The sequence below is a fragment of the Nostoc sp. DSM 114159 genome (assembly GCF_053470285.1).
Genome location: NZ_JBPFEH010000001.1, coordinates 6,738,529 through 7,199,901, shown reverse-complemented (window position 1 = coordinate 7,199,901; position 461,373 = coordinate 6,738,529). Strand labels below are relative to the sequence as shown.

General features: G+C 41.6%; 407 protein-coding genes, 3 tRNA genes and 11 pseudogenes (2 of these 421 cut by a window edge). 224 read left to right on the top strand and 197 right to left on the bottom strand.

The window, feature by feature from the left end:
• Positions 1 to 853, bottom strand: the 5' end (the start) of a protein-coding gene (cobN, locus tag ACR5KR_RS30590) for a cobaltochelatase subunit CobN (protein WP_448269132.1). 3,374 nt of this gene lie to the left of the window's left edge; only the first 853 of its 4,227 coding nucleotides appear in the window; it begins with the start codon at positions 851 to 853; its stop codon lies off the left edge, out of view.
• 94 nt (positions 854 to 947) lie between these two features.
• Between cobN and ACR5KR_RS30585 the strand changes: the two genes are divergently transcribed.
• A complete protein-coding gene (locus ACR5KR_RS30585) occupies positions 948 to 3,152 on the top strand; it encodes a GAF domain-containing sensor histidine kinase (RefSeq protein ID WP_448269131.1) in 2,205 nt (734 codons plus the stop codon).
• A gap of 122 nt (positions 3,153 to 3,274) precedes the next feature.
• Here ACR5KR_RS30585 and ACR5KR_RS30580 read toward each other — a convergent pair whose 3' ends face one another.
• Positions 3,275 to 4,105 carry an ATP-grasp domain-containing protein gene (locus tag ACR5KR_RS30580; protein ID WP_448269130.1) on the bottom strand — a complete coding sequence of 277 codons (831 nt, stop codon included), beginning with the start codon at positions 4,103 to 4,105 and terminating at the stop codon, positions 3,275 to 3,277.
• Between the two features lie 152 nt (positions 4,106 to 4,257).
• Positions 4,258 to 5,178: a hypothetical protein gene (locus ACR5KR_RS30575; RefSeq protein ID WP_445628929.1), complete on the bottom strand. Its 921-nt coding sequence runs from the start codon at positions 5,176 to 5,178 to the stop codon at positions 4,258 to 4,260.
• 136 nt (positions 5,179 to 5,314) lie between these two features.
• On the opposite strand from ACR5KR_RS30575, the gene ACR5KR_RS30570 reads away from it, so the two are divergent.
• Entirely contained in the window at positions 5,315 to 6,232 is a 918-nt protein-coding gene (locus tag ACR5KR_RS30570; protein ID WP_445628928.1) for a metallophosphoesterase family protein, read from the top strand.
• Between the two features lie 4 nt (positions 6,233 to 6,236).
• Positions 6,237 to 6,770 (top strand): GAF domain-containing protein, encoded by a 534-nt coding sequence (locus ACR5KR_RS30565; RefSeq protein WP_445628927.1) that lies wholly within the window; start codon positions 6,237 to 6,239, stop codon positions 6,768 to 6,770.
• Between the two features lie 95 nt (positions 6,771 to 6,865).
• Here the strand turns inward: ACR5KR_RS30565 and ACR5KR_RS30560 are convergent, their stop codons facing one another.
• Both ACR5KR_RS30560 and ACR5KR_RS30555 read right to left on the bottom strand, forming a co-directional pair.
• Positions 6,866 to 7,120 (bottom strand): ACP phosphodiesterase, encoded by a 255-nt coding sequence (locus ACR5KR_RS30560; protein WP_445632244.1) that lies wholly within the window; start codon positions 7,118 to 7,120, stop codon positions 6,866 to 6,868.
• Between the two features lie 179 nt (positions 7,121 to 7,299).
• Positions 7,300 to 8,328, bottom strand: coding sequence for a DMT family transporter (locus ACR5KR_RS30555; RefSeq protein WP_448269129.1), 1,029 nt, complete (start codon positions 8,326 to 8,328; stop codon positions 7,300 to 7,302).
• Between the two features lie 251 nt (positions 8,329 to 8,579).
• Between ACR5KR_RS30555 and ACR5KR_RS30550 the strand changes: the two genes are divergently transcribed.
• From ACR5KR_RS30550 to ACR5KR_RS30530, 5 genes are all read left to right on the top strand, one after another.
• Positions 8,580 to 8,960 carry a hypothetical protein gene (locus ACR5KR_RS30550; protein WP_448269128.1) on the top strand — a complete coding sequence of 127 codons (381 nt, stop codon included), beginning with the start codon at positions 8,580 to 8,582 and terminating at the stop codon, positions 8,958 to 8,960.
• Positions 8,961 to 9,266: 306 nt separating this feature from the next.
• Complete coding sequence (locus ACR5KR_RS30545; protein WP_448269127.1) at positions 9,267 to 10,001, top strand: DUF4079 domain-containing protein; 735 nt, start codon at positions 9,267 to 9,269, stop codon at positions 9,999 to 10,001.
• 39 nt (positions 10,002 to 10,040) lie between these two features.
• A complete protein-coding gene (locus ACR5KR_RS30540) occupies positions 10,041 to 11,459 on the top strand; it encodes a sensor histidine kinase (protein WP_448269126.1) in 1,419 nt (472 codons plus the stop codon).
• A 64-nt stretch (positions 11,460 to 11,523) separates the two neighbouring features.
• Entirely contained in the window at positions 11,524 to 12,198 is a 675-nt protein-coding gene (locus ACR5KR_RS30535; RefSeq protein ID WP_196527737.1) for a response regulator transcription factor, read from the top strand.
• 47 nt (positions 12,199 to 12,245) lie between these two features.
• Entirely contained in the window at positions 12,246 to 12,539 is a 294-nt protein-coding gene (locus ACR5KR_RS30530) for an antibiotic biosynthesis monooxygenase family protein (RefSeq protein ID WP_448269125.1), read from the top strand.
• A gap of 396 nt (positions 12,540 to 12,935) precedes the next feature.
• Here the strand turns inward: ACR5KR_RS30530 and pcrA are convergent, their stop codons facing one another.
• Positions 12,936 to 15,263 (bottom strand): DNA helicase PcrA, encoded by a 2,328-nt coding sequence (gene pcrA, locus ACR5KR_RS30525; protein WP_448269124.1) that lies wholly within the window; start codon positions 15,261 to 15,263, stop codon positions 12,936 to 12,938.
• Between the two features lie 15 nt (positions 15,264 to 15,278).
• On the opposite strand from pcrA, the gene ACR5KR_RS30520 reads away from it, so the two are divergent.
• From ACR5KR_RS30520 to ACR5KR_RS30505, 4 genes are all read left to right on the top strand, one after another.
• Entirely contained in the window at positions 15,279 to 15,527 is a 249-nt protein-coding gene (locus ACR5KR_RS30520) for a hypothetical protein (RefSeq protein ID WP_445628919.1), read from the top strand.
• Positions 15,528 to 15,875: 348 nt separating this feature from the next.
• On the top strand, positions 15,876 to 16,844 hold the full coding sequence (locus ACR5KR_RS30515) for a sodium-dependent bicarbonate transport family permease (protein WP_445628918.1): 969 nt from the start codon (positions 15,876 to 15,878) through the stop codon (positions 16,842 to 16,844).
• A 4-nt stretch (positions 16,845 to 16,848) separates the two neighbouring features.
• The gene (locus ACR5KR_RS30510; protein ID WP_322695628.1) at positions 16,849 to 17,160 is read left to right on the top strand and encodes a P-II family nitrogen regulator; all 312 of its coding nucleotides are present in this window, start codon (positions 16,849 to 16,851) and stop codon (positions 17,158 to 17,160) included.
• Between the two features lie 147 nt (positions 17,161 to 17,307).
• A complete protein-coding gene (locus ACR5KR_RS30505; RefSeq protein WP_445628917.1) occupies positions 17,308 to 18,021 on the top strand; it encodes a carbonic anhydrase in 714 nt (237 codons plus the stop codon).
• Between the two features lie 235 nt (positions 18,022 to 18,256).
• Here the strand turns inward: ACR5KR_RS30505 and ACR5KR_RS30500 are convergent, their stop codons facing one another.
• Positions 18,257 to 19,981, bottom strand: a complete 1,725-nt coding sequence (locus tag ACR5KR_RS30500; protein WP_448269123.1) for an ATP-binding protein — start codon at positions 19,979 to 19,981, stop codon at positions 18,257 to 18,259.
• Positions 19,982 to 21,023: 1,042 nt separating this feature from the next.
• Here ACR5KR_RS30500 and ACR5KR_RS30495 point away from each other — a divergent pair.
• Positions 21,024 to 21,461, top strand: coding sequence for a CAAD domain-containing protein (locus ACR5KR_RS30495; RefSeq protein ID WP_445628915.1), 438 nt, complete (start codon positions 21,024 to 21,026; stop codon positions 21,459 to 21,461).
• A 486-nt stretch (positions 21,462 to 21,947) separates the two neighbouring features.
• On the opposite strand, the gene ACR5KR_RS30490 is transcribed toward ACR5KR_RS30495, so the two are convergent.
• Both ACR5KR_RS30490 and ACR5KR_RS30485 read right to left on the bottom strand, forming a co-directional pair.
• Positions 21,948 to 23,120, bottom strand: coding sequence for an S-layer homology domain-containing protein (locus ACR5KR_RS30490; RefSeq protein ID WP_448269122.1), 1,173 nt, complete (start codon positions 23,118 to 23,120; stop codon positions 21,948 to 21,950).
• Between the two features lie 187 nt (positions 23,121 to 23,307).
• Positions 23,308 to 24,078, bottom strand: a complete 771-nt coding sequence (locus tag ACR5KR_RS30485) for a Uma2 family endonuclease (protein WP_448269121.1) — start codon at positions 24,076 to 24,078, stop codon at positions 23,308 to 23,310.
• An 18-nt stretch (positions 24,079 to 24,096) separates the two neighbouring features.
• On the opposite strand from ACR5KR_RS30485, the gene ACR5KR_RS30480 reads away from it, so the two are divergent.
• Both ACR5KR_RS30480 and ACR5KR_RS30475 read left to right on the top strand, forming a co-directional pair.
• The gene (locus ACR5KR_RS30480; protein WP_448269120.1) at positions 24,097 to 24,369 is read left to right on the top strand and encodes a hypothetical protein; all 273 of its coding nucleotides are present in this window, start codon (positions 24,097 to 24,099) and stop codon (positions 24,367 to 24,369) included.
• An 81-nt stretch (positions 24,370 to 24,450) separates the two neighbouring features.
• The gene (locus ACR5KR_RS30475; protein WP_448269119.1) at positions 24,451 to 25,809 is read left to right on the top strand and encodes a sensor histidine kinase; all 1,359 of its coding nucleotides are present in this window, start codon (positions 24,451 to 24,453) and stop codon (positions 25,807 to 25,809) included.
• A 744-nt stretch (positions 25,810 to 26,553) separates the two neighbouring features.
• Here the strand turns inward: ACR5KR_RS30475 and ACR5KR_RS30470 are convergent.
• Complete coding sequence (locus tag ACR5KR_RS30470) at positions 26,554 to 28,053, bottom strand: glycosyl hydrolase family 57 (RefSeq protein WP_448269118.1); 1,500 nt, start codon at positions 28,051 to 28,053, stop codon at positions 26,554 to 26,556.
• Positions 28,054 to 28,483: 430 nt separating this feature from the next.
• On the opposite strand from ACR5KR_RS30470, the gene ACR5KR_RS30465 reads away from it, so the two are divergent.
• Positions 28,484 to 29,722 (top strand): ScyD/ScyE family protein, encoded by a 1,239-nt coding sequence (locus tag ACR5KR_RS30465; protein WP_448269117.1) that lies wholly within the window; start codon positions 28,484 to 28,486, stop codon positions 29,720 to 29,722.
• 31 nt (positions 29,723 to 29,753) lie between these two features.
• Here ACR5KR_RS30465 and ACR5KR_RS30460 read toward each other — a convergent pair whose 3' ends face one another.
• Positions 29,754 to 30,575 carry an SDR family NAD(P)-dependent oxidoreductase gene (locus ACR5KR_RS30460; protein ID WP_448269116.1) on the bottom strand — a complete coding sequence of 274 codons (822 nt, stop codon included), beginning with the start codon at positions 30,573 to 30,575 and terminating at the stop codon, positions 29,754 to 29,756.
• Between the two features lie 681 nt (positions 30,576 to 31,256).
• Between ACR5KR_RS30460 and ACR5KR_RS30455 the strand changes: the two are divergent.
• Positions 31,257 to 32,292: pseudogene (locus ACR5KR_RS30455) on the top strand (IS630 family transposase); the annotation flags it as partial.
• A gap of 338 nt (positions 32,293 to 32,630) precedes the next feature.
• Positions 32,631 to 33,002: a hypothetical protein gene (locus ACR5KR_RS30450; protein ID WP_448269115.1), complete on the top strand. Its 372-nt coding sequence runs from the start codon at positions 32,631 to 32,633 to the stop codon at positions 33,000 to 33,002.
• Between the two features lie 128 nt (positions 33,003 to 33,130).
• Here ACR5KR_RS30450 and ACR5KR_RS30445 read toward each other — a convergent pair whose 3' ends face one another.
• On the bottom strand, positions 33,131 to 35,275 hold the full coding sequence (locus ACR5KR_RS30445; protein ID WP_448269114.1) for a peptidase domain-containing ABC transporter: 2,145 nt from the start codon (positions 35,273 to 35,275) through the stop codon (positions 33,131 to 33,133).
• A 579-nt stretch (positions 35,276 to 35,854) separates the two neighbouring features.
• Positions 35,855 to 36,037, bottom strand: a complete 183-nt coding sequence (locus tag ACR5KR_RS30440) for a hypothetical protein (RefSeq protein WP_322695640.1) — start codon at positions 36,035 to 36,037, stop codon at positions 35,855 to 35,857.
• Positions 36,038 to 37,209: 1,172 nt separating this feature from the next.
• Here ACR5KR_RS30440 and ACR5KR_RS30435 point away from each other — a divergent pair.
• Positions 37,210 to 38,541, top strand: a complete 1,332-nt coding sequence (locus ACR5KR_RS30435) for an HlyD family efflux transporter periplasmic adaptor subunit (RefSeq protein ID WP_448269113.1) — start codon at positions 37,210 to 37,212, stop codon at positions 38,539 to 38,541.
• Positions 38,542 to 38,682: 141 nt separating this feature from the next.
• Here the strand turns inward: ACR5KR_RS30435 and ACR5KR_RS30430 are convergent, their stop codons facing one another.
• A complete protein-coding gene (locus tag ACR5KR_RS30430) occupies positions 38,683 to 40,398 on the bottom strand; it encodes an alpha/beta hydrolase (RefSeq protein ID WP_448269112.1) in 1,716 nt (571 codons plus the stop codon).
• 243 nt (positions 40,399 to 40,641) lie between these two features.
• On the opposite strand from ACR5KR_RS30430, the gene ACR5KR_RS30425 reads away from it, so the two are divergent.
• Positions 40,642 to 40,836, top strand: a complete 195-nt coding sequence (locus tag ACR5KR_RS30425) for a hypothetical protein (RefSeq protein WP_448269111.1) — start codon at positions 40,642 to 40,644, stop codon at positions 40,834 to 40,836.
• Between the two features lie 20 nt (positions 40,837 to 40,856).
• Here ACR5KR_RS30425 and ACR5KR_RS30420 read toward each other — a convergent pair whose 3' ends face one another.
• From ACR5KR_RS30420 to ACR5KR_RS30405, 4 genes are all read right to left on the bottom strand, one after another.
• Positions 40,857 to 41,771: an ion channel gene (locus ACR5KR_RS30420; RefSeq protein WP_448269110.1), complete on the bottom strand. Its 915-nt coding sequence runs from the start codon at positions 41,769 to 41,771 to the stop codon at positions 40,857 to 40,859.
• 181 nt (positions 41,772 to 41,952) lie between these two features.
• Positions 41,953 to 42,843: a YsnF/AvaK domain-containing protein gene (locus tag ACR5KR_RS30415; RefSeq protein ID WP_448269109.1), complete on the bottom strand. Its 891-nt coding sequence runs from the start codon at positions 42,841 to 42,843 to the stop codon at positions 41,953 to 41,955.
• Between the two features lie 357 nt (positions 42,844 to 43,200).
• Positions 43,201 to 44,109, bottom strand: coding sequence for a DUF2382 domain-containing protein (locus tag ACR5KR_RS30410; RefSeq protein WP_448269108.1), 909 nt, complete (start codon positions 44,107 to 44,109; stop codon positions 43,201 to 43,203).
• A 472-nt stretch (positions 44,110 to 44,581) separates the two neighbouring features.
• Positions 44,582 to 45,394: a DUF2382 domain-containing protein gene (locus ACR5KR_RS30405; RefSeq protein WP_445628897.1), complete on the bottom strand. Its 813-nt coding sequence runs from the start codon at positions 45,392 to 45,394 to the stop codon at positions 44,582 to 44,584.
• 236 nt (positions 45,395 to 45,630) lie between these two features.
• On the opposite strand from ACR5KR_RS30405, the gene ACR5KR_RS30400 reads away from it, so the two are divergent.
• The gene (locus ACR5KR_RS30400; protein WP_448269107.1) at positions 45,631 to 46,362 is read left to right on the top strand and encodes a DUF1995 family protein; all 732 of its coding nucleotides are present in this window, start codon (positions 45,631 to 45,633) and stop codon (positions 46,360 to 46,362) included.
• 184 nt (positions 46,363 to 46,546) lie between these two features.
• Here ACR5KR_RS30400 and ACR5KR_RS30395 read toward each other — a convergent pair whose 3' ends face one another.
• The 3 genes from ACR5KR_RS30395 to ACR5KR_RS30385 form a co-directional block, all read right to left on the bottom strand.
• Positions 46,547 to 46,882, bottom strand: coding sequence for an element excision factor XisI family protein (locus tag ACR5KR_RS30395; protein ID WP_448269106.1), 336 nt, complete (start codon positions 46,880 to 46,882; stop codon positions 46,547 to 46,549).
• Positions 46,870 to 47,289 carry a XisH family protein gene (locus ACR5KR_RS30390; protein ID WP_448269105.1) on the bottom strand — a complete coding sequence of 140 codons (420 nt, stop codon included), beginning with the start codon at positions 47,287 to 47,289 and terminating at the stop codon, positions 46,870 to 46,872. The genes ACR5KR_RS30395 and ACR5KR_RS30390 overlap by 13 nt, the downstream gene beginning before the upstream one ends.
• A gap of 106 nt (positions 47,290 to 47,395) precedes the next feature.
• Positions 47,396 to 50,416 (bottom strand): zinc-dependent metalloprotease, encoded by a 3,021-nt coding sequence (locus ACR5KR_RS30385; protein ID WP_448269104.1) that lies wholly within the window; start codon positions 50,414 to 50,416, stop codon positions 47,396 to 47,398.
• Positions 50,417 to 50,789: 373 nt separating this feature from the next.
• Between ACR5KR_RS30385 and ACR5KR_RS30380 the strand changes: the two genes are divergently transcribed.
• Entirely contained in the window at positions 50,790 to 51,059 is a 270-nt protein-coding gene (locus tag ACR5KR_RS30380) for a hypothetical protein (protein WP_448270446.1), read from the top strand.
• A complete protein-coding gene (locus ACR5KR_RS30375) occupies positions 50,962 to 52,731 on the top strand; it encodes a pentapeptide repeat-containing protein (RefSeq protein ID WP_448269103.1) in 1,770 nt (589 codons plus the stop codon). Before ACR5KR_RS30380 ends, ACR5KR_RS30375 begins: the two co-directional genes overlap by 98 nt.
• A 577-nt stretch (positions 52,732 to 53,308) precedes the next feature.
• Here the strand turns inward: ACR5KR_RS30375 and ACR5KR_RS30370 are convergent.
• The 12 genes and pseudogenes from ACR5KR_RS30370 to ACR5KR_RS30315 all read right to left on the bottom strand — a co-directional run bounded on the left by ACR5KR_RS30370 (position 53,309) and on the right by ACR5KR_RS30315 (position 63,353).
• Positions 53,309 to 54,229 carry an NAD(+) kinase gene (locus ACR5KR_RS30370; protein WP_448269102.1) on the bottom strand — a complete coding sequence of 307 codons (921 nt, stop codon included), beginning with the start codon at positions 54,227 to 54,229 and terminating at the stop codon, positions 53,309 to 53,311.
• A 6-nt stretch (positions 54,230 to 54,235) separates the two neighbouring features.
• Positions 54,236 to 54,541, bottom strand: a complete 306-nt coding sequence (nuoK, locus tag ACR5KR_RS30365) for an NADH-quinone oxidoreductase subunit NuoK (protein ID WP_006199065.1) — start codon at positions 54,539 to 54,541, stop codon at positions 54,236 to 54,238.
• A gap of 60 nt (positions 54,542 to 54,601) precedes the next feature.
• Positions 54,602 to 55,216, bottom strand: a complete 615-nt coding sequence (locus tag ACR5KR_RS30360; RefSeq protein ID WP_445628890.1) for an NADH-quinone oxidoreductase subunit J — start codon at positions 55,214 to 55,216, stop codon at positions 54,602 to 54,604.
• Between the two features lie 147 nt (positions 55,217 to 55,363).
• The gene (ndhI, locus tag ACR5KR_RS30355; protein WP_190890175.1) at positions 55,364 to 55,948 is read right to left on the bottom strand and encodes an NAD(P)H-quinone oxidoreductase subunit I; all 585 of its coding nucleotides are present in this window, start codon (positions 55,946 to 55,948) and stop codon (positions 55,364 to 55,366) included.
• Between the two features lie 98 nt (positions 55,949 to 56,046).
• Positions 56,047 to 57,165: an NADH-quinone oxidoreductase subunit NuoH gene (gene nuoH, locus ACR5KR_RS30350; RefSeq protein WP_445628889.1), complete on the bottom strand. Its 1,119-nt coding sequence runs from the start codon at positions 57,163 to 57,165 to the stop codon at positions 56,047 to 56,049.
• A 570-nt stretch (positions 57,166 to 57,735) separates the two neighbouring features.
• Complete coding sequence (locus ACR5KR_RS30345; RefSeq protein WP_448269101.1) at positions 57,736 to 58,872, bottom strand: citrate synthase; 1,137 nt, start codon at positions 58,870 to 58,872, stop codon at positions 57,736 to 57,738.
• Between the two features lie 105 nt (positions 58,873 to 58,977).
• The gene (gene sixA, locus ACR5KR_RS30340) at positions 58,978 to 59,472 is read right to left on the bottom strand and encodes a phosphohistidine phosphatase SixA (protein WP_448269100.1); all 495 of its coding nucleotides are present in this window, start codon (positions 59,470 to 59,472) and stop codon (positions 58,978 to 58,980) included.
• A gap of 51 nt (positions 59,473 to 59,523) precedes the next feature.
• Positions 59,524 to 59,784, bottom strand: a pseudogene (locus ACR5KR_RS30335) (ParE family toxin-like protein).
• Positions 59,781 to 59,981 (bottom strand): hypothetical protein, encoded by a 201-nt coding sequence (locus tag ACR5KR_RS30330; protein ID WP_448269099.1) that lies wholly within the window; start codon positions 59,979 to 59,981, stop codon positions 59,781 to 59,783. Before ACR5KR_RS30330 ends, ACR5KR_RS30335 begins: the two are co-directional and overlap by 4 nt.
• Positions 59,982 to 60,261: 280 nt before the next feature.
• Entirely contained in the window at positions 60,262 to 60,732 is a 471-nt protein-coding gene (locus ACR5KR_RS30325; RefSeq protein ID WP_448269098.1) for a DUF29 domain-containing protein, read from the bottom strand.
• A 175-nt stretch (positions 60,733 to 60,907) separates the two neighbouring features.
• Positions 60,908 to 62,191 carry a DHH family phosphoesterase gene (locus ACR5KR_RS30320; protein ID WP_445628883.1) on the bottom strand — a complete coding sequence of 428 codons (1,284 nt, stop codon included), beginning with the start codon at positions 62,189 to 62,191 and terminating at the stop codon, positions 60,908 to 60,910.
• A 664-nt stretch (positions 62,192 to 62,855) separates the two neighbouring features.
• Positions 62,856 to 63,353: an HNH endonuclease gene (locus ACR5KR_RS30315; RefSeq protein ID WP_094349059.1), complete on the bottom strand. Its 498-nt coding sequence runs from the start codon at positions 63,351 to 63,353 to the stop codon at positions 62,856 to 62,858.
• Positions 63,354 to 63,763: 410 nt separating this feature from the next.
• Between ACR5KR_RS30315 and alr the strand changes: the two genes are divergently transcribed.
• The 8 genes from alr (at position 63,764) to ACR5KR_RS30275 (ending at position 74,938) form a co-directional block, all read left to right on the top strand.
• Positions 63,764 to 64,951, top strand: a complete 1,188-nt coding sequence (gene alr, locus ACR5KR_RS30310) for an alanine racemase (protein ID WP_445628882.1) — start codon at positions 63,764 to 63,766, stop codon at positions 64,949 to 64,951.
• Between the two features lie 184 nt (positions 64,952 to 65,135).
• Positions 65,136 to 65,217, top strand: a tRNA-Leu gene (locus ACR5KR_RS30305).
• An 884-nt stretch (positions 65,218 to 66,101) separates the two neighbouring features.
• On the top strand, positions 66,102 to 67,169 hold the full coding sequence (locus ACR5KR_RS30300) for a response regulator (protein WP_445628881.1): 1,068 nt from the start codon (positions 66,102 to 66,104) through the stop codon (positions 67,167 to 67,169).
• Positions 67,170 to 67,231: 62 nt separating this feature from the next.
• Positions 67,232 to 67,609 carry a response regulator gene (locus ACR5KR_RS30295; RefSeq protein WP_322713717.1) on the top strand — a complete coding sequence of 126 codons (378 nt, stop codon included), beginning with the start codon at positions 67,232 to 67,234 and terminating at the stop codon, positions 67,607 to 67,609.
• 4 nt (positions 67,610 to 67,613) lie between these two features.
• The gene (locus tag ACR5KR_RS30290; protein ID WP_445628880.1) at positions 67,614 to 68,111 is read left to right on the top strand and encodes a chemotaxis protein CheW; all 498 of its coding nucleotides are present in this window, start codon (positions 67,614 to 67,616) and stop codon (positions 68,109 to 68,111) included.
• A 214-nt stretch (positions 68,112 to 68,325) separates the two neighbouring features.
• On the top strand, positions 68,326 to 71,133 hold the full coding sequence (locus tag ACR5KR_RS30285) for a methyl-accepting chemotaxis protein (protein WP_448269097.1): 2,808 nt from the start codon (positions 68,326 to 68,328) through the stop codon (positions 71,131 to 71,133).
• Positions 71,134 to 71,329: 196 nt separating this feature from the next.
• Positions 71,330 to 74,356, top strand: coding sequence for a response regulator (locus tag ACR5KR_RS30280; protein WP_448269096.1), 3,027 nt, complete (start codon positions 71,330 to 71,332; stop codon positions 74,354 to 74,356).
• A 240-nt stretch (positions 74,357 to 74,596) separates the two neighbouring features.
• Positions 74,597 to 74,938 carry a hypothetical protein gene (locus ACR5KR_RS30275; protein WP_448269095.1) on the top strand — a complete coding sequence of 114 codons (342 nt, stop codon included), beginning with the start codon at positions 74,597 to 74,599 and terminating at the stop codon, positions 74,936 to 74,938.
• A gap of 132 nt (positions 74,939 to 75,070) precedes the next feature.
• Here ACR5KR_RS30275 and ACR5KR_RS30270 read toward each other — a convergent pair whose 3' ends face one another.
• Complete coding sequence (locus ACR5KR_RS30270; protein ID WP_322694196.1) at positions 75,071 to 75,355, bottom strand: DUF427 domain-containing protein; 285 nt, start codon at positions 75,353 to 75,355, stop codon at positions 75,071 to 75,073.
• 1,043 nt (positions 75,356 to 76,398) lie between these two features.
• Here ACR5KR_RS30270 and ACR5KR_RS30265 point away from each other — a divergent pair.
• The 8 genes from ACR5KR_RS30265 (at position 76,399) to ACR5KR_RS30230 (ending at position 81,954) form a co-directional block, all read left to right on the top strand.
• A complete protein-coding gene (locus ACR5KR_RS30265) occupies positions 76,399 to 76,800 on the top strand; it encodes a hypothetical protein (RefSeq protein WP_448269094.1) in 402 nt (133 codons plus the stop codon).
• A 307-nt stretch (positions 76,801 to 77,107) separates the two neighbouring features.
• Positions 77,108 to 77,233 (top strand): hypothetical protein, encoded by a 126-nt coding sequence (locus ACR5KR_RS30260; protein ID WP_448270444.1) that lies wholly within the window; start codon positions 77,108 to 77,110, stop codon positions 77,231 to 77,233.
• Between the two features lie 151 nt (positions 77,234 to 77,384).
• Positions 77,385 to 77,600, top strand: coding sequence for an antitoxin family protein (locus ACR5KR_RS30255; protein ID WP_104906390.1), 216 nt, complete (start codon positions 77,385 to 77,387; stop codon positions 77,598 to 77,600).
• 7 nt (positions 77,601 to 77,607) lie between these two features.
• A complete protein-coding gene (locus ACR5KR_RS30250) occupies positions 77,608 to 78,033 on the top strand; it encodes a type II toxin-antitoxin system VapC family toxin (protein ID WP_448269093.1) in 426 nt (141 codons plus the stop codon).
• A gap of 295 nt (positions 78,034 to 78,328) precedes the next feature.
• Positions 78,329 to 79,897, top strand: a complete 1,569-nt coding sequence (locus ACR5KR_RS30245) for a metallophosphoesterase (RefSeq protein ID WP_448269092.1) — start codon at positions 78,329 to 78,331, stop codon at positions 79,895 to 79,897.
• A gap of 285 nt (positions 79,898 to 80,182) precedes the next feature.
• Positions 80,183 to 80,941, top strand: coding sequence for a YebC/PmpR family DNA-binding transcriptional regulator (locus ACR5KR_RS30240; protein ID WP_445628869.1), 759 nt, complete (start codon positions 80,183 to 80,185; stop codon positions 80,939 to 80,941).
• 200 nt (positions 80,942 to 81,141) lie between these two features.
• Positions 81,142 to 81,333 carry a hypothetical protein gene (locus ACR5KR_RS30235; RefSeq protein WP_445628868.1) on the top strand — a complete coding sequence of 64 codons (192 nt, stop codon included), beginning with the start codon at positions 81,142 to 81,144 and terminating at the stop codon, positions 81,331 to 81,333.
• Between the two features lie 219 nt (positions 81,334 to 81,552).
• Positions 81,553 to 81,954 carry a nuclear transport factor 2 family protein gene (locus ACR5KR_RS30230; RefSeq protein WP_445628867.1) on the top strand — a complete coding sequence of 134 codons (402 nt, stop codon included), beginning with the start codon at positions 81,553 to 81,555 and terminating at the stop codon, positions 81,952 to 81,954.
• A gap of 84 nt (positions 81,955 to 82,038) precedes the next feature.
• On the opposite strand, the gene ACR5KR_RS30225 is transcribed toward ACR5KR_RS30230, so the two are convergent.
• A complete protein-coding gene (locus tag ACR5KR_RS30225; protein WP_322672219.1) occupies positions 82,039 to 82,350 on the bottom strand; it encodes an RNA recognition motif domain-containing protein in 312 nt (103 codons plus the stop codon).
• A gap of 626 nt (positions 82,351 to 82,976) precedes the next feature.
• Between ACR5KR_RS30225 and ACR5KR_RS30220 the strand changes: the two genes are divergently transcribed.
• The 3 genes from ACR5KR_RS30220 (at position 82,977) to ACR5KR_RS30210 (ending at position 88,600) form a co-directional block, all read left to right on the top strand.
• Positions 82,977 to 84,422, top strand: a complete 1,446-nt coding sequence (locus ACR5KR_RS30220) for an efflux RND transporter periplasmic adaptor subunit (RefSeq protein ID WP_448269091.1) — start codon at positions 82,977 to 82,979, stop codon at positions 84,420 to 84,422.
• 75 nt (positions 84,423 to 84,497) lie between these two features.
• The gene (locus tag ACR5KR_RS30215; RefSeq protein WP_448269090.1) at positions 84,498 to 87,812 is read left to right on the top strand and encodes an efflux RND transporter permease subunit; all 3,315 of its coding nucleotides are present in this window, start codon (positions 84,498 to 84,500) and stop codon (positions 87,810 to 87,812) included.
• Between the two features lie 311 nt (positions 87,813 to 88,123).
• Positions 88,124 to 88,600: an N-acetyltransferase family protein gene (locus ACR5KR_RS30210; RefSeq protein WP_448269089.1), complete on the top strand. Its 477-nt coding sequence runs from the start codon at positions 88,124 to 88,126 to the stop codon at positions 88,598 to 88,600.
• A gap of 42 nt (positions 88,601 to 88,642) precedes the next feature.
• Here the strand turns inward: ACR5KR_RS30210 and ndhN are convergent, their stop codons facing one another.
• Both ndhN and ACR5KR_RS30200 read right to left on the bottom strand, forming a co-directional pair.
• Positions 88,643 to 89,119, bottom strand: coding sequence for an NAD(P)H-quinone oxidoreductase subunit N (gene ndhN / locus ACR5KR_RS30205; RefSeq protein ID WP_445628862.1), 477 nt, complete (start codon positions 89,117 to 89,119; stop codon positions 88,643 to 88,645).
• Between the two features lie 702 nt (positions 89,120 to 89,821).
• Complete coding sequence (locus ACR5KR_RS30200; protein WP_445628861.1) at positions 89,822 to 90,013, bottom strand: hypothetical protein; 192 nt, start codon at positions 90,011 to 90,013, stop codon at positions 89,822 to 89,824.
• 244 nt (positions 90,014 to 90,257) lie between these two features.
• Here ACR5KR_RS30200 and rplC point away from each other — a divergent pair, with 244 nt between their 5' ends.
• The 32 genes from rplC to prfA all read left to right on the top strand — a co-directional run bounded on the left by rplC (position 90,258) and on the right by prfA (position 108,688).
• A complete protein-coding gene (gene rplC / locus ACR5KR_RS30195; protein WP_445632242.1) occupies positions 90,258 to 90,890 on the top strand; it encodes a 50S ribosomal protein L3 in 633 nt (210 codons plus the stop codon).
• A 96-nt stretch (positions 90,891 to 90,986) separates the two neighbouring features.
• Positions 90,987 to 91,625 (top strand): 50S ribosomal protein L4, encoded by a 639-nt coding sequence (gene rplD / locus ACR5KR_RS30190; protein ID WP_445628860.1) that lies wholly within the window; start codon positions 90,987 to 90,989, stop codon positions 91,623 to 91,625.
• Entirely contained in the window at positions 91,618 to 91,932 is a 315-nt protein-coding gene (locus tag ACR5KR_RS30185; protein WP_069070779.1) for a 50S ribosomal protein L23, read from the top strand. The genes rplD and ACR5KR_RS30185 overlap by 8 nt, the downstream gene beginning before the upstream one ends.
• Before the next feature lie 154 nt (positions 91,933 to 92,086).
• Entirely contained in the window at positions 92,087 to 92,950 is an 864-nt protein-coding gene (rplB, locus tag ACR5KR_RS30180; RefSeq protein WP_335003857.1) for a 50S ribosomal protein L2, read from the top strand.
• 142 nt (positions 92,951 to 93,092) lie between these two features.
• On the top strand, positions 93,093 to 93,371 hold the full coding sequence (gene rpsS, locus ACR5KR_RS30175; protein ID WP_012410721.1) for a 30S ribosomal protein S19: 279 nt from the start codon (positions 93,093 to 93,095) through the stop codon (positions 93,369 to 93,371).
• 80 nt (positions 93,372 to 93,451) lie between these two features.
• Positions 93,452 to 93,808 (top strand): 50S ribosomal protein L22, encoded by a 357-nt coding sequence (rplV, locus tag ACR5KR_RS30170; RefSeq protein WP_069070777.1) that lies wholly within the window; start codon positions 93,452 to 93,454, stop codon positions 93,806 to 93,808.
• A gap of 52 nt (positions 93,809 to 93,860) precedes the next feature.
• Positions 93,861 to 94,643 carry a 30S ribosomal protein S3 gene (gene rpsC / locus ACR5KR_RS30165; RefSeq protein ID WP_445628859.1) on the top strand — a complete coding sequence of 261 codons (783 nt, stop codon included), beginning with the start codon at positions 93,861 to 93,863 and terminating at the stop codon, positions 94,641 to 94,643.
• A 73-nt stretch (positions 94,644 to 94,716) separates the two neighbouring features.
• Positions 94,717 to 95,142 (top strand): 50S ribosomal protein L16, encoded by a 426-nt coding sequence (gene rplP, locus ACR5KR_RS30160; protein WP_012410718.1) that lies wholly within the window; start codon positions 94,717 to 94,719, stop codon positions 95,140 to 95,142.
• Positions 95,143 to 95,145: 3 nt separating this feature from the next.
• Positions 95,146 to 95,373 carry a 50S ribosomal protein L29 gene (rpmC, locus tag ACR5KR_RS30155; RefSeq protein ID WP_445628858.1) on the top strand — a complete coding sequence of 76 codons (228 nt, stop codon included), beginning with the start codon at positions 95,146 to 95,148 and terminating at the stop codon, positions 95,371 to 95,373.
• Positions 95,374 to 95,379: 6 nt separating this feature from the next.
• A complete protein-coding gene (rpsQ, locus tag ACR5KR_RS30150) occupies positions 95,380 to 95,628 on the top strand; it encodes a 30S ribosomal protein S17 (RefSeq protein WP_094349093.1) in 249 nt (82 codons plus the stop codon).
• A gap of 46 nt (positions 95,629 to 95,674) precedes the next feature.
• Positions 95,675 to 96,043, top strand: a complete 369-nt coding sequence (gene rplN, locus ACR5KR_RS30145) for a 50S ribosomal protein L14 (RefSeq protein ID WP_099101129.1) — start codon at positions 95,675 to 95,677, stop codon at positions 96,041 to 96,043.
• Positions 96,043 to 96,396, top strand: coding sequence for a 50S ribosomal protein L24 (gene rplX, locus ACR5KR_RS30140; RefSeq protein ID WP_448269088.1), 354 nt, complete (start codon positions 96,043 to 96,045; stop codon positions 96,394 to 96,396). Before rplN ends, rplX begins: the two co-directional genes overlap by 1 nt.
• Before the next feature lie 126 nt (positions 96,397 to 96,522).
• The gene (gene rplE / locus ACR5KR_RS30135) at positions 96,523 to 97,071 is read left to right on the top strand and encodes a 50S ribosomal protein L5 (protein WP_445628857.1); all 549 of its coding nucleotides are present in this window, start codon (positions 96,523 to 96,525) and stop codon (positions 97,069 to 97,071) included.
• Positions 97,072 to 97,091: 20 nt separating this feature from the next.
• Complete coding sequence (gene rpsH / locus ACR5KR_RS30130; RefSeq protein ID WP_094349096.1) at positions 97,092 to 97,493, top strand: 30S ribosomal protein S8; 402 nt, start codon at positions 97,092 to 97,094, stop codon at positions 97,491 to 97,493.
• A gap of 86 nt (positions 97,494 to 97,579) precedes the next feature.
• Positions 97,580 to 98,128, top strand: a complete 549-nt coding sequence (gene rplF / locus ACR5KR_RS30125; RefSeq protein ID WP_322738048.1) for a 50S ribosomal protein L6 — start codon at positions 97,580 to 97,582, stop codon at positions 98,126 to 98,128.
• Positions 98,129 to 98,130: 2 nt separating this feature from the next.
• Positions 98,131 to 98,493, top strand: a complete 363-nt coding sequence (gene rplR / locus ACR5KR_RS30120; protein WP_445628856.1) for a 50S ribosomal protein L18 — start codon at positions 98,131 to 98,133, stop codon at positions 98,491 to 98,493.
• Positions 98,494 to 98,610: 117 nt separating this feature from the next.
• On the top strand, positions 98,611 to 99,138 hold the full coding sequence (rpsE, locus tag ACR5KR_RS30115) for a 30S ribosomal protein S5 (RefSeq protein WP_322679498.1): 528 nt from the start codon (positions 98,611 to 98,613) through the stop codon (positions 99,136 to 99,138).
• Positions 99,139 to 99,238: 100 nt separating this feature from the next.
• Entirely contained in the window at positions 99,239 to 99,682 is a 444-nt protein-coding gene (gene rplO, locus ACR5KR_RS30110) for a 50S ribosomal protein L15 (protein ID WP_322731372.1), read from the top strand.
• Between the two features lie 74 nt (positions 99,683 to 99,756).
• Positions 99,757 to 101,067 carry a preprotein translocase subunit SecY gene (secY, locus tag ACR5KR_RS30105; RefSeq protein ID WP_104906409.1) on the top strand — a complete coding sequence of 437 codons (1,311 nt, stop codon included), beginning with the start codon at positions 99,757 to 99,759 and terminating at the stop codon, positions 101,065 to 101,067.
• 2 nt (positions 101,068 to 101,069) lie between these two features.
• Positions 101,070 to 101,624 (top strand): adenylate kinase, encoded by a 555-nt coding sequence (locus ACR5KR_RS30100; protein ID WP_448269087.1) that lies wholly within the window; start codon positions 101,070 to 101,072, stop codon positions 101,622 to 101,624.
• A gap of 275 nt (positions 101,625 to 101,899) precedes the next feature.
• Entirely contained in the window at positions 101,900 to 102,124 is a 225-nt protein-coding gene (infA, locus tag ACR5KR_RS30095; protein ID WP_006276978.1) for a translation initiation factor IF-1, read from the top strand.
• 118 nt (positions 102,125 to 102,242) lie between these two features.
• Positions 102,243 to 102,356, top strand: coding sequence for a 50S ribosomal protein L36 (rpmJ, locus tag ACR5KR_RS30090; protein WP_015129703.1), 114 nt, complete (start codon positions 102,243 to 102,245; stop codon positions 102,354 to 102,356).
• A gap of 115 nt (positions 102,357 to 102,471) precedes the next feature.
• On the top strand, positions 102,472 to 102,852 hold the full coding sequence (rpsM, locus tag ACR5KR_RS30085; RefSeq protein ID WP_104906411.1) for a 30S ribosomal protein S13: 381 nt from the start codon (positions 102,472 to 102,474) through the stop codon (positions 102,850 to 102,852).
• Positions 102,853 to 102,906: 54 nt separating this feature from the next.
• Positions 102,907 to 103,302 (top strand): 30S ribosomal protein S11, encoded by a 396-nt coding sequence (gene rpsK, locus ACR5KR_RS30080; RefSeq protein ID WP_069070761.1) that lies wholly within the window; start codon positions 102,907 to 102,909, stop codon positions 103,300 to 103,302.
• 278 nt (positions 103,303 to 103,580) lie between these two features.
• Complete coding sequence (locus tag ACR5KR_RS30075; RefSeq protein ID WP_292725304.1) at positions 103,581 to 103,715, top strand: hypothetical protein; 135 nt, start codon at positions 103,581 to 103,583, stop codon at positions 103,713 to 103,715.
• Positions 103,696 to 104,643: a DNA-directed RNA polymerase subunit alpha gene (locus tag ACR5KR_RS30070; RefSeq protein ID WP_322694212.1), complete on the top strand. Its 948-nt coding sequence runs from the start codon at positions 103,696 to 103,698 to the stop codon at positions 104,641 to 104,643. The genes ACR5KR_RS30075 and ACR5KR_RS30070 overlap by 20 nt, the downstream gene beginning before the upstream one ends.
• A gap of 32 nt (positions 104,644 to 104,675) precedes the next feature.
• Positions 104,676 to 105,026 (top strand): 50S ribosomal protein L17, encoded by a 351-nt coding sequence (rplQ, locus tag ACR5KR_RS30065; RefSeq protein ID WP_445628854.1) that lies wholly within the window; start codon positions 104,676 to 104,678, stop codon positions 105,024 to 105,026.
• A gap of 147 nt (positions 105,027 to 105,173) precedes the next feature.
• A complete protein-coding gene (gene truA, locus ACR5KR_RS30060; protein ID WP_114081991.1) occupies positions 105,174 to 106,022 on the top strand; it encodes a tRNA pseudouridine(38-40) synthase TruA in 849 nt (282 codons plus the stop codon).
• Positions 106,023 to 106,200: 178 nt separating this feature from the next.
• Positions 106,201 to 106,656: a 50S ribosomal protein L13 gene (gene rplM, locus ACR5KR_RS30055; RefSeq protein WP_322672303.1), complete on the top strand. Its 456-nt coding sequence runs from the start codon at positions 106,201 to 106,203 to the stop codon at positions 106,654 to 106,656.
• Positions 106,656 to 107,072, top strand: coding sequence for a 30S ribosomal protein S9 (gene rpsI, locus ACR5KR_RS30050; RefSeq protein WP_190935522.1), 417 nt, complete (start codon positions 106,656 to 106,658; stop codon positions 107,070 to 107,072). The genes rplM and rpsI overlap by 1 nt, the downstream gene beginning before the upstream one ends.
• 147 nt (positions 107,073 to 107,219) lie before the next feature.
• The gene (gene rpmE / locus ACR5KR_RS30045; RefSeq protein WP_109011936.1) at positions 107,220 to 107,462 is read left to right on the top strand and encodes a 50S ribosomal protein L31; all 243 of its coding nucleotides are present in this window, start codon (positions 107,220 to 107,222) and stop codon (positions 107,460 to 107,462) included.
• A 128-nt stretch (positions 107,463 to 107,590) separates the two neighbouring features.
• Positions 107,591 to 108,688 carry a peptide chain release factor 1 gene (gene prfA, locus ACR5KR_RS30040; protein ID WP_448269086.1) on the top strand — a complete coding sequence of 366 codons (1,098 nt, stop codon included), beginning with the start codon at positions 107,591 to 107,593 and terminating at the stop codon, positions 108,686 to 108,688.
• 9 nt (positions 108,689 to 108,697) lie between these two features.
• Here the strand turns inward: prfA and ACR5KR_RS30035 are convergent, their stop codons facing one another.
• Positions 108,698 to 109,144: a hypothetical protein gene (locus tag ACR5KR_RS30035; protein WP_448269085.1), complete on the bottom strand. Its 447-nt coding sequence runs from the start codon at positions 109,142 to 109,144 to the stop codon at positions 108,698 to 108,700.
• A gap of 240 nt (positions 109,145 to 109,384) precedes the next feature.
• Between ACR5KR_RS30035 and ACR5KR_RS30030 the strand changes: the two genes are divergently transcribed.
• The 4 genes and pseudogenes from ACR5KR_RS30030 to ACR5KR_RS30015 form a co-directional block, all read left to right on the top strand.
• The gene (locus ACR5KR_RS30030; protein ID WP_094328443.1) at positions 109,385 to 109,747 is read left to right on the top strand and encodes a helix-turn-helix domain-containing protein; all 363 of its coding nucleotides are present in this window, start codon (positions 109,385 to 109,387) and stop codon (positions 109,745 to 109,747) included.
• Complete coding sequence (locus ACR5KR_RS30025) at positions 109,744 to 109,908, top strand: DUF29 family protein (RefSeq protein WP_448269084.1); 165 nt, start codon at positions 109,744 to 109,746, stop codon at positions 109,906 to 109,908. Before ACR5KR_RS30030 ends, ACR5KR_RS30025 begins: the two co-directional genes overlap by 4 nt.
• 242 nt (positions 109,909 to 110,150) lie before the next feature.
• Positions 110,151 to 110,363: pseudogene (locus ACR5KR_RS30020) on the top strand (transposase); the annotation flags it as partial.
• Between the two features lie 140 nt (positions 110,364 to 110,503).
• Positions 110,504 to 111,106: pseudogene (locus ACR5KR_RS30015) on the top strand (IS5 family transposase); the annotation flags it as partial.
• 342 nt (positions 111,107 to 111,448) lie between these two features.
• Here ACR5KR_RS30015 and ACR5KR_RS30010 read toward each other — a convergent pair.
• Positions 111,449 to 112,267 (bottom strand): DUF6745 domain-containing protein, encoded by an 819-nt coding sequence (locus ACR5KR_RS30010; protein ID WP_448269083.1) that lies wholly within the window; start codon positions 112,265 to 112,267, stop codon positions 111,449 to 111,451.
• Positions 112,268 to 112,565: 298 nt separating this feature from the next.
• On the opposite strand from ACR5KR_RS30010, the gene ACR5KR_RS30005 reads away from it, so the two are divergent.
• The 6 genes from ACR5KR_RS30005 (at position 112,566) to ACR5KR_RS29980 (ending at position 118,751) form a co-directional block, all read left to right on the top strand.
• Positions 112,566 to 113,048 (top strand): hypothetical protein, encoded by a 483-nt coding sequence (locus ACR5KR_RS30005; protein WP_448269082.1) that lies wholly within the window; start codon positions 112,566 to 112,568, stop codon positions 113,046 to 113,048.
• A gap of 49 nt (positions 113,049 to 113,097) precedes the next feature.
• Positions 113,098 to 113,904, top strand: coding sequence for an Rpn family recombination-promoting nuclease/putative transposase (locus tag ACR5KR_RS30000; protein ID WP_448269081.1), 807 nt, complete (start codon positions 113,098 to 113,100; stop codon positions 113,902 to 113,904).
• A 155-nt stretch (positions 113,905 to 114,059) separates the two neighbouring features.
• On the top strand, positions 114,060 to 115,754 hold the full coding sequence (locus tag ACR5KR_RS29995; RefSeq protein WP_448269080.1) for an ABC-F family ATP-binding cassette domain-containing protein: 1,695 nt from the start codon (positions 114,060 to 114,062) through the stop codon (positions 115,752 to 115,754).
• Between the two features lie 221 nt (positions 115,755 to 115,975).
• Positions 115,976 to 117,574, top strand: a complete 1,599-nt coding sequence (gene gpmI / locus ACR5KR_RS29990) for a 2,3-bisphosphoglycerate-independent phosphoglycerate mutase (RefSeq protein ID WP_448269079.1) — start codon at positions 115,976 to 115,978, stop codon at positions 117,572 to 117,574.
• Positions 117,575 to 117,697: 123 nt separating this feature from the next.
• Entirely contained in the window at positions 117,698 to 117,931 is a 234-nt protein-coding gene (gene secG, locus ACR5KR_RS29985) for a preprotein translocase subunit SecG (protein WP_335187358.1), read from the top strand.
• 10 nt (positions 117,932 to 117,941) lie between these two features.
• Positions 117,942 to 118,751 (top strand): peptidase, encoded by an 810-nt coding sequence (locus tag ACR5KR_RS29980; RefSeq protein ID WP_448269078.1) that lies wholly within the window; start codon positions 117,942 to 117,944, stop codon positions 118,749 to 118,751.
• A 388-nt stretch (positions 118,752 to 119,139) separates the two neighbouring features.
• On the opposite strand, the pseudogene ACR5KR_RS29975 reads toward ACR5KR_RS29980, so the two are convergent.
• The 7 genes and pseudogenes from ACR5KR_RS29975 to ACR5KR_RS29945 all read right to left on the bottom strand — a co-directional run bounded on the left by ACR5KR_RS29975 (position 119,140) and on the right by ACR5KR_RS29945 (position 126,507).
• A pseudogene (locus tag ACR5KR_RS29975) lies at positions 119,140 to 119,583 on the bottom strand (DUF29 domain-containing protein).
• 165 nt (positions 119,584 to 119,748) lie between these two features.
• Positions 119,749 to 120,144 carry a hypothetical protein gene (locus tag ACR5KR_RS29970; protein WP_445628845.1) on the bottom strand — a complete coding sequence of 132 codons (396 nt, stop codon included), beginning with the start codon at positions 120,142 to 120,144 and terminating at the stop codon, positions 119,749 to 119,751.
• A gap of 125 nt (positions 120,145 to 120,269) precedes the next feature.
• Positions 120,270 to 121,418 (bottom strand): glycosyltransferase family 4 protein, encoded by a 1,149-nt coding sequence (locus ACR5KR_RS29965; RefSeq protein ID WP_448269077.1) that lies wholly within the window; start codon positions 121,416 to 121,418, stop codon positions 120,270 to 120,272.
• A 356-nt stretch (positions 121,419 to 121,774) separates the two neighbouring features.
• Positions 121,775 to 123,421, bottom strand: a complete 1,647-nt coding sequence (locus ACR5KR_RS29960) for an MFS transporter (protein WP_448270388.1) — start codon at positions 123,419 to 123,421, stop codon at positions 121,775 to 121,777.
• Complete coding sequence (gene recO / locus ACR5KR_RS29955) at positions 123,408 to 124,358, bottom strand: DNA repair protein RecO (protein ID WP_448269076.1); 951 nt, start codon at positions 124,356 to 124,358, stop codon at positions 123,408 to 123,410. Before recO ends, ACR5KR_RS29960 begins: the two co-directional genes overlap by 14 nt.
• 119 nt (positions 124,359 to 124,477) lie before the next feature.
• Positions 124,478 to 125,158 carry a deoxyribose-phosphate aldolase gene (gene deoC, locus ACR5KR_RS29950; protein WP_448269075.1) on the bottom strand — a complete coding sequence of 227 codons (681 nt, stop codon included), beginning with the start codon at positions 125,156 to 125,158 and terminating at the stop codon, positions 124,478 to 124,480.
• A 170-nt stretch (positions 125,159 to 125,328) separates the two neighbouring features.
• Complete coding sequence (locus tag ACR5KR_RS29945; protein WP_448269074.1) at positions 125,329 to 126,507, bottom strand: DNA cytosine methyltransferase; 1,179 nt, start codon at positions 126,505 to 126,507, stop codon at positions 125,329 to 125,331.
• A gap of 358 nt (positions 126,508 to 126,865) precedes the next feature.
• Between ACR5KR_RS29945 and ACR5KR_RS29940 the strand changes: the two genes are divergently transcribed.
• Positions 126,866 to 128,140 (top strand): glycosyltransferase family 4 protein, encoded by a 1,275-nt coding sequence (locus tag ACR5KR_RS29940; protein WP_448269073.1) that lies wholly within the window; start codon positions 126,866 to 126,868, stop codon positions 128,138 to 128,140.
• A gap of 556 nt (positions 128,141 to 128,696) precedes the next feature.
• On the opposite strand, the gene ACR5KR_RS29935 is transcribed toward ACR5KR_RS29940, so the two are convergent.
• Positions 128,697 to 128,903 (bottom strand): hypothetical protein, encoded by a 207-nt coding sequence (locus ACR5KR_RS29935; protein WP_448269072.1) that lies wholly within the window; start codon positions 128,901 to 128,903, stop codon positions 128,697 to 128,699.
• A gap of 94 nt (positions 128,904 to 128,997) precedes the next feature.
• Between ACR5KR_RS29935 and rsfS the strand changes: the two genes are divergently transcribed.
• From rsfS to ACR5KR_RS29910, 5 genes are all read left to right on the top strand, one after another.
• The gene (gene rsfS, locus ACR5KR_RS29930; RefSeq protein WP_322712967.1) at positions 128,998 to 129,456 is read left to right on the top strand and encodes a ribosome silencing factor; all 459 of its coding nucleotides are present in this window, start codon (positions 128,998 to 129,000) and stop codon (positions 129,454 to 129,456) included.
• Positions 129,453 to 129,953 carry a CGLD27 family protein gene (locus tag ACR5KR_RS29925; protein ID WP_445628837.1) on the top strand — a complete coding sequence of 167 codons (501 nt, stop codon included), beginning with the start codon at positions 129,453 to 129,455 and terminating at the stop codon, positions 129,951 to 129,953. Before rsfS ends, ACR5KR_RS29925 begins: the two co-directional genes overlap by 4 nt.
• Before the next feature lie 116 nt (positions 129,954 to 130,069).
• Positions 130,070 to 131,023, top strand: coding sequence for an asparaginase (locus ACR5KR_RS29920; protein WP_445628836.1), 954 nt, complete (start codon positions 130,070 to 130,072; stop codon positions 131,021 to 131,023).
• Between the two features lie 47 nt (positions 131,024 to 131,070).
• A tRNA-Met gene (locus ACR5KR_RS29915) sits at positions 131,071 to 131,147 on the top strand.
• A gap of 103 nt (positions 131,148 to 131,250) precedes the next feature.
• On the top strand, positions 131,251 to 132,705 hold the full coding sequence (locus tag ACR5KR_RS29910) for a YcjF family protein (RefSeq protein ID WP_448269071.1): 1,455 nt from the start codon (positions 131,251 to 131,253) through the stop codon (positions 132,703 to 132,705).
• 282 nt (positions 132,706 to 132,987) lie between these two features.
• On the opposite strand, the gene ACR5KR_RS29905 is transcribed toward ACR5KR_RS29910, so the two are convergent.
• Complete coding sequence (locus tag ACR5KR_RS29905) at positions 132,988 to 134,037, bottom strand: sugar transferase (RefSeq protein WP_445628832.1); 1,050 nt, start codon at positions 134,035 to 134,037, stop codon at positions 132,988 to 132,990.
• A gap of 198 nt (positions 134,038 to 134,235) precedes the next feature.
• Here ACR5KR_RS29905 and ACR5KR_RS29900 point away from each other — a divergent pair, with 198 nt between their 5' ends.
• Complete coding sequence (locus tag ACR5KR_RS29900; protein WP_445628831.1) at positions 134,236 to 135,033, top strand: 7-carboxy-7-deazaguanine synthase QueE; 798 nt, start codon at positions 134,236 to 134,238, stop codon at positions 135,031 to 135,033.
• Between the two features lie 143 nt (positions 135,034 to 135,176).
• Here the strand turns inward: ACR5KR_RS29900 and ACR5KR_RS29895 are convergent, their stop codons facing one another.
• Together ACR5KR_RS29895 and ACR5KR_RS29890 are read right to left on the bottom strand one after the other, a co-directional pair.
• Complete coding sequence (locus tag ACR5KR_RS29895; RefSeq protein WP_292729213.1) at positions 135,177 to 135,821, bottom strand: DUF3318 domain-containing protein; 645 nt, start codon at positions 135,819 to 135,821, stop codon at positions 135,177 to 135,179.
• A gap of 78 nt (positions 135,822 to 135,899) precedes the next feature.
• Entirely contained in the window at positions 135,900 to 136,457 is a 558-nt protein-coding gene (locus ACR5KR_RS29890; RefSeq protein ID WP_292774879.1) for a hypothetical protein, read from the bottom strand.
• 385 nt (positions 136,458 to 136,842) lie between these two features.
• Here ACR5KR_RS29890 and ACR5KR_RS29885 point away from each other — a divergent pair, with 385 nt between their 5' ends.
• A complete protein-coding gene (locus ACR5KR_RS29885; RefSeq protein WP_448269070.1) occupies positions 136,843 to 137,724 on the top strand; it encodes a LysR family transcriptional regulator in 882 nt (293 codons plus the stop codon).
• A gap of 118 nt (positions 137,725 to 137,842) precedes the next feature.
• On the opposite strand, the gene ACR5KR_RS29880 is transcribed toward ACR5KR_RS29885, so the two are convergent.
• Positions 137,843 to 139,177: a deoxyguanosinetriphosphate triphosphohydrolase gene (locus ACR5KR_RS29880; RefSeq protein WP_448269069.1), complete on the bottom strand. Its 1,335-nt coding sequence runs from the start codon at positions 139,175 to 139,177 to the stop codon at positions 137,843 to 137,845.
• A gap of 311 nt (positions 139,178 to 139,488) precedes the next feature.
• Between ACR5KR_RS29880 and ACR5KR_RS29875 the strand changes: the two genes are divergently transcribed.
• Positions 139,489 to 139,701 carry a type II toxin-antitoxin system HicA family toxin gene (locus ACR5KR_RS29875; RefSeq protein ID WP_448269068.1) on the top strand — a complete coding sequence of 71 codons (213 nt, stop codon included), beginning with the start codon at positions 139,489 to 139,491 and terminating at the stop codon, positions 139,699 to 139,701.
• Positions 139,701 to 139,931, top strand: a complete 231-nt coding sequence (locus tag ACR5KR_RS29870) for a type II toxin-antitoxin system HicB family antitoxin (protein ID WP_335086728.1) — start codon at positions 139,701 to 139,703, stop codon at positions 139,929 to 139,931. The genes ACR5KR_RS29875 and ACR5KR_RS29870 overlap by 1 nt, the downstream gene beginning before the upstream one ends.
• 40 nt (positions 139,932 to 139,971) lie before the next feature.
• On the opposite strand, the gene ACR5KR_RS29865 is transcribed toward ACR5KR_RS29870, so the two are convergent.
• From ACR5KR_RS29865 to ACR5KR_RS29855, 3 genes are all read right to left on the bottom strand, one after another.
• Complete coding sequence (locus ACR5KR_RS29865) at positions 139,972 to 140,589, bottom strand: Uma2 family endonuclease (RefSeq protein ID WP_448269067.1); 618 nt, start codon at positions 140,587 to 140,589, stop codon at positions 139,972 to 139,974.
• Between the two features lie 184 nt (positions 140,590 to 140,773).
• Complete coding sequence (locus tag ACR5KR_RS29860) at positions 140,774 to 142,582, bottom strand: ABC transporter ATP-binding protein (protein WP_448270386.1); 1,809 nt, start codon at positions 142,580 to 142,582, stop codon at positions 140,774 to 140,776.
• Between the two features lie 342 nt (positions 142,583 to 142,924).
• Positions 142,925 to 143,083 carry a hypothetical protein gene (locus ACR5KR_RS29855; RefSeq protein ID WP_445628827.1) on the bottom strand — a complete coding sequence of 53 codons (159 nt, stop codon included), beginning with the start codon at positions 143,081 to 143,083 and terminating at the stop codon, positions 142,925 to 142,927.
• 89 nt (positions 143,084 to 143,172) lie between these two features.
• On the opposite strand from ACR5KR_RS29855, the gene ACR5KR_RS29850 reads away from it, so the two are divergent.
• Together ACR5KR_RS29850 and ACR5KR_RS29845 are read left to right on the top strand one after the other, a co-directional pair.
• Positions 143,173 to 143,391: a hypothetical protein gene (locus tag ACR5KR_RS29850; RefSeq protein WP_094342777.1), complete on the top strand. Its 219-nt coding sequence runs from the start codon at positions 143,173 to 143,175 to the stop codon at positions 143,389 to 143,391.
• Positions 143,384 to 143,806 carry an aspartyl protease family protein gene (locus ACR5KR_RS29845; protein ID WP_448269066.1) on the top strand — a complete coding sequence of 141 codons (423 nt, stop codon included), beginning with the start codon at positions 143,384 to 143,386 and terminating at the stop codon, positions 143,804 to 143,806. The genes ACR5KR_RS29850 and ACR5KR_RS29845 overlap by 8 nt, the downstream gene beginning before the upstream one ends.
• A gap of 195 nt (positions 143,807 to 144,001) precedes the next feature.
• Here the strand turns inward: ACR5KR_RS29845 and ACR5KR_RS29840 are convergent, their stop codons facing one another.
• Positions 144,002 to 145,132, bottom strand: coding sequence for an aldo/keto reductase (locus ACR5KR_RS29840; RefSeq protein ID WP_445628825.1), 1,131 nt, complete (start codon positions 145,130 to 145,132; stop codon positions 144,002 to 144,004).
• A gap of 162 nt (positions 145,133 to 145,294) precedes the next feature.
• On the bottom strand, positions 145,295 to 145,792 hold the full coding sequence (locus tag ACR5KR_RS29835; protein WP_190730096.1) for a bifunctional nuclease family protein: 498 nt from the start codon (positions 145,790 to 145,792) through the stop codon (positions 145,295 to 145,297).
• A gap of 353 nt (positions 145,793 to 146,145) precedes the next feature.
• Here ACR5KR_RS29835 and ACR5KR_RS29830 point away from each other — a divergent pair, with 353 nt between their 5' ends.
• Positions 146,146 to 146,826 carry a riboflavin synthase gene (locus ACR5KR_RS29830; RefSeq protein ID WP_448269065.1) on the top strand — a complete coding sequence of 227 codons (681 nt, stop codon included), beginning with the start codon at positions 146,146 to 146,148 and terminating at the stop codon, positions 146,824 to 146,826.
• Positions 146,827 to 146,895: 69 nt separating this feature from the next.
• On the opposite strand, the gene ACR5KR_RS29825 is transcribed toward ACR5KR_RS29830, so the two are convergent.
• Positions 146,896 to 148,503 (bottom strand): M23 family metallopeptidase, encoded by a 1,608-nt coding sequence (locus tag ACR5KR_RS29825; RefSeq protein WP_448269064.1) that lies wholly within the window; start codon positions 148,501 to 148,503, stop codon positions 146,896 to 146,898.
• 89 nt (positions 148,504 to 148,592) lie between these two features.
• Positions 148,593 to 149,414, bottom strand: coding sequence for a biotin--[acetyl-CoA-carboxylase] ligase (locus ACR5KR_RS29820; RefSeq protein WP_448269063.1), 822 nt, complete (start codon positions 149,412 to 149,414; stop codon positions 148,593 to 148,595).
• A gap of 77 nt (positions 149,415 to 149,491) precedes the next feature.
• Here ACR5KR_RS29820 and pgeF point away from each other — a divergent pair, with 77 nt between their 5' ends.
• Complete coding sequence (gene pgeF, locus ACR5KR_RS29815; protein WP_448269062.1) at positions 149,492 to 150,277, top strand: peptidoglycan editing factor PgeF; 786 nt, start codon at positions 149,492 to 149,494, stop codon at positions 150,275 to 150,277.
• 261 nt (positions 150,278 to 150,538) lie between these two features.
• Here pgeF and ACR5KR_RS29810 read toward each other — a convergent pair whose 3' ends face one another.
• The 3 genes from ACR5KR_RS29810 to ACR5KR_RS29800 all read right to left on the bottom strand — a co-directional run bounded on the left by ACR5KR_RS29810 (position 150,539) and on the right by ACR5KR_RS29800 (position 153,954).
• Positions 150,539 to 152,017 carry a glycosyltransferase family 87 protein gene (locus tag ACR5KR_RS29810; protein ID WP_448270384.1) on the bottom strand — a complete coding sequence of 493 codons (1,479 nt, stop codon included), beginning with the start codon at positions 152,015 to 152,017 and terminating at the stop codon, positions 150,539 to 150,541.
• A gap of 537 nt (positions 152,018 to 152,554) precedes the next feature.
• Entirely contained in the window at positions 152,555 to 153,598 is a 1,044-nt protein-coding gene (gene csaB / locus ACR5KR_RS29805) for a polysaccharide pyruvyl transferase CsaB (protein ID WP_448270382.1), read from the bottom strand.
• A gap of 215 nt (positions 153,599 to 153,813) precedes the next feature.
• Positions 153,814 to 153,954 carry a hypothetical protein gene (locus ACR5KR_RS29800; RefSeq protein ID WP_448269061.1) on the bottom strand — a complete coding sequence of 47 codons (141 nt, stop codon included), beginning with the start codon at positions 153,952 to 153,954 and terminating at the stop codon, positions 153,814 to 153,816.
• 103 nt (positions 153,955 to 154,057) lie between these two features.
• Here ACR5KR_RS29800 and ACR5KR_RS29795 point away from each other — a divergent pair, with 103 nt between their 5' ends.
• From ACR5KR_RS29795 to ACR5KR_RS29770, 6 genes are all read left to right on the top strand, one after another.
• Positions 154,058 to 154,768, top strand: a complete 711-nt coding sequence (locus tag ACR5KR_RS29795) for a TVP38/TMEM64 family protein (RefSeq protein WP_448269060.1) — start codon at positions 154,058 to 154,060, stop codon at positions 154,766 to 154,768.
• Positions 154,769 to 154,876: 108 nt separating this feature from the next.
• Positions 154,877 to 155,875 (top strand): glycosyltransferase family 2 protein, encoded by a 999-nt coding sequence (locus ACR5KR_RS29790; protein WP_445628814.1) that lies wholly within the window; start codon positions 154,877 to 154,879, stop codon positions 155,873 to 155,875.
• A 246-nt stretch (positions 155,876 to 156,121) separates the two neighbouring features.
• On the top strand, positions 156,122 to 156,457 hold the full coding sequence (locus tag ACR5KR_RS29785) for a DUF2499 domain-containing protein (protein WP_445628813.1): 336 nt from the start codon (positions 156,122 to 156,124) through the stop codon (positions 156,455 to 156,457).
• Positions 156,454 to 156,753: a DUF3593 domain-containing protein gene (locus ACR5KR_RS29780; RefSeq protein WP_099099640.1), complete on the top strand. Its 300-nt coding sequence runs from the start codon at positions 156,454 to 156,456 to the stop codon at positions 156,751 to 156,753. Before ACR5KR_RS29785 ends, ACR5KR_RS29780 begins: the two co-directional genes overlap by 4 nt.
• A gap of 48 nt (positions 156,754 to 156,801) precedes the next feature.
• Complete coding sequence (gene hisA / locus ACR5KR_RS29775; RefSeq protein ID WP_448269059.1) at positions 156,802 to 157,575, top strand: 1-(5-phosphoribosyl)-5-[(5-phosphoribosylamino)methylideneamino]imidazole-4-carboxamide isomerase; 774 nt, start codon at positions 156,802 to 156,804, stop codon at positions 157,573 to 157,575.
• 495 nt (positions 157,576 to 158,070) lie between these two features.
• Positions 158,071 to 158,475, top strand: a complete 405-nt coding sequence (locus tag ACR5KR_RS29770; protein WP_322672272.1) for a hypothetical protein — start codon at positions 158,071 to 158,073, stop codon at positions 158,473 to 158,475.
• A 195-nt stretch (positions 158,476 to 158,670) separates the two neighbouring features.
• Here the strand turns inward: ACR5KR_RS29770 and ACR5KR_RS29765 are convergent, their stop codons facing one another.
• From ACR5KR_RS29765 to ACR5KR_RS29755, 3 genes are all read right to left on the bottom strand, one after another.
• Entirely contained in the window at positions 158,671 to 158,862 is a 192-nt protein-coding gene (locus tag ACR5KR_RS29765; RefSeq protein ID WP_445628811.1) for a hypothetical protein, read from the bottom strand.
• Between the two features lie 320 nt (positions 158,863 to 159,182).
• The gene (locus ACR5KR_RS29760; RefSeq protein ID WP_445628810.1) at positions 159,183 to 160,727 is read right to left on the bottom strand and encodes a hypothetical protein; all 1,545 of its coding nucleotides are present in this window, start codon (positions 160,725 to 160,727) and stop codon (positions 159,183 to 159,185) included.
• Positions 160,728 to 160,850: 123 nt separating this feature from the next.
• Entirely contained in the window at positions 160,851 to 161,453 is a 603-nt protein-coding gene (locus ACR5KR_RS29755; RefSeq protein ID WP_322637631.1) for a DUF3318 domain-containing protein, read from the bottom strand.
• Positions 161,454 to 161,809: 356 nt separating this feature from the next.
• Here ACR5KR_RS29755 and ACR5KR_RS29750 point away from each other — a divergent pair, with 356 nt between their 5' ends.
• Together ACR5KR_RS29750 and ACR5KR_RS29745 are read left to right on the top strand one after the other, a co-directional pair.
• Positions 161,810 to 162,070, top strand: coding sequence for a hypothetical protein (locus ACR5KR_RS29750; protein WP_445628809.1), 261 nt, complete (start codon positions 161,810 to 161,812; stop codon positions 162,068 to 162,070).
• 298 nt (positions 162,071 to 162,368) lie between these two features.
• A pseudogene (locus tag ACR5KR_RS29745) lies at positions 162,369 to 163,700 on the top strand (IS4 family transposase).
• A 183-nt stretch (positions 163,701 to 163,883) separates the two neighbouring features.
• On the opposite strand, the gene ACR5KR_RS29740 reads toward ACR5KR_RS29745, so the two are convergent.
• Positions 163,884 to 164,516 (bottom strand): cytochrome b N-terminal domain-containing protein, encoded by a 633-nt coding sequence (locus tag ACR5KR_RS29740; protein ID WP_445628808.1) that lies wholly within the window; start codon positions 164,514 to 164,516, stop codon positions 163,884 to 163,886.
• Between the two features lie 100 nt (positions 164,517 to 164,616).
• The gene (locus ACR5KR_RS29735) at positions 164,617 to 165,312 is read right to left on the bottom strand and encodes an esterase/lipase family protein (RefSeq protein ID WP_448269058.1); all 696 of its coding nucleotides are present in this window, start codon (positions 165,310 to 165,312) and stop codon (positions 164,617 to 164,619) included.
• Between the two features lie 614 nt (positions 165,313 to 165,926).
• On the opposite strand from ACR5KR_RS29735, the gene ACR5KR_RS29730 reads away from it, so the two are divergent.
• Positions 165,927 to 167,429 carry a hypothetical protein gene (locus ACR5KR_RS29730; protein WP_448269057.1) on the top strand — a complete coding sequence of 501 codons (1,503 nt, stop codon included), beginning with the start codon at positions 165,927 to 165,929 and terminating at the stop codon, positions 167,427 to 167,429.
• A gap of 628 nt (positions 167,430 to 168,057) precedes the next feature.
• On the opposite strand, the gene petJ is transcribed toward ACR5KR_RS29730, so the two are convergent.
• The 6 genes from petJ to ACR5KR_RS29700 form a co-directional block, all read right to left on the bottom strand.
• Complete coding sequence (gene petJ, locus ACR5KR_RS29725) at positions 168,058 to 168,402, bottom strand: cytochrome c6 PetJ (protein ID WP_289795865.1); 345 nt, start codon at positions 168,400 to 168,402, stop codon at positions 168,058 to 168,060.
• Positions 168,403 to 168,646: 244 nt separating this feature from the next.
• Positions 168,647 to 169,066 carry a plastocyanin gene (gene petE, locus ACR5KR_RS29720; RefSeq protein WP_448269056.1) on the bottom strand — a complete coding sequence of 140 codons (420 nt, stop codon included), beginning with the start codon at positions 169,064 to 169,066 and terminating at the stop codon, positions 168,647 to 168,649.
• A 242-nt stretch (positions 169,067 to 169,308) separates the two neighbouring features.
• Positions 169,309 to 169,800, bottom strand: a complete 492-nt coding sequence (gene psbV / locus ACR5KR_RS29715) for a photosystem II cytochrome c-550 (protein WP_448269055.1) — start codon at positions 169,798 to 169,800, stop codon at positions 169,309 to 169,311.
• Positions 169,801 to 169,934: 134 nt separating this feature from the next.
• Entirely contained in the window at positions 169,935 to 170,150 is a 216-nt protein-coding gene (locus ACR5KR_RS29710) for a hypothetical protein (RefSeq protein ID WP_322695732.1), read from the bottom strand.
• 161 nt (positions 170,151 to 170,311) lie between these two features.
• Positions 170,312 to 171,148: a carbohydrate ABC transporter permease gene (locus ACR5KR_RS29705; protein WP_448269054.1), complete on the bottom strand. Its 837-nt coding sequence runs from the start codon at positions 171,146 to 171,148 to the stop codon at positions 170,312 to 170,314.
• A complete protein-coding gene (locus ACR5KR_RS29700; protein ID WP_448269053.1) occupies positions 171,145 to 172,053 on the bottom strand; it encodes a carbohydrate ABC transporter permease in 909 nt (302 codons plus the stop codon). Before ACR5KR_RS29700 ends, ACR5KR_RS29705 begins: the two co-directional genes overlap by 4 nt.
• A gap of 224 nt (positions 172,054 to 172,277) precedes the next feature.
• Here ACR5KR_RS29700 and ACR5KR_RS29695 point away from each other — a divergent pair, with 224 nt between their 5' ends.
• The 4 genes from ACR5KR_RS29695 to ACR5KR_RS29680 all read left to right on the top strand — a co-directional run bounded on the left by ACR5KR_RS29695 (position 172,278) and on the right by ACR5KR_RS29680 (position 175,714).
• The gene (locus ACR5KR_RS29695; protein ID WP_448269052.1) at positions 172,278 to 174,728 is read left to right on the top strand and encodes an ATP-binding protein; all 2,451 of its coding nucleotides are present in this window, start codon (positions 172,278 to 172,280) and stop codon (positions 174,726 to 174,728) included.
• Positions 174,729 to 174,825: 97 nt separating this feature from the next.
• Positions 174,826 to 175,017 carry a hypothetical protein gene (locus ACR5KR_RS29690; protein WP_448269051.1) on the top strand — a complete coding sequence of 64 codons (192 nt, stop codon included), beginning with the start codon at positions 174,826 to 174,828 and terminating at the stop codon, positions 175,015 to 175,017.
• Between the two features lie 56 nt (positions 175,018 to 175,073).
• Positions 175,074 to 175,319, top strand: coding sequence for a type II toxin-antitoxin system Phd/YefM family antitoxin (locus tag ACR5KR_RS29685; RefSeq protein WP_445628800.1), 246 nt, complete (start codon positions 175,074 to 175,076; stop codon positions 175,317 to 175,319).
• Positions 175,304 to 175,714: a type II toxin-antitoxin system VapC family toxin gene (locus ACR5KR_RS29680; protein ID WP_448269050.1), complete on the top strand. Its 411-nt coding sequence runs from the start codon at positions 175,304 to 175,306 to the stop codon at positions 175,712 to 175,714. The genes ACR5KR_RS29685 and ACR5KR_RS29680 overlap by 16 nt, the downstream gene beginning before the upstream one ends.
• 10 nt (positions 175,715 to 175,724) lie before the next feature.
• Here the strand turns inward: ACR5KR_RS29680 and ACR5KR_RS29675 are convergent, their stop codons facing one another.
• Positions 175,725 to 176,990, bottom strand: coding sequence for an ABC transporter substrate-binding protein (locus tag ACR5KR_RS29675; protein ID WP_448269049.1), 1,266 nt, complete (start codon positions 176,988 to 176,990; stop codon positions 175,725 to 175,727).
• Between the two features lie 178 nt (positions 176,991 to 177,168).
• Between ACR5KR_RS29675 and ACR5KR_RS29670 the strand changes: the two genes are divergently transcribed.
• Entirely contained in the window at positions 177,169 to 178,596 is a 1,428-nt protein-coding gene (locus ACR5KR_RS29670; protein WP_448269048.1) for an MFS transporter, read from the top strand.
• 80 nt (positions 178,597 to 178,676) lie between these two features.
• On the opposite strand, the gene accD is transcribed toward ACR5KR_RS29670, so the two are convergent.
• The 13 genes from accD to ACR5KR_RS29605 all read right to left on the bottom strand — a co-directional run bounded on the left by accD (position 178,677) and on the right by ACR5KR_RS29605 (position 196,531).
• Entirely contained in the window at positions 178,677 to 179,627 is a 951-nt protein-coding gene (accD, locus tag ACR5KR_RS29665) for an acetyl-CoA carboxylase, carboxyltransferase subunit beta (protein WP_445628797.1), read from the bottom strand.
• Between the two features lie 763 nt (positions 179,628 to 180,390).
• Positions 180,391 to 181,218, bottom strand: a complete 828-nt coding sequence (locus ACR5KR_RS29660) for a prepilin peptidase (protein ID WP_445628796.1) — start codon at positions 181,216 to 181,218, stop codon at positions 180,391 to 180,393.
• A gap of 364 nt (positions 181,219 to 181,582) precedes the next feature.
• Positions 181,583 to 181,843, bottom strand: a complete 261-nt coding sequence (locus tag ACR5KR_RS29655) for a hypothetical protein (protein ID WP_094347451.1) — start codon at positions 181,841 to 181,843, stop codon at positions 181,583 to 181,585.
• A 90-nt stretch (positions 181,844 to 181,933) separates the two neighbouring features.
• Positions 181,934 to 183,022, bottom strand: coding sequence for a 3-isopropylmalate dehydrogenase (gene leuB / locus ACR5KR_RS29650; RefSeq protein ID WP_445628795.1), 1,089 nt, complete (start codon positions 183,020 to 183,022; stop codon positions 181,934 to 181,936).
• Between the two features lie 197 nt (positions 183,023 to 183,219).
• Complete coding sequence (locus ACR5KR_RS29645) at positions 183,220 to 185,970, bottom strand: cation-translocating P-type ATPase (RefSeq protein ID WP_448269047.1); 2,751 nt, start codon at positions 185,968 to 185,970, stop codon at positions 183,220 to 183,222.
• Between the two features lie 94 nt (positions 185,971 to 186,064).
• Positions 186,065 to 186,607 (bottom strand): hypothetical protein, encoded by a 543-nt coding sequence (locus ACR5KR_RS29640; RefSeq protein ID WP_448269046.1) that lies wholly within the window; start codon positions 186,605 to 186,607, stop codon positions 186,065 to 186,067.
• Positions 186,608 to 187,520: 913 nt separating this feature from the next.
• Positions 187,521 to 188,792: a CheR family methyltransferase gene (locus ACR5KR_RS29635; protein WP_448269045.1), complete on the bottom strand. Its 1,272-nt coding sequence runs from the start codon at positions 188,790 to 188,792 to the stop codon at positions 187,521 to 187,523.
• A gap of 321 nt (positions 188,793 to 189,113) precedes the next feature.
• Entirely contained in the window at positions 189,114 to 193,250 is a 4,137-nt protein-coding gene (locus ACR5KR_RS29630; protein WP_448269043.1) for an ATP-binding protein, read from the bottom strand.
• A gap of 55 nt (positions 193,251 to 193,305) precedes the next feature.
• On the bottom strand, positions 193,306 to 193,653 hold the full coding sequence (locus tag ACR5KR_RS29625; RefSeq protein WP_445628789.1) for a XisI protein: 348 nt from the start codon (positions 193,651 to 193,653) through the stop codon (positions 193,306 to 193,308).
• Positions 193,641 to 194,057, bottom strand: coding sequence for a XisH family protein (locus ACR5KR_RS29620; RefSeq protein ID WP_445628788.1), 417 nt, complete (start codon positions 194,055 to 194,057; stop codon positions 193,641 to 193,643). The genes ACR5KR_RS29625 and ACR5KR_RS29620 overlap by 13 nt, the downstream gene beginning before the upstream one ends.
• Before the next feature lie 8 nt (positions 194,058 to 194,065).
• A complete protein-coding gene (locus tag ACR5KR_RS29615; protein ID WP_448269040.1) occupies positions 194,066 to 194,449 on the bottom strand; it encodes a sensor histidine kinase in 384 nt (127 codons plus the stop codon).
• Between the two features lie 405 nt (positions 194,450 to 194,854).
• Positions 194,855 to 195,892 carry a response regulator gene (locus ACR5KR_RS29610; protein ID WP_448269038.1) on the bottom strand — a complete coding sequence of 346 codons (1,038 nt, stop codon included), beginning with the start codon at positions 195,890 to 195,892 and terminating at the stop codon, positions 194,855 to 194,857.
• A gap of 213 nt (positions 195,893 to 196,105) precedes the next feature.
• Positions 196,106 to 196,531 (bottom strand): hypothetical protein, encoded by a 426-nt coding sequence (locus ACR5KR_RS29605; protein WP_448269037.1) that lies wholly within the window; start codon positions 196,529 to 196,531, stop codon positions 196,106 to 196,108.
• Between the two features lie 102 nt (positions 196,532 to 196,633).
• On the opposite strand from ACR5KR_RS29605, the gene rppA reads away from it, so the two are divergent.
• The 6 genes from rppA (at position 196,634) to purT (ending at position 203,756) form a co-directional block, all read left to right on the top strand.
• Positions 196,634 to 197,314 carry a two-component system response regulator RppA gene (gene rppA / locus ACR5KR_RS29600; RefSeq protein WP_448269035.1) on the top strand — a complete coding sequence of 227 codons (681 nt, stop codon included), beginning with the start codon at positions 196,634 to 196,636 and terminating at the stop codon, positions 197,312 to 197,314.
• 175 nt (positions 197,315 to 197,489) lie between these two features.
• The gene (locus ACR5KR_RS29595; protein ID WP_448269033.1) at positions 197,490 to 198,770 is read left to right on the top strand and encodes a sensor histidine kinase; all 1,281 of its coding nucleotides are present in this window, start codon (positions 197,490 to 197,492) and stop codon (positions 198,768 to 198,770) included.
• 363 nt (positions 198,771 to 199,133) lie between these two features.
• Positions 199,134 to 200,084 carry an ABC transporter ATP-binding protein gene (locus ACR5KR_RS29590; protein WP_448269031.1) on the top strand — a complete coding sequence of 317 codons (951 nt, stop codon included), beginning with the start codon at positions 199,134 to 199,136 and terminating at the stop codon, positions 200,082 to 200,084.
• 47 nt (positions 200,085 to 200,131) lie between these two features.
• Positions 200,132 to 201,895, top strand: coding sequence for an ABC transporter permease subunit (locus ACR5KR_RS29585; protein WP_448269030.1), 1,764 nt, complete (start codon positions 200,132 to 200,134; stop codon positions 201,893 to 201,895).
• A 149-nt stretch (positions 201,896 to 202,044) separates the two neighbouring features.
• Entirely contained in the window at positions 202,045 to 202,527 is a 483-nt protein-coding gene (locus ACR5KR_RS29580) for a pentapeptide repeat-containing protein (protein WP_448269028.1), read from the top strand.
• Between the two features lie 65 nt (positions 202,528 to 202,592).
• Positions 202,593 to 203,756 (top strand): formate-dependent phosphoribosylglycinamide formyltransferase, encoded by a 1,164-nt coding sequence (purT, locus tag ACR5KR_RS29575; RefSeq protein ID WP_448269026.1) that lies wholly within the window; start codon positions 202,593 to 202,595, stop codon positions 203,754 to 203,756.
• 244 nt (positions 203,757 to 204,000) lie between these two features.
• Here the strand turns inward: purT and ACR5KR_RS29570 are convergent, their stop codons facing one another.
• Entirely contained in the window at positions 204,001 to 205,383 is a 1,383-nt protein-coding gene (locus ACR5KR_RS29570; protein ID WP_448269025.1) for a serine hydrolase, read from the bottom strand.
• Positions 205,384 to 206,082: 699 nt separating this feature from the next.
• Between ACR5KR_RS29570 and ACR5KR_RS29565 the strand changes: the two genes are divergently transcribed.
• On the top strand, positions 206,083 to 206,715 hold the full coding sequence (locus ACR5KR_RS29565) for a DUF1003 domain-containing protein (RefSeq protein WP_448269023.1): 633 nt from the start codon (positions 206,083 to 206,085) through the stop codon (positions 206,713 to 206,715).
• Positions 206,716 to 207,018: 303 nt separating this feature from the next.
• Here the strand turns inward: ACR5KR_RS29565 and crtH are convergent, their stop codons facing one another.
• Positions 207,019 to 208,509: a carotenoid isomerase gene (crtH, locus tag ACR5KR_RS29560; protein ID WP_448269020.1), complete on the bottom strand. Its 1,491-nt coding sequence runs from the start codon at positions 208,507 to 208,509 to the stop codon at positions 207,019 to 207,021.
• A 387-nt stretch (positions 208,510 to 208,896) separates the two neighbouring features.
• Here crtH and upp point away from each other — a divergent pair, with 387 nt between their 5' ends.
• The 3 genes from upp to ACR5KR_RS29545 all read left to right on the top strand — a co-directional run bounded on the left by upp (position 208,897) and on the right by ACR5KR_RS29545 (position 210,374).
• Positions 208,897 to 209,547, top strand: a complete 651-nt coding sequence (gene upp, locus ACR5KR_RS29555) for a uracil phosphoribosyltransferase (RefSeq protein ID WP_445628777.1) — start codon at positions 208,897 to 208,899, stop codon at positions 209,545 to 209,547.
• Between the two features lie 74 nt (positions 209,548 to 209,621).
• A complete protein-coding gene (locus ACR5KR_RS29550; RefSeq protein ID WP_445628776.1) occupies positions 209,622 to 209,975 on the top strand; it encodes a hypothetical protein in 354 nt (117 codons plus the stop codon).
• A 129-nt stretch (positions 209,976 to 210,104) separates the two neighbouring features.
• Positions 210,105 to 210,374 carry a YggT family protein gene (locus ACR5KR_RS29545; RefSeq protein WP_322671822.1) on the top strand — a complete coding sequence of 90 codons (270 nt, stop codon included), beginning with the start codon at positions 210,105 to 210,107 and terminating at the stop codon, positions 210,372 to 210,374.
• 145 nt (positions 210,375 to 210,519) lie between these two features.
• Here ACR5KR_RS29545 and ACR5KR_RS29540 read toward each other — a convergent pair whose 3' ends face one another.
• Positions 210,520 to 210,951 carry a biotin carboxylase gene (locus ACR5KR_RS29540; protein WP_322702877.1) on the bottom strand — a complete coding sequence of 144 codons (432 nt, stop codon included), beginning with the start codon at positions 210,949 to 210,951 and terminating at the stop codon, positions 210,520 to 210,522.
• Between the two features lie 130 nt (positions 210,952 to 211,081).
• Positions 211,082 to 211,630 (bottom strand): Uma2 family endonuclease, encoded by a 549-nt coding sequence (locus ACR5KR_RS29535; protein WP_445628775.1) that lies wholly within the window; start codon positions 211,628 to 211,630, stop codon positions 211,082 to 211,084.
• Between the two features lie 216 nt (positions 211,631 to 211,846).
• On the opposite strand from ACR5KR_RS29535, the gene ACR5KR_RS29530 reads away from it, so the two are divergent.
• Positions 211,847 to 212,461 carry a hypothetical protein gene (locus tag ACR5KR_RS29530; RefSeq protein WP_448269019.1) on the top strand — a complete coding sequence of 205 codons (615 nt, stop codon included), beginning with the start codon at positions 211,847 to 211,849 and terminating at the stop codon, positions 212,459 to 212,461.
• Between the two features lie 41 nt (positions 212,462 to 212,502).
• Here ACR5KR_RS29530 and ACR5KR_RS29525 read toward each other — a convergent pair whose 3' ends face one another.
• Positions 212,503 to 213,702 (bottom strand): alpha/beta hydrolase, encoded by a 1,200-nt coding sequence (locus ACR5KR_RS29525; protein WP_448269017.1) that lies wholly within the window; start codon positions 213,700 to 213,702, stop codon positions 212,503 to 212,505.
• A gap of 113 nt (positions 213,703 to 213,815) precedes the next feature.
• Entirely contained in the window at positions 213,816 to 214,064 is a 249-nt protein-coding gene (locus ACR5KR_RS29520) for a transposase (RefSeq protein WP_448269016.1), read from the bottom strand.
• Between the two features lie 99 nt (positions 214,065 to 214,163).
• Between ACR5KR_RS29520 and ACR5KR_RS29515 the strand changes: the two genes are divergently transcribed.
• Entirely contained in the window at positions 214,164 to 214,574 is a 411-nt protein-coding gene (locus ACR5KR_RS29515) for a fasciclin domain-containing protein (RefSeq protein WP_448269014.1), read from the top strand.
• 325 nt (positions 214,575 to 214,899) lie between these two features.
• Here the strand turns inward: ACR5KR_RS29515 and ACR5KR_RS29510 are convergent, their stop codons facing one another.
• The 3 genes from ACR5KR_RS29510 to ACR5KR_RS29500 all read right to left on the bottom strand — a co-directional run bounded on the left by ACR5KR_RS29510 (position 214,900) and on the right by ACR5KR_RS29500 (position 219,151).
• Complete coding sequence (locus tag ACR5KR_RS29510) at positions 214,900 to 215,547, bottom strand: Uma2 family endonuclease (RefSeq protein ID WP_448270380.1); 648 nt, start codon at positions 215,545 to 215,547, stop codon at positions 214,900 to 214,902.
• Between the two features lie 319 nt (positions 215,548 to 215,866).
• Positions 215,867 to 217,384: a M16 family metallopeptidase gene (locus tag ACR5KR_RS29505; protein ID WP_448269013.1), complete on the bottom strand. Its 1,518-nt coding sequence runs from the start codon at positions 217,382 to 217,384 to the stop codon at positions 215,867 to 215,869.
• 36 nt (positions 217,385 to 217,420) lie between these two features.
• On the bottom strand, positions 217,421 to 219,151 hold the full coding sequence (locus ACR5KR_RS29500) for a M16 family metallopeptidase (RefSeq protein ID WP_448269011.1): 1,731 nt from the start codon (positions 219,149 to 219,151) through the stop codon (positions 217,421 to 217,423).
• A gap of 150 nt (positions 219,152 to 219,301) precedes the next feature.
• Between ACR5KR_RS29500 and ACR5KR_RS29495 the strand changes: the two genes are divergently transcribed.
• Positions 219,302 to 219,916 carry a TetR/AcrR family transcriptional regulator gene (locus tag ACR5KR_RS29495; protein WP_322681570.1) on the top strand — a complete coding sequence of 205 codons (615 nt, stop codon included), beginning with the start codon at positions 219,302 to 219,304 and terminating at the stop codon, positions 219,914 to 219,916.
• Positions 219,917 to 219,996: 80 nt separating this feature from the next.
• Here ACR5KR_RS29495 and ACR5KR_RS29490 read toward each other — a convergent pair whose 3' ends face one another.
• The 3 genes from ACR5KR_RS29490 to ACR5KR_RS29480 form a co-directional block, all read right to left on the bottom strand.
• Positions 219,997 to 220,434 (bottom strand): DUF4332 domain-containing protein, encoded by a 438-nt coding sequence (locus ACR5KR_RS29490; RefSeq protein WP_448269010.1) that lies wholly within the window; start codon positions 220,432 to 220,434, stop codon positions 219,997 to 219,999.
• Positions 220,435 to 220,442: 8 nt separating this feature from the next.
• Positions 220,443 to 220,682, bottom strand: coding sequence for a hypothetical protein (locus ACR5KR_RS29485; RefSeq protein WP_448269009.1), 240 nt, complete (start codon positions 220,680 to 220,682; stop codon positions 220,443 to 220,445).
• A gap of 335 nt (positions 220,683 to 221,017) precedes the next feature.
• Positions 221,018 to 221,761, bottom strand: a complete 744-nt coding sequence (locus ACR5KR_RS29480) for a class I SAM-dependent methyltransferase (RefSeq protein ID WP_448269008.1) — start codon at positions 221,759 to 221,761, stop codon at positions 221,018 to 221,020.
• A 196-nt stretch (positions 221,762 to 221,957) separates the two neighbouring features.
• Here ACR5KR_RS29480 and ACR5KR_RS29475 point away from each other — a divergent pair, with 196 nt between their 5' ends.
• Positions 221,958 to 222,422, top strand: a complete 465-nt coding sequence (locus tag ACR5KR_RS29475; protein WP_448269006.1) for a DUF29 domain-containing protein — start codon at positions 221,958 to 221,960, stop codon at positions 222,420 to 222,422.
• A gap of 8 nt (positions 222,423 to 222,430) precedes the next feature.
• Here the strand turns inward: ACR5KR_RS29475 and ACR5KR_RS29470 are convergent, their stop codons facing one another.
• Positions 222,431 to 223,231 carry a PhzF family phenazine biosynthesis protein gene (locus tag ACR5KR_RS29470; protein ID WP_448270378.1) on the bottom strand — a complete coding sequence of 267 codons (801 nt, stop codon included), beginning with the start codon at positions 223,229 to 223,231 and terminating at the stop codon, positions 222,431 to 222,433.
• A gap of 270 nt (positions 223,232 to 223,501) precedes the next feature.
• On the opposite strand from ACR5KR_RS29470, the gene ACR5KR_RS29465 reads away from it, so the two are divergent.
• Together ACR5KR_RS29465 and ACR5KR_RS29460 are read left to right on the top strand one after the other, a co-directional pair.
• On the top strand, positions 223,502 to 223,771 hold the full coding sequence (locus ACR5KR_RS29465; protein ID WP_448269005.1) for a hypothetical protein: 270 nt from the start codon (positions 223,502 to 223,504) through the stop codon (positions 223,769 to 223,771).
• Between the two features lie 45 nt (positions 223,772 to 223,816).
• Positions 223,817 to 225,199, top strand: a complete 1,383-nt coding sequence (locus ACR5KR_RS29460) for an aminopeptidase P family protein (RefSeq protein WP_445628763.1) — start codon at positions 223,817 to 223,819, stop codon at positions 225,197 to 225,199.
• Between the two features lie 66 nt (positions 225,200 to 225,265).
• Here the strand turns inward: ACR5KR_RS29460 and ACR5KR_RS29455 are convergent, their stop codons facing one another.
• From ACR5KR_RS29455 to ACR5KR_RS29440, 4 genes are all read right to left on the bottom strand, one after another.
• Positions 225,266 to 225,664: a hypothetical protein gene (locus ACR5KR_RS29455; RefSeq protein WP_448269004.1), complete on the bottom strand. Its 399-nt coding sequence runs from the start codon at positions 225,662 to 225,664 to the stop codon at positions 225,266 to 225,268.
• Positions 225,665 to 225,682: 18 nt separating this feature from the next.
• A complete protein-coding gene (locus ACR5KR_RS29450) occupies positions 225,683 to 226,147 on the bottom strand; it encodes a CYTH domain-containing protein (RefSeq protein WP_448269003.1) in 465 nt (154 codons plus the stop codon).
• Between the two features lie 322 nt (positions 226,148 to 226,469).
• Positions 226,470 to 227,198, bottom strand: a complete 729-nt coding sequence (locus ACR5KR_RS29445) for a DUF6875 domain-containing protein (protein WP_448269002.1) — start codon at positions 227,196 to 227,198, stop codon at positions 226,470 to 226,472.
• A gap of 1,436 nt (positions 227,199 to 228,634) precedes the next feature.
• Complete coding sequence (locus ACR5KR_RS29440; RefSeq protein ID WP_448269000.1) at positions 228,635 to 230,281, bottom strand: alpha/beta hydrolase; 1,647 nt, start codon at positions 230,279 to 230,281, stop codon at positions 228,635 to 228,637.
• A 696-nt stretch (positions 230,282 to 230,977) separates the two neighbouring features.
• Between ACR5KR_RS29440 and ACR5KR_RS29435 the strand changes: the two genes are divergently transcribed.
• Positions 230,978 to 231,430, top strand: coding sequence for a hypothetical protein (locus tag ACR5KR_RS29435; protein WP_445628758.1), 453 nt, complete (start codon positions 230,978 to 230,980; stop codon positions 231,428 to 231,430).
• Positions 231,431 to 231,438: 8 nt separating this feature from the next.
• Here the strand turns inward: ACR5KR_RS29435 and ACR5KR_RS29430 are convergent, their stop codons facing one another.
• The 5 genes from ACR5KR_RS29430 to ACR5KR_RS29410 form a co-directional block, all read right to left on the bottom strand.
• Positions 231,439 to 232,491: a M28 family peptidase gene (locus tag ACR5KR_RS29430; RefSeq protein WP_448268998.1), complete on the bottom strand. Its 1,053-nt coding sequence runs from the start codon at positions 232,489 to 232,491 to the stop codon at positions 231,439 to 231,441.
• Positions 232,492 to 232,654: 163 nt separating this feature from the next.
• Positions 232,655 to 233,746 carry an ABC transporter ATP-binding protein gene (locus ACR5KR_RS29425; RefSeq protein WP_448268997.1) on the bottom strand — a complete coding sequence of 364 codons (1,092 nt, stop codon included), beginning with the start codon at positions 233,744 to 233,746 and terminating at the stop codon, positions 232,655 to 232,657.
• 178 nt (positions 233,747 to 233,924) lie between these two features.
• Complete coding sequence (locus tag ACR5KR_RS29420) at positions 233,925 to 234,809, bottom strand: carbohydrate ABC transporter permease (RefSeq protein ID WP_448268996.1); 885 nt, start codon at positions 234,807 to 234,809, stop codon at positions 233,925 to 233,927.
• 3 nt (positions 234,810 to 234,812) lie between these two features.
• Positions 234,813 to 235,724 (bottom strand): carbohydrate ABC transporter permease, encoded by a 912-nt coding sequence (locus ACR5KR_RS29415; RefSeq protein ID WP_448268995.1) that lies wholly within the window; start codon positions 235,722 to 235,724, stop codon positions 234,813 to 234,815.
• Positions 235,725 to 235,914: 190 nt separating this feature from the next.
• On the bottom strand, positions 235,915 to 237,327 hold the full coding sequence (locus tag ACR5KR_RS29410) for an ABC transporter substrate-binding protein (RefSeq protein WP_448268993.1): 1,413 nt from the start codon (positions 237,325 to 237,327) through the stop codon (positions 235,915 to 235,917).
• A 291-nt stretch (positions 237,328 to 237,618) separates the two neighbouring features.
• Between ACR5KR_RS29410 and ACR5KR_RS29405 the strand changes: the two genes are divergently transcribed.
• The 4 genes from ACR5KR_RS29405 (at position 237,619) to ACR5KR_RS29390 (ending at position 243,835) form a co-directional block, all read left to right on the top strand.
• Positions 237,619 to 238,050, top strand: a complete 432-nt coding sequence (locus ACR5KR_RS29405; protein ID WP_448268992.1) for a hypothetical protein — start codon at positions 237,619 to 237,621, stop codon at positions 238,048 to 238,050.
• An 81-nt stretch (positions 238,051 to 238,131) separates the two neighbouring features.
• The gene (locus ACR5KR_RS29400) at positions 238,132 to 241,062 is read left to right on the top strand and encodes a tetratricopeptide repeat protein (protein ID WP_448268991.1); all 2,931 of its coding nucleotides are present in this window, start codon (positions 238,132 to 238,134) and stop codon (positions 241,060 to 241,062) included.
• Positions 241,063 to 241,887: 825 nt separating this feature from the next.
• Positions 241,888 to 243,159 carry an urease accessory protein UreH domain-containing protein gene (locus ACR5KR_RS29395; protein WP_448268990.1) on the top strand — a complete coding sequence of 424 codons (1,272 nt, stop codon included), beginning with the start codon at positions 241,888 to 241,890 and terminating at the stop codon, positions 243,157 to 243,159.
• Positions 243,134 to 243,835, top strand: coding sequence for a hypothetical protein (locus ACR5KR_RS29390; protein ID WP_448268989.1), 702 nt, complete (start codon positions 243,134 to 243,136; stop codon positions 243,833 to 243,835). Before ACR5KR_RS29395 ends, ACR5KR_RS29390 begins: the two co-directional genes overlap by 26 nt.
• A 183-nt stretch (positions 243,836 to 244,018) precedes the next feature.
• Here ACR5KR_RS29390 and galE read toward each other — a convergent pair whose 3' ends face one another.
• Positions 244,019 to 245,017, bottom strand: coding sequence for a UDP-glucose 4-epimerase GalE (gene galE, locus ACR5KR_RS29385; RefSeq protein WP_448268988.1), 999 nt, complete (start codon positions 245,015 to 245,017; stop codon positions 244,019 to 244,021).
• 403 nt (positions 245,018 to 245,420) lie between these two features.
• On the opposite strand from galE, the gene ACR5KR_RS29380 reads away from it, so the two are divergent.
• The 18 genes from ACR5KR_RS29380 (at position 245,421) to ACR5KR_RS29295 (ending at position 263,147) form a co-directional block, all read left to right on the top strand.
• Positions 245,421 to 246,071 (top strand): hypothetical protein, encoded by a 651-nt coding sequence (locus tag ACR5KR_RS29380; protein ID WP_448268987.1) that lies wholly within the window; start codon positions 245,421 to 245,423, stop codon positions 246,069 to 246,071.
• A 245-nt stretch (positions 246,072 to 246,316) separates the two neighbouring features.
• Positions 246,317 to 248,068: an ABC transporter ATP-binding protein gene (locus ACR5KR_RS29375; protein ID WP_448268986.1), complete on the top strand. Its 1,752-nt coding sequence runs from the start codon at positions 246,317 to 246,319 to the stop codon at positions 248,066 to 248,068.
• 386 nt (positions 248,069 to 248,454) lie between these two features.
• Complete coding sequence (acsF, locus tag ACR5KR_RS29370) at positions 248,455 to 249,510, top strand: magnesium-protoporphyrin IX monomethyl ester (oxidative) cyclase (protein ID WP_445628744.1); 1,056 nt, start codon at positions 248,455 to 248,457, stop codon at positions 249,508 to 249,510.
• Between the two features lie 357 nt (positions 249,511 to 249,867).
• A complete protein-coding gene (locus ACR5KR_RS29365; RefSeq protein ID WP_448268985.1) occupies positions 249,868 to 251,256 on the top strand; it encodes an eCIS core domain-containing protein in 1,389 nt (462 codons plus the stop codon).
• Between the two features lie 365 nt (positions 251,257 to 251,621).
• Positions 251,622 to 252,569 carry a zinc-binding dehydrogenase gene (locus ACR5KR_RS29360; protein WP_448268984.1) on the top strand — a complete coding sequence of 316 codons (948 nt, stop codon included), beginning with the start codon at positions 251,622 to 251,624 and terminating at the stop codon, positions 252,567 to 252,569.
• Between the two features lie 15 nt (positions 252,570 to 252,584).
• The gene (locus ACR5KR_RS29355) at positions 252,585 to 252,932 is read left to right on the top strand and encodes a hypothetical protein (protein WP_445628741.1); all 348 of its coding nucleotides are present in this window, start codon (positions 252,585 to 252,587) and stop codon (positions 252,930 to 252,932) included.
• A gap of 29 nt (positions 252,933 to 252,961) precedes the next feature.
• Complete coding sequence (locus ACR5KR_RS29350) at positions 252,962 to 253,762, top strand: SDR family oxidoreductase (protein WP_445628740.1); 801 nt, start codon at positions 252,962 to 252,964, stop codon at positions 253,760 to 253,762.
• A gap of 96 nt (positions 253,763 to 253,858) precedes the next feature.
• Positions 253,859 to 254,773: a TauD/TfdA dioxygenase family protein gene (locus ACR5KR_RS29345; RefSeq protein ID WP_448268982.1), complete on the top strand. Its 915-nt coding sequence runs from the start codon at positions 253,859 to 253,861 to the stop codon at positions 254,771 to 254,773.
• Between the two features lie 354 nt (positions 254,774 to 255,127).
• Positions 255,128 to 255,721 carry a glutathione S-transferase family protein gene (locus tag ACR5KR_RS29340; RefSeq protein ID WP_445628738.1) on the top strand — a complete coding sequence of 198 codons (594 nt, stop codon included), beginning with the start codon at positions 255,128 to 255,130 and terminating at the stop codon, positions 255,719 to 255,721.
• Between the two features lie 68 nt (positions 255,722 to 255,789).
• Positions 255,790 to 257,169: an LLM class flavin-dependent oxidoreductase gene (locus ACR5KR_RS29335; protein WP_448268980.1), complete on the top strand. Its 1,380-nt coding sequence runs from the start codon at positions 255,790 to 255,792 to the stop codon at positions 257,167 to 257,169.
• Between the two features lie 147 nt (positions 257,170 to 257,316).
• The gene (locus ACR5KR_RS29330; RefSeq protein ID WP_448268979.1) at positions 257,317 to 258,279 is read left to right on the top strand and encodes a DMT family transporter; all 963 of its coding nucleotides are present in this window, start codon (positions 257,317 to 257,319) and stop codon (positions 258,277 to 258,279) included.
• Positions 258,280 to 258,294: 15 nt separating this feature from the next.
• Positions 258,295 to 258,951 (top strand): HAD family hydrolase, encoded by a 657-nt coding sequence (locus ACR5KR_RS29325; RefSeq protein WP_448268978.1) that lies wholly within the window; start codon positions 258,295 to 258,297, stop codon positions 258,949 to 258,951.
• 9 nt (positions 258,952 to 258,960) lie between these two features.
• A complete protein-coding gene (locus ACR5KR_RS29320) occupies positions 258,961 to 259,737 on the top strand; it encodes a sulfite exporter TauE/SafE family protein (RefSeq protein ID WP_448268977.1) in 777 nt (258 codons plus the stop codon).
• Positions 259,738 to 259,764: 27 nt separating this feature from the next.
• Positions 259,765 to 261,018, top strand: a complete 1,254-nt coding sequence (locus ACR5KR_RS29315) for an MFS transporter (protein ID WP_448268975.1) — start codon at positions 259,765 to 259,767, stop codon at positions 261,016 to 261,018.
• A gap of 69 nt (positions 261,019 to 261,087) precedes the next feature.
• Positions 261,088 to 261,474 (top strand): oxalurate catabolism protein HpxZ, encoded by a 387-nt coding sequence (gene hpxZ, locus ACR5KR_RS29310; RefSeq protein ID WP_445628732.1) that lies wholly within the window; start codon positions 261,088 to 261,090, stop codon positions 261,472 to 261,474.
• Complete coding sequence (locus ACR5KR_RS29305) at positions 261,452 to 261,664, top strand: hypothetical protein (RefSeq protein WP_448268974.1); 213 nt, start codon at positions 261,452 to 261,454, stop codon at positions 261,662 to 261,664. Before hpxZ ends, ACR5KR_RS29305 begins: the two co-directional genes overlap by 23 nt.
• Before the next feature lie 54 nt (positions 261,665 to 261,718).
• Positions 261,719 to 262,534 carry a class I SAM-dependent methyltransferase gene (locus ACR5KR_RS29300; protein WP_448268973.1) on the top strand — a complete coding sequence of 272 codons (816 nt, stop codon included), beginning with the start codon at positions 261,719 to 261,721 and terminating at the stop codon, positions 262,532 to 262,534.
• Between the two features lie 64 nt (positions 262,535 to 262,598).
• Complete coding sequence (locus tag ACR5KR_RS29295) at positions 262,599 to 263,147, top strand: GNAT family N-acetyltransferase (protein ID WP_448268972.1); 549 nt, start codon at positions 262,599 to 262,601, stop codon at positions 263,145 to 263,147.
• 598 nt (positions 263,148 to 263,745) lie between these two features.
• Here the strand turns inward: ACR5KR_RS29295 and ACR5KR_RS29290 are convergent.
• From ACR5KR_RS29290 to ACR5KR_RS29270, 5 genes are all read right to left on the bottom strand, one after another.
• A complete protein-coding gene (locus tag ACR5KR_RS29290) occupies positions 263,746 to 264,420 on the bottom strand; it encodes a hypothetical protein (protein WP_445628728.1) in 675 nt (224 codons plus the stop codon).
• A gap of 619 nt (positions 264,421 to 265,039) precedes the next feature.
• On the bottom strand, positions 265,040 to 265,501 hold the full coding sequence (locus ACR5KR_RS29285) for a hypothetical protein (RefSeq protein ID WP_448268971.1): 462 nt from the start codon (positions 265,499 to 265,501) through the stop codon (positions 265,040 to 265,042).
• Positions 265,502 to 265,527: 26 nt separating this feature from the next.
• Complete coding sequence (locus ACR5KR_RS29280) at positions 265,528 to 267,366, bottom strand: SUMF1/EgtB/PvdO family nonheme iron enzyme (RefSeq protein ID WP_448268969.1); 1,839 nt, start codon at positions 267,364 to 267,366, stop codon at positions 265,528 to 265,530.
• Positions 267,367 to 267,789: 423 nt separating this feature from the next.
• The gene (locus tag ACR5KR_RS29275) at positions 267,790 to 268,599 is read right to left on the bottom strand and encodes an ABC transporter permease (RefSeq protein WP_448268968.1); all 810 of its coding nucleotides are present in this window, start codon (positions 268,597 to 268,599) and stop codon (positions 267,790 to 267,792) included.
• A 522-nt stretch (positions 268,600 to 269,121) separates the two neighbouring features.
• Positions 269,122 to 271,143: a protein phosphatase 2C domain-containing protein gene (locus ACR5KR_RS29270; RefSeq protein ID WP_448268967.1), complete on the bottom strand. Its 2,022-nt coding sequence runs from the start codon at positions 271,141 to 271,143 to the stop codon at positions 269,122 to 269,124.
• 261 nt (positions 271,144 to 271,404) lie between these two features.
• Here ACR5KR_RS29270 and ACR5KR_RS29265 point away from each other — a divergent pair, with 261 nt between their 5' ends.
• Both ACR5KR_RS29265 and ACR5KR_RS29260 read left to right on the top strand, forming a co-directional pair.
• Positions 271,405 to 271,839 (top strand): NfeD family protein, encoded by a 435-nt coding sequence (locus ACR5KR_RS29265; RefSeq protein WP_322671881.1) that lies wholly within the window; start codon positions 271,405 to 271,407, stop codon positions 271,837 to 271,839.
• A 156-nt stretch (positions 271,840 to 271,995) separates the two neighbouring features.
• Positions 271,996 to 273,003, top strand: a complete 1,008-nt coding sequence (locus tag ACR5KR_RS29260) for an SPFH domain-containing protein (protein ID WP_445628722.1) — start codon at positions 271,996 to 271,998, stop codon at positions 273,001 to 273,003.
• 122 nt (positions 273,004 to 273,125) lie between these two features.
• Here the strand turns inward: ACR5KR_RS29260 and ACR5KR_RS29255 are convergent, their stop codons facing one another.
• Both ACR5KR_RS29255 and ACR5KR_RS29250 read right to left on the bottom strand, forming a co-directional pair.
• The gene (locus tag ACR5KR_RS29255) at positions 273,126 to 273,548 is read right to left on the bottom strand and encodes a type II toxin-antitoxin system VapC family toxin (protein WP_445628721.1); all 423 of its coding nucleotides are present in this window, start codon (positions 273,546 to 273,548) and stop codon (positions 273,126 to 273,128) included.
• Positions 273,545 to 273,781 (bottom strand): type II toxin-antitoxin system Phd/YefM family antitoxin, encoded by a 237-nt coding sequence (locus ACR5KR_RS29250; protein ID WP_445628720.1) that lies wholly within the window; start codon positions 273,779 to 273,781, stop codon positions 273,545 to 273,547. The genes ACR5KR_RS29255 and ACR5KR_RS29250 overlap by 4 nt, the downstream gene beginning before the upstream one ends.
• A 385-nt stretch (positions 273,782 to 274,166) precedes the next feature.
• Here ACR5KR_RS29250 and ACR5KR_RS29245 point away from each other — a divergent pair, with 385 nt between their 5' ends.
• A complete protein-coding gene (locus tag ACR5KR_RS29245; RefSeq protein ID WP_448268965.1) occupies positions 274,167 to 274,736 on the top strand; it encodes a Uma2 family endonuclease in 570 nt (189 codons plus the stop codon).
• Between the two features lie 89 nt (positions 274,737 to 274,825).
• Here ACR5KR_RS29245 and ACR5KR_RS29240 read toward each other — a convergent pair whose 3' ends face one another.
• The gene (locus ACR5KR_RS29240) at positions 274,826 to 275,230 is read right to left on the bottom strand and encodes a Fur family transcriptional regulator (RefSeq protein ID WP_445628718.1); all 405 of its coding nucleotides are present in this window, start codon (positions 275,228 to 275,230) and stop codon (positions 274,826 to 274,828) included.
• Between the two features lie 146 nt (positions 275,231 to 275,376).
• Here ACR5KR_RS29240 and purS point away from each other — a divergent pair, with 146 nt between their 5' ends.
• The 4 genes from purS (at position 275,377) to ACR5KR_RS29220 (ending at position 278,077) form a co-directional block, all read left to right on the top strand.
• Positions 275,377 to 275,655, top strand: coding sequence for a phosphoribosylformylglycinamidine synthase subunit PurS (gene purS, locus ACR5KR_RS29235; protein ID WP_292747447.1), 279 nt, complete (start codon positions 275,377 to 275,379; stop codon positions 275,653 to 275,655).
• 133 nt (positions 275,656 to 275,788) lie between these two features.
• The gene (gene purQ / locus ACR5KR_RS29230) at positions 275,789 to 276,460 is read left to right on the top strand and encodes a phosphoribosylformylglycinamidine synthase subunit PurQ (protein ID WP_445628717.1); all 672 of its coding nucleotides are present in this window, start codon (positions 275,789 to 275,791) and stop codon (positions 276,458 to 276,460) included.
• 412 nt (positions 276,461 to 276,872) lie between these two features.
• Positions 276,873 to 277,397 carry a DUF937 domain-containing protein gene (locus tag ACR5KR_RS29225; protein WP_448268964.1) on the top strand — a complete coding sequence of 175 codons (525 nt, stop codon included), beginning with the start codon at positions 276,873 to 276,875 and terminating at the stop codon, positions 277,395 to 277,397.
• 125 nt (positions 277,398 to 277,522) lie between these two features.
• The gene (locus ACR5KR_RS29220; RefSeq protein ID WP_448268963.1) at positions 277,523 to 278,077 is read left to right on the top strand and encodes a pyridoxamine 5'-phosphate oxidase family protein; all 555 of its coding nucleotides are present in this window, start codon (positions 277,523 to 277,525) and stop codon (positions 278,075 to 278,077) included.
• Positions 278,078 to 278,118: 41 nt separating this feature from the next.
• On the opposite strand, the gene cls is transcribed toward ACR5KR_RS29220, so the two are convergent.
• From cls to ACR5KR_RS29200, 4 genes are all read right to left on the bottom strand, one after another.
• Positions 278,119 to 279,561, bottom strand: a complete 1,443-nt coding sequence (gene cls, locus ACR5KR_RS29215) for a cardiolipin synthase (RefSeq protein ID WP_448268962.1) — start codon at positions 279,559 to 279,561, stop codon at positions 278,119 to 278,121.
• A 1-nt stretch (position 279,562) separates the two neighbouring features.
• Positions 279,563 to 280,408, bottom strand: a complete 846-nt coding sequence (locus tag ACR5KR_RS29210; RefSeq protein WP_448268961.1) for an endonuclease/exonuclease/phosphatase family protein — start codon at positions 280,406 to 280,408, stop codon at positions 279,563 to 279,565.
• Between the two features lie 430 nt (positions 280,409 to 280,838).
• Positions 280,839 to 281,495 carry a glutathione S-transferase family protein gene (locus tag ACR5KR_RS29205; RefSeq protein ID WP_448268960.1) on the bottom strand — a complete coding sequence of 219 codons (657 nt, stop codon included), beginning with the start codon at positions 281,493 to 281,495 and terminating at the stop codon, positions 280,839 to 280,841.
• A gap of 4 nt (positions 281,496 to 281,499) precedes the next feature.
• Positions 281,500 to 281,784: a hypothetical protein gene (locus ACR5KR_RS29200; RefSeq protein WP_445628711.1), complete on the bottom strand. Its 285-nt coding sequence runs from the start codon at positions 281,782 to 281,784 to the stop codon at positions 281,500 to 281,502.
• A 177-nt stretch (positions 281,785 to 281,961) separates the two neighbouring features.
• Here ACR5KR_RS29200 and ACR5KR_RS29195 point away from each other — a divergent pair, with 177 nt between their 5' ends.
• Positions 281,962 to 282,855 (top strand): LysR family transcriptional regulator, encoded by an 894-nt coding sequence (locus ACR5KR_RS29195; RefSeq protein ID WP_448268959.1) that lies wholly within the window; start codon positions 281,962 to 281,964, stop codon positions 282,853 to 282,855.
• A gap of 63 nt (positions 282,856 to 282,918) precedes the next feature.
• Here the strand turns inward: ACR5KR_RS29195 and ACR5KR_RS29190 are convergent, their stop codons facing one another.
• The 6 genes from ACR5KR_RS29190 to ACR5KR_RS29165 all read right to left on the bottom strand — a co-directional run bounded on the left by ACR5KR_RS29190 (position 282,919) and on the right by ACR5KR_RS29165 (position 290,403).
• A complete protein-coding gene (locus ACR5KR_RS29190; RefSeq protein ID WP_448268958.1) occupies positions 282,919 to 283,560 on the bottom strand; it encodes a transaldolase family protein in 642 nt (213 codons plus the stop codon).
• A gap of 124 nt (positions 283,561 to 283,684) precedes the next feature.
• A complete protein-coding gene (gene rbsK / locus ACR5KR_RS29185; protein WP_448268956.1) occupies positions 283,685 to 284,626 on the bottom strand; it encodes a ribokinase in 942 nt (313 codons plus the stop codon).
• Positions 284,627 to 284,705: 79 nt separating this feature from the next.
• A complete protein-coding gene (gene vapC, locus ACR5KR_RS29180; RefSeq protein ID WP_448268954.1) occupies positions 284,706 to 285,107 on the bottom strand; it encodes a type II toxin-antitoxin system tRNA(fMet)-specific endonuclease VapC in 402 nt (133 codons plus the stop codon).
• Entirely contained in the window at positions 285,108 to 285,335 is a 228-nt protein-coding gene (locus ACR5KR_RS29175; protein WP_448268953.1) for an antitoxin, read from the bottom strand.
• Positions 285,336 to 285,372: 37 nt separating this feature from the next.
• Positions 285,373 to 289,191 (bottom strand): nSTAND3 domain-containing NTPase, encoded by a 3,819-nt coding sequence (locus tag ACR5KR_RS29170; RefSeq protein ID WP_448268952.1) that lies wholly within the window; start codon positions 289,189 to 289,191, stop codon positions 285,373 to 285,375.
• Positions 289,192 to 289,233: 42 nt separating this feature from the next.
• Positions 289,234 to 290,403, bottom strand: a complete 1,170-nt coding sequence (locus tag ACR5KR_RS29165; RefSeq protein ID WP_448268950.1) for a cysteine desulfurase family protein — start codon at positions 290,401 to 290,403, stop codon at positions 289,234 to 289,236.
• A gap of 217 nt (positions 290,404 to 290,620) precedes the next feature.
• On the opposite strand from ACR5KR_RS29165, the pseudogene ACR5KR_RS29160 reads away from it, so the two are divergent.
• Positions 290,621 to 292,177 (top strand): annotated as a pseudogene (locus tag ACR5KR_RS29160) (phospholipase D-like domain-containing protein); the annotation flags it as partial.
• Positions 292,178 to 292,335: 158 nt separating this feature from the next.
• Here the strand turns inward: ACR5KR_RS29160 and ACR5KR_RS29155 are convergent.
• Both ACR5KR_RS29155 and ACR5KR_RS29150 read right to left on the bottom strand, forming a co-directional pair.
• Positions 292,336 to 293,421 (bottom strand): glycosyltransferase family 4 protein, encoded by a 1,086-nt coding sequence (locus ACR5KR_RS29155; RefSeq protein WP_448270377.1) that lies wholly within the window; start codon positions 293,419 to 293,421, stop codon positions 292,336 to 292,338.
• Between the two features lie 871 nt (positions 293,422 to 294,292).
• On the bottom strand, positions 294,293 to 294,670 hold the full coding sequence (locus tag ACR5KR_RS29150; RefSeq protein WP_292843718.1) for a hypothetical protein: 378 nt from the start codon (positions 294,668 to 294,670) through the stop codon (positions 294,293 to 294,295).
• Positions 294,671 to 294,798: 128 nt separating this feature from the next.
• Here ACR5KR_RS29150 and ACR5KR_RS29145 point away from each other — a divergent pair, with 128 nt between their 5' ends.
• Positions 294,799 to 294,987, top strand: coding sequence for a hypothetical protein (locus tag ACR5KR_RS29145; protein WP_292750468.1), 189 nt, complete (start codon positions 294,799 to 294,801; stop codon positions 294,985 to 294,987).
• Between the two features lie 69 nt (positions 294,988 to 295,056).
• Here ACR5KR_RS29145 and tmk read toward each other — a convergent pair whose 3' ends face one another.
• The 5 genes from tmk to ACR5KR_RS29120 form a co-directional block, all read right to left on the bottom strand.
• Positions 295,057 to 295,692 (bottom strand): dTMP kinase, encoded by a 636-nt coding sequence (gene tmk, locus ACR5KR_RS29140; RefSeq protein ID WP_448268949.1) that lies wholly within the window; start codon positions 295,690 to 295,692, stop codon positions 295,057 to 295,059.
• A 281-nt stretch (positions 295,693 to 295,973) separates the two neighbouring features.
• On the bottom strand, positions 295,974 to 297,296 hold the full coding sequence (locus tag ACR5KR_RS29135; RefSeq protein WP_448268948.1) for a lactate racemase domain-containing protein: 1,323 nt from the start codon (positions 297,294 to 297,296) through the stop codon (positions 295,974 to 295,976).
• Positions 297,265 to 298,101 carry an SDR family oxidoreductase gene (locus ACR5KR_RS29130; RefSeq protein WP_448268947.1) on the bottom strand — a complete coding sequence of 279 codons (837 nt, stop codon included), beginning with the start codon at positions 298,099 to 298,101 and terminating at the stop codon, positions 297,265 to 297,267. The genes ACR5KR_RS29135 and ACR5KR_RS29130 overlap by 32 nt, the downstream gene beginning before the upstream one ends.
• A 55-nt stretch (positions 298,102 to 298,156) precedes the next feature.
• Positions 298,157 to 299,584, bottom strand: coding sequence for a glucuronate isomerase (gene uxaC / locus ACR5KR_RS29125; protein ID WP_448268946.1), 1,428 nt, complete (start codon positions 299,582 to 299,584; stop codon positions 298,157 to 298,159).
• Between the two features lie 26 nt (positions 299,585 to 299,610).
• Positions 299,611 to 300,642: a LacI family DNA-binding transcriptional regulator gene (locus tag ACR5KR_RS29120; protein ID WP_448268945.1), complete on the bottom strand. Its 1,032-nt coding sequence runs from the start codon at positions 300,640 to 300,642 to the stop codon at positions 299,611 to 299,613.
• 212 nt (positions 300,643 to 300,854) lie between these two features.
• Here ACR5KR_RS29120 and ACR5KR_RS29115 point away from each other — a divergent pair, with 212 nt between their 5' ends.
• The 9 genes from ACR5KR_RS29115 to ACR5KR_RS29075 all read left to right on the top strand — a co-directional run bounded on the left by ACR5KR_RS29115 (position 300,855) and on the right by ACR5KR_RS29075 (position 312,990).
• Entirely contained in the window at positions 300,855 to 301,340 is a 486-nt protein-coding gene (locus ACR5KR_RS29115; RefSeq protein ID WP_448268944.1) for a gluconokinase, read from the top strand.
• Positions 301,341 to 301,477: 137 nt separating this feature from the next.
• Complete coding sequence (locus tag ACR5KR_RS29110; RefSeq protein WP_448268943.1) at positions 301,478 to 301,801, top strand: DUF1815 family protein; 324 nt, start codon at positions 301,478 to 301,480, stop codon at positions 301,799 to 301,801.
• Between the two features lie 596 nt (positions 301,802 to 302,397).
• On the top strand, positions 302,398 to 303,294 hold the full coding sequence (locus ACR5KR_RS29105) for an inositol oxygenase family protein (protein ID WP_448268942.1): 897 nt from the start codon (positions 302,398 to 302,400) through the stop codon (positions 303,292 to 303,294).
• 784 nt (positions 303,295 to 304,078) lie between these two features.
• On the top strand, positions 304,079 to 305,080 hold the full coding sequence (locus tag ACR5KR_RS29100) for an ABC transporter substrate-binding protein (RefSeq protein ID WP_445628694.1): 1,002 nt from the start codon (positions 304,079 to 304,081) through the stop codon (positions 305,078 to 305,080).
• Between the two features lie 157 nt (positions 305,081 to 305,237).
• Entirely contained in the window at positions 305,238 to 306,290 is a 1,053-nt protein-coding gene (locus tag ACR5KR_RS29095; protein WP_448268941.1) for an ABC transporter substrate-binding protein, read from the top strand.
• Positions 306,291 to 306,562: 272 nt separating this feature from the next.
• Positions 306,563 to 308,119 carry a sugar ABC transporter ATP-binding protein gene (locus ACR5KR_RS29090; RefSeq protein WP_448268940.1) on the top strand — a complete coding sequence of 519 codons (1,557 nt, stop codon included), beginning with the start codon at positions 306,563 to 306,565 and terminating at the stop codon, positions 308,117 to 308,119.
• Complete coding sequence (locus ACR5KR_RS29085) at positions 308,116 to 309,114, top strand: ABC transporter permease subunit (RefSeq protein WP_448268938.1); 999 nt, start codon at positions 308,116 to 308,118, stop codon at positions 309,112 to 309,114. Before ACR5KR_RS29090 ends, ACR5KR_RS29085 begins: the two co-directional genes overlap by 4 nt.
• A 186-nt stretch (positions 309,115 to 309,300) precedes the next feature.
• Positions 309,301 to 310,701, top strand: a complete 1,401-nt coding sequence (locus tag ACR5KR_RS29080; RefSeq protein WP_448268937.1) for a sugar porter family MFS transporter — start codon at positions 309,301 to 309,303, stop codon at positions 310,699 to 310,701.
• Between the two features lie 675 nt (positions 310,702 to 311,376).
• The gene (locus tag ACR5KR_RS29075; protein ID WP_448268935.1) at positions 311,377 to 312,990 is read left to right on the top strand and encodes an iron uptake porin; all 1,614 of its coding nucleotides are present in this window, start codon (positions 311,377 to 311,379) and stop codon (positions 312,988 to 312,990) included.
• A gap of 465 nt (positions 312,991 to 313,455) precedes the next feature.
• On the opposite strand, the gene ACR5KR_RS29070 is transcribed toward ACR5KR_RS29075, so the two are convergent.
• Positions 313,456 to 313,701 (bottom strand): hypothetical protein, encoded by a 246-nt coding sequence (locus ACR5KR_RS29070; RefSeq protein WP_448268934.1) that lies wholly within the window; start codon positions 313,699 to 313,701, stop codon positions 313,456 to 313,458.
• A gap of 179 nt (positions 313,702 to 313,880) precedes the next feature.
• On the opposite strand from ACR5KR_RS29070, the gene ACR5KR_RS29065 reads away from it, so the two are divergent.
• Together ACR5KR_RS29065 and ACR5KR_RS29060 are read left to right on the top strand one after the other, a co-directional pair.
• Positions 313,881 to 314,252: a hypothetical protein gene (locus ACR5KR_RS29065; RefSeq protein WP_448268933.1), complete on the top strand. Its 372-nt coding sequence runs from the start codon at positions 313,881 to 313,883 to the stop codon at positions 314,250 to 314,252.
• A gap of 447 nt (positions 314,253 to 314,699) precedes the next feature.
• Entirely contained in the window at positions 314,700 to 315,353 is a 654-nt protein-coding gene (locus ACR5KR_RS29060; protein WP_448268932.1) for a DUF4241 domain-containing protein, read from the top strand.
• 176 nt (positions 315,354 to 315,529) lie between these two features.
• Here the strand turns inward: ACR5KR_RS29060 and ACR5KR_RS29055 are convergent, their stop codons facing one another.
• From ACR5KR_RS29055 to urtA, 5 genes are all read right to left on the bottom strand, one after another.
• Positions 315,530 to 315,736, bottom strand: a complete 207-nt coding sequence (locus ACR5KR_RS29055; RefSeq protein ID WP_448268930.1) for a type II toxin-antitoxin system HicB family antitoxin — start codon at positions 315,734 to 315,736, stop codon at positions 315,530 to 315,532.
• 59 nt (positions 315,737 to 315,795) lie between these two features.
• A complete protein-coding gene (urtD, locus tag ACR5KR_RS29050; RefSeq protein WP_448268929.1) occupies positions 315,796 to 316,542 on the bottom strand; it encodes an urea ABC transporter ATP-binding protein UrtD in 747 nt (248 codons plus the stop codon).
• Positions 316,517 to 317,638: an urea ABC transporter permease subunit UrtC gene (urtC, locus tag ACR5KR_RS29045; RefSeq protein ID WP_448268928.1), complete on the bottom strand. Its 1,122-nt coding sequence runs from the start codon at positions 317,636 to 317,638 to the stop codon at positions 316,517 to 316,519. Before urtC ends, urtD begins: the two co-directional genes overlap by 26 nt.
• A gap of 27 nt (positions 317,639 to 317,665) precedes the next feature.
• Positions 317,666 to 318,826, bottom strand: a complete 1,161-nt coding sequence (locus tag ACR5KR_RS29040) for an ABC transporter permease subunit (protein WP_448268927.1) — start codon at positions 318,824 to 318,826, stop codon at positions 317,666 to 317,668.
• 211 nt (positions 318,827 to 319,037) lie between these two features.
• Entirely contained in the window at positions 319,038 to 320,354 is a 1,317-nt protein-coding gene (gene urtA / locus ACR5KR_RS29035; protein ID WP_448268926.1) for an urea ABC transporter substrate-binding protein, read from the bottom strand.
• Positions 320,355 to 321,216: 862 nt separating this feature from the next.
• Between urtA and ACR5KR_RS29030 the strand changes: the two are divergent.
• The 6 genes and pseudogenes from ACR5KR_RS29030 to ACR5KR_RS29005 form a co-directional block, all read left to right on the top strand.
• Positions 321,217 to 321,762: pseudogene (locus ACR5KR_RS29030) on the top strand (SRPBCC family protein); the annotation flags it as partial.
• Positions 321,763 to 321,767: 5 nt separating this feature from the next.
• Entirely contained in the window at positions 321,768 to 322,937 is a 1,170-nt protein-coding gene (locus tag ACR5KR_RS29025; protein WP_448268925.1) for a zinc-dependent alcohol dehydrogenase, read from the top strand.
• Between the two features lie 62 nt (positions 322,938 to 322,999).
• On the top strand, positions 323,000 to 324,178 hold the full coding sequence (locus tag ACR5KR_RS29020) for a zinc-dependent alcohol dehydrogenase (protein ID WP_448270375.1): 1,179 nt from the start codon (positions 323,000 to 323,002) through the stop codon (positions 324,176 to 324,178).
• Between the two features lie 54 nt (positions 324,179 to 324,232).
• Positions 324,233 to 324,796, top strand: coding sequence for a type 1 glutamine amidotransferase domain-containing protein (locus ACR5KR_RS29015; protein ID WP_448268924.1), 564 nt, complete (start codon positions 324,233 to 324,235; stop codon positions 324,794 to 324,796).
• Between the two features lie 164 nt (positions 324,797 to 324,960).
• Positions 324,961 to 326,031 carry a glycosyltransferase family 4 protein gene (locus ACR5KR_RS29010; protein WP_448270373.1) on the top strand — a complete coding sequence of 357 codons (1,071 nt, stop codon included), beginning with the start codon at positions 324,961 to 324,963 and terminating at the stop codon, positions 326,029 to 326,031.
• A 52-nt stretch (positions 326,032 to 326,083) separates the two neighbouring features.
• Positions 326,084 to 326,233, top strand: a pseudogene (locus ACR5KR_RS29005) (IS701 family transposase); the annotation flags it as partial.
• 129 nt (positions 326,234 to 326,362) lie between these two features.
• Here ACR5KR_RS29005 and ACR5KR_RS29000 read toward each other — a convergent pair.
• Together ACR5KR_RS29000 and ACR5KR_RS28995 are read right to left on the bottom strand one after the other, a co-directional pair.
• Positions 326,363 to 326,788, bottom strand: coding sequence for an ester cyclase (locus ACR5KR_RS29000; protein WP_448268922.1), 426 nt, complete (start codon positions 326,786 to 326,788; stop codon positions 326,363 to 326,365).
• Positions 326,789 to 327,068: 280 nt separating this feature from the next.
• Positions 327,069 to 328,208 carry an NAD(P)/FAD-dependent oxidoreductase gene (locus tag ACR5KR_RS28995; RefSeq protein ID WP_448268921.1) on the bottom strand — a complete coding sequence of 380 codons (1,140 nt, stop codon included), beginning with the start codon at positions 328,206 to 328,208 and terminating at the stop codon, positions 327,069 to 327,071.
• Positions 328,209 to 328,853: 645 nt separating this feature from the next.
• On the opposite strand from ACR5KR_RS28995, the gene ACR5KR_RS28990 reads away from it, so the two are divergent.
• Positions 328,854 to 329,132 (top strand): hypothetical protein, encoded by a 279-nt coding sequence (locus ACR5KR_RS28990; RefSeq protein WP_448268920.1) that lies wholly within the window; start codon positions 328,854 to 328,856, stop codon positions 329,130 to 329,132.
• A gap of 36 nt (positions 329,133 to 329,168) precedes the next feature.
• On the opposite strand, the gene ACR5KR_RS28985 is transcribed toward ACR5KR_RS28990, so the two are convergent.
• The 3 genes from ACR5KR_RS28985 to ACR5KR_RS28975 form a co-directional block, all read right to left on the bottom strand.
• Positions 329,169 to 329,561, bottom strand: coding sequence for a hypothetical protein (locus ACR5KR_RS28985; RefSeq protein WP_448268918.1), 393 nt, complete (start codon positions 329,559 to 329,561; stop codon positions 329,169 to 329,171).
• Positions 329,562 to 330,356: 795 nt separating this feature from the next.
• Positions 330,357 to 331,247 carry an isopenicillin N synthase family dioxygenase gene (locus ACR5KR_RS28980; RefSeq protein WP_448268917.1) on the bottom strand — a complete coding sequence of 297 codons (891 nt, stop codon included), beginning with the start codon at positions 331,245 to 331,247 and terminating at the stop codon, positions 330,357 to 330,359.
• Between the two features lie 187 nt (positions 331,248 to 331,434).
• Positions 331,435 to 333,495, bottom strand: a complete 2,061-nt coding sequence (locus ACR5KR_RS28975) for a bifunctional metallophosphatase/5'-nucleotidase (RefSeq protein WP_448268916.1) — start codon at positions 333,493 to 333,495, stop codon at positions 331,435 to 331,437.
• Between the two features lie 335 nt (positions 333,496 to 333,830).
• Here ACR5KR_RS28975 and ACR5KR_RS28970 point away from each other — a divergent pair, with 335 nt between their 5' ends.
• The 4 genes from ACR5KR_RS28970 to ACR5KR_RS28955 all read left to right on the top strand — a co-directional run bounded on the left by ACR5KR_RS28970 (position 333,831) and on the right by ACR5KR_RS28955 (position 346,585).
• Positions 333,831 to 337,766: a two-partner secretion domain-containing protein gene (locus tag ACR5KR_RS28970; protein ID WP_448268915.1), complete on the top strand. Its 3,936-nt coding sequence runs from the start codon at positions 333,831 to 333,833 to the stop codon at positions 337,764 to 337,766.
• 248 nt (positions 337,767 to 338,014) lie between these two features.
• Positions 338,015 to 341,875 (top strand): two-partner secretion domain-containing protein, encoded by a 3,861-nt coding sequence (locus ACR5KR_RS28965; protein ID WP_448268914.1) that lies wholly within the window; start codon positions 338,015 to 338,017, stop codon positions 341,873 to 341,875.
• Between the two features lie 552 nt (positions 341,876 to 342,427).
• A complete protein-coding gene (locus ACR5KR_RS28960; protein WP_448268913.1) occupies positions 342,428 to 343,534 on the top strand; it encodes a calcium-binding protein in 1,107 nt (368 codons plus the stop codon).
• A gap of 492 nt (positions 343,535 to 344,026) precedes the next feature.
• Positions 344,027 to 346,585 (top strand): CHAT domain-containing protein, encoded by a 2,559-nt coding sequence (locus ACR5KR_RS28955; RefSeq protein WP_448270371.1) that lies wholly within the window; start codon positions 344,027 to 344,029, stop codon positions 346,583 to 346,585.
• Positions 346,586 to 346,619: 34 nt separating this feature from the next.
• Here ACR5KR_RS28955 and ACR5KR_RS28950 read toward each other — a convergent pair whose 3' ends face one another.
• Positions 346,620 to 346,799 carry a hypothetical protein gene (locus ACR5KR_RS28950; protein ID WP_448268239.1) on the bottom strand — a complete coding sequence of 60 codons (180 nt, stop codon included), beginning with the start codon at positions 346,797 to 346,799 and terminating at the stop codon, positions 346,620 to 346,622.
• A 378-nt stretch (positions 346,800 to 347,177) separates the two neighbouring features.
• Between ACR5KR_RS28950 and urtE the strand changes: the two genes are divergently transcribed.
• On the top strand, positions 347,178 to 347,876 hold the full coding sequence (gene urtE, locus ACR5KR_RS28945; protein ID WP_448268911.1) for an urea ABC transporter ATP-binding subunit UrtE: 699 nt from the start codon (positions 347,178 to 347,180) through the stop codon (positions 347,874 to 347,876).
• On the opposite strand, the gene ACR5KR_RS28940 is transcribed toward urtE, so the two are convergent.
• Complete coding sequence (locus ACR5KR_RS28940) at positions 347,839 to 348,579, bottom strand: hypothetical protein (RefSeq protein ID WP_448268910.1); 741 nt, start codon at positions 348,577 to 348,579, stop codon at positions 347,839 to 347,841. The genes urtE and ACR5KR_RS28940 overlap by 38 nt on opposite strands.
• A gap of 8 nt (positions 348,580 to 348,587) precedes the next feature.
• Positions 348,588 to 349,901 (bottom strand): cytochrome P450, encoded by a 1,314-nt coding sequence (locus ACR5KR_RS28935; protein ID WP_448270369.1) that lies wholly within the window; start codon positions 349,899 to 349,901, stop codon positions 348,588 to 348,590.
• 448 nt (positions 349,902 to 350,349) lie between these two features.
• On the opposite strand from ACR5KR_RS28935, the gene ACR5KR_RS28930 reads away from it, so the two are divergent.
• Positions 350,350 to 350,955 (top strand): DedA family protein, encoded by a 606-nt coding sequence (locus ACR5KR_RS28930; RefSeq protein WP_322711889.1) that lies wholly within the window; start codon positions 350,350 to 350,352, stop codon positions 350,953 to 350,955.
• 86 nt (positions 350,956 to 351,041) lie between these two features.
• Positions 351,042 to 351,572, top strand: coding sequence for a hypothetical protein (locus ACR5KR_RS28925; protein ID WP_448268909.1), 531 nt, complete (start codon positions 351,042 to 351,044; stop codon positions 351,570 to 351,572).
• 802 nt (positions 351,573 to 352,374) lie between these two features.
• Here ACR5KR_RS28925 and ACR5KR_RS28920 read toward each other — a convergent pair.
• On the bottom strand, positions 352,375 to 356,109 hold the full coding sequence (locus ACR5KR_RS28920) for an EAL domain-containing protein (protein WP_448268908.1): 3,735 nt from the start codon (positions 356,107 to 356,109) through the stop codon (positions 352,375 to 352,377).
• 607 nt (positions 356,110 to 356,716) lie between these two features.
• Here ACR5KR_RS28920 and ACR5KR_RS28915 point away from each other — a divergent pair.
• Positions 356,717 to 356,938 carry a ferredoxin-thioredoxin reductase variable chain gene (locus tag ACR5KR_RS28915; protein WP_445632227.1) on the top strand — a complete coding sequence of 74 codons (222 nt, stop codon included), beginning with the start codon at positions 356,717 to 356,719 and terminating at the stop codon, positions 356,936 to 356,938.
• 5 nt (positions 356,939 to 356,943) lie between these two features.
• Here ACR5KR_RS28915 and ACR5KR_RS28910 read toward each other — a convergent pair whose 3' ends face one another.
• The 8 genes from ACR5KR_RS28910 to ACR5KR_RS28875 all read right to left on the bottom strand — a co-directional run bounded on the left by ACR5KR_RS28910 (position 356,944) and on the right by ACR5KR_RS28875 (position 364,337).
• Positions 356,944 to 357,165: a hypothetical protein gene (locus ACR5KR_RS28910; protein ID WP_322671578.1), complete on the bottom strand. Its 222-nt coding sequence runs from the start codon at positions 357,163 to 357,165 to the stop codon at positions 356,944 to 356,946.
• A 224-nt stretch (positions 357,166 to 357,389) separates the two neighbouring features.
• The gene (locus tag ACR5KR_RS28905) at positions 357,390 to 358,181 is read right to left on the bottom strand and encodes a YdcF family protein (protein WP_448268907.1); all 792 of its coding nucleotides are present in this window, start codon (positions 358,179 to 358,181) and stop codon (positions 357,390 to 357,392) included.
• Between the two features lie 166 nt (positions 358,182 to 358,347).
• On the bottom strand, positions 358,348 to 358,854 hold the full coding sequence (locus ACR5KR_RS28900) for a hypothetical protein (protein WP_448268906.1): 507 nt from the start codon (positions 358,852 to 358,854) through the stop codon (positions 358,348 to 358,350).
• 135 nt (positions 358,855 to 358,989) lie between these two features.
• A complete protein-coding gene (locus ACR5KR_RS28895) occupies positions 358,990 to 360,519 on the bottom strand; it encodes a bifunctional aminoglycoside phosphotransferase/ATP-binding protein (protein ID WP_448268905.1) in 1,530 nt (509 codons plus the stop codon).
• A 74-nt stretch (positions 360,520 to 360,593) separates the two neighbouring features.
• Positions 360,594 to 361,211: a 50S ribosomal protein L25/general stress protein Ctc gene (locus ACR5KR_RS28890; RefSeq protein WP_448268904.1), complete on the bottom strand. Its 618-nt coding sequence runs from the start codon at positions 361,209 to 361,211 to the stop codon at positions 360,594 to 360,596.
• Positions 361,212 to 361,309: 98 nt separating this feature from the next.
• On the bottom strand, positions 361,310 to 362,653 hold the full coding sequence (locus ACR5KR_RS28885; protein ID WP_448270367.1) for an adenylosuccinate synthase: 1,344 nt from the start codon (positions 362,651 to 362,653) through the stop codon (positions 361,310 to 361,312).
• Positions 362,654 to 363,096: 443 nt separating this feature from the next.
• A tRNA-OTHER gene (locus tag ACR5KR_RS28880) sits at positions 363,097 to 363,168 on the bottom strand.
• A gap of 5 nt (positions 363,169 to 363,173) precedes the next feature.
• Complete coding sequence (locus ACR5KR_RS28875; RefSeq protein WP_448268903.1) at positions 363,174 to 364,337, bottom strand: SDR family NAD(P)-dependent oxidoreductase; 1,164 nt, start codon at positions 364,335 to 364,337, stop codon at positions 363,174 to 363,176.
• 264 nt (positions 364,338 to 364,601) lie between these two features.
• On the opposite strand from ACR5KR_RS28875, the gene ACR5KR_RS28870 reads away from it, so the two are divergent.
• The 6 genes from ACR5KR_RS28870 to ACR5KR_RS28845 all read left to right on the top strand — a co-directional run bounded on the left by ACR5KR_RS28870 (position 364,602) and on the right by ACR5KR_RS28845 (position 372,119).
• Positions 364,602 to 366,803: a PAS domain S-box protein gene (locus ACR5KR_RS28870; RefSeq protein ID WP_448268901.1), complete on the top strand. Its 2,202-nt coding sequence runs from the start codon at positions 364,602 to 364,604 to the stop codon at positions 366,801 to 366,803.
• Between the two features lie 101 nt (positions 366,804 to 366,904).
• Complete coding sequence (locus ACR5KR_RS28865; protein ID WP_448268900.1) at positions 366,905 to 367,333, top strand: hypothetical protein; 429 nt, start codon at positions 366,905 to 366,907, stop codon at positions 367,331 to 367,333.
• Positions 367,334 to 367,480: 147 nt separating this feature from the next.
• A complete protein-coding gene (gene modD, locus ACR5KR_RS28860) occupies positions 367,481 to 368,332 on the top strand; it encodes a ModD protein (RefSeq protein ID WP_448268899.1) in 852 nt (283 codons plus the stop codon).
• Positions 368,333 to 369,124: 792 nt separating this feature from the next.
• The gene (locus ACR5KR_RS28855; protein ID WP_448268898.1) at positions 369,125 to 369,802 is read left to right on the top strand and encodes a hypothetical protein; all 678 of its coding nucleotides are present in this window, start codon (positions 369,125 to 369,127) and stop codon (positions 369,800 to 369,802) included.
• 364 nt (positions 369,803 to 370,166) lie between these two features.
• Positions 370,167 to 371,096: a molybdate ABC transporter substrate-binding protein gene (gene modA / locus ACR5KR_RS28850; RefSeq protein ID WP_448268897.1), complete on the top strand. Its 930-nt coding sequence runs from the start codon at positions 370,167 to 370,169 to the stop codon at positions 371,094 to 371,096.
• A gap of 39 nt (positions 371,097 to 371,135) precedes the next feature.
• Entirely contained in the window at positions 371,136 to 372,119 is a 984-nt protein-coding gene (locus tag ACR5KR_RS28845) for a substrate-binding domain-containing protein (RefSeq protein ID WP_448268895.1), read from the top strand.
• Between the two features lie 333 nt (positions 372,120 to 372,452).
• Here the strand turns inward: ACR5KR_RS28845 and ACR5KR_RS28840 are convergent, their stop codons facing one another.
• The 15 genes and pseudogenes from ACR5KR_RS28840 to ACR5KR_RS28770 all read right to left on the bottom strand — a co-directional run.
• A complete protein-coding gene (locus tag ACR5KR_RS28840; protein ID WP_445628650.1) occupies positions 372,453 to 373,484 on the bottom strand; it encodes a DUF2817 domain-containing protein in 1,032 nt (343 codons plus the stop codon).
• Complete coding sequence (locus tag ACR5KR_RS28835) at positions 373,485 to 374,585, bottom strand: amino acid kinase family protein (RefSeq protein ID WP_448268894.1); 1,101 nt, start codon at positions 374,583 to 374,585, stop codon at positions 373,485 to 373,487.
• Position 374,586: 1 nt separating this feature from the next.
• Complete coding sequence (locus ACR5KR_RS28830) at positions 374,587 to 375,624, bottom strand: aspartate-semialdehyde dehydrogenase (protein ID WP_448268893.1); 1,038 nt, start codon at positions 375,622 to 375,624, stop codon at positions 374,587 to 374,589.
• Positions 375,625 to 375,691: 67 nt separating this feature from the next.
• A complete protein-coding gene (locus ACR5KR_RS28825) occupies positions 375,692 to 376,591 on the bottom strand; it encodes a DMT family transporter (RefSeq protein WP_448268891.1) in 900 nt (299 codons plus the stop codon).
• Between the two features lie 29 nt (positions 376,592 to 376,620).
• Positions 376,621 to 377,415 (bottom strand): methyltransferase domain-containing protein, encoded by a 795-nt coding sequence (locus ACR5KR_RS28820; protein ID WP_448268890.1) that lies wholly within the window; start codon positions 377,413 to 377,415, stop codon positions 376,621 to 376,623.
• 70 nt (positions 377,416 to 377,485) lie between these two features.
• Entirely contained in the window at positions 377,486 to 377,974 is a 489-nt protein-coding gene (locus ACR5KR_RS28815) for a GNAT family N-acetyltransferase (RefSeq protein WP_448268889.1), read from the bottom strand.
• A 129-nt stretch (positions 377,975 to 378,103) separates the two neighbouring features.
• Positions 378,104 to 379,534, bottom strand: coding sequence for an NAD-dependent succinate-semialdehyde dehydrogenase (locus ACR5KR_RS28810; RefSeq protein ID WP_448268888.1), 1,431 nt, complete (start codon positions 379,532 to 379,534; stop codon positions 378,104 to 378,106).
• A 76-nt stretch (positions 379,535 to 379,610) separates the two neighbouring features.
• Entirely contained in the window at positions 379,611 to 380,663 is a 1,053-nt protein-coding gene (locus ACR5KR_RS28805) for a hypothetical protein (RefSeq protein WP_448268887.1), read from the bottom strand.
• Positions 380,664 to 382,010: 1,347 nt separating this feature from the next.
• Positions 382,011 to 382,466 (bottom strand): hypothetical protein, encoded by a 456-nt coding sequence (locus tag ACR5KR_RS28800; protein ID WP_448268886.1) that lies wholly within the window; start codon positions 382,464 to 382,466, stop codon positions 382,011 to 382,013.
• 42 nt (positions 382,467 to 382,508) lie between these two features.
• Positions 382,509 to 383,264 (bottom strand): SDR family NAD(P)-dependent oxidoreductase, encoded by a 756-nt coding sequence (locus ACR5KR_RS28795; protein WP_445628641.1) that lies wholly within the window; start codon positions 383,262 to 383,264, stop codon positions 382,509 to 382,511.
• Positions 383,265 to 383,601: 337 nt separating this feature from the next.
• Positions 383,602 to 384,660 carry a hypothetical protein gene (locus ACR5KR_RS28790; RefSeq protein WP_448268885.1) on the bottom strand — a complete coding sequence of 353 codons (1,059 nt, stop codon included), beginning with the start codon at positions 384,658 to 384,660 and terminating at the stop codon, positions 383,602 to 383,604.
• A gap of 25 nt (positions 384,661 to 384,685) precedes the next feature.
• Entirely contained in the window at positions 384,686 to 385,444 is a 759-nt protein-coding gene (locus tag ACR5KR_RS28785; protein ID WP_448268884.1) for a hypothetical protein, read from the bottom strand.
• 152 nt (positions 385,445 to 385,596) lie between these two features.
• Positions 385,597 to 386,364, bottom strand: coding sequence for a hypothetical protein (locus tag ACR5KR_RS28780; RefSeq protein ID WP_445628638.1), 768 nt, complete (start codon positions 386,362 to 386,364; stop codon positions 385,597 to 385,599).
• A 590-nt stretch (positions 386,365 to 386,954) separates the two neighbouring features.
• Complete coding sequence (locus tag ACR5KR_RS28775) at positions 386,955 to 387,728, bottom strand: HesA/MoeB/ThiF family protein (RefSeq protein WP_448268883.1); 774 nt, start codon at positions 387,726 to 387,728, stop codon at positions 386,955 to 386,957.
• A gap of 188 nt (positions 387,729 to 387,916) precedes the next feature.
• A pseudogene (locus tag ACR5KR_RS28770) lies at positions 387,917 to 389,197 on the bottom strand (iron uptake porin); the annotation flags it as partial.
• 271 nt (positions 389,198 to 389,468) lie between these two features.
• Between ACR5KR_RS28770 and modA (ACR5KR_RS28765) the strand changes: the two are divergent.
• The gene (modA, locus tag ACR5KR_RS28765) at positions 389,469 to 390,284 is read left to right on the top strand and encodes a molybdate ABC transporter substrate-binding protein (RefSeq protein WP_448268882.1); all 816 of its coding nucleotides are present in this window, start codon (positions 389,469 to 389,471) and stop codon (positions 390,282 to 390,284) included.
• An 82-nt stretch (positions 390,285 to 390,366) separates the two neighbouring features.
• On the opposite strand, the gene ACR5KR_RS28760 is transcribed toward modA (ACR5KR_RS28765), so the two are convergent.
• The gene (locus ACR5KR_RS28760) at positions 390,367 to 390,555 is read right to left on the bottom strand and encodes a hypothetical protein (protein WP_445628633.1); all 189 of its coding nucleotides are present in this window, start codon (positions 390,553 to 390,555) and stop codon (positions 390,367 to 390,369) included.
• 20 nt (positions 390,556 to 390,575) lie between these two features.
• Between ACR5KR_RS28760 and ACR5KR_RS28755 the strand changes: the two genes are divergently transcribed.
• Complete coding sequence (locus ACR5KR_RS28755) at positions 390,576 to 391,415, top strand: DUF928 domain-containing protein (protein WP_445628632.1); 840 nt, start codon at positions 390,576 to 390,578, stop codon at positions 391,413 to 391,415.
• A gap of 39 nt (positions 391,416 to 391,454) precedes the next feature.
• On the opposite strand, the gene ACR5KR_RS28750 is transcribed toward ACR5KR_RS28755, so the two are convergent.
• Positions 391,455 to 394,079, bottom strand: a complete 2,625-nt coding sequence (locus ACR5KR_RS28750; protein WP_448268881.1) for a CHAT domain-containing protein — start codon at positions 394,077 to 394,079, stop codon at positions 391,455 to 391,457.
• Complete coding sequence (locus ACR5KR_RS28745; protein WP_448268880.1) at positions 394,045 to 397,137, bottom strand: two-partner secretion domain-containing protein; 3,093 nt, start codon at positions 397,135 to 397,137, stop codon at positions 394,045 to 394,047. The genes ACR5KR_RS28750 and ACR5KR_RS28745 overlap by 35 nt, the downstream gene beginning before the upstream one ends.
• A gap of 569 nt (positions 397,138 to 397,706) precedes the next feature.
• Here ACR5KR_RS28745 and ACR5KR_RS28740 point away from each other — a divergent pair.
• Positions 397,707 to 398,324 carry a CVNH domain-containing protein gene (locus ACR5KR_RS28740; protein WP_448268879.1) on the top strand — a complete coding sequence of 206 codons (618 nt, stop codon included), beginning with the start codon at positions 397,707 to 397,709 and terminating at the stop codon, positions 398,322 to 398,324.
• A gap of 388 nt (positions 398,325 to 398,712) precedes the next feature.
• On the opposite strand, the gene ACR5KR_RS28735 is transcribed toward ACR5KR_RS28740, so the two are convergent.
• The 3 genes from ACR5KR_RS28735 to ACR5KR_RS28725 form a co-directional block, all read right to left on the bottom strand.
• Complete coding sequence (locus ACR5KR_RS28735; protein ID WP_448268878.1) at positions 398,713 to 401,103, bottom strand: CHASE2 domain-containing protein; 2,391 nt, start codon at positions 401,101 to 401,103, stop codon at positions 398,713 to 398,715.
• A 527-nt stretch (positions 401,104 to 401,630) separates the two neighbouring features.
• Positions 401,631 to 402,836: a DUF1822 family protein gene (locus tag ACR5KR_RS28730; RefSeq protein ID WP_448268877.1), complete on the bottom strand. Its 1,206-nt coding sequence runs from the start codon at positions 402,834 to 402,836 to the stop codon at positions 401,631 to 401,633.
• Positions 402,837 to 402,861: 25 nt separating this feature from the next.
• The gene (locus ACR5KR_RS28725) at positions 402,862 to 404,052 is read right to left on the bottom strand and encodes a sigma-70 family RNA polymerase sigma factor (RefSeq protein WP_448268875.1); all 1,191 of its coding nucleotides are present in this window, start codon (positions 404,050 to 404,052) and stop codon (positions 402,862 to 402,864) included.
• Between the two features lie 756 nt (positions 404,053 to 404,808).
• Here ACR5KR_RS28725 and ACR5KR_RS28720 point away from each other — a divergent pair.
• Positions 404,809 to 405,684 (top strand): phosphodiester glycosidase family protein, encoded by an 876-nt coding sequence (locus ACR5KR_RS28720; protein WP_448268874.1) that lies wholly within the window; start codon positions 404,809 to 404,811, stop codon positions 405,682 to 405,684.
• Positions 405,685 to 405,790: 106 nt separating this feature from the next.
• Positions 405,791 to 406,102: a threonine dehydratase gene (locus tag ACR5KR_RS28715; RefSeq protein WP_322693275.1), complete on the top strand. Its 312-nt coding sequence runs from the start codon at positions 405,791 to 405,793 to the stop codon at positions 406,100 to 406,102.
• Positions 406,103 to 406,424: 322 nt separating this feature from the next.
• Here the strand turns inward: ACR5KR_RS28715 and ACR5KR_RS28710 are convergent, their stop codons facing one another.
• On the bottom strand, positions 406,425 to 406,634 hold the full coding sequence (locus ACR5KR_RS28710; protein ID WP_094352741.1) for a hypothetical protein: 210 nt from the start codon (positions 406,632 to 406,634) through the stop codon (positions 406,425 to 406,427).
• 583 nt (positions 406,635 to 407,217) lie between these two features.
• On the opposite strand from ACR5KR_RS28710, the gene ACR5KR_RS28705 reads away from it, so the two are divergent.
• The 4 genes from ACR5KR_RS28705 (at position 407,218) to ACR5KR_RS28690 (ending at position 410,916) form a co-directional block, all read left to right on the top strand.
• Positions 407,218 to 408,267: an adenosine deaminase gene (locus ACR5KR_RS28705; protein ID WP_322693277.1), complete on the top strand. Its 1,050-nt coding sequence runs from the start codon at positions 407,218 to 407,220 to the stop codon at positions 408,265 to 408,267.
• Between the two features lie 48 nt (positions 408,268 to 408,315).
• Positions 408,316 to 408,636 carry a hypothetical protein gene (locus tag ACR5KR_RS28700; protein WP_448268871.1) on the top strand — a complete coding sequence of 107 codons (321 nt, stop codon included), beginning with the start codon at positions 408,316 to 408,318 and terminating at the stop codon, positions 408,634 to 408,636.
• A 10-nt stretch (positions 408,637 to 408,646) separates the two neighbouring features.
• On the top strand, positions 408,647 to 410,401 hold the full coding sequence (gene mutL / locus ACR5KR_RS28695) for a DNA mismatch repair endonuclease MutL (protein WP_448268869.1): 1,755 nt from the start codon (positions 408,647 to 408,649) through the stop codon (positions 410,399 to 410,401).
• Between the two features lie 80 nt (positions 410,402 to 410,481).
• Positions 410,482 to 410,916 (top strand): DUF2262 domain-containing protein, encoded by a 435-nt coding sequence (locus ACR5KR_RS28690; RefSeq protein ID WP_448268867.1) that lies wholly within the window; start codon positions 410,482 to 410,484, stop codon positions 410,914 to 410,916.
• A 244-nt stretch (positions 410,917 to 411,160) separates the two neighbouring features.
• Here ACR5KR_RS28690 and ACR5KR_RS28685 read toward each other — a convergent pair whose 3' ends face one another.
• The gene (locus ACR5KR_RS28685; RefSeq protein ID WP_448268866.1) at positions 411,161 to 411,523 is read right to left on the bottom strand and encodes a hypothetical protein; all 363 of its coding nucleotides are present in this window, start codon (positions 411,521 to 411,523) and stop codon (positions 411,161 to 411,163) included.
• Between the two features lie 683 nt (positions 411,524 to 412,206).
• Here ACR5KR_RS28685 and ACR5KR_RS28680 point away from each other — a divergent pair.
• Entirely contained in the window at positions 412,207 to 412,485 is a 279-nt protein-coding gene (locus ACR5KR_RS28680) for a hypothetical protein (RefSeq protein ID WP_448268865.1), read from the top strand.
• A gap of 597 nt (positions 412,486 to 413,082) precedes the next feature.
• On the opposite strand, the gene ACR5KR_RS28675 is transcribed toward ACR5KR_RS28680, so the two are convergent.
• Positions 413,083 to 417,162, bottom strand: coding sequence for a two-partner secretion domain-containing protein (locus tag ACR5KR_RS28675; RefSeq protein WP_448268864.1), 4,080 nt, complete (start codon positions 417,160 to 417,162; stop codon positions 413,083 to 413,085).
• 246 nt (positions 417,163 to 417,408) lie between these two features.
• Positions 417,409 to 420,597, bottom strand: coding sequence for a two-partner secretion domain-containing protein (locus ACR5KR_RS28670; RefSeq protein WP_448268862.1), 3,189 nt, complete (start codon positions 420,595 to 420,597; stop codon positions 417,409 to 417,411).
• A gap of 137 nt (positions 420,598 to 420,734) precedes the next feature.
• On the opposite strand from ACR5KR_RS28670, the gene ACR5KR_RS28665 reads away from it, so the two are divergent.
• Together ACR5KR_RS28665 and ACR5KR_RS28660 are read left to right on the top strand one after the other, a co-directional pair.
• On the top strand, positions 420,735 to 420,857 hold the full coding sequence (locus ACR5KR_RS28665; protein WP_448268861.1) for a hypothetical protein: 123 nt from the start codon (positions 420,735 to 420,737) through the stop codon (positions 420,855 to 420,857).
• 49 nt (positions 420,858 to 420,906) lie between these two features.
• Positions 420,907 to 421,080: a hypothetical protein gene (locus tag ACR5KR_RS28660; protein WP_448268860.1), complete on the top strand. Its 174-nt coding sequence runs from the start codon at positions 420,907 to 420,909 to the stop codon at positions 421,078 to 421,080.
• 42 nt (positions 421,081 to 421,122) lie between these two features.
• On the opposite strand, the gene ACR5KR_RS28655 is transcribed toward ACR5KR_RS28660, so the two are convergent.
• Entirely contained in the window at positions 421,123 to 421,926 is an 804-nt protein-coding gene (locus ACR5KR_RS28655) for an aldo/keto reductase (RefSeq protein WP_448268858.1), read from the bottom strand.
• A 533-nt stretch (positions 421,927 to 422,459) separates the two neighbouring features.
• Between ACR5KR_RS28655 and ACR5KR_RS28650 the strand changes: the two genes are divergently transcribed.
• The 5 genes from ACR5KR_RS28650 to ACR5KR_RS28630 all read left to right on the top strand — a co-directional run bounded on the left by ACR5KR_RS28650 (position 422,460) and on the right by ACR5KR_RS28630 (position 426,740).
• Complete coding sequence (locus tag ACR5KR_RS28650; RefSeq protein WP_448268857.1) at positions 422,460 to 422,732, top strand: hypothetical protein; 273 nt, start codon at positions 422,460 to 422,462, stop codon at positions 422,730 to 422,732.
• Between the two features lie 11 nt (positions 422,733 to 422,743).
• Positions 422,744 to 423,949, top strand: coding sequence for a glutamine synthetase family protein (locus ACR5KR_RS28645; RefSeq protein WP_448268855.1), 1,206 nt, complete (start codon positions 422,744 to 422,746; stop codon positions 423,947 to 423,949).
• A 267-nt stretch (positions 423,950 to 424,216) separates the two neighbouring features.
• Positions 424,217 to 424,516, top strand: coding sequence for a microviridin/marinostatin family tricyclic proteinase inhibitor (locus ACR5KR_RS28640; protein WP_448268854.1), 300 nt, complete (start codon positions 424,217 to 424,219; stop codon positions 424,514 to 424,516).
• Positions 424,517 to 424,695: 179 nt separating this feature from the next.
• Positions 424,696 to 425,685, top strand: coding sequence for an MvdC family ATP-grasp ribosomal peptide maturase (locus tag ACR5KR_RS28635; protein WP_448268853.1), 990 nt, complete (start codon positions 424,696 to 424,698; stop codon positions 425,683 to 425,685).
• A gap of 80 nt (positions 425,686 to 425,765) precedes the next feature.
• A complete protein-coding gene (locus ACR5KR_RS28630; RefSeq protein ID WP_448268852.1) occupies positions 425,766 to 426,740 on the top strand; it encodes an MvdD family ATP-grasp ribosomal peptide maturase in 975 nt (324 codons plus the stop codon).
• Here the strand turns inward: ACR5KR_RS28630 and ACR5KR_RS28625 are convergent, their stop codons facing one another.
• On the bottom strand, positions 426,741 to 427,976 hold the full coding sequence (locus tag ACR5KR_RS28625; RefSeq protein WP_448268851.1) for a DUF4336 domain-containing protein: 1,236 nt from the start codon (positions 427,974 to 427,976) through the stop codon (positions 426,741 to 426,743).
• 311 nt (positions 427,977 to 428,287) lie between these two features.
• Between ACR5KR_RS28625 and ACR5KR_RS28620 the strand changes: the two genes are divergently transcribed.
• The 3 genes from ACR5KR_RS28620 (at position 428,288) to ACR5KR_RS28610 (ending at position 431,942) form a co-directional block, all read left to right on the top strand.
• On the top strand, positions 428,288 to 428,503 hold the full coding sequence (locus ACR5KR_RS28620) for a hypothetical protein (protein WP_448268850.1): 216 nt from the start codon (positions 428,288 to 428,290) through the stop codon (positions 428,501 to 428,503).
• 2 nt (positions 428,504 to 428,505) lie between these two features.
• Entirely contained in the window at positions 428,506 to 428,859 is a 354-nt protein-coding gene (locus ACR5KR_RS28615; RefSeq protein ID WP_448270365.1) for a PIN domain-containing protein, read from the top strand.
• A 62-nt stretch (positions 428,860 to 428,921) separates the two neighbouring features.
• Positions 428,922 to 431,942: a UPF0182 family protein gene (locus tag ACR5KR_RS28610; protein WP_448268849.1), complete on the top strand. Its 3,021-nt coding sequence runs from the start codon at positions 428,922 to 428,924 to the stop codon at positions 431,940 to 431,942.
• Between the two features lie 597 nt (positions 431,943 to 432,539).
• On the opposite strand, the gene ACR5KR_RS28605 is transcribed toward ACR5KR_RS28610, so the two are convergent.
• Positions 432,540 to 432,722 (bottom strand): CsbD family protein, encoded by a 183-nt coding sequence (locus tag ACR5KR_RS28605; RefSeq protein ID WP_322693288.1) that lies wholly within the window; start codon positions 432,720 to 432,722, stop codon positions 432,540 to 432,542.
• 587 nt (positions 432,723 to 433,309) lie between these two features.
• Here ACR5KR_RS28605 and ACR5KR_RS28600 point away from each other — a divergent pair.
• Both ACR5KR_RS28600 and ACR5KR_RS28595 read left to right on the top strand, forming a co-directional pair.
• Positions 433,310 to 434,197: a TIGR02587 family membrane protein gene (locus ACR5KR_RS28600; protein WP_445628598.1), complete on the top strand. Its 888-nt coding sequence runs from the start codon at positions 433,310 to 433,312 to the stop codon at positions 434,195 to 434,197.
• Positions 434,194 to 434,589 (top strand): TIGR02588 family protein, encoded by a 396-nt coding sequence (locus ACR5KR_RS28595; protein ID WP_448268847.1) that lies wholly within the window; start codon positions 434,194 to 434,196, stop codon positions 434,587 to 434,589. Before ACR5KR_RS28600 ends, ACR5KR_RS28595 begins: the two co-directional genes overlap by 4 nt.
• A 176-nt stretch (positions 434,590 to 434,765) precedes the next feature.
• Here the strand turns inward: ACR5KR_RS28595 and ACR5KR_RS28590 are convergent, their stop codons facing one another.
• Both ACR5KR_RS28590 and ACR5KR_RS28585 read right to left on the bottom strand, forming a co-directional pair.
• Positions 434,766 to 437,555, bottom strand: a complete 2,790-nt coding sequence (locus ACR5KR_RS28590) for an ATP-binding protein (RefSeq protein WP_448268846.1) — start codon at positions 437,553 to 437,555, stop codon at positions 434,766 to 434,768.
• An 808-nt stretch (positions 437,556 to 438,363) separates the two neighbouring features.
• Positions 438,364 to 438,561: a hypothetical protein gene (locus ACR5KR_RS28585; RefSeq protein ID WP_448268844.1), complete on the bottom strand. Its 198-nt coding sequence runs from the start codon at positions 438,559 to 438,561 to the stop codon at positions 438,364 to 438,366.
• A gap of 333 nt (positions 438,562 to 438,894) precedes the next feature.
• Between ACR5KR_RS28585 and ACR5KR_RS28580 the strand changes: the two genes are divergently transcribed.
• The 4 genes from ACR5KR_RS28580 to ACR5KR_RS28565 all read left to right on the top strand — a co-directional run bounded on the left by ACR5KR_RS28580 (position 438,895) and on the right by ACR5KR_RS28565 (position 442,911).
• Entirely contained in the window at positions 438,895 to 438,981 is an 87-nt protein-coding gene (locus tag ACR5KR_RS28580) for a hypothetical protein (RefSeq protein WP_448270364.1), read from the top strand.
• Between the two features lie 282 nt (positions 438,982 to 439,263).
• Positions 439,264 to 440,061 carry a hypothetical protein gene (locus tag ACR5KR_RS28575; protein ID WP_448268843.1) on the top strand — a complete coding sequence of 266 codons (798 nt, stop codon included), beginning with the start codon at positions 439,264 to 439,266 and terminating at the stop codon, positions 440,059 to 440,061.
• 538 nt (positions 440,062 to 440,599) lie between these two features.
• On the top strand, positions 440,600 to 441,820 hold the full coding sequence (locus tag ACR5KR_RS28570; RefSeq protein ID WP_448268842.1) for an MFS transporter: 1,221 nt from the start codon (positions 440,600 to 440,602) through the stop codon (positions 441,818 to 441,820).
• Positions 441,821 to 441,912: 92 nt separating this feature from the next.
• Positions 441,913 to 442,911, top strand: a complete 999-nt coding sequence (locus ACR5KR_RS28565) for a hypothetical protein (RefSeq protein ID WP_445628593.1) — start codon at positions 441,913 to 441,915, stop codon at positions 442,909 to 442,911.
• Positions 442,912 to 443,112: 201 nt separating this feature from the next.
• Here the strand turns inward: ACR5KR_RS28565 and ACR5KR_RS28560 are convergent, their stop codons facing one another.
• Together ACR5KR_RS28560 and ACR5KR_RS28555 are read right to left on the bottom strand one after the other, a co-directional pair.
• Positions 443,113 to 443,937 (bottom strand): alpha/beta fold hydrolase, encoded by an 825-nt coding sequence (locus ACR5KR_RS28560; RefSeq protein ID WP_445628592.1) that lies wholly within the window; start codon positions 443,935 to 443,937, stop codon positions 443,113 to 443,115.
• Positions 443,938 to 443,993: 56 nt separating this feature from the next.
• Positions 443,994 to 445,439, bottom strand: coding sequence for a deoxyribodipyrimidine photo-lyase, 8-HDF type (locus tag ACR5KR_RS28555; protein ID WP_445628591.1), 1,446 nt, complete (start codon positions 445,437 to 445,439; stop codon positions 443,994 to 443,996).
• Between the two features lie 337 nt (positions 445,440 to 445,776).
• Between ACR5KR_RS28555 and ACR5KR_RS28550 the strand changes: the two genes are divergently transcribed.
• Positions 445,777 to 446,331 (top strand): cupin domain-containing protein, encoded by a 555-nt coding sequence (locus ACR5KR_RS28550; protein ID WP_445628590.1) that lies wholly within the window; start codon positions 445,777 to 445,779, stop codon positions 446,329 to 446,331.
• A 30-nt stretch (positions 446,332 to 446,361) separates the two neighbouring features.
• Here ACR5KR_RS28550 and ACR5KR_RS28545 read toward each other — a convergent pair whose 3' ends face one another.
• From ACR5KR_RS28545 to ACR5KR_RS28510, 8 genes are all read right to left on the bottom strand, one after another.
• The gene (locus ACR5KR_RS28545) at positions 446,362 to 447,411 is read right to left on the bottom strand and encodes a glycosyltransferase family 2 protein (RefSeq protein ID WP_448268841.1); all 1,050 of its coding nucleotides are present in this window, start codon (positions 447,409 to 447,411) and stop codon (positions 446,362 to 446,364) included.
• Positions 447,412 to 447,544: 133 nt separating this feature from the next.
• The gene (locus ACR5KR_RS28540; protein WP_448268839.1) at positions 447,545 to 448,567 is read right to left on the bottom strand and encodes a glycosyltransferase family 2 protein; all 1,023 of its coding nucleotides are present in this window, start codon (positions 448,565 to 448,567) and stop codon (positions 447,545 to 447,547) included.
• A 380-nt stretch (positions 448,568 to 448,947) separates the two neighbouring features.
• Positions 448,948 to 449,937, bottom strand: a complete 990-nt coding sequence (locus ACR5KR_RS28535; protein WP_448268838.1) for a glycosyltransferase family 2 protein — start codon at positions 449,935 to 449,937, stop codon at positions 448,948 to 448,950.
• Between the two features lie 69 nt (positions 449,938 to 450,006).
• Positions 450,007 to 450,975, bottom strand: a complete 969-nt coding sequence (locus ACR5KR_RS28530) for a glycosyltransferase family 2 protein (RefSeq protein WP_445628586.1) — start codon at positions 450,973 to 450,975, stop codon at positions 450,007 to 450,009.
• A gap of 156 nt (positions 450,976 to 451,131) precedes the next feature.
• Positions 451,132 to 452,196: a polysaccharide pyruvyl transferase family protein gene (locus ACR5KR_RS28525; protein WP_448268837.1), complete on the bottom strand. Its 1,065-nt coding sequence runs from the start codon at positions 452,194 to 452,196 to the stop codon at positions 451,132 to 451,134.
• Between the two features lie 80 nt (positions 452,197 to 452,276).
• Positions 452,277 to 453,548 carry a lipopolysaccharide biosynthesis protein gene (locus tag ACR5KR_RS28520; protein WP_448268836.1) on the bottom strand — a complete coding sequence of 424 codons (1,272 nt, stop codon included), beginning with the start codon at positions 453,546 to 453,548 and terminating at the stop codon, positions 452,277 to 452,279.
• Positions 453,549 to 453,594: 46 nt separating this feature from the next.
• Positions 453,595 to 454,887, bottom strand: coding sequence for an O-antigen ligase family protein (locus ACR5KR_RS28515; protein WP_448268835.1), 1,293 nt, complete (start codon positions 454,885 to 454,887; stop codon positions 453,595 to 453,597).
• The gene (locus ACR5KR_RS28510; RefSeq protein WP_448268834.1) at positions 454,884 to 456,332 is read right to left on the bottom strand and encodes a GumC family protein; all 1,449 of its coding nucleotides are present in this window, start codon (positions 456,330 to 456,332) and stop codon (positions 454,884 to 454,886) included. The genes ACR5KR_RS28515 and ACR5KR_RS28510 overlap by 4 nt, the downstream gene beginning before the upstream one ends.
• 548 nt (positions 456,333 to 456,880) lie before the next feature.
• Here ACR5KR_RS28510 and ACR5KR_RS28505 point away from each other — a divergent pair.
• From ACR5KR_RS28505 to ACR5KR_RS28490, 4 genes and pseudogenes are all read left to right on the top strand, one after another.
• Positions 456,881 to 459,019, top strand: a complete 2,139-nt coding sequence (locus ACR5KR_RS28505) for a hypothetical protein (protein WP_448268832.1) — start codon at positions 456,881 to 456,883, stop codon at positions 459,017 to 459,019.
• Positions 459,020 to 459,827: 808 nt separating this feature from the next.
• Positions 459,828 to 460,631 (top strand): annotated as a pseudogene (locus ACR5KR_RS28500) (histidine kinase dimerization/phospho-acceptor domain-containing protein); the annotation flags it as partial.
• Complete coding sequence (locus ACR5KR_RS28495; RefSeq protein WP_448270362.1) at positions 460,616 to 460,858, top strand: sensor histidine kinase; 243 nt, start codon at positions 460,616 to 460,618, stop codon at positions 460,856 to 460,858. The pseudogene ACR5KR_RS28500 and the gene ACR5KR_RS28495, both read left to right, overlap by 16 nt.
• Positions 460,848 to 461,373 carry the 5' portion of a response regulator gene (locus ACR5KR_RS28490; protein WP_448268831.1) on the top strand. Its footprint extends 155 nt past the window's final position, so the window shows 526 of its 681 coding nt (coding positions 1–526); the start codon lies at positions 460,848 to 460,850; the stop codon falls past the right edge of the window. The genes ACR5KR_RS28495 and ACR5KR_RS28490 overlap by 11 nt, the downstream gene beginning before the upstream one ends.

The following is a 461,373-nucleotide window of genomic DNA, read 5'->3' as shown; positions in this document are numbered from 1 at the left end:
CTGGTACTGGTTGTAAATTTTTCTGTGCCAATGCTTCGCATAAAGCATCAATTACTTTAGTATTCCCCGCTAAATAATGAGCGCGGTAGAAAAGGATGCCGATTTTGTGGATTGGGGATTGGGGATTGGGGACAAGGGGACAAGGGGACGAGGTGGATTCATCCGGTTCAAAGGTGGATGAACGAGTATCTGAGGTGGATTCATCCAGTTCAAAGGTGGATGAACGAGTATCTGAGGTGGATTCATCCAGTTCAAAGGTGGATGAATGAAGTTCTAACTCTCCTCTGCTCCCCTGCTCCCCTGCTCCCCATTCATACAATCCGACGCGCGGAATCGGCTGAGGTAGTGCAGGATTATATGCAGTTAATAAGCAACTATCGGAGATAAATTGCAGAGCATTAACGAAATTTTCCACGCCGCCTTCGCTAAAATACTGCCATACCTGGTTAACAATAGCCAAGAGCACGGTAGACTGGGAAATTAAATCGGGATCGAAAGCGTCATCCCCTGGCATTACAATGAGGGTTCTACCATTTCGTTGCACAATTTCTTGCACTACTTCTAAGCCATAACCCCAGTAAGAGCGTCCTCCTAACAGGCGCAAAATAATTACTTGGGCATGTTCTAAAACTTGCTCGCCATAAGTATCTATGCTTAATTGTTGCTGCAACTGCAACAGGTTGGCGACTCTTAATGCCGGAAAGCTTGGGGGTAACTTTGTCACCGCAGCTGCCAAGGTTTGAATGTCAGTATCAGCAGCCGTAATCAAGACAAAAGGCGCGGGAGTTTGTTCTAAAAAAATTATACCTTCTGACTGATTCCATCCACCCGATGTGCTACTTATACGATGCATAATCCTGTGTTACCGTTTTAAGTTATTGGTTAGTACATAATCAAAACAAACTTTTTTCCCTGGATTGTGCCCTCTCTTACCAAAATGACTGAAAATGCTTAGTTCTCCTGATTTGAGCTTTTCTCGAACCTTGCCTATTGTTGTATTTAATCAGCTTGGGGAGTTGTTAGAACAGATGGCTCAAACGGTGGGAAGTGCCGTTTTGATACTGACTGAAGCTGCGTTGGCGCGGATTTACATCCCTGTGGAGTGGCAAAGGCAAAGGTTTACATTAGTGGTTTCTGAGCAGTTTAGTGCGCTCTTGGTAGGAACATTTGAGGAGGGGCAAGGGAGCAGGGAGGCAGGGGAGCATACTTCGACTACGCCCTTCGACGCCGCTCAGGCTAAACTCAGTAACCAGGGGAGCAGGGGGGCAGGGGAGCAGGTGGTCACTGAGCGTAGCCGAAGTGGGGGCAGGGGAGCAGGGGAGCAAGAAATTCATTCAGAACTGGGCACTCAGCACGGGCTAAACGCCCTGCTACCGCTAACAGAAATCAATGCTCAGTTGACGTTTAATTTGGAGGCGATCGCTTCTTTTGTCTACGAGTTGAGAAACTTGTTTGAGTGCGATTCTTATACTCACCAAAATCTCGAACGTTATCAGCAAATCATTAAACCCAATGATGCCAAGCTCCAAAGTCAATTCACGCTGTTGTTATTAGAATATCTCCTCACTCAGCCAAACCAAGAAATAATAGCATCTCCCAGCCCAATTGGGCCAGCAGTTTATATCTGTCAGCCAGTGGAAGATGCTTTAAAAAAACAGATTTCCCAAGAGCGGTTGTTAAATCAGGTAACAACACAGATCCGCAAAAGCCTGGATTTGTCGGTCATTATGGCAACGGCAATTACACAGGTGCGTGAGTTTTTGGAATTAGACAGATTAGTAATTTATAAATTTGCAGCTTCTCAAGTAAATACTCAACCATACCAGTCTGATACTATTCCCTTCAATGAAACGGCACTGACAACAGACATGGAACCATCGGTTAGAGAACCTGCCGAAATCTATTTTTCTCTACACGAAAACCACAATCGACACTCGCCTTTTATATCAACAAATAATCAACCTCTACTAAGAGACTGCCAAAAGTATGGAGGTTATATTGTCTATGAAGCTCGTGCTACAGATGCTATTACATCGGTGTTGAATTACACGGAAAAAAATTGCTTTATCCGAACCTCTCAGTGTTGGGAGAAGTATCAGCAAGGTTTTACCTTAGCTGTGGATGATGTTGAAAAAACTTATGCTCTAGAAGAATGTTTGTTGAATTTTTTAAGGGAATGCCAAGTTAGGGCTAAGTTCGCTGCACCGATTATGTTTGAGGACAAACTATGGGGATTGCTGATTGCTCATCAGTGCGATCGCCCACACCAATGGAATGATAGCGAAAAAAGCTTGCTGGTTGCGATCGCAGAACAATTAGCGATCGCGATTCACCAAGCTGAGTTAATGCAAACTCTCACCCAAGAAAAACAAAATCTCGAACAACGAGTTATTGAGCGGACAATGGCCCTGCGTGATGCTTTACTCGCGGCCGAAGCTGCTAGCCGGATTAGAAGTGAGTTTCTCGCTACTATCAGTCATGAATTGCTCACGCCTTTAACTTATGTGATTGGGATGTCTTCGACGTTATTACGTTGGCCTTTGGGTGAATTGAGCCAACGACAACGGGGTTATCTGCAAACCATCCACGACAGTGGAGAACATTTATTAGAAATGATTAATGACATCCTCGATTTATCGCAAATCGAGGCTGGTAAGACAGCTTTAAATATTTCGGAATTTTCTTTAGTAAATGTTGCCGAAAATGCTGTAAAATCGCTGCAAAAAAAAGCAGCAAGCGAACAAATTAATCTCATACTTGATTTGCAAATCGATCCCAGGTGCGATCGCTTTATCGGCGATGCCAAACGAGTAGAACAAATCCTCTGGAATCTGTTAACTAACGCGATTAAATTCACCCCTGAAAGTGGCAGTGTTACTTTACGTCTTTGGGTGGAAGATAATACCGCTATTTTTCAAGTAGAAGATACCGGAATTGGCATTCCTGAAGAACAATTACCATTACTGTTTGAGAAATTTCAGCAACTCGATACACCCTATCGCCGCCGCTACGAAGGCACTGGGCTTGGATTAGCTTTAACTAAACAACTCGTAGAACTTCATCGAGGTCGAATTGAAGTAGAATCAACTGTAAGTATCGGCTCAATTTTTACTGTATGGATACCAACTCAGGCAGTAAGAGTAGTGAGTTAAGAGTTAAGCAAGAGACATGAAGAAGGGGAAGGGGGAAGGGTAAAAAGCGAGTGGAATTGTGAGCAACCTAATTCATACCTTTACCCTTTACCCTTTAACCTTTACCCCTCTTTTTTATTTCTTCAATTTGAGGCTAGGCTAACGAGCATTTTTTCAAAAATTTTCAACACCTGCTCCTCTCCATTGTCTCTAGTAAAAATGCCAAAATTGGGGTGAGAGTTAATTTCAATTAACCAATATTGATTGTTTCGATCTAATACAATATCAAAACCACCATAATTAAGGTCTAATTCTTCAAAAACTGGTAGAGCAAAATTAGCAATTTCTGATAGTATTTGTGGATCGTTGATGTACTTGGCTTTCGCACCATCCCAGTGTAAAGGACTGAGATTACCGACAAATTTCGCATCAGATATATCTTTTTCATAGAGCAAAACCAACTCTTTATTTAAGAAAACGGCTCTATATTCAGATTTGATCTGAATAAATTCTTGAGCAAGAGCGACGTAATCATACTTATTATTAATACTAAAAATTTCTTTTAAAGCAGTTTCAATTTCATTTATATTTTCACATAAAAAGACATTATGTCCGCTCGCACCAGAATTTCTTTTAATAATCACTGGCATTTCAAAGTTTTCTTTTACTTCCAATACGATATCTTGAATAGTTGGAAACTTTAAGTAAATCTTATATTTGGTGTCACAAAAAGGGGAAAGAAAACCCACCGTTCGAGGAAGTTTAACTTTTTTATTTAAAACATGATAAGTATATTCTTTGTCTTTGAGCAGGTGTGCTACTGCTTGATTAAGTAAGGGAGTGCTATAGTTACAAAAATAATGCTGTTTACTATTCAATTTGATTTTGACTAAATTTTCCGAAGGATGAAGAATTTCATAGCTGATATTTAAATTGTCACAAGCTTTCAGCAATAGCGAAATATTGTCTAACATAAATACTTAAAGTTAAACTCCAAATTACGAATTACCTTAGCGATGCAAGAGCGTCATTACGAATTACGTAGCTTGCTTTTCGCCTTTGGCGAGTATTACGAATTACGAACTTGTACTGAGCGTAGCCGAAGTATTACGAATTACGAATTATTTTAACTTGCTATTTGCCGTTTAAAAATTACTATCTCAGTCCCAACAACCGGGTTACGAGCTATTAGCGTATTTTGGGAATCGATAATTTCTAAATGAGTAAAATCAAGTTCTTGAGAGCGTTGTAATATCTCCGCAGCTAGTTTGTCTTGCTGAGATTCATTGAGAGTGTACCAATCATTACTAATTTTGACAGTCAAGTTACTGGTACGGAAGTTGGCTTGAATTGACTTTATCAGACCAGAGGCAACGCGATCGCTAATTTCAGCTACCTGATTTTCAATAGCTGCAATCAAAGCTTGTTCAGGTGTCAATTCTATGATGGGTGTTGGTGTTGGTGTTGGTGTTGGGATTGGCGTTGGCGTAGGAATTGGTTCTGGTTCTGGTTCTGATTCTGGTTCCGGTGTTGGTGTAATTTGTGCTTCTGGTGGCGTAATTTGTACTTCTGGCGGCGTAATTTCCTCTGTTGGCTGTGGTTCTGGTACGACTGATTCCGGTGGAGTAGTTATCGTTGGTGTTGGTATCGGAACCTCTTCAACTGGGGGAACAGTTGCTATTTCCGTAGGTTTCCCAGTAAAAATAGTCGTAGTTGTCCAAACGAGAATTACAGCAATTCCAGTTACAATTCCTGTCAAAGCTGTATCTGATAACTTTGTTGACAAATTTGATGGTAAAAACAAGCGGATTGTCCTTAATAGTCCACCCCACCACAACTGAAGCTGCTGAAAAAAACCTGGTTTTTCCTCACTACCAGGTGGGGGTGCTTTCTCCAGTTTTTCCACCGTTACTTCTAGAACCCCAATCGTTCCTTGGAGAAGTTGGATAATTTTAGCCTTCCAAAATGGCTGAACTCTCTGGTAAGGTTTTTGGGGAGGTTGAGTTATCTGCTCATCCGTCGGTTTTGACTGATTGTCTTGTGACATGGAACTTTCACCAAAAGCAGCGAATCAAAGACAAACAACGTACATTATTACTGGTGCTGCCTTCTTTTGCATTAATGTATCACTTCATTGCTCAAAGTTTTCCGCTAAACTGACTATTTATTAAATTTGGTGACTTATGAAACTGAAACGCCGTCAATTTTTATTTTTAAGTAGCTTCAGCGCCATTGGTACAGGATTTTTAGCCTGGATGTTTGCTCATCAAAATCATCCAAGTGCTGATATTAGCGATTCAACAACAGCTATAGCCGCCAACCCAGCCAAAAAAGACTTGTTATTACGTTTTGTGTCTGTAGCAGATACGGGAACTGGGGCTAAAGGACAGTATGCTGTGGCTAGAGCAATGAATGCGTATCATCAGAAAAATCCTTATGATTTAGTCATTTTAGCTGGAGACAACATTTACAATAACGGCGAAATTGAGAAAATTAATGCAGTTTTTGAGCGTCCTTATCAACCTTTACTGAAACAAGGTGTTAAATTTCAGGCTTGTTTAGGCAATCACGATATTCGTACTGATAATGGCGATCCACAAGTCAAGTATGCTGGCTTTAATATGAAGGGACGTTACTATACGTTTAAACGTAATCAAGTACAATTTTTTGCTTTAGATACTAACAGTAATGCTGATTGGAAAAACCAGCTAAGTTGGTTAGAAAAAGAATTAAGTCTTAGTAATGCTCCTTGGAAAGTCGTGTTTGGTCATCATCCGATTTATTCATCGGGTCAATATGGGAATAATCCAGATTTTATTAAAACTTTTACTCCTCTATTTCAAAAATACGGCGTTCAACTTTACATCAATGGTCACGAGCATAATTATGAACGCACTCGTGCTATTGATGGTACAACTTACTTAATTTGTGGTGCGGGTGCTGGCAATCGTCCTGTAGGGCGTTCTGAGTGGACAGGGTATTCTACCAGTGATTTAAGTTTTGCTTCTTATGAAGTATATAAAGATAGAATAGAAATAAGTGCGATCGCTACTAATAATCGCGTTTTTGATAAAGGGATTATTCAATTAAAATCAGCTTAATTATATGACTCAGCCAGAACTTCCTTCTGCACTCAAAAATATTTTAGAATCGTACCAAGCACCAGATGCTTTTTTTTCTGCACTGTTGCCAGCCGTAGGCGATTTTTTACAGTCCGACAGATGTTTTCTATACCTGCACAATCCCCAAAATGACCTTGGTAGAGTTGCCTTTTGTTGGGTTCGCACTCCAGATATACCTACTGTTTATAATGAAGAATGGGCAGCACAACCCCCAACTTTAGTAGATGATGATCCGATGTTTGCTGCTGCACTACGTGCTAAACCTTCAATCTTTGTCGAAGATGTAGAAACTGCTGATTCTCAGGTTTTAAATCGGGAATTTGAACAGAAGTATTTTGGACATCGCGCCCTTATTCATGCCCATATCCGCCAGGATGGACAACTCTGGGGAATTTTACAACCATGCATTTTTGGTCATCCCAGAATTTGGACTGAATATGAACGAGGCGTGATTAATAATCTTGTGGAAAAAATTACGCCTATTGCGGTTGATTATGTCAAGTCTGCTTTTAATTAGCTGACAATACAAATTATTTGTATAGCTCATTAAATCGCAGAAAAAATCTAAAAAGTTTGATTTAATTGTTGATAATTAGATAATAAATCTTCTATTCAAGATTTTATATAATTTTCTCTTTTCACTCTAGCTGATATTCTCTTTAGAGCATTTTCAACTGCGGCAACCTCCCTATATGATGTAAGCCAGTCTTGAGAAATCATACTAAGAAGAATAAACTTTAATGATTCAGGCAATAAATCTTGATTACTTTGTAATAGTTTATAAACATGTTGCGAAAAAAGGAATAATTCAGTGTTTGAATATTCATACCAATTTTTAACTAAAAAATGGCCATAAAATAAATCAATTTATGAAGTGTATAAAGATAGAATAGAAGTAAGTGCGATCGCTACTAATAATCGCGTTTTTGATAAAGGGATTATTCAATTAAAATCAGCTTAGTTATATGACTCAGCCAGAACTTACTTGTGCGATCGCCAATATTTTAAGGGAAATGAGGGAGAAATAACTTTTGACTTTGCACTTTTCAGATCCCTTTAAATCCCATACCTTGTTCTACTTGAGTTGCAACTTTACGAGAAATCTGAAAACGAATACCAACTTGGGCCAGGAATATTCCAGCTAAAATCAAGCTACCACCGATATATTGAGCAAAGGTCGGGACTTCACCCAATACCAAATAAGCTGCGAAAATTCCCACAATTGGAGTAAAAGAACCAGCTAAAGAAGCCGTTGACACGGTAGAAGCTCTCAAGCCTTTGAGCCAAAATGATTGACCTAAAACCACAATCACAGCAGCATAAACAAGCATCCATTGCCACAGGAAAGGTGAAAATACATCCATAAAGTGGTCGCTGCCATAGAGAATTAAAGCAGTAAAGAAAAATATTACAGTTCCTAGAGCAGTACGAAAGATACTAAAGATTCCCACTGGGATATCGGAAAGCCATTCTTTAACAATAATCGTTGAAACTACTGAAGCTACAGCTGCGATCGCCGCCAATAATTCCCCAATACCTAATTTTAAAACACCCATATCGATCGCAGTCATGTGTGAGGGTTGTAGAAGAATAGTTAGGCTAACACCGACAAATGCAGCGATCGCTCCTACAACTTCCCAACGATTTACCCGTTCCCTCAGTAACCAGACTGATAAAGCCATAGCCAGAGGTGGTTCCAAGCGTCCAATCAAAATAATATTGTTCACCCCTGTTAATGCTAATGCCTGAAAAATTAAGCCAGGGACAAGCGCTCCTGATAAAATAGCTACTGCTATCAGCGCCAACCAATCTTTCTTTGACAGTTGTTGCAAAGCTTTTTTGTTCCACTGTCGCCGATAAATAGGTAACATAACTATCAAGGCACATAAATTCCCTACGAATAAAACATTACATAAAGAAATCGGATTTCGACCATCCATGAAATGTTGAGCGCCAATTTGTGTCAACTTGCGGGTAACTGCACTCGAAGCTCCAAAAATCAAAATTGCTAGCCAGAGATAGGTTTGACCGGGAATTTTATAAATAAAAGAATGCCATCTTTTCGGTCTACTCATAATAATACTGCTGCAAAAAATACTCTTTACTATACTCTGCTAACTTGGGTAATTTAAGGTGAGATGAATCTGAGAAAACACTTAAAGCAGGCTGAGATTGAAAACATCACGCTTTCCTGAGAATCTGCTGAGTCTAAACTAAGTTTTTCTAAGGGATAAATTCAGACAATTACTAGATTGGTTTCACTTGAACTTCAGTAGCAGATGAGATGCTTTAGTTCATCGGGAAACTTCAACACAAGGAAAAACAAATGAAAATTGCTTCTTCTCTGCTTACAAGTGTTGCTCTTGTTGGTATGTTAACAGTTTGGGATGTTCCACTTAAAATTGTCAGCCCTTCACTGATGCAAGCATCAGCCGCAGAAAAGAAAGATGTTACAGGTTTGACTACTCAACAAAAGATTGATTTGGTCATCAAACATAAAGGTCAGTTTGGTGGTGGTGATGAACTACGTCGTTTCTTTTTTGGCGATCTTGAACCGCTAGGTGTTCAACCCGGTGGTGCAGGTATGGTGGTTAATCTTTACAATAAAGCCAATAATGTCACCTTTTCATACTGTTCTACCTTTGATGTAATAGTTGCGGTTAAAAAAGGTAAAGTAACAAAGTTTGAGGCTGATGAGGTCAAGTAATCCTTAGTTACAAGTAGGTAGGGCTATTTCCTTCTCATCTAGCCCGCCTTAGAATTTATTCTGAGGCTAATAGCACTCATTCGTCTAAAGACGACTAATAAAGGCTTTTAATCCACCAAGTGTGGGCTTGGGCTATGAGCCGCAAAACTTTAGTTCTGGGCGGTTTGTGTTTAGAACGAAATAGCCCTGATAAATAGGTAGACATAAATAATTTAAGAAGAATTCAGGGGCGTCTTTGGCTTTGCTCCTGACTCATGAATTCTGTTTGATAAAAACTAATTTGTAACTTTTGATGAGAGGTCAGATATGGAATTTAGAGATGCTATCTTGTTGTTACATCCAGCGATCGCTGTATTAGTAGTATTTCCCTTAATTGGCGTCATTATCAACCGCGCTTTACAAGTCCGTCAACGCCGATTGCAAACTTTAGCCATAGGTAAGAGTAAAATTCCCGCCACTGTAGGACAAGAGCATACCCAGTTGGGGCGCTGGCTAACGGGAGCAGTTGTAGGTATTGTTTTAATAGCGTTTGCCTACGATATTTTTGGTAATATTTTAGATAATCAACTGTGGATGAAAGCACCATTTAAGGTAGTCTTTCTCGGATTATTGTTTGTAGCTGCGATCGCTTCTCTGTATTTCCTCTATCAGGCAAAACAGAAAAACTGGCGTGCCATATTTGCAACTCTCACAGGAATGGCATTAGTGGTGCTTGGATGTCAAGATGGTATCTACCGCAAAACTGACCAATGGTATATCTCCCACTATTATTATGGGCTAACCTCTGCTCTGCTGATGATTATTTCACTCTCTATTTTGCCAGAAATTTATAAAGATAAGACCAATCGCTGGCGCAAGGTTCACATTACTATTAGTTCCCTTGCTCTATTACTATTTATCGGGCAGGGGATAACAGGAACACGAGCATTGTTAGAAGTTCCCCTCACTTGGCAAGAACGCTATATCAATATGCTTTATGAGCAAAAATGTGATGTTAAACCTTGTATAGTTCAGCCACAATCTCTACCTAAAAATCAATAATGAATAACAATATTATCAATACTCTAGACAAAACTAAAAGTGAAGCAACCCACAAAGGTTTGGATAAATCTTGATCCTTTTTCATTACAATTACGGCTAACTATTGGTCTTGCTACATTTTCAACTTTAATATTAGGTAGTTTTGCTGCATGGACTAGTTGGAAAATGCAGCAAATTTTGATTGATAGTCGTAAACATAATATAGAAGAAATCACTGAGCGGTTGCCGCGTGATGTGCAACTTTACAGTGAAATGATGCAACCAGAAACTGGATTGCAAAAAGCTATTAATAACTTAGCAAGTACTAACCTATTTTTATGGTTAAAAAGTCCTGATAATAAAATTTTGATAAAATCAGCTACTTTGGATTTGTTATCTAACTCTACGGTGACTGAGTTAATGTCTCTTAGTAATATACAGATTAAACCACAAATTTACAAAGTTAATCAAAGGTACTTTGTTATCAGTAGTGGTCTTTTGCAAGTGCAGGGTAAGTATCTGGGTAAGCTATTTGTAGTGCATGATATTACTCGCGAACAGACAATGTTTATGGCAATGCTGCAAAGTTTGAATATTAGCTGTATTTTGGCAATTATTGTAATAATAACTATAAGTGCATTTTATATTAAGCGCTCTCTGCAACCACTGCGCCAGCTAAGTCAAATGACTTCTGTCATTTCTATAGAAGATTTAGGACAAGCACAACTATATGTTGATAATGCACCCAGCGAAGTCAAAGAATTAGCTCAAACTTTAACCATGTTGTTATCGCGTCTTTCACAATCTTGGGAGCAAGAACGAGAATTTGTAAGTAATGTTTCTCATGAGTTACGCACACCATTAACGATTGTACATGGTTACTTACAAAGCGTTTTGCGACGGCAGAATAACTTAACCGAAATTCAACAAGAAGCTTTAGAAACTGCTGCCTCAGAAGCTGAGCGTACCATTCGCTTGCTACAAGATTTACTTGATTTAGCACGAGCAGATAGTGGTTATTTGAATTTTCAGATGAAATCTTATGTCTTGAATGACTTAGTTGAAGAAGTCGTAGTGATGGCGCAAAAATATAGCGATCGCTTAATTACAATCGAGTCAACAACTTATCCCATCGAAGTTAAAATAGACTACAGCCGTTTTAAACAAATATTGCTCAATTTGATTGATAACGCTATTAAGTATTCTGAAGCTAGCACGCCAATAATTTTAAAGTTAAATCAGTTTCATGACAAAGCGATTATTCAAGTTTGTGATAAAGGTTATGGTATTCCATTACAACACCAAACACGGATTTTCGAGCGATTTTACCGCGTAGGTGAATCCCGCTCTCATGCGACTGGCGGTTGTGGTTTGGGTTTATCCATTGTTAAAACACTTGTAGAGGGTATGGGGGGTAGTGTATCTGTGCAATCAAAATTAGGAGAAGGGAGTGTGTTTACCATCACTCTACTTACATAGCTAGTCAAAGTCAGGTTAAAGTAAACACTTTGATTGTCACTCTGTACACTTTAAAATCACAAATATGACAGCAAATATCCTCTTGGTTGAAGATGAAGTTAAACTAGCGCGATTTGTCGAACTAGAACTAAGTAGCGAAGGTTACAATATAAGCGTGGCACATGATGGCATTGCTGGTTTAACGTTAGCACGGGAGTTATCGCCAGATTTAGTCATTCTTGATTGGATGCTTCCAGGGCTGTCAGGCTTGGAAATCTGTCGTAGGTTGAGGGCAACTGGTATCTCAATACCAGTAATTTTACTGACAGCAAAAGATGAAGTTAACGATCGCGTGGCAGGTTTGGATGCAGGAGCTGATGATTATGTAGTCAAACCATTTAGTATAGAGGAACTGCTAGCTAGAATCCGCGCTCATCTACGCCGCACTCAAGAAACAGATCAAGATATTTTTCAGTTTGAAGACTTGAGTTTAAATCACCGGACTCGCCAAGTTTACCGGGGTAAGCGGGCAATTGAGTTAACCGCTAAAGAGTTCGACTTATTGGAATATATACTCTCACATCCCCGTCAGGTATTTACTAAAGACCAAATTCTACAAAAAGTTTGGGGTTACGACTTTATGGGTAATTCCAATATCATCGAAGTATACATCCGCTACTTGCGTTTAAAACTAGAGGAAAATAATGAAAAACGCTTGATTCATACGGTGCGTGGTGTGGGCTATGTACTTCGGGAATAGTAAATTGATATTATATAATATTATTTTAATTATAACCGAAAAACTTTATGATTCTTGAGGCAGTTATGCTTCATGTTAAACCTGGTTTGGAATCAGATTTTGAAGCTGCTTTCAAAAAAGCTTCTAAAGTTATTTCCTTAATGGACGGATATTTATCTCATGAATTGCATAAATGTATAGAAGTTCAAGGTAAATACTTATTACTTGTCAGGTGGGAAACTTTAGAATCTCATACTGTAGGATTTAGAAGTTCTGCTGAGTATCAAGAGTGGAAAAAACTTCTGCATCATTTTTATGAGCCATTTCCTACTGTTGAACATTTTGAAGAAATTGAAATATGAAAAACAATTAAGCTACAAAAACTCATCCTTTGATAAGTTTAGAAGAAGCTAGAGTTAATACAACTTAAGCTCAATTTATAAATGTTGGTGTTTTAGTTACAAATAACTCGTTATATATAAATAAAACTAAATTTGGATTGAAGAAAATTAATGATTAGTTATCAAAAGTCCAAAAATGATAAGTAAAATAGGAGCTTTAGTTAATAAAACTTCTTCCTAACTTATTAATGAACAAGTTTTAGTTAGTCCGGCACGTTCTGGAGCTACAAATGAACAAGTTTTAGTTAGTACAGCATGTTCTGGAGTTATAAATGCTTCTTCTGTAGTTGACACAGCTTGTTCTGTAGCAACACACCATCAAAGTATAGTCAGTCTATTTGGTCGTTTAGAAACCTCTTACTCTACTCGTTGCAACTGCGCTACTCTGGGGTCAATAATTTTTGGTGAAACAATACTAGCAAACTTAATCGCTACAGAAAGATTATTACCCCTTGGAAAAACATGAGTGATTTCACCAAGACCAAAGATTTTATGTAATACCCGATCGCCTACTTGCCAATTCTGCTTCGTGTCTTGCTTTCCATTAGAAATAGAGGCACTTTTGGTATAACTTTGACGACTTAGACGTTGAGTAGTTAATAATTCTTCTGGTAATTCGTCGAGAAATTGCGATCGCACCGCAGGTTCGCGCGAACCATACAAACGCCGTTCCCGCGCGTGTGACAAATATAACCTTTCTTGGGCGCGAGTAATCCCCACATAACACAGGCGGCGTTCTTCTTCCAAAGATGCCGGATCGGACAGCGAACGGTAGCCGGGAAATAGCCCTTGTTCTAATCCTACTAAAAACACTACGGGAAACTCCAAACCTTTGGAAGCGTGCAAAGTCATCAAAGAAACGGCTGTCTGCCCTTCTTTTAAGTTATCCAAATCCGAACTGAGGGCAGCACTACTTAAAAAATCTCGCAGGGAAATTTCTTCGTTTTCTTCTTGAAATTGCAGTGCGGCGTTGTAAAGTTCCTGAACGTTTTGTACCCGATCTGTGGCTTCATCTGTGCCTTGATTCATCAAGTCTTGAACATAACCAGAGTCTTCTAATATTCCTTGCAAAACCTCTGTCACCGGAAGCGTAGCGACTTGTCCTTGCCAACGGCTAATCATTGCGGCAAAGTTATTTACAGCTTTTGTTGCCCGTCCAGCTAGTGTATTAACTGATGTTTCATCGCTAAGTATTTCCCACAAAGTTGTCCCTAGTTGTTGAGAGGCGTTTACCAAAGCGTCAATAGTGGTTTTGCCAATTCCCCGCCGGGGAGTATTGATGACTCGTAATAAACTGACTGTATCAGCTGGGTTAGCGATCGCTCTTAAATAAGCAACTACATCTTTAATTTCTTTGCGATCGTAAAATCTCATTCCCCCTACAACTGTGTAAGGAATTTGAAATTTAACTAGCAATTCTTCAAAAGGACGAGATTGGGCATTTGTCCGATAAAGTATGGCAAAACTACCCCAATTTAATTCAGGATTTTTCTGTTCTAAAGTGCGAATTTGATGAATTACAAAGTCAGCTTCTTCTAGTTCATTATCCGCTTTATGAGAATAAATTTGCTCGCCCGGTCCCCGCGTCGGTTTGAGAATTTTATCAATTCGTTGGGTGTTATTTTCAATCAGTTCGTTAGCTGCTTGCAGAATATTTTCACAAGAGCGATAATTTTCCTCAAGTTTTACCATTGTGCGGGTATCATCATCTGCTAAACCATCACCAAAGTTATTTTGGAATTCCAGCAAAATGGTGAAATCTGCCATGCGAAAACTGTAAATAGATTGGTCTGCATCACCAACTACAAAAACTGAGCGATTTTCCCATTTCCATTCACTTTTTTTGGTTTCACCATTAGTTACCAATAAATGAATAAGTTGATATTGAGTTCGGTTAGTATCTTGATATTCATCTACGAGAATATGGCGAAACTTACGATGCCAATAACCTAATACTTGTTCATTTTGTTGAAATAATCTAGTAGGTACGAGAATTAGATCGTCAAAATCCAAAGCGTTATTTTCTGCTAATTTATTTTGATAGCGATTATAAACATCAGCAATCACCCGGCCGCGATAATTGGGTTGCTCGTTTTCAAATTCTTGGGGTGAAAAGCCTTGGTTTTTGGCGTTACTAATAGCGTAGCGGACAGAGCGAGCATCAAACTTCTTATCGTCTAAATTTAGTTCTTTGTTAACGATTTCTTTGATTAGACTTATTACATCTGATTCATCAAAGATAGAAAAATTGCGATTCCACTTGCGTCCTTTTTCGTCTACGTATTTTTCAATATCAAAGCGGAGAATGCGAGAAAAGAGACTGTGGAAAGTGCCACACCATAAGTCTTTAATCGTATCTTTGTAAACTTGCGATCGCAGTAGCGTTTGTTGGTATTCTGTCAACAAATCCAATCGCTGACCGTGTTGTTTCATCGCCAGTTGTTCGGCAAACAAGCGTTGAATCCGTTCTTTCATTTCCCGCGCGGCTTTATTCGTAAAAGTAACCGCCAGGATATTTTCTGGATCGACGCGGTGTTTCAGAATTAGATTTGCAATGCGATAAGTCAGCGCTCGTGTTTTACCGGAACCTGCGCCAGCAACAACTAGCAACGGGCCACAGTAATGTTCGACGGCTTGACGTTGGCTGGGGTTAAGGTGACTGAGAAAGTCGATGGTTGTTGTCATAGATGTGAAAAAGCGATGTCTCCGACGGTCACTGAGCGCAGCCGAAGTGCGGGCTACGCCTACGCCTGGGGTCACATCAATAGAAAGTCGCTATTGCCCAGATTACAACATCCTAACGAAACTTGGTCAACAAAGATTGTCAGGTATCATCTTTATCGGATTTATGCCAAAAATCCGCGAAACATCGACCACAACATTGTCGGGGCAATTCATAATTGCCATAACAATACGTTAATTTTTCTACGTAGAAAACTTAGCCACTAGTTATTCCGGTGCGTTGTGTCGTAAAATCAGCCACGGGGAATCAAACATCAAAACATCGTGAGCAAGCTCTAACTTGTTCTGTTGTCAACAGTAGGGGCAATTAAATTAATAAATTGCCCCAATACGTTTTTGTGGGGACATGACAATGTTTCCTAGACCGTGGTTTATTTGCTTGAAAAACACTGTAATACCTAACTGAAAGTATAGTCACCAATAAGACTATTCACTCTTTGAGTACCCAATTTACATTAGGTAACAATACCAGATACATCATCATTGAACCGTTAAATTTTTAAAGATGAAAAATTTCTTGAATTGTAGGTTTCACAAGTATAAAGAGGGGTGGATATGGATTTTAGCTTAGTTGTATCCAACATTTTGAATCCGCCAATTCTGTTTTTCTTTTTAGGCATGACTGCTATTTTTGTCAAGTCTGATTTGGAAATTCCCCCACCAGTACCCAAACTGCTTTCGTTGTATTTGCTGTTTGCTATTGGTTTTAAAGGAGGAGTAGAACTAATCAAAAGCGGACTGAATCAGGAAGTAATTTTAACACTCCTGGCAGCAATGTTGATGGCTTGTGTTGTTCCAATTTACACCTTTTTTATCCTGAAGTGGAAACTGGATACTTACGATGCTGCGGCGATCGCAGCAACCTATGGTTCTATCAGTGCCGTCACTTTCATCACTGCTGGCGCTTTTCTCACTGAGCTTGGTATTCAGTATGATGGTTATATGGTAGCAGCTCTGGCCCTGATGGAATCTCCGGCGATCATTGTAGGTCTGATCTTGGTAAGTATATTCACCGCCGATGAAAAGCGAGAATTTGCTTGGTCGGAAGTTTTGCAAGAAGCATTTCTTAATAGTTCAGTTTTTCTACTAGTCGGTAGCCTCTTAATCGGCGTCTTGACAGGAGAACGTGGTTGGCACGTATTAGAACCCTTTACTCAAGGATTGTTTTATGGCATTCTTACCTTCTTTTTACTAGATATGGGACTAGTAGCTGCCAGAAGAATTAAAGACTTGCAAAAAACCGGAGTTTTCCTGATTTTATTTGCCATACTAATTCCAATACTCAATGCAGGAATTGGATTAGCGATCGCCAAATTTATCGGTATGCCTCGCGGAGATTCGCTGTTGTTCGCTGTATTGTGTGCCAGTGCTTCTTACATCGCTGTCCCTGCGGCTATGCGGATGACTGTTCCCGAAGCAAATCCCAGCCTGTATGTTTCAACCGCTTTAGCAGTAACATTCCCGTTCAATATTATTGTGGGAATTCCGTTATATCTCTACGGAATTAACCTATTTTGGAGGTAATAATATGCACGTAGTTAAAAAGATAGAAATTATCGCTAACTCCTTTGAGCTTGCCAAAATTTTAGATAATTTAGACAAGTCGGGTGTACATAACCATGCCGTAATCCGAAATGTTGTTGGTAAAGGATTACGAGGAACGACAGAAGATTTAGACATGACCATGCTTGATAATGTTTACATCCTCGCGTTTTGTATGCCAGAACAACTCAAGCGTGTTGTCGAAAATATCAAACCAGTCCTTAATAAGTTCGGAGGTACTTGTTACGTTTCCGATGTAATGGAGATTCGCTCTGTCAGATGTGTTGCGTCGATGTAAGTAGGTTGGCGTAAATATTTGTAGTTGGGATAAAGCAGAAGGCAGTTCTTGCTGGAGGCAGGAGGAAAGAGGGTTGTAGGCTAGTTAATTTTTCTTCATATAATTTGATTTTTTCCCGCCGACTTACTTAAGAGAGTGATAAATTCAATGAAGCATTTCATAGAACGTCGTGACTTTTTGAAGTTAGGAATGACCGGGGCGTGTGGGATGATGCTATCTGCCAGCGATTTACTTTGGCGGGTAGAACAGGCTAAAGCTGCCGAAATTCCCTCAACTTCCCCTGAATCTCTCAGTCCCGATGCAGCATTGCAAAAGCTGATTGACGGAAATCAGCGCTTTGTCGCTCATCATCCCCAATACCCCGATCAATCTGAGCTGCGGCTGCACGAAGTTGCTCAAGCTCAACATCCATTTGCAACTATTCTTAGTTGTGCGGATTCACGAGTACCCGCAGAAATTGTTTTCGATCAAGGCATTGGAGACATTTTTGATGTTCGGATTGCCGGAAATATTGCCACACATGAAGCGATCGGCAGTATTGAATATGCAGTTGTCTTATTAGGTTCTCCACTGCTGATGGTGATGGGTCATGAGCGTTGTGGCGCAGTAACCGCAGCTGTCCAAAACGAATCGTTACTCGGTGATATTAGTACTTTTGTGAAGGCAATTAAGCCAGCAGTGGAAAAGGTCAAAGATCAGTCGGGCGATGCAGTTGAAAATGCTGTGGTGGCAAACGTGCAATATCAAATTGAACGATTGAAGCGCTCAAAGCTTTTAACTGAGCAGGTGGAGTCAGGCAAATTGAAAATTGTCGGAGGACGTTACGACTTGGATACAGGGAGGGTGAGTATCATTACTTAATTCAGGGGAAACGGGAGCAGGGAGCAGGGGAGCAGGGAGCAGGGAGCAGGGAGCAGGGAGCAAGGGAGCAGGGAGCAGGGAGCAAGGGAGCAGGGAGCAGGGAGCAGGGGGACAAGGGAGACAAGGGGGAATTATTGAACAAATCTCTCCCAAGTCTTCCCCCTCTTCCTTGTCTACCTTGTCTCTTTTCCATGCCCAATCCCCAATGTCCAATGCCCAATCCCCAATGCCCCATTCAATCCTGCACAGTCATTGGCAGACGAATAGTGAAAGTAGAACCAATTCCTGGCTGACTTTTGACAATAATTTCACCACCCATCATCTGACAAAAGTGGCGGCTAATTGCCAAACCCAGTCCTGTACCTCCATACTTTTTCGTCGTTGAAGTATCACCTTGGGTAAAAGGTTGAAATAACTGCTGCTGTTGACGGTTAGACATACCGATACCTGTGTCGGTAACGGTGAAAATAATGCTGCCCAAAGGAGCTTCCGGTCGAAATTCATCCTTTTCTATGTTGACTGTCAGCGTTACCTTGCCGTTTGTAGTAAATTTACTGGCGTTGCTGAGTAAGTTTAACAATACCTGCCGCATCCTAGTTTGATCGGCGTACATTGTGCCAAGTTGCTCATCAAAATTGACTTCTAAAATATTGGCATTTTTTTCTATAGCTGGTTTGACTGTGAGAACAACGTTATGAATCAGCGTGGCAATCTCGAATGTCTCAGGATACAGGGTCATTTTCCCCGCTTCAATTTTTGACAAGTCGAGGATTTCGTTAATCAAGTGCAGTAGATGCTTACCAGCAGCGTTAATTGTTTCTAAGTCGGTGATAAAGTCTGGCGATAAACCAAGATCGGTAGCGTCGTCTTCTAGTAGTTGGCTTAAGCCAATGACAGCATTTAACGGTGTGCGTAATTCGTGGCTGACATTGGCCAAAAATATGCTTTTTGCTTTGCTAGCAGCTTCGGCTAATTCTTTAGCTTGTTGTAGTTCTTTTGTTCGCTCAGATACGCGCTCAATCAGACGATTTAGAGATTTGGCAAGTAGCCCAATTTCATCTTCAGTGGTAACAGGCGCTCGCAAATCAAAATTATGTTTCCTTGCAACTTGTTCAGCTACTTGGGTTACAGTGATAACTGGTTCAGCGATCGCTCGACTAGTACGCCAAGCTACAATCGCTGCGATCGCTACCGAAACCAGCATACTCACGATCACGATCAATCGCTCAACTATTCTCGCCTGCTCAACGGCATTTTGTCTTTCTTGCTCTTGATCTTGGGCAGTTTGCAGGATGTTAGTCAAGCTTTGAGAAAGCTGGTCTAGGCGCATGGCTGTTTCACCACGCATTATTGTTAATAACTGCCATCGGGCCGAAGAAATTTTCTGAGGCTGCACTTTTGGGGAGTCAATTTTCTGTAAGACGACCTCGATTTGGTCAACGTAGGCTTTTAAATTAGTCTTATAATCCAGCAATAATGTCTGTAAAGTTGAACTTGTTGCTGCTAGTCTTTTAGGTTTACTATCGATAAATCCGCCAATTTTTGACTCTAGTTGCTTGGCTTTTTCAACATTTTCCAGAAAATCAGCTTTTTTGCTTTGCAGTTGTTGTGAATTTTCTAATACAGCAACTAGGTTATAACTATGTAATTGCGCCCCTACTACTGCATCTTTATAATTACTCAGTAGTTGTCCTTGTTCATAAGCTTGATTGAATTGTCTAACTTCCCTTCCTCGGTAGTAATTAGCAATCACTAACCCAGTCAGTGAGCCAAAAAAGCCAATTCCAATAGCTACAAAGTACCCATAACCAATTTTTTGATGGATACGCCAAGAACTAGCTTTGAGTTTCCCTCGTGAAGGAAATTCTATAGTTGGGAGTTCGTCTGTCGATGGCTCTTCGGCTGACACTTTTTTGCTTTCTGAACTGCTGTAGATAGGGGTTGGCTTTTGAGTCGGCATTTCTCAAACCTCCTTGCCTTCCCGCAAAAATAATCAAATTAGTTTAGATTGTCAAAATACCTTAATTAGTCATTAACATCTACATTATCTTCTTTTATCGCAAGAGCAAATCATTGCTTGCTAGATAATTAGTACCACCTTAAATTATATAAGTAACTTTTCCAACTATTTATCTAAGTATAATTACTAGTTTAAAATAACTGACTTTTTTTAGGATCGACGATATAATTTCCTCCACCAAAGACCCACCTGAGAGCGTCTTCTCCTTACTACTACACTACTTTCCACAATATGCAGTTGATAGCAAGCAATGAGTTCTTGCGATCGCTTAAGCCACTACTCTACCTTACTGCTTCCTTATAAAATTAATACAATCAGGAAAAAAACAAAAGGTTTTATACTTGTTGGGCATTGGGGATTGGGCATTGGGCATTGGGGATTGGGCATGGGGCGTTAGGAGTGCTGAGTAATGAGTAATGAGAATGAGTTAGGAGTTATTCTCCCTCTGCTCCTCTGCCCCCTGCCCCCACATTCTTGGCACACATACCATAAAACAGGTTAAAAGTCTAGTCTATATGAACGCGCAAAAATTTTTATTACGTATTAATATCAATACGAATGCGTGAATTGACGAACGCGGCTTAAGATAGCTTTAATATCGGATAAAATCGGCTTCTAGGCTTATATAAATGAGAAGTGGAGTGATTTTTGCATAATTTGTACTTAGATTTAGTACGATTATGAGCAAATGACACGGAATGGGATAATCACAACCTGAGGATTCCAGTTGATTCCAAAAATAGAACTCAGGAAGTTGATTATAATACATCCTGCTGCCTTCTGAGTTTTATCCTCCTACTGACTGTCTATCTTGTAGTTGATGCAGTAGATAGTATGGGCAACTATGGTTATAGGACACTAAAATCTTTTTGTGCCTTTCACCAAATTGTACTGATTCACAAGTACATTACCTAATCAACAATCTTTTGGTTGTAATTATCCAGATTAGAAAAACTCAACTGTCAAATTAATAGGAGTGAAAATGCCAGAACAAGAATTTACCGAAACCCCATCTAAAGAAACTACAGTGGCAGAGATCAACAGCCAAACGGGAACCATCACCAAACTCCAGCCTCCGGCACAGTCTCAAGACGAATGGCTAAAATACGGGGAGCAAATTTCTACCTTTTTAGCAACATTACCAGATTATCTGGGAAGCTTCTTTAATCAATATAAGCAACCCCTGGTAACAGTTGGTTTGATTGTAGGATCAATTGTTGCCGTTAAAGTACTCTTGGCAATATTAGATGCTTTGAATGATATCCCTTTGGTAGCACCTACTTTTGAGCTGATCGGTATTGGTTACTCTGCCTGGTTTGTTTACCGTTATTTACTCAAAGCCTCAACCAGGAAAGAGTTAACGAGTGAAATCACCACTCTTAAATCACAAGTTGTCGGCAAACAAATTCCAGAAGCTTAATATCTAATCATCAAGGAAGGCAGTTCTTGCTGGAGGAAAACTGCCCGATTGTTGAGCGACTTGCCCTCTTGGTAGTCATAAAGCCTGCGGCATAGCTACGCTTCGGGCGCAGCCTCTCCAAGAGTTGGGAGTCGAAACACTGTTTCCTGCCGTGACCAAATGGGTCTTGGGTTTAAGAACCCTCACAAAACAAGAAAATTTGGGGTTGCTTATTAAGGAGGGTTTGAATCCCCTTCTTAATAAAACCTCCAGCATAGCTGCCTACTTCAACGCTTCTCTATGAGACGCTACGCCCAGCCTTGCTCTTTGTAGAAGTACACTCTAATTCCAAATCCCCAAAGACTGGACGCCGGAAGTCGGTGTCCAGTCTTTTCTCAAAGTTCCTGACGAAATCTTTAACAATTTGTAATATTAAGACTACACCCATAATGCTAGTACCCGTAGAAGTCGCTTCCTGCGATCCTTGGTTTAATTACGAATTAGTAATTATTGTTGAGGCGAACCTCCGCTGGGTAATTTAACTTTTGGGTTTGGTTTTGGAGTCTGTGGAAGTTCTGGAGATATATTGGGCGATGCCTGCGGTGGGCTAGCCCTATGCACTATATTCGGAGATGTAATTGCCGCTAGTTTGCCCCGTTTGACTAAAGCTTGATGAATCATCGCCGCCACTTCCGCCCGACTAGCTACTTTGTTGGGATCGAGGACTTGGGGATTTGGGTAGTTAACTACCAGACCATTAGTTGTAGCGGCAGCAATTTTGCCGATAGCATAAGGTGGAATATCTTTAGCATCTTTATAGAAACTGATAATCTGATTTGGGGAAGTGGGTGCTTTCAAATTCAACCCACTAACAAGGGCAACTAAAACTTGCACTCGTGAAATATTTTGTTGGGGTTTAAAGGTTTTTTTCGGGTAGCCCTTGAGAAAACCCGCACTGATAGCTTGGTCAATTGCTGAAGTTGCCCAGAATTTTGTTGGTACATCTTGAAATGCGATCGCAGTCTTAGATGGTTCTTGGTCAAAAGCTTTTTCTAGTATGGCAGCAAATTCAGCGCGGTTTACAGGCTGATTTGGTCTAAAAGAATAATCAGGAAACCCTTTGAGAATCCCACGGGCAGAAAGAACGTCTATAAAACGCCTATCCCAAAAGTCATTAGGCACATCGTTAAATGCAATTGGCGGCGGAATGATTGATTTTGGTTTTGCCGGAGTTACTAAAGGCAACGCTGATGATTTGAGTGATGACTCAAGTTCTGTTGCAGGAGATATAGGTCTTTGTGGTTGTGGGGATTGAGTTGGGATTACCAGAATAGATGGTAACGTTGCGCGGTAAGGAGTTGCGCTGTTAGTTGGGAATGAAGGTGTCTTGGGTTCAACAACAGCTTCAGGTGAAGAATAGGGCAAAACGTTGTTGGGGACTGTATAAGGTTCTACCTTGCCAGTAGGAGAGGGCAATACTTGATTTGGTTGAACGCTAGGAGATAGAGTGGAGGAAGGCAACAGCAATCCGTTTAAGTTCCAGCTAGAATCTCTGCGGGACAATGACCAAAAAAGAATCGCTCCGATAGTGGTGAAGGCAACCAAAATGGCTATAAATTCATCAAAGCCAAGGGCCGTTTTTGGGGATGACTCCGGTTCGGAAGGAGGTCTATTTGTCATCGTGATTACCCTGCTAGCAGTAAAATTTGTGTCTAAACAAATTAAGCCACAGATGACTCTTTTACACCAGCCCTTTTTTAATTCGTAATTCGTAATACTCGCCAAAGGCGAGAAGCAAGCTACGTAATTCGTAATTCGTAATGAGGCTTCTGCGTCGCTAACGTAATTCGTAGTTTGTAGTACGGTATTAGATTTCTGGTTCAACGCCGAGCGATCGCAATTGGGCAGCTAGGCGATTGGCTCTTTGGGATTCTTGTTCGGCTCTTTGGGATTCTTGTTCTGCTCTTTGGGATTCTTGTTCGGCTCTTTCATCGCCACTCAACAACAAATTCCCTTGTAAATCCCACCAACGCAACCAGGGTAATTCCACATTCTGATATTTTCCCTGCCATAAGCCTAATTCAACACCCAAAGCAACTATAGGATAATGTCCTCGTTCATTTGCTGGTAAAATCTGATACTGTCCTTCAATTAGATGATAAACTTCTAGGCTGGCTTTACTCGCTTCATAAATGCCGTAGAAGGCAGGACGAATGACTTGCTCATAAATCCAAAATTTACCCTTCAAAGGAGTTTTATCTCGTTCTTCACTTCCGTCCCCAGAGACAAATTCTAAGACTATCAACGGGGCAATAAACTCTCGCCACATCACATAAGAACGTCGGGTTTGTCCATTGAGCAAAAATGGTACATTCGGGACATAAAACCAATCTGGTGCTTCCGCGCCTTTTTCAAGGGGATCGGTCAACCGCCAGTAAATCCCTAAGTCTTGCCCTATACAGTATTCACCTTCAGGATTTAATTGCTTGAGGAGGGGTGTAATAGAGTCAGTTAGTAGGAGGCTTTGGGGATGCTCTTGCCAATTTTTCACAAAAGTACCATTGGACTCAGGAAGTTGAGTATGATCCGGGAAAGGGAAAGGAGCTAAGGCATTGGGTGGATCGGTTACAGAGGTCATAACGCTACCTTTGCACTCTTGGTAAAGGTTATTTTTAGTTTAGCTTGCGTAGGCGTAGCCCGCACAACTCTTGGAGACGCTCTTGCTAGCTTGCTTCCACGAAGTGGTACGACAAGCGACTTCGGCTGCGCGGTAGTTGAGCGCAGTCGAAACTCAGTACAAGTCAGTGACCATCGTAGACATCGCTTTCTCAATATTCTCCACCCAGATTATAAATTGCACGCCAATTACTTTCAGTCGCCTGAGAAATATTTTCAGCTTGATAGACCCTTGGTTTTATTACATACCTAAACTAAAACCAGATTTTGAGGGTGGCAGAATGTAAAATATTAACTTATTCTTTACCTGTCTTTGAAAAAATCAGGGTGTCTAGTGCCAGAAGAATTCAGTTGCCAAATTTCACCGCCATTTTTGTCTGAGGGTAGCGATCGCGATCTTGGTTTAGATTCAACCCTCCAAGAACTACCAATGTATAATTTCTCGGTGGAAATTAGCCACACCGGGATGGAAGTGGCTAGTTTTTTGGACAAATACCCCCTACTACCAGGAGTAATTTTGGTAGAACAGGGACAGTTTATTGGGATGATTTCGCGGCGACGACTACTGGAATTTTTAATTCGTCCATTCGGACAAGAGTTATTTGTTCAGCAACCATTAGCTGTTCTCTACAGCTATGCGCGGACACCGATTTTGCTGGTTGCGGATACAACATCGATTTTAACTACGATGCAACTTAGCTTAAAGCGATCGCCAGAATTATTAGCAGAACCAATTGTAGTACAAACTGAATCTGGTGATTATAGATTGTTAGATGTTCAAGAATTGAATATTATTTCTTGGCAAATTCGGGGAATCGACAATCTGATTCGGTATGAACGCAGTCAAGCCCAAATGATTCAAAATGATAAGATGGCAAATTTGGGGCGTTTAGTTGACGGTGTAGCCCACGAAATTTTAGACCCAGTGGGTTTTATTTGGGGTAACATAACTTATGTTTCAAACTACAGTCAAGATTTACTCAAGCTGATAGCGGCTTACGAGCAAGAGTTACCATCAGTTTCTCAGGCAATTAATCAGACTAAAGAAGAAATTGAATTTGAGTTTTTAGAACAAGATTTGTCGCGATCGCTTGCTAGTATTCGCACGGGAGCGGAAAGATTAAAAAAACTCGTTACTAGCTTGCAAAACTTCTGTCATATTGATGAGCTTTATCCCAAACCAGTGGATTTACACGCCTCTATAGATAGTATCATTTTATTAATTAACAGCCGTCTTCAAGGAGAAATTGAAATCGTCAAATACTATGGTCAATTACCCCCAGTGTATTGTTTCATGGGACAGTTAAACCAGGTTTTGATGAATATTTTAAGCGAAGTTGTGGATACTTTACTTAATGAAGCAGTGCGACAGCAGTTACATTTAGAAGAGACAAAAACTGTTCAAAAACCCCGAATTGAGATTACCACAGAAGTTATATCACAAGAAGCAAGCAACCCAAATGCACCAGATTCTCGCTGGGTTTTAATTCGCATTGCTGACAATGGCTCTGGAATGTCTGAAGAATTACAACAGCAAATTATAGAGTCTTTTTCTGTGGAAACAAAGAATGGTAAAAATACTGGTTTAGCAGTAAGTTATCGAATTATCACCGTGAGACATGGTGGTAAATTGAATTTTCATTCACAAGCTGGTATAGGTACAAAATTTGAAATATTGTTACCTCTGTTGTAGCAATATGCTTTTAAAAAAATAAACTAAATGTGAACATTTTCCAATCAATAATTGTTAAAATACTGATTTTTAAATCAGCATTTATTTGTGTTGAAATTATTCTTTTATCAGGGTAAGGGGTAAGAAAAACCCTTTCCCTTTAACCTTTTCCCTTTCCCCCCTCTTGCAAAAATACTTTTGCAAGAGGTCTGGTTGTGTTCAAGGATAAAACCCAATATTTACTTTGGCATCGAAATTATAAGGAATATTTTCAGTAAGTTCACTTTAACTTCATCTTTTGACTAAATTCATTAAGGAAAATGCTTAAATGCTTTCTCTAAATGCTTGATTGCTTTCTCAAAATGCTTAAATGCTTTCTCATTTCGGTAAATTCAGCAAGCAAAAAGGCATATTGCTTTCTCAAAATGCTTAAATGCTTTCTCATTTCGGTAAATTCAGCAAGCAAAAAGGCGTATTGCTTTCTCATTTCGGTAATTCAGCAAGCAAAAAGGCATATTGCTTTCTCAAAATGCTTGATTACTTTCTTATTTCGGTATATCGCGTATTTATTTTGGTAGATTCAACAAGCATTAATTTGTCGGGTGCGTTAAAACAGGCGTAACGCACCAAGAAATGCAGTGCGTTACGGTTAAGGGACTTCCAAATAAAAAAATACTCAATTACTTATTGTGGGGTGGGCGCTCATGTTGCCCACCCCACAAGATTGGATAATTTATTTCTTGGAAGTCCCTAAACACCAATTAATTAAAATGTCTTTTGCAGTAAGCTTTCGCCACGTTGATAAATTTCCCGCGCGTAATCAGTCCAAGCACCTTGTCCCCAATAACGAAAACAACTTGTTTGCAGCAAAAGGTTATGTAGAAGAACGTTACGGTATTGAGATTGTCTAGCAATCGGTTCTGCTGAGTCAGTTTGCAGTAATGGATCGATCTTTTGATGAAATAAACTGCTTAATTGATACATGGGAGACAACACATTTTCATATCCTTTTACCCAACTGATATGATTTGTCCACGAGGCTCCATCTAGATGAAAATTAGAGTTTGTTTGCTTTAATTCTTGAATGGCATTCTCTACAGCTTCCGGTTGGATATTCTCTGGTGAAACTCGCTGCCAAATTTGATGTTGTCCCACTGGCTGACAAGTTGGATAATCTTCAGGTGTGCATCCTGCTGCTTCGATTAATTCTAAATATTCTGTACCACACACACCAACAACACCTGATTTTCCTCCCCCATTATTTACCATATCCCACCAAGCTTGTTTAAAAGCGCTCGGAAATTCATTCATCATCACGCCGCCATTTTCACCATCGCCAATTTGGCTAACTATTGGTGGCACAAATACATCCCCAATTTGTTGTTTGGATAATGTTTTTGCTTCATAATAAGGCTGCATCTGAGCAACTAATTTAGTATCGGAACCTTGGGTTTTAATTAAAGCTGTGATGCTAATTGTTTCGCTTTGAGAATTCCGGGCAATTAGACGATGTGGTAAATGTTTATGAGTGAGAGATTGACCAGTAAGAGTTTCTACAGAATGTTCTTGAACAAGTAGCCAGCGATATCCACATTCTTTCAGCGCTTTCACAAATTCAAAGAGAGCATCGGGGTGATTTGGTAGGTGCATTTCTGGGGGCGAAAATCCTTTGACTCGCGCTAATGCTTCCCAACCAAAAATTGCCGCAAAGTGATGTTGCCATGCAACGATCTGCAATTTAATATCTGCTATGGGTGTGGAAGGAATAACTGCATGGCTCCACATTGTACCCAGCCATTCTACATAAGGTTGGTAGGTGCGATCGCAAGTAATCCGTTTAAGGTTATCGAGAACATCACCGCGTCCCATTTGCCGCAGTCCCCACAGCAGATTACCAGAGTAATCCAACATCACACGCGGATTGCAACCTTGACTTACAAGTTCCGGGATGAAGTCTCCCATCCGGCTGTAACAATAGGCAAAAGGATTGGCATTGTGGTTATCCCCTTCATGGGGATGTTCAAACATATATTGCAGATTGCTGATGAGTGTACCACCATTTCCAGCAGGTATAGTTGGCTGGTGCATGTGCAAAGCGATCGCAAACACAGCATTTACGTCTTCTAAACGAATATTCGTGGTTGGTAAAAATACTGGTCGATCTTGGTTAACTACAGAGAGAACCTCTGTTTCCCAACCAGAAATATTCGGTAAGCCATCAATGATTTCGGGCAAAGGAGTCAGGGTTGTGGGGGAAGAAAGCATTTCTGATTGCTCCGAAACAAGGTATGTCTAATTATGCGATCGCCCAGCAATTTCTGAACTGCAACTTTATCTATTGATGCAAACTGCGATCGTCTTGTAGTCCCGCACTATAATTCAACAGTTCGATTCTCACACTTGTATAAAAAGCGTTAGAACATATCCAGTAATCCTATTTAATTTTGTTGCTATAAGCGTACATCTGTACGCCCCTATAGCCAATTCATGATGTTGCAAAGATTTTTGGAAATGGTATGATACAACTCAAAATTCAGGAATTCAGATTTCATCTGGCTTTCTGGGTTTGCATCTGTTTCCCTCTTTTAAATAAGCTATAAAATCCCCAGAAACTATAAACATTAAATATTATTATTTATCAAGTTAAAAATTTCCATTTTATGCTTTACGCAAATGTAATTTTAGGAGGAGTCTCATGAAACTAAAACAATTTGGAATTACATTTTTGAGTGTTTGTATTGCTGCTTTTTCGGGAATGAAAGCAGCAGAAGCGGCATCATTTTCAGTAATTGCCGACGATCTTAATAGTCCACGGGGTCTAACTTTTGGCCCTGACGGCAGCCTTTATGTCACAGAAGCAGGAACAGGCGGAAATGGAGCTTGTGTTCCTTCACCGAGTGCCGCAGGTCAATCTTTATGTTATGGCACAACTGGTGCAGTGACAAAGATTGGAAATGGTACACAAAAGCGTATACTTACAGGACTTCCTTCTTTGGCATTACCAGATGGTACTGATACTGCTGGGCCTCATGATATAAAATTTGATGCCAGTGGCAAACCTTATATTGCAGTTGGGTATGCTTCCGATCCCACATTTCGAGCCGGATTAGGTAACACTGACTTAGGAAAAATCATCACTGCTAATTTCAATACAAATTCCTGGACTAGTGTGGCTGATTTAGCTAATTATGAACTTGCAAATAATCCTGATGGAGGCGATCTAATTAGCAATCCCTTCTCTCTTCTTTTAGATGGAAATAAGATTGTTGCAGTTGATACTGGTGCTAATGAATTACTCAGCGTCGGGACTGATGGAAGTAATTTAAAAGCGATCGCCACAATTCCCCGCCAGACATTAACTAATCCAGTTTTTCCCACTGGCGCATCGTCATCGCCATTTGAAATCCAAGCAGTACCCACAAATATCGCTAAAGGCCCAGATGGCGCTTATTATATTAGTCAATTAACTGGTTTTCCTTTTCCCGAAGGTAAAGCAAAAATCTATCGAGTTGGTGCTGATAATAAACCAACAGTTTATGCCGATGGCTTTACCCAACTTACTGACTTAGATTTTGATAGTCAAGGTAATTTATATGCTTTGCAATATGCCAATCAATCACTCTGGAAAGGTAATCTAGATGGTTCTGTAATTAAAATAGCTCCTGATGGAACTCGCACAACTATTCTGAGTGGCAATGGATTAGAGTCTCCTACTGCTTTGACTATTGGTGCTGATGATGCTATTTACGTGACAAACCGAGGCGATAGCCCAGGACTTGGACAAGTTATCAAAATTGAGAATTCCAAGTCTGTTCCTGAATCTACTTCTACTTTCAGCTTATTAGCTTTTCTTGGCACTGCGAGCCTTACTTTTTTGCACAAGGGTAAAGCCAAACAACTGAAGATTTCAAAGAAGTTTATTCAGGAGTGTTGAGTCAGCGATCGCTCTCGGTGTCTCTCCTTCTCTACGAAACGCTACGCGAAGGGATAAGTTTTTCAATCAGCCGTTGTCTGCTTGGTGCTGGCGGTGTTGCTATTCGTAAAATTAGCTCTAACAACCAAGGGGCGAGGCGTTGACACAACACGGCTAAATGACTTTGCCATCCAACTAAAATTTCTGATGAATCATTCTGCATTCCGGTGACGAGTGCTTTAGCCACTTGCTGGGGAGTCATGGGGATCGCCCAGCGAAATAATTTTAAGTCGCGCACCATGTCTGTGTCTGTCAGGGAAGGCAGTAATGCAATGACGCGGATATTATATTCGGCTAATTCTTGGCGCAAGGCTTGGGTAAATCCTAAGATGGCAAACTTGGTTGCTGAGTATGTCGCCATCGTTGGTGCAGCTACTTTCCCCATCAGACTCGATACATTGACAATTGTCCCTTGTCTTTGGCTGGCCATGCGTCGAGCAATCAAACTAGTGAGGTTGTACATTCCTAACAAGTTCACAGAAATTTCTTCTTGAACTTGGGGCATTTTAGATTGCAGAAATGAACTTTGGTATGCGACTCCCGCACAATTAACCAGCAGGTGAATCTGTCCATAATTGCGCCACAGTTGGGCAACAGCGATATTCACTTCTATTGTCTGCGTTAAATCTAAAGCCACGATCGCAGCTTCCGTACCCATCGCCTCGATTTCGTTGGCTACCTCTAGTAACTTGCGGCGATCGCGTGCTACCAATATCATCCGCTTGATGCCTTGTTGCGCTAATTCGATGGCGATCGCTCGTCCAATTCCACGCGAAGCCCCTGTAATTAGGGCAACTTTACCTTGAATCTCCATTAGTTTTATTCTCCAAAATTTAAGTCTTACCAAACTCCTCGTTATTGCCGATACACACAAGCAAGAGCTACTTACTTGTCGGCACAAAGTAAGACAAATAATCAATCGCAATTGAAATCAAACTGAAACTAAGCCTTTAGCAACGAGACATTTCTTGGTTAATCTGCAATCCCTCATAGTTGTCTATATGAGGCAGAAATTTCTCGTTTTGAACCCGTCAAAGCCTAACACACTTGGCTGAATAGATATAGCTCATAGATTTTATTTCTCCTAGATCCGAGCGTTCATCAGCATCGCTGTCATACACACGTTAGCAATTAAATCAAGCTATTGCAATATTCTTTAATAAGAATTTCTTAATACTTCTTAACGACAAGTATATATATACAAAAGATTTTATTAAATAAGTTTTTATGAATCCCTCAGTACCAATATCTCATTTTCCTGACAAATAGCCTTGTTTTAGGAAATTGTGATATTTAATTCATGGTTTAGAAACAAAAAAGACATATAGCATTTTGATTAATGGTTGCAATGGTTAGAGTTTTTAACTCACAAAATTACATCAGTATATTTACTGTTTTATAGGAATCATATTTGATTTCTGAAAAAAACCAAGCGATAATACTGAGATGTGCATCTGTCTAATAAAGAACAATGATAAACCAGCATCTACAAGCCGCGATCGCAGAACTACAAGAATTTATAGATGATCGCCCAGATGCGCGTGAGGTAAGGAAAGCTTTGGCAGTTAAACTGGTTTATCAAGGTTACAAGTATGAAGAAATTCAAATAATTTTAGATGTGTCACTTGGTTCGATAACAAGCTGGAAACAAGCCTACGAGGAATATGGAATTTCGGGGCTGCACTTGAACCACAAGGGAAGAAAAGGCTACTTAACTGCTCAACAACGAGAAGAAATCTTAAGTTGGTTGCAAACAAAGGAGTGTTGGGAACTTGGCGAACTCGAATATAAATTGGCTTTTGAATACGATCTAACTTATGAATCAAAACGGAGCTATTACGATTTATTTGATGCGGCAGGAATTAGTTGGAAGAAAACTACTTCTTTGAATCCAAAAGCTGACGAGGATGCTGTTGCTGCAAAAAAAAAAGAGATTGAAACACTGTTGGCAAGGCATCGGGAGGAAATCGAGACAGGAAAGTTAAAAGTATTACTGCTTGATGAATGTCATTTAATGTGGGGAGATTTAAGCGGATATGTTTGGGGAAGAACTGACCAAGAGATAACAGTGAGAGTTGTTAATGTACGAGATAAACAGACATACTACGGGGCAGTTGACTATTTGAAGGGAGGCTTACTGCTCAAAGCATATAACGCAGGTAACTCAGAAAATACGATTGATTATCTACGTTATTTATTAGATCAGTCGCCCAACCAAAGATTACTTCTTTTTTGGGATGGTGCTTCTTACCATCGTTCACATCTGGTTCAAAACTTTTTAGGCGAGATAAACCTTGGTTTGTCTCAAGAACACTGGAAAATTCATTGTGAACGCTAAAGCCCCTAATTGCCCATCACAAAATCCAATTGAAGATATTTGGTTACAAGCTAAAACTTGGGTAAGGCGTTTCTGTGCTTTGATTCCTTCGTTCTCTCATCTCAAATGGATGTTTGAGTGGTTTCTCCGACACACTACCTTTGATTTTGCCACTCTTCAAATGTACGGAGCTTTTTCAGAAATCAAATACTAGTCCTATATTAAAAATAAAGGTTGATGACCTTTATTGATGGAAAATAATCAAAAATGGCTAGATTGTTGTCTAAAATTATCAGCCAAAACTTTAGAAGAAATAGTAATTTATTTAGGTTTAGCTTTGAGTTCATCAAAGTAATGCTTGAGACTTGCTTTGTCTATAACCAACTTCAATCATTCATTAATAATAAGATCCCCGATTTCTCTAATAAGTCGGGGATCTAACTGTAAGTCAACATGATTCCTAATTGATGATTCTGCCTAAAGTCGTACTCCGTAAATTTACGTAATTAGTAATTATTACCCCACGCTTAAATCGACTTACTCGCAGCAAGGATGGATATCAAGACTGCTCGGTTAAGAATATTTGTAAAACAGATACCTCGAAGTCGTTTTGAGGTACTCCAAAGTCGTTTTGAGGTACTTAAAAGTCGTTTTGAGGTACTCCAAAGTCGTTTCGAGGTACTTAAAAGTCGTTTTGAGGTACTTAAAAGTCGTTTTGAGGTACTTAAAAGTCGTTTCGAGGTACTTAAAAGTCGTTTTGAGGTACTTAAAAGTCGTTTTGAGGTACTTAAAAGTCGTTTTGAGGTACTCCAAAGTCGTTTCGAGGTACTCCAAAGTCGTTTTGAGGTACTTAAAAGTCGTTTCGAGGTACTTCAAACTTTATCGCGCCGCGATCGAGTACACAGGTGCGTAGGTGTAGCTTGACTTTTAAAACAGTCGCTACACATTTCTATTTTTTAGGCAAAATCTATGCAGTATTGACACCACTCTCTATTCCCCGTCTAAGTTGTGGTCTAAATACCTGAAAAATGCTAAAAAGCCCATCAGTTTAATTAAGGAGTTAAAAAGTCTAAATGGTTTCCTGGTTGGGCACGCAAATCTTCCACAGTTCCCTGGATTTGTAATTTGCCTTGATTTAATAGCACAATCCAATCAGCACGGACAATTACTCTCGGACGGTGGCTAATCAAAATCGTAGTTTTGCCTTGGCGATGCAACAATAGCTGATTCAAAACTTGAGCTTCACTAACTGGATCGAGTCCAGCTGTTGATTCATCTAAAATCAAAACTGGTGGATCGTTGATAATGGCTCTAGCTATAGCCAATCTTTGCCGTTGTCCACCAGAAATATTTGACCCAAATTCACCTAATACAGTTTGATATTTTTCAGGTAGTTTACTGATAAAATCGTCTGCCTCAGCAATTTGGCAAGCATCGACAATTTGCTCAAAAGTGACGTGAGGAGAACCTAACCGAAAATTATCAATAATAGAGCGACTCCAAAAATGAGCTTCTTGCGGAACAAGGACTACTTGTTGCCGCAAACAATCAAGGGCTAGGTCTTGTAGATTATAAATACCAATGCGAATGTTACCAGAATTAGGCAAGTATAAACCTGCAATCAGTTTAGCAAGAGAACTTTTACCGCAGCCAGATGTACCAATTAGAGCAATAACTTTACCGCCAGGAATAGTTAGGGAGAAATCTTGCAGTAACTCTAGTCTCCCAGGATAGTGAAAGTTGAGATTTGTGCAAATAATATCAGCCTTGTTAGGAATCTTCGTAAAAGGTTTTTTAGTATCGCCTTGATTTTCAGGTGTGGAATCGATAACTTCTGTTAAGCGCTGCGTAGCAGTTTTTGCACGAGTAAATTCATCTATAAAGTTGAGTACAGTACCAATGAATGCTAAAAAATTACCATTCATTCCGTTAAATGCCAGCAGTTGACCGATGCTGAGTTCCTTGTTAATAACTAGGATGCTGCCGAAACCAATCAAACTAATGCTGCCAATACTAGAAACTAAACTAGAGAAGATGCCGTTAATAATTCCAATCTGAACTGTGCGGAATGTTTGATTTGCTAAACGACCAAATCGGTTTTGAAATTCTTCCCAAAACTGGGGAGCGGCGGTAGTAGTTTTGAGTGTCAAAGCGCCTTTAAAGCTTTCAACGAGAACACCTTGGTTTTCTGCATCTAAAACTAAGACACTTCTGATTTTTTGTTGAAGTGTAGGCAGAAAAACAATCGTAGACAAACTCATTACAATCGCAATAATCACACCAACTAAGGTAAGTTTCCAGCTATAGAACAGCATGAAACTTAAAGAAACTGCTGCAATCAATAATTGGCTTGGCAGACTAATAATTGCTTGAGAAATTAATTGATTAATTTGTTGAATATCTTGCAATCTGCTGACAATCTCGCCACTGCGACGCGATTCATAGTAAGTCAAAGGCAACCGCAGAATTGTCCTAGCAAATTCTAAAATTAATCCTAACTCCAGCCGTTGGGCAAAATGGGCAATTAGGTTATACTGAACTAGTTTTAAACTACTTGACACAACATTCATCACCACAACGGCAATAATTACAGCAACAAGAAGCTGGGTGTCACCCCGAACTAGTACATCATCCGTCAGAATTTGAAGCAGAATGGGAGAAGCTAATGAAAGCAGACCAATAATTAAAGCGCAGAGAAAAGCCTCGAATAGTATGTTTCCATAAGGCAATACACGCCGTACAAAGCGCCCAAAGCCGTCAGTTTTATCATCAGGTTGAGCATAAAAGCGAACCGAATCTGGCTCCAGTAAAAGCATCACTTTATCTGACCAAGCTTCCATTAACTCTTTTCTAGAGACATAACGGATATTAACGGCTGGGTCGGCAACTATATATTTCTTACCTTTTTGACCATACAAAACAACCCAGTGGTAGCCTCTCCAGTGAATGATTGCTGGCAGTGGCGCTTGGCTCATCTTGTCTAATATTTCATTTGATGCTCTGACTGAGCGTGCATTAAAACCAAGCGCTTCGGCTCCCCGCCTCAGTCCTAACAATGTTGTTCCTAATTGCCCAGTGCCTACCGCTTCCCGGATGCGATTTATTGTAAAGTTACGTCGATAATGTTTGGCAATGGAAGCAAGACAAGCAGCTCCACAATCTTCTTCACTATGTTGTGCAACAACTTGGTATTTCATTTCCCACTCCAGTATTTATATCGTGACAAAACCAAAAAAATAGCAGGGTCTTATCCCTGCATGGTTAAAAATTTAACCTATAGTTTAGTCGCACTATAGTTTTAATACTTAGACAGAATATTGTATTTTGATGCTCAGAGGGCTGTAACCAGCAACTCATGTTAGTTATATTAAATTCACTTTGTTAAATAAAAGCTGATACAAACTGTATTAGTTTTTACTATCCTTACCTGTTTTTAAGTATCGATCAAAGGTTATGGATATTGTGAGCGAAAAGCCTATGTAAAGTGTTATTGATAATTAACACTAGCAATTATCAATAACACGTTGTTAACTTTTTTAAAGAAAAGTAGATGGGTTGGAATAAACGTATGTTAGGATGACTGCCATAGAGAAACAGCTAATGGCTACTAGGATTAAGTCGATTAGCAATTAAGCCACGCGCAAAATTAATTTAACCTGCGTCAACAGTGTAAATTACTTGAAACGTGAACTTTTATCCTGAGTAGAGACACGTTAATCGTGTCTTTACGCTTATTATTTCCCTTCTACTGAACTTCATACAAATTGCCTATTGCCCTAATTGTCGATATAAACGCTGTTGTAGTTGCTAGCAATTGCAGTTGCTTTAAAACCATATGCTTTAGCACTAGCATATTGATTTGTTATTACTACATTCTTATTGGGCACGTTAAAAAAGAAACCACCAGACAGATTGGCTTCTTCGTTGGTGGTTAATGCAGTAAACAATGTGCTTTCCATAGTTTTAGTTCTCACTTGGTTGTTGAGTTTTAGATAACATCACACTACATTTATCAATGCAAACAGCGCATTTATGAATGTTTTTGTGTTGTTAAGGAAATTATATGGGTGAAACTAGTGTAATCAAACAACTATTTCCTAAAGAAATATGTATTACAAGTTCTTAACAAACATACTACTTGGCTAATAATTATACTATTTTCACTGTTTTCTAAAAAAACTATGAATTTTATTCTCTTTAAATAGATAAATATTCTGGATTTAATTGTATGGCAAAAATATATATACGTATAAAGATTTTCTGAAAAATAATGTCTAATTTTAGACTAAAATAAACAGGAGAGTTAACGTATTAATACTATTATTGAGGCACAAAACCTTAAAGAAAGAGTATCAAATCAGTTAAATAGTATTTTGTTATACAAAATCGTCAAAAAGCAAATTTAGAAAACTTAAAAATTTTACTTAATTTTTTGTATCACGTATTATCACGCAAGTATTCTTTTTTTTGTACTTTGCTTATACAGAGTCTATTGAAAATAGCATAAAAGATTGTAATAACAATGCTTTTAAACTAGCTTAACTACTTATTAATCAGAAGATAAAAGAAAAATTTTTCTCTCTATTATAGAAATTTTTGCAAGTAAATAAAGAAAAGGTAAAATTTTAGAAGAAAATTATAAAGATTTGGTCTTTTTACTAAAAGCCACTAATTGTTATATAGACTTAGGCTATGGATCGGTTTTTAGCTATTGCTGATGGAGAAACCTCTAAGACAAGCGGCTCCTCTTCTCCCAAGGGAAGGGGATAAGAAGACTAAGCTTTCAGAGGATGTTTGAAAAGTTGCAAAGTATATTAGAAAACTCTTTACAAACCTCTCCCAAAAGGTCGAGAGGCTTTGAAATCCTCCCTTTTCTTCTAAAAAAGGGGGATAGAGACGTTAGATTTATGGTACTTAGATGTTAGCAATAATACTTTTCAAACAACCTCTCAGAGTGAGAAAAAAGGCTCCTAAGTTGAAAATGCTTGTTCAATAAATATCTATATATATAGATGTAATGTCGCTTTGCATTTTCATACTTGGTACTGTACGAAGTTCATAACTATCACCTTCTTAGACTAGCTAGCCACCTGCTAAATTCTTTGCACAACTAAAATATTTTTTAACATATATGCTTATTGACCCCCAACCGGACTTTCTCCGCCCAGTTGAAAGCGACGAATATCTTCCTCCAATTAGCAGTTGGACAAGGCTGGGAGGGATATTTTTAATTGGAAGTGTTGGCGCTGCCTTCGGACTTGCAAGTGTCATTCAATACAACATAGTCGTGAGAGCAGATGGTACTGTCCGTCCCACGGGAGAAATACGGTTAGTGCAAGCAGCAGCAGAAGGCACGGTTAGAAGCATTAGGGTCAAAGAAAATCAAGTTGTGAAAAGGGGAGATGAGATTGCACTGCTCTACGACACCCAATTACAAAGTAAAAAAAGCCAAATTGCCGGCAATATCCGGCAGAATCATTTACAAAGAACGCAAATCGATGCACAACTAAGAGCGCTACAGAATCAAATCACAGCTGAATCCAATTCTATGGGACAAGCGATTATCTCTGCGCAAGCCGATCTTAGTCGTAATCAACGGGATTATGGAGACAAGCGAATTACCAGTAAGGCAGAAGTGGATGAAGTAGAAGCCTCTGTAGAGTTAGCAAGGGAAGAACTGAAGCGATATCAGCAGTTAGCAAAGACTGGAGCGATCGCAACTCTACAGATTAAGGAAAAAGAACAAGCTTTCAAAGCTGCACTTGCCAGATTAGAAGGGATTAAAACTGGACTCAATCCCACTAGCGCAAATGTGGAGATCGCCCAAGAACGCATTGCCCAAGAACGGGCAAAGGGTGAGTCTATGCTTGCGGCATTGAACAAAGAAAGACAAGAACTGATTGGGCGTCAAGTAGAAATTCAAAATCAAATCAGCAGCGCTCAAGAAGAGCTAAAACAACTCTCAACAGAACTGCAAAAAACTGTAATTCAGGCTTCAGAGGCAGGTACTATCCTAAAACTAGAATTAAGGAATCCTGGGCAAGTTGTTCGTGCTGGGGATGCGATCGCTCAAATTGCTCCTAGTAAAGCACCTCTGGTCATCAAAGCCCGTGTTGCCGCTTCTGATATTAGCAAAGTACAGGTGTGTAAAGTCGTACAAGTAACGAAATGTTCGCAAGGGGAAGTACAAATGCGGTTTTCTGCCTATCCGTACCCAGATTACGGCATCCTCAAAGGAGCTGTTAGAGCTATAACCGCCGACGCTATTACATCTCAAGTTAACGGCAATCCAATTGCGCCTTACTATGAGGTGACAATTGAGGCAGAGAGACCTTATTTAAAAAAGGGCGATAAATCCTATCCCATTCAACCGGGGATGGAAGTTACAGCTGATATCATTTCCAAAAAAGAAACCGTAATGACATTTATTTTGAGAAAAGCAAGGTTGCTAACAGATTTGTAGGCTTTTTCTTGTATTCCACGCCATTAAGAATCACTCAGGATTTATGCATTAGACCTCTTGCACGGTTTTAGATCCCCCCTAACCCCCCTGAAAAAAGGGGGAACTAGAATCAAAGTCCCCCTTTTGAAGGGCAGGGCTGTTTCATTGCCTCAAAGGTTGATAAGGGGTGGAAGTAGGTTGAGGATTTGATGGTTTGCTGGACTGGGGAGTTGGCCCACTCCAAACTCGATCGAACTGAGCTACCGACAACGACTGTAAAATACTAAGATTAAGCGGCTCTTTGCTGATAAATGTGGCATAGGAAGGCTGCAAATAGGAACGGTATTCAGGGCGGTTAAGGAGATGGGTTTCTAAAAAAGCGACGCTAAGGGCGTTGAGATAGGAAAAAACAGCCGCACGATCGGGGCCCAGTAAAGCAGGTGGTACAGGTAAGACATTGTTTTGAGAAGTCGGTTCGGCGATCGCTGAAAAGTGGGTGGCATTTTCAATCAAAGCCAGGTACTTATTGGAGTCAGAAAGCCAGGTAAAGGGGCGAATTTGTTCAGATACGGGTGGTGCGAAAACATCTTGACTACCTGCTACCAGCATGACGGGAATTTTAATTTGACTGATTTGCCCCTGACCTAAAACTGAGCTGTCAATGGGATTAATCGCAATGATGGCCTTGATGCGATCGTCTTTGAGTTCGTAATTCTTTGGAGGTAAATCGTTTGCTTGACACTGCAAAAACAGTGATAAATTAAAGGATGAATTATCGGGATTACAATCTTGCCTCAGTTGGCTAAAGTTAATCTCGGCTCCTGCTAAAGTCAAAACAGTATAACCACCAAAGGATTGACCGATCGCCCCAACTTGCTGAAAATTGAGTTTTCCCTGGAGGGTGGGATCGGATTTATCTAGACGCTGGAGTTCATTGAGTAGATATTTGATATCCAAAGGTCGGTTGACAAATTCTGCTGCATCTGGCGGCCCTGCCAAACCCGCAAAATATTGTTGAAAGCGTTCGGCATTACTACCAGGGTGTTCCAGTACAGCCACAGCAAAACCATAGGATGCTAGATGTTCAGCTAGATAGACAAAGGTAGAGCGATCTGAAGCCAGTCCATGAGAAATTACAATCAAAGGGAAGGGAGGAGAGAATAATTCTCCAGCTTTTTGTGAACCTGCTGACGGCAGATAGATATCTACGGGTAGACGGCGCGAGCGAGAAATGTCATTTAACTCTAGGCTTTTTTTCTGCCAGGTGAATTTTCCTGGCGATCGCAAATCTGGTTTTTGGGAGAAATCAATTTTGGAAGTGGCTGCTTGAGCGATCGCTTCTTTTTGCAGAGAGGCAAAAACTTCATCCTTTTTTTTAATCAATTGCGACAAGTCATCGACTATCCTTAATCCCTCTGTGAAATTCACCCGGATAGTATCGCTAGGAAATTTCCGCAGTAAATTCACAACCGTTAACCCCTCTTGTCGATCGGCAGCAGACAAAATTAAAGAGGCACGTATGGCATAGAAGCCATTCTTTCGAGACTCAGTGAGCAGTAATTTTCCCAGTTGTTGCACCAACTGTTCTCCTATCGGTGAGTAGGTAACTTGAGATACTAGTGTAGGAGTGAGATTAAAGCGTTGCTGGAGTAAATCCCGCAGTTGGGCGAGTTGTTCAGGAGTCGCACGGCTAGCATAAAAGGACAAATCCTGATCGATTTTGCCCTCTTTAGCAAAGGTTTCCAGCGAGTCCACCGATAAATAAAATTCGCCGAAGGGAGGATAATAAAAGCTAATGCGTTCAGCCCCCAATCCGGGAGTAGCAGTCAAGAACGTAGATAGAAAACCTAAACCCAGATATCTCAAAAATTTTTTCATTAGAAAAACCCACTATCTAACCCTGGCAAACAACTTTGGGCAGGGAGGAAAGCGGGGCGGGATCTATAACCGCTTTCCTGTTGAATTGGTTTAGATATATCAAACAGGCTATAAGCACAATAAAGCAAGTACTTACGAGAAATTTGACGGAGCTTTGAACGATCAAAATACATGAGTAGCAAATTTTTCACTCAAACAGCATCAGTAGCGCGATAATAGATATAGAGATCAAAATTAAGTTATATGTCCTTTACTTCCTGCCCCTGTTGTGTTGTCGTCCTCAACCAACAACAAGAGCAAAATATCGCCCACCAAAAGCAGTGCCAGGATGTGCCAGTTAACCACAGTAAGAGTGCGGTTAAAAGTTGCACTGTAATTGAAAATGGTCGAGTGGTCGTTAAATCCTTACAACCACCACTCAATCAAACTTTCGAGTAACTTTCAGAAATTTCACCCCTTCACTCTAAAGGTAAAACATCGTGGAAGCGGTTGTAATCAATGTAGCGATTTCCATCGGGTGTGTGGTAAATGATATCGACAAATTGATTGTTCCACAAAATCTCATTCGCACTATAGCTATGACGGGCATGAACAACCTGGACAACCGTTTCATCAATGCCACTCAAAGAGACAATCAGCATAGTATTTGTCTGGGTTAACGATTCTGGTGTCATCCCATACAAAGGACTAAACTCATCAATGACATGCATCACTGACCAGCTTAACGTGAAGCTAGGTGTTTGGTTCCTCACCAGTTTAAGATCGTGGAACCGACGTATGAACTGTCCTTCTAGGGTTATTTCGTCGCGCATCAAGTAGACTCGCATCTGCGCTTCCAGAATCGTATTGCGACGCTTATTAGCGCTGCGAAATATCAGAGTCGGCATCGCATTATGAGGTGTAATGACAGCAACACGGCTAAAAAGTACACGGGCTGTAGGTCGAGAGAACCGAGCAAACGCTAGTCCTGTCATCACAGCAATTCCCACCAAACCGATCATTGCTTCAATCGTGACAATAATGTTGGCGTAAGTTGTTTTCGGATACATTGCCCCATAGCCAATAGATGCTAGGGTTTGGACGCTAAAGAAAAATAAATCTAAAAAAGAGCCAGGTTGGGCGTTGGCAATACAATCTCCTCCGATCGAGTAAGCTAGGGCAAATAGAGCATTAATCGTTATATAGAAAGTACAAATCAGCAGCAGAAAGCCAATCCAAGGAATCGTCAACAGCAGATGATAAGGATCGCGCCAGTAGGAATGCCATGCACCCATACCTATAATTTCAAATTTTCCATCTTGAACTTGAATCTTAATCGGTGGGATCGAACGCTGTCGTTTCTTGGGTGAAAGTCTCTTCAGTCGAAATTTCATTGCAAGTAGCCAAAAGAACGCCAACTACTTAGTATTGTAAATTAAGTTGCATTAGAGACATTCACTCTAGACAATTAGGCAGTAGAAATTTAGCTTTCTTTTCTTAAATCAGCAAAAAAATAGGGTGTGCAATGCCCACCCTACTATCTTTATCTGCTAGAAACTTGTTAAAAACTTGTTGTTATGGCTTTAGTGATTGACCTTTAGAACAGCGGTCAAACCACTCCTGGTATTTTTTCTGGTGCAACTCATCTTCAACAGCAATGGTAACACGCACCTGCTTGCAGCCGTGATTTCGCTCTAGTGCGATCGCATTCAATAATAAATTAGCAATTTTAGGTGAGCTAAACTCGCCGCTTACCGTTAAACCGCTGTCATGTGTAACTTCAAGTCTTTCTACTTCGGTCAAATCAAGCCCAGAAATTTCTCCTTGTCCTAAATCAATTTCTGCAAGTTGTTTGTGTTCTGGGCTAATTTGTTCCACAATCAGCTTTTCACGCCGGACAGGAACTTGTACCATCCGAGTTTCAATTACTTTGCGAACAATTACCTCACCAACTTTACGCTTACTGCTTTCAACAACTAGCCGTTCTTCTAGTAGACGAATAATCTGTTCTTCAGGAATCTGTTCTAAATTATTTAATGACTCAACTGAGCTATTTGTAGTTTGATTGTTAGCTACTTGCTCAGTTGAGTTAAAATCGCCTGGTGTTTCTGATTCTAAATATTCAGGCATATATTCAATTTCTGATTTGTTTAAGTCTATGAAAACAGATTGAGTCGGCTTGTCTATTTTTTTGATTCTCTGGCTCTGCAACTGAAATAAAGAAGGATGTTTATCAGCTAACTGCTGGCTAGATTCAGCAGTTTTTTGATTAGCCTGGTTCGATATTACGAGGTTTAGCCGACGATTAGCATCCACAATTAAATCATGAACTACTCCTACTAGCTGACCTTGATTATCAAATACAGCAAAATTGTTCACCTTCTTTCTTAAATCTACCAGCGAGGAGATAGTGCGAGAATTACCCTTTGCCTGTAATGTGTTTTTTGCCATAGTTTGGCTATTCATCTGGAAAGTTTACTAACTGCTTTCTACTTAGCTAAATTAAATGTATTAATCATCTGGATACCATTTAGAAGGTATTTGCACTCAATGGATTTATCCAACTCATATCCAGAGTAATATTTGCAATCAAAAATCCTTAGTGAGATCGATACTTTTCGCTTCAGCGAGAAAGGGGAAAGGGTAACGATTTTAATTTACCTTTACCCCTTTCCCCAGACCAAAAGAGAGATTGTTGGGTTTATCCGAAAAGTATTGTAAGTGGTATCAGCGTAAGGACAGGTAAAGCTAATTCAACTGCTTCACCTGTACTGTATAGAATTAATTATTAGTCATTAGCTAGTAACTAATGACTATGTATAGTTAGCGTTCTTCAATGGGAAGATTACCAGAATTCACATCTAACTCTTCACGACGCACAGTTTCTTGAGTTTCAACTGTGTCTTGATCGACCACTTTTCTAACTCTGACTTCTTCACGCAGAAATGCTTCTTTGCGAATATCAGGAGTTTCTTCATGGATTTCTATGCGAGCAACTTCGCCTTCACGGAAGTCTGCTTCGCGCCCAGAAACAGGCGTACCCGCATCTGCTGGAGTTACACGTTCAATCACGACTCGTTCTCTTTCTACTGGCACTGCAACCCGTGCGGTATCAGTTTCAACATGCTTGCCAATCGTTACTTCTCCAGTTTTTTGGCGTCGTTTGCTGGCAATCAACCGTTCTTCATACAATCTCAGAGTTTGATGATCTTGCTCGTTTAAACCGTATAAAGCAGGCTCATTTTCGTAAGTGTAGCTATCACGGGCGTAAGTGGGAGTTGTACCCAATGGTGCTACAGGCGTTCCTAAAGGATCTAATCCTGCTGAAGGGTCTAATGGTGTTGCAGCTTCTACAGCAAGGTTGTTGTAGTCTGTGGGTTGGCGATATACCCCACGCACCCGTTCTTCATAGTCGTAATCAAGGGTTTGACGTTCATCGAACTCAGGCAAATCTTCAGCTTGCTCTCTAGTCAAACCAATAGTGTAAACGCGATCGGTATTATAGTCGATACGAGCGCGGCCGATTGGTAGTAATACTTTTTTACCAAAAATCCAGAAGCCTAAGTCAACAACTAGATAGCGAAAATGACCTTCTTCATCAACTAAAATATCGCTAACAGTACCAACTTTTTCATCAGTTCCCTGTGTATAGACACCCTGCCCTTTAATGTCATGACCATCAAAACTTTCTTGATAGCTAGGCTCAAAATCTTCTAATTTGTAAAGAACCATTATTTTTAACCTCAAATATTTTTTGTCAATCTCTTAATAACTAAAGTAGACATTGATTTATTTTTGTACATCCTTCTGCCGAATGAATTATTTCCAGAGTTAAATAATCGAAAGTTATAGATAATTTTGGGCGATATGGCTAACTAGAGACATGAAATTAGGAGCATCTCACTTGACTGTTGTAAAGATATGTCTAGCTTTAGTACGCGGGATTCACCAGATATATTAAGATTTTTAATGCAAAGTTTTGTATTTTGTATCTTGTATCCTTGGATCTATAGATGGTTTCTCAAGATATAATTTTTTGAATGTTAAGATTACTTACTTTTTAGAAACTTGAAAATCTTGTTATTGAATAAAAAATACAGGCAGAGATCAAATTAACTTTGCCTGTATGATAATTTTTAGATAAATCTATCAAACAAATTTATCAACCAGCTAATTAAATAGCTTTATATGCAGTAACACCAAATTATTGCACATCTAAATTACCCGCAGTATCAACATCTAATTCTTCTCGACGAATAGTGTCTTGTGCTTCCACAATGTCCTGTTCTACTATTTTTTTCACCCGGACTTCTTCACGCACAAACGCTTCTTTCTGTATCTCAGGCGTTTCTTCGTACACTTCTATGCGTGCTACTTCTCCTTCTTGAAACTTAAGTTCATTGGGATTTACAACCTTTCCTGCTTCTGTTGGCGTAATTCGCTCAATCAAAACTCGTTCTTTTTGAACGGGTACTGTAACGCTTACAGTTTCTGTTTCAATATGCTTACCAACCGTGACTTCTCCGGTTTTGATGCGCTGTTTATTGGCAATTAATCGTTCTTCATAGAGTTTAAAAGTTTGATGAGATTGCTCATTCAATCCATATAAATTGGGATTTTCTTGGTAATTGTATGTATCGCGATCGGAAGTCACACCGCTAGTTGGAGAACGAAATACACTACGTACCTTTTCTTCGTAATCATTATTAACGATCGCATCTTCTGTATGATCGGGTAAACCTTCTATTTGCTGTCTGCTTAACCCATCAACATAGACGCGCCTTTCTAGATAACTGATCCGGCAAAGACCAGTTGGTAGTAAGATTTTCTTGTTAACAAAATCTAAGCTGACATCAATAATTAAATAGCGGAAATGACCATCATCATCAACTAAAACGTCAGCAACTGAGCCAACTCTGTCCCCACCTTCAGTATAAAGATCCAACGCTTTGAGATCGTCTCCGCCAAAAGTATCTCGATAATTTGGGTCAAAGCGTTCAAGTTTATGAAGAGGCATACGCTGTTCCTAAGTTGTTTATAAGGTTTATTTGTGAGTATAAAAAATATTGAGCTAAGTATCCTCCTGCTGGCGACTGAGTTTAATGGAGATATTTGAGGATTTATATTATTAGGGGAATACTCAAGTGAAACAGTCCTACGTTTTAAGGGGATTGGGCAATCTCATCTGTGTAAGTCCTAATTAAGAGCCAATACTGAAACAATGGGAATAGACACTACAGAACCATGCAAATTATGAGTGAACTTCCAAATAGTCTTGAAGATGCGATCGCCCAATCTCGTACAGCCGTTCAAGCTGCCCTTGCAGATGGCTGTACTCGCTTACAAGTTGAGTTCCTGTTCCCGGAACTGAAGTTTATGCCGATAGCAGAACAATTTCTACCGGCGTTTACAGATTATGATTCCCGTTTGAAGATTTTCTTTGCTGACGCTGGGGCTGCGGCCCTAGCCCGACGTGATTGGGTAGATGCGCCATTTCAAATTTTGGATATTGGTACGGGTAGGGCTGCTTCTTTGCAGACAAAAATTCAGCCAGAGGATGAAATTTTCTTATTCATCGCCCCCACATCGGTAGAAGTGCCGCAGTTGGAAAAGCTGTGTGAAGTAATAGGCGATCGCCCTTTAGTTTTGTTAAATCCTCGCTTAGAAGATTCTGGAACCGTGGGCATTGGTTATACAGCGAGAAAAATCCGCGATCGCTTTATCAGTACCATTGAATCCGCCTATTACGTGCGCCCCATAGACGATCGAAGTGCCCTATATCGCTGCTACCCAGGACAGTGGGAAGTTTGGCTGGAAACGGGCGGCGAATATCAAAGAATTGCCGAATTAACCACAAAACCATCAGGTGATGATTTGGATCTCATTGTTTTAAAAGGACAACCGCAAACAACAGATGCGACACCTGCGAGAAAGCCCAGCGTGTTTAAGAGTTTGCAACGATTTTTAAAAGCATTGAGTAGTTAAGATAATGCAGAGGTAGCAGGAAAAAAATTCTCATCTGCTGCCTCATTTTGAGTTTTTATACATCGCATTGGTTATCCTGAATGGAAAAAATTGAGCAATCCAGATGTGTATTGCGTACAGTCGATCGAGGGTGCAACACACGTAGAGTGCATGAGATTTTTACAAGTAGTTTAGCAACAATCTTTTAACTCACAGCATAATCTGTATACTGCCGGATGTAAGGCGGGTGAAACCCAACAACAATATCGTGTTTTGGTACTCCCATTGCTGTAAGTTGCTCACCTACATCCTCTTCTGTACCATTCCACTGAATCCATATTTTGCCGTTTTTGATATCAAAATGCATTACAGGGCCAAAAACCCTACGTCTATTTTGCCAACCAATATATATCAGTTGGTAATGGTCTTGTTCTACGTCAAAAATTGTTTGAGCTTCAATTTCATTATTACAGGAGGCGCGTTGAGCATATTCTATAAGTAATTGCCGAATACACTCTCGATATTTATCTAAATCTGCCATCGGATAATTTCCTCCGTTTCCACATCATAAACTATCAGATTGATTTGACTGCGCTGGATAATACTTTTAATAAATGGTTTATTTAAAAAATCGTTATAAGTGTTTAAGGGCACTGCTAAATATAAAACTCGCTCTGAATCTATTTCTTCTAATGCATATCGATAATTAATAAACTGTCCCACCGCAGTATGAAATTCAGAAATAGTTGAAGTACCAATGAAACTTTTAACTTCAACTGCTATTATTTGTCCCTCTCTTTCGGCTGCAATAATTCTCTCTGCTCCCAAATCGATGTACATATCGGTAATATTTTCTATGCGAATTAGTAAAGGGTCATGAGTAATTCGCCATCCGTCCTTTTGTAATGCCGATTTTACAACATTGTGAAATTTATCTCTAGCTGACATAAACTATTTTTTCTGTCCGTAGAGCATTCTAAATATATTTTGCCAAAATTAGGGGAAAAAAAGAAAAGTGAGGAATTTTACTATTAACTCCTCACTCCTAACTTTTTTAATTTGTTTGCAACGGTGCATTCAAGACTTTCTCAATGCGATCGCGCGTTTCTAATAAGTGCGCTTTGGTGTATTCATCCTCAGAATTAACGCCCTTTAGCTTCTCATCAAGCTGTTTTAGTTTATACCATGCCAAAGTACGAGCATCTTCTGGAACATTTTCTTTTCGCAAGACCATACTAGTCAAAATGTCCAAATACTGACGCTGCAAGCCTCGCCGCAAACTAGTAATTTTCATCGGTTTACCTTTTGGTTTGATGACTTCCGTCCAAATATCTGATTGTAAAGTGTCAAATAGTTCTGGTAGAGTCAGTGCTTTTCCTTCGGTAGTTTTGAGTTCAATATCCTTGAGACGAGAAAGGCGATCGCTTGAGAGTAAATCTCGCAACACAGAACCCTGCATCAGTAGCACCAAGTCATGAATGGGAAAATCCAAACGACCAACTTGTGGAGAACTACCCCAATGTCGCCAACGAGAAGGTGCTAATTTATTCAGTAATTCTGGTGAAAAACTCAGAGCATCTTCTGCGAATACATATTTTTGTAGCGTTTCTAAAGCTTGGCGTTGTTCTTCAACGGGTACTGGTACAAATGGTAAACGGTGTTGGGTAACTCCAGAGACTTTCTCGGCAGGTATCTCGCTGGGGTGAATGCGATAGAAAGATTGTCCTCCAATATATTTTGTAGTGTAATATATTTGCTGAAAATAGTTACCCAATACTGTACTAAAACGTTCGCTGACATCGCTGTAACTATCACCAGCCTTTGGGAAACGCTTATCCAGACGTTCCCACATCACCCGCGAATTATTCAACTGCCACTGAGAATAAAGCAGCACATTACTGCTGTTATCCCAAGCATCAGCTGTGGGGTCAAGGTCATATACATCTTCATCTGTGGAATAACTCAACTCTGGCTTATAAGATTGTGCAGCAATTTCCTCCAAAATTGGCTTTTCTGCTATAGGAGTTGATGTCTGAATTGTTGTATAGCCGTACTTAATTGCCCATTCATCATAAGGCCCCACCATACTCGGAAAATAATCTCCTTGTTTTGTACCTTGAGGGGCAATATTTGGAGGAATATAGTCCATGACAGAAGTTGTCAGGCCTTTATTTTTGGTAATTTCGGTATTATTCATCTCCTGTGGTGGTAACAGTGTACTACCACGGAAGTTATGACGTAAACCCAGAGTATGTCCAACTTCGTGAGCGATGATTAAACGCAAATATTGATTAATATATTCTTTCACCTTGTCTGGAGTCGCCATAGTATCAGGCAGCAGAGACATTGCCAGTGAACCAAAGGCAAACTGGTTAGCAGCTTCCATGCCGTAGCATAAATCGTACTGACCTGCCATTTTCGATAGACGATTCAACAACCCCTCTTGTCCTTGCATCTTCTGGGGGACACCATTGTTTTTCCCATCTAAACCATTGGCGCAAAGTAGGCGATTTTGCATCAAAGCTGATAAAGTCGTGCGATTTTCTGTTTGGCTGGGTTGGACGATTTTGCGATATTCACCCTTGAGTGCCCGGATAAAGCTAGCATCTACGAGAATATCTGCATCCAAAATTTCCCCTGTCAATGGGTTAACGCGAGATGGCCCCATTGCAAAGTAGCCATCAACTGTATTAATCCAGCGAATTGTGTTGTAACGAATATCTGCCGGGTCCCAGGTAGCATCATCTGGCATTTGGCGGACTTCAATTGCATCCTTGAATCCAGCTTTGAGAAAGGCTTTGTTCCACATGAGAATGCCTTCTTTCATGGCATCGCGGTATTCTAAGGGTACAGCGTTATCAATCCAGAAGACAATCGGTTTTTTGGGACGAGAAATGGCTGCTTTCGGGTCTTGTTTTTCTAAATGCCAGCGATTGATATAGCGGACAAAAGAATCGCCGCGATCGTCATCTTTGGATAAATCTTGATAGGCGGTGATGAAATAGCCAACGCGATCGTCAGCAAGGCGCGGTCGATAATCTAGATCGGGTAGTTGGGAAAGGCTGTAGTGAACGCGCAGGGTAAAGCCACGGTTGTCAGCTAGCGACCCAAAGTTTGCCGCTTCACTGTTGGGTTCAGCACTATCAGAGTAATTCAAAATTGATTCGACTTCTAAGTTTTGAGGAAAGGCTTTAGCAGTACCAAAATAGGACTGGCTTGTGCTTTTGGGAACTCCTAAACCTACAGATAATCCAGCTAAGTCTGTGAGTAACAAATCTTCTAAGTCAATGAGAATAGTTTTGCGTTCTGGATGAATGCTTTTAATGGGAATGGTGTAGAGAACAGAATCACTAAACGATCGCGTCAGCGATCGCACTTGGGGATCTCCCTCACGAGTGCGAAAATTCACATTGCGGATGACAAAGTGTAATTTATCATCTACCCGTTTGAAATAAAATAAAAAATCTTGCAGAGGCATACCACTGTAAATACCCCGTTCGCCAATACCCGATTCCAGGGTTGCCGTAGCTAGGTAATTTTTATTAAGTTGTTCTGGCTTAATTTCTAGATAAATCTTGTTCTTTTCTTTATTACGATAAAGGGTGAACAATCCCCCTGATTTTTGGGTGTTTTTAATTACTTCGTTAAATGGCTCTAAATCATCCTTTGCTGCTGGTTTCGCGGTAGTACTAGGCTTGGCATTTGCTTTCTCTGAGAGGTTTGCGACTTGTAAAAATGGTTGCTGACCTGCTTGTTTCAGGTTTTTTACTATCCAAATAAACGGTTGAGGCTGTGCGGGTTTATTTTGATTAACTACCCAAACTTGATTTGACGGTAGCCTCTGTTTCTGAGGAATATTAATATTATTTAATGATAAGTTTGAGATTTTCGTTGAAGAAGTTTCTGTCGATAACTGACTATTGGATTTATCTTCACTGCTGACTGCTACCACATTTTCTCCAACAATATGCTTGGCTGTATCAACATTGTTAACAAACGGTGACTTAGCGCTAGCTGTCGCTATCCCTAAAAACAAACTATGTAACAAAATCATATAAAAGGTTAATTTGTTCATCGCATTCATTACCTGATAACTATCTCTCGTTAATTTTTAACTTTTGCAAAGCCATATAGCCTGCCGTATGGCGCTTATCTTAGCTGCTTTATATTAGGCAATAAACTTTCATCTGAAATTTTAATTGCCATTTTTCAGCTTTGTTGTGCTGTTTTAGTGTAGGATTTTTTCTAACAATTGCATCTCCTACAAACAATAAGTATGATTTTTACATCACACTCAGAAATTTCTTGGATAAAAAGTATCACAAATTAGCTAAATCATAGAATTAGTTGAGCTGGTAAATAATTTTGAAGTTAACACTTTATTTACATTATGAGAAGAAGCTTAAGGCTACTACAGGTAAGCAAGAAGCCGCCATCCAAAAACGCCGTTGGCAAATTCATCAGAAGTAGCCTGCCCTAAATATCGTCAACTCATGATTTTTTTACTACAGTATTTATTTATACTATTGATTATTGGGAATGCAAAACCAACTGGCATAGAAAAGTTTTTAATTCAGGATTATCAAAAACAGTTATTTAAATGTAACAACGGAAACAAAAATGTCAACATATTTATCTCAAGTTTGGCAGCTGCTGAGAAATTATGTGAGGGGTACAAGGTTACAAGAGATGCCAAAGGCCACATCCCTAGAAACTGAAGCAGTTTTACCTCTAGGAAAAAATATTAAAGAACCAGACAAAAGCGTTAGATTAGCTCAAGATAATTTGCAAGAATATTTATACTCTGCAAGACTGCAAAAAAGCTTAGAAAAATGGACAGTACCAAAGAACGGTTTGACTTCTCAGATAGACGATCGCACATTGGGCACTTTATCTACTGGGTTTTGCTTTAAAGTATGCGATCGCCAGATGCATGAAGAGATTTATGATTTATTGGGCAATGCTGCCCTGAAACCTGAGATAGTCAAGCAACTAATGGAATTGGTTGTGACTGGTCAAAAAATTCGTCCAGAATTACTTTTTGGGCGGCTAGAAGATTTTTATCGTCGTTGGTGTCAGGGAGAATTTATCGATGGCACACCAGATGATAACCTGCCTCAGCAAACAAAGTTAAAGCTAGCGGCACAAAATATTGCGATCGGATTGAGACAGGTAGACATATATACAGGGCTGAACGTACTGATTTTATTACTAGAGTTACACCATTACGCCCAAGGGCAAAATGAACTCAAACAAAAAATCAACTTTTACCCATCTGCCCAACCGGACACAGACAATTTTTTCACATCCCAACTGCTGCGGATTATCAATTATAGCGATGCCCTAGAAATTGGCAACTTTAGCAGTATAGTTGGACAATTCCTCAAAGGCGGCAACTTTAGGGGTGCTTACCTCGGCGATGCCAACCTTACCGGGGCAGACTTTAGCGGTGCCGACCTAAGCCTTGCTTATCTTGGCGATGCCAACTTAACTGGCGTAAACTTCAGCGGTGCCAACCTTAGCGGTGCCAACCTCGGCGATGCCAACCTCAGCGGTGCCAACCTCACTGGTGCTAACCTTAGCTGTGCCGACCTCAGTAGTACCAACCTTAGCGGTGCTAACCTTAGCTGTGCCAACCTTAGCCGCGCCGACCTCAACCGCGCCGACCTTAGCAATACCAACCTTAGCCGCGCCGACCTTAACCGCGCCGACCTCAACCGCGCCGACCTTAGCAGCACTAACCTCAGCCATGCTGACCTAAGTAACGCCATTCTTTTCGGTGCAAATCTGAGTGAAGCCAACCTTAATAGCGTCAGCCTTAGCCATGCCGACCTTTGCCGCGCCGACCTCAGTGGTGCTGATTTGAGTCACGCCATCCTCAACGGTACTAACCTCAGTGACACAATTCTTTTCAGTACCAACCTCAGCAACGCTATCCTGGTTGCCGCAGACCTCAGCTATGCCAAACTTAATGGTGCCAAACTTAACAATGCTAGACTTAACGGTGCAATGTTCTTAGGTGCCGACCTCAGCGGTGTAGACCTGAGTCGGGTGATTCTCAACGAAGCTGACCTTAGCGGCGTGATTCTCAACGACGCTGACCTCAGTGGTGCTGACCTCACCGACGCCATCCTGTTTGGCACAGACTTCAGCTATGCCAACCTTAACAATGCTAACCTTAGTGGCAGTAACCTCAGTGGTGCTATCCTCAACGGCGCGGATCTCAGCCATAGCAACCTCAGTTATGCCATTCTGGGTGGTGCAGACCTCAGCGACGCCAATTTAGAAGAGATGATCTGGGGTAAAAAGCAGCAGTGGGAAGGTGTGCGGGGATTAGAGACAGCAGTTAATATCCCGGAAGCATTGAAGGAAGAACTAGGACTGAATTGAGATGAGGCGAAATTTTACACTAAACTTTAAAGAGCCAATATATTTATGTATAAGTTTTCCCTCTAACTAGAAAGCCCCTAGAGGAATCCAGGGGCTTGGGTAATTTTGGTTGCGATCGCCTACACTCGTTATGCGATACCTTGGTCAGAATTTGAATCAGAATACGCAGCTATATTTACAGAAGAAATAGGATTACCTACTCAATTCTTCTCAAGTTTCTTCACGACTTTTTCAGCAAACCCTAAGTAATTATTCAGTGATTATTACTTAAACTTCATCTATGTTGAAACCTAGAGTTTTTTAAAAAATATATTTTTGTAGGTTGGGTGGAGTGAAACGCAACCCAACATTACCACCAAATTTTATGTTGGGTTACGCTATCGCTGCACCCAACCTACAAAACTACTTGACTTTTTTTACATCACTCTAAATTGTCAGCCAATAAACAGTATCAGCAAATAAATTCACAATAATAGCAGAAAGCCCCCGGATGAATCTAGGGGCTTGGGTAATTTGGGTTGCGATCGCCTACACTCGTTATGCGATCGCAATCTACAGTAAATGCACTCTCAAATACTTAATTACGGTGATTATTGCTGTAGTGAACCCTTGTACCTGCCCACAGCAACTTCTCCCGTAGCGTCTGATAGTAGGAATTGTTCTCGCGCAAAATAATAAATTTAGCCCGACAATCTGCCATCCGCACATCAACGCGGTGTCCGGGCCAAATTGAAGTCCCTAAAACCCCATCTGTCCACAGCTTAGTACTCAAATCGTAATCCCCCAAAGGCCAAATGCTCACCACAGAACCAGGGGGTAAAACCAGGGGACGACTAGAAAGGCTCATTGCACAAATAGGAGTGATGGTAAGGGCTTCCATACCATCATGCATAATTGGCCCATTCGCAGAAACGGTATAACCTGTGGAACCTGTAGGAGTGGAAATAATCAACCCATCGCCGACGTATTGATCGACTACCTCACCGTCGATTTCCATTTCCAGAATTGAGGTGATCATTCGGTCGGCGGAGGCTGGTTTGACACAGAATTCATTCAAAGCCAGGTAACGTTCGCTCACTGGTTCTAAATTAGATCCATGACCCTCATATACCGCAGCTTGTAACATCATCCGTCGTTGGATAGCATAACGATCCTCAAACAGCCGATCCCAAACTTTCTCTGTATCCTGAAACTCTTCCACTGACTCAGTTAAAAACCCCAGATGGCCTCCTACATTCACTCCCAGAATTGGGATACCAGCTGGGGCTAAATGTCTGGCACCAGTTAAAACAGTACCATCGCCACCGAGTACCAAAGCGAGATCGATTGGTTGACCCGCCGAAGCCAAAAAGACTGGATAAGGGTTGTCTTTCGGCCCGCTAGGCCCCATCAACACTTGGCAATCGCGACTTTCTAGTTGTTTCGCACAGATTTCTGCCCATTGTTTACTCCGGGCATCCCGCGCTTTATAAGCAATGATTATCTGCTTGAGTTGCACGCACAATTACCACTTCAGGAGATTAAACTGCTCCATATCGACGGTATCGCGGTTGCGATAAATGGCCAGCACGATCGCTAAACCCACCGCCGCCTCGGCTGCGGCCACAGTAATCACAAATACTGTGAAAACCTGACCCTTAATTAATGTTGAGTCGAGGAAGTTGGAAAATGCCATTAAATTCAGATTAACAGCATTAAGCAGTAATTCAATTGACATCAGCACCCGTACAGCGTTGCGGCTAGTAATTAAACCGTAGATGCCAATGCAGAATAAAGCTGCTGCTAGTAATAAAAAGTACTGGAGTTGCATGAATCTGAGTATCCCTCCTGAAAAAATCTGGCTGTTTATCTGCGACTCAGGTTGCAAATATTACTCTTTTGTTTCGCTGGTTGTTGATACTAGTTCTCTGGGGCGTTCTTGCAAAGTCAAAACAGTTTGCCCCAGTTTGGATGGCGTCAACAGGTCTGGCAAATACTCGCGGCGTGCCAAAATAATTGCTCCTACCATTGCTATCAGCAGCAAAATGGAAGCTAGTTCAAAAGGCAGTAAAAAGTCAGTGAAGAAATGTTCTCCAATTAAAACTATAGAACTTTTGCCACCCGCCACAGGAGCAGCTGAGTAAGCCCAGGGAGTAGCCAGCACCATCGTACTTAAAAGACCAAACAATCCTACACTAACTACACCCGTAAGTGCTTTCCGCACCCAAGAGTTGGGAAATGCTACAAAATTCTGCCGCTTGTTCACCAACATAATGGCAAACAAAATCAGCACGTTAACCGCTCCAACGTAAATTAGTATTTGTGCAGCTGCAACAAAATCAGCATTTAGCAACAGGTAGATTCCCGCTATGCTGATAAACACACCCCCCAGCAAAAAGGCAGAATAAACGATATTGGAGAACAGCACCACACCAATGGCTGCCCCAATCATCATCACGCCTAGTATGCCAAGTGATACTAACTGTACTCCTTCTGCTAGATTCACTGTTTTTTGTCCTTAGTCAATTGTCATTGATCGTTGGTCATTGGTCATTGGTCATTGGTCATTGGTCATTTGTCAAATAACATAGACGCCCTTTGGCGGCTTCCCGTAGGGTAGGACAAAGGACAAATGACAATGGACAAATGACATTTATTTTTCTGTTTGTTCTACCAAGTCTTCTGGACGCGCACCTGCACGCGGCGCATCTGCGGGCAGCCCATGTGGTTCGAGGACGCCTTTGGGTAGGTAAACTAGTTCGCGCAGTGGTGTCACCATTGGATCGTCTGTTACTTTATACGGCAGACGACCTAGCGCTACACTGTCATAGTTCAATTCATGGCGATCGTAAGTGGAAAGCTCATATTCTTCTGTCATCGATAGACAGTTAGTGGGGCAAAATTCCACACAATTACCGCAAAAGATACAAACTCCAAAGTCAATGCTGTAGTGGTTGAGTTTTTTCTTTTTGCTAGCTTTATCGAATTCCCAATCTACTACAGGTAAGTTAATTGGACAAACGCGAACGCAAACTTCGCAAGCAATGCACTTATCAAATTCAAAGTGAATCCTACCGCGAAACCGTTCGCCAGGAATTAGTTTCTCGTAAGGGTACTGTACAGTAATTGGACGCCGCCGCATGTGGTCGAAGGTGACAGAAAGACCCTGACCAATGTAACGCGCAGCTTGTACTGTTTCTTTGGCGTAATCGCCAACTTGTTTTAGGAACTTTAGCATTGTGCTTCACTCTCTCTTTTTAAGCTATCAGCGTTATTTGTCCCTTGTCCTTCGTCCTTGGTCATTAGTCATTAGTACAAATGACTAATGACTAATGACTAACCACCAAAAGCGAAGGGAAAGGCTAGTTTCAGGGCGGCGGTTAATAAGAGATTAACCAAACCAACTGGCAACAAAAACTTCCATCCTAAATCTAACAGTTGGTCAATCCGTACCCGTGGCACTGTCCAGCGCAACAGGATGGCGACAAACACTAGTAAATAGGCTTTGAACACAGTCATGGTGATACCCAAAGCCGCAGTGACTATCTGGAACACGGGATTTAATTCACTGACTCCCAGCCAACCAGCGATCAGGTTGAGGGGAAGGGGAAAGTCCCAACCGCCCAGGTAGAGAATTGCTACTAGTAAGGAAGAAAGGATTAAGTTAACGTATGAACCCAGGTAGAACAGACCAAATTTCATACCTGAGTATTCAGTTTGATAGCCTGCGACGATTTCTTCTTCCGCTTCGGGTAAGTCAAAGGGTAATCGTTCGCATTCAGCGAGGGCGGCTATCCAAAAGATCAGAAAACCAATTGGTTGTCGCCAAATGTTCCAGCCCAGAATGCCGTAGCCAGATTGTTGATTGACAATATCAACGGTGTCGAGGCTATTAGACATCATAGCGATCGCTAACACCGCTAAGGCCAAAGGAATTTCATAACTAATAGATTGCGCTGCTGCCCGCAAGCCCCCTAAGAGGGAGTATTTGTTATTAGATGCATAGCCAGCCATCAGCAAGCCAATGGGTTGAATGCTTGACAAGGCAATCCACAAGAATACACCCATCCCCACATTGCTAATTACGATATTCTGTCCAAAGGGCACAATCAGGAACGACAGAAACACCGGAATTACAACAAGAATGGGGCCGAGGGTAAACAGCCAGGGGTCAGACTTTGCTGGTACTATATCTTCTTTAAATACCAGCTTCAGACCATCCGCTACAGGTACCAGCAACCCAAAAGGCCCTTGGTATTCTGGCCCAATTCGCTGCTGTGCTGAGGCAGAAATTTTCCGTTCTAGCCAAGTAGCAACTAATACTCCTACTGTTGCCCCAATCAGCATCAGTATCATTGGCAGCGGCATCCAAATCGCTTTGGCTGTTCCTGCTGGTATACCTAAATCCCGGAGGGATTCAATAAAAGTTCCTTGGAGGTCAATTCCTGAATTCATGTTTGGTGCTCTTTAAGACATAGAGTCATGGTGAGTTACAACTATTAGTTAAATTAATACCTGTAAATTCACCCATTTTTAATTTTTGCTGTGATGACGCCCGATTGAAGATTTGTTGCCAATTCCCATGCCTAGTATATCGTTGGATGGTTTGACCACCCTGAAGCGAGATGAGAATTCTACTTATGGTTGGCATTGAGATTGACTATTGTGAGGAGACGGGGATAGGGGCAGCTTTCTGGGGCAGGTTTTTTTGATTAGACAAATTTTTGGAATTTTAAAACCAAAACCATTGTCTGAGAACTTAAAACTACGTTCAATAATTGAGAACATTCTCAACTATTTATCGAAAGCCTAAAAGCCTGCCCTTGAAAGGATAGGGGCAGGGGAGCAGAGGAGCAGCACTTCTCTACGAGACGCTGCGCGAACGACTACGCTCAGTGACCGAGGAGCAGGGGAGCAGGTGGTCACTGAGCGTAGCCGAAGTGGGAAGCAGGAAGCAGAGGGAGAATAACTCCTAACTCCTAACTCATTACTCAGCACTCCTAACGCCCCATACCCCATGCCCAGTTACCGTTGCTCAATGGGAGTATAAGTAACTTCGTGCAGACCGTTGTAAACCTGGGTAGGACGGAAAATCCGGTTTTCTGCTAGTTGTTCTTTCCAATGGGCTAGCCAACCGGCAACGCGAGCGATCGCAAATATTGGCGTAAATAAGTCTGTAGGAATCCCCATCTTCCTATACACCAAACCAGAATAAAAGTCAATATTGGGATAAATTCCCTTGCTACCGAGTTTTTCCTCTACTACTCGTTCCATTTCTTGAGCAATGTCATAAAACTTGTCATGGCCAAACTTTTCAAACAATTGCTCTGCTAGTCCTTGTAAAATTATGGCTCGTGGGTCTTTCACCTTATAAACACGATGTCCAAAGCCCATAATCTTAGATTTAGTTTCCAGACAATGCTCTATGTAGGGACGGACATTTTCCACAGAGCCAATTTTTTCTAACATCTGAATTACTTCTTCATTGGCTCCACCATGCAGAGGCCCGCCCAAAGTTCCGACGGCACTAGCAACCACAGCATAAGGATCGGTCAAGGTGGAAGCTGTCACCCTGGCACTGAAGGTAGAAGCATTCATTGTATGCTCAACTTGAAGTATCAAGCAGATATCAAAAATCCGCGCCATCAGAGGATCGGGTTCTTTCTCATCGAGCATGTATAGAAAGTTGGCGGAGTAGTCTAAGTCATCACGGGGACGTACCGGATCGTTGCCTTTTCGCATCAGTTGGAAGGCCGCCACCATCGTCGGAATAGTTGCTATCAGGCGCACCACCGAATCTCGAATGTAGATAGGATTATGTAAATCGCGGAGCGAATAAAATAAGCCTAAAGCAGCAGCAGAGGCTTGTAAGGCATCCATTGGGTGGCCGCTTTCTGGAAAGCATTTCATCATGTCCCGAATGCGGTATTTTATCCGCCGATGGTAACGAACTTCATGCTCAAATGTTTCCAGTTCTTCTTTGCTTGGCAGTTTACCCCAGATCAAGAGATAAGCAGTTTCTAAGAATGTACTTTTTTCTGCTAATTCCTCAATCCTAATGCCACGATATTCTAGTATTCCCTTTTGCCCATCAACATAGCTGATACTTGATTGAGCGGCGGGAATGCCTTCTAGACCAGGCTTGTATTCGCACACCATCATGGCAACACCATTTGCTTTTTGAAATTGCTGAAGGTAACTTACCAGAAATTTATTGCTGCCATAACAGTAGACGTTCTAACAACAATCGAAAATGTTGAAAAACTGTTATAGCAGGTACTTGGGTGGTGTCAACCAAAACATCTGACTACGACCCAGAGGAGAACCTGTTTCTGGTAGTTTTATCCCAATCATACCTGCTTTTTTCAAGACTAAGCTTTCTTTGACTTCTCCCCACAGGAGAATTTCTGCCCAATTGGTCAAATCAGGTTCGTGTCCAACCAGCGCCAGTTGGGTATTTTGGGAATAATTTCTTGGCTCTAACCACTCTTTTAGCCAACCAGAAATTTGACCATCGTGAGCGAGGTGGCTAGATTCTTCTAACTGGGAGCTTAGTTTTTCTGCTATCAGGATTTCAGCCGTTTGGCGCGCCCGCACCAAGGGACTGGTGAGAATTAAATCAAAGTTTAAACCTAATTTAACAAGTTTCTGGGCAACTTTCTCAGTTTTTTGCCTTCCTTCTTTGGTTAGGCTGCGCTCCTCATCTTTGATGCCTAATCCCTTGTCTTCGGCGATGCCATGACGAATTAAGTATAGTTCCATATTTTGTATTATGAGCGATCGGTTAGGCTGCTCTTAGGCAATGTTAGAACGCTATTCACCACTTAGCAATCTGTCATACTCTGGATGCGATCCAATCAAAAACCATACAAAATTTTCATCTTCTTTTACAGCAAGCGCCCGATAATATATACCAATACGCACTGACCAAAACTGACCGACTTTTTTGAAATGTAATGATGGATATTTGGGATCTTCCTGAAGAAACTCATAACATCGATCGGCAAGTTCTTAGATATCAATTGGTAACTGGCGATAGTAATACCAAAAATCAGGGGTTGCTCGATGTTTCACAGATCGGTACAACGCCCTTCTCGGAGATGTTTGAGTGCTTTCTTTGCCAATATATCTAACCGACCAGCAGCGACATCTTCTTCAATCTGTTTATCCCAGGATGCTGCATCGAATTCCGCAAACCAGGCACGAAAAGCGGCGAGATCCTCTGGTGAAAGTTGACTAATAGCGAGTTCTACTTGCTTTAGGGTACTCATATATCTAGGTAAATCAAGGTTGTCATTCTCTAACTTAAATATACAAAGACTTCCGACCAAAATAGCTGAATTAATTTAGGCTAAATATTTTGGCACCATTCACACTGCTCAAATCTCTGTTTCAAAAATTGTTGGTTGGTACAGCACATTTCATCTTTTGGTATTCGTAATTCTTTACCATCGATTGTTTTGTATTCAGTTTTTTTGAGAAGAGGGGAAAGATGTACTTTCATTGTTTTTGGCTCGATGGCAATAAGTTGTAGTGTAAATAACCCTACGGTTATTCGTCAGCGTTAGGATAAAAGTCTAAGTCTAAAATCTCATCAACAGAAAAGGGACAAGCGATCGCAAAGTTTTCTTCTGATAAACCCGTTTCTACCATCGCCTCTCGCCGCGCTCTTTGATAAGTAGTATTTATCCACTCGGCATCATTTAAAAAACGCCGCAAGCTGGGACTTTCTTGCAGCAATTCATCTATATTCAATCGCTCACGGGTAATGGTAACTTGCCAACTGTGACTACGACGTTCTGGTTGATACTTCCACTTCAGCAAATGCGACAACACCAACCGCAACGCACTTTGCAACGCCCGTTGTTGACTCTTACCCAAGTCCACCACTTCCTCAATTAAGTGTTCTAAATCTAGCGCGTCCCAGTGGTGCAATCGCAAAAGTTCTGCTGTCTGCTCTATCCAAGCATAAAAATCTTGCTCATACAGAGTTTGTAAGATTTGGAGTTTTATAGACTTCATGGCGCTCCTTCTTCACAAATAAATAGGTAGGCGCAAGTTAACTTTGATTTAGTTCAGCATTCTTGATAAAACTCAAATTCCCGACTTTTATCAAAAATCGGGAAGGTATACTATCTGAATAAACGCTTTGACTGCTGCATTACTTAGGAGTTCTTTGCGTCTCCTTGATATGTCTCTACTCCGACTGAATCGGATTATCTCTAGGATTAACTAACCTCAAGAGTTTTTGCTTAATTTGAGCGTCGAATACTTCCCATTTCATTTTCGCATAAGCGGAATTTTCGTTGCTGCCAGATAAGAAGCCCATTGGGATTTCAAACCCACCTGCGCTTGTTCTTCCACCGCCGAAAAAGCGCCCTGCACTATCTTGTCCAAAGGCTTCTTTAATGAATTCATCGGGGTCAAGCGTGAGTTTACTGGTTCTCAGGGAGCCGATGACTATTTCCAGTTCTTCGTCTTCATCGTGAACAATGCCGTAAACTACGGCGGTATGGACGTTTTCTTCGGTAACGAGAAAATCAGCCGCTTGGGGGATGGCATCGCGGTCTTCGTAGCGTAAGTAGCCAACACCAGCAATGGAAAAGTTATTTTGGACGATACGGTTTTTCAGCGATCGCTCGATCACATCCATTACCCGCTTAGAACGGTTGGCCTGTAAAATGGCATTCAGCAGTTGGGCGTCATAAAATCGGCTTAAATACGCTGCTGCCATAAAGTCTTCTTCTTGCGCTTGCATGAGCCGATCTGTATCCGATCGCAAGCCATGCATCAAGGCAGTAGCACATTTGACGTGTTGATTTATGCTGCTATCTAATGCCAATAATCCTGTTTGGAGGTATTGAGTAAAAATTGTTGCCGTCGCTCTTACATAAGGACGGATATCCTCAAACTCTGATTGCAGATCGCCTTGGATGCTGTGATGATCGACGAGTACCACTAGAGGGATTCCAGCTTGCTGCACTGTTGACAGTAGTTGTGAAGTTGTTCCCTGGTTGTCAATTAATACAAAACCTTGATAAGATGACAAATCTTTTGTTTTCAAGGTTTGGGTTGTCCAGCGTTGGATAGGTAAATTAGTCAGCCTTACCAAGGCAATATTTTCTTGATGGCTCAATGCGCCAGCATAAATTATTTCACATTTGATATCATATTGCTGGGCAATTAACTGATAAGCCCAGGCACAGGAAAGGGCATCAGGGTCAGGAAAATCTTGCAGAATTACCAGTTGGCGATCGTGTCGGTGTGCCAAAAGGGTTCTTTGCAGTTCTTCTGACTTTTGTTGTGCTAGAGAGTTACCACGGTTACTGAGATATATAGCTCCATCACCTACCGATGGCGGTAATGACGGACTTTTAAATGCAACTTCCACTGGCGCTTTCTCGATTTCAGGTTCCTCTGGGTTTGGCTCTGTGGTCAACGACAAACTCTCAAACTGAGTAACGGGAGAATTAAAGTACATAGGGAACTTTTTTTAAAGTGTGAGGCTCCTTTAATTCAGAAATACTACGAGCAGCAATTCCCTGAATTTAGCCACATTAATTACGATCTTCGCAAAAATCTCAAGACATTGCACTATACATCTAAGTATATTTCTTGTCAGTAACAGTGCTCAACAATCAACTAACTTCCACTAAAGGGGATACAGCAAGGAAGTTGACGATATTGGGCTGTATCTGGCAGCACAAATATGTTTGAGGAGTTTTGTTCTCTTTCGTAAATTCAATCAGGGAGATTTTTATCTAACTTAGGGTATACTTTCTATCTTACACTTTAGAATTAGTCCTTGAGATTTGAAATATTCTTATGCTTAATATTCTCATTATTGTGACTATTGAGCAATTAACAATTATTTTTGATGAACAACGTCTGTTTTGTATCCCTTTTGAAAATTCTGAAAATTTCGAGTAAAATCCAATGGAAAAGGGCAGAATACATAGGGAAGTAAAGAGGAAAGGGGAAACTCTATATACATACAACAAACTTAAAAGCTTGATAGTTGATGCAATTACCTTTGTTGCAAGCCTATAGCCACCAATTTTTTAAAACTCCAAAACTAAAGTTATTGGCTATCTCCCAAAGAAAGAGGGTATTTCTCCTTTCTCCTTTGCTCCTGTGTTTTTTGCTCAAAGACCTATAACATACTTTTGCCACTCTGTATGCAGTCCACTCTTAAGATGTTTGCTGACCTCGAAATAGAGACTGCTATAAGGTTGGCGCGGGGGATGACGCAAAGGCATGTGAGCTTCGTGGGGAGTCCGACTGCCTTTTTTGACATTGCAACGGACACAAGCGGTAACAATATTCTCCCAAGTATCGCCTCCGCCGCGCGATCGCGGTATTACATGGTCTAGTGTCAATTCATCCCCTGTGTAACCACAGTATTGACAGGCATGACCATCACGGTGCAATATATTTCGGCGAGTTAGAGGGATTTCTTTATAAGGAACGCGTACATAATGACGCAACCGGATCACGGTCGGCAACGGGAAATCCGTGTACAGAAATTTACCGTTGTGTTCCACGCGTTCTGCTTTGCCCTTGATTAAAAGAACTACAGCACGACGCCAACTCGTTATATTGAGAGGTTCGTAAGAGGCGTTTAAGACTAAAACCTTCCCCATTATTTGCGCTGAGGGTATGAGTTTTACAATATATTAACACAAATACACCCTGCTAGGGAGATGATAAGAAATTATACTTTCGGGAGAATTTGAAAATTAAGTTATGAGTAAAGAGTTAAGAGTGAGGAGTGAGGAGTTGGAAAGTCAAATTTATTACTTAATTAAAATTATTACTTAGACTGACGCAATCGCGCAGCGTCTCGTTGAGAAGAACGGAGTGAAAGATTGAGCTGTAAGATTTACTTTTAACTCATAACTTATAACTCATAACTTTTACTTTAGCACAGTAACATCTTGTATCAATTCCAATCTGAAGGTTAAACTTCCTATTTAATCTGATCTCGCTTTTAAAAGCGTGTATAGATAGATAATTTGCAAGTTTAGCCGTGGCGGGATAGGAGTCAGTACAAATGTTAAGTCGCAAACAAATCCCTGGTATAGTTCCTAATCAGCAGTGCGATACCTACGCGTGGTTTTCGCAACGAGCTTGGGTAGAAATTGATTTAGAGGCGTTGTCGTCCAATGTCAAGCAACTGGTGCAGTTTTTATCGCCGCGTACCCAGTTAATGGCAGTAGTAAAAGCTGATGCCTATGGACATGGAGCGGTAACAGTCGCTCAAATTGCCATCCAATCGGGAGCTAGTTGCCTGGGAGTAGCTACAGTTCCAGAAGCTATTCAATTGCGAGAAGGCGGGATTCAAGCGCCCATTTTGATTTTAGGGGCAACTCATACACTCGAGCAGATTCATGCGATCGCCCAATGGAAACTTCAGCCCACACTCTGTAGCCCTAAACAAGCTTTAGTATTTTCTGATACCTTAGAATCGATGAATCATGGTTCTCCAGTGCCCGTACACATTAAATTAGATACGGGAATGTCTAGGTTGGGGACTGATTGGCGGCAAGCAGGCGAATTTGTGCAATTAGTGCAGCGATTACCACATCTATCTATTGCCAGTATTTATTCTCATTTAGCGACAGCAGACGATCCCGATACCACGGCAATGGAAGAACAGCATAAACGATTTGAGGATGCGATCGCTCAAATCAAAGCAATGGGAATAGAAGTACCTTGCCTGCACTTGGCAAACTCAGCTGCCGCACTTACAAATCCAGCATTACACTACGACATGGTGCGTGTAGGTTTAGCCGTTTACGGACTTTATCCAGCACCGCATTTACAAAATGCGATCGATCTCAAGCCTGTTTTGCAACTCAAAGCAAGAGTCACCCAAGTTAAAACAATTGCCGCAGGAACAGCTGTTAGCTATGGTCATAAATTTATTGCCCCGCGCGAACTTCGCCTCGCTGTTGTGGGAATTGGCTATGCTGACGGCGTTCCTCGCAGTCTTTCCAACAAAATGCAGGTGTTAATTCGCGGTCAGCGCGTGCCGCAAATTGGGACAATTACAATGGATCAGTTAATGCTGGATGTAAGTGCCATACCCAATATCCAAGAAGGAGAAGTAGTCACCTTATTAGGAGAACAGGGAAAAGAACAAATTTCAGCGGACGACTGGGCAAAACAATTAAACACTATTTCTTGGGAAATTCTCTGTGGATTCAAGCATCGTCTGCCTCGCGTTGCAGTTATGTAATTGGGCATGGGGCATGGAGAAGAGGCAGAGGGGTAGAAAGCAGAGAGCAGAGGGGAAAGATGTAATTTTTTATTCTTTCCATTGCCCCGATAAGAATTTCTTCTTAATCTACCCCTGCCTCCTCTGCTTCTTCCCCATTCCTTATTCCCAAAAATAATTTCTTATGGTATGATAGTAAACTGATGCGGATGTGGCGGAATTGGCAGACGCGCTAGATTTAGGTTCTAGTTCCGAAAGGAGTGAAGGTTCAAGTCCTTTCATCCGCACTTTTGATAAATTAAATTGCCTTATCTAGGCTGGTACTTACACTTGAGTTAAAAGTTCAAGAATAGTTACCAGCCTATTTAAATATCGCTTAAATAAAAAAATATGTTTCGCCAGCATAGCTTCAAATACAAGAGGGTATTTGAAAATTTGTTTGTGGTAAAATGCGCCTGTGAACAAGACAGGGAAAGACTTTTAACTTAATAACTCTATTCTCCAAATGATAGTAAATGTGTCAAAGTGCATAAGTCCTAATGGATTTAATAACCTACAATTTTCGTAGGTAGGATGTGTTAGGGACATAACGTACCATTCTGAGAACTTTCAATACCTATTCTCGGCGATAAAACACTCTGCAAAAAATAAGTTTTGCATTCTGTTTCATCTAATTTCTTAAATACAAATAACAAAAAATACATTTATTGCTTTCAATAAATAAGTGTTGTTACTGTGGTCAATTTGAAGTTACTCGATGCAAAGTGGCTTCATTCAGTCCTTACTTGTTTAAAAAATAAATTTTAACTAAGTGTAAATACAGAAGCTCAAAGAGAGCGCCATTAATAAAATCAGTATTATTCCTGTGGTCAGATTGGGGTTACTCAATGGAAAGTGGCTTCATCTAGTCTTGACATTTTTATGTCTTATTTCTCGAAAGATGTTGATAAATCTCAGTAACACTAAGTAGATTAATCACAATTTACGAATTTACTAAGATTTGCTCATCTGAAAATAACGCTACTATCGTTGAGTTTCACCACAAACCTAGATGTAAACTGATGTACTTTAAAATCCAAAAGTTTAATGCTTTTTACTTGATTTTGATTGTGGAATAACTTTACACGAATTTAGCTTACACGTATCGAATTTTAGCTGAAGTAAAAGCAAAATGAGCACAACTCCTATAGGTAGCTACAGGTTGTTCCAGAAACTACATCCGCTATCTCTGTTGGCACAATTAACAAGTCGGCGTGCTACGGGTTGCTTAAGCGTATTTACCGGGATAGTTTCTTGGTCAATCTATCTAGAGGACGGTAAACTTACTTATGCCTCCTATTCAGATAAACTATTTGAGCGCCTTGACAGTCACTTACGGCGCTTGAGTCAGCAAATTCCTGCTCTCAACAGCGCCACTCGCGTACAGATGCGGCTGATGTTTGAGACAAAGGATGAATATCAATCAATACCAAATGCAGATTACCAAGCTATTTGTTGGTTAGTAAATCAGGACTATATTACCTCTGTGCAAGCAGGAAACCTGATAGACGAATTAGCAAAAGAAGTAATGGAATCATTTCTGTGTTTAAAAGAAGGTAGCTATGAATTTAGTCCAGAAAGCTCTTTGGATGAACTACCAAAGTTCTGTCACCTGGATTTAAGGTTGCTTGTTGAACACTGTCAAAAACAGTTACGAAATCGGCAAAATATTCAGTCATCAATTCCGGCTGGTGGGAGTTCTCAAGTTTTTTCTACAACACAATCGTCTCAAGTTCAGCCACAGTTGCAAATAAAGATTGGGCAAAACTTGCCAATTCCAATCAATTTTGAGCTTCCGGAAACTAATAAAAATCCTCAGTCCAATGTTGGCAAAAAACTATATACAATTGCCTGCATTGATGATAGCCAAACTGTTTTGAATTCTATTAAACACTTTTTAGATGAAAACACATTTACAGTTGTAACAATCAACGATCCGGTAAAAGCTTTAATGCAAATTCTACGGAGTAAGCCCGATCTAATTTTGCTAGATGTTGAAATGCCAAGTTTGGATGGTTATGAGCTATGTTCTTTATTACGTAAACATTCAGCTTTTAAAAATACACCGATCGTTATGGTGACTGGTAGAACAGGATTTATCGACAGGGCAAAAGCTAAAATGGTCAGATCCTCAGGATATTTAACCAAGCCTTTTACACAATCAGAATTGCTAAAAATGGTTTTTAAGCATCTTGGTTGATTGAAATAAGGCAAATAAAAATAACAAAATATGTTTAATTTATTGTTTTAGGAGATTTGATAGTGAGCCTGACTTTGCTTGGCACAATTTTGATTGTAGAAGATTCTCCCAGCGAATTGGAATTAATGAGCCATTATCTCAAAGAGAGTGGTTACAACGTAATTAAAGCAAGTGGTGCAAAAGAGGGTTTAGAAAAAGCTGTGTTAGAAAAACCAGATGCGATTGTTACTGATGTAGTAATGCCAGAAATGAGTGGATTTGAATTGTGTCGTTCTCTGAGAAGAAATCCAATTACTGCAAAAGTGCCGATTGTGGTTTGTAGTTCCAAAAATCAAGAAATTGATCGTTTGTGGGCGATGAGACAAGGTGCAGATGCCTATATAACTAAACCTTACACCCGCGAACATCTCCTACGTACTATTAAATCAATGGTAATTTGAATCAATGACCAGTACAAACATTACTCTTTCTTCAAAACCAATCCCGAATAATTTAGCAGATAGTTATCTGAAGTTTCAGCTAAATCAACAAACTACTGCTGTTTTATCAATGAAGCATACACAAGAAGCAATTCTTGTCCCTGTTGAATCTATTACGTCAATACCGAATATGCCATCCTGCATATTAGGATTAATGAATTGGCGGAGTCGGATAATTTGGGTAGTTGATTTACCAAGAATGCTCAATTTAGAATCCCTAGATTATCGACTGCGACAATACAATGCGATCGTTATCCAAGTGGAATCATTAGTGTTGGGATTAGTTGTACAAGAAATAAAAGGTACAACCAAGTTCATAGTTGATGATATTCATTCTCCTATCGGACAAGTGACATCCAGTTTAGTTCCTTATTTATGTGGGTGCGTTGTGCAACAGGAAGAAATATTACTGGTATTAGATGCACAGGCGATTGTGCAATCTTCTATTCTCCGCAGTGATTAGATTTTACTACTAAAAAAGAATTCAAGAGTCAGAATTCAGGAGCGGAGCCGGAGACGTTTCCGTTAGCTCCGGTCAGAATAGTTGAATAAGGAGGAAATAATTTTACTATTCATACCAAACTATGATAAATTCTGACTTCTGACTCCTGAGTTCTGAATTCTTTCTAAAAAAGATTTTTAGTGTTCTTATTCACATACTTAGGAGAACTACTTTTATGTTTAATAAAACTAACACGAATCAAGGTAACAGCGCTCAAAATCGAGCATCGCTGATTTCATCTCAAAAAGCCATTGGAACTGTAGTAAAGCTACCAACTAAGCTGACTACTGAAAGTGCTAATAATTCTTCTTGGAATCAGGGGATTTCCTATTTTACCAGGCTGGGATTGGTTAAGAAAGCGACTATTTTGGCGATCGCAATCGGTACAATACCAGTTTTGGGCATCGGTGCGATCGCTTTTGGTTTGGCTAACAAATCTATTACTAAGCAAATTACCCAATCTCAACAAGCCGAAGCCACTGGCTTGAGTGATAAAGTTAACCGCTTTATGCTGGGACGCTACGGTGATATTCAGATAATATCAAACTTACTATTTTTGACAAATTCTCAAGCTAGTATTAGTACTCAAGAAAAGCAAGCAGTTTTAGATCGGGTTGTCGAAGCCTACAAAGCTTATGATAGTATTGCTGTTTTCGATCGCCAAGGTAACTTGATTGTCCAGTCTACAGGCGAACCCCTGGAAAATCAAAAAGACCGCACCTATTTTCAAGACGCTTTACAAAAAGATACTCCTGTCATCAGCCAACCGGAAGCAGCAAAAAATACAGGTGTCGTGAGTATTTATCTAGCTGCACCTGTGAAAGAGACAAGAACGGGCCAAACTATTGGCGTGGTACAAGCACGTATGCCCGTAAAATCTTTAGAGGAAGTTACCAAAAACTACGCAGCCAACGGACAACAATACTATTTGCTTGATGCTTCGGGAACAGTTTTCTTGAGTCCCCAAAAGGAATTATTGGGGAAAGAGGCCAAGGCAGAGTATTCTAATTTACCTAAACTGTTAGCAGCCAAAAAGGTAAATAGTTTTATAGAAGTTCCGAAAACTCAGAAAAAACAAGAACTAGTCAGCTATGTACCGGCTAGTACCTTAGATGGCTTACCTGATTTAAACTGGCAGGTACTTTTAGCTACAGATACCGCAACTGTATTTGAGCCGCAAAGACAATTGTTGTGGACTATAGCCATCGGTACAGCAGTGACAGCATTAATTGTGGGTGCGATCGCATCTCGGTTAGCTAAACTGACTACACTACCAATTCTCAATGCAACTGCGGCATTAGCAAAACTAGGTCAAGGTAAATTTAATACCCGTCTGGAAATTGAAAGAGAAGACGAATTAGGGGTATTGAGTGCAAATATCAACCTGATGGCCGAACAATTACAGGTCTTAAAAGAACAGCAGCAGGAACTAGACGTTGAAGGGACAAAATTACTAGCAGATATTACCTTACGGATTCGGAAAGTTCTTAAAACTGAAGATATTTATCACGCAGCAGTCAAAGAAGTTCAGCAAATCCTCAAAACAGACCGGGTAATCATTTATAGTTTGAATCCAGGTACTTTGACTGGCGTTGTCGTTGCGGAATCGGGAACTGATAATTGGCCCAAAATGCTGGGAGTGCAAATTGACGACCCTTATTTTAAGGAACATTATCTAGAAAGCGATCGCAATGAACAAGTGCAAGCAGTTGCCGATATTCATCAAGACCAAAGCCTGAAAAATGCCGACAGTTACATGCAACTGTTGGAAAAATTTGCTGTCAAAAGTCATTTAATTGTACCGATTCTTGCCCAAGAAAAACTTTTAGGCTTATTAATTGCTCATCATTGCGAAACTCCTCGTGTTTGGCAACAGCCGGAAATTGACTTGTTTCAACAGATAGCAACTCAAGTCGGCTATGCCTTAGAACAAGCCAAGTTATTAGAAGAGATCGAAAAAGTCAGAAATGTAACTATAAGTGGGTCAGACGAAACACTGCAACAACAACTTTTACAACTACTCAACGACGTAGAAGGTGCAGCCAGAGGCGATTTGACAGTGCGTGCAGACGTAACTGCTGGGGAAATTGGTACTGTTGCCGACTTCTTCAACTCCATTGTAGAAAGCCTCCGGGATATTGTTACCCAAGTTAAACAAGCTGCCATCCATGTAAATAGTGCCATTGGCTCTAACGAAGGAGCCATCCGCCACTTAGCAGAAGAAGCACTAACCCAAGCTGCCGAAATCAACCGCACCCTTGATGCTGTTGACCAAATGACCCAATCCATGAAAGCCGTAGCCGAAAGTGCCGAAAAAGCTGCCTTCATTGCTAACCATGCTGCTCACACCGCCACCAATAGCGGACACGCGATGGATTTGACAGTACAAAATATCCTCTCTTTGCGGGAAACTGTGGGTGAAACTGCTAAGAAAGTGAAACGTTTGGGAGAGTCTTCGCAACAAATTTCTCGCGTGGTTTCTTTGATTAACCAAATTGCGATTCAAACCAACTTGCTTGCCATTAACGCCGGCATCGAAGCAGCACGTGCAGGTGAAGAAGGTCAAGGTTTTGCCGTAGTGGCTGAAGAAGTCGGCGAACTAGCAGTTAGGAGTGCCGCCGCAACCCAAGAAATTGAACAAATTGTTGAAAATATCCAACGAGAAACCAGTGAAGTAGTGCAAGCAATGGAAATAGGCACTACCCAAGTGGTAGAAGGTACTCGCATTGTGGAGGAAGCTAAACAAAGTCTGAGTGAAATTTTGGATGTATCTTCTCAAATTGACTCCTTAGTGCAGTCGATTTCTACCGCGACTGCATCTCAGGTTGAAACATCCCAAAGTGTTAGCCAATTGATGAAAGATATCGCTGCTATATCACGACGTAGCAGCGATTCTTCTCGCCAAGTTTCTGAATCTCTGCAACAAACTGTGGATATTTCCCAGCAGTTGCAAGAGACTGTCGAGGCTTTCAAAGTTAATTAATGTTTGTCATTGGTCATTTGTCATTTGTCATTTGTCATTTGTCCTTTGTCTTTTTACCAATGACCAATGACTAATGACTTTTGTTATTTGTCCGTTGTCCTTTGTCCTTTTACTAAAACTAATAACTGATGACCAATGACTAATAACTAATGACCAATGACCAATGACCAATGACCAATGACTAAGGACAAAAACCATGCTACAAGACAAAGAATTAGAAATCCAGATGCAGTTTCTGGAAGAAGCAACGGATTACTTAAATACCTTAGAAGGGGTATTGCTGGAAATCGATACTAGTAACCGCATCGATTTGGATAAAATCAATGCTGCACTCCGGGCCACTCATTCTATTAAAGGTGGTGCGGGAATGATGGGATTTAAATCACTAAGTGATTTATCTCACCGTCTGGAAGATTCTTTTAAAGTTTTAAAAACCAAAAAAAATTCTTTAGAAATCGATACTCAGTTGCAAAGTTTATTGCTATCTGGAGTCGACTGGCTACGTCAAATTGTCGAATTGCTTGCAGAAGGGAATGTTGTCGAAGATCAGTGGTTAGCAACTTTTTGTTATCCCATCTTCGATGAGTTGCACGATCGCTTGGGCGACCCCACCCCAGAAGATGCCTCAACTATGCTATCCCCAGAGGACGGGCAAGACGTTATTCCTTTGCTATTTGCCACAGAAGTAGAAGAGTGTTTGCAACGTCTAGAATCTATATTGGCAGATAGCGAACAAGCCGGATTGCATGAAAATATTGCGATTCTGGCAGCTGAATTAGGCGGTTTGGGAGAAATGCTTCAGTTGCAAGCTTTTAGCAAGCTTTGTGAGTCGGTAACGCAGCATTTGGAAACTGTTAGTAGAGAACGCATTCCCGAAATTGCCCAGTTAGCATTGCAAGCATGGCGGCGATCGCAAGCTTTGGTGCTGACAAATCAGCTAGATAACTTACCTACAGCCATTGACTTGGTAAGTTCGCAATCCCTACCGCTATTACCAGCAGAAGTGACACCACAACTTCTCCCTACAGATGTAGCGTCAACAGCGGTTTGGCAAGCAGAGATAACTCCAGAAACTTGGGTGAAAGATGAAGAGTTGGCGCAGCCCACCGCAGGTGTCGCAGCCAATTTTACATTTGTAGATGCAGAATTTGCTGAGGATGTAAATGCTGTCAATGTCACCGAGCATAATACAATCTTTGCTAAAGAAGAGAATCCTCCAGATGGCAAATTGAGCGAAGGTAAAGGAGAAGCAGTTGCCGTTGCTAAAGAACGAGAAATTCATGAAAATAGCGTCCGAGTTCCTAGCAAACAGTTAGAGCAAATTAATGATTTATTTGGCGAACTGATTGTTCAGCGAAATGGCTTAAACTCACAACTAGAAAGATTACGCAAACTCGTTCGCAACCTCAACCAGCGAGTTCAAATTCTCGACCGCGAAAACCAGGAATTACGTATAGTCTCTGATAAGATTTCCACTCAAGCTACCATGTTTAATGGGACGCATCTACAAGCTGAAAATGCCCAGCAACTACAAAATCCAAACACCGAATTTGATGCCTTAGAAATGGATCGCTATAACGAATTAAACCTGCGATCGCAGGAAGTTATGGAAACCATTGTTCAAGTACAGGAAGTCACAACAGATGTGCAACTCAGTGTAGATGATACAGACCATATTGCTCGGAAACTAAACAAAACATCAAAACAGTTACAAACCAAGCTAAATCACATCCGAATGCGACCGCTGTCTGATTTAATCGAACGTTTTCCGAGAGCTATACGCGATTTAAATGTCGAGTATGGCAAAAATGTTCAGTTAAAAATCGAAGGTGGCAACACTTTAATTGAACGCAGCATTTTAGAAGCTTTAAACGAACCTTTAATGCACTTATTAAGAAACGCTTTCGATCATGGTATCGAAGACTCTGCCACGCGTCGCCTTTTAGGAAAACCAGAACAAGGATTAATTGAAATTACAGCTACTCATCGCAGTAATCGCACCATCATCACCATCCGTGATGATGGTTGGGGCATTTCTCTAGAGAAAATTCGCACCCGCGCCCTAACTATGGGATTGGATGCTTCTTTACTCGCTAATGCTAGTGATGAAGAACTATTATCACTAATTTTTGAACCAGGTTTTACTACCTCCGAGCAAGTCACAGCATTATCTGGCCGCGGTGTCGGTATGGATGTGGTTCGCAATAACCTCAAACTAATTCGAGGAGATGTGAAAGTTGATACCGAACCAGGAGTTGGTACTACCTTCACTTTATCAGTACCGTTTACACTTTCCGTTGCACGAGTTTTGCTGGTAGAAATCAACAAAATTCTATTAGCATTTCCCACAGATGTCATTTCAGAAATATCTTTACTTCAAGACGAGCGAGTTTTTGAAATGGCTGGTAGCGAAGTTTTAAATTGGCAAGGAACCATGCTGCCACTGATTCGCTTAAATCGTTATTTAGAGTTTAATTGCCTACGCTACGATAGCGCAGAGTTGGAAATTCCGGCAGCCATTAGTACTAATAGTGTGTTAGTAGTCAAAGGTAATAATCAGCCAGTCGCAATCCAAATAGATCGTTGCTGGGGCGAACAAGAAGTTGCGATTCGCCAAGTTGAAGGAAATATACCTTTACCTGAAGGCTTTAGCAACTGTACAATTCTCGGTGATGGTCGAGTAGTACCACTAGTTAATGTTAATGAGTTGCTGTATTGGATTGCTACAAATCAACGGACTCCGAGAGGCACTCAATTACCATCAGCAAGATTAAAAACACCATTCCTGATATTTGATGAAGAGAAAATATCAGCAGCATCTATTAAGCAGAAAGGTACAATTTTAATCGTAGATGATTCGATTAATGTACGCCGCTTTTTAGCTTTGACTCTTGAAAAAGGAGGGTATCAAGTAGAGCAAGCTAAAGATGGTCAAGATGCTTTAGAAAAACTCCATAGTGGATTAAAAGTGGAGGCAGTAATTTGCGATATTGAAATGCCTCGCCTTGATGGTTATGGCTTTTTAGGCAAGGTAAATTCAGACGTTGATACAAAAAATATTCCCGTTGCGATGTTGACTTCTCGTAGCAGCAATAAACATCGGAAACTAGCTATGCAATTAGGGGCGCGAGCTTACTTTTCTAAACCTTATAACGAGCAAGAGTTATTGCAAACCCTGGAGGAAATAATTCATTCGGTTGCAGAACAGGCAGTTTCTAATTAAAAATTGTTAATTCATAATTAGGTTTTAGATATTTTCTTAGGTGCGTTATGCCAAAGGCTAATGCACTATTTGTTTTAACTTTTGGTGCCTTGGCGACTATAAGCAAAAACATAGAAGCTGCCGTTATAAATAAAGTTGTTATCTTTACCAAGCTTGTCTCTTCGTTACCAATACAACTTATTTTGTTACGAATGCTTATCCGTTGGTAACGATAAGTTATGCGTTCGTTACTAACATAACTTGTTTCGTTACGAAGCTTATCCGTTGGTAACGACACAACTTGTTTCGTTACCAACGCTTGTCTATTTGTGCAAACACTTATGCGATGGGCTAGCGATCGCAGGTAATATCAACGCTTACAATTCTAGTAATCTAACGTTTACCAATAGCACCATCAGCGGCGACAATGTGAATTTAACAGGCAACATAACTATCAACTCTGGTACTTCGATATTGAAACCTGGTGCTATTATATTGAAACTAGTACCCCAACCAAGTGCGATCGCTGGTACTATATTTGCTGGTAGTCTAGCTTGGCTAGTGAAGAGAAAGCAAGTAGTATTTCGCAAGGCGAAGGTATAATTAGTTATTAAAATAAATTCGTAAATAAAATAGTTTAAATACTTAGCCCGCCTGTGCGGGCTAATGATTTTATGGGCAATTAGTCAAACGTAATATCAATTACCTGCAACTAAATACTTCCAGGAACCTTTATTAAGCCTCAACCTTTACACCCTTCCAGAAGGCCACATAACCTTCAATATTCTTAGCCTTCTCCTTAGCGCTGGGATAATACCAGGCAGCATCTTTGTTGACTTGCCCATCAACTTCGATACTGTAGTAACTGGCAACACCTTTCCAAGGACAAGTAGTGTGAGTGTTGCTTTCAGTAAAGTACTGTTTGTTAATGGTGTCAACAGGGAAATAATGGTTGCCCTCCACAACTACAGTATTATCACTCTCGGCTAAAGTAGCTCCATTCCAAATTGCTTTCGGCATAAATGACTTTGTAAATAAACTATACATATAACATTTTGACACTATCAGCTTATTTGTAGTGAATTTCTGGAACCGAGACGCTGCCAAAATAGTTCAGAAGTCATGAAGAGCCAATGAATTACAGGATTTCCCTCTAGATATTAATTGTAATCACTTTTATTTATCAATTTGAAAATTAAAAGCATTTGTTTCCATCCTCACGATTTCATAACATATTGGTATGGAAAGTTTATTAGTCAAAAGAAAGTTAAATTTCGGTTGATAGCCTCAAGCAAAAAATCTTTAAATATGTAAGCGATGCCTGCGGTAAGCGACGCTAACGCACCTTTTAGTAATGCTTGTCAGCTAAAGATTTTTTTAGCATATCTTTGCATTTTTGAAGTTTGACTAAACTACTCCGAATGTTCAATTTATCCGATTTTGGTGAATTGGACTAACTCGTTTGAGTAATTAAAAAATCAGCCGATTAAATGAACCGAACCTAAAATTTTGAGATTAATAAAACAGTTGACTCTATTACTAGAGAATACGGATTATAATTGCATTTTGTTCTAATTGAGAATAACTCTATGAAATTCACCAATTCACTAAAATTTGCACATATTATTGCTGGAATTAACTATATCCCTAAAATCACTTGCCTTCATCAAGCCAAGAATCACAATAATCTATCAATAAACACAGCCGTCAACTCTGAAACTTCCCCTAGTTATTCTAATAATGTCAATTATCTCAAACCTTTTGATACTGCTTTTATTGCCTATCACATAATGGGTTTTGGTAGTTTTGAATGAGCTAAATTACTTCTGTGATTTTGAGGTTTAGCTTAGATCATTTGATCGATTACAGTTTTGTTTACATACTTCATTCTTACCTTGTAGTAATTATTTTAAAAACTTATTTACTAAGCTTTTAAAGTCTTATCTTACTCAAGTGTGTGAGTAACAAATAAACAAATATGATGAGCTAATTATCAGAGTTTAAAATTGCTAAACAAGAAGAATCTATTACTTGAAAACACTAATTTCTCAGAGGATAAAATCATGAAATTCACAAATTTGCTCACTTCTGCACTTATCATTGCTTTTATGGCTTTTATGCCTGGAATTGCTGGCGCTCAAACAGTTAATACTAATAATGGTGTTGGACAAATAAATACAGATATTAACTCTAATACTTTAGGTAAAAATCCTACAAATACTAAATATCTGCAACCATTTAATCTTGCCTTTCTCGCTTATCAAGGTTATTTAAAAGAGCAGGGTATTCCTAGTTATGGCACTTTGTTATTCAAATACCAAACCGGATACTTGACTGGGAAAGATGTGGTTCAGGCTGCTATTAGGGCTAATAAGTTACCAGCGGAAGTTTTGAACGATCGAGGTTATGTCAACGCAGTTGAGTTACAGATGAAATCATTTGGCGATACTAATGATTCACTCTAGACAATTTAGGAGTGCTGGAATCAATCTCCGCATTTCCCTATAATTTTAGACACGATAAATCGCCGTCTCTACAACAATCAGTCTTTCGTCTTGACGGCGATCGATCGCGTCTGGGGTAATATTTTTGTGACTTTCTTAAATATTTTGTTTGCAGCTATTGGTCGATTTATTCCGCTTTTGAGTTGATTAGGTTTGAAATAAAATTGCACACAGCGTTAGAATAACTGAAAATATAAGGAAAATCAAATGTCTACGACGACCTGCGCCTACGCCACTAGGAACTTACCACTAACATTGCAGATATAGTTTGTTACCTACCGGTGCCAGTGGTAGCTCTACCAGCCTAAAATCAGAAGTAGCAGTTGGTTTAAAGCCAGAAATTATTGAGAAAGTAGCAAAATCTGACTCTTCTTGGTTGACAAATGGACAGTAGGGTGTAATTCAGTTGGTAGTTTAGGCAATTTTTGAAAAATCGAGATAATTTGTAAAAGAAGTATACGTATCTTCACTACTTATGGGGTCATCTACTCTACCCGTATCACTACAACCAGCTTAGGATAGACTAGAAGAACTTTCTAAGGAAAATGGTAGAAAAAATCACAGCTGTGTTTAATGGCAAAGTGTTCTATCCAGCTGAACCGATCGCACTGCCAATTAATACCCGCGTGCGAATCAGTATTGAAATTTTACCGCCAAGCGAACAGGAAACGGTATCATTTCTGCAAACGGCGCGATCGCTCAACCTCGAAGGGCCGCCTGATTGGTCTGCCAATATAGATAAATATTTGTACAGTAAATAAACTTTTCATGCATTCTGAAGTCTTTCTTGATACATCATTTGCCATTGCCTTATCTGCACCGAGCGATCGCTTGCATGACCGAGCCTTACATCTGGCTAAAATGTTACAAGCAGCAGAAACTCGTTTGGTGACAACACAGGCAGTAATGTTGGAAATTGGCAATGCTTTATCCCAACAACCTTATCGTCAGGCGGCAATCATATTATTAAATTCTCTAGTAGCAGACTCCAAAGTAGAAATTGTCCCCCTTTCCCAAGAACTCTACGAACGTGCTTTTCAGCTATATCGCGAACAGACAGAGAAAGAATGGGGATTTGTCGATTGCGTATCTTTTATTGTTATGCAATATAGCGGCATCATTGAAGCACTAACTGCCGATGAGCATTTTCAACAAGCAGGCTTTCGAGCCTTACTGCGAGAAAATTTACCTTAAAGATTGGGATTGGGGCATGGGGCATTGAAAAGAGGCAGAGGGGCAGGGGAGCAGAGGAGCAGGGAGATGAGGGAGTGAGAGAGTTAGGGAATAAGGGGACAAGGAGATAAACAAAACTCCTAACTCCTAACTCCTAACTCCTAACTCCTAACTCCTAACTCCTAACTCCTAACTCAGCACTCATTAAGGGCATTGGTTATTCACAAATAACAAATGACTAATGACTAATGACTAATGACAATTAAATATTTCGTTACAATCGGCGTGTGCGTTAGGCATTCAAGAGTTATCAGCCATGAAATTGATTTCCGATCCACCGATTCCTGTAAAAATTCAAAAGATGAAGGAACGGGTGCGGTGGATGCATCCAAGTTTTGTGCAACGGGGAATTGACCAAACCAGTCTAGTTATTGACGATCGCAAGCAGGATAATCCAGAATTTTCCTTTATGGTTATCGGTGATTCCGGCACTAAATCTCATTCTCGACACCATCCCCAACGAAAAGTTGCCGAACTGATGCTGACTCACCGCGATGATTGCAGCTTTGTGTTGCACACTGGCGATGTCATTTATGTGGTGGGTTCCCAAGAATATTATTCAACAAACTTTATTGAGCCTTACCGGGAATTTCTTGTCGATGGTGACAACCCGAAAAGCATTCCTTATGACCGCATGGTGTTTAATCTGCCGTTCTTGCCAGTCCTTGGTAATCACGATTACTACGATGTGCCGTTGATGTATCGTTTATTTACTGGCACAACATCGTCACTGCGTCGCCTGTTCCGCTACAAAGACATCGAGATTGGCTGGCATGGATCGTATCAAGGTAATGCTTATGCACGAGCATTTATGGACTACACCCAGGCGATGTCTCCACAAGAATTAGAACACCATTTAGATCGGCACTACACCGCAAAGACCGACACAGGGCGCTGTTTGCGTTATCAGCCTGGACAGTTTACCCGTTTACCCAATCGCTATTACACCTTTCGTTACGGCGGGATTGACTTTTTTGCACTGGATTCTAATACCTTTAATACACCATCACCTTTACCTGCGACTCAAGAGGGGGAAATTTACCGTCGGGAATTACAAAAACGTCGCCAGGAAATAGATCGAGAAGAATTGAAGATTTTGAAAATATGCGATCGCCTCAACCCAGATAAACCCACCGAAGCGGAACAACTCGATGAACTTAGCGCTAAATTAGACCAAATCAACGAAATCAAAATCGATATTGAAAAACAATTAGCATCTCATCAAATGCCTGCGATCGATTTTGAACAACTTGAATGGTTGCGAAGCAGACTAATCGAATCTTGGAATAACTCAGAGGTGCGCGGACGTGTAATTTTTTTCCACCATCCTCCCTACGTCACAGAAGCTACCAAGTGGAATCAAGCACAAACCTTGGCGGTTCGCCACCGTTTGCGCTGGGTGTTTGAACAAGTAGCAGAAACTCTTGGTACTCTAATTAAAGAACGTCCCATAGTCGATTTGATTTTAAACGGTCACGCTCACTGTTTAGAGCATCTTTGCACAACTGACACCGGATTTGCTGATTCTCACATTAACTGTATTATCTCTGGTGGGAGCGGTCATCGTCCCCGCTATCAACGGCGAGAAGGGACTGAATTGATGGAAATTTTTGCTGAAATTCCAGGTAAACCCACTCGGAAAGTTGCGGATTCAACGTTATTTGTCGGCCGTCATAACTACAATTTCCAGAACCGACTGCCTTATTCATGTGTGCGGATTGATGTTCTGGATGGTAGCCCGCCCAAGTTTATCATCAGACCGTTGATTACTGAACGGGTTGAACAAGAGTGGCATAACACAGAACTGGAACCTTTTGCGATCTAAACGAGATGCGAAGTAATTGAACTAAGTAGGTCGGCGTAAATAATTATTGTTGGGCTAAGGCAGGGAGCAGGGGGCAGGGAGCAGGGGGAGAAAGAGTTTAAGCCTTATTTACTTTTCTTGACACAGTTTGATTTTATTTCACCGACTTACTTACACATTTTTCATCCCACTTGAAAATCAAATCTCAGCGCTGCATCTTAGCAAACTTTTACCAAATGCACCTTTGCATTGAGATAAAAGCTAGGTATATCCTAATCTTGAATAGAGTTACGATCGTCGCAAATTATGGCAGGACATAGTAAATGGGCAAATATTAAGCGCCAGAAAGCGTTAGTAGATGCAAAAAAGGGAAAAACCTTCACTCAGTTATCCAGGGCGATTATCGTTGCGGCTAGAAGCGGCGTGCCAGATCCGGCGCTGAATTTTCAACTCCGAACAGCAGTTGACAAGGCTAAGGCTGCAAGTATTCCCAATGATAATATTGAACGAGCGATCGCTAAAGGTGCAGGCACTTTTGGCGGCGATAGCGCTACTTTTGAAGCGATTCGCTACGAAGGTTATGGCCCTGGTGGTGTAGCGATTTTAATCGAAGCCCTCACAGATAATCGCAATCGCACTGCTGCTGACTTGCGTGTAGCTTTTAGTAAAAATGGTGGCAATCTTGGTGAAACAGGTTGCGTTAGCTGGATGTTTGAACAAAAAGGCGTTTGTGTGGTGCAGGGTGTAGTTGACGAAGAACAGCTTTTAGAAGCATCCCTCGAAGGCGGTGCCCAGTCTTATGAGATGACTGAAGATGAGATGGTTGAGGTGTTTACTGATATTGGAAATTTAGAAATTCTTAGTCAGACACTCAAAAATCAAGGCTTTAAGGTAACTGATGCCGAATTGCGCTGGATTCCTAGTAATAGTGTAGAAGTTACCGATCCCGATCGGGCGCGATCGCTTTTCAAGTTAATTGATACTCTAGAAGGTTTGGATGACGTGCAAAATGTCACAGCTAACTTTGACATAGCAGAAGAATTGATGGCTATCAGCATTTCTTAATCAAAATTACAGTTATTTGGTTTATGTAACAAATATTACACTTATATAGAAGTGCTAGCAACTATTCTTAGCACAGTATTGCACTTAAGTCTTATATCTACGGATGTAAAAATAGACATGAAAGATTCATATCAATTACAAACTTATGACATACCTCTATTGGATAGTGAGATTGTTCATTACCTGATGAGGATTTTCAAGTGAATAAATTCGCTAAAGCTTTACTTTTGGCTCTGGTATTTGCTGCTCCTGTAACCGTATTTGCGGCTCAAGCTCAAGCTAAAGAAGTCCGTGTTGCTAGCGTAAAAAGTGCTAAAGTTCATCACAAGACACATCACAAGACACATCACAAGCGTCATGCTAAAAACCTAACTCATAAAACTCACGCATAAATAGTTACTATTAGTCGTAAAAGTTTCTAGTAGCTCTGTAATAAAGTTTAGTGTTGGTTTATCTGAAAAATAATTGTATTATTTAACCCCGCTGAAATCCCTACCAATCAGCGGGGTTTTTATTAACTTGCTCATGAGGACGCGCTCGTATAAAAATCAAAGTTCAAAGCGATCGCCTAATCATATCTACCACTATCCAATTTAGTCTTCAAAACATATATGAAAGCAGACTATTTAGAAGAATCGCTTTTTCGTGAGTTGGAGGAGCGTTTGCTTCAACCCGATGTCCGAAAATCAGCGAAAGATATCATGGATTTACTTGCTGATGAGTTCATTGAATTCGGAAGCTCAGGGCGTGTTTTTAATAAACAGCAAATTATCAAGAGCTTGCAGAATGAATCCATCCAACCTCTGACTCAAAGATTGATAACAGAATTCAAAACATTAGTTTTAGCAACAGGGGTTGTTTTAGTAACTTATCGTATAGTCAGACATATATCTGGCAAACAACCTGTTCATTCGTTGCGAAGTTCCATCTGGAAATTAAACAACGATCGATGGAAAATGATCTTTCATCAAGGCACTTTGGTTAGAGAATCATCAGTGCAGTATGATAAGTAATTGCTTGAAATTATTTAGAGTCCAAGTTTTGCATAAAAAAGGCTCAAGCATTCCTGCCTGAGCCTTTTCTAAATTCAATTAAGCTTAGTAGCGGTTGTTGCTACGGTTGTAGCCGCCGCCACCACGGTTCCCAAAGGAACCACCACTTCTGTCTTCCTTGGGCTTGGCTTTATTTACTTTGAGGTCGCGACCAAGCCATTCAGCACCATCAAGAGCTTCAATAGCTTTCGCTTCTTCATCTTCTGAACTCATTTCCACGAAAGCAAAGCCGCGTAAACGACCTGTTTCACGGTCAGTGGGTAATTGAACGCGCTTTACAGCACCATATTCTGCAAATACAGCACTCAGCGCATCTTGTGTAACATCATAGGAGAGGTTACCAACGTAAATTGACATCAAATGTCTCCAAAATCATAAGTTTGTAGAGATTTAGATTTCGGAGAGAAGTCTGTAATACCAAAAGGAAAAAGCCTGTCAATACTAAAAACAAACACTGTCGCCGAATTAATTCTCATTTCACTTGCCATGATGACATAGCAACCAACTTTCTGGGTAAAAGTTTGAAAAACTGTTATAAAAAGTTATATAAGTGGTTAATAGCTAGATGCTGGCTAGTCTAAAAACGAGTGAGACTAAGTAAACCGCACCCACGAACTTGCTACATTCAATCTAGTTATGTCAGCCTAAGTCTAGTTACTTAATACTGCCCAGATTAAAAGTAGGGGTGTGAAAGTCCCGTATCTTCAGTAAATACAAGTCTTCTACTAAGGGCAGATTGCAAGAAATTTAAAAATATTTATACTGAGTTAAGAATTGCATCGTCAGCTAAAAAGCGGGCGACTCAATTTAATCAGTTAAAGTGGTGAGAAATTTTTTTCAATAAAAAGTAATTTTTGATACAAAATTCTGCAAGAAGATAGCCAATTGACTCTCGCCGCTTTTCACTATTGATAATGTCTCAAAATTACTTGGTAATGCACGGCTGTTTAACCCAAAAAGCTCACCAAATACAAGAAAAATAAATGATTTTGGACAGACATAAGCCGCACAAGCAGGCGAAATCACCTTTGGCAGCCGCTAACCAGGTAATTAATACCCAGTTAAATTCAGTTATGAAGACTGATGTGGCTGTTGCAGATGTAAAAAATAGTTTTGACACAAAGGTGTCTTCCCCTTTTGCATCCAAATTATTGATTCCCTGTCTGCTGGGCATAGGACTGCTGAGTGCGAATTGTGGAGCGCTACCCAAGGAAGAAGCGGCTGACGCACAATCTCAGAGTCCTGGTAGCGGACAACGTGGTGGTGCAACGGCTGTAGATGCAGCGATCGCTCGAACTGATACGCTACAAACACAACCAGAATACACAGGTAATACAACACCCTTCCGAATTGTATCACTGCGATCGCAAGTAGAAGCTCGGTTGTTGGCTTTGAACCTTGATGTCGGCGATGCAGTCAAGCTTGGGCAAAACGTCGGGCGGTTAGATGATGCCATACTTTCGACCGAATTAAAGCAAGCAGAAGCAGAGCTAGCAGCCCTGAAATCAGAAGTAGCCAGGGCAACCAATCAGGTAAGCAACGCTCGTGCAGACGTTGAACGGGCGCGCCTAGAAGTAGTACAAGCTCAAGCAGACTCAGAGCGGCAGCAGAGGTTGTTCAAGGCTGGAGCGATCGCTGAACAAACTGCCCAGCAAGCACGTACCCAGGCAAAAACAGCCGCCCAGGCACTCCGGGCAGCCCAAGAACAAGTTCGCACAGAACAGCAAGCCGTCGCTGCCGCCCAAGGTAGAGTACTTGCTCAACAGGCATTGGTTGCCCAAACCAAAGAGCGCAGGTCTTATACTCGGCTGGTATCTCCCATCGCTGGCGTAGTCACAGAAAAGGTGACAGAACCAGGCAACCTGCTGCAAGCAGGTAACGAAGTCTTGAAAATTGGCGACTTTAACCGTGTCAAAGTTGTCGTCCAAGTTTCGGAATTAGAACTGGCACAAATTCAAGTTGGACAATCTGTACAAGTCCGTTTAGATGCCTTCCCCAAAGAAACATTAATTGGCAGAGTTACCCGCATTTCGCCTGCTGCCGATGCTACAGCTCGCTTAATACCTGTAGAAGTAGTTATTCCCAACACTCAAGGTAAGATTGGTAGCGGACTACTGGCGCGAGTCAACTTTCAAAACCAGACTCAACAGCGAGTAGTAGTACCGCAAACAGCGATTCAAAAACAAGCAGGGGCAGCAAAGGCAGCACAGAAAGAGCAAGAAAACTCGTCGGGCACGCTATTTGTGGTGAAAGACACAGATGGTAAGACGAAAGTAGCGACGCGTGCAGTTACTTTAGGAAAAAGGGCTGATGGCAGAGTGGAAATTTTATCCGGTTTGCAAGCAGGAGAGCGCTACGTTGTTCGTAGTGGTAAGCCGTTAAAAGAAGGTGACACTGTAAGTCTTTCAATTCTTTCAGAAAAGCAATAGTAGGGTGAGCAATAACCACCATACCCAAGAAAAAAGTACTCAGTAGTCAGCACTTAGCACTTATCACTTAGTATCATGCAACAGGCAAATAATAATAGTGGCAATAGCGGATTTAGCCTGAGTGCGATCGCTATCCGCCAACACATTAGCACACTCATGCTCACCGTGGCAGTAATTGTCATTGGGGTATTTTTTCTCACAACGATCCAAGTCGATCTCCTACCATCAATTACCTATCCCCGAATTGGGGTGCGGCTAGAAGCTCCTGGTATTTCACCAGAAGTAGCAGTAGATGAAATCACCAGACCCTTAGAAGAAGCTTTAAGGGCAACTGAGAATGTAGTGCAAGTTTTTTCCCGCACTCGTGAAGGACAAGTCAGCCTCGATTTATACTTCCAACCAGGGGGCGATATTGACCAAGCTTTAAACGATGCAACTGCTGCTTTTAACCGAAATCGAGGACAATTACCAGATACGATAGAGGAGCCGCGCTTATTCAAAGTCGATCCTTCTCAATTGCCGGTTTATGAATTGGCGCTGACATCTGCCTCGTTACAAGGGAAAGATTTACGCGTATTTGCTGATGAAGAGTTAACGCGTGAACTCAGTGTAGTACCAGGAGTCGCTTCTGTTGACGTATCCGGCGGTGCAGAAGAAGAAGTACGAGTGCTTGTTGACTTAAACCGATTGCAAGCTTTGGGTGTCGGGTTAAATGATGTCTTAGATGAATTAACAGCCCGTAACCAAGATACTTCTGGTGGTCGGATTCTGGGGCAAAATTCCGAGCCATTAACTCGGACTGTCGGACGTTTCCAAAATGCCAAGGAAATTGAAAACCTTTCCTTAGAAGTTTCTTCTCCTGCTAGGGCTAATACCAGTAATAGCAGTAATACCACTACCACTTCTACCACTACCCCTACACCCTCCCGCCGCGTTTATTTACGAGATTTTGCTGAGGTAATTGACGATACAGAAGAACAGCGAGTATTTGTTTATCTGAATCGTCAGCCTGCGGTGAAATTTTCAGTCCAAAAGCAGCCTGAAGCCAACACGATCGCAGTTGTAGATGCTGTTAAACGGCGAATTGAACAATTACGACAATCAGGTTTAATTCCAGCAGACATGACTTTGAGTCCCACCACAGATGAATCTGTCTTCATCCGCAATTCTTTAAATGATGTGATCTTTTCGGGGATTTCTGGGGCATTGCTAGCAGCAGCAGCAGTATTGTTATTTTTGGGATCGTTCAGGCAAACATTTATTATCAGTTTGACGATTCCGCTGTGTACTCTAGCAGCGATCGCTTTAATGAAAATCTTTGGTTTAACCTTGAATGTATTCAGTTTGGCAGGTCTGACATTAGGAGTCGGTCAAGCAATTGATACATCGGTTGTGATCTTGGAGAACATTTCCGAAAAAGCGGGGATGACTCCTAACCAGAGAGAGATGGAGGCAGAGGGACAGAGGGGCAGAGGGGCAGAGGAGAAGGGAAGAAATTCCAAATTCTTTATTGACAGTGCAACTACTGCTTCTCAAGAAGTAGAATCTGCTTTAGTTGCGGCTACGGGTGCCAACTTAGTTTCTGTAGTGCCATTCCTCTTAATTGGCGGCTTTATTGCACTGCTATTTAATGAACTGATTCTGACAATTAGCTTCGCAGTCGCAGCATCTCTTGTGGTTGCGATTACAGTAGTGCCGATGCTATCTTCTCGACTTTTGGGAATCCGCTGGTCTAGTCGGATTAGTGAATTTTGGCTGCTTAGACAGTTTAATCACCGATTTGAAGATGCGACGCGGGGATACAGTAACTTCTTAACCAAGGTCTTACGCTATCGCCTTTTCGTAGTAACTGCTGCTTTGGTAATTTTAGGCGGCAGTAGCTTCTTCATGTTTGGTCAAATTCCCCAAGAAATTTTACCGCGCATCAGTACCGGACAAGCTACCTTGAGAGCGCAGTTTCCTCCCGGTACACCTTTAGCAACTTCTGAAAAAGTTATGCAAATTGTCGATGACATTTTGCTCAAACAACCAGAAACCGAATCTGCTTTCACAACTGTGGGTGGTAATTTATTTGGCAGCAGTACTACAGAAAATCCTTTACGTGCTAGCAGTACCATCAATCTAAAACCAGGTACAGATGTTGAAGCCTTCGTCAAAAAAGTAACTCAGGAATTTAACAAACTCAACTTAGCAGGAATTCTGCTGCGCCTCAATCCTGGTCAGGTGCGGGGTTTAATCTTGAGTAATTCTCCAGTGCAAGGGTCAGAAGTTGACGTGATTCTGCAAGGTGAGAATGAAGAAAACTTAACGCAAGCCGGGGCCCAAGTGCTGCAAGCATTACAAGAAAGAGCAAAATTAGCGACATTCCGACCAGATGCCGACCCCCGACAACCGGAAATCCAAATTCGCCCCGACTGGGAACGGGTTTCAGCTTTAGGGTTGAGCGCCGGACAAATTGGTGCAACAGTTCAAACAGCAATTGAAGGTTCAGTTCCCACGCAAATTCAACGCGGTAATCGTTTAGTTGATGTGCGGGTGCAGCTAAATAAGGAAGCGATTCAGCGTCCTTCCCAGCTAGAACAATTACCACTATTTACAGAAAACAATCAACTAATCCGGCTTTCAGATGTGGCAAACATTCAAGAAGGTCAAGCGCCTGGTGAGGTGCAACGGATTAATCAGCGCCAAGCTTTTATTGTCGCCGGAAATCTTAGCGAGGGAGCTAGTCTTGGTGAAGCGATCGCAGAAGTCAACGAGGTACTTAAAGATGTAGACTTACCTGATGGTGTTTCCATTGTGCCTAGTTCTGCCCAAGAAACGAATCAGCAACTTCAGGATGCTTTAAAAACTTTGGGGGCGTTGGCAACGTTCTTAATCTTTGTAGTTATGGCGGTACAATACAATTCGCTAATTGACCCATTGGTAATTATGTTCACCGTACCACTAGCGTTAGCTGGGGGAATTTTTGGACTTTACATTACCCAAACTGCAATTGGCGCAACTGTAATTGTTGGTGTCGTCCTGCTGGTGGGAATTGTGGTGAATGCAGGGATTCTGATGGTGGAACTGGCGAATCAAATTCGGGAAGAAGTTGGTTGTAGTCGCCAAATTGCGATTATGAAAGCTGCTCCTCAACGCTTGCGCCCAATTATCATGACCACAGTCACCACTATCTTGGGACTGTTTCCTTTGGCATTGGGCATTGGTGAAGGTTCTGAATTTTTGCAGCCTTTAGGGATTGTAGTTTTCTTTGGGATGGCGATCGCAACAATGCTGACATTATTTATCATCCCCTGTTTTTATATTCTGCTGCACGATTTGCTTGGTGGAAATTGGGCAAAGCCAGTGTTAATCCGATTGCGTGGAGTGACGAAAAAACTTATTAGCTAATGAGCATTTAAGTTGCACATAGCGCAATACCGATTTTATTGGCGATCGCGATTGCTGTTTCTTTCTGGAGTGGTTATAAATAGACAGCCGTTTGCTATAGTCTCTAAAGCTTATAACCATTTCAGATATCCACTTAGACATCGCCCCTGTTCTAACCAAGCCAGCTTTTCCCAATGCTAAAAACAAAGTTTTCCAAAATTTATGATGCTCAGGGTCAACAAAACGATACTCTTGGCTGAGTAAGTGAATAAAAACTAATATCCCACTGCAAGGCATTCTTTCTTGTTTGTGCTTTTTGTGCTTGAAAGCTTATGCTGATCCGCTCCGCTACAATAACTGACGTACCCGCAGTTTTACCAATGGTTGCCAAAATTTGTGCTTTGCATGAGTCTTGGGATTCCGCCAAATATGGTTTTCTACCGCATCCAGAACAGCGTTATGAGCAATGGTTGACGCGTTTGGCAAATAGCGATGGACGCAGTATATTTCTCGTATCCGAAAATGAAGGGCAAATTGTCGGGTTTCTAGTGGCAACAGTTGAGCGAGAAATACCAATTTACCGATTACAGGAATTTGCTTTTATTCATGATATCTGGGTAGAGCCGGAATATCGCCAAAAAGGAATTGCGCGGCAGATGGTCATGCTAAGTATTGAACGCTTTCATCAGATGGGCGTCAAGCAAATTCGTCTAGATACAACAATTGCTAACGAGGCTTCACGGCGGTTGTTTGCATCTTGTGGTTTTCGATTCAGCATCATTGAAATGCTGATTGAATTGAGTCATTAGTCATTAGTTATGAGCAAATGACTAATGACTAATGACAAAGGACTAACTAGCTAACAGAGTTTTTTCTAGAGAAGTCCAACGGAAAGAGCGATCGCCACCCCTCTCAATGATTATTCTCACTCGTGGTTCTAGTTGAGGCAAATTCGTCAAATACTCAAGTTCTTGATTTGAAAGAATATGCCCTTCAATAATCCACAAGACCAGCCCCTTAGACTTTGGTGGTAGCTGTTCTAGATGAGAATTGAGAATTGGGGGTAAATAGTACACATGACCCACTGCGGCACCGCTACCAGTGCTTTTTTTTCCAAGATGAGGAGGTCTGACTCCATGAATTCTTGTGAGATACGCAGCTAAATCACCCAGTCCTTTAGCAGTAATGTGGAGGGTAGTATAGCCAGCTGCCCGTAGTCGGCGCTGATATCGACCTTCATAACCCCCTTCTAGAGGTACATACACTCCCAAAGCGCCAAACTTTTCCAGATCGCGGATTAAACCGTTGCCAGTGGTAATTAGTGCCATAGATTTTCGTATTATCCCACTTAGATATCTCTATTATTTACCCTGAACCGATAGATTAAAAGCATTTTTTTGGGGTATTGGGCATTGGGATTAGGGGAGAGGTGACAGGTGATAGGTGATAGGTGATAATCTGTACCCTGTATCCCAATACTTGTCGGATTTTGGGGAAAAGGGGAAGGTTAAAGGGGAAAGAAAAAACCTTTAACCTTTACCCTTTAACCTTTTCCCAAAACCCAATTCCGAGTTAAAAATGCATAAAGTGAGCAGTATTGCCCTGTACCCTATTCCCTGTAACCTGTACCCTATTCCCTGCTCCCTTGCTTCTTCCCCACTCCCTAAAAATAACTCTATAAATTACTGGACAAACATAAATAAATAATTTATATTATTAGATTGTGACCAAAAACGCAAATTAGGTCAACTTTTTACTGTCATTCTGAGGTAGTGCTAGCATCAAAAACTGATGACTGAATCCAAATTGGATAATCTAGCTCAGAGCGATCGTAGACTGGTAAACTAAGAAAGCTTTCAGGTCAACATTAGAGCTTATGAAAGAATAACTAAAGTTAATCCTAAGCTCCAACGTAGATTTACTCCTGTGCCTCCAAAAAAGCAGGCAAAAGCTTAAACAATAGTTTAAGGTGTTTAAGGAAGTAAAAACTGAGCAGCAATGTTGGTTTCATGGCATTACGTCAGTCTCAGTTAACGGATACTGGGCGGTAATAACCGCTTAAGTCCAACTGCAACACGGCAGTAGCCAATCTCTAAGAAGCCGCCATATAAGGCGTGTACAAATCGGGAAACCTGCCGACAGCGCTGCCTCCAGAAAGTGCCAAAGCAATTGCTTGGACGAAAGCATTGCTGCACACAGCTGAAAGCTGTAGCGCCTTGCATTGATTCCAGAAGTTACTCCTTCCAAACGGGAAGAGACTTGTGGCTGTTCTAGCGATCTAGTGAGTGAAGCTAAACAGATTCACCAAGCAGTACGGACACAGTTTGTTGTGTCCGAAAGCATTTGGAACGGTTTATTGAAACCATTCTAAATTTCCCAGGCTAAACCAGCCTAAACTGATGCGTACAAAGCGTGTCCTCTAGAGTCCAATTCCAAGGTCAGCAAGTAGAAGGAGAACCAGTTACTGTGTCTGTAGGTATTCTCGGCACCAAGCTGGGCATGACCCAAATATTTGACGAAGCAGGAGTGTCTATTCCTGTAACTGTCATTCAAGCAGGGCCATGCACCGTTACACAAGTTAAAACCAAAGAAACCGATGGTTACTTTGCCATTCAAGTTGGTTATGGCGAAGTCAAACCCAAGGCACTAAATAGACCACTACTGGGCCATTTGGCTAAATCATCTGCCCCAGCATTGCGTCACTTAAATGAATATCACACCGATAGCTCTAGTGATTATGCTTTAGGTCAACAGATTAAAGCAGATATTTTTAGCGCAGGTCAAATTGTCGATGTCGTCGGCACAAGCATTGGTCGTGGCTTTGCGGGAAACCAGAAGCGCAACAACTTTGCTCGTGGACCCATGTCACACGGTTCCAAAAATCACAGAGCACCTGGTTCAATAGGTGCTGGTACAACACCCGGTCGTGTCTATCCAGGTAAGCGGATGGCAGGTCGTTTAGGTGGAAAACGTATTACAATCCGCAAACTGACCATAGTGCGAGTCGATCCAGAACGCAACTTATTGCTAATTAAAGGAGCCATTCCTGGTAAAGCAGGCGCTCTAGTAAGTGTTGTACCGGCAAAAATAGTGGGATAGTCAAAAGTCATTAGTCAGTAGTCATTAGTCAGTAGTCATTGGCTAAGGACAAAAGACAAATGACTTTTGACAAATGACAAAGGACAAATAACAAAAATGGTTGAAAGCGTAGTTAAAAATTGGCAAGGAGAACAGGTCGGCGAGACGACCTTCGAGTTGCGCACTGCCAAAGAAGAAACAGCGTCTCATATTGTACACCGCGCCTTAGTACGGCAATTGACCAATGCTCGTCAAGGAAATGCCAGCACAAAAACTCGTTCAGAAGTCAGAGGTGGCGGTCGTAAACCTTGGCGGCAAAAAGGTACAGGTCGCGCTCGTGCAGGTTCTATTCGTTCGCCATTGTGGCGTGGTGGTGGTGTGATCTTTGGGCCAAAGCCCAGAGATTTCAACCTGAAGTTGAACCGCAAAGAGCGACGTTTAGCATTGCGGACAGCATTTGTCAGCCGGATTGACGACTTGATCGTAGTAGAAGAATTTAGCACCGAGCTATCTCGCCCGAAGACTAAAGAATTAGTAGCAGCACTTGCCCGTTGGGGAGTAGTACCAGAAAGCAAGGCACTGTTAATTTTGTCTGAAATTGCGGCTACAGATAACGTTTATTTATCAGGCCGCAACATTGAAAATTTAAAACTAATTGCAGCCGACCAGCTAAATGTTTTTGATTTACTGCACGCTGACAAAATAGTAGTTACGGCATCAGCCCTAGAAAAAATTCAGGAGGTCTACAGTGCCTAGCTTTGACCCCCGCGACCTTGCCGACTTAGTACGTCGCCCAATCGTCACCGAGAAAGCGACTATCTTGATGGAGCAAAACAAGTACACCTTTGAAGTAATTCCAAAGGCATCTAAGCCAGAAATCAAGGCTGCGATCGAAGATTTGTTTCAGGTCAAGGTTGTAAAAGTCAACACCACTCTACCACCGCGCAAAAAGCGGCGCGTTGGGAAATTTATTGGCTATAAACCCCAATATAAGCGAGCGATCGTCACCGTCGCACCTGGGGATGAAGACAAGATTAGACAAGTTCTATTCCCAGAAGTCTAGAAATTTTAGATTTTAGATTTTAGATTTTAGATTGAGGAGTTGACTGAATAAGTACCGAAAATGGTGGCAATTAGTTAAACACTCATTAAATTCAAAATCCAAAGTTCAAAATCCAAAATTAAGTAAATCCAAAATCCAAAATCCAAAATAGATTATGGGTACTCGTTCTTATCGCCCTTATACCCCCAGCACTCGCCAAGTTACAATCTCTGACTTTGCGGAAATTACCAGAACCGAGCCAGAAAAATCCTTAACAACCTCGAAGCATCGCGCCAAAGGTCGGAATAATCACGGACGGATTACTAGTCGTCGTCGGGGTGGCGGACACAAACAGCTTTATCGGATTATCGATTTTAAAAGGGATAAACATAATATTCCGGCAAAAGTCGCAGCAATTGAATACGATCCTAACCGTAACGCCAGAATTGCCCTTTTGTATTACCAAGACGGTGAAAAACGGTACATCCTTCACCCCAATGGATTGAAAGTTGGAACAATAATTATTTCTGGGCCGGAAGCTCCCTTTGAAGATGGAAATGCTTTACCGCTCTCGAAGATTCCCTTGGGTACTAGTGTTCACAACGTAGAACTGACCCCTGGTAAAGGTGGTCAAATTGTGCGTGCTGCTGGTGCTAGCGCTCAAGTTGTGGCAAAAGAAGGTAATTATGTAACTCTCAAGTTGCCTTCAGGAGAAGTCCGGTTGATTCGACGCGAATCCTACGCCACCATTGGACAAGTAGGCAACACCGATGCGAGAAACCTGAGTGCAGGTAAAGCCGGACGAAATCGCTGGAAAGGTCGCCGTCCTAAGGTTAGAGGTAGCGTCATGAACCCAGTGGATCACCCACATGGTGGTGGTGAAGGTAGAGCGCCTATCGGTAGATCGGGGCCTGTTACACCTTGGGGTAAACCCACATTGGGTGCGAAGACACGCAATCGCAAGAAACTTAGCAGCAAGTTGATTGTGCGTCGTCGTCGTAAGTCTTCTAAACGCGGTCGTGGTGGTCGTGAATCATAGAATTTTAGATTTTAGATTTTGGATTTTAGATTGAGGTCTACTCGTGAACATTGAAAATTTGTGAAACCTGATTAGATACCTAATTATCCAAAATCCGAAATTCTAAATCCTAATTCCTAAATCCTAAATCCAAAATTGAACTATGGGTCGTTCTCTAAAAAAAGGTCCTTTTGTTGCGGATCATCTCCTAAAAAAAATTGAAAAGCTCAACGACAACAACAGAAAAGAAGTTATTAAAACTTGGTCACGAGCTTCGACAATTTTGCCTCTAATGGTAGGCCATACCATAGCTGTTCACAACGGACGCCAACACGTTCCCGTTTTTGTAAATGAACAGATGGTAGGTCATAAGTTGGGTGAATTTGCCCCGACACGCACCTACAGGGGTCATGGAAAAAGCGACAAAAAAGCGGGTAGGTAGTCATTAGTTATTACTCATTAGTCATTAGCTAAAGACAAATGACAAATGACAAATGACAAATGACAAAATTGGAGAAAATTATGGCTACTAATACTACTGAAGTAAAAGCGATCGCTCGTTTTATCCGCATCTCGGCTTACAAAGTGCGTCGGGTACTCGATCAAATCCGCGGGCGATCTTACCGAGAAGCGTTAATCATCCTGGAATTCATGCCCTATCGCGCTACTGAACCCATATTGAAGGTTCTCAGAAGCGCTGCTGCCAATGCCGAACACAACGCTGGGTTAGATCGGACTCAACTTGTAATTACTCAGGCTTATGCCGATCAAGGCCCGCCATTGAAGCGCTTCCAACCAAGAGCGCAAGGTCGAGCTTACCAAATTCGCAAGCCGACGTGTCATATTACCGTAGCTGTTGCAGCTGCTCCAGAAAAATAAGCACGTTTACCCAATAAATTGCGTAAAGTAAGAAATTTTAGAGGAAGCATTTGTGGGACAAAAGATTCATCCAGTTGGTTTTCGCCTGGGTATTACACATGAACATCAATCCCGTTGGTTTGCTGTTCCCGATCGCTATCCAGAACTTCTCCAAGAAGACCACAAACTCCGTCAATACATAGAACAAAAGCTGGGTAGACAGGCTCAAAACAACGCCGGAATTTCCGAAGTGCGGATTGAGCGCAAAGCCGACCAAATCGACTTAGAAGTACGCACAGCTAGACCTGGGGTAGTAGTGGGTCGTGGTGGACAAGGTATCGAATCTTTGCGTACCGGACTCCAAGGATTGTTGGGTAGTAATCGTCAAATTCGGATCAACGTAGTTGAAGTTCAACGAGTTGATGCTGATGCCTACCTAATTGCCGAATACATTGCTCAACAATTGGAACGTCGGGTTTCCTTTCGGCGAGTAGTGCGGCAATCGATTCAACGTGCCCAACGCGCTGGTGTCCAAGGTATTAAAATCCAAGTTAGCGGTCGCCTCAACGGTGCGGAAATTGCCCGGACAGAGTGGACTCGTGAAGGTAGAGTACCTTTACATACCTTACGGGCTGACATTGACTACTCTTATTGCACGGCAAAAACTGTTTACGGCATTTTGGGTATCAAAGTATGGGTGTTTAAAGGAGAAATTATTCCAGGACAGGAAGAAACTCCGTTACCACCAGCAAATCGCGAACGCGAACGCGAACCCCGCGATCGCGAACGAGAACCTCGTCGCCGTCAACAACAACGTCGTCGCCAGCAATTTGAAGACCGCTCAAATGAAGGATAAATCGTCATTAGTCATTAGTCATTAGTAAATGACAGATGACAAATGACAAATGACAAATGACAAATGACAAACCATGTTAAGCCCTAGAAGAACTAAATTCCGCAAACAACAGCGCGGACGGATGGAGGGACTAGCCACCCGTGGTAGCACCCTCAACTTCGGTGATTTTGCACTCCAAGCGCAAGAACCTGCTTGGATTACCTCGCGTCAAATCGAGGCTTCCCGTCGGGCAATGACTCGTTATATTCGTCGGGGTGGACAAATCTGGATTCGGATTTTTCCTGATAAACCTGTAACCATGCGTCCTGCTGAAACCCGAATGGGTTCCGGTAAAGGTAATCCAGAGTTTTGGGTAGCTGTAGTCAAACCAGGACGAATTTTGTTTGAAATCGGTGGAGTTTCTGAAGAAATCGCTCGTGAAGCGATGCGTTTGGCTTCATTTAAACTGCCCATCAAAACTAAGTTTATTGTGCGCTCTCAACCACAGGAGCAGGAGTAGCTTATGCCTCTTCCCAAGATTTCAGAAGCTAGAGAATTAAGCGACGAGAAGCTTTCTGATGAAATTGTCGCGACCAAAAGACAACTATTTCAGTTGCGCTTGCAAAAAGCCACCAGACAATTAGAAAAGCCCCATCAGTTCCGACAATTGCGCCACCGTTTAGCCCAATTGCTGACGCTAGAAACAGAACGCAAACGGGCAGCAAATCAATCGGCTAAAGAAAAAAAGTAGGAGATTATGGCAGTTAAAGAACGAGTTGGCTTGGTAGTGAGCGATAAAATGCAAAAAACTGTGGTAGTCGCCATAGAAAACCGCGCTCCTCACCCCAAGTACGGCAAGATTGTGGTTAACACCCAACGATATAAAGTTCACGACGAAGAAAATCAGTGTAAAGTAGGCGATCGCGTTCGCATTCAGGAAACTAGACCCCTGAGTAAAACCAAGCGCTGGAAAATCACAGAAGTCCTGAACGTCAAGCCTACTTAAACCTCATCGTTGTTAAAAACTAACAACATTACAAGGGAGAATAATTGTGATTCAACCCCAGACTTACCTGAATGTCGCAGATAATAGCGGCGCCCGCAAACTGATGTGCATCCGCATCTTAGGCGGAGGCAACCGTCGTTATGGTTTTATTGGCGATAAAATTATTGCAGTTGTCAAAGATGCTACACCCAATATGGCTGTTAAAAAGTCTGATGTGGTGGAAGCAGTAATTGTTCGGACTCGAAAAGCTGTAAATCGCGATAGCGGCATGAGTATTCGCTTTGATGATAACGCTGCTGTAATCATCAACAAAGACGGTAATCCCAGAGGCACACGGGTTTTTGGCCCAGTTGCACGGGAACTGCGCGATAAAAACTTCACCAAAATTGTTTCTCTGGCTCCGGAGGTGCTTTAATGGCAACCAAACAGGGTACTCCCAAAGTATTCCACAAAATGCACGTCAAAACTGGTGACACCGTACAAGTGATTGCTGGTAAAGACAAAGGAAAAGTTGGTGAAATTATCCAAGCACTTCCCCAACTGAGTAAAGTTATCGTCAAAGATGTCAACATCAAGACCAAGCACGTCAAACCCCAGCAAGAAGGGGAATCGGGGCGAATTATTACCCAAGAATTCCCGATTCATAGCTCCAACGTAATGCTTTATTCCACCAAGCAAAACGTTGCCAGTCGTGTTGGTTACACCTTTACCTCAGAAGGCAAAAAGGTGAGAAAACTCAAGAAAACTGGCGAAATTTTAGATAAATAGTCATTAGTCATTGGTCATTTAGTCATTAGTTATTAGTAAAAAGACAAATAACAAAAGACAAAAGACAAATAACAAAGGACAATAAAAGTTCCCTGACCAAGCCCAGGGATATCAGGACAAAAAACTATGGCGACAACAAGACTCAAAACCTTATATCAAGAGACAATCGTCCCCAAACTGATTAATCAGTTTCAATATACCAACGTTCATCAAGTACCGAAATTAGTAAAGGTTACGATTAACCGAGGTTTGGGTGAAGCAGCTCAAAATGCGAAGTCGCTGGAAGCATCCATAAACGAAATTTCAACGATCGCTGGTCAAAAACCGGTGGTGACAAGGGCGAAAAAGGCGATCGCTGGCTTTAAGATTCGTCAAGGGATGCCTGTGGGGATCATGGTTACCCTCAGAGCAGAACGGATGTATGCCTTTTTCGACAGACTAGTTAGCCTGTCGCTACCCAGAATTAGAGATTTTCGGGGCGTTAGCCCTAAAAGCTTTGACGGACGCGGTAACTATACTTTGGGTGTGAGAGAACAGCTAATTTTTCCAGAAGTCGAATACGACAGCATCGATCAAGTGCGTGGTCTGGATATTTCCATCATCACCACAGCAACAAATGACGAAGAGGGACGCGCCTTACTTAAAGAATTAGGAATGCCCTTTCGCGATCAATAAGTTCATCTATAGAGGGAACGATGGCGGCTAACGACACAATTGCAGATATGCTGACGCGCATCCGCAATGCCAACCTGGCGCGGCATCAAACTACACAAGTGCCAGCGACAAAATTGACCCGGAGCATTGCCAAAGTGCTACGGGAGGAAGGCTTTATTGCTGAAATCGAAGAAGCAGAAGAAGGAGTAAAACGCAATCTGGTGATTTCTCTGAAATACAAGGGAAAAAACCGTCAGCCTTTGATCACCGCCTTAAAGCGGGTCAGTAAGCCTGGCTTGCGTGTTTATTCAAATCGAAAAGAATTACCAAGGGTACTAGGCGGCATTGGCATTGCCATTATTTCTACATCCAGTGGCATTATGACTGACCGCGAAGCGCGGCGTCAAAACTTGGGTGGCGAAGTACTTTGTTACGTTTGGTAGTCATTGGTCATTAGTCATTGGTCATTTGTCATTAGTGAAAGACAAAGGACAAAGGACAAAGGACAAATAACAAAGGACAAAAAGTCATGTCACGTATTGGTAAACGTCCAATTACTATTCCCGCCAAAGTTCAAGTGGCGATCGATGGTACGAATATTGTGGTGAAAGGCCCGAAAGGAGAGCTTTCTCGCACTCTCAGAGATAACGTCTCACTCTCTCAAGAGGGGGAAATATTACACGTAAATCGTCGGGATGAAACTCGGACATCGAAGCAATTGCACGGCTTGAGCCGTACTTTAGTTGCCAACATGGTCGAGGGAGTTTCCCAAGGTTTTCAGCGCCGTTTGGAAATTCAAGGCGTTGGTTATAGGGCACAAATTCAAGGGCGTAACCTAGTTTTGAATATGGGTTATAGCCATCAGGTGCAAATTGAACCACCAGATGGAATTCAGTTTGCCGTAGAAGGTACCACTAACGTCATTGTTAGTGGCTATGACAAAGAAATCGTCGGTAACACAGCCGCCAAAATTCGTGCTGTTCGTCCACCAGAACCTTACAAAGGTAAAGGCATCCGCTATGCCGGTGAAGTAGTCAGACGGAAAGCTGGTAAGACTGGTAAGGGTGGTAAGAAGTAGAAATGAAACTTACTCGTAGAGAATCAAAAAACCGTCGTCATCGACGCGTTCGTGGCAAAGTTGTTGGCTCCCCAGAACGTCCGCGTTTATCGGTATTTCGTTCTAATGAGCATATTTATGCCCAGGTAATTGATGATACTCAACATCAAACCATCGTGGCCGCATCGACTCTAGAACCAGAGTTGAAATCTAGTTTAGCGTCATGTGCAAACCGCGATGCATCGGTACAAGTTGGTAAGTTGATTGCAGTGCGATCGCTAGAAAAAGGTATCACCAAAGTAGTCTTCGATCGCGGTGGTAACTTATATCATGGTCGTGTCAAAGCGCTCGCTGATGCAGCACGCGAAGCTGGTTTAGATTTCTAAATTAGTCCTTTGTCATTTGTCCTTTGTCCCTTGTATAAGAGCTAATGGCTTCCCTTGTATAAGAGCTAATGACTAATGACTAATCACTAATGACTAATGACAAAAGAGGCATAAATTATGGCAACAGAGCGTAAAAGTAGAACAAAGCGTGCCAAAAAAGAAGAAACCACTTGGCAAGAGCGGGTTATCCAAATCCGCCGCGTGAGTAAAGTGGTCAAAGGTGGTAAAAAACTCAGCTTCCGAGCGATCGTTGTCGTTGGTAACGAACGCGGTCAGGTTGGAGTTGGAGTAGGCAAAGCTTCAGATGTAATAGGTGCCGTTAAAAAAGGCGTAGCCGACGGCAAAAAACACCTCATTGATATCCCAATCACCAAATCAAACTCTATCCCCCATCCTATTGATGGTGTCGGTGGTGGTGCAAAAGTGCTGATGCGTCCAGCCGCACCTGGTACTGGGGTAATTGCTGGTGGTGCTGTGCGAACTGTGTTGGAATTAGCCGGAGTTCGTAACGTCCTAGCCAAGCAACTAGGCTCAAACAATCCGCTCAATAATGCTAGAGCCGCAGTTAATGCCTTATCTACACTGCGTACCCTTGCTGAAGTCGCCGAAGATCGCGGTATTCCTATTCAAAATCTCTACATCTAACTAGTCATTTGTCCATAGTCACTAGTCCTTTGTTCTCAACAAACGACAAACGACACCAGACAAATGACAAACGACAAATGACAAATGACATTTTTAGCTTATGAGACTCCATGATGTTAAGCCGCAAAAAGGCTCAAAGAAACGCAAGCGCCGTGTAGCCAGAGGTATTTCTGCTGGTCAAGGTGCTAGTGCCGGTCTAGGTATGCGGGGTCAAAAATCTCGTTCTGGTAGTGGGACTCGACCAGGTTTTGAAGGTGGTCAACAGCCATTGTACCGCCGCCTACCGAAGCTGAAGGGCTTTCCGATTATTAATCAGAAGATTTACACTACGATTAATGTAGAGAAGCTAGCTTCCCTTCCCGCGAATACGGAAGTAACTTTGACCTCATTGAAAGCCGCAGGTATCCTGACTGCTGTCAAAGGGCCATTGAAAATTTTAGGTAACGGGGAATTGAGCATTCCGCTCAAGGTACAAGCGGCAGCTTTCACAGGTTCAGCTCGTAGCAAAATTGAGGCAGCTGGTGGTAGTTGTGAAGTCTTATGAGTGAGCCGGAACAGCACACTTAAATGCAAGCCAACTCGCTGCCAGTGCTTGGTTCACTATAAAGGTAGCACTCTATGATCAGTCGAGATAAAGCCCCAACGGCTCAAGAAACTTTTATGCAGATGGCACAGGCAGCTGGTCTCAGAGGTAGGCTGCTTGTCACCGTCGGTATTTTAATTTTGGTTCGCCTGGGTATCTTCTTACCCGTACCAGGGATTGATAGACCGAGATTTGCCGAAGCTATATCGGGCAGTAATTCCATATTCGGCTTATTGGATATATTTTCTGGGCGAGGACTTTCGACTTTGGGAGTCTTTGCTTTAGGAATTTTGCCCTTCATTAATGCGTCTATTATCATCCAATTGCTCACCGCGGCGATTCCATCTTTAGAAAATTTACAGAAAAATGAAGGGGAAGCTGGTCGGCGAAAAATATCGCAAATTACTCGCTATGTAACTGTAGGTTGGGCAATTCTTCAAAGTACAGCTTTTTCGGCATTATTCCTTCAGCAATTTGCCTTAAAGCCAGGGCCTATATTTGTTGCTGAAACGGCGATCGCTCTGACTGCTGGTTCAATGTTCGTTATGTGGGCATCAGAACTAATTACAGAACGGGGTATTGGGAACGGAGCATCATTGTTGATTTTTGTCAACATTGTGGCGTCATTACCAAAAGCTTTAGGCGATACCATCGACTTGGTGCAAGTAGGCGGTCGGGAAGCAGTCGGTCGGGTGATCGTGCTGATCTTAGTTTTCCTGGCAACAATTGTTGGTATTGTGATTGTGCAGGAAGGAATGCGCCGCATCCCAATTATTTCGGCTCGTCGCCAAGTAGGTCGCCGAGTTTTGGCAGAGCAGCGTAGTTATCTGCCACTGCGGCTAAATCAAGGCGGCGTGATGCCAATTATTTTTGCTGCTGCCATCCTCAGTTTGCCACTGCTAATCGCCAATTTTACTAAAAATGCTGATTTGGCGAATATAGTTAACACTTATTTGAGTCCAAGCGGTTCTAGCTCCTGGGTCTATGCCTTGGTCTACATGATTTCCATTGTTTTCTTCAGCTACTTCTATTCTTCGTTGATTCTCAACCCGGTAGATGTAGCCCAGAACTTGAAGAAAATGGGTTCTAGTATTCCTGGAATTCGTCCAGGCAAAGCAACTAGCGAGTATATCGAACGCGTATCCAACCGACTAACTTTTTTGGGTGCGATCTTTTTGGGCTTTGTTGCCATTATCCCCACAGCCGTAGAAAGCGCTTTAAATGTAAAAACTTTCCGGGGAATAGGTGCAACCTCGTTGTTAATTTTAGTTGGTGTGGCAATTGAGACAGCCAAACAAGTCCAAACTTATGTCATCTCTCAGCGCTATGAAGGAATGGTGAAATAATAGTGACGCGATTAATCTTCTTGGGGCCACCTGGAGCGGGTAAAGGAACACAAGCTCAAACTTTGGCTGAACACTTGAATATTCCCCATATTTCTACAGGTGAAATATTAAGACAAGCCATGAAAGAGCTAACTCCTTTAGGAATCAAAGCTCAAAGCTATGTTGATAGTGGCGAGTTAGTACCCGACCAGCTAGTGCAGGACTTGGTACAGGAGCGCCTCGATCGACCAGATGCCAAAAATGGTTGGATTCTGGATGGCTTTCCCCGAAAAGTTACCCAAGCAGCTTTTCTGGAGAAGTTACTGGAAGCAATACATCAAGGTGGCGAAAAGGTAGTCAATTTAGATGCACCAGATGAAATTGTAATTGCACGTTTGCTCGCTAGAGGACGAAAAGATGATACCGAAGAGGTGATTCGTCGTCGTTTAGAAGTGTACCGCGCGGAAACTGCACCTTTAATTAATTATTACGGCGATCGCAAAAAACTCCTAACAGTCAATGGCAACCAGTCCCAAGAAGATGTCACTGGTGAACTACAAAAGGTAATCGCTTCTTGAAAAAGAGGGGCAGGGCATGAGGGAGATGGGGAGATAATACTAACTCGTAACTCTTAACTCAGCACTGGCTCAACGCCCCTCTGACGCTAACAGCACGGGCTAAACGCCGAGCTATCGCTAACAGCACTCCTAACGCCCAATGCCCCATACCAAAAAAAAGATCAATTTTAGCTAAGATATATTAATAAAGTGTTGATATATTTCTTAAAATGTGTTTCTTTGCAGATGAAGCGCTGCAACTGAACACGAAATTGTTGAGTTGAGGAAAAAACAAATTGTCTAAGCAAGATTTGATTGAAATGGAAGGCACGGTTACAGAGTCCTTGCCCAATGCGATGTTTCGCGTTGACTTGGACAATGGCTTTAACGTGCTGGCACACATTTCCGGCAAGATTCGTCGAAATTATATCAAGATTTTGCCCGGCGATCGCGTCAAGGTGGAGTTAACTCCCTACGACTTGACCAAAGGCAGAATTACCTATCGACTACGCAAAAAGTAACTATTATGTAGAGAATTTTACCATAAAACCATTTTTTTGACTGTTTATTAGTCATTTAACTGGATTAATTTCCCTAGAAATGCTATAATTTTATATTTGGAGTCAAAAAATAAAAGGCATGAAAGTTAGAGCCTCAGTCAAGAAAATTTGTGAAAAATGTAACGTGATCAAACGTCGTGGTCGCGTTATGGTGATTTGCGTGAACCCCAAGCACAAACAACGTCAAGGATAACGCTCTTACCAACAGAGCTAGTTGCAGGACGCATATCATCATTAAAACGAAAAGACGCGATTAATCACGTTTTTCCAACCAACAGTAATTGCGACAACAATAGGGAGAGTTCATTGTGGCACGTATTGCCGGAGTAGACCTTCCACGCGATAAGCGCGTCGAGATCGGTCTAACTTACATCTACGGAATTGGATTATCACGCTCTCAAGAAATTATAGCGGCTACTGGTGTGAACCCAGATACTCGCGTTAAGGACTTAAGTGATGCCGATGTAACAGCCCTACGAGGGGAAATAGAAACCAACTATCAAGTTGAAGGCGACTTGCGGCGCTTGGAGTCTTTGAACATCAAGCGCTTAGTTGACATTGGTACCTACAGAGGTCGTCGTCATCGTATGGGCTTACCAGTCAGAGGCCAAAGAACTCGCACCAATGCTAGAACCCGTCGAGGCAGAAGGCAGACAGTGGCTGGGAAGAAGAAGGCTCCAGGGAAATAATTTTGCAACGCTTGTTAATCCGAGCAAGTTTTACCTTAAATCAACTAAACAAGTATGGCGAGACAACCAACTAAAAAAACCGGGAGCAAGAAGCAGAAACGGAATGTACCCAGTGGAATGGCCTACATCCAGTCTACTTTCAACAATAGCATTGTCACCATTACCGATCAAAATGGAGATGTCATCTCCTGGGCTAGCGCTGGTTCTAGCGGTTTTAAGGGAGCAAAAAAGGGAACTCCCTTTGCAGCGCAAACCGCAGCTGAAAGTGCAGCTCGCCGAGCTATCGATCAAGGAATGCGCCAAATTGAGGTAATGGTAAGTGGGCCAGGAGCAGGTAGAGAAACCGCTATCCGAGCGCTCCAAGGAGCAGGACTGGAAATTACACTGATTCGGGATATTACCCCGATTCCTCACAATGGTTGTCGTCCACCCAAGCGCCGTCGAGTTTAAATACCAAAACTTGGGCAGTGAGGACGAAAAGTTACAGCCAGCAATGACCGCTTGAGCGTCTAACGTTCAAACTGTCATTGAGTTAAAGCTTGGGCGACCAGAAGCGTGTCAGATTTTCTCGTCGGGAAAGTTGCTAAACTTCGGGCTACCCAAAATATTATTAATCAATTTTGGATTTTAGGTTTGCGATTTTAGATTGAACCCGATTATAAGGGTGCTGGGCCTCGTGGATTTTAAGTTGATGATTTAAGATTTGTTCCGCCAATAAGAGGTGGAGCATGAACGAAAGAAGCACAATCCAAAATCCAAAGTCCAAAATCGAAAATTGGCAATCAATTCTGGAGGCAATTGATTTGTCTGCTAGCAGCACCTTAGAAAAAGGGAGGCTCATCCGTGGCGCAGTTTCAAATTGAATGTGTAGAGTCGAATACCGAAGAAAGTCGGAACCATTACAGTAAATTTGTATTGGAACCTCTAGAACGCGGTCAAGGAACAACTGTTGGCAACGCACTGCGGCGGGTTTTACTGTCTAATTTAGAAGGTACAGCAGTTACAGCAGTGCGGATTGCAGGCGTTTCACATGAATTCGCCACAGTTCCGGGCGTGCGGGAAGATGTGCTGGAAATCCTCATGAGAATGAAGGAAGTTATCCTGAAGAACTATTCTTCGCAGCCCCAGATTGGTAGATTACTTGTTAGCGGCCCAGCAACAATCACTGCGGCACATTTTGATTTGCCCAGTGAAGTAGAAGTCATCGATCAGACTCAGTATGTAGCCACCATCGCTGAGGGTGGAAAGCTGGAAATGGAATTTCGGATCGAGAAAGGCAAAGGCTATCGCACTGTAGAGCGAGGACGTGAGGAAGCCACATCGTTGGATTTTCTGCAAATCGACTCGATATTTATGCCAGTGCGAAAAGTCAACTACAGTGTTGAAGAATCTCGTGGGGAAGGCTTGATTCCAAAAGACCGACTACTGTTGGAAGTTTGGACAAATGGCAGTGTTTCCCCTCAAGAAGCACTATCTTCGGCTGCTGCGATCTTGGTAGATTTATTCAACCCGTTGAAGGACATCTCCCTAGAACCAACAGACACAGGTTCGGATATTCCAGACGACCCAACTGCCCAGATACCCATCGAAGAGTTGCAACTTTCTGTGCGGGCATATAACTGTCTCAAACGGGCACAAGTTAACTCTGTGGCAGATTTGTTGGATTATACCCAAGAAGACCTCTTAGAAATTAAGAACTTTGGGCAGAAGTCAGCAGAAGAAGTCGTGGAAGCTTTGCAGCGACGCTTGGGCATCACCCTGCCAATGGAAAGAGGCTCGAAACACCCTTAAGAAAAACCGTTCATAATTCATAGTGCATAATTATGCGTCACCGTTGTCGCGTCAAAAAACTCAGTAAACCAGCCGATCAACGTCGTGCTTTACTGCGATCGCTCACCACCGAGTTGATCCGTCATGGTAAGATTACCACCACTTTAATTAGAGCGAAAGTTCTCAGAAGTGAAGTGGAAAAAATGATTACCCTAGCCAAAAATGGCTCCTTGGCAGCACGTCGGGAAGCTTTTGGCTATATCTTCGACAAACAACTAGTTCATGCTCTATTTGAGCAAGCTCCTACTCGATATGGCGATCGCCAGGGCGGTTATACGCGCATCCAGCATACCGTACCGCGTCGGGGCGATAATGCAAAAATGGCAATAATTGAATTGGTTTAAGTCATTTAGTCATTGGTTATTAGTCATTAGTCATTAGTCATTGGTCATTAGTGAATAACAAAGGACAAGTGACATAGACGCCCGGAGGGCGGCTTCCCGAAGGGTAGGACAAATGACGAAGCACAAATGACAAAGGACAAAATCTGTATGTTAGAAAGCCACCAGCCTACACAAACTCATCGAGTAGCCTTGGTAATTCAATACCTGGGCACTCATTTTCATGGCTGGCAAAGGCAAAAACAACACCGGACAGTCCAAGAAGAGATTGAAATTGCGATCGCGACTATTCTTGGGCATCATGTAACACTACATGGGGCTGGGCGAACCGATTCAGGAGTTCACGCTGCTGCTCAAGTAGCCCATTTTGAAGCTACAGGTTTTATTCCGCCTCACAAGTGGGCAACAATCCTAAATAGCTATCTGCCGCCAGATATATTAATCAGGGCTTCAGCTAGTGTCGATAACCGTTGGCACGCTCGCTTTAGTGCAGCCTATCGACGGTATCGCTACACAATATATACTGAAGATCGACTTAACTTGTTTGTAAGACCCTTCAGTTGGCATTATTATTATGCACCCCTAGATGAATCTTTAATCCAAGCTGCCTTGAAACCTCTCTTGGGAAAGCATCACTTAGCTGCTTTCCACCGTGCAGGCTCAAAGCGATCGCATTCCTGGGTAGAGGTGCAAGCAGCAGAGTGTCGTCGCAGTGGGCCATTTATCCATATTGAAATACAGGCAGATGGATTTTTGTATGGCATGGTACGGCTGTTGGTAGGGATGCTGGTAGAAGTAGGTTCTGGACAACGAACACTTTCTAGCTTCACGGAACTCTGGAAAGAAGAACGTCGGGAAGAAGTGAAATATGCCGCACCGCCTCAAGGCTTGTGTTTGTTGCGAGTCGGCTATCCCGATTTTCCCTTTCCAAAAGAGATTTGGTACGACACCTTACCAAAGTTCGTCACTAGTCAAGAGTCATTAGTCATTGGTCAGTAGAGACGCGATTAACCCTTGTCTGTACAAAGGTCATTAGTGAATAACAAAGGACAACTGACAAATGACAAAAGACAAATGACTAATGACAAATTACCCTCCGGGTTCGCCAGTTGCTCATGGGGGAAACCCCCAAGACCGCACTGGCTCAAAAATGACAAAGGACAAATGACAAATGACAATAGTTAAAACATACCTTCCTTCTCAAGCAACCCTTGAGCGTGAGTGGTACATAGTAGATGCCACCGATAAACGCCTCGGTCGCCTCGCCAGCGAAATCGCCCAGGTATTGAGAGGCAAAAAGAAACCCGAATATACGCCTCATCTAGATACAGGTGACTTCGTAATCGTTATCAATGCCGAGAAAGTAGCAGTTACAGGCAAAAAGCGCACTCAAAAGCTTTATCGCCGCCATTCTGGTCGCCCTGGTGGGATGAAAACCGAAACTTTCGCTAAACTGCAAGAGCGCATACCAGAGCGAATTTTAGAACAAGCTGTTAAAGGTATGCTACCTAAAAATAGTCTTGGTAAGCAGTTGTTCACCAAGCTGAAAGTTTACGCTGGGCCTACGCATCCTCATGATGCTCAAAAACCTAAAGAACTAAAAGTTAGTACAATTCCTGGAGAAGAAAATTAATGGTAGTAGCAGATGCTAATAGCGGTCGCGCCGTATACTGGGGTACTGGCCGTCGTAAGAACGCAGTAGCACGGGTACGCTTGGTTCCAGGCACCGGTCAACTGATTGTGAACGGTAAAGATGGAAATTTGTATTTCCAATTCAACCCCAACTACCTGGGAGTGATTAAAGCACCCCTGGAAACTCTAGGATTAGAAAACGAATATGACATTTTGGTAAAAGCAGAAGGCGGCGGCTTGACCGGACAGGCTGATTCTGTTCGTTTGGGAGTTGCTCGTGCTTTGTGTCAACTTGACCCAGACAACCGCCCACCTTTGAAAACCGAAGGTTACTTGACTCGCGATCCCAGAGCAAAAGAACGGAAGAAATATGGTTTACATAAAGCTCGGAAAGCGCCTCAGTACTCTAAGCGTTAGGGAATTGGGCATTGGTGAAGAAGGTAATAGGTTACAGGGGACAGGCGATCGTTTTCTGTTACCTGTAACCTGTTCCCTTCTCCCTTCTCCTAGCTCCAATTGAAACCTGAAAGTTATAATTGATATAGATTCATCACAAAAGGAACAATGGCTAAAGCTGATATTCACCCCAAGTGGTATCCAGATGCTAAAGTTTACTGCAACGGTCAAGTCGTTATGACCATTGGCTCTACCAAGCCAGAATTGCATGTAGATGTTTGGTCTGGAAATCACCCATTTTACACCGGCACTCAGAAGATTATTGACACTGAGGGTAGAGTAGAGCGCTTCCTCCGCAAGTACGGTATGAGCAGCACTCAAACATCTGGCGACGATCAAAACAAAAAGTAGCGGGTTGGCTCTGCTGTTAACGACGGCCCTGCATCAGCTGGGTCGATTTTCATTTATATGCTCGAGCCAATTTGTTATTTTTTTAAGGAGCGAATGCGCTCCGCACACACTTCGTGAACGCAATCGTCATGGCTGAATCATACTTACTGGACAAACTAAAATCCGTTGAACAAACTTTTAATGAATTAACACGTCGTCTTGGCGACCCCGATACCGCTAGCAATCCTGATGAGTATCAAGAAATTGCTAAGTCTCGTTCTTCTTTGGAAGAGGTAGTTAATACTTATGAGATTTGGAAAACAGCCCAAGAAGACTTAATCGGAGCGCGTCAGGTTTACAAAGAATCTGCAAGTGACCCAGAGTTGCAAGAAATGGCGGCACTGGAAGTAAAAGAACTTGAAGAAAAAATAGAACATTTAGAGTCTCGCTTGAAAGTCTTACTGCTACCACGCGACCCCAATGATGAAAAGAATATCATGTTGGAAATTCGCGCTGGTACTGGTGGCGATGAAGCAAGTATTTGGGCTGGCGATTTGATGCAGATGTACACCCGTTATGCCCAGACTCAAGGTTGGAAAGTTTCTCTAGTGAGCGAATCTCGTGGAGAAATGGGTGGCTGGAAAGAAGTCATTCTCGAAATAAAAGGTAATAACGTTTACAGCCAGCTAAAATTTGAAGCTGGTGTGCATCGCGTGCAGCGCGTGCCGGCAACTGAATCTGGGGGACGGGTTCATACTTCCACAGCTACCGTAGCAATTATGCCAGAGGTGGATGATGTGGAAATTCACATTGACCCGAAAGATATTGAAATGACTACAGCCCGTTCTGGTGGTGCTGGTGGACAAAACGTCAACAAGGTGGAAACAGCCGTTGACTTGATGCACAAACCAACGGGAATACGCATTTTCTGTACAGAAGAACGCAGCCAGTTGCAAAACAAAGAACGGGCGATGCAAATTCTGCGGGCGAAGTTGTATGAAATCAAGTTAAGCGAACAACAAGAAGCTGTAACTTCCATGCGGCGATCGCAGGTTGGTACTGGATCGCGATCGGAAAAAATTCGCACTTACAATTATAAAGATAACCGCGCTACCGATCATCGGTTAGGTCAGAATTATTCTCTTACCCCTGTTTTGGATGGTGATTTAGAGACGCTGATCCAATCTTGTATATCTCTAGACCAGCAAGAACGTCTCGCAGAGTTAGCGACTTCTGCCGCTAACTAATTTTTGTTGTTAAATATTCTGTAAAACCACTACTTGTACTGTTGCTTTTAACACAAGCAGGTGGTTTTCTAATATTGCGTGGAGTGCATCTTCTATTTCACTGGGATAATGGTAATAAGCAAATTCGTACTTCATAAGGTAATTTAACTTTGCCCATTCTTTTAGGGTTTGGCAGGTATAAATTAGCTTTTCCACTTCTTCTTGCCAACGTGCAAAAATCCGGTAGCTAAAAAAGCTGCTGCATATATTGCCTTTTGTATCCCAGTAAGAAATACACACTTGATGTTTCAGAAGGTGGATTTTTTTGATTTGCTTAACATCGTAGCCTTTAACTTTTAAAGCTTCTTTGGTTTCTGCCTCAGAAATGTTCCACTGTTCTGGTTTAATTTTATTAGTGGCTATAAGGTTTCTACCTTTGCGGCGATATTGGTTAATTTTGCGTGGCTTGCGAAACATGATGCACCTTCGATATTATTTCTTCGCAGCAAAGTCTAGCTACTAGCACAACCGCCGTAGCAAACTAAGTTTTTTGGGTTGGTTAAAGATAGATGGGTTAGTCTACTAGCTTGATGCCTGTAGTTGCCGTTTTACAACAAAAGATATAGTTTAGTACTAAAACACAAGGCTGTCAATATAAAAGTAAACTTGTAATATTGAAAGTAAACTTGTAAATACAGTTGGCTAGCTATATAAGCAGTGAAGATCGAAAGCAAACAAAAACTGATTGAAATCATTAAACTAGCTCGCGGTTCAATGAGTCAGCGAGCATTTGGTAAGCTTTTGGGGGTATCTGCTACTGCTGTTCAGATGTGGGAAAAAGGTGTGAAGGTTCCAGATACAGAAAATTTGGCTCGAATCGCATCGAAAGCAGGTTACACAATGGAAGAGTTAATCAGTTGCATTGATGGCAAGCCAATTCCAGAAACCTCAGATTTGAGTCTGATTCTTAGACAAATCCAGCATATGCCTTTAGCTCAAGTGGCTCAGATCGTCCAAGCTGCGGCGGAGAGATTGGCGGCTGTAGCTGAAGCATCCGGGGATGAAGCAAAAGCTAGTTGATAGAAGAAGTCTTGCTAGATGGTTTTGAAGCGGGTGTTAATTTGTGCCTAAGAGAAACTAACTTAGCATTACGAACTTTTCCAGAGCATTGCCCCTATTTATTTGATGATGCGATCGCAGACAATTTTCTGTGCGATACTCGTCAAGACTGGGAAGGATAATTACTACCATTTTTCTTACGCTCATTTGTTACTTGGAGACACGTTATCCCTCTTTCTAAGAGATGATGCCCAATATTTGTAAGTAAGTAAGTGGGCTGAATTAAATATATGAATAGATTGACATGAAAACTTGTAGTGATTGAAAAGCTACTAAGAGCTGATTCGTAAAGAAAATCTAAAGAGAACAAAGCCCCAGTGTATTCAGGTTATAGGCTAAATCAATAACATTGATGTTGTTGTCGATGAGCCGTCTACCAGCGATAGAAAATCCACACCGCAAACCCTATCCCAGTGATTTAAGCGATAGCGAATGGTTAATTCTCAAGCCTCTTCTACCAAGCCCTAAAGGATTTGGGCATCCTATAGAAGTAGATTTACGAGAGATTCTTAATGCAATTTTCTACGTGCAACGTACTGGATGTCAGTGGGAAATGTTGCCTCATGACCTTCCTCCTTAGAGCTGATTCGTAAAGAAAATCTGAAGGGTACTTAACTCATTGCTAGGTCTAAGTTTCAGCGAATAAGTGCTGTATTGACTTAAATTACTGAAACCCTGATTAGACAAGTGTTTTACTTGAGTTGACAAATTAGCTCTTACACCACTGTGTACAGCTACTTTCAGAAATGGCAACGCAAAGGCATCTGGCAGAAAATTCACGGGCCTTGTACGCCATCAACTTCGTCAAGATTTAGGACGAGATGAACACTCTACTGTAGCGATCGCAGATTCTCAATCAGTGAAGACCACGGAAAAAAAAGGGAGGTCTACGGCTTTGATGGTGGTAAGAAGGTTAAAGGGCGTAAACGCCATATAGTCGTGGATTCTCAAGGGTTGTTAATCGGTGTGTTAGTGACCGAGGCGAATGCCTCAGAACGTTTGGGTGCAGTGGTTGTACTGGATGAAGCGGCTGTAGAGTTGTCTAAATTGGAAGTTGTTTGGGTAGATCAAGGCTATTCGGGAGAAAACTTTGCTCAAGCGGTCAGGCAAGTTTGCGGCGAACAGGTTCGTGTTGAGGTAATTCAACGGCACTCGAAAGCATTTGAGCGATTACCGAAACGATGGATTGTAGAACGCACATTCGGTTGGCTGAATCGATTTCGGCGTTTGAGCAAGGATTACGAGTTGTACACAGAGTTAAGTGAAGCTATGATTTATGGTTCATTGATTCGTCTGATGATTAAGCGAATGGTATCTTAAGCTTTTGTTTACGAATCAGCTCTAAAAGTTAATTGCACACACCTACTTAGTTAAACTTCCTCAGTTTGGAAAAGGAACATTGCGAAACTCAATATTGTTCTCCCGATTATTATTGGACTTTGGACAAAAAATTAAGTGTTAGCGTAAATTTTGGGTGAATAAAAAACTAGACATCATAAATTACCCCAGTTATTTTACAAACTGAGTTAAATTCTTAAAGCCTAAGAAAATTTACGCTGCTTTTTGTTTATTGGTGTTGATTTTGACAATTTCTTGACAACGAGATGCTTAGTTCGTTGTGTTTGAGTCTGACCTTTGACAACAAGACAGAGTAAATAAACTTTAGGGAAAACAAATTGAATCAACTTTACCGTGATGAGCGTATAAACCGAAACCATCAGCAAACTGAATTGCAGTTTCTCCATCAGCATGGAGTTTGCCGTAATTATCAAGCAGTAATTTTGTAGGTCTATCACAAATTATGTAATGTATAGGCATTGGTATAAACCACCAACCACACTCAGTACATAAATCTTTGTAAACCTGCCATTGCTCCTGGTTATGCTGGCAATCTAGTTCATTGATGCAATAGTCGAATAGTCCAGCGTAGCTTGCCCATTCCGAATCAGGATAAATAAAGTTATCGTAAAAACGACCAAAAGCGTCAGGACAGTCTTTCAACTCATTACTTAAGCTTTCGCAAAGCCAATCCCATAGAACATTCCATAATTGCGTGTGAATTATACTACCTACTTTATCCGTAAGATTTTCATCTAAAACTTTCCAAATTTCTAGACTGATTTGAGGATTCAGTCCGCTTGGATATAATTCCGTATGTAAATCCCACCATAAATCAGTTCTTGGTTGACCTTCGCCACAAATAGTTTGTAAGCTTGCTACCTGATTAATAATTTCATCATCACTAAGACCGTTGAAGTTAGCTGTTGCAAGTCTTAACTCAGCACTAAAAGCAGCATACGGACTCTCAAAAAAAGTGATTTCAGGCATTGTAAAACTTTCAGGATAAAAATTGTATACATCTTCTAGTACAGCCAATACTCTATTGCGATTTATACGCTCTGTAGATAAATTAATCGCTCTCCATTTTTGCTGATAAGATACGATGGATTCTTCTTGTTGAGATGTCAGTTTTGTAATCATCGATAATTATTTTTGTAGAACACAATCGCTTGGAACCTTGGTAATGAGCGAGGCGATCGCTAATTTTGGCTGAGTTCGAGGTTCTGGTAGAAATACATAACAGCTATACAAACTAAGTCCGACTGTGCGGACTTCAGGAAGTTGAAACTCACGGAGATGAGTTTTGTCTGTATAGCTGCGATTTCTAATCGCCTATGGTATTTTTACAAAAGTAAGATGCTCCCAATATCACCACTGGCAGTTAAGGAATAAATGGTTTTAAAATGGTGCAATCTTAAAATATTTAGGGGGTGCAGCTATGTCGCTACGCAATGAGCCTTTAGATTGGCAACTTGAAACCAATAATCCTTATATCCCAGTTTATCATCAAGGTAATTTGGTGGGATTTTTTAAACCAGAATATGCCAGTGAAATTATTAAAATTTTAAATGAAGAAGAAGTTTTAAAGAAAGCGCTGAAAATGGCTTGTACTGATTTAATTAAAAAAATCGGTGGGGATACCAGAAAAGTCAATTTTTTAATGGAAAAATATGTGAAAACTAGTGAACGTCCAAAGTATGGAACTAGAGCGATCGCAGTTTTACTTCAAGATAGGCAAAAAGAGCTTGATTTGAGTAACCAGGAGTTTACGAAATTCTGCGACACCTTTAAATTATCTCCTACAGAACTGAATAATATTTATGCCGGAGAAGCATTTGATGATAGTTTATTAGCGCCTCTTTCACGTATATTAGGGATGGCAAAAGAGCAATTACTGAAAGTCCGAGATGGTTGTGAATAACAAAGTAACAGATGAACAGCAAATCCAAATATTCAAATGATATAAAGTTTTGAAAACAGACATCATCTTTTATCGGCTGTTTCAAGAATTTCTTGATATCTTCTTTGAACTTATTGATAATCCTCCAGAATTAGCTAGACTTTATCAATTTTCATCAGTTGAAATCAAACAAACAGCCTTCAGAATCGATGGTGTGTTTTTGCCTACACAAGGAAGCGAGAATCCGATTTACTTTGTTGAAGTGCAATTTCAAACTGATGGGGAAATTTATTCACGGCTAATTGCAGAAATATGTTTATATCTTCGTCAAAATCAACCATCAAATGACTGGGGTGCTGTGGTTTTATACCCAAACAGGAATATAGATACAGGAGATATCAAACATTACCGTGAGTTTTTCACAAGTGGGCGCATCAGGCGCATTTATTTGGATGAATTAGGTGAAGCTACATCGCTTCCAATTGGCATTGCAACTGCTAAATTAGTAATTGCAACCGACGATATCGCAATTGTCCAAGCAAGAGAGTTGATAGACAGAACTAAGTCGGAAATAAACTCACCACCAAAACAGCAGCAATTACTACAATTTATAGAGACTATTTTGGCTTACAAGTTTCCCACAATGAGTAGGGAGGAGATCGAGCAAATGTTTAGCTTAAGCGAGTTAAAGCAAACCAGATTTTATCAGGAAGCCTTTCAGGAAGGTGTTGAACAAGGCATTGAACAAGGTAAGGTTCAAGGGAAACTAAAAGCAGTACCAGCAATGTTGGCAGCAGGGTTGACTGTAGAACAAGTAGCAGAGGCGTTAGATTTGAGTGTCGAAGAAGTTAGACAAGTAACACAAAGCCAGCCTTAAGATAGATGTGGTAAATTTTATCCGTGGCTCAAGCCAAATTTGGTTTGTGGCTTCCAGACTTTCTCACGACAAATTTATAGTTAATTTTTGTTAATATTAGAGGCGGTGTTAGTACTTCGTCCTCAACCACCCACTCCCTACCTGAGAGAAACTTAATGCTGCGACTAGAACATATAAGTAAAATTTATCCCACAGGCGAAGTTCTCAAAGATATCAACTGGGAAGTTAAACCAGGCGATCGCATTGGCTTAGTCGGTGTCAACGGTGCTGGAAAATCTACCCAACTCAAAATCATCTCTGGGGAAATTGAACCCACCGCAGGCGAAATTATCCGTCCTAATAGCTTACATATAGCCTACCTCAACCAAGAGTTTGAAGTAGACCCTACCCGCACTGTTAAAGAAGAATTTTGGACTGTCTTCAAAGAAGCCAACGAAGTACAGTTAGCTCTGGCACACATACCACAGGAGATGGAAACGGCTAACCCAGATCAACTGGATCGGCTGATCGAGAAATTGGATCGCTTGCAGCGCAAATTTGAAGCCTTGGATGGCTACAACTTAGATGCACGCATCGGGAAAATCTTACCAGAGATGGGGTTTGGGCTAGAAGATGGCGATCGCCTTGTCAGTGCTTTCAGTGGTGGTTGGCAAATGCGGATGAGTTTAGGTAAAATTCTGTTGCAAAAACCTGACTTGTTGCTGCTGGATGAACCGACTAACCACCTAGATTTAGAAACCATTGAGTGGTTGGAAAATTACCTCAGAGGGCTAGTTACGCCGATGGTAATAGTCTCCCATGACCGGGAGTTCCTTGACCGCCTCTGCACTCAAATTGTGGAAACTGAACGTGGCGTTTCCAGTACTTACCTTGGTAACTACTCAGCATATTTGGAACAAAAAGCCGAAAGTCAATTAGCACAACTTAGTGCTTACGAACGTCAACAGAAAGAATTAGAGAAACAGCAAACATTTGTTGATAGATTTCGCGCCAGTGCTACCCGCAGTACCCAGGCAAAAAGTCGGGAAAAGCAACTTGAAAAAATTGAGCGTATTGAAGCACCCATTGCTGGGGTAAGAACTCTACATTTCCGTTTTCCACCTGCACCTCGCAGTGGACGCGAAGTAGTGGAAATTCAAGATTTAACTCATCTTTATGGTGATAAAATCCTGTTTTTGGCAGCAAATCTGCTAATTGAAAGAGGCGATCGCATTGCATTTCTTGGCCCCAATGGTGCTGGAAAATCTACCCTTCTGCGCGTAATTATGGGTATGGAACAACCCACAGAAGGTATTGTTAAATTAGGGGATCACAATGTGATTCCCGGTTACTTTGAGCAAAATCAAGCTGAAGCTTTGGATTTGAAAAAAACTGTCATGGAAACTATCCATGATGAAGTTCCCGACTGGGATAATCAAGAAGTCCGCACGCTTTTGGGACGCTTCTTATTTAGTGGTGACACTGTATTTAAGGCAGTTGGGGCATTAAGTGGAGGAGAAAAAGCTCGTTTGGCATTGGCAAAAATGCTCTTACGCCCTGCTAACCTACTAATTTTAGATGAGCCGACAAACCACCTAGATATTCCAGCGAAGGAAATGCTGGAAGAAGCGCTACAAAACTATGATGGCACGGCAATTGTAGTCTCTCATGACCGCTACTTTATTTCTCAAGTAGCTAACAAAATCGTCGAGATTCGTGATGGGGAATTCCGAGTTTACTTAGGAGACTATCATTACTATCTCCAAAAAATTGCCGAAGAAAAAGAACAAGCAAGGTTAGCTGCAATAGAAGCAGAGAAAGCAGCGAAAAAAGCGGCTAAAGCAGCTAAAGCTTCCACGAAAAGGAAATGAGAAACTAAAAAATCGCTTAGTAGTAGCGTTTGAGCGCTATTACTAAGTAATCACTCCTTATGAGAGTTCCAAAACATCACAGGAAAATTACTAAAATTTAAAAAATATTTCCAAAAACCGCAAGTCCTTCGTAAAAGAAGTTAATAAGCAAAAATTCACTTGCGGCGTGGATTAGCAGTGGTATCATTCGGGTATTACAAAAAGTAAAGGGCAATTTTACTATGACCAAAGCACCTGTTGCTCCTGTGGTGCTAGTCATTTTAGACGGATGGGGCTACTGCGACCAAACGCGAGGAAACGCCATTATTGCTGCTAAAACTCCCATTGTGGACAGTTTATGGGCAGCTTACCCGCATACCCTCATCCACACATCAGGAAAAGCCGTAGGGTTGCCAGAAGGTCAAATGGGCAACTCGGAAGTAGGTCATTTGAACATTGGTGCTGGGCGAGTTGTACCGCAAGAACTGGTACGCATCTCAGATGCGGTCGAAGACGGTTCTATTGCCTTAAACCCAGCACTCCTCAAAATTTGCCAGGAAGTTCGCTCTCAAAATGGCAAGCTGCATCTAGTCGGGCTTTGTTCTGAGGGAGGGGTACATTCGCATATTACCCATCTATTCGGACTACTTGACTTAGCCAAAGACCAGCGAATTCCAGAAGTTTGTATTCACGCCATCACCGATGGTCGTGACACCGCCCCAACAGAAGGGGTAAAAGCGATCGCGCTACTGCAAGATTATATAGACCGTTTAGGAATTGGGCGCATAGTCACCCTTAGCGGTCGCTACTACGCGATGGATCGCGATCGCCGCTGGGATCGGGTCAAACGCGCATACGATGTCATGACCCAAGATAGTGTGGGTGACGATCGCACGGCTGTAGAAATCTTGCAAGCATCTTACGCCGAAGGGATAAAAGATGAATTTATCAACCCCATCCGAATTGCACCCGGCGCAATAGAACCAGGGGATGGGGTGATATTTTTTAACTTCCGCCCCGATCGCTCCAGACAACTGACTCAAGCTCTGGTCAGTCCCACTTTTAACGGTTTTGAAAGACAGCGAATCACACCGTTGTCTTTTGTCACCTTTACACAGTACGATCCAGACTTACCCGTGGCTGTAGCCTTTGAGCCTCAGAATCTCAGTAACATTCTGGGAGAAGTTATAGCCAATCATAGTTTGAATCAGTTCCGCACCGCCGAAACAGAAAAATATGCCCACGTCACCTATTTCTTTAATGGGGGTCTGGAGGAACCTTTTCCCGGAGAAGATCGGGAACTAGTAAGCAGCCCGATGGTAGCAACTTACGATCGCGCCCCAGCGATGTCAGCAACAGCAGTTACAGATGTTGCGATCGCTGCGATTCAAAAGGGTATATATTCTTTAGTTGTGATTAACTATGCCAACCCAGACATGGTAGGGCATACTGGTCAAATCGACGCTACCATTACAGCAATTGAAACAGTCGATCGCTGTTTGGGACGGTTGTTAGAGAGCGTTATCAAAGCTGGTGGTACAACAATTATTACTGCCGATCACGGCAACGCTGAGTATATGCTAGATGAAGGGGGTAATCCCTGGACAGCTCATACCACTAACCCAGTTCCCTTTATCTTGGTGGAAGGAGAGAAAGTCAAAATCCCTGGATATGGTACAAATGTCGAACTGCGAAGCGATGGTAAGCTATGCGACATTGCCCCCACAATTCTAGAGATTTTACAGCTGCCTCAGCCACCAGAAATGACCGGGCGATCGCTGCTGAAAACAGCAGAATACGAGCTACAACGTACTCGCACTCCCGTGCAAGTAGGGCTGTAAAAGATTGCTGAGTAGAGACGCGATTAATCGCGTCTCTACAAAAGTTAGGAGTTTTTAGTAAACTCCTAACTTCTAAATTCTGAATTCTGTTTTTTAAAACTTGTTATAAATGAGATTCCTACCATGACAGTTACTAATATCGTGCAAGGCATTTGGGCATTTTCCGCCGTTGGTTTGATTATCTTAGTTTTGCTGCATAGCCCTAAAGGTGATGGCATTGGAGCCATTGGTGGACAAGCCCAGCTATTTAGCAGCACCAAGAGTGCAGAAAACACCTTAAACCGAATTACTTGGGCATTGACAGTTATTTTTCTCGGTTTAACAGTAGTTTTAAGTGCTGGTTGGCTACCTAAATAAGGATAGGTAAATGGGGAAAAGAACCCAACACCCGATACTTAACACCTTAATAAATTTAATTTCACGACGGTTAATTACAGCTCTTGCCTTGTTTATTGGCACAGGGCTGTTAATCGTTTTTACTAATTTTCAGTCGAGTGATGGATTTACAAGAATACCAAAATCTGTGTATTCCGATTTAATAATTTCTCTCCCTACGTCCCCAAAACCTCATCCCTTACCGCCCACACTCGCGCAGTGGCAAGATAACACTAATAGTGGTGACTACTTTTCGCAAGTCACAATAACCCAAGTTGGTTATTTAGTCTGGTCACAATTTCCCATTCAAGTTTATGTAGAACCACCAAAAGCCATCAGCGAAAAACAAGCTCAAGCATGGGTTAATGGTGTCTTGCAAGGTGTACAGGAGTGGAGTACTTATTTACCTTTAATAATAGTCGAACAGCCAGAAGTTGCTGATATTACAATCGCACGAAAAGCGCCACCTCTACAAATTTCCCCTGGTAGTAATATACCCCGTGCGCGATCGGCCCAAACTACTTACGAGTTATACGCCAGCAACAAAATTTTATCCCACCGCTTCAGCATCTTGCTAAGTCCTACTCAAACAGGTGAATATCTCATTGCATCAGCCCGCCACGAATTCGGTCATGCGTTGGGAATTTGGGGTCATAGTCCGCTACAAACTGATGCGCTATATTTTTCTCAAGTTCGTAACCCGCCGCCTATTTCTGCCAGAGATGTAAATACTCTAAAGCGGGTTTATGAACAGCCAACCAGTTTAGGATGGTCTTTAGTGGATAATTCAAAGATTAATTGATCGATAGGTAAACTACAAACTGGTCACTAAGGTAAAAATGCTACTAATAGTGAAATAATGACAAATTAGTAGGAGAAATCCCATGACTAACTTCAATGTACAGCTACCCGAATCTTTATATAAACAAATTGAAGCTTTAGCAGCAAGAGAAAATATTTCCATTTAACAACTTGCAACTATTGTTTTATCTGCACAAGTTTCCGTATGGATGACCAAAGACTATTTGGAAGAAAAAGCCAAAAGCGGTAATTGGCAAAAATTCCAGCAAGTTTTGAATAAAGTGCCTAACGTAGAACCAGAAGAATATGATAAGTTGTAGCAACTTAATTTTATGGTATTGGTGAGTTAAAATATGAATATGTCTTGCGCAAAGAATCAAAATTTAAGATTAAGACAACCAATTCTTATCTAAAATTTGCTCTAAGGTATAAGGACATAATTCAGGTAAATTGGTTAAATTTGTTTTAGCCTTAACATAATCTAAAGCATTGCTATAAATTATGCTGAAATTCTCTTCTAAATGTTTGCGTAAATTGGCACTTAAATCTTCATTTACTTAGTTGCGAAAACTAACAATTTCCGCAGTCCAATGATTAATATTTATTGGCTTTTCTAAATCCCAATATTGATAAAGTAATAAATGTCTAATAATCTGTTCCAATAAACTTTTTACTCGCCTTTTTTCATTTTTAGCCAAATCTTCCAATTCTTCTATTAAGCTTTCATAGTCAATGTCTGCTAATTGTCGATTCTTGAGACATTTAATAGTCTCCTCTAACCATTGCAGGTAATTAGATTCATATAGTGTTTTTATGTCGATGATTGCAGTCATTTGTTAATTTTGTAGCTTTAATTTACTGTTATTTATTATTTTATGTTAACTAATTTATTAATTTTTGCCGATAATTGCCCAGAAAAAAAAGATACACAGCACTCATAAGTTAAGTCAGAAGATATCCAGCGACTCCCAAAAGAACAATTAAGCAAAAATTCTACACTATCGCCTGTCAGTAATCCAATTCTCTCGCTGTTCCCCCTGAATCGATTGTACAATTCCAAACCTTTCCTCAATTTTGCGTGGCAGAGTGAATATCCCAAAGATGTAAACGCAAACTTCTTCCGGTTGATTTGTTAAAACACGAACTCTGGCTTCGTTATCTTGTAAACGCTCTATGAAAATAGATGCACAAATTTCAACATCTTCAGGAATTTCATATTCTTCCTTGGAAAAGGTGAATCTCTTCTCCAAACTATTTGCAATTGGGTCAATAACGGTTTGTTCAGGCAACGGATTTGTGAAACAATAGACGTATGTTCGGCAGCACTTTCCATCTTCTAGCTGCTCTAAGTCAGGGATATTTCTCACCTTTATCTGACTTGCGTGATACTTCATTTCGTTAACTTTAGATAGCCTTGTAAAACTGGTAAGAGAATTCTTAGTTAGGTATTTGTATTTTACCCGATCGCACTTATTGCCATCTTAAGATTTACAGTGCGATCGCACTTTATTCCCTTTCCCTACGCTCTGCGACTTAGTGGTAGAGGCCGCTGTGCTAAAACTCCTTTATAAAGTTCTTCCAGCAGACTAATATTTTTACTAAGGGTATAGCGGTCTAATACACGCTGTCTAGCTTTTTGCCCCAGTAGGGTTGTTAACTCTGGATGGTCTTGCAACACTGGTAAAAGGGTTCTCAATTGCGATCGCGCTGTTTTGGTACTAATAACTACACCTGCGCCCTTTTCCAATACTTCTCCATCTGCACCCACATCTGTTGCTAAACAAGCCAACCCACATGACATTCCTTCTAACAGAGATAAGGACAAACCCTCTACCAGTGAAGGCAAAACAAATACATCTGCACCCCGCAAAATTTCAATGCGTCGGTCTTCATCAGCAACAAATCCTAACCAGATAATGCCGTATTCTGAACCATAAAACGGCTCTAAGGAAGACTTTAAAGGGCCATCTCCAACAATTAGCAATTTAGTCCCAGGCGCCATTGCCGACTGCTTCCAAGCCCGAAGCAAGGCTTCAACATTTTTCTCTGGCGCTATTCTACCCTGATAGACAAACAAGCGATCGGCTTTAAATTCTGTTTTAATTTGAGAAAATCCTGGAGAATACTTGGCGGTATCAACACCATTGGGAATTACGGCAATATTTTCTTCTCTTACGCCCATCCCTGACAATAATTCTCGCTGAATTTGGGAAAATACAATCACGCGATCGTAGTTAACTAAAAAAGGCGCGTAGAGCTGATAAGCCAAAAGTTGTGTTCCTGATACCAGCTTTGCCCCCTTGCCAGCAAATGGCGTGTGAAAAGTGGCAACTAGGGGCAACCTCAGTTCTTCACAGATTTCCGGTAGAAAAAAGTCTAAAGGAGATAAGGTTAAGGAAGCATGGACTACATCTGGTTTGATTTCCCGCAGTGAATCGGTTAAAACTTTGGTGGCTTTAAAAGTGGGAATTGTGTAAACCTGGGACTTGTAAATGAAAGGTAGGGAAACCTCTCGAAGATTTGGCCAATTATCAGGTTCAGACTCTTCCTGGGCGAAGTGAAGAAAGCTAACTTGATGTCCTCTATCTAGCAAGGCATTTGTAATTTCTCGACTATAGGTGACATTGCCGCAAAAGGGTGATTTTTTTCCAATCCAGGCTATACGCATTCTTTATTTAGCTGTAAGAAAAGCGGGTTAAATCTATTAATTGTGTGTCCTTTGTGATTTTTATTTTATCTAGCTATACTTGCTGGTTTTTTTATTTATTAAAAATTTCCACAACTTTCTACTAGTTTAAAAGCTTATTGTCAGCTAATTAAACCAGTGGATTTATGGCTTTATTTATTTGAGTTATAAGTTGTTAATTTTTGATATTTAAGCAACTTATTCTGACTTATGTCAGATTCATATCCGGCAAGTATGTGATAAATTTTCACTGGCAACAGTTTACCATGAACACAAAAGCTTTAAGTAAATTATTAATTACATCAAGGTAATGAATAATAACTTTTGTTAGCTGATAACTACTTGTGTGAGTTATACCAAGTTAATATACCTCCTGAAAAGACGATCGCAGCTAATCCCAAAAAAACTACCTGTAATCCCAGAAAGGTTTCTGCGACACCAGCTAATGCTAAAGGTAAGGAGAGGGCAATATTAATTACATTGTTCTGCAAGCCAAAAACTTTACCACGCATTTCTGGAGGTGTTTCTGTTTGGATTGCGGTTTGCATCGGAATTCCGACTAGTGCCCCAAAGATGCCCACTAGCGCTACCAGTAACAATACGAGCCACAATTGAGTTGTAAATACTGACAGACCAATCAGGGATGCGGCCATACCCATACAACCGCACAGACTTAGCTGAGTATAGGAGAAACGTTGACCAAATTGACCAAGAATTGTTGCTCCAGCAGCGATGCCAACACCGCCAGCTGCTAGTAAAAAGCCGAACTGGGAGGCTTTCATATTGGGAATTATTTCTGCCATCCGAACAGCTAGAACAGTTAATGCTGCAAAGACAGAAAACAAGATAATCAGTTGAAGCAAAGCATTGCGGACGCGATGATTTGCTTTGAGATAGGCAAAACCGTCTCGCAAGTCAGAGAATACGTGAGGGAATTCTGTATCGGGGTGGTGTTTTTCCTTAGTTGCCAGGAGGAACAAAATTATTCCAGCGATCGCATAACTGCCACCTACTAAAAGTTCTTTGCCCAAATTACCACTACCACCAATTTGCAGCCAAAGTCCATCAGCGATCGCGAGTAACGGTTCTCCAACAGCAAACCCAACAATCACCGATGCCATCATCGTTGTAGTGTAAAGCGAATTAGCCGAGAGTAAATGCTGTTCTTCTACAATCAAGGGAATTGCCGCCTGTTCTGCCGGAGCAAAAAACTGCGTCAAAGTCGAAACTAAAAAAGTCACACCCAAGATAATTACAAAACCCACTGGCAGCAATCCTATGGGTTTCCAATCATGAGTCAACCACAACATGAAGGGAATTGACAAAACCAGAATGCCGCGCCAAATATTTGTTGCTACCAGCACAGCCTTTTTCGACCAGCGATCGACAAACACCCCAGCAACGGAACCAAACAATACGGCTGGAATAGTAAAAGCCATCATCAAGACTGATACCCAACCACTAATACTCTGATTGCTTCCTTGAAACTGAGTATTAATCAAGGCAATCATCAGTACCAAATAAACTTTATCTGCTAGTTGAGAGAAAACTTGACCGCCCCAAAGAGCCAAGAAATTAGGATTTTTTAATACAGGTAAAAATCCTAGCTGTTTTATATTCCCTGTAATAGCTTCTCCACCTGAACCCGACCCATCTAATTTCGGTAATTCTTTCTCTGGGATAGTAGCTACTGACATCTGCCCATTACGAAGGCCATTGCTATCTACCTCAGCAGTGGTTAATTTGTCCTCAGATTGTGTTTCTGATTGGCTTGTAACATCAGTTTTTGGGATCTCTGTTGTCCAACTTTGATCGTTTTTAGAAACGTCTTTTGGGGACATTTCTTGGCCATTTATTTGACTAGGTGTACACTTGGGAACAGCACTCAAGTGATTCCTGACTGTAGGATCTGATACTTTATTCTGTTTTTTGGCGAGGCTAGGTGACAAAGGCAGGACTTTTTTATCCAAATCAGACGGTTGCATCATGGTTGGCAGCAAAATAAGAGTCGATCAAGGTAGCAGAGCGAATAGGGCGACCTAATTGATACTGAGCATACTGGCGCAAAATCTGCTCAACAGATAACCAGTTACAATCTCTAGCACCATCAATTTGCATTATCTCTGGTTGTGACAGATGTTGAAGCAAAGCTAGTTCCATAGCACCCAAACGACTAGAAATCACAGGTATTTCTTGCCGATGCACAACAACTGTTTGGGCATTGGGCATTGGGAATGGGGCATTGGGCATAGGGTATTGGTTATTAATCTTCCCCTGCTCCCCTGCTCCCCTGCTCCTCTGCCCCTCTGCCCTCATTTCCCTTTCCCCTTCTTTTCGTAAACGTTCTCTAGCTTCTAAAGAAACCGTTCCACCCGCAGGGATGCTAAATCCTACCTGCCAGTTGGGGTCTGTGAAGTCCGGCTTCAGGGAACGTTGAGATAGGCAGCAGATTTGCACTTGTGGCGTCAGTCCTGCTAAGGCTAAAAGGTGAAATACACCATGAGCCAGATGAGCCAAAACACCAAATGAATTTGCACTAGACACCGCCTCTAAGCGATGGAGATGTTCATTGAACAAATCATAAAGTTCTTCTTGGGGTTGTTCGCTCAAAGCTTCACACAGAACTATTTCTGCTAAATATTGACTGGCAGCCAGTTTTCCCAAATCTTGAGCTAAACCAGGATAAGTTTTTAACGTCTGTGCTTGAGTAATTTTATCAAGCGATCGCCCTTTAGCAATTAATAGTTCATTCACAACAAACATTCCACTCCTACCGCCCAGGCTGGAGTTGTGCTTACGTGACCCTGGAGCCACAGCTCGAATTAGACCGAATTCTCGTGTCAAAATCGTCACTATTTTATCCGATTCTCCTAGCGCCTGGGTTTTAAGATTAATACCAGTTGCTTTATAGGTTCTACTCATTACTCATTACTCATTAGTCATTAGTCACTAGTCATTAGTAGTTATTTAGTCATTAGTCATTGGTCAACGGTCATTAGATTAGGACAAATGACAAAAGACAAATGACAAAGGACAAATGACTATTCACCTTTTCCCAAGTTATCGCGCTGACGGATCAAATCCATACCGCGAGATGTGCCTAATCTAGTAGCACCTGCTACGATTAAGTCTAGGGCTTGATTGATAGTGTGAATACCACCTGAAGCCTTAATTCCCACTTTTTCTTTTGCTAATTCCTGCAAAAGTCGTACATCTGCCACTGTGGCACCACCATTCCAACCTGTACTAGTTTTTAAGAATGCTGCTCCCGCCTCCATAGCTATTTCAGCAGCTATTTTTTTCTCTGCATCTGTCAACAGGTTAGTTTCCAAAATTACTTTGATTGTTTGTCCAGTCTCTTCACAAATTTCGGCAATCTCCCGATGGACTTTTTCAGTCTTGCCAGCTTTCAACCAGCCCAAGTTCATGACTACATCCAATTCAGTAGCCCCACTATCAACAGCTTCTTGAGCTTCGTACAGTTTCACGGCTGAAGTCGTTGCACCAGAAGGAAAGCCTATTACTGTACAAACTTTCGGGTTTTTACCGTGGAGGAGTTCTACTGCTTGCTTGACATTAGCAGGGAACAGACAAACCGCCGCAAAGTTGAATCTATATGCTTCTTCACACCATTGCTCAACCTGCTCTGGAGTTGCCGTTGGCATTAACAGGGAGTGATCGATAAATGGCGCAATATCAATGTCTGGATAGTCTGCTGCCATCGTGTCTTCTGCCAGTGATTGATTATTAAACTTTATAAAAAATTAAAACATTTCTTATATATATATTAAACCACATTTATTACGAGTTTATCCTGAAAACAAGTTGCTGAATTGTCTTTCATATTGGCTTTACAGATATCCCAGGATTACTACAAGTGTTTAAGTTAACGCTAAGTAGTAGTAATACTAGGAAGATCGAGAGTGTTTTTTATACTATTTGCTAAAAAGTTAATAATACTTTGAGCCAATGCCTGCGATGCCAAATATGGAACACCATTACCAATAGTTTTAAACATATTAGTAAGTGACATATTTTCTGGAAGTACAAAATTGGCAGGCAAAGATTGGATAGCTAAAGCTTCTGCTACAGAAATCCGCCGGACTTTGTAAGGATGTAAATGTACCTCATTATTTCCATAGCAAGCTGTCGGAGAGTAACGCCATCTATGCAGACGTTTGAAAGACTTTTTAGAATCATCTCCTTCATCAATAGCAGCAAATTTTGTGATCCCTGTCCTTGGTTGAAAACAATTTTCCGTATTGAGATGTTTCAGAACATTATTTTTTCTAAACCAGTATTCAACTGTTAATTCTTCGGGGATGTCATCAGGGCAAGGTATTAGAGAATTTTCTTGGAATGGTTCACACTGACGCCAAGGGTAAGCAAAGACTTTTTCGGGAGGATATAAAATATGATTTTTCCAAGGAAAATATCCCTCATGTAGTAACTTTTCACTACCGATTTCGATCCCTATGTCCTGAAGAAAATTCTTTTTGAAGCCAATTAGGATAATTCTTTCTCTATCCTGGGGTACGCCATATTCGATAGCATTAATTAATCGCTCTGTTAATATATAGCCTGCTTCGTGTAATTGTTGCTTGAGCGATTCAAAAAATAAACGATGTTTTGTTGTCTTCCATAAACCCTTAACGTTCTCAAATAAAAAGAAGTCGGGAATGTTTTGGCAAATTAATTCAATATATGAAGCAGAAAGCTTACCATTGTCTCCCAAACTTCCTCTATTTTTCCCACCAATAGAAAAATCAGGACAAGGAGGCCCACCGATGAAACCAATTATATTATGAGATTTGCGGCAGTCTTTGACTAATTCTTGAAGTTGTTGTGCTTCTTTTCTAACAATAAGTTTTGTTACATCTGCTGCTTCACCGTGATGATATCCATATTCAGGCGATCGCATTTTCATAACTTCTCGTGAATAGCGATAGGCGGCAATAAATGGGGCGAAGATTTCATTGACATAAACAATATTAAAACCGCTGGTTTCAAAACCTAAATCGAGGAAACCTGAGCCAGCAAAAAAAGAGAAAATACAAGGGCGATCGTTCATTGAATTACTAGTACGATCAAAAATCTTATTAATATTCAGATTCTCGGAAAATGGTTTATGTACGTAACTTATACTAACTACCCCAAATTGGATTTAAGGGTTGGCAAAAACTAATATACTTAGGGTTTCTACGTAAGTACCAATCAAAAAATAACAATTGAAAAACTGCTTAAATAGTCAAAAAAATTTACAGTTTCTCTAAGTATTACATCTTAAAGTTTACTCAATCTTTAAGGAAAATACCTGACAGAAAAAGAGTCTGGAGTCACAATTAAATATAGGGTTTCCAAGCCCAAATGATATTTCAGACAAATATTTGTCATTAAATAAAAAGCCGGGGTACTTCGGACTAAATTTTATGCGAATTTTAATTTACTCCTACAACTACTATCCAGAACCGATTGGTATTGCCCCACTAATGACTGAATTAGCAGAGGGACTAGTGAAACGTGGGCATGAAGTGCGTGTAGTCACCGCTATGCCCAATTACCCTGAGCGGCAAATTTACCAGGAATATCGGGGTAAATGGTATGTCAACGAATACAAAAATGGCGTTCAAATTCAACGCAGTTACGTTTGGATTCGTCCACAACCCAACCTATTAGATAGGGTGTTATTAGATGCTAGTTTCGTCGTCACTAGCTTTGTACCCGCCCTCATCGGTTGGCGCCCAGATGTGATTCTCTCAACATCGCCATCCTTGCCAAGCTGTGTACCAGTTGCTCTTTTAGGATGGTTACGTGCTTGTCCTGTAATTTTAAATCTACAAGATATCTTACCAGAAGCAGCAGTTCATGTCGGTCTATTAAAAAATAAATTACTTATCCGGTTGTTTACATTATTGGAAAAATTTGCTTACCGCACTGCCACTAAAATTAGCGTCATTGCCGATGGGTTTGTGGAAAATTTGCGATCTAAAGGCGTAGAAGCTGACAAAATTGTACAAATTCCCAACTGGGTTGATGTAAATTTTATCCGCCCTTTGCCTAAAGAGGATAACCCTTTCCGTACAGCACATAATCTAAACGGCAAATTTGTAGTACTGTATTCAGGTAATATTGCCCTAACCCAAGGCTTAGAAAGCGTTGTCAAAGCTGCTTCTGTCTTGCGCCATATCCCAGATATTGTCTTTGTCATCGTTGGAGAAGCAAAAGGTTTACAGCGATTACAACAGGAATGTCTAGACTGCGGCGCAGATAATGTGATGTTACTGCCATTTCAACCCCGCAAAGATTTACCACAGATGTTAGCAGCTGCGGATGTTGGTTTAGTGGTACAAAAGAAAAATGTTGTATCCTTCAACATGCCGTCAAAAATTCAAGTGTTACTTGCTAGTGGAGGGGCCTTAGTTGCTTCTGTACCTGATAATGGTACGGCAGCAAGAGCCATTAGGCAAAGTGGCGGCGGAGTTATCGTTCCTCCAGAAGATCCCCAAGCTTTAGCGATGGCAATTTTAGATTTGTACCAAAACCCCGAAAAAGTCAAAACTCTAGGTTATAAAAGTCGCCAATATGCCGTTGAGCAATATGCTTTTGAGCAAGCTTTAAATCAGTATGAGTCCTTGTGTTACTCATTGACAGCAGAACGTAGAGCAATTCAATCTACAGGCATAGTTACAAAACAAGAAGTTTAATCTTTGCTGCAAAGTTATGTTACATCTGTAGAAATTACAATTATACACTCATGTCTAAGTATTAGAAGTTGATAAAGGTAGCGAATTTTACTATTAAAAATATAATAATAGACAAGCAGGTTGTCAGGTGGATTGTTGAACTAAAAATCTCGTGGCTCACTTCATTCAATAGACCTCTTGCAAAAGTCCCTAACACCCCACCCCCAACACCTCTCCAAAGCATAGGAAAGAGGAGCGTTTACTTTCCTCAAATGCGGGGTGGGGTTCTTTATTTTTGATTTATGCAAGAAGTATAGCCGTAGTCACATAGGTTAGGACAGTGTTTAACGCTCAAAGCCTTGACAAAACTGGGTTTTTACTCAGCACGGGCTAAACGCCCCGCTGACGCTAACAGCACTCAGCACTTTGCTATATAATCCGGGAGCTACTGCGACTGAGTATGTATTTATACTTATTTATATGTGTGTATAATAAATCGGACTTTTGCTAGACCAGTAATTAGTATGCTGTGTTGGATCGTAATTTTTAGCAGACAGTATAAAACGTAGATGTGTAGTTACCTGCAAATTACTAGCTTTAGATTACATATTATGCTGTTTGATGAATCTGCAATTATTTTCGCTGTTAATTCCTGCTGCAAAGCTATTGGTTGATCGATCGCTGCACAATAACCATCAGCTTTTGGGCTATTGCGGATATCGAAATCTAAACAGCCAATTATCAAACTAATCCCATAGACACCTGTTTTTTTGTTAGTATTCAAAAAAACCTATTGGCATATTTGTCAGATCAATTGTTCGTTGTTTGTAAGTAAATGTCAACAATTGTTTCACAAGGAAGAAAGTACCTGAGGTTTAATGACTGATTATTTCCAAGGAAATTTCCCATTGCAATCTGTCCCACTGACGAAGAGTGCGGTAATAAGCCACGGCCAAACCGAAGAGGCGAGCGAAAAATTAGCTGCAACGATCGCTGTTGCGGCATCAGACCGCAAAGCAGGTGAGATTTTATTGCTCAAAGTAGCAGAGGTATCTTACCTGGCGGATTACTTTGTGATGATGACTGGCTATTCTAAGGTACAGGTAAGGGCGATCGCTCAAGCAATTGAAGGAAAAGTCGAAACTGAGTTGCAACGCCGTCCCTTAAGAACAGAAGGAAAAGTCGAGGGCAATTGGGTACTACAAGATTACGGTGATGTGATCGTTCATATCATGATGCCCAAGGAACGGGAGTTTTATAATTTAGAAGCGTTCTGGATTCATGCAGAACGTATTTCCCTTCCAGAATCTGATGAAGGTGAGGGTAAGCCAACATGATTAGGTCTTCGGTTTCTAATTGCCCAGTTCCTACAGACCAACAACCACTCAATGAATACGAAGAGTTAAAAACTTCCTGGCTGTTTCGTGATACCACTTTACATTGGCGCGAGTATATCACAAAACTTGTTTGGATTTGGGGTTTATCTTGGGTCTTCGCAGGGCCGATAGCTGCGGCAAGTTTTCCTCCTCACAAGTATATTGCACATTTTATCCTTTGTGGTGCAGCAGGAGCCAGTGTCGGGTTAGTGCTGATACTGGTAAGGTTATACTTAGGCTGGTTCTACGTGTGCGATCGCCTTTGTAGTCCCACAGTATTTTATGAAGAATCCGGCTGGTACGACGGTCAAACTTGGACTAAACCACAGGAAGTCCTTAACCGCGATCGCTTAATTGTCTCATACGAAATCAAACCGATTCTGCGGCGGTTACAATTTACCTTCGCTGGGTTGGCGGGAATGTACGTTATTGGTACTATAGGTTGGCATTTGTTTTAAAGCGTCATTAGTCATTAGTCATTAGTCATTAGTCATTAGTAAATAAACAAAGGACAAAGGACAAAGGACTAATAACCAATGACTAATTAATTAAAAAAGGTGATAAATATAAACCCATGACAATGGGAAAACGAACTCAAGCCACAGCATTGGAAGTCCGGTTGCTGCGGGAAGGTATTATTGAATCCAGGCATATAGTCCAAGCTGTTGTCTGCGACGAACGAGGACGGGTTCTAACCGTTGCCGGAAATTCTGAAACTGCTGCATTTATCCGTTCAGCCCTCAAACCATTTCAGGCACTTGCTGTCACCACCACAGGTACACTAGAACGCTATCAACTCAGCGATCGCGATTTAGCAATTATCACAAGTTCCCATAAAGGAAGAATCGATCAAGTCCGACAGGTATTTAACATCCTTTGGCGGGCCGATCTTGACCCAACTGTACTCCAGTGTCCAATTCCTGAAGATAAGCACAGTCCTCTGGAATACAATTGTTCTGGAAAACATGCCGGAATGTTAGCCGTTTGTCAGCAACGCCATTGGCCTTTGAATAACTACTTGGATCGCAAACACCCAATACAGCAGTTAATTTTGGGCAAGGTAGCAGAGTTGCTGCGAATGCCAGCAGCAGAATTTATCAGCGCTCATGACGACTGTGGCGCACCAACTTATCTGATGCAACTCGGTCACATGGCATCTTTATATGCACTGCTAGCCTCTAGTACCAACTTGGATATGGAGCGCATTGTCCGTGCTATGACTCATCACCCCGCGATGGTCGCAGGAGATGGAGAATTTGATACGGAACTGATGCGTTTAACTCCTGGAGAACTAGTCAGCAAAAGTGGTGCCGAAGGAGTGCAGTGCATTGGTAGACTCGGTGAAGGTTTGGGATTGGCAATCAAAGTCATGGATGGGGCAAAACGGGCAAAATATGCTGTGGCTATTCACTTACTCCAGCAAATGGGGTGGATTAGTCCCAGCGGCGCCGAAAGCCTCTCAGAAAAGTTTGTCACCTTGGGAAAATACAAGCGTTTAGAAGTAATTGGAGAATTATCATTTTTATAGTTGCCAAACTCTTGACTATTAGGTTATACTATAAAAGTTAAGAGCAACGCGGGATAGAGCAGCCTGGTAGCTCGTCGGGCTCATAACCCGAAGGTCAGTGGTTCAAATCCACTTCCCGCCACCACATAGAATATAAAACAAAACCCTACAATCGGTAAAGATTGCAGGGTTTTGTTTTATTTTGATCTATTCTGGAAGAAATAGCCATCCAAAAAGCGCGGAGAATCATGGTTGTGAAGTTGCAGCGACCAATTTTAGTGGGAGGATTGGGACTTTCCTTTTCCCTGTGGATGTTGGACAGTTGGCACGATTCTATAGTGCAGGTGGGTGAGTTCGGTTTGTTGAGTGCCTTAGCTGTCGGTGGTGGTTTGTGGTTATTCCAGCAAAAGCGCCCCAAAGACAGTTTAGAGCAGCTAGATGGTATGGTAGTGGATCGGGCAACTGTGGAAAGTGCGATCGCTAAAACTGAAACTGTAATTAACCAACTAGCACAAGAAACAGAAAACCATCCAGCCTTAGAGACACTCAGAGAACAAGTTGCTCAATTGTTGCTGGAATTAGACAGAGAAAAAATTAAAGTAGCTGTGACTGGCGGTAAATCCGTGGGTAAAAGCACTTTAATTCAAGTGCTACAAAATCTAGAGACACAAAATTTCGTATCTCTACAAGAGACACCACCTTTATTTAGAGAAGTGGGCGAAAATTCAGATGCCGCTATTTTGGCAGAAGTAGCAAAATCTGATTTTGTGCTATTTCTGACAAACGGTGATTTGACAGACTCAGAATTTCAAACTTTACAGCAGCTAAAGGCAGCAAATCAGCCTAATATGTTGGTTTTCAACAAACAAGACCAGTATTTAACTGATGAAAGCGCTAACATCTTTAGTCAATTGAAACAGCGGATGCAAGGAAATGTAGTTGCAACTGCGGCCTCTCCCGTTGCCATCAAAGTCCGAAAGCATGAGGCTGATGGTTCTGTGCAAGAGTGGATGGAGCAACCAGCAGCAGATATCCAGCAATTAACGCAACAGTTAGATGAAGTTTTGGCACAGCAAGGACAACGGCTAGTTTGGCTAACAACCATGAGGAAAGCTGGGTTGTTGAAAGCTGAGGCAAAAAACTGGTTGAATGGAACCAGACGCGATCGCGCCACCCCAATTATTGAACAATATCAGTGGATAGCTGCTGCTGCTGCCTTTGCTAACCCAGTACCAGCCTTTGATATTCTGGCAACTGCGGCAATTAATGCTCAAATGGTAATGGATTTGGGTAATATCTATCAGCAAAAATTTTCCCTAGAACAGGCACAAACCGTAGCTGGAACAATGGGAAGTTTAATGCTGAAATTGGGTTTAGTTGAACTTTCTACAAAGGCGATTAGTACTGTTCTGAAAAGTAATGCCGTTACCTTTGTTGCTGGTGGCGTAGTGCAAGGAGTAAGTGCAGCTTATCTGACTAGAGTCGCAGGGTTAAGTTTAGTTGAGTATTTCCAACAGCAGGAAATAGCGATAGATTCTGGAACTGGTTTGAATCTGGAGAATTTGCGGCAAACCTTGCAAAAGGTATTTCAGCAAAATCAGCAGATTGGTTTTTTGCAGGGGTTTGTTAAGCAAGGTGTGAAACGTTTGTTGCCAGAAGTGCAGCCGATTGAAGTAATTAGTGTTCAGAAGGCAATGGGATAATCTTATACACAGGATCGCTAAATTTTAGATTTTGAATTTTGGATTTTGGATTTAATGATTCAAAATCCAAATTTTTTTCAAATCCTAATTTTAATAGAGGATAAAAATACATAAACATCTTTGTTTTAATAAATCAGTCTAAAATCTCAAAACCAAAATTGGCTGACACTTATGTGCTGCTGTTAGTAAACCTAAAATTTACCCAAGCCTATTTTAGGCTTGGGTGTATTTAAGAATATCGTGATTGCTAGTTATCAAAGAATTGTGAATAAGGATAATTAGCTAAACAGCACCACTGTTTCTATTAAACAGAATAGCTATAGTTTTGAAAATTAGCTTTAAATCGTACACTAAACTCCAATTTTTTTGATACTGCAAATCCAGACGAATTACATCTTCAAAACTACGGACTGTAGAACGTCCATTTACTTGCCATTCGCCAGTCATACCGGGTTTTACATCTAAACGTTGCCACTCTGGTACTTCATAGCGTTCCACTTCATCGGGTGTAGGTGGTCGAGTACCGACTAAACTCATCTCTCCTTTGAGGACGTTCCAAAATTGGGGTAATTCATCAAGACTAGTTCGCCGTAAAAAGCGCCCTACCTTAGTAATTCTGGGGTCATTCTCATTCTTGAAAAAAGCACCTTGCACTTGGTTTTTAACTAGGGATTTCTTCGCTTCTGCATCCACACACATAGAGCGGAATTTCCAAATCTTAAACCGCTTACCCATCCAGCCACAGCGGGTTTGACAAAAGAAAATCGGCCCGGGATCGTTAATTTGAATTGCGATCGCAATTGGAATAAACAAAATTCCTGTAATTAATAAACCAATCACTGACCCGACAATATCTAAAAACCGTTTCATCCAAGATGCCATAGAAGGGTGAGTAGTGGGTAACTGCTCTACTTTACGGGAAGTTGTCTTCCGATTATCTAGTACGTCATCTTGTTCTATTAACGGCCTATCCTCCACAAGTTCTAAAGGAAAAACCTGATCCAACCCTGTGAGTTTTAGAACTGCCATGACTTGAGGTGTTACATTCCGCAGTGTTAATGTAATACCTTGAGTTTGAGCGTATTTAAAATTACTTACCAGGGCACCTAAACCACTACTATCGATAAAAGTAGTTTGGTGAAAATCAATAATGATTTGCTTAGGATGTGAATTGGGCTGGATTAAGCCTTGGCAGGTTTGCTTAAAGCCTAAAGCCTCCAGCACGCTCAACCGCGTCGGCACCTGCACTATAGCCATGTCGTTTAGGGAATTAACTGGAAAATCGACCTCTGTCGGTTGGCTAGTCATGAAGCTCTGCACTTTCGTTGCCATGTATAATGTAATATGCCAAACATTACTTTGTCCTACAAAATTACTTAACCTAATATCGGAATTAGTGGTAATTAGGACTAACTGCTATTTACCGGGGCTGAGATTGGAGATCGCTAGCGACGATTCACAATAGAACAAGAAGCCAAAAAACATCCTTGCTGTTGTGCCGACGCAGCGCGATCGCGTTGCTCTCATCAAATGATTGCTAAAAATACGGTTACACCTACCGCACGCCTGATTGAGGTCTTTTCTGCCATTCAAGGGGAAGGACTGAATGTAGGGACACGTCAGATATTTATTCGTTTTGCTTTGTGTGATTTGCGCTGTCACTTTTGTGATAGTGCCCACACTTGGAGTGCACCTACAACTTGTCGGATAGAGCGATCGCCTGGATTGCGCGACTTTGAAATTCACTCTAATCCTGTCCCATTACCCATATTACTCGAATGGGTGGAACAGCAAAATCTACCTTGTCTACACGATAGCATTAGCTTAACTGGCGGCGAACCACTTCTTCATGCCTCATTTTTAACGCAGTTTCTACCCCAAGTGCGAGCCATAACTGGTCTACCTATATACTTAGAAACCGGCGGACATCGCCCAGAACAACTAGCAATGATTCTCCCCTACTTAGACTCTGTAGGTATGGATTTCAAATTGCCCAGTGTTAGCGGCGAAAGTCATTGGCAAGAACATAGTAAATTTCTCCAGTTATGTCATGACTCATATTTAAATGTTTTTGTCAAGATAATTGTGTCTCAAGACACAGATCCCGCCGAGTTGGAACGTTCAGCTTCGTTGGTGGCAGAGGTCAGTCCAGATATCTCAGTATTTTTACAACCTGTTACGCCTTTGGCAGTATCAGAACAATTTTCTCCAGTACCTGTACTTGCGCCTTCTGGCGATCGAGTTTTGATGTGGCAAGCTTTGATGAAAGGGTTTCTTAAGCACGTGCGCGTGATCCCCCAGACACATAAAATGCTGAACCAGTTGTAAAATTTTAGTTTGATAAAGATGTAGTCAAGAAAAAAGTAAGATTTTATGAAATGGTAATTGGGCTGTTGCCTCTTATGAATTAGGAAGGCAGCAGCCCAATTACTAGCAGCAGGGCTGATTTATGCCATTTCAAATAGAAGTTGCTATAGTGCGCCCTCATCTGGAGCTTTGGATTTAGCTTTTGCCTTATTGGCACTGCGTTTGAGGGCAGAGAGCCTTGCTTCGTATCTCGACCGTTGGCGCTTACTAGGAGTATTATCAATCAGGGTTTTCAAGGCGCTACCGAGACTCTTGTAGGCATTGGGGAGGCTATAACCAAAACGAGTTGCTAAAGCGATCGCTTTCTCATCAGCATTGAGCAATTCTCTTAGTTGCTTTTCCCCATTATTCTTTTGGTACAGTCGCCAGCCTGACACGCCACAAAGCGACAAAGCTAACACCAGCAGCAATCCATCTTGTACCCACAATTCCCCGACAGCACCACCTAAACCGATAGCTAGTGCTGCCATTTCCCAACCATCTTTAGGAATTGTGTCATTTTGAACGCGAGCAACCTCATGCCAGAACAGCAGATTACGCTGATCCATTGCGAGGGCATCCCATTTCACCAAATCAATTTGAATTTCTACCTGGTCTTTACCAATTTCTTCGCAGCGAACCAGGGGTGGATTGACCTCAGTTGTGCCTTCTACCGTGACCCAGCTTTGCAGTTCTGGTGGTAGTAAGGCTTTCAACCGCCGGAGTTCGCTCATTTCCGCTTTGGCAGAGGAGGTTGCATAGGATGTCATAAATATCCAGCCCCAGAAAATTTCAGTATATAGTGAGGGTATCACTTTGGAGTATAGCTATTTAAGTAACGATCCGTCTCACTCACTAGGAAAACTTCCTCGCTTTTTTCGGGCTTCCATTGCTTTTTCTAGTAGATCTAACAATCCTGGAGCTTCTTCTTGGATACTGAGTAATAGTCTTTCCCCAAGTTCTATATTCCCCGGATCGAGGCCTGTTGCCATCACTTCTGTCAAGCGAGGTATTGCTATGCCATCCACAATCTGAATTAATCCACTCAGACAACGGTGAAATTGTTTTTCTGTAAGAATCGAGTCCTCTAAAGGAAACTCAATAATGGCACGAATTTCACCATCGGATGGGTCATACTCCCATTGCAACATTTTGGTTTCCCAAGAAATGGCCAGCATTGTTTGGAGGATAGCTGCCTTGTGAGGATGGTCTTGGATACCTCCCAGAACTTGAGGGGCAAATACCCGAAAAAATTTTCCTTCTTCATCCAGTTGGACAACTATTAGGAAATCTTCTAAATTATCAGCCTCCACACCTGTTATAATTCGGTCTTCTTCATCATCAAAACGGTAGTCCCAACCAAGGTTGTCTAAATAGTTGGCAATCTGTTTGAGGTTAGCTCCCATAAAAGCCTCATAAGGAACGTGGAGCAGTTGTTACCAGACCTAGTTTAACCTGCTAGGGGTAGTTGTTTGGGTTGGTGTGGATACTTCCGATCGCATAAAAGTATGCAATTAAGGTATTGGGGATGGGTTATGGGGTATGGGGCATTGAAGATAATAAAAATAGACGTTCGGTCGGCCCTATGAAGAATGATATTTTTTGAATGACTCTTGCTGATTCTTAAAGAAACAATCATTACTGTTTTTCAAATGTTAGCCAGTCAAGGATATAGTCCTAACTCTCTTAAATTTTAATTTTTTATAAGTTGAATGAATGTTTTGCTAGAGCAAGCATAGTGGCAGGATTCGTAAGCAAATAGAAAATTGAAACTTATGAAATATCAAAAAAATGGAACTGCGACATCTGCGCTACTTTATTGCTGTCGCTGAAGAACTACACTTCAGTAGAGCTGCCGAGCGACTGCACATTGCTCAACCGCCCTTAAGTCAGCAAATTCAGCAATTAGAGGCGCAATTGGGGGTAGAACTGTTTCACCGTAAAACCAAACGACAGGTGCAACTAACAGAAGCAGGACAAGTTTTTTTGCAAGAAGCTTATCAACTTTTAGCTCAACTCCAAAAAGGAATTGAGCTAACCCAAAAAACGGGAAGAGGTGAAAAGGGACTACTGCGAATTGGGTTTACCAGTTTGGCAACTTATGATTTGCTTCCTGTCATTTTGCGGCGATTCCAAGAACAGTTTCCAGAAGTAGAGTTGGTATTGCAAGAATTAACCACAACTCAGCAAGAGCAAGCGTTACAAGAGCGCCGCATTCATGTAGGTTTTGCCCATCCACCCTTAGAAGACAACACACTCAATCAAGAGTGCATTCAGCAAGAAGCTTTAATTGTAGCTTTAGCAGAAACTCATCCCTTAGCTGAACAAGAAAAGATTTCAGTGCGATCGCTAGTAAACGAAAACTTTATCATGTTCCCTCGCCATTTGGGACCCGGACTTTATGACCAAATCGTAAGTCTTTGTCAGCAAGGAGACTTCAGCCCAAAAGTGACTCAAGAAGCGATTCAGATGCAGACGATTATCGGATTGGTTTCAGCGGGAATGGGGATTGCGATCGCACCGTCTTCATTGCAAAATCTTCAGAGAACTGGTGTAGTTTATCGTATTTTGGAGGAGAAAACACCATTAGTAGAAACGGCTATAGTGTGGCGGGAAGAAGATGTAACACCTGTACTAAGGGAATTTCTACAAGTTGTCAGGAGTATCCATTGAGAAATGACGACCCTCTTATGACGGAGATCCTACATACACATAAGAAAAAAGGTTGGTTAATCACTCATGATTCAAAATAAATACTGTCTATACATTGTCAGGTGCAAATGCTGTCACTTTATCCCAATGAAATCCCACTAAATTGTTGGAATAAACTGGTAGCATAAGAATCGGTCATACCAGAGATATAGTCTGTAATTTTAAGGATTTTGTTATAGGTATCTTCGTCTGGATTCGGGCGATATTCTTGAGGTAGCATATTACAGATTAACTTTGCTTTTTTGCTGTCATACAGGATAGCGTTAACAAACTCAGAAAATAGTTTTCCTAAAACCTCATAACCAGCTATTTGGATACTAACAACATCGCGATGCTGGAAAACATCTGATTCGGTTGCTTTCTTAATTACGTCTAGATGATTTGCATACCTACTTAGAGATAACAGGTCTTTGTCAAACTTTCCAGAAAGTATTTCTTGTTCGCGTGCAAAGAAAATTTCAGTTGCCTGCTCTATTAGATTGTGTATAGCTTTGGCACGAAGTCGCTTAACTTTTTCTTCCTTGCTTTCATCATGCTTGTTGATATCAATATTTGCAATTTCATTAAGCAAATACTCAGTTTTTTCAAAGCAGATATACTTCATCCGATGAGCATCTTCTACATCAACAATTGAGTAACAAATGTCATCGGTTGCTTCAACAAGAAAAGCAAGCGGGTGTCGAGACCACCATGCTGTATTATTATCATGACGGCGAATTAGCCCAACTGTCTCTGCTACCTCAGCAAATAAATCTTTTTCCGCCTGAAAGAAACCATGTTTTTTAATACTTTTATCTGAGTCACCGTTTAAGGTAGATTCTGATAGCAATGATTCTCTAGGGTACTTTGTGAAAGTAGCTAAAGTTGGGCAGGTGAGTTGCATTCCTCCTTTTTGAGGATGCATTTCAAGCTTAGTTAGAATACGAAAACCCTGTGCATTGCCCTCAAATAAATTAAAGTCAGCTTTTTGAGACTTGCTGAGAAGTTCTTCTCTTACATGGTTAACAGTGTTGTACCACGAGTCAAATCCTGTACGAATAGCATCTTCTCCAGAATGGCCGAACGGAGGATTACCGATATCATGAGCTAAACAAGCAGCAGAGACAATATCACCAAAGTCTGAAGCACTGAACCCATAGTCATTAAGCTTGTGTGTGTCTACCATTTTCTCACCCACAATCCTACCAAGGGATCGACCGACACAGGAAACTTCAAGGCTGTGAATCAGACGAGTACGAATATAATCATTTGTAGACAACGAAAAAACCTGAGTTTTATCTTTGAGGCGACGAAAAGGTGAGGAAAATACGAGGCGATCATAGTCTCTCAAAAAAGGAGTACGATCAAACTGGGGATTTTCTAGTTCAGTTTTGCCAAGTCTTTTTGGTGTCAGAAGTTTTTTCCAATCCATCATTGCTGTGATTCTCTGAAAGTAGGTTAGACAATGCCCCCTAGCTATAAGCAATGGGCAATGCCACATTGTAACTCTACTTATCATGGAGCAAAAATTTATCCTCTGGCATAAAAGCGGTTTAAGTAATAACCACAGTTTTCATTACTCAACTTCAACTGTGAAGGGTAAATTAGGAGTGAAGATCGTACAGCAAGTTGATACTCCCAGGTAATACATACTTTACACAGGCTATGGATCACTCAATTCGATTAAGCGATCGCTTCCTCAGCTTAATAGACAATAATCAGTATGGCGATTTAGATTGAGGGTAGATGCCTAAAAAAATTAAAGAGTTAAAGGCAATTTTGTTGAAGGCGGGGTTTATCTATCGTCCTGCAAAAGGTAGTCATACCTTCTGGACTCACCCATTGATACCTGATGAACCAGTTACCATTGCTGGAAAAGATGGAGACGATGCACCCCGATATTTGGAAAAGCAAGTCAATCGTGTTTTGAAGCAACTAGGAGAAATAGAGGAAGAGTAATGAATGATCGCTATAGTATGGTAATTCAATGGTCAGATGAGGATAATTGCTACTTAGTACATTTACCTGAATTCCCTTGGCAGCAATTCCACACTCATGGCAAGACTTATGAAGAAGCCGCTAAACATGGGCAAGAGGTAATTGAGTCTATGATTGAATGGTATAAAGAGCAAGGAAAAGCTTTGCCAGAGCCAATTACTTTTCCTCAGAAACCGTTAAAAGTGGCTTAAATCTTTTTAAGATGCTTTGCACAAGTAGGGTAATCGCACCTTACCCCAATTCCTCAACATCAATACTTTCCCCTTCCGACTCAACAGGCTCAAACTTCACCTTGTTGTATAAATCCTGTAGAGAAATTTCAAATGGTACGGTTACAAGTGCGATCGCTTCATCTTCTTCATCATATTCACGAAGCATCCATTGCTTTTTCCCAGTTTTGGAGAATTGATCTACATGAATCCGATTTTGGTCAATTAATACATATTCTTGAAAGGTAGAAATAGTTCGGTAAGCCTGAAATTTATCTTCGCGATCGTAGCCTTTGGTAGATTTTGATAAAACCTCCACAATGACCTGTGGGTTGACAATTATATCCTTTCGGTTGTTGAAATACTCCGGTTCACCCGCCAGAATCATCACGTCTGGATAGGTGTAGGTACGCTTTTGGAATATCCACAGACGAACATCACCCATGAAAACGCGGTAATTCTGCTTTTTAAAAGCAAAATTCAACTCAGTACTTAAGTTAAGTGCTATTTGATTGTGATTTACTGTTCCACCCGCCATAGGAATTATTTGCCCGTCAATGTATTCACTTTTGTAGTCAGCAGCTTCTTCTAACTCTAAATATTCCTCTGGCGTATAGTATCGCTGTTTTGTTATTTGCATAATTTTATCGGGTAGCAATGTTTAACGATACGGAGTGTCTAGGCACTAAAGATATTTTATCCATGTTGACCGAACTGGTTAACAGGTTAGATAGAGGTTTTATGTGCTTTCTACAAGGTGAGCGTAGGCGCAGCCCGCCGTAGGCATCGCTATCTCAATTCACATAGTCTTTTAACTTCTTTTCCTATTGATAACCAGCGGCTTGTAACAGAAACAATTTGGCGTAACGTCCTCCTAGCTTTAACAAATCTTCGTGAGTTCCCTGTTCTATAACTTCGCCGTTTTCTATAACTAGAATTTTGTCAGCCATTCGTACCGTTGAGAAGCGATGGGAAATCAAAAGTACCATCTGATTTTGAGTAATCGAGCGAAAATGATTGAAAATTTCAAACTCAGCTTGGGCATCTATTGCTGATGTTGGTTCATCTAACACCAAGATATCTGCTTGCGATCGCATAAAAGCACGAGACAAAGCAATCTTCTGCCACTGTCCTCCAGAAAGTTCTTGTCCTCCTTTAAACCAACGACCAAGTTGAGTCTGAAAGCTTTGAGGTAATTGGTCAATAAAAGATTGGGCCATACCTTTTCGGGCAGCAGTTTTCCACTGTGTTTTATTTTCGAGATGTTCCACATCGCCTACGCCAATATTCTCTCCCACAGTGAACTGGTAGCGGACAAAGTTCTGAAAAATCACACCAACGCGACGCCGCAACACATCCACATCCCATTCCTGCAAATCCAAGCCATCTAAAAAAATTCGCCCGGAGTCTGGTGTGTAGAGTCGGGTAAGTAATTTGATTAAGGTAGTCTTACCGGAACCGTTTTCACCCACAATTGCCAGTTTTTCTCTGGGTTTTAAGTGCAGCGAAATGTTTCTCAATGCTGGCTTGGAACTTCCCGGATAAGTAAATGAGACATTCTCAAAACGGATACCATCTTGGGAATTTAAACCAATGGTTGCCTTACCCCAAGATTTTGGTACTTCTTCTTCCAGAAAATCATAGAGATTTGATAGATATAGGTTGTCTTCATACATCCCTCCAATAGAAGTGAGGGCATTGGAGAAAGTAGACTGTCCTTGGCGAAACACGGTGAGATACATTGTCATATCTCCCAAAGAAATCTTACCTAGCACTGTTTCCAGCACAATCCAAGCATAAGCTAAGTAAAAAGCACCAGTACTCACTAAACTCAAGAGATATCCCCAAAGTCCTCGTCGCAGAGTTAAATCGCGGTCTTCGCCATATAGTTGATCGAATAGGCTGCGATAACGTCCTAGCAGCATCTCTCCCAACTGGTAGAGTTTAACTTCTGTGACAAAATCTTCTCTTGCTAGCAGATTTTCTAAGTAGTTTTGTTGACGGGTTTCTGGCGCACGCCAACTAAACAAGCGAAAGGCTTCTCCAGCAAATTTTGTTTCGGCAATAAATACAGGCATAGCTGCCAAAACCAGTACCACCACTGCCCAAACTGAGAAATTGACCAGCAAAATCCCGTAGGTGATTAAGGATAGGGCATTTTGCACCAACCCAAAGGTGCGGTTTACTAGGGAAAGGGGACGAACCGATGCTTCTCGTCGGGCATTGGTCAATTTGTCATAAAATTCTGAGTCTTCAAACTGCCTAAGATCCAGTGTCAGCGCCTTTTCTAAGATGAGTACATTTACTCGCTGACCCATTAGCGCCCGCAATAACGACTGACAAATAGTGATTCCTCGCTGACTGCCTGCTAGTAAAATTACAGCGATCGCTTCTAATCCTACATAAAATAGCGAGGGGTAAATATTGACAAAACCATCGCTTTGTGTATTAGCTTGAGATGCAAATACCACTGCATCAACAATTAACTTACTAATGTAAGATATCGCCGCCGGTAAAAGACCAGCAACTATTGTTAAACTAGCCAGAAAAATAGTAAGCGATCGGCTAGTAGTCCATACCAAGCTTACAGCTCGTCCACTGTAGCGGAAAACCGTCAGTGATTGGCGCAGGATATTTCTTTTTTTTTAATCTTCATCTTTCTTGCCGCGAGATACCCCAGCTTGGGCGGATCTTCCTAACTCTATTAAATCTTTATTAATTTTACATTTTTCTAAGAATGTTCGCTGAAAACCCCGAAGTTAAAACCTAAAAACTAGTTTTGTAGGGTGTGTTATGCCGTGGGCTAACGCACTAGGGTGTTAACTTTGTACCATTTTAGGTGTTCAAAATTCATGCAATATATATATGCCAGTAGTTCTAATCAAGCGGACTACGAACAGCTTTACCCAGAAAGAAGGTAGCTGTAATGCTTGATATATTAGGATTTAGAAAAAAATTATATGGAAAACTGACTTTTACACAAAGGCTTTCAAATAGCTGTTATACATATAGCTCCAGAGGGTGCAATTGTACAGGTCAAAGTAGGGCGATCGCCTATCGTCGTAGGCTGGGTTGACAACAGGAAACCCAGCATCACTTTTCTCTGGCAGTATTAACCAGAAGCCAGATTGCACTATAAGCTGCAACCGTGGATGCAATCGCGAGGCTAAAATGAGAGGGCGATCGCTTCCTTTCACCAGCCCTCAGACGAGGAGATTCTCAAATGCCATTAGCTGAACTCATGTCACAAATCCAAGAACTTCCAAAAATTGACAAGCTTCGGCTAATGCAGTTCCTTGCCACAGAACTGGTCAAGGAAGAAGATGCAAACTTTTTTGTTGCGAACCGGGAGTATCCAGTCTGGTCGCCGTACAATTGTTCTGAGGCTGCCAATGTCTTGATGAATCTTCTGGCGACAAAGCAGCAAGAGAAGAATGGTTGACACTCAAAAATTTCCCTACAAAATCATTGATAGTAGCCTTGGCATGGTTGATCAAATGCCATACATACCTTTGACGCTCAGTCTTAATGGTCAATCTCTGAACACTGAAGGTTTATTGGATACAGGTGCAAGCGTTAATGTTTTGCCCTATGAGTTGGGTTTACAACTGGGCTTAATTTGGGAGGATGAAACTCTCTCAGTTCTATTGACAGGGAACTTGGCTCGATTTGAAGCTCGTGCAGTCGTTGTTGATGCTCAAGTCAGTTCATTCCCCACCATTAATCTTGCATTTGCTTGGACACAAACACCCAATGTGCCTTTAATCTTGGGGCAAGCTAATTTCTTCTTTGAGTTTGATGTTTGTTTCTTCCGCGCGCGTTCTGAATTTGAAGTTCGTCCCAAAGAGGTTGGATAAAATGAAGATAGGAGCGTCAGTTGGCAGCGATTGCTGAGGTACGGTCTAACAATCTCGTTGCACACCGACTGTACAGAGTCTCTGATTTTCGGTGCATTAGGACTAATATCCATAACGCACCCTACCAGATTCAAGCCAATGTGCATGAGGTTTTCCGACTTGTGTGTACACAGTAAGTCTTTAGACCGGAGAGTGTCAGCTCCACAATCTCCTACCTACTTTCCCATTTAATCTTTGATGAGTATCTTCCAACAAAGCTGGAATATCTAATTTTGCTGGACAGCGAGGCAAACAGTCACCACATTCTGTACAACGGTTGCCTTTCATTCCAGGGAACCAGTGACCAGCATTTTCAAACATTCCGTAACGATATTGGCCATAGTCTTTCATGTCGTATGCCACAGCGAGATTACGTAACCGTAACACCTCTGGAATATTAATATTTTCTGGACAAGGTAAACAAGCATAACACTGGCTACAATTATCAGTTTCCAAAGTAAGTTTTTGGTGATTTTCTAACTGCTGGAAAGTGGAAATTTCTGCTGATGTTAACTCTCCATCATGGTCAGCAATTTGCAAAGGTTCTCTTAATTCACCTGGGTTAGCTGGCCCTATACTCAAAGTAGTAATACGGCGATCTGAAAGTAAAAATCGATAACTTAGTTCTAAGGGTGAATACGGGTAACACAGGTCTTTTAAGGTTTGAGGTGGCGTGTAGAGACGTCCTCCCTTATCAGCAGGGGAAATAATGAAAATGCCCATATCCTTTTCGGCAGCTAGTTGAATCGCTAGTGCGTGCCGTTGAAAAAAATAGTAATAATGCAGATTGACAAATTCAAATAAATCTGTATTTATTGCAGCCTGAATTACCTCTAATGACCCGTGGGTGGAAAAACCGACGTGTCGCACTCGACCATCAGCAATAGCTTCCTCTACTGCTTGCATACAGCCATTTTTGGCTTGCACCCATTCCAAATGTTGCCACGTATTCAAACCATGAACACCTAAGCAATCTAAATAATCTAGTTGTAATCGTTCTAGGGATTCGTCGATGCACCGACGCATGGTGTCAGCATCTGCTGTGGCTGAGATTTTGGTAGTGACATAAAGCCTAGTTCGGGGTACTGACAACCCAGCTTTTAGCGCTCTACCAAGATACTCCTCGCTTTTGCCATAACCTCGGGCAGTTTCTAGATGATTAATTCCTAGCGCTAAGGCTTGTTCGATGGTCTGGTGAGCATTTTCAAAATCAGCCAAGTAGCGCATTGTTCCCAAGGAAAAAACCGAGAGGCGCAGATTCGTTTTTCCAAAGCGTCGGTATTGCATTTTTAACAAAGAGTTAGGAGTTAGGAGTTATAAGTTAGGAGTTGAAGGAAATAAATCATAACTCTTAACTCCTAACTTTTTTTGCTTACAAGTTAGGAGTTGAAGCAAAATAACTCATAACTCCTAACTACTAACTCATAACTCATAACTCATAACTTTAATTTAGCTGTCGTCATTACCAAAGCGCTTGATCAAATCTTCAGGACGGAGATTAGAAATAAATTCACGGAAGGCTTGCTGTTCGGCTTCATCTGCATCGCGATCGACAGGGATAGAAGCATCGGCAATGACTTCTTCCATTACCCAAATGGGAGTATTTGTACGGAGGGCAATAGCGATCGCATCGCTAGGACGCGCGTCAATTTCTTTTTTGACTTCGCCTTGCTGGACAATTAAAGCTGCATAAAATGTATCCTTTTGCAGGGAATGAATAATCACCTTTTCTAGAGTCATATTCCAAGTCTCTAGAATATTTACAATCAGGTCGTGAGTTAACGGTCTAGGGGGCTTCTGATTCTCCAGTGCACCCATAATTGCCCTAGCCTGTTCTTGACCAATGTAAATTGGCAAAGCCCGACGATCTGAAGAATCTTTCAAAAGGACGATCGGGCTGCGAGTTATGGCATCTAATGCTATGCCAGCGACTTTCATTTCAATCATTGCCTAAGCCTCTACAATGCTTTGAGAGTCTTGGATGCCGTGTAATAAATAGCACCCCTTTTTAGGCGGTTTGGTGACAGTAATAAACATAAGCATTCGTTCTCTATAATTGCTTCTATTAAACTCCGAACTTGTGGTGAAAACCAGAGTAAGTCAAATTGGTCTTCTTAGACAATAACCTTCTTACCCAAGTATGCCCTGTGAAGGATGCTAATGTGTTAATATTCCTATGCGAAAAAACTTTGCGAAAAAAAGTCAGAAAATATACTTGGATGTTCGAGATTTCTGTGACAATTACCAATTGATTTCAGGCAAAATTAGGCAATAAATAGAGTTAGTTTGACAAAAAAGCCGTGTTTACAGGATTAATCCAGGCATTAGGAACGATGGAACCCTTGGGGGGCGATTCTTGGCAAATTACTTGTGTAAGCCAGTCGGGTGAAGTAATTATGCAAGATTTGGCTTATGGCGACAGTGTTGCTGTAGATGGTGTTTGCCTGACAGTGGAACAAGTTTTAAAAGACGGGTTTATTGCCACGGCTTCACCGGAAACTCTACGCCGCACGACGTTGGGAGGTGAGCAAACCCAAAAAAGATATGTCAATTTAGAAGCGTCGCTCAAGGTAGGCAGCAAAGTTGGCGGTCATTTTGTGATGGGTCATGTAGACGGCATCGGCCGATTACTAGTGGCCGAACAAACGGCTAGTTCTTGGGAAATGACCTTTATTGCTTCCGCTGCGATCGCACGGTACATTGTCCCCAAAGGTAGCATTGCCGTCAATGGCATCAGTCTCACAGTCGCCGCTTATGAGCCAGAACTCTCCCAATTCAAAGTAGCGGTAATTCCCCTGACATACAGCGAGACAAATCTTCGCTACTTGGTTTCTGGCAGTTTGGTAAATCTAGAAGGGGATATTCTCGGCAAATACGTCGAAAAATTCCTTTATTCTGGCAACCCCCACACCAGAGCTAATGATGACAATAGTATAGATGGCATTACACCCGCATTCCTCGCAGAACACGGGTATTTGTAAGTAACTAAAGGAGTTTGGAGTTTGGAGTTTTAAATTCATAACTCTTCACTCCTCACTCCTAACTTTCTTCTAACTGCCTGGTTCTTGACTAACCTGAGCAGTTTGCAAACCCCGCACTAACTGACTGAGGGCACTTTGTAATTCCACGCCTGGGTCAGAAGCAACCCACCCATCTTGTGTCAGGTGACGAACTTCAAAGTGCAGGTGAGGGCCTGTGGAGTTCCCAGTGCTGCCAACTCGCCCGATGACAGTTCCAGGCTGTACCCACTGACCGGGTTGAACAAGGATTTCTGACATATGACCGTAGAGAGTTTGTTCAGCAGATTTGTGATTTAGGATAACAGTTAAACCATAACCACCCACCCAATTAGCAGTTTCCACTTGACCCGCAGCAGCAGCCAAAACTGGTGTTCCTGTAGGCGCACCCAAGTCTGTACCAGCATGGAACCGTTGAGTACCTGTGATTGGATGAATTCGCCAACCAAACAAAGAAGTAATGGGAGCGGGAATAGATAGGGGATACATCATTCCCGTACCACTATAGGCGACTCTCCCCATGTAGGGGATTTGCGGCAATACTGATGCCAGTGAGAAGTCGTAAGCTACGTTGCTGGGGCGGGGTGCAATGTTACCATCTGCCATTGGTGGCGGTAAAGTCCCACCACTTGGTGCAATCGGAGCTGCACTTACTCTGGTAGGACTGAATTCAGCGGGAGTCGGGATAAACCGATTCGGGCGAAATGCGCTCTTGGTGACGACACCGCTAGAACCACTTTGAGCAGCACGCCATCTACTAGTATTGCCAGTAGTTGCAATTGGCCGCACGGGTGGAACTACTACTGGTAATTGAGCGTTTTGACTTCTTCTGAGCCAATTAGGTGCTGATTTACGATTAGAATCAGCTACACTTTTTTGGGGTACTTTGGCACAAACGCCGCCTAATACACTTTGCCCTGATGGCAAAATGGCTCGACAACCACTAGAGCGTTCTGTAACAATTACAGAGTTTGGTGCTTGATAAGTAGCTGTTGCACCACTGTCATAACTATTAGGATCGATATAAGCGTTATTATAATCCTTGGTTTTTTGTGCCGTTGCACTGACAGGGCTGTTAGAGTTATTTGATGGTTGAGCAACTACTGGAAGTTTTTCAGGTGCATAGCGGGCAGGGGCATTGGGTTTTTCCTGTCTCACCCTTACAGGAGTAACCTGGGAAGCTTCTACTTTGGGCTTTGACTGTCTGATAATTACAACAGGTTCAGCTGCTTCGATTTTAGGTGTAGACTGCCTAACTGGCTCTTTTGATTGAGCAACCTCTGGCCTGCCTAGTCTCTGTCTGAGTCTGGCTCGCCGTTGGGAAAATTCCGGTTGCGCTTGAGCGGCTTCCGGCGCAGCAGCCTGTTTTTTAACACTTTGGCTTCTCTGCGAGACGCTGCGCGAACGCTCAGTGTTAACTGGATTTTTAACGGCTGTTGGCTGAGAACTTTCAACAGTAGGAACGATGTTATCTATTTGTGCTTCCGTTTGGGCAAATACGAAGCCACCGCTAAGGAGGCTAACGCTACTCAGCCAACAGAGGCTCTGAGCTGGTAGCGTTGAGGCAAAACGTTTTTTTGTCAGACTTTGCTGCCATAAGTAATGCAAACGATGATCGGCAGAATTATTGCGCTGCGTCATTTGTTCTCTCAGTTGTGTGTAATTGCCTAAAGAGATGATGCTAGTGGTTTGTCTTGCCCCGAGAGCGAAATTTTGAACAAACCTCAAATTTAAACGGAAGATTTATGGTGGTACCCCAAACTGATTGTACCGGGTTCAATATAAATTTCCGGTGAAATTAATTCCTTTGTATCATGTGTTTCTAAATCAACTCGTAAATTTCCTTGAAGAGTCACCCCAACTACTGTACCTGAAAGATTATTGACGTACACCCGATCGCCTATGTTTGTAAACAATTCTAAATAGCGAGACAAGAGTATATTTACTCCTTCTTGTTCAAGGCACTCCATACCGGATTCTATTCCTAGCAAGACTCTAGAGGTTAACATTTCCAGACAAGAAATTGGTCTGCTATCTTGGGAAGCTTGCCACGATTCCAGATTGATTCCAGTTTCTGGTACTGGGTTTGTCCAGTTAATACCAACACCAATTACTGCTTGGGTGATTTGTCCTTTGTTTACTTTGGTTTCTGTCAAAATGCCGCCTAGTTTGCGACCATTTAAAACTAAATCGTTAGGCCATTTTATCCCAACATCTATACCGTGTTGACGCAATTGCGACGCAATTCCCCAAGCAGTGGCAAAAGTTAGCTGATAGCTGTCAGTAGCTTCTATTTTGTGGTCGAAAGAAATTGCCACGGAAACATATAATCCCCCAGCCGGAGAAATCCACTGGCGGCCCCATTGTCCCCGCCCAGCAGATTGCACAGTTGCGATTACTACTGTTCCTGAAATAGCCCCTTGGTTGAGTAAGTTCCAGAGGGTTTGGTTGGTTGAGGAGACGCTTTCAAAAAAGTGAAGAGAAAATGGTAAATATGTATGCTTACGCCCTGCTAGCAAGGCTGCTTCCAAGTTTTGCAGATTAAATCCCACAGCAGTTAACCCAAATTCCGTTGTTCAAGTTAGCATTGATTGGCTGATGAGTGATTTCTGTTTAGGTTTGGTTGAAGATGCACACTTGGCACTGGCGCAATTGGGAAGGACTCCCCTATCTAACTTGTAGTATTCTGGAACGTTGGCATCACGGCTTCTTTACCCACCAGTTTTGGCCGCGATCGCCACAAGTTATCACAGAAGTATTGCAACCAGAGGCATCAGTCTATCGCTTAAAGCAGGTTCATGGCAATACTGTTCTCACCCCCCAAGAAGTTGAAAGCTTCTTAACCACTGCACAGGAGGATTTCGCATCGGCAGATGGTTTAATCAGCGAACAGCCAAAACAAGCGGTTTGGGTCGCTAGCGCAGATTGCACACCCGTGTTGATTGGGGATGTGCGAACTGGACAGGTAGCAGCATTACACGCAGGCTGGCGGGGGACTGCCAAGAAGATTGTTCCCTTGGCGATCGCTAGATTACAATCTCAAGGCAGCAAACTTGATGATTTACGGATTGCGATGGGCCCAGCGATCGCTGGTGAGGTTTACCAAGTCTCTATCGAAGTGGCTGCCGAAATTGGGGCTAGCATTATATCACATAATGACGAAGAAAAAATCGTAACTGCATTACATGAGTTACCAAATTCACCTTTGCTAGAAGACCCCGATCCAGGAAAGGTACGGCTGGATGTGCGGCGAGTAAATACCTTACAACTGGAAAATATGGGAATTAGTGCAGAACAAATTGCGATCGCACCTTATTGTACTTTCCAAACTCCAGAGCATTTCTTTTCTTACCGCCGCGAAAAAGAGAAAAAAGTACAGTGGTCAGGGATTGTCAGCAGCCAAAGGAGTCACTAGTAGCCTGTCAGCTTTTTTGAATTAAGGGATAAGCAAGTTAGTAGTAAGGACTTTAATGCTTATTTTCTAAGCACTAAAGTCCTGACTAAAAACCCTTCAAACTAAGAGCTAATTTGTCAACTAAAGTAAAGTACTTGTCTAATCAGGGTTTCAGTAATTTAAGTCAATACAGCACTTATTCGCTGAAACTTAGACCTAGCAATGAGTTGAGTACCCTTCAGATTTTCTTTACGAATCAGCTATAACTAGACAAACTACAAACTATAAATTTGATACTCCATTAAAAGGTTCAAATTTCATCATTTGTTTTTGAGGAAGGGAACTAATTGCTAAGAGTAAAATACTCAGTGTAATTCCTAAAACCGCATAACTCGGTAGGGCGAAGATAGTTACTTTCATAATGTATGGCAATTGTCCTGCTTTTACGTTCCAATGATTTGCTAGCGAGTGGATGAGCCAGCCATGAACAACTGCTGTTTGCACTGCAATACAGCAAACCCCTACGAACCAAACAGACATTCTTATCCTAGAGAATTTACAATACCTGATCTGATACAGGAAATCATTTAGCAAAAAAACAACAGCAGGTATTAACATTACAGAACTAGTTTCCTGCGAATAATTGATGCCAATACTCAAGCAAGAAACTAGTACCATTTCTACTAAATATATTTTTTTTGACCAGTTGGTGACAGATTGTTGTAAATACCAATACCAACCCGCCAAACCAAGAAGTATCAAAACAATTAAGTTTGACAAAAGCTTGGCAAAGAATGGGTTATTGGGAACTAATCTTGGGCCCACAACCATCAAATCGAGACGACTGATTGATATATAAGGGCTAACTGCGGGATCATTTTGCCAGAGAGAAAATCCACGAGATGAATCGGACACGAATTGTGTCAAAGAATTACCTGTCAAGGCTAAACCTAAAAATGCTAGAGCCGTTACTGTGAAAACAGATACAAAAACTAGAGAGAAGCGTCTTTTAAGTAGAAAATAAAGAATGAATAATGCAGCTAATGTTGGCTTACAAAGGGCAATTCCCAAGCAAATTCCTGCTGGAATATCCTGATTTTTTCTAGCCAAGATAAACATCCATAAGGTCAGAACCGCAATAAAAATTGCAATATTACCAACTTGAAGATCGCGAACTACGCCATAAATCAAGGCAACCGAAATTGTGCAAATAGTTCTTAGAGCTAGTGACTTTGACTCTAGCAATATATTCGCTCCCCATAAGGCCAAACCGATTGCTAATATATGCATTAAAATTGAAATTTTAAATGCAGTATTCATTGAAAAATAACCGAGAAACCAGATGAGAGGAATAATATTAGGTGGATAGACAAACGGTGGAAGAGATCCACACACCGTAGTTATGGTACAGAAATTTTGGTTAAAAATCTCAACATTAAACGGACTCAAATGCTGATGAGCCAATTTACTCGCTACATAGTACCAGTGAAAATCCCATAAAGGTGCATTTGGCTGGTTTAGGAAATCAATTAGCCAGCCTGTATAACAGAGAAATCTCGTAACAACTAATACAACACATCCTTGGATGAAAAAGTTAACAATTGGTTGACGAAAAAATTTTATTAGCCGTTGGATGACTGAAGATTTTAAAAATAAAGAATTTTTCCAGGCTGCCTTTTCTTCATCTAATCGCCAATTATTGTTGAGAACTAAAGCAACTAAAATTAGTATAATTAAGTTCCAAAAGCCAAAGCTTATCATTAGAATTATTTCAATCATTATTTTTGCATTTAGTAAATAATATCGCTAAAGCAAATATGTACAATTAAGACTAAGATATTTTTATAACTACTTCATAAAGTTTTTACAATTACTCTATGTACAATTAAGACTAAGATATTTTTACAAACACTTCATAAAGCTTTTAAAATTTCTTCCCGCCAAAAAACAATAAAAACAGGAAAATATGTATTTACATCGCTACACGACATGATGATTTTGAACAATTTATAAGTTATAGAAGTTAACCCTTTCAAGGGGGTAAAAATATTACTTGAAAAATCCTTTTTAATCTCTTTTATCGGTGCTGTCTGCGTATGTAGGGGTTAGTTCAGTTACTTTTAACCAGAGAGGAGTGAGTGCGCCCTTGCAGTTAGTTACCCAGCCTGTTCGCGCTATTAGCGTTCCCGCAAGATAGCAACTGACATAGCATAGAGATAAAAAAAGATATTTTACAAGTCACCTTGAAAAGGCTAGTTCTAGAAGTTTTACATTTTCTTCGCTTTAAATTGTTTAATCTTATTTATTAAATAAAACGTGGCTTAATAACTCGCGGTGCAATAATGCCCCATCTACTAAAGATTGGATTTTCTCTGATGATAAAGGATCGCCATTGGCGTAATGCTCCATCCAAGTCAGACCAATCAAATTGGGGTCATCGGGTAAACTCGCTAAATCCCATCCAGGCATTTCTAAATCTTCCATCAGGCGATTTACCTTGGGGTCATAACTAAGAGCAAAACAACGACAACCCTCAGCAGCAGCCATAATTAAACTGTGCAAACGCATCCCAATTGCCATCTCGACACCGCGAAACACACCTTTTAAAAGTTGCGGATCTTCCAGACACAAAATTTTGCTAACATTTTTAAGATGTGGTTGAATAGCTTCGGCAATACTTAAATCTTCACTTTTTTGAAACGGTAGTAATAAAATAAAAGCCTGCGTAGCTTTTTGAAAGTCAACCAAAGCGCGAGTTAAGTTTGCCAGACGTGTTTCTGTAAGTTGGGGATGCGATCGCAACGTTACCGCAACTCTCGGCGCAGGTAAATCCCAAAGTCCTGGTACTGGTTGAGATTCCAACGCCCAAACCGGATCAGGAGCTATTATATAAGGAATTTGCCAATCAGATAATAAAGCCGCACTGGCGCGATCGCGGACACTAACTTTGGTACACTTACTAAAGGTTTGCTTTGCCAACCAACGAGTTTGCGGACGCACCAAAGGGCCAATACCCTGCGCCCAAGCAACAGTTTTCAAACCCATTTTCTGCGCCAATGCCATCAGTCCCCCATAATAAAATGGGCTGATAGTACTGGTGACATCTTGAATAAGACTCCCGCCGCCCCAAATTAAGGCATCACTTGAGCGTAAAGCTTGTAGTACAGCCAAAGGAGCCATGCGATCGTAGGTTTCTACATTGTAGCGATCGCGGGTTTCCTCTGGATTACCAGAAAGCACCACAGGCGTTACGTGAGATGGTAACATTTGCAAAAGCGTTGCCAATAAAGCTTCGTCACCACCATTACCTTTACCGTAATACCCAGACAATAATGCCCGCATCTTGACCATTTTGGATTTTGAATTTTAGATTTTGGATTGATTAATAGCTATTGTGAAATGAATCTCTGTCCCCCATATAGATGGTAAACTCATTCCCAAGTTCTATAACAGCGGTCAAACAACTGAGGACATTCATTGGCAAATCGTCAAAGAACTACTGTCACAGTTATCCATAGCAGACTTGTCCTAAGCAGGATAGCAGGCGCTATAATTACTTACATTTTTTCGACTCCGAAGTGTTTACTTCCGGTTTCATTGACATAAGTCTTGCTACCTTGCGCTTTCTTGGTCTGTGCTTGGATACTGGGATAAAAGTTACGTCGCTTCTCTTGAAAACTAGCCAATACAATAGACATCTAGTGAAAAATCCTTGTAGAAACTCGAAATTTCGCGTCTCTACAAGGATTTAAATTTTCAAAAGATGGGTTTTGTTACACAAAAAGTAGGAGTAGAGTTCTAATGTGGAACTTGAAAACTGGTATTTTGCTACTGACGCTGAGTTGCATAATTGCAACTGGTATAACCGTATATCTTCTTGGTGGCATTGAACCAGTACAAATTCAAGCTTTGCTGAAATCTTCTGGTATCTGGGCACCTATTATTTATATTGCTTTATACGTTGTGGCAACCATGTTAGTTTTGCCCTCAACGGTACTAAATTTGACTGGAGGTGCCATTTTTGGCCCTTGGCTGGGTACTGTCTGGACTAGTTTTGGAGCAGTCATTGCGGCAATAATTGCCTTCGTTTTTACTCGAACTATTGGACGCAAAGCAGTTGCAAAACGACTAGCAGGACGCTGGCAAGCTATGGATGCTGAGGTGCGTCGTGGAGGGCTTTTTTATATGTTTGCCATCCGATTAGTACCAATCATGCCCTATGGCTTGGTCAACTTTGTCGCGGGACTGACTTCGATTAGCTTTAAAGATTATGTTCTCGGTACAACACTTGGTACTGTTCCTAGTGTCTTACCTTTTGTACTACTAGGTAGTTCTGGTCTGAAGGCAGTGAATACGGGCGATTTTTTGCCGCTAATACTTGCATTAGGTTTAACTGGAACACTGGTAGCAGGGTCTACTTGGTATCGCCATCGTCGAACTTTTGCCAAAAAAGCTGTAGAAAGCCTGAAAAAATCAGACTCTTCAGATAACATAAATCCGAAGAATAAATAAAGTATGAGAATGAGACTTGAGTCTTGCTAGGTATACTGTGAAGCAAACCTTTACGATCGCAAGCAGCCTGTTATCTTAGTTGTAAAAAAAATTAAACAATATTTTTAGATGCTACCAAAGTATTCATTCATTGTTCCAATTTATAACGAAGAAGAAATTATTCCAGAACTATACCGCAGACTGAGTGCAGTCATGAATCGGATGGATGGGCTTGTCGAATTAATTTTAATCAATGATGGTAGCCGCGATCGCTCCCTACAATTACTACGAGACCTCCATCAAAAAGACCCGCGCATTTGCTATCTGAGCTTTGCTCGTAACTTTGGTCATCAAATTGCCGTAACTGCTGGTCTTAATTTTGTCCGAGGTCAAGCTATTGTCATCCTTGATGCAGACTTACAAGACCCACCAGAACTAATCCCCGACATGGTTGAAAAATGGCGACAAGGTTATCAAGTCGTCTACGCTCAACGCACTCAACGCCTTAAAGAAAGATGGTTTAAGCGTTTTACTGCCTATTTTTTTTATCGTATCCTTAAGAAGCTTGCAGATGTAGAGATTCCTACTGATACTGGTGATTTTTGTCTAATGGATCGGCAGATTGTAGATATTCTTAATTCTATGCCAGAACGTACCCGCTATATTCGTGGTTTACGTTCTTGGGTTGGCTTTCAGCAAACAGCAATTCGGTTCGAGCGCAACCCCCGCTTTGCTGGGGAAGTTAAATACACTTTTAGCAAATCTTTAGTCCTTGCTATCAATGGTCTAGTGTCTTTTTCAATAGTGCCACTGCGGTTATCAACCTACTTAGGCTTAGTAGCAGCGGCGGTGGCCATCTTCATGGCTTTATTAGTCTTGTATTGGCGTCTTTTTGTCCCCCATTCGCCTTTAACTGGGTTTACGATTATTTTGATGGCAATTTTCTTTCTCGGCTCTGTGCAGTTAGTCAGTGTTGGCATCTTAGGTGAATATATAGGGCGCATCTACGAAGAAGTTAAAGCCAGGCCCCTATATACTTTGGCAGAAGTAGGTGGTTTTGAGCGCAAATCCTTCAACTCAACGAGCAATTCTGACAAACTGGATAATTTAGAAGACGCTTATAAATAAGAATCTCAATACTGCTCGGTTAAAGGGAAAAGGGTAAGGGGAAAAGGAGTATAAGGCTCGATATATAAGGTTTTTTCCCTTTTAACATGAGTCCCTTTCCCGCAAAACCCGACAAGTATTGATAAGAATCTTTATTTGGCGTTGCATAATCAAGGTTTGTTTAAACAAATATAAAATTCAATATATATCACCTTGACAGTGCTACTCTCCACTCCAAATCCCTAACTCCCAACTCCTAACTTTCTTATGCACGCCCTTTCGATTCCTACCTGGATTATTCATGTTTCTAGCGTTATTGAGTGGATTGTCGCCATTTGGTTAATCTGGACTTACGGCGAACTGACTAATAACCGCAGCTGGTGGGGATTATCCCTGGCGATGTTACCAGCTTTAGTCAGCGCTATGTGTGCTTGTACCTGGCATTATTTCGACAACGCCGAATCTCTGGAATGGCTGGTAACGCTTCAAGCTACCATGACTTTAGTTGGTAATTTTACACTTTGGGCGGCGGCGTTTGTGATTTGGCGTTCTACCAAATCTGTCAACACTGTTGAACCAAAACCTATCAAATCAGAGCAATGATTTCTAAAGAAACCCTGTTTGCACTTTCACTGTTTCCCTATTTGGGTTTCTTGTGGTTTATCAGCCGCAGTCCGCAAATGCCGCGTTTAGCGTTGTATGGATTTTACGGCACTCTCGTTTTTGTTGCCATTACCATCCCGGCGGGGATTTATGCTGTATTGCATTATGGCGAGTCTTTAGCCAATGTGGATTGGTTGCACGGTAGTGCAGAACTATTTTTGACGCTTTCTAACATCTTGCTTGTGCTAGGTTTTGGGCAAGCTGTAAGGCAATTACAAATGAAAAATGAAAAATAGTAAATTTCAGCTATAGATAGCGTTTTGATTGCAATAAGGAAGAGTTAAATGGACGTAATTCCAGCGATTGATTTACTAGAAGGTCATTGTGTGCGACTGTATCAGGGAGACTACGATCGCTCGCAAGTTTTTAGCGAAAATCCTGCTGATGTTGCCAAACAGTGGGTAGAGCAAGGTGCTACTAGATTGCATATAGTTGATTTAGATGGTGCTAAAGCAGGTAAAGTAGTAAATCTGGGGGCAATTGAAGCGATCGCTCAAGCAGTGTCAGTACCCATTGAAATTGGTGGAGGATTGCGCGATCGCACCAGTGTACGACAAGTATTTAATCTAGGCATACAGTGGGCAATTCTCGGAACCATTGCCGTAGAACAACCCCAGTTAGTCCAAGAACTTTGCCAAGAATTTCCCGAACAGATTATTATCGGTATTGATGCCCGTAACGGTCGAGTCGCAACTCGCGGCTGGTTAGAAACCTCAGAAGTTTTAGCAACTCAACTGGCTGTACAAATGCAAGAATTAGGCGCAGCCGCCATAATTTACACAGATATCCACCGCGATGGTACACTGACAGGGCCAAATTTAGAAGCTTTGCGAGAACTTGCAGCAGCAATTTCCATCCCGATAATTGCTTCTGGCGGGGTAAGTTCTGTCACCGACTTGTTGAGTTTGTTGGCGTTAGAACCTCAAGGCGTGACTGGCGTAATAGTCGGACGTGCCTTGTATACTGGGGATATTTTACTCAAAGAAGCATTACGAGCGATCGGGCCTGGGCGAATTCAGGATATTCCACCCAATCTCGGTTTTTCTACCTTTGCTTGACATTTTCTTGGCAAGTTCGCTATCAAAATCTAGAATTACCCTGGTTGCGCTGGTGGGATAGATAATCAAGGATGCGACAAATAGACCATCTTGTAGAGACGCGATTCATCGCGTCTTTAGCCAAGAATGTATTGCAATCATTAATTGAGTTGGTATTAGTTTAATTATTTTGACAACTATCTTTAGATAGATAAGGTAAACACTACATTATTTCTGATTACAAATCCCTTGTTAATGGAAAAAATCTACACCCCATATTTGATCGATTTTGTCAAGATGTAATCCCTTGTATGATTTAAAAAATCAGTAAGGCCTTCTCTGGACTGAATTTATATTAATGCTTTCAGTAGATGTAGTTATGACTTTGCAAATGCAATAATGAATATGTTCTCAAACAATATAGTTGCTGTGATTCAGATAAAAAATTAAAATTTTATCAGACTCTAGTAACTTTGGTTTTTAGAAAATTGTTTGATGTTTTGAGAAGGTAACACAATGAATAAAATCCTAAAACGCGCACTTTTACCCAGCCTCATGGCTGCAAGTTTAGCTGGTGTAACCTTAGTTCCCGCCAAACCGGCTGCTGCTGATGACCAAGTATTAAGAGATGCAGGTATCGGAGCTGTTACCAACGTTGTAACCGGAGCTGTTAGGGGAAATGGCAGTGTATTAGGGAATGCTGTTAAAGGTGGTGTCACTGGTGCAGCCGTCAACGGTGCAAATGGTCTGAGAAATACTCGCAATCGCCGTCACCGGAACGCTGCTCAAGATGTTGGAGTCGGTGCAGGGGCTAGTGCATTGACTGGTGTAATTACTGGCGATAAAAGAGATACTCTTGGCAATGCTATTGATGGTGCAGCTGTTGGTGGCGCAATCCATCTATTAACCAATGGTAAATAATTGGTAAATTCATCAGTTGAAATATTTTCCAACGGTAAACGAACTTATCCTTCCCTAATCCTTCCCTAATTGCTCTCCTTCGTAAAAGGAACAAACCTAACCTCGCTTCCTTAGTAGGAAGCGAGGTTGTAGGTTAGATTTATTTGAGATATATACCACCGTCACCATTAGATGATTTAGGTTTAATAGTAATCCCTAGCCCTTCAACGCCTTTCTAAAGTTTCGACGATAAGACTGATTTGTAATAAACAAAGCTGGCCATAGCAAAGATAAACCAATCCGATTAGTCAAAGTTGGATTAAAATTAGTCCGTCCAAACCCATTCCAAAATTTCCAAGCGCCGCCTCCGTAAACCACTATCAAGCCAATAAAAATTAAGGTAGTCATTCCCATCAACTCCGTTAGTAACTGACAGAATTTAAGTTAAGTTTTAACACACGAGGTAATCACCTCATAAGCAACACCGAGAAGGTATGACAAAACTCCCCAGTTTTGGACATATAAGCCAGTTAAACACACATTCTCTTATTCCAGTGTAGATTAGCCTCATGCATCCGAGCTAGTTATCAGCGGTGGCAAGCTAGTCAAAGGATGCAAAAACGTTATTTTTGAGGTGTTTTGGCGACACACTCAAATATAAATGCCGATCCCTTAGTAGAAAAAAGTCTCTACCATCTTAAACTACAAAGTTCTGGGGCGCATTATTCTTATACTTCGTCTACCCAATAAAGATAATATCTTTCATTATCCACCCAGCCTCTCTGAAAATCTTTGATCGGAACAATTTTCAAATCATTGCGGTTAACATTCAGTTTTTTATTTAAAATCAGCAAAACTTTCTTTCGCTCATCTTGATTTTGAAGTAAAGAATTAATCTGGCTTAATATCTCAGCTTGTTCTACTTCTTGACGACCTTTTTTAAATAAAGTAAAGCTTCCCATTTTTTCAATCTCTGGATAGTAAAACTTTCGATTGAGATAACCTGATAAAGGAGCCATATTCGCATCTCGACTGGCAACAATAAACTCATTATCCAATCCAGATTTATGAATATACTGGGCTGTTTCGCGACTAGCAGAAAATGGTATAACTAAATCTCTTGAAAAACTATAAATTCCTCCTCCAAACTGGACATAAAGAATGAGCATCAAAGCGACATAATGCCATTTATGAATAAATGTAATTGAACGTGGAATAATAGAAATTTTATTAAGTAAAGCTACAGACTTGTGATAATAACTTCCCAGCCATAAAGCTGCAATTAAAACTAAATAGAAATGTCCAAAATGCCGTGGCATACCTATAAATCTCAAGTATGTAAAGGCAAATAATATACAATTACCTATCATGTAGAAAAAGCAAACAACTGGCTTTTCAGATAATTTTATTAAAGTTAAAACTACAAAAAATAAAGCAATTGTCGCACAAACAATTAAATCCAGCCATCTTTTATGTGTAGGAATAATTAATAAATAACTACCAAATACTCTGCCAACACTTCTCAACAGATGACGGATATCTAATTCTATTAGCCAACCATTATTTAACCCACCGTGAAGATAACTATCTGTTGGAGGAGTAATAATATAAACGGATAAAATAAAAGATAATGTGATAATTCCAATACTTAAAGCTAAGTCGTACCTTTGGGCTTGACTAAAATACTGCTGCCGATGTTCGCTATCAAAACAAAATTCAACCAGCAAAGTCAATAATAAAGAAAATGATACTAGTAAACCATAAGCACTACTATTTGCGAGTAAACCCAATAAAATTCCCAAATAAGCATAAGTTATTTTTCTAGATGCAAAAACTGTACAGAATGCAAAAACAAATAACATACTAAAGGCATAATTTCGAGAAATTAAAAGATATTCATAAAAAGGAAAGAAGCCAAAGGAAAATAGAAATTTTTGTTGATAGTTAAAAGGGCTATACAGGCAACAAAGTGTAACTGAAACAACAGTAATTGCCAAATGGAAAATTTGCATGATAATTGGATCGTCGGCTATTTTTCTTAGAAGTGCCAGAGAAAAATACCATAGAACAGGATGACCTTCATAATGAATATTTGTAATTAAATCCCTCACTGAGCCACTATCTCTGACAATCAGCCAGGGATTTAGTTCATCTCGCCACATAGAATGGTTAAGAATACCTATTAAACCAAGAAAAGAAAAAAGAAGAATAATAAACCAAGGAGAATTCAAAGGTAATTTTGAAGTATATTTGCTAATTTGATTGCTTAACATTGTTAGTTTAGAATCCAATTTGTTTGGAGCGTAAAAATTGTTGTAAATGCTATCATCACATATTCTTCTGATTCTTAAACTACTCAGACGGATAGGTTATGACTTATGAATTATTACTCATTTTTACTTATAACTTTCTGGTATACCCACTGCTGATAAACCTGCGATCGCTCGTAAGTTTTGGCAACGAATCAACTCAGTAAAATTGAAACTGGAACGTCCTTCAATTTTGGCTACCGCTTCAATTGCTGATAATAGGTGCTGTGCTGCTTCAACTTCTGAATAACCACGCCGCTGTGCTATTTTAATCGCGGCTGCATCGGCATTTAACTCTGACTCTTGAGATTTATTAGTGCGCCAAATCCGAAAAGCAGCGATCGCACTTAATCCCCCAGCGACAGCAACGCCCACTACATCTGACTGTGCTGCTTCCAAGAATCCGCCTAACAGCCCAGCCAACACCACGCCTTGATAAATGTCGGGTTTAAACCACTTTACCCCTGTCAACCAGCTAACCATCTGCAACAGCAGCAAGTCTCGTTGGGGCTTTGTCAGGCGACGCCACAAATCAAAATTAATATATATCGGTCGCGCTTGGTTCCAGGGTTGGGGAAAGGAAGCGTCAATTACTTTTGCTTGCTCTGGCTTACTGACGATTTTTGTCGTCATCCGACCAGAAGCAGGCATCACATCTAACAAACGGCGAATTTCAACATTTGGCTCCATAAATTTAATTATTAGCCATAATGTGCATAGTAACTAGTAGTCTGCCAACCCAAAAATGTTAAGTGGAGGTTGGGTAAAAGGAAAAGGGTAAGGGATAAAAAACATGAGTCCCTTTCCCCTGCCCCTTATCCCCGCCGACGTTGCCAAGGCGTACTACTATGTGTGTAAAAAAAAAAGTTTTCGTGTTAACCTTTGATTTATGAGATGCTCTCGCAGTCATTGAATAGATTCAGATTGAGCTATAAGAATATTTATTCAGCAGTTTGATAGTATGGCGGGATTTTATAGTATTCCTTTGCCGCCAAATTCCAAACCTCAAAGTTTTGGCTTGCCATTAAGACTATATTTGTAACTACATGGACGCTTTTGCTCCCCTCCCACCTGAATGGACAAATAAGGCAATACACGCTTATGATTTTTGCTGTCCTAACTGCCACTCAAGTAGCCTAGAAGCTGAGAAAGTTTGGCTAAATCGGCGATCGCCTGTTCTTACGGAAGACCGTCGTCGCAAATGGCAAGAGTTTTATTACTGTCACTGTGGTTCTGTGTGGTGGGCTTGGAGTAGCGATCGCCCCCCAAAAGATATATCCAATCAGCCAGATTACCATCCTACATAGCCAATTTTCTTCATAAACAAAACCCCACCTAAAAGTGGGGTTTTGTTTATCTAATTCTCAGCTTTATATTTCATCACCAATTTTAACGTGAGTTCGACGAGTGCTATTTTGACCTCTCCCCCAGCCCCTCCCCTTTACAAGGCTACCGTGTATACACAAGTCGGATGTAAAGTAGGTGCAGAGGATTTTTGAGAAGCAAAAACATGGATAATCCAATCTTAATTCACGCTGCGATGATACCAGCAAAGGCATTTGGAGACGCTCGGTTGATAAAAAGGGGGCAGCATTATATGAAGCGATACAAAAACACCAATCGATAAATATCCGGCAAATAAGTCGAAATTGGGCAGAACAGATGGGTTATTATCGGTTTTTGGAGAATGAAAATATCACAGTATCAGAACAAGTACGTAGGATTGCGGTTGATTGCCAGCTTCGTGTAGCAGAAAAGCACGTATTAGCGATAAGTGATAGTAGCGAAATCAACTTGCAGTCTCATTTAGGTAGGCTGTCACCAGCAGGATTAGGAGTAGTAGGAAACAACACAGATGTAGGGTTTTATATTCATCCAACACTGGTATTGGATGGTGAGAGTGGATTTCCTTTGGGATTAAGCACCATACAATTGTGCAGCCGAGATATTGACCATGCAGATAAATATGAACGGGGCTATAAAAATTTACCAATTGAGGAGAAAGAATCCTACAAATGGTTAGCATCGGCATCGGAGAGCCAGAAATGCTTTGAAGCGGGTAGGGCAAAGATGGGAACTCACATTGGCGATCGCGAATCCGATCTATTTGAGGAATTTGCCACTGTACCCAACAAAAACAATCATTTACTGATCCGCGCTTGCCAAGACCGTCGATTGTTAGGGCGATCTCAATCACTGTTCGACTACTTGAGGGGAGCAACCATGTGAAGGTACTTATATCATTAACATACCTACAGACTCACGTCGAAAGCGAATGCCAAGAGAAGCAATGCTTATTGTTCGTTGTGGACAAGTTGAGATTCAACGCCCAGATAAATTAAGCGTTTTTGGCTATCCCACTAGCGTAACCCAAGTTGGCTGTTGAAGCTTTGGAAGTCCAACCACCCGCAGGACAAGAACCGATTCATTGGCGGTTACTGACCACACACGAAGTTGTTTGCTTAGAACAGGCACTGCGAGTGATTCAATGGTACGGGTGGCGATGGAAGATTGAACAACTCTTTGCCACCCTCAAAACAGCAGGATTAAATTTAGAAGCTACTCAGTTAGAGTCTGCGATCGCTATTCAACGCCTGACAATCTTGGCTTTGTCCGTAGCTGTCCGAACCTTACAAATGGTTGAAGGGCGCGACAATACTCAGCTTTCGGCTGCGCTTACCTTTTGTGAAAAGCAGCAACAATGCTTAGGAGTAATTCAATCTTCTGTTGAAGGTGATAGCGAAAAACTGCAAAATCCTTATCCCCTGGGTTGTTTACCCTGGGCTACTCGATCCAAAAGCTCGCCTGGGTGGATGGTCTGGTTACTTCTCTCAAAGACCTCCGGGGATGCATACCCTCGTTCGAGGTTTGAGGCAATTTGAATCCATCTTTTTAGGCTGGAAACTTGCTCAGGGTGGACTTGTGTATACACGGTAGGCCCCCTGCCCCCTGCCTTTCAAGGGCAGGCTTTTAGGCTTTCGATAAATAGTTGAGAATGTTCTCAATTATTGAACGTAGTTTTAAGTTCTCAGACAATGGTTTTGGTTTTAAAATCCCAAAAATTTGTCTAATCAAAAAAACCTGCCCCAGAAAGCTGCCCCCTGCCCCCTTTCCTCTTTATTAGCTTTGGGAAGGAATAAATTCGTTTTCTAATTTTGGCGCTTCTTGATACATTTGCCATTCCTGCCAGAGTAAAGCAGATAAATGTACTATGGCGAGAATTAGCGTCGTTACCGAAATCAGATAACTGTGGATTGTGTAAAGGTGTTCGACGGTAATTGTGTTAATAGCTCCACCACCAGTCAGGATTTCGCGCAGTTGCCCACCAATCAAAGGAATGGCTTCGATGGTTCCTAGCTCAATGCTAAAACGCCAGTATCCTTCCTGAGTCCAATCTAGAATCATTGCTGTCCAATCCAGCCCGATCGCACTTAGGGTTAACAAAATCACACTAATCCAAGCAGCCAGCCAACTCTTGCGAAATTGCCGACCTAAAAACATCACCACAATTTGAATGAGAGCGATCGCAATTACCCCGTTACCAGCAATATCATGCGCTCTCCAAAACAACCAGCCGTATGGCAGTTGTGTATTAATCATCTTTAATGAGTTATAAGCTCCGCCTGCTGTCGGTTCATAGTAAAAAGAAAGCATTACTCCGGTAGAGATATAAATTAAACACAGAGTCAAAATCACGACTGATAATATCGTCGCTATTCTTCGCAAAATCTTATCGAACTGGGTGCTTTGCATGGCTCACCCCTCCTGCTCTTAACTAAGTATTTATTCTTATTACGATTTTAGCTAAGAAATTTTAATAAATTTTACTTTTCTTATATAAAAATAAAGTTTTTTAAATCAAATATTGTACCCAAGCTTTTAAGGGTTCTGGTGAGCCATACCAAATTCCAGGACTTCTGGGAGAATGCTTGACACCTGCAATCACCAGATTTTCTGCCCCCTGCAAATGAGCAGCTTCGATGGGCGTAATGCCATCTCCCCAAGTGTTACCCTTACCACAGGTTAATTGGTAACTACTATAAGCTAACCAACTACCAGGCCGCCTTTTGCCAAAGATAGTTTTGCCAGCCACACAAACGTAACGAACGTTTTTGTAAAAAGCTCCTGGGTAGTTATTGTTGACAAAATCTAGATTGGAGCGTGTCCAGCGTTCTTGGCTAATATGGGGTGTACCTAAAGTGATGAGAGTAGCAACCAAGGGATGCCCTTGCCAGAGAAATGGTTTGACATCACCGCGCGCTAAATAGGGCTTTTCTCCCATGTAAATGCGGGATATCCAACCTCCGGCGGAGTGACCGATTAAGTTAATTTGAGTAGCATTATGTTGACGTAATATATCCTCGATCGTGTAATCGAGTTGTTGCAAAATCGATATTACAGGTCTTACTCCGAGAGTGGGGAGCCAGTCACGCCGTCGCAGTGGCACTGTAACTGTGGGAAAATCTAACTGCTGTAGGGATTGTTCTAGTTGGCGATAAGCGATCGCACTTTCTAGATATCCAGGCAAAATAACTGTCGGTAACGGCATTAGAAATTTTGGATGCAATGATTAGGGGTTTGAACTTTTTAGACGAAGAAGTAGTCATATTCAAGAGCTAGAATTGCGATCGCCTGACTGACTCCTTGGAGAAAAAAACCATAGCCTTAATGAGATTTCAGGCTAAAATGTCAAGAAAATTGTACAATTTACAACAGTTTGAGGGGCTGCCGATGTGGTAGTATTTTCAAATAGGGCCCAGTCTCAGACAAACACATGTGTCATCTGTTACAGAAGTGTAGTTGACTGAAAAACAGTTGAAAAAACCAGGCAACTTCGGCAGATGTTTTGATGTATTCAAACCTGTGCGTTTACTTAAACTTTATAAAACTCCCAGATATTAATTTTAATTGTGTGCGTCATAACAATAAAAAATCAAAAGTAGTAATTTTTCAAATATCTGTTTAGCAAGCTCGAATTTTGAAAATATGATACAGCGTCATTGATTAATTAAAAACTTGAATAAATGGCAATTTTGGCGTTTTGATTGCCAACCGGGGAAGTTATTATTTCCTTATGAAGAACGCATCTCTTGCAAAATATTGCAATGCCGGAAAGAGAAAATCGCTATTCAACTGCAACTGAGTGAGTGAACGATAACAGCCATGTCTTACGTCTCCCTGCTGAAAAATATACCAGACATCTTAAGCCAGCCAATTGGGATAGCAGCTATAGCCTCCCTTGGTATCCACGGTGCGATCGCCATGATCGTACCATTGATGCCGATGGAGTCTAACAAGCCCAAAGAAACAGCATCAGCCAAACCAGTTGGACTTTTGGAATTGAGCCAAGCAGACCAAAACCGTCTGCCGCAAAGCACACCTCAAATTGGTTTACAACAATTACCTCCAGTCGCCCCACTTGCGGCTCCAAACTTTAGTGTCCCACCGGGATTAACGCCATTAGCGCCATCACCATCCAGTCAGCTGGTATTACCTCCGCTACCGGCATCATCGAATAACTATCGAGTCTCTTCCTTACCTACAAAGCAGTCTTTGCGGATGATTCCGAGTGATAATTTGCGGTTTGATGCGTCTAAATTTGATAGTTCTAAATTTAATACCAGCGCCAGATTCTCTCGACCAGTTCCTCGTGTGAATGTGAGTGAGAGCGTCGCCAAATACGAGCCACCTAAGCCGCTACCTGTAAATAGGTTGCCAGAATTGCAGTCGCAGCAAATACCTGCCGATCTTCTGCGAAATCCCCAGCCTCCAATCTTATCTGACAGTACACCCGTTGCAACGGCACAGGTAAATACAACTTCACAGCCAATGACGCAACCAATTCTGAATGCGTCGTCTACAATTCCTCAAAATCCGCTAATAAATTCCCTAAAACAAGCTCCAACGAATGGGGGTACTTTAATTGGAACTAGGGGAAGCACGTTACAAACAGCGGATTTATCAGCGAAGGGAACTCAACAGGCAATTGCACAGCTAGACTCCTACGCCAACCTGAGAAAGGAAGTCCAGCGACAATACCCCAACGCTGAACAAAAACCAGTCATCCGTCAAACATTATCTACAAATAAGTCAAATCTTGAAGGTGCTGTTTTGGGAGTATTGGTTGTAGATCCTGATGGTAAGGTTTTAGATATCAAATTTCAAGACAAGTTAATTTCCCCGGAATTGCAATTAAAAGCAAGGCAATACTTCAACAAGCAATCTCCCAAGGGTGATAAACAGATTAGTTCCTATCCATTTAACCTACGTTTCCAAAACAGCACGAGCAATCTTACTGAGACTACTCAAGAGCAAAACCCCTCATTATTATCTGCACCGGCAAGCAATAACAATCAGCTTACCCCCTCACCAGCAGCTACTTTTAAACCATTACCTAATTTACAAATCAGAAATAACCCGCCTACGTCCTCACCAACAGGTACTCTCAAACCATTAATTACACCAGCTACTCCCAAACCATTATCTGAACTGCAAATTCAAAATAACCAGCCTACGCCTTCATCGGCAGCTACTACTTCTGAACCTTTATTGTTGCCGAAAATCAATCAGGGTCAGTCTACATCTGCTGCTGAATCGGATAAAAAATTAGTAGAACGGTTGCGCGAAGTTAAGGAAAACAGACAAAAGTCTAATCCAGAAAAATAATCGCCCGTTGATAATTTCGGATTTAGATAGGGGTAATTTATCTAGACGCATTTGCAGCGTCTACTCTACGAGTTCTCAACTGGAGTAACCGTAGGGTATTATCCCTATCTGAAAAATTTTCTTGCATAAGTCCTGTTTAAAATAACGTAAGTTCCACAGACCTCTCCCGGACAGCCTCCCTCTCCTAAAAAGCGAACGCGAGTGCTGTCTGGGTAAGGAGAGGGAGGAGTAACGAGTAAGGAGGGTTTTTGCTCCCCTTTCCTGGTAGGAGAAGGGCTGGGGGAGAGGTCAAAATAGCACTCGTCGAACTCACGTTAAAATACAATACGTTTGGGTTTAAAGTTATTGGTGTAGTTTCAAGACAGGATAAATCGCGTCTCTACATCAGGGTTTTGCATTTAAAATATTGTTTTTAGTCGTTGACGAATTAGCGATCGCTAGTTCGTGATACATAATACTTAGTTTAGAAGTTCGTTAGAAGGTTCTAAGAAGGAAATGCAGGCTTGGGATTTTCAACAAATAAATTATCCAATGTTTTCGGGTGAGTGTCTAGTTAGCTATTAACTGTTAGCTATTAACTAAAGATAGGCAAACGCTCACCCCAAAAAAACTATACAGTATAGCTACTTTACCAACCTTGTTCTGCATTTTGAAAAACGTAAGCAGCTACCTCTAGAATCTCCTCAGAACTTAACTTGGCTTTAAAAGCAGGCATGGCATTTTTACCATTTTGTACTTGATGGATAATCGCCTCGATTGAGTCTTGATTGTAATTTTCTAGGTACTTTGACAATGCTTCCTTTTTCAAGGTTTTCTGGCTGATAAGGATGTTACCGCCACCTATATGGCAAGAAGCGCAGTTAGCCTCGAAAATTTTAGCACCGTTGGATGTTTCGGCAGCTAGTGCTGGACTAATGAATGTGAATTTGAATAGGGCGATCGCCGACAGTAGAATTAATAAAAGTATTCTCAACAGTATTTCCTCGCAACAAGCCTCCAGCAAGAGTATAAACGCGATTAATCCCTGATTAAGTCAAATTTGATCAAAATTGGCGGTAACAAGTTCACTCCTCGATCGCTACAGATTGTTTAGCGTCTTAGGGAAGGATAGAACTCGTTACCGCCATTTCTGCATTTTATGCGTCACTCTAGGAGTGTAGCGTGTGGCGATGAGCTAATTTCATTGAGTAATCATCTCGTGTCAAACGCTGGTGTTTCTAGCCTTGGACAGTAATTGTACCAACCATGCCAGCACCACGATGAGGTTCACAGTAGAAGGTGTAGTCACCAGCAGGTGCGTCTGCTGCAAAGGTGGTTGTTTCCTTTTGACCAGGACTCATGAGCAACTTCTTATGAGACAAAGATTTAGCTAAATCGGCACTCTTAGTGGGGTTTTTGGCAGCATCAAACACAACATTATGAGGAGGAACTTTATTGTTCACCCATTCAATAGTGTCACCTGGTTTAATGGTCAACTTTTTCGGTTCAAATGCTAGCAGTCCTTTATCGCTACCCAATTTCACCTTGTAGGTTTCAGCCGAAGCACTGGGAGTAAAAACAGCAAAGCTGCTAACAACTAAAAGGATTGTCAACACAGCTAAACTAAGGCGTCGCCAGCTTACCGAAATTAATTTCATAGCTCTCTCCTAACAATCAATTTTTTTCCCTTTCTCATTTTAAATAAAATCAACACCAAAGTATGACAATCTGTCATAGATCCATTTTTTTTTTAGAATGGAGAGCAATTTATTGCAAAAAGCTGTCCAATAATCAGTAAATGGGGAATGGGGAACGGGGGATTAAGAGTAGGGACTGAATTCTTTCCAATGCCCTATTCCCAATGCCCAATACCCTATTCCCAATGACTCAACTCCGAGATTTAGTAATAGATTTTTCCGCCTCCCCACTTAGTACCAACGATTTTGGGTTGTAAGAGAATATGACCGGCGATCGCTTCCAAGTCATCATCCGTCAGATTTCGCACTGCTGTGAAAATATCTGCGCTTTTGAGACTGGGGTGTATTTCGGAAATCTCTTCTTCACCATCGTAAGTAGTGGGATTTTTTAGGTAATCTACTAAACCTTCAATGTTGTTCCGGTTAGGTGTTGCCAGTGCTAAGTCCTCTGGAGTGAGTCCCACGTTTTGGTTTGTCTTGGTAACTCCACCAGCATGACATTGGGCGCAAGCGTAATTAAATAAGCGTTTGCCTTCTTTGACTTGTTTAAGGCTGAGTACAACGGTATCACCTTGAGCATTTAATGGCACTGTTCGGGTAGCTTTGTCTAGTTCCACTGCTGTCGCGCTACCGACAATCAACTGAAACGAGAGTAAAACAGTAGCCATAACAACGCCAATTAGTCTTATAAACATGTTTCCCCTTAAAGATTTTGACGCTCAACACAGCTAAGAACGCGATTCTCAATCTCCAAGCTGCTAATTGCTAATGACTCATTAGTTTTTTATCATTAGCTATCAGTTATTAGCGAAAGTTCTGAGATAACCCTTCAGGGGACTTCGCGATCGCCCACCAAGTCGTTAGTACCTTTGGGGCGTATTTCAGAGGATATTTGGGAAATAATTGCCCTTGCATCTTCTAACGCCAAACGGGTCTTTTGGTGTTTGTAGGCGATTCCCAGTTGGTTGCACAGAGAAAACACTTGTTCTACAGGAATGCTGTAGTCGGCTGCTATCTCTGCGATCGATAGGTCTGCAAAACCCATAATGCTTGTTTACTGATAGATAGAGATTGAGTCGCTGTAATACCAATATCACGTTAGGAGTGCAATTTGTTGCCCAAAATACTGTTTGGGGAATGGGAGGGGGCAGGGGGCAGGGAAAGCAGGGGAAGAATTTTTAACTGTTGACTAATGACTAATGACTATTAACCTTTTCCCCCGGTAAAGCTGACGCTTTGAATGAAGTAACGATTAAAAAAGGCATAAATGCCTAAAGCTGGCAGGGTAAAGACCATAGAAGCCGCCATAATGTAGTTCCAATAGCTGATGTATTGACCTTTGAAGGTGTTCAGCCCCAAGGGGAGGGTAAACATTTCTGGGTCAAATAGGATAACTATGGGCAGTAAAAAATTATTCCAACTCCCCATGAACACAAAAACTGCCTGTGCTGCTAGTGCTGGTTTTGCTAAAGGTAAAACAATGTGTCGAAAAATTCCAAAGGTATTTAAGCCATCGAGTTGTGCTGCTTCTTCTAGTTCTTTAGGAAAATTAACGAAAAACTGCCGCATCATGAAGATAAAAGTGGCATTAACCATGCTAGGAACAATCATGCCTTGATAAGAATTCAGCCAGCCGATCGCTTTTAAAATCAAAAATGTCGGAATCAGGGTGATTTGCGTCGGTACTGCTAGTACTGCCAAAATTAGGAAGAACCAAAAGCGCTTGCCCACAAAGCGCAGTCTTGCCAAGGCATAACCAGCCATTGAATTTAACAACAAGTTTAAAACCGTGACGCTGAGTGCGATCGCTACACTGTTAAACAACCAGCGCCAAAATAGCGGTTCTTGGAGAAAGATTTGCCTGTAGTTGTCAAGAGTAAAATTCTTGGGGAGAAAGTTGGGTTCACCATTGACAATCTCTGTTAGCGGCTTAAATGATGCTGAAAGTGCCCAGAGAAAGGGAATTAGGGTAATGATGGCATAGAGTGTCAGCAAGACGTACAACAGGGCTTTGAGCCAAGATAAGCCAGAGGTATTAGTCAAATCCGTTCGCCTCCGAAAAATCGTCGCTGAATCAAAGTGATGGCAACGATGGCAGCTGCTAACAAAAATGCGATCGCAGCTGCATATCCCATTTGTAAATTCCGAAATACAGCTTGATAAATCAGCAGCACCACAGTTAAGGTAGCGTTGTTTGGCCCGCCAGTACCGCCAGAAAAGATGTAAGACTGGTCAAAAAGTTGAAAAGTCCAAATTACCCCTACTGTTACCACAAAGAAGGTTACAGGCTTAAGCAAGGGAAGAGTAATGTGGATAAATTGCTGCCATCCATTTGCGCCATCCAGTTCTGCGGCGTCGTAAAGTGTTTGGGGTATATCTTGCAACGCCGCCAGATAAATCACCATGAAAAACGGTGCAGTGGACCAAATGTTCATGATCGTAATGCCTTTGAGGGCAACTGCTGGATCGCCCAACCAGTTATAAGTAGGTAGCCCCACAAAAGCGAGAAAATCGTTTAGTAGCCCATCAGTGTTATAAATCCACATAAAGATGAGTGTCAGCACTGCTGAAGAAGTGACTGTCGGCAAAAAATAGAGGATGCGCCACCAGTTTTTACCGCGAATCCCAGAATTCAGAGTTACTGCCAGAATTAAAGCCAGGATAGTTTGAGTTGGCACAACAAGAGCTACATATTCGGCTGTGTTTCTCAAAGCAATCCAAACTCTTTCATCTTCAGCTAATCGTGTGAAGTTGCGAAAACCGATGAATTCGTACTCAATACCGCCGAGAAGTTGGACTTTTTGCAAGGAAAGAAAAACGGCGTAGAGAATGGGTAAGACTACAAAAGTTCCCAAAACTAGAATGGTGGGCATCATGAACATATACCCAGCCAAGTCTTCAGTGATGTTCCACTTGTGGTTTCTGCGCCGCCTGCTAATTTCAAACACTACTGAACCTCCGATGAATCTCGCACTCACCCGACTGTAGCGATGGGTTGTACATGATTATTTATCGTACTCCTGTACAAAAATATTTCACCCGATCAAATAATTCTCTACCTTTGGAAAGCGTAGATAAAAGCAGCAAGTCAAAAGACATCGCTTGTATGAGTTAGCTGGATATGCAACTTAGGGAACTATATATTAACCCGATTCAAGCAATAGGACACAAAATGTCATATACAGCCTACTTACGTTCGATCAAAAATAAACTCCAGAGAACTGGTAAAAGTCAAAAAAGCCTACGGGTCAAAACTATCATAGAACAGTTTGGCTACCAGCGTAGAAGTCAATCATTCATAGATGATTTTAATACTGCTCTTGATGAATTGGGGCTTTGTGCAAATCCTCGGTTGGATTTGCATATTCCGTTAGATACAAAAATAGCTATTTCTCTTAAAGGTGTAAAACCAACAAATGAAGTTGCTGAATCTGAATCAATTTCAGACAAACTAAAAGAGGCAATTTCAGTCAAGCATGATTTTTTCTACTACTTGTTTGATTTTGGCTCTGAACAAGAATATGAACGATTCCAAGCGTGTTTAGATTCTCAGCAGCCAGTTGGTATTTTTTTGATTCCGCAAGTAGAAGATTTCTTCTGTGATATTGTTGTCAAAATCTTTAATTATGAATTAATTAGAAAATCTCAGTATGGAGGCTATAACAGTATACCTAAAATTGCTAATAGGAAAATTCCTACAAATATTGTCTCAGAAGATAAAGATTGTGAAGATGAACAAGAAAATCCTATCTCTGATGCTAGTATTTTTCAATTTTATCGCTCAACTATGACTAGCATTATACTTGGCAACACTGGTTTAGAATTGCTTGATTCAGAAAAATTCGATCGGCAGTTTGAACAGATATCCTTATATGCCAATAAATATAATTCTGAACAATTTTTTATCTTATTTCATTGTCCATCGACATTAGAAATCCAAGCTCATCAACAAGAAGATGCTTTAGGATATTTGGTAGATAAAGTTGCTAGTAAAATTCCTTTTACTTTTACTCTCCGATGTAAATATCCAAATGAAACTTCGATTGAATATCAAGAGGAAGTGTATGCCCATTTCCGTCTACTACTGGAACTTCCGTATTATGAAATAGAGGAAGAGGATGCATCTTTGCAAGATTACTTTGTAGAATTACAAAAGGCTCAAATCCAAGCTGAGTCTCAGTTATTGCTGAAGATGAAAACTGAACATTTTTACACTTTGAAATGGCAGCAAGAAAGTAAAGAATATATCTACCTTAAGTATTTTGCGATTAAAACGTTGGAAAGTCTAGGATATGGATTGTCTAATATTGGCTGTGAAGTTGAGTTGACTTCTAGGGATGAAGAAACAATCGATGAAGATACATCAGACGACGATCAAGAGTACCAAAGTGAAATTATAGAAGTCTATGTAAAAAATCAGGTAGTGGTTGAAATAGAAACGCTCAAATACCAAGAGTTTCAAGATAACAATCTCTTTTTAGATTCAATTAAAAGAGTTTTAAGGAAATCAAAAGTATGGCCAAATCAATTAGAAAGCCTTTGGTTGGTAATTCCCGGTTTTGAGATAGCACGCAACTATTATCAATTGAAAAAACTAAAGGAAATATTAGAATATAAGTTTTCTGAATATTATGGCGATCGCTTCCAAGTTGTAATCATGGCTCCTGATTATGAAAAACACCAATTAGTCCCAGTATCCTTTGACTCTATCGACTATCCATCTTTTAATTATGGAGCTAAAAAACCTAGTTTAGTCCAAGCATATCCAATTACTAACCGCGTCAAAGAATTTAAACTTGACTTTAGCCAAGTACAAGGGCTGAATGACGAAAAAGAGAAACTAACTAGACTTCTGAAGCTGCAATCTAAAGGATATAAAAGTTCAATTGGTGGAATTCTTTTTTATGGCTTACCGGGATGTGGTAAAACTTTACTAGCAAATGCCTTTGCTAATGAGTCTGGAAGATATTTCTTTAAGTTCTCTCCTGCTGATATTGTCAGTGTTTGGATAGGGCAAAGTCAAAAGAATATTCGAGATATCTTTGCTCAAGCTAAGAAAAAATCACCTTCACTTTTATTTATTGATGAATTAGACAGTATTGGGTTTAATCGTAATGAAGATAACGCACACACAGATCAAAAGGCAACTATCAACCAATTACTCATAGAACTAAATAATCTGCAAAATAGTGATGTAATTGTTATTGCTGCTACTAACTATTTGAGTGGCATTGATAGTGCTTTGAAGCGTTCTGGTAGATTAGATTGGAAAATTCCTGTTTTTCCACCCGATCGAGTAGAAAGAATAGATTTATTCAAACACTACCTATCAAAAATTGATATGAATCAGCTAATCAACTTTGAAATTATGGCAGATAAAAGTGGGAGATTTACTTCATCCGATATTGAGTTGGTTTGCCGGGAAGTCAGAAATGCTATTCTTTTAGAAGAAATCAGTTCGGCTTTAACAACTTCAGATGTAATTACTTACATTAATAATCTACAAGATGGTGGCTTAAGTCTTAACGAGGAACAAGTTAAAGAATTTTTGGAAGAGTGTAGGAGAATGAGTGTAAAAAATCCTAAGTTAGAAACTCTAAAATTAGAATGGGGATTGTATTAGTAATAGGCTGGCGATCGCTATTTCCACACCCCGATCGATCGTAAAAAATAATTCGTCTTCCGGTTGCGGCGATCGCTTCCAAAGGTTCTAAGTATTCGTGGGGTACTTCTGGCTATTAGATTCAGAAACATCGCTTGACTATCTTGATCTCATTGATGAGGATGATATTCCTCAAAATAGTGATGTAGTACTGATGTTATCTCAGTATTTAGCCGCTATGAAGCAGTTCAAATCCGCTTATTATGCCTGGGATGCTTCCAAGCGTCGTTGGTGCTGGTTTACTGAATAAATACAGCGTTTTAAGCAATAGTTCATGCTATGTCCTATTAAAATATGACTATAGTCATGACTACGGTTATTATGAAATCAATTTCCAAAAGTAAACTCAAATCTCAACTTCTTGAGTTCTTACGACTTGTAGAGTCAGAGGGAGAAGAAATTGTAGTTACCGATCGCGGTAAGCCAGTCGTGAAAATTTCCAAATACGCACAAGCACCTTCAACAGAAGAGTTATTTGGGGAAATACGCGGTAAAGTGAAGTACTTTGAGGATTTAACTACACCAACCACTGACGAATGGACACAATTGTGAAGATAGTCCTTGACACTTGTGCCCTAATCTGGTGGAGTTTAGATCCAGCCAAACTTTCTGAACAAGCTAAAGAAGCGTGCAACCAGATGGAAAAGGATAAAAATGGTCTTGTCCCTTCCATAGCTATATGGGAAATTGCGATAAAAATTAAAAATAAAAAACTAGATTTAGGAGTCAATCTTAACGAATACGTAGTAAGGCTGAAAAAGTCTAGTACCGTTCAGATTGTACCCATTGATGAAAATATTTGGATGGAAAGTCTCAATTTAGAATGGGATCATCGAGATCCAGTAGATCGAGTTGTCGTCGCACTAGCCAGAAGTAATCAAGCTGCAATAATTACAGCCGATCGAGAGATAGCAAATTTCTACTCAGAAGTGATTTGGTACAGGTAAGAAAGATCGCTTACTCCATCGTCTTAATTTGCTGGTTAGCTTCATTCTGTGCCTTTAGCATCGCTTGCTTTAATGATTGTTGTCCCAACAAGGCGCTGACGAACTGGTTATCAAAGTTATTCACGATCGCACCTGGATACTGACCTACCTGCCAGAGTGTAGCATATTTAACCCCCGCTACTAATGGCGCTCGCAATGGGTCTTGGTCGTAGCCCAAATTCTTTGCCACTGATTTACGTGTTGGCAAAGCAAACCCTGTTCCTGTCCACTTTTGCATCCCCTCTTTACCCGTGAGATAGGAAATCAATTCCCAAGCTTCGGCTTTGTGGTGTGCTTGCTTGTTCATCACGTAGGCAACAGTCAGCATCATTGTGCCTTTTTTATCATTAATAGCAGGTACTGGTGCGGTAGCAAACTCTACTTGGGGAAAGGTTTCGATTAGATAGGGAATTGCCCAGTTACCTTCAATCACCATTGCCACTTTACCTTGACCAAACATTTCACTACCTGTGTTTGTGCCAACATCAGATTTTTGAGCAGAGGAGTGGTCTTTTTGATACTGATCTACTACTAACTCTAAACCCTGTAAACTTGCCTCGCTGGCAAAAGTAGCATAACTATTTCGATCGACAGCTTGCCCACCAAAGGCTTTAATTTTATAAGCCTGACGCGCTAATTCTGGGATTTCTCCAAAGCCGTATTTATTAAGTTTACCTGTCAATTGCTTAGAGTAGGTGCGTAGTTCATCCCAATTAGCTGGCGGATTACTCAAGCCTGCGGCGGCAAAGGCTTTTTTATTATAAAACAGGGCAAGGGTGGAATAGTCTTTAGGAAGACCATAAATATGGTTCTGGTATTTGAAGCTGTCAAGTAAGCTATTCTCAAAGTCCGCTAAGTCAAATTCAGGGGTAATGTAAGCTTCTAGCGGTTCCAGAACATTTTGACTCATCAAAAAAGGAGCTTCTACCGACTCCAGATAAAAGACATCAGGCGCTGCTTCGCCAACCAAACGAGTTTTGATTACATCCATGTATTGGTCAGAAATCGCCTCATATTTGACCTTAATATTTGGATGCTGTGCCTCAAAGTCTAGCAGTACCTGTTGCAAAAGTTTTTGCTCAACAACATTGCCTCCCCAACCACTGAGTTTGATGGTGACTGCGGTAGATGCTAACGGCTTGCTTGGCAATTGTAGGCTTTGACAAGCAATAATAGCGATCGCGATCGCGATCGCTAATGCCAAAAAGTTAAATAATCCTTTATTGTTCACAGACAAATAATACGTCTCTTTCCTTGCTCATACCTTGTGTTATTAAGGAGTGATATGTTTAATTATTTGAAATTTTGGTTAAAAATTGCAAGCTAAAATAACGAAAAATTATCAGCGATGCTAATTGAAGCATACTGAGTTCTTGTGCAACCTGATTTATCAGAGGATACTTCACCCATAATCTATGTTTACGGATTCTGTTCAGATTGAAACAACTGCGCCACTGATCCTGGAATTTACCCAGACTGCCTCACCACCAACAGCAATCTCTTTAAACTCTCGAATTTCCAAGGATACTATTCGCACTAGTTTAAAAGCTTCTACTGCGGATTCTGTCTTAGCATCGGTTTATTCTCTGGGAACTGGCGGGATTTTACTCAGCAATTTATTGGTGGAATTGGGTGCTAGTCCAGTGGTATTTGGGATGCTGTCTTCTATTCCCATGTTGGTCAATCTTATTCAGCCGTTGGGTGCTTACTTGTCGGAACGCAGCACCAGCCGCTTTCAATATTCGCTTCGGACACACGGAATTGGTCGGCTGCTATGGCTGATTTTAGTAATTGGTATTGTCAGCGCCAGCTTGGGAGTAATTGATGCTCACCAGTTAGTCATATTGACACTCTTGATTGTTCTATTCAGTAGTCTTTTAGGAGGATTAGGAACAGCATCGTGGCTCAGTTGGGTGGCAATGATAGTTCCCCGACGATTACGAGGCAGGTATTTTGGGACACGCAATAGTGCTGCTAGTCTCACTAATTTGATTTGCGTACCAATGGCCGGTTTAGTTGTATCGCATTGGTATGGGGGAACTCTCCAAGGTTATGGTGTAGTTCTACTGCTAAGTATTGTGTTTGGGATTGTGGGATTGGGGTGTCAGTATTTCCAGGTGGATATGAATCCGCGATCGCAAAACACTTATTATGGCAAGTCCTCACAAACCAGTGAGATTCAATCCGAGGTTGCAAAAGATGAATCTTCTGAAATACTTCAATCAATTCATTTGCCACAAGAACAGTCAGCTAACAGCATCTGGAAAAACTCTAACTTTTTGGTATTTCTGCTGTATTTCAGCTTCTGGACGCTTGCTGTTAACCTCAGCAGTCCTTTTTTTAACCTCTATATGCTCGACACGCTGGATTTAGATGTCAGCTATGTGACTATCTACAATAGCCTTCAGGCGGGGGCAACTTTGCTGATGCTTATCCTGTGGGGAAAATTAGCAGACAAGATAGGTAATCGTCCCATCCTCATCTGTATTGGGATTTTGGTTGGAGTTACACCACTCTTGTGGCTGGGGATTGGTGTAAATCGCCTTGATATCTGGTTGTGGTTGCCACTACTACACATCTTGATTGGAGGTACTTGGGCGGCGATTGACTTGTGCAGCAACAATATCCAATTGAGCATTGCACCAACTAAAAATCAGTCTATCTATTTTGCGATCGCAGCTGCCGTTGCTGGAGCAAGTGGTGCTTTGGGCACAACTATAGGCAGCTTTCTCGTGCAATTTACTCAGTCTGGAGGTTTACTAGGCTTATTTGCCCTCTCAGGCATATTTCGACTAGTAGCCCTTGTTCCACTCATGTTTGTTCAAGAGCCAAGCAGAAGTTAGGAGTTAGAAGTTAGGAGTTAGAAGTTAGGAGTTAGGAGTTGTAAATTTTTAACTCATAACTCATAACTCATAACTTTTGACTATTCTGCGGCGGTAGAAGTCAAGGACATTGTTTCCCACAACACCATGTGAGGTGTTGTTAATACAGGCTGATGTAGAGCAATCAGCTGGGCTAAGGTGTTCTTTAATTGGGTACGGGGGACGATATCATCAACAAAACCATGCTGGAGCAAATCTTCAGCAGTCTGGAAATCTTCGGGTAGTTTTTCCCGTAGGGTTTGCTCAATCACTCGCCGACCTGCAAAACCAATGGTTGCCTTGGGTTCTGCCAAAATTATATCGCCCAACATTGCAAAACTAGCGGTAACGCCGCCCGTTGTCGGATTGGTCAAAACAGGAATATATAATAATCGGGCATCTTTATGGCGCTGTAAAGCTGCGGAGATTTTTGCCATTTGCATCAAAGAGAGCATACCTTCTTGCATTCTCGCGCCACCGGAGGTGCAGACGATAACTACAGGATAGCGTCGTTGAGTGGCTTGCTCAATCATCCGGGTGAGTCTTTCTCCCACAACCGAACCCATACTACCACCCATGAAGCGGAAGTCCATAACTCCAAGGGCAATGGGCAAACCATTGATTTGACCTAAACCAGTTTTAACTGCGTCTATTAAGCCAATTTTATCTTGTGTTTCCCGCAAGCGATCGCTGTAGGGTTTGCGATCGCGAAATTCTAGCGGGTCAGTTGGACGCAAATGCTCATCCAGAGGTTTCCAGGTATTGTTATCTATCAATTGACGGATGCGCTCATCACTGTCTACCCGATTGTGATGACCACATTCGACACAAACCATCTGATTGGCTTTCAAGTCTTTTGTATATGCCAACACGCCACATTTAGAGCATTTATGCCACAAACCATCAGCAATTTCACGTTCTTGGCGTTCGAGGCTGGTAGGCCCTGACTTCCTTCGATTTGCAAACCAATCAAATAGAGACTTTAAACCACGTGATTCTTCGTTGTTAGCCATTTTTTATTTTATTTTAAGTGGGTATGAGGTCGAAAACATGTCAAACCGTATTGGTTGTGCTAAGTCATAAGTCATTTGTATTTACTAATGACTTATGAATACATCGTTAAACTACGTTTTTAAGCAATTCAGACCTTAATTTTCGTCTTTGGTTGCCAGCTTAACGAAAATACTTATACCAATACAAGTCTCTTGCTCTTTTTTTCAGCAGACTTAATTATATGGACGTAGTGACAAAACCATGAGAATACCAACCTCCAAATAAGATGCTCTCCCCCTCCCACCCTAATCAATTATTTGTATTGCTGGGTTTTGAACAATCAGCATCTGTTGCACTAGTTGTACTTGCCAACGGTTAATCGTCGTTAAGAGGGTAATACAAGTCACAAGCTGAATATTATCAAAATGTGAAAGGCAGATGGGGTAATGTTGGTTACAGTCACGAATTATAAATATTTCTTATGAAAGAGCATTAGGTATGGGTATAGGGCATTGGGTGTTGGGCATGGAGAAGAGACAAGAGAGACAAGGAAGAGGGGGAAGACAAGGGAGAGATTTGTTCAATAATTCCCTCTTGTCCCCCTTGTCCCCCTTGTCCCCCTTGTCTCCCTCATCTTCCCTGCTCCTCTGCTCCTCTGGTCATTGAGCGTAGTCGTACCCCTCCGGGGAAGCAAGCTACGCGCAGCGTCTCGTAGAGAAGTGCTGCTCCCACTTCGGCTACGCTCAGTGACCACCTGCTCCCCTGCCTCTTTCCTACTTCAATTCAAGAGGCTGGAAAAAATAACCGCAGGTAGCTAGACAAAATGGCTTCGCCGCTAAACAGGGTAATCACAGATCCTAAAGCCAGAAAAGGCCCAAAAGGGATCTTTTGTCCTAATTTTTGTCGCGATCGCTGCATAATCAAAATACCGATGCCAATAAATGCTCCTAGCGCACAGGCAATAAAACTAGCCAAGAGCAAATATTTCCAGCCTAACCAGGCTCCCATCATGGATGCTAACTTGGGATCGCCTGTACCCATTGCTCTTTTACCAAAGGCAATTGAACTCAATAGGGCGATCGCTTCAAACAGCCATAAGCCTAATACTGCACCAACTATAGCGATCATAAGGTGATTTACCAATGCCACAAAACTACCCTCTGGTAGAAAACCAACTATCATTTGAAACAAAATTCCCACCACTAAACCCGACTTAATCAGTGGATTGGGTAGGGTCATTGTATCTAAGTCGATGAGTGATAGCGCCAATAACCAACTGCAAAAAGCCCAATAGCCTATTGTTAAAGTCGAAACTTGAAATACCAAAAAAATTAGTAAAAAAATTATGCCCGTTACCCCTTCTACCACAGGATAACGGACAGAAATTTTGCTTTTGCAATATCGACACCGCCCTTTTAAGGAAATCCAGCCGAACACTGGTACGTTGTCGTAAGCTTTTAGCTGGTTTAAGCATTTAGGACAACGAGAAGGCGGCCAAAGAATTGACAACCCAGCAGGTAGGCGATAAACAATAACATTCAAAAAACTACCAATAGATGCACCCAAAGCAAAGACCATTACACTCGCCGGGATGGCGAACAAAATGTCCATACAGTCATTTGTCCTTTGTCATTTGTCATTTGTCCTTTGTCATTTGTCCTTTGTCATTTGTCATTTGTCAATAACTAGTTACCAATGACCAATACATCTCTTGGAGAGGGTGCACTTCGACTCATTTCGGCTACGCGGTAATTGAGCGTAGTCGAAATTCAATGACCAACGCTCTGTTACCACGCCAACGACTACGCCCAACTCTTGGAGAGGCTGCGCCTTAAGCGTTCGCGTTGGCGAAGCCTCTCGAAGAGAAACGTCTCGAAGAGAAGCTATGCCGCAGGCTTTACGGCTACGCTCAGGACAAGCTTAGTACAAGTGACTAATGACTAATGACCAATGACCAATGACCAATGACCAATGACTAATACATATGGGATTCAATTTGACTTAAGGGCACAAAACACTCTTGAGGTAAAAGAACTGGTTGGTTAGTAAAAATAACCTTGCCTCGATGAGTCACACGATTAATTGCTACACCGGAAGGTTGCCCAGCTATTTCGGGATGGACTTCACAGTGAGTATAGTATATCTGCCCAGCAGCTCTAATTACAGAGGGATCAATCAAAGGCGATTGGTTCTTTGGGGCGGTAAAATTTACTTGACCTTGTCGTAATGCGTACACTATCGACTGTTATTTGATTGCTAGATTTCCCTTTAGTCTACCCGAAACTTATAGCAAAGGTTGCCAAATTGCCCAAGTTGCTATATAAAATTATTTTTCTTCGATCGCTTTGATGAGTGAGTCTCCCATAGCGCGGCAACCAAGCAGATTTTTTCCTGGAGAAATTATATCGCCTGTGCGATCGCCTTGCTCTAAAACTTGCAGTACACCTTGTTCGATCCGATCTGCCGCTTCTGGTTGGTCTAAACCGTAACGTAACATCATCGCCACACTCAAAACTTGTGCTAGAGGATTTGCCTTATCCTGTCCAGCAATATCTGGGGCGGAACCATGAACTGGTTCATATACACCAGGGCCAGAAGCGCCCAAACTAGCTGAAGGTAACATCCCAATACTACCTGTGAGCATGGCAGCAGCATCAGAGAGAATATCGCCAAACAAGTTGCCTGTAACAATGGTGTCAAACTGCTTGGGAGCGCGTACCAACTGCATAGCAGCATTATCTACATATAAATGAGAGAGTTCGATATCTGGATATTCGGTAGAAAGTTGGGTGATGCGATCGCGCCACAACTGAGATACTTCTAATACGTTCGCTTTATCTACTGAACAAAGTTTTCCACCGCGTTTTCGGGCTGTTTCAAAGGCCACTCGCCCAATGCGTTCAATTTCCGATTCGGTGTAAACCATCGTATTTACACCGCGTTTCTCACCGTTTTCTGTAGCAAAAATACCTTTAGGTTTACCAAAGTAAATCCCACCAGTGAGTTCGCGCACCACCATAATATCCACGCCTTCGACAATTTCGCGTTTCAAAGTTGAAGCGTCGATTAGCTGGGGCAAAATTTTCGCTGGGCGCAAATTGGCAAATAATTCCAAACCGGCACGTAACCCTAACAAACCTGTTTCTGGACGTAAATTGGATGGCAGAGAATCCCACTTATAACCACCAATCGCTGCAAGTAACACAGCATCACTGTTACGGCAAGCCTCTAGAGTGGCAGATGGTAGGGGTTCCCCGGTGGCATCAATTGCTGCACCACCGATGAGAACTTCTTGGAATTCAAACTTCAGATCGAATTGCTTCCCTACGACTTTCAGCACATCTACCGCCACTGCCATAATTTCAGGGCCAATGCCATCGCCGGGGAGTAGAGTAATGCGGTAGTTCTGAGTCATAGCTGGTTATTACTAGGTAAATGCTTTCAGATCAAATATCATACCTAGCAAAATGTACTGATGGAGTTTTTAATTTTAGGACTGAAAATAGCTGTAAGCTTTTTCGCGTATTTTTGCGTAAGTCCTGAATTTATTTGGGTGCGGCTCTAAGGTAATCATCTGGTATTGGATGAAACTACCAAAAAAGTCCTATATCCCTAGTTGAGCGGATCGAAACGCTGCAAGATCAGAGCTATGAACACTACTGGCAAACCTACACCCATACAAATGAGAGCTTGCATAAATGTCAAAGGTGTGGTGTTAAACACTTGATTCATCATGCTCCACTGACTAAACAGACATTGTAAAATCACCACAGCCACAATTCCGATCGCAGGTGCATAGGCTACAGGTGTGCGTTTACCTTGGAATCTCACGACTAGAGATGGTAAAAACTGGGTAATGCTTAACAGGTAAAAGATTTCTGCCGCCACCAATCCATTAATCGCCATCGTGCGAGCTAAGGCTTCATTGCCTGTAGTTTGAAGTATCCATTGAAACATCCCAAAAATTACTACCCAATTGAAGACGGAAATCGCGATGATGCGCTGGAGCAATCCACCCGATAAAAGTCTTTCTCTGGGGTTGCGCGGTGGTTGTTGCATCACCTGTCCAGATTTTGGCTCAAAGGCGAGGGGGGCAATTAATGCTATTGAACTGACCATGTTCAACCAGAGAATTTGGATTGGTAAGATGGGAAGCACGGTTGCTAGGAAAATAGCAATCAAAATCGTCATGGATTCGCCAACGTTGATCGGCAGCAAGAAGGCGATCGCTTTTCGTAAGTTGCGGTAAACACTACGTCCCTCTTCCACAGCAGCTTCGATTGAAGCGAAGTTATCGTCAGTTAGCAGCATATCCGCCGATTCTTTGGCAACCTCTGCCCCAGCTATGCCCATCGCTACACCAATATCTGCCTGTTTGAGAGCAGGAGCATCGTTGACACCATCTCCAGTCATGGCAATAATTTCACCCTGAGACTGCAATGCTTTTACCAGATGCAATTTTTGTTCTGGCGCAACTCGTGCAAAAACCATACCTTCCTCAGCCGCTTGGGTGAATTCTTTTTCATCCATCTGAGTTAATTGCTGTCCGGTGAAAACTTGTGCTTCAGTCGAGCAAATTCCCATTTGACGGGCGATCGCAGCTGCTGTTAGTGCATGATCCCCTGTAATCATTTTTACCTGAATCCCGGCAGATTGACAGGCTTTGACTGCGGCGATCGCTTCTTCGCGCGGCGGATCGATAATGCCTTGAAGTCCCAGAAACACCAGTCCTCGATCGAGATCGTTGCGATCCAAGGATCGCTTAGTGGCAACTTCTTTGCTGGCAAAAGCTAGCACTCGTAACCCTTGGTTTGCCATACCAGCAACTTCTTCTTCCACTGTGGCAGGATTGAGACGAGCGAGTTGTCCTTGAGCATCAAACATCCGATCGCATCGTTGGAGAATTGCCTCTACAGAACCTTTGAGATAAATCACATTCAGCCGGCGTTTTACATCCAATTCATGCAAAGTCGCCATGTATTGGAATTGAGACTCAAAGGGAATGGTGTCTATTCTGGGTAATTCTTGCTCTAGATTGGCTTGCGTCATTCCCACTTTATTGGCAGCCGTAATCAATGCTCCCTCAGTTGGGGTTCCTACTAAATCCCACTGTCCATCTCCCCATTCGATGTGAGAATCATTGCAGAGCAATCCTGCTTCTAAGGATTCCCAAAGAGCAATATGTCCATCTGCATTGAAATCAACAGGCTGTCCATCGATTAGGATTTCACCGTCTGGCGCATAACCAATACCGCTAACGGTGTAATGTTGTCCACCTGCATAAATCTTTTGAACCGTCATCTGATTCTCAGTTAACGTCCCAGTTTTGTCAGAGCAGATAACGGTGGTACTTCCCAAGGTTTCCACAGCAGGTAGCTTGCGAATAATCGCCTTACGTCGTGCCATCCGAGAAACTCCGATCGCCAAAGTGACGGTAACGATCGCAGGTAATCCTTCGGGAATCGCGCTGACTACCAAAGCCACAGTCGCTTTAAAAACATCAATCCAAGATTCGCCTTGTCCTAATCCGACTGCAAATGTCAGAGCAGCCAAACCTAAAATCACATACAACAAGCTTTTGCTAAACTTGTCAATATTTCGCGTTAGCGGTGTTTTCAGATTTGTGCTGCTTTCAATTAACTGGGAGATGCGACCGGTTTGGGTGGCATCTGCGATCGCGACTACAATCCCTTCTGCCTGTCCAAAGGTGACGAAACTTCCGGCATACACCATATTGCTGCGTTCGGCTAACGGTGTCTCGACATCCAACAATTGAGTTACTTTCTCCACCGGAACGGATTCGCCTGTTAAGGCAGACTCGTCAACTTGCAAGCCACGCACACTTAATAGCCGCAGATCGGCGGGTACTTTATCCCCAGATGCCAACAGTACCAAATCACCTAGAACAAGTTCAGTCGAAGCCAAACGAGTTTTTTGACCATTGCGAATCACAGTTGCTTCGGTAGTGACAGCTTTGGATAAAGCAGCGATCGCACCTTCTGCTTTCGATTCTTGAATGTAGCCAATGATAACGTTTATCAGGGTGACACCAAAAATTACTCCTGCATCTAGCCAATCTTGCAGCAGCAGCGTTACTACTCCCGCCGTCAGCAAAATATATAGTAGTGGTTGATTAAATTGCTCTAGAAATCGCAGCCAAGGACTTTTTCCTTTTTTACTACTCAATTGATTTGCACCCATCTGCTGGTGTCGGGTGGTAGCTTCTTCATGGCTCAAACCCGCTTCTGGATGGCTGGCTAACGTTTGCACAACCTTTTGTTCGCCCAGAGTATGCCATTCATAATTGAGTAAATCTTCTGTTGTCTGAGTCAAAGTATTTGTAGCGATCGTATTTGCTGTCATCTGTGTCTCCAAACTAATTCGTAATTAATACTCATCAGATTTAAGTAAAAATTTCTTTTTGAATCTGTACCTTTGATTTTTGAAATTGGTGTGATTACGAGAATCTTTTGCTAGGTTCGTAAACATGCCACTCTCGCACACCCCAGTAACTAAGAATCAATTCTGCTTGCAAAATTTCATCTGCTGTTCCCTCTACCTTCACCAAAAGTTCTTCTTGGAAGGTGGTTGGCTTACAGAGCGTAGCTTGCCTTTCGGGAGCAAACCAACCTTGAAATGCACCATATACACTGCCCAAAATTGCACTTGCTCCACCCGCCAGCAATGTACCCAGCACAGATTCAACCGCTAATACTGGCCCAAAACCGGGAATAACTAATACGCCAAGTCCAACTGTTAGCGCCAGAAAGCCCCCGGCTGTTCCTCCTGTAATTGCGCCTGCTTTGGCACCTTCGCTCGGAGTTATGATATGTTTATCCGCATTAGCATCCCCATACAACTTTTCGTGTTTAGAGTCTAAAGGAAACACAGAAATTTTTTGCATAGGAAAGTCAATTGCTCTGAGTTCATTAAGCACCTGTGTTGCCGCTTGACGGGTAGAAATGATGCCTATTGCATATTTAACTGAATGTAAATTCATCACAATTTATCCTATATAAATAATTAAGTGAAAAACGAAAAATTATGAATATCTAAATAGTATAAAGTTAGAGTTTTTAGTTTGATTTTGAGTCATATTAGGTTGCCGAACTGCTGCTTCTATTTCAGGATTACTGATAAATGTGAATGAAAAGTGAATAAATTGTTTATCTTACTTAATTTTCATTTTTGAATCACATTTATCCCTCAAGCTAAAAGACAACACAGATGAATGAAGTAATTAGCACCTCTTGCAAAAATCCTAGAATTACCCCTCCCCAACCCTCACCTTGTGAAGCTACCTGACTTTTCACGTTATGTAGAAAAGTCCACGAAAAACTAACCCCCTTCCCAACACGGGAAGGGGGGAAAATTCAAAGTCTCTCTCCTTTTAGGAGAGAGAAATAGAAGAGAGGTTTTTCAGATACCGTAAAAAGTCAGGTGAAGCTACGGAGTATACACACGTCTGAAATAGTTGGAAATTTGGGTTTGAACGTGGTTTTACCCCACCCTAACCCTCCCCCCTTCGACAAGCTCAGGGCATCGCTTATAAAGGGGAGGGAACTAGATTTCTTATTTCCCCCCTTTATAAGGGGGGATTAAGGGGGGAAATTATCTCGTTTCCATGCTCTGCATGGGAATGCTCCTCGTTGAGGCTCTGCCTCTAATCTGGCATTGAGTCAGAGACTCAATGAATGCATTCCCAGTCGGAGACTGGGAACGAGGAAAAGACCGCAGTGGCTCCCCTTGTAAAGGGGAGGGAACTAGATTTCTTTTTCCCCCCTTTATAAGGGGGGATTAAGGGGGGTATTAGAATTGGTATCAGTACTTTGCTATACCTTCGCCAAAATAAAAGTATGAAGATAGGGCTGATTATCAACCCATTTTGCCAAGCTTATTTCTGGAGAACGTATTTATCTGATTTCTACAGGCGTTAAATCCTTGCAATTTGGCGAAGGTGTTGCCATAAAAGTGAGATTTGCTCCAATTAGGCTACCACTCGGTTTTATTATTGGTGTAATGTGGATATCGAAATAACGAGTGCTGTGGCTAGTTGTCCACTCTATGTTCTTTTCACTTATCAAATAGCGATCGCGATTTAACCGCTTCATCAATTCTCTAAAATTTACAATTTGTCCTATTTCTAAATCTTGCATTTGCACACCTAGATCGTCATTTTTGAGACCAAATAAGGTATAAGCTTGCTCGTTAGCCATAATTAGGCAAGCACGAGCGTCGACTGCAAGTAAGGCAAATAGGCTGTTTTGGAAAGCAGCTTGCCAGAAGTGGATAATTTCAGAAACTGGAGAGTCGGGTACTTTCTTTTTGGCAGACTCAGGTCGAATCTGCAAGTATTTTTGCAAACTGAGATTCTCTGCTTTAGTAAAAATCGAATGCTTCATACTAACGGGGATGAAGATTTGTTTGTCGTTAGTCAAGTTTTTTGTTTTTTCTAAAAAAAGAAAACCATTATTGTTCAAGGCAAAATGAAAGCGAAGTAGAATAGTTGCGTAAGTTTTTACGTCGAAGTACTTTAGGATGTTGCGGCACACAAGCAGGTCAATTTTAGATATGGGCGCATTCTTAACTAAGTCATGGCGACCAAAAATGATTGACCTACGCAGTTCGGAGCAAAAAACATGAATCGACCCAATTTGCTTACAGTAGTCAGACAAAAATTTACAGGGAATGTCTGCTAGCTCCGAGTCACTATAACTACCTTGTCGCCCCTGTTTGAGCGCGTCTTCTTCTATATCCGTGGCAAAAATTTGCACTCGTTCCAAATATTGCTCCATACCCAGAGCTTTTGCTAGCAACATACTCACTGCATAAGCTTCTTGTCCAAAAGCACAGCCAGCAACCCAAACTCGAATTCTTTCGTCTGGATGCTTGCTCTTAATAATTTGGGGAATAATTTTGTTAGCTAAATAATCCCAAGAATCGCGCTTAGAAAACAAGTCGGTGGAATTCTTTAAAATGGTGTTAATTAAAACATTAAGTTCTTCGGGTTGATCTTGTAAGTATTGCAAGTATTTACTATATTTCTCAATTTTTAATTGCTGCATCCGGTCTTGTAACTGAGCTATTAAATTCAGCTGGTTATAATCTTCCAGATTATAAGTATAATTTTGCTGAAGGTAATCTAATAAAGTCTCTAACTCTTGCTGGCAAATTGATTTATTCATGTTATTATTTTTTTGTGTTGCTAAATAATTACTGAAGCACTGAAGTTAATGTAAAAAGGCATCGTTAGCCGTACTCAGTGAAATCTGTCAAAATAATGTATTATTAATGTTAAATATAAATAATACCAAGTTGCCAAAGTTAGTATTGTTTAGTATCTAAGCGCTGCTGGACTAGCTTTCAAGCAAATAATACTATCTATCACAACTTGGTATTATTTGATTAATATTTTTAAATTTTAAATAATTAGTATTTCTTCTGAAGCTAGAAAGGAATCATTTACTATACAACAAACTTGAAGTACTAAAAAACTGCCTTAAGGCTTAAATGCTATTACCACTCAACGGTAAGTTGACAATAAAAGTTGCACCCTGCCCGACTGCTGCACTTTGGGCGTAGATAGTACCACCGTGGAGTTCTACGAGGTTACGTGCGATCGCCAGTCCTAACCCTAGTCCTTTTTTTGTGCCTTTTGCTTGACGAAATGCGTCAAAAATGTGTGGTAGAAACTCAGAATCTATGCCGCAGCCAGTGTCACTTAATATAATCTGGGCTTGATTTTCATGAGTTTGCAGACTAATTTCAATTTTTCCCCCAGTAGGAGTAAATTTGACAGCATTAGTCAGTAAATTTAAGACAATTTGTTGTAAACGGTGTGGATCGCCTTGAACTGTTACTGGTAAAGGAGCAAGCGTGCACTTTAAGTGAATATCTTTGGTTTGGTAAGATTGATGCACTGTAGCGATCGCCATTTCAATCACTTCTTGCAGTTCAACTGGCTCTGGATTGAGGTTAATTTTACCCGCAGTGATACGCGAGATATCGAGCAAATCTTGAACGAGTTTAGTTTGGAGAGTAGCATTGCGTTCTATCGCTTCCAGGGATTTCGTCAGCATGGCAAGACTTGGCTGGCTGCTACGGAGTAAGCGAGTCCAACCAAGAATAGCGACTAGGGGGGTATTGAGTTCGTGAGAAACTTCTGCTAAAAACTTATCCTTCATCCGGTTAATTGTTTTCTCTTGGTGGAGTGCAAGCGATCGCAACTGTGCCATTTGGAGATGAGCTAAAACACGGGTGACAAGTTCGGTGGCCGAGAAGGGTTTAATTAAGTAATCGTCAGCCCCAGCTTGAAGCCCTTCAATTACAGACTCTTCTCTTGCACGGGCAGACAGCAGGATGATGGGTACTTCTTTTGTCCGGGCGTCGGCACGCAATGCTTTCAATAACTCAAAGCCGTCCACCTGTGGCATCATCACATCAGAAAGAACCAAAGAAGGTACTCGTTCGGTAACAATTGCCAGTGCAGCTGCCCCATCCGCAACGGCTTCAACTTCAACATCGCGATCGCTTAATATCCGCTTGAGGTAATCGCGCATATCGGCGTTGTCATCGACAATCAGGACATAGGTTGAGGGAGGTGGGGAAGAAGTTTTAGTTTCTGAGTTCGCCGAAATGGTTTCTGAGTTCGCCGAAATGATTTCTGAGTTCGCCGAAATGATTTCTGGGTTCGCCGAAATGATTTCTGAGTTCGCAGAAATGATTTCTGAGTTCGCCGAAATGATTTCTGAGTTCGCCGAAATGATTTCTGGGTTCGCCGAAATGGTTTCTGAGTTCGCCGAAATGGTTTCTGAGTTCGCCGAAATGGTTTCTGAGTTCGCCGAAATGGTTTTTGCAGCTGCTTCCCCTACTTCTGTTGTATCGCTATCTTGCAACAACCAGCGCTCTGCCTCTTGAACATAAGGGGCTGCACCTAATGCAGTTGATGTCAAGATGCGTGTTGCTATGATACGATCGCCTACGTCGAATCGTAGGCGATCGCTTGGCAGGTGTGCTGTCCCTAATGGAATTGTGACGGTGAAGCAACTTCCCACTCCTGGAGTACTGCTCACATCTATAGTTCCGCCATGCATCTCGATCAATTCCTGCACCAAAGCTAGACCAATACCAGACCCTTCATGAGTTCTGGCTTTTGTACTTCGCACTTGATAAAATCTTTCAAACAGATGGGGCAGTTCTTCCGGCTCAATCCCGGTGCCTGTATCTTCTACCTTTAGCGTTACACGATCGCCATCAGCAAGATGCAGTCTGACGGCGATTTCGCCTTCTAGGGTAAACTTAAAGGCGTTGGAGAGCAAGTTAAGCACAATTTTCTCCCACATTTGGCGGTCTACGTATACAGGCTCGGCTAAAGGTGGGCAATCGACCACTAGCCGCAAAGAAGCCCTTTCAATGGCGGAACGAAACACTGAGGCTAACTCAGTGGTGAACGTTGCCAAGTCGGTCGGTTCATAAACTGCTTCCATGCGTCCGGCTTCGATGCGAGAGAAGTCGAGCAGGGTATTAACTAGTTTCAGCAGCCTCACGGCGTTTCGCTGAACAAGTTCTAGGCGGAGGCTTTGTTCTTGAGGCAGGGGATGAATGCGATCGCTTAAAGCATCTTGCAAAGGAGCCAGCAACAGCGTTATAGGCGTGCGGAATTCATGGCTCACATTGCTGAAGAAAGCTGTTTTGGCACGATCGAGGTCTGCCAGAGCTTCGGCTCGTTGGCGTTCTTGTTGACGGGCAGCTTGTTCCTGAATCAGGCGAATTCGATCGGCTTCTGCCTGTTTGCGATCGGTAATGTTGTTGAATACGACGACAATGTGGTGTTTATCTTCGTTGATGCGCGACACCAAAATCTCGAACCAGTAATCTACACTGTCGATGTAGTGTTCAAACCGGGTTGATTCGCCTGTTTGAGCTACCGTGCCAAAGGTTTGCAGCCAGTTCTGATTCAACGGTTGATTCAGTTGAGTGGCGTTTTTACCTGCGACATCGCGCAGTCCAGTCAGGGACTCGAACGCTGGGTTGACCTGCAAAATTTTCCAGTCGATCGCTCTTTCATCGTCGTCATACAGCAGTTCGCAGAGGGCGTAACCTTCAGCGATCGAATTGAACAGCAGCCGATATTTTTCTTCTGATTGGCGCAACCCGATTTCGGCGCGGGCGCGTTCGACGGCTGCCCAGGTGCGATCGGCGGTTTCTGCTGCCAGTTCTACTTCCATATCTGTCCAGTCTCTGGGCGTGCTTTGAACCAGACAAAAGATGCCTACCGACTTGCCGTTTTTAATCACGGGCACATTGACATAGGAAATCACCTGCAACTGTATGCAAAGCTGCCTAACATCTTCGTCCACCGTATCGGTCGTATGCACATCCTGAACAATAAAAGGACGACCTCTATCCACCACAGCTTGCAAGATGGCAAAGTTCGAGAGCGGATACACACCGACAACGGTCGGCAAATCTCCACGGACGGTATCGCGTCGAATGATGGCATTGCCATCCTCGATTTCGCAGTAGTAGCACCTGTCCGCTCCAAAGTAATTCATGGCGGTTCGGGTTACTGTTTGCTGAATGTCAACTGGATCGGCAAGCGATCGCAGCGCATCGCTGAGTTTCAGCAGGAAGAACTGCCGCTCCTCGCTCTTGCGTAACAACTCCTCGGCAAGCTTGCGCTCAGTAATATCATAGGAAACGGCAAGCACTGCATAAACTTCACCGTCAACAGAACGCAACGGCGTTCCGCGCGAGATGAATGAGCGATTGTGTGCGTCATGTTCGTGTTCAAACGACTCACCAGCTAGCCCCCGACGGTAAAACACCTCGTAAGTTGCTGCTAATTCGAGCGGCAGTACCTCGAAAATCGTTTTTCCGACAAAATCTTCGCTTTTGAATCCAGCAGCAGACAATGCTTCTCCTTCAGCCAGCAAGTAGCGCAACTCGCGATCGACGACAAAGGCAGCTCCACCCGGCAGATTCTCAATCAAAGCGCGCGCTCGTTCTTGTGCCTGTTTGCGCTGCACAATTTCGGCTTCTAAGGCAGCGTTGGCAGCTAGCAGTTCCTTTGTTTGTCGGTGATTCAAAAGCAGGGTAGCCGCAGTAAAGTTTGCTAAACTCGTCATCACCCGCACGTCTTCACTGTCAAAGTGTCGCTGTTCATCGTGCGATATAATCCAGATTGTGCCGAGTGCTTTGTTGTCAGCAATCAGAGGCAACACCAACCCTTCAACAAAAGGGGTTTTAGCTTCCTGAAAGTACGTGAAATAGCGTTCGGGATAAGAATAAAGCACAGGTGTACCGCGATCGAGGCAAGTTCCACAGGGGCTAAAGTTGCGAGGGATAGTGCCGCCTACGTACTGTTTTAACGCTCCTGCCAACACATTCCAGCGAAAGACTTCTTCACCACTGGGCAATACTTCAAGTAAACTGACCCCTGTACTTTGGGCATTGCACAATTCTAGTGCCATGTCAACTAGACTCTGGAGCATCGTCTCCGGCTGATTTACCAACTGCCGCGCCAACGTATGCAATGCTTGATTTTCCGAGAGTAAGTTGGCTGGACGAGGGTTTCGCCGGGACAACTCTTGGGTGATGACAATATCCTCTAGGGTGACTGTTTCTGTTTGAGGTCGTTGCATCGCTTTTACTAGTTAATTGGGTGCGATCGCACAGAAATAGGCTGATTGTAATTCATTATTTTAAGGCTTGCTGACTGCCATCTGTGTATAAAGCAGCAGCAAGACGTTCTCTCACGCTGGGCGATCGAAATCCTAAAACAATATCTTGGGGTGCAACGCCGCGTCCAATCAGTTCTCGATCGATAAAAATTTCAGTACTGTTGTGCTGAATCCAAACTTTACCTTCAATCAGGTCTAGCTGCATTGCACAACCGTAGATGCGGTATTCGCCGCGCCAACCATTATGCATGACCAGATAGCGATTGCGCTCAGTATCAAAAATCAACTGGGCTTCTGGATCGTCAGCAGCAAAATTCTCTAAGAAATCACGCACGATTTGGCGATATTGGTTTACTCGATCCATTGTTCAATCACCTCTTGATTGGAATTGTAAATAATCAAGCGAACTTCATAGCGGTCTATGACCGTTTTGGCTGGCTCAAAACGCAAAAAGGTTTGATGAACATCGCTTGGAACTGCCAAATAAAGAATGCGGTCTGGTTCTTCTGAAACTTCTAAGGCAATGCGATAGTTTAGAAATTGTCCAAGGGCAGTATGAAATTCGGAGATTGCTGAACTTGACACAAAGCTTTTGACTTCTACTGCAATTTTACGTCCTGCTTTTTGGGCAGCGATCGCTTCTTCTGCGGCGAGGTCAATGTAGATATCGGCAATCCCATAGCGCAGGCGATAGGGATCGTGGGTAATTGTCCAGCCGTCTTTTTGCAGTGCCAGCTTCACAGTATCGTGAAAAATGTCTTTTGCCATCTCAACTGTTAAATTAATGGCAATTTGATGGTAAACGTTGCACCTCGTCCTTCCCCTTCACTGGCTGCCTCAATTGTACCGCCGTGTAACTCTACGAGTTGACGTGCGATCGCTAGCCCCAATCCCAGTCCTCCTGGCGAATGTCTGCTAGGAACCTCTGCTTGCGTAAAGCGATCGAAAACGTCAGGCAGAAACTCGGCACTAATTCCCACACCTGTATCTTTGATTTGAATCGTAGCTAGAGAATCAATAGTATCAATATCAAGCCGAACTTCTACTATTCCTTCCTTGAATGTAAATTTAATCGCATTGGCAAGTAATTCTCTGATAATTTGCTGCAAGCGATCGCGATCGCCTAAAACGGTGTCACATTCTTCGGAAGTTGCTTGCATTCTGACAATTTTCGCTATCGCCTGCAAATACATCCAAAGCGAGAGCGGCTTTCTTATTTTCGATTAAGCTGTCCATAATTACTCAGATAATCTACTAAAGTTCTCAATTCGTCAGCTAAGAGAATTTTAGAATGTTACCGAATTGATATATGATGATTCAGGTTTTACAGAAAAACCAAAATTCTTTCTTTCCTTGCCCCCCTGCCCCCTGCCTTTCAAGGGCAGGCTTTTAGGCTTTCGATAAATAGTTGAGAATGTTCTCAATTATTGAACGTAGTTTTAAGTTCTCAGACAATGGTTTTGGTTTTAAAATCCCAAAAATTTGTCTAATCAAAAAAACCTGCCCCAGAAAGCTGCCCCCTGCCCCCTGCCCCCTGCCCCCTGTCCTCTGCTCCCTGCCCTGGTTCACGCTCGTCCAGCAAGCTGTGCCACCATTGCTATTAACTCCCTTGGTTGAGCAAGTTTATGCAAGTGCGATTGAAAACCTGCTCTTATTGCTTTTGCTCGGTCTTCTGCAAGATAAGCAGTCAAGGCAGCAGTGGGAATTTGCCATCCCTTCTCTATTTCTAGTGCTTTAATTTTGCGAATCAAAGCATAGCCATCCTCATCAGGCATTCTGATATCGCTAATTATGACATCAGGACGCGATCGCTCTAATTCCAAAAGCGCCTCAGTTACAGATGCAACTGCTGTCACCATCACCCCATATTGCTTTAGCACTGCTGCAATTAACTCGCGGGCATCAGCTTCATCATCTATAAACAGTACGTGTAAGCCATTAAGCTGATGGGGCGTTTCCACAGGTTCGCTAAAAATAGGTTGCTGACTTGCTGCAAATTGCGATCGCTGTATGTGCTTGTACTTGGTAATATCATGCAAGCATATCTGTAGTAAACTCTGTGTCCCAAAAGCTTCTCGGATAGGCTTGACTAAAAGTAAAGCATCAAAAGCTTGAGCGTTCCGCGGACAGATAGATACTTCCCATTCTTGCACAGACTTTACATTCAACGATTGGTTGAGTTTGGTACGAAAGAATGGACGCTCTTCCCTAGAAACGAAATTAGTTAATGATTTGCCAACTAAGAAACTGGGCAACATATTTAATAATGCAGCAGCAGCATAGTTGATTTCTTGAATTTTTCCTTGGCTATCTATTAGCAAATAAGCATTAGGTGCAAATTTAAACAAATTATGATAAAGCTTGCGTTCTGTTATTATCTTTTCATTTTGTTGTAGCAGTTGTTCCTCAATGATTTCCATTGCTTCTAAACTAGCCTGCATTTCTTCTTTGAGTAGCTCTAGATTGCTGAGAGAAATGTCAAGAGCTTCTAACTCTGCAATCACCTGTTGCTGCTGCATTGGTGTCTCTTTAATGTATTTATACAGTGTCTCTATCTGATCTCTAATATTTTGAAACTCAAATAGCAACTCATCTCTGTTCATAATTAACTTGCTTGTTTACAATACCTTAGCCAAAATAAAAGGATGAAGTAGAGAGGTCTACAGTAGTAGAGTAATTGTCTTCCCAGACAACTCAAAAACTACCGATCAGCCCGTGCCCGACATCTTATCACTACTAGAGTGTCTGTTACCGCAGATAAATCCTACAACGATTTGACTTTTGCCTTGCGGTACTAGCCTGAAATCGGATCGATGTTATTGTGCAATTTCATAGCGCACTAATTTTCTAATATCCTGACGGGGTAGACCTAATTCTTGGGCAATTGTCGCTTCTATTTGGTTGAATTCTATTGTTTGAAGTTCTAATTCCAATCGCTTCAAGATGGGATCTGCTGTTTCCACTTCAACCTGGGTAATTCTCTTAGTTCGGTCAACGGCGGCGTTAATGAGTAACACATTGACTGATATCCGTGCTTCGAGTTGGGTATCTGACTGAAGTTTATTTTCTGTGGAATAGGGCCGGCTTAACTCTTGAGCAGCGAGGAAATTACAGCCAAGCCAAAACACAACCGCTACTAGTGGTAGAGGCAACCAAAACTCTAATCCCAGCCCTTGCAGCCAACGTTTACTAATACGCCACACCAATACACCTGCTTTTGATTTTGCTAGCTCACACTTCATCTATATCTTAATGGGGTAGACAATTCTCTGAAATCTGACTGATGAAAGACGTTGAGATTGCTTCAATGGATTATTCTAAACAAGCACAAGTGTATAAAAGTGATGAAAATCTTACTGGTAGAGGATGATCCAAAGCAATTAATGCCGCTACACATGGTTCTCTCTCAGGCTGGACACAGCGTTGATGGTATTAAGGATGGTGAAACTGCTCAATGGCTTTTAGCTGAAAAAGAATACGATCTGCTGATTTTAGATTGGATGTTACCTCGAATTAGTGGAGTGAGTTTGTGTCAACAATATCGGGCGGCGGGAAAAACTGCTCCCGTATTAATGATTACGGCAAAAGATACCACACCCGATAAAGTTATAGGATTAGATGCCGGAGCTGATGATTACCTCGTCAAACCGATTGATATCGTAGAGTTCATGGCACGGGTGCGGGCATTGAGGAGGCGATCGCCCCTCTGGCAAGGAGACACCCTCTGCTTGGCAGACCTCGAACTTCATCTCGATACACTCATTTTGGAGCGTCAAGAGACGACTGTATCCCTTTCCAGCCAAGAATTTCAGTTGCTAGAGTACTTCATGCGTCATCCTAAGCAAGTTTTGACTCGCCACCAAATTGAGCAAGCCGTATGGGAGTGGGGTAGTGAACCAGAAAGCAATGCAATCACCGTTTTAGTTCGTAAACTTCGCCAACGTTTGCAAACATTAGCAGCAGCCGATTGGATTGAAACTGTTTACGGTATGGGCTATCGCCTCAACCCTCCAGAACCATCTTGAAACTTGATAATAACTCAGACGCAGAGTAGGGAGTAGTGTAGTTCAATTACTTGAAAAGTCTTGTAATTACAAACTACGAACTTGTACTGAGCGTAGCCGTTGGCGTGGTCACTGAGCGTAGTCGAAGTGCAGCCTCTCGTAGAGAAGTATTACGAATTACGAATTAGCATAAGTTGTGTTTAACCGCAGTCGTCGTAACTTAGCTCGTTGGTTTACCCTTTCAATGGGATGCATTCTCATTCTCTTTGCTGGAGTCATTTACGATCTTGAGGTAAAAGACAAGCTAAAAGCATTAGATCAACTGCTTTATAAAAGAGCAGAGTTAATGGCAGCCAGTTCGCAGTATCGGCTGGATCGAGGAAAAAAACAAGTCGATCTGAGCAATATACCGCTATTGGGTAGTGGTTCTCACCCTGCTGATATTGAATTGGTCTATGTTCGCTGGTATGACCCCAATGGCAAACTCAAGCGGTTTTTTGGTACTCCACCTCCAGAAAAGTTGGGAATAGCATCTGAGTTTCTCACGATTAAATCTGTTGACCAATTTACAGGTGAGACAGTTTGGCTGCGTCAAGTTACGTTACCTGTTCAAGGCGGAAATTCGGTCATCGGTTATCTGCAAGTTGCTATCCCGCTGACAGAAACTCAAAACGATCTCAGAGAATTTCAGTTAATGTTGACCCTTGCTGTGCCTGTAGCACTGGGGTTAATTGGACTTACAGGTTGGGTACTTGGCGGCATAGCTATGCAACCCGTTCAGCAAGCTTATAATCAACTGCAACGCTTTACATCAGATGCTTCTCATGAATTGCGATCGCCTTTGTCTGCAATTTTAACCAATGCCCAAGTTGGATTACTAATGGCAGCAGACCATCCCCAAATCCATCCCTCAATGGAGAACATCATCGATAGCGCCAAGTCGATGAGTACCTTGGTTAATAACCTACTGCTGTTGGCTCGGCATCAGGGAAAATTAACTCCCGAATCTCTCAAAAAGGTTAATCTTAATAGCTTGCTAGAGAATTTAGCTATTTATTACCATACTGTTGCTGCAAAAGCATCGATCGAGTTGGTCAGCCATTTACCAGAACAATCCATTGAGTTGTGGGCTGACCCTGATTTGCTGCGGCTAGCTGTGGAAAACTTGCTCAACAACGCCTGTAATTACACTCCGTCTGGTGGAACTGTCTGGTTACGCTTAGAACCTCACCCAGATCGGGCAGTAATTCAGGTCATCGATACTGGAATTGGAATTCCAGAGGCAGATTTACCTTACATTTTCGATCGCTTTTACCGAGTTGATACAGAACGTGCCAGAGAAAGCGGCGGATTTGGGTTGGGATTAGCGATCGCTCAACAAATTGTCCAGGCTCACGGCGGTCATATTCATGCGATCAGCAATGAGGGTAAAGGCTCGACTTTCCAGATAAAGTTACCGCTGATGAGTCATTCTTAAACCAGCTTTAAGAGATGATTCATAATGAAAATCACAGATCAGAAAATATTTTCTGAGAATATCCAGAACCTCACATACTTCTTGATGTCGCTAATTTTCTGAAAGCTATAGCAGGAGGCAGGTGGTCACTGAGCGGAGCCGAAGTGAGACAGGAGGCAGTGTTTCGACTACGCTCAACTGCCGCGTAGTCGAAACTCAACAACCATGCTGGAGGTAAAAACCTTGCTATTCCTGAGATTTACGCTTGTCATTATGTCCTAATCTACTTGGCAACTGCTATAGTTTCAATTTTGGAAACCATCCTGACAAAAGCTGTAAAAAAAGTTAGGTTAGCGGTTAATTACAAGCCGCACCCTAGCAGCGATGGTAAAAGAATTAACAATTTGCACCCGTGGACTCACTAAGCAATTTGACCGACACGTTGCTGTCAATGATGTTGATTTAGAAATCCAAGCGGGGGAAGTATATGGACTGATTGGGCCGAATGGCGCGGGTAAAACAACTCTCATCCGAATGTTGGCGACTGCTGAGGAAGCAACTACGGGTGAGATTTATATTAATGGCGATCGCCTGATCCGTGACAACAGTAACCTCAAACTTAAGCGTCATCTTGGCTATTTACCCGATGACTACCCACTATATGAGGATTTGACAGTCTGGGATTACTTAGATTACTTTGCGCGTTTATATCGTTTGCGAGAACCGCGCCGCACTAAACGCTTACATGAAGTTTTAGAACTTATTCAACTTGGTAATAAACGCAATAGTCAGATTTCTACTCTGTCGAGGGGAATGAAACAGCGTTTAAGTTTAGCGCGAACCATTATCCACGAACCAATTTTACTATTACTCGATGAGCCTGTTTCTGGTCTCGATCCGATTGCGAGGATGCACTTTCGCGAAATTATTAAGGCTTTGCAAGAAGCTGGAATGACTGTCCTCATTTCCTCTCACGTTCTCAGCGATCTAGCGGAAATTTGTACTTCTGTAGGAATTATGGAACTTGGCTTTTTAGTAGAAAGTACTTCCCTACAGCAACTTTATCAACGTCTAGCTCATCAGCAAATTGTGTTATCAACTCTAGGAAACTTAGAGACACTTTTGAATGAACTTAAACATCATCCTTTAGTAGAAGAATGGGAGGTTATATTAGGAAAAAACAGTGTGCGGGTGAATTTTTCCGGCAAAGATGAAGATAGTGCCGAGTTATTGCGATCGCTCATCAAAGCCGGCATTCCTTTAACTGATTTTCACTGCACGCAAGAAGACTTAGAAAGTATTTTCTTAAAATTAGGTCACAAACAAGCATCTTGATTCATCAATAAATCTTACTCCCTATTTTTGGAGAAATTTTTCAGACTATGCTCAATCTAATAGACAAAATCGGCGATTGGAATCCGCAATTATTTCGCGAACTCAAAGGACAATTTAAATTTTTTAATGTAGCGATCGCAGTTGTGACATCTTTCCTATTGCAACTGGTAGTTATTTTATATCATTTAAGTAATCCTCCCGATCATAAATACTCCCTAACTGGTAAATACTGTCTTTTACGCCAAATATATGAACCGCAACAAACACAGATTTTCAAAGAATCAAATCAATCTAAAATTGATGAATTAAATAATTTCTTTTCCACAACTTTTTGTCCACGAAATCAAATCAATTGGCAGATGTGGTGGCGAGAGCATTGGGAATATATATTCTTAACATTTAGTGTAATTTTTCTATTTACACTACTAGTTGTAGGAACTTATTTCCTAATCAATGATTTCGCTAAAGAAGAAACTCGCGGCACACTCAACTTTATCCGTCTTAGTCCCCAATCAGAAACAAGTATATTGACTGGCAAGTTGCTAGGAGTTCCGAGTTTAATTTATCTGATGATTTTAGTAGCAGTTCCTTTACATTTATGGGCTGGGCTTTCTGCCAAAATTGCTTTTAGTTACATTTTGGCTTACTATGCAATTCTTGCTGGTAGCTGTCTTTTCTTCTACAGTGCTGCACTACTACTTAGCTTATTTAGTCGTTCATTTAGTGGTTCTCAGCCTTTGTTAGGTTTGTTAGTTAGTGGTATAATTTTTGTTTTTTTGTTCATAACGATGTTACTTGCATCGTCTTATAACAACAGTTTAAATCATGCAACTGCTTGGTTTAGACTTTTTAATCCTTGGGATACAACTAATTATCTATTTCCTAACTTATTTAATCTCTCCAGTGGCTCTGATATGAAAAAAATGCAGTTTTTCTATTTACCATTAGGGAGGAATATTATTAGTGTTGTTGGCTTTCATTTATTAAATTTGGGATTGTGCAGTTACGGGATTTTGCAAATTCTTAAACGTTGCTTTCGTAACCCTCAAGCCTCAATAATTAGTAAAAAACAAAGTTATTTATTAGTAGCGTTTTGCCAGTTGATGATCTGGGGTTTTACTCTACAAATTGGTGAAAACAGTTACACATTAGATCGACAAGTTGGGGAAAATTACATTTTGCTAGCATCGTACAACTTGGTGTTGATTTTAAGTTTAATTGCAGTTCTTTCCCCTCACCGTCAAGATGTACAAGATTGGGCAAGATATCGACATCAAGGAGTTTCTAGCCACAAGAGTATTTGGCAGGATCTAATTTGGGCTGAAAAAAGCCCTGCACTCGTGGCGATCGCAATTAATCTTACAATTATTACTATCCCCTGGCTAATTTGGATTTCATTGACATCTATTTTTGATACGAACAATGGCCAAACTTGGCTGGGTAACGATGTTGACAGGTTTAAAGTACTTTTAGCTATAGCTTTGTCTATCAGCGTAATCATGATTTACGCTACCATCGCCCAATTGATACTTTTACTGAAAACTCCCAAACGTTCTTTCTGGGCAATTCGGATTATCGGTGCAGCAGTGTTCCTACCACCGATAATTTTAGAATTTATCGGCATCACATCACAGGTGTCTACTGTATGGCTGTTTTCAACTTTTCCTTGGGTTGGTATACAAGGCTCTAGTACGACAACAATTTTTATGGCATTCCTCGCTGAGTTAACTTTTCTAGGATGGTTAAACTTGCAGTTGACAAGGCAAGTGAGATTAGCAGGCGAATCTGCTACGAAAGCATTATTAGCATAACATTAGCTCGGTAGTTATCAATAAACTTAGAACCTCAATTTATCAAATAAATTGGGGTTTTTGTTTTTTTTGAATACTTTAATACTGCTATATTATCTATTATTTGTTATTTTTTTTATTAACACAAGTATCACAACAATCTGAAAATCATGTTAAATATCTCTACTCAAGACCTTCGCTATACAGCTATTCAGTTTTTAGAACAAAGTCCCCCACAACGTCTACAAATTCTTAAGCAACTGGGCATCGCTCGTTATGAATTTTTAACTAAAATGAAACTAAATGAAGCTAATATCATCTGTATAATGCGTTTTTTTCAATATCCCAGTCAGCTAAAGTTTCCTAATCTGATGGGAGCAGATTTATCTGGTTTAATTTTAGATGGTGTCAACTTCATCAGAGGAAATTTGTCAGAAGCAAATCTCCAAGGTAGTAGTTTAGTAAATGCAGACCTTTTATTTGTAAATTTTACGAAAGCCGATTTGAGAAATGCAGATTTGCGAGGTGCAACTCTGAACGAGACTATTTGGTTGGAGACTCTAGTAGATAAGTGTCAGTTTGGCGTAGGTATTGGTTTAAATCATCTACAACGTCAAGATTTAGAACTACGCAAAGCGATATTTAATTCTTGAGAAGTTAGTAATGAAAACACAAAAAATTATAAGATGATTGAATTGATATTGACCTGGATAAGTTAATGAGTATTAAGTTGCCCCAAAAATTGATGCTGCTGGGTTCGGGAGAACTCGGCAAAGAATTTGCGATCGCGGCTCAACGTCTTGGTAATTATGTGATTGCCGTTGACCGCTATACCAATGCTCCCGCGATGCAGGTTGCTGATGCTTATGAAGTTATTTCTATGCTCAGTGCTGATGATTTAGAAGCTGTAGTTACCAAACATCAGCCAGATATTATTATACCAGAAATTGAAGCAATCCGAACAGAAAAACTCATCGAATTTGAACAGCGAGGGATTACAGTTATACCAACTGCGGCTGCTACTAACTATACAATGAACCGCGATAGAATTCGGGAACTGGCACATCAAGAATTGGGCATCAGAACGGCTAAATATGGTTATGCAACAACTCTAGAAGAATTGATTGCAGTTTCGGATCGAATTGGCTTTCCTAATGTTGTTAAACCTGTGATGTCATCATCAGGAAAAGGTCAATCTGTAGTGCAGAATAAGAGTGAAGTTGAGAAAGCTTGGAATTATGCGATCGCTAATTCTAGAGGAGACAGTCAAAAGGTTATTGTAGAAGAATTTATTAACTTTGAAATTGAGATAACTTTACTGACAATTAAACAGTGGAATGCACCGACAATTTTCTGTTCTCCCATTGGTCATCGCCAAGAAAGAGGCGATTATCAAGAATCGTGGCAACCCGCAGAAATTTCTGAAGATAAAATATTAAAATCCCAAGAAATAGCTATAAAAGTCACTGATGCTTTAGGAGGAGCCGGAATTTTTGGCGTTGAATTTTTCATTACTAAAGATGAAGTGATTTTTTCAGAACTTTCTCCTAGACCTCACGATACGGGAATGGTGACATTAATCTCACAAAATCTCAATGAATTTGAACTACATCTACGAGCTATTTTAGGCTTGCCAATTCCTCATATAGAACAGCTAGGAGCATCAGCCAGTGCAGTAATTTTAGCCTCAGAAAAATCTGATTCTATTGCTTTTGGTGGTGTCGCCGATGCTTTGTCGGAAAAAGATGTAGATATTAAATTATTTGGTAAACCTAATGCTCATCCATATCGGCGAATGGGCGTAGCTTTGGCGAAAGGTGTGAATGTCCAAGAGGCTAGGGAAAAGGCTACTAAAGCCGCAAGTAAAATCACAATTATCTAATTACTTTAGGGACGTACAGCTGTCATTGATGTAAACTTCAGCCAAAACCCTTTTAAAATCTCGTTTTCAGCCTTTAGCTGGAAATGCTACTCTTAGCGGCTCTGCCGCGAGTTGGGAGGCGGAGCCTCAATGAGGGGCGTTCCCAGTCTGATGACTGGGAACGAGATAATCTGCTAAAAGCTTTTTCTAGACTGGCTTTAACCTTAAGTTGATACTAATGCGCAGCTATCTGTGCGCCCTACTCCTATCTCGTAACACTATTAGGCGAATCAACCGCAGCAACCGGATTCGGCTGATTCAGATAATCGTAAACTAATCGGGAAACTTGACGGATAAAGTCTCTCCCTCTTGTGTCCTTATAAGGACGAGTGACAAAGATAGCCGCCAGGTAATGCTTACCATTGGGCATAGTTACAAATCCTGCATCGCCAATAAGAAACCCAATATCTCCAGTTTTGTTGGCGATAACTGCACCTTTCCCCAAACCGGCGGGAAGCAGTGTGTGAATTGTGGTGTGACGCAGAATATCTAAGGCTTGCTCCCGACTTTGTGGCGAAACTAACTTATTATTCACAACTAAAGCCAGCACCCGCGCCATATCTTGAGAACTTGTGGTGTTGGTTCCTCTCAAGTCAGCTAAAAGATGGCGAATTACTGTGTCTTTCAGTCCCCAACTACGGAAACGCTGATTTAGTTTCGCCGCTCCACCTAAGCGATCGATAATCATGTTGGTGGCGGTATTATCGCTAATGGTAATCATCTTAGTGATGGTTTCCAAAGCTGTGTACTTCCTCCCAACTCCCTCATATTGCATACTTCCAGAACCATTGGTAACTAAATCGCGCCGCATCGTCAGGTTTTCCTGAAGGGTAACTTTACCAGCATCTAAATCCTGGAAAAAGGCGATGAGTATTGGCAGTTTGATTGTACTCGCAGCAGGGAAAACGCGATCGCCTCCAATATCCAAATAATCCCCAGTATCCAAATCCAGAAAAAACATTCCTGTTTTCAGAAAACTATAGCGACTCATCAAGGCTTTAATTTGAGGTTCCAGCGCTTTCATCGGTGAATGCATTGGAACCACACCAGCAAAGAGAGTGCTATTATCATTCACTCTTGGAGAAATACTCGGAGTTATCTCTAGATATTGCGGCTGGGTTGCAGTCAATCGTATTGGCTTGGGTAACTGCACAGACCAATGATTAGGGGATTTCTCTTGCAGTTGCACCTGTGCTAAATCAAAGGTGTAACCTGGTGCTAAAGTAACTACCATGCGGGTAGTCTCTGCATTAAACTGCTCGATGCGAATGTCTTTAATTACTGGCCCCACTCTTTGACTAGTCTGTGGATATCCTAATGTAACTCCAGGTAAATCAATTACCAGACGAGTCGGGTTGGTAAGTAGTTGTACCTTCGGTTGAACATTTTCATCTGTAGTGAAGTCCAGATGATTGCGATTGCTATCAAAATGCCAATTAGCGACCGCACCATTAGCTTTAACAGTGGAGCCAAACAGGATCAAGCTTAAGAAACTAGGTAGAAGCCAGCTAAATTTTACAATGTTTTCTTTGTGTGTGAGTAGCATCAGCGATCGCTTTGTGTGTGAGGAAAATTCTTGAACTAACAAAAGCCGCCCACCATTAAAGCACAATTATGAAAAATTTTGTAAATTGCAGTGAAAAGGCAAGGTAAAGAACCAACCGAACCGATTTTGAGCGTGGCGTAATCTATTGCATCCACCACGAATGCATTTGCGTATCGCGGCTGATGACTGTTTCTCCGGCGTGAGCCGCAATGCCACAATTGTGTCACTGAAGGCTTTTATTGCGAAATCTACAGTAGATATTCGATAGGCATACCACATAAAAATGAGTTTTATCCTGACATAACATTGACATCAGAATGACATATCTAAAAAGTATGGAATCAACTATAGTTTTAACAAATCAACATAATTTCTATTTAGTAACTGCGCTGGTTACAAGCTACAAAATTTTTAAATTATATTTCAGCAGCTAAAGCATTGTCAAAATTACTATATAGACCATGTGCGAAACCTGTTTCGTTCAGTACGTCAACTGAAGTCAGGTATCAAGAGCAAAAATCTCAAGATATCATTGAGGCGTTTATTCTCAATACAATACTAAAACAATAAATGCGATCCTATGAATTCTGTTTCAATATCTCTGCTTGATTCAACAGCAATAGCAATCTGGCAGAATCTGTCTATAGGTACTTTCATGTATTTTTCTACCTAAAAGTATACATATATAGCTAAAACTTGAGTTATTGATTTAGAGAAATCAGTACTACAAGAAAACTGTCCATGTTTTCCCAAGATAAACCAAATCCAAAAGATTCACCGCAAGTATCATCTTCAGCACCTTGCCAAACCATTTTGCCCACAGCCCCATTGCCGGAAGCGATTAGTCAAAATATCGAGACTATTATTGCCCTGCACAAACGTTATGAAAAAGATGTACCTCAACATCAACGGTTTGTAGAAACGGTAACAGCCTTTTTTGGTCGTCCAGCATTCCTATATAGCATCCTGTTAGGAATTATTCTGTGGATAACACCCAATGTTTTACCACGACGTTTAGGCATATCAAGATTCGATCCCCCGCCATTTTCTTGGCTACAATTTTCACTGACCGCAGGTTCCCTGTTAGTAACAGCAGGGGTGTTGATAAAACAAGAGCGTCAGGAAAAATTAGCAGAGCAAAGGGCGCAACTTAGCCTTCAGCTTAACCTCCTCTCTGAGCAAAAAATCGCAAAACTTATCGCTTTAGTTGAAGAATTACGCCAAGATATTCCCAATGTCAAAAATCGCCCCGATCCGCAAGCCCAAATAATGAAAGAAGCTGTCGATCCCCAAGCGATTCTAGATACTTTAGAAGAGACTTTAGAATCAGAGTTAGCTAATTTTCAGAACCGAAAAATACCAGATAAGGAGTAATAATGCTAACTATTGTGTTAGCAAAATCACTAAATTTAGTAACTTTTTGATTGTATTTGCTACCCCTCTCAATACGGTTTAGATAGGCTGGGGAGGTAGTTTGGAGGCTCTTAAAGTGAAGAGATTAAATTTAAATACTTTTGCTTCCCCAGCACTTTCCTCTACCTTCGCTCAAAAAACTCGCTTTAACAGATAACTTTCTTAACAAACCGTATTGAGAGTTACTCAGATTGTTAGGTAGCTATCAGCTTCACTAGTAAAGCTATCCGCTTACTAGGTTTTTTGCAGAGGCTGTTTCTGTAATTAAAATCCTAAATCTACGGCAATGCGGTGGGCGCAAGCAAACCCAGAAAAAGCGACTGCATTCAAACCTTGACCTGGAAAGGTACTATCCCCTACACAATAAAGTCCTGGAATGGCTGTGCGATTAAAGGGCATATTCAATAACCCCCACAACTTACGTCGAGGAATTGGCCCATAAGTGCCATCCTCACGACCCAAAAAGCGGCGGTGTGTGCGCGGCGTTCCCACTTCTAAATAATCCAATCCGGCATCTAAACCGGGAAAAAGTTTCTCTAGGCGGTCAATAATTCGCCAAGCTGCCTTTTCTTTTTTTGCTTCGTACTCACTTGGAGAAAGTTCTTGCCAATCATCAATCCAGTGAGGCGTAAAAGCATGAATGATGTGATATCCATTTGGTGCTAAATCTGGGTCAAGCAGTGTGGGAATCGAAACAAACACTGTGCCTTCTGCTGCTGTCATCTTTTCCCAGTCTTCCAGCAAAATATGGTGACACTCTGTCCCTACAGGTAAAACTGACTCCTTCACCCCAATGTGTAAACTCAAAAAGCTTGGAGATTTTTGGTAGTTTTGTTGCCATTTTTTCTCATTATCTGGCATTGCTTCTACTGGTAATAATTGTGTAAATGTATCCCAGCGTGTAGCATTAGAAACTATGCGTTTACCCCGATATATTTTACCATTAGCCAGTTGCACACCTACCGCTTTTCCCTGTTCAGTGAGAATTTTGGTGACTCTAGCTTGGTACTGAATCTGACCTCCAGCCTTTTCTAGACCTTCCACTAGTTTTTGGGCAATTTGCCCGACTCCGCCTTTGGGATAGTTAACTCCGCCATAATGCCTGTCAGAAAAGACCATTCCAGCATTAATCATGGGTGTCATGTCTGATGGAACCACCGACCAGCAATAACATTCCATGTCGATAAACTTCAATAATTGCGGGTCTTTGATGTAGCGCCGCGCCACATCCCCGGCATTTTGGGGCAGATACTTAGCTAAACCGAGACACGCCAAAGGATGCTGGAAAAATACGCGCAGTAAATACCGAGGTTCTTCCAGCGACAGCAAATCCATGCTGTTAAGACACTTGAATACTTTTTGGCATTCGTCATAAAAGCGACGAATCCCTTGTTCTTCATGACGAAAATGAGCAGTAAGATTTTGTAAAAATTTTTCATAAACCCGGTCAACCTTCAAGTCTAAACCTTGGGGTAAATGATAGTGAATCTGTACCGGATCTGCGATCGCTTCTTGGCTGACATTTACAGCTGATAATGCACGGGTGAGTAAGTTGGTAGTACCGTTGTGTCCCAGTCCAAAAATCATTGATGCGCCAACATCGAATCGATAGCCTTGGCGTTCAAAATAACCAGCGCTACCGCCAGGAATCAAATAACGTTCCAGTACCAGCACTTTCGCTCCCTTCGCCGCCAACTGGGTCGCTGTTACTAATCCGCCAATCCCAGACCCAATTACGATCGCGTCATTTGTCATTTGTCATTTGTCCTTTGTCATTTGTACTGAGCGTATCGCTAAAGCGAAAGCTCCGCTAACGCGTAACGTTTCGTAGAGAAGTATTTGTCCTTTGTCTAGAGTCAAATCAATATTTAATTTAACTAATGACAAATGACCAATGACCAACGACTAATCAAAAAAAAGAGGGACGAGCCTGCTACTGCTGGCTAATCCCGTCTGCCGATCCTTAAAAGAGAGGAGAACACTTTATAAAAATATAGCCTTGATTGAGAATTAATGTCAACTATTAATGAAAAATTTTATCAATAAACTTGAGATTGTCAATTTTAAGCTGTCAGCCGGATGCAGGAAAGAGTATTATGGTGTTTCAGTTCTTATACAATCAAAAGGCGCCTATTTCTGGCTATGACGCTACAATTGCGCGTTTATGTTCCACCCCATCCCCTGATCAAGCACTGGCTAGCAGTTGCCCGTGATGCAGGCACGCCTTCAGTATTGTTCCGCAGTGCCATGACTGAGTTGGGAAGATGGCTGACTTATGAAGCTGCACGAGACTGGTTGCCGACTCAAGAAACAGCAGTACAGAGTCCCTTAGATACCTGTGCAGCAACGGTAATCGATCCGCAAGTGCCTATGGCAGTAGTGCCGATTCTGCGGGCTGGGCTAGGATTACTAGAGGGAGCGCAGACTTTACTGCCTTTAGCATCGATTTACCACCTTGGTTTGGCACGAGATGAAGAGACACTACAACCTCATTGTTATCTGAACAAGTTACCAGAAAAATTTGACCCCCAAACACGAGTGTTAGTTACCGATCCAATGTTGGCAACCGGAGGATCGATCATGACAGCAATGGCAGAATTGACACAACGGGGTGCTGACCCAGCCCTGACGCGGATTGTTTGTGTAGTAGCAGCTCCACCAGCTTTACAAAAATTAAGTGAAGCTTATCCAGGTTTAATAATTTATACCGCTACTATTGACGAAAAACTCGACAGTAGGGGATATATTGTACCGGGATTAGGAGATGCAGGCGATCGCATCTTTGGGACTTAAGCTAGTATGCAGCTAGGGCAGGAAATAGCATAACTACTGTAAAAGTTGCAAGGTTTGTTGAAGGCGGTAAAGATATGAGTCAGCGAGATGGTTTTGGCAGTGGTTTTGTAGCAGGGGCGTTTGTTGGTGGCGTATTTGGCGGTGTTATCGGGGCACTGATTGCTTCTCGACGCGAGCCAGAATTGCTAATAGAAGAGGAGACAGAACTGACAGATAGTCAAGCCGAAGCGAAAAAAATAGCAGCAAAGCGGCGTCAGATGAAAGCCTCAGAAAGCGAAAGCATCGGCATAGAAACGGCCAGGCGATCGCTAGAAGATAAAATTGCCCAGCTAAATGCCACAATAGATGAAGTGCGAAATCAACTAGGAAACGTGAATAGTAGTTCACCCCAACCAAGCAATGATCGCTCCCTCACTAAAGACTCCTGAAGTTTGTTTAGGCGTGGTGAAAGTGTCAAGTGTGGTAAAGGTGAAATCCGCAAACACTTTTGACTTTGGACTAAATTAAAATTAAAACATAAGACCGCGTTTGACACCTAGTAGGAAACAAAGCTATCCATGAGTTTACTGATTACAACACTAATTACCTTTGTCACCTTTTATAGCTATTTGCTAATTATCCGGGTTTTGCTAACCTGGTTCCCGACAATCAACTGGTATAACCAACCATTTGCCGCTTTAGCCCAGATAACCGATCCTTATCTGAATCTATTCCGCTCAATTATTCCCCCATTGGGCGGTATGGATTTTTCGCCGATCTTAGCTTTCTTAGCACTCAATCTAGTTAGTAGCCTTCTGAGTGCCATTCCAGCTAGCCTGCCCTTATAGAACGATTTTGATTACTACCTTGGTAAAGAATTGTGTAGAGACGTTAAGTATACAAGCGTCTCTACGATTTTTTACAGGGTTTCTAATTAGCTAGCCGTACTACGAATTACGTAGCTTGCTTCTCGCCTTTGGCGAGTATTAAGAATTACTTACGCACTTGACCGCTAAACCCCGCAGCCTTGAACTGTTTTAGCTTCAACGGAGTAGGCTGATTCGCAGGTACAGAAATTCTCAATTCAAAATCGCTAATACCTGGTGGTACCTCAGTAATGGAGCCTAAGCGAGTGCGGTTTTGCATCACCGAGTCATTATTAGCATCATAGATACGTCCAAAAATATCTGCGTCGTAGACTGTTTTGTTAGTGCCATTTTCTGCTTTGCCAACGACAAGAAAACAATTGGCAGCAGCGCTACCACTACTGATAACAGCCCCTTGTGCTAGTTCTGGTGGACAATCTTTATATGAGACATCAAATAGTTTAATCTGTGTCAGGGCTACAGCTGGGGGAATAATCACCCACGATAGAAAAGTAATCAGACATGAAATAAAAACGACCGTGAGTGAACGCAACCGCATAAAAGAAAGACCCCGTGATTTAATTGAATAATTATTAACTGATAACCTCAGCTTACAACATACCCCTACTCTCTATTCTCTACTTCCCTGATTAATTCGCCACTGCAAATACCTGCTCTACGATCAATTCCTAATCAGGTACTATATCTGATGCAATGGTCGCCGTACCTTTCAAGACCGTATCTTCATATTGTCCCTCAACCCACTTGCAAACGGTGATTTGTTTTAACTCAGGATCGACAATCCAGTATTCAGTAATGCCTCTAGCTGCGTATTCCGTGCGCTTATAACGGTAATCGCGGGTGCGGTTCTCAGTTCCGGGGCTGACGACTTCAACCACCAGCGCAGGCGGGGGCATATCACGGGTAATCAGATTGCGAGGACTGCCAATCAAAGCCGCTTTCGACTCTTCCGTATGCAACACCAGATCCGGTAGGCGACAGGTTGCTCGCCGCCCACTAACTTCAACTTCAATGTCCTTGTAAGCCAGCAAGGTAATAGGAAAACGCTTTGCCAACTCGAATAATAGAAATTTGGCAATATCACAATTTTCCTGGCTCTCAGTTGGCATTTCTACTAGCTCTCCATCCACTAATTCATAACGGGTATCAGTGCGATCGTCATAAGCCAGAAATTCCTCAAAAGTCAGGAGTTTTGTGGGATGCTGAGTTTGAGTCATGGCAATTTTCCTAACTAGGTGATAAATGAGGTCAACACTAGAAAATACCAAACCGATACCAAAAACTCAGGAGACAGAATCAAGTTTTCTGCTGACTTCCTTGAATATTAGGCATCTTACATTTGATTATGTCTATATTTAACTACAGGAGGATTAGAGACTTGAATTTAACATTTGTAATAATTAGGGGAATAACCCCTCAATTGCTATGAACTTATGACTCCAGATGAGATTGAAGTAGCTATGTTCGCAGCCTTTAATGATTGTGATGCAGCAAGCTGTCCTCTCACTGACACGCAAAAACAGATATTACTGCAAGTGGTTGAGCAAATTCAGGGAAATTCTACCTCTGCGATGTCAAATATTGCTAATCCTTTAGACGAACTTACCCCAGAGGAGTTAGAAGCATTTTTACAATTTGTTAAGGATGAAGAACAACGCAACCGCACTTGGAAAGTGCAATTACTCAACGATTGGTTGCTGGGAAATGACTCTGGAACGGTGCAATTTATTCGCCAACGCTATGGTTTACAGTGGTTGAATCGGGTTGAGTCATATCATTTTGACAAGTATTCTTATTTTGAGGATGCACTGAAATTAAGAGTAGGCGATCGCATTGAAGTTTCCAATGCACTATGGGAATGGGTACAGGAGGATGGGCCTTGTAAGCGGGAATGGTTTCCCTGTATGGTGATTAAGGTTAAGGAAATTAGCGATAGCAATGATTCTTCTACTAATTGCGTTGTCCGCTTCTTCAATGGCGCTGAGTATGAAATTCAAGGCATATATGAATGGAATCGCTACAATTGGCGTTGGCCTCAAAAGGAGTAAGGAGGGCTGAGTTTTTAATATTTGTGAGTCTGCGAATCAAATCATTGCCTGAACAACGCCCAAGCCAAAAACCTCTCAGTATAATACAACGCTAATTGATTGCTCACACCGTTGAAAACAGCATCAAAAGCATGTTCTGCCCAAGGAATTTCTAGAAAAACCGCAGTGTTACTATCATGTAAACGTTCATACATCTGTCTGCCAAATCGCGCTTGCACCAAATGGTCACGACTGCCGTAAATTAATAAAGTTGGTGGTAAAGGGTGCGTTAGGTAATTTATCGGTGAAGCAATTTGATATCGATTAGGCAATTCTTCTAAAGAACCACCAAGAAATGCTTTTAAAACAGCGCGGCTATTTATAGGATCGGGATTTGGCGGCGTTTTGTATCCTTCGGTTAAATCAACAGGCCCGTAATAGTTCACTACAGCACGAATGGGTGGTGCATCGGGTTGATAAGCTGCTAGCATTGCTAGGTGCGCTCCCGCAGAACGTCCTAAAAGTATCATACGTTCTGAATCGGCTTCATATTCAGTTGCATGTTTGCGAATAAAGTTTAGGGCTGTACGCACATCATCTAACTGAGAGGGAAACTGATATTTAGGTGCGTGTCGATAGTCGATCGCAAATACCGTATATCCATGATTTGCAATATATTGATTAAACTCGGTATTGGCATGAGTATTGCCATATTGCCAAGCTCCACCATAAATTACTACCACTGCTGGATATTTCCCTACCTCTGGGGGTTGGTAAACTTCCATTTTTAAAGGCATTCCCCCAGGAGAAGCAAAGAGAATATCTTTTTGATGACGCGTTTTACCTAATGGAATACCCCAGAAAAAATTAACTAAGTTAAAGGGATAGATTTGCATCTTAGCCCTTACTTGAGGTGGAATTTGCTCTAGATAATTTGCTCCCAACCCTTGTTTCATCGCTTTAGCCATCTGCATTTGAGTTGGTGGAATATTTACTAGCACCCATCCACAAATTAGCAATCCAATGAAACTGAAAATGCAAACTAAACGCTGTAATTTACGGCGACGGATATAGAATAAAGACAGCAATAAAAAGAGCAAGTTTAATAAAAATAACCAAGGACTGACTTCTGGCGCTCCCACTGCAAGGGTGAGGAAAAACATATTTGGAGCCGGAAGAATAATCCAAGAACTAAGAAATAGAGTTGCCAAACTGAGTAACAATGCAACCGATGATAAAAATGTTTTGGGTTTAAAAAACATAGATTAAAATGCGGTAGTAATGACTTCAAAGAAGTACAATTTATCCGCTAATGCTAGGGCGTGTCATCAATTGAGCCAGATGATAGAAGCAGCCAGATAAATATAAATAGCACCTAGAAACTTGGTTGCCCGTTTATCATAGCGAGTTGCGTAGGCATCGCCCGGTACTGTTTGAGTTTAGCAAAGAAGTTTTCAATTAAATAACGAGCTTTGTACAAGTCCAAGTCGTAATCACGAGGATTCCTGCGGTTGCGCTTGAGCGGAATCACGACAGTTTTGCCTTGGGCTTGCAGGGGTTCAATTACGCGCTTATCAGCATCGTATCCTTTGTCTGCCAGCACCAAACAATATCTTGTTGGCATGAATTCATTAACAGAATTTAACCTACCTGTGGATAGATAGTAATAGTTTGAATAAAAGTATATTTTCAGTAACGAAAGATACAGAAATTTATAAAACATATGGCTGACATTGTTGATACTGCTGTGAATGCTGGTTCCTTTAACACCTTAGTAGCAGCAGTACAAGCTGCTGGTTTAGTGGATACCCTCAAGGGCCCTGGTCCATTTACGGTCTTTGCACCAACTGACGAAGCATTTTCTAAGCTACATGAAGGGACAGTAGACTCACTGCTTGCTGACGTTCCACTACTGACAAGAATCTTAACTTATCATGTTGTTTCAGGGAAAGTGTTGTCAACAGATGTGGTCAATTTAGACTCTGCTCCAACCGTTGAAGGAAGCAGCATCAAAATTGATGCATCTAATGGTGCTGTGAAAATCAATGATGCGACAGTTATTACACCAGATGTGGAAGCTGATAACGGTGTGATTCATGTGATTGACACAGTATTAATTCCTGAATCTGCATAGGCACTTGTTTCAATAGCTAATTTGTATTTCGATTTTGTAGGACAGCGATTATATTTAATTGCTGTCCTACAAATTTTTAGATGCAGTGTAGAGCCTGACTTTTCACGGGAAGTCCTCAAACCTCAAAACAACGTGGCTTTTTCCACTGGTTAATTCTCAATAGCTTTAAATTAATGAAAATGGCTAACGTAAAAATCAGGGTTTGGAAAAGCTAAAAATGGCGTTTTCCAGATGCCGTGAAAAGTCAGGTGCAGATCAGGGGTGAGTGTTGGGTTTCGTTAACTTGAAACCCGGTATATGTTGTGAATTCTGGTGACAGCGTTAGTTATTGCTGTTGTATCTGTTTTTGTACCCAAAGACGAAAAGCTTTGAGCGTTGCATTTCTGCCTGCTGTTGTACTTTGCTTTAAATATTGGGGAATTGCTTCAATTAGTGAGAAGAGAGGGAAATTTAGGCTTTGTTGAGATTCTACATAATGTCCGTCTTGCAAAACATTAATTTTGAGCTTTCCTCGATCAAAACGCCAAAGTTCTGGCACTTTTAGCGCTTCATAAATATTAGGATGAGTACGAGAAGTAATATCAATTTCTAGAGCTAAATCTGGAGGAGGGTCTACTGCTAAATCTAGCCGCTTCTTGCCGCGAATCTTAGATTCATTTTTTATATAGAAACACTGATCGGGTTCTATACCTTGAGCCATTGCTTGGTTTTTGAAAGTGGTAGAACCAAGACATCTAAACTCAATGTCTAATTCTTCCAAAAGAGCTTTGACTAAATCGCTAATAATTTCTTTATCGTCTTCATGTTCTGGCAGTGGTGCCATAATCTCCAGTATTCCCCTGTCATAAGCAATTCGTGCAGCACGATGTTCCCCTAAATCTTCTAGAATTGTTTCCAATTCCTGCCAGGTTACATCTCGCAGTAGCACTCTTTGTCCTGGTGGAACATGGATGCGCTTTAATTCCAACAACATCATCTTTGCTCCCAGTAGTTGAAACCTGAATTTAGCTTACTCTAGTTGACCCGATCGGGGCGACAACTTTTGCTGCTTTATAGAAGTGTATGCTGGAGCGATCGCTTCTATAAAGATGAATAGAGTAGAGAAAAACCTCTGGAGTTTCCAGAGGTTTTGGTTCCTGATTTAGTTTCTACTTGTTACTCCAATTTGTCCTTAGTCATTTCCTGATAATGGAGAAAATTATTTTAAAAACAAGATCCCCAATTTCTTAAACAGTTGGGGATCTGAGCCTTGCGATTTTATTTGGATATTGAATGTCTACCCATCTACGCTATTAATTCTTTGCCTGTGGCTGCGAACCAGGAATCGTTACATCTATTGGTGTCACCTGTTTAGCTAACTGTGTTAATGGCGGTTGAATAGCGGTTTGATTCCCCACCACTAGAGTTACAATCTTTTCTGGTTTGAGATATTCTCGTGCTACCCGTTGGACATCGGCTGCTGTGGTGGCGGCGACGGCTTTTTGATAGCGAAAGAGAAAATCAGCAGGATAGCCGTAATATTCGTATCGCATCAAGCGTGATAAGGTTTGGCTGGGGTCTTGAAAGTTGAATACAAAGGAGTTGAGTGTAGACTCTTTGGCATAAGCCAGTTCTTTTGCTGTCACTCTCTGAGTTTGGGTGCGCTTGATTTGGGCTTGTAAAGCTTTGACAAACTGGACGGTAGCATCCGATCGCGTTTCTCCACCAGCGATAAATATGCCAGGATAATCGTAGCGGGGACTCCACTGGCCGTAGACAGAGTAAGCTAAACCTTGACGCGATCGCAATTCATTAAATAAGCGTCCACCAAATCCATTTAAGACTCCATTCAATACATCCAGCGCTGCATAATCGGGACTGTCGAAACGTCCGCCTAAATGCCCGATAAGCACACTACTTTGCGTCAGTTGGGGTTGATTGACAAAAAAGACTCCACCTGTATTAGCTGGTGAAACCTTTGGTAATGTGGGTTTAGCAATACCTGGGTTACGCTGCCAATCGCCAAACTTAGCTTGAATGAGCGATCGCATTTTCTTAGCATCAAAATCGCCCACAATCCCCAAAATTATATTATTGGGGTGGAAATATTGCTGATAAAACTTGAGCAAATCTTCACGCTCAACTTTATCCACCGTCGCATACTCTATGGTGCGGGCATAAGGGCTATCTTTGCCATAGATTAATTTTTTAAATTCTCGATTTGCAATCCCATCTGGATTGTCATTACGACGGGCAATGCCACCTTTGGCTTGAGTTTTCGCCAAGTCTAGCTTTTCTTGAGCAAATACAGGCGATCGCAACACCTCAGCAAACAGCCCAAACACTGTTTCTAAATCTTCACTGAGGGCGTCAAAGCTAGCACTACCAGAAGTTTCACCAATACCAACTTCTACAGATGCTGCCCGTTGTTCCAATATCTCGTTGAGTTCATCTGCTGAATGGTTCTTAGTTCCTCCAGTTCGCATTACTGCGCCTGTAAAACCAGCCAACCCAACTTTTTCCATTGGTTCCAAGCGATTCCCTGTCCGCACAAACGCCGTACCATTCACCAACGGTAATTCACGATCCTCCATTAAATAGACAACCAAGCCATTTTGCAGCACAAACCGCTCATACTTGGGTAACTTAATCTCAGGTAGCGGTGGTAGCTGCAACTCTGTGTAATGTTTCGCCTCAGCTGTCGCCGCCAGAGAAAAATTACAAGTTAAAAGTAAGCACGCAAAAACAGCAACCAAAGCATAAATCAGCCCCTTCCTATTTTGAATTTTCAACGCCATCCGCCTTTTACCCTTCACCTTATACCTCTGCATATCTCTCTTCCTTTGCGCCTTTGCGGTTTGTTTCTCTTAAGCTGCTTTCGACAACAACTTGCCAATCGTGCGATTTTTCGGCGTAAAAGTTTCCTTTGCCACCCGTTGAATATCAGCCGTTGTCACTGCTGAAATGTCATCCAACTGCTTAAACAAATTCCGCCAAGAGCCAGTTTTCACTTCATATTCCAACAATTGTTGAGCCATGCCCATATTGGAATCGAGAGTACGTAACAAACTCGCCCGTGCTTGGGTTTTCACTCGTTGTAAATCAGCCGCCGCCACAGGCTCAGTTTTTAATTTGTCAATTTCTTGACGTAAAGCCACCGCCAACTCATCAACTGTATGACCAGGAGCTGTGAGAGCATAGAAAAATATTAAGTTTGGGTATTTATCTCCAGGAAATCCACTGTAACCTTGGGCATTTAACGCCAAACGTTGCTTTTCTACCAAAGATTTATATAGCCGCGATGTGCGCCCATCACTTAATAAACTGCCAATGATTTCATAGACGGCATTATCTGGATCGGTAATCGCCGGACGATGATAACCTTCTAAATACCAAGGTTGAGAAGGTAGCTGTAAAGTAACTTCCCGTGTTTGTTGTTGTGGCGGTTCTACTGGGATTTGTTCAACAGCTTTGGTTTTGGCTTGAAAGCGGCCAAAATAAGTTTGCGCCAGTTTTTTCACTTGACTGGGATTGACATCTCCGACAATGGCAATGGTCAAATTACTTGGTACGTAGTGAGTATCAAAAAACTTTTGGACATCTTCTGGTGTCAGATTGCGGATATCTTCGTCATAACCAATCACCGGACGCCTGTAGGGATGGGCTTTATAAGCAGTATCGATAAACTTTTCCACCATCAATCCAATAGGTGAATTCTCTATCCGCATCCGTCGTTCTTCTAAAATTACATCTTTTTCTTTATAGAACTCACGACGAATTACCGGATCGAGAAATCGTTCTGACTCCAACGACATCCAAAGTTCTAGCTTATTGGCAGGAAAGCTGTAAAAATAACGAGTCGCTTCGGTTGAAGTATTGGCATTTAAACCCACGCCTCCCGCTTGTTCGACAATTTGCCCCAATTCATTTTGCTTGACGAGCTTATCTGCTTGCGATTCCACTTGCTCAAACTCAGTTTGTAAGCGGATAACCTCAGCTTTTCTGCCAGCGGCTTTCGCTGTTTTAATTTGAGCATTCAACTGCTCTAAGGTATCTAGTAGCGGTTTTTCTTTTTTGTAGTCTTGTGTACCAATGCGCGTTGTGCCTTTAAACGCCAAATGTTCCAAAAAGTGAGCTACACCAGTTTTACCATCTGGCTCATCCACACCACCCACATTCGCATAAGTGAGAAAAGAAACCACGGGCGCTTGATGTCGTTCCAAGACAATGAATTTTAAACCATTGTCGAGGCGAAACTCCGTTAATTGCTTAATAACTCGATCTAAATAAGGTTGAATTGAACTTTCAACTGGTGGGGTTGGAGTTTTAGCTTCTTGAGGAGGTGCTGTCTGAGTTTGAGCTAGAGCAACTTCTGGCAGCAATCCCCATGAGAGAACGATCGAAGCTAACAAAGCGATCAACAACCGCCGCAATATCACAGATACTCGATCTGACCAATCCAAAATTGTTCGACTGAGCGTACCCCTGCGGGGAAGCAAGCTACGCGTAGCGTCTCGTAGAGAAGTCGAAGTCCCCAATCGTTCGACTGAGCGTAGCCGAAGTCTAAAATCTAAAATTGACCGACTGCTCTGGTTCATAAGCGAGAAGTAAGATAAAGTTACATTACCTAAATAACAGGATACTTAGCAAAAGAGCCTTAATCTTGTATTAAGCTTTCAGTGGCTCTTTAACTTGATGTTAGACAATAATGCTACAAGTCTTGTTACGGATATCTAACCATAACTGTTATGCGAGTTTTTAATTCTTCCCCGCCCTCAGAGGCTCAGACGCGCACCCGGATTTTACACGCAGCGCAAAGGTTGTTTGCCTCTCAGGGATTTGACGGCACTACCACCCGCGACTTAGCACAAGCGGCAGGTATAGCTGAAGGTACTTTATTTCGTCATTTTCCAAATAAAAAAGCAATTTTAGTGGAAGTAGCCACGAATGGCTGGGTAGAAATTCTGACAGATTTGCTCACAGAATTAAGTGAAATGGGCAGTTATAAAGCCGTTGCTCAGGTGATGCGCCGTCGGATGTGGAATTTCCAAAAAAATGCCGATTTGATGCGCGTCTGTTTTATGGAGGTGCAATTTCACCCCGATTTGCGCGATCGCATTCAATTAGAAGTCATTACCAAAATGACTGATGTCGGCGAAGCATTCTTTCAAACAGCGATGGATAAAGGTATTTATCGTCAAGGCGACGCGAAGCTAGTTGCGAAAGTTTTCTTAGGAATGTTTGCGATCGCAGGTTTTTCTAACAACACCCTCATGGAACCTGATGCCTCTCCCCAACAAATGCAGGAAATGGCCGAAGGACTCGCTGATATTTTTCTTAATGGTGTTTTAGCTAAAGAGTGAAGAGTTATGAGTTATGAGTTATGAGTTATGAGTTATGAGTTATGAGTTATGAGTTTTAACTCCTCACTCCTAACTCCTAACTAAATGATTGTTTTCGCTTGCTGACTCCACTGTTGTACTAGCTCAAGTGCTGGACACAAATCTCGGCGCTGCATTGTTGCTACTTGCAAGCGCATGATTTGTTGGTGCAATCTGTGAGTGGGAGTTTGAGCTAACTGCACTACAGAACCAATACCGGCATGAAGCAATAAACCACAATATTGTGTCCCGACACTGGGAATACGTGCCAAGTCAGCTAAAGCCATCCATTTATTTACATACTGAAGATGAATCTGTAATTTATTTGCTAACGCTAGTCTTGACTCTAGAGTTTTCCCTTGTTTGACTAAAGCTACTGTGCTAGTTATCCCACAATTTTGGAGTTGAGATTGTTCCTCATGGCTCAGTCCAGGTAATTGCTCAATTGGCCAATCACGAGATTGGATACTAGTTCTACTATCTTTGTGTTTAGCAGACATTTTTGAAATTAAAATATAGGCTTGTTTAAATATTGTGACAGTTGCTTCTTCGCAAGAGAACGCTCTTGCGGTTTAGTGTTTGTATTGATGTGCAATTTTAAGCCAACCTTCTGCAATGCGATTGCATCGCCTGACAATGCGATTGCATCGCCTGACAATGCGATTGTATCGAGTAACAATGCGATTGCATCGCCTGACAATGCGATTGCATCGCCTGACAATGCCATTGCATCGCTTGACAATGCCATTGTATCGCCTGACAATTAGATATCTTGCAAAAGTCTCTAACACTTCACAGGCTACAAGCAGACACAGCTTGGTACATAAACCTCATCTATGTTGAAACCTAGAGTTTTTTAAAAAATATATTTTTGTAGGTTGGGTGGAGTGAAACGCAACCCAACATTACCACCAAATTTTATGTTGGGTTACGCTATCGCTGCACCCAACCTACAAAACTTGTGTATACACCGTAGCCTAAAAGGTGAGGGGAGGAGTAACGAGAAAACAAAAGTTTTTGCTCCCCTCTCCTGGTAGGAGAGGGGCTGGGGGAGAGGTCAAAATAGCACTCGTCGAACTCACGTTATTTTAGGCAGGTAATGCCGATCGTATCGGGATAGTCAATGTAATCCTGCCAGAACTCAAAGCCAAATTTATGTATGCCTTTGGGAGAGACTTTTGGATGGTGCCAGCGGATATCTTTAAAACCAGCATTCATCAAGGCCCATTCATAAGTCGCTTGGCTAAGGTAGTAGTTGTCAATACTGATAGACTCACCGTCATCAGGAATACTCAATGTTAAGGTTATGGGAGTACCTTCTTGGAGCGACTGGGCACATCTCCTAGCAATGCCATATTTCTGATGTTTATCATAAAACTCTGGAAGCAGTTCTAAATTATTGTTCAAACTGACGAATCGACCACCAGGTTTCAGATGAATTGCTATGGCCTGACACATTTTGAGTAGTTGCTCTTTAGTTGAAGCGCAATTGAGCAAGTAGGAGACTACCACAAGATCGAAGCTGCCAATAGAACCAATTTCCATGACATCACCGATGATATATTCAATTCCAAGTGGCACAGAGGCTTCTTCAAGTCTTGCCAACTCGATCATTTCTGAGGAAATATCTACACCAACCAAACGTGCAGCGCCATTCTGTTTGAGCAATCGTGTGAAAAATCCTTCTCCACAAGCTAGATCGAGGATTGATTTCCCGGCAACATCTCCGATTAAATTTAAGTATGTATATGCCTCACCATACAAGCGATAAGGCATTTTGTTAAGTTTTTGAAATTGGAGAGCTATGTTATCAAACACGGTTGCCATTTTTTCATCTCACTTGCAAGTTTTTTATTAAAGGATATCTCAAAAGTTAAATTCTACGCTTGTCATCTCAGCATCAACAGTTCAAGATAAGCGCGTTACGGCTCGTATGGCTAAAAAGATGCGATCGCTTTCTTGAAGTTAAAATGGGCGTACAGTATCTCAGTTTAGCTAGTATACGGTAAATTGCAGAAAGATCATGACCCAGATTCCAAAAAGCGCAGCCCAGTTGTATGAAACAGACTTTGCAGCATGGACAGAAAAAACTGTACAACTCATTCGGGCTGGACAATTTGGACAAGTAGACTGGGATGCTGTGATTGAGGAGATTGAAAGCTTGGGACGGTCAGAACGACGAGAGTTGAAAAGCCGCTTGGAAGTATTATTACAGCATTTGCTCAAGTGGCAATATCAATCTAGTTTACGGAGTGGCTCTTGGCGGAATACTATTGATGAGCAGCGCCACAAAATTGCAGATTTACTGCAAGAGAGTCCCAGCCTCAAGTCTTATCCAGAAGAAGTTTTAGCCCAGTGCTATCATCGGGGATTGAAAGCTGCTAGTAATGAAACTGAACTACCAATCAATACGTTTCCAGTGGAATGTCCTTATTCCATTGCCCAAGTTCTTGACGGTGAATTTTTGCCAGATATTATTGATTTGTAATATGAGGTTTATGCGGTAATTAACTCGCCTCGCAACACAGTTACCGCTTGTCCGGCGAGAAAGACGCGATCGCCTCCATCATAAGACACCTTCACCACACCGCCGCGACTGGATGCTTGATAAGCCAAAAACTCATTTTTGTGCAAGCGATCGCGCCAGAACCAAGCAAGACAGCAATGAGCCGCTCCTGTCACTGGGTCTTCATTAATACCTAATCCCGGTGCAAAAAAGCGAGAGACGAAATCATATTCAGAATCAGAGTCAGTGAGGCTGGTGACAATGACATTAGGAATCGGCAACGTTTTGAGTAGTTGAAAATTAGGCTGTATTTGCCGCACCAATTCTTCAGATTCAAATTCCACAAGATAACCCAGTGAATTCTGCAAAACAGATTTGTAGGGTACACCCAAAGCTTGCTTGAGTTCTGGAGGAGCGATTGTTACTTGTGAGTGATTTACTGGAAAATCTAACTCAATCCAATCATTTTGTAACTTCGCAAACAGCACTCCACTTTTGGTATAAAAACGTGCAACTTCATCAGGTAATAAATGTCCCTCTGACCAAAGTACATGGGCACTAGCTAAAGTTGCGTGACCACAAAGCGGCACTTCTACTGTAGGCGTAAACCAACGCAGATTAAAGCCATCATCCTGTCTGACTAGAAAAGCTGTTTCAGATAAATTCATCTCCTGCGCCACCTTTTGCATCCAGCGCTCATCTTGGGGAGTAGGCAAAACACAGACAGCAGCCGGATTACCTGCAAAAGGTGTATTGGTAAAAGCATCAACTTGAGTAATAATTTGTCCCATTATAGTCACGTCACCTCGCTCCAAATTCAAAATTCAAAACTTGTACTGAGCTTGTAGAAGTATTCACGCATTCAAAATTTAAAATTAATGATCCCCATAAATAAATTTTCTTGTGGGGCGGGCATCTTGCCCGCCAGGACGGGCTAGAGAGCTTATCCCACAAGAGTTTGCTAATGCACTATTTTAGTCCTACGTTGTGTTAATCCAAATGAGAACCACTATATACAGTACCTTAGAAATTAGAAATACAATCTCCAAAAACTAGGGTCAATGTTAAAGCAAACCGAAAACGTGAGGATAAAAATCTTCAGAAGCATCTTTGCTGCTGTCAACTTAGCGCTAATTTCTGGAGGATTAGTTAGTTGTGTTGTTGAAGTCCCGCAGCCACCTGCACCAACTGAGCAACAAAAACCAGTGTTACAACCTAATCAAGAACCTAAGCAGATAAAGCAGAACGACCAAGATGATGATGACAAACATCGCGATCGCAAAAACGATCAAAAAGATGGCGATAAGGATGATAAAGACGATAACGACTAAATAAAGGCAAAACCATCACTTTTATCTTTTTTTGAGTTTACATTTATGCTTATCCCACAAACTTCTACTTCCCTCGCCGATACTTTACGCCACCGACGGCAACAATTAGCCAAACTGATTGATTTTCCCGCAATTTTGTGGTCAGGTAGCAATAATCCGCGCAATTTTCCGGCAAATTCCTTTCCATTTCGTGCTAACAGTCATTTCCTCTATTTCGCCGGACTGCCATTACCAAAGGCGGCAATTCGTCTAGAAGCAGGCAAACTAGAATTATTCATCGACGATCCGTCACCCAGCAGCGCCCTTTGGCATGGTGAAATGCCAACGCGCGAGGAAATAGCCGAGAAGATTGGGGCGGATGTGGCAGGGCCAATGGCAGAATTAGAGTCTCGGCTAGAAGATGCCGCTACACTTGCCGTCCAAGATGCGGCTACTTGGACGCAGCAATCGCAGCTATTAAATAGATGGGTTTTACCACAAAGTCCTCCTCAAGGAATTGACTTGGAGTTAGCGAAGGCGATCGTTTCTCTCCGCCTCACCCACGATGATGGTGCATTAACCGAGTTGCGAAAAGCTGCGGCTGTCACTGTCAAAGCTCACAAAGCCGGGATGGCAGCAACACCCCAAGCCAAACTAGAAGCAGAAGTTCGGGCAGCGATGGAAGGGGTGATTATTGCCCACAATATGACCACCTCTTACAACAGTATTGTCACTGTTCGCGGTGAAGTTTTGCATAACGAGCAGTATCACAATAGTTTGCAGCCAGGTGATTTACTCCTTGCCGATGTTGGCGCTGAGACTGAAACTGGTTGGGCAGGTGATGTGACTCGTACATGGCCAGTTTCGGGTAAGTTTTCATCTACCCAAAGAGATATTTATAATGTGGTGTTGGCAGCCCATGATGCTTGTATTGCCAAAATCCAGCCTGGTGTAGAGTATGGAGATATTCATTTGCTAGCAGCTACAGCGATCGCTGAAGGTTTAGTAAATTTAGGTATTTTACAAGGAAATCCCCAAGATTTAGTAGAAATGGATGCCCACGCGCTGTTTTTTCCTCATGGGATCGGCCATCTACTGGGTTTAGATGTGCATGATATGGAAGATTTGGGCGATTTAGCTGGGTATGAAGAAGGACGCCAAAGGAGCGATCGCTTTGGCTTAAGCTATCTTCGTTTAAATCGTCCCCTGCGTCCAGGAATGTTAGTCACAATTGAGCCTGGTTTTTATCAAGTACCAGCAATTTTAAACGATCCTAATGTCCGTTCAAAATATCAAAATGTGGTGAATTGGCAGCGTTTATCTGAATTCGCCGATGTGCGAGGAATTCGGATTGAAGATGATGTTTTAGTTACTACAGAAGGCAGCGAAGTTTTAACAGCTGCATTACCAAACGATGCCGATACTGTAGAAAATCTAGTTAATGGCTAAGTTCATATCTCACAGGCATCCTTTGTAAATACTTGCAGTGTGATGCTGCGTACTACTACGGTTTTTCTAAATTACTGGATTGACGTTTAATCCAGTTAAGCATTTGACTTCGCACATCACGTTCGATCGGGAATCCAGCAAGATCGCTAACATAGAGGCATCGCGCTCATCATCAGTGTTAGAGTACTGCGCTGGCTCTCGATTTACTTGCACTTTTGCAATCTTTACGCTTTCTGCAATCACCTCAAAACGCACTTTGAAAATACAAAAACCAGTCCAACTACGATGCAAGTATAGCCAAGGAGCCTCATAGAAAATGAACCACTTATCTTCCATCTGCTCTGGAATGACTCCAGCAGCAATTCGGTCGAATTCTTCCTGTGAGAAAACTTTTTCTAGTGTTATATTTTTGCATACAGAAGGCATAGGTTCTGTTTTCCAATCATTGCATTTGGCTATTCGCATAGTTTTGATTTCATTCTATTACCATTGTGAAAAAGGGTATTTTACTAAATTGCTGTTGAAATATCTAGAGTCATCAGAAACTTCTTGTCCAATCCAGTTTGGTAATTCAATTTGCTGATTTTCATCAGTGAGTTCAACTTCTGCTAATATGAGTCCTTTATTAACACCATCAAACTCATCTATTTCCCAAATAAAACCACCCGACTCTATTTTATATCTGGTTTTTTCTATAAAGGGACGTTGACATAATGTCTCAAGTATTTCTTGAGCATCTTGAACAGGAATAGGATACTCAAACTCTAATCTCGAATATTTAAGATTGGGGCCTTTAATGGTCAAATAACTTTTTTCCCCTACTATACGTATGCGTACAGTTGCTTTATCTTGTGTAGCAATATATCCTTGACGATATACACTACCTTCAGCTAATCCTCTCCAACTATCTCCTCTCACTAAATATTTACGCTCTATTTCTTTCGCCATTTTATTTACCAAATTATTTGCTTTTTTATATCACAAATAATAGATTAATTCTAAATATATTCACAAAAATGTGTGTGCAATTATTACAAATCAAAGTAACTTTCTTGAAGGATTGATATTGACTAATTGATAATTAGCGATCGCTTCTACTGTCGTCCGATAATTTACTCCTGATGACGATTTAATGCTATCTGCACTAAGCAATTGCAAGTAGCAGTAAATTCGTGATTTTTATCCCACTTATTTCCAGGTACAGTGAATTTAAAAGACTTTTAATCCTCCATACCTATGCTCGATCGCTAACCTGGAATTCAAACATTTGTTATATGTAAGAACTCACCAAATTTTCTTGTTTAATTTGTTCTTTTGCTAAAGCCAATGATTGACGAGCATTTTTAAACTTTATTTCATCTGTAAATTTATGCTCAAAATTCTTTAAATAAGCTTCCAAATATCGAATACGTAAGTGTGGATCGGCAGGATTCTGAAGAAAAGGGAGGTCAGCTTCAACCATAAACCGAATAGCCAACAAGGGGATAGGGCTACGAAGGGGACGAAAGTTTGGGTTGTGTAGACCAGGACTTTCATTACGTTTATGAAATTCTCCGATCATCAGTCCTGACTCAACAAACAAAGGTTTAAGTTTTTGTTGGACACTATCTATTACTTTAGAAGCGTCTTCTATATGAATGTCAGGAAAAATAAGTAAAAAAGCTCTATTAATTGCTAATTCCTGCTCTTTAACATCTATTTGCAGAAATATATCTCGATAGCGTCCAACAATCTCTTCTAATTCTCCTGGATACAAATCTTTTGTGTGAATAACTGCTAGACGAATACTATTTGATTTGAGAGAGTAAGGTACAAAGGGGCAAACTGCGCCAGGTCTACCTAAGTCAGGATGAGGCCTTCCTAAAAAGGTTTTCACCCACTTCATAATTTCATTTAAGGCAGAAAGGTCTTCATGTTGCTGGAGTTGTTCAATTTCACGAGTTGTATAGAGTTGCATAAGCTTGAATGAAATGGAATAATTGTTTAATTCTGAAGCCAAATTATTTTCACAAGGTGAAACTAATTATTTCAGTCAATAAAACAAGCCTTTTGTTGTTTATTTTTGGTTAATCTGTGGGTTGAACAATATAACGATGTTCTACCATTTGGTTTTGGAAAACTCAAGTAATTTACGTCAAGACATACACAAATATATTTTGCATCAAATAACCTGTTTTCATTTGTTTTGATAGTTTGTAATATCTTATCGACAGGATTAATATTTGAATCTTGAAATCCATGTAATGTGTGCTACAATTTGCTAGCATTTCCTACAATTACTTGATAGATTTTTTCAACAACAATTTGCGATTTCTATACAATACGTATGTATCACCATTATTCGGCATCTACTCCTAGTTGTTTCCACTCTTAAGCTTCTGTTATTTTTATGAATATATTATAAATTTTATGTGTAAATAGTTATTTCTACTGTAAAAATTTGGTGTAGATTTAACAGCAACTTTAGGGCTACTATCAAGGTAGTATACTTGTAGTAACTAAAAAGTTTACACAGAATTGGTATAAGGCTAATTTTATTAAGCTTTATATTACTTACAGCGAATTACAAATTAATAAAGTACACTCTCCCAAATAGATTGGGGAGGATGCTTGATAGGGTGGGTGGGGTAGTTAATCCACTTAGATGAAAAGTACTATATTCTCGATTGGTCGATCTTAACGTCAGGTATTTGTAGCGAATATCACTATTTTAGGCTTTATTTAGTTTACAAATAAAAATGTCAGGATAGTTAGAATAAGCGGCGACTTCTACCGTTCCCCATATCCCTATTCTTAAGTAAGCTATTCACAAAATTAAATATTTTAGGACTTACGGTACTATACCAATTAACCATAATATGCATTAAGTGAAATTTATACTTCAGGTGCTGATTGCAACCCTGATTTTGTTGCATATTTACTGTTCTGGGTATTATAGGACTTACGCAAGTGTCACAAAAAAATCGGATTTGTAGTTTGTAGTAAGCGGCTCTAGCCCTTATTTTGAGGACTTTAGTCCTCTCTTCTCTTTCAGAGACGCACTCACGTTCGAGACGCTACTTCGGCTCCCAACTCTTGGAGAGGCTGCACTTCGACTCATTTCGGCTACGCTCAATGACCAACGCTCAGTGACCACGCCAACGACTACGCTACCTCGACTCCGCTCGGCACAAGTCAGGGCAAGTTGCTCAGTACAAGTGCGCGAAAACTAGGAACTGAAAATAATATGTCAGTTGCGTAAGACCATTTTGAAAAATGATTGCGACAGACGGATTCACACCAAGCCAGACGCACCAAGGCAATTTCCAATCCAAAATCTAAAATCCAAAATCTAAAATGGTATAAGTCCTGTATTAGAAATGGTTCAAAAGCCCAAAATTAGTACAGTCAATATGTATCATAGGTAAGTCCTATATTTGTTTAATTGAAAGTCTCTTATTTCTCAACAAATTCTTTCACCACTGCCATAGCATCAGGAGGAATCTGGGTAACTAGACGAAATGGAAATGCGGCAGTTGAAGCAAACTGAGCATAGTCTGGTGTCAGGAAGATAGCATAGTTTTTAGCTTCTGGAGTCATCTGGAAAGCAAAGGCCAAGGTTAAAGCTTTAACGTACTTGCGAACATCTGCTGCTTGTTCGCCGACAACTTCACCGCCACTAATCGGTGTATTTGGTTGTCCGATCTGATCTAATGTGGTGCTGGGGTCTTTTACACTGAGATGAGTACCTCCAATAATACCAACTAGCGATTTTGGGGATGGGATCTTGTCAAATCCCACAATCTGTTCAGTTAAAGCTGGGGTAGTTTTATCAGCGGAACCTGCTAACACTATGGTAGGAACTTGTATCTTAGTTAACCCAGTTTCGCCAAAAATTAGAGAAGTTGTGGGATTGAAAGCGATCGCTTGTTTGATTCTGGTATCTCGTAGTTGATAACTATTTTCTGGTAATTCTTGAGCGATACACTGAATATTTTCTCCCAAACTCAAGATAGTCAGGTTCTTTTTACAGCGTTGTTTGAGATGTTCTAGTTGCAACTCCGCCCCAGCAAGTGCTAAAGCTGTACCACCACCCAAAGAATAGCCAACAACCATCGCGTTTGTAGTTGCAAGTTTCCCTTGTAGGGGATGATTAGCCGTTTGGTTGAGTTTTTCTAATTCATCGAGAACAAAACTAATATCTTGAGGGCGATTTAAAAACTCTTGAGGCTTCATAACTCTGGTTTTGCCTTGTAATGCTATATCAGTATTTGCCGCATTACTACCGGGATGTTCTAAAGCTGCGACTACATAACCGTAGGATGCTAAATGTTCTGCTAGGTAACGCAAGTCCGTGCGAACCGATCCGAAGCCGTGAGAAAAGACAATTACGGGTTTTTCGGGAGTTGCAGCAGTTGACCAGTAAATATCAACTGGGATTTTGCGAGCGCGCTTTCGATCGTTCAGATTTAAGTTGAGTATTTTTACTTGGGCGCTTCCTAGTTGGCTGGGATCGAAAGGGAAAGCAATCTGCGGTGTTCTCGGATGTGCTGTTATCGGGTCGAGTTGGGGAGCGATCGCTAACATGAATTGCTGGGTACGCCAAAAAGCTGTATTTAAGTTTTTTGTAACAACGAAAGCCTTTGGCAAATCAATTTCTAAGCGTTTACTGGGATAAGCAGCAATAAAACTCAGTATAGAAAGACCTTGCGGTGCAGTAGAACCTAATACCAAGCCTGCTCTCAATGCTTGTACCCCAGCTTTATCCTTTCGGGCTAAGGCTGTAGCGAAGTCATTGAGAATAGTTGTACCAATCTGGGTATTAATTAACTTATCAAGTGTGACAACATTCATAGGTATATTCATGCCCAGCGCCCCCAAGAAGAAGCGGCGTTGTTCTTCAGATAAAGACTGTAAACTCCCAGGCAATTTTCCTGTTTTTACAGCCTTTTGCAACTCAGTAAGAGAAATGGATTCTGTAAATAAACCCAAACGCACAACAACTGTGTCAGCAGCAATGGCCGAAGTATTTACCCCAAACTGTGTAAGTGCGATGGCGCTAAATAAACCCGCAACTGTCTTAAGACTTCTCCAATTTCCCATAAACTTTTATACCAATTCTTACTTACGGGAATATAACGGATATTTGTGTATTTGACTACCCCAATAATTGATTAGAAATAAAAGTAAATTTTTTCTTAACTTGATGGCGATGTCTACGATGGGCTGTGACGCTCTTGCGGACGCTCGAGTACTCGCTAACGCTACGCTTTCGCTAACGCTACGCTAATGGTGACGCTGCAATCTCCTCAAAGCATCTGCGGATGCAAGAGCCATATTACAAGCATAACAAAAGCAACGAATTGTAGAATTCATCACAGCTAAAAATTTAAGCATAAATCAGTGTTAACAGCCACAAAAGCTTAATGGTTTCTCAGCTAGGTTTAGTACTGTAACGGAGCTACTAGAACAGGGTAAACTACGCATCGACAATCTGCAATTTTTTTTGACAACAAAATTTAACTGACTGCTTAATGTTTTGTCTTTGCCCTTTAAAACGTTTTGCAGATGTGTTGCCAATACTTTTCGGATAAGCCTAACAATCTCTCTTTTGGTCTGGGAAAAGGTTAAAGGGCAAAGGGGAAAAGGTAAATTTAAACCCTTTCCCTTTCCCCTTTCCCCTTTCCCCCTTAACCGAAAAGTATTGGATGTGTTGCAGGTGAATAGTCTGACTGCTGTAGCTGCACTATCGTTACTCATCAAATTTTACCAGCCGCATCAACAACTTTTCTTGGCTTTATGCGTCGCAGACTACCCTATATTTTAATTTTTCTGCTCTCTTTGAGTATTATTACACTGTGGTGGCCTGTGAATGATTCTGATTGCAATTTTGAGGCTTTTATTGCATCAAAAACTACAAAATTTCAAGTACATGCTACTAAGGTTAGTGTTCAGCCGTGGCGTGGTCGTCACCATGTATATGGCATCTTTATGATTCCTAATGAATACAAACAAGCGCCATTTTTTGTGTTAACAGTCCAAGGTGCTGGTAGTTACTGTTCAAAACAATTTGGTTATAAACAAAACTTTGATGATATCTTTGCTGAACCAGGAACTTATCTGGTAAAAAAGGCTATTAGAACTCGAAAAACTCTGCGGCTTATTCTTCAAGGTTTATATTCTCAGGTCAATGATAAAAATAATTGGACGTTGACTTTCCCTGAACCAAAAGCTAGTCAAGATAATTCATAATTCATTAGTTAGCTTGGTGGTTGAGTTTCCAAAACCTGATCTTTCTCCAATAAGGCACTAGTCGTATTAACTACAATTTGTGCCGCTCCGGTGAAAAACGATCGCTCGATAGTCGCTGGCACATCGCTAGGTTTATGATAGTGCGGAGTGCGTAAATTTGCGGTATCTGTCACCAGTACAGCGCCCACACCTTGGTACCAAAACGGTGCATGATCGCTGCGTAAGGTGTCTGGTGTCAGTAAACCTTTAAAAGGAATTGGTAGTGTTAGAACTGCTGGCATTGATTCCTGTGTATTCAGGGCGGTTGAGGAGATGTTTTGTGAGTTTTGAAAGGCATTTAAGAAAGGCAAATGTTCTGTATCACCAACTACTACCAAAAAGTCACCCTTGTCGCTAGGTGGCGTAACAGGCAATCCAGCCGGGTATTTCTGACATCCAGAAGTGTAACAAGCGTAACCTACCATATCCATAACGATCGCTCCGCCTAAATTTTGCAAGCGTGATTTCTGACTCACAAAAGCCTGACTACCCAAAAGTCCTGCTTCCTCTTGGTCAAAAAAAGCTAGCTGTAACGTCCGTGGCGTCGGACGAGAACCGAGCAACCGAGCAATTTCCAGCACTACAGCGACACCACTGGCATTATCATCAGCACCAGGGGAAGAGAAAACAGTGTCGTAATGCGCTGCTACAAGAATTGCTTTCGCGGCTTTATTCGTTCCTGGGCGCTCGGCAAAAATATTCACACCGTCGGAGAACTTTTCTAATTTAGGTTTCCAGCCGAATTTTTTCAGTTCGGTTGTAATATAAGTGCGAGTAAGCGATCGCTCTTTTGCGGTGTAGCGCTGAAAATTCAACTTTTGGATATGGTTCAGCAGCCGATCGGTAGACACTTGCGGGGTAATATCAACTTCCTTTGACTCTGGCTGTGGTTCGGATGTTTCCACTGGAATGCTTTCAACAATTGCCGGTGAGGGGCGCTGTTCAAAAAACGTGCTACCTCTGCTACCCACAACAACAACTGTCATCAGCACCAACAGCATCAGCCAAATCCATTTGCTCATCTGATTTATCCTTGGCTTCCTGACTTAGGGTAGCGCAAATCCCTAAGCATCACTTTCCAGGATTGCTTCGGTTAAAGTTTTTTGATGAAAATTCTAGCGATCGCAAAGACGCGATAAATCTGATTATTGTAGAGACGGCGATTCATCGCGTCTCTTGCTTGCGTTAACCTAACATTTGTCTCTTAACAAGAGCATGGCCAGATTGCACGTCAAACCAGTGAATATCTTCAGGGGGCAATGCTAGTGTAATATCCTCGTTACTCCAATTTTGGTCTGTTGGCAACAAAGCACGTACCGTAATCGCTCCAGTTTGTGAACCCTCCACCTTGACACTAACCAAATAGTGCATACCCAAATTTTCCACTAAAAACACTTTCCCTTGAATAGTTTGAGTATCACCTGGTTGAGCAATGCGGACATTTTCTGGGCGGATTCCCAGAACAATCTGCGGTGGTACAGTTGGTATATCTGGGAGAAGTATTTGGAAATTACCCAGGAGCGCGTATTTTCCTTTACAAGGTAGAGTCAGCAAATTCATTTGCGGACTACCAACAAATCCAGCCACAAATAGATTAGCTGGATTGTTATAGATGCGGTCAGGCGGGTCAAGTTGTTGGACATAGCCATCGTTGAGCAAGGCAACTTTCGTAGAGAGCGTCATCGCTTCGGTTTGGTCGTGGGTAACGTAAACAACTGGCACTTTCTGAGCGGCAAAAATTTGCTTGATATCGGCTCGGACTCTTTCCCGCAGCAGTGCATCCAGGTTACTTAAAGGCTCATCCAGCAGGTAGACATCGGCATTACGCACCAAAGCACGACCGACAGCAACCCGTTGCCTTTGACCTCCAGACATTTGGCCAGGTTTGCGGTTCATTAACTCTGCTAATCCTAAAACGTCTGCCACTTCTGCTACTCGCTGTTTAATTTCTGTCGGTGGTACTTTTTTCAGCTTGAGTCCAGAAGCGAGGTTTTCGTACACCGTCATGTGAGGATAGAGTGCATAGCTTTGAAATACCATTGCAATATTGCGATCGGCTGCTCGCTTATAGGTGACATCCACATCCCCAATCTGGATCTGACCGCGAGTCGGTTCCTCAAGACCCGCAATCATGCGTAGAACGGTGGATTTACCACAGCCAGAAGGGCCAAGTAAAGTGAGAAACTCATGGTTATCTACAGTTAAACTAACGTCTTTGACAGGGACGACTTTGGGACTGTAGGTTTTATTCAAGTTTTTAAGTTCGAGTTTAGCCATTTTTCATTTGTCATTTGTCATTTGTCATTTGTCATTTGTACTGAGCTTGTCCTGAGTTTTGACTGCCCGGTAATCGAGCGAAGTCGAGATTCAACTACCGCGTAGCCGAAGTATTAGTCATTAGTTATTCTCCCTTGTCCTCCTTGTCTCCCTTGTCTCCCTTGTCTCCCTTGTCCCTCTATCCTTTGACAGCACCAGCGGTAAGACCTTGGACAATCCGGCGCTGGAAAAACAAAACTAGTAAAATCAGGGGTAATGTGCCGATGACAGTTGCAGCAGCGATTGGGCCATAGGGAATTTCATATATTGTCGCACCACCCAACTGAGCCGCAGCAACGGGAATTGTCTTCAACTCTTCACGAGTCATAAATGTGAGAGCAAAAATAAACTCGTTCCAAGCAAAAATAAAGGTAAGGATTCCAGTAGTCACTAAGGCGGGAAGGGTCATGGGTAGCACGATTTGCCATAGTAGTTGAAAAGTGTTATAACCATCGACCCTAGCAGAATCTTCCAAGTCTTTTGGTAATTGTTCAAAAAAGCTTTTAAGTACTAAAATTGTTAGCGGCAAATTGATCGCACTATAGGGTATAATTAGCGCCAGATAATTATTGCCCAATTTTAACGCTTGGATAATTTCTAATAGTCCTAAGAACAAGAGAATTCCAGGAAATAAGGTAACAATTAAAATGCTGGCGAGGATAACTTTTTCACCCCAAGGGCGTAACCGTGCCAGAGCATAAGCCGCAGGTGCGCCGATCGCTAAAGCTACAGCGGTAGAAGTAATCGACACAAAAGCGCTGTTGAAGATGTAGCGCCAAAATGGCCGACGAGTAAATAACTCAATGTAGTGATTGAAAGTAAAGCGTGTGGGGAAATAGACAGTAGGAACGGCGGCAATATCGTCATTTACTTTAAACGAGGTCAGCAATTGCCATAAAGCTGGTGCTAGGCTAAATAGCACTATTAATACAACTATGATGCCCAGCAAGATTTTTTTCAGAGAAAACTTGGTTTTCCCTGTTCGTTTTGGAGTCGTTGGCACTGCTTGGGGAGTTACACTCATCGGTTAAATGGCTCCTGATGTTTTGGCACGGTATTTGTTAAGTAAGAAACTAGCGATCGCCACCGCCGCAATTAATATTAAAAATGTCACTACTACCAGGGCTGCTCCATAACCAAAATCTAAGTAGCGCATCACCGTGGAGTAAATGTACAATGACACCACTTCCGTAGCGCCACCAGGGCCACCCCCGGTCATCACAGCAATCAAGTCAAAAATTCCGAAAGCTTGAGCAAACCGAAATAGCACTGCAATTAATATCTGCGGCAGCAGTAATGGTAGGGTAATATTGCGGAAACTTTGCCAAGCAGTTGCTCCATCAACCGAGTAAGCTTCATAAAGGTCTTGTGATATCGACTGCAACCCAGCTAGCAACAGGATACTGATAAACGGCGTAGTTTTCCAAACATCAGCAAAAACCACTGTGATCGTCGCCAGCGTTGGATCTCCTAACCAATTAATCCCAGTCTTAATCAGCCCCAAGCGCAGCAGAATATCGTTCACAACCCCAAACTGGTCGTTAAAAATCCAAGCCCACGCCAGACCAATCAAAGCAGTAGGCAAAGCCCAAGGGATAATCGCGGTTGTACGCACTATGCCCCGACCAACAAACGCCTGATTGAGAACTAGGGCAATCCCCAGTCCTAGCAACAGTTCTGAGATTACTGATGCTGTTGTGAACACGGTTGTCGCCCACAAACTCTGCCAGAAACGACCATCCCCCGCCATCCGCACATAATTCTCCAAACCAGAGAATACGGGTTGTAACTCTGTTCCCAAATTTCTAGTAAATACGCTTAACCAAAATGCTCGTAAAATCGGGTAGGCAAATACAAACAACAACAGCAGCAATGCTGGTGTTAGTAAGATCCAGGCTGTCTGTTGTTCTCGATTTCTGAGTGTATGTAAATTTGTCATTTGTCATTTGTCATTTGTCATTGGGCACTTGTACTGAGCGAAGTCGAAGTATTGGGCATTGGGCACTTGTACTGAGCGAAGTCGAAGTATTGGGCATTGGGCACTTGTACTGAGCGAAGTCGAAGTATTGGGCATTGGGCATGAAGAAGAGACAAGGTAGACAAAGAAGAGGGGGAGACAAGGGAGAGACTTATTCAATAATTCTCCCTTGTCCCCCTTGTCCCCCTTGTCTCCCTTGTCCACCTGCTCCCCTGCTCCCCTGCCCCCCTGCTCCCTGCTCCCTGCCCCTCTGCCCCCCTGCCGCTAATAGTCGGCGCGTTTCGGCAGCAGCAGCTTGCATTGCTCGTTCAGGATTCATTCGGCCGGATAAGGCGGCGCTGAGATAACGCTGTAAAATATCTGATGTTTGAGCATATTGGGCGATCGGTGGACGTAAAACTGCATTGTCTACGACCTCCAATAACTGCGGATAGTGGGGGTATTTAGAAACAATCCCTGGGTCTGTAAACAGTTCCCGGCGACTGGGCACATAACCTGCACTGAAAATGAATCGGCGCTGTGCTTCTCGACTGGTAAAATACTGAATTGCTTTCCAAGCTTCTTCAGGATGTTGAGAAGATTTCGCAATGCCTAAACCCCAGCCTCCAAGACAAGCTGCTCCCGTCTTCCCAGGAGCATGAACCATCGGTTTAATCGCAATTTTGCCCCGGATTGGCGAATTTTCTGCTTGGGCGAGAGGCCATGCGTATGGCCAACTACGTAAAAACGCTACTTGACCACTTTGAAACAAACGGCGGGTGTCTTCTTCTTGATAGGTTGTGACTCCAGGCGGAGAAACGCCTTCGCTGATGGTACTACGTAGAAACTCAATGGCTTGTAATGTTTCTGGTCGATCTAGTCCAACTTCAAGGGTATCGGGTTTAACCCAGAAGCCACCAAAGCCATCGAGGACTTCCGCAAACATCGCCACAAGTCCTTCATATTGGCGACCCTGCCAAACATAGCCCCAATTTACCTGGTTTTTCTTCTGCAAGACTTGGGAAATTCGGATCAAATCATCAAAGGTTTCTGGCGGTTGCAATCCGGCTTGTTTGATTAAATCTTCCCGGTAATAGAGCATTCCTACGTCGGAACGGACTGGAATGCGGTACAGCTGGTTTTGATAACGTCCCCCTTCTACATCCTGGGGTGAAAATGCTGCCAACTCTTTTTTAGAAATGCGATCGCCTAAAGGTAGCAACCATCCAGCAGCAGCAAACTTGGATGTCCAGATGACATCCATATTGATCAGGTCATAAGGGGATTCACCCAAGATAAAAGATGAGGTGTACAGGTCTTCGAGCAAATTTGTGGCATTCGGCCCTTCAACTAAGTTAATGCGAATACCAGGATTTTCAGCCTCGAAGTCTCTAATTAAACCCTGCCTCCAAGGTTGGGCATCAGGGGCAGTCATTAACAGATTGAGGGTGACTGGTTGCTGCGAGAGTGCTACCCAACTGAACAATATAATGCTCAAGAGAGTTGCGAAAAAAAACCCTATATGCAGATAACTTTGTTTTTGAATGAATTTTTGCAAATTGTTTATTGGCTTTCGGTACAACATTATCAATGTAGCGATCGCTAGTAGTAATTCTTAGGAAATAAAAACATAAAACATTTCCAAAAAGATTATTTCGTATTATTTTTTTACGGCTTAATCAGTAGGTCGGCATAAATATTTGTTGTTGGAATGAGGCAGTAAGCAGATCGCTTTTAGCGTCTCCCCGTGGGAGAAAGTAGAAGTCAGGAGATAAAAGAGTTTTAGCCAAACCGTTATAATTTGTGCTTTTTTCTCTGTTGAGAAACTGTTATGCTGAGAAAAATAAGTATAATCTCGTAATATTATTCTTAATTTATGGAACCAGTGACCTTAACAGCCGTAGGAACTGCGATCGCTACTATAGTTTTAACTAAGGCTTTAGAAAAAACAGGCGAAAAGCTGGGGGAAGCTGCATTAGAAAAAAGTAACGAGTTAATCGCACAGCTACGCCATAAAAATAAGCTGCCCTTTTTAGCGAATACGTCACAGGAAAATACACAGCAGGCGTTAGATTATGGTCAAGCTGTGTTGGAGTTGAAAGCCGCAGCCGATACAGATACCGAAATTGCTCAATCAGTACGGGAAGTAGAAGCAGCCGTAAACGTTGATCCACAAGCAGTAAAGGTTCAGGCTTTAGCAAATGACCTCAACTCACAACCAGCAGGTGCGATCAATAATGCAAAGTTAGCTGAATCTATTAAAAACGTCTTTCAGGGAAATACTTTTATTGGTACTCAGAACTTTTGACTACAGTCGCCCGAACAGGAACGGGTAAAGTCAAATCCTGAAATACCGCAAAATTTACCCCTGAGTGGGGTAGTGAAATTTGTGGGACGTGATGAAGAACTGCAAAAACTCCATGAGCTTTTGCAGAAAAATAACCAAGTAGCCATTGCAGCTATTTTGGGAATGGGTGGACTGGGTAAAACAGAACTCGCCTTGCAATATGCCATGACTCAGCGCGAAACCTACAAAGGTGGACTGTGCTGGTTACAGGCGAAAGTTGAGGATTTTGGCGTTCAATTGGTGCGGTTTGCCAGAACTCAGCTTGATTTAACGCCACCAGAAGAATTTGATTTACCTGCAAAAGTACAATACTGCTGGCGGAATTGGCGTGAGGGTAATGTGCTGCTGGTGGTGGATGATGTTACAGATTACCAGCAAGTCAAACTTTACCTACAGGGCGCATCTTCCAGATTTAAAGTGTTAATGACTACGCGCAAAAAGTTGGGTGCAGCTATCAAGCAATTATCTTTAGATGTATTACAACCAGATGCAGCGTTGGAGTTGTTACGGTCTTTGTTGGCAGAAACACCAGGGCGAATTGAGAGAGAATTAGACATAGCAAATCAATTGTGCGAATGGCTGGGGTATTTGCCTTTGGGTTTAGAGTTGGTGGGGCGATATCTGGCGCGAAAACCGGATTTGTCCCTACGGGAAATGATGCAGCGTTTAGAGAAAAAGCGATTAGAACAAGCTGCACTGATGAAGCCAGATGCTGATATGACTGCACAACTGGGAGTGCAAGCAGCCTTTGAGTTGAGTTGGCAGGAATTAGCAGAGGATGATAAGTTATTAGGCTGTGTACTCAGTTTATTTGCCGCCGCACCCATACCCTGGAACTTAGTAGAACAGTGCTTAACAGAGAAAGATAAGGATGAGTTAGAGGAAATTAGAGACGATAAATTATTGAATCTGCATTTACTCCAGCGCAAAGGTGAAGGAATCTATCAACTACATCCCCTACTGCGGGAATTTTTCCAATCTAAGTTTACAGGTTTAGAGCAAGCAGAGGAATTTAAGGGATGGTTTTCTCAGGTAATGGTAGCAGTTGCTGAAGAAATTCCTGAGACTCCTACCCTTGAAGAAATTAACGCTGTTTCCCTTGCCATACCACACATAGCTGAAGTAGCAAACAATCTCATTCAATACGTCAGTGATGAAGATTTAATTAAGCCTTTCCTTGGCTTGGGTAGCTTCTATGAAGGACAAGGTTCGTATACCCAAGCCGAACCTTGGAGAACACAGTGTTTATCAACAGCACAACACCGCTTGGGAGACAATCATCCCCATGTCGCCACCAGCCTCAACAACTTGGCTGAACTCTACCGTTCCCAAGGAAAGTACGATCAAGTCGAACCCCTGTTACTCCAAGCTTTAGAACTATGTAAACGCCTGCTGGGAGACAATCATCCCCATGTCACCACCAGCCTCAACAACTTGGCAGGACTCTACGAATCCCAAGGAAAGTACGACCAAGCCGAACCCCTGCATCTCCAAGCTTTAGAACTATATAAACGCCTGCTGGGAGACAATCATCCCCATGTCGCCACCAGCCTGAACAACTTGGCATTACTCTATAAATCCCAAGGAAAGTACGAGCAAGCCGAACCCCTGTTTCTCCAAGCTTTAGAACTCAGACAACGCCTGCTGGGAGACAATCATCCCCATGTTGCCACCAGCCTCAACAACTTGGCATATCTCTACGAATCCCAAGGAAAGTATGAGCAAGCCGAACCCCTGCATCTCAAAGCTTTAGAACTATATAAACACCTGCTGGGAGACAATCATCCCAATATCGCCCAAAGCCTCAACAACTTAGCAAATCTCTACAATTACCAAGGAAAGTACGAGCAAGCCGAACCCCTGTTTCTCCAAGCTTTAGAACTCAGACAACGCCTGCTGGGAGACAATCATCCCCATGTCGCCCAAAGCCTCAACAACTTGGCAAATCTCTACAATTACCAAGGAAAGTACGAGCAAGCCGAACCCCTTTTACTCCAAGCTTTAGAACTCTTTAAACGCCTGCTGGGAGACAATCATCCCGATATCGCCCAAAGCCTCAACAACTTAGCATTACTCTACGAATCCCAAGGAAAGTATGAGCAAGCCGAAACCCTTTTACTCCAAGCTTTAGAACTCAGACAACGCCTGCTGGGAGACAATCATCCCGATATCGCCCAAAGCCTCAACAACTTGGCAAATCTCTACGAATCCCAAGGAAAGTACGACCAAGCCGAACCCCTGTTTCTCCAAGCTTTAGAACTTAGACAACGCCTGCTGGGAGACAATCATCCCGATATCGCCCAAAGCCTCAACAACTTGGCATTACTCTACAAATCCCAAGGAAAGTACGACCAAGCCGAACCCCTGTTTCTCCAAGCTTTAGAACTCAGACAACGCCTGCTGGGAGATAATCATCCCCATGTCGCCCAAAGCCTCAACAACTTGGCATTACTCTACGAATCCCAAGGAAAGTACGACCAAGCCGAACCCCTGTTTCTCCAAGCTTTAGAACTCAGACAACGCCTGCTGGGAGACAATCATCCCTCAGTCGCCACCAGCCTCAACAACTTGGCATTACTCTACAAATCCCAAGGAAAATACGACCAAGCCGAACCCCTTTTACTCCAAGCTTTAGAACTCCATAAACGCCTGCTGGGAGACAATCATCCCTCAGTCGCCACCAGCCTCAACAATTTGGCATATCTCTACAATTCCCAAGGAAAGTACGACCAAGCCGAACCCCTTTTACTCCAAGCTTTAGAACTCCATAAACGCCTGCTGGGAGACAATCATCCCTCAGTCGCCACCAGCCTCAACAATTTGGCATATCTCTACGAATCCCAAGGAAAGTACGACCAAGCCGAACTCCTGTTTCTCCAAGCTTTGACTATTTTCGAGCAAAGTTTAGGAGCGAATCATCCTAATACTGTGACTGTGCGTGAGAATTTAGCAAATTTGCGCGATCATCTCTAATGAGAACACGAAAATTTACCTTCCCAACCTCATCACTCTAGCTTTTATCTCCAAGTTTCCTGTTTTGAACTCAACGTTTCATGTTCAGAACCCGAACTTTCGTGTTGCAAACGAGAATGTTCCTGTTTTCAACTAAAGTATTCTTGTTTCCAGTGAGAACGTTCTTGTTCTAAACGAGAATGTTTCTGTTTCAAACGAGAACGTTCCTGTTTCCAGTAAGAATGTTCTTGCTGCAAAGGAGAATCTTCTAGTTCTGAGGTCGAATGATGGTGTTATGAATATAAAAGTTCTCGTTTGTATGCAATACACTCTAACCTCTCTCCTACAAGGCTACGGCGTACACACAAGTCCAACATTTTCATGCTGAACCCTGATACCGCCTAGAACTTAAGTTCTACGCTAATAGCTAAAGTCCACTCAAGTGGACTAAATGGAATTTCTCTTTGAGTCCTCTAAAGAGGACTTGCGCTATGAGACTCGGAATTGATTCCGAGGCGGGATAGATACACTGCGCCAAAACTTGTGTGTACACTGTAGGCTTGCGGGTTGGGGGTGGGGTTCTTGTATCTCACTCAACTAAGAACCGCTATACCTACTTAGCACTTGATAACAGAATTTAGGCAATTGTCAGCAAAAGTTTAGATTTCCTAGAGAAAACATCAAGTTTGACGCTTTGTCTTTTGACAGCGATCGCAACTTCACGTAGATTGCCCCACTAGAGGAGTTTTGAGTACTGAGTAAAGAAGAAAAGAATTTCTTAATTACTTCTTCAAAATCTTTATTCTTACACTCAGGACTCATAACTCAGAACTCGGAACTTTTTTTATGGTAGATTTGTTGCTGATTGCAGTCCTGGGGTTCCTGGGGAGTTTTGGACATTGCTTTGGGATGTGTGGCCCTCTAACAGTGGCATTTTCTCTGTCTCATCAGCCGAAAAGTCCAAAAACAGTCTCCTTGGGACGGACATTAACCTTAGAAAAACCCGATACTTGGCAACAGCAATTAAAATTTCATATCCTGCTAAACCTGGGGCGGATGTTGAGCTATGCTCTAGTCGGTGCTGGCATTGGGGCGCTAGGTTCGGTATTACTGCAAGGTGGACAGCTAGCGGGTGTTGGCAGCGACTTCCGGCGCTGGATGGCAATTCTGACTGGTGTGATGTTGATTTGGTTTGGCTTAGGACAAGTAAAACCCGATTTACTACCGCGCATTCCGGTGTTACATCCCCTATTGCAAGGTAGTTTACACGATCGCCTCAGCAGCGGAATGGTTAAACTTTCCTTAAAAACCAAATGGTGGACGCCAATGCTTTTGGGGATGACTTGGGGTTTAATGCCCTGTGGTTTCCTATATGCTGCCCAAATTAAAGCGGCTGAAACTGGCAATTTATGGATGAGTACAGCTACTATGCTGGCTTTTGGTTTGGGAACCTTGCCCACGATGCTAGGTGTAGGCGTTTCCACATCTTTGGTAAGTAAAGACAGGCGCAGTCAGTTGTTTCGATTAGGCGGTTGGGTGACACTCACCATTGGCGTTATTACCTTGCTGCGGACTGGTGACACAATGGTAGATTACACCGGACACGCCGCCTTAATCTGCTTAATTTTGGCATTAATTGCGCGTCCGATTAGTGGGTTGTGGGCTTCACCAATGCGTTATCGTCGCGGCTTGGGAGTGGGAGCTTTTGTGCTTTCTGTGGTTCACACCTTCCACATGATAGAACACTCATTGCAATGGAATTTTGCCGCCTTTTCGTATTTGCCGCCAGAATTTCAGTGGGGGATGGCTGCGGGTGCTGTAGCATTGGTATTAATGTCCCCCGCCGCTTTTACAAGTTGGGAATCGTTGCAAAAATCTTTGGGCAAGCGTTGGCGACAGATTCATCTATTGGGTGTGCCAGCCTTGCTCTTGAGTGCCATTCATACTGTGTTGATTGGTTCCCATTACCTGGGTTCCCTGCAATCAACTTGGGGAAATAAATTAGCGGCAGTACTGATGGTAATTGTTACTCTCAGTGTCTTGCTAGTGCGATCGCGCTTTTTTTGGTCAAAGTTAGCCGTAGAAAAGTTTTATGTTCCCCCAACCAAATCGCGGTAAATCATCCTTATTTTCTGGCTCCATTTCAACGAGTCAAAAACAGAAGCGTTACCCTCAAAAAGGTATTTTCTGGAAAAATCAAGGAACGATAAAGTATTTATTATTCTTGAGTTGCTTAGTTATATCAATAACTAATCTTTACCCTGCTTTTGCTCATAAGGTGGAAGTAGCCTCAGATGTTGGCGGCACTCTCCACATTGAACCAAATGATAATCCCCGTGCTGGAGAACCAAGCCAAGCCTGGTTTGCACTTACCCGCAAAGGTGGAAGGGTGATTCCTCTGTCACAGTGTAATTGTCAGTTGGCTGTTTATGCCGAACCTTATGCTACCGGAGAGCCACCGCTGTTAGAACCACAGTTAAAACCTGTAGCAGCCGAACGCTATCAAGGTATTCCAGGTGCAGAAGTTGTCTTTCCCAAACCAGGCCTTTATGAGTTGCAACTAAATGGAAAACCTGTCTCTGGGGCAAGATTCAAACCCTTTGAATTCAAATTTGAAGTGACTGTGGCAGGAGGTGGGTCTACACAAAATTCACAAAACGTGCGAAATGTCAATGGTGATTTAGTAGAGGGTCAATCTCAACAATTACCAACTTGGGCGATCGCACTGCCAATTCTCGGATTTATCGGCATCTTAGTTGTCGTCATGCAAAGTATGAGGAGGGGAGGGGAGTAGGGAAGAGGCAGGGGAGTAGGGGGGCAGAGGAGCAGGGAGCAGGGGGACAAGGGAGACAAGGGGGACAAGGGAGAATTATTGAATAAGTCTCTCCCTTGTCTCCCCCCTCTTCCTTGTCTACCTTGTCTCTTCTTCATGCCCAATGCCCAATGCCCAATGCCCCATGCCCCATGCCCAATGCCCTTACTTATGTCGCTTCTGATGCCACTGCCACGCGTCAGCGACGATATCCTTGATGGATGGATACTGAGGTTGCCAGCCTAAAATGGTTCTGGCTTTCTCGCTGGTGCCAATGAGAACTGGGGGATCGCCAGGACGGCGATCGCGTTCTTCTACTGGTATGCTAATTCCTGTCACCTCTTCGACTGCGGCAATGACTTCTCTGACGGAGAAACCGCTGCCATTGCTCAAATTAAAAACTTCGCTATCGCCACCTTTTAATAAATATTCCAAGCCCAAAATATGGGCATCTGCTAAGTCGTTAACGTGAATATAATCGCGAATACACGTACCATCGGGTGTGGAGTAATCAGTGCCGAAAATTGAAATAGATTCTCGTTTGCCTAAAGCTGTCATTAGCACCAAAGGAATTAAATGGGTTTCTGGGTTGTGATCCTCGCCCAGTAAGCCATCGGGATTAGCTCCAGCAGCATTGAAATAGCGAAAACGCACTGATTGCAAACCGTAAGCGACATCAAAATCAGAGAGAATCCTTTCTACCATCAGCTTTGTAGCGCCATAGGGATTAATCGGATTTTGGGGATGGGTTTCTGGAATCGGCACGAATTCTGGCACCCCGTAGGTGGCACAGGTAGAAGAAAAGACAAATTTCTTTACAGATGCTGTCAGCATCGCTTCTAACAGGGTCAAAGTACCAAGGACGTTATTGCGGTAATATTTGGCCGGATCGCTCACCGATTCTCCTACGTAAGCATAAGCAGAAAAATGCATTACTGCGGCAATATCGTGGGTTTTAAATACACGATCGAGCAAGGCGCGATCGCTTGTGTCCCCAATTATCAGTTCTACCTGTAAAACCTCTTCTACTAGATCGCGATGTCCATAGACTAGATTATCAAGTATGACAACGCCATAACCCGCTTTCTTCAAAGCAAGCACTGTATGAGAACCAATATATCCAGCTCCCCCCGTTACCAGAATAGTAGGCTTTCCAGGCGACATAGTTTTTCCTTTTGAGTCGATTACTTAATTAATTTAGTTTACCGGTACTAGATTACTCTTCTGGAAAATTATAAATAATAGACGCAGTGTCAAAAAATTGCACTAAAATCACTACGACGGTAGTCATTGGGTGTGAGGTTTGAGAAATTTTAAGTCAAACAGTACGATTACAATTTGACAATAAAATAAATCCATTTCCCGAAACCTCTAGGTTGAGCCTTACGGGTGACGCTTATAACGTCGCTATCAGTAAGAAGTCGCTAGTTGTTTCATGCATGGTTTCCCTGTATGGCAGTCTTTTCTGGGGGCAACCCCGCTCGAAACGGGCTGCCTCTCCTAACGGAGATGCTACGCGAACACCACCACACTGGCTCACTGCACCAGAAAATTTGAGAGTTAGTCTATGTTTCTATTGTTAAGCCGGGTACTGCTGTGGCTGCTGATTGGCACTATCGTTTATTCTCTGTTCCAGCGATTTTATCCCTCTGGAACTTTTGTCGGGCGATTAATCTTAGTCGTTATCTTGATAATCGTAGCCCTATCATTTCTTAATCCCAATGAACCTGCTGTGGCTTCGTTGTGGAGGATGCTATCTTTTCCACTCAAGCCTCTAGGAGCCTCTGTTTTACTGATGATTCTTGCCGCTCAGAAAATCAAAGGAGGTGGAATAGACAAACCAGGAGGATACTTGATCGGTTGGGCACTGACGATTTTGCTGTTGGCAAGTACACCAGCAGTCGCCTATTTCCTTTATAGAGCACCTCTAGCAATGACGGGTGAAACATCTGTTGCAACTGCTACACCAACATCTGGGACACTGGTAGCATTAGCGCAACCCACCACAGCGAATATCTCAGATGTAACGGGGGATAGCATTCTTTCTTATAATTTGAGAGTGCCTCCCTATTTATTACAAGGAAATCCTCAAGATATTCGCACACGCGGTTTACGACTTGAAGACTTTGTACCAAATTCGGAAACGTTGCAATTGACAACAAGAACTTGGGAAAGTTATCTCGTTGAAATTTACAGGTTCTTGCGTGTTCAGCGGTAATAGGCAAGAGAACAATACTTAGTTCGTAGTCAGCGCTTGAGCGCTTAATTCAATGCCTAAAGTCCTGACTACGAACTTATTTCTTCATTAAAGTTGCTGTGGTGGACTACTAGTACCGAATGGCAATAGCTATCCAGTTAAAAGAGGTAACAAAAGCTGAATTTATCACAAGCGATATTTCCTCTTCATAGCTGCCTTCTGGGACTAGCAGTTAATCTAGATGATAAAGTTGCACAATTGCTTTAATGGCAAAATCTCGACGAATCGCTAAACTCAGTGCTTACCTACGACCCCATTGGCAAGAAGCCTCCTTGGGCATTCTCGCTTTGTTGTCTGTCAATGCACTGGGTGTTTATATCCCTTGGTTGATTCGTGCTGGTGTTGATAAACTCTCGACAACCTTCAGCTGGAACCAAATACTACATTACGTAGTAGTTATTGTCTTGCTCAGTTCGGCAATGTGGCTAATGCGGATGGCATCACGCATTTGGCTATTTGGGGTGGGGCGTCAGGTAGAATTTGACCTGAAACAACGGATTTTTGAACACTTACTGAAACTGGAGCCTGGTTATTTTGCCAGTAATACTGCTGGCGATTTGATTAGTCGCGCTACTAGTGATGTGGAAAATATCAAGCGGTTATTGGGTTTTGCGGTCTTGAGTTTGGCAAATACGATGTTTGCCTACGCCCTGACACTGCCAGTAATGCTGACAATTAGTGTGGATCTCACCCTAGCCGCCCTGGCAGTATACCCTTTTATGCTCTTATTGGTGAGTCTGTTTAGCGATCGCTTACGCAAACAACAAGCAAAAGTCCAAGAGCAACTCTCTGACATCAGCGAACTCATCCAAGAGGATATCAGTGGCATTGCTTTAATAAAAATCTATGCTCAAGAAGCAAACGAGCGTCGAGCTTTTGCCAAGAAAAATCAGCAGCTATTGACTGCTAACCTGGAATTGGCAAAACTCCGCAATACACTGTTTCCGCTAATTGGTGGGTTAGCTAATATCAGTTCGCTGGTAATCATCTGGCTAGGGTCGGCACGAATGTCTGCTGGGACACTTCAGGTTGGCGATTTTTTAGCATTATTAATTTATGTAGAGCGTCTAGTTTTCCCTACTGCTCTTTTAGGATTCACAATTACTGCCTACCAACGCGGTGAAGTTAGTATCGATAGGCTGGAAGCTATTCTCTCTGTCACACCAAAAATTCAAGATGCAGCCGATGCCATACATCTGCCAGTGGCTGAACTCAAAGGCGAACTGACAGCTAAAAATCTCACCTACAGTTACCCTGGTTCTACGACTCCAGCTTTAGCAAATGTTAACTTTACCATTGCTGCTGGAGAAACTGTCGCGATTGTTGGGGCAATTGGTTCGGGGAAATCTACTTTGGCCAATGCTTTACCGCGCTTGTTAGATATTGAATCAGGACAATTGTTTTTAGATGGCGTAGATATTACTAAGATCGCTTTGACAGATTTACGAGGTGCGATCGCCTACGTTCCTCAAGATAGCTTTCTATTTAGCACTACAATCAAAAATAACATTCGCTACGGCGATCCAGTTAGCGAACAACAGCAGGTAGAATCTGTCGCTAAACTTGCCCAAATTGAATCTGAAATTCAGAATTTTCCCCAGCAATATGAAACTATTGTTGGCGAACGCGGTATTAATCTTTCTGGCGGTCAACGCCAACGTACTGCTTTGGCTCGAGCAATGTTGGTCAATGCTCCAGTATTAATTTTGGATGACGCTCTCTCTAGTGTAGATAATCAAACAGCTACGAAAATCCTCAAAAATCTTTCTAGTGGTACTGAACGTAAAACAGTAATTTTTATTACGCACCAATTATCAGCGGCGGCGGCAGCTGACCGAATTTTTGTCATGGAGAAGGGAAAAATTGTGCAGATCGGAAATCACTTAGAACTTTTACAACAACAGGGGTTATACAGAACTTTATGGAGCCAGCATCAAGTTGAAGAATTACTGCGGTGAAGAGGGCAGTTCTTGCTGGAGTAGGGGGAGTAGGGAGAGTAGGGGAAGCAGGGGGAGCAGGGGGAGTAGGGGGAGAAGAATTAATAACCAGTCCCACAGTTCCCAATACGGTTCAGTTAAGCGCTACTTGTACAAGATCGTGGGTTTTTAAGACGCGATAAATCGCCGTCTCTACAAGTGTTTTGGTCTTATCTGAACTGTATTGCCACAGTTCCCATTACTCACCTTCAAGCTTGGCTGAAATTGGGGAATCCTGGGCGCGACCCGTTGAAGAAAAATTCAGAAATTCCAACTTTACTGAAGGATTGTAAATAGGTCTAGCAAAATAATTGCATTTGTCATAGCTTTATAGTTATAGAACTATTGACTCGATCGCCTCATCACTCATGGTTAACACCCTACCCAAGCCAGAAACTAAAACCCCCAGCAAAGAAACTGTACTCACCCCCCGGTTTTACACTACAGATTTTGAAACCGCAGCCAAGCTGGATTTGTCTGCCCAGGAAACGGAATTGCAGGCGATGTTGACAGAAATGCGGACAGACTACAATCGGCACCATTTTGTCCGGGATGAAGCGTTTGAGCAGTCTTGGGAACACATTGACGGTGAAGCAAGGCAGGCATTTATAGAGTATTTGGAACGTTCTTGCATTTCTGAGTTTTCCGGCTTCTTGCTGTTCAAAGAATTATCCCGCAAGTTGAAAAATCGCAGTCCAGTGCTAGCGGAAATTTTTCAAATGATGGCGCGTGATGAAGCCCGCCACGCCGGATTTCTCAACAAAGCAATGGCCGATTTTAAACTCTCTCTTGATTTAGGTGCTGTTACTAAAACCCGCACTTATACATTTTTCCCAATTGAATGGGTACTTTACACCGTTTACCTCTCAGAAAAAATCGGCTACTGGCGTTACATTATTATTTTCAGGCATCTAGAAAAGCACCCAGAAAACCAGTTTTACCCGATATTCCGCTACTTTGAGAGTTGGTGTCAGGACGAAAACCGCCACGGAGATATATTCAAAGCATTATTGCGTTCTCAACCCCAACTCTGGAACACCTGGAAATCTAGGCTGTGGAGTCGCTTTTTCTTGCTATCAGTATTTGCTACTCACACCCTGACAGTTCATGAACGTTCTGGGTTCTACAAATCATTGGGACTTGATGCCACAGAATTTGATATCCAAGTTGTCCGCAACACCAATGAAACCGCAGGACGGGCTTTTCCTGTAATGTTGAATACCGAACATCCCCAGTTTTTCCCACGTCTGCAACGCTGTGCAGGTTATAACTTGAAAATTGCAGAGATTGAAGGCAGTTATAATCCGAAATTAATGAAGCTAATTCGCAAACTACCTTTGATTGCAGCAATTGTTTGGAATCTGCTGTTAATTTACCTCATCAAACCAATTGATGCTGAAGCCCTGCGGGGAACGGTTCGTTAGCTATTTATTAGACATCTGCTTGTGAAATTAATTATGTGTTCTGAATAACGCATAATTAATTTCACTAGATGTCAATTTTTGAATATTTGGGTAGCTGAATAATGACAAAACTAGACTAAAGTCTATATATAAGTATGTCAATAAAATAGTTAAATTTTTGTATAAGTATCTAGGCATAAACAAATTTCAAGTTTGTAGTAAGGACTTTAGTCCCGATCATCCTTGCTCTGAGCGATAAATCGCTCACTACAAACTAGGAGTTGATTTTATATTTAATTATATCTACCTACTTAGAAGATACTGGAATGCAATATATAAGAGGTTACTAATTAATCTAGAAAATGTAGGAATTGAGAGATGAGCGACATTAAAAGACAAGCCGCTTCGCCTTTAACCACATGGAAAGGGTCCAACACAGGAACATCAAATTTTACGAATCCATCGCTTGTCTCATCCAATATTCCCACATTGGCCAATCCAACACGCGGTTTTGGTTTACCAACAAATAATAGTACTGCGCTCAATGGCGACGTTCAAGAAACCCCGTCTGCTAATAATGAGCAATTATTAGAACCAGAAGCTATTAAAGAAAAACCTCTAGTTCACGACATTAGTCGGATATCTTTGCGTCGTCCACAGCCGCAACTTATAGGTAGCCAGCCAAAAGACCAGTATGAGCAGTCATCTGACCAGATTATGCTTCTACCTAGACTTAAGTCAAATATAAATATCGGTGCAATAGATTCACATCTAGTACAACGAGAATGTGCAGATTGTGAGCAAGAAGAACAAGAAGTACAAACCGAGTTGTCGCTACAACGCGTTAGCGATCGCAGCGTTCAAACCCAAGATAATATTGAGAGTCAGTTAAATAATAGTAAGGGTGGAGGAAGCCCGTTATCTCCCGAAGTGCGAAACTTTATGGAACCACGCTTTGATAGTAAATTCGACGATGTGCGAGTACATACTGACTCCAATGCTACGCAGATGAATAAGTCGTTGAGAGCGCAGGCCTTTACTCATGGTAGTCATATTTACTTTAGCGCCGAGAAATCACCTGGTAATAATGAGTTGACAGCCCATGAGTTAACCCATGTGGTACAGCAGACAGGCAAAGTACAGAAACAAAGCGATGCATCTACAGCACCAGCCGCTGTTGAACAGACATCTAGTGGGATGCCGCCCAAAAAAGGGACAACTAAAATTGACAAAAAAAATACCACAATTACTGCTTCTGGAAAAAATATTACCGAAGCAATTACAAACTTAACATCACAAGGAAAAGGCGAAGCAGGGAGTGTTACTTGTGCCCCTGAAAAAGATGTCAAAACTTACCAAGCAGAAGATAAATCTGATGAAATTGTCTACGAAGCAGATGTCTTAGTAACAGAAACTAAGGCAATGCCCGTCTGGACGGAACTCGACCAACAATGCGAACCCGTTAAAAAAGAATGGGCAAGGTTTTATAGCGCTCTTGATACACACGAGAATGGGCACATTAGTATTGACGAAAAGGCTTTTAAAGATTTACACAAAAAGCTTCTTGGCAAAACAACTTCAGCATCTGACAAGATTTTTAACGATACTTACGCCCAAGCAAATACTGATAACAATACTTATGACACTACAACGAAACACGGACTCACTCAAGGTACAGGAGTAACTCCGGTACAGTGCGGCCCAGAAAAAGTTTCTCAAAGTGGGGATGAATCGGATGCAAAGGTAGAGGTTCAAACTCAACAATAAAGGCGAAAACAGCATAATGCAAACCTGCTAATAATTTTCGCGCTTACACTGTTTGGAGTCAAATTGAAAAATTACAAAAAGAACTCCGAACCATACGGAAGCCACTTGGCTTGACTATAGTGCAAGAAGTGTAAACGGCGAATTTATCCACAAGGTGCTTGATTCTTCTGGCTGTCTGTGATAATTTTTTTGTACAAACCATAAAATACTGTAATCTTATCAAGATACCGTTGTTTAAATCTCGTTAACCTAGTTGCAAGGATTTGAAGTTAAGAATAAATAGCTAATCTATCGAGATTATTTATTACAGGTATAACATTGCGAACCAACGAACTAGAAATTAATCTCTAAGCTAGGGCAACCTTATGAGCAAAATACGTGCTGTGATTGTCGATCCCAATGTGCCAGGGCGTTTGGCACTGAGTGAAGTGACTGCACCAAAGCCTGCCCCAGATGAAGCTCTAGTGCGGGTAGCGGCAATTTCCCTCAATCGGGGAGAGATAAAACGTTCAACCACTGCTGAGGCTGGTTGGCAGCCTGGTTGGGATTTGGCAGGCGTAGTGGAAATCCCCGCCGCCGATGGTTCGGGGCCTCCCCAAGGAGCGCGTGTAGTTGGCTTGCGCCGTGCCGGTGCTTGGGCAGAACTCGTGTCTGTTCCTACTGACGCCTTAGCAGTAGTGCCGTCATCAGTATCTTTTGCTCAAGCTGCGACACTGCCTGTAGCGGGTTTAACTGCATACCATGCGGTGTTAAAAGGTGGTTCACTTTTGGGTCGGACAGTTCTGGTTACAGGCGCATCAGGAGGCGTAGGTTACTTCGCTATCCAGTTGGCGCAACTGTCAGGAGCGCAAGTTGTCGCACATATTCGTCAAGCTGGCTATGAAACTCTAGTTAGAGAAGCTGGGGCGCAATCGGTAGTGATTGGCGAAGACCTCTCACCCGCCAGCGAGTATGGGCCCTACAATCTAATTGTAGAGTCAGTGGGTGGTAAGACTTTGGGGGTAGCCCTTGGCTTACTGGCACAGGATGGGAAAACTGTGCTGTATGGAGTATCTGGGGGAGCTGAAGTAACATTCAACGCGGCTCAATTTTTTGGGACTGGTAGCGTCAGTCTGTATGGTCTACGTCTGTTCGATGAATTGAGATTTGAATCAGCAGCAATCGGTCTAAAACGGCTTTTGAGTCTAGTAGAAGCAGGTGAGTTACATCCTCACATTGATTTAGAAGCTTCTTGGACACAAATAGCTGATGTGGCCCAACAACTGCTCGATAGGCGTTTTCCTGGCAAAGCTGTGTTGCACATTTCAAATTGAGCGATCGCAGATGGTATGAGGGATAGTACTGAATTCTGGTTCAAACTAGATCGGCTTGTAGCCATTAGTAATCTCAAGATAGATCGCCCAAAGGGTACATCGCATCCACGTTATCCATCCTTTGTTTATCCGTTGGACTATGGATATTTGGAAAACACTCGCTCTGGAGATGGAGCCGATATTGATGTCTGGATAGGTAGTTTATCTAGTAAAAAAGTCACCGCCATCATTTGTAGTGTTGACTTGGAAAAACGGGATACAGAAATCAAAATACTTCTGGGCTGCACTTTTGGGGAAAATCAAGCCATCTTGGATGTCCACAATACAGGCTCTCAATCAGCAATATTATTGGTTCGCAATTAAATTACTTACATTTTTGAGGGTAAGTTTGTATGAGTTTAGAACTAAAACTATCAGGTAAAACAGCGATCGTTACAGGAGGAAGTGCGGGAATTGGATTAGCTACTGCCAAAGCACTTTATAGTGAGGGTGTGAATGTGGCGATCGCAGCTCGCAATCAAGAAAGACTGGAAAATGCAGTAGCTGCCATCCAGTCCTTACCAAGTTCAGGCGCTAAAGTTATTGCCATCAGCGCCGATTTAACGAAAGCAGAAGATATTGAAAAAGTTGTCTCCACAACATTAGCCCAGTTTAATCAGATTGATATCTTGATTAACAATGCCGGATCGGCCCGTGCTGGGTCTTTCCTAGAATCCACTGATGATTTATTTTTGGATGCTTGGAACTTAAAATTATTGGGCTATATCCGCTTAGTTAGAGCCGTCGTTCCCCATCAAAAAAGTCGCGGTGATGGGCGGATTGTCAATATAGTCGGTGGTGCAGGACGGACACCTCGTCCGAACTTCCTAGCTGGTGGTACAAGCAATGCTGCTTTGCTGAATTTCACAAAGGGCATTTCTAAAGAACTAGCCGAGTACAAGATTCGCATTAACGCTATCTCCCCTGGTGCTACAGCTACCGAGCGTGCCGAGACTTTAGCTCGGCAAAACGCCCAAGCGCAAGGCATCACCGTTGAGCAAGTGAAGGCACAAAATATCCAAAGTATTCCTTTAAAAAGAATCGCCCAGCCAGAAGAAATTGCCGCGCTGGCGCTATTTTTGGTGTCCGATCTTGCTGCATCGATTACAGGAACAGAGATTATCGTTGATGGCGGATCTACCCCTGGTGTTTAACAGACGCGATGAATTAGACGCGATGAATCGGACGCGATGAATTAGACGCGATGAATCGCGTCTCTACAAAAATACAAACTTCTTGGAGATAAAAACATGGGTTCTCAATACTTTGATATCAAACCAGTTGCAGGACGTATTGGTGCTGAAATTATTGGTGTTAATCTGAGTTCTAACCTCAGCGATGACATTATCAGCGATATTCGCAAGACTCTAGTCAAATACAAAGTGATCTTTTTCCGCGGTCAGCAACAACTCGATGCTGATGGACAGGTTGCTTTCGCTCGTCGTTTTGGTGAAGTCACTACAGCCCACCCCACTGTACCATCGCTGCCAGAAAACCCAGAAGTCTTAGACCTGAATTATGGGCGTACCACTTCCCGCGCCAATAGCTGGCATACAGATGTAACATTTGTAGACCGTCCTCCTCTCGGTTCTATCTTACGAGCGCTTGAAATTCCGCCGACTGGTGGCGATACAATCTGGGCAAACTCCGTCACTGCATACGAAGATTTACCTATTCATTTACGTAATCTTGCAGACCAACTTTGGGCAGTACATAGCAATAAATTCGACTATGCTACTGCATTTGACTTACCTGAAGATGCCAAGGCTTACCGGGCTGTCTTCACTTCGACTGTATATGAGACTCTGCACCCAGTTGTACGCGTCCATCCCGAATCTGGGGAGCGGGGGCTATTCATCGGCGGATTTGTGCGCCAGTTCCGTGGCTTATCAACAACTGAATCAGATGACATTCTGCGGCTGTTGCAAGCATATATTACACGTCCTGAGAACACAGTCCGGTGGCGTTGGCAAGTTGGTGATGTTGCATTTTGGGATAATCGGGCTACTCAACATTACGCGATCGCAGATTACGGCAACCAGCCCCGCCATGTTCAACGCGTCACAATTGTCGGCGACCTCCCAGTTGGCATCGATGGTAAACAAAGTGAGGCTATCAAAGGAGATGCTTCTGAGTACAACCGTCGTCAGGCGGTGACTGCGTAATATTTGGGCATTGGGCATGGAGCATTGCGCATTGGGCATGGGGAATAGGGGATGAGTCTTTGATACTCGTGAACGAGTCTTTAATACTCGCCGACGAGTCTTTGAACTCCGTTAATGAGTCTTTAATACTCGCCGACGAGTCTTTGAACTCCGTTAATGAGTCTTTGATACTCGCTGGCGAGTCTTTGAACTCCGTTAATGAGTCTTTAATACTGGCTGACGAGTCTTTGAACTCCACTCTCCTACTTTCTCTGCTCTCCCTCATCTCCCCATTCTCTTTTGCTGGCTTAACCTTCCACTGATTAATGAGTCCTGAATTCTGAATTCAGTATCTAATCACGATCGCACTTTTTTATGAAACTCTTCTATACACCTAATTCACCCTATGCACGCATTACACGGATAGCAACACTAGAATTGAATCTCAGCAATCAGATCGAAACGCAAAAAGTCATTGCACGAGATCCAAACAGCGACCTAGTGAATTACAACCCTACAGGTAAAGTTCCAACCCTAGCGACTGACGACGGATTTATCTTGAGTGAAACACGTATAATATGCGCTTATCTAAATCACTTAAATCCTGAAATCAAACTAGTTGCTGACATTTCTAATGGCTTTTTACAGCAACTTGAAGGTATAACTGGTGGCTTCATAGATGGTATTGCTGTCTGGGTACGGGAGTTAAGGCGTCCTCTAGGCGAACAGTCTCTTGGGGCGATCGAGTTTGAGCATGAGCGGGCGTTGAGAATTTTAAACTACTTCGAGAAGATATCAGATAAACTCGACCAAACTCCTAAACTTGCTCATATAACCCTCGCCTCTGCACTTGGACTAGAGATCCGTCTTCTCAATCTGCAATGGCGGCAGAAATATCCAAAACTTGCTAATTGGTACGATGAATTCTCTAAACGACCATCCATGCAAGTAACAAAACCAGAGTCTTAATAACTAATACTTTCTTATTCCAAACAAGAAAACGAAAAAAGCATAAGTACGCCGTCGCAAATAGAAATATGAGTACAAAAAAACAACTTAAACTCGGAGCATTTTTACCCGGTAGTGGACATCACGTTGCAGCATGGCGGCATCCCAACACCCCGGCTGATGGAGGTTTAAACTTCCAACATTACAAGCAGCTGGCACAAACGGCTGAACGGGGTAAATTTGATATGCTTTTCCTCGCAGATGGTTTAGCTGTCTGGGATAGAGGACAAGGGGCTGAGGCTTTTAGCCGTTCGGGACAATTCAGTGTCCACTTTGAACCTTTAACCTTGTTGTCGGCTCTGTCTGCGGTGACAGAAAATATCGGTTTGGTGGCGACATCATCAACGACTTATGATGAACCTTATCATCTCGCCCGTAAGTTTGCATCACTAGATTATCTTAGCGGTGGTCGTGCCGGATGGAATCTCGTAACCTCTGCTGCTGAAGCCGCAGCACAGAATTTCAGCCAAGAAAACCACCTAGAACACTCGCTGCGCTATGAACGAGCGAGGGAATTTGTGGATGTTGTCACCAAACTTTGGGACAGTTGGGAAGACGATGCTTTCCTCCACGATAAGGAGTCAGGTATTTACTTCGATGCAGAAAAGCTGCATGTTCCCCACCACAAGGGCAAATATTTCTCGGTGCGCGGCCCCCTCAATGTGGCGCGTCCACCGCAGGGATATCCAGTAATCGTACAAGCTGGATCTTCCGAGGCTGGACAGGATTTAGCTGCCCAAACAGCAGAGGCGATTTTCACTGCTCAACAGACATTGGCAGAGGCTCAAGCCTTCTACACCAGCGTCAAAGGGAGATTAGCTAAATACGGACGTTCTCCCGATCATCTCAAAATTATGCCAGGGGTATTCCCGGTAATTGGTAAGACTGAGCAGGAAGCTAAGGATAAATATGAGCAACTTCAGGAGTTGATTCATCCCTTGGTCGGATTAGGGCTACTTTCTGGGCTAGTGGGTGGCCATGATTTGTCCAAATATCCCCTAGATGGGCCGCTGCCGGATCTGCCAGATACCAACGGTGGCAAAAGCCGCTTGCAGTTGATTACCGATCTTGCCCGCAGAGAGAACTTAACAATCCGACAACTGTATTTGTGGATTGCAGGAGCGCGGGGACATCGAACGATTCTCGGAACACCAGAACAGATTGCCGATCAGTTAGAAGATTGGTTTGTTAATGGTGGGGCTGATGGATTTAACATTATGCCGCCCTGGCTACCTGGGGGTTTGGAGGAATTCGTGGACTTGGTAATTCCCGAACTGCAACGCCGAGGAATATTTCGTACTGAGTATGAAGGCAGTACTTTACGCGAAAATCTTGGTTTACCCCGTCCGGTGAACCAGTTCACCACAAAGACTGCTCCTGAACCTGTGAGCGCCGGTTCCTTAGCATAGTAATAATTGATGGATAAATTCCTTGTAGAGACGGCGATTTATCGCGTCTTTTGAAGCAACGGCTTTGATTTCTTCAAACTTCATCTGGTTTGTTATTCCAGTGGTTTTAACAATACAATCAAGTCGTCTCTACGGAAACTTTTTATCGTGTTGGGCATCCTAACGGTTCTTGTATCCTCCTTTGTTTTGACGTTTCACAACGTTACTGTCCGAGTTTTGTTTTCAGAACATCTCGTACTAGGTTTATTTTTACTCGGTGGATACGTTAAACCGGATTTGCAGAATTCCTTCTTGCTGATGTTCATGCGAATGCTGCTGGTGGTTCCATTCATGGCATCTCTATCATTCAAGCTATATCCATCTGCTTGGACAGAATTTCAAGACTTGTTCACCCGCAAGCGTAGGGATGTTCTAATTCAAGCTCTTGGCTGTGGAGTGCTGATGTTTGTATATATCGCCTCACTCTACATTGCTATTGGCTTGATTCCCACAGGTATTGCCTTGACCCTTTTCTTTACTTATCCCGTATTTACAGCGCTGCTATCTTGGAGGTTTTTTGGCGATCGCCCCACATTGTTCCGTTGGCTAGTAATGGCTATTATTCTGGTAGGAAGCGCTCTCACCATTCCCCAATCTTCTCCTACTTATAGCAGTCATGCCATTGCGATCGGCATTTTCGCTAGTTTTGGCGCTGGCATCGTTTATGCCTTTTATTGCATCATTGCTCAAAAATGTTTAGAAAAATTCCATCCAATTCCCTTTACCTGGATCAGTTTTGCCTGTACTCTACTGCTTTCTGGTGTTAGCTTACTGTTCTGGCCAGGTAAAAACGCCCAACTTGATTGGACACCCCTATGGATTGGTAGCATATTTTCTGGTCTGGTCAGCTTTCTCGGACACACTTTAAACAATGTCGGGATTCAGATGATTGGCGCAACTACCGCATCAATCATCGGCTCTAGCAGTCCAGCACTGACAGCGTTAGTTGCATGGATAACGATTAGCGAAACTTTAAACGTGATTCAGAGCATCGGGATTGGTGTTGTCACCTTGGGGATCGCCTTACTTAGTGCAGAAGGCTTTGTGAAATCGCTCAAAATTAGGGGTTGAATTGGGAATTAAGATATGCCTTTCTCCGCTATCCTTTTCGATCTCGACGGGACTTTAACAGATCCTAAACCTGGTATCACTGGTTGTATTCAGTATGCACTCTCTGAACTCGGTTATAAACCACCGGATGCTAATGAATTAAATTGGTGTATTGGCCCACCACTGAAAGATAGCTTTTCGCAATTACTCAATACCTTGGATCGCACAGTAATTGAACAGGCAATTTTGCTTTATCGTCGTCGCTTTGCCACAATTGGATTATTTGAAAATTCCCTTTATCCCCAGATTGCAGAAGTCCTAAAAGCCATTCGTTTTGCTGGTTATAAAACTTTTGTTGCAACTTCCAAACCATATATTTATGCTACACAGATTATTGAATATTTTGGGCTATCGTTGCTTTTTGATGGTATTTATGGTAGTGAACTTGACGGGACGCGGAGCATAAAAGGTGACTTAATTCACCATATTTTATTAACAGAAAAACTTTTACCTTCTAGTGTGGTGATGGTAGGCGATCGCTCACATGACATCATTGGAGCCAAGCGCCATCATATTACTTCAATTGGTGTCACCTATGGCTATGGAACTGAGGAGGAATTAAAAGCTCATGGTGCTGACTTGATTGCCCATTCTCCAAGTGATATTCCCAAATTAATAATTCGTAATTCGTAATCAAAGATAATGCCACCATCATTAACGTTTATCCATAGCTTGCTGTTGTTTAGTACCGCTTTTATTGCAGGTGGCTTAAATGCTGTAGCAGGTGGTGGAAGCTTTATCACGTTTCCAACTCTCATCTTTACAGGTGTCGCCCCGATCGCAGCTAACGCCACTAATAATACTGCAATTTGGGTAGCTTCCCTTGCCAGTGCTGGAGCATATCGTCAAGATTTGGGCATTGAGCGGCGAGATTTTTTACTTCTATGTGGTGTCAGTTTAGTTGGTGGCATGATTGGCTCCATCGCCTTGTTGTATACATCGCCAGATGTCTTTAAAAAGCTGATTCCCTATCTATTGCTGCTAGCAACAGTTGTATTTACCTTTGGCGAACCGTTCAAAAAGTGGTTGCAGCGTAAAAGCCAGAATACATCACCGGAATCTGTACCGTTGTTTAATTTGGTACTGGCTCAACTAGCGATCGCCATCTATGGCGGTTTCTTCGGCGCAGGTATAGGGATTTTAATGCTGGCAACTCTGACATTGTTAGGTATCAAAAGTATCCACAAAATGAATGCTTTTAAGACATTTTTAGGGAGTTGTATTAATGGTATTGCGATCGTTCCATTTCTTTTTGCTGGTGTGATTGCTTGGCATCAAGCTATTTTGATGGCAGTCGGTGGCTCTCTTGGTGGTTACTTAAGTGCCCATTATGCTCGTAAACTTGAACCGCACTTAATTCGGAAATTTGTCATGATTGTTGCCTTCAGCATGACTGCCTACTTTTTTATTCACGGTTAAGAACTGGGAACTACTCAGGGGTGATGTATGCAAGCATCAAACAAATCACAGGTCATGTTGCGTGCTTTTAGTTCTAGAAATTTTCGCCTGTACTACACAGGTCAGGCAATTTCTCTAATTGGTACGTCAATGACTCAAGTAGCTACTAGTTGGTTAGTATATCGCCTCACCGATTCCGCTTGGTTACTAGGTCTAGTGGGCTTTGCCAGCCAAATTCCTACACTTCTATTGATTCCTCTAGGTGGAATCATTGCCGATCGCACCAACCGCCATCGCATTCTGCTTGTTGCCCAAATTCTTGGGATGCTTCAGTCTTTGGCTCTGACTTGGCTGGCTTTGAGCGGTACTATTAACGTTTGGCAGATTGCATTTCTTGGTGTACTGCAAGGGATAATTAACGCCTTCGATATTCCCACTCGACAAGCATTTCTACCGGAAACGGTCAGTAAGGAAAATCTCGGTAATGCGATCGCTTTGTACTCCTCCCTTGTCAGCGTTTCACTTATGGTTGGACCTGCGATCGCAGGTTTGTTGATTGTAGCGCTGGGATCGGGGCTATGTTTCCTGATTGATAGCATTAGTTACATCGCTGTAATTATTGCCCTCCTAGCAATACGGCTGACATCCAGAAAAGCCGTCATTCCCAAACGCAAACCCTTAGAAGAATTAAAAACTAGTTTTAAATATGCCTTTGGGTTTTTGCCAATTCGCTCAGTCTTGATTGGTTCGGCTTTAGTTTGCTGCGTGTGGGGATTTTACTTAGCTTTGGGGCCGATTTTTGCTAAAGAGATTTTGCAGGGTGGCCCTAACACTTTCGGTTTCTTGATGACAGCTTCCAGTTTGGGAACCTTAGCAGGTGGTATCTATTTAACGAAGCATAGCAATGTACTAGAGTCGGGTAAAGTTCTAACATTGGGAATAGGTTTTATGGGGTTAAACTTGATTGTCTTTGCCTTATCCCGTGTATTCTGGCTTTCACTGCTTTCATTATTAGCAGCTGGTTTCGGCTTTATTTTGCAGATAATTGCCGGACGCACTTTGCTTCAGTTGTTGGTGAGCGATGAAAATCGCGGACAAATTACTGGTCTTTATGTTATGGCCTCTACAGGCGCATTTGCTATCGGCAACTTAATAGCTGGCGCACTAGCAAGCAAAATTGGTAGTAGCAATACTGTCATCCTTGGTGCAAGTATTTGTATTGCAAGCTCAATTTTCTTTATGCAGCAAATTTCCACCTTCCGCAATCTGGTTCGTCTGAATCTACGTACTGAAGCAACTTAAAAGAAAAATAGCTTTGACTATTTGAAAGAGTGCATTATCTAGCCATAACACTAAGAATTGGTAAAAAAAATGACTACTATAAATGACCCTGCTGTTGTAGCTGAAGTAACCGATTTGTACTTCAAGTATGAAGAAGCCCTTTCTAATAACAATTTGGAAGTGATGGATAGCTTGTTTTGGGATGCACCCGAAGTAGTGCGCTTTGGCATCACAGAAAACCTCTATGGTGGCGATGAAATTCGTAACTTTCGCCAGAATCGATCAAACCCGAAAATAGAGCGAGAGATCTCGAATCTCAAGGTTGTAACCTTTGGGAAAGATGCAGCAACAGTGACTTTAGAATTTCACCGGATTATCAATGGTGTAGAGCGTTTCGGACGACAAAGCCAGACTTGGTACAGGTTTACCGAAGGCTGGAAGGTGGTTTCAGCCCATGTTTCATTATTGCCAGTGTGATTGTTTTTTAGCAACAGATGTGGAATGTGTAGCTGATTTAAAGTTAGACGTTACCGAACAAATTGATGTAGTTTTATTGCCTTTAAAAAAGGTCATTGAAGGTATTGATAAAGGTATATTGCTGCAAACATTACATATTAGCTCATTATTCTTCGCTCTAAAAAACCTTGGTAAAGTGCAATTTGATTAGTCATCTGGCTATAGTTGCCTTTGCCAATAACTATCAAGAAAGGATAAAAGATATATGACTGCAACCATTTCATTCGATCGCGTTTCTGATATCTACGATGCAACACGAGGACTACCGCCTGGGATTTCTGAGGAAATCACAGATTTTATTCTCAATCTAGTTTCAGCAACAACAGAAACCAAATTTTATGAAACAGGTATCGGCACTGGTAGAATTGCTGTCCCGATCGCAAAAAGAGGTTACTCTTATACTGGTGTAGATATCTCTGAAAAAATGTTAGCTGAACTGCACCAAAAGCTAGAGGGTGTGTCTCATAAATTAACAGCAATTAAGGGAGATGCAACTTCTCTACCATTTGCTGACAATTCTTTTGATGTGGCGTTGACAGTTCATGTGTTTCACTTGATTTCAGCTTGGAAGCAAGCGCTAGCAGAAATTCGTCGAGTCCTCAAACCGGGAGGAATTTACCTCTACACTCACGGTAATATGAATTACAGCAAAGTTAATGAAGATATCAATCAGGGTAGGTTTGATTTTCAGCAACGTTGGCAAGATATCATTGCTGGCTATAATTACCCTTTACTCCGTTATGGTGCAACAGAAGAAGAAGTTTTAGGTGAGTTGCGCGAACAAGGAGCAAATTTAGAAACAGTTGTTGCTGCCAAATGGCAGCCTGAAGTAACTGTGGGCAAATTGCTTGAATATCATAAAAACAAAGTTAATAGTCATACCTGGCACATCCCAGATGATATCTTTGCCCGTGCAATTCAAGATTTGCAAGACTGGGCTTTGCAACACTACGGCTCTTTAGACTACGATTTGTCTGGTGAAAGGAGGTTCAAGATTGTGGTAGTACGCAACTGGGCTTAATTGCGATAAACAAGTTTGTAGTAAGGACTTTAGTCTTTGTCTATGGCTAAATGAGGATTCACTAATGATATTGGAAACTCAACGCCTATTCCTGCGGGAAATGACGTTTTCTGACCTTGACGCGCTACTGCTTGTCCTCGGCGATGCAGAGTCGATGCGCTACTACCCAAAGCCCTTTGACCGCGAGATGGTGGAAAAATGGATCGATCGGCATCGCCACAACTACGCACAGCACGGCCACGGCTTATGGGCGATGGTTCTGAAAGCAACAGGCGAGGTAATCGGCGACTGCGGACTGGTTTGGCAAGAGGTCGAGGGACATCGAGAACTCGAAATTGGTTATCATGTTCGCCGCGACCAACAAAGGCAGGGTTACGCCACCGAAGCCGCGTATGCTTGCCAAGACTACGCCTTTAACGTGTTGGGTTGCGGCGATCGCGTCATTTCCTTGATTCGCCCAGAGAATATCCCCTCTCGCCGTGTAGCTGAAAAGAACGGACTCAAGGTCGTTCAGGAGACACTCTGGCGCGACATACCGCATTATATATATGCTGTGCAGCGCTCAGAAAGTAAACTTTTTACAACAAGTAATTTCAAAAACAGAGAAGTTTAATAATCTCTGTACCAACGTTGAGGCTGTTCACCGGAAACATAGTTATATCAATTTGAAAAAACAATGCGACAAATAAACCATTTGTAGAGACGCGATTCATGAGCCAGCGCGTTGCGGGGGTTCCCACGGCAGTCGCTCATGGGGGGAACCCCCAAGACCGCGCTGCCTCCCCGTTGTAGCGACTGGCGTCGCGTTTTTACCCAAGGATGTGTTGCAACCATTAATTGAATTGGTATTAGCCATTATACCTCTTGGCAAAAGTGCTTTTTGCACTCTTGGGGGAAAAGGGTAAAGGTTAAAGGGGAAAGGGAAAAGGTATTGGTTTTGAATACATCAAAGCTCTTGGCAAAAGTGCTTTTTGCACTCTCGTGGGAAAAAGTTTTGGTTAAAGGGGAAGGGAAAATACAAAACCTTTACCCTTTCCCCCAAACCCAATTCCCGACAAATGCCAAGAAGTCTATCCTTTACCCAATACCTCCAAACGCATTCCCCCTGCCCCCTGCTCCCTGCCCCCTGCCCTCAAAGCGATGGGATATTTTTGTAGTTGGAAGTCCCATAGGTTGTAGAGCGAACTTTTGGTTGGCTATGCTTCAAAATATCAGGTGCATTTAATTTTTCGAGTATAAAATCTACTTGCTAAAAGAACTGCACCTGCTACTAAAGTTGCTAGTACACTATCAGGTTCAGGGACGGCAGCAACTTGAGCATCAATTCGTGCAGTTCCAGCAAACAAACCGATCAATTTAGAGTCGCCTAATATATTAGCAAACTCTGGAGAAATTAATAATTTCACATCAGGGATAGTTAAATTTTGGCCATCAAATGCTACAAGTCCTGGAGCGCTCAAATCAAACAAAATTGTATTTAAAGAAAACGTATCTCTTAAAACAAGTCCGCTGGCACCTGTGACAGTACGTCCTGGAGCAAAACCGATTGAAAAGTTACCAACAGTAATTTGATTGTTGAATGTAACAGTACCAGTATGCTCGATTGTACCTGAGAGCGGAGTAAAACCGCCCTCGTCACTGAACGTGAAGTTGGTGGCTGAGTCGATGTTGAAGCCGACTAAATAATTGCTAGGAATTGGTGCAACCGTCTGATTAGTACCTGTCAAGTTTAGCCCAATACTACTAAGAATCTCTTCGTGATCGCGATCGATACTGGTGACTCCAGATATCACTTTAAAAGTTGCAGCTTCTACCTGTATGGGTGCGATTGAGATGAAAGCTGCTGTAGTACAACCAAGAATCCCTGCAAACTGAAAAAAATGCATATATATTTCTGATGATCTTTGTATTTTATTTTAAATAATAAAACCTTTTTTATTAATCTATAAAGTCAAAATTTACTCTAAAAAAATATTTGCAAAAGTTAAGTTTACGTAAACGTGCAGTTAATAACAAAATTTAAACCAGGTGTTTCAAAAACTTAGTTAAGTAAGTAGGTACAAATAAAAATCAATCATCAGAATCAAGCGTAAAGTAGAAAGCATAAAGCATTAAGGGTAGAAAATGAAAAAAATATAGTTACGTTTAATTATGCCCAATGCCAATTATTTACCCTTCAACCTAATAAGTATGAAGTGGTCAAACATAAGTTTATCTTTAATTATTAATAAGTTTAAATTAAGAGTTGCAGTACTGTCTTATATATATAATTTCAGTGTAATAATGATAAAAAAATGATATAAATACGTTGATAAAAGCACAGCAATGCTCATGCATATCAACTTCAGCCAAAACACAAGAGAAAGTTTTCGTTTCCAGCCAGAGGTAATGCCTTAAAAGCAGTTCTGCTGGAAATTTAGGAGGCGTATCCTTACAATAGGTATTCCCAGACTCTAGCTGAGAACCAGAAAAAGCTGATTTATTCTCGCCGATTTACTTTTTAGTTCACAGATTTGTTCTAATCCACCAGCTTATTTTCTCCAAATTAGGATCTATTTCCTGCCAAAAGCTGGCTGAAAAGTCTACTTCTCTTGTTGCTGCAAGTATTTTATCTATACTGTTGAAGTTTTTTTGAATCAATTGCTTATCTAGTTTAGGAATATCTAATTTCAGATATTTCAAACGGTTGGGTAACTCTACTTGCTCTTGTGTCGGCAAGTGGGGAATTTGAGTGACTTGTTCTAAAATTTTGTCTATTGATGTAATAACTTCTTGTAGACTCGGTTTTTTAGTTTGTAATTGTAAATCTTTTTCTTCAAAGGCTTCTTCTTGATTACCTAACTTTACTAAGACTATTTTGACAAAGAAAATATTGTAATCTACCTGACTAACTTCACCCACTTGCTGATGATATTTTCCATTTTTAGTTATAACTACTATGTCACCTTTCTCAATTCTATTGCTCATAATTTATATAGCTTGGTATTAAATTACTAAATAATCTCCTCTACAGAAAATACTACTCTAAAGCCACAAACCCTCAGTCCACCGTCTGACTCATTCCAGCTACGGCTAGCGCTGCGACACAGTTCTGGACTGAAACTCCAAGAACCACCGCGTAGCACCCGACGATTTATATCGCCGCCAATTTCCCAAGCTGTTCCATCTACGGGTGCGTCGTTATAATTGTTATGCCAGGAATCGGCACACCATTCCCAAACTAGCCCGTGCATATCGTACAATCCAAAGGCGTTGGCGACTTCAAAACTACCGACGTTTGTTGTTTCTTTACGGAATTTGCTTTTTGGTTCCATAGTGCAGCTGACTAACTCAGAGGTAATGGTTTCGCCAAAGTGGAATGAGGTTGTAGTTCCAGCTCGACAAGCATATTCCCATTCAGCTTCACTCGGTAAACGATAGTCGCGTCCAGTTTTTTCTGATAGTCTGAGACAGAATTCTACAGCCTCATACCAAGATACATTTTCTACTGGTCTATCTAAACCTTTGAATTTCGATGGATGGGGATTTAAAGCTTGTTTGACTTTGGGTAAAGCTGCTACTACTCTCCACTGTGCTTGAGTTACAGGAAATTTACCCATAAAAAATGGTTCGACGGTAACTTGATGTTGAGGACGTTCGTCAGCATCTCCTTCAAATTCCGGTGAACCCATCATGTAAGTACCACCAGGAATCGATACCATTTCTAACGTGACAGACTTACCTAATTGTTCAGCAAAGAAGTTGGCATTACAGTTCATACGGTTTACTTCTCTACCACCTGTGTCTACTGTCACTACATCAAATTCAAAGGTTTCTAATGGGGGTAATGGGACGATTACTTTTTGTGGTAGCGGCGGTAATATAGATTGAGGCATCGAAACAATTTTTAAGGCAACAGGTTCAATGTTCGATGTGGCAAACTTCAAATCGTTAATGACTTCTACTGCTGTTTGATACCTTTCACTCGGTAGATGTTTGAGTAATTTATCTAAAATTTTTCCTAATTCGTCGCTAATAGTAATACCTTTTTTCTGTAAATGTTCGCGCCACAACCATTTAGCATTCATGGCATCATAAATAGGGTCATTAATCTGTCCAGAAGCATCTTGCAAGGGTAAACATTGAGTCAAAAGACGCACACAAGTTACACCCAAAGCATACAAATCACTGCCGTGACAAGCAAATCCAGCCATTTGTTCTGTTGGGGCATAGCCAAGAGTATAAATTACCGTAGCTTGTCTTCCGATACTGGTTTGTGTTACTTGTTTAGCACCGCCAAAGTCAATTAAAACGGGTTTTTCATCACTTGCACGGCGGATAATATTTTCTGGTTTGATATCCCGATGAATGACGTTATGGGTATGAATGAATTCCAGAACTGGCAATAAATCAGCTAAAAGTTCCCAAATTTGTTGTTCGCCATAAATTTGCTGCTGAACTTCTTGTAAGAGAGTTTTTCCTTGAATAAATTCTTGTACGAGATACAAGCTAGTACCTTGTTCAAAATAAGCTAGTAATCTGGGAATTTGGGTATGATTTTCTCCCAATTCATACAACCGAAAAGCCTCTTCTTTGAAAAATTCTGCGGCTTTAGTGCGTTGTCCTGTTCCCTGGAACTGCGGGAAAAATTGCTTGATGACGCAAGGGGCGTTTAGTCTGTCTACATCTTCTGTAGAATATGTTCTACTAAATCCACCTTCACCTAAAAGTCTTAATACGCGGTAACGGTTTCTGAGAAGTTTGCCAAAGTTGCTTTGTCCGCAACTCACGCAAAATCTATTGCTATCAGAGTTGAATGGATTTGAGCAATTGGGGTTTTGGCAGATTTGCATAATGAGGGGGAAATAGCATCTTCTCCAAAGTTAGCCCCAATATTATCTAATTGAAAACAGTTATGTAGAGAAGCGAACACGGAAGTTTATTCATGTGTTTAAAACTATGTTTTCTACGAGGGCATAAGGATGAATAAATTATATTTATTTATACCAATTCAATTAATGATTGCAATACACTTTGGTTAAGACGCGATTCATCGCATCTCTACAAATGGTGTATTTGTTACATTCTTTTTTGCAATTGGTATTACTTATCTATACTATGACGTTGTGTTAGCAGAAAGTATGGCACATTGCCATAATATTGGAGCGTTAGGCTTGCCGTAATGCACCTTAAATTTTAATATAGCTGTTGTTCGCTATCTAAAAAAGTTCATAAAGAACCAAATTACCCATAATTTTTATTGGCAATAGCAAGTCTTATTTGAAAGTTTTCTTCTCTCCAGAAGCGCGAATTAATTCAGCTACAAAGGCAACGATCGCAGATACTAAAATTAACATTACACTGAGAGCATTAATATCAGGTTTAACTCCGGTTCTAATGCGACTAAAAATTTCCATTGGCAGGGTGTTAGAACCGCTACCAGCAGTAAAACTAGCAATCAGAAAGTCATCTAAGCTAAGAACAAAGGCTAAGAGACAACCAGCGATAATTCCAGGCATTAATTGAGGTAACAATACTTTGATGAAAGCTTGGGTTGGTGTCGCACCTAAATCTAGTGCTGCTTCTTCTAAGTGGGGATCTAAATTAGTCAGTCGGGAAGCAACCACAAGTCCAACGTAGGCTAGACAAAACACTACATGGGCTGCAACTATTGTCCACAAACTCAAAGGTACTGCAAAGGCTGCTAGACATACTAGGGTAGCCACTGCGATCGCAATATCGGGAATAATCAATGGTAGGTAAGCAATACCCAGATACAATTTTTTACCAGGAAATTCGTAACGCGCCAACCCAACCGCCATCAAGGTTCCCAGCACTGCGGAAATTGCCACGGCACAACCCGCAACTATCATACTGTTTTGCAAAGCCGATAAAATGCGATCGTCACTGAACAACTTGCGATACCAATCGAGAGTGAATCCTTGCCAAGTTGCACTGTAAGGCGACTTATTGAAGCTATAAAAGCCAAGTACCAGTATGGGCAGGTACATGAACACAAATATCAGCAGTGAGAAAACCGCTTGCCATGAGACACGCGGTTTTTTGAGAGATGGAGAGATATTCACGTTTATATATGATTTTTCTTGATAGCAATCGGTTATATCATATTTTATCTAAAAAGTCAATGATTACTGACTAGCGATCGCCACTTTCTTTTCCATTAGAATGTACAAGTAGTTGTTGTCAAGATTGCAATATTCCTGGCAAACATTGCAATATTTCTGGCAAACATTGCAATATTCCTGGCAAATATTGCAATATTTCTGACAAACATTGCAATGTTTCTGGCAGATATTGCAATATTTCTCATCAACATTAGAATATTCCTTATCAATACTGCAATATTTCTCATCAACATTAAAATATTTCGGTATAAGTTAAGTCGGTGCAATAAAACCAAACCGTGTCAAGAAAAGTAAATAAAGCTCAAACTCTCTCCCCCTGCCCCCTGCTCCACTTCGACTACGCTCAGTGACCTCCTGCCCCCTGCCCACTATTCTTAACTAGACTTCTTTCTTCCTTGTCCCCCTTGTCCCCCTTGTCTTCCTTGTCCCTCTGCTATTGAATATTTTTTACTTGGAAGTCCCCTATTTCCCACTCGGACACACTGACTGCATTTCTTGGGGAAGTTGCCGACACATTTGCTGTAATCCTTGAGGATTAATTTGCCACCAAGCAAATAATCCCAGACTTGTACCCCCTACAAGCAACGCTAACACTCCCCCCAGCATTACCAAAGGTTTACTCCACTTCGGTTTTGTAATTAAAGTTGGTGGAATTTCTGGGTTGAGAGGTGGTTCTTCTGAAAGATCCAAATCTAGATCCAAATTTAGATCCAAATCTAGCAAAGCTTGGGAACTTTCTGTAAAAGAAGTTGGTTCTTCTAATTTCTCTAGTTCTTCTAGTTCTTCTAATTCTTCTAATTTCTCTAGTTCTTCTTCCTGTATTTCTGTTTCTATAATCTCTTCTGGCAACGCCGGAGTCACGGGTACTAAGTATTCTGGAGAAACACGGCAATAGGTGATAACAACCGATGTATTATCAAGCCCATTTTTTTCATTTGCTAAGTTAATCCAGTTGCGGACAGCATCTTCAACTGTCATTTGCCCTGTTAACACGGGTATTGCATAATCCTGCCAAGATTGTTCTACCCAGTTGCGATCGCTTAAACCATCAGAACACAGTAGCAAAATGCCATCTTCTTCCAGAATAAATCGCTGAACATTGAGACGTAAAGATTCGGAATTTCTTGTCCCCAATGCTTGAGTTAAGGCACTCGCATCTGGTCTTAAAAGTGCCTTTCGATACAAGCTTTTAGCAAGGCGTACTTCTCGCGTTGCCACATCATCATCTACTGTTAGTAGCTGGCAATAATTGCGAGTAATCCAATAGGCACGGCTATCGCCAACATTAGCCAAGTAAAGCTCATGGGTATTATTTGATTGCCATCCAGTACTTGTCTGGATTCGTTGTGGAACTTGCAACGCCATAACAATAGTTGTAGCCATGCGTTCTTTGCCCTGGCGTTTTTGTTCGTTATTGCGGGCACAAATTACATTATTTACCACCCGTAAGCTTGCTTCTAATTGTTCCTGCAACAACTCAGGTGGAAAAAGTGCAGTTTGTTCTATCACCTCAGTTAGTAAAGCGCGAATTTGCAACTTTACAGACTGCACTGCCAACTGACTTGCAACCTCACCGCCTTCGTGTCCGCCAATGCCATCGCACACAATCGACAAGTGGCGCAATAAAGGTTCCTCTAAATCACTCAAACTATTGGGATAGCAAGCATCTTCATTTTGCGCCATCATTGGGCCAATATCTGTAGAACCTGCCACCTTTAAGGCTAATGGCAATTCTGCCGCAGCCGCTAGTAGTAAATTATTGAGTTGAATATTAATTTCCTCTAACTCAATCTCAGTTTCACACATCTCCTGGGCAATGTTCTGTAACGCTTTAGCTACTGATGCCTTCGCAGAAACTACCCAAAACTGCCAACATTCCCCCAGATTTTGTAAACTTAACTTTTCATCAGCTGGTGTTTGATAGAGTTCCAACAGTCGCACACACCAACCTTCGACTCTCAAGTTGTCTACTACTAGTAAACTGCGGCTAAGTCCCAATTCTGCTAGAGGTGTCCAAAGTTGGAGAATTTGCCACAGCCAATAAACTTGTCGTACTGCCGTGGCTTCCTCCCAAGCCTCAACAATAGTTGGATAGATATTTCCTGTCTTATCTATCGGCGCATTTTCTAATAAAAGGATATCAGTTGTATCTTCTTCAAGATTACTAGCAAACCCATAAGCTTGGGGCAGATGTAACCGCTGTTGATATAACTGTAAATAAGGAATTACTGCGGCTGGCAATTCTTCAGGTACATCTGGCGGCAGTCCCGGTTGAGTATCTAGCCAAATCTGTTGTTTAATTACCTCATACCTATCTGCTACCTTTGTGCCTGGTGGGATGTAAGCAGCCAATGAGCCAGTCGCCCAAAGATAGCGGTGAACTAAAGGAGTTTGGCAACTGGCACAAACGTTATCTCCCATAGGATTGATGGGGCTATTACAGCGTGGATTTATACAAAAAATTATCAGTTGAGTAGAAATCATAAATATAGGAGTCAGGAGTCAGGAGTCAGGAGTCAGAATTCTTATTTATACATAAACTTCGATTAACTTTAGCTGGCAATGAATTGAAGGCTAGAATAAACTGGACATGTGTACCGTTAGCTACACCTTGTTACTGAAATTAATCAAAATTACAAAATTATTGGTAGAAATACCCAGTTTTGTTTTCTGTAAATAACTTACGTCTGGCTGTATCTAATCGTAGAAATGCATTTACGTCAATGTAGAGTTTAGGATGGCGCTATGCCAAGTTTTACCTTAATCTGGCTTCTGGCAGGAGCAGTTTTATGTTTAATGGAACTGTTCTTACCGTCGGCGTTTGTCGCCTTGATGATGGGAATTAGCGCTTTTGTGGTGGCGCTGCTGTCTGGAGTGGGTATGGGAAGTGTATGGTTGCAAATTGTAGTTTGGCTGTTGCTTTCCATAGCCCTAATCGTGCTTTCTCGTCGGTTTTTGCAACCAAGACAACGCAAATCAAAAATTCGGGATGCAGTCATAGCTGAAACCTTAACAGAAATTCTGCCTGGAAAAACAGGGCGGGTACGGTATGAGGGAAATTCTTGGCAAGCAAGATGTGACGATGACAAATTTACCATACCACCCCATCAAAGAGTTTATGTGGTTAGGAGGGAAGGTACTACTTTGATTGTTGTACCGGAAAATCTGTTGAATTCTTGAGTATTTTGTCATTTGTCATTTGTCATTTGTCATTTGTCACTTGTACTGAGCGAAGTCGAAGTATTTGTCATTTGTCAAAACTTAAGAGTTCTACTTCCTTGGCTCATTCATCTCCTCCACTCTGCACTCCGTTTATTAAAAATTAGGAGATTCACAATGGAACAGTTTTTTTTACTAGTATTTTTAGCTCTAGGTGGTTCTGCTGTAGCAAGTTCGGTAAAAGTCGTCAATCAGGGCAATGAAGCTTTGGTGGAAAGATTGGGTAGCTATAACAAAAAACTGGAACCAGGACTAAACTTTGTTGTTCCTTTTGTAGATAGAGTTGTCTACCGAGAAACTATTAAAGAAAAAGTCTTAGATATTCCTCCTCAACAGTGCATTACCCGTGACAACGTTGGTATTGAGGTAGATGCAGTGTTTTATTGGCGCATTGTGGATATGGAAAAAGCCTGGTACAAGGTAGAAAATCTCCAAGCGGCAATGATAAATATGGTGCTGACTCAAATTCGCGCCGAAATGGGACAACTGGAGTTGGATCAAACTTTTACTGCTCGTTCTCACATCAGTGAGCTTTTATTACGAGATTTGGATGTTGCTACCGATCCTTGGGGTGTGAAAGTGACACGGGTAGAACTGCGAGATATTATTCCGTCTCAAGCAGTACGAGAATCGATGGAATTGCAAATGTCAGCAGAACGACGCAAACGGGCAGCAATTTTAACTTCAGAGGGCGATCGCGAAGCTGCTGTCAATAGCGCCAGAGGTAAAGCTGACGCGCAAATCTTGGATGCGGAAGCTCGTCAAAAATCGGTAATTTTGCAAGCAGAAGCCGAACAAAAGGCGATCGTTTTGAAGGCTCAAGCAGAACGTCAGCAGCAGGTTTTAAAAGCCCAGGCGATCGCAGAGTCATCAGAAATTATTGCCCAAAAGCTCCACAATAACCCCAATGCCAATAAAGCAGTGGAAGTACTATTTGCCTTGGGCTATTTAGATATGGGCGCGACAATTGGTAAAAGCGATAGTAGCAAGGTGATTTTTATAGATCCGCGTTCCATTCCCGCTGCTTTAGAGGGTATACGCTCCGTCGTTTCAGATGGTGAGGTTAACTCTAACGAATTGTTTTCTAAACAAATCCCAGGATTAGAAAACAATCGCTCTAGTTAAGAATAGGGAGCAGGGGAGCAGAGGAGCACAGGAGCAGGGGAAGAAAATAACTCCTGCTTCTGCCTTCTAACAAATGACAAATGACCAATGACAAATGACTAATGACTTGGTTATGCTTTGATTTACCGCAGTAACAAAACCTCAACTCCTAAAATTTCAGCACTTGTTGCTAAAGCTTCATCAGCCGTTACCAATTGGATATTATTTTGAAATGCAATTGTCAAATGTAGAGCATCAAGTGTACGCAATGGTGTATCAAATCGACTAATCCACTCACGCGCTAAATTATAATGAACTATTTCTACCGCAATTTGAGTATAAAATCCACTATCTAAATCTGCTTGGAACCTTTCTACAACGGCTGTTGCATCCTGCTGAGATATTTCTCGCATTCTGACTCGACGCGATAACGCAGAAACGAATTCAACCTCAACCAACTGACTCAAACCTACTTCAGTTTCATTGAGTAATAATTGTTCAACTGCATCGCTCAAAGCTTCTCTCCAATACAAAGGAGCGATAACGCTTGTATCTAAATAAATCAACGACGTTCCTCTGTACGCGCATTGATGACAGTTGCGCTCAATGACTCACCCTTAATCGCAAGAGAATCACGAAATTGTTTCATACTTGCTAATCGTTCTTCCTTTTGTAGCGGAGGAACTAAACGAGCTACAGCTTTATCTTGGTCTAGCAAAATTACTTCTTCTCCCCTAGCTACTCGTTCTAAGAGAGATTTTAAATCTATAGCTGCTTCTTCAACGCTAATTCTCAACACTCCATTACTCCTGTAGTTAGATTTGAAGATAAAATAAAATTCCCTGTTTAAATTATTGTAATTGAATTGAGTAGTTTTCTATCTTCTTCTGTGATATAGGAATCCGGTTTGATTTCTGAAAAAAATCCGTACACTTATAATCCTCTTCTTCACTATTGCCTATTGCCTATTGCCTATTGCCTGTTCCCTGCCTCTACGAGTAATTTCAAAAATCAAATACTAGTCCTATATATAAAAAATAGGTACGGTAGAAGAAACATAGAGAATAAATTTTAGGCGATACATGACGGTAAGTTATTAGAATATCTACGACGGGCTATGCCTATGCGATACTTGTCTAATTATTTTCGCGATAAAATAATCAAGCTTTGATAAGTTGTAAATTATGATCTTATCTATTGAGTCAACTACAGCATTAAATATAGAAGAGTTCTTAAAATTACCAGAGACAAAACCAGCAAGCGAGTATTTTAACGGAAAAATATACCAAAAGCCTATGCCGCAAGGAGAACATAGTACTTTACAAATTGAATTAGCTTCTGCCATAAATCAAGTTGCAAAACTACAAAAGTTAGCTTATGCCTTTACTGAATTACGCTGCACGTTTAGTGGATTTTCAATAGTACCAGATATTGCTGTGTTTGAATGGCAAAGAATTCCCTTTGATGCAAAAGGTAGAATTGCGAAGAAATTTGAGATTCCCCCAGATTGGATAATCGAAATTCTCTCACCGGAACAATCACCCAACCGAGTTATCCGCAAAATTACATTTTCGATTCAAAATGGAGCGAAGCTAGGTTGGTTACTCGATTCTGCTGATGAATCCATCATGATTTTTGAACCCAATAAATTACCAGAATTAAAAGAACAGCAAGATATCTTACCCGTTTTGAGTGTTTTGGAAAATTGGCAATTAACAGTTGCAGATGTATTTAATTGGTTGAGTTTTGTTTAAATAAAGCATTTATTACAACAGAATTCAGGAGTCAGAAATCAGAAATCAGAAGTAAAACACGCTTTATCCGTCTCATAAAATTGGTATGGCTATTGACTAATTCCAGTACTTTGATTCACCTGGCATTGATTGCACAACCCAAAAAACTCTAGGGTGTGGTAAAAAACTTTAAACTGATGGCTTGATTCTAACTGGTTTTCTAAGTCATGAACTGGGCATTGATTAATCGCAATTGAGACGCCACATTGCAAGCAGGTAAGGTGGTGTTTATCTTGTTGTGCTAGGCTATAGAGGGCTTCACCGTTAGCCAAATTTCGCACTTGTACCATGCCTTCTAGTTTTAAGGCTTCTAGAGAACGGTAAACTGTTGCTAAACCCATGCTCTGATTGATATTACGTAGTTCTACGTAAATATCTTGGGCAGAAATGCCTTTTTTGATAGTTTTCAGTAGGTTGAAAATACGCTCTTGACTGCGGGTGCGTATGACTTTCATAGACAATTATTTAAGTATGCCACTGTAGTTTGAAGCTGTTAGGATGAGCTAATCAATCGATTAAGTTTAACCGCTTCGTAATCTTATTTTCACTCAGTTGGAACAGAAAGTTATAGTATAGCGATCGCAGCATTCAGCAAAAGCCCGTGCAAACCAAGTATCTAGCCAAAATTTTCGTGACCCTTCGTCCTTCAGTTTTAGACCCCGCTGGTGTGGCAGTACAATCCGGTCTTAAGCAACTGGGATACGATAACGTTGACCAGGTGCGGATTGGCAAGTACATTGAACTCACCATCACCTCAACTGAAGAGAAGAAAGCGCGTCAAGACCTTGATACCATTTGTGACCAAATGCTATCAAATCCGGTAATTGAAAATTACCGCTTTGAATTAATTGAGGTCGAAACTCAAACTGGGGTATTTTAGGAATTGGGTATAGGGCATTGGGCATGGGGCATTGGGCATTAATTATTCTTTCTCCCCCTTGCCTCCTCTGCTCCCACTTCGGCTACGCTCAGTGACCACCTGCTCCCCTGCTCCCCTGCTCCCCTAACTAATCATGAAATTCGGTGTTGTTGTTTTTCCCGGTTCTAATTGCGATCGCGATGTTGCTTATGTAACCAGAGATTTACTGGGGCAACCAACTCGCATGGTTTGGCATCAAGAAACAGATATTGCTGATTTGGATGTTGTGATTATTCCTGGTGGCTTTAGTTACGGGGATTATCTCCGCTGTGGTGCGATCGCGCGTTTTTCACCTGTGATGCAACAAATTGTGGAACACGCCCAAAAGGGTAAGTTTGTCCTCGGTATTTGCAACGGCTTTCAGGTATTAACTGAAGCTGGACTTTTGCCAGGAGTGTTAACTAGAAACCGAGATTTACATTTTATTTGCGATCGCGTCCTCTTGAAAGTTGAGCGTACTAATCTATGGACGCAAGCTTATACAACTGGTGAAGTTATCACTTTGCCCATTGCCCACGGAGAGGGGCGATTCTACGCTGATGCAGCCACTCTGGCAAAAATTGAAGATAACGGACAAGTCATATTTCGCTATGAAGGGGAGAATCCCAACGGTTCACTAAACAACATTGCCGGGATTAGCGATCGCCGGGGCAATGTGTTGGGAATGATGCCGCACCCAGAAAGGGCATCAGACGCAATGTTAGGGGGTAGTGATGGCTTGAGGTTGTTTCAAGGCTTACTAGAGAAAATAGCGGCATTAGCGTAGAGCAAATATCGGTCAAATAAGTTGAGCGTTTTGCGATCGCTGTCTGTAGAAAAATGTTCATCTATCTTTCAGACAGCGATTTATTTTTTCCGAACGACGCATTAGTAAAGGTTTGGGGTTAGCAATGCCTGCGGTAAATGCTCGCCTACGCACCTCAAATTGTAGTAAAAAAACATTTGGGTAAAATTATTTACCAATTTGAAAAAAGAATGTGACAAATAGACCATTTGTAGAGACGCGATTCATCGCGTCTTTACTCAAGAATGTGTTGCAATCATTAATTGAATTGATATAGGTTAAAATTTAGAGGTTGCGTGTTTTAATCTTTTAGTAGACTTACAAAAGTCCGCGTACACAAAAAACTTCCAGCCAGTTTTGGCAAGTTTTTGAAAACAAAGAGAGAAACAAACTTATGGGACTTTTCGATCAAATTCTTGGTGCTGTCGCTAATCCCAATCAACAGGGCAGCTTAGGTGAAATAGGAAGCATTGTTAACACTGTACAGCAGTTGAGCGATCGCACAGGCGCAGATCCTTCTACCATCCAATCAGTTTTGTCAGTTGTGGGTGGTCAAGTACGTTCTGCTTTACAAGACAAACAAGCTACAGATGGTAATGAAGCCACACAAAATTTAGTCAGTCAATATGCTGGTACTTCTGCCAACCCTCAAGCCGTCAATTCGTTGTTTTCTCCCCAGATACAACAGCAAGTAGCTGAAGTTGCCGCCCAGCGTACTGGGTTGGATGCTGGTATCGTTCAACAATTGCTACCTTTGGCAGTACCTTTGGTGCTAAAGTTTTTGCAATCAGGTGCCAATGCTCAAAATCCCCAAGCTGGGGGCAATCCTGTCCTCAATTCCTTTTTGGATGCTGATGGTGACGGTGATGTCGATATCGCTGATGCCATCCAAATGGCTAGTCGATATATGAGACAGTAACAGTTTTCTCTCAACTCCCCATTCCTTTGGGATAAACCAGACATCGGTAATTATACCTTGCTAGATTTTTAGCTAAGACATAGGCTGAGAAAACGATCAATTTGTAAATATAAATCAAACAGTCTATGTCTAAATTATTTGACTGTATTACTGAAGAACTGCAAGACTTTATTGCTGCCCAACACCTTTTCTTTGTCGGCTCTGCACCTTTGAGTCCTACGGGTCATGTTAACCTGTCTCCTAAAGGTCAAGACTGTTTTCGTGTCTTGTCTCCCAACCGAGTAGGTTATGTAGACCTCACAGGTAGTGGTAACGAAACATCAGCCCATTTGCAAGAAAATGGGCGGATAACCTTCATGTTTTGTGCCTTTCAAGAACCCCCGTGTATCTTGCGTCTTTACGGTCAAGGAACCACCATTTTACCGAATTCTCCAGAGTGGGACTCGTTGTACTCTCTATTTTTGCCGATACCAGGAACTCGTCAAATTATCGTCGCTGACATTGAAACAATCCAGACTTCCTGTGGTTTTGGCGTACCACTCTATGAATATCAAGGTCAGCGACAGACTCTAGTAAACTGGGCTACTAAAAAAGGCGAAGAAGGAGTTAGAGAATATCAACAGAAGAAAAATCTTGTCAGCCTTGACGGTTTGGCAACACCACTGAGTAAATTACTTTAACTTTGCCTGATGAATTATTCTATTAATCCATATATTAGCGATTAAAGTAAAGGAGTCAGCAATCGAGAGACTCTCACAGCTAACTTGAACCACAAAGGTTTTTTATCGTACTCATTAAGATCGACAGCAACACAGACAGCTAAATCATCCTCTAACATCTTTTTCACACTTTGGACAAACCCAGGCTCGGTAACAAAACCCATAACTTCAAAGTTAAGGGCAAAAGAGCGATTATCTAAGTTAACGGTTCCTACCCCTGCTAAATTCTCATCAATGACTATAATTTTCTGGTGCATAAACCCATTTTTGTAACGATACAACTTGATACCGATTTTTTCCATTTCAGTGTAGTAAGAGAAGGAACATAAATAAACAAATAAATGATCGGGTCGATTTGGTAAGAGAATTCGCACATCGACACCTCGCATTGCTGCCAGTTTTAAAGCTGACAATGTTGCCTCATCCGGTACAAAGTATGGACTAGCAATCCACAGGTGAGTTTGAGCTTGATTAATTAGTTCGACGAAAAAAAGCTTACAAGCTGGCAGACGATCTGCGGGGCCTGTAGGAAGTATCAATACAGTTTGATTAGTCTCTTGATTAATTTTTACCTGCCAGTTAACTTCGATAAGTTTTCGAGTTGCCCAATACCAATCTCGTACAAAGGAGTTTTGTAGGCTTTGTACGCTTGGGCCTTCAAGCATAATATGAGTATCGCGCCAGGGACTCAAGCGAGGATTTTTTCCTAAATATTCATCACCAATATTTAGTCCACCGACAAATGCGATTTCTCCATCCACCACCAAAATTTTGCGATGATTGCGAAAATTATATTGGAGCCGATTACCCTGACCTTGGGTGGTGTTAAATGCACTCACTGCAATTCCATGCTGTTGTAGAGATTGAATATAAGGGCGAGATAGTTTCTTGGAACCAATTTCATCGTAGAGAAAATAGATGTTTATTCCTTGCTTGGCTTTAGCAATCAACGCTTCTTTAAACTCATTACCTGATTGGTCATCGTTAACAGTATAGAATTGAAACAAAATATAATTCGTCGCCGATGCAATCTTTTTCAGCATCGCTTCATAGGTTTGCTGACCATTAATCAGTAATTCGGCAGCATTCCCTGATGTAAAAGAAATGTCTGTAAAAGCCTCTGCTAAGGGTTGCAACTGGGCTAGATTATCTGGTGGTGCAACCTGAAATTTAATCAGTTCGCTATAGGTAGAATGAAAAAGCTTATAGTGTTGTGCATAGACTGAGCGCAGTGTTTCAGCATATCCATGAAATTTAGTTCTTCCTAAAATCCAATACAACGGAATCGTTAGCCAGGGAAAGGTAATTAGAGAAATGCTCCAGGCAATTGCCCCTTGAGAAGAACGCACATTCATTACTGCATGGGCTGCATGTATAACTCCCACGCAATGAACAACAACTGTAGCTGTGCTAAAAATAGCTAGAACACCAGCATCTACAAGCATCTTAATTTTTTTGAGTATTGGTATAAGTAAATTCTGCCAGCAATGGCTTATGATCTGATGAACAAATTTGGTCTAGCACTTTAGCACTGGCTTTCTTCACACTGATATCTCGATAAAAGATATGGTCTAAAGGAGGTGATAACAGAAAGCGTTTAATTTTCTCCTTCTCATCAGGTGCAAAAATGACAGGCGTTAATCCTAATTGAGTGGTTACTTGATTGAGAATAACTGCTCTTTTTCGACTCCAAGTATTGAAATCTCCTGAAAATATTAGTGGCCCCCGATGTATAGATAAGGCTTGCTCTAATTCATTTAGTTGGATTTTAAATTTATTTATATCTACAAAATTTATTAGATGAGTATTGATTGTCATCAGAGTTGTATTTTGTTCAGATAGCAGATACTCAGTAATTAAAGAAATTTTAGGAGTTTTAACAATCGGCTCATAATCTTTAGTAGCTATAACTTTTTTTGTAATTGGGTTGATTGTCGAGGCTGTAAAAAGTCCTGAATAAGTTTGATGATGAATATCTACAAAATTAGGAGCAAAATTCCAATTCATTTTCAACCATTTTGCCCATTCTTTTGCCTCTAACTTTAAAGAAAATTCTTGTAAAAATATGAGGTTTGGCTGATAAGTTGCAATTATTTGGGAAAAATCTTCTAACCAAGCGTTATTATAGTTTTGTTTAGCAATATTCCAACTGAGAATTTTAATTGATTGACTATTAATTTCTGTTTGAATTGAATTGTTTTTATCAATTGTGAGTTCTTGTAAACGGAAAAATCTATAACCAGGAATAAATTTTGTAAAGAGAGTGTTTACGTGTTCTTGGATATTAGGCATTACTAATATTAAAATGGATTTATTCTAGCTTAACGCTATTAAACAGTCGTTAGAGAAGAATAGCACGTTTGTAAAGCTATAGACTATGCTCCATAAGCACTAGAGCTTGAACAGTGTCGGCATTGATTGGGCGATTGTACTTGATAGAACTTACAGTTTAGCAGGGTGGCTTACGAGAGCGATCGCAATCCTAAATGATTTGTAAGAAAATTCACCCCCAGCTAACGCCGTCCCCTAATGCTTTGAGGGAACTACAAGGGGCCATAATTATCTCAAATTATCAAGCTCTAAAAAAGAATGTAGAGACATAGCAATGCTATGTCTCTGTACAAGAGTTCTAGATAACGCATATTTGATTTATGGAAATGTCTAGTAGGAATATCCCTTTGATTTGCATCTAGAATTGAAGTTGTTCTTATTTCCTATTTCCCTAAAACTCATACTGGGGAATAACTTCTGTCTCATTCTTTGCTGCATTTATCCACTCTTGCATTGCTGGAAGTGCCAAAACTGTCTCAGCATAATCTCTAGAAACAGTATCTAGCTGAACATCATAGGCGACAAACCGCAAAACAACTGGAGCAAAAAAAGCATCGGCAATCGTAAAATTGCCAAACAAAAAATTGCCACCACTCCCAAACTTTTGACGGGATTCTTGCCAGATACTAGTAATGCGGTCAATGTCTTGTTGTACGCCGGGTTCTAAACCTTTACCAGGATATTTAGTACGGCAGTTCATTGGCATATTCTGACGCAAGTTTTGAAATCCTGAGTGCATTTCTGCACTGATAGAACGAGCTAATGCTCTTGCAGCCTTATCCTCTGGCCACCATTGCAGAGTTGTAAAAGTTTCAGCTAGATATTCACAAATAGCGAGAGAATCCCACACCGTTTGTGTATCGTGCAATAACACAGGTACTTTTCCTGATGACGAGTATTGCCGAACCTTCGATGAAAAATCTGGGTTGTTATAGAGAGGAATCCGAATCTCATTGAATTCTAAACCAAATTGCTTCATCGCTAACCAAGGACGAAGTGACCAAGATGAATAATTTTTATTGCCAATTACTAAAGTAAGTTGTGTCATATTTTTAATACCGATAAAGTTGTTCAATCCACATAGACACATCAGTTTCTGAACCTGATGAAAAAGATTTTCCGGTTACAGGGTCGTAAGCTTGCCAATAGATATTACCGTGGCGGTCAACCTTTTGCCAAACTTGTAATTCATTCGGATCTGCTAGGAGTTTTTTAACAAAATTTTCCCAAATCAAATGCAGAGATTTCCAGAAGTTTGAATGAGTTTTTTTCTGGAATGATGGACTACAATTTATTTTTATATCTTCTGTTGATAGACACCTAATGTCATTTTTCATAAAATTATTCCTGAAAGTTACTCAGTAAATAAAACAGTAACAACATCTCAGTTAGGAATCAAATCATGGCTTGCATAGGTTCTATAAATGGTATTTATAGATATGAGAAATCACTAATACAACCTTTTTGCCACAATAAAGCCAGGATGTGTATACCCTTATTCTCATCAATTGCCTATGAAATTCTCCCAACTCCGAGCCATAGTTGCAGTCGCAGATCGTGGTAATTTTAGTGAAGCAGCTTTAGAATTGCAACTTTCCCAACCTGCAATTAGTCATGCGATCGCCACCCTAGAAGAAGAATTGGGTGTGCCATTATTTGCTAGAGGTCGTCACGGTGCTGTGCTGACACCTGCTGGAGAGCGCATTTTGTATCATGCGCGTCAAGCAATGGAGCATCTAAACATGATGCAACAGGAAGCCAACCTACATAAAGGTTTACACGGTGGTCATGTGCGAATTGCAGCTTTTCGCAGCGTCGCTACGCATTTATTACCAAAAGCGATCGCTCAATTTCACAATCAATTTCCAGAGATTGCTGTCACAATCATAGAGTGCAGTGCTTTCACGGATGTAGAGCAGTGTTTGCATGATGGACGTGCCGATATTGGTATTACCTGTCTCCCAACTGGTGAAGAATTTGAAACCTGGGAAATTTTTCGGGATGAGTATGTAGCTTTACTACCACCAGATAGCAAAATTAGCAGTCCGAAAATTACTTGGGAAGACATAGCAGCCTATCCGCCGGTTTTGCTTCCTTGTACACCTTGCGGACGCATTCTTCACAACCACCTGAAGACTTTAGCAATTCCAATCAATACTGCTACCGATATTCAAGAAGATTCTACAGTCGTTAGCATGGTGAATCAAGGATTGAGAGCAGCTATTATGCCTCGTTTAGCAGCTGTACCCATTCCCCCAAAGGTGCAGGTCTACACTTTACCTACACCACTTGAAAGAGTCATTGCAACTGCAACTTTATCTAATGCTCTGCAAGTACCTGCGGTATTCACCTTTTTAGAAATGTTGAGTAAATTTGATTTTTATAGTTTAGCTAAATTCACTTATTGAACAAATAGCAATTACGAACTTGTACTGAGCGTAGCCGTTGGCGCAGCCTCTCGTAGAGAAGTATTACGAATTACTTAAACCAATGCCTCCTTTAGCGAATTCTTCAACGGTTTTTTGAGAGAATTCATGAGTTGCGATCGCCTGCAACATTGCCAGTGGTAAAGTTAAATGATCCGCTCCGGCTTGCAACGATGCGGCTGCTTCTTCAGGAGATTTAATACTAGCTGCTAAGATTTGCGTATCACTACCTTTGAATATGCTAGCCATATCCCGCACCAAGGCAATACCGTCACCTAACAATCGGGTAGCGCGATTTACATAAGCTATGGCAATTTTAGCTCCTGCTTCCCGTGCTACTGCTGCCTGGGCTGCACTGTAAATTGCTGTCACCGAACAGGTAATTTCTGGTGATAGACTCGCCACCACTTCAAACCCTAACGGTGTTGCGGGAATCTTCAAAATTGTTTGCGAACCAATAATCTCAAAAGCTTTTCTACCTTCAGCTAGCATCCCAGCTTTATCAGATGCCATAAGTTGATAGTATAATGGGCCATTTGTCAAGGCAACCAACTTTTTGAGCGTGGTTTCTGGTGGAGTATCGCTTTGAGATAACAGCGTGGGATTTGTGGTGATACCTTTTACCCATCCCCAAAGCTTAACAACTTCAGCTTCCGATGCGATCGCTGAGTCTAGATATAGTGCCATACTTAATTCCTCCTGCATTTCTCCTGCTATACACCCTACATCGTTCAGAAGCTTTGCACTGATATTTCTGCCAATCCCGATCGGATAAGCATTTTACCTGTTTATTCTATACTTTTTTAAATACCTATCCTTGAAAGCCACTATTCACTCCCCTTTCCTTAAGAAATGCATCAAATGTAAACCTATCCGGTAGCGAAGTTTGGGCGCCTGTTTTTGTCGCTGTCAAAGCACCTGCTGCTGCACCCCAAACAACTGCTTGATGTAAGGAAAGTCCTTCAAAAAGTGCTGCCGCTAAACCACCATTGAAAGCATCGCCTGCGGCTACTGTATCAACTGCATGAACTGAAAACGCGGGTACAAAAAACTTTTCTTCAGCAGTAGCACAAAAAACACCCTTAGCACCTAGTTTGACGATCGCACATTTCACACCCCGTTGCAACAAAACCGCAGCTGCTTTAGCTGCTTGTTCCTCTCTATTCACAGAAAAACCAACCAACTGCGCTGCTTCAACTTCATTTGGTGTAATAATGTCTACCAATGGATACAATTCATCTGGTAAATTAGATTGTGCCGGTGCGGGGTCAAAAATCACTTTTATGTTTGCACCTTTCGCAGCTTTAGCAGCAGCAACCACGGCATTAATCGGAATTTCTAGTTGTAAAAGTAGTGCTGTCGCTGCTGGTAAAAAGTGGGATAATCGCTCTACATCTTCTTGATTGACGCGCCCATTTGCACCAGGAATGACGACAATTTGATTTTCACCAGTCTGACTCACGGTGATAATAGCGACTCCAGAACTAACAGTTTTATCCACAAAAATGTTATCAGTCTGTACACCAGATGTTTGCAAATTGCTAACAAGTTCCTTACCAAAATCATCTGCGCCGACACGTCCCACTATCTGGGTAGGAATGCCCAATTTTGCCAATGCTACGGCTTGATTGGCTCCTTTCCCTCCCGAAACTTTAAAAAAATCTTCTCCTAGTAACGTTTCTCCTGCGACTGGCAAGCGGGGTGTTGTTGCTACCAAGTCTATATTTATGCTGCCGAAGACGATAATACTCATGATGCGGATCTTAAAGTTATTCAGATTGATATTACAGGATGCCAGTAACGCAATATCATCACATATCGCATATTGACAACTACTCAACCCAGTTTTCTAATAGGAGCGTAGGAATACGAGAAAACTCTCGCACATTATTGGTGACTAGGATAACTCCTAAACTCAGCGCATGAGAAGCAATGAGCATATCCATTGCACCAATAATAAGTCCTCTACTTTCGAGATCGCTTCTGATGCTGCCGTAAATCGTTGCAGATGCTTGATTGAATTCGACAATTTCTAGAGGTAGCAGAAATTGCATCAGGGCGATGCGGTTTTTCTCTTGCTGTTGACTTTTGGCAACTCCGTATTCGAGTTCAGCAACGGTGATAGAGGAGATACCAACATCAGAAATGCTAAGGGTTTGAAATTTATCCAGTACTTTTTGGGGTTTTTGCTTTATCAGGTAAATGCAGATGTTCGTATCAAGCAGGTATCGCATTTAAAAGCTCTCTCTGGTGTCGAGGAGTGGCTGATCTCTGGTAGTCATAAAGTCATCAGAAAAATTGTCTAGACTATCAATGAGGGATTCCCAAGGATTGTCTTTGGCAATCAGGACAATGGCATTACCAATTTTTTTGATATAAACTTCAGTCCCAGTAAGTTGAAAGTCTTCGGGTAAAATGACCATTTGGTGAGTGCCATCAGTAGTAATTTTTGCAGTGTTCATGGTGTTTTTGTCCTTAAATTAGCTAGTATTTCATAATCTAGTCGTGCATGAAGTCCTGCTTATTTTCTATTTCAATTTCTTCCCGTAATCCCTGAATAAGTTGCTCTACGTATTGCTTATGTTGCAAAAAAGCTACACTATTGAAAAGTGGAAGCAGTGACTCTAAATACTCAACGCGATTCTGATATACGGGAACCCAACTTCCTACACAACTCCAAGAGCTAGGTTCTAGGCTAAGTTTTTTAAAGTCATCGAATTTTTGATTTTTCTTTATAAAAAATTCTACAAATGAACGTCTTCTTTTATATGAGAAGTTTGTAACTAGATCAAATGTAAATTCGGTAAACGGAATGTCATTACATCGAGATTCTAGTAATTTCATCAGGATCTTATCTTGCCGCTCCCACAAAATTTCATGATCTTTTAAATCTGCACTGAGAATGAAGAATTTGCTAAGTCTAATAGAGCCTAACCTAAGATACTCTTCATCCCGTTGATAAATATATTCAATTATCTGCGTCATTAGGTTCTCATAGTTGTCACATCGCCATAGGAAGGAATAATCTCGTCCATTATCAAAATGATATGATTGATATTCTTGGCGGTAAATCCAATCCATGTATTCAAGAATGAATTCTGGATCGCGTTTTAATATATAAGTAAAGTATTGTCCATTACCATCTGTATCCCAGTCATTTTTTATGAATTCAAGATAAGCTTTTTTCAGTACATTCAATTGATTATCAAAAAGGTTAATCAAAACTGTATTGAATTCATATCTATGAAATAAGCACGATAATGGATAAAATTTATTGGAGTTTTTAGAAGCATTTTCCAAGAGAATTTCGACTATCTTAACCAATAAATTTTCGTCTAGCGCATGATATTTTATAACAAAGTTTAAATCGTGTGGTATATCACTTACCTCACTTTCTTTATAGAGAGTATAAAGTTGCTCTAGATGTTCTTCTCTAATCAGTTCTTGAGGTAATAACTTATAAAAGTCAAACAACCACTTTCTTTTTAAAGAAAAAGAACCTTGATTAATAACTTCATAAGTTTTATCAATGCCTAAAACTTGAACTAGGTGATTTATAAGTTGAACATCATTAATATTCAGTGGATTTCCAAGAATAATGTAATTTTCTACTACATCAGCATAGAGTTGTGGATCTCGATTTGCTAGGTCAATAAAAACTCTGGTTACTTTGCTTGCAAGATGGAATATATTATGATTTCGGCGTTCTGTTTCTTCCTGAATCTCAAGACATTGCTTGAAAAAACTCTTGTAGTCCTCTAAGTTGTAGTTTACAAAAAAATCATGATTTTTTTGTTGCTTAAGTTGCTCTTCTTCCTCAAAGTTATAGTTAGTTAAAAACTCTCGAATTTCTTCTTCTCTAAGTTGTTTATTTTCCTTGTTTGCTACATTGAGTTTCTGTCTCTTTGATGGATCATAAAAAAGAATTTCAGATAACGCATAGGTTTTATTGGTAAACCGTTCGCGTAAATTTTTAACAAATGGTACATTATGATGATCTAAATGATCTAAATAGCTTTGAACAACCAGACAATTTAAATAGCTACTGGCATCCAGATATGACTCAATAAAAGCAAGCACCTCAGATGAATCTTGGATAATTATTTCATTTTCTGAGACCTTGTAACCTGATGTACTGTACTTGTAAAGAAGATTAAGCACATCTTTCTTGAGAACAGGTACTTGATAAAGTTGAAATACGTTCTGCCAAATTTCTTGTCTAAGTTCTGCCATTTCTGGCGTTGCTGGTAAGGTGAAGTTAAAGATGTTAATTCCTTTCCCTTTCATCCTAGTAGTGTTAAATTCGGTGTAAAGATAATGTTCAGCCACCGCAATAAATAGCTTTGAAAACATTATATTTTCACCATCTCTAACCCGTTCCCATAGTACATCAATTACTATCCGCTGAATAGCAAATCTATAACGATAGGATTCGTGATCAAACCCAAATCGTTCGGTAAGAAGGTAAAGCACTTGCGATATTTCGGTCGGTCGTTTTGTGACATACTCCAAAATAAGCTCTAATGCCATTTGAAGATTATTCTCATCTGAATGCTTGAATAACCCTAGTGTGCTAAGGAGAGAAGGTGATGGAATATTAGAGTTAGCCTTAATTTCCAAGTTAGAGAGGTCTGCTAATTCCGGTTCCATTGCAGAAATGCAGTTCTGAATATATACAAAGATATCTGTTTGCTTGACGAACCAGAACACCTGTATGAACTGCATCAGATTTTTTTCGTTTCCTGCACTTTGATATGTTTCCCATGCTTGATTAACGTGTGGACGAACTACCTCTTTGATTATTTCAGTATCAAAATTATTCATAACAGGATTGAGCGCGTCAACAAGTCGATACTGAAGCTGAGGGAAAAAGTAATTTATGAGAGTAGCAAAATTGAGTAATTTTTCCTTAAAGAAAACACGGTAAAAAAGATAGGTAGCCAGAACTTGATCAGAGACTTGTACGATCTCATTCTCGTACATATCGAGAAATTCATGGTCATCTAGCTGGCGAACAGCTTTCCAAAAAACTTCTTGGTTAATACCGAATGCTTTCTCAATTTCCTCCATCATATTTTCATTTGAACGATCTACCGTTCTAAAAAATGCAACAATACCAGCAGCTTTCAAGAGGTTTTCATCACCGAGTTCTTGTAAATCTTTTCGGATTGAAGAATAATACTCGTCGTAAAGATTAGATACATTATTAATACTGTCAAGTCTATTTTCTCGTTTTGCTAATAGTGCAGCCATGATTGCAAGACGAGGATTTCCTTGTGCAATATCGGCAATTCTGTTGAGATAGAGAGGATTAAGAATTTCGTACTCATCCTTAAGTATTTGCTTTATCTGATTCTCATCCAAAGAGTTTAGCTCTACCTCAGTCCAATTTTTATAGGACTGCGCTAATTCCTTAACTTTTTCAAAGGCATAATCTCGAACAGTAGCAATGACCTTTATTTGTTGATCCTCGCGTTGATCATGAAGGATTTGAATGAAGTACTCAAATGAGTTGACCCGATTTGCATCATCTATAAAAATGAGGTGACAACCCGGTTCTGAAAAATAGACACGGAGATCCTCAAAAATATCTGCTCCTCGAATAAAAATACATTTAACCTGATATTCAGGGTGACTTGCTAAAAATTGATTGCAACATTCGAGCGCCAATCGAGATTTACCAATGCCTGCCTTGCCAAACACAATAACAAGATTACTGTTATTTAATCCTTGCGATACTTGCTCTAACTCTTCCTCTCGAAAGTGGAAAGTTGTATTAAGAGGAGTAGCCGCTTTTTTATCGTAAGCCTTAATAAATTCATCAAGATCAACGATTTGTCCTGTATCTACCTCAACTCCAAGGAAATCTCTTGCAATGCCTGGATATTTTTGGTAAATATCATAAGATATAGGGCCAAGACCAAAGATATTAAGGTTGACTCCTCGGTTCTGGCATTCCTCCCTCAATAAAACTTCTTCGTCTGGGGAAAGCATCGATGTATGACATAAAACTATCTCTTGGATTTTTTCAACAGATATTCCAGTTTTTACCTCATCAAAGCACTTGTCGAGGTCTTTCTTAAATTTCTGAGCAACTCCTTTCTTCTCTGTTGTGTATTCTGCAAAGACATACTTTCCATTAGGTAACACTACTAATGTATCAGGAGTTCCTGTCCTCACTTTGTCAGCGCCAATTACAGATCCAAGGGGATTAATCTGCTCATATCCTTTTTTGTGGAGGTAAGCATCGGCAATCTTTTGGAACTTTTCACCGCTTTGTTCCCGTAGTTCATTTTGGATCTGGTTAATTTTTGACATATAACTTTACACGGTTTAAATCTTAGTAGCGTTGCCAATAATTTAACGCTTAACTAAAGATAAATCCGGTGTCAGCCTTTGCAAAACTTGCTTCAATACCATTACTGTCCAATCTATATCAGCTTCCGTCGTATCATGCCCCAATGTGATGCGAATTCCTCCCAAAGCAGCTTTTTCTGAATAGCCCATCGCTAACAATATCGGACTAGGGCTAAGTTTCCCACTGTGACAGGCGGCACCAGCACTGATACCGATACCTGCAAGGTTTAAATGTCGTACCAAGGCTTTACCGCTAAGTTTTTTGCCATCAGCGTTTTCTAAGCACATACTCACATGGTGAGGTAAACGATCGCACGCATCCCCTGTAGGAATTAAACCAGGAATCTCAGTTAATTGGGCAAAAGCGCGATCGCGTAACTTAATTAACCGTGGTGTTTCTGTAGCTAATTCTTCAGCTGCTAATTCTGCTGCTACACCAAATCCGGCAATTATCGGTACTGCTTGCGTACCAGAACGTAATCCCATTTCTTGTCCACCACCGCCCAGTAAGGATATTAATTCCACACCAGGACGCACGTACAAAGCCCCTGCACCTTGCGGCCCATATATTTTATGACTGGAAAGGCTAAGTAAATCTACAGGTAGTTGTTGTACATCTATAGGTAAGCGTCCTGCAACTTGCACCGCATCTGTATGGAACAAAGCCCCATGCGATCGCACTATCTTACCCAGTTCTGCAATCGGTTGCACAGTCCCAACTTCACTTTGACCGTAAATTATAGAAACCAAAACTGTATTATGTCGCAATGCCGCCTTTAAATCTAGAGGGTTGACTCTACCTTTAACATCAACAGACAAGCGCGTAACTTCCCAACCCCACGTTTCTAGAAACCTTGCTGTTTCAGAAATTGCCGAATGCTCAACGCTGGAAATAATTAGATGTTGAGGTACAGCATACAACCGAGCCACACCCATAATCGCCAAATTATCTGCCTCAGTGCCACCAGAGGTAAAAACGATCGATTCAGGACTGGCGGCGTTAATTAAACCAGCTACTTGGACTCTGGCTTGTTCTATAACCGTTGCCGCCCGTTGTCCCCACTCATGTAAACTGGAAGGATTGCCCCACTGTTGAGTGAGGATTGTTTGCATAACTGCGATCGCTTCTTTTCGAGTCGGAGTAGTGGCGCTGTAATCTAGATAAATTTGCATAAAACCGATAATAGTGAGAACACACGTTAGTGAGAGACTGCGGATTTGTCAGTATATACAGTTTTAGTGGACAAATTCTAAAAAAAATATTTGTAATTTTACATCTAGCAGTAGATTTTTCCCTTTACTTGGAAACTTATTTCTCTACTTAATTCAGAACAAAAAATTTTGGGAATGATAAATATATCCACTTCCAATCCACTTTTAACAGATTACAGTGCAACTTATCTCTAGACAAAGATATTTTTTATATATCTTTTTACTGATATTCTCTCTGGCGGGTTGTCAACGAGTCCAGTCCTACAATCAGCGTCCAGCACCCTTACCACAAGACCCGTTAATTCAAGCTTACTTTAACCATTCTGAGTCTTCAGAATACCAAGAAGCTTACCGTCAGCAAACTCGTCTGGGGGATGATTTAGAAAAACAGATTGTCGATGCTATTGTGCAAGCTAAATCTACAGTAGATGTAGCAGTACAAGAATTACGTTTACCCAAAGTTGCCCAAGCATTGGTTGGTAGACAAAAAGCTGGGGTAAAAGTCAGAATCATTTTAGAAAATACCTATAGCCGACCTTGGAGTAGCTTAACATCTGCTGAAGTAGGTAAGTTAGATAAAAGAGAACAGGAACGTTACAACGAATTTCGCAAATTTATCGATCTTAACCAAGATAATCAACTCAGTCCAGCCGAAATCAATCAAAGAGATGCTTTAATAATTTTGCAGAATGCCCAAATTCCCTGGATAGACGATCGAGCAGATGGTTCAGCGGGTAGCAGCTTGATGCATCATAAATTTGTGATTGTAGACAATCGCCTTGTAATTATCACTTCCGCCAACTTTACATTAAGTGATACTTCTGGTGATTTTACAAATCTTAGCAGTTTAGGCAATGCCAATAATTTATTGCAGATTGACAGCCCAGAATTAGCTGCTTTATTTACAGAAGAGTTTAATATTATGTGGGGTGATGGCCCAGGAGGTCAACCAGATAGTCGATTTGGTTTGAAAAAACCGATGCGTTTACCTAAAGAAATAACTTTAGGTAACACCAAAATTACTGTACAATTTTCGCCGACTTCTCCAACTCAACTTTGGAGTAACAGTAGTAATGGTTTAATTGGTAAAACTTTAGATTCAGCAACCAAATCTATTGACATGGCGTTATTTGTCTTTTCCGAACAGCCTCTTGCCAATATTTTAGAAAAACGCCATCAAGAAAGTGTGCAAATTCGCGCTTTAATTGAACCACAATTTGCCTACCGTTCTTATAGCGAAGCCTTAGATATGATGGGGGTTGCTCTTAGTAACAAATGTAAATATGAAGTTGACAATCATCCTTGGTCAAATCCAATTACTACCGTAGGTGTACCTGTATTACCCAAAGGCGATTTATTGCATCACAAATTTGCTGTTATTGATAGTCAAACAGTAATTACAGGTTCTCATAATTGGTCAGATGCGGCCAATAATGGTAACGATGAGACGCTTGTAGCGATCAAAAATCCGATAGTTGCTGCCCATTATGTGCGAGAATTTGCTCGTCTTTATGCCAAAGTAAAACCAGGCTTACCACCAGCAATTCAACAAAAAATTAAATTAGAGCAAACACGATGTCCTCAAATAAAAACTTCTTTATAAACTGAGTTAAAAGGAATTCAAAAAGTAAATATTAACACCGCAAGTTTAGCATAATTAGCAACTCTTCCTGGCGTAGATCAAAAATTAGCAAAGCGAATAATTATTAGTCGTCAACAGCAACAATTTATATCTTGACAAGACTTAGGAAAAGTTCCAGGAGTGAGTGCTAGAACTTTAGAAAAATGGGGAGCGATCGCGTGACTTTGTAGGGCGCACAGCTAGCTGCACACCCTTACAACGATCTGTATTCTACCTAGTTAAAAACATCTAAGATTACACAAATACCATATTTAAATTTGGCTGCTACCTAAACTAAGCAAACTACGGAAACGTCCATTCTGAGAAAATCGTTCTGCTATTATCTGTTGATAAACTGCCTCATAACCATCAGTCATGTGCTCAACGCTAAAAAGGTTTTCAACATAGCGACGACAGGCATAGCGGTCTAACTCTGTTACCCGATCGATCGCACTGATGCACTCTTGAATATTATTGCAGAGGAAACCCGTCTTTCCGTGGGAAATTACCTCTTCAGTAGAACCCAATTTCATCGCAATCACTGGCGTACCGGAAGCCATTGACTCTACCATCACCAATCCAAAGGGTTCCCGCCAAGTGATGGGGAACAGAGTTGCTACTGCACCTCCCATCAGGGCATTTTTTTGAGCATGGTTGGCTTCACCTAAATACTCTATTTGCTTTCCGTCGATATGTGGTTTAATTTCCTTCTCAAAATATTCCACATCAACGACATCTATCTTACCCGCCATTTTTAAATGCCAACCAGCAAGTTTTGCAATTTCTATGGCTAAATGCACTCCCTTTTCTGGAGACATCCGACCTAAAAATGCTAGGTAAGGAGGATCTTCTGGTTGGGAGTGAAACTTATAACTGTTAACATCAATCCCATTGTAAACCGTTGCTATACAGTTCAACCCTAATCTTGGTTCTCGTTGTGAATTGGAAATACTGACGTAGGGTTGTTTTTTCCCAAAACTAAAAATCTTTTCGTTGTCAGGGGTAAAAGTACCGTGCAACGTGTGAACTGTAGGAGTTTTTACTAGATTTGCATAAGGCAGTGTCCCATGACCAATATGGGAGTGAATAATATCAAACTCTTCTGCACGTTCATACACCGAAGCTAGATTCAGCATCTCGTAAGTGCTGTAATCTTTGATTGTGCGATCGAGTCTGAGAGCGCGGGGATGAACTGAAATTAGTTTTGCTAGACTAATCGAATCTCCCGATGCAAATAAAGTTACTTCGTGTCCGCGCCGGACTAATTCATCAGTCAGTAACCCTACTACTAACTCTATGCCACCATAAGCTGGAGGTGGAACTCTTTCCCACAGTGGAGCTACTTGAGCAATTCGCATCATAAACCTCCTAACAAATAAAACTTGAATTAGAAGTTTTTTCTTTCTGTTGTTGTAGTGCTTTTAATTGATTCACTTTGCATCAGAAATTAACTTCAGATACTAAACTTATAAACAATTGCTTCTAAAGCCTAAGCTTTTACTTATATAATTTTCATCTATCCTAGTACGCAAATTATCCACTTCTAAAGAGGTAAATTTACTCTAAATGATTAACTTTTGGTGATTTTGTACAATCTTAAATATATATTTTGCCGATCAAAAAAATTTTATAAAATCGTCAAACTCTCAGATGAATGCTGATATTTAACGTACCAAACTAGCCAAGTCAATACATGATGCTGGTTTTGGTATGCTGCTTAATTTCATCAGCTACAAACTAGAGAGAGGGAGGTAAATTTATTCAAATTGACAGGTTATTTCTTAGTTCAAAGCTTTATTCATGCTGCGGTCATAAGAATGATTTCCTGAATTTAAGTATCTGTGAGTGGAATGGCACGCTTGTTAAGATACAGCCCTTGCTCTGACTGGTTAAGATCCTAGAGGCTCTTAACCCATTCTGGGAGGCTCTGCCTCCGATCTTCTTGACAAGAGGCAGAAGCCCACTTTAAATATATTCCCAGCCTCCAGGCTGGGAACAAGGCGACACAAGCCTTTGGGTATATGGGATATAGAAAAGTCCCCAGCTTTAGGTTGCTAGGAACTAACTACTTTCGGCTTGTAAACTGATTTAACGCGATGTGCAACTTATTCTTAGAACCCCTCTCCAAACCTCTCCCCGAAACGGAGAGAGGCTTTGATTCTTGCTCCCCAACCCTAGCTCTTAAGGGGCTGGGGGTTAGGTTTGAAAAAAAGTCGCACACGGCGCGATTTACTGATTTAGCAGTCCGATAGCCATCTCAAGGTGCATCTTAGCTTTATGCAAGTTTAGTAAACTCTCTTGGTCGTATCGGTCAGGGTAGCTCATAGCCTTGCCCTCTAAAGTTATCCGAATTAATGCTGCTTGTTCATCAGTGGGGGAGTTCATCTCATCTACGACCCCTTCGAGGAATTGAATAACACTAAAGCCTGGTGATTTTAACCCTCTTCCTTGCCTTAATTGAGAGAGTGCTATCTGGGGAAATGCCATCAAGGTGACAATCCAACTAGTCTTGTAACCTCCATTCCCAGTAGGCTTTAATCCGTAACGCCTACATAAGTCTCTTAACTCAGCAGTAGTTTTGATTTCGAGTTCTGACCTTGTGAACATAAAATAGAATTACCCATTTGTAAAAGTGGTATCGGTGGATGCAAACTTTACCAGGGTGAACATCCACCAAATAAACATTTTCCACTGGTAGGCACGTGGAAAATATTATTATTTATATTTCTATACAAATGACCAAGAATAAGGGCAAGCCAGAGAATCTAAAACCGTTCACTACAGACAGAGAAGAACCATTAACCGAAAGATTAAATTTACGCATCACTAAAACAATGAAAGAGGAAGTGCAGCAACAAGATGACCCTCCTGAATTCTGTAGAGAAGCAATTCAGAAAGCACTGGATGAGAAAAAAGGGAAGTAGTGAAAAGTTATTGCACTAAACTCCAACAAATTTTCTAAATTCATTAAAAACTTTTAAGCTTATTTTTTCTTACCTCGCCAAGTGCAGATGTACGCGTAAAATTCCTTGAATTACCTGTTGTACAGCTTCTTTACTCAAGCTGCCATCTACCCGAACAATTCGTGAGGGATGAGACGCTGCTAAATGCGCGTATCCTTGCTGAACGCGCCGATGAAAAGCGATTGTCTCCTGTTCAATGCGGTCTAGTCCTACTTGGTCTGAGAGTTTGCGGGACAGTCCTACTTCGACATCGACATCTAGCCAAATAGTTAGATCGCTTTCTAAACCACCAGTGGCAATATTATTAAGCTGATTGATTAAACTCATATTCAGACCGCGACCATATCCTTGGTAGGCAATGGTAGAGTCAGTGTAGCGATCGCATAAAATATATTTCCCAGCTGCAAGATTTGGTTTGAGTTCTTGTTCAACGTGTTGCGATCGGTCAGCAGCATACAACAAGAGTTCTGTCACCTCTGCAACTGGTTTATCTTCTGACTTTTCTAATAGCAAGCGGCGAAGATGTACACCTAACTCTGTTCCCCCCGGTTCGCGAGTTACTACCACAGAAACACCGAGACTTTCCAGCCACTCAGAACAAAGCTGCATTTGGCTAGTTTTGCCACAGCCTTCCACTCCTTCAAATACAATTAATTTTCCACCCATGCTTTTTTGTTCGCTGCGATAAACTGATTCGCTGAGGTTTCATCAGATCAAGAATAGCGCGAAGTGTAAAATTAACCTGCAATTGCGTAGGCGTAGCCCATCGTAGATATCGCAGTTTATGATTCAATACAGTTCAGATAAGACCAAAACACTTGTAGAGACGGCGATTTATCGCGTCTCAAAAACGGCGATTTATCGCGTCTCAAAAACGGCGATTTATCGCGTCTCAAAAACGGCGATTTATCGCGTCTCAAAAACGGCGATTTATCGCGTCTCAAAAACTACGATTTAGTTTCCTGAAAATTACTGCCACTTAAACGGTACAGTATTTCGCCAGCTTTCGGCACAAGCAATATGCCTTCATCTTCTCGATTAGCCCATTGAGTGGGTTGAATGGTCGCCGGATCGCGATAGTTTAAGTTATGAGCAGCACAGCGTTCAGCAGAAATGCCAGTAGCTAAAGTAACGCGAATCCGCGCTTGTTCTCCTTTTATCGGATCGAAAGTACCCATCCCTTTTAAGTGAGTACTATGGGCCAGCACTCCAGCAGGATAGTCTTGGAATTTATGCCACTGTTTAAGAAAGTAATCCCGCACATGATAGCCAATTTGGGAGAGAATTTTGCCGTGTGTATAGCTAAACTCGGTAATATGAGGAGCATATATAATTACTTCGCCTCCGTCAGCTATTACTGGCTCTAACTTGTACATTCCTTTAGCTGCTGTCCAAATGTCATCATACATTTGGGGCATGACTGAAAGCACTTGTTTAAAAGGCCGGTCTACATATTTAATATGCAGTTTAGCTGATAGTTTTGCAGCAGCTTCCCAGGCTGACTCTGGTTGACCTATATAAAGTCCAGCTAGCTGATTTGTTTTCGGTGCGACCACCATCGCCAAACAAAGCTTTGGGGTAGAAATCAGGCTAGCGGCTCGGTTAATCAAACGCCGGACTGGTGTGATTCCCAGCGTACCAATAATTTCGTAACAAGTAATTAAAGCACCTAACCAGTGTGAGAGATTAATTACTTCTTGACCACCAATACCAGGAAAAAAATATTTATTTCCACCAGAAAAACCGACAACTTCGTGGGGAAAAACTGGGCCGCAAATTATAATCAAATCGTATTCTGTTATCAGCTTATTAATCCGCACATCAACTGACTGATGTAGCATTCCACCGCTAATTTCTGCTATCTCGTCTGCCGAAATTACTCCACAAGAGATAAAGGTATCTGGTTCGTTCCAAAGGTGGTTAAAGATGCGAACTTTTTTAAAAGTTGTCTCTCGTTCCTCTGGTGTTACTCCTACCAAGTGATTGATTTGTTCTTCACTCATCGGATTATGTGTACCTAGAGCAATTAAAAAGTCCAGAGCCGCTACCCTTTGACCCAACTCCTGATGCAGCAATCGAAACATTTGCGGGATGGGAGCAGTGCGGGTACTATCTGGAATTAACACCAAGATGCGCTGTCCATCCAACTTCGGGTCTGCTAAAGCTTGATGAACTAGCGCCGAAACTTGCTCATCTGAAAGTGTCCCATTATTTACAGCCAGTGAATACATGACATTATTAAACTCCACTGTAGATACTAAATCCACCATCTACCGGCACAACTACTCCGTTGACGAAACTAGAACCAGAACTACATAACCAGATTAAGGTGCTGAGTAATTCATCTGGTTTTCCGAAACGTCCGGCGGGAGTATGGTCAATAATTTTTTGCCCGCGAACGGTCAAACTACTATCAGAATTTAAAAGTAAATCTCGATTTTGCTCGCCAATAAAAAAACCTGGTGCGATCGCATTTACTCGCATTCCATCACCATACTTTTGGGCGAGTTCTACAGCTAACCAGCGAGTAAAGTTATCTATCCCTGCTTTCGCGGCCGAGTAGCCAACCACTCGACTAATCGCTCGAATCGCAGACATAGAAGAAATATTCACAATGCAACCGTGGGGCTGACTTCTTTCCACCATTACTTGACCAAAAACCTGGCAAGGTAGTAAAGTGCCAACTAAATTGAGGCTAACTACTTCCTCGAAAGCTGTATGTGGCATCTCAAAAATATTCCCATCAGCAGTAATTGTGGCAGCCGGAATATTACCGCCAGCCATATTTACCAAAATATCTATCTCACCCCAACGCTGTATAATAACATCCCTAGCAATTTCTAATTGGGAGCGATCGCTAACATCGGCCACCACAGCCATACTTTCTCCACCGTTAGCAGTAATTTCAGCCACCACCGCCCCCGCCCTGACTTCATTGCGACCCAAAACGACCACTCGCGCTCCAGCCAGAGCCAAACCCTTTGCCATAGCCCCACCAAGCACACCAGAACCACCAGTAACTACCGCCACCCGCTCCTTCAAACTAAAAAGTTTACTTAAAATCAACTCAGCCATCACCCATTCCCCCTCTCTGCGTACCTCTGCGCTTCCCTCTGCGCCCCTTTGCGTTTCAATTCCCCTCAAACTTATAAGCAACCTTAGCGAGGTCATAAGCCAAAGCACGAGCCATACCATACCCTTCCTCTTCCTCAACCAATCCCCGTGCAACCAATCCAGCCAACCAATTACAAGCTACCCGTCGCCAGACATGATGACGAGCCGGAATCGAAACAAAAGCCCGCGTATCATCATTAAATCCAGCAGTATTATAAATTCCCGCAGTTTCCATAACTTGATTGAAATAACGCTCCATACCATTTACGCTGTCGTGAAACCACCAAGGCGGGCCGAGCAATACACTGGGATAATGACCAGCTAACGGAGCCATCTCGCGGCTATAAGTGCTTTCATCCATACCAAAAATGATTAAATGGAAGCGGCGATCGCTACCATAAGCTGACAACAACGGGCGTAAATTTTCAGTCCATTCGATTTTTACGGGAATATCAGCACCTTTATCAGCTCCAAATTTCTCAAATAAAGCCGGGTTATGGTTACGCATCACACCGCAATGCATTTGCATCACTAACCCATCTTCCACACTCATCTGCGCCATTTCCATGAAGATATGACCGGTAAAATTTTCGACATCACCTGGATTCAGCTTGCCGGCTAATGCTCTGGCGAAGATAGCTTCGGCTTCTTGGTCAGAAAGGCGTGTGGTATAAGGTGTAGCTGCACCTTGATCGGTAGCTGTCGCGCCCATTTTCTTAAAGAAAGCTCGACGTTCTTCGAGAGCTTGCACAAAATTGGCGTAAGTGTTAATTTCTCTACCGATACTGCTTTCCAACTTGCTAAGATTTTCGCGCCAACCAGGAGCATCTAGATTAACTACTGCATCTGGGCGAAAAGTTGGTCTAATTTGAGTAAAACCTTCTTCGTGGAGCGATCGCTGATTCTCTAGATGATCGCTGGCGGCATCGGTAGTACAAAGCACTTCGATGTTAAAGCGTTTGAATAAAGCACGCGGGGAAAACTCCGGTGAGGCTAACAAACCTTCCAGATAATCATAGATACGTCCGGCGTTGCGAGAATTTAAAGGTTCATCCACCCCAAAGACGTTAGTTAATTCCTCTTTCAACCACAACCCAGATGGAGTACCTTGGAATAAATAAAAATGGTCGGCGAACAATTGCCAGATTTTGCGGTGGTCGGTTTCTACTGGCGAACCATCATTAGTTGGTATGCCCAAAGCTTGCAGAGATACGCCCTGACTATAAAGCATCCGCAAAAGGTAGTGGTCAGGGATAATCAATAATTCTGTGGGCGAACCAAAACGGGCTGCGGGATTAGCTAACAAAGCTGGATCTACGTGTCCGTGTGGACAAACTAAAGGTAACGCAGATATGCTATCAAAAAATTGATGAGCTAATCGTCTTTGAGCTGGTTCTGGAGAAAAGCAGCGATCGGGAGATAAACCCGGTTTTTTAGTTAACATAATTTTTGTATAAATTGTTTTGAATTTTAAATTGTTAATAATGGTGCACTGCTACCACGCTTTAATAGAAAAGGAGATAAAACGCGGTTTTTCACAGTTTTTTCTTCTATTAAATCGAGTAACATTTGCATGGCGATGCCACCAATTTCTAACATGGGCTGACTAATTGTGGTCAGCGCTGGCGTAACGTAACAACCCAGAGCAATACCATCAAATCCGACAAGGCTTAAATTTCGTGGTACTAAAATACCTAATTCTTGGCAAGCTAACAGAGCGCCAATTGCTACCATATCGTTGTAACAAAATATGCCTGTAACTTCTGCGGCCAATAGTTTAGACAGCATATTTTGTCCGGTGTTCACGTCGCTGGTTCTGGTATTATACTCGTCACTAATTGAAACCCAATCAGTATTTTGTGGGATACCAGCTTCTGCAAGGGCCATTTGATATCCTTCTAGGCGCTGCTGGTTCGATCTGCTGCGATCGCTCACACCCAGATAACCAATAGCGGTGTGTCCTAAACTAATTAGATGCTCTGTGGCTAATTTAGCACCTAAGCGATCGTCTATTGCTACTGAGTGAAATATTTCTGATTGGTCTTCAGTCTGACTATTAATTAAAACTGTTGGTACAGCAATTTGTGTGAGTTGTTTAGTATGCTGTTTACTAATTCGCGAGTCAGCTATTAAAATCCCGTCCACCCTACGGCGATGAAAAGTATCAATAGCTGCCATTTCCTGCTCAAAATCTCGGTGTGAAGCACTCAATAAAACACTCAAACCCGCTGGTTTGGCTATCTTTTCAATTCCTTCTACCACCTCAGCGTAAAAGGGATCTGAAATTGAAGTTACTACTACACCAATAGTATTAGTACGTTTATTTTGCAAGCTTTGAGCAATAGCATTCGGCACATAACTCATCTCCTCTGCCAGCCGCTTAATTTCTTCTCGCACTTTCGGGCTAATGAGAGCATTATCTCGCAAAGCACGTGAAACTGTAGAATGAGAAACGCCTGCTCTGCGGGCAATATCTTCAATTGAAATTCTTCGTTTATTCATTATTTTATCTTAGTTCTTAAACTTTGCACACGTGTGCATTTGTATGTATTATAGAAAATAATCGTAATTTGTCAAGAGAATTTAATACAACTGACATTTTGCATGGCAAGGAGTTAAAAGTCCTCATTTTCACCTCCGTCAATGATTACAACTACAAGTTACAAATCACAAATTCCGAATTCCGAATTAGTTGAACTTTTATTAAGAAAAAAATGATTATTATCGTCATGGGTGTATCTGGTTCTGGAAAAACCACTATCGGAAAACTACTAGCAGACTCCTTAGAATGGGAATTTAGCGACGCTGATACTTTCCACTCACCAGAGAATGTTGAGAAAATGCGGCGTGGTATTCCTCTGAGTGAAGAGGACAGAATGCCTTGGTTACAAGATTTGCAAACAGCCATCAAGCATTGGCTGCAAGAAAATAAAAATGTAGTGCTGGCGTGTTCGGCTTTAAAAAATAGCTATCGGCAATTTTTGGTAGTGGATAGCGATCGCATCAAGCTAGTTTACCTCAAAGGGTCTTACGAGTTGATTCAAAAGCGCTTAAAAGAGCGTAGCAATCATTACATGAGTGAAAAACTACTCAATAGTCAGTTTTATACACTTGAAGAACCAGTAGATACTCTATCTATGGATGTTGCACAGCCACCCCAGATAATTGTCCAAAACATTAGAACTGCTCTAGAAATTTAGCTGAGTGGTGACAACCGTAATATTAAGATTAATCACGTATCTAGGAAAACACGAATTTTTGGCAACTAAATCACATCAGATGTAAGTCTAAAGAAATATCAAAGCAAGCAGATAACTGTAATGGTAGGAGAAAAGTAGTGTTTATAAGATTAGCGCAACAGCATCAGCAATTCATCCAAGACTTAGTAATGAACCTGCAAGCCTTGACAATTATACTTGAGCGGCGTGGCTATACTGCCTCTTGTTATACATGCGGCGAGCAAATGAACAGTGCTTCATTTATGGTTAGCCTGAAAGAAAAGCACCTGATTCGGTTTTTAGTGTCTGATTACGGAATTACTTGGATGGAATTGTGGGACGATCGCGAATTAATGAAGTTGGAGGGTGCAGAAGCGATAAACCAGCTACAAGAGTTGGCTAATCTTGTCAAGCATTCCACTGCCATACAATTAATAAAATAGTTAACGACTCCCTTGGCTGAGTTCGACAAAAAATTAACAGAGGTTTTGCACACGTGTGTAAAACAAAAGAGATTATATATAATCAAAGGCTTGTGTATACGTATGCACAAGCCTTTTCAAAAATCTATCCAACACAAAAATCAGCTATAGAGGCGTAGCGATATGCTGACGCTGCGCGATCGGGTGCTGTGGTAGCAGGTTGTCGCTACCCAGAAGGCATCAAAGTCTCTGAAAAGTAGACCTCTTGCAAAAGTAACTTTTGCATTCTTGGGGGAAAGGGACTCATCTTTATTGGGAAAAGGGTTTTTATTACCCCTTTCCCCTTTACCCCTTACCCTTTTCCCCACAAATGCCAAGAAGTCTCTGAGAATTAATTAGCGATCGGATCGCATCAGTGCTTTGTCTTAACTCCGATCCAAACTGGAAGAAATAAATTAGGCTAGGCACAGGTATGCAAAGACGAAATGAAACTTAACACCTATTTTTGCACACGTGTGCAAAAATAATAAATAAGTCTAATACAGGTTTTGCACACCTGTGCATAATAGAGTGCGAAAGTACGATTTAACAAATACAATATCGACAACTAGGAAGATATGTCTCAAACTCTAAATAATGCCATTGCTCAAGTTCAAAACAATCCCTTACGTTCGCTAGAAGAATGGGAACAAGACTTACTTAATCGCTATCCCGATCCAGATAACATTGTTAAAGAAGGTAAAACCACCGAAGAGTACAGGAATTACGAAACTACTATTAGATATACAGTAAAAGAATTTTATCGGTTAAATCATATTAATCAAACATATAATTTTGTGCTTCAAAAAGAAAAAGAGTTTTTGAAGTTTGATAAAAAAGAAATGTCTGTTTGGGATGCGGTCGAATTTTTGAATCAGTTGGTTGATGATTCCGATCCTGATACAGACATGGATCAGTTACAACATCTATTGCAAACATCCGAAGCTATTCGCACTGATGGTCATCCTGACTGGATGGTACTTACTGGCTTCTTTCACGATATGGGGAAAGTGCTTTGTCTGTTTGGCGAACCTCAATGGGCTACCGTAGGGGATACTTATCCTGTAGGTTGTGCATTTTCTGATAAAATTGTTTTCTCAGAATTCTTTAAAGAAAATCCTGATTATAATAACCCCGATTACAACACTAAATATGGCATTTACGAGCCTAACTGTGGATTAAGTAATGTACACATATCATGGGGACATGATGAGTATTTTTATCAGATGATGAAAAACTATTTGCCCGAACCTGCATTGTATATGCTTCGTTATCACTCATTTTATCCTCAACATCGTGAAAATGCCTATGAGCATTTGATGGATAAACACGATCGAGAAATGTTTAAATGGGTACGTTTATTCAATCCCTACGATTTGTATTCCAAAAACCCTATTCCTCCTGATTGGGAGAAAATAAAACCATACTATGAAGATTTGGTGGCTAAATATTTACCGACAACATTAAAGTTTTAAACTGTTAAAAGAAGATGCAATCTTCTATTTTTGATGGGAGAAAGTAAGAACAAAAATTAGTATGCAAACTTTCTTTATCCCTAATCAAGCTTAAAAACATTATCTTGTTTACTCTTTTATTGCCTGCATGTAATAAAAGAGGAATAACAAATAAATACACTTGTCAAGCTGATGAAAGTTGATTTGAAAAATCTAACCAAAGGATGTTTACATTTTCCGAAATTCCGTACTATCAATCAAAAAGCTCTCTACTCTAATGTATCTTTTCTGAAGGAGATTGATTGAGAAATGTTAACGTTTTTAACATCAATCATAATATGGAATAGCCTAATTTATCCGAATGCTTTGGAATCAAGACTTTGAGTTCTATCGAAAGATTTAAACACTTTACAAATGTAAAGTTCGATAAACAAATTAATTTTTTTACTGGGTCGGGATAAAATGAAATAAATTCAAAACAAATAAAGACTTATAAGTTTAATAAAACTAATTTTGGGAAGTTTCACTTAAAAGCTACTTTCAGGCTATGCACTACGAAGTAATTTTACTCAAAAATAATGTAAATATTTGAAGTAGTGTAATCTTCGTAAGTTTGCTTTAAAAATAAAACATTTGGGTTCGTGAAACTAATAGCAATAACTCCCATTAAGTCAAATAACAAGCTTTTTTGAGTTTCAATTCCAAAAGTTAGTAGTAACGCTAGGTTAAGTCTAAGTTTTTCAGACCTAGTTTATCTGGTTATGACCTTTATCCAATTTAAATCAGTTGTTAGAAACAGAGGAATATGAATAAAATTTCGCTCATAGCTGGTATATTAGGTTTTGTAGTTGTTGGTTGCACAAATGGCGCTGAAAATGGCAACACTGCTACTAATACTACTAACAAGGCTACTAATATAAGCGCAGAGAGTCTTAGTACTTCAAATAGAAAATTGCAAACAATCGGCGTCGCTTTGGGTGACTTAGGCAATCCTTTCTATAATGCTGTGCAGAAGGGGACTGAGACAGAAGCTCAAAAAATCGGCGGTAATATCAGAGTTAATGCGGTTTCCAGTGCCTTCGATTTGAACCAACAAACCAACCAAATCGAAAATTTTACAGCTGCAAATACTGACTTAATTATCCTCAGCGCTGTTGATAAAAAAGGAGTTAAACCAGTTATTGACCAAGCAAGGCTTGCAGGTAGAGTTGTTATTGCATTAGATTCAGCCGTTGATGCAGATGTGGATGCAATGATTAGTTCCAACAATACCCAAGCTGGTGAGGTTGCTTGCCAATATATTGCCGATCGCCTCAAAGGTCAAGGTAGTGTAGTCATCCTCAACGGTACGCCGATGGACTCAATCAATCAGCGAGTGAGTGGCTGTGAGAAGTCATTGTCTAAATATCCGAATATTAAACTGATCTCTAAAGAGCAAAACGCTGAAGGGACAAGGGATGGAGGACTAAGAGTCATGAGCGATTTGCTGACAACCTTTCCGAAAATTGATGCCGTTTTTGCCACTAACGATCAAAGCGGTGTCGGCGCAGATTTAGCTGCTAGACAAGCAAGACGTAAAGAATTTTTTATTGTTGGGGTTGACGGATCGCCAGATGCAACCAAAGCAATGGAAGACAAAAATGGTGTATTTGCTGCAACTGCTGCTCAAAATCCCGCAGGGATGGCCCAAAAAGCAGTTCAGATTGGCAACGATATCATCCAGGGTAAAAAACCTGAGTCATCTGAGATTCTGATTCCGGTCAAGTTGGTTACTAGAGAGAACCTCAGCAGTTATCAAGGCTGGTAATTTGTAATTGTCTTTTGTCATTTGTTTTTTGTCATTAGAAACACAAATGATTAATGACGGTTTATACGGAGTTTGTGCAATATGGCGCATTAGGTGACAATACTTTACTTTATTTTTTGAACATACGGTGTAAATAAAAATGATTTTTAGGAGATATATGAATGTGAAAAAGATTCCGCTTACTTCTGGTGTTGCGCTTCGCGTAATCGCAGCTAGCATACTAGGTATCATTAGTGGTAGCTTTGTCGGCTGTACAAATGGTTCTCCCGATCGCAACACTGCTACTAACACTGATACTACAACTGCTATCAATACTAGTGCAGAAATTAAAACCGCCACTGAAAATAGAAAGTTGCGATCGGTTGCCTTCACCGTTGGCGATTTAAGTAACCCTTTCTTCGTTGTTATGGGAGAAGCAGTTGAGGCAGAAGCGAAGAGAATTGGCGGAAAAGATGTCAACGTTATTATAGCTTCCAGTGCTTATGACCTTAACCAACAAGCCAATCAAATTGAAAATTTTACGGCTGCAAATACTGACATCATTGTTTTGAACGCTGCTGATAAAAGTGGCATTAAGCCAATAGTTGAAAAAGCAAAACAAGCAGGTAGAATTGTCATTGCCGTAGACACAGGTGCTGAGGGAGGTGTGGATGCCACCATCACTACTAATAATACCCAAGCTGGAGAAGTTAGTTGCAAATATATTGCTGACCGTCTCAAAGGTAAAGGCAATGTAGTAATAGTTAACGGCCCGCCAGTAGATTCGGTGATTCAGCGAGTTAGTGGCTGCGAGAATGTATTGTCTAAATATCCCAATATCAAAATTCTCTCTAAAAACCAGAATGCAGGCGGTAGTCGGGATGGAGGACTTAGAGTTATGACTGATTTGCTCACAACCTTTCCGAAGATTGATGCTGTTTTTGCCATCAACGATCCGAGTGGGGTTGGTGCAGAACTAGCAGCTAACCAAGCACAACGTAAAGAATTCTTTATTGTTGGGGTTGATGGTGCGCCAGAAGCAATCACTGCGATCGCTTCTAAAAATAGTTTATATGCTGCAACTGCTACTCAAAATCCGCGAGGAATGGCCCAAAAAGCAGTTCAAGTTGGCAACGACATTTTAAATGGGAACAAACCTAGCAATCCTACAATTTTGATTCCAGTTAAGTTGATTACAAAAGATAATGTCAGCACAGAAAAAGGCTGGTAAATAATAAAAATTGTAAATTTACAATGCAAATTATTTCTAATCTGAGTTGATTCTTTTGGTGCATTGACAGACTTTTTGCACATACCCATGATGTATATATATGATGCATTTGCGAAAAGTTCTAAATTTTGGAAGACGGCGTTTAGAAGTTTCCAAAATAGCGATCGCTTTTTAAAACATGATTTTGTGATGATTTTAATTTCACATCAAGTGTGAGTTTATTGATTTCTACTCACGATGCAATTATTAAATTGTTTTTAGAGGTTCTGCTGATGACAACAAATATTGAAACCTCATTTCCTGATACACCAACCACCACCCCTGTATTAGAAATGCAAGGGATTACGAAACGATTTCATGGTGTATCTGCGCTCCAAAATGTCAATCTGACGATTTATCCGGGAGAAGTTCACGCCCTCATGGGTGAAAACGGAGCAGGCAAAAGCACATTGATGAAAATCCTGGCAGGGGCTTACATTGCCGACGAAGGAGAAATTCGCATCAATGGTCAACCCTTGAAAATTACCGACCCAGCGACAGCACGCAAGGCGGGTATTAATCTTATTTATCAAGAACTGAATGTTGCACCGAATTTAACCGTTACCGAAAATATGTTTATGGGTAGCGAGTTGCGGCGAGGTCAGCTTTTAGACCGCAAAGCAATGCAACTAGAAGCAGAAGAAGTGCTAGAAAGCCTGGGAGCCAATTTTACCGCCCAAACTGTAGTTGGTACTTTGTCCATCGCCGAACAGCAGCAAGTGGAAATTGCCAGGGCGCTAAAGGATAAAAGCCGCGTTTTGGTGATGGATGAACCAACAGCAGCATTGTCTGACCGCGAGAGCGACCATTTATTTGAGGTAATTCGCAAACTGCGGCGTGATGGTATTGCGATTATTTACATCAGCCATCGCATGGAAGAAATCTATGCCTTAGCTGACCGGATTAGCGTGTTGCGCGATGGTCAATATATTGGCAGTCTCACACGCAGTGAAATTACTCCCCAGCGATTGGTGCAGATGATGGTCGGTCGCTCCATGCAAGACTTTTACGAACATCAACGGCAAATGAATCCCGGCCCCGTCGTGCTGTCAGTCAGAAATATGAGCGACGCCCGCAAGAAGATTGAGCCGGCTAGTTTTGAACTTCATGCTGGAGAAATTCTCGGTTTAGCTGGGTTGGTTGGTGCCGGACGCACAGAACTATCCCGGCTGATTTTTGGTGCAGACCGTAAGGCTAGTGGTGAAGTATTCTTGAATGGCAAAAAACTGGAAATTAATACGCCCAGTGATGCCATTGCTGCCGGAATTGGCTACGTTCCAGAAGACCGCAAAGACCAAGGTTTATTTCTGGAGATGAGCGCCCGCAAGAATATTGCCATCAACACACTCAAAGAGGATGCAAAGGCTGGAGTTGTTGACTGGAGTTCAGTTAATCGGCTGTCAACAGATGCGGTAGAAAACTTTAATATCCGCCTAGCCAATTTGGAAATCAGAGCATTGGATCTTTCTGGTGGTAATCAACAGAAGCTAATGCTAGCGCGCTGGTTAGCCATTAAACCGAAAGTCTTGATGTTAGATGAGCCGACACGCGGCGTAGATATCGGTGCTAAAAGTGAAATTTACCGAATTATGAGCGAATTAGCAGCGCAAGGTGTTGCTATTTTAATGGTTTCCAGCGAACTATCGGAGATTGTCGGCATGAGCGATCGCGTCTTAGTGATGCGAGAAGGACAACTAGTAGGCGAGCTGGATGGCAGTCTTGGCAAAGAAATCACCCAAGAAAAGATTATGCACTACGCAACTGGAGCATCGGAGGTATCAGCATTATGAGTCAGACAGTCAGACCGCCTATCAATAAATCAGCCAACAATCTGGCAGCTCGCAACCGGAAATCAATCAGCACTCTGTTGGAAGTTGCGGGTATTTTGCCAATTCTAGTAATTATCTGCATCTTATTTGCATTCCTTTCTCCCAACTTCCTCACCGGCAGTAACATCGTTAATATCTTGCGTCAGTCATCAATCAATATTGTGCTGGCCACAGGAATGACCTTTGTGATTCTCACCGGCGGGATTGACCTTTCAGTTGGGTCAATATTGGCTGTTTCTGCCGTAGTTGCCTTACTGGTATCGCTGCTGCCGGCTTTAAGTTGGGCGGCCGTGCCTGCTGCGTTGCTGGCGGGATTACTTTTAGGCTTAATCAATGGCGCTCTCATCACCTTTTTGGATGTGCCACCTTTTATTGTCACATTAGGTTCACTTACAGCCTTGCGGGGTGTTGCCTTTTTAGTTGCCAAGGGAGCAACGCTGATTAACCCAGACATCAATTTTGCTTGGGTGGGTAATAATTATGTCGGCCCCCTACCGTGGCTAGTAATCATTGCACTACTGACCGTAATCGCTAGCTGGTTTGTGCTGCGACAAACTGTTTTGGGAGTGCAGATATATGCTGTTGGCGGTAACGAACGGGCAGCCAGATTAACAGGGATTAAAGTTAATCGCGTGTTGCTATTCGTCTATGGTATTAGCGGATTACTGGCAGGTTTAGCAGGAATCATGAGCGCCAGCCGTCTTTATAGTGCCAGTGGCGTATTAGGTCAGGGTTATGAATTAGATGCGATCGCAGCTGTTATTCTAGGTGGAACCAGCTTTACAGGCGGTATTGGCACCATTGGCGGCACTCTTCTCGGTGCATTGATTATTGCGATTCTCAACAACGGTTTAACTCTGTTGAACCTATCTTACTTCTGGCAACTAGTCGTCAAAGGCCTAGTAATTATTTTGGCAGTAACGATCGATCGGTTACGCAGACGTTCTAGACGGTAAACAAGCAAGGGAGCAGGGGGCAGGGGGCAGGGGAGCAGGGGAGATGAGGGAGATGAGGGGACAAGGGGATAAACAAAACTCCTAACTCCTAACTCTTAACTCATTACTCATTACTCATTACTCATTACTCAGCACTCCTAACGCCCAATGCCCAATTCCCCATCTTCAATAATAAATATATAAACTATGACCTCCACTACTACTCGTCGTAAAGCCAGCACGTTTTATGTAATTTTGATTGCTGGTGCCGCTGCCCTCGGCGGGTTTTTATTCGGTTTTGACACTGCTGTAATCAATGGTGCGGTTTTATCTTTAGCAAAAGTTTTTAATACCAGTAGTTGGGTGACAGGGCTGGCAGTGTCCCTAGCGTTGCTGGGGTCTGCGGTAGGAGCCTTCTTTGCCGGACAGATTGCAGACCGTTATGGTCGAGTCAACGCAATGGTGGTCGCTTCGGCATTGTTTACTATCAGTGCCATTGGCTCTGGAATAGCCTTCACAATCTGGGATTTTATCTTTTGGCGATTATTGGGTGGGATTGGCATCGGCGTTGCTAGCGTCATTGCGCCAGCTTACATTGCCGAATGTTCTCCCACCCATTTGCGAGGAAGGTTAGGATCTCTGCAACAATTAGCGATCGTAGTGGGAATTTTCGTTGCCTTATTGAGCGACTACTTTATCGCTGTGTCAGCAGGTTCAGCAGACTCGCCGTTTTTGTTTGGGGTTCCAGCTTGGCGCTGGATGTTTTGGACAGCAGTCCCGCCAGCTGTATTCTACGGGATGGTAGCTTTAACAATTCCTGAATCTCCCCGTTATTTGGTTGCCAAAGGACGAGAACCAGAAGCTGCTAACGTTCTGACCAAGATTTTAGGGGGTGACGTACTGCCAAAAATCGAAGAAATTCGGCAGACAGTGCTTCGCGAACGCCAACCCAGGTTTTCTGACCTCTTAAGCAGAAGTGGCGGACTGCTGCCAATTGTTTGGATAGGAATCGGCTTATCTGTATTACAGCAATTTGTTGGGATTAATGTAATTTTCTACTACAGCAGCGTTTTGTGGCGGGCTGTCGGCTTTTCCGAAAAAGATTCCTTATCAATCACGGTGATTACAGGAGCCGTCAACATTATTACAACACTGATTGCGATCGCCTTCGTAGATAAATTTGGTCGCAAGCCTTTACTCATACTAGGGTCGATTGGCATGACCTTGACCTTGGGGACGATGGCTTATCTTTTTGGCCATGCTCCCCTCGATGCTGCTGGGAACCCCAATCTTACCGGAAGCGCCGGGACTATAGCTCTGATTGCAGCCAACCTCTATGTATTTTGCTTCGGTTTCTCTTGGGGGCCAGTGGTTTGGGTGCTGTTGGGAGAAATGTTTAATAACAAAATTCGAGCCGCCGCACTTTCGATTGCTGCTGCTATGCAATGGGTTGCTAATTTCCTCGTTTCTACAACATTTCCGCCGATACTGCAATATTTCGGTCTAGGTTCTGCCTATGGACTCTATACAATTGCAGCAGCTACTTCATTCTTTTTCATTCTCTTTTTTATTAAAGAAACCAAAGGGATTGAGTTAGAAGATATGTAATTTGTAGTCTCATCAAGTCTGATTTTGCTACGAGCATTAAGGTAAGAATTCACGAGTCAAAATTCCTAATTCAGAATAGTTAAAGAATTAGGAGAAAATTGGATACATAAATGTACTATAGCGTTTTCCGACCTGCTGAAGTACTGAGTAAATCACTAATAAAATTAGGTAAGCCTCTGCGTACCTTTGCGTTTGACTCTGCGCTCCTCTGCGTTTAAAAACATTATTTCTGTACCTCACGAAACCAGGAATTGCTATAATCATGCTGCATTTCTTTGAAATTAACGTGAGTTCGACAGACCTCTCCCGGACAGCCTCCCTCTCCTTTTAGGCAACGCGTAGCGTCTGGGTAAAAAGAGGGAAGAGTAACGAGAAAAGAAAACTTTTTGCTCCCCTCTCCTGGTAGGAGAGGGGCTGGGGGAGAGGTCAAAATAGCACTCGTCGAACTCACGTTAAATTACGATTTTTGAGTTTTGAATGCTGAATTTTTACGTTTGTAGTAAGCACTTTAGTGCTTAGATGAGAGTTAGAGCCACTCGCTACGAACTTATCAAAATTAATTTGGTGAACTAGATATAAACTCTCGCTTCAGTCAACCACTAAAAAATCAGCTGATTCGAGGGTAATTTGTTTCGTTACCAGCTGATAATTCAACCATTTTCAATTAATAAATCAATGCTAAAAACTATTTTTCCTAGCTTTTTTATTTTATTTTTGGCAATTCCAGCAGTTTGGGCAGCACCTCCAGAAAACGATCCGAATGCAGTAGATGCTAATAGGACTTTGCAGGGGCAAGTCACTTCTGTTTCCCAGTTTTCTGATGTACAACCAACCGATTGGGCGTTTGGTGCATTGCAATCGTTAGTGGAACGCTACGGTTGTATTGCAGGTTATCCCAATTCCACCTATCGCGGCAACCGTGCCTTAACCCGTTATGAATTTGCCGCAGGTTTAAATACTTGTTTGGATCGGATTAATGAGTTAATTGCCACAGCTACTAACGATTTAGTTAATAAGCAAGATTTAGCAGTAATGCAAAAGTTGCAGCAAGACTTTGCCGCAGAACTGACAACTCTGCGCGGACGAGTAGATACCTTAGAGGCACATACAGCAACATTAGAGGCGCAGCAGTTTTCTACAACTACTAGGTTGAATGCTCAAATTATTACCGCCATTAGTGATAGCTTTGGCGATCGAGTCGGTGGCGAAGATGATGAATCCCACATCTACTTTGCAAATCGGGGTCGTCTCAACTTTGAGAGTAGTTTCACTGGCAAAGATTTATTGCGAGTCCGGCTAGAATTTGGTAACTTTGCGAATTCCAATGGTGTCAGCCAAATTGCCGCAGCCACAGGCACAGGGATGACACGCCTGAACTTCGATTATGACAGCAACGAGACACTTTATGTCCCCCACATCCGTTATTACTTCCCAGTTAGTGATTCCCTTAACTTCGTTGTTGGGCCTACAGGCATTGGTTACACCGACATTTCCACCACCGTCACTCCCCCCACAATTGCTGACGACGGCAATGGAGTTCCCTCATTATTTGGCTCGTACAGTCCCTTATTCCGGCGAGGTGGCGGCGGTGCAGCCGCTAACTGGAACATCACCAAAGACTTGGTTCTCACCTTGGGTTATTTAGCAAACAATCCCAATGTGCCATCGGCTAGTAACGGCTTGTTTGATGGCGGCTACAATGCCTTAGCGCACTTAGCCTATTATGGTAAGCAAGGAGCGATCGGTGTTGCTTACTCTCATGGCTATAGCCCTGGTGGAGTACCCGATATCTCCGCCGGGACGGGTAGCGTCTTGTCAAACGCTCCCTTTGGCAACAACATTGCTACTTCCAACGATATTGTCGGCACACAGGGATACTATCGCTTCTCCCCGAATTTCCAAGTCCACGCTTGGGGTGGATATATTTGGGCAAATGCCGAGAGTTCTGGTTTGAGTGATGTTTCCAATGGTAGAGGTGGAACAGATTCTCTATTTGTGAACAATGGTGCCAATGCCAATGTCTGGTTTGGGGCGATTGGTGTTTCGTTTCCCGATGTGGGTGGTAGAGGCAATCTCCCAGGAATTCTCTTTGGTATACCACCCCATGTCTCTAACAGTGATGTCCGTCAAGACCGAGACAACGCTTACCATATCGAAGCATTTTATCGCTACCGCTTGAATGACAACATCTCAGTTACTCCTGGTTTTTGGGTGATTCTCAACCCAGAAAACGATAGCAGAAATGATACGCAGTATGTGGGTGTGCTTCGCACAACCTTCGATTTTTAACTGAATAGACTTCTTGCAAAAATCCTTGAATCACCCCTCCCCAACCCTCCCCGTATGTGTTGGCTACGGTGTACACACATCTCTAAAAATCCTACCCACCCAATATTTCTGTTCAAGTGAAAGTCTCACACTGAGCAAATATCCCGCCCGGAACTAAAGTTCCGGGCTGATAAGCGAAAGTCCTCTAAAAGAGGACTAAAGAAGAAATTTAGTTTAGTCTTCTTTTAGAAGACTTTGGTTATGAGACTGGGAATTTATTCCGAGGCGGGATAGATACACTGCACCAACACTTGTGTGTACACCGTAACTTGTGAAGGGGAGGGCGCAAGATTTCAAGTTTCCCCCCAATATATCGCAGGGATGTTTCACAATCCAAAATCTAAAATCCAAAATGGTATAAGGGGGGTAATTTGACTTGTGTATACACCGTAGCTTTTTAACGAGGTCGCCGTGGGCGGGGGGATCTTAACCGAACCGTATTTGTGTAGCGACTACTCCCAAGTCTGTAGCAACTACTCCCAAGTCTGTAGCGACTACTCCCAAGTCTGTAGCGACTACACCCAAGTCTGTAGCGATTACTCCCAAGTCTGTAGCGACTACTCCCAAGTCTGTAGCGACTACTCCCAAGTCTGTAGCGATTACTCCCAAGTCTGTAGCGACTACTCCCAAGTCTGTAGCGACTACTCTCAAGTCTGTAGCAACTACTCCCAAGTCTGTAGCGACTACTCTCGTGTTTTCTAGCCCTTGTCCTCGTACATGAGTAATTATATACCGAGATATTACTGGTATAAGCTAAAAATTTTATTATGAGAAATTGCGATTTATGCTGAACCGAAATCGGGTTTAATTGAGGCAAGCTAGTTTTAGAAATATCTTAAAAGAGAAAAATTATGTCTCGTCAAAAACGTACATCCCGCGTTTTAGAAAAAGCTGAATTAAGAGCATCTGGGATGAAATCGATTATTCCCAGCATTAAATTTGAAGAAGATTATACTTTAGAAAAACTGATTGATTCAATCGAACAGTTACGTAATAAAATTGATGTTCATAATAGCGCTCTGGCTATAGTTGACTCTACTTTAACAGAAGTTGAAGAGATGGAAAAAAACTTGAAGCAGCTTTCTGAGAAAATGTTAATGGTGGTTGCTATCAAGTACGGCAAAGACAGCGCTGAATATGAAATGGCGGGTGGTGTTCGTAATAGCGATCGCCTCCGCAAAATGAGAGCTAGCCGCTTAAAAAATCTTGCAGAGCAATCCTGACGTATCAAGCAGCATAATCTATATTCCAATGCTTAAAAATCATTGGTGTAAGCTTTTGCCAAGTCAGCATCAATGCTTTCGTTATCTATACCTGTGGCATAACCTGTATCGAAGAGAATATATTGCATGGTTACACGGCATAAACCAGTTTTAACGTATGCTATTATACTATAAAACTTGCGTATGTAATTACTGACTGTTTGGCTAACTGGAATATATCAGTATTCATTATGTTGGTTATTAACTGGCTTAGATGTGCAACCAAGGCAAACGCTAATCTTGGCTGGTGTTTTTCTGCCGCCCCCGCTTCGCTGATGTCGGTTAACCCTTGAATACCGACATCCAAGGGCGATCGCTACCAATCTTGTGCATCTTCTTAGCACTGCTATGAATTTATAAAGTGTCCAATAAAATTGGCTAAGAGAGCTACACTATGGAATAGTATGTATGAATAATCTAAAATTTTTAGAAGCTTTTAGAAATCAAAAAATCGGAAATTTTGAGCTTAATGAAATTAATTATAATACTTATAATGGTGGAGAATTAATATTGACTTCAGGAAAATTAGTAGCTTGCGATCCTCTTGTTAACCCAGATAGCGATCCTTTTGATATTATTTTAGCTCCAGGTCGTTATTCAGTGATTTTGAGTGTTGCTCACTTTCAAAAGAATAACGATCAAAGAGTTGCTTATGCTATGCTCTGCGTTAACCAAGCAACTCCTGTAAGGTGGGAAGTTGCAAGAACTGATAATCAAGATGAAAACTTAGGTTTGCTTTCTGAGGGGGAGATATTTGGATACGCTGTTGACTCTGGAACAGGTTGCTTTATGGATGCTAAAGCTGGTGAAATTATTAATGATTCAATTTATTCTGCATATTTAAAAAAAACAAGAATAGAAGATTTAACCTACAAAATTGAATGCGAGCTTAAAAAGAACTACAGACCCACATGGGACTGGGCGAATGTTTGTATAGATAGCTCAACTCAAGCCAATATAATAGCATTTCATTCTGGTTGGGGTGATGGTATTTATGCTACTTATTTGGGCTATGATAAAAATAATAATATTGTTAATGTTATTACAGATTTTAATTTGTGATAAATTCTATTTTTCTAACAATAGTCAATCTTTAAATAGACGCATTTAAGTAAACAAAGATGATTCAATTTACAGCTACACTTGTCATCTTATTTGACGTGCAACTTCCCAACCAAATGACTCAAACACACAAACGACTTCACGTCCGCTAAGAACAGGAAGAGTAGACGCCATAACTAAGCCACAACCTCTACTTGGTGAGTCTCTATGGTAAGTGGCAAACCGCGCTCGGCACGAACTTGTAAGCAGGCAGCTATTGCATCTTTGATATTCTCTAGTGCTTCTTCCTTAGTCTGACCTTGACTGACACAACCCGGAATGCTGGGGCATTCTACTATCCAGACACCATCTTCATCACGATCGACCGTTACATTAAACCTCATATTTCCTCATCCACTAAGCTTGTGAGTATAGTATATCTAAGCCTTGTAGAGCTAAAAATTTATTCTTCCTGTTTTCCCAGATACACCTCAATCACACGAGAGTCATTTTGCACTTCTTCAAAATTACCTTCGCACAGCACCGAACCTTCATGTAACACCGTTACTTTCTTAGCAATTTGACGCACAAATTCCATATCATGTTCAATTACTAAAATTGAATGACTCTGCGCTAGCGCTAAAAGCAGTTCGCCAATATTGTATGTTTCTTCATCAGTTAAACCCGCAACAGGTTCATCAACGAGTAATAAGTCAGGTGACTGTGCTACTAACATCCCAATTTCTAAACGTTGCTTTTCGCCGTGGGAAAGTAAAGCTGCTTTGATATCGGCTTTCGATGTTAAACCGATGGTTTCTAATAATCCTTTAATATGATTCTTTTCCACAGTATGAGAACGTTCAAATAAAGTAGAAAAGACATTTTTCTTCTTATGACTGGTAATGTCTAAATTTTCGCGGGGCGTTAAGTTAAGGTAAATTCGAGGTGTTTGAAACTTGCGCCCAATTCCCAATCGGGCAATTTTATATTCAGGTAAAGAACGCAGGTTTCTTCCTTTGAATAAAACTCGCCCCACGGTTGGCTGAACTTTCCCAGTAATCACATCTAGAAAGGTTGTCTTTCCCGCACCATTGGGGCCAATTACGACTCGTAATTCCCCCACATCCATACTAAAGTTAAGCTGGTTTAAAGCCTTAAAACCGTCAAAGCTAACAGTTACATTTTCAGTTTCCAATATTTTCGCGTTCATGTTGCACTTCGGGGTCTTCTTCTAAGGTGGGATATGTCGCAATTTCTTGACGACGGTGGAAAAAAGAAATATTCTGACTGCGCAACCATCCCACAATGCCGTCGGGAAGGACTGTAACGACTATCAAAAATAGTGCGCCTTGGAAAAATAGCCAGATTTCAGCAAATTGTTCGCTTAAAAAAGTGCGGGCATAATTTACTAACAAAGTTCCCACAATCGCCCCAATTAAAGTAGCGCGTCCGCCTACTGCTACCCAAATTACCATTTCAATCGAAAAGGCAATATCCATTGCTCTGGGTGAGACAGAACCACTCTGAATGGTGTAAAATGCTCCTGCTATACCTGCGATCGCACCGGAAACTGCAAACACCAACACCTTAAAATCTGTAGGGTCGTACCCAGAAAATCGTACCCGACTTTCATCATCACGAATCGCTATCAACAACCTCCCAAAGCGTCCAGTTGTCAACCAGCGACAAATTCCGTAAGTGGCTGCGAGAAACACTACCGTCAGCGTGTAGAAAACAAACTGCGTCTTGGCATCGCTCACCGTTGCGCCAAACAAAGTTGTAAAATCTATCAATCCGTTCGTGCCGTTGAAAAATTGTTGTTGACCGTTAAAAAAGTTGAAAAATACAATAGTTCCGGCTTGAGTCAAGATGGAAAAATAAACTCCCTTAAGGCGATTTCGGAAAACCAAATATCCTAACAATCCCGCCAATAACCCCGGAATTAGTACCACAGCAGCTATTGTCAAAGGAAACGAATAAAAAGGTTGCCAAAACGCGGGAAGTTCTGTAACCCCATAAAGACTCATGAAATCAGGCAATTCTCCAGTCGGGACTTGCAGCTTCAGGTACATTGCGATCGCATATCCACCCAAACCAAAGAAAATACCATGTCCCAAACTTAGTAAACCAGTATAACCCCAAATCAAATCGATACCTAAAGCTGCGATCGCCAGCGATAAAAATCGTCCCAACAAATTCAGGCGAAACTCCGTAAGCAGCAGTGGCATGATAATTATAAGGAGGAGTGCGATCGCAACTACCACCCCCACTTCAATTAAAAGTAACCTTCCCCCCTTCTTTTTCATTCTCTGCGTCCTCTGCGTCTTGGCGGTTTAAACATCAACAGTACGTCCCTTCTGCGGAAAAATTCCCCCAGGCTTCCACTGCAAAAACACAATAATCAGCGCAAATACCATCACCTTGGCCATACTTGTGGTGGCAAAAAAAGTAAAGAAATCTACCAAAGGTTTAACAGGAGTCAACAACAAAGCCAAAGTCCCAGAACCAATTAAAAAATTAGCCGTACCAATACCCAACGCCGCCACAATCGTCCCGGCTAAATTGCCCACACCTCCAACGACAACCACCATAAAAGTATCAATAATATAGTTTTGCCCGGTATTTGGCCCTACAGAACCGAGTAAACTAATCGCACATCCAGCCACACCAGCTAAACCCGAACCCAGTGCAAAAGTAATCGCGTCCACTTTTTGAGTTGGGATGCCCAAACAAGCACTCATACTCCGGTTTTGCGTCACTGCCCGAATTCTTAAACCCCAGCTAGAACGTTGTAAAAATAAGTAAATTCCTGCCACACAGATTATTGTTAAAGCAATAATAAATAATCTGGCAAAGGGTAATTGCACACCACCTAAAGATATCCCTGCTTGTAACCAAGTCGGTGCTGTTACATCTACATTTTGAGCGCCAAACCAAGGTTGAGTTACTGCCAACTGATAAGTTTGACTCAATAAATTGCCCGTTGTGATTGTCACCCCCAGCGATAATAAAAATATCACCGTCACAATCCAGTTACGAACCCTTCCCAAATCAGTGCGAGAATTTAAAATCCATAAACCTCCAAAAAACAACAGAGAAAATAAACCTAGACCAATTATCAATACCCAATTCACGCTGCGGACAAACTGCTGAAAAATTAAACTTACTCCCCAAGTTGCTAGTAAAGTTTCTAATGGGCGTCCATAGAGATAACGAATCACGCCTTTTTCTAGAATCAATCCCACAGCAGCCGTGAATATAAATGCAATAATCAAAGCTAAAAATATATAGACTTCAAACCACACCCCACCCAATTGTTTGCAGACATTTTGCACAACAAATGTTGTATAAGCACCGAACATCATCAATTCACCATGTGCCATATTGATGACACCCATCAATCCAAATATAATCGCCAGCCCCAATGCCGCGATTAATAATACCGCGCCAATACTAATACCATTAAATACAGCTTCTAAAAATCCTGCTAACACTTATTTCTCCTTATTTGTCATTAGTCATTTGTCATTCGTCCTTTGTTATTCACCAATGACTAATGACTTAAACTTGTACTTATCCCTCGTTCCCAGTCTCAGACTGGGAATGCCTATTAGGAGGCTCTGCCTCCTGACTCGCGGCAGAGCCGCAATGAGCAGCATTTCCAGGTAGAACCTGGAAACGAGAAAACAAGAAATGACTAATAAATTAAACTTTCTTGAACTTACCACCCTTAGCAGGGTCACTCCAATCACAAGCAAATCCCTTAGTTTCTTTCACAAATTGATTCCAAGGAACTGGCTCAACTGGTGCAGGAGTAGTATAGACAATATCAAATAAACCATCTTGTCTAACTTGACCAATCCGCACAATTTTGGATATGTGATGATTGGCATCCAGTGTCACTTTACCTTCAGGTGCATCTAGAGTTTGACCATAAGCCGCAGCGCTTACCTTAGCTATATCTGTAGTACCAGCTTTTTGGACTGCTTGTTTCCACAAATAAACTGCAATGTATGCTGCTTCCATTGGGTCATTTGTTACCCGGTTTTCACCGTATTCTTTCTTAAAAGCTGCTACAAACTTCTTATTAGCAGGTGTATCTACTGTTTGAAAATAGTTCCAAGCTGCATAGTGACCTTTGAGATACTCTACACCAATTGCTTTGACTTCTTCTTCAGCAATACTTACAGACATGGAGGGATATTTATCTGGTGTCAATCCAGCCCCTTTTAATTGTTTGAAGAAAGCAACGTTGCTATCACCATTTAAGGTGTTATAAATCACGCCACCATTGGGCAAGTTTTGCTTGATTTTAGTGATAATTGGTGTAACTTCTGTATTGCCTAGAGGTAAATAATCTTCACCAACTGTTTTTCCGCCTAAAGCTTCTAATTGAGCTTTAATGATGGTATTAGCTGTTCGGGGAAAAACGTAGTCAGAGCCAACTAAGAAGAATTCTTTGCCCTTATTTTTTAACAGCCAATCAACAGATGGTTCAATTTGTTGATTGGGTGCAGCGCCAGTGTAGAAAATATTTTTAGAACACTCTTGACCTTCGTATTGCACGGGATACCAGAGCATGTGATTTTTGCTCTCGAATACTGGCTTAACATTCTTGCGGCTAGCAGAAGTCCAACAACCAAAAACTACAGCGACTTTATCTTGATCGATTAGCTTAGTTGCCTTTTCTCTAAAAGTATCCCAGTTAGAAGCGCCATCTTCGGTAATTGCTTCAATTTGTTTACCTAAGACACCACCAGCTGCGTTAATTTCTTGGATTGCTAACTTTTCAGCATCAACAACGCTTTTTTCACTAATAGACATCGTACCACTCAAAGAGTGCAAAATACCTACTTTGATTGTGTCACCAGCAGTAGCCGCCGCTGGTGAAGCCGTAGGAGGTGCGGCTGGACTCTCTGTCGCAGTTGGAGAATTATTCGCGCAAGCTTTCAAAAAAAAGCTGCTGCCAAAAGTTAAAGAACCGTAGATTATAAACTTGCGCCGATTAAATTGCCTTCTCATCTTTTTATGAATTTTCCTGTAGATGAATCAGCTAACTTAATAGAAAGCTGACAATATCAAACTTTAAAGTGTGATAATAGTGCGATAGTTTACTAGTAAAAAGTGACGCCTTATACAAAAAAGTTTGTTTTTGTAATAAAAAACAAACTTTTTAAGATTAAGCTTTATTAACTTTATAAAGATTCTCATATCTATGTAACACGTTATGGAAGAATAAAACCTTTCTCTTCCACAAACGTCTTTGATTCTAAACAGTTAAAAACTGCCAAGTATCTAAGCATAATTAAATTTCAAGTTTGTAGTAAGGACTTCAGTCCCGATAATCCTTGCTCTGAGCGATAAATCGCTCACTACAAACTATGAGTTGATTGTATATAGGACTTACGCATTGACAGGAAATGGACTATGTGCATCCCCTTAAAGGGAAGTGAAGCGGGATGAATTAACATAGGTCAAAGCCTCATGCTGGGGAGCCTACTCCCAGTATACTTTGCCTAAAAGAAGACATTCTCGGCAAAGTTAAGCATCTAAAAATCCTGGAGTGAAACACTTGTCTAGTTATGTTTGAATGTCTAGATTGCAATAGGTGACAGTTTCCCTAGCATGACGCCAATGTATAAGCGATAACCAACTAACTTAACACTAATCTCATTCTTTAGTTAGAGGTTAGGTTTAGTTGAAAGCTTTAAGGTTCAGGTGTTGATTTGTAGTTGTTAATTTTTTTAGTAGTCTAGAAGGCTGATACGAAGGGTAAATTTTTTCAAGAGACTTCTACATGCCTCTCGCTAATAAGCTTTTATTCTACACTATTCTCCGCTCCTGGTATTAGGGTTTGGACAAATTTGTTTGTCCAAACTGCGATAAACAAAGCACCATACAGCAAGCACGGGAGATAATAGACATGAGCCAACCAATTAAAGTTGAAAAGACGGTAACGATTAGCAAACCAGCAGAGGAACTTTACCGCTTTTGGCATAACTTTGGGAACTTGCCGCGTTTCATGAAGCATCTCAAAGACGTAAAAGTACACAATAATAAGCGAGAGTCCTCCGGACACGCTACGCGAACGCACTGGACGACCAGTGGGGTGTTAGGTGTGAGTGTTGAATGGGATGCAGACATCATTGAAGATCGGGAAAACGAATTGATTGCTTGGGCTTCGGTTGAAGGTGCAGATTTTGATAACTCTGGTTCTGTCCGCTTCCAGCCAGCACCGACCAATCGCGGTACAGAGGTAAAGGTCGTCACGAAATATAATAACCCGCCTGGTGGTGCGATTGCATCTGTGTTTGCCAAACTCTTCGGCGAAGAACCAGAACAGCAGATTGGAGATGATTTACGCCGCTTCAAAATGCTGATGGAAGCAGGGGAGATTGCAACAACAGAAGGTCAACCAAAGGGAGGTTAAAGATTATGAAAGCAGTTTGCTGGCACGGCACTAACGATGTACGGGTGGAAACAGTGCCAGATCCAAAAATCCTCAACCCGCGCGATGCCATCCTCAAAGTTACATCAACAACCATTTGTGGTTCTGACTTGCACCTCTACGATGGCTACATTCCGACGATGCAACCGGGTGACATTTTGGGTCATGAGTTCATGGGGGAAATCGTCGAAACTGGCAGTGAAGTCAAGAAACTGAAAAAGGGCGATCGCGTAGCTGTTTCTTCGATGATCGGCTGCGGTCAGTGTTTCTTCTGCCAAAAGCAGATGTGGTCGCTGTGCGATAACTCCAACCCCAACGCTTGGATGCAGGAGAAGTTGTTTGGCTTTGGTACGTCGGGTATCTATGGCTACTCACATTTGTTTGGTGGTTATGCTGGTGGCGACGCGGAATACGTGCGCGTGCCATTCGCTGATTTCGGCGCTCTCAAACTTCCCCAAGACATTCCCGATGAAAAACTGCTGCCGATCAGCGATGCCTTTCCCACCGGCTACATGGGAGCAGATTTATGTAATATTCAGCGTGGAGATATCGTCGCAGTCTGGGGTTGTGGTCCGGTCGGACAATTCGCCATGCGTAGCGCCTATATGTTGGGTGCAGAGCGCGTGATTGGTATCGATCGAGTTCCCCACCGTCTGCAACTGGCGTCTGACTTTGCTAAAGCGGAAACGATCAACTATGAAGAAGTCGATGCTGGCGAAGCCCTAAAAGAAATGACAGGTGGTCGCGGTCCCGATGCTTGTATTGATGCAGTGGGAATGGAAGCACACGGTATGGGGCTGGAAGGATTCTACGATGAAGCGAAGCAAAAAGTCGGACTAGAAACCGATCGCCCTACCGTGCTGCGGCAAGTAATGCTTGCTTGTCGTAAAGGCGGCACCCTGTCAATCATGGGCGTTTACGCTGGCTTTGTAGACAAGATGCCGATGGGTGCTTTCATGAACAAAGGCTTGACGCTTAAAACCGGACAAATGCACGGGCAGAAGTATATGCCGAGGTTGCTGGAGAGCATTGTGGCGGGCGAAGTCGATCCATCTGCTGTATTCACACATCGCTTGCCCCTAGCAGAAGCTAAACAAGGCTTCGAGCTTTTCAAACACAAAAAAGACGGGTGCGTAAAAGTTCTCTTGCTGCCCTGAAATGGCTCATAGAAGACTGGCTAATAGTTAATAGTCGTTCAATTAACAAAAAAGGAAAAACAATGAAAGCACTTTGTTGGCACGGCGCTAACGATGTACGAGTTGATACAGTACCCGATCCAAAAATCATCAATCCGCGTGATGCGATTGTTAAAATCACGTCAACGGCGATTTGCGGTTCTGATTTACATCTTTATGACGGTTACATCCCCACGATGGAAAAGGGCGACATCCTTGGTCATGAATTTATGGGGGAGGTCGTCGAGCTAGGCAGTGCCGTCAAGAATGTGAAGATAGGCGATCGCGTTGTCGTCCCCTTTACCATTTCCTGCGGTCAGTGTTTCTTTTGTCAAAAAGATTTGTGGTCGCTGTGCGATAACTCCAACCCCAACGGCTGGATACCGGAAAAACTGATGGGTTATTCTCCATCTGGTCTTTTCGGCTACTCCCATATGATGGGCGGTTATGCTGGAGGTCAAGCTGAATATGCCCGCGTTCCCTTTGCCGATGTCGGTTTATTCAAGATTCCTGATGGACTAACAGACGAACAAGTCCTGTTTCTGACGGATATCTTCCCCACTGGCTATATGGCAGCGGAAAACTGCGATATCCAGCCAGGAGATACTGTAGCGATCTGGGGCTGCGGTCCAGTCGGACAGTTTGCCATTAGAAGTGCATATATGCTAGGTGCCGAGCACGTCATTGCGATCGATCGAGTACCCGAACGCTTACAGATGGCGAAAGACGGCAAGGCAGAAGTCCTTAACTATGAGGAAGTCGAGGTGGGTGAAGCATTGAAAGAAATGACGGGTGGTCGCGGTCCCGATGCTTGCATGGATGCTGTGGGAATGGAAGCCCACGGTACGGGTCCTGATGCGTTTTACGACCAGGTAAAGCAAGCCGTGCGTATGGAAACCGACCGACCCACTGCCCTAAGGCAAGTGATTGTTGCCTGCCGCAAAGGTGGCACTGTTTCGATTCCTGGTGTTTACGGCGGCTTTGTAGACAAGATACCGATGGGTGCTGCCATGAACAAAGCCTTAACATTTAAAACGGGACAAACGCACGTTCATAGGTACTTGCGCCCGTTACTCGAGCGCGTCCAAAATGGCGATATCGACCCATCTTTTGTAATCACCCATCGTCTGCCGCTAGAAAAAGCACCGCACGGCTACGAAATTTTCAAGCACAAGAAGGACAACTGTATCAAGATCGTGCTCAAGCCAGGTCAGGCTGCTTAAAACCCCACAAGAACACGAAAAAACCAAGTCTAGCCAACAGTTTAGGAGGTAGAGATGACACAAGAGCTCACAAATAAGAAAGTTGCCATTCTGGTTACAGATGGCTTTGAGCAAGTTGAAATGACTCAACCAAAGCTTGCCCTTGAGTCAGCAGGTGCTCAAACCTACATCATTTCACCTAAGAGCGATCGCGTTCAGGGCTGGAACCATTTTGACAAAGGGGATTTTTTCCCGGTAGATGTCCCCCTCGATCGAGTAAATCCAGCCGACTATGATGCCCTCCTGCTTCCCGGTGGTGTTGCCAATCCAGATCAACTTCGGACTCAAGCTAAGGCGATCGAGTTTATAAAGTCCTTCTTCGATACCGACAAGCCGGTAGCGGTAATCTGCCACGGGCCTTGGACTCTGATCGAGGCAGATGTGGTGCGCGGACGGCGGATCGCCTCGTGGCCGTCGCTCAAGACCGATCTCCAGAACGCAGGTGCCCAGTGGGTAGATCGGGAAGTTGTAGTTGATAACAACCTCGTGTCGAGCCGCAAGCCAGACGACATCCCAGCCTTCAACCGGGAAATGATCGAGCTGTTCAGCCATGCAGGGCAGGTACGGCAGATTGTGTGAGGACTCGGAGCGTTAGGAGAACAGGTATGGAACAAGCAGGGGGAGTACAGAATGTCTTTTCTCCCTCTGCCTCAAGAGCTTCCCCAGCCCAAGGTGCTTGCCACCCAGCAAAGTTTGCTTGATAGACTACTAGGTCCAGTTGTATACATCCTGAGGAGATCATGATGCGAATCGCTCAAGTTGCTCCATTGTGGGAACAAGTACCGCCTCCTGCTTATGGAGGAATTGAGTTGGTGATTAGTCTCTTGGCTGAAGAACTCATTCGTCGTGGTCATGAAGTGACTCTGTTTGCATCGGGTGATTCGAGTAGTTTTGCCAAGATAGAATCTGTTCACTCACAGGCATTGAGCTTAGATTCTACCGTTAAGGAACCAAGCGTTTACGAAACATTGCAGCTAATGCGAGTGTACGAACAGGCGCACAAGTTTGATGTCATTCACTCTCACGTTGGCTACCCTGCACTACCCTACGCCAGATTGGTGGAGACACCGACCATTCATACGCTGCATGGCATCTTGACACCAGATAATGAAAAGGTGTTCAAGTATGCTCGCTCTCAGCCGTTTGTCAGCATTTCCAACGCGCAGCGAGAACCAAGAGTGGGACTCAATTACGTTGCCACTGTCTACAACGGCATCGATCCAATGACTTACAAGTTTTACCCGCAGGCAGAGTCGTCTCCCTATCTTGCATTTCTGGGTCGAATGTCACCTGAAAAGGGGGTGCATTTAGCGATCGAAATTGCTAAACGTTCCGGCTGGCACTTAAAGATAGCAGGTAAAGTCGATGTAGTTGATGTGGATTATTTCGAGCAACAGATCAGACCTCACATTGATGGAACGCAGATTGAATACCTGGGAGAAGCTAACCATGCCCAAAAGAGCCTCCTGATGGGAGGAGCAGTTGCGACTCTATTCCCGATTACCTGGCGTGAACCCTTTGGACTGGTGATGATTGAGTCGATGGTAACAGGTACACCTGTGATTGCTATGAATTTGGGTTCCACCTCTGAAGTGATTGTTCACGGTAAGACAGGATTTTTGTGTCGCTCAGTCAAAGACTGTCTCTCTGCCATTGATAGAGTGCCTGAGCTAAACCGCTACATCTGCCAAGAGCATGTGCTGAGAAACTTCACGATTAAGCAGATGACAGATGGCTACGAAGCTGTCTACAGCAAGTTTGCTAGTTGTACAACCGAAGACCTTAGTATGATGTACCCCGAAACCTGGACATAGCAATAAAATAGAGTCGTTGCTTACACAACGAGTAGAACTATGGAGACAACTTAGTGCAATTCGAGCTTTTACACAACTAGAATTAATGCGCTCCGAAGAGTTAATTGAAAATTGGTATGAAATCCAAAGGAATTTATCTCTTCAAGTAGCTCGTGACTTTATTCTAGAACACCTAACACAGAAATTGGGCTTGACTGCATAGTATCAACTTTCTGTCAATGCGTAAGTCCTAGTATATTTAATTATGTCTATCTACTTATCTGTTTTCAAAATTCTGGTCTGTGCTGAACAGGTAGCTGGTTAAGACAACAATAGTTTTAATCAACTACTGCTATGACTCAGATATTCCTGGTTCAATCCGTGCGCCAAGCTGAAGAACCCGTCCAAGGTCGTCAGCGTTTCGCCAGGTTTCAATTATCTTACCATCAACAATATAATGAATGAACGTAGCGGTGAATGTCTGCTGACGGCCGCGACTAGGTATGCCAAAAAAACTTTCTTGGATGCAGGTATTAGTCGCACGCACAACAACTTTGTCACCTTCAGCGATTACGTCTTCAATTGTCCATTGCTGCTGGATAGGTCCAAATGAACCAAAGAGTTTGCGTACCCCTTCAGGGCCAAGGGGAAGTCCTGGTAAACCACCGTGCATTTTCCAATTCGGGGCGGTTATCTCGCAAATTTCTTCGATTTTATGCTCGCTAATAAGTTCCATCCACCGTTGAGCAATGATTTTGTTGTCCTCAATGGAAGACATTGCTGCTATTCCTCTAATTAAGCGAACTCTAGTTATTTATTTAGCCAGACAAGATGCACTATTGTCAATTAACCAAGTATGAGATTGAATTAAAATCAGTGCAGCGCTTAATGTGCCAGCATCAGTAATATTTGTGTTTTTCACTGCGGGTCTTTAGGCAATTTTCGTTAATAAATCTACCGCTGCCGTTGGTTTCGACTTCGCTCAACCAACTAAAGAATCGAGAGTTGAGCGAAGTCGAAACTCGTCAACCTGGGTAGATTCTTTGTCACAAATCATCTTAGATTAGTATTTGTGTAATAATTTCATCTTCCTGACCAGTTGCAAAATTAGCGAAGCGCTTTGCCAAAGGTGGTATAAGTACTAGGGGATTACTAAATCCAGAGAAAACATGAACCCCTTCCAATCCTGGAATAGCACCAATTAAGGGAAGTTGATTGCTACTAAATGCCACTAAGCAGTGATACCAAGTCCCTGGCAAATGCTCTAATGCTGGTAAAATTTGACCAACACCTTTTCGCAACCATTTTTCGCTTACGTCTGAGTTTACCTCGACATGAGGATCTGCGATCGCCCGGCTAATTTGACCGATGCGGATACTACCATCTTGAAACTGAATTGCACCCACATCTAAAATTGGCGGTACTAATTCATTACCAAGTTCATCCCACAATTCATCAACTTGAGTAGATTCAGCTTCTAGTTGAAACCGTTGCAGATTCGCTGGCATAACTAAGGTGCGTAACTTGACATCAACGGCTGGGGTTTCAATGATTTCTTCGTGAGTAAAATACAGCTTGATGGAAACACCAGCAGATTTAAGCAACTGGCGGCTGAGTCCACCCGCACAAACGACAACGTTAGCGCTGTGAAAAGTTGCACTGGTGGTTTGGACGCCATCTGGCAATACTTGCAATACTTGGGTAATCTGCATTTCACCCCCAGCCCGCTCAAAAGCTTGGATGTAAGCAAGTGATGTTTTTTCTGGGTGAATATGACCGTGTTTGACAGTTAAAGCCCCAGATATTGCCTCTCGATTTAGCTGCGGTTCCAACTCACAAGCTTCTTGAATACTAAGTAAACGGGGTGGAATGGCAAAATGATTATATGATGCCGCAGTTGCTTCTGGGTCGTTATCGGCGGAAATAGTCAGTAATAAATCTAATTCCCGAAATTGAATATCAGCGTCTAACTCTTGAGATAAGATATGGTAACGTGCGATCGCTTCTTCGCACAATCGCCGAGTTAGCGGTGTAGTACCAGACCAATAAGCCAGCCCACCATAACTATAGCGAGTTGCATTTTGTGGTGTAACATCTTGTTCTAGCAAAAGTACAGCAAAACCTTTCTTTGCTAGTTCGTAGGAGAGTGTAGCACCTGTAATTCCACCACCAACAACAATCCAGTCGTAGGTTTTCATATTTTGCAAATTATGAATAGGTCAACCCCTTCGGGGAATTCAAAATTCAAAACTTGTACTGAGCGTAGCCGAAGTATTCAAAATTCAAAATTGAAGACCCCACGGATAAATCCGGGGGCTTGAATTAATGTTGCTTTGCATTCCACCTTACAAGAAAAATTGTATTTTTTTTATTTGTCAGTCCCTGAAACAATAATTTGTACTCAGTTAAACCTCGTCTACCTTGAAAACCGTAGTTTTGTAGGTTGGGTGCAGCGATAGCGTAACCCAACATAAAATTTGGTGGTAATGTTGGGTTGCGTTTCACTCCACCCAACCTACAAAAATATATTTTTTTAAAACTCTAGGTTTCAACATAGATGAGGTTTATATAGATATTTTAGTAATATTAGTTACTAAAATTATGCATAATTTATTTTCGTTAAAACTCAATAATTACTAATAAAAATTTTTCAACTACTGCTTGACAAGTATAAATTTATACAGTAACATCTAAGTACGATCGAGGCGAACGCTAAATCCCGCAAAGAAGACAGCCATCGCCCCTATCTAAACCCCAAAATCGATAAAGACGATCGCCAAATCCCGCAAAGAAGACAGCGATCGCCTTTATATAAACCCCAATATCGGAGTATGAATATCATCATGTCACAATTACCAGAATCTGCCCAGTCCAAGTTAAAACAGTTTTTGTCTGGGGAAAATTTCGATACATCCACCAGCCATCAACCAACCGGACAACCATTACCCCAGCGAGAACCGATTAAACATACATTGATTGGTTCTGCCAAAGCCGTTACCAGCACCATCCACTATTTACAAGTAATTGGCTACGCCAGCGTTGGAGACTGGAGTCCACTAGTACCCACCGAGAACCCAAATCAGGTAATGAGCATTTTAATCCGCCAGATTCTTACCCAATAACCTAGATGTAGAGACTAGCAATTGCTAGTCTCTTTTCTATTCGATGAAAGCACCAGTAGGTGCGGGTTCACCGACAGCAGAAACCACGTTTTTACGCACATTAGGCTTGCGATCGCTTTTACGAATACCTCCAGCCATTTGGTACTCATAGCTATTCTTACCAAATTTATAAGCAATACCACGCAAAATTTTCTCAGAATAATCTGCTAAATCTTGCTCATTTTCAAGGATCTGGGTTAGTAAGACATCAATAGTGGAGAGGGTAGTATTGTATGTTTCTAGAGATTGTCGCAGGGTTTCGATTTTTCCAGTATAATCTTTGACTGACAATCCTTCTCCGACATCTAGACTTGAATTGATAGATTTAACGCTTGCTAGACGTGTTTCAGCTTTGCCAAGAATACGTGAATTTCGTTTTGGTCTTGCCATAATTGCTACTTATTTTTTAAATTTTTCATAACTCTATAATGGACAATTGTTTCAAAAGTTGTCATACGTAAAATTATTGGTTTTTATTTAAAAACCTAAAATTGAAGTAATTTCCGGCTACTTCTGATAACGTGAAGGCGGAATTCGATCCAGAGTGCGCGAAACACTCAAACGTGAAGGCAAAATTCGATCCAGGGAAGACGGAATTCGATCCAGAGTGCGCGAAACACTCAAACGTGAAGGCAAAATTCGATCCAGGGAAGACGGAATTTGATCCAGAGTGCGCGAAACACTCAAACGTGAAGGCGGAAGTTGATGCAGCCAAGGCAGAAGTTGATACAGGCGAGCCTTATAAAGGGGGGAAATAAGAAATCTTGTTCCCTCCCCTTTACAAGGCTACGGTGTATATACAAGTCAAAAAAAGTTTGATTTTCCATTGTTCTTTCGTTTGTCTCGTTCTCATGCTCTGCATGAGAATGCTCCTCGTTGAGGCTCTGCCTCCAATTTAGCATTGAGTCAGAGACTCAATGAATGCATTCCCAGTCGAAGACTGGGAACGAGGAAAGTCTTATCAAGCTAGGTTTTTAGGAGTTGTGTATACACGGTAGCCTTTACAAGGGGAGGGTTAGGGTGGGGTAAAACCGTGTATTTCTCAGCTATTTCAGACTTGTGTATACACCGTAGCCAATACATCGAGGGGATTAAGGGAGGTAATTCGACTTATGCAAGAGGTCTAATGTCTTTCTTAATTACAAATTACAAATTACGTAGCTTGCTTCTCGCCAAAGGCGAATATTACAAATTACCATAAGTTGCTTGTAAACGTTGTAAAAGATATTCTCCCGCCAAGATAGGGGGATAGATAGGCGATTGTTCTTTCTGGCAACTCTCCAAACAAGTAATTTCTGTATCATCATTAGGATGACAGAAAAAAGCGATAGAATACCGCGACTGATTCACTCTTTTATCAGTGGGAATCATCACTCGATGCTTAGTCGAGCAAAATCGATGATTTGTCCACCGTTGCATTAAATCGCCAGTATTGACTATTACAGTATCAGGAATCGCAGGCGCAACAATCCACTCTCTAGATACTGTCTGTACTTCTAACCCGCCAATGTCATCTTGGAAAAGCAAGGTAATACTGCCATAATCGGAATGCTCGCCAGCACGCACCTGTCCGGGTTTCGCTGGTGTCTGCAATGGCGGATAGTGTAATAGTCGTAAGGTATGATTTTGTTGATTATGTCTGATAGTAAAAAAATCTTCTGGCAATTCCAATGCCAACGCATAAGCTTGTAATATCGTATTAGCAAGTTCTGTACAACCAGCGTAGAAGGTGACAAGAGAAGCATCTATCCCTACCGCTTGTTTGTTGACATTAAATGCCTCTTTTAAATCGCCTGGTTGATTGGGGTTAAGACGTTCTCTTTCAATCCCAACGTAACCCATATTACTAAATTCATCACTCCAAGCTTGCTTTTGCTTAACTTCTAAAGGTAAATTGAAAAAAGATTTGCTGTGAGCGAATACTTCCTCGATTAGGTTTTTTGATATTCCCGAATTTTGCAAGTACATGAAGCCAATTTCATGACAAGCTTCATAGATTTGTTTGATGACAGCTTGCCGAGTTATTGCGTTGCCCTTAGTAAAATTAGTGAAATCAATTACTGGAATTTTGACCATTGATTCAAAATACCACATCTTTACTGAGAAGGGGAAAAGGTTAAAGGGTAAAGGGAAAAGGGAAAAGGTTAAGGGGTAAAGGGAAAAGGTTAAAGGGTAAAGGGAAAAGGTTAAAGGGAAAAGGTTAAAGGGTAAAGGGAAAAGGTTAAAGGTTAAAGGTTAAAGGGAAAGGAAAAATTCTATTTATTTACCCCTTACCCCTTCCCCCTTCCCCCTTCCCCTCTTCTTTACGCAGCTTCAGATTTTGAATGCGAGTATCTTTAGTAGGTGGTACATCCTCCTGAGCAAATGGAATCTGCTTAAAGTTAGCAGCCAGATATTCTGCTAATGCATCTTGTTCGGAACCATCAGCAGCAAAGGTGGCTAAACCTGTACGTTTAGCATCTTTTGATATCAAATCAACCCGTTCAGTTTTGGGAAAAGGATAACCATCACCACCATTTGCTAGGAAGTTTAAGGTGACAGCGCGGAAGATGCGATTCGAGTCACCCACTAACTCTGCATTTTTCACTACTACATCAATAATTTTGCCTTTCCTATCTTTGATAACCAGGGATTTAACACGCTTACCTGCTGGCAAATCTGGGTCAAAGCTAAAGGCTAATCCCGCTACTTGGGGAAAACTACCAGGGGTAGCACCTGGCGCGATCGCTGCGACACTGTGTTCAATTACTGCTACTAGTTCTTTAGCATTTAAAGTAACTAAAGTCAAGCTATTGTTGAACCGTAAAGCATTGGTGATATCAAGTTGGGAAATTTCTTTTTCTTTCTTACCTGCTACAGGATTTGCTTGGGGTGGCAGTTTGATAACATCCTGCGAACGAGTCGAACCTGCGGGAAAGGTATAGGTACCAATACTGTCACGGATACCACCACCATTTTTAATGGAAATCACCGTTTTAGGATCGTATCGTTTAGCGATCGCTAAATTAGCTTCAGCTGTCAAATTCCCTAAATTGGTTTCTTGGGTGCGGACATCACCCCGCCAGCCGTTGAGAAAAACGTTGGTTTTCCCGAAAATCTGACCATCTTGGGCAATAATCACTTTTTTGAGTGCTTCTGTAATCGCAACAATTTTGGCATCGGGTTTTCCGCCTACAGCTGCTACCCCTTGGGAATCAGTCGCATAAGCACCACTAATTTTGGGGTCAATACTTTTAGGAATAATTACTCCCTTGGCATCAAAGTTAACTACTAGACGACCAACATAGCGATAGTTTCCATCAGTATTAACTACAGCTATCGGATTACCATCTGCGGCTTTTTTGATGATTGGATAAGTTCCAGCAGATTTATCACCCACTCGCAGACGGTCTGTTTTATCGGCTAGTAAGGTATTGGAACCGCCAGCAACAATAATATCTACTCCCTTGAGTAATTGTGCTAGCTTTTGCTCAATGGCAATTTGCTGCATATGTGCCAAGAGAATGACTTTATTAATCTCTGGGTTTTTGGTCAGCACTGCATCAACAGAAGTTTGAATTTCAGCAGCCAAAGCAGCGATATCTGCGGCATCGCGGTCATTAAATTTTTTAGGCAACACAGTCACACCACCAGGAGAAGAAATAGTCCGCAGTGTGGGAGTTGTCGCCCCAACTACAGCAATTTTTTCCCCATTGACAGTAATAATGGTGCTACGGGCAATTTTATTGGAAATTTTACTTGCTTCTTGTCCATCAGCAGTCACTAATTTTGCCAGGTCTTTATCAGTGCTGAAATCTAGATTCGCGCTGAGATAGGGAAATTTTGTACCTGGGTAATCTTCTTTAGCACGCAGCAAGTCAGCAACAACACCCGTACCTAAATCAAATTCGTGATTACCAAAGGCGATCGCACCAAACCCAAGAGCATTTAAAATTAAAATATCTCCCCGTCCCTGTCCACCAAAAGCTGTGTCACTGGCAAATAAAAAGGGACTGGGAATATAAGCATCTCCAGATGAAAGAATTAAGGTATTAGGATAATCAGGCTTACCGTCGCCATTAGCATCCTGATTTTTCAGTGCATTCAACACCGCCGAAAAGTTCGGTGCATCCTTCAGCGCTGGGACACCTGCTTCTTGGTCGGAAGTATGTAAAAGTTGTAGTGTGAACCCTGACTTCTGTGCTGTTTTAACTTGCACCACACCACCAGCAGTTCCTAAAAATAAAAAGATGCTAGATATAATCAGCAAACTTAACTGATTAGTCCTTAAATCTTGGCGATTAAACTTACTGAAAAATCGACTTTTCCGCTCTAAAAAAGACATATTAACAATTCACGCATTCAAAGTTCACGCATTTAAGTTAAGAAAAATTGTAGTAGCGTGTCAAGGCTAAAATTTTACAATTAATGTGGAGGCTCAAGGATAAATTGTCGATGCTAATGGTAATATTATGCTTGTGGCTCAATCTGGGCAAAGTTTTTCTATTCCCTCTGCCATGTTTTGTAGTCAATAATTCGTTACTTCAAGGGTCGCGGGAGGAATTACGATGAAACTCAAAATTGAGCTAGCAAAAAACCCTTGAATATGTGGCTCGAAGCTGTGTGTAAGAAAATTGCATATTCACAGGTAAGAAATGAGCAAGCGAGGCTGGTTCTGATATGACAATCTATAAAGATAGGAATTGGCACTCAGATTTATTAGAAGCTATTAGCATTATTGGAGTGTTTGCTGGTGTCATATTTGGTTGTGAAAATTACGTCTTAGCCCAGATTACTCCTGATAGCACATTGGGTAATAACTCTTCAAAAATCACTCCCAATGTGAATATTAAAGGTAGTGCTACTAACCGCATTGATGGTGGAGCAATTCGCGGTGCAAACCTCTTCCATAGTTTTCGTGAATTCAATGTCGGAGAATCCCAGCGAGTTTATTTTGCCAATCCCACAGGAATTAACAATATTTTCACTAGAGTCACGGGAGGTAAAGTATCTAATATTCTGGGTACTTTAGGAGTGGATGGTGCAGCAAATTTATTTCTGCTCAATTCTAATGGGATAATTTTTGGCAAAAATGCACGTCTCGATGTAGCAGGTTCGTTTGTGGCGAGTACGGCGAACTCGTTTATCTTTGGCGATGGGATGGAATTTAGTGCTACTAATCCCCAAGCGCCGCCACTGTTGGAAATTAATCTAACACCAGGGTTGCAGTATGGCAAGAATGACCCCTTGAGAACCATCGAAAATACGGGAAATTTAGCAGTAGGACAAGATTTAAAGCTGTTTGCAGGAAATTTAGATTTACAGGGACATCTGCAAGCAGGCAAAGATTTAATCTTGCAAGCCGATACTATCAAAGTACGCGATCGCTTTACCAATCCTTTCGTTGCTGCTGCTGGAGGTAAGCTGTTAGTTCAAGGTAATGAAAATATAGATATTTTTGCCTTAAACGATCCAAGTAGTGGTTTGTTCTCTCGTGGGGATATGGTTTTACGCAGTGTTAATACTGTGGGTGGTGATGCTCATTTCTGGAGTGGGGGGAGTTTTCGGATTGAAAAATTAGACGGAAGTTTAGGCAATTTATTTAGTCCGCACGATCCAATTATTCGCTCTCAAGGCGATGTCAGCTTTTTTGCATATCAAGGAGCTTCTTTACATATCTTGGCTGGGGGAAAAGTAGATATTAATACCGTGGTGATAACAGATCCCGATACAGCAGGTGAAACCATTAACCCCGCAAGCACTCCTAGTTTGGCTAATGTTACTTTATCGGATGGAACTCCCATTATTATTGATGGTAGCGTCAAACCAACACTTGATATCCGCGCCGGGATGAACCCAGAAGCAATAGGAAATCCTTTAGGAACTATAGGCGATGCCGGTATTTTCTTAGACTCCTCGATTTCTATTGTCGCGCCTCCTGTAAACAATTCTGTAGCGACAAGTGCAGATATTACTATTGGTGATATTAGGGTAAATTCTCCCAAGGGCATTGTTTTACTCACCAATCAGTATCAGCCTAATCCGGCGCTGACAGAAGGAAACATTACTCTCACAGGGAAGGGAGCATTAAATCTTGGCGGAATTGTCGCAGGTAGTGAAGAAGGTGATGGCACGTCGGTTGTTTTTGACTCAAGAGATAAAATTACACTAGCCAGTAGTTATATTGATACCTTTTCTAAATATACTCGCGCTGGAGATATTGCTTTGCTCGCAAATGGCGATATCAAACTCAATGGTGCGTCAATTTACGCTAATGCGTTGACAATCTCTGCTGATGATGTAGCCAGTGCTTTGGGTGGAGATGTTAGGCTGATCAGCAGTGGTGGTGATGTATCCCTCAATGGATCTGCTATTAACGTAGCCAGTAACGGCGGCGGAAGTTTAATTATTGATGCTCAAAACATCAACATTTTGGACAATAGTTACATATTTTCTGGAATCCTCGGCAATTCAGGAACACTTAAAATTCAAGCAGGAGACATTCAACTCAATGCTCACCAGAATATCTCAATAGCAGATAGCGATATCAGCAATTCTGTAGTTAAAGGAGCAGTAGGTAATGCTGGAAAGATTTTAGTACAAGCAAATGGCTCTGTATCTCTTTCTGGTAACAATGGAATTTTCAACTCCGTAGGTCTTGGACTCAATCCAGAGGGAGGAGGGTATGCACTTGGAACAGTTGGAGGAATCGCAGTTAAAGCTGACTCACTTTCTTTAAGCGGGGGATATGAACTCGTAACTTCCACCCAAGGACAAGGTGATGCAGGTAACATGGAAATTAACGTTCGCAATCTGACTTCCTTGGATGGAGTTGATAAAACAGGATTTCCGAGTGGCTTATTTGCTACCGTTTTCAAAAGTGGAATTGGTAACGGAGGCAATATCAACCTCAGAACTGGTTCCCTCTCGATCGCAGATGGCGCTCGTATCCAGACTAAAAGTGAAGGACAAGGTAACACAGGAAATGTGGCGATTGAAGCGAGCGATCGCATCTTTTTTGATGGAACCGAAAAAAATCCCAATCCCGCAATCGAACACTTAACGGGAATTTTCACTACTGTGCAAACTACTACTCCTCAACAAGGAGGAAATATTAACCTGAAAACAGGTTCTCTTACTGTCACTAATGGCGCTCAACTGACTAGTAATACTTTTGGACTTGGTAATTCTGGCAATATTACGATCGAGGCTAGTGGTAAAGTCTCCCTTGATGGCATCAACAATCGCGCCAGTAACAGTGGAATATTTAGTGCTGTTGGCAGAGATGACTTAGGAAATATAGGTAAAGGACGTGGTGGGAACATTGAAATTTTCGCCAATTCCCTTTCGGTAACGAATGGTGCAGCTTTAACTTCAGCCACTGAGGGGGTAGGCGATGCTGGCAAAATCACTATTATTGCACCAGAAGAAGTCTTCTTAGAGGGGATGGGGAACAATGGATTTTCCAGTCAGATAGCAACCTCCGTGGAACCTGAAGCAGTCGGTAATGCCAACGATATTGCGATCGCAACTGGATTACTCACCCTCGCCAATGGCGCTCAACTGCGTGCCGATACTGCTGGACAAGGTAAAGCAGGCAATATCTTTGTGACAGCCAACACCTATAAAGCCAGCAATGGCGGACAACTTCGCACCACTACATCCAGTAATTTTGATGCTGGCAATATCACCCTCAAAGTGCAGGACAACATCAGCCTATCTGGTTCACAAACAGGATTATTTGCCAACACCACTGATAGTTCAATTGGCAACGGTGGTAGCATCTTCATTGACCCCAGAACTTTAAATATTACGGATGGCGCGAAAATCGCAGTTGATAGCCAAGGTACAGGAGACGGTGGCAGCATTAAACTAGCAGCAGGTATCCTTACCCTTAACAATGGCAGCATCTCTGCCGAAACTCGCAGCAACACTGGCGGTAATATTACCTTGAATCTGCAAGACTTATTATTATTACGCAACGGCAGTCAAATCTCCACCACTGCCGGAAATCGCCAGTTTGGTGGCGATGGCGGCAACATCACCATTAATAGCCCTTTCATTGTCGCCGTTCCTAAAGAAAATAGCGATATCACCGCTAATGCTTTCACAGGTATTGGTGGCAAAGTTGATATTACAACAAACGGTATTTTTGGTATTGTCTCGCAAAAACGCCCAACCGAAAACAGTGACATTACAGCAAGTTCCGAATTAGGAGTGAGTGGGGAAGTAACTATCAACAGTCCAGATACTGACCCCAGTCGCGGCTTAATTCAACTACCCTCTAACCTCATAGATGCATCTCGACAAATTGCTCAAGGTTGCACTCCCAGAAGAGGGCAAAACGCCAGTCGTTTTATCGCCACTGGACGCGGTGGATTACCCCAAAGCCCTAACGAACCGTTGCAGGGACGAGCAGTGATTACTGGTTGGGTAGATATGCCACCACAAACAACAGCGATCGCGGATAAATTATCTACTGCATCTATAACCAAATCTAGCGATCCAATTGTCGAGGCTCAAGGATGGATTGTCGATCCTAACGGTAATATTATGCTCGTGGCTCAATCTGGGCAAAGTTCTTCTATTCCCTCTGCCATGTCTTGTAGTCAATAATTCGTTACTCCAAGATTCAAGGGAGGAATTACGATGAAACTCAAGAGTTATAAAACAATCAGATGCATTATCTAATTTTAAGTTTTAAAAAGTTTACTCTTATCTAGTTACAATATCTGCTGAAATTAATTGTAGAAAATTTATCAAGACGGCTAGCTGAAAACCTTTGAAGATGTAGCTACGAAGCAGTGGCTTCAGGGAATTGTATATTCACAGGTATGAAATGAGCAAGCAAGGCTGGTTCTGATATGGCAATCTGTGAAGATAAGAATTGGCGCTCAGGTTTATTAGAAGTTTTTGGCATTATCGGAGTGCTTGCTCATGTCATATTTTGTTGTGAAAATCACGCCTTAGCCCAGATTACCCCTGATGGAACATTGGGCGATCGCTCTTCAAGGAGAACCCCCAATGTCAATATTAAAGGATTTCCAGCTGACCGCATTGATGGTGGAGCAACTCTCGGTGCTAACCTGTTCCATAGTTTTCGTGAATTCAATGTCAGAAAATCCCAGCGAGTTTATTTTGCTAATCCCACGGGAATTCAAAATATTCTCACAAGGGTGACGGGAAGTAATATCTCGAATATTCTCGGTACACTGGGGGTGGATGGTGGTGCAAATTTGTTTTTGATCAATCCCAATGGTATTTTATTTGGGAACAATGCACGCCTCGATGTGGCAGGTTCCTTTGTAGCAAGTACGGCGAGTTCTTTTGTGTTTGGCAATGGGTTGGAATTTAGTGCAACTAATCCTCAGACTCCTTCTGCATTACTAACAGTTAATCCTTCCGCTTTGCTATTCAATCAACTTCAATCTGGCAGAATTGAAAACAGGTCAATTGCACCAGCAGGAAAAGATCCAGCAGGTTTTAATGCATTTGGTTTACGAGTAGGAGATGGTAAAAGTTTGTTGCTAGTGGGCGGTAATGTCAGTATGGATGGCGGCCAGTTAAATGCTTATGGTGGGAGAGTTGAATTAGGAGGGTTAGCAGCATCTGGGAATGTCAATCTTCTTTTTAATGGCGATAATCTCAGCTTGAAATTTCCTCTTAATGTGACTCGTGCTTCGGTATTGCTTACCAATCAAGCGCGTGTGTATGTAGAAGCTGCTGGTGGCGGTGATATTGCGATTAATGCCCGAAATTTGGAGATATTAGGTGGGAGTGTCCTTTATGCTGGTATTGGGGGGGGGTTGGGTACACCTGAGACTGTTGCTGGGGATACTACGCTAAATACTACCGAAGACATCACAATTGCTGGTTCTGGTAGCGGGATTGCCAATTTTGTAGAAGAAGGAGCAAAAGGTAAAGGAGGCAACATTACTATCGATTCTGGTGACTTCTCATTACAAGATGGCGCTCAACTTCAAACATCAACTCTTGGACAGGGGAATGCGGGGAATGTGACAGTGGATGCAAAAAATGCTGTTTCCCTTGCAGGTCAACCAACTGCCATCTTTAGCACAGTAGAAGCAGGAGGTGTGGGTAAGGGTGGTAATATCGATATTAATGCAGCAACCCTGTCACTCACTGATGGCGCTCAACTGCTAACCAGTACTCGTGGTGCATCTGATACCCAACCAGCAGCAAGAGGGGATGCAGGTAATGTCAATCTGAAAGTGACAGGTGTTGTTGATATTGCTGGCGAGAAAAACGGTTTCAAGAGTGCGATTTTCAGCGCAGTGGGAACGGGAACAGTTGGCAATGGGGGTAATATTTTCATCGATTCTGGTGACTTCTCATTACGAGATGGCGCTCACCTTGAAGCATCAACTTTTGGACAAGGGAATGCGGGGAATGTGACAGTGGGTGCAAAAAATGCTGTTTCCCTTGCAGGTCAACCAACTGCTATCTTCAGCACCGTGGAAGCAGGAGGTGTGGGTAAGGGTGGTAATATCGACATCAATGCAGCCACCCTGTCACTAACTGATAGCGCTCAACTGTTAACTGGTAGTCGTGGTGCATCTGCTACCCAACCAGCAGCAAGAGGAGATGCGGGGAATGTCAATGTGAAAGTGACAGGTGCTGTTGATATTGCTGGAGAGAAAAACGGTTTCAATAGTGCGATTCTCAGCACAGTGGAGACGGGGACTGTTGGCAATGGTGGTAATATTTTCATCGATTCTGCTAACTTCTCATTACGAGATAGCGCTCACCTTGAAGCATCAACTTATGGACAAGGGAATGCGGGAAATGTGACAGTGAGTGCAAAAAATGCTGTTTCCCTTGCAGGTAATGCTGCCATCCTTAGCACCGTGGAAGCAGGAGGTGTGGGTAAGGGTGGTAATATCGACATCAATGCAGCAACCCTGTCACTTACTGATGGCACTCAACTGTTAACTGGTACTCGTGGTGCATCTGCTACCCAACCAGCAGGAAGAGGGAATGCAGGTAATGTCAATGTGAAAGTCACAGGTGTTGTTGACATTGCTGGGGAGAAAAACGGTTTCAAGAGTGCGATTCTCAGCAGAGTAGAAACAGGAACAGTTGGCAATGGTGGTAATATTTTCATCGATTCTGGTGACTTCTCATTACGAGATGGCGCTCAACTTCAAGCATCAACTTTGGGACAAGTTGGCAATGGGGGTAATATTTTCATCGATTCTGCTAACTTCTCATTACAAGATGGCGCTCAACTTCAAGCATCAACTTTGGGACAGGGGAATGCGGGGAATGTGACAGTGAGTGCAAAAAATGCTGTTTCCCTTGCAGGTAATGCTGCCATCCTTAGCACCGTGGAAGCAGGAGGTGTGGGTAAGGGTGGCAATATCGACATCAATGCAGCAACCCTGTCACTCACTGATGGCGCTCAACTGCTAACCATTACTCGTGCATCTGATACCCAACCAGCAGGAAGAGGGAATGCAGGTAATGTCAATGTGAAAGTAACAGGTGTTGTTGATATTGCTGGGGAGAAAAACGGTTTTTCCAGTGGGATTTTCAGCTTTGTGGAGACGGGGACTGTTGGCAATGGGGGTAATATTTTCATCGATTCTGGGGACTTCTCATTACGAGATGGCGCTCAACTTGGAGCATCAACTTTTGGAGTGGGGAATGCGGGGAATGTCAATGTGAATGTTACTGGCGCTGTTGATATTGCTGGAGAGAAAAATGGTTTGGTTAGTGCGATTTTCAGCAGTGTGGAAACGGGGACAGTTGGCAATGGGGGTAACATTACTATCGATTCTGGTAGCTTCTCACTACGAGATGGCGCTAAACTTTCTGCCTCAACTTTTGCACAGGGGAATGCGGGAAATGTTCGCATCAATGCAAAAGATGCGGTAACTGTTTCTGGAACTAGTCATATCGGCGATAACAGTGGCTTATTTGTCAATTCCACAGGTTCAGGAATCACAGGCGACATCGAAATTAACTCACCCAAATTTACCTTAGATAACCAAGGTAAACTCAATGCCGAATCTGCATCCGGTAACGGTGGTAATATCAACGTCAACAGCGACTTACTCTTACTCCGCCGCAACAGTCAAATCTCCACCAACGCAGGTACAAAAAAATTAGGTGGCAATGGCGGTAATATCAAAATCAATTCAAGATTTATCGTTGCAGTTCCGAAAGAAAATAGCGATATCAGCGCTAATGCCTTTACAGGCACTGGTGGTAGAGTTGACATTACAACTAACGGTATTTTCGGTATTCTCTCGCAAAAAAGCCCAACTAAAAATAGTGACATTACCGCAAGTTCAGAATTGGGGGTGAGCGGGGAAGTAACTATCAACAGTCCAGATACTGACCCCAGTCGCGGCTTAATTCAACTACCCTCTAACCTCATAGATGCATCCCGACAAATTGCCCAAGGTTGCACTCCTAAAAGAGGACAAAATGCCAGTCGTTTTATCGCTACCGGACGCGGTGGATTACCCCAAAGCCCTAACGAACCGTTGCAGGGACGAGCAGTGATTACTGGTTGGGTAGATATGCCACCACAAACAACAGCCATGACGGATCAATTATCTACTGCATCTATAACCAAATCTAGCGATCCAATTGTCGAGGCTCAAGGATGGATTGTTGATGGTAACGGTAATATTATGCTCGTGGCTCAATCTGGGCAAAGTTCTTCTATTCCCTCTGCCATGTCTTGTAGTCAATAGACCTCTTGGCATTTGTGCTTTTTGCACTCTTGGGGGAAAGTTTTGTAGGTTGGGTGCAGCGATAGCGTAACCCAACATAAAATTTGGTGTTAATGTTGGGTTGCGTTTCACTCCACCCAACCTACAAAAATATATTTTTAAAAAACTCTAGGTTTCAACATAGATGAGGTTTATTAGCCCTTTTCCCTACAAATGCCAAGAAGTCTATCGACCGATAATACAAAATTTCTGCTTGGGGTGCATAAAAAATAAAACTCATCGTATATGAGTTTAACAGGAAGATTCACTTAGCTCAACTTGATTCAGCAAAAAGCCTAGCTTTTGGGCAAATACTTTTTAAGTAGAACTACCTTCCCTTAAAGGTTTCAGGGATAGGGTAGACCCTATTTAGCGGTTTGTTGCAGGTATCTTGTTACCAACAAAACCGATAAAGTCGAGCTAAAACCGGACTTCCAATTGCGTCTGATTGTGATGAAATATCACCCCAGATAGACCTTACTGAAACCAAAAAACTAAAACCTTTTACTTTTACTACTCAGAGGAATAATTAAAATGCCTACCTACAATGGAACTAACGGAAATGACAATATTATTGGTAGTATTTTTACTGATAGTATCTTTGGGTTTGGAGGAAACGATACCCTTAATCCTGGATCTGGACTTAATGATTATATAGATGGCGGCACGGGGATCGATTTACTCGTAGCGGACTACTCTAATGTCAGCAGTCCCTACAGCTTTTCTTTCAATAACATCGAAAAAATTTACTTCAAAGGTGGTAACGGAGTTGATAATTTTACCTTCAACAACACCACTGATACCCTATACGGTAATGGTGGTAATGATATCTTGGATGCTGGGGCTTTTGATGACTATCTTAATGGCGGCAGTGGGAGTGACTCTCTTTACGGAGGCGATGGCAACGATACCCTCAATCCTGGGTCTGGAGTGAATGATTATATAGATGGCGGTAACGGAGTCGATTTACTCGTAGCCGACTACTCGAACGTCACCGACGCCTACAGCTTTTCCTACACTAATATCGAAAAAATTTCCTTCAATGGCAGTAACAGCGTCGATAATTTTGTCTTCAACAACACCACTGATACCCTATACGGCAATGGTGGCAACGATACCTTGAATGCAGGAGCTTTAGATGACTATCTAAATGGTGGCAGTGGCAATGACTCTCTCTTGGGAGGCACCGGCAGAGATACTATCTATGGCGGTAGTGACAATGATTTTCTCTTCGGTCAGGGTGATAACGATATTCTTTTCGGCGAGAGTGGCAATGATTTGCTCAATGGCGGGGAAGGCAATGACTCTCTCTACGGAGGCGATGGCAATGATATTTTAAATGGCCGTAAAGATTACGATTACCTTGTAGGAGGAAGTGGAGCCGATACATTTGTCTTCGACTCTCTGTCTGATGGACTTGATTACATTGCAGACTTTAAGTACTTTGAAGGAGATAAAATTCAGATTTCTAAACTTGGATTTGGTGCTAGTTCTACCAGTCAGTTTAGTTATAACAACAGCACAGGTGCTTTGTCTTTTGATAAATCTCCATTTGATGCGATCGCATCGGTTCAATTTGCCTCTCTCCAACCCAACTTAGGGAGCGGATTTATTCCCAGTCTTGACATCGTTTTGGTTTAAAACAGGACTAATGTTACCAGGAGTAAGAGTTACATTAGACCTCTTGCAAAAAACACTTTTGCAAGAGTTGGGAAAAGGAAAAGGTTAAAGGGAAAAGGTTAAAGGGGAAAGGTTTTTTTATTCCTTTTGCCTTTCCCCCAAACCCAATTCCCTACAAATGCCAAGAAGTCTATAGGACAGGTTACTGGATTTATTGTTATTTTCAGCTTACTACCTGTCCTTTTTCCGATCCCGAACTCAGGTTAATTAGATTGTGGAGGCTCAAGGATGGATTGTTGATGGTAACGGTGATATTATGCTTGTAGCTGAATCTGGGCAAAGTTCTTTTATTCCCTCTGCCATATCTTGTGGTCAATAATTCATTGCCCAAGATTCAAGGGAGGAATTACGATGAAACTCAAGAGTTATAAAAATAATCAGTGGCAACAGATATATAACGGATGCAACAGATGGTTCATTCGTCCCTTTAAAAAACATAACTTACCTGTTTTCATGCTCTTGGTTGTGGTGACAGCTTTTTTGTGCGTTACTGCTTTTCCTGTTGCTGCAACTTTAGAGACACAACATATCGCAATTGGAGTGTCAATCCAAAATCCGACTGCACAAACACAAGACTTGCTGCAACAGGGGAAAGTGCTGTATGAGGCAGGACAATTTGCAGAAGCGGTTAAAGTTTTACAACAAGCAGTTAAAAGTTTTGGCAGCCAAGGCAATGAATTGCAGCAAGCTGTAGCATTAAGTAATTTGGCGTTGGCATATCAAAAACTGGGTAATTTACCACCAGCGCAACAGGCAATTACAGATAGCTTGAAGTTGCTCGAAAAATCCTCTAATTCCCAAAATCTTCAGGTTTTAGCTCCAATTTTAGATATTCAAGGTAGTATTCAACTAGACTTAGGACAAGCTGAACAGGCACTCAACACCTGGCAACGTGCGGAAGTTAGCTATAAGCAATTAGGCGATCGCAATGGCATTATCCGCGATCGCATCAATCAAGCACAAGCATGGCAAGTTATGGGATTTTACCGTCGGGCTTTGACGATCTTGACTCAATTGCAGCAGGAGTTACAATCAAAACCTAATTCAGTCAGTAAAGCAGTAGAATTACGGTCTTTTGGGAATGCTCTGCAATTAGCAGGAGATTTGAATCAATCTCGTCAGGTATTACAGCAAAGTTTGTCAATTGCCCAAAAATTGGATTCTCCTCAGGATGTCAGCGCGGCTTTATTCAGTTTAGGCAACACGGCACAAGTACAGCAAGATTTTAAGGGTGCAATACAGTTTTATCAGCAAGCTGCTGCGATCGCTCCTAACCCGATTAACAAAGTTCAGGCTCAAGTTAATCAGTTGAATTTACTAGTGAACGCGGGACAAACAGCCGCAGTACAGACACTATTGCCGCAAATTCAAACTCAACTGGCACAACTACCTGCTTCTGTGACAACTATTTATGCGCAGATTAATCTAGCTCAAAGCTTGATGAAATTCGGAACTACACCCGAAGCGATCGCTCAAATCTGCGCCAGGGCCCTGCAACAAGCTGAAAATTTAGCAGATAAACGAGCCGAGAGCTTTGCCCTTGGGACTTTGGGCAGTGTATACGAGCAAACTAAACAATGGTCAATAGCCCAGAACCTCACTCAACAGGCATTGAACATCGCCCAAACAATCAACGCCCCAGATATCGCTTATCGATGGCATTGGCAGTTAGGACGCTTGTTAAAACAGCAAAGAGAGATTGAGGGCGCTATTGCCAGCTATGATACTGCGATCGCTGAGTTGCAGACTCTCCGTAGTGACTTAGTAGTTGTAAATCGAGATGTCCAGTTTTCCTTTAAAGAAAGTGTAGAACCTGTATATCGAGAGTCCGTAGAATTATTGTTGCAGTTTCAGCAAACTCATCCGAGCGAACCAATCCTAGACAAAGCTAGACAAAGGATTGAATCACTGCAACTAGCGGAATTAGACGACTTTTTTCGGGAAGCTTGCATTAATGCCAAAACTGTTTTGCTTGACACAGTGGTAGATAAAGATAATCCTACAGCCGCAATTATTTATCCAATTATTCTGCCCGATCAACTCCAAGTGATTGTCAAAATTCCTAAACACCCACTGCGTAATTATACAGTAAATAAGTCACAAAATGAGGTAGAAGGTACTATCAAACAACTTAGAGAGTATCTATTAGAACCCGATCGGACTGAGGAAGTGCAGGCGCTATCACAAGAAGTCTATGGGTGGTTAATCAAAGAAATTGAGTCAGATTTAAAAGATCGTGGCGTCAAAACCCTTGTATTTGTACTGGATGGCATATTGCGAAATATACCAATGGCTATATTGTATGACGGTCAGCAATATCTGGTAGAAAAATACGCTGTAACCCTCAGCTTGGGACTCCAGTTACTCGCACTCAAACCCTTGACACAAACAAAACTCAATGTGCTAGCTGCCGGGTTAGTGCAACCACCACAAGGCTTTAAACAGCAATTTCCACCGCTACCAGAAATTAAATCAGAATTCGACTCTATTTCCCAAGCGATCGCGTCTACCACCCAGTTACTAAATCGAGACTTCAACAGCAAAAACCTAGAGAGTAAGGTAAATACTGTGCCATTTAATGTGTTACATCTGGCAACCCACGGTCAATTTAGCTCCAGTGTTGAGAATACTTTTATACTTGCAAATGATGGACCGATCAACGTCACGCAATTTGATAGCTTGTTGCGCCGTCGAGATCAAACTCGCTCCGAAGCCTTGGAAATGCTAGTGTTAAGTGCTTGCCAAACCGCTACTGGTGACAATCGCGCCACGCTAGGGCTAGCAGGAGCATCCGTGAAAGCTGGCGCTCGTAGTACCTTGGCTTCACTATGGCATATCAGCGATAAATCTACTGCTATTTTAATTGGGGAATTTTATCGTGAGTTAGTTAAAACTAAGGTGACAAAGGCTGAAGCCTTGCGTCGTGCCCAAGTAAAGTTGTTAAAAGATTATCCCAATTACAGTCGTCCTGGCTACTGGGCACCTTATGTTTTAGTTGGTAACTGGCTTTGACAAATTCTACTCATACCATTTTGGATTTTAGATTTTAGACTTCGGCTCCTTTCGACTTCGCGGTAGTTGAATCTCGACTTACTTCGACTACGCTCAGTACAAGTCGCTCGATTACCGCGCAGTCGAAACTCAAGGCAAGTCGCTCAGTCGAACGATTTTGGATTGTGAAACATCCATTGGATAAGTGTTTCAGTTTCCCATCTGTCGCAATCATTTTTCAAATTGGTATCATTTATTGAAGTTTCTAGAGGTTGCCCTTTTGTTCTGACTCCTGATATCATGTCTGCCTAAATAGTTATAGCAGGAGGCAGAAGACAGGAGGTAAAACTATTGCTAACTCTAGCATTCACCCCATCCTTATGTCCTAACCTATGTAACCACAGCTATATAATTCCCGCATCTGTGCAAAAATCAGGAAACCCTCTTTCCCCCTGCCCCCTGCTCCCTGCTCCCTGCTCCCTGCCCCCTGCCCCCTGCTCCCTGCTCCCTGCTCCCCTGCCCCCTGCCCCCTGCTCCCCTGCCCCCTGCTCCCTGCCCCGACTCCTGGGTGCTGAATTCTGACATCAAAACTAAACAGTTAAAAGTTCTTTATATGCTCAAAATTTCTAACCTTAACGTTTATTACGGCGAAAGCCATATTCTCCGCAACGTAGATTTGAGCGTACCATCTGGGCAAATGGTTTGCCTAATTGGACGCAATGGTGTCGGAAAAACTACCCTACTCAAAACTATCATGGGTTTACTCAAACCCCGCAGCGGTACTATTAATTTAGCTGAAGAATTAATCAACTCCAAATCTCCAGATCAAAGGGCAAAGTTGGGAATTGGTTATGTCCCCCAAGGACGAGAGATTATCCCTCGGTTGACAGTTAAAGAAAATCTACTGCTGGGATTGGAAGCTAGACGCAAACCAGTCAAAAAAGCAGAAATTTCCGAGGAAGTTTTTAGTTTATTTCCGGTGTTAAAAAGTATGCTTTCGCGGATGGGTGGTGATTTAAGTGGAGGACAGCAGCAACAATTAGCGATCGCCCGTGCTTTAATGGGAGAACCTCAATTACTCGTTTTAGATGAACCCACTGAAGGTATTCAACCCTCCATCATCATAGAAATTGAAGCCGCAGTCCGGCGCATCGTCGAAACCACAGGTATTTCGGTGTTATTAGTAGAGCAACATTTACACTTTGTCCGTCAGGCGGATTACTATTACGCTATGCAAAAAGGTGGTATTGTCGCCTCCGGTTCCACCACCGAACTCAGCCAAGATGTGATTCAGCGCTTTTTAGCTGTTTAATTTTTGATACTTCTATATCAATTGTGTCGGCAGCCATCAAGTCTGCCGCTTCTTGTAAAAGCTCATGTTGTTCCTTTTGAATTGCTGCCAAACGACTAGAAATTTCTGCTAATCGTTGTTGTTTATTTGGTTGAAAACTTTCAGGTAGTAAAGAAGGCGGATTATCAGTTGTTTTGGTACTTGTAATTCGTTGAACAGCAAAACTTCCAACTTTAGTTAAGGATAGAAAACTAACTTTAATCAAAGCCTGAAGCAATTTTAACGGAACTTGGAGTATTGACCAACTAGCTGTTTCAATTAAGCGGACAATTGCTCTGATGATGCTCCAAAGTAGAGCAAGTGCAAACAGCAAAATTACTACACTAATAATTGGGTGATTAGCTCCCCAACCTAGTATTTGAACTAACCGAAAAAATATCGGGTGTTGTGTCAACCAATCACTTACAGAAGATGCGATCGCATCTTTAACTGCTCCCGATGTGGTATTTTTAAATTGCTCTGCTGTTTGCCAAGTTTGCTCTAAACTTGTTGTAACTGTATCAATTGCTCTATCAGTTGTGGTAGTAGCTGTTGTCTTCAAAGACTCACCAGCTTGTTGTGCTGAGTTACTTAGAGAGTTAACGCTCCCGCCCACAAAATCTTTCACACTTTGCAAGCGTTGTAAAACTCCGTTAGGCAAATGTATGTTTATTTGGGATGTCATAAAACATTTTACCGAGGTTGAAATCTAACCCGCAATCCATCTTTCGGGCGATTAGTGGGAACTACAACTTCCTCTAAACTTTGATTGGGTAATATCTCCCAATGATAATTGCGCAAAAGATGAGCAGCAACAATCTTCATTTCCATTTTGGCAAAGGCTAGACCGATACAGATGCGCGGGCCACCGCCAAAACCAACTAAACTAAAAGGATACTTTTTATTTTCTTGGCGCTGGGGACTGAAACGGTCTGGCTCAAATCGGTCTGGTTCAGAATAAATTTCTTCAATTCGGTGAGTAACTCCAATTGAATAGTATAATTGCCAACCAGCAGGAACGTGATAACCTTTAAACTCAAAGTCTTTAATTACGCCACGAAACCCGCCTCCGACAGGTTGATGCAATCTTTCAACTTCCCACAAAACCTGCTCTAAATAAGGCATTTTCCCTAATTGTTCTAAATCCAAGTCACCTTGACTTGCAAGTTGCAATTGTTCAACTCTTGCTTTTTCGAGTACTTCTGGATGACGGGCTAACTCTACACACAACCAAGTCAGCATCGAAGTAGTAGTTTCATGTCCAGCGAAGAGTAACAGCACCGCTTGGGCAATGAGTTCTTTTTCGCTGAGGCTATTACCATCTTCATCTCTAGCTTGGATTAACAAGCTGATGGTATCTTTTGTTGGGTTTTGCTGGCGTTCTCTGACAACTTGAGTTAGATGTTCTAAAATCTGATTACGAGCGGCTATAGCTTTACCAAATGTAGTAAATGGTAAGGGCAACGGGTTAATAGCAAACAGCCCATTGGTCAAGGTTGTAAACAACTCGCTCAGGCGCACGCATTCAGGCCCAGGACGCGTACCCAACAACAATTGACTAGCAATATCAAATGTCAGCTGTTTAAATTCTGGAAACCAAGTAAACTCCTGTTTTTTCTCCCACTTTTGCAGATAACTACGTGTAATATCTTCCATTGTGGAGACATAATTCGCCAATGCTGGGCCATGCAATGCTGGCATCATCAAGCGACGGTTTCTGCGGTGTTCTTCTCCATCTTGCAGAAAAAGCGATTCACCCAGTAATGTCTTGAAATTATCAGGCCATCCCTCGCGCCAAGAAAAATTCTCCATTTGGCTTGACAAAACCAACTCTAATGCTTCCGGCCCGACCATCACTACAGTCGGTCTGCCAAGAAGATGAGTTTTGAAGATGGGCCCATACTGGCGATAGCGCTTTTTAGCAAAATCGCGGTCGAAAACAAAGGAGAGTGTTTCACCTAATACAGGTATACCAAAGCTTCCAGGAGGAATTTGATGACTTTTCATATCTCTAAGGGTAGCTATGAAAAAGTTAACACGATATTCCCACTCTGCGGCGTTAGCAAAGCTCGCCGTAGGCATCGCAGCACCCGAAAAAGTAAGGGACTGGGGATTGGGGACTGGGGATTGGGGAAAAAATTAAAACATGAGTCCCTTTACCCCTTACCCTTTACCCCGCTTGCGTTTACGAGAGCGAACTACTAGGGACTGGGGACTGGGTGAAAAGTCTTTTTGTATCTAAGTTTTATCATCTGTTGATGTCCTAATCACTCAGGCTTTTGCTATACTTTCAAATGTCTTTATCTCTTGCACCCATAACTCAAAACCTGTCATCTGTCATTACATTTCTTCAGATTACATAATAAATTTACAGAAATTTAATATTACTTTTTATTCAATAAAATTGCTGAACGTTAGGATGTTGTGGATCTATTGAAAGAAAAGTCAAAATTCTATGCATCTGGATTTGCCACAACTGATTAAATCACTTGGCTATTTTGGGGTCTGGGCGATTGTCTTTGCTGAATCAGGCTTGTTAATTGGTTTTTTTCTGCCTGGGGATAGCTTGTTGTTCACCGCTGGATTTGTCGCATCTCAGAATTTATTGAACATTTGGGTTCTGATTTTTGGTGCTTTTATTTGTGCGGTCTTAGGTGACAATGTTGGCTATTTTACTGGGCATAAATTTGGCAGAAGACTATTTCAGAAAGAAGATTCATGGCTGTTTCATAAAAAACATCTTGTGAAAACTCAGAACTTTTATGAACAGCACGGTAAAAAAACGATTGTTTTGGCACGATTTTTACCCATTGTACGCACTTTCGCGCCCATCGTGGCTGGGATTGGTGCAATGCATTATCGCACATTTATGTCTTACAACTTAATTGGTGGCTTTATTTGGACATTTGGCATTACCTTATTAGGGTTTTTCTTAGGAAAATCTCTGCCAGCTGAACAGGTAGATAAGTATTTGTTACCGATTATTGGATTAATTATAGTTATTTCTTTAGTACCATCGATTATTCATTTGGTACAAGAAAATAGAGCCAACAAAAGTTGAAATATCTTTGGGATTTTGTGTAGATATAATTACGAATTTGAGCAAAGCGACTTGACACACAAATATCAGAGTTTGATAATACTCTCATGGCTTCCTTAAACATCAACCTCTATCTGTTCCTAGAAAATCTGCTCTTTTTCTTTTTTGCCACACTTTTTATTGTGGTTGTGAACTGGGGATGGAAAAACGCAAAGCCTTATACTTTACCTTTACCATTTCCCGGTTGGTATAAAATCTGGTTTGGCTCGGTGCAACTGCTAGGGATAGTGCCGCCATTAGTGGTTATGTTATTGTGGGGTGTATGGTGGGGCGATCGCACAGTCTTAACTGTGCTTGCTTGGTATTTTATCGTCTTAGGGCTGCAAATCATCTCTGAAAGTGTGACGCTTAGGAAGTTGCAAAATGTCGTCTGGGTAATGGTTCCTTATATATATCTTCCTTACCGCTTTTGGCAGTTGTATGAGGGTTTGACACTTTTGGATTCGACAAGCGAGTTGCAGTGGGTACGATATTTATTGATTTTTGAATTAGTAATGTGGATTATTAATTACGCCATAGATGTATCTCAATTGCCGCGGCTGTTTCATTGGGAAGTACAATCAAATGACGTGAGCTAGGGATTAATCGCAGAATTAGCCATTTTTACTAAAGAAGTGCGATCGCCGCAGAAGAACTAAAAGAACCAGCTTCTTTTACAGGAAATTCGCAAGCTTTGCTAGATTAAGTCGGGAAAAGGGGAAGGTGGGGTTCTCTCTGGGGGAAAGGGTAAAGGTTAAAGGGGAAAGGGACTTTTGCAGAACCTTTTTCCCTTACCCTTTCCCCTTTTCCCCCTCTTACAAAAAGCACAAATGCCAAGAGGTCTAGTGTACACACAACTCTGAAATAGCTGAGAAATCACGGATTTACCCCACCCCAACCCTCCCCGTATGTATTGGGGAGGGAGCAAGATTTCTGTTTCCCCCCAATATATCGGGGGGACTAAGGGGGGTAAATCCAAGGTTTGTGTGTACACCGTAGCGCCTTTTAGGAGAGGGAGGCTGTCCGGGAGAGGTCTGTCGAACTCACGTTAATATTAGTGAGAAATATTGCAATGTTGGTGAGGAATATTGCAATGTTGATGAGGAATATTGCAATGTTGGTGAGAAATATTCCAATGTTGGTGAGGAATATTGCAATGTTTGGGAGAAATATTGCAATGTTGGTGAGAAATATTGCAATGTTTGGGAGAAATATTGCAATCTTGACAAGAACTACTTGTACATTAGACTTATTGCATAAATCGGGATAAAGGCGGGGGAAAGGGGAAAAGGTTTGTTATTTTCCCTTTCCCCTTTAACCTTTCCCCTTTAACCTTTCCCCTTTAACCTTTTCCCAAATCCAATTCCAAGTTAGAAATCTTTAACCGAGCAGTATTGGGAGCTAGCCCAATGGGCAAGGTATTGCAATGCCATATCCCTGTGCGTAATCAATTCCAAGTGCCGTAATTCGCTCTAAAATCGCGTCATTCTCGACAAACTCAGCAATCGTCTGAATACCCATCACGCTAGCAATCTGCGTGATTGCTGTCACGATCGCATTATCCACAGGATTCTCGATAATGTTACGAATAAAGCTGCCGTCAATTTTGAGGTAATCCACAGGCAGAGACTTGAGATAAGCAAACGACGACATCCCCACCCCAAAATCGTCCAAGGCGAAGCGACAGCCCATCCGTTGAAGTGACTGAATGAACTCTCTGGCTTTGATTAGGTTAGCGATCGCTACAGTCTCGGTAATCTCAAAGCAGATGCGCTGGGGTGAGATAGGGTATAAGGTAAACTGCTCATACAGGAAATTAATGAACTGATCGTCATTGATGCTAGAGCCAGAAAGGTTAATCGCATAGATGCTTTGCTCATCGCCAACGAACCTTGACCAATTCTTGAACATAGTCACAATCACCCAGCGATCGATCAGGTGCATCAAGTTGTAGCGTTCTGCTGCTGGAATAAACGCCATCGGCTGCACTAAATTTCCCTGCTCATCTTGGAGCCGTAGCAGCACTTCATAATGGTCGCTGTTTTCGGCTACCGGGGCGATACCTTCTCTACGAGAGGCTTCTCTTTCAGAGACGCTAACGCGAACGCCAACGGTGAGCTTCGCTAACGCGGCAATCCTTTGAACATAGAGACAAAACGAATCACTTTTCAAGGCTTGAGAAATGCGGTTGACCCACTGCATCTCCCCGCGCTGTTGCACTCGCTCCTGGTCGTCAGTCCGAGCAACATAGACGCGATTGCGCCCTCGGTTCTTCGCGGTGTAGCAAGCTGCGTCAGCCGTGCTGATAATCTCTGCAAGGCTCTCGCTATTTGTATCGATACTAACTAAGCCGATACTGACTCCAATTGAGAATGCCTGCTGTTGCCAAACAAACCGGAACTCTTGAACACACTCACGCAGATCGTTGGCAACTCGTAAAGCTTGCTCCAGCGTACACTGGTTGAGCAATACCCCGAATTCATCGCCTCCTAACCTTGCCAATATGTCAGTTTTCCGAATCTTCTCCTGTAATAGGGCAGAAATTTGACGCAGTAATTCATCTCCAGCCAAATGACCACAGGTATCATTGACAATTTTGAAGCGATCGAGATCCAAATAGCACAACGCATGAACCTGGTAGTCTGATTTGGCAAGGCACAATGCTTGTTCAACCCGTCGCTCAAATTCCTGGCGATTCACCAATCCGCTTAAGGCATCATGGCTGGCCTGCCAGGATAGCTGACGGGAAAGCTTGCGGTTCTGAGTCACGTCATGAAACACCATAACTGCGCCAATAACTTGTCCCTCACGATTGCGAATGGGCGCGGCTGAATCTTGAATCGCAATCTCTCGATCGTTTTGAGCAATTAAGACGGTATGGTTTGCTAAACTGACAATTCGATTTTCCTCTAACGCTTGCTCAATTGGGTTCGGAACTGACTCGCGTGTAATTTCATGCACAATTCTAAAGACTTCTACTAAGGGCAACCCTTGTGCCAATGCTTCGGTACATCCAATCAGAGATTCTGCAACCGGATTGAGGTATTGAATCCTGCTAAAAGCATCTGTGGTTATAACTGCATCTCCGATGGATTGCAACGTCACCTGAGCTAATTCTTTTTCTTGAAAAAGTGTTTCTTCGATTTGCTTGAGGGCTGTGATATCGCGTCCCACCGATTGAAATTCGATAAAACATCCTTCCTCGTCAAACAGCATTCGGTTATGCCACTGAGTCCAACGCACCTCATTTGCCACAATCACGCGATTCTCAATGATGACTACAGGATTATCAACACTAATTGAAGCGACTAATTGAGCAACTCGCTGCCGATCTTCCTCAAAGATAGCCGGTTGATAGCGGCTGCCGATAAATTCCTCTGGCGATCGCCCAAAATAAACTGCATAAGCTTGGTTGACAAAAGTGAGTGTACCATCTGGTAAATATCGGGCAATAAGTTCAGTCTGATCTTCGACAATGGCACGATAGCGAATCTCGCTTTGTTTCAGAGCAATTTCTGCCTGTTTGCGATCTGTAATGTCTAAAATAGCTCCATACAGTCTAATAGTCTTGCCTTGAGTATCATAAGCTACTTCTACTCTTAACTCCAGGTAGCGTAATAAGCCATCAGGTCGGACAATGCGATATTCAAGATTGAAAGGGGTTTTATTGGCGATCGCCTTTACTAGATGCCTCTGCAACACTGGTCGGTCTTCTGGGTAAACCGTCTGGAGAAATGTAGCCTGTGTCGGTACTGATTCAGTAGGATTTAGACCAAAGATGCGGAAGGTTTCGGCTGACCAAATTTGTTTTTGAGACTCTAAGTACCATTCCCAACTGCCTAGATGAGCGATCTTTTGAGCAGTAGCTAGCAGCGTTTCACTGCGTCGGAGTTCTTCCTCGGCTTTTTGGCGTTTATTGAGTGCGGCTTGGCGTTCTGTAACATCTTGGGCAGTTCCATAAAGGCGAATTACTTCTCTATCCGCATTAAGTTCTGTATGTCCAATCCCCTCAATATAAATTGTAGAGCCGTCAGTTTGAGACGCACGCAAAATGAGTTTGTAGGATTCGCCAGTTGAAATTGCCTGTTCAATTGCTTGGGCTAATTTTCCTGCATCTTCTGGGTAATATAATTGCAGATTTTCTTGGTAGTTCGGCTCAAGAAGTGCCGGATCTCGATTAAAGAGGGTAAAAAGCTGCTTTGACCAGGTAATTTTGCCAGTGGCAATATCAAACTCCCAATTACCGAGACGAGCAACTCGCTGAGATTCTTCTAATAAGGCTTCATTCTTGCGTAGTGTTTCTTCAGCACACTTAAGATTGGTGACATCCACCACCAGCCCATCCCAAAGCACTCTTCCATCTTGCAATTGGCGTGGTGTAGAACGAAAATGGAACCATTTAAGCAGACCGCTAGGCGTTTGGATTCGCACTTGGATATCAAACACCGAGAGATTCCGCCGGGATTCATCGACTGCTGCCTGGAAAAATGGTACATCCTCTGGGATAAACTGACGATATAGCAAACTTGAATCTTTGAGTGCATCTTCTGCACTGACTTCCATCAGTTTTTCAATCCCCGCGCTGATATAAGAAAAGCGATCGCTGCCATCCACTTCGCGGATTACCTTATAAATTGCTCCATTAGGCAAATTATCGCCAATTCGCCGTAACATAGCTTCCCGCTCTTGTAGCGCGAGTTCTGCCTGTTTGTGTTCGCTAATTTCCTGCTCTAGTTCTTGATTGGCTGCCTCCAGTTGTACAGAACTGGGGAAAGCAAGTGCTTTTGGTATTAAAGGTATAAGTTCAGAAGCTGTGTACAGTGAAACTACGGCTGTAATCGCTTTAATACAACCACTCAACCAATAAGTTGGATACCAGAGCGTCCAAATATTCATCAGGTGGGTAGTGCCACAAGTAACAATAAATATTGCAAATAGCAGAAATATCCAGTTGAAGGGCAAATCTTGGCGCTTGCGGACAAGATAAAATAGCGTAATGGGAATGGAATAATAAGCAAGTGCAATTAAACTATCGGATAAAATATGCAACCCTACTAATTCTGGTTTCCAAAGATAGCAATGACCGTGGGGAATAAACTGCTTATAAGCAAGAAGGCTTTTCCAAAATTCCAGCATCACGTTGTCTCAAACACAAGTTGTTTTATTGAAATAGCAGTTAATTATATTACCCAAATACCTTCAGCGTTGGGTAGCTTTGCGTCGTAGTATCGTTGTTAATTTAGCATAAGCGGCGCACCTTGTAGCGATAATAGTGCTATTCCTACCAACTAAATTACAGAAAATACATGTATTTTTTATTACAATTTCAATTTGATTGCATACAAACGAGCGTAGGTTTAGCCCTTCGTAGACATCGCGATCGCAAAGCATCTGCCATACACTAAAATTCTTAAGAGAGTTGACCTGGGGAACATCCTAGAGTCAAGATAAAAGAGTTAGATATCTGTCAAAGCACTAAACACTCTGATGTCGCCTGATTTCCTTTCATTTCCCTGCTTTTGGGTAAACACGAAAGGTAGGGGCGATACTTATTAACGTGGCAAAAAACTGAAAAAAGTACGCGCGGATTGCTAAAACGTGCCTGGACGTAGAGGGTTAAATGCGCCGTTGCACCCCGATGAAGCGTCAAGAAATAGCTGATTAAATCAAATTCTAAGCGATTTAATCATATATTTTGTAGCAGATACTTGGGGAAAAGAAAATGCTAGGTGTGAATGTTGTTATGAAAGTTGGCGATCGCGTCCGCGTTAAAGATTCGGTAGTGGTGTATCATCATCCTGAACATCGGAATCAGCCTTTTGATATCAAAGGTACAGAAGGCGATGTAGTAGCTATTGCCAGCCAATGGCGAGACAGACCAGTAAGCGCTAATCTACCGATTGTAGTCCAGTTTGGTAAAAAGTTTAAAGCCCACTTGCGTGAAAATGAGTTAGAAGTCATCTAAAGCACTTATCTGCGGCGAAACCACTGGAAAATATTCAGTTCGCCGCGCATTCTTTTAAGCTCTTGGCGGTTTTGTTCTGCTGTTGTATAATACCAATCACAATAACGCTGAAACTCCGATCGCGATCGAACTTCGTGGTAAAACTCATGGGTTGTTTGATAAGAGGCAAAAGCTTCCTCAACTTGGGGTTGAGCAACTGGAATAATATAAGGTAAATTTTTTGACATAAAGTTAATAAAGTTAGGAGTTAGGAGTTGGGAGTTAGGAGTTGGTAGTTGAGAGTTAGGAGTTAGGAGTTAGGAGTTGGGAGTTGGGAGTTTGGGGTTAAAAGTTTAGGGAATTTACTATATTTCATAATTAACAATTCATAACTCATAATTAACAATTCATAACTCATAACTTATAATTCATAATTTATAACTCATAACTTTCTAACAACTCCTAACTTTAATTAAAGCCAACCGCGTAAGCGATAAACTAAAGAACCAATATACTCTTTGAAAGCGATGGTAAATTGGTGTAAGTTATCAGTATCAGGTAATAAATTTAGTATAGCGGCTTTGGGAGTACTACCGAGTTCTTGCAACTCACCCTCACTAACTAAAAAGTCAGTAGGTGCAGGAATAGCATTGATTCCTTGACGCTGGAAAATCTGAAGCGATCGCGGCATGTGCATTGCAGAAGTAACTAATAATACCTGATTTATCCCACGAGATGACAAAATCTTTCGCACATTTACAGCATTTTGATACGTATTGAGAGAGTCAGGTTCTTGAACAATCGCCTCAGATGGAATACCAATAGATGTAAGGATTGTGGCCATATCGGCCGACTCTGGCGAACCACTTCCTCGCCAATCAATGCGACCGCCGCTAAGAATGATTATAGGCGCTTTTTTTTGGCGATACAGTTGTGCAGCGTAGATGACGCGATCGCCTGCTTCACTTAAATCGACAGTAGGTCTTGGGGGAAAAGCTGATTTTGTTGCGCCACCCAAAACCACAATTGCATCTGCATTAGGTATTTGGGCGGGTGGAAGATTTTGCCATTCTAGCGATCGCACTAATGATTTAGCGATCCAAGCATTGCTACAAAATAGCAATAAAATTAGGGAAAAAGCAATTGCGATCGCCGCAGTCCGCGGTCGTTTCCACAAAGTCACTAATGCTACTACCAAGCTTACACAGGCTAATCCTAGTGGATAAAAAAATAGTGGCAGTAATTTGGATAGATATAAAAACATATTATTAGGGCATAGGGAATAGTGAAGAAGAAAGGGAGTAGCGAGACAAGGAAGAGGGGGTAAACAAGGAAGAAACGTTATTCAATAATTCCTCCTTCTCCTCCTTGTCCTCCTTGTCCTCCTTGTCTCCCTGCTCCCCTGCTCCCCTGCTCCCAGTCACCATTCCCTACCTTTCCCAAAACTTGTAATTGAAAGTACTTCCAGGAGCGCGACGGTAACGGCGACCGGCTCTTCTGATTTGCCGTTTGTTGATCCTTTCATTGGTTGGTTCAACTTCAACCTCTTCTGATTCTTCAACTTGCAACTGAGTTCTAGTATCTTCCTTACTTCCCCACCAAGCAGTAATCCAGCCTCCAGCTAAAGCACCTAATCCACCGAGCAAGATACTCATAGGTGCTGGATAGCCTAAATATACAAAACCCAGCATGAAAAATAACCAGTATTTCAGTCCTGCATCAACACCATCAGAGGAGGCGACCGCTGGAGCTTGGGGGCTATTATCAGTTAAATTTGCGATCCAGCTTAAGATGAAACCGCCCATGATTCCTAAGAAGATGCTTAGGGCTGGTGCGGAGCCGGTCATTATTAATATAAATGTTAAAAATGCCCCAAATAATAGTTGAGAAAAGAAGCTGGGAGAAATACTGAATAAGTCGTTCTTTTTGTCTGCCATAAAATAAAAAACTTATTTAACAAATTACTAATGACGCTCGATAGCAAAGCCTTAGCGACGTAGGAGCGTCTGACTCGCTAACGCTACTAATGTAGTTCCTAATTTTCGATTCAATTACGAATTACGAATGACGAATTATTTTAATTGTGCCTGTTGTGGTTGAGTTGTATCCCAAATCTTTACATAAGGTTGTTCCTCTTCAGTGAAAGGTTCAGCTTGTTTAATTTGTGAGGCTAATAAATCGGCGGTAGCATCAGCAATATCACCAGTGCGATTGTTCAAACGCTCTTTTAGAACTTCAAGTGGTGCTGTGCATTGGATAATCTGAAAGGGAAGTTGATGTTTTGTAGCTTGTGCGATCGCTTCTTGGCGTAACTGCTGTTTATCATACTTGGCATCTAAAATTACCGAAAAACCTTGTTTAGCCAGGATAATTCCCAATTCTAACAGTCGTGTGTAAGTTTTCTCGGTCATCTCTGGTGTATACAAATCATTGCCACCCCGTTCCCACAACGGAATTCCCCCTAGATGTTTCCGCACCGCATCAGAACGCAGGTGAATCGCTCCCTGTTGACGGGCTAAAGGCCTTGCTGTGGTACTTTTACCAGAACCCGACAACCCCGACATCAAAATTAGTTGTCCCTGCTTGGGTTTAGTGTATTCCCAAGCTTGTTTGTAATAATCAGTGGCGGTTTTTGTCGCTTCTTCCTTTACCGTCGCGGATACACTCGGATCGTCTAGTAAAAATGATGTCACCTTCGCTCGGACATAAGCCTGACGGCTTAAATACAAGGGCAACACCTGTAAGCCTTCCCAGTCTCCAGTTTGCTCTATATAAGCATTCAAAAACGCATTACCCAAGTCTTGACGCTGGCCAGCTTCCAAATCCATCACAGTGAACGCCACATCGTACATCACATCAACAAAGCGAAACGACTCATTAAATTCAATGCAATCGAACAACAAGATTTTATCGTGCCATAGAGCAATATTTCTTAGGTGTAAATCCCCATGACATTCACGAATATAACCGTTGTGAATTCTGCTAGCAAATAATTCTGGACGTTCGGCAAAAAATTTATCTGTATATTGCTTGGTTTCTGTAAATTGCGCCTGAGTCTGGGGGCCACCAATATACTTCTCAGTTTGCTGATAATTCTCATCAAAGGCAGCCCGGATATTTGCCACTTCCCCAAAAGTACGAATGTAATCATTCGTCTGTGCTTGGGCATGATATTGAGCAACCACTCGTCCCAACTCATTTAGAAGTATCTCATTTAACTTACCTTCTTCAAAAAGGATACTTAGTAGCGACTCTTGAGGAAACTGACGCATCTTCAGCGCATATTCTACAGCCTCGCTCGTTCCCTCTAACTGATATTGCTCCCCAACCAAAGTTATGGGCAAAACTTCTAAATATAATTCACCAGCACCCCGTTGATTTAACCGTAACTCTTCCTGACAAAAATGCTGCCGCTTATCTAAAGTAGAAAAATCCAAAAAGCCAAAATTCACAGGTTTTTTCAGTTTATAGACGTAATCCCCAGTTAACAGCACATAAGAAGCGTGGGTTTGAACTAGTTGAATAGGTTCTGTTACCTTATGGGGATAAAATCCCGGCTGCAACATTTGCTCGATAAAAGCTGGGAGAGTTACTTTTGTCATCTCTTTGCTCTACGGGTTCAAATACAAAAAAACCAGGAGTTTCCCCCTGGCTATCATCAAAAATTATTACACACTTACGTAGCTTCAGAAGTTGTTTCACTCTCTGCCTCAGCTTCTTCCTCAGCAGCAGCGCTGATTTGCGGCTGCGAGACGCTAACTACGACTCGCTCCGGATCGCCAAGAACTGTAACACCTTGAGGCAAGACTAACTCGTGAACACGCAAGCTGTCTCCGAGTTGCAGGTTAGAGACATCAATTTCAATTATTTCCGGGATGTTTTCTGGCGCACAGCTGACTTGCAATTCAGTGATAACAGTGTCTAAAAAACCACCTTCTTGTTTAACACCAACAGCAGTTCCCACATAACGCAGCGGTACTTCTACAGTGGTGTCGCCGTGGCCAGCAACCGCGAAAAAGCTGAGGTGGTAAGGCGTACCTTTGGCTGGATGGATCTGAAGTTCCCGCAGCAAGGTTTTACCGCGCCAAGGTGCATCAGCAATATTCAACTCAATTAAGGTGTTGTTGACGGAAGCTCTTTTGAGCAAACGCTCAACAGTTTTAGCTTCAATGGTCAAAGAAATGGATTCTGTACCCTTATGACCATACAAATTGGCAGGTATCAATCCAGCACGGCGCAAAGCTTTTGGCTTGCTGCCTTCTGGACGTTTTTGAGATTCGACTGTAATAGCCATAAAAGTTGTCCTTTGTCAGTTGTCAGTTGTCCTTTGTCATTTGTCCTTTGTCATTTGTCATTTGCTAATGACCAATGACAAATGACTAATGACTAAATTTACGCACTAAGTAGGGTAGCAGGTGTACCGTCGGGGTGCAATAAAGCGCGTTTGGGCCCGTGGATTGGGTCTTCTACGATTATGGTTTGATCGCGGCTGGCTCCTAATGAGACGATCGCGATCGGAACTTCCATCAATTCGGCTAAGAATTTCAGATAATCCAATGCTGCTTGTGGCAAGTCTTCTAGGGTGCGACAGTGAGTTGTTGACACTTTCCACCCTGGCAAGGTTTTGTAGATGGGACGACATCTAGCAAATTGACGAGAACTGGTGGGGAAGTGTTCGCTGCGTTGGCCATCTATGTCATAAGCGACACAAACTTTGATTTCCTCTAATTCATCAAGAACATCCAGTTTGGTCAGCGCCATACAATCCATGCCGTTAATCCGCACGGCATAGCGACCGATGACTGCATCAAACCAGCCACAGCGCCGTTTGCGTCCGGTGGTTGTGCCAAATTCCGCACCGCGATCGCACAATAATTCTCCCAATTTTCCATCTAATTCGGTGGGAAATGGCCCCTCTCCCACACGAGTTGTATAGGCTTTCGACACCCCAATTACCCGGTCAATCATTGTCGGCCCTACCCCAGTACCAACGCAAGCCCCACCCGCCACTGGGTTAGAGGAGGTAACATAGGGATAAGTTCCATGATCTAAGTCTAGGAGCGTACCTTGTGCGCCTTCAAACAAAATATTGCGCCGTCGCCAAATTGCATCGGATATTTTCAACGATGTATCAACAACGTAAGGCCGCAAGCGTTCTGCATAGCCCAAATATTGCTCGATCACCTCTTGTGGATCTAGAGGCGGCAAGTTGTAAAGCTTTTCTAAAATAACGTTTTTATAATTGATCGTCCATTCCAGCTGCTCGCGCAACCCATCCGGGTCCATCAAGTCTAAAACCCGAATCCCTGTACGTTCAGATTTGTCAGCATAAGTCGGCCCAATGCCCCGACCTGTTGTGCCGATCTTATGGCTTCCCCGTCGTTCTTCAGATGCCTGGTCAATCAATCGATGATAAGGCATGGTTACGTGGGCTGTCTCAGATATCAGCAGGTGGTCAGTGGAAATATTTAACTCTTTTAGTTGGTCGAGTTCTGCGATCAAAATCTGTGGATCGATCACTGTTCCACAGCCGATAATGCAATCGGTATTTGGATACAAAATCCCAGAGGGAATCAAATGCAGTTTAAAGGTCTGACCTTTAACTACAATCGTGTGTCCAGCATTGACACCCCCTTGGTAACGCACCACAACATCTGCGGAACGGCTGAGTAAGTCAGTTATTTTACCTTTTCCTTCATCGCCCCATTGGGCACCTATGACAATGACGTTAGCCAAGAGCTTAATATTAAGAAGTAAAGTTTCCACAAATTATTATTATTAACATATTGCGTGAATCATGTCAATAATCAAAATATCCCGCCCGGAACTTTAGTTCCGGGCTGATAGTTAAAGGCTTCTTTTAGAGGACTAAACAAGAAATTTAGTTTAGTCCTCTAAAAGAAGCCTTTGGTTATGAGACTTGGAATTTATTCCGAGGCGGGATAGATACACTCACTGCACCAACACTTGTGTGTACACCGTAGCCTTTTAGGAGAGAGAAATAGAAGAGAGGTTTTTCAGATACCGTGAAAAGTCAGGTTGGGGGAGAGGTCAAAAAAGGGCTTGTCGAATTCACGTAATTTTAGATTTGAGAGTTTTGATTAAAAGGCAACGACGGGAATTGCACCCGTATCTCCTGGTGTACTCCAAGGAATTCTACTGTTTGAACTACGTTGCTGGGGCAGAGAACCGAATCGAACGGTTGCCTTCCGCTTTGAACGGCGAACGCTCTACCATTAAGCTACACTGCCAGAAATTACCAATCTATTTCTCTATAATCCTTAAATAATTTAGCAAAAGGTGTTTTACCTTGGTTAATTCCTAGATAAATTGGGTCACAAATGCGTGCAGCCGCATCATTGACATCAAAGGGAGGATAAACACCACGTTCTTGCATGGATTTTGCTTGATGATAGGGATGTTGAAAGCTAATCCATCCAGGGTCTACTGCATTCATAAAAATACGATGTTTAGCGTATTCTTTGGCACAGGTACGGGTCATTTGATTGAGAGCAGCCTTTGCCATATTGGTGTGGGGATGTCGCCAGGGTTTGTCAACATCGTTAAATCGCCCCTCCATTGAAGAAACATTAATAATGTATTTATTAGTTTCTTTGGAGTTGCTCATTAATTGCTTGAGTCTACTGTTAATCACAAATGGAGCGATCGCATTAATTATATGCACTTCCAATAATTCTAAAATACTGACTTCATCATCCTTCATCAGCCAGCTATTAAAAGGACGCAAGTCAAGTTGTTGTCCATCATCGGTATACCTACCTAAAGGGAAAGCCGAATTATCTACGCTGTCTTCGGGAATTAAAGGAATTTGGGAGAGGAAAGCAGAATTTTCGGTAAATGTGGCTTTTTCTTCTGTATTACCTAATAGTGTTGGATTCTCAGCCTTCACTCCATGATTATGGCTTACTAACACCTGTATTGCTGGCGGTAGTTCCCCGAAAGGTAGTGATTCAAACTCAATTAAATGACGATAAAACGCAGGCGGACGACGTACTGTTTGTGCTGCATTATTGATAATAATGTCGAGTCGCGGATAAAACTTGCAAACGTGTTGGGTAAATTGCTCAACACTGTGGAGATGGCGCAAATCGAGTCCGTAAATTTGCAAACGATGTTGCCATTCTAGAAAATCTGGCTCTGTTGCGTACCTTTTTGCCGCATCATGAGGAAAACGGCTTGTTGCGATCGCAGTTGCACCATTTCGCAACAGTCTCAATGCTACCCCATGACCAATCTTTACCCTGCCTCCTGTGACAATGGCAATTGTACCCCGTAAATCAGCAGTTTGTTGACGCTTGCTGAAGTTAAGATTTCCACACTCAATACAGAGTCCAGTGTAAAAACTATGACCTTGTAAAAAATTTGTCTTACAGACAATGCAACGGGGTAGTTTGTTCATTAGTCATTTTTGGTATTATTGCCTTGCATACCTGTAGCTCACTGGGTTGAAAATGGCTATATCCCATCTAAACTGCATTGCCCATATTACTGTAAAAATGAATTTATATTAAAAACTAGCTGATTTATTTGTAACTATTATGTATAAATCATCATTCCCAAAAATCCAGATATTTACAACTTTAAGAGATTGTATTTTGCTACCCGTGTTATCAAAATCCTTAAAATCTTCTCAGTATTTGTTTTTAATATTTAATCTTAACTGATGAAAGGCATCTGCGGCAGAAAGGGCGATCGCACGATCAAAAAATGGTATCGAGTCCAAAAGCTGAAAGCAATATTCATCTTAGCATTGGCAGTTGTATTTACTAATGCTGTAGTTTCGTATAGTAACACTGTGAAGTTAATTCACAACCAACAATGGCTAACATACTCTTATAAAGTTATTAGCCAAATTGAAAGTATCCAATCTACACTCAAAGATACTGAAACTGCACAACGTAGTTATTTAATTACAGCAGATGCAGATGATTTCCAAACTTATCTTGCAGCTGCTCAACAAATAAATAGCAATATTCATAATTTCAAAAAACTAACTGCTAATAACCGTCAAAAGCAGCAGTGGATTGCTTTGCTAGAGCCGAAAGTTACCAACAGGCTCAACATTTTGCAACAAGAAATTTACCTCAGAAAAAACCAGGGATTAGAAGCAGTTCGGCAGCAAATATTATCTGATAATGACAAACAAATTGGCAAAGAGATTCAACAACTGATTAACGACTCTTTGAAGGCAGAGAAAAATTTATTACAGCAGGAAATGCAGCAGTCACAAGCAAATTCCCAAAAGGCGATAGTGACATTTTTTATCGCTGCAATTGTGGATTTGGTGTTGGTGGCGTTGCTATATGATTTGTTGTGGCGTTATCTCAGGCAACTTCAGCAGACAGAACTGGCCCTACGTCAAAGCGAAAATCGTTTACGCGCCATGATAGATGCAGAACCAGAATGCATCCAGCTAATTGCCAGAGATGGCACCCTTTTAGAAATTAATGCAGAAGGGCTGGCAATGATGGAAGTGGAAAGTGCTGATATCTTGATTGGTAAACCAGTTGATGCCGTAATTGTACCAAAGTATAGAGCCGCCTTTGCCAATATGCATAAAAGTGTCTGCCAAGGTAATAAGGGGACTTTAGAATTTGAAATCATGGGGTTTAAAGGCACTCGCCGCTACATAGAAAGCCATGCCGTACCGCTATATAACGAATCTGATGGCACGTTCATCCATTTGGCACTGACGCGAGATATAACCCAGCAAAAACAAGCAGAACAGAAAATCCACGAACAAGGGTTGCTGCTTGATGTATCAACTGACGCGATTCTGGTGCGAAATATCCACAACCAAATCTTGTTTTGGAATCAAGGTGCTGAACGTCTGTATGGCTGGAAGGCTGAGGAAGTTGTGGGTAAGAATGTTTTGCAACTTTTGTATAAAGATTCACCACAGCTAGAAGATGCTTATTTGCAGGTGATGAATACGGGTGAGTGGCGGGGTGAGTTGCATCAACTGACAAAAGAAGGCAAAGTAATTATTGTTGAAAGTCGGTGGACACTAATACCAGATGAGAATGGACAACCCAAATCTATTTTGAGTGCGAATACTGAGATTACGCAACAGAAACAACTAGAAGCTCAACTTCTGCGATCGCAACGTTTGGAGAGTATCGGCACTCTAGCTGGCGGTATCGCTCACGACCTCAACAACATCCTATCGCCAATTTTAATGTCAGTTCAACTATTACAGAAGAAATTGCCCGATCCGCAGAGTCAGCAAATATTGCAAACTTTAGAAAATAATGTCAAACGCGGCGCTAATTTGCTTAAACAAGTGTTATCTTTTGCACGCGGTATTGAAAGCAAACGGACAATTGTGGAAATTCAGCCTTTGATGGCAGAGATTGAGCAAATTATCGCTCAAACATTCCCTAAATCCATTATTTGCCAGATAGATATCCCTAAAAATCTCTGGTACGTTCGTGGAGATATAACTCAACTACATCAGGTATTGATAAACTTAGTAATCAATGCCCGCGATGCTATGCCTAATGGCGGTATTCTTCGGATTGCGGCGGAAAATCTGGTGATTGGCGAACATTCTACCCAGATAAATATTGATGCGAAAGTTGGTTCTTATATTGCGATCGTGGTGACGGATACTGGTATGGGGATGTCGTCAGAAGTCCAGCAAAGAATTTTTGAACCATTTTTCACTACCAAAGAGGTAGGCAAAGGTACAGGTTTAGGACTTTCTACGGCATTGGGTATTATTAAGAATTACGGTGGTTTTGTCAATGTTTACAGTCAAGTAGGCAGAGGTACTCAATTTACAGTGTACTTACCTGCCTCAACATTCAAAGACACACATTCGCTGTCTCAACAATTGGAATCAGATAAAAAACTTTTTACTTAAAGTTTTGATAAAGTCAGCGTTTAATTACGTAATTGAATTGATTTTGTCCAACTTAGTTGGTATGATAGCTTCAGTTGAAAACACCAAATTGTATAAAAGCAATGAGTGTACCTTACAGTGTATTCGATTTTACGGTCGAGCAATCGGGTTTATATAATATCAGTGGTGAATCTGAACCTACGCCACCTGCAAATAGAAAATGGGATATTTTCTTAGCTTTATATCAGGATAGTTTCAATCCTACTGAACAATTAAGCAATGTTTTTATAGCAAGTACTACTACTAATGGTAGTACTGTTACTTTCAACCGAGAACTCCTTACAGGACAGAAATACTTTTTAGTTACTACCGGTCGTCGAGTCAATGATTTTGGCCAGTTTAGCAACACAATAAGTGGTTTGGGTCAAATTACACCAATTCCTGAATCAGATTCAATATCTGCTATGTTAGTCACGGGTGGTATAACTTTACTACTGTATAAGCGAAAAGTAGGTTTAAGAATACAGCATTTAACTCATTTTGGCGACTGAGGTATATATTCTTTCTTAATAAAGTTATTTTTTACCAACTATTTGGAACAATAGTAGTAATTATTACAATTCCTACAACTAAATGAGATTAGGTTTAGTGGGAATCTTGATTGAGCTATTTATTTGTCAGCCGATCATAAAACTAAAATGAGTGTTTTCTTCTCAGATGAGGCGATCGCTAGGTTAATTCAGGAAGATGTTCCCTACTTAGATTTGACAACCTACGGACTTGGCATTGGCAAGCAACCTGGTGAAATCGAGTTTTCTACCCGTCATCCAATGACCATTTGTGCTATTGAAGAAGCAGCCAGAGTATTAAAATATTGTGGTGCTGAAGTTCATTATCAAGTCGAAAGTGGTACAGTCTGCCAAGAAAAGCAATTAATTCTTCAAGCTAGTGGCACTGCTCAAGCTTTGCACAGTGGCTGGAGAGTTGCTTTAAATTTGATGGAATATGCCTCCGGTATTGCTTCGCGTACAAGAGTATTAGTAGATACTGCTTCATCTGTAAATCAGTCAGTTTCTATTGTGACTACTCGTAAATGTTTTCCAGGTACTAGAGCGCTTTCCATCAAAGCAGTTCTAGCTGGCGGAGGATTTTTTCATCGCTTAGGATTATCTGAAACAGTTCTGATCTTTAACCAACACCTGATATTCCTGGGAGGTATAGATGGGTTAATTGAGCGCATGAATGAACTGCGACGACAGTTTCCAGAACAACATATTTGCGTTGAAGTAGATACACCAGAAGATGCTTGGATGGCTGCTCAAGCAGGTGTAGATTTAATTCAGTTTGATAAAATTCCCCTACCAGACCTTGAGCCTCTAGTTTTGAAATTGAAGCAGCAGTATCCAAACTTAAAACTAGCAGCAGCTGGTGGTATTACCTCTGAAAATATAAAGGATTATGCTAGCACTGGTGTAGATATTTTAGTGACAAGTTCAGCGTACTTTGGTAAACCATGCGATATTGCAGTCAAAATGACAATGGCACAGTAGGCATTTTTTACTTAGTTTGATACTTAAGATTGCAGTTGTTAAAACGCAGGAGTTGAGCCAGAAAGAACAGTGCTTAGGCAAGACTTAGAAGGGAAGTAAGTGTGCGTTTTACGAAGCTCTTAAGCAGTTGATAAAATAGAGCGATATAGCCATCTATCGCTCTATTCACTGCACCATGAATTGTAGCATTTATTTGGTTTATTGGTTGTATACACGGAGTAGTCTAGTTGCTCTATGGTTTTGCTTCAACTATAGTGTCGGGACAACTACAACCCTTCCCCATAACTCGGACAGTTTTCCAATTTACAGGTGAGTCTCACTTATAAAGAGTTTATTAACTTGATAGTTACCTATTTATAAGGTAAATAACCACAGTTTAGTTTATATACAATATTAAGCTGAACTATTTTAAAAAGAAATAAAAATTAATTTTGTTGGTGTTTGATTACTATATTAGTTGGTATTTTACTCAATAAGTTGGTATTATCTTCATTAGATTGCACAGATATACTTATCCATTTGGAAAAACGCAAATCTAACAAGAGGTTTGCGGCTAACTTTGGCGTTAGGATTTATTAGTTTTTAATAACTCATATTAAAAACTAGCTATTTAGTAGCGTTTGGTAAGGAGTTGAAAGTTTAACGATAGAACCGTTTTTATTTTTATCTAACAGAATTTATTGTCAAATTGCTCAATTTTGGCGATAACGATACTAATTTTTGGTGAGCAAACAGCTTTGAGCAAAACTATCTAATTCTTTGAATATTCAATAGTAAACGGAGAAATGTTTTATGCGTTTTACCCGCCAAATACCCATTGCGTCTCTAATGCTATCGATACTGGTTTTATGGCAGCCTACTTTAGCTGACTCAAAGAGCGATCTTCCCTGGGGTCGAGAAGAAAAAATACCTTCTGTCTGGGATAAAAATAAGTGTCTTGGAGGTTCTTCGCAAAGTTTTCGCTTGGGTGGAGAACTCAAGAATCCAGCCACTTATAACTTGCAAAAACTGCGAAATTTACAAGATGCTTTAAAAAAACAAAATCCAGCATTAGTTACTGAAATCACTGTGAGCTTTCAAACCGGCTCAGGGCCACGAACAGAAACATACTATGGAGTCCCCCTATGGGAATTGATTAATAATCCGAAAGCCGGAGGTGGTCTAAAACCTGGGAATTCTGGGGTGAATAGTAAAAACTCTTTTCTGAGGCAATATGTTCTAGTTGACGCCACAGATTGCTATGGTGCAGTCGTAGCTATTGGTGAAATTCAACCTAATTTTGAAGCGAAAACAGTGCTAGTTGCATTTGAAAAAAAAGGTAGTAATGGTAAAGTAGTGCCTTTAACAGATGAAGGATTTGCTCGTTTAGTAGTTCCAGGTGACAAAGCTGGAGGCCGTTACGTTAGTAATGTGACAAATATCGTCATATTATCTGCTCCTCCTTCTCCTTTGAAACCAAAATATTTTTGATATACAGACTAAGATTATCAGTCTCAATAATATCAGCAATAACTTCTGGAGACATTTGTCAATCTATTGAGTATGACTGGCGTAAAACAAGTTTTACGCCCACTATATCTTCAATAATTAACAAAGCTCAATACGGTTTGGATAAGCTGTTGAGGCAGGGAAGGAAAAAGAGTTATTAAGCAATAATTCTTTCTCAAGAACTGCTCAATAACTGCTTGCCTTAACTGATAACTTTCTTAACCGAAGATTGTAAGTAACAAAGTCAACATTTGTCTATATAAAGTAATTGACATTTTTCCAACTAAGTTGGTAATATTAGCTTTGAGGATAAAATACCCAAAAACTTGAAGATTTTAGCGAACAGATGAAAAAATATTTTTTGACAGGTTCTTTGGCAGCTTGTGCCTTTAGTGTTCTGATACCAAATCAAGCTTTTGCAGCTAATCTCAACTTATATGGAGCAGGTAGTTTAAGAAATGCACTAACGGAAGTCAGCCAAGACTTCACCGAAGAAACAGGAATAGGAACGAATACAGTATTTGGACCATCAGGGATTAGAGAACAAGCAATAGAAACAGAACTCCAACTGGGACAACCTACTGCTGATGTCTTTGCTAGTGCAGATATTGGAAATCCCCAAAAACTCTACAGTAAGGGGTTGAGCAGTCAGCCAGTGGAATTTACTCAAAACCAGATTGTAGCGGTGTTTTCATCAAAGTATTCCCAGGCAAAAATTACACCAAATCAGGTGTTAGATTACTTACTAAATCCCAACATTAAGTTGGGAATTGCAACACCTATATTAGATCCTCTTGGAGACTATACTCAACAGATATTTACTCAAGCTAATTCAAAAAAACCTGGTAGTTTTGATACCCTCAATAGTAAAGCCTTGCAATTAACAGGTGGAAGGAATTCCCCAATAGTCCCATCAGGACAAGACAGCTTAGTATATTTTCTAGACAAAACTCAGCAAGCAGATGTTTTCTTAAGTTACTATACTGGCGCGATCGCATCGCAAAAAATTGATCCGAGCCTGCAAGTAGTTGGGCTACCAGATTATTTGTCTGTTGCAGCGCCATTCGGTTTAACAGTTATCAAAAATGCTGACCCAAATGCACAGAAACTAGCAGATTATATTTTGTCAGACAAAGGACAGCAAATTTTGCATAAGTATGGCTTTATTAGCCCCAGCAAATCAGTACCCGAACCCAACTATGTTTGGGGACTATTACTAGCTGCAATTATGGGTTTAGCACTCAAGAAAAAATTGGCAGAACAAACTGTTAAATAAGCTACCAAAAAATAGTACTGAACCCAAAGCTGTATAAACATGAAAAAATACTTAGTCGCTGCTTCACTAACTAGCTGCATTTTTAACATAATTGTCAGCAACAAAACTTTTGCTGCTAACATTGGAACCTCGCCTCAAACAGAACCTTCTTCAGTTGTTTTATTTGGTGCTGGCAGTTTGAGAGCAGGTCTTTCTGAAGTAGCTGATGATTTCACTAAGGAAAATGGTATTCCTGTAGAAACGAGTTTTAATCATTCTGATATCCAGCGCGATCGCATAATACAAGGAGGGGAAAAACCTGATATTTTTGCTAGTGCTGATACTGATAAACCACTCGAAGTATATGAGAAAGGTTTGGGTGGACCAGTGGTAAAGTTCGCTAGCAATCGTTTAGTTGCTGTCACTAGAGCTGATTCGTCTTTAACATCCAGTAACTTTTTGGAACAGTTACCTAATCTTCGGATAGGTACACCGCCTGACACCGATCCTTTGGGATACTATGCACAGGTCGTATATAAAAAAGCCGATCGAATCAAACCAGGGAGTTTTCAAAAGTTAAATAAAAACACTGCTTTTTTCTCACCAAACAAAATAGAGAATCTGGGTAATTCAGGGCTGATGCCACAGATAATACCACAAAACAGGAATGATTCAGGTGGTAGTATATATTATTCTTTGGAAGAAAGTCCTGAGCCAGTAGATGTCAATCTGGCATATTATACTAGCGCTTTGTTAGCATTACAAGTTCCATCTGATTCAACAAGTCTGAAGCTGGTCGAATTACCACAAAACCTAGCAGTCAAAGCTGATTATGGTTTAACAGTATTAAATGATGCCAGTTCAGATGGTCAAAAATTAGCTAATTACATTATTTCATCAAATGGACAAAAAGTACTGGCGAAATATGGATTTAGCGCCCCCTCTACTTCTATTCCTGAACCTAATACTATAGGTGGAAGTATCCTTGCAATGGGCTTAGTTTTTGCCCTTAAGAAAAAACGAGTATTTGTTTGTCACAAGTAAATAGCTAAAGTAAAAGAACACTAGGCCGAGAAAAAAAGTATTACAAAATCTAATAGCACTTGAGTTTATCCTCAACGAATTCACATTCGAGCTATTAGATACTTTAACTCTTGCTCGATTTATGGTTCAGAATTTTTTCCAAATTATCATTCAAAGCACAGAAAAATACGTCTTCATTTACGGTTGATGCTTGCATACTGCATGGCTATCCCCTGACTCTGGCTATTTCTGGTGCTTGTCTTTAAACCAGATAATTTGTTCAAGACCTTTGTTCAACAAGCATCTCTTAATTTATTCTTGTTCGGGATACCGTCTTTTGAAAAGAGCCGCACCCTAATCATTTAACATTACACAGGCTTGTTTATAAACTGTTATTGCATTTAATAAAACCTGACTACGCCATGTTAGATCGGAGGGTGAAAAGACCTCTAGCAATCGCTGCTTAGAGGGAGCAAACAAGTTTTTCTGTGCATAGTGATGCAGTCGATTCTCGTTGCGTAACGCAGCTAAAACATGGAGCATATTATAGGTGCCAAACTCACACGTAATCCCATCGTAGCGGACACCCTGAAGACGTTGAGCTAGAGCGCGGGTAAAGCCACCACGGACTAGGTAGCCACCTTTGCGATCGTAACGGCTTTTCAACCTAGAGCCAAACGCACGCTCCGCTCGTGCGACTTGCTCTGGATTAGACTCTCCTTCAAGTAGCAAAGATATCTCGCTAAACTTACCAAGACCACTGTGCAAATCAACGTGTACAATTCTCTCTCGATGACTCAGCGTTTTGTCGAGAAATAATAATAGCCGAGACAACCCAGGCTGTAACGATTTACCACCAAAGAACAAACCTTGGGGATACTCATATTGCCCAGTAACCACAGCACTTTTCACGTTCTCGTAGCCATGTTGAAGTACTGCCTTTATAACTAGCAATAAAAAGAAATCTCTTGTTGGTGGCGAAGGTGGATTCAGCAGAGGGTCGAGGAGACTATAAGTCGGATGTACGCCTTGGTACTCCTTTTCTTCTGCGAGAAAGTTACGATTCAGGTCTACGTTTGCGTTATCCACGCGTCGCAGATTTGCCATTCCCCAAGGGTTGAGTACATGCAGCCAAAGCGTAGAGATTTCAGAGTTAAGAGAAAGCAAATAAAGTTGAGCAGCACTACCAGCAAATCCCTCAATGCCGTGAAGTCCGCTACTAAAGACTAGGACGTGAGGAGACTTGGAGTCTCCCGACCAAGCCCAGTCAATAGTCAGACCATCACCAACCTCTATAGCTCCGTGTTCTAACAAATGCGTTGTTTTTCGGAAACGTTCTTGAGCTTGCGCGTAGTCTTGAGAAAACCAAGAGTAAATATCATCCATTTAATTCACATTTGATTGTGACAGTTTTGGACTTTTGCTATGTTTATACAAGCGATCGTGGATTGTTTGGCATAATGCGATCGCCTCACTAGTACTGACAATATGCCTTAGTACTAAGCTATTACCATTAAATTCACTAATTAGCAGAGAATTTCGGCGATGTGCGTCAATACCAGACTCAGCTAGGAACTTGACAGCATCAAAAAAACCGCAAGTAACTACAAGCATTGGCGTTTTTTGGTCTTCGAGTAAAATAACAGGAATATTCGCTAGTTGTAGCTTAAGTCTGGCAATCTCGAAATCTCGTTTTGACGCAAACTCTAGAACAATCGATCGAGGATCGAGTATGGTAGCCTTTGATGTCTTGCCATCACCAATTACTGTCCCAATGCGATAATCATCCCGATTATGCCGACACACGATTTGCACTCCTTTATCTTTGGCAACTTGTAGTGATTTATAGTGCAAGACTTTTGCCCCACTGAGTGAAAAGTTGATTGCGGTGTCAAAAGATACAGCTTTAAGAAGTCTAGTGTTTTGGATGAGATTCGGATCGGCGCTGTAAATGCCATTGACATCAGAAAAAATCTCGCAACTTTCAAGTTCAAGCGTCGTTGCTAGTGTCACAGCAGTAAAGTCAGAACTGTTTCTACCAAGAAATGTGGGACGATTATGGCTATCAACTGCTTGACCACCAGGAACTACTACAATATCAACTTCTGTAAGTGCTTGTTTTAAACCTGCTCCATCAATTTTTTGGATCGAAGCATGGGAAAAGTTGGAATCTGTAATAATACCTAGTTGATAGCCAGACAGTACTTTTGCAGAAATACCTGTTGCTTCGACTGCTAAACGAAGCAGATTTGCCCCGATGGTATCAGCAAGTGGAAGAAGTGAGTCAAGAGCTTCGGATGATGGATTTGTGTTGACTTCCAAAGCAAGTTTATGAAACTCATCCGTCAAACCAGCCATTGCACTAACAACTACTACAAGCTTGTCGCTATCTTGTTCAAGCCGAGATTTGAGAAATGCTGCAATGGTGTTGAAATCAGTACTACGTTGAAAGGTTGACCCACCAAACTTGAGGACACGGATTTGCATTTTAAATCACCTGCCTTTGGATCATTTCCTCAGCGATTTGGATCGCGTTTAAAGCTGCACCAATCCGAAGATTGTCAGAAACTAGCCAAAACCATCCAGCTTTGGGATTATTGGGGTCAATTCTGATGCGACCAACATGGATATAATCGGGATTATCTATGGTTCGCGGTGTTGGATAACCTTGCGTACCTTCACCGTCATAAACTGTCACTTCTGGAGCATGACGGAGTAATTCAACGATATGATTGCGATCTAAGTCGCGATCGCATTCAAAATAGACTGCTTCTGAGTGGCAGTTAATAACTGGCACTCGCACGCAAGTTGCAGAAACCTTCAAGTCAGGACGGTTGAGTATCTTCTGCGACTCCTGAAGCATTTTTTGCTCCTCTAGTGTGAAGTGGTTATCAAGAAGCACATCAATGCTGGGAATCAGATTGAAGGCCAAAGGCAGAGGAAAGCGCTCTGCTTTTGGTGGTTCTAGTGGAGTTTTGATGATTTGTAAACAACCGTTTTTGAGTTCCTCAATACCCGTGACACCTCGACCCGAAGCAGATTGATATGTACTGACAATCACCTGCTTGACGTGGTAACTTTCTTCAATCGGCTGTAAAAGGCGTACCAACGGAATTGTTGAGCAGTTGGGATTGGCGATGATTCCACTTTTAGGCCGCTCTACTAAAAGATGACGGTTTACCTGCGGTACAACAAGTGGTGTATCGGGATGCATCCGAAACGCATTTGTGTTGTCAATCACAATTGCGCCTTGCTCTACTGCCTTTCCTACCCATTCACGACTAATGGACGTTCCAGCAGCAAAGAAGGCAATGTCAACACCTGTAAAGTCAAAGTCCGCCAAATCGCAAACTTCATAATCGCGTCCACCCTGAGTTAAGCAACGACCGACTGAGCGCGATGAAGCGACTAAATGCAAGTTTGAATACTTAAAAGAGCGCTCCTCAAACAGCGACAAGAAAGTAGTACCGACGATACCTGTCGCTCCGACAATCGCGATACTAGGATTTTTCTGAACAATTGGCATGGCTTTCTCCCTAAAAACTTTGTAGTGGATAAGATTTTAAGTTCAACATCCACAGTTGTTGATTAGCTCACATCTTTGAAGCCAGGTTAGTTGGTAATAATGACCAGTTTAAATTCACAGCAAGGCTGGCGAGTACGATGAGTGCAACGCCGATTCCCTGTATTGGCTCTAAGATATGCCCGTAGATGACGTAATCACTAAGCATCGCACTAGCCGGATTAGCAAAAGTAAGAACTGCGATCGCTGATGTTGTCAGCTTTTGGTAGGATGAATACATCAAAATGTATACAATACCAGTGTGAATTACACCTAACCCCAGCAAGTAGTACCAGTGGTTGCCAAAAAGAGGAACTTTTTCAAGAGACGTGAATGGTAGAACCAAAAATATTCCCAGTGTCAAATGAATCAGGACGATGAGGTGGGGACGCACACCCTCAAGACACTTGACAAGGAGGGTAGTCAGAGCATAAAAGATAGCTGCAAGTAGAGCAAATAATATACCAATAATATAAGAACTGTGGAAGGACACCATAGTGAACCGCAGTTTAGTAACCAGCACTAATCCTAAAAATGCGATCGCAATCCAGCCAATTTTGTTTTTGGAAATAGTAGTCTTAAATATTAAGCTACCTAGTATAACCACAAAAAAAGGCTGAGTATGAAAGACTGTTGTCCCTAGTGCGATTGAGATTAGCGAGAAAGATTTGAAAATTAATGTCCAATTTAAAATCAGCGATACACCACTAAGTAGAGCCAGTGTTAGTAGTCGTAAGGTTAAATTGTGTTGCTTAAAATATCCTTTAAAATAGCAAAACAAACTTAAGAAAATTGCTCCGAATATACAGCGATAAAATACAACATTAAAAATTGCTTGATGCGATTCCTTAAAAAATACGCCAACTGTTCCTGACACAAGCATAGCAACGGTCAGTTCAATAGTCCCATTAGAAAATTTTTCCTTTTTCATCTTTAAATAAGACTAAAAATATTCAACTTTTACTTGTACCCCCAAACCTGGAATAATCTAGCAAAGACTATGATACTTTCTGGCTTTTCAATAAATTGACCTAGCTCTGCTAAAATAGAATCTATCTCCTTTGGTGAGGCAAGCTTTTCGAAAATAATTGCTTCTTTAATATTCAGCAGTGTTATTTGGGGAATTATTTTTTCTGAAAGTTTTGTAAATATTGGTTGTACTAAATTCACTTGAATATTTTTAAACCCTGACTCTCTCAAAATTTTAGGAATTTTAGCTCCCAGATCAACATTTCCACCTCTTCGATCAATTACCTGGCGGTGTAGTTCAAGATATCTTGCAAAAGCCTGGGATTCTGGATGACAGTAATATCCAGAAAAGTCTGTTTCTTCAACTATAGCAACTCCCCCAGGCTTTAAAGCATGATACATTTTTGTAGTCACTATTCCGGGATTTGTTAAATGTGCTAGTAAAAACCGAGAATAAGTCAGATCGTATTGTGATTCTTCATCGAGATCAAAAGCATTTAATGCTCTTAATTGAATATTAGTAAATTCCTGTTGAAATTCTTCTTGAATCAACTGGATAATACTACTATCCATATCGATGCCAATGACTTTACCTTTTTCTCCTATTAATTTAGCTATCTCTATAGTTACATCACCACCTCCACATCCCACGTCTAGACAGTGCATTCCTTCACTAACTCCAACGTTTTTTAAAAGATTTAGTGTAGTTTGTTGCACCACTTCTGCTAGTACTTTTAGACGGTCTTTACCCTTTTGACCTCCGGAAATAACATAATTGCTTTTCATTTCGCTGTCCTCTCATTATGTCAACAATATTTAATATTTCGGATGATTCATCAAAAATTATTTAGAGTATTTAGATTGAAAATGCAAAACCGTACATTTGAGTTTGATTAACATCATTCATTTGGCGTGTATCAAGTTGGGTAAAGCCAAATTGATTATAGAGACGATGACCTTGGGTAAATTGAGTAAAAGACCATAGTTCTATATGAGTTTTTCCCTGTAATTGTGCCCAGTCAACCGCAGTTTTAAGTAATTGGTAGCCTAAACCAAGACCTCGAAAATCCCGTTTAAGATAAAGCCTGACGATTTCAGCTTCTGAAGATTTGATTATTTTTACACCTACAGTCCCAATAATTTCTTCTTGCACTAATAGAACAAAGAAAGCAGCAGATTTTTGATTGTATTTTTGCTCAAAATCTAAAATATCTGGGATTTCTTGAGAAACATCAAATACAAGACCATGCTCAATATAAACCTCACGCATAATATTGATTATGCTAGAAACATCATTATGAGTGGCTAAACGAATTTTGGAATTAATAGTTGGTTTTGTTGACATAGATAGTTATATAGGACTCGTATTTGATTGCGTGAAAAAACTCAGTACACATTTCTTCTTCCCTGTTCCCTATTCCCTATTCCCTATTCCCTCCCTACGCAAATAATTTCTCCGAATCAAAGCGGATTCCTATAAGACCTTTTGACTGAGCAACTTGAGGTTAAGAAAAGCTTCGAGTCCTCCAGTTCCGCCTTCATATCCATAGCCACTGTCTTTAATACCTCCCACTGGTGCATTAGGAGGCACTCCACTCAGTTGATTGATGCCGACATTACCTACTTCTAAAGCCCTAGCGGCAGCCTCTGCTACTACAGGCGAACTAGTAAATACGTAAGCTGCAAGTCCATAAGGATTATTATTTGCTCGATGAATTACTTCATCAAAATCAGCAAAAGGTGCGATGGGGATGACCGGGCCGAATGGTTCCTCATTCATAATGGCTGCATCGTCTGGAACTTCAGTCAGTACTGTAGGCAAAAAGAAATATCCTGGTCTTGGCAGCCTTTTTCCTCCAGTTACCACACACCCGCCTTTAACTACTGCATCAGCAACTAAGCGTTCCATTGCTGCAATTCGACGGGGGTTTGCCATTGGTCCCATATCAGTGTTCTCGTCCATCCCATCACCGACGCGAATATTTTGTACAAGTTCTGTAAACCGTTTGAGGAATGGTTCATAGAGAGTTTCATGCACATAAATTCGGCTAGGTGCATTGCAACTTTGACCAGAGCCTTTAAACTTGTAAGCAGCGATCGCTTCAGCAGCAGCATCAATATCTGCATCTGCAAAGACGATCGCTGGTGCATGACCGCCAAGTTCCAGGGTACAGCGTACTAGATTATCTGTAGCTAGCTTTGCCAACTGTTTCCCGACTACTGTCGAACCCGTGAAAGAAAGCTTCCTGATAATTGGTGAAGCCAGCAGGTGTTTAGAAATCACTGGTGGATCGCCAAAAACTAAATTGACTACACCAGGTGGCAATCCGGCATCAATTAATGCCGTTGCGATCGCTACAGCTGAACTTGGTGTTTCTTCCGCAGCCTTGAGAATTATTGTGCAGCCAGCAGCAAGTGCTGGTGCTATTTTTCGGGCAGAAACAACTGCTGGATAGTTCCACGGCGTAAAGGCAGCGACAACACCAATTGGTTCAGGTACGATAAACCTGTGATAGTCTGTCACAGGAAAACTACGGCACTCCAAAATTCGTTCTGCTTCTTTGGCGTTCCAAGCAATGGTTTCGGTTGCTCGGATCAATTCTTGGCGGGATTCGCTTACTGGCTTACCTTGTTCGCAGGTAAGCAAGAGTGCGGCAGCATCAATACGGTCATAGAGTAATGTCGCTGCCCGCTCTAATATCTTCACACGAGTACTTACTGGTGTATCACGCCAAGTTAAAAAGCTTTTTTGGGCAGCAGCGAGTGCTCGGTCAAGATCGGTTTGACTTGCATAAGCTACCCGTCCTATTACCTGTTCGTTAGCTGGATTGATTAATTCCCCAAAACGATTATCGCTGCTATTACACCAGTTGCCGTCAATTAACAAACCAAACTCTTGATTCATAAAAGAGTTTTATGGGTAGTAGTATCATTAGTTCGACAGAAACGCAAACATACTTACACATTTAAATTACAGTGCATTATTTTGTTGCTAAAAGCGTTGCTGGCTTGCCAACAAGTGCCTCTCCATTCCGACCCAGTACTTGGGTATCTGGGCAGATCAGGATCAGAGCATATTGAGTATAAGGTGTCAAACCGATTCCTAAATGGAACACCCCGTTACTGCCGCCATAAGTTTCGTTCATACCAAAATTACCAGGTAGAAGTTCGTGAGCGGTATTAATGCCAAACCCCATTTCCCAAATAATCCGGTAACGGGAATCTAACATAAACATATTATTGAGCATATCAACTGCTGGTTGAGCTTCTGGATGAGATGCTCGTAACTCTGTAATCAGACCGTTTTTAACTGTAGCAATGACTGCGCGATCGCGCATACACTCAAGCCCTTTGTAAATTCGCGCCCGATCTTCAGGTAAAAAGGAAACTGTTCCTGAGTGGACTGTAGGCTGACCTTGCAATGCAATCTCACCGTTCACTGCTAATCTGAGGTTGGCGTTAAATCGCATAATGTCATCAGGTAGAGCGCTGAGTTCTCCTCCTGGGGCAATTTGCTGCTCTCCCCATTCGATAAATCCTGCCTGCTGGTTCCATTCATAGCTCTCATCTAGGTGTTCAAAAATTGCTTTAGTACCTTGAGCTTCGTTGATAATTTCCAGATACTCACTATTCCTTCCCAAATCAAAAAAGCGTTCTGCAAAGGCTTCTAGTTTTTCCGGATCGGTGCGCTCCATGATTCCCAAAAAATGCTGAATCGCTAATAATGGCGTTGGTGTGGAATTGCAAGGCATGACAACTAGTTTGCGCTGTCCCAGCTTTTCGGGTGCAGGAGACTCAAAGAAGTATTGGGGAGAAATCACAAGAATATGGGCTGGCTCAGGAATACTCTCGTCAAACAACTCTTCAAGCGATCGCTCTGCATCGTAAGGCACAATTTTTGTAGAAGTATAGCCGCTATCTTCTACAATTTGAAACTGGTTTACTAAAGAGGAGTTGGTAACAAGGCAGAAATGACTATCTTCGCTAGCTCCAAATTGACGAAGGCGTTGTGGACGGATGAGTATAGTTTCCATGTTGATAATATCCGTAAATAGAAAATGTTGATTCTTTACAGAATTTTTTTAAAAACAACTTAAAATACTATGTTTTGTGGTTATTACTATATCTGCACTCAAATTAACAAGTGTATATGAACTTCGATTGATTCTGAAAATCTATTATTTCATCATCTACAATTTTTTTGCTATAAAAAAATGTTATTTGAATAAATAGGAGGGGTAAATCCCCCCTATCTATTAGGCTGTTATCCAATTAAATTACATCTTGTAGAACTCAGATTTATTAAATATTCTGAATTCTTGAGATTTATTTAACAACCTCTTACAAATGCAACTTAAATGCTAACTGGCTTAATCAAAAAAGATTAGCCTAACAATGTGCCAAGGTAACGACCGTTCTTGTTTACTTTCTTCATGGTTATTTCTCCATTCTGGTTAACGTTTGTTGTTGAGGGCTATTTAAAAACCCGGAAATACAAATTGAGCAGTAGTTAGCTAATCCAAAAAGATTAACCTAACAATGTGCCAAGGTAACGACCATTCTTGTTTACTTTCTTCATGGTTATGACTCTATTTTGGTTAATGTTTATCTGCTTGTACAAGCTAAATTGAACATACAACTATTTTCTGAAAAACACAAGCCATAAATAAATATTTTTTAATTTTTAAAACTTGAAAATTAAGATAATTTCAACCAATACAAATAGAACGATTTTTAAACAGCGACAATAATTATTAATACGCTGTTTTATATCGTCTAAGCAATGAATAAAATATATGGTTTTTTCAGCAACTAGTAGTTCGCCAAGGAAACTTGGCTCTTTTAAGGGGGAAAGGGACTCATATGTTTACTTCTTTAACCTTTAATATGAACTTCTTTTCCCAGCCCTCACCTAACAATTTTGGGTTGGCAGACTACTAGTTAAAAAGGTAAGAATTCAGCACCCAGGAGTCAGAAGTCAGAATTTAAAAGCAATGAGCGCATAATTCGTCTATTGACCGAGAAGAATTTGACTAAATTTTTCAACATTCTGGCTCCTGAATTCTTACTTAAAAAGTTCATTTTTTTCACCAATTACTTCCTTAAAAAAATACAAACAATGGCTAAATATTTGCCTTTTTGTCTGAATCAAAGAGCTTTATTGAGCTAATGCAGATATATAACAGTTATTGCTCGCTACAGCGGTAAGTATCCTATTTTGATTAAGAACGTTGCCGATCGTGCAAACTGAAAGTCCGCATTACAAACCAATGCCGATCAATTATCTGTGCGGTATATACTGCACTAAGGCTTGAATAAAGGTGCGTGTAAAAGCAAGTCCAAGTCTAAAAACATTGACACTTTTGATTTAGATCGACTAATTAGGACTGAGAATTCTGTTCTTCAATCGAAACGACTGGTGTCCAAGCTCGTAAACGTCGTTCTTGTCGCGATCGCATAGTCTCTCCATCGTAGTCCACAGTTACTGAATCTTGAGAGACTAACTGAGCGCAATCTAGGACATTGACATTGATGGTGGCAAAGGACTGCTGTGTTTCATTCTGTATGAGAGCGGCAACATAAATGCCGCAGCAACCGCAAATTAGGAAGTCGGCTGTGTGCATACCAAAGCGATAACGAATGACTTGCTCAGGATTGATAATCTGAATTTGCAAGTCTCCATTGGGATCTGAGGTACTACGTGTGCCGTGTTTCCGACAGAAGGAACAAGCGCACGTCCGGACAGCTAATCGGTTTGGAGTCTGTGTGCTGTTAAATATAAGTTTGAGGTTGCCACAGTGACATCCGCCTCGAAGCGGAAAGTGTTGACTATCCATCTAACTTTCATCCCTATACTTGCTGTCAGCAGCCTGCAACCTTCAACGGACGTAACTCGCCCCATTCACATCAATGGTAGCGCCTGTCACATGACGTGCCAAATCTGATGCTAGAAAAATTACAACGTTAGCAATATCCTGTGGCATTGCCATTTCTCCTAGTGGTGTCTGGGAGATAGCAGCTGACTCACCATAGCTATCGAAGTACTCGGCGTTGAGTTCTGTACGGACAAATCCAGGAGCGATCGCATAAACTAGGATATTCTTATCGGCAAATCCACGAGCAATTGTACGAGACAGAGCAAGCATTCCTCCTTTCGATGCTGCGTAGTGCGTATAGTCAGGCAAGTCACCTCGGAATCCTGCTCTGCTGGCAATGTTAATAATCTTTCCACCACCTTGCTGTTTAAAGTGATGGATAGCCTCACGACACAGGGATGCCGGAGCAACTAGGTTAATATTGAGTGTACGTATCCAAGAAGTATGCCAGTCCTCAAAATCACCTTCGATAAGTGCTTTTTCATACACTCCTGCATTGTTCACAAGTACATCAATGCCATCTCGCCAGTCAGTTGCACGCTCCCATAGATATGGTACAGCCGTGACATCAGCCAGATCGCAAACAACTACGTGACAGCGCTCAGAGCCTAAATCAGCTTGTAAAACATCAAGTTGTTCTGTAAGTACATCGTTAACTACTACATAACCACCGGCAGCTACAACAGCGCGTGCAGATGCCTCGCCTATACCACGAGCCGCTCCTGTAATGAGTACTACTTTTCCTGTGAGGTCAATCATAGTTACCCTCCCCAAAATCTAGACAACATAGCAAGCTTTGTCAAAATAATTCGTAATACCGCTCTCTATGAGACGCTCTTGCTAGCTTGGTTCTTTGCAAAAGTACGCGGACTCGCTATCGCGACGCTAACGTAATTTGTAGTTGCAAGACGCTCGCGGACTCGCTCTAAGCGAAGCCATGCCGTTGGCGCAGCCTCTCGTAGAGAAGGCTTTACGCTGCGCTATCAGTGGGGCTGCTGAACCCTCCACTGTCTTGTTGACCACTAAATTTTTGATGAACGTGTTGGCTTTGTAGCCTTTTAATTACGAATTACGAATTACGAATTAGTAATTTGGCTCATCTAGTAACAGCGCTAGTGAGTTCTGGAGTACCGAGAAGTAGCTTTTTATCCTTTCCATATACCCGAATACCGGGACAAATCAAATCGAGATGGTACTGTGTGTAAGGTGTCAGACCAAGCCCAAAGTGCAGCGCTCCACTAGTACCACCATAAACTTCGTTCATAGCATAATTACCCCAAAGCAAGTCGAGTGAGGTATTGATCGCAAAGCCTAACTCCCAAATAGTTAAATACCGGGAATCAACAGCACCCATTGCTTTAAGCATCTCTGCTGCTGGTTCAACATCCGGGTGAGTGGGATGCAAATCCGTTACAACACCTTGCTCTACCTTGGCAATCAGCGCGTGATGCTTTATATGTCGCAGCTGATTGAAAATGCGTGCTTGATCCTCTCGTAAGAAAGACGGTTCACCACTATGTAGAATCGGTAGTCCTCGAAATGCAATCTCACCATTGATTGCAAGGTAAAGATTGGGATTAAACTCCCAAATATCGGCAGGTAAGACACTAATTTCTCCTGATGGCGCGATTTGTTGTTCGCCCCACTCTAGAGGTCCAGCCTGCAAATGCCATTCGTATTTATCGTTAAGATGGTCGAAGATTGCGCGAGTGCCGTACTCTTCATCTACAATTTCTAAGCGATCGCTTTTTTGTCCTAACTCAAAGAAACGGTCAGCAAACTCTGCCTGAGCATACGGATCGGTTCGTTCTATTACACCAAGAAAGTGCTTCACAGCTTCTAATGGTGTTGGTGTGGAATTGGAAGCCATCGCAATCAGCTTGCGCTTGTCCCCCAGTACCTCTGGATTGGGAGAACGGAAGAAACAGTTTGGTGAAACTACAAAAATATGCGATTTTTCCGGGATTTCGTTTTGTAGTATTGTTTCAAATGACCCTTCCTGGTCATAAGTAACTGTTCGATAGTCTGTATAAGCACCACTTTTCTCAATCAAGAATTGATCGACAATATCCGTGTTAGTCACCAAGTAAAAAATACAATCCTCTGACGGGCCAAACTGTCGGTAAGAACCAGGTCTAATGGTAATAAGCTTCATAAATCACCCCTTTTTTTAACAACGGTTATAGTTTCTTGTCCAACGCCTGTAGTATGCGATGTTTTGCTAAGTCTGTTGATATGTGAAGAATGCAAAGTAGCCGATCTGCTGGAGTCAGATTGTTTTGGAAATAGTGTCCTACGTCAGCTTTCTTTGTTGTTGGAAGCGAGGGATAAAAATCTCTCGGTACACTAGCATTTTTAATCACGCCAGTATGCAAACAAAACTCCAGATCGGGACAGATACTCTTTGCAATCAGACAAGCTATCTCGTTTATCTCTGGTTCTGGCATTTCATCCTCAATCCGAGGATACAATTGAACACCGTCAAAACGTGAGAACACCCGCATTGCCGAGAAAACAGCAGGATGACAGGTTTTTAGAGCAACAATTGATGGAAATCCAAAATGTCCTTGACTCACCTTGTAAAGGTGAAATCCCCACATATGTTTGAGCAGATGTGTTTTCTGATAACGCTCTGCAATCATCTGTATTTTGATGTGCAGAAAGGGTAATGAGTCTGTTTCTACCCAACTGGATGCCAATACAGCGATTAGGTCATTCGATATCGCCTCGACTGCAACAATTAAGTAATCACATTCTTCAAACCAGTTTCGCTTCGCCTCAAAATACTGTTCAATCTTTAGGGTTGGCATTACTTGGGTCAATCCCTGCACAATCCATTCCTTTATTGCTGGTTGAATAAGTTGTTTTGGAGTGGCGTAGTGAAGGATATAACGGTCAAATAACCGCGAATCAAGCCAGTTTTTTTGCAAAAGTTGCATATTTGCAGGATGATTGAATGAGCTTTGTTCCCGCGTTAGTCCTAATGATAAGTATTCAACCGGACTTGATATTAGAGTTAGAGGGAGAAGATACCTGCCTCAAACTACACAAGAATCATCCTTAAATCTTCTGCAACAAAACGTTGCATAGATCAAGACACCTGCGCTAGCACACTCATATCAAGGGATTTTCCAAGGATTAGATCGTCAGTTTGACCTACGATCAACTCCTGATGGAGTTCCATAAAGTATGCAACGTAAAGACGACCTACATTACGTATATGTTCGAGGACTTTCTCCTCATCCTCAGGAGTCTTGATTAAAGATACAAGGACATCCCACACGAAATCGTCATGGTCATCTTTGAGATCGAGGTTCACATGTCCTCTAGCTCCGATAATTTTGTCTTTGCCCAGAATCTTCGCCAAATTGTCTAACCATTGCGGCTGGGTCTTTACAGTTGTATATTCGACAAAGTAAACGCTTGAAATCAAGGCCAGTGGACTATCTTTGTATTCAATGTCAAACAGCAAATATCCCATAAGCAGCTTCGTTGAGAGCAATGACTCTTGCGAGTAAATCGCATCCTTCGATACACCTACAGCCTCAAGATCCCTGACGAAGAACTCGGTGTCGTGAAGCATCTCCTCCTCAGTATATTTCGCCCATGCTTTGGCTTGAACTGGGTCATGCTTAGTGAAGTATCGGATAGCTAGTGCATCTACTGTACGTTTTAGCCGTAGCCGAAGAATAGTTTCAATGTTGTGCCGCTTGTAGTAATCCATATTGATTTGCGAACCGTTCAACATATGTTGAGAAAACGGAACTTCTTTATAGAACTTCACAATCATCGAGTCTAGGAGTGCGTTTACACGGGATCTGAGTTCCGGTTTTTTAGGCTGACCAATAGGCTTTTTCATTTTTTGTACAATTGATTTATTTTCAATGGTTTCAGAACTTTGGGAAAGTGCAGAATCAGAAACTAGGAATCGAGAAGGTTGGTATTTGAGAAAAGTTTTTCTCGCTGTCTCTAGGATTACCCATTCTTCTAATCCCTTATCATCTAGGGGTTTTAGCTTAAGTTAGTGCATTCGATTGGCACTGAAGTTGTGGTTAGTAGAATATCTTGCTAGTGGTTAAATACCAACTTATCTGGTATTAAATCCTATACCAATCCGATTGGAGAAAATGTAATCCAAGATACACTTTTTGATTTATCTCCTGAATCCCTATTGAGTCAATAGGTTTTTTAAATCCTATGCATTAGTCACATATATGAATGGCACTAAGATAAACCCAAAGTCTTGTGTTGCCTCGTTCCCAGCCTCCAGGCTGGGAATCTATTACGAGAGGCTCTGCCTCTGGTCAAGCCACTGGAGGCAGAGCCTCCCAGGATCGGTTCCTAGCCTCCAGGCTAGGAACCAGTCAAGACAGGGGCTGTGTCTTAACAAGCGTGCCATTCGTCACATAGATAAGTGTAAAAATGTTATCGACGAGTAGATTCGGTTGTTTATAAAGATGCTGCTTGCGAATTTTCCGAGCAAGAACGGCTACCACACACTAGACATGAAGGATCGTGGTAAGAATGTCGTTTGGCAAATTCCATTCGCATCAAATCGATTGTCAGCAGTTGTGACAATAGAGGTTCACTAAACTTAGTAATCAGCTTTATTACCTCTAATGCACTAAGACAAGCTAGTGTCCCAGAAACAGCACCGATAACCGAGAACCCACGCCGATCCCAATCCGGCTTTTCTGGAAACAAGCATGATAGACAAGGAGTGACACCAGGAATAATCGTCGTCAGGTAAGCTTCCATTCCATCCATTGCAGCTTCCACCATTGGTTTTTGCCAGCGCACGCAAGCTTGGTTGAGCAAGTTTCGCTCTGTGAAATTGTGGGCGCAATCAACAGCTATATCAGCGGATTGCACTAAAGAGTCTACATTCTCCTTTGTAACGTAATCATGAACTGCTTCTACTTGAATATCAGGATTAATAGCTTGCAGAGTTTCTCTGGCTTTGAATACTCTTGGCTTACCTACCCAATCATTTGTCATCAGAACCTGACGATTCAGATCGTCTAGCCGTAAGTCACCACCCCGAGCTAGAATTAGTCGCCCAACACCTGCTACTGCCAAATAAAGCGCTGATGTACCGCCTAATCCCCCTACACCTGTAACCAAAACCGTTGCAGACTTCAAACGCTTTTGTCCTGCTTCTCCAAAATTAGGAAGCATCATTTGGCGGTGATAGCGTTCTAACTCACTGGGTGTTAAGTTCATCGCTTTTTACCTCTTTATCAGTCGTAAAATCTACCACCTAGTTGGTAGCAAGTATTGTAATTGTCTATACATTTTTCTAATTTTATACCTGTTAAGTTGGTATTTATTTTAGGCATCATTAAGGGAGCTGTGTGCAATACTCTTTATCTTAAGTTGAATGCTTAATGAAATAAGCCCCACAGCAAAGCGTTGGGCTGGAATGCTAATTGAGCTAAAGCACCATAACTACCATCAAATAGCCCTGCACCAGCACTAGGATCGTTAGCTCTTCTAGCAAGATAACCCCCAGATAAAGTAATCGCGTCGCTCAATTTAAAGATGGCGCTGACACCTGAACCTGTATTACTAGCAGAACCCGTATTACTGGCACGGTAAATAGGGGAGAATCGACCAAACCGCGAAAGAGATCCAATCGGAGTTGAGGACAACAAAGGGTTAACAGTGTTGAAGTTGTCGTAGAACTCCCCACCAATAGCATCAACAATGACATTGATTTTGTCACCTACCGGGAAGCGATAATATAATTTGCCCAGTACAATGGTGTTGTCGTTGTTCCCGTCCCACGATACACGGGTCATGTTTGTACCAGTGACTGCCCCACTAAAGGCTGTGGTGTTGTTCGCTTCTAAACGGGTCAACAACTGGTCTTTACCAGTGAAACTACTAATTAAATTCAAGCGGATGCGATCGCTGAAAATCGCGTTGTCCTGAAGCCTTCGTCCACCCGATGCTGTATACTCGTTAGCTCTTGCAGCCTCTCTAGCTGTACCCTCTGGAGCTGCTTCGATTCTTCTCCAGCGATCGGAGTCTAGCGCTCTATCCCCACCAAACACACTCCCAACAGAGAAAATTATTTCTGCATTTAACTTGGTAGTAGTTGAAAATTGTTGATTTTCCAGGTTTGCATTACGAGCTTCCAACCCATCTATCCGTCCCCGTATTTCAACTAGCCCGTCAGCGAATTCTTCTTGCAATTTTCGCAAGGTTTCTAAGTCTTCTTTTGTGACTAAATCTGCTGTGCTAGTAGCAATCAATTCATTAACCCGATTCAGACAAGCGTTAAGACCTGCGGCAAACTCATAACGAGTCATTGCCCGATTTCCTTGGAAGCTGCCATTAGGATATCCAGCTATACAACCGTAGCGCTCAACTAAAGATTGTAAAGCCTGGAATGCCCAATCTGTAGGTTGTACATCAGATAGTTGAGAGACTGAAGTAACCTGACTCATGACTGAGTTTGGATTTTTGCTGCTGCGATCGTTGAACTGCTGGCTCTGGTCAGATAAAGTAACGCCGATAGGTGCAGTCAAAACAGCTTGATTATCTGTTTGAGCAACCACACCTTCTTTTGCCGGAGACTGAGTAGTCTGCATATCTGCTGGAATAGCTGATGCACCTTGAGCATTAACCAGACTAACTACTAATAAGATTGGAGCAATCAACAATGAATTATGTAAAAAACCAGACATTAACCTCACACCTCAAATACTATTAGACCAACTTGATTTCTGAAATAGTTGGTACTAAAAAACACCCGATGCATTATTATTACCAGATTTTCAGCTTTTTACCATATAAGTTGGTAAAAAGCTGACAAAATTTTAGTCAGTATCGGCACAGTTATTGATAACAGTCAATTCTAAGTGGTAATCTGTGATTTTTTACCAGTTTTTTTGGTTACTAGGTCGTTAGATTGGTAAATTATGAATTGATTAAGAAAAAATGCTTGAGAGACTGCAAATGAATAACAAACGAATCCTAACTTTTGTCAGTTGGGTATTTATCTCGTTTTTACTAATCGTTGGCTGTAGTCAAACAATTACACCTAAGTTATCCTCAACTACTAGCCCAGCAGCCCAAACAGCAAATTTGACGATATCAGCAGCTGCTAGCCTCAGAGATGCAATGAACGAAATCAAACCTCTCTACAGTAAGGAAAAACCAAATGTTACTCTGAGCTACAACTTTGGTTCATCAGGCGCTTTGCAACAACAGATTGAACAGGGTGCTGGAGTTGACGTTTTTATCTCAGCTGCAACTAAACAGATAGATGCTTTACAGCAAAAAGGTTTATTAGTTGATGGAACTCGCAAAAACTTGCTGAAAAATCAGGTGGTGTTGATAGTACCCCAAAATTCTACAGTTGTGGCTGATTTCAAAGACTTAACTTCACCACGGATTAAGAAAATTGCTCTAGGCGAACCCAAAAGTGTCCCTGCTGGACAATACGCTCAACAAATCTTAACTTCATTAAAAATTCTTGACACCGTTAAAAGCAAAGCCGTCTATGCTAAAGACGTTCGTCAAGCTCTCAATTACGTAGAATCAGGTAATGCTGATGCTGGAGTCGTCTACCTTTCAGATGCTAAAAGTACGCCAAAAGTCAAAATTGTAGCAACTGCATCTGAAAAAACCCATTCTCCCGTCGTCTATCCGATCGCGATTCTCAAAAGCAGTAAAAATGTCGATGCTGCTAAGGATTTTGTGCAATTTTTATCAAGCAATGAAGCCAAAACTGTGTTTGAAAAACAGGGATTTACGGTAGCTGGTAGTTAACATCAGAGAAATTTTGACAAGGCTGGTTGAGGATTTAACGCACTACTCAAACCAGCCTTAATAAGCACAGTTTTAGCACCAATCAGAAACTGTTAACCATAAGTTTTATTTCTTGAATAAATCGATTAAGTGCTTTCTGTGCTGCTTTGTAAGCTGAAGCTTGCCGTCCTAGCTTCAATTCAAGTAAAATGCGATCGCGTACAAAAAAATGGTAACGATCGATTTCACCAAATGCTACGTTAACCTTTATGATGACGATAGCAACAAGCAAAAATCGTACCTGTTAAGTTAATGAAATGGATCTTAACAACTGCTCTGATTTTGAGCAGCACTACTCAATATTCCGCACAAGTAATAGATCAAACTAAACAACCACCTACTAATAAACAGCCTGCACAACCAGTTAAAACACCTGCTTCACCTCAACAACCTACTTCTCGACCAGTTTTTATTTTGCCAAAAGCACCTGCTCCATTAAGTCCTGTATCTGGGCGTAGAACAGGAATGGGTAGTCGAGATAATTGTCCTGCGGTTTCAACCCCGCTCACTGCCTTAGTACCATTTCAAGAGGAACAAAAGGTTGGCAAACAGACAAACAAATCAATTATCGGGACTGTAGAAGGACTAACCACTTTAGAACGGCCTACGTTTTGGTTTTACATTCCCTACACTAAGAATTTGTCTAATTCAAGTGCTGAATTTAGCTTACAGGATAGCGCCGAAAATGATATTTACAGAAATGCGATCGCCCTACCTTCAAAGCCAAGTATCATTGGGATTTCTCTTTCTAGTACTGCTTCATTAGAAGTAGATAAGACATATCGCTGGTATTTCAAAGTACGTTGTAACCAAGAGACAGCAAGCATTCCTGTATATGTAGAAGGGGACATTAAAAGAATCAATTTAGATGAGCGTGTTGTGCAACAATTAAAAGCCGCAAATGAGCCTCGACAAAAAATTATAATTTATGCTGAAAAAGGAATTTGGTTTGACGCTTTAAATATGCTAGCACAACTACGAATTTCTAATTTTAATGATGCATCTACTGAAAAAGATTGGCAAAGTTTATTGCAATCAATCAATTTAGATAATATCGCTATGATGCCCTTAATAAAGTTACCAACCCGCTAATCATTTCAGATCCAGTAAAGTATCTATAAACCCAGATTTTTACAACCAATTACCAACTATAACGTAGGGTGCCCAGTACATCGGACGGTGATATTCAGGAGTTTCAAGTAATTTTAATTGAGCAAAGCGTAAAGCTTCTGCCGTAGTTTTACCACTCACTAACTGGCGGTAAAATTCCTCAATAAATAAAGCTGTAGAGTTATCGCCAATTTGCCATAAAGAAGCTAAAGTACTCCGCGCACCAGCACGAAGAGCAACTCCTGCTAATCCCAATGCAGCTCGGTTATCTCCTGCTGCTGTTTCGCAAGCGCTCAAAACAAGTAATTCAACTGGTTTTGTTAGTTTTTGCTCTCTACTTTTGAGCAAACTATCTAATTCACTCACATTGATACGTCCATCAGCTGCTAGGATAAAAGTGTCTTTGGCTTTAGAGCTAAATTGTCCGTGAGTTGCCAAGTGAACAACTTTAAAAGGTTGAGCGTTGATGGTTTTCCCTAAATTTGCACTGGTAAAATTTTTATCCAATAATGTAGTTGTCGATACCCCTGATTCCTGAATTAATTTCAGTTCAACTTTAACGTAGGGAAGCGGTGCAAACTTTTCATTTTTGGGTAGTTGCGATAGTCCTCCAGCAAGAGCATTTAATGTTTTCTGTCCTAGAGGTTTGGGAGCAAATAGTTGCAGTCCGGGGCTAATAACTACAGAGTATTTTTGGGCTAAATACTCTCTGCCATCATACAATGCAGACATCGGTATATTTCGCAATAACCCATCTGGAATAAAGACTAGAGTATTAACTTTACTATTTTTAAGCTCTGTTTCAACTGGTTTAATTAACCAGTTATAAAGTTGTTGAGAAACTGCTTGAAATTGCAGATTAGCATCAGGTTCGACTATTGTCTTTCGTATTTTTGTAATAACTTGCTCTACTTGCTTACGGTTAACTTGAGAAGTTTTATGAATCAACGGTTGCTTGGGAAGTTTGATAATAATCTCTAAAGAATTATCTAGGATAATCGGGTAGAAAATAGCAGTATTCGGGTTGTCGCGGTCTACTACTTTGTCTAAAACCACAAATTGGTTACTTAAGCAAGCTTCTCGAAAAAAATTGTCGAGTTCTGCAAGTTGCAAAGCTTCTATTCGCTGACGTGCTTTATCTAAATCTGGTTTTCCTTGTCCTTTCTCTTGTAAAATCAACTCTACAGACTGCCGATAAAGAGGTTCTATGCGATCGCGAAAATTGAACTGTACCTCTCGATTAACCGCAACTAAATCGCTGCGAAGAGACTGAAGAGTTGTGACAGCAGCATCATAAGCAGATATGGCGGTTTCGATATTTCCCTGTGCTTTGAGCAAACGTCCTAACTGCCACTCAAGGCGATAAGCTATATCTGAGGCATCGATTTTTTCAGCCAGAAATAACGCTTGCTGGGTCAAATCCTGTGCTTCTTGCAATTGTTGGTTCTGTTCGTAAACTTCTCCCAAGCTGCCCAGTGCATAGGATTCGGCACGTTCATCGCCGATGATTTTGGCTTGCTGAACGCTAGTTGCCAGAATCTCTGCAATGTCTTTTTTATTACCAATTGTGGTTAAAGTCTGAGCAAAATTGATCCGTGCATAAATACCAGCTTGATTGGTAGGCAGATTCGGGAGTTGAGATTGAATTGTGGGTATTAATGACTTTGCTTCAGTGATGCGTTCGTTTTCAACCAGCAAACTCAGCTGATTAATCAGGGCTTGAACTTTGGCTAGAGAGTTTGGTGCAATTTTGGCAGCATTTTCATAATGAGCGATCGCATCTTTAATGTTACTTAACGACCTAGCAGTATTACCAAGGCTAAATTCCGTCAAACTAATTTCTAGAGGCAGTTGCAGACGTTGAGCGATTTCTAAACTTTGTTGTAAGTTTTTCTGGGATAACTCTAGTTCGCCTAATTGTTGTAAGACATTGCCAAGCGATCGCAAAGCTGTTACTTTTACAAGAGAATCAGGTTGAGCTTGTAACTGTTTGGATACTTCCTCTAATATATTCAAGCTACGGCGGTAAAACCCAGCAACTCGTAGAGCTTGCGCTTGGTTAATCCGGCTGCGCGTTACTCCAGCAGTATCACCTAATTTCTTCCAGATTTGCTCTGCTTGTTGTGATGTTTTTACAGATGCATCAGTTTGTCCCTGTGCTAGTTGCAATTCGCCCTGAATATTTAGAGTTTGTGCCAGAATTTCTAACAATTCAGATTTGGGATTATTGGCATTTAACTTTTGATTTATTTCATCCCAGCCAAGCAAATTTAAGCTATTGCCAATAGTTGCATAAGCTTCTTTCCAGGAGCCGAGTTGCTGGTATACAAGACAGAGGTTAGTCAGCGCTGCGGCTTGTGCGAGGTTATTGCTTTCTCGTTGATAGGTACGGACAGCTTGTTGTAAAACATTTACCGCTTCGGTCAAGCGTCCAGCTTGATAAAGCGCTTCTCCTTGCTCAAGAAGTTGCTGTGGTATTGTAGCTGGAGGTTTATTGGTTTGGATGTGAAACCCGTTTGGTGAGTTTGTCTGGATTTGTTTAGCGAATGTGCTAGGGATAATAGTCAGGAAAACAGCAAGGGTAAATAGGACTACGGGAGTTACCGCAAATCTAATTACTCGCTTTGGCAGCTGAAATTTTGCCATATTTCACACCTCCCTGAGATACCGGACAGGAAGCAGGTGTTTGCCAAGGGCTGTGGGGGTTGAGTTGAGGAACTTGTGCTACTAATTCTATGTTTCCCTTGCGATCGATTACCCAGCCAGAAGCTTCCACAATAGGAATTGTAGCAGCAATGGAAGTAGTTGAAACTGCTGTTGGTTGTGGCACAGGCGTTGTGTTTGCCTTTTCTGCGTTTGGTCTTAATCTCACCCACGCAGACACAGTACTTGAATCTTGTAATGGTTCAGTGGGACTCATGGGTAGTCCACCGCGTCCTGTTGCCACAAATGTATTTTGGAATTGCCGAGTTCCAGGTGTGCAGGCGGTGGAAATTTGCCTAGAAGCATCAACTAAATTAACTGGGAGTTCGACCAAGCCGTTACTAGGCTCTACATCAGGTCGAGTAATTTCTATATTGCCACTTAAATCAGGCGTTGCGCCTTTGGCGGTAATATCACTTGTGTTTGGCGAAGGCTCTTTTCTAGATTGGATGCCAAAGATGCCTGCAATATTTTTGATGGTGACATTCCCGCCACGGAAGTTAGCGGAATCTGCTCTAATGTCGCTATTTTCATTGGGAACAGCCACGATAAAACCATTTTTGGCATCAATGGTAATATTACCACCAGTGATATCATTACCACTAGCGTTAGTGGTGATGCTGCTATCTCGACGCAATATCAAAAAGGGTGAGTTGAGAAAGATATTTCCACCACCTCCTGTAGTGTCAGCGCTTATTTTTGTGCTGTTGTCAAGACGGATAGAGCCAGCATTCACGAACAAGTTGCCTGCATTACCGAGTCCTGAACTTTTCACAGATACTCCTGCCCCATCCTGTACCAGCAATTGACGGGTATGAATTGTTAAATCTCCCCCTGCTCCTTTTGAGCCAAGATTAGCTTGAGTAAACAAGCCACTGGGAACATCAGCATACCTTCCCATCAGTTGTATAGAGTCAGCAGTGATAGCCAAATTCCCAGCTTTTCCCTCACTAAAAGTACTAGTACTAACTTGTGCCCTATCCTGTACCAGCAATTGACGGGTATGAATTGTTAAATCTCCCCCTGCTCCTTTTGAGCGAGGATTAGCTTGAGCAGACAAGCTACTGGAAACATCAGCATTCCTTCCCATCAGTTGTATAGAGTCAGCAGTGATAGCCAAATTCCCAGCTTTTCCCTCACTAAAAGTACCAGTACCGATTTGTGCGCCATCCTGTACCAGCAATTGACGGGTATGAATTGTTAAATCTCCCCCTGCTCCTTTTGAGCCAAGATTAGCTTGAGCAGACAAGGCACTGGGAACATCAGCATTCGTTCCCATCAGTTGTATAGAGTCAGCAGTGATAGCCAAATTCCCAGCTTTTCCCTCACTAAAAGTACCAGTACTAACTCCTGCCCCATCCTGTACCAGCAATTGACGGGTATGAATTGTTAAATCTCCCCCTGCTCCTTTTGAGCGAGGACTAGCTTGAGCAGACAAGCTACTGGAAACATCAGCATTCCTTCCCATCAGTTGTATAGAGTCAGCAGTGATAGCCAAATTCCCAGCTTTTCCCTCATTAAAAGTACCAGTACTAACTCCTGCCCCATCCTGTACCAGCAATTGACGGGTATGAATTGTTAAATCTCCCCCTGCTCCTTTTGAGTCACGAGCTTGAGCAGACAAGGCACTGATTCTCTTACCATCATTAGAAGTTCCGATCAGTTGTATTGAATCAGCAGTGACAGCCAAATTTCCACTTTTTCCTTCACTTATAGTGCCAGTACTAACTCCTGCCCCATCCTGTACCAGCAATTGACGGGTATTAATTGTTAAATCTCCCCCTGCTCCTTTTGAGCCAAAAGCTTGAGAAAACAAGCCAGTGAGTAACTGACTATCATTAGGAGTTCCGATGAGTTGTATTGAGTCAGCAGTAACAGCCAAATTTCCACCTTTTCCCTCACCACTAGTGCCAGTAGCGATTTGTGCTCCATCCTGTACCAGCAATTGTTGAGTGTTTATTGTCAAATTACCCCCATTGCCCATTGCAGATTGCACAACATTCCAAACATAGCTCCCTTCTCCTACAACTTTTATTTCCCCTGTGGCATCGAGCGTAATATCTCCTGCAACAGAATTAAATGACCCCAAACCACTTCCTATTCCAGCACTGAGTACACTTTTGCCCGAAACTTCTAAATTCCGGGCGTTAACTGCAATACTCCCACCATCAGCAGCTTCTACATCTACACTAGATCCATTAGCTAAAGAAACATCCGATCGCGTACTAAGAGCAGGAAAGCCCAAGCGAAAGTTGTTACCATCTATCTGAAGCGCTACAGTTCCGCTTGATGTCAATCCCCCCAACTCGACTCGACCACCATAAGCATTCAGTATCCCACCATCCATGTTGATATCGCCGCCCACTAGCAGCAAACTCTTTCCATCTGGAACTTGTAAACCAAAAGCATTTAAACCCTCTGGGTCTTTTCCTGCTGGCGCAATTGAACTATTTTGAATCGGGGAAGCCGCAATTTGATTGAATAATAAGGCATTTGGATTTATTGTTAACAAGGCTGAAGGTGCTTCTGGATTCGAGGCGCTGAAAAATCCCAAATTGCCAAACCCAATGGCATTGGCTGTTGTGGTGACAAAGGAACCGCCGATGTTCAAACTAGCATCTTTACCAAAAATAATCCCATTAGGATTAATCAGAAACAGATTGGCTGTGCCGTTAGATTTGATTAAACCATCAATATTAGAAATTGACTTACCTGTTACTCGTGTCAGGATGTTCTGAATATCCAGTGCATTATTGAAGAAAGCAGTACTGCCATTGGGAACAGAGAACTCCCCAAAGCTGTGGAACAGATTACCCCCTCTTGTGGTTCCACCCTCAATAATCCTGGTATTGCCCTCTAATTTCACATTGGAATTATTTGGCAGAGTGCCGTCTGGGGTGATTTGGGCAACTGAGATATTTGCATAAAAGGCGATGAACCCACTTCCAATGGCAATTCCTAGACCTTGTAACCAGTCCAAAGGCGCACTTCTAAAAGACATTGGACTCTCCTATAGAAAAGGAAATTTAGCTTAGAAGCCTCAATCCAGAGTGTAAGTATCAGGTTAATCAACTTATGCATAAGAGAGGATATTAGCAAATTGGCGTTACTGAATCAAGTAAATAAACTAGATCAAACGCATCTCAAGTATAAGAATCCTTCAATAGCAAGGGTTTGAGCGTTTGAGAATTGAGGCTATTTTTTCAACAATATCCTTATGCAGCAAGGCTTTCACAAATTACGCGCATTTGCCCTGGTGAATAAAATCAACTCACTGCTACCAATTAAGAATCAGAAGGCAAGGCGAAAAAACTTCTGATTCTCAGCCGTGAATAAAATCAACTCACTGCTACCAATTAAGAATCAGAAGGCAAAGCGAAAAACCTCTGATTCTCAGCCGTGAATAACATTAACTCACTGCTACCAATTAAGAATCAGAAGGCAAAGCGAAAAACCTCTGATTCTCAGCCGTGAATAAAATTAACTCCCTGCTACCAATTAAAAATCAGAAGGGAGAAAACAAGCGATTACCTTCAGTTCAAACACAATCTGAAATTCTGGAGAGAAACAATGTCTAACATCAACAACCAAATCTTAGGAGAAATACAGATGACAACAACGACAACAACAGATTGCGAACAATTTTCCCCTGAGTTGTTGAAGACGCACCAAAAGACTGAACCACAACGCTTTATTCCCATACGAAGGAGATCGAATATGTTGGAAAAACTCAGCCGAATTGCGACAGTTATTATTGGTTTACCTCTCGTACTTTCAGGATCATTTCTTCTGAAACCTAATGCGGCATTAGCAGGGGGAGGCTTTGCCCAGTCCTGTGATTCTTTGATATTGTACAAGAATTCTCCGGGTATGTTATACGCGCACTGTCGCCGCGCAGATGGAACTTGGAATGAGCAGGCACGTATCCAACTAAATGATTACATCACAAATAACAATGGCACGCTGGAATGGCAACCAAACGGTAATTTTCTGAACAGTTGCGATTGGGACACCGACCCACAGGCCGGCTCTGGTTCATTTCCTACTGGGCTTAATCAACAATTTCCTAGTTTTATCGGATTCCATGCACCCTGTAAAAATAACGGAGGAGCAAAAAACATAACGCCTGACATTAATTTAAACGACCGTATTATCAACGACAATGGAGACTTGAAATATGGCGGTTAATGACGGACTCAAGAGCGTCAATTGCTTATACCATTAGACCTCTTACAAAAATCCTTGAATCACCCCTCCCCAACACATTGGGGAGGGGGCAATATTTCAAGTTTCCCCCAATATATCGGGGGGATTAAGGGCAATACAGTTCAGTTAAGCATTTCTTTCTTCTCTTTGCGTCCTTGGCGTCTTTGGCGGTTCGTTAAAAAAATTGACTTTGACAAAGAGTTTTAGCCTTAACTGAACTGTATTGGATTAAGGGGAGTCTATTCGACTTATGCAAGAGGTCTAACAGTTTTAAAATATCCTCTGATAACATAAAAAAGAATTCAGTTAGGAGATTATTAGATTTTATATCAATCAAATTGACGTTATTTTTCAGTTATAAAGGAAAATTTTATTCAACTAAGGGTTGTGAAATCGTGAAAAATTCCTGACGGGGTTGAATCAATACTACAACAACACCGCTTGCAACCACAGCAAAGGCAGAAGGAATAAATGGCAACCATAGCCCTTGTTTTAAAAGAGCGATCGCACAAATTCCATATAATATGACAACTGTCACAAAGATCGTGCATCCCTGATGTGAGAGCGATCGCACCCGCCAAATAATCAGACTCCCAACTACAGACCAGCCGCATATCCAGAGAATATCGCCCCAGTAAGGCAAAACCCCAAGAATTGGACGTTGGTCTAAAACTGCACTCAAAACTTGGCTAATCATTTGTGCTTGTATAAATACCCCTGATATTTCTTGGTAATCTTGTTGTGCAGTACTGTAGGGAGTTGACCAAGTATCGCTGACTGTATTAGCTGTCACTCCAACGATAACTACCTTATCTTTAAATGATTTACGATCGAATTTATTACTCAATACATCATCAAGGGAAACTCTCTGATAATCTGTATTACGGTAATTGACAAGTATTTGATTTCCGCCTAAATCAACTCCTTGTTGATAGGCACCACTGCGACTAGGTTTTAAGCGTTTAAATACTTTAGAGCCAAACTGTACATAATCTTCATTAAATTTAGGTTTAATATTTTCATAAGATAAGTAACGAGTAACTAATTGCAACGAGAGCGAATAAGGCGTTGTACAAGTCGAGGAAGGCTCTTGTGCCATCATCAAAATTTGGCGACGGACGATACCATCAGGGTCTTGAATTGCATCAGTAAAACCCTGACGTTCTATAGGTACGTCTTTCGGAGGTTTAACACCTTGGAGATCGTATTTACTATCGCGGCTTTTGCAGATAACAACAACGTTTTTTTTATTAAGTTCAGTCGGAAGTTGTATTAGATTTGATTTGTTTGGGGGGTCAGCTAAGTCTCTATAAATATCCAGTCCAATAACTCGCGGTTGATATTTTTGTATTTTGTTGAGCAATTTAGCTAACGTACTATCCGAAATGGATTTCAGTCCTTTGGTGATGTCTTGTCGTGATTGAATATCTTTTTCAGTAATTTCTACAATTATCAACCTTGGATCTGGATCTTCCTTGAGTCCCAGCCGTAGCATTCGATCGAAAGTTTGCAGTTCGATTTTCTCAAAGACTCCCAAGTATCTCAAACCTACCGTTGAAACAGCCACAAGAAAAGTACTAAGTAGTACATTCCAAAACTTAGATTTTGATGTCGCAATTTTACCTTTTCTCGAAACTTTACCCACAAATTTAGTATTATCCAAATTACCACGTAGTTCTTGCCACGTAGTAGGAACAGTTGTAGGATTTTGACAGATGACTGGCAACCAACTGGCACAAGGAAATTCATTTTCCAGTCCTTGAAGTCTTTCTCGCGCTTCTCGCACAGCCAAGTAAAATGGTTTGCTATCTGCAAAGGCAGTAAGAAAGTTTTTTAAAAATTCCTGTGCGATTAAATCTGGCACTCCTTCCCGCATTACAATCATTTGGGGAATGTTTAAATCCGCTAAATTTCGTCCTAAACCAATTCCGTCACAAGAGTTGAAAATTGCTAGTTTCAAACCGCGTCTAATTGCTGCCTTTAGTCCATTTTTCAATTGCGAAATTGCTAAACTTTCTGTTTGATTGATGCAGATTTCTCCAATCTCTCCGTCAGCAAGACTATTGCTATGTCCGGCAAAAAATAGAATATCCCAATCCTGATTCCATAAATACTCATCAAGTGTTTGCCGTGTTGGTTCTATAAGAAAGGTGGTTTTAGCATCTGTTAAACCTTGTAACAAAGAGGCGTCTTTTTCAATATCAATACCAACTCTATTGCCTAGAATTGCTAAAATTTTGACTTTACCTGTAGGAGATTTTTGTAATAGCTGAGGAGATTCATACTCTTGATTGCTCAAAGCTAATTCCGCATTCGGATAATCTTCAAAAAAATTCCATAGATGCCAAGGCAAGCGATGCAGTAGAACTATATTTGTTTCAATAATTACTCTAATTTCATCATGACGACTGAGTAGAGTTCGCAACTGCCGTTCAATATTCTGAAATGACTCAAATTTCAACCAAGCATTGATATTTGCTTGTAGCTGTTGACACACTTCATCGAAGTCATTAACAGAAATATTGGTTATGTCTTGTGAATGTACTTTTATCCGTTGATTTTTACGATCGAGGCGTTGATGAACTGCTGCGTAGAGTAACTGCCATCTGCGGTAGAGTTCGCTTAGTTCTGGTGCTGGCGGTAGACTCCCTGTTAATTTCACGGGTACAAATTGGTTATGACACCAAAGTTGAGCCGTGACAACAGGAAATCCTTGATTTAAATCTCCTCCCAAGAAGCTGAAGACAACTAGCTTACTCATAAGTTAAGTAGACTTTGCCATTCGTGATTAACTAATTATTAATCAACAGAAAGCATTCTATTTATGCAAAAATTCTAAAAGAAAGTGTAGTATCAGGACTACACATATTATACCAATTCAAAATTCAAAATTCAAAATTCAAAATTAAGAATTCAAAATTAAGAATTCAGACAGGACAAGGGTTTAGGGCTGCCTATCTGTCGCATTCTTTTTTCAAATTGGTATTAGGTTTATTTCTACCACGTTGTACTAGCGATCGCTTCTTTCTCATCTGGGTATAGAGCAGTAAGAATCGAAACTTAGTACTAATACAATAAGTTACGCTTCTTGTGATTATTTAGCAATTTATTGATAATAAGTCGCTCTTAATGACAAGATGCATTCGCCTTACAGTGGCATCCATTCGATGTTCCTTCTATACTACAATTACGTTGTGCCTATCTCAATGGTCAACTCGCTATTTGATATTTTTGTATAAGTAAAATGTTCCCAATCAATACCAATTTGACACTGCTGGCTCCTCATAACTAAATTATGAAATTTTCTGTTATTTGATAATTATTTAACTCGATCTGGATGCTAAAACATTCTCCCACTTCTCCATCAAAGAGTTTTAACTGCACATAACTATCTTGAATTCTTGCTTGTACTTCTTGAAGTATTTCTCCTCGATCTGAAAGTAAAACTAGCTTGATATTAGCAGGTAGGTAAGGTTGATTACAAGCTGGATGTAGTTGGACGCGAATCTTAACTTGTTGGTTAGCTTCTGGTATTAAGGCAACTAATAAAATAACTTTTTGAGCCTCTATTTCTATTCCCAAGTCAATCAGCTTGGCGCGTTTGATTGCGGCAGCATTTAACCCGGAAGAAGTGCGGAAATTAAAAGCTAGGCTACTGGAGTTTGGCTCAAAAAAAGTCTCTATAGCTTGCCAAGAAGCATCATAAATCTGCTCCAGCCAACGACTAAGATTCACTTGTACTTGTGAATACTGCGTAGGTGCGGCTTGTCGTAGAGATTGCAGCCTTTCTTGGTACAAACGCTGCCGCCACTGCTCATTTTCTAGTAGTACTCCCCAAGTTGTAAATGGCACTGCAAGTCTCGGAAATGTTACAGAGGAATTACTTAACTGTTGCACAAGATTTTCTGCTTCAACAGTCGATAATTCTGGTAGTGGAGCGATCGCACCTTTCATCTCCTCTGTTTCACAAAATTGGTAGGTCATCCAAAAAGCATTAAGGTCTTTAATTAAGTGCCGTGCATCTATACAATAAGTCCTATCTACTTGGTCATAGTCTGCTAGTGATTTCAGTTCTTGATGGGTTATATAGCCCCAAATTCTTACCCACTCCCCATCTGGTGTGACTTGCACTGCTAAATAATAGTCTGCTGCCCAACTAGGAATATCTACCCATTCTTGAGGAACTTCTAACTCGCTATCATCAATTGCCTCGCTAGGAATTAAAACGACTCGCTTTTGGTTTAACAAAATTGCTGTGCCATTGACAAATTCCCAAAAAGCAGGAATACCAGGGGAGCTGTGCCAGATACTTGCTTCTGGAACATATTCAGCTTTTACCCAATTCAAAAACCCATGAAGGCAAATTTGATTCATGTAAGCACGCCAGCGACTGCTAGGTGTGGCGTACATTTGGCTTTCTTGCCAAGAACTTGTCTGTAATGAGGGTGATATTTCTAACAATAGTTCCTGCGGTTCTGTAAAAGCGTAAGTCATTTTTACTACCTCATCCTTCATAATCTCAGCGAGATTCCCCATACTTAACTTGCAACCATTCTTCCAAAGCGGTACTCATATTATTAACTAGGTTGGAAGTCACAGAAATATTAAGTGTATCTTGACTCCATTGGATCAATGCTGAAAGCATTGATTCTCTGGCTTTGAGCAGTCGGCGAGAAACAGTAGGCTGACTAATTTGTAGGTGTTCTACAATCTGTGGCTGAGTTAACCCCTGTTGGTAGTAAAGTTTAAGTATTTCCTGAGTTTTTACCTCCAGAGTTTGTATGTTTTTTAACAAAATACCTGCAATTTGAGATTGTTGATTTTGTTGGTTTTGGGCATCCTCTTGGGCTATTATCTCTGCAATTAATGAGTCAGAGGATGGATCTGGCAAATCAAAAGTTGTTGTGGAGTCATCTTCTGATATTGCCAAATTTAAAGAACTAACAGGTGGATACAGATAACCACGCACGTACACAGATGTCTGGGTTAGCCACTGTTCCATTTTCTCTCTCGTGCATTCTGGAGTAGGTTGAGTTAACTGATTTTGGCGATCGCGGTTGTAGAGGTTGACAATAGCTTCCCAAAGTTGAGGTTCTGGTTCTGGTAGTGACTTTGTGCCACCTGGTTGGTTTTGAACATACAGTTCTTTGAAACAAGTCCAGGCGAGTCGATATTGGGCGATTAGAATCGGTGATAATCCAGCTTGAGTAAGAGCTTCTAATAACTGCTTTTTGCTTACTTTGCGTAACAATGCCCAATTTGTGCAAATATCAGCTTCCTTGCGTTGGCGTAAAATATCTTTTAGCCGACTGGGAACTGCCATAGTAGCATAGGTTTTTAAGCTAAAGCATTTTTCTAGATTAAAATTTTTGAGAATTGTTTCAATTTCAGCATTCGCCATTTGAAAATAATCTGCGAGGCTATGTTGACTATTTGTAAACTTGGCAATTGTTTTTTTAGCAGCCCAATAATTTGGTTCCTGTAAATAAGCAGATAAATGCATTCTAGCAAGGCTATTAGATTTCTCTCGCCAGCATTTGTGCCAATGTAACGCCCAAAAATTTTCTGAGTTAGCGACGAATGGTGAAGACTCCAAGCAATTTTGAATATTTCGATGCAGTTTGATATCAATCAACCATTTGCTGAATCTGTCTCCTTCCAACTCAACGAAGGTTGAGAACATCTCGATAATTTTTTGACGAGGACGCATAAGCAGTTAACAATTTCAATTTATTATCTGAACTTAAGCAACTATCAAAGCCGCAGATAGCTCTGTAGACAATTGCAAGATACTGGTTTGCTAATTTGCAATTCAATAGCGCACATATTTTATTCCTTGATATTTTTTGAAGATAACTATACTTATATTCTGTTGAATCTAGATAATTTAGTTATTTTAAAGTTAAATTGGCATAAAAAGCGATTTTAAGCGTTGTATAAATGCGGCATAATTCGAGTAAACACTGGTTGAGAAGGTCTAGCAAGATATTAGACCTCTTGCAAAAGTAACTTTTGCACTCTTGCGGTCAAAGGGGAAAGGTCAAAGGGGAAAGGTCAAAGGGGAAAGGTTTTTTTATTCCTTTTCCCTTTCCCCCAAACCCAATTCCCTACAAATGCCAAGAAGTCTATTGTCTCTTAACTTTTTGAAAATTACCTTGCCAATTTCCGTGTGTCGAAAAGTGTTTATCGATTAGCGGTTATATGTTCATAGGCTCTATTTGAGTTAGAAGTATAGGCATATCATCGACTCCTTCGTTTGTAATTATGGGTTCAGTAACTATAGTTGCGAACATATACCTAATCAAGTCTTTTTGGGAATACGCCCTTCGGTATAGTTTTGACTATTTACTTTTCCTAAATCCCTAAAAAATGGGCGAACCGGGAATATAATTATTTTTCAGCTTAAAGTATTTTAATTAAATCGATTAAATCAACTTTTTTGAGCTAACCGCACGTGAGTTTAAAAGTGAGAAAAATCAAACTACTGGCTTTGATATTAATTAGTTTGGCAATGGTGTTGTGGTTTAATTTACGTTTTTCAACACCGTCGATACCCACTATTGCAGCTTCACCAGCAAAAACTATCCGCTACTTCGATCGCACTTTGCCCCAAAGCATCGCTCACATCGTGTTAATTCCAGCTAATAGCAAATTTTTGGTGACTCCTGCGATATCACAGAAGGTAGCCACTGTAGAGGAATTTGCCCAAAAGCATCGAGCCGTGGCTATTTTGAATGCAGGATTTTTCGATCCAGCCAACCAAAAAACTACATCTTATGTTGTCCGACAAGGAAAGTTGATAGCCAATCCCAAGGAAAACGAGCGGCTGGTGAACAATCCCAACTTAAAACCTTATTTGGGTCAAATATTCAATCGCACAGAATTCCGTCGCTACTTATGCGGGCAAACTAGCCGCTATTCCATTGCCCTACACAATCAGTCACCACCAGCAGGTTGTCAGTTAGTTGATGCTATCGGTGCTGGCCCACGCTTATTACCAGAACTCACCTTAGAAAAAGAGGGCTTTGTGGATAACGCTAATAAACGAGATGCCCTTGGTAGCAACCAACCCAACGCCAGAACTGCTGTAGGTATTACCCACGATGGCAGCGTTCTTTTAGTTATGGTGGCTCAAAAACCCTTGGCTTCCGCGAATGGAATATCTTTGCCAGCATTAGCTGATTTGATGAAAACTCTTGGTGCCGATCGAGCGATGAATCTGGATGGAGGAAGTTCGTCTTCGCTTTATTACAATGGGAAAACCTTTTACGGAAAGGTTGATTTAGAGGGAAATTCTATCAAGCGTCCTGTGAAGTCGGTTTTGCTGGTTCAAGAAAAGTAGGAGTTGTGGGAATTATACCTACCTACTGGTAGATTTTTCCCATATCCTCAATTCTTGAATCCGAATTGAGTCACAATAATAATAGGCAATCATTGAAGGTGCTTTTATGCTTCGTCTAACTCAAATTATTCGGAACTTGTTCCTTCGTTTTGAAGGCTTGTTTGGTGTTTTATTCCAAAGTATTTCTAATTTTTTCGGAAATTTATTTGGTTTTTTTGCCAAGCTTTTCGGATTCTCTCAGTCTGGTTATTTCTTGGAATCCGATCGGGTGCAAGGCGTAAATCAAGTTTCAACTAAACAGCCAATTGAAACGAATCGGGATAACACTACTAAAATTCCTGCCCCTAACCGCCGTCGTTCTAATGCCAAACTTGATGACTACTACCTCAACATGGCTCGTGATGTGAAAAAGAACTAACAAAAGCCATAAATTAGATTTTTTTCTCAGAATTTTATCAATTACTTTTCCCTATGCTAGTGGTCTGTCCTATTAGTTACGAGGGGTGAATAAGTTTGTAGTCAGGACTTTACTCCTGGATTTTTAAGTACTGAAGTGCTTACTACAAACTCATTATATTTAATCGGACAAGCCACTAGGTAGTGTAGGGTTGCGAAAATCATCCAGCCATAATTAACAGATTCGTATGTGCGTAGACATCGCACCTTTAACAAAAATTTTGTCCAGTTTGAGGCTGGACAATAGCTATAAATATTTTTGAGCTTGAATATTTAGTTGATTTTTAACTTACCAAATCAACTAAGGCGTTGCTTTGGAAGCGGACTATAGATGAAACTGAGCAACCGCGATAATTTTCAGAAGTGAATACTGATAGTGTGATGTTAGCTTGACCTGGATCTAAAATGCGTTTTACCTTGCAGGTTTGCATTTTATTGTTGCAGTAAGCAATAATCCGGTCGCCAGCCTTGACTTCCAACGCTTGAATTTTCAATTAATACCAACCTTGCCAGGAATTTGCTTTGTTAAAGGAAAAACATATTGCTGTATCTCAGCCGCTTAACAATAGCAATATTCTTCTAGTATAGCACAAAAATTAAGGATATCAATGCTATCAATTTAATCTTGGTAATGTCAAGTTGATTCATACTGCAAATATTAGGGCAAAAGGTAGGAGGCAGTGTTTCGACTACGCTCAACAACCAAGTAGGAGGCAGAAATTTATCTGTTGCTCTCAACCCTATCTAGTTCCAAGCCACCAAATCGTTCGCGCAGCAGAGTATTTATTGAAATTCTGATGTAGGGAAACCTCCAATACGGTTCGGTTCAGATAAGCATTTTGAACTCAAAATAGGGTTTGGGTAAAAGGGAAATGGGTAAGGGTTAAAGGTTTTTTATTCCCTTTTCCCCTTTACCCTCGCCCCTTATCCCCAGAGGGGACCCCACCTTCCCCTTTAACCGAACCGTATTGGGGAAACCTCTACTCCAAAGAAGTTAGAGCAAAATTTTTTTGAAGACAAATTTTTCTTTCGATGTTTTTGTTACAATCATTGAAATTTTTACCTAAAAATACCACTATGGCTTTATACGCTGAATTACATAGACATCTAGGCGGCTCGGTCGTACCACGAGTTTTATGGCGATATTTCGAGCGACATTCTGCGGAGTTGATTTCCCGCTTTGCTGACTATTCAGAATTTGAAGATTTTTATACCCGTCCACGTAACACCCTAGACGAGTATCTAGAATTACACACTCTGGTAGAAAGCGTGCAAACTGTAGAGACTTTGCCTTACTTTATCTATCGCTTGGTGCGGGGTGCTTACATATTTGAAAATTTGGCTTATCTGGAACTGCGCTACACTCCTTATTTGCGGACACCTGAGCATCTGAGTCAATCCGCAAGAATTGACAAGATGGCAGAAATTGTGCGAGTAGTAGGACTTGCCAGCCAGCAGCCAGAGTATCCAATTGTTACTAGCCAAATTCTCTGTATGCACACGCGCCTACCTTATGAGGTGAACAAGGCAATTGTTGATTTGGCGGCGCAAAATAAACAGTATGTCTGTGCAGTAGATGTAGCCGGAGGTGATAGTTATTACGCCGATCGCTTAGAAGAATGGATTAGCTTATATGATTATGCGCGATCGCTGGGCGTTAATACCACGGGACATCTATATGAAACCACTGCTGGTTGTTACCCAGAACTGTTACCATATTTGATGCGGATTGGTCACGGCATTCAAATTCCCCTACTATATCCAGAGCTACTTAATGATGTCGCTAGACGCGGACAATGTTTGGAGGTTTGTCCAACAACTTACCTAAAAACTGGAACTTTGCAGGATATACGTCAACTCAAATTAGTTTTTGACCGTTGTCTTGATGCTGGGGTTGATATTGCTATCTGTACTGATAATGCTGGATTGCACAATGTGCGTCTACCATTTGAGTATGAGAATCTCTTGACTTACAACATTATTAGTTTTGAACAACTACAAGCTTGTCAAGATGCGGCTTTCCGTCATGCTTTTGCTTGGCCTTACAGTCAACGTCCTGCATCACTGTTGAACGGTTTGCTCAAACCTGAACCAGCGAAAATTTTGTCCATGAGAGATAGTAATTAACGAATCGCCTAAAGATATTCATAAAGTCAGGTGATTTAATGTTAATTAATGTTGCAATTACTAATTTTTTCTGATGCCATAGAGAAAGTTGTAATGCACAATAGATATCTTGCAAAAGTATTTTTGCACTCTTGGGGGAAAGAGACTCATGTTAAAGTGAAAGGATTTTTCTTATCCCTTTCCCCTTTCCCCTTTACCCTTTTCCCGACAAATGCCAAGAAGTCTAATAGATATCTTGCAATAATTAATGTTTTAGAAATTAAACCACAGATGCACACAGATAATTTATCAGTGTTTATTTGTGGTTCTTTTTTTGCTGAGAAAAGATTCTTGCTAGAAGTTGTATATAGTGTGCGCCAAAAGCTATAAACTAGAATTTATGGCATCTACTATTCAAGCTCTACCAACAGAAGTTGTATATCTCATTACAGCTGGAGAGGTAATCGATTCTTTAGCCTCTGTGGTGCGGGAATTGGTAGAAAATTCCCTAGACGCAGGTGCAACGCGAATTGTGGTTTCTCTGTGGCCGCAGCAATGGCGAATTCGGGTGGCAGATAATGGCTGTGGAATGAACCTAGATGATTTGCAACAAGCAGCCACAGCCCACAGCACTAGTAAAATTCGCTCTAGTGCCGATTTGTGGAAAATTAACAGTTTGGGGTTTCGTGGTGAGGCGTTGCACAGTTTAACGACTCTGGCTGATTTAGAAATTTTGAGTCGTCCTCTGGGGGGAAAATTAGGATGGCGGATAATTTATGGCAATGGCGGGAAAGTTGTACAAGTTGAAGCAACTGCGATCGCACCTGGTACAGTAGTTACAGTTTCCCATCTTTTTGGTAATTGCTCATCTCGTCGTCAGGGATTACCCACAACAGCACAGCAAATGAAAGCTGTGCAAGCCACAATTCACCAAATCGCCCTGTGTCATCCCCACGTCACCTGGCAGATTTGGCAAAATGACCGTCAATGGTTCACCATTTGTCCGGCTGCCACAACTGGACAACTACTACCGCAAATTTTACCGCAAGTGCGACAAGGTGACTTGCAAGAAATAAAATTAGAACTCCCCAACCCTCCAAACTCCTGTACAGAAGACGCGATAAATCGCGTCTCTACTCTGGACTCTTGTACAGACGCGATTCATCGCGTCTCTCAGCACTCAGCACTAAATTTAGTGGTAGGATTACCCGATCGCACTCATCGTCATCGTCCAGATTGGGTACGTGTAGCCATTAACGGCAGGATGGTGAAGACACCGGAATTAGAGCAAACCATATTATCAGCATTTCATAGAACATTACCACGCGATCGCTATCCAATTTGTTTCTTACATCTTGCCATTTCCCCCAATCAAATTAACTGGAATCGCAATCCAGCAAAAACAGAAATTTACCTCAACGAAATCATTTATTGGCAAGAGAAAATTACCCAAGCAATTAACCAAGCACTCAGCATTTCTTCTAATAATCTCAAAGAAGCTGTTCACACAACACGAGTTAGTAAATTACTCAAAGCCGCAGAAGCCAAAGGCGGCTATAATTTCAATCCTCAAAATCCCAAACCTTGTACAGACGCGATTCATCGCGTCTCTCCTAACTCTTTAAAAGCTGTCGCTCAAGTTAGCAACACTTATATTGTGGCGGAACATTCAAGTGGGATGTGGTTAGTAGAACAGCACATTGCCCATGAGCGAGTTTTGTATGAGCAATTGTCTGATAATTGGCAACTTGTACCCGTCGAACCGCCAATCATTCTTTATCAATTATCCCCAGCGCAAGTATTGCAACTGCAACGCATCAGTTTAGAAATAGACCCCTTTGGCGAACAACTTTGGGCAGTCCGTAATCTCCCTGCACCTTTACAACAGCGAGACGACTGTGCAGAAGCAATTTTAGAACTTAGTTGGGGAGGTGATTTACAAACAGCCCAAGTCGCTGTTGCCTGTCGTAGTGCTATTCGTAACGGTACACCGATGAATCAGCAAGAAATGCAGACACTTTTAGATAATTGGCAACGCACTCGCAACCCCCGCACCTGTCCTCATGGACGACCAATTTATCTATCTTTAGAAGAATCAGCATTAGCCCGATTTTTCCGGCGGAATTGGGTAATTGGAAAAAGTCACGGAATTTGATGTTTTTGGCAAGACATTACAATAGCTGTAAAAATGGAAGCGACAACTAAAAAATAGCATTTTATAACATTTAAAAATGCATGAATTACCCCGATATAAAACATGAATTTTTGGGATATCTACGGTATAATTCTAAATTAGATTGGTATGAAAGCCAAGTTGTATTCTATGAAACACAACTTACTATTAGTATTTCAACAGACGATAATGATAAGGTCAAGTCAGCCTTGGACAGAGCTAGTAGTGTTGTACAAGAGTTGAAACATCATGCTAAAAGTGCAAAAGAATATGCTGTTCAACAATTGCTAAAGCTTAAGAATGATACATGGCTTGATGAAGATGAGACATTAACATCTGAAGAGTTCAAAAACAGAATGACGCTTGAAGGATTGGTCTTTTTTCCAGATGGTGAAGCAGAGTTCTACTATAACGATGGAAACCTATTTTTTGGACACTGTATCATTATTAAAATGGATAAAAATGATTGTTTTGTAGATGCTAGGATCGGTGGTTAATTTTTCCTCGTTCCCAGTCTCCGACTGGGAATGCATTCATTGAGTCTCTGACTCAATGCCAGATTGGAGGCAGAGCCTCAACGAGGGGCATTCCCATGCTCTTCATGGGAACGAGACAAACGAGACAAAACGAGACAAACGAGATAAACGAGAGAAGAATGGAAAATCAAACTTTTTTTGACTTGTGTGTACACCGTAGCCCCTTTGCAAGGGTAGGGTTAGGGTGGGGTAAAACCCAAATTTATCAAGCAATAGCGTCTTGCTTAGGCTTTCGCGCCGGACGCTTGCGATCGCTTCGACGAACGCCCCCCGCCATTTTGTACTCATCGCTATTCTTGCCATACTTTGCAGCTACACTCAGTAACATGTGTTCTGTTAGTTCCATTAGCGACTTTTCGGTAACTTCTAAAGCTTCCTGAGTCATATCCACGGTGGAGAGGCTTGAGTTATAAGCTTCCAATTTGTCTTGTGTTGTTTTGATAAGGGTTGCAAAGGCGTCAATTGTTACCCCATTCCCTAAGTCTAAGGTGGGACTGATCGATTTCAAAGCCGCAATCCGACGCTGCGCTTTATCAATTACTTTAGACCCGCGTTTTAGACGTGACATAAATCACCTTTCTGTTATTAATAATGCGCCAGGATAAAAACTGACTTCTACCCTAGACTGTACAGCACTAGGATAAACAGAATTACGGTTACTTGACACCCGCATTATTCAGTATAAGTTAAATTATTTAGTACAAATACACAAAACATTTCTGCGTAAATTCTTTTAGGTTGCCCGAATTCGATAAACGACTACCCGAATTCAATAAACGACTACCCGAATTCGATAAACGACTACCCGAATTCGATAAACGACTACCCGAATTCAATAAACGACTACCCGAATTCGATAAACGACTACCCGAATTCAATATATAGGAATCCGGTTTGATTTCTGAAAAAAATCCGTACACTTATAATCCTCTTCTTCACTATTGCCTATTGCCTATTGCCTGTTCCCTGCCTCTACGAGTAATTTCAAAAATCAAATAGGATTCCTATAGGAACTCATAGCAATCTTATTTGAGTTGTGAGAATTTTTGTTATGGTCGTCCTTGGTCAGTTGTGATTACAAAGGACAAATGACTAATGACATCTTCACGGCTAATCTATGTAAAAACACTTAAAAATCTATTGACAAGTATAAAATAATACTATATATTTAAATAAGAAAGGCGATCGCGGACTCTTGGCCGAGGGCGATCGCCTTTCATTTAACCCCTACAATTGGAGTCAAGTACAATCATGACACAATCAAAAAAGTTCGCCAAATCACAACAAAAACAGTATTTACCTACCCAAGGCAACAACGCACCCCCTCTGAATCTATCTAATCAAAAGCAATCGCCAAAAAGAGAACCGATTAAACATTTATTGATTGGTTCACCCAAAGCCGTTACCAGCACAATTCACTTGTTGCAAGTTCTCGGTTATGCCAACGTTGGTGATTGGAGTGCGCTACTACCAACAGGTAATCCACATGAAGTTATGAGTATTTTAAGCCGTCAGCTTTTGATGCAATAACTTTCTTGGCATTTGTCGGGAAAAGGGGAAAGGGGAAAAAGGTTCTGTATTTTCCCTTTCCCCTTTAACCAAAACCTTTTCCCCAAGAGTGCAAAAAGCACTTTTGCCAAGAGGTCTAATGGTCAACATAGCCTAGACCCTGATTTTTCTTAGATATTCTTAGTCTCGGTCTTTTTTTGTGACTTTGTACCCATCTAAAGCAATCCTAGCGTAGGCGTAGCCCGCCGCAGGCATCGCCTTTTTGTATGCCCTATTGTGCTTGCTTCATACACAACGAGCTTTTTGCGCTTTCCTATCCGTCGAACTCCTAATAAATAAGGCAGTTCTTGCAGGAGGCAGAAGGCAGTCCCGATGAAACAAGTTTCACAGCCAAGTATGAAAATGTGATGTGAGACGGATCTATATAGATACTCATCGAAGGAGCATTTTCAAGTCAGTGATTGTGGTGATGGGTATTTTAGGCTGTGTCATCGCTTTGACGAGCGCTTTCATGCTTTGGCCTAATTTTATTCTGCTAAGAGTAGTGAAAAGTAATAACTTTTCTGAATAAATACTTAGATAAATAGAAATTCCTCCCCCGATTCTTGGAGTCACGAATTATTGACTACAGGACATAGCAGAGGGAATAGAAGAACTTTGCCCAGATTGAGCCACGAGCATAATATTACCGTTACCATCAACAATCCATCCTTGAGCCTCGACAATTGGGTTGCTAGATTTGGTTATAGATGCAGTAGATGATTTATCCGCGACTGTGTGTGTTGCTTGTGGTGGCAAATCTACCCAACCAGTAATCACTGCTCGTCCTCGCAACGGTTCATTAGGACTTTGGGGTAATCCACCGCGTCCGGTGGCGATAAAACTACTAGCGTTTTGTCCTCCTCTGCGAGTGCAACCTTGGGTAATTTGTTGGGATACATCCACGAGGTTAGAGGGTAGTTGAATTAAGCCGCGACTTGGGTCAGTATCTGGACTGTTGATAGTTACTTCCCCGCTCACCCCTAATTCTGAACTTGCGGTAATGTCACTATTTTTAGTTGGGCTTTTTTGCGAGAGAATACCGAAAATCCCGTTTGTTGTAATATCAACTCTACCACCAGTTCCAGTGAAAGCGTTAGCGCTGATATCGCTATTTTCTTTAGGAACTGCAACGATAAATCTTGAATTGATTTTGATGTTACCACCATTGCCACCTAATTTTTCTGTACCTGCGTTGGTGGAAATTTGACTGTTGCGGCGGAGTAAGAGTAAGTCGCTGTTGACGTTGATGTTACCACCGTTACCGGATGCAGATTCGGCATTGAGTTTACCTTGGTTATCTAAGGTAAATTTGGGTGAGTTAATTTCGATGTCGCCTGTGATTCCTGAACCTGTGGAATTGACAAATAAGCCACTGTTAGCACCGATATTTAGTACGTTGTCAGGAAAGTTAGTAACTCGGTCATCATAACTAAAGTCACTACCACTAATTATTAGGTTATCAGTAGCATTGACAGTAATTTTACCTGCACGTCCATTGCTTGAGGTAGTCGTGGTGAGTTGTCCGCCGTTGAGTGCTTCAAAAATATTTGCATTTACCGTAATATCACCACCCCTTTGATCGTTTCTAGTGCGTGCATCTAGTAAAGCACCGTTTGAGATGCGAAATATATTGGTTTTTACGGTGATATCGCCACCTTTCCCTGTGGAATTAAAATCAGTAAATGTGAATAAACCACTAGAAAATTTGCTCTGTTGATTACTTCTAGAAATAGTTATTGTATCTTTTGCATTGATGCGAGTATTCCCTGCATTCCCCTGTCCATAAGTTGAGGCAATAAGTCGAGCGCCATCACTTAGAGAGAAGTCACCAGAATCAATAGTAATGTTACCTCCATTGCCATTTGTTCCTGTGTCCACGAAACTGCTAATCCCACTGTAAACATCGTTTTTCTCACCAGAAATCTCAACAGCACCTGTGACTGTAACATTGACATTGCCTGCATCCCCCCGTCCTGCTGGTTGGGTAGCAGATGCACCACGAGTAATAGTTAGCAGTTGAGCGCCATCAGTGAGTGAGAGTGTTGTTGCATTAATGTCGATATTGCCTCCTTTACCTACACCTCCTGCTTCTACGGTGCTGAAAATGTAAGCGTTACCTGCAAGGTCAACAGCATTTTTTGCACTCACTCTCACATTCCCCGCATTTCCCACTCCTAAAGTTGAGGCAGAAAGTAGAGCGCCATCACTTAGAGAGAAGTCACCAGAATCGATAGTAATGTTACCTCCATTGCCACTTGTTCCTGTGTCCACGAAACTGCGAATCCCACTGGAAAAATCGTTTTTCTCACCAGAGATGTTAACAGTACCTGTGACTTTAACATTGACATTGCCTGCATCCCCTCTTCCTGCTGGTTGGGTAGCAGATGCACTACGATTAATGGTTAGCAGTTGAGCGCCATCAGTGAGTGACAGCGTTGTTGCATTAATATTGATATTGCCTCCATTACCTACGCCTCCTGCATCCACGATGCTGAGGATGTCACCATTTGCAAGGTTAACAGCATTTTTTGCACTCACTGTCACATTCCCTGCATTTCCCTCTCCTGAAGTTGAGGCAGAAAGTTGAGCACCATCAGTGAGTGACAGTGTTGTAGCATTGATGTTGATATTGCCTCCTTGACCTACGCCTCCTGCATCCACGGTGCTGAGGATGCCACCATTTGCAAGGGAAATAGCATTTTTTGCACTCACTGACACATTCCCCGCATTCCCCTCTCCTGAAGTTGAGGCAGAAAGAAAAGCGCCGTCTCGTAATGAGAACTCACCAGAATCGATGGTAATGTTACCGCCATTCCCAACTGTTCCTGTGCCTACATTGCTGCTAATCACACTGGAAAAATTGTTTTTCCCCCCAGAGATATTAACAGTACCTGTGACTTTAACATTGACATTGCCCGCATCCCCCTGTCCGGCTGGCTGGGTAGCAGATGCACTACGATTAATGGTTAGCAGTTGAGCGCCATCGGTGAGTGACAGTGTTGTAGCATTGATGTTGATATCGCCTCCTTGACCTACGCCTCCTGCTTCCACGATGCTGAGAATGGCAGCGTTACCTGCAAGGTCAACAGCATCTTTTGCACTCACTGTCACATTCCCCGCATCTCCCTCTCCATAAGTTGAGGCTTCAAGTCGAGCGCCGTCTCGTAATGAGAAGTCACCAGAATCGATAAAAATGTTACCGCCATTCCCAATAGTTCCCGTTTCCACATAGCTGCCAATCCCACTCTCGAAATCGTTTTTCACGCCAGCAATATGAACCGTACCTGTTACTTTAACATTGACATTGCCTGCATCCCCCCGTCCGGCTGGCTGGGTAGCAGATGCAGTACGATTAATGGTTAGCAGTTGAGCGCCATCAGTGAGTGACAGTGTTGTAGCATTGATGTTGATATTGCCTCCTTGACCTACGCCTCCTGGTTCCACGATACTGAGGATGGCAGCGTTACCTGCAAGGTCAACAGCATCTTTTGCAGTCACTATCACATTCCCTGCATTTCCCTCTCCATAAGTTGAGGCAGAAAGTTGAGCGCTATCTCGTAATGAGAAGTCACCAGAATCAATAAAAATGTTACCGCCATTGCCTTTTGAATCCTGACTCACAAAATTGCGAATCCCACTCCCGGAGTCAGCAACTTTGATTTCCCCCGTAGCATTAAGCGTAATATCCCCCGCAGTCGCCTCTGGTTGACCCAAACCAGAGGCGATACCAGCATTCAGCAGACTCCCTCCCAAAATATCTATGTTGCGGGCATTAATCGCAATATCACCGCCACCAGCAGCTTCTACATAGACAAACGCTTTATTGGTAAGTGACACATCTGCACGAGACACATTCAGAGGAAACTTCAAGCTGAGATTATCCCCATTAAAAAGAAGATTGACATTTCCAGGTGCTGCTAACCCCCCTAATTCAACTCTCCCACCATAAGCATTTAACTGGCCGCCATCCATGCTGACATTACCGCCCACTAGCAGCAAACTTTTACCATCTCCGACTCGTAAACCAGATGCATTAAAACCTGCGGGATCTATTCCTGCTGGTGCGACTGAGTTGTTTTGAATCGGTGCAGCAGCAATTTGATTGAATAGCAAAGCGGAAGGATTAACTGTTAGTAATGGCGAAGGAGTCTGAGGATTAGTTGCACTAAATTTCAACCCATTACCAAACACAAAAGAATTCGCCGTACTTCCGACAAAGGAACCCGCCACGTCCAGCCGTGCATTGTTCCCAAATAAAATGCCATTGGGATTGATCAAAAACAAATTTGCACCGCCGTTCACCCCCAATGTACCGAGAATATTGGAGATATTACTTCCCGTCACCCGTGTGAGAATATTGGAGATTCCCGTGGGATTGGCAAAATAAACTCGCTGCAATTCACCCACATTGAATTCCTGGAAACTATGGAACAGGTTTGCACCGCGAATTACTCCACCATCAATCCGATCGGCAGCACTACCTTTAATATTCACATTGGGAGTGATTATTGAAGAGTTATTACCCAATGTCCCATCAGGGATAATCTGTGCTAAGACGTGATTTTCACAAGAAAATATGCCATGAACCAGCACTCCAATAATGCTTATAGTTTCTAATAAATCTGAGTGCCAATTCCTATCTTTACAGGTTGTCATATCAGAATCAGCCTCGCTTGCTCATTTCCTACCTGTGAATATGCAATTTTCTTACACCACGGCTTCGAGCCACATATTCAAGGGTTTTTTGTTAGCCGTCCCGATCAGTTTTTCTACAATTAATTTCAGCAGATATTTTAACTAGATCGGAGTAAACTTTTTAAAACTTAAAAATAGGTAACGCATCTGATTGTTTCGATCGCTCTTGAGTTTCATCGTAATTCCTCCCCCGATTGGAGTCACGAATTATTGACTACAGGACATGGCAGAGGGAATAGAAGAACTTTGCCCAGATTGAGCCACAAGTATAATATCACCGTTACCATCAACAATCCATCCTTGAGCCTCGACAATTGGGTTGCTAGATTTGGTTATAGATGCAGTAGATAATTTATCCGCGATCGCTGTTGCTTGTGGTGGCAAATCTACCCAACCAGTAATCACTGCTCGTCCTCGCAACGGTTCATTAGGACTTTGGGGTAATCCACCTCGTCCGGTGGCGATAAAACGACTGGCGTTTTGTCCTCTTTTGGAAGTGCAACCTTGAGCAATTTGTCGGGATGCATCTATGAGGTTAGAGGGTAGTTGAATTAAGCCGCGACTGGGGTCAGTATCTGGACTGTTGATAGTTACTTCCCCACTCACTCCCAATTGTGAACTTGCGGTAATGTCACTGTTTTCGGTTGGGCTTTGTTGCGGGAGAATACCGAAAATCTCGTTGGTTGTAATGTCAACTTTGCCACCAATCCCTGTAAAGGCGTTAGCGCTGATATCGCTATTTTCTTTAGGAACGGCGACAATGAAAGGGCTATTAATAGTGATATTACCGCCATTGCCACCAAATTCGCTACTGCCGGCAGTGGTAGAAATTTGACTATGATTGCGTAGTAATAATAAATCTTGCAACTTCAAGGTAATATTACCACCATTTCCCGCTCTGGTTATGGCGGCGATCGCTCCTTGATTATCCAGGCTCAAAGAACCAGCTTGGATGTCAAGGTTGCCTGCCGTCCCTGCGCCGGTACTACTGACAGTGACTTCACCTCCATCCCGGACACTCATCTGCTCAGTTTCAACCTTTAAACTTCCCCCACTACCAGTACCTTCTGGTGTCACCGCAGCGCTGATTTGGCTGTTAAAGTTACCATTTGCTGATTTGCCAACGACTTCTACAGATTTCGACGCATGAATTCGTAAGTTACCTGCATTGCCCACTCCAGCAGTTCCAACCGATACTACTGCACCACCTCTCACACTCAAGCGATCGGTTTCAATTGTTAAATCGCCACCGTTACCTCTGGGTGGAATCACTGTTTCGTCTGCGTCTACTTCCACACCTGCATTGATACCTGTAGCATAGAGGTTATCAATAAGTGTATCAAATACCTCTACCTCAGAAGCACGAATTGTGAGATTACCAGCGTCGCCTTGACCAAAAGTAGCGACTTGCACTTTGCCTCCATTACTGACACTCAAGCGTTTTGTCTCAATGGTCAAGTTGCCACCGCGACCCTCACCTCTAGGGTTTACCTGAGCAAATAAGCCAGCAGGATTTTCAAGATTAGATGTAAATGATTTGATTTTTCCGCTAATTTCCACTGACTCGGCAGCGTGAATAGTCAAATTTCCGGCAAAACCTTTACGATAAACACTGCTTCCCACTTGACTGTCAATGATATTCATAGTGACAGTTTCAATGTTTATATTGCCAGCATTCCCTTGTCCAAAAGTACTGGCAGATAGTTGTCCATTTTGGACAATCAACTGATTGGTATTAATTGCCAAATCTCCTGCTGTTCCTGTACTCGATGTTTGAGTTAACAAGCTGCTGGGAAAGGGAAATAAACTATTACTATTAGTAGCAGATCCGATCAGTTTAACTGATTGGGAGGCATTGACTGTCAAACTTCCTCCAGCCCCACTACTGCTAGTTCGAGCTGAAATCGCTGCTCCATCTTGGATTAACAACTGATTGGTGTTAATCGTAATCTTTCCTGCGGGCCCTATGTCATAGGCGTTAGAACTTATTCTGCTAGGGTACCATCTATTAGGAAACTGTGGAAGAATAGCAGTACCGACTAGCTGCACTGATTCGGCATTTACTGTTATACTCCCTCCAACCCCTTTAGCTTCGCTATCGGTTATAATTCCGGCTCCATTTTGGATGAGTAACTGTCTAGTGTTAATCGTGATGTCTCCGGCGTCTCCTACTCCATTAGATGCAGCAAACATACCAGTAGAGCCTAAGTTGGGATTATCTGGAATACCGATTATTTGCACTGATTCTGAGGCATTCACAGTCAAATTTCCTGCCACACCTGCATTCGTTGTACTAGATGAAATCTTTCCTCCTGCTAAGATTTGTAACTGTCTGGTGTTAATTGTCAGGTCTCCTGCATCTCCTGTCCCAGAATTTTCAGCAAATAAACCACTGCGAATTCCAGTAGGTGATTCTCCAACGACTTGCACTGATTCAGAAGCATTTACACTCAATCCTTTTCCAGGTAATGCTCCTAAAGTGCTGGCTTCAATCTTGGAACCTCCACTAACTGTAACTCCTTTACCCCACACCTGAATAGCGCCGCCACCTTCGCCACTGGTACTGACCAAGGCTTGATTACTGAGTGAGATATCGGCTTTAGCTAGATTATCAGGAACAATCAAACTTAAATTATTACCATCCACATTCAGTCCGACTGTCCCCTCACCTGCAACTCCTGCTAATTCCACTCGCCCACCCGGAGCATTCAATTTACCTTCGTTGATGGCAATTTCTCCACCGACTAATAGCAAACTCTGGCCATCTGGTACTCGTAAACCAAAGATATTATCTCCTGCTGGTGCAATTGACCTGTTTTCAATTCTGCCAGCCTGAAGTTGATTGAATAGCAAAGCAGAAGGATTAACTGTTAGTAACAAGGAAGGAGTCTGAGGATTTGTTGCACTAAATTCCAACTCATTGCCAAACACAAAAGAATTCGCCGTACTCCCGACAAAGGAACCCGCCACATCAAGGCGTGCATTCTTCCCAAAGAAAATGCCATTCGGATTAATCAAAAACAAATTTGCATTACCATTCACCCCCAATGTACCGAGAATATTCGAGATATTACTTCCCGTCACCCGTGTGAGAATATTGGAGATTCCCGTGGGATTGGCAAAATAAACTCGCTGCAACTCACCCACATTGAATTCCTGGAAACTATGGAACAGGTTTGCACCGCGAATTACTCCACCATCAATCCGATCGGCAGCACTACCTTTAATATTCACATTAGGAGTGATTTTTGAAGAGTTATCGCCCAATGTCCCATCAGGGATAATCTGGGCTAAGACGTGATTTTCACAAGAAAATATGCCATGAGCCAGCACTCCAATAATGCCTATAGTTTCTAATAAATCTGAGTGCCAATTCCTATCTTTACAGGTTGTCATATCAGAATCAGCCTCGCTTGCTCATTTCTTACCTATGAATATGCAATCAATTTTTTGAGAAATTTATGTACAATCAACCTTCATCTAAGTTGAAACCGAGAGTTTTTTAATAAATATATTTTTATAGGTTGGATGGAGTGAAACGCAACCCAACATTGCCACCAAATTTTATGTTGGGTTACGCGATCGCTGCACCCAACCTACAAAAATACGGTTCTCAAGGTAGACGAGGTTTAATTTCATTTCAGCAGATATTTTGACTAGATGAAAGTAAAATTTTAAAAACTTAAAATTAAGTATAGACATCTAGTGAAATTAAATATAAGCGATCGCTTTGACCGTAAAGTTAAGAATGGTAAGGAAAATCTCTCTAAACCCATTAATCCCTTGAAAGTTAGCGTACCTGAAGCATCAGGGGAATGGCTTTTAGGTGTGAGTGCGATCGCTCTGTTATCCTTTGTAAGCAGTTTCAATCAAAAATAGCACCATAGATGAATTGCTTTACCACTAGCAATAACCAGGATTTTAAATCCATTGAGTATCAAAAGAGTCTTGTCCAGCACCATAAATTAAGTCGCCATACTCCTGCCAATGAGTTAGTTCCTGCTGCGAAAGTTGGGGTGAGTGCAGCACAGAAAGATTTTCCAGTAATTGCTGCCTATTTTTTGGGGCAGTAAGTGCCAGACGCACTGCCCGATGACTTAGTGCCATTCGGTAACAGTCTGCTGCTAGTGGTGGTTTTTGTTGCCAGTTGGGATGCCCCTTAAGTAATGACCCCCAACGAGTACAGGTAAACGCTACTACTGGAATACCTGTCTTTGAAGCACTGGGAAGAACATCTTCTTCAGCTTTTCGATGTGCCATATTATAGCGGAGCATCAGCACGTCAATGTGATGTGCTTCAATTAATTGTTTGGCAATGGGTAGGTTGTGAGTTGTGACTCCTACATAACGCACGAGTTTTTGCTCTTTCCAAGAATGCAGTTCGTCAAGCACCGCTTGAAGTTGACCTATGTCATCAGCAGGGGAAACATATTCAGCAAAAAATACATCCACTTGCGCGATATTTAAACGATGGCGCACACAGTCCAAGTAATTGCGTAAAGATTCTATATTCCGATTTTCACTACCTGTTGCTACCAAGGTCTGCTCGCGCTTTCCTACCAACAGAGATTTCAAGCCATCCAAGAAGTTTTCCGATTCCAAATTGTAAAAGAAAAAGTAATTGATCCCCGCTTCAAATGCCAATGAAACAGTTGCAGCATCTATCGATTGCCCTGCTAAACCAAGAATGCTTGCTGGCTGTCTGTGTATAGTTACTAACTCCACGTCAACGCTCCAATTCTCACTTTTACTCTATTACACCTTCATGATGTTAGTGAAAACTCAATGAATCTTAATTTTTAATCATCTCTTGGAACGATCGATCAAAATTGATTAACTTATGAAAAAAGGCAGTCAGGAGTATTGAATTAGGAGCTACAAATTGGAAACTACGCAATCATGTCACGGTTAAGTATATAGTAATTCCTAGTTACGTGAGGTATAGAAATAATGTTTTTAAACGCAGAGGAGCGCAGAGTCAAACGCAAAGGTACGCAGAGGCTTACCTAATTTTATTAGTGATTTACTCAGTACCTCAGCAGGTCGGGAAACGCTATAATAAAATATAAAATTCTTACTGTTGAATATTATTTTACAATGATATAAGCTAATATTCTCACTCTAGAATGTATATTTCAACCAAATAAAGTAATTGAGTTTTAAAACGCTTTAACTCATGCAGAACTCTAGTTGATATTGTCACATTCGTCAAGCGTTAAAAGAATCGCTCCATATTAATTTAAGACCTTTTGTGTGCAATGAAAAAGCCTGGATTTATTGAGCGTCATCACCTGTGGACAGAAATCCAAAAAGAAGCATCTGAAAAGATCCAAGCTGTTGTCAAAGAACGGGATCTATTGTTGATTCGTACCGCTTGGTCAGATCAGCATGGCATCGTTCGCAGCAAATGGCTCTTACCGCAGACATTTTTCAGCGCTTTAGAAAACGGTATGCAAATCAGCACAGGGACATTTTTGTTTGATACTGGTGGTGCAATAGTATTTAACCGTTTGTTCCTGGCGGTAGTTTAGATATGCCTTTGATGACAGGTGCACCAAATCTTGTGGCTGTTCCTGACCCTGATACCTTCAAAATTCTGCCTTGGGCAAAACGTACTGGCTTTATTCTCTGTGACGAGTATTTTCAAAATGGTCAGGTAATGCCCTTTTCCAGTCGCGGTATTTTGCGCCAATCATTAGTAGAGTTACATCAAAGAGGGTTGGAGCATATTGTCGGCTTAGAAGTTGAGTGGTATCTAGCAAAGTTAGAAGATCCGATGTTAGCGATCGCTAATGTTGGTACTTCTGGAAAACCTGGTGAACCTGCTAAAGTTAGCGCTGTAGAGCATAGTTTCCAATATCTTTTAGAATCCCACAATCCAGAGATTCACGACTTACTGCGCGTTTTAGCAGAAAACTTAGTTGAAATGGGATTGCCTTTAAGGAGTGTAGAAAACGAAGGAGGTGTCGGTCAATTTGAATTTACCTTTGACCCGATTCCGGCGTTGCAAGCTGCGGATACAATGATGATATTCCGCATGGCGACCAAGCAAATCTGCCGTCAACAAGGTTACATCGCCTCATTTATGTGTCGTCCAGGATTGCAAGGTTCTTCTTCCAATGGCTGGCATTTGCACCAATCCCTGGTAGACCGAACCACAGGCGAAAACGCTTTCATGTCTGCAAACTCTAAAACCCTAATGTCAGATTTAGGTAAACATTTCGTTGGTGGTCTTCTGAAACACGCCAATGCTGCTTCTGTGTTCACAACCCCGACAATTAACGGCTACAAAAGATTTAGACCTTATTCCCTAGCTCCCGATCGCGCCGGATGGGGATTGGAAAATCGAGGGGCAATGATTAGATTACAAGGTGGTTTTGATGACCCCACCACCCATATTGAAAACCGAGTTGGAGAACCAGCAGCCAATCCTTATCTGTATATGGCATCGCAATTGATTTCTGGGCTAGATGGTGTAGATCGTAAACTTGACCCTGGCTCTCCAACAGAGTCACCTTACGCCACAGAAAGTCCCACCTTACCCAAAAGTTTGCCAGAGGCGATTTCATATTTGAGCCAAAGCGAACTTTTTGCTCAAAAAATGGGGCAGCAGTTCATCAATTTCATCATTAAGATGAAACAGAGTGAAATTAATCGCTTTTTGCAGTCCGTTGCCGATCGGCTACCAGAAGAGTATTTAAAGCAGGTGACTAACTGGGAGCAAAGAGAATATTTTGAATTATTTTGAAGTGAATAAGCTAGTACTGTTTCACAATTGCGCCCCGTCCATACTTGCTGTAAGAAAAATTATTATATTTTTAACTTTATACAAGCATAATTACACAAAAGTAAATATTTATTAAAAAATAAATTAATACTTATTTTGGTAAGTCAAACCTCGGCAATTTCCGAGGTTGAGTTGATGTATAAACTCTTTTTTTGGCAAAAATATTAGTATGTATTATGTCATATAATACAGAAGATATTTAAGTTCAGTTTTTATAGGAGAAAGATTGTGTCTGAAAACAAACCAGAAAAGTTGAATTCACAAGCAGTACCATTCTTTGCTCGATTCTTGGAAGGGCAAAGCCTTGAAGACCTTTCTGATGAAGACTCAAAAGCGATTATCGGTGGTAAATGTAATAATGCCACAAACAAGAAAGATGATGAAATTGCAACAACTCTGAAGTATCCATCCGATCAAGAAGATGGCGCAGTAACTACTAAGAAGTATCCTTCTGATAGTGATGAATACGCTGTTACTCAGAAGTATCCTTCAGATGGTGATGACAGTTCGCCGTCTAAACCTGTATAGCTACATACTTTTGACTACATCAGAGATGCGGTTTTAAAACTATTGTCAGTATAAAAATACAGTTAGTGCCAACTTCGTCTAGGGGTTGGCTTCTCATTAAAATTAAGTTCACTTGTTTAAAATTTTGCTTTCTCAACAGTTAACAATAGTGAAAATGCAAAAACTAATAAAAATATTTTATGCACCTCGATCGTGATGTAGTTTTATTAATCACCCATAGTGGTGATTACTTTACAATAGATAGAGTTGCAGAAGCAGTATCAAAACTAGGCGCACAGCCGTTTCGTTTTGATACTGATAAGTTTCCGATCGCACTCCAACTCCAGGCTAATTTAAGTAACTCTGGTAGCAATCATACATTGATATATAACGATCGCTCCCTGAACACCGAGCAAGTGCAAGCAGTATGGATGCGGCGTATTTGGCAACCCGATCTCGGTCAAGAATTGGCTCCCCAATTTCAAGCAGTCTGTTCTAATGAATCACTCGCAGTCTTAGATGGCTTTTGGGACAGCCTCAGAGATGCTAAGTGGGTGGATGATTTATGCCGGATAAGTGCAGCTGAAAACAAGTTACGCCAACTGCGGGTTGCATCGGAAGTAGGTCTTGTCATACCTCGGACTCTCGTCACCAACAATCCTCAAGAAGCACGAGAATTTTTCCACCAAGTTAAGGGAAAAATGATTGTCAAGCTGCTCAGACCTCTTTCTTCTGGGATGCAAGCCTCCTCTTTTTTCATGTATACCAGCGCCGTTAAAGAAGAAGACTTACTTGATGCTGAAACACTGCGCTATTGTCCAGTTATGTTTCAAGAACAAATCCCGAAACAGCAAGAACTACGAGCAGTATATGTGAATGGCAATCTCTTTGTCGGGGCGCTAGATGCGTCTGAATATGCAGCATCTACCCAGGATTGGCGACGCGAGACAAAAAAGATTCTTACCTGGCAACCAGAGCAATTACCCGATCGACTAATCCGTTGTTTGGATGCCTTTATGGCTAAGTTTGGACTGATTTTTGGAGCGTTTGATTTAATTAAAACGCCATCCGGAGAATATGTTTTTTTAGAAATTAATCCTACAGGAGAGTGGGGGATGCTAGAGAGAGATTTAGACTATCCAATTGCTCAAGCGATCGCATCTGCACTACTTTCAACAAGTCCGAAGTAAAATGCTCTTATTTAAAAATCCCAAACCAACTGATAACTTCTATATTTATCTGTAGCGTACTTCATTCTCCATATTTGTAAATGACTGTTTTAATCATTACTCACAGCCAAGATAACGAAAGTATTCCTTTAGTTATTCAGGCAATTGAAGCCCAAGGAAAGAAAGCATTTCGTTTTGACACAGACCGATTTCCCACAGAAATGCAGTTAGATATTTACTATGGTAGTAGTCAGCGAGTGATTCTGAGTGTCGATGACCAGACATTAGATTTAAATGAAGTGTCAGCAGTTTGGTATCGGCGCATTGCAATTGGGTCAAAAATTCCCAACTCGATGGACAGGCAACTTAGAGAAGCCTCACTGAAAGAATCTCGCGTCAGCATTGAGGGAATGATTGCTAGTATCAGGGGCTTTCATCTTGACCCTCTGCCAAATATTCGCCGAGCCGAAAATAAGCAACTGCAATTAGAAATAGCAAGAGATATCGGTCTAGATACGCCTCGCACTCTGACCACAAATAATCCAATAGCAGTAAAGCAATTTGCCCAAGAGTGTCAGCAGGGAATGATTACCAAAATGCTGTCTTCTTTCGCTATTTATGATGAACAAGGGCGAGAAAAAGTTGTGTTTACAAATCCAATTTCATCAGAGGATCTAGACAACCTTGATGGCTTACGTTTCTGCCCAATGACATTTCAAGAGAAGATTCCCAAGGCATTGGAATTGCGGACAATTATTGTCGGTAAACGCGTACTAACGGCTGCGGTTGATTCTCAAGCTTTGGATAAGGCACGTTACGACTGGCGCAAACAGGGAATCGCCTTACTCGACGCTTGGGAATCATACACTTTGCCCGAAGATGTCGAAGAGAAATTGCTCAAACTCATGGCAGAATTTGGTTTAAATTATGGGGCGCTTGATATTATTTTGACTCCTGATGGTCGTCATGTATTCCTGGAAGTTAACCCAGTTGGCGAGTTCTTCTGGCTGGAACGCTGTCCTAGTTTACCGATTTCCCAGGCGATCGCTGAGGTTTTAACTAATTCACCTAATTGATTACAATTTCTCTTTAGCTGGTGTTGCAATACCGCGTTTAACTAGACCCGCTTCTAGTTCCTGAATGAATTTTAAGTCTTCCTCTAATAGAGGCTGGCTTTCGCTAGAAGAAAGATTTTTTTCCATAAAAGCAAATGCTTGCCGAAATTGACGCGGATTTGCTTTAATTAGCGATTCAAAGTGACAGGGAATAATCTGCTGAAAATCCCAACTTGCAACTGTATCAGCCCATTTGAGTACTTGGCTTGGTGCTTGAGGAAAAATGAGGATTTGCAAAATCGGTGCGACAAATGGTCGTCCCTGACCTCGTAGAGCGTCGAATGCCTGCTTCCAGTTTTCTTGCCAGCGAAAAGGAAATAAACCAAAGTATGTTTTTAGCGATCGCTCTGGTGCTTTGAGAGCATCACGAAACATCTGTCCGATTGAAGCAACTTCCAAAGCACTTGGACGGAAGTAAAGCGCAAACAGTGAAATGCGTTGCCATCCCTTGCGGCGGTTGTCTTCATTGTCCTCGATCGTCTCCCAGGCATTATCCCTGGCATGAAACAGTAAGGGATAAGGATCTAATTGGAGGATTTCTGGTGGGTCAACTGGCACAGAAAGTATAGAATCAGTTACAAGCAGAGTGCGCGATCGCTTGTGAAACAATGCAACTTCTGCAAAAGATCCTCGTCCCAAGTCGATGTCCAATATTGCATAGTCAAACTCCAGAGCGAAGGGAGCAAGGCTTGAGTCCTCTGGGAGTTCTTGAGTTCGTTTTTGGGGAAAACCTAGCCAACTAAGCGGCAAATTGAACGGAAAACTCCACTGGTGCGGGGCAACAAAGACTTGTGCTTGAGGAAAGCGACGAGCAAAGGGGCCAACGAAGACTTTATGCTCCAGACCAGAACTGGTTGGCAGTAAGATATACTTAACTTCACCGTGCTTTGCTACCAACTCATTAACCAAGCGAACACACTCAGTTGTGGGAGCAACGGGTGCATAAACCAGAAGTCCTCCGGCAGAGAGCTTGACGATAGTCATACGAATCGGCACGATGGTGTAGAGAATGCCGTGAAGCTGATCGAATGTCCAGATAGTGTCCTGAACTATTTCCTGACGAAGTGTCCGCCGCCTGCCGTAAGGGTAAACTGGGACAGCAGCCCAGAATGGCCATGACCAATCCTTGGGGTTGTTCAAAGGAGACATCCCTCGATCTTGTAGTTCAACTCTCGACTGAGATCCAAGTGAATTCATCGTCGTTTTATTGTCCTGGCGCGGGCCAGTTGTGAGAGTGCTGTAGTGGCTACAAGATTGGTATAGCACGCTTGTCCGGCGAGGGCAACTGGCTAGAATTGCAACTAGAAGGTATAGAATTTCAATTGGCGATCATTGCAAAACTCTTTTTGCAAGAGTGGGCAAAGGGGAAAGGTAAAAAGGAAAGGGTTTTTTCTTATCCCTTTCCCTTTTCCCGACAAATGCCAAGAAGTCTATTGAGTTCGACAAGGCATCATGAACCACCAGCTCGGTAATAAATACTACTAGAATTTCCATAGGAGGTAAAAATAATGCTACGAACGATTGAAGGAATTTATAGAAACGGCAAAATCGAACTAGCTGAAAAACCACAAGGTATTACTGAAAGCAAAGTCTTTGTTACTTTCTTAGAAACAAAGCCTATAACTTGGCCAGAAACTATTATGCAACATCAAGGTGTAGTAGAAAGTATTATTTTTGAGTCCTACCGAGACGAACTGCTACCACCTAACGAAATCGAGTTTTAATGATGGGTTATTTACTCGATACCTGCGTCATTAGTGATTTTGTCAAGGGAGAAAAAAATACTCTCAAGCTATTAAAGTCTACTACTCCCACAGATATTTTTATTTCTTCCTTAACAGTAATGGAGGTTAAGTACGGATTAGCAATCAATCCTCAACGTGCCTTAAAAATCCAATCATTGATTGAAGCATTGTTAGGTTCGATTACAATTTTACCTTTTGGTGTGGAAGAAGCAGAACAAGCTGCCCAAATTAGAAGTATTTTGAAAACAGCGGGTACTCCTATCGGTTCTTATGATGTATTGATCGCAGCAACAGCACTAACTCACAATCATATTGTTGTAACATCTAATGTTTGAGAATTTCAAAGAGTAAACGGCTTGCAAATAGAGAATTGGCGTTCTTCTTAAATTACATATCAATGTATTGGAAATGGGGCTTTAGGCTATTAATCGGATTTTTGGGGCTGTGGCTACTGTTGGATCTGGGTTCCCGTCTGGGAGCAGAAATTTTTTGGTTTCGGGAAGTCGGCTATCTTCAAGTATTTTTGTTGAGGCTACTGACCCGTGGTATTTTGTGGGTAGTTGTGGCTGGAATAACTGCTGCCTATCTACTGTTAAACCTGGCTTTAGCACAACGGCTAAAATATTCCCAGTCTGTAAAGATTGAGCAACCAGAATTCAACAGTGAATTAACAAGTTTTCTCAGTCCTAATTATCCAAGACGCAACGAAACCCGGATACTTGCGCCGCAACGCCCTCAAGCATTAAAATTGCACTGGTTATTACCCTTAACTCTGATATTGAGCTTGTTAATTGGGTTAATGCTGGCTCACTATGGTCAAATTGCTCTTTTCTACTGGCATTCTCCAGTCAATCAGGCTATTCTACCCGTTCCCGCTCTATTTCGACCAGAGACAATCTGGCAACTTTTGAAGCAGATTCTCTCTCAAGTCTGGTATCTCGGTTTAATTGGGGGAGTAGCGATCGCCATTTTAATCTATCCGCAATTTTTACTGACTGCGATCGCAATTCTCTCTAGTCCCATTTTTGCCTTCATCATCTTCCGACACTGGCCCAAGGTGCTGGAATATTTGCACCCTACCCTTTTCAACAGGACTGAGCCTTTATTTGGTCGAGATATCAGCTTTTACGTATTTTCTTTACCTTTTTGGGAACTGCTAGAACTCTGGCTGATGGGTTTATGTTTGTATGGCTTCGTCGCCGTTGCTCTCACTTATCTCTTGTCGGCGGATAGTTTGAGTCAGGGGATTTTCCCTGGTTTTTCACCCCAGCAGCAGCGTCATTTATTCGGTATGGGTGGCTTGTTGATGCTGGTAGTGGCTTTTAGTTATTGGCAAAGTCGCTATGAACTGGTGTATTCTAGCCGGGGAGTGAGTTATGGTGCTAGCTATACCGATGTCACAGCCCAGTTGCCAGCTTACACCGTTTTGTGCATTGTGGCAGTAGCGATCGCCTTTTACCTCCTTTGGCGAACGTTTTTCTGGAAACCCAAATCTCGGTATCCTCGCTTTGTCTTTTATGGGTTAGGGGTTTATTTAGTATTAGTTATAGCTGCTGATGTTGTCTTACCTACTGTGGTGCAATATTTAATTGTTCAACCTAATGAGTTGCAACGAGAGCAACCCTACATTCAGCGGACTATTGCCTTAACTCGCCAAGCATTCGATTTAGAGGCGATCGATTCTAGAAGCTTCAACCCGCAAGGAACACTGACTGAAGTTGATATTCAAAATAATGCCTCGACAATTCGCAATATTCGCCTTTGGGATGAGCGACCACTTTTAGAAACTAATCGTCAACTGCAACAAATTCGGCCGTATTATCGGTTCCCCGATGCCGATATCGATCGATATACTCTCAAAACAGATGAACCTTCACCTCGACCACCAGCCCCCCAAAAGCCGCCAGAACCTAAGCAAGAAGCCCTAGACTCAACAGAACGGCGGCAAGTATTGATTGCCGCGCGAGAATTAGACTACACTGCCGTACCACAGGAAGCTCAAACATGGGTTAATCGTCATTTAATTTATACCCACGGTTTCGGGTTTACTGTTAGTCCAGTTAATACAGTTGGGCCGGGTGGACTACCAGAATATTTTGTTAAAGATATTAGCGGTAATAGTAGCGCTCTCACAACTTCTAATGAAGCCGTTCGTGAAAGTATTCCCATTGGGCAACCCCGGATTTATTACGGTGAAATTACGAATACTTATGTAATGACTGGCACAAAAGTTAGAGAGCTAGACTACCCTAGCGGTAGTGATAATGTTTACAACTCTTATGAGGGTCTAGGTGGCGTTGAAATCGGTTCAATATGGCGACGGTGGCTATTTGCGATGTATTTGAAAGATTGGCAGATGGTGCTGACACGGGACTTTTTGCCAGAAACAAAAGTGCTACTGCGACGAAATGTCAAGGAAAGAATTCAAGCGATCGCCCCTTTTTTGAAATTTGACAGCGACCCCTATTTAGTTGCTGCTGCTGCTAATCAAGATTTTCCCAGCAATCCCAGTTATCTTTATTGGATTGTTGACGCTTACACAACGAGCGATCGCTATCCCTACTCAGACACTGGTAGCGATGGTATCAATTACATTCGCAATTCTATCAAAGTAGCGATCGATGCCTATCACGGCACTGTGAAGTTTTACATTGCCGATCGCAGCGATCCGATTATTGCTACTTGGTCAGCGATATTTCCCAATATGTTCAAACCGCTCAGTACAATGCCAGTCAATCTCCGCAGTCATACCCGATATCCGGAGGACTTTTTCAAAATTCAATCTGAGCGGTTGATGACTTACCACATGACCGACCCCCAAGTATTTTACAACCGGGAAGACCAGTGGCAGATTCCTAATGAAATCTATGGTAGTGAACCCCGTCCGGTAGAGCCGTATTATTTGATTACTAGTTTACCCACTGTAGACTTTGTTGGCGTTCGCGAAGGCTCTCGTAGAGAAGAATTTCTGCTGTTTTTACCTTATACTCCCAAACAGCGGACTAATTTAATCGCTTGGTTAGCGGCGCGATCGGATGGCAAAAACTACGGTAAGCTGCTGCTATATGTCTTTCCTAAAGAACGCCTGATTTACGGAACAGAGCAAATCGAGGCGCGGATTAACCAAGACCCAGTAATTTCTCAGCAAATTTCCTTATGGAATCGCCAGGGTTCGAGAGCGATTCAAGGTAATCTACTAGTAATTCCCATTCAGCAATCGCTGCTGTATGTCGAGCCAATCTATCTAGAAGCCACACAGAATAGTCTGCCAACCTTGGTACGAGTAGTAGTAGCTTATGAAAACCGGATTGTCATGGCGCAAACCTTAGAACAAGCATTGCAAGGAATCTTTAAACCAGAAGTTACACCAGCCCCGGCGATTATCCGTCCCTTTGAAGAAGCAGCCCCGCCCGGTTAAGTAGGGGCGCAAGGCTTTGCGCCCCTACAAATCTATAAATAATTTGGGATAATTTATTTTTGAGAAAAGAATGCAACAAATAGTTGTAGAGACGCGATGAATCGCGTCTTTACAAATGGATGTGTTGCAATCATTGACTGGAGGCAGAACCTCTAAATCAACGTGAGTGAGTTCGATGAACCTCTCCCGGACAGCCTCCTTCTTTGAAACCCAAAGGGAGGAGCAACGAAAAATTAAGCTTTTTGCTCCCCTCTCCGTGTCGGAGAGGGGTTGGGGGCAATACGGTTCGGTTAAAGGGGAAAGGGTAAAGGGGAAAGGAGAATAAAAAACCTTTAACCCTTACCCATTTCCCTTTTCCCCAAACCCTATTTTGAGTTCAAAATGCTTATCTGAACCGTATTGGGGTTGGGGGAGAGGTTAAATAAGACTTGTCGAATTCACGTTAAATCAGGCATTTCCATCCAGAGCATGGAATCTAATACTTTCAGATTTGACGCAATAAAAAACCCCACTAACTTATAGAAAGTGGAGCAATCAATGTTACAAATTTAGGAGTCACTCATCGTTAAAATCGCTATTTGTACTAGACTAGCGCAATTATTCTAAAGCTTTCTTCAGTTCGTCTTTAATATTTTCTACGGTGTGATCGATTTGGGCTTCAGCTTGCTTTGCTTGCCCTTCAGTTTTATCTTGTGGATTACCTGTGACTTCACCCACAATCTCTTGAATTTTTCCTTCAATATTTTTTGCAGTCGCTTCTATTCTCTTTTCGACACTCATGGTTTTTATCTCCAGCTTGTAGTTGATTTAGAGAACTCCAAAGATAACAAGACTTACGCAACTGGCATATTATTTTCAGTTCGTAGTGTTCGCGCACTTGTACTGAGCAAAGCCGAAGTAGCGTCTCGAACGCGAGTGCGTCTCTGAAAGAGAAGAGAGGATTTTAGTTTTCAAAATAAGGGCTAAAACCCTTACTGCAAACTACAAATCCGATTTTTTTGTGACACTTGCGAAGTCCTAAGTCCTAAATAAATTACTACTTGCAAAGTGGCACGAAAAGCCCGCCCATTTCACGGGACGGGCAAGACGCTCACCCTACAGTAATAAAATATTGCTTATCTTATTACTTGTAAGTCCCTAAAGCTATTAGATAATTTAACAACTGTGTATTGTTTTTTACTTCCATCAACGGAGAGAATATTTTGGTAAATTATATCATCTTAAGATAGATGCTGGTCAGTACTGTAGCAGATAATACAAACATGAAAATCTGATAAATAAAATTTATATATATTAAAAAAATAACTTTTTCGCAGATAAATGAACTATAAATTAAAACAAAATTTCAATAAAAGGAAAATAAAGGAGTGCCAACGAACAGTCAAAAAAATGTTTGGAAGAATGAGATTAATGACATCATTCGAGGTGCTTGTGGAGGTTTTTTGTTTGGCATACCCTTGCTGTACACAATGGAGGTTTGGTGGATTGGATCGCTGGCAAAAGCACAATTTCTCATGACGGCAATCGCATTAATGTTTATTGTGGTTTACTTGCTCAATTACACAGAAGGCTTTCGGAAACGCAGATATACAGGCCTCGCTCATCAAGCCGTAATGGATACCGTAGAAGCGATCGCGATCGGCATAGCTTGTTCTACCTTTGTGCTATTACTATTGCAAGAATTGACACCAGAAACCTCCCTAAAAGAATCTTTAGGTAAAATTATCTTTGAAAGTGTGCCGTTCGCTCTCGGTGTAGCATTAGCGAATCAGTTTTTGGGAGAGACTGAAAACAGCAATGGAAAAGGACAAGGAAGCGATCGCGAAAATAACACAACCAAGAACAAAGGTGATGAGTTACAAGCCACTTTTGTAGATGTGGGTGGAACCCTGATTGGTGCAACCATAATTGCATTTAACATCGCTCCCACTGATGAAGTTCCTATGCTAGCAGCCGCAACCTCTCCACTTTGGGAGTTGGCAATGATCGCCGCATCTTTGCTGATTTCTTATGGCATTGTATTTCAGGCAGGTTTTTCTAACCAGCAAAAACGTAAAGAGCAAAAGGGAATTTTTCAACGACCATCGAGCGAAACTATTATGTCCTACTTAGTATCATTGCTAGCAGGCGCTTTTATGCTGTGGTTCTTTCAAAAATTAACTTTTAGCGACCCCTGGACAATGTGGTTGGATCATACATTGATACTGGGTTTACCCGCAACCATTGGTGGTGCAGCCGGAAGGTTAGCAATATGAGTAAAACAGAACAACCAAAGCGCTCAATAGCTGAGTGGATAACATTTAGCATCGCCTCATTCATCTTAGCAATCATTGTGATTCTAGTAGGCTACACTTGGCTGAACGAAAAAAATCAACCTCCGATCCTTTCTGTCACTAAAAAACAAACAATTCGAGAAATTAATGGCCAGTTTTATGTTCCTTTTGAAGTTGTAAATAGTGGAGGAGATACAGCTGAGTCAGTTCAGATTATGGCTGAGTTAATGATTGACGGCAAAGTTACAGAAACAGGAGAGCAACAAATTGACTTTTTATCTAGTGGGGAAAGCGAAGAAGGCGCGTTTATATTCAGCCATAACCCGCGCCAAGGTCAGTTAAATCTACGTGTTGGTAGTTATAAATTGCCATAGGGGACTGATATTATGTCCGGTTAAAGACCGCTCTAGGGGCTGGCACAACTATTTTGCTACCAGACCAGTCCTAGTTTTTGCAACACAACCGAAATCCCACCGCCCGTCGTTAGTCTGCTGGAGAAAGTCTACACTGGCACTCGTAGAATAGTCGTTGTTATTTCATTGTTTTATATTTAGTACGGCTGACGTAGGGGAATCTCAATTACAAATTCTGTTCCTTGATTGAGACAAGAAACACAACGCAATTTTCCTTGATGTTTTTCTGTAATAATTTGATAACTAATTGATAAGCCTAATCCAGTACCTTTACCAATGGGTTTAGTAGTAAAAAAAGGATCGAATAATTTTTTTTGTACATTTTCTGACATACCAGAACCATTATCAGCAACACGAATAATTACCTGATTAGTATTTACAAGTTCAGTTTTAATCCGAATCTGAGGATGAGGATTATTTTGTCCAGTCATACATGATTCTTCTAAAGCATCAATCGCATTTGTTAATATATTCATAAATACTTGATTGAGTTGTCCAGCATAGCATTCTACTAATGGAATATTGCCATATTCTTTAATTGTTTCTATCCCTGGACATTTAGCTTGCTCCTGAAGACGATGCTCAAGTATCATTAAAGTACTATCGATACCATGATGAATATCCACCTCTTTCATCTCTGCCTCATCCAAGCGAGAAAAATTTCGCAGAGATAGGACAATTTCTTTGATTCTTTCGGCTCCAACTTTCATCGAAGTTAGCAATTGTGGCAAATCTGTGAGTAAAAAATCAATGTCAATTGCTTCTGCTTCATCTTGAATTTCTGCTACTGGATTAGGATAATGTTGTTGATAAAGTTGCAACAGTTTGAGTAAATCTTGGATATATTCATTAGCTGGTGTAAGATTACCATAAATAAAGTTGACTGGGTTGTTAATTTCGTGCGCTACTCCTGCTACTAGCTGTCCTAAACTGGACATTTTTTCACTTTGCACCAGTTGAGTAGCTAATTGTGTAGCCTCTTGCCGTAATTGTGCTTCTGATTGTCGCAATACTTCTTCTGCTTGTTTGCGCTTGGTTATATCATGGAGAATAACGACATATTCTTGAAAGTTCTGATGGGGTCTGTCTGAGATAGAAACTTCCAAATTTTTGATTTTAGAATTATAAATTATGGTGTGTTCGCTACGTCTTTTCCACTGTTGGGGATAGTTAGTAAGTTCTGGCAACCATTCGTTGAGGTGATATCCCAAAAGCGTATGTGGATTCACACCAAAAAAAAATTCAGTTGCTGGGTTTGCTTGCCAAACTATACCTTGTTCATCTGTAACAACAATACCATCTTGGGCAATCTGAAAAAGATGTTCTGCCGCCTCTCTTGCTTCCGCGATCGCCATTACCTGAGGTAAACTTGTCCAACAGGCTATAGCTACTCCTACAAATGCTACCGTCATCAGCAAAACCACAACTAAATTTTCAAAATTTACAGTTGCAGCTTTATGCCAATTCCATCCAAATAAACAGCCAACTAAAACCGCACTACACAACAGAAGAATTAAGATGCTCACTTGTAACATCACCGAATCTTGAAATAGCTTCTGCCGCCGTGAGTAATAAAGTTTTAACCACCAATTAGGACGAAAAATTGGCATCCGAATCTGGCGCACTAATACATCAATTGCTAATACACCAAACGGAACTAATAAGCCAGTTAAAAAATCTTGCCACCCCCAAGCATAGCTTGCCGTTAATAAAATTACTATTTCTAACAAACATACTCCCAAAGTCAGCGGTGGCAGCACTACATCGAACTTTGCTCGTTGTTGCCATAAACCTAAATGCAGCAGTATGAATGATATAAACCAAGCCGCATTTGTAGCTGCAATGATGTGAGATACATTACCCCAAAGAAAATAAATCAATGCCAAAATTAGGCTCAAAGCCAAAGACGGGCCAAAGACTCCACGTGGTGAGACTACAGAAAAAACTGGTGCAAGATGTTTATCTACAGCTAACTGATAGATAATTCGGGGACAGTTAGAAACAGTCGTTGCTGAACCTAATAAACAAGAACCGGCTAGTAAAAAAGTAGCACTCGCCGGAGCAAAATTTCCCCAAAATGGTGTAGAAGCTGCAACAAAATTTAAAAAGCTGTTATCACCTAAATCTGGAACTGTTGCTAAACGCATGATTACCCAAGAACCACCAACCATTACTGGTAACATTAACCAAGCAGCAATCTCGAGAAACCATAGAGTTTTATGAGGCTCACGGCTATCAGCAACAAAGGATGAGGCTGTTTCACTACTATAAGTTACATAGCTAACAAAATAAAACCATTTTGCCCAATCAATAAAGCTCAAAGATGACCAATTATTCGGAAAAAAGCCAGGACTATTACTAGAAAAAGCTAAAAATCCCAGACCTTGTACACAAAAAGTAAATAGCAAGGTAAAGGCAGGAATTGCAAAAAATAAATGTAGAATGCTTAATGCACGCGTACCACTGAATGCAACCACAAAGGGTAATAATATAAAACTAATCCTGAGAATCGCCTCTGGAACACTGATACCTAATGCCTCAAGATTCACTTTGATTAAATCTGTCAGCACAACAGCATTTACTGACAGGAAAGAAAGCCAAGCCAAAAGATATCCTATTGCCCCGTAGCGGGCAATTATTGGACAATGCTGCCACACTTTAGTTGTGTAATTAGGTGTTCCGCCAGCTACATCAAATAAACTTCTACCTAAATGCTTCATCTGATAATTCAGTAACATCCCAACAATCACACCAGGAATCCAAACAAAAATAGCTTGTGTTCCCAAAGCGGCATGAATAGCCGGCACTACTGATGTCCAACCAAGATGGGATGTTAAACCAAACGCCCAAGTCTCCCAAGAACTCAAGCTACGCGGCAAACCACACAATGACGGCTGATTAGGTACAGCGCTATCAAAATCAGACATAAGTAATTACTCTAGGAAAATTGATATCAACTTCCTAGTTAGAGTTCCCATTCTGTAGGTGTAACCAACATCATGTGACTGTAAGCATAAGTTTGCGTGTGATTCGTTCAGTCGAAATGAGTAGTAATACTCAAGGATGACTGGAAAGGAAAAGAGAAATCTCTCGAACGAATGGCACTAAGAAAAGCGTAAATGTATTATTTACAAGGGTTTCATCACTTTGGAAAAATGTAGGCTAATGAAGCAGCGATCGCAAACTGAGAGTTGCAGATTATTCTGATTCTTGCCCTTAAAAGTATTAGTTTTCTAAAACCCTTACCAGGCAACTATTTCAGCTTTTGTTAGTGCCATTCGGGTTAGAGTTATAGCAGGGGACAGGGAACAGGTGACAGAGGACAGGGTTGAAAGTCTCTTGGTGTCTATGTTCTATATTCAGTTTATGTCCTAACCTACCTGGCGACCGCTATATATGTGTTAGTTGATGCCAGAAATAAATTATGAGACGAAAACTGACTGTTGAAGAACTGTTGGAGCGATATGCTACTGGGGAAAGAAACGCCCAAGTCTTGTCAGAGCAGGATATTGGAATCTGACTCTCCCTGATGGCAGATTCATTGCTGATTGGCAAACTGAAGAGATTTGACCAATTGATATTATTGGTGAAAGTTTGATTCACATTCTCGGCTAAAAGAGGAGCATTAAGCCGGCCAGTAACAGGATCAGTAATAGCACTCGTCGAACTCACGTTATAACTAATTAGCCAGACATAATATGACAAATAAAAAAATACCCTACAATATTGCATAATCTATTTGTTGGAAGTACACCCGAACTCAACCCTCACCCCACTTGCTTTCATAGTGGGAATGCTAAGAGCGAACAAGTCGGGCATTGCCTGCACTAGTACGCTAAGAGTTGAGTTCGGATAAGCGCGATCGATCGCGTGGGTGAGATATTTCTTTACCTGACGTTGACGTAGCCTCTGTCTCCAACACGCTGTTCGCATTCGTAAAAAAGTTGAAATCTGCTGTATGAATCCTATATTTTATTGCTTGCCCATATTTTCAACACGATAGCGCCCGCATTTTGATAACCTTGAAGAAATAAAATAGTTTAAAAAAATAAACAATCGCATTTTTATTTCACCAGAGATATAAAATGTGATTAACTGTTTTGAGGTAGATTTCATCAGAAATTTATAATTTTGATATTTGTATTATGTAAGTATTACAAGTATCAACTACCTTTGATATACAAAACTATCAAGGAATATTTTATATTTTTATTATTGATATTCCTAACGATGATTTATTGAGAGAATACTAGTAATTACGACCGGATTTTTGCTCATGGAGGCAATGACCATATCTCTGCTAGTCTTGGAAACAATCTAATTGATGGTGGAGAGAGAACAATAACAAGTTGACTGCTAACGATCGCCAATGAAACATTTAAGCTCAGTTGGAGCGCTCGCAGCGATTGCTTTCACTCTCTCGATCTGAGCAAGGCATTAGACAAGAGTGCAAAAGTAACTTTTGCACTCTTGCGGGAAAAGGGGAAAGGTCAAAGGGGAAAGGTTTTTTTATTCCTTTTCCCTTTCCCCCTTACCCTTTTCCCTACAAATGCCAAGAAGTCTATTGTTCGATCGTCAATATTTAATTGTTGCATTTTGATGATATTATCTTAAAAAAATTAAGGAGAAAACCTTGTGGGAGTTACGATCGAGCGATTATTTAATAAACTATCGGTAAAATATTTTTCAGCGATCGCAGCTATAATAACGGTTCTCCCATTACCAGTTAAAGCCGCTACATTTTTAGTAACTGAGCGCGCTGGTTTAGGAGGCAATGATGAAGTTAATTGGGAAAGTTTAGGTAAAGTATTTAATCCCTCTGCTCCTGATTTTTCGGCTTTTTTACCTAACTCTTTTTCAGCGACATCACAACGTGGTTTAGGCTTGGATATAAATATAACTCCAACTAATAAACCTCAAATCACTCCACCATTTGTTTTTCAAACTTTACCTCCACCTGGCATTCGGAGTAACTTCGCTCTAGGTGATTTTATTCTCTTCGGAGGTATAGATCCAACAGGTTTTATCCCTCTTCCTCCTGGTACTCCCGATCCTGGTACTCAGGGGAACGGCGGGCCTTTTTCGATTAGTTTTGCCCAGCCGGTTTTTGGCGCTGGAACTCAGATAGCTGTAGACACTAGTAAATTGAAAATTGAAAATTCGATCGCCGCTTTTGATAAAGCTAATAACCTATTGGGTACTTTCTCAGTTCCAAATATTTCGTCCTTAGCATTAGATAATTCGGCAGTATTCTTGGGGATTCGTAGTGACACTCCAAACATCTCACGGCTTGTTTTTAGCAGTTCTGCTCCACAATACGGCTTGGCTATTAATCAGGTAAGTATTCTTGCAGTTCCCGAACCAACTTATACCTTAGCGATATTAGCTTTTGGTATTTCAGGTGGTGTTTTGAAACGGCGTAAAAGTTATTGACATTCGCGCTGTATTGAAATAGTTTTCATTTAATAAGTTAGAGATTTCAGACATAATCTAACTTATGTAAGTACCTAACGTATAGCAGGAGGCAGTGTTTCGACTACGCGGCAGTTGAGCGTAGTCGAAACTCAACAACCGGGCAGTTCTTGCTGGAGGTAAAACTATTGCTAACTCTAGCATTCACCCTTTTCAAATGTCCTAACCTGTGTGACTACGGCTATAAGTTCCAGATAATTATTGTCTTTAATCAAATTCAACTCAATGTTATACAAAGAATTAGAAAACATCATAGACGCTAAGATTCAAAAAGCCATACGGAAGCACGAAATTATAGTTGCTTTAATTAGTAGTATTATTGGCTTGATTTTTATCATGGGTTTGTTCCATGCTATTTTGCTCAACCACACTGAAATTCAAACACTTTGCTTGTACTGATGACTGTTTGTAATTAATAAATTTTTACAATCAAGCATTCCCAAATGTCCTTAAAACTAATTTAATTCACACATCTTTTTTATCAAATGGAATTGCCCAGATGGAGAGTAAAAATAATCGCAGGGCTATATTCGTCTTATTTTTGAGTGTATTTATAGACTTGCTCGGCTTCGGAATTATTCTGCCGATACTGCCTTTGTATGCCGAACAATTTGGTGCAAAACCTAATGAAGCGACTTTACTTGTAGCTACTTATTCTTTAATGCAGTTCTTATTTGCACCATTATGGGGCAGATTTAGCGATCGCTACGGTCGCCGTCCGATTTTATTACTGACTTTATTCGGTTCGGTAATTGCATACGCAGGCTTAGGTTTTGCCAACTCCTTATGGATTTTGTTTATTGCTCGTAGTCTAGCCGGGATTATGTCAGGGAATATTGCCACTGCTCAGGCGTACATAGCAGATATTACCACGCCAACTAATCGAGCGCGTGGTATGGGTGTAATCGGCGCAGCTTTTGGTCTTGGGTTTATTCTCGGCCCAGCGATTGGAGGTCTTTTAATCGGGTCAGATCCGAACAACGCTAACTTTCATCTACCGTCGTTGTTTGCAGCCGGATTATCTTTATTAGCATTTCTTTGTGCTTTGATATTACTTCCCGAATCTCTAAATTCTGAGACTAAAGCTAAAATCCAACTTCATCGCCATCGTCAGCGATCGCTAAACTTATTACAGTTGTCACAGCGATCGCAGTTTTGTGTACTTGTTGGCATCTACTTTTTAGTCACCTTTGCTGTTGCAGCTATGGACTCTACATTAGCTTTATGGTCTAAGCAGCAATTAAATTGGGGCCCTCAACAAGCTAGTTATCTTTTTGCCTTCATGGGGATTGTCAGCACAATAATTCAAGGAGGACTAATCGGATTTCTCAAGAAACAATTAGGTGAAATCAAGTTACTTATCTTGGGAATATTAGGATTAGGTTTAGGATTACTGTTAATTGGATTCTCGCAAAGCTTAATTTTCTTATTAGTCGCCACCACACTTGTAGCATGGGGAATTAGTGTCAGCCAACCAATATTGAACAGCTTAATTTCTCAGATGACATCCCCAGAAGAACAAGGACAAATATTAGGAATTGCCAGTTCTTGCTCTGCATTGGCACGCATCGCCGGGCCAACGTGGGCAGGGGTGAGTTTTATGAAATTTGGGAGTTCTGCTCCTTTTTTAAGTGGAACTTTAGTAATGGTAGTAGCTTTGACTCTTAGTTTGCGAGTAACTAAAAGCGCATCTGAGCCAAAAACAGAACGTGTCGCCTGACAATCTTGATTTCAAAGCTTAATAATTTTTTGAAACAGCCTTGTATTAAAAATTTTTAATCCCAAATCTAAAATCTAAAATCTAAAATTAATATGACAGGTCGCCGAGTATTATTTTTAGGCATCTTTGTAAGCATCCTCCTCACCTACGCAATTTGGATCGGTGGGAGCATTCCTGCAAGCATTATCAAACTTCCCGATCAAGGATTAAACTGGTACTACTGGAAGCTTCCCCAACCAACCTTTTGGAGTCGAGCAACGGCTTGGGGTATGTACATTGGGCATCAGTTTAGCATCTGGGCGTGTATCTTGTGGGCGCAGCGATGGCTACGCCCGCCGCAGGCATCGCAGTTGAAATACAAATCGGCGTTGCATCCGATAAATTACCTCATGCTTGCCATTAATAGTGTATTCATCGCTTTACACTTTCTCCAAACATATATTTGGTACGATGCTCTAGCTCAAGATACTTCAATTTGGGCTTCTCAAGGTGCAGTTGTACTCTTACTAGTCTTCGTACTGATTTTAGAAACACCTCGACGCGGTTTATTTTTTGGCAATTCTGTTCCCTTCCATCAACAGTTTTTGCAAATTATCAAACTGTACCACGGCTATTTTTTCTCCTTCGCCGCTATCTACACCTTCTGGTATCACCCAATGGAAGCGACTTTGGGGCACTTGATTGGTTTTCTCTATATGTTCTTGCTTTTGCTCCAATCTTCCTTGATTTTTAACCGCACCCATGTAAACCGTTGGTGGACATTTACTTTGGAGGCTTCCGTGCTTTTACATAGTGTAATCGTGTCATTAATACTAGGACAAAGCAAATGGCCCACATTTCTCTTTGGTTTTTTTGGTATTCTCGTGCTTACTCAACTTCACGGTTTACCTGTGGGTATCTGGACTAAACGTACTATCTACGGAGCCTTTTTAGTGAGTGTCCTGGCCGTTTATGCACTGACTGAACGCGGCTTGGGCAGAATTTACGAAGTAACCTATATTCCTCTGATTGAGTTTGGATTAGTTGGTGCAATTTACTTAATCTTCCTGCTCATCTTATGGACAATTTCTTATTTACCTGTCAAGACATAATGTCATGTTAGTGTTGTAACTCCAGCAGGACTGGTTCCCAGCCTAGAGGCTGAGAACGAGGATACAATAACTCTTTGGGCTTTACAAGCGTGCCATTCCACACTATACCAAAGCCACGCATTGCAGCAGAGCGCGGTTCGCTACATCGCCTGGTTAGACGTTTTGAGGCGGCAGTATGGAGACTAACCGAGTGGTTTGCGGTTACGACTGAATGAATTCGAGAAGATCGGCATTGATCTGGTCTGCATTTGTCGTCGGCATACCGTGCGGGAAACCCTTGTAGGTTTTCAATACCGCGCCCTTGACCAACTTAGCGCTCAGTGGGGCGGAGTCGGCATAGGGCACTATCTGGTCATCATCGCCGTGCATTACCAAAGTCGGCACAGAGAACTTCTTAAGATCCTCGGTAAAGTCTGTCTGGGAGAAAGCCACGATGCCATCATACTGCGCCTTGCTACCGCCCATCATGCCCTGGCGCCACCAATTCTCAATCACGCCTTGCGACGCTTTCGCACCCGGTCGATTGTAACCGTAAAAGGGCCCGCTCGGTACATCCCAATAAAATTGCGCCCGATTGGTGGCAACCTGCACCTGAAAGTCGTCAAATACCTCTTTAGGTAGACCGCCGGGATTCGCTGGGGTCTTCACCATCAGTGGTGGCACGGCGCTAATAAGAACGGCCTTCGCGACGCGGCTTTCGCCGTGGCGCGCAATGTAACGTGTCACCTCACCGCCGCCTGTCGAGTGTCCAACGTGGATGGCGTTCTTTAAGTCGAGATGCGCGGTAAGCGCGGCGAGGTCATCGGCGTAATGATCCATATCATGTCCGTCGGCGCCTTGGCTCGAACGTCCATGCCCTCGCCGATCGTGGGCGATGACGCGATAGCCGTGATTTAAGAAGAACATCATTTGGTTGTCCCAGTCGTCGGCCGATAGAGGCCAACCATGCGAGAAAACGATGGGCTGACCGCTGCCCCAATCCTTATAGTAAATCTCTATACCGTCTTTCACTGCGATCGTGTTCATCTGTTTTTCTCCAGTAGGCTGAATTTTTGGAAATGTCTATTAAAAAACTAACAATTTTACTCACCACTACTAAGAATTTTTTGCTGTTGATAACGCAGTTTAAATTGCTGTTGCTGAATTTTATGATCCACAATTGGGTCAGGATAGCCAACAGCATGACGTTCTGAAGGTGGAATTTTTCCAGTAACTAAATATTCTGTATCTACAGACCGCAATTCTGACACCCATTGCCGAATATATTCCCCTTCTGGATCGAATTTTTGTGTTTGACTGGCTGGGTTGAAAATCCGCACAGGTTTGGGGTCCATGCCGCTAGAAGCACTCCATTGCCAACCGCCATTATTAGCAGATAAATCACCATCAATCAGGTGCTGCATAAAATATTTTTCTCCCAGTTGGGGATTGATTAACAAGTCTTTAGTGAGGAAACTCGCAACAATCATCCGACAGCGGTTATGCATCCAGCCGCTTTCGTTTAACTGACGCATTGCTGCATCCACAATGGGGTAGCCTGTTCTCCCCTCACACCAAGCTTGGAAATGTTCTTCTTTAGTTTCCCAAGGAAAATTCTTAAAGGTGTCGCGGAAAGCACCATCAGCTAATTCCGGGAAGTTATACATTGCGTGTTGATAAAACTCCCGCCAAGCTAATTCCTGTTGCCATGTGCGGATATTAACTGCTGTTTCCTCACTGCGGCTATTTTCCAGTGCTTCTACCGTGGCTTGCCAAACGGTGCGAATGCCAATTACGCCAAATTTTAAAGCTGCACTCAGTTGTGATGTTCCGTCCACTGCGGGGAAATTGCGCTGTTCTTGATATTCAGTAATGGCTTTATTAGTAAATTCTTCTAATCGTTCTTGTGCCGCCGCTTCTCCTGGTGAAATAATCAAGTCACCATCCCAGATGAATCCTAAATCTTTTGCTGAAGGTAGTGCCAAGGCTCCTGCAACTTTGGCAATTTCCTGTTCGGCTTCCGTTAATCCCTCAACATTTTGCAGTGTTTCTACTGGTTGAGCCTTTGGTTTGGCAATCCAATTTTTCCAGAAGGGAGTGTAAACCGTGTAAGGACTGTTACTACCCGTGCGTAACTCCTCTGGAGAGTTGAGGATTTGATCCCAGTTTTGGTTAAGAAACTCAATACCTTTTTCTTTGAGGGCATTTATAATGGTGCGATCGCGTTCTTGCGAATAAGGTTCTACATCCCAATTCCAAAAAACAGCTTTAGCATTTATTGCTTCGGCTAAAGCTGGTATTGCTTGTACAGGATCGGCGTGGAGGATTAACAACTGGCTACCAACTTGAGCATATCGCTCTTGGAGTTTCTGCAAACAGCCAATCATATAAGTTACTCTCACAGGAGCAACATCATCCCGTTCCAGAAGATTCGGATCGAGGCAAAACACGCCCACTACCTTCGGACTTTGCCGTTTTGCCGCAGCCAGTCCCGTATTATCAGAAATGCGTAAATCGCGCCGATGCCAAAACAGAATTAAGTCAGACATTCCATGTTGGATATAGTTCACCCGTACTAGCTTAGATGCTAGTGGTACCAATAAGCATCATTCTGGCGATAAATTTATTCTTTTAATGGGTATTGGACATTGGGCATAGGAGGAGGCAGAGGTGCAAAGGGGCAGCACTTCGGCTACGCTCAGTGACCGAGGGGCAGAGGGGAAAGACTTACTGCTAGTTTTCCTCTGCTCCCCCGGTTACTGAGCGCAGTCGAAGTATGCTCCCCTGCCTCCCCTGTCCCTATTCACCGGTTTCTCAATCGGGAATAGTGGCTTCTTATCTCAAAATTGAGTATACTCTTCTTAACAGTTAATTAGTCTTTTTGTCATGGCTAACCTACTACTTGATGACGGTACGATTGAGAGCGATTTAGACGAAATAGCCCGCGAACTTGCGCCTCTTGGCATTCAACTCAAACACTACGACCCAGGAACATCGCTACTCTTCCCTAATCTGCTAGACCAGGACGTTTTAACTGAGACCGAGAAACGTTATTACGTAGAACTCCATAACAGCGTCTTTGAATTTCTTCAGCAAGAAAATGGCGCTCTCTGGTGTGACTTACTAAATGTGCATCCAGGTTCGTTCAATCTTCACCACCTGATTGCCACCTACGGTCGCTACCATACTCATCCTGCGCCTGAACCCGTCTACGTGTTGGCAGGAGAAATGATTTATGGCTTCGTGCGACCTGATGGCAGCCAGGTACAGCTTTTAGTTCAGGCACAAGATTATCTCTACATCCCCGCCGGCGTTGAGCATTGGTGCAGCCCAACTGCATTGTTGAATTTCAAAGGGATACGCTATTTTGCAATCGCCGAAGGTTGGGTTCCCAATTATACAGGGACTCAAATGAGTGATTCGAGCCAAAAGCCGCGTTAAAGCTCATTTATACACGTCCTTTGGGCGACTTCACGAAATCGCGTTGCTCCCCCCTAAGCCTTGTGAAATGCGCTGTCTTTGAGTATATCCTGTAGTCTTTAAAGCAACAGTCTCAATTCGACTGTAAAGGAACTGGGGCAAAAGCCGAAGGAAATAGGCAGCTCCCAAAGTCAAAAGTGTACGGCGTGGTTCTTTAGAGAGAATATGCCAGTTGGTTGCTAATGCTCGATTCACCAACTTCACAGCCATTGCACCATCTTGCAAGCTGACTGCTCTACGCGCTAAATACCGCAACTGGTAAGCTCTAGCCAGTGTTTCCCATTGATTAACTATTTCTGGGGCGTATAAACGTGCCCTAGAGATTGCCAATTCCCACGAATCTAACTGCTTGAGCAAATTTGCTGATAGTCCCCCTGAATTTACCCTATATAAAGTCAAAGCTTCAGGAATACCCTCTATTTCCAGATCGCTCTTAACAGACATCCGAAACCAACATTCAACATCTGTTGAGTCACCATTAGTATGACGCGATCGCTCATCGAAATAAAAATTTTCAACTGTACCGTAAAGATTGTCTTGAAATTCAATAGCTTCAAAAACTTCTCTTTTAATTACTGCTACCGAACCATTGCTAACTGGATTGCGGCAAAGGATAAGCGCTGGGGTTATTCCCTGCATCTGAGGCATTTGATAAATACCTAAAGGCTTGCCATTATCATCAATAAAAGCAGAGCGGCTAAAGCTTACCCCGACATTAGGCGAATTATCTAAATGCTTAACGTGTTTTTCTAATTTTTCTGGCAACCATAAGTCATCAGCATCTAAAAGAGTTAAATATTCTCCCTGTGCATGGCGAATACCAGTGTTTCTTGCCCCAGGTAAACCCCGATTCTGTTGACGAATAATTTTAATTCTAGGGTCTGTAAATTGCTGACAAATTTCTATACTCTTATCAGGAGTACCATCATCAATAATTAAAATCTCGAAGTTTTCGTAAGTTTGTTCAAGAGCCGATCGCAGTGTAGCAGCTATATATTTTTCTGCTTTATAAACCGGAATAATGATAGAAACTTTTTTCATTGTTGACTATTCCCATTGATTTATTTAATTTAATTAATATCTAATTAAATTTACTATGCACTATGCAAGAAATCTAATTATGCTTTAGCCATAGAAACTTCTTAATTATTTATAGATAAATTATTAATCATTTCTAGATATTTTCTTGAAGAATACGACGTTTTTGGTTAGCCCCTACTATATTATTTGAAACCAGAGCTTCAAATTTATTGTAAACATTTTGAGGTAAAAGTAAAAGTAAATAGGCTGCTACCAGTGTCAAAAGTGTACTTCTAGGATTTTCCAGAAGAATATGCCAATCAGTTATTAACGCTCGATTAATTAATTTTACAGCCATTGAACCTTCTCGTAGTCTTACGGCATTACGAGCTAAATACTGCAACTGATAAGCTCTAGCTAGTGTTTCCCCTTGAGTAAATATTTCTGGAGCGTAGGAGCGTGTCTTTTCAATTAGCTTTTCCCAAAAATCTAACTGCTTGAGCATATTTGCTGAAAGCCCTTTTGAATTAACCCGATACAAAGTCAAGGGTTCTGGAATGCCCTCTATTTGCCAATTGCTTTTAATGGAAATACGAATCCAAAATTCGTTATCTTCTGATTGGAGTAAACGTTCATCAAAATAACAATCTTCATTAATTCCATAAAGATTATCTTGGAATTTAATTGCTTCCAGAACTTCTCTGCGCATTACCGCAGCCGAGCCATTACCAACCGGATTGCAACTGAGTAAATAGGATGGCGTGATTTCTTTCAGCTTGGGCATCTGATACGTACCCAAAGCTTGTCCAGCTTCATCAATAAAAGCAGAACGACTGAAGCTAACACCGACTGCTGGTGAATTTTCTAAGTGAGCAATCTGTTTTTCTAACTTTTCTGGCAACCAAAGATCGTCTCCATCCAAAAAAGCTAAATATTCTCCTTGAGCATGGCGAATACCAGTATTCCTAGCTCCAGATACCCCTCGATTTGACTGGCGAATAATTTTAATTCTGGGGTCAGTAAATTGCTGACAAATATTTATACTTCTGTCCAAAGAAGCATCATCGATAATTAGAAGCTCGAAATTTGTATAGGTTTGCTCAAGAACAGATTGTACAGTAGCAGCTATATATTTCTCGACTCCATAAACCGGAATAATTACAGAAACTTTTTTCATTTTCCAGACTGACTTTAGTTTCAGTTTGCTCTCAGGTTTTACTGGTAGTACAGTAATCTTTGATATGGCAATGGGAATACTATCTAATGGATACGATCGCACCTTCTAGTGATAGCATCTAAAAAAGTGAGATATTTATCCACCTGGCTATCCGTCTAGTTATAGAACGAGTCCCATTTCCTAACTTTTCACCGGATAATCTCAGATATTTACTTCTAGTATGCGTTATTAAAACAAATCTTGTATTTAACAATACATTTTATCCTGCGTGTGGATAGTCTGATTGAAATTCTTAAGCAAGCGATCGCTCCACCATTATCCAGAATCAGACTGAGTAACTATCCCATTGAGTTACCAAGTGGCAAGTACTACAACTTAGTTCAACCGATTCTTTTTTCATGAATATTTAATTTTTGAACATGAGTAACGCGAATTTTACTAATAATCTGGAGCAAGTATGCAGAAATATTTTCTACAAGTATTTTTTTCAACAACAATTTAATAATTAGCTTTTGAGTTTCCTTTTCAAGGATAATTTTTGGATATAGCTGAATTGCCTTCCCCAATTTTTTTCTTGCTTTTTCAACTCCTTCATCACCTGGAATTCTTGTTAAGCAGAGCCTACAAGAATATCGGTAAACATAAGCTAAACTATGATTTTTCAAGATTTGAATTTCTGGCGCTCCTGATTGAAAAGCTCGCTCCAATACTTTGAACTGGCAGTCTTCCATAAATTCAATTTTAGATGACATTGAATTTGAAGATTGACGATAAAAAATCTGCGGTTTACTAACTACAACAAACGACCATTTTGCAGCTAAACGCAGCCAATAATCCCAATCTGCTGCTCCTGATACTGAAGGTTCAAACTCTCCGACAGATTCAATCGCTTGCTTACGGATTAATGGATTTGAACCACTAGCAATAAAGTTCCAGGTTAATAAATTAGCCAAAACATTACCTTGGAAAAAGATCGGCCGATCCATGTGGCAATTTCCAGTTTGTTCATCCATAAAATAAGTCCAGCTATAAGCAACACCTGCCTCTGGATTTTTCTGCAAAGCTTCTAACTGGAGTTCTAGCTTATCGGCTGTCCATAAATCATCAGCATCAATAAAGGCTATAAAATCTCCCTTGGCATGAGAGATACCACGATTACGAGCTACTGATAAACCCCCATTTTGATAGGAAAAGACTTTTAGACGACTATCTTTTAACTCATCCAGTAGCTTAAGAGTTCCGTCTGTTGAACCATCATTGATAACAATTATCTCAAAATCAGAAAAAGTTTGTTGTTGTACTGAGACAATTGTATCGGCAATTGTGCGCTCAGAATTATAAGCGGGAATAATGACAGATATAGTTGGCATATGATTTCAATAAGTTGCTAAATTTTACTAGCGAATTAGGATCGAAAAGTTGCTTTCTAATAAGAGTCTTTATTGCAGCTTTGGAACCGCAACAGACCTAGCCAAAGAAAAAGGTCGAGTCAAGTACTTAGCAATTCGAGGAGAAAGGACTTGCATTACCAGCCATTTCATTAAATAACGCTGAGTGACTCTTTCTCGCAAAATCTGAGGATATAAAGAAACCGTCTTCCACAATTTGCGACCAGCTTGGTTGACTTGTTCTCTATTAGTCACATGAGCCAGTTCCATCCCCGTTAAATATTGATAGATATTAGCTAGGCTTTGATTTTTCAGATTTTGTAACTCTGGCGGTGCTGCTTGAAAGCCTCTTTCCAAGACAATAAGCAAATATTTCTCCATCTTCTCAACTTTAGTTGACATAGATTTTGAAGAGTGACGATAGAGAATTTGAGGTTTGGGAACTACTGCAAAATCCCAGCGCTGTGCTACACGAAACCAATAATCCCAATCTTCCACAGAAGAAAGCGTTGGGTCGAATTCTCCAGCAGATTCAATTGCTTGTTTACGAATTAAAGGATTAGAACCATTGGAAATAAAGTTACTGAGTAATAATTTGTCATACACATTACCTTCATAGACTACATTATGACCAGGGTGAAAAATCTCTGCTGTTTCACTCATGTTCAGAGTCCAGCTATAAGCAAGTCCTGCCTCTGGATGTTTTTGTAATGCTGCTAGTTGTAGTTCTAATTTATCAGGTGTCCATAAGTCATCGGCATCGAGAAATGCCATAAACTCTCCAGTGGCATGAGAAATACCACGATTACGAGCTACTGATAGACCAGCATTGCTGTATGAAAAAATCTTGAGACGAGAATCTTCAATAGTCTTCAATAATTCTAAAGTCCGGTCGGTTGAGCCATCATTAATAATAATTAGCTCAAAATCAGAAAAGGTTTGTTGAAGAACGGATTTTATCGTTTCTAAAATAGTGCGTTCAGCATTGTAAGCAGGAATAATAACAGATATAGTTGTCACGTCGCTTCGCTCCGAATTAAAAATTAAAAATTAAAAATTAATGATACCCACAAATAAATTTAGTTGCTCTGTATCATCAGTCGCTTTCGGTCATAGAGCTTAATCAGATAGAAAGTGAAGGATTTTTGTAATTCTTAATGTAGGCACAGAAACCAGTTAGTTTAGGAATAATTCTAATAGTTCTTGCGCAGCCACCTGAATTTGTGAAGGTTCTTTGACAAATCTGCAAAAGGGAATTGAGTAAGTCCAAGCTTGATAAAATGCCTCATTTTTATGGTAAGCATTAGGTAAAAAGACATGAGGAATACCCATAAGAATGCAGAGAATATGTCCGTGTAAGCGGTTTGTAATAATTAGACGATGCTGCTTGAATTGATACATTCCATGATGCATATAACTTAAGGATTTAAGATGCATTGAGGAGTTATATAAGCTATTGAATCCAAAGGAATAATGATGGAAGTATTTCCAAAGATGTCGGTATATCCACTCACCAGGAATCACTGTACCTTTTTGCAAGCCTTCCCGAATTCGCTCCATACGTTCAGTTGTGTCATATTTGAAAGAAGTCCAATCTTCTACAACTAAATTAGGGAGATCGATAGAAGTCTGAGAATTACTTGGATTCAACTCTTTGTCATTTCTATAATGATATAAAATAGAGGTACTATGGTTAGACTTAGATAAGATACCAGTTAGGTTGACCATTTGAAAAGCCATATCAGGTGCTTTAATTACCTGGCAGTTGTAGAAATATTTTAGAGCAAGTTCATAGCTATATTCGTCACGCACAAACAAAGTCAAATTAGGATGTGAATTGAAGACATTTGCTGCTTCCATTAAATTGCTTTGTTCAACAAAATAAATACTTTGTGGTAGGATAATTATTGGTCGATCTTGGTATTTGCAAATAATCTGTTCGCGAAATTTTTGATGAGCAGTCCAAAGATCGCCTAAATTCCCTCCTCCTTGCAGGAAAATAGGAGATTTTCCAATTCTATCTTCCATTACTTTGCTAGAAAAGTTGTTAGGACTGGCAGTATATTTAATTTTTGTTTTTCGCACATTGATTAAATAAAGTAAAGTACCTAACGCAATCAGATGATCGCCAATATTAGGATAATCAGGATAGTCTAATAATGCACACTCTGGAAATGTCTCTAATTTTTCTAGTGATTTATGCAGAAGTTGTTTTAGCTGTTCCGGTTGGGTGGTAGTCATTAATTTTAGTTCCTCCCTGCTATTCGTTATTTTGCAATGAATGTAGCTAGAAAAAGGTATTTTTATAAAAAGCCAAATTTTTATTTTGCAATTGATAAAGATTGAGTTCTAGATAAAACATATTTACTAGCCCAAAGGCTGTAAAGAGGTAATGCTAATATATGAGCCATGAACACCGCAACAGCTACCCAAAAAATTCCCCATTTCACAGCTACTAGTAATGAAATTGTAAAAATCACAGTAAAAATTAGGTTCCAGTAAAGATTAATATGACTTTTATCTACAGAGTTAAGTAACATAGAAGCGCCATCAGCAAATGGGCGTGGTATGGCTGACAAGCAGATAACTATCAAGACTGGAATTGCTGTTATCCACTTTTGCCCAAAAATAATTGGTACATAAAATGGAGCTAGGCTTGACTGTAGCAAAACCAATGGAAATACAATTAAGGCAAATGTTTTGAGGCTACTAAAATAACGTTCTCGAAGCTGCTTAACGTTTCCCCGAGCAGCACAAAGATGGGGGTATAAAGACCAAGTCATTGTATTTATGACATTCATGCTGATTCCTAAGCCAGCATTGAAAGCGAAATAGTAAATTCCTAGCGCCTGGACTCCTAAAAAACGTCCAATAATCAGGTAATCAAGATTAGCTCTTAGCTTATTTAGTAACTCAACGCCAAGAATATTTCTAGCATAACTAACAACTTCCTGCCACTTGTTAAAACTAAAGAACATGGTAGGTCGCCAAGGATGATTCATCAGATTAATAACAATCCATACTGGAGTCGTTATAACAATAGGTATAACAACAGCCCACATTCCCAGCCCTAATAGAGCTAGACCTATAGTGAGAATATTGATTAGAAACGACTGAGTAGCATTGCATAATGCTATAATTTTTAGGCGGTTCTCTCGCTGGATTAAAGCAGACTGAACTGCAAAGATTGGCAACATTAAATAGACTAATGCCATAATCCAGATAGGTAAGATAACTTGGTTATTACTATAAAACCAAGCTATCGGGAAAGCGGCAGTACACTGAATAATAAACATTACTCCGCATAGTATCCAATTCAGGCAGTAAGATGTCTGACAAATAATTTTTAGATCCTTTTCTGATGCCTGAATAATCTTAGATCCAATTCCAGCTCTTAAGGTAAAAACAGTTGCAAATTCATTAGTAGTCAAAACGATTGCGATCAATCCATAATCGTAGGGATTTAACAAGTGAGATAAAGTAATTGTTGTTCCCAATCGGAAAACACGATTTGCTAACTCTGCTCCACCCATCCAACCAACATTACGCACATATTGACTAGATACTTTTTGCCTTAGCTTTTTGATTAACATGAGGGTATTTTAAGAGATAATTATATATTTTTAATTAAATTAAAAATCAAATATAAGCAGTTTCAGGCTTCTTCTTAAGAGAAGAATTAGAAGGTTTAACTTCTTCTTTAAATGCAATTCCCATGATAATTAAACCGGGATAATATAAGTAAGCTAAAGCCTCTTGACTATCATTAAATGTAAAAAGTAATAAAGTGATCAGAAAATACAATGCCACTCTGGCAATTATGCTTTTCTCTGCTTTAATCAGCAAAAGTATAAAACTCAATACAATTGGTACTAAAAAAGCAATGAAGCCAACTATCCCTTTAACAAACAAGAGACCAAACCAAGTATGGTGAGAGCCGATAGGCATTTCTGCTAATGCTTTAGGCCCTGGTGCTTCTCGAAAACCATGACCCCAGATAGGAGCTTCTTTCCATTTCTCCAAGGCAATTACACCTAAAGCTTCATGTACTCGTGAAGAGTCCGGTCTAGCATTATAAAATGCTTCTTTAACATTTTTAATAGTAGTAACAAGTGCGGTGCTAAAAATACCTGCTAAAAAGCTAACAAATCCGAGCGCAATTTGCGTAGTAGGTTTAGTAATTTTTGTCAGCAACAAAACTAATATGAAAACTATTGGTAAAGCTATAAAAGATAAGCGCGAAACAGATACTATACTCATCGCTAAAGAGCTGATTATACCAATCCACCGCCACTTGTTGTTACGTTCTTCAAGAGCAAGGAAGAAGTAGATGTTTCCAATAAGACCGAGCGCAGGTGCCCAAGGTGCAAATAGAAATAGACGGACATTATTCGTACCGTAATCACTACCATAGAGATTTACATTGTAAAAAAGCTCACCATTCTGGATTAATCTTTCAATTGGAGAAGAATATAGGTGTGCAGGCAAATGTAATATCCAAGCTAGATAAAAAAAGGGAATTAAAATCAAACTTTGAAGGCATAAAATACAGACGGCTCTATAGATTAATTGTGGTCGAATATTGAGACAGCCGCTTAATGGAAATAGTGCTAGCAAAGCCCAATCTGTAAACCAATTAATTAATGACCTAAGAGTTTGATTTGTACCCACATCATAATTTATACAGCCGACAATTGTAGCGATCGCTATTACCAAAATAGAGACAATCCAAACCCAATGTATCCAATAAACTTTGATTCTTTTTTCAATACTAGTGTGCGTTGTTTGGCTCCACAACCGCTTACATAGGTAAAAAAACAGTATCCAAGCTAATAGAAAATTTACAGGATATAAAATCCCAATAAAATAAAATACATAGGTACTAATTATCCAATACCAAACAAGACTTTCTTCAAAGTTTTGAGGTTTCATTGTGTCATTCTCTTCCTCTCTGTACTCATAGTCTTATCAGATATTAAATTTTTACGTTCGCGCCACCAAAGTAACACCAGTCCAAGGGATACGAAAAGGGAACCGAAAGTTGAACCTAGTAGAACTAATTTATCTTTTGGTGAACTTGGGTTTTCAGGTAATGTCGGCTGTATAACAAGTTGAATCAGTGGATAAGATCCAAAAGTATTCGACTTGCCAATATCCAATCTGGTCAAATTGGAGGAAAAGACCGCTTCCGCAATTTGCGTATTTCGCTTCAGCGAATCCAAGGTGCTTTCCAACTGTGTTAACTTTTTGAGCCTACTTTCAAGCTGGTTAATCTGTTGTTCTATTGCTTGAGCTTGAGCAGTGAATCCCCTTTGGTCTGCCTGAGCTATAACTAGTTGTTGGGAAAGAGCATCTCGAGGAACGCTGTTACCAGAGTTATTGCTACTAAGGCTCAACTGCTTTAGAACTGCCAAAGTGACTTTTCGCCCTAAAAGAGACTCACCTCGAGCTAGCAGGGCTTGTTGAGCAGCATCTCTTTTCGCTTTCTCTGTAATTAATATTGGATAGCTAGGCAGAAACTTAGATTCTAAAACTACCACAGAAGCGCTAGCATCACTATAATTTTTTAAGTTCTGTTGAAATATCTGGTCTGTTTGAAGAGTAAAAGCATCTGTAGCTTGTCTGGCAGATAGTTTTAAATTATTCGATAATTGTGCCAAACGAGTAGTAGCCTGTTGCTGTTGACCGATTATTTCAGATCGTTGTCTGCGGAGCTGTTCAATGTTGGTTGTCAAATCCTTAATTTGATCTTCAGAGTTTAAACCCGAACGTGCTTTGTAATCGGCAAGGTGCTTATGAGCATCTGCTAATTTTTTTTGCGAAGAAATCAGGGAAGTTTGATAACCTATATCTCTTTGAACAGCTTCTTGATTTCGTAGCATATTGAGTCTTGCTTGCAAGGCTTTGTAAAAAGCTAAAGATTTATTTTGAGCTTCCTGGGGACTCGCGCCTTCAAAGTCAACGCTCATCATGGAAGTATTAATTATTAGCTTGAGCCGAGGTTTGCCAAACTCTTCTAAAGACATATTAAGTTGATCTGCTGCCGCTTTTAATATCGGGTCGCTTTCAGCAATAAATTTATAAATTTCTCTGGGATCTTGAGAAGCAAGAGCAGCGTATGGAGACACATTTTCATAATTAGCATAGCCAATGTCTGGTAAGTTAATATTGGCATTTGACCATGCTCCCGGCAGATTAATCGCCGAAGAACTAGTATAGGTCGGTGGTGTAAGCTTTAGATAAAGAAAAGTTGCAGTCCAAAATGCTATGTTGGTTGCTATACCTATAAGTAAGTAACGCTGCCAACATCCTTTTCTCGCTACTAATTTTCTCAAACTGCTAGGGTAACCCGCAGAGATTTCTGTATGATTGGCCATTAAAAATCCTTTAAAGTCGGGAACTGGCTGCGGAATTACAAAGTCTAGGTGGGTTTGTGCGATTCGCCTAAGTAAACTTACAGGATCGTACTACATTGTTACTTAAAAATTGATTAATAATTCTTAGTAAAGTTTCCTTCCTAAACAGCAATGACAAAACCGCCTGATGGTCAATATTGCATCCATGCAGACAGCATCCTCTAGGGTTCAATAAAATTATCCACCCGGATATCCACCTAAGTAGGTGTAAATAAAGATAACTAGTGTACCCCTCTGGGGAAGCAAGCTAGCAAGAGCGTCTCCTTCAGCAGAGGGTTGTCATTTGTCATTTGTCCTTGGGAGCCAGTGCGCCCTTGCGCTCTGCCGACTTGTAACAACTGGCGTTCATTTGTAAGTGTTTTAGGTGTATTTACACTTTGTAACCTAGTTAGGTTTTTTCTCGCAGACTTACTTAATTGGGCTAACCGAGAAGTATCGATCTGTAGCTGATTTACTTGACTTTAATTTACTTCCTGTAACGTCAATTAAAATAAATACGTGCAAATATCATGAAAATAGCAATGAGCGATCGCCGTTTCTGGAGACTGCTAGGGAAAACAATTTGTATTGCTATAGTTGCGCTGGCTATTGTCGTCAACATTACACCCCTCAAGTCTAGTTGGAGTACTACATCAAGGTATCACTGGACTAATGTCTCTATTGGAGGAGGTGGTTATGTTACAGGCATTTATTTGCATCCACAAGAGCAAAATTTAGCCTACATCAGAACTGATATGGGTGGCTTTTATCGTTGGAATTCAAAAGACTACACATGGATGCCGCTAACAGATATATTTAGCTTGCAATACAGCAATTACTACGGAGGAGAAGCCTTAGCACTTGACCCAAATAACCCAGATATTGTATACATAGCAGCAGGTAAATATACTACTAATCGGGGTAGATTAGGAACAATTTTTAAATCGAGCGATCGCGGTAAAACCTGGAATAAGCTGAAAATAGACTTGCCAATGGGCGGCAATGAAACTAAACGTTGGCTTGGAGAGAGGCTAGCCGTTAATCCCTTTAATTCCAATGTTATTTTATTTGGCTCGCGATTGAATGGGCTATGGAAGTCTTCAGATGGTGGTACAACATGGGGCAAGGTTAGCTCCTTTCTTGAAAAGTCGGAAGCAAAGATTGGAATTACAGGTATTGTATTTAGCACAAATGTATCTGGACTAGTCTATGCCAATGCCTATGGAGATGGCATATATGAATCCACTGATGCGGGTGTTACCTGGAGCAAAATCCCAGAAAGCCCATCAAAAGTGAATCGAATGGCTCTAGCAAAAGACAAAGTTCTGTATGTAACGCATAAATCAGGTGTCAGCAAATATGCAAACAGTATTTGGAGCGATATCACACCAAGTAACCCGAAAACTACATTTAATGCCATTGCTGTAGATCCAAACAATCCCAATCATCTTTTAATTGTTTATGACCAGTATGTTTCCACAACAAACAATCGTGTCATATTTCAATCTACTGATGGTGGAGCTACATGGCAACAGAAAAAGCATACATTGAAACCTCAAGTGCCCTGGTGGCCTAAGTGGTATTTTGCCTCCTCAACCTCAGCGATTGAGTTTGACCCAAAAACTGCTGGACGATTATGGTTAACAGACTGGTATGGAACATGGCGGACAGATAACATCAACGCAGAGTCATCTGTTTGGTCAAACTATGAAAAAGGACACGAGCAGCTAGTTAGCTTCGCCCTAGTCTCACCTCGAAGTGGCTCTAAATTGTTGAGCGGTGTTGCTGATACGGATGGGTTTGACCACAGCAATGGGCTAGATGTCTACCCATCTACGCAGTTTGGCGGCAAAAATAGTCCTCGGTTCCAGGATACCTATGGTCTTGCTTATAGCGAAAGCAATCCTTCACAAATGGTACGTGTTGGTGGTAATCGATGGAACAATACTTATACAGGAGCAACTTCGCAAGATGGAGGACTGACATGGAAACAATTTTCCTCGTTTCCGAAGAACACAATCCCGTTGCGTGTAGCCATGTCAGCAACAAATTCAAATCTATTTGTCGCAATTATTAATCAAGGACAGCCTATTCGTACAACCAATGGCGGATGTTCTTGGAGCAAAGTATCAGGATTACCCAAAGGCCCCAAAGGCCCGTGGTACTGGGGTCAACCATTAGTAGCTGACAAATTAGATGGCAACACTTTTTACTACTACAGTGGTGGCAAATTATACCGCAGTAAGAATGGAGGCGCATCCTTTAAGATTGTAAACTCATTATTGCCTTCTGAAAGTTGGTCTATGCTCAAAACAGTTCCGGAGGTTAAAGGCGAAGTTTGGCTCAGTCTTAATTCTCACGGACTTTATCGCTCAACAAATGGCGGTGTGAAATTTGCCCAGATTCCTAAAGTGAAAAAAGCTTATTTATTCGCCCTTGGTAAAGCACCCAAGGGAAGCAAAATTCCTGCACTGTATTTGTATGGAGAAATTGCTGGTATGGGCGAAGGAGTATTTCGCTCTCTCGACAAAGGAAAAACATGGATAAATATCGCCTATTTACACCAACCTATGGGCAATGAGCCTAATGTCATGGAGGCTAGCTGGCAGAAATTTGGACTAGTCTTTATTGGCACTAATGGTAGAGGAATCTACTATGGAACTCCGTAAATAATACTACTCTATACTTATTTCATGCAACTAACAGTTGCAAGAAAACCACGAAGCTCAAAGATTATTAAATTTTATACATTATGTTAATTTTTGTAAAAAAGGTAGTAGTATGTTTTTACGACATTATTTAATACAATTGAGTGTTAATATAAAGGATATTGATATGTAATAGATGTATAGTTAACGCTTTTGAATGATAACTGAACACCAGCAAAGCTTTTGCAGTACTGGTGTATAGAGGTGTTAAGTAGTATTCTAGGTAACTTAATTAAGGTGGTAGAGATATTAGGTAGTGATAGCTATTAGCTTGATACCTTTCTTAATTCACCCATCTAGGAAAGGTAATTTTTTAAACCCTCTGCATACTAGTATTTTACTACTAGTGTTGTTTTTATTTGGACAGCAAGTCTTCAACCTCTTGATTGCACAACTAAATCATCAGGCATATAACCAGATAACCCATGCTTTATTCATCGGGCGAGAAGGAGAACGTCTACTCAATGCTGTAATCGATAATCAAGAAAAAGGTTTTCTAGAAAATTCTAGTCAGGGACGAACTAATCCGATAAATTATCGTCAGAAAAGGCCCAGCTTCCACAACAGCTTCAACCATCTGTACAATCTCGTACAAGACAACCCTGCTCAAATAAAGCAACTGGATAAAATTAAATATATCTATAACCAGTGGCAAAAGGAGTTGAAGCAAAAAGCGCTTTCTGGTTCTGTAAGGAATTCTGCTTTGACAAAAAGCACTTTATTTGATTCTTTGCATAACGAGATTGAGAAACTCATTCAGCACGAAGAGATGCTTTTGAGAGTTCGCAAAAATCGTATACAGTACTTGAATAGTATTAACACTACGATCAATATTTTCAGCACATTAATCATTTTATTAGTAGCAATTTTAAATATCCAGTTGTTGCATTGGCGAGTCAAACTTCCATTAAACAAATTGACACAAGTTTGTAAACTTTGGCAAGCGGGACAAATGGAAGTGCAACTATCCCATTCTTCTATAGATGAGATCGGGCAACTAGCTGGAGTTCTTAACGCGATGGCTGATAAGACTCGTCACCGTCAACAAAGTATTGAGGTGCGTAACCAACAGCTTGAAGACATGATGTCTGCACTTTCCCACGACCTACGTATTCCTTTACTTGCGACTCGTAACACTTTAGACTGTATGCTTAAAGGAGCTTTTGGTTCAGTCAATGACACTTGGAAGGAAGTTTTTGAAGAATACCATGAAGCTAATGAGGATCTGCTTAAGCTTGTGGAACTTTTGTTAGATATCTCCCGTTATGAAGCAGGCAGCGCTTGTTTAATGTGCGATCGCCTAAACTGGGAAAAGATTTTAATTAAAGTAATTAGTCAGATAAAAGCAACATCTACACGTGAGTTAGCCTTCGTTTGTAAAACTTCTCAATTGCTGCCGGCTGTCTATGGCGATCAACTAGAAATTCAAAGAGTTTTACAAAACTTACTTGATAATGCTGTACGGGTAAGTAAGCCTAACGGGGAAATTCTGATTGAGATAACGCCTTATCAAGAAGAACAAGTGCGGATTTCGGTGCGCGATATCGCGGTCCAGGAATTGCACCACAAGCTCAGGAAAAGCTGTTCCACCGCTTTATTCAAGGACGAGGGCATCGGGGAAGAAGTGGGCTTGGTCTGTACTTATGTCGTCAAATTATTGAGGCTCACGGAGGAAACATTGGTGTTGAAAGTTCTCTTGGAGAAGGAAGTACTTTCTGGTTTACTCTCCCAAGTGCCATAAATCAAGTTGATAGTAACGATGAACAGAATATAAACAGATGTAGTAATAATGATACCTAATATTAACAAAGAGAAAACTGTACAGGTTCTATTAGTTGACGATCACGCTTTAATCCGCCGAGGGATGAAAGGGCAATTTAGCCTAGAACCTGGTTTTAGTATAGTTGGAGAAGCATTGGACGGTGGAGAGGCTGTTGAATTAGCTAGTCAACTCCAACCAGATGTAGTTTTAATGGATATCGATCTACCAGTTATGGATGGGATTACAGCCACCCAGCACATAAAAAGTAACTGCTTGACTACTTGTGTTCTAGCCTTAAGTGCCTTCGACGACGATATTCAGGTCATGGGAATGCTTGCAGCTGGTGCTGATGGTTACTGTCTTAAAACCATTGAATGGGAACAGCTCATCGCCGTTATTCAATTGATACTTCAAGGTGGTGCTTATTTAGATCCTCTAATCGCTCAAAAAGTTGCTCGGATGCTGAGGTCTACCGCTGTCGTTCCCGATGTTTCTGTATCTCAGGTAATAGCGCAACCTATTCTCAGTAATCGCGAACGCGAGATTCTTAAAC

Bases quoted from the DNA above. Each gene is read 5' to 3' on its own strand.
- ACR5KR_RS30585 (WP_448269131.1), top strand. From the start codon at position 948: ATGCTTAGTTCTCCTGATTTGAGCTTTTCTCGAACCTTGCCTATTGTT.
- ACR5KR_RS28960 (WP_448268913.1), top strand. From the start codon at position 342,428: ATGCCTACCTACAATGGAACTAACGGAAATGACAATATTATTGGTAGT.
- ACR5KR_RS29530 (WP_448269019.1), top strand. From the start codon at position 211,847: ATGACTCCAGATGAGATTGAAGTAGCTATGTTCGCAGCCTTTAATGAT.
- ACR5KR_RS30405 (WP_445628897.1), bottom strand. From the start codon at position 45,394: ATGCCTCTTCATAAACTTGAACGCTTTGACCCAAATTATCGAGATACT.
- ACR5KR_RS29965 (WP_448269077.1), bottom strand. From the start codon at position 121,418: ATGCGTATAGCCTGGATTGGAAAAAAATCACCCTTTTGCGGCAATGTC.
- ACR5KR_RS28910 (WP_322671578.1), bottom strand. From the start codon at position 357,165: ATGTCAAAAAATTTACCTTATATTATTCCAGTTGCTCAACCCCAAGTT.
- upp (WP_445628777.1), top strand. From the start codon at position 208,897: ATGACGCTACAATTGCGCGTTTATGTTCCACCCCATCCCCTGATCAAG.
- ACR5KR_RS29425 (WP_448268997.1), bottom strand. From the start codon at position 233,746: ATGGCTAAACTCGAACTTAAAAACTTGAATAAAACCTACAGTCCCAAA.
- ndhN (WP_445628862.1), bottom strand. From the start codon at position 89,119: ATGGCACTAATTACCACTGGCAACGGTTTAATCCGCGATCTGGAAAAG.
- ACR5KR_RS29405 (WP_448268992.1), top strand. From the start codon at position 237,619: ATGGAACCAGTGACCTTAACAGCCGTAGGAACTGCGATCGCTACTATA.
- deoC (WP_448269075.1), bottom strand. From the start codon at position 125,158: ATGGCAGCAGACTATCCAGACATTGATATTGCGCCATTTATCGATCAC.
- rplX (WP_448269088.1), top strand. From the start codon at position 96,043: ATGGCAACCAAACAGGGTACTCCCAAAGTATTCCACAAAATGCACGTC.
- ACR5KR_RS30320 (WP_445628883.1), bottom strand. From the start codon at position 62,191: ATGTACTTTAATTCTCCCGTTACTCAGTTTGAGAGTTTGTCGTTGACC.
- ACR5KR_RS30580 (WP_448269130.1), bottom strand. From the start codon at position 4,105: ATGTTAGACAATATTTCGCTATTGCTGAAAGCTTGTGACAATTTAAAT.
- ACR5KR_RS28845 (WP_448268895.1), top strand. From the start codon at position 371,136: ATGAAAAAATACTTAGTCGCTGCTTCACTAACTAGCTGCATTTTTAAC.
- ACR5KR_RS29760 (WP_445628810.1), bottom strand. From the start codon at position 160,727: ATGTTAAGCAATCAAATTAGCAAATATACTTCAAAATTACCTTTGAAT.
- ACR5KR_RS29065 (WP_448268933.1), top strand. From the start codon at position 313,881: ATGTCTCGTCAAAAACGTACATCCCGCGTTTTAGAAAAAGCTGAATTA.
- ACR5KR_RS29500 (WP_448269011.1), bottom strand. From the start codon at position 219,151: ATGAACCAGAGCAGTCGGTCAATTTTAGATTTTAGACTTCGGCTACGC.
- ACR5KR_RS29925 (WP_445628837.1), top strand. From the start codon at position 129,453: ATGATTAGGTCTTCGGTTTCTAATTGCCCAGTTCCTACAGACCAACAA.
- ACR5KR_RS30255 (WP_104906390.1), top strand. From the start codon at position 77,385: ATGGTAGAAAAAATCACAGCTGTGTTTAATGGCAAAGTGTTCTATCCA.
- ACR5KR_RS30035 (WP_448269085.1), bottom strand. From the start codon at position 109,144: ATGTTTCGCAAGCCACGCAAAATTAACCAATATCGCCGCAAAGGTAGA.
- rpsS (WP_012410721.1), top strand. From the start codon at position 93,093: ATGGGTCGTTCTCTAAAAAAAGGTCCTTTTGTTGCGGATCATCTCCTA.
- ACR5KR_RS28965 (WP_448268914.1), top strand. From the start codon at position 338,015: ATGGCAATCTGTGAAGATAAGAATTGGCGCTCAGGTTTATTAGAAGTT.
- ACR5KR_RS28980 (WP_448268917.1), bottom strand. From the start codon at position 331,247: ATGGTCAAAATTCCAGTAATTGATTTCACTAATTTTACTAAGGGCAAC.
- ACR5KR_RS30555 (WP_448269129.1), bottom strand. From the start codon at position 8,328: ATGAGTAGACCGAAAAGATGGCATTCTTTTATTTATAAAATTCCCGGT.
- ACR5KR_RS30505 (WP_445628917.1), top strand. From the start codon at position 17,308: ATGAAGCATTTCATAGAACGTCGTGACTTTTTGAAGTTAGGAATGACC.
- ACR5KR_RS29435 (WP_445628758.1), top strand. From the start codon at position 230,978: ATGCGTCGCAGACTACCCTATATTTTAATTTTTCTGCTCTCTTTGAGT.
- ACR5KR_RS29865 (WP_448269067.1), bottom strand. From the start codon at position 140,589: ATGCAAATAACAAAACAGCGATACTATACGCCAGAGGAATATTTAGAG.
- ACR5KR_RS30400 (WP_448269107.1), top strand. From the start codon at position 45,631: ATGAGTGAACTTCCAAATAGTCTTGAAGATGCGATCGCCCAATCTCGT.
- ACR5KR_RS29550 (WP_445628776.1), top strand. From the start codon at position 209,622: ATGAGTCAGCGAGATGGTTTTGGCAGTGGTTTTGTAGCAGGGGCGTTT.
- urtC (WP_448268928.1), bottom strand. From the start codon at position 317,638: ATGAAAAAGAAGGGGGGAAGGTTACTTTTAATTGAAGTGGGGGTGGTA.
- ACR5KR_RS28735 (WP_448268878.1), bottom strand. From the start codon at position 401,103: ATGAGTAAGCTAGTTGTCTTCAGCTTCTTGGGAGGAGATTTAAATCAA.
- tmk (WP_448268949.1), bottom strand. From the start codon at position 295,692: ATGGGTGGAAAATTAATTGTATTTGAAGGAGTGGAAGGCTGTGGCAAA.
- ACR5KR_RS30005 (WP_448269082.1), top strand. From the start codon at position 112,566: ATGTCGCTACGCAATGAGCCTTTAGATTGGCAACTTGAAACCAATAAT.
- ACR5KR_RS29395 (WP_448268990.1), top strand. From the start codon at position 241,888: ATGGTAGATTTGTTGCTGATTGCAGTCCTGGGGTTCCTGGGGAGTTTT.
- ACR5KR_RS29635 (WP_448269045.1), bottom strand. From the start codon at position 188,792: ATGAATAAATCAATTTGCCAGCAAGAGTTAGAGACTTTATTAGATTAC.
- ACR5KR_RS28835 (WP_448268894.1), bottom strand. From the start codon at position 374,585: ATGCAAATCCGTGTCCTCAAGTTTGGTGGGTCAACCTTTCAACGTAGT.
- ACR5KR_RS29090 (WP_448268940.1), top strand. From the start codon at position 306,563: ATGACAACAAATATTGAAACCTCATTTCCTGATACACCAACCACCACC.
- ACR5KR_RS28675 (WP_448268864.1), bottom strand. From the start codon at position 417,162: ATGACAACCTGTAAAGATAGGAATTGGCACTCAGATTTATTAGAAACT.
- ACR5KR_RS28875 (WP_448268903.1), bottom strand. From the start codon at position 364,337: ATGAACAAACTACCCCGTTGCATTGTCTGTAAGACAAATTTTTTACAA.
- ACR5KR_RS29475 (WP_448269006.1), top strand. From the start codon at position 221,958: ATGACCCAGATTCCAAAAAGCGCAGCCCAGTTGTATGAAACAGACTTT.
- ACR5KR_RS29485 (WP_448269009.1), bottom strand. From the start codon at position 220,682: ATGGCATTGTCAAGCGATGCAATGGCATTGTCAGGCGATGCAATCGCA.
- ACR5KR_RS28505 (WP_448268832.1), top strand. From the start codon at position 456,881: ATGAAAATAGCAATGAGCGATCGCCGTTTCTGGAGACTGCTAGGGAAA.
- ACR5KR_RS30210 (WP_448269089.1), top strand. From the start codon at position 88,124: ATGCTGATCCGCTCCGCTACAATAACTGACGTACCCGCAGTTTTACCA.
- vapC (WP_448268954.1), bottom strand. From the start codon at position 285,107: ATGCGATACCTGCTTGATACGAACATCTGCATTTACCTGATAAAGCAA.
- ACR5KR_RS29380 (WP_448268987.1), top strand. From the start codon at position 245,421: ATGTTTCTATTGTTAAGCCGGGTACTGCTGTGGCTGCTGATTGGCACT.
- ACR5KR_RS29660 (WP_445628796.1), bottom strand. From the start codon at position 181,218: ATGGACATTTTGTTCGCCATCCCGGCGAGTGTAATGGTCTTTGCTTTG.
- rplE (WP_445628857.1), top strand. From the start codon at position 96,523: ATGGCGACAACAAGACTCAAAACCTTATATCAAGAGACAATCGTCCCC.
- ACR5KR_RS29495 (WP_322681570.1), top strand. From the start codon at position 219,302: ATGCGAGTTTTTAATTCTTCCCCGCCCTCAGAGGCTCAGACGCGCACC.
- ACR5KR_RS29895 (WP_292729213.1), bottom strand. From the start codon at position 135,821: ATGACATCCTATGCAACCTCCTCTGCCAAAGCGGAAATGAGCGAACTC.
- ACR5KR_RS29610 (WP_448269038.1), bottom strand. From the start codon at position 195,892: ATGAACAGAGATGAGTTGCTATTTGAGTTTCAAAATATTAGAGATCAG.
- nuoK (WP_006199065.1), bottom strand. From the start codon at position 54,541: ATGCAACTCCAGTACTTTTTATTACTAGCAGCAGCTTTATTCTGCATT.
- galE (WP_448268988.1), bottom strand. From the start codon at position 245,017: ATGTCGCCTGGAAAGCCTACTATTCTGGTAACGGGGGGAGCTGGATAT.
- rpmE (WP_109011936.1), top strand. From the start codon at position 107,220: ATGGCTAAAGCTGATATTCACCCCAAGTGGTATCCAGATGCTAAAGTT.
- ACR5KR_RS29115 (WP_448268944.1), top strand. From the start codon at position 300,855: ATGATTATTATCGTCATGGGTGTATCTGGTTCTGGAAAAACCACTATC.
- ACR5KR_RS29605 (WP_448269037.1), bottom strand. From the start codon at position 196,531: ATGAAGTGTGAGCTAGCAAAATCAAAAGCAGGTGTATTGGTGTGGCGT.
- ACR5KR_RS30075 (WP_292725304.1), top strand. From the start codon at position 103,581: ATGAACGAAAGAAGCACAATCCAAAATCCAAAGTCCAAAATCGAAAAT.
- rpsI (WP_190935522.1), top strand. From the start codon at position 106,656: ATGGTAGTAGCAGATGCTAATAGCGGTCGCGCCGTATACTGGGGTACT.
- ACR5KR_RS29010 (WP_448270373.1), top strand. From the start codon at position 324,961: ATGCGAATCGCTCAAGTTGCTCCATTGTGGGAACAAGTACCGCCTCCT.
- ACR5KR_RS29505 (WP_448269013.1), bottom strand. From the start codon at position 217,384: ATGCAGAGGTATAAGGTGAAGGGTAAAAGGCGGATGGCGTTGAAAATT.
- ACR5KR_RS28855 (WP_448268898.1), top strand. From the start codon at position 369,125: ATGCGTTTTACCCGCCAAATACCCATTGCGTCTCTAATGCTATCGATA.
- ACR5KR_RS28995 (WP_448268921.1), bottom strand. From the start codon at position 328,208: ATGAAAACCTACGACTGGATTGTTGTTGGTGGTGGAATTACAGGTGCT.
- ACR5KR_RS30510 (WP_322695628.1), top strand. From the start codon at position 16,849: ATGCACGTAGTTAAAAAGATAGAAATTATCGCTAACTCCTTTGAGCTT.
- secY (WP_104906409.1), top strand. From the start codon at position 99,757: ATGATCAGTCGAGATAAAGCCCCAACGGCTCAAGAAACTTTTATGCAG.
- crtH (WP_448269020.1), bottom strand. From the start codon at position 208,509: ATGACAAATGACGCGATCGTAATTGGGTCTGGGATTGGCGGATTAGTA.
- ACR5KR_RS30430 (WP_448269112.1), bottom strand. From the start codon at position 40,398: ATGAAAAAATTTTTGAGATATCTGGGTTTAGGTTTTCTATCTACGTTC.
- ACR5KR_RS29980 (WP_448269078.1), top strand. From the start codon at position 117,942: ATGGGGAAAAGAACCCAACACCCGATACTTAACACCTTAATAAATTTA.
- ACR5KR_RS29590 (WP_448269031.1), top strand. From the start codon at position 199,134: ATGGTAAAAGAATTAACAATTTGCACCCGTGGACTCACTAAGCAATTT.
- ACR5KR_RS29490 (WP_448269010.1), bottom strand. From the start codon at position 220,434: ATGTCTGCTAAACACAAAGATAGTAGAACTAGTATCCAATCTCGTGAT.
- ACR5KR_RS29320 (WP_448268977.1), top strand. From the start codon at position 258,961: ATGCCACCATCATTAACGTTTATCCATAGCTTGCTGTTGTTTAGTACC.
- ACR5KR_RS30215 (WP_448269090.1), top strand. From the start codon at position 84,498: ATGCAACAGGCAAATAATAATAGTGGCAATAGCGGATTTAGCCTGAGT.
- ACR5KR_RS29315 (WP_448268975.1), top strand. From the start codon at position 259,765: ATGCAAGCATCAAACAAATCACAGGTCATGTTGCGTGCTTTTAGTTCT.
- ACR5KR_RS29055 (WP_448268930.1), bottom strand. From the start codon at position 315,736: ATGAGGTTTAATGTAACGGTCGATCGTGATGAAGATGGTGTCTGGATA.
- ACR5KR_RS28645 (WP_448268855.1), top strand. From the start codon at position 422,744: ATGACAGGTGCACCAAATCTTGTGGCTGTTCCTGACCCTGATACCTTC.
- ACR5KR_RS28955 (WP_448270371.1), top strand. From the start codon at position 344,027: ATGCTCTTGGTTGTGGTGACAGCTTTTTTGTGCGTTACTGCTTTTCCT.
- ACR5KR_RS29525 (WP_448269017.1), bottom strand. From the start codon at position 213,702: ATGTTTTTTAAACCCAAAACATTTTTATCATCGGTTGCATTGTTACTC.
- ACR5KR_RS28730 (WP_448268877.1), bottom strand. From the start codon at position 402,836: ATGACTTACGCTTTTACAGAACCGCAGGAACTATTGTTAGAAATATCA.
- ACR5KR_RS30315 (WP_094349059.1), bottom strand. From the start codon at position 63,353: ATGGGGAAGGTTTTAGTCTTAAACGCCTCTTACGAACCTCTCAATATA.
- ACR5KR_RS29020 (WP_448270375.1), top strand. From the start codon at position 323,000: ATGAAAGCACTTTGTTGGCACGGCGCTAACGATGTACGAGTTGATACA.
- csaB (WP_448270382.1), bottom strand. From the start codon at position 153,598: ATGCGGGCATTATTGTCTGGGTATTACGGTAAAGGTAATGGTGGTGAC.
- leuB (WP_445628795.1), bottom strand. From the start codon at position 183,022: ATGACTCAGAACTACCGCATTACTCTACTCCCCGGCGATGGCATTGGC.
- ACR5KR_RS28990 (WP_448268920.1), top strand. From the start codon at position 328,854: ATGTCACAATTACCAGAATCTGCCCAGTCCAAGTTAAAACAGTTTTTG.
- ACR5KR_RS28905 (WP_448268907.1), bottom strand. From the start codon at position 358,181: ATGTTTTTATATCTATCCAAATTACTGCCACTATTTTTTTATCCACTA.
- ACR5KR_RS30575 (WP_445628929.1), bottom strand. From the start codon at position 5,178: ATGTCACAAGACAATCAGTCAAAACCGACGGATGAGCAGATAACTCAA.
- ACR5KR_RS28780 (WP_445628638.1), bottom strand. From the start codon at position 386,364: ATGAAAAAGCCTATTGGTCAGCCTAAAAAACCGGAACTCAGATCCCGT.
- ACR5KR_RS30245 (WP_448269092.1), top strand. From the start codon at position 78,329: ATGAAATTGATTTCCGATCCACCGATTCCTGTAAAAATTCAAAAGATG.
- ACR5KR_RS30535 (WP_196527737.1), top strand. From the start codon at position 11,524: ATGACAGCAAATATCCTCTTGGTTGAAGATGAAGTTAAACTAGCGCGA.
- ACR5KR_RS29450 (WP_448269003.1), bottom strand. From the start codon at position 226,147: ATGGCGAAAGAAATAGAGCGTAAATATTTAGTGAGAGGAGATAGTTGG.
- ACR5KR_RS29265 (WP_322671881.1), top strand. From the start codon at position 271,405: ATGCCAAGTTTTACCTTAATCTGGCTTCTGGCAGGAGCAGTTTTATGT.
- ACR5KR_RS29580 (WP_448269028.1), top strand. From the start codon at position 202,045: ATGTTAAATATCTCTACTCAAGACCTTCGCTATACAGCTATTCAGTTT.
- alr (WP_445628882.1), top strand. From the start codon at position 63,764: ATGTTAAGTCGCAAACAAATCCCTGGTATAGTTCCTAATCAGCAGTGC.
- ACR5KR_RS30450 (WP_448269115.1), top strand. From the start codon at position 32,631: ATGGATATCAAGACTGCTCGGTTAAGAATATTTGTAAAACAGATACCT.
- ACR5KR_RS29545 (WP_322671822.1), top strand. From the start codon at position 210,105: ATGAGTTTACTGATTACAACACTAATTACCTTTGTCACCTTTTATAGC.
- sixA (WP_448269100.1), bottom strand. From the start codon at position 59,472: ATGGAACTATACTTAATTCGTCATGGCATCGCCGAAGACAAGGGATTA.
- ACR5KR_RS29810 (WP_448270384.1), bottom strand. From the start codon at position 152,017: ATGATAAGCTTTGGCTTTTGGAACTTAATTATACTAATTTTAGTTGCT.
- ACR5KR_RS30500 (WP_448269123.1), bottom strand. From the start codon at position 19,981: ATGCCGACTCAAAAGCCAACCCCTATCTACAGCAGTTCAGAAAGCAAA.
- ACR5KR_RS30550 (WP_448269128.1), top strand. From the start codon at position 8,580: ATGAAAATTGCTTCTTCTCTGCTTACAAGTGTTGCTCTTGTTGGTATG.
- ACR5KR_RS29440 (WP_448269000.1), bottom strand. From the start codon at position 230,281: ATGGGAAATTGGAGAAGTCTTAAGACAGTTGCGGGTTTATTTAGCGCC.
- ACR5KR_RS29290 (WP_445628728.1), bottom strand. From the start codon at position 264,420: ATGCATTTTTTTCAGTTTGCAGGGATTCTTGGTTGTACTACAGCAGCT.
- ACR5KR_RS29355 (WP_445628741.1), top strand. From the start codon at position 252,585: ATGAGGGATAGTACTGAATTCTGGTTCAAACTAGATCGGCTTGTAGCC.
- ACR5KR_RS29885 (WP_448269070.1), top strand. From the start codon at position 136,843: ATGGAACTGCGACATCTGCGCTACTTTATTGCTGTCGCTGAAGAACTA.
- ACR5KR_RS29625 (WP_445628789.1), bottom strand. From the start codon at position 193,653: ATGGATCGAGTAAACCAATATCGCCAAATCGTGCGTGATTTCTTAGAG.
- ACR5KR_RS28610 (WP_448268849.1), top strand. From the start codon at position 428,922: ATGTATTGGAAATGGGGCTTTAGGCTATTAATCGGATTTTTGGGGCTG.
- ACR5KR_RS30415 (WP_448269109.1), bottom strand. From the start codon at position 42,843: ATGAATAGCCAAACTATGGCAAAAAACACATTACAGGCAAAGGGTAAT.
- ACR5KR_RS30530 (WP_448269125.1), top strand. From the start codon at position 12,246: ATGATTCTTGAGGCAGTTATGCTTCATGTTAAACCTGGTTTGGAATCA.
- acsF (WP_445628744.1), top strand. From the start codon at position 248,455: ATGGTTAACACCCTACCCAAGCCAGAAACTAAAACCCCCAGCAAAGAA.
- ACR5KR_RS29220 (WP_448268963.1), top strand. From the start codon at position 277,523: ATGTCTAAATTATTTGACTGTATTACTGAAGAACTGCAAGACTTTATT.
- ndhI (WP_190890175.1), bottom strand. From the start codon at position 55,948: ATGCTAAAGTTCCTAAAACAAGTTGGCGATTACGCCAAAGAAACAGTA.
- ACR5KR_RS29135 (WP_448268948.1), bottom strand. From the start codon at position 297,296: ATGGTGGATTTAGTATCTACAGTGGAGTTTAATAATGTCATGTATTCA.
- ACR5KR_RS28795 (WP_445628641.1), bottom strand. From the start codon at position 383,264: ATGATTGACCTCACAGGAAAAGTAGTACTCATTACAGGAGCGGCTCGT.
- ACR5KR_RS29240 (WP_445628718.1), bottom strand. From the start codon at position 275,230: ATGAAAGTCATACGCACCCGCAGTCAAGAGCGTATTTTCAACCTACTG.
- ACR5KR_RS30420 (WP_448269110.1), bottom strand. From the start codon at position 41,771: ATGAAATTTCGACTGAAGAGACTTTCACCCAAGAAACGACAGCGTTCG.
- ACR5KR_RS29205 (WP_448268960.1), bottom strand. From the start codon at position 281,495: ATGACACAACTTACTTTAGTAATTGGCAATAAAAATTATTCATCTTGG.
- ACR5KR_RS28825 (WP_448268891.1), bottom strand. From the start codon at position 376,591: ATGAAAAAGGAAAAATTTTCTAATGGGACTATTGAACTGACCGTTGCT.
- ACR5KR_RS28840 (WP_445628650.1), bottom strand. From the start codon at position 373,484: ATGGATGATATTTACTCTTGGTTTTCTCAAGACTACGCGCAAGCTCAA.
- ACR5KR_RS30495 (WP_445628915.1), top strand. From the start codon at position 21,024: ATGCCAGAACAAGAATTTACCGAAACCCCATCTAAAGAAACTACAGTG.
- rpmC (WP_445628858.1), top strand. From the start codon at position 95,146: ATGCCTCTTCCCAAGATTTCAGAAGCTAGAGAATTAAGCGACGAGAAG.
- ACR5KR_RS28890 (WP_448268904.1), bottom strand. From the start codon at position 361,211: ATGGCTATTACAGTCGAATCTCAAAAACGTCCAGAAGGCAGCAAGCCA.
- ACR5KR_RS29800 (WP_448269061.1), bottom strand. From the start codon at position 153,954: ATGTCTATTGTATTGGCTAGTTTTCAAGAGAAGCGACGTAACTTTTAT.
- ACR5KR_RS29910 (WP_448269071.1), top strand. From the start codon at position 131,251: ATGGTTGTGAAGTTGCAGCGACCAATTTTAGTGGGAGGATTGGGACTT.
- gpmI (WP_448269079.1), top strand. From the start codon at position 115,976: ATGACCAAAGCACCTGTTGCTCCTGTGGTGCTAGTCATTTTAGACGGA.
- ACR5KR_RS29340 (WP_445628738.1), top strand. From the start codon at position 255,128: ATGAAACTCTTCTATACACCTAATTCACCCTATGCACGCATTACACGG.
- ACR5KR_RS28630 (WP_448268852.1), top strand. From the start codon at position 425,766: ATGACTGTTTTAATCATTACTCACAGCCAAGATAACGAAAGTATTCCT.
- ACR5KR_RS29345 (WP_448268982.1), top strand. From the start codon at position 253,859: ATGGGTTCTCAATACTTTGATATCAAACCAGTTGCAGGACGTATTGGT.
- ACR5KR_RS29960 (WP_448270388.1), bottom strand. From the start codon at position 123,421: ATGCAACCGTCTGATTTGGATAAAAAAGTCCTGCCTTTGTCACCTAGC.
- mutL (WP_448268869.1), top strand. From the start codon at position 408,647: ATGGCATCTACTATTCAAGCTCTACCAACAGAAGTTGTATATCTCATT.
- ACR5KR_RS29740 (WP_445628808.1), bottom strand. From the start codon at position 164,516: ATGCAAAGCACCCAGTTCGATAAGATTTTGCGAAGAATAGCGACGATA.
- ACR5KR_RS29175 (WP_448268953.1), bottom strand. From the start codon at position 285,335: ATGAACACTGCAAAAATTACTACTGATGGCACTCACCAAATGGTCATT.
- ACR5KR_RS28745 (WP_448268880.1), bottom strand. From the start codon at position 397,137: ATGTCTTTTAGAAGTGCGCCTTTGGACTGGTTACAAGGTCTAGGAATT.
- ACR5KR_RS28785 (WP_448268884.1), bottom strand. From the start codon at position 385,444: ATGCAACTTTTGCAAAAAAACTGGCTTGATTCGCGGTTATTTGACCGT.
- ACR5KR_RS28670 (WP_448268862.1), bottom strand. From the start codon at position 420,597: ATGACAACCTGTAAAGATAGGAATTGGCACTCAGATTTATTAGAAACT.
- ACR5KR_RS28810 (WP_448268888.1), bottom strand. From the start codon at position 379,534: ATGAATCAAGAGTTTGGTTTGTTAATTGACGGCAACTGGTGTAATAGC.
- ACR5KR_RS28635 (WP_448268853.1), top strand. From the start codon at position 424,696: ATGCACCTCGATCGTGATGTAGTTTTATTAATCACCCATAGTGGTGAT.
- ACR5KR_RS28535 (WP_448268838.1), bottom strand. From the start codon at position 449,937: ATGCCAACTATATCTGTCATTATTCCCGCTTATAATTCTGAGCGCACA.
- ACR5KR_RS29350 (WP_445628740.1), top strand. From the start codon at position 252,962: ATGAGTTTAGAACTAAAACTATCAGGTAAAACAGCGATCGTTACAGGA.
- rpsK (WP_069070761.1), top strand. From the start codon at position 102,907: ATGGCGAGACAACCAACTAAAAAAACCGGGAGCAAGAAGCAGAAACGG.
- ACR5KR_RS30390 (WP_448269105.1), bottom strand. From the start codon at position 47,289: ATGTCAGCTAGAGATAAATTTCACAATGTTGTAAAATCGGCATTACAA.
- ACR5KR_RS28715 (WP_322693275.1), top strand. From the start codon at position 405,791: ATGCTTCGTCTAACTCAAATTATTCGGAACTTGTTCCTTCGTTTTGAA.
- ACR5KR_RS29735 (WP_448269058.1), bottom strand. From the start codon at position 165,312: ATGCCGTTACCGACAGTTATTTTGCCTGGATATCTAGAAAGTGCGATC.
- ACR5KR_RS29695 (WP_448269052.1), top strand. From the start codon at position 172,278: ATGTCATATACAGCCTACTTACGTTCGATCAAAAATAAACTCCAGAGA.
- ACR5KR_RS29025 (WP_448268925.1), top strand. From the start codon at position 321,768: ATGAAAGCAGTTTGCTGGCACGGCACTAACGATGTACGGGTGGAAACA.
- ACR5KR_RS29325 (WP_448268978.1), top strand. From the start codon at position 258,295: ATGCCTTTCTCCGCTATCCTTTTCGATCTCGACGGGACTTTAACAGAT.
- ACR5KR_RS28895 (WP_448268905.1), bottom strand. From the start codon at position 360,519: ATGACAAAAGTAACTCTCCCAGCTTTTATCGAGCAAATGTTGCAGCCG.
- ACR5KR_RS30515 (WP_445628918.1), top strand. From the start codon at position 15,876: ATGGATTTTAGCTTAGTTGTATCCAACATTTTGAATCCGCCAATTCTG.
- rplQ (WP_445628854.1), top strand. From the start codon at position 104,676: ATGCGTCACCGTTGTCGCGTCAAAAAACTCAGTAAACCAGCCGATCAA.
- ACR5KR_RS30485 (WP_448269121.1), bottom strand. From the start codon at position 24,078: ATGACCTCTGTAACCGATCCACCCAATGCCTTAGCTCCTTTCCCTTTC.
- ACR5KR_RS30490 (WP_448269122.1), bottom strand. From the start codon at position 23,120: ATGACAAATAGACCTCCTTCCGAACCGGAGTCATCCCCAAAAACGGCC.
- ACR5KR_RS28930 (WP_322711889.1), top strand. From the start codon at position 350,350: ATGCATCTGGATTTGCCACAACTGATTAAATCACTTGGCTATTTTGGG.
- ACR5KR_RS30265 (WP_448269094.1), top strand. From the start codon at position 76,399: ATGAAATTCACAAATTTGCTCACTTCTGCACTTATCATTGCTTTTATG.
- ACR5KR_RS29790 (WP_445628814.1), top strand. From the start codon at position 154,877: ATGCTACCAAAGTATTCATTCATTGTTCCAATTTATAACGAAGAAGAA.
- accD (WP_445628797.1), bottom strand. From the start codon at position 179,627: ATGGCTAACAACGAAGAATCACGTGGTTTAAAGTCTCTATTTGATTGG.
- ACR5KR_RS30230 (WP_445628867.1), top strand. From the start codon at position 81,553: ATGAAAGCAGACTATTTAGAAGAATCGCTTTTTCGTGAGTTGGAGGAG.
- ACR5KR_RS28775 (WP_448268883.1), bottom strand. From the start codon at position 387,728: ATGAACTTAACACCCAGTGAGTTAGAACGCTATCACCGCCAAATGATG.
- ACR5KR_RS29460 (WP_445628763.1), top strand. From the start codon at position 223,817: ATGCTTATCCCACAAACTTCTACTTCCCTCGCCGATACTTTACGCCAC.
- ACR5KR_RS28525 (WP_448268837.1), bottom strand. From the start codon at position 452,196: ATGACTACCACCCAACCGGAACAGCTAAAACAACTTCTGCATAAATCA.
- ACR5KR_RS29390 (WP_448268989.1), top strand. From the start codon at position 243,134: ATGTTCCCCCAACCAAATCGCGGTAAATCATCCTTATTTTCTGGCTCC.
- ACR5KR_RS28870 (WP_448268901.1), top strand. From the start codon at position 364,602: ATGAAAGGCATCTGCGGCAGAAAGGGCGATCGCACGATCAAAAAATGG.
- ACR5KR_RS29285 (WP_448268971.1), bottom strand. From the start codon at position 265,501: ATGAGCAATAGAATTGAGAAAGGTGACATAGTAGTTATAACTAAAAAT.
- ACR5KR_RS29300 (WP_448268973.1), top strand. From the start codon at position 261,719: ATGACTGCAACCATTTCATTCGATCGCGTTTCTGATATCTACGATGCA.
- cls (WP_448268962.1), bottom strand. From the start codon at position 279,561: ATGCTTGTAGATGCTGGTGTTCTAGCTATTTTTAGCACAGCTACAGTT.
- modD (WP_448268899.1), top strand. From the start codon at position 367,481: ATGAGTGTTTTCTTCTCAGATGAGGCGATCGCTAGGTTAATTCAGGAA.
- ACR5KR_RS29835 (WP_190730096.1), bottom strand. From the start codon at position 145,792: ATGATTGAAATGAAAGTCGCTGGCATAGCATTAGATGCCATAACTCGC.
- ACR5KR_RS28560 (WP_445628592.1), bottom strand. From the start codon at position 443,937: ATGAACACGATCGCAGTGAAAGACGGTATAGAGATTTACTATAAGGAT.
- ACR5KR_RS29615 (WP_448269040.1), bottom strand. From the start codon at position 194,449: ATGCAAGCAACTTCCGAAGAATGTGACACCGTTTTAGGCGATCGCGAT.
- ACR5KR_RS30460 (WP_448269116.1), bottom strand. From the start codon at position 30,575: ATGGAGATTCAAGGTAAAGTTGCCCTAATTACAGGGGCTTCGCGTGGA.
- ACR5KR_RS29785 (WP_445628813.1), top strand. From the start codon at position 156,122: ATGCACGCCCTTTCGATTCCTACCTGGATTATTCATGTTTCTAGCGTT.
- ACR5KR_RS30270 (WP_322694196.1), bottom strand. From the start codon at position 75,355: ATGCCGAAAGCAATTTGGAATGGAGCTACTTTAGCCGAGAGTGATAAT.
- ACR5KR_RS29415 (WP_448268995.1), bottom strand. From the start codon at position 235,724: ATGACAAATTTACATACACTCAGAAATCGAGAACAACAGACAGCCTGG.
- ACR5KR_RS28755 (WP_445628632.1), top strand. From the start codon at position 390,576: ATGAAATGGATCTTAACAACTGCTCTGATTTTGAGCAGCACTACTCAA.
- ACR5KR_RS30240 (WP_445628869.1), top strand. From the start codon at position 80,183: ATGGCAGGACATAGTAAATGGGCAAATATTAAGCGCCAGAAAGCGTTA.
- ACR5KR_RS30280 (WP_448269096.1), top strand. From the start codon at position 71,330: ATGCTACAAGACAAAGAATTAGAAATCCAGATGCAGTTTCTGGAAGAA.
- ACR5KR_RS29680 (WP_448269050.1), top strand. From the start codon at position 175,304: ATGGACACAATTGTGAAGATAGTCCTTGACACTTGTGCCCTAATCTGG.
- ACR5KR_RS29155 (WP_448270377.1), bottom strand. From the start codon at position 293,421: ATGCGAATTGCTCAAGTAGCTCCACTGTGGGAAAGAGTTCCACCTCCA.
- ACR5KR_RS28805 (WP_448268887.1), bottom strand. From the start codon at position 380,663: ATGGAAACTATACTCATCCGTCCACAACGCCTTCGTCAATTTGGAGCT.
- ACR5KR_RS28550 (WP_445628590.1), top strand. From the start codon at position 445,777: ATGGCTAACCTACTACTTGATGACGGTACGATTGAGAGCGATTTAGAC.
- ACR5KR_RS30410 (WP_448269108.1), bottom strand. From the start codon at position 44,109: ATGGTTCTTTACAAATTAGAAGATTTTGAGCCTAGCTATCAAGAAAGT.
- petE (WP_448269056.1), bottom strand. From the start codon at position 169,066: ATGAAATTAATTTCGGTAAGCTGGCGACGCCTTAGTTTAGCTGTGTTG.
- urtE (WP_448268911.1), top strand. From the start codon at position 347,178: ATGCTCAAAATTTCTAACCTTAACGTTTATTACGGCGAAAGCCATATT.
- ACR5KR_RS29260 (WP_445628722.1), top strand. From the start codon at position 271,996: ATGGAACAGTTTTTTTTACTAGTATTTTTAGCTCTAGGTGGTTCTGCT.
- ACR5KR_RS30545 (WP_448269127.1), top strand. From the start codon at position 9,267: ATGGAATTTAGAGATGCTATCTTGTTGTTACATCCAGCGATCGCTGTA.
- ACR5KR_RS29245 (WP_448268965.1), top strand. From the start codon at position 274,167: ATGATCTTATCTATTGAGTCAACTACAGCATTAAATATAGAAGAGTTC.
- ACR5KR_RS29000 (WP_448268922.1), bottom strand. From the start codon at position 326,788: ATGTCTTCCATTGAGGACAACAAAATCATTGCTCAACGGTGGATGGAA.
- ACR5KR_RS29870 (WP_335086728.1), top strand. From the start codon at position 139,701: ATGAATGATCGCTATAGTATGGTAATTCAATGGTCAGATGAGGATAAT.
- ACR5KR_RS29940 (WP_448269073.1), top strand. From the start codon at position 126,866: ATGCGAATTTTAATTTACTCCTACAACTACTATCCAGAACCGATTGGT.
- ACR5KR_RS29465 (WP_448269005.1), top strand. From the start codon at position 223,502: ATGTTAAAGCAAACCGAAAACGTGAGGATAAAAATCTTCAGAAGCATC.
- pgeF (WP_448269062.1), top strand. From the start codon at position 149,492: ATGCACACTTGGCACTGGCGCAATTGGGAAGGACTCCCCTATCTAACT.
- ACR5KR_RS28790 (WP_448268885.1), bottom strand. From the start codon at position 384,660: ATGAAGCTTATTACCATTAGACCTGGTTCTTACCGACAGTTTGGCCCG.
- modA (WP_448268897.1), top strand. From the start codon at position 370,167: ATGAAAAAATATTTTTTGACAGGTTCTTTGGCAGCTTGTGCCTTTAGT.
- ACR5KR_RS29845 (WP_448269066.1), top strand. From the start codon at position 143,384: ATGGTTGACACTCAAAAATTTCCCTACAAAATCATTGATAGTAGCCTT.
- ACR5KR_RS29905 (WP_445628832.1), bottom strand. From the start codon at position 134,037: ATGGCAACGAAAGTGCAGAGCTTCATGACTAGCCAACCGACAGAGGTC.
- ACR5KR_RS29420 (WP_448268996.1), bottom strand. From the start codon at position 234,809: ATGAGTGTAACTCCCCAAGCAGTGCCAACGACTCCAAAACGAACAGGG.
- rplP (WP_012410718.1), top strand. From the start codon at position 94,717: ATGTTAAGCCCTAGAAGAACTAAATTCCGCAAACAACAGCGCGGACGG.
- ACR5KR_RS28970 (WP_448268915.1), top strand. From the start codon at position 333,831: ATGACAATCTATAAAGATAGGAATTGGCACTCAGATTTATTAGAAGCT.
- rsfS (WP_322712967.1), top strand. From the start codon at position 128,998: ATGACTGATTATTTCCAAGGAAATTTCCCATTGCAATCTGTCCCACTG.
- ACR5KR_RS28950 (WP_448268239.1), bottom strand. From the start codon at position 346,799: ATGATTGCGACAGATGGGAAACTGAAACACTTATCCAATGGATGTTTC.
- ACR5KR_RS28915 (WP_445632227.1), top strand. From the start codon at position 356,717: ATGAAAGTTGGCGATCGCGTCCGCGTTAAAGATTCGGTAGTGGTGTAT.
- ACR5KR_RS29755 (WP_322637631.1), bottom strand. From the start codon at position 161,453: ATGGAGCCAAATGTTGAAATTCGCCGTTTGTTAGATGTGATGCCTGCT.
- ACR5KR_RS28650 (WP_448268857.1), top strand. From the start codon at position 422,460: ATGAAAAAGCCTGGATTTATTGAGCGTCATCACCTGTGGACAGAAATC.
- psbV (WP_448269055.1), bottom strand. From the start codon at position 169,800: ATGTTTATAAGACTAATTGGCGTTGTTATGGCTACTGTTTTACTCTCG.
- ACR5KR_RS29880 (WP_448269069.1), bottom strand. From the start codon at position 139,177: ATGATGGATTGGAAAAAACTTCTGACACCAAAAAGACTTGGCAAAACT.
- truA (WP_114081991.1), top strand. From the start codon at position 105,174: ATGTTAGAAAGCCACCAGCCTACACAAACTCATCGAGTAGCCTTGGTA.
- ACR5KR_RS29875 (WP_448269068.1), top strand. From the start codon at position 139,489: ATGCCTAAAAAAATTAAAGAGTTAAAGGCAATTTTGTTGAAGGCGGGG.
- ACR5KR_RS28975 (WP_448268916.1), bottom strand. From the start codon at position 333,495: ATGTCTTTTTTAGAGCGGAAAAGTCGATTTTTCAGTAAGTTTAATCGC.
- ACR5KR_RS30565 (WP_445628927.1), top strand. From the start codon at position 6,237: ATGACTCAGCCAGAACTTCCTTCTGCACTCAAAAATATTTTAGAATCG.
- ACR5KR_RS30445 (WP_448269114.1), bottom strand. From the start codon at position 35,275: ATGAAATACCAAGTTGTTGCACAACATAGTGAAGAAGATTGTGGAGCT.
- ACR5KR_RS29200 (WP_445628711.1), bottom strand. From the start codon at position 281,784: ATGAAAAATGACATTAGGTGTCTATCAACAGAAGATATAAAAATAAAT.
- rppA (WP_448269035.1), top strand. From the start codon at position 196,634: ATGAAAATCTTACTGGTAGAGGATGATCCAAAGCAATTAATGCCGCTA.
- ACR5KR_RS29640 (WP_448269046.1), bottom strand. From the start codon at position 186,607: ATGAATTTACATTCAGTTAAATATGCAATAGGCATCATTTCTACCCGT.
- ACR5KR_RS29565 (WP_448269023.1), top strand. From the start codon at position 206,083: ATGTTTTCCCAAGATAAACCAAATCCAAAAGATTCACCGCAAGTATCA.
- ACR5KR_RS29085 (WP_448268938.1), top strand. From the start codon at position 308,116: ATGAGTCAGACAGTCAGACCGCCTATCAATAAATCAGCCAACAATCTG.
- ACR5KR_RS28605 (WP_322693288.1), bottom strand. From the start codon at position 432,722: ATGAGTGTCGAAAAGAGAATAGAAGCGACTGCAAAAAATATTGAAGGA.
- ACR5KR_RS30465 (WP_448269117.1), top strand. From the start codon at position 28,484: ATGAAACTAAAACAATTTGGAATTACATTTTTGAGTGTTTGTATTGCT.
- ACR5KR_RS29970 (WP_445628845.1), bottom strand. From the start codon at position 120,144: ATGAAGTATCACGCAAGTCAGATAAAGGTGAGAAATATCCCTGACTTA.
- ACR5KR_RS28830 (WP_448268893.1), bottom strand. From the start codon at position 375,624: ATGCCAATTGTTCAGAAAAATCCTAGTATCGCGATTGTCGGAGCGACA.
- ACR5KR_RS30290 (WP_445628880.1), top strand. From the start codon at position 67,614: ATGACCAGTACAAACATTACTCTTTCTTCAAAACCAATCCCGAATAAT.
- ACR5KR_RS28925 (WP_448268909.1), top strand. From the start codon at position 351,042: ATGGCTTCCTTAAACATCAACCTCTATCTGTTCCTAGAAAATCTGCTC.
- ACR5KR_RS29120 (WP_448268945.1), bottom strand. From the start codon at position 300,642: ATGAATAAACGAAGAATTTCAATTGAAGATATTGCCCGCAGAGCAGGC.
- ACR5KR_RS28865 (WP_448268900.1), top strand. From the start codon at position 366,905: ATGAGTGTACCTTACAGTGTATTCGATTTTACGGTCGAGCAATCGGGT.
- ACR5KR_RS29770 (WP_322672272.1), top strand. From the start codon at position 158,071: ATGAATAAAATCCTAAAACGCGCACTTTTACCCAGCCTCATGGCTGCA.
- ACR5KR_RS29750 (WP_445628809.1), top strand. From the start codon at position 161,810: ATGGACGCTTTTGCTCCCCTCCCACCTGAATGGACAAATAAGGCAATA.
- ACR5KR_RS28940 (WP_448268910.1), bottom strand. From the start codon at position 348,579: ATGACATCCCAAATAAACATACATTTGCCTAACGGAGTTTTACAACGC.
- ACR5KR_RS28540 (WP_448268839.1), bottom strand. From the start codon at position 448,567: ATGAAAAAAGTTTCTGTAATTATTCCGGTTTATGGAGTCGAGAAATAT.
- ACR5KR_RS29515 (WP_448269014.1), top strand. From the start codon at position 214,164: ATGGCTGACATTGTTGATACTGCTGTGAATGCTGGTTCCTTTAACACC.
- ACR5KR_RS29710 (WP_322695732.1), bottom strand. From the start codon at position 170,150: ATGGGTTTTGCAGACCTATCGATCGCAGAGATAGCAGCCGACTACAGC.
- rplF (WP_322738048.1), top strand. From the start codon at position 97,580: ATGTCACGTATTGGTAAACGTCCAATTACTATTCCCGCCAAAGTTCAA.
- ACR5KR_RS30300 (WP_445628881.1), top strand. From the start codon at position 66,102: ATGAGCACAACTCCTATAGGTAGCTACAGGTTGTTCCAGAAACTACAT.
- ACR5KR_RS29195 (WP_448268959.1), top strand. From the start codon at position 281,962: ATGAAATTCTCCCAACTCCGAGCCATAGTTGCAGTCGCAGATCGTGGT.
- ACR5KR_RS29130 (WP_448268947.1), bottom strand. From the start codon at position 298,101: ATGGCTGAGTTGATTTTAAGTAAACTTTTTAGTTTGAAGGAGCGGGTG.
- ACR5KR_RS30345 (WP_448269101.1), bottom strand. From the start codon at position 58,872: ATGATGGTGTGCGAATACAAGCCTGGTCTAGAAGGCATTCCCGCCGCT.
- ACR5KR_RS29335 (WP_448268980.1), top strand. From the start codon at position 255,790: ATGAGTACAAAAAAACAACTTAAACTCGGAGCATTTTTACCCGGTAGT.
- ACR5KR_RS29585 (WP_448269030.1), top strand. From the start codon at position 200,132: ATGCTCAATCTAATAGACAAAATCGGCGATTGGAATCCGCAATTATTT.
- ACR5KR_RS30520 (WP_445628919.1), top strand. From the start codon at position 15,279: ATGTCTCCGACGGTCACTGAGCGCAGCCGAAGTGCGGGCTACGCCTAC.
- ACR5KR_RS30225 (WP_322672219.1), bottom strand. From the start codon at position 82,350: ATGTCAATTTACGTTGGTAACCTCTCCTATGATGTTACACAAGATGCG.
- ACR5KR_RS29890 (WP_292774879.1), bottom strand. From the start codon at position 136,457: ATGGGAGCTAACCTCAAACAGATTGCCAACTATTTAGACAACCTTGGT.
- uxaC (WP_448268946.1), bottom strand. From the start codon at position 299,584: ATGTTAACTAAAAAACCGGGTTTATCTCCCGATCGCTGCTTTTCTCCA.
- ACR5KR_RS28595 (WP_448268847.1), top strand. From the start codon at position 434,194: ATGAGTAAAACAGAACAACCAAAGCGCTCAATAGCTGAGTGGATAACA.
- ACR5KR_RS28555 (WP_445628591.1), bottom strand. From the start codon at position 445,439: ATGTCTGACTTAATTCTGTTTTGGCATCGGCGCGATTTACGCATTTCT.
- ACR5KR_RS29360 (WP_448268984.1), top strand. From the start codon at position 251,622: ATGAGCAAAATACGTGCTGTGATTGTCGATCCCAATGTGCCAGGGCGT.
- rplR (WP_445628856.1), top strand. From the start codon at position 98,131: ATGAAACTTACTCGTAGAGAATCAAAAAACCGTCGTCATCGACGCGTT.
- ACR5KR_RS30435 (WP_448269113.1), top strand. From the start codon at position 37,210: ATGCTTATTGACCCCCAACCGGACTTTCTCCGCCCAGTTGAAAGCGAC.
- ACR5KR_RS29645 (WP_448269047.1), bottom strand. From the start codon at position 185,970: ATGACAGCAAATACGATCGCTACAAATACTTTGACTCAGACAACAGAA.
- urtD (WP_448268929.1), bottom strand. From the start codon at position 316,542: ATGAACGCGAAAATATTGGAAACTGAAAATGTAACTGTTAGCTTTGAC.
- ACR5KR_RS29210 (WP_448268961.1), bottom strand. From the start codon at position 280,408: ATGCCTAATATCCAAGAACACGTAAACACTCTCTTTACAAAATTTATT.
- pcrA (WP_448269124.1), bottom strand. From the start codon at position 15,263: ATGACAACAACCATCGACTTTCTCAGTCACCTTAACCCCAGCCAACGT.
- ACR5KR_RS29015 (WP_448268924.1), top strand. From the start codon at position 324,233: ATGACACAAGAGCTCACAAATAAGAAAGTTGCCATTCTGGTTACAGAT.
- ACR5KR_RS29850 (WP_094342777.1), top strand. From the start codon at position 143,173: ATGCCATTAGCTGAACTCATGTCACAAATCCAAGAACTTCCAAAAATT.
- ACR5KR_RS30010 (WP_448269083.1), bottom strand. From the start codon at position 112,267: ATGATTACAAAACTGACATCTCAACAAGAAGAATCCATCGTATCTTAT.
- ACR5KR_RS29995 (WP_448269080.1), top strand. From the start codon at position 114,060: ATGCTGCGACTAGAACATATAAGTAAAATTTATCCCACAGGCGAAGTT.
- ACR5KR_RS29670 (WP_448269048.1), top strand. From the start codon at position 177,169: ATGTTTACGGATTCTGTTCAGATTGAAACAACTGCGCCACTGATCCTG.
- ACR5KR_RS29150 (WP_292843718.1), bottom strand. From the start codon at position 294,670: ATGTTCACAAGGTCAGAACTCGAAATCAAAACTACTGCTGAGTTAAGA.
- rplV (WP_069070777.1), top strand. From the start codon at position 93,452: ATGGCTACTAATACTACTGAAGTAAAAGCGATCGCTCGTTTTATCCGC.
- ACR5KR_RS29945 (WP_448269074.1), bottom strand. From the start codon at position 126,507: ATGAACGATCGCCCTTGTATTTTCTCTTTTTTTGCTGGCTCAGGTTTC.
- rpsH (WP_094349096.1), top strand. From the start codon at position 97,092: ATGGCGGCTAACGACACAATTGCAGATATGCTGACGCGCATCCGCAAT.
- ACR5KR_RS29060 (WP_448268932.1), top strand. From the start codon at position 314,700: ATGAATAATCTAAAATTTTTAGAAGCTTTTAGAAATCAAAAAATCGGA.
- ACR5KR_RS29410 (WP_448268993.1), bottom strand. From the start codon at position 237,327: ATGTTGTACCGAAAGCCAATAAACAATTTGCAAAAATTCATTCAAAAA.
- urtA (WP_448268926.1), bottom strand. From the start codon at position 320,354: ATGAGAAGGCAATTTAATCGGCGCAAGTTTATAATCTACGGTTCTTTA.
- ACR5KR_RS28750 (WP_448268881.1), bottom strand. From the start codon at position 394,079: ATGGCAAAATTTCAGCTGCCAAAGCGAGTAATTAGATTTGCGGTAACT.
- ACR5KR_RS30325 (WP_448269098.1), bottom strand. From the start codon at position 60,732: ATGAAGTCTATAAAACTCCAAATCTTACAAACTCTGTATGAGCAAGAT.
- ACR5KR_RS29535 (WP_445628775.1), bottom strand. From the start codon at position 211,630: ATGACTCAAACTCAGCATCCCACAAAACTCCTGACTTTTGAGGAATTT.
- ACR5KR_RS29630 (WP_448269043.1), bottom strand. From the start codon at position 193,250: ATGCAACGACCTCAAACAGAAACAGTCACCCTAGAGGATATTGTCATC.
- ACR5KR_RS29685 (WP_445628800.1), top strand. From the start codon at position 175,074: ATGACTACGGTTATTATGAAATCAATTTCCAAAAGTAAACTCAAATCT.
- ACR5KR_RS29100 (WP_445628694.1), top strand. From the start codon at position 304,079: ATGAATAAAATTTCGCTCATAGCTGGTATATTAGGTTTTGTAGTTGTT.
- ACR5KR_RS29225 (WP_448268964.1), top strand. From the start codon at position 276,873: ATGGGACTTTTCGATCAAATTCTTGGTGCTGTCGCTAATCCCAATCAA.
- ACR5KR_RS30220 (WP_448269091.1), top strand. From the start codon at position 82,977: ATGATTTTGGACAGACATAAGCCGCACAAGCAGGCGAAATCACCTTTG.
- ACR5KR_RS29170 (WP_448268952.1), bottom strand. From the start codon at position 289,191: ATGTCAAAAATTAACCAGATCCAAAATGAACTACGGGAACAAAGCGGT.
- ACR5KR_RS30285 (WP_448269097.1), top strand. From the start codon at position 68,326: ATGTTTAATAAAACTAACACGAATCAAGGTAACAGCGCTCAAAATCGA.
- ACR5KR_RS29840 (WP_445628825.1), bottom strand. From the start codon at position 145,132: ATGCAATACCGACGCTTTGGAAAAACGAATCTGCGCCTCTCGGTTTTT.
- ACR5KR_RS29270 (WP_448268967.1), bottom strand. From the start codon at position 271,143: ATGATTTCTACTCAACTGATAATTTTTTGTATAAATCCACGCTGTAAT.
- ACR5KR_RS29305 (WP_448268974.1), top strand. From the start codon at position 261,452: ATGTTTCATTATTGCCAGTGTGATTGTTTTTTAGCAACAGATGTGGAA.
- ACR5KR_RS29540 (WP_322702877.1), bottom strand. From the start codon at position 210,951: ATGCGGTTGCGTTCACTCACGGTCGTTTTTATTTCATGTCTGATTACT.
- ACR5KR_RS29295 (WP_448268972.1), top strand. From the start codon at position 262,599: ATGATATTGGAAACTCAACGCCTATTCCTGCGGGAAATGACGTTTTCT.
- purQ (WP_445628717.1), top strand. From the start codon at position 275,789: ATGAAATTCGGTGTTGTTGTTTTTCCCGGTTCTAATTGCGATCGCGAT.
- ACR5KR_RS29780 (WP_099099640.1), top strand. From the start codon at position 156,454: ATGATTTCTAAAGAAACCCTGTTTGCACTTTCACTGTTTCCCTATTTG.
- ACR5KR_RS30200 (WP_445628861.1), bottom strand. From the start codon at position 90,013: ATGCAAGGCGCTACAGCTTTCAGCTGTGTGCAGCAATGCTTTCGTCCA.
- ACR5KR_RS28510 (WP_448268834.1), bottom strand. From the start codon at position 456,332: ATGGCCAATCATACAGAAATCTCTGCGGGTTACCCTAGCAGTTTGAGA.
- prfA (WP_448269086.1), top strand. From the start codon at position 107,591: ATGGCTGAATCATACTTACTGGACAAACTAAAATCCGTTGAACAAACT.
- rplD (WP_445628860.1), top strand. From the start codon at position 90,987: ATGGTTGAAAGCGTAGTTAAAAATTGGCAAGGAGAACAGGTCGGCGAG.
- ACR5KR_RS28590 (WP_448268846.1), bottom strand. From the start codon at position 437,555: ATGTCTGATTTTGATAGCGCTGTACCTAATCAGCCGTCATTGTGTGGT.
- ACR5KR_RS28545 (WP_448268841.1), bottom strand. From the start codon at position 447,411: ATGAAAAAAGTTTCTATCATTATTCCGGTTTATAAAGCAGAAAAATAT.
- ACR5KR_RS30440 (WP_322695640.1), bottom strand. From the start codon at position 36,037: ATGGAAAGCACATTGTTTACTGCATTAACCACCAACGAAGAAGCCAAT.
- ACR5KR_RS29825 (WP_448269064.1), bottom strand. From the start codon at position 148,503: ATGACGCAGCGCAATAATTCTGCCGATCATCGTTTGCATTACTTATGG.
- ACR5KR_RS29765 (WP_445628811.1), bottom strand. From the start codon at position 158,862: ATGACTACCTTAATTTTTATTGGCTTGATAGTGGTTTACGGAGGCGGC.
- secG (WP_335187358.1), top strand. From the start codon at position 117,698: ATGACAGTTACTAATATCGTGCAAGGCATTTGGGCATTTTCCGCCGTT.
- modA (WP_448268882.1), top strand. From the start codon at position 389,469: ATGAATAACAAACGAATCCTAACTTTTGTCAGTTGGGTATTTATCTCG.
- ACR5KR_RS29365 (WP_448268985.1), top strand. From the start codon at position 249,868: ATGAGCGACATTAAAAGACAAGCCGCTTCGCCTTTAACCACATGGAAA.
- ACR5KR_RS29145 (WP_292750468.1), top strand. From the start codon at position 294,799: ATGACCAAGAATAAGGGCAAGCCAGAGAATCTAAAACCGTTCACTACA.
- ACR5KR_RS28740 (WP_448268879.1), top strand. From the start codon at position 397,707: ATGTCTAACATCAACAACCAAATCTTAGGAGAAATACAGATGACAACA.
- recO (WP_448269076.1), bottom strand. From the start codon at position 124,358: ATGAGTAGAACCTATAAAGCAACTGGTATTAATCTTAAAACCCAGGCG.
- ACR5KR_RS29080 (WP_448268937.1), top strand. From the start codon at position 309,301: ATGACCTCCACTACTACTCGTCGTAAAGCCAGCACGTTTTATGTAATT.
- ACR5KR_RS28520 (WP_448268836.1), bottom strand. From the start codon at position 453,548: ATGTTAATCAAAAAGCTAAGGCAAAAAGTATCTAGTCAATATGTGCGT.
- ACR5KR_RS28625 (WP_448268851.1), bottom strand. From the start codon at position 427,976: ATGAATTCACTTGGATCTCAGTCGAGAGTTGAACTACAAGATCGAGGG.
- ACR5KR_RS29795 (WP_448269060.1), top strand. From the start codon at position 154,058: ATGTGGAACTTGAAAACTGGTATTTTGCTACTGACGCTGAGTTGCATA.
- ACR5KR_RS28920 (WP_448268908.1), bottom strand. From the start codon at position 356,109: ATGCTGGAATTTTGGAAAAGCCTTCTTGCTTATAAGCAGTTTATTCCC.
- rpmJ (WP_015129703.1), top strand. From the start codon at position 102,243: ATGAAAGTTAGAGCCTCAGTCAAGAAAATTTGTGAAAAATGTAACGTG.
- ACR5KR_RS28815 (WP_448268889.1), bottom strand. From the start codon at position 377,974: ATGTCAACAAAACCAACTATTAATTCCAAAATTCGTTTAGCCACTCAT.
- ACR5KR_RS28705 (WP_322693277.1), top strand. From the start codon at position 407,218: ATGGCTTTATACGCTGAATTACATAGACATCTAGGCGGCTCGGTCGTA.
- ACR5KR_RS29730 (WP_448269057.1), top strand. From the start codon at position 165,927: ATGTCTTACGTCTCCCTGCTGAAAAATATACCAGACATCTTAAGCCAG.
- rplO (WP_322731372.1), top strand. From the start codon at position 99,239: ATGAGACTCCATGATGTTAAGCCGCAAAAAGGCTCAAAGAAACGCAAG.
- ACR5KR_RS29190 (WP_448268958.1), bottom strand. From the start codon at position 283,560: ATGGCACTATATCTAGACTCAGCGATCGCATCGGAAGCTGAAGTTGTT.
- ACR5KR_RS28725 (WP_448268875.1), bottom strand. From the start codon at position 404,052: ATGCGTCCTCGTCAAAAAATTATCGAGATGTTCTCAACCTTCGTTGAG.
- ACR5KR_RS28620 (WP_448268850.1), top strand. From the start codon at position 428,288: ATGCTACGAACGATTGAAGGAATTTATAGAAACGGCAAAATCGAACTA.
- ACR5KR_RS29520 (WP_448269016.1), bottom strand. From the start codon at position 214,064: ATGCCAACAAGATATTGTTTGGTGCTGGCAGACAAAGGATACGATGCT.
- rplB (WP_335003857.1), top strand. From the start codon at position 92,087: ATGGGTACTCGTTCTTATCGCCCTTATACCCCCAGCACTCGCCAAGTT.
- ACR5KR_RS29375 (WP_448268986.1), top strand. From the start codon at position 246,317: ATGGCAAAATCTCGACGAATCGCTAAACTCAGTGCTTACCTACGACCC.
- ACR5KR_RS30385 (WP_448269104.1), bottom strand. From the start codon at position 50,416: ATGAACAAATTAACCTTTTATATGATTTTGTTACATAGTTTGTTTTTA.
- ACR5KR_RS29075 (WP_448268935.1), top strand. From the start codon at position 311,377: ATGCTAAAAACTATTTTTCCTAGCTTTTTTATTTTATTTTTGGCAATT.
- ACR5KR_RS28685 (WP_448268866.1), bottom strand. From the start codon at position 411,523: ATGTCACGTCTAAAACGCGGGTCTAAAGTAATTGATAAAGCGCAGCGT.
- ACR5KR_RS28900 (WP_448268906.1), bottom strand. From the start codon at position 358,854: ATGGCAGACAAAAAGAACGACTTATTCAGTATTTCTCCCAGCTTCTTT.
- ACR5KR_RS29105 (WP_448268942.1), top strand. From the start codon at position 302,398: ATGTCTCAAACTCTAAATAATGCCATTGCTCAAGTTCAAAACAATCCC.
- ACR5KR_RS30375 (WP_448269103.1), top strand. From the start codon at position 50,962: ATGTCAACATATTTATCTCAAGTTTGGCAGCTGCTGAGAAATTATGTG.
- ACR5KR_RS28680 (WP_448268865.1), top strand. From the start codon at position 412,207: ATGACACAATCAAAAAAGTTCGCCAAATCACAACAAAAACAGTATTTA.
- hisA (WP_448269059.1), top strand. From the start codon at position 156,802: ATGGACGTAATTCCAGCGATTGATTTACTAGAAGGTCATTGTGTGCGA.
- ACR5KR_RS30250 (WP_448269093.1), top strand. From the start codon at position 77,608: ATGCATTCTGAAGTCTTTCTTGATACATCATTTGCCATTGCCTTATCT.
- ACR5KR_RS28585 (WP_448268844.1), bottom strand. From the start codon at position 438,561: ATGCGAACAGCGTGTTGGAGACAGAGGCTACGTCAACGTCAGGTAAAG.
- hpxZ (WP_445628732.1), top strand. From the start codon at position 261,088: ATGACTACTATAAATGACCCTGCTGTTGTAGCTGAAGTAACCGATTTG.
- ACR5KR_RS28800 (WP_448268886.1), bottom strand. From the start codon at position 382,466: ATGGATAGTCAACACTTTCCGCTTCGAGGCGGATGTCACTGTGGCAAC.
- ACR5KR_RS30425 (WP_448269111.1), top strand. From the start codon at position 40,642: ATGTCCTTTACTTCCTGCCCCTGTTGTGTTGTCGTCCTCAACCAACAA.
- ACR5KR_RS29165 (WP_448268950.1), bottom strand. From the start codon at position 290,403: ATGCAAATTTATCTAGATTACAGCGCCACTACTCCGACTCGAAAAGAA.
- rbsK (WP_448268956.1), bottom strand. From the start codon at position 284,626: ATGAGTATTATCGTCTTCGGCAGCATAAATATAGACTTGGTAGCAACA.
- ACR5KR_RS29470 (WP_448270378.1), bottom strand. From the start codon at position 223,231: ATGGGACAAATTATTACTCAAGTTGATGCTTTTACCAATACACCTTTT.
- purT (WP_448269026.1), top strand. From the start codon at position 202,593: ATGAGTATTAAGTTGCCCCAAAAATTGATGCTGCTGGGTTCGGGAGAA.
- ACR5KR_RS29430 (WP_448268998.1), bottom strand. From the start codon at position 232,491: ATGAGCAAATGGATTTGGCTGATGCTGTTGGTGCTGATGACAGTTGTT.
- ACR5KR_RS29900 (WP_445628831.1), top strand. From the start codon at position 134,236: ATGATTGCTAAAAATACGGTTACACCTACCGCACGCCTGATTGAGGTC.
- ACR5KR_RS29510 (WP_448270380.1), bottom strand. From the start codon at position 215,547: ATGTTGTTGGAATTAAAGCGCATCCATGTTCCACCAGGACAAAGAGTG.
- ACR5KR_RS29095 (WP_448268941.1), top strand. From the start codon at position 305,238: ATGAATGTGAAAAAGATTCCGCTTACTTCTGGTGTTGCGCTTCGCGTA.
- ACR5KR_RS30395 (WP_448269106.1), bottom strand. From the start codon at position 46,882: ATGGCAGATTTAGATAAATATCGAGAGTGTATTCGGCAATTACTTATA.
- ACR5KR_RS28570 (WP_448268842.1), top strand. From the start codon at position 440,600: ATGGAGAGTAAAAATAATCGCAGGGCTATATTCGTCTTATTTTTGAGT.
- ACR5KR_RS29620 (WP_445628788.1), bottom strand. From the start codon at position 194,057: ATGGCAAAAGACATTTTTCACGATACTGTGAAGCTGGCACTGCAAAAA.
- ACR5KR_RS29480 (WP_448269008.1), bottom strand. From the start codon at position 221,761: ATGGCAACCGTGTTTGATAACATAGCTCTCCAATTTCAAAAACTTAAC.
- rpsE (WP_322679498.1), top strand. From the start codon at position 98,611: ATGGCAACAGAGCGTAAAAGTAGAACAAAGCGTGCCAAAAAAGAAGAA.
- ACR5KR_RS28690 (WP_448268867.1), top strand. From the start codon at position 410,482: ATGAATTACCCCGATATAAAACATGAATTTTTGGGATATCTACGGTAT.
- ACR5KR_RS28700 (WP_448268871.1), top strand. From the start codon at position 408,316: ATGTTGCAATTACTAATTTTTTCTGATGCCATAGAGAAAGTTGTAATG.
- ACR5KR_RS29455 (WP_448269004.1), bottom strand. From the start codon at position 225,664: ATGCGAATAGCCAAATGCAATGATTGGAAAACAGAACCTATGCCTTCT.
- ACR5KR_RS28985 (WP_448268918.1), bottom strand. From the start codon at position 329,561: ATGGCAAGACCAAAACGAAATTCACGTATTCTTGGCAAAGCTGAAACA.
- ACR5KR_RS30470 (WP_448269118.1), bottom strand. From the start codon at position 28,053: ATGCTTTCTTCCCCCACAACCCTGACTCCTTTGCCCGAAATCATTGAT.
- ACR5KR_RS28515 (WP_448268835.1), bottom strand. From the start codon at position 454,887: ATGAAACCTCAAAACTTTGAAGAAAGTCTTGTTTGGTATTGGATAATT.
- ACR5KR_RS29920 (WP_445628836.1), top strand. From the start codon at position 130,070: ATGACAATGGGAAAACGAACTCAAGCCACAGCATTGGAAGTCCGGTTG.
- ACR5KR_RS28820 (WP_448268890.1), bottom strand. From the start codon at position 377,415: ATGAAAAGCAATTATGTTATTTCCGGAGGTCAAAAGGGTAAAGACCGT.
- rpsQ (WP_094349093.1), top strand. From the start codon at position 95,380: ATGGCAGTTAAAGAACGAGTTGGCTTGGTAGTGAGCGATAAAATGCAA.
- ACR5KR_RS28935 (WP_448270369.1), bottom strand. From the start codon at position 349,901: ATGAAAAGTCATCAAATTCCTCCTGGAAGCTTTGGTATACCTGTATTA.
- ACR5KR_RS28615 (WP_448270365.1), top strand. From the start codon at position 428,506: ATGGGTTATTTACTCGATACCTGCGTCATTAGTGATTTTGTCAAGGGA.
- ACR5KR_RS30570 (WP_445628928.1), top strand. From the start codon at position 5,315: ATGAAACTGAAACGCCGTCAATTTTTATTTTTAAGTAGCTTCAGCGCC.
- ACR5KR_RS30330 (WP_448269099.1), bottom strand. From the start codon at position 59,981: ATGAGTACCCTAAAGCAAGTAGAACTCGCTATTAGTCAACTTTCACCA.
- ACR5KR_RS28565 (WP_445628593.1), top strand. From the start codon at position 441,913: ATGACAGGTCGCCGAGTATTATTTTTAGGCATCTTTGTAAGCATCCTC.
- nuoH (WP_445628889.1), bottom strand. From the start codon at position 57,165: ATGAATTCAGGAATTGACCTCCAAGGAACTTTTATTGAATCCCTCCGG.
- ACR5KR_RS29280 (WP_448268969.1), bottom strand. From the start codon at position 267,366: ATGCAAATCTGCCAAAACCCCAATTGCTCAAATCCATTCAACTCTGAT.